Origin of the sequence: Bradyrhizobium manausense (assembly GCF_018129685.1) — a bacterium.
Classification (GTDB): domain Bacteria; phylum Pseudomonadota; class Alphaproteobacteria; order Rhizobiales; family Xanthobacteraceae; genus Bradyrhizobium; species Bradyrhizobium manausense_D.
In genome coordinates this window covers 446,854-896,427 of the sequence record NZ_JAFCLG010000001.1, presented here as the reverse complement: position 1 = coordinate 896,427, position 449,574 = coordinate 446,854, and the positions used below count along the sequence as shown (strand labels likewise).

Here is a 449,574-nt window from a genome sequence, read left to right as displayed (position 1 = left end):
GCGCACGATGCGGTCGGCGCGCTTGAGCGATTTATGCGCGAGGTCCTGCAGCGCGAGGCCGCCGAGCGGCAGCGTCACGCCGCTGCGCACGCTGTTCCCGCGCACGTCGATCAGTTCGAGCGAGCCGCCGCCGAGATCGCCGACGATGCCGTCGGGGCGGTGAATGCCCGAGATCACGCCGAGCGCCGACAGTTTCGCTTCGCGCGGTCCGGACAGGATTTCGATCTTCACGGCGCAGATGCGCTCGGCCTTCGCGATGAAGTCGGGGCCGTTGGAGGCGTCGCGGCAGGCGGCGGTCGCAATCGCGAACACGCGGCCGACCTGCATCACGCGGCACAGCGCGCGAAAGCGCTTCAGCGAGGTCAGCGCCTTGTCGACCGCGTCGGGAGCGAGCAGGCCCGTGCTCTGCACCTCGCGCCCGAGGCCGCACAGCGTCTTCTCGTTGAAGATCGGAATCAGGCTCCGCGCCAGCGCCTCGTAGACGACGAGACGCACCGAGTTGGAGCCGATGTCGATGACCGCGACGCTGGCGCCACGCTTGCGCGGCCGTTTCACGGCAACGATCTCCGGTCAGGACTGATGGCGTTCGTTTCGGCGCGTGAGACGGCGCGGCGAGGATTCCTTGAGCGACTTTCCACGGCCAGACAGACTCGGATTTGTCATGAAGTAGTTGTGCACGTTGAAAGGCTCCTCGCCCTTCGCGGCCTTCATACGCGTTGAGGACCCGTCCGGCAACAATTGCCAGCTCTGCTCATTGTCCTTGAGATTCGCGACCATGATCTGTTCGAGAACCTGCTGATGCACCGTGGGATTTTGCAGCGGACACAGCACTTCGACACGGCGGTCGAGGTTGCGCGGCATCATGTCGGCCGACGAGATATACACAGCCGCTTTCGCGCTCGGCAGGCCCTGGCCCATGCCGAAGCAGTAGATTCGCCCGTGTTCGAGGAATCGTCCGATGATCGACTTGACGCGGATATTCTCCGACAGGCCGGGGATGCCGGGGCGGAGGCAGCAGATACCGCGCACCACCAACTCGACCTGCACGCCGGCCTGTGATGCTTCATAGAGCGCGTCGATGATGTCGGGGTCGACAAGCGCATTCATCTTCATCCAGACCGCGCCGGGCTTGCCGTGACGCGCGTGCTCGGTCTCGCCCTGGATGTGCTCGATGATGCGCTTGCGCAAGGTCAGCGGCGACACCGCCATCCTTTCCAGATCACTCGGTGCTGCGTAGCCCGTGATGAAATTGAACACGCGCGCAGCGTCGCGGCCGATGGTCGGCTCCGACGTGAAATAGGAGAGATCCGTATAAATACGCGCGGTGACAGGATGATAATTGCCGGTGCCGGTATGGACGTAGGTGGTGAGGCTGCCGCCCTCGCGGCGCACCACCATCGAGAGTTTTGCGTGCGTCTTCAATTCGAGGAAGCCGTAGACGACCTGCACGCCGGCGCGTTCGAGATCGCGCGCCCAGCGGATGTTGGCCTCTTCGTCGAAGCGCGCCTTCAGCTCGATCAGCGCGGTGACGGACTTGCCGGCTTCGGCAGCCTCGGCCAGCGTGCGCACGATCGGCGAGTTGTTGGAGGTGCGGTACAGCGTCTGCTTGATTGCGACGACATCAGGATCGCGCGCGGCCTGTTGCAGGAACTGCACCACCACGTCGAAGGATTCGTATGGGTGATGGACGATCAGGTCCTTCTGCCTGATCGCGGCGAAGATGTCGCCGCCATGCTCACGCACGCGCTCGGGGTGACGCGGCACGTAAGGGGTGAATTCGAGGTCGGGCCGATCAAGGCGCGTCAATTGCGACAGCTCGTTCATCGCGAGCACGCCGTCGACCAGGAACACTTCGTCGTCTGCCGCCGACAGGGCATGCTGCACGAAGCTGCGCAGCTCCTCCGGCATCTTGGCGTCGATCTCGAGCCGGATCACCGATCCGCGGCGGCGTCGCTTTAGCGCGGTCTCGAAAAGACGGACGAGATCTTCGGCCTCTTCCTCGATTTCGAGTTCGGAGTCGCGGATGATGCGGAAGGCGCCCTGGCCGTGAAGACTGTAGCCGGGGAACAGGCGGTTGATGAACAGGCCGGTGGCCTGCTCGAGCGAGATCAGCCGGACCTTGCCGTCCGCCGGCAGGCGGATGAAGCGGTCGATCTTGCCGGGCATGCGGATCAGCGCATTCATCGGCTTGCCGTCGGCCTCGCGCGTCAGCTGGAGCGCGATGGTGAAGCCGAGGCTCGGGATGAAGGGGAAGGGGTGGGCCGGATCGATCGCCAGCGGCGTCAGCAGCGGGAACACGTTGTTGAGGAAATAGTCCTCGAGCCAGGTCCGCTCCGGCTTGGTGACGTCCTTGCCGTCGACCAGCCCAATGCCGACGTCGGCGAGCGTGCCGCGCAGACCGGCCCAGATCGCCTGCTGGTCGGACGCGAGCTGCGAGACGGTGCGGTTGATCAACGTGAGCTGCTCGGAGGGCGTCAGCCCGTCCGGCGCGCGCTCGGCAATGCCCTCGCGCACCTGCGCCTTGATGCCAGCGACGCGGACCATGAAGAACTCGTCGAGGTTATTTGCCGAAATCGACAGGAATCGCACCCGTTCCAGCACCGGATGGTTGGCGTTGACCGATTCCTCCAGGACCCGGCGGTTGAAGTGCAGCCAGGACAGTTCACGATTGATGAATCGCTCGGGGCTCGAGGCAATCGCCGGCAGGCCCGCGGCCTCCGTGGCTTTCGCTTTATCTTCAACGGTTTGCGCGGAGTCCATGAGAAGTCGGTCCATCCAGTTCGCCCCAATTTGCGACCTATGCGCAAAATCGGCCGGAGCATGTGTTAATGCGATGACGTTTCAATGACATTCATGTTCCGCCGCCGCCCCGCGTCAAGCGGAGCGTGGCGGATCAGGCATCGCGAAGCAGCTCCGCGGCGAGCGCCCGGGTGACGGGGCGGCCGAGCCGCAGCGCCTCGCTGTCGAGCTGCTCCACAGCGCGGCGGGCGGCGGCTGACGAGCGCTCCAGCCGGGTTGCGAGGTAGCTGACCACGCTTTCATCGACGTTGAGCTGGCGGTCGGCGCAGAATTTGACGATCAGGCCCCGGAAGAGCTGGTCGTCCGGCTGGGCGAGCGAAATCACGGGAATGGTCCGAAGCCGCGAGCGCAGGTCCTTAAGTTCGACCTCGATCGCCGCCGGCGCCTCGCGGCCGGTGAACAGCACATAAGCCCCGTCCTCGCGGGCGAGGTTCATCAGGTGGAAAAGGGCGCGCTCGTCAAAATCACCGGCCTTGAGATCCTCGACCACCAGTGCGCCGGTCGCGAGCGCGCCGGGAATAGCAGCCGCGCTCAGCGCATTGGCCGTGGTCGAGCGGGCGCCGGCCTCTTCGGCCCAGATCGCGGCCAGATGGCTCTTGCCCGAGCCTTCGGGGCCGGCGAGCCACATGATCCGGTTCGGCCATTCCGGCCAGCCGTCGACCAGGGCGAGACCGGCGGCATTGGCAGGGCCCTCCAGAAAATTGTCCCGGCTGAGGCTCTCCGCATGCGGAAGCGAAAACGCCAATTGTCGGGGGTGAACGCGGCCTGCCACGCTTGCTTTGCTCCGTGCCGGCGGGCCGGCCTTGTCTGAAGAGATGCGATTGATTCGATCGAGACTTGTTAATCAATCGGGACTTGGCCTTTTGCGGGGCCGTCTCCCGGTTCATTTGGCTTCGATCGTGCTCATGTGCCGCAGCCACTCGATGAGGTAGAGCGATACGGAAGACAGGGTGAACACGGTGACGAGGCCCATCAGGATTATATCATAGGGCGCCGGCTTGAAGCCGAAGGCGAGGGCGGCCAGCACCAGCGCCGCATAAGCGACCTGTGCCACTGTGTTTAGCTTGGATACTTTCGATGGCTTCATCTCGACCGGCTTGTCGAACAGCCAGGACACGATCACCGCGGTGACGATCATAATGTCGCGGGAGACCACCAGGATCACGATCCAGCGCGGGATATCGCCCCAGATGCCGAGCGACAGGTAGATCGACACCAGCAGCGCCTTGTCGGCTAGCGGATCGAGCAGGGCGCCAAGCTCGCTGGTCATGTTGAAGCGCTTGGCGAGGAAACCGTCGACCGCGTCGCTGATGCCTGCGATCAGGAAGACGGCGAACGCCACCTCCATTTGGCTCGACACGATGGCCCAGACGATGATCGGGACCAGCATGATGCGGCCCAGGGTAATGATGTTCGGAATACTCACGCGGCGCTTCCCGGCACCCGGCCTGACCTTGAAACCCGGCCCTTTGGAGGCTGAACCGGTTGATATCTACATAGTATAGGCAGGCGCGCCACGCTTGCCATTGCGCGTCCCCGGAATTCGACGTAACCAGCCGCAAACCCACTGGAAATCGGGCATGACCGACCGCAAAAACGGCCTCACTTACGCCGATTCAGGCGTCGATATCGACGCGGGCAACCGCCTGGTCGACCTGATCAAGCCGATGGTGCGTGCCACCGCACGGCCCGGCGCCGATGCCGAGATCGGCGGCTTTGGCGGCCTGTTCGACCTCAAGGCGGCCGGCTTCAAGGACCCTGTCCTGGTCGCGGCCACCGACGGCGTCGGCACCAAGGTCAAGATCGCGATCGAGACCGGGCTGCATGGCGGGATCGGCATCGACCTCGTCGCCATGAGCGTCAACGACCTCGTGGTGCAGGGCGCCGAGCCGCTGTTCTTCCTGGACTATTTCGCCTGCGGCAAGCTCGATCCGGAGGCGACAGCCTCGATCGTCGCGGGCGTCGCCGAGGGGTGCCGCGAATCCGGCTGTGCCCTGATCGGCGGAGAGACCGCCGAAATGCCCGGCCTCTACAAGGACGGCGACTATGACCTCGGCGGCTTTGCCGTCGGCGCCGCCGAGCGCGGTACGCTGTTGCCGCGCAAGGACATTGCCGCGGGCGATGCCGTGATCGGCCTCGCCTCGTCGGGCGTGCACTCCAATGGCTTTTCGTTGGTGCGCAAGATCGTTGAACAGGCCGGCCTCGGCTTCGAGGCACAGGCGCCGTTCGCGCCGGTCATGACACTCGGTGGTGCGCTGCTGACGCCGACGCGGCTCTACGTTAAATCCTGCCTGCGCGCGATCCGCGAGACCGGCGCGGTGAAGGGCCTCGCCCATATCACCGGCGGCGGTTTTACCGACAACATTCCGCGTGTGCTGCCGAGCCATCTCGGCGTCGGCATTGATCTGGCGCGCCTGCCGGTGCTGCCGGTGTTCAAATGGCTGGCGGCGCAAGCCGGGATCGCCGAAATGGAAATGCTCAGGACCTTCAACTGCGGCATCGGCATGATCGCGATCGTCGAGCCCGACAAGGTCGACGAGGTCGTGCGCGTGTTCACCGATGCCGGCGAGACCGTGGCACAGCTCGGTGCCGTGATCTTGGCCGAAGGCGACCACCGCGTCGTCTATAACGGCCATCTCGATCTGGCGCTGTGATGAAGCGCCGCGTTGCCATCCTGATCTCCGGCCGCGGCTCCAACATGTCCGCGCTGATCAAGGCTGCAAGCGCGCCGGATTTTCCGGCGGAGATTTCGCTCGTCATCTCGAACAAGGCCGATGCGTCCGGGCTGGAGCGCGCCAAGGCGGCTGGCGTGAACACATTGGTGATCGAGAGCAAGCCGTTCGGCAAGGATCGCGCCCGCTTCGAGGCAGTGCTGCAGGCCGCTCTCGACGAGCACGGCATCGAACTGATCTGCCTCGGCGGCTTCATGCGCCTGTTCACCGCGGAATTCGCCAGGGCCTGGTACGGGCGGATGCTGAATATCCATCCATCGCTGCTGCCGTCGTTCCCCGGCCTCGACCCGCACGGGCAGGCCCTGCGCGCCGGGGTCAAACTGTCTGGCGCGACCGTGCACTTCGTGGTCCCCGAGACCGATGCCGGCCCGATCGTGATGCAGGGGGCGGTTCCTGTCAGCGATCACGACACGGCGGAGACGCTGTCGGAGCGCATCCTCGAAGTCGAGCACCGCATCTATCCAGCGGCGCTGAGCCTGCTTGCGAGCGGCAAGGTCAAGATCGAGGGCGACGTCTGCAAGATGGCGGGAAGCGCGGCGTCGGAGAATTTCCTCATTGCGCCGGTCGTGAGTGGCTGATGTCGCCCCAAGAGGGGGGCGCGGTGCAAGAACAAAATCCCCCGGCAGAGCCGGGGGCATCGTCATGATCTCTCGCTGATCGTCGCGAGAGAAATCAGGAGACCTTGAGGTTTTCCGCGGATGCTTTGCCGCGGTTCTCCACGAGGTCGTATTCAACCACCTGGTTTTCGTTGAGGGTCGAGAGTCCGGCACGCTCGACGGCCGAGATGTGGACGAACACATCCTTGTCGCCGCCGTTCGGCTTGATGAACCCGTAGCCCTTGGTGGGGTTGAACCATTTGACGGTGCCCTTTTGTGGCATCGTTAGTCTCCTCCGCTAGATACAAAAAGGACGCGGCCGCTTTTCGCGTGCCACGTCACAAACGGGCTTCCGGAAGTCTGTTCGAGTCTTGAGTCTGTCGCGAAACGCACAGCCGAGCGGCCAATTCCGATTGTGTGCGATATTCCAACACGAAAATCGCGCGCTAGCAAGCCGCGCGCAAATATCAAGACTTCGTCGGAAATGTCCCGCTGCAATTTGTGACCTGTGGCAGCGGAACCACATTCGGGGCAATCCCCCGGGCGATAGCGCCGCAAACGGTTGACCCTTCGTGGCAGTTCAGCACAAATCCCCGCACCTGCTCGCCGTTCGTGTTGCCTTCTTGCGAGCCGCCATTTTTGTGTAGGGATGTGTCGTCATGCGCTGCGCCTCGCAGCCCACCGGGATACGGCAGACGATCAGGCTGGACCGTGTCCGCCGGGTCGCGACGTCGATCGCCATGGCACTCGCAGTCGTCGTGATGATGCCGGCGACCCCAGGCTTTGCGCAGACCCCGACGCCGGCTGCGTCTCCGACGCCCGGGCCGTCGCCGACCCCGAGCCCGACCCCGAGTCCGACATCGACCAATGTCGACCAATCGGCCGGCAACAGCACGCTCAACCTCGGCTCGAATTTCTTGGAGCGGCTGGGCAACCAGGCCTCGAACGGTATCAACCGGGCATCACGCACCAACGCTGGCGGCGGCGGCGCGTCGGAGAGCGCGGAGGATCCCCGCTATCGCACGTGGTATGAGGGCTACGGCATGTCGGTCCGGACCGATGCGCAGGGCGATTTCGTCGGCGACAAGCGGAAGACCTTCGGGGGCGTTGCCGGCTTCGGTGCGCGGATCGTGCCTGGCGTCAATCTCGGTTTCTCGGTCGATCAGAGCCATACCGACGTCGACGTGCCACTCGCGCTGCAATCGGCCACGCTCGATCTGACCCAGATCGGCTTCAACGGCTCCGTCGACAAGGGACCTTGGACCTGGGCCTTCGCTCTGGTGCACGGTTTCGGCAAGGTGCATTCCAGCCGCGACACCGGCTTTGGCCTTGCGGTCGCGGGCTATCACGCCACGGTCGACGGCGCGCTGACCGAGATCAGCTATTACTGGACCAAGGATCAGATGCGCATCGTGCCGAAAGGCGCGCTCGAATATGTGCGCGCCACCAGCGCGGCATTTCAGGAGGCCGGCGGACGTGATCCGCTCAACGTCGGCTCGAGCGCGATCTCGCGCGCGCGCGTCATGATCGGCGCCGAGGTCGGGCGCTATTTCATCTTCGACCAGAAAATTCTGGACCTCTCAGCCTACGGCAAGTTCGTCGACAATTTCTATCAGGATCTGGGTTCGGTCCAGGTCAGCCTGGGGGCCCAGAACATTGTCGTCCCCGGCATCGGCGAGAGCCGTTATGGCATGGACGCCGGCGCCTCGGTGTCACTCAGCCTGACCAACACCGCGCGGCTCTACGTCAATTATGACGGCAAGTTCCGCAACGAGTTGACCTCGCACCAGGGCACGGTCGGTTTCGAATACCGGTGGTGAGCCCCGCTTACGTGGGTGTCGCCGCAACGTACCCGGACAATCCAAATCCTTCACGTGCGGCCGTCATCATCGGCACAAGCGCGTTCGGATGGATGAATTCGTCGCGGAAACAGGGATAAATCTTGGGATCGAAGATTTTTTTCAGCCAATCGACCACGATCTTGTGCCGCTCGGAAGTGCGGAACTCCTTGTGATAGGTGAGCCAGAGATCGGCGTGGTGGCTGACGCCAAGGTCGACGGCGACAAGCGGCGCACCGAGCGCAATCGACACCGTCGGCAGGAAGCCGATACCGGCGCCGCGCTCGACCGCATAGAGCACGCCCACGGAAGAGTTGGTTTTGATCCCGACGATGCCTTCGAGTGACTTGAGCCCCAGGACGCGCGCATAGGCGCTGTCGTCGACCTGCGGCGCGTTCTGCTTGACGATGCGGTGGTTCGGTAGTTCGGCGAGCGTTGCAGGCACGCCGTAGAGGTTTGCATAGTCCCTGGCGACGAACGGATAGATGTGCAGCCGACCGAGCTTGGCGACGATGAGATCGGGATTGGTCGGCGGCTCGAGCTGGATCGCGATGTCGGACTCCAGCCGTGCTACGTCGGCTTGCTCCATGGCGCAACGCAGGTCGACGGTGATCTTGCGATAGGTTTTCTGGAAGTCGATCAGCCTCGGCAGGATCCAGAAATTGCCGGGACCTTCCGTCACCGCGACGCGTACCGTGCCTGTCGTATCGTTGGATGTGCGCGATGCGCGACGGAAGACGTTGAAGGCGTGACGTTCCATATGCGCGACGTCGGCAATCATCGCGGTGCCTTCGTCGCTGAGCGTGAGCCCGCTCTGGTCACGAAGGAAAAGCTTGCAACCGATACCCTCCTCGAGCCGGTCGATCCGGCGCATCAACGTGGTGGAGGTGAGTCTGAGCTCCTCGGCGGCGTTGCGAAAACTTTTAGATTTCGCGCAAGCTAAAAACAGTTTCAAATCGTCCCAGGACGCATTTAGCGGATCTTCATGGTGCTGCATCATTGCAGCACCGCGGTGCAATACTTGCTGCATACTCCTGATCTCCAGCCGTTAAGCTTCTGCTCGCAACGGCGTACAAAACCCCCGAATGGTAGAGGGACGACATGAGTATGGAAAGGGGCTCGTTTGCCGCAAGGCATGATTTCGACGCCTTGCCGATGAACTCCGACGTGGATGTCCGATGCGCGCAAGTTTCCGAAATCGCGGCGCTTTCTCAGATGGCGCACCGCCTGGTACCGGGCGTGCAGATCGGAGCAACCGAGCTTGCGAACTATCTCGCCTTCGATCCCGAGAGCATCCTGACATTTACACGTAAAGGCCACCTGCTCGGCGGCATGGCCTTCCTGTTTCTCAACGAGCGCGGGCATGATGCCTTACTGCTCGACGATATCTGCCTGACCGCGCCCGAGAGACATTATCTCGCTTCCGCCAATGATGACGTCGCAGCCATCTACATCTGGGCAATCGCAACGACTGGCCGCGGCATTGCCGGTCTTGGCAAGGCTGCGGCCCATCTGCGGCAGAGAAGATTTCGCGGCGCGGATTGCTATGCGCAGCCGTCGACCGTGGCCGGACGCGAGATCATGAGGGCGACGGGATTTGCGCCCGTTTCGAGCTTCCAGCCCGACCTCTGGTGTTACGAGCGCCCATGGCATCGGCAGCCGATGCGCATCCCTGGCGCGATCATCCAAGCAAGGAGTTATGCAGATGCACGGCACTAGGATCCCTCTCGCCTCGCCCGACTCCCGCGCCATCACCATTCGCCTTGCGCGCAATCCGAGTGACCTCATGCTGGTCACGGCCATTCGTTCGGCGGTCTATCTCGCCGAGCAGGATTGCCCGTTTGACGAGGAATTCGACGGCAACGACATGGTCGCCGCACATTTCATCGGCTACATCGGCAACGAGCCGGCGGGCTGTCTGCGCGTGCGCTTCTTCGGCGACTTCGCCAAGGTGGAGCGACTTGCGGTACGTCACCAATATCGGCGCTCGCGCCTCTCGTTCAAGCTGGTGCAGGCGAGCATCGATTTCGTGAAGCGCAAGGGGTTCCGCAAGATCTATGGCCAGGCGCAGGACCGGCTGGTGGATTTTTGGGCTCATTTCGGCGCCAAGCCGCTCGGCCATAACCGCAAGATCACCTTCTCGGATTTCTCCTATACGGAAATGCTGCTGGAGATCGAACCGGGGCCGGATGCCATCACGTTGGACAGCGATCCCTACGTGATCATCCGTCCCGAGGGCGACTGGGACCGTCCCGGCGTGCTCGATGCCTCGGCGGGGCGGGCGGTGACATCACCGCTTCGGGACCTCGCACTCGCCGATCGCTGAAACGAGTGCAGGTCGGCGCAAGAAAATGCCGGTCTCCGTCAACGACGATCCGCTGGTGCTGGTCTGTGCGGATCTCCAGGGCGAATATCTGACCCCAGGGCGTCGCCAATTCATTCTTGAAGGCGACGCCGCCATGACGCGCTGCCTGGAGCTGCTGGCGGTGTGGCGCAATCGTCAGTGGCCGGTGATGCATTTGAAGCGCATCGCGCAGGCGGCCTGGTTCGATCCGTCATCCAGGTTGACCGATTGGATCCCGGAGGCGAGGCCGCAGCCGGGCGAGATGACATTCGAGCATCCGCTGCCGTCCGCCTACAGCTCGTCGCGGTTTGCGGACCATATGTCGAGCATCCCCAAGGTGCGTTGCGTGGTGGCAGGCTTTTCCCTCGACGAGACCATTGTTGCCACTGTCGTCGATGGGTTTCACCGCAGCCATCGCTACCGGGTCGTCGGCGATGCCGTGGCCTGCCGGCTGCCGGCTGGGGGCGGAGCGGCCGACTACAAGCCGTCGGTGATGAATGTCATCGCCAATTTTGCTACACTCCAGTCCAGCGCCGAACTGATCAGGGCCAGCGGCGCCATGGCGGCCTGAGCGCGCCGTGTGTGCGGCTTTGCGCAACGCTGCTGAGCGCTTGTCGCCGACGAATTAGCGTTGCAAGTTCGGCTCCGTCGCAATAGCCAAGGTGCTCGATGTTTGAGCGGCGATGCTGGCCGCGCCGGCGACGAGATGATTCAAGGGATCCCGCAAATGTCCATGCTGCCCAATTCGCAAGAAGCCAGGGATGTGGCTTACCAGCTCCATGCCTACACCAACGCACGCGCCCATCAGCAGGCAGGTCCCCTGGTTATCGAGCGCGGCGAGGGGCCCTACGTGTTCGACGCCTCGGGCAAGCGCTATTTCGAGGCGATGTCGGGGCTGTGGAGCGTCGGGCTCGGCTTCAACGAGAAGCGGCTGGTCGAGGCCGCGCACAAGCAGATGCAGGCACTGCCATTCTATCACACCTTCTCGGCCAAATCGCACGGGCCTTCGATCGACCTCGCCGAGAAGCTGGTCGCACTCGCGCCAGTGCCGATGAGCAAGGTGTTCTTCACCAATTCCGGCTCGGAAGCCAACGACACCGTGCTCAAGCTGATCGCCTATCGCTCGAACTCGCTCGGCCAGCCGCAGAAAAAGAAGATCATCAGCCGCATGCGCGCCTATCACGGCGTCACCATTGCGTCCGCAAGCCTCACGGGCCTGCCGAACAACCACCGCTCGTTCGACCTGCCGCTGCCGAACATCCTGCACACCGGCTCGCCCCACTTCTACAAGGACGGTGCGCCGGGCGAGAGCGAGGAGGCCTTTGCGACGCGCCGCGCCGAGGAGCTCGACGCGTTGATCCAGAAGGAAGGACCGGACACGATCGCCGCCTTCTTCGGCGAACCGGTGATGGGGGCGGGCGGCGTGGTCGTGCCGCCGGCGACCTATTGGGACAAGATCCAGGCGGTCCTGAAGAAGTACGACATCCTGCTGATTGCCGACGAGGTGATCTGCGGCTTCGGCCGCACCGGCAAGATGTTCGGCTGCGAAACTTATGGCATCAAGCCCGACGCAATCGTGGTCTCCAAGCAGATCACCTCGAGCTACTTCCCGCTGTCGGCCATCATCATGAACGATCGCATGTTCGAGCCGATCGCGGACGAGAGCAACAAGATCGGCGTGCTCGGCCACGGCTTCACCGCCGGCGGCCATCCGGTCGGCTCGGCGATTGCGCTGGAAAACCTCAAGATCATCGAGGAGCGGGGACTCGTCGCGCACGCCGCCGAGCTTGGCGGCTACATGCAGGGCCGCTTGCGCGAGCTGACCAGCCATCCGCTGGTCGGCGAGGTGCGCGGCGTCGGCATGATCGCCGCGATCGAGCTCGTGCTCGACAAGGCCCGCAAGACCGCCGCGGCGACGCCCGGTGCCGTCGGCGGCATGGCCAGCCGCATGCTGCAGGAGCGCGGCGTGATCTCGCGCAACATGCTCGACGCCATCGCCATCTGCCCACCGCTGATCACCACCAAGGCCCAGATCGACGAGCTGATCGCGGCGATCGCCGGTGTGCTTGACGACATGAAGGGCGAAGTCGCGAAGCTGACGCCGGCGTAGGGCTGGCGTTGATTTCCGGCGAAGCGGCTCACCAAACTCTCGGTGTCGTCCTGGCGAACGCCAGGACCCATACCGCGTGATCTATCGATCAGTGATGGTCGGAGTACCGAACGCGGAGTCTTCGCCAAACACCTCCCTGGAGTGATGGGTCCTGGCGTTCGCCAGGACGACCTTGGGGAGGGATCGCGGATTACTCCGCCCGCTGAACCCCGATCACGCGCCCCTTCTCGATCGCGAGCGCGAGCTCGCCGCGCTTGAGCTTCAGCGCGGCATCGCCGAACAGCTCACGCCGCCAGCCGCGCAGGGCCGGAACGTCGGCCTCGTCATCGGCCGCGATCTCCTCGAGATCGTCGACGGTCGCGATCACCTTGCTCGCCACGGCATGGCGCTCGGCGGTCATGCGCAGCAGGACCTTGAGCAGCTCGACGATCGCGGCGCCATTGTTGTTGTTGCGCGGCTTCTCCAGCTTCGGCAGCGTGGAAGGGTCCCGCGCCAGACCGCGCTGGACGGCGGCGACGATATCCGCACCCCATTTGGACTTCTCGAAGCCTTTCGGCACCGAGCGCAGATTGGCAAGCTTCTCGATCGTATTGGGCGCGTGGGTGGCGATGTCGCTGACGGCTTCGTCGCGCAAGACGCGGCCGCGCGGCACGTCGCGGCTCTGCGCTTCCTGCTCGCGCCAGGCCGCGACCTCCATCAGCACCGCGAGGTCCTTCGGCTTGCGCACCCGCGTCTTCAGCCGTTCCCAGGCGCGCTCGGGGTGAAAGTCGTAGGTCCTGGGCGAGGTCAGGACCTCCATCTCGATCGAGACCCATTCGCTGCGACGGCGCTTCTTCAGATCGGCATCGAGCGCGGCGAACACGTCGCGCAGATGCGTGACGTCGGACACCGCGTAGTGCATCTGCTCCTTGGTCAGCGGCCGGCGCGACCAGTCGGTGAAGCGATGGGTCTTGTCCGGGCGGTGGCCGGTGACCTTCTCGACCAGCGCGTCATAGGCGATGCTGTCGCCGTAGCCGAGCACCATGGCCGCGACCTGGGTGTCGAACACCGGGTGCGGGATGATGCCGGCCTGGTGCCAGATGATCTCGATGTCCTGGCGCGCGGCGTGAAACACCTTCAGCACCGCCTCGTTCGCCATCAGCTCGAAGAACGGCTTGAGGTCGATCCCCTCGGCCAGGGTGTCGATGACAACAGCTTCCTCGGGGCTGGCCATCTGCACCACGCACAACAGCGGGTAGTAGGTGGTCTCGCGCAGGAACTCGGTATCGACAGTAATGACGGGGTGCTTGGCCAGCCGGCTGCAGGCAGCCGCGAGGTCAGCGGTGGTGGTAATCAAATCCATGAACGGCCCATGACACTTGGTATCAGCCGTTCTGCCGAAAGCGCTGTGATGTCAAGGGGCTCCAAGCGAATTCGAGCCTTGCATTCGCGGCGGAATCGCGGTTTTCCGCCGAAATCCTATTCGTACCGGATCCGCTGCGAGGATTTGCGGGCGCACGGGAGCGCCACGACAAGCACGCACATGGCGACCAATGCCAGACCCAGGAACTCGACAACCAACAAATCCACGGCGGAAATCTCCGGAAACATCGGTCAATTTGTCGTGGCTGCGTTGAGGGTCTGTTAATTCCGATGGTTACCGGCGGCGCGCCGGGCCGGATGGTGGACGCGGGGTTAATGAGGACTGGCCGAAGCGATGCGGGGCTCCGGCAAGACATGAAAAACAACCCCATGCACAGTAGAAGCGCGATGGCTCGCCGCCGTGAGGTCCGGTCGGTCAGGTCATTGCAGCGTCGAGCAAATCAGCGACAAACCGGCAAAGCTCCCCGCATCTGCGGCGCGGGTTCGTTTTCGTAGCCGGCAGCGCCGTCAGCCGGTCGCGATTCAAGTCGGCGCGATTTCGTATTTTGCGAATATCGTTTGACGCGTCGGGCAAAACAGTGGCATTATGCCATGCTGGCCTTTTTGGGGTGCGGCACGAGCTGGGCGCCATATGCGGCGCGTGCCGTCTTGGTCTTCGCGATCCTCAGATCATGACGAACCAGTCTGGCACCGTCACGGGAATTGTCGTGTCTCACTTCAGGGGGCAGTCCAGTCGTAATTCCGGTCCAATTCTGTCACCGCAAAATTTACTGCTCGATATCGCCCCAAAAAAATTCTGGAGCCGAATAGATATAGCTCGTTGCCTTACTCAAATCGAAGAATGCGCTTGCTGAGATATGCTGCTTCACCTCCCTCTTCCGCTTCTCGTAATCCATTTCTTCGCAAGAACTAATATCCTCAAACAGCTTCATCAATATCGAACCATTGCTAAGCTCTCGAACTTGAAAAGCCGGAGCCGATAGCAGCCGGCCCCTGGAAAAAAGGTCAACATAGGGTTTGCCAAAGACGGTAATCCAATAGATGTCTGGTAGATACTTATTCAGCACATGAGTCGTGAGGAAGAGGCTCTTCTTCGATCTTTTCGCATCGAGAAACGCCACCGTCTCAGTGGCAAGACCGACATCGATGTCAAAGTGGTTTGGCGAGTGAACGAATCCAAAATCTGCCGAAAACTCGACCGAGGATGCCGAGATAAGATTTTCCATGGAGCGCATATCAACATGATTCCTATCAGCGACACTGATGGACCACGTTGAGTGCCTTCTGTGGGGGCCATATTGCATAAAAATCGACGACGTTAACTTCGGCTTGGCGACCCGCTTCAGCAAAACATGATATTCCCAGATGCTAAATGCACTTTCGAGATCGTCTATTGAAAAATCCAACCGAAGCGGCTCATGACTTCCGATGCGATCAGGCAAAGTATCCGGCGCAGCATCTCTCCAGACAGCAAACAGCTTGCGGGCATCAAGCCGCCGCGTCAAAGGAAGCGGACTAAGAATTTCGAAGAATAGCTGCGTCATGGAAATGAAGCCCGTAGGACGGGTTAGCGTCAGCGTAATCCGCCATGACAAACTACGACATCGCCGGCTCCTGCGCTATCGTACCCAACATGCCCAACCATCGTCGCGCGTTCGTTCCCGGCGGCGGCTGTTTTTCTACAGTGGCGACCTGGCCGCCGGCAAAGTAGGAAGTGGTGACCTGCCATCACGCAGGTGATGCTCGCGGAGTGGATGGCGCATTACGCTGGCGCTAATCCGCCCGACGCGCTGGTGGTACGAAGAACAGCACCACTTGCTGATTGTCGGGTCAGGATGAGCTGGCCGTTTGGATCATAGGTCAGCGAGGTCACCACGCCATTGGGCGCTGCCGAAGTCGGCGGCGAGGCGGTCGACGTCAGGCGCCTTGCGGCATCGTAAACATTGATGGTCGTATTCCCCCGGTCGCAAACGAATTCGGCGCCCCGCATAGCGGAGCGCCGATGTTCGTTCGCCGGCTTCGTTGGCCTTACGGCAGCTTCAGCGACGTCTCTGCATTGTACGGCTTCAGCGTCTCGTCCGCAGCCTTCTGGGCGGCAACCAGGGCCTCCTTCGGCTGCTTCTTGCCGTTGAGGACCAGCATTACCTCGTCCTCGAGGTTCTTGCGCACCGGCACGGTCTTGTAGGTCGCAAACCACGGCTTTGCGACGTCGAGCTGCTCGACGGCGGTCTTGGCGTCCGGGTTCTTGTTGAGGAACTCGACCATGTCCGGCGTCTTGTAGGCGGCCATGTTGGGCGCGAAGTAGCCCGTGGCGCGGCTCCACCAGGCGCTCTTCTCGGGCGAGGTCATCCACTTGATCAGCGTCCAGGCGGCCTTCTGCTTGTCGGCTTCGACGCCGGCCGGAATGATCAGCGAGGCGCCGCCGATCGGCACGGCGTTGCGGACGTTGCGCGGGATGAAGGCGACCTTGTAGTTGAATTTGGCGTTCTCGCGCACGTAGGTGAGCGAGCCCGTCGACAGCATCATCATGGCGGCGTTGCCTGATATGAAAGAGGTGCTGACGGCCGGGCCGGGCGTGGCGCCGGGCGGGTGGACCTTGTGCTTGCTGACGAGGTCGTTCCACCAGGTCAGCGCACCCAGCATCGAGGGCGTGTCGTAGTAGACCTCGCCGCCGAACTCCTCGTTGTAGTAGCGCCCGCCATTTGTCATGGTGAGCGTTTCCATCATCCAGCCGCAATAATCATAGGCGCAGGGGATCGCGATGCCCCATTGGGTCACCTTGTCGCCGTCGCGCTTGGTGAGCTTCTTGGCCCAGTCGGTGAGTTCGGCCCAGGTCTGCGGCGGCTTGCTCGGATCGAGGCCGGCTTCCTTGGCCTTGTCGGCGTTGATGTAGAGCAGCGGCGTCGAATTGTGGAAGGGCACGCCGTAGACCGAGCGGTCGATCACCGCGTTGCCGTGCAGCGCCGGGAAGAACTGGCCCAAAAACTTCTCTTTGGTGCTGCCGTCGGCGGCGATGAGGCCGTCGAGATTGGTCAGCTCGTTCTCGATCTGCATGTCGAGCAGGAAGTTCGCCGACATGATCACGGCCGAAGGCGGCTTGCCGGCCTTGATCGAGGCGCGCGTCTTGATCAGCGTATCGTCGTAGGAGCCGGTGTAGACCGCGGTCGCCTTGATGTCGGGATGACCGTCGTTGAACTCCTTGATCAGGGTGCCCATGTCGCGGGCGAGCTTGCCGTCGACGGGAACGGGGAAGAACAGGTCGATCTCGGTCGGACCTTCGGCCATGGCCGGGACGGCGAGAGCGCTCGCCATGGAGCCTGCCATGGCGAGGCCGAGCATGAGCCTGCGGGAGAACAGCATCGGATAATCTCCTATTTGATGCCTGAGGTGACGAAAGAGCTGATGAAGCGTTTCTGGAAGATCAGGAAGGTGATGAGCAGCGGCGCGATCACCATCAGCGTGCCCGCGGCAATGGTGCCCCAGGCCTGCGTGCCTTCCGCGGTTGCGGTGAAGACGGACAGGCCGACGGTGAGCGGCCGCTTGTCCGGCGAGTTGATCACCATCAGCGGCCACAGGAAGTCGTTCCAGTGGCTGGTCACCGAGATGATGGCGAATGCGGAGAAGCTCGGTATCGACAGCGGGATGTAGATGTGACGGATGCGCTGGATCAGGCTGGCGCCGTCGATCAGCGCTGCGTCTTCCAGCTCGGTCGGAATGGCCTCGAAGGCCTGGCGCATCAGGAAGGTGCCGAACGCCGAGGCGAAGAACGGCATCATGACGCCGGCGAGCGTGTCGTAGAGGCCGAACTGCGCGACGATGCGCAGGTTCGGCACGATCAGCAGCACCGGCACCAGCATCAGCTGCATCAGGAACAGGTAGAACAGCAGCGTCTTGCCGGCGAAGTCGAGCCGCGCAAAGGCGAATCCCGCGAGCGTGATCGTGACGAACTGCACCAGGAGGATGCCGGTGCAGATGATCGTGGTGTTGAGGAAGTAGCGCGGGAAGTCGCCGATCTCCCAGGCATCCCTGATGTTGTCGAGCGTCGGTTTGAGGCTCGGCACCAGCTCGGCCATCAGATTGATGCCGTCGGATGCCGGGCGCAGCGTCGCCACGCCCATCCACAGGAACGGGATCAGCCAGGCGAGCGCGAGCAGGACCGTCAGCAGGAAGCCGAGCTTCGGCGTGATCTCGTGGCGGGTGGCGAGCGGGGCGTCCTTGTAGAGGCGATCGATCAGCTTCATGACCCGCCCTCGCGCTTCGCCATGGTGCGGAAGGACAGCGCGGTGAGGCTCATCAAGGCGGCGAGCGTCAGCAGCGTTGCCGCCGAAGCCATGCCGATGTCGTAATGCTCGACGGCCTGCTGGTAGATGTAGAACAGCACCAAATTGGTCGCGTTCGACGGTCCGCCCTTGGTCATGACGAAGACGTGGTCGACCTGCGTCACCGCATTCAGCGTCGCGATCACGATCACGAACAGGAAGGTGGGCTTGAGCTCCGGCAGGATGATGTAACGCAGCCGCGAGAAGGGGCCGGCGCCGTCGAGATGCGCAGCCTCCATCACGTCCTCGGGCACGGACTGGAGGCCGGCAAGGAAGAACAGCATGTAGTAGCCGGCGTTCTTCCAGATCGTGATGATCATGATCGCGTAGAGTGCGATGTCGGGATCGCCGAGCCAGTTCGGCAGCACCGGAAGCAGCCGGCCGATGTAGTAATCGAGCAGGCCGACATTGGGCAGGAAGATGAACAGGAACAGCGCGGATGCTGCGACCATCGGGATCAGCACCGGCAGGAACAGCGCGGCGCGCAGCGCGCTGGTCACGGCATTGGTGCGCGCAAGCGCCAGCGCGAACAACAGCGCGAGGCCGATGCTCGGGACCGCGGTGCCCAAGGCGTAGATGAGGTTGTTGACGACGGCGCCGGTGAAGGCGGGGTCGGCCAGCACCGCGGTGATGTTGTCGAGGCCGACGAAACGCAGCGGCGCCTTCGGCGTCGCGCGCTGATACAGCGCGTCGATGACCACGCGTCCCATCGCGCCGTAAGTGAACAGCGCGAGGAAGATCAGCGAGGGCAGCAACAGCAGATAGGCCGGCAGCGAGGTTCTGAAGCGGGTCGTGAACCGCTTCAAGATGTTCAGGCGCGGCGGCGCTGAGGTCGCGACCGGAAGAGTCGCGGGTTCAGCGAGGCTCATGTCATCGCGCCGGGAAATTGAGCGCATAGTCGCGGCCGTCCACGCCCGCAGGCGGTTCGAACGGAAAGCGCAGACTGGTGTCGAGGAAGTCGTGGCTGTGCACGACGAGGTTCTGATCGTCGATCAGCACGACGCCATAGGCCGGCGGCTCATGGCTGGCCAGATGCGGCGCGCCCGAGTCGAGCTCGAACCAGACCTGGTGGTTGGTGCCGCGCAGCGTCGAGAACGGGATCTTGCCGTAGCTGCCGAAGATCGGACGGTGCACATGGCCGAAGAAGAGATGCCGGATCCGTGCACGATAGGGCGCGATCACTTCGGCGAATTCCGCGCTCTGCTTCAACGCGATCTCGTCCATCGCGTGGACGCCGACCGGGAACGGCGGATGATGCATGAACACGACAAATTGCTGATCGGCGGGCGCGGCGGCCAGCGTCTTGGCGAGCCAGTCGAAGCGCTTGGCACACATCTCGCCGGCATGGCTGGTCTCGTCCAGCGTGTCGAGGAAGACGAACAGGCCGTGCTCGGTGGTGCGGGTGCCCTGGACAAAGCCGTTGGGATCGCGCGGCGCAGCCTTCAGGCCGTCGAGACAGGCGACGCGCTTGTCGTGATTGCCCACCATGGCGATGTACGGCATCTTCAAAGCCGACATCGCTTCGGCAAAATTGGCGTAGGCTTCCGGCTCGCCCCAATGGGTGAGATCGCCGGTCACGACCGCGAAGGCGGCATCCGACTGATGCCTGTTGATGTCGGCGATCGCCGCATCCAGCCGGGCGCGCGGGTCGAGGCCATAGAGCGTCAAGCCCGGATTCGCCAGATGCGTGTCGGTGATGTGGATGAACTTGAAGGGCATGCGCTTGTCAGGGACTGTTGGAGGATGGGCGCCTCCGGCAAGACGGCCCTGACAGGCCGTTAGAGCGGGTATGTATCAGTTTGATGACAGCGGTTCCCGTGTCCACAACCGCCGCTGCGTAGGGTGGATCAGCCGAAGGCGTAATCCACCACTGTGGGTCAACGTCAAGTTGAGCTATTCGTGGTCTATGTCCGACTACCGCCGCGCATTCGTTCCCGGAGGGTGCTGGTTCTTCACGGTGAACCTGCTCGATCGCCGCCAGGCTCTCTTGATTGACCAGATCGAAATCTTGCGAGAGTCGGTCGCGGCAACGCGCCAGAGTCATCCCTTCGAGATCGATGCTTTCGTAGTTCTGCCGGATCACCTGCATGCCATCTGGAAGCTTCCGCCTGGTGACGACAATTTCTCGGTCCGCTGGCGATTGATCAAAACGCGTTTTGCGAAAGCTCTACCAGCAAATGAACGACTGAGCGCCGTTCGTGCCGCGCGGAACGAGCGCGGCATTTGGCAACGCCGCTTCTGGGAGCATCTGATCCGCGACGGGGCCGATTACGCCCGCCACGTCGAATATTGCTATTACAATCCCGTCAAGCACGGGCACGTCTCGATGGTGCGCGACTGGCCGTACTCGTCGTTTCACCGCGATGTCCGCGCGGGATTATTTCCCGAGGATTGGGGCGGGGACGCCAAGATCGCAGGTGAGTTCGGAGAACGGGCGTGATGATCACCATAGCGCCGGGCTTTGTAGGGTGGATTAGCGAAGCGTAATCCACCTCTTTATTTTCCGCTTGGTGAGAGAAGTGGTGGATTACGCCTGCGGACTGCGCTTCGCGCAGCCGCGGGCTAATCCACCCTACGCAGCGAGTTTGCGGCTCACGTCCCGCAGAACGTCTGCAACACCCGCTGGTCCGGCAGCGGCGGATCGGCATACGTCGCAAACTCCGGCTGGTCCTCGTATGGCTTGGCCAGCACCTTCACCAGCTCTTCGAACGGCGCGTAATTGTCGTCATTCACCGCGGCCTGGATCACGGCCTCGACGCGGTGGTTGCGCGGGATGAAGATTGGATTGACGGCGTGCATCGCCGCTTGCCGCTCGGTCGCGCTCTGCGGCTCCAGCGCGATGCGCGCGCGCCAGCGTCCGGCCCATTCGTCGAAGGCGGCGGGCTCCATGAACTGGGCGCGCACGTCGGCACCGTCATCGGCTGCGGCATCACCGAGCTTGCGGAAGGTGAGGGTGAAGTCGGCCTGGTTCTTGGCCATGGCGTCAAGCAGGTCCTGGATCAACGCCTCGTCGCCGTCGCGCTGCGTGAACAGGCCGACCTTTTTGCGCAGGCCGGCCTGATAGGCGGCGCTGAACGTTTCGGAGAAGGCGCCGAGAATGTCCTGCGCTTCCGCGACCGCCTTTTCCTGGTCGTCGGATAACAGCGGCAGCAGGCATTCGGCCAGCCGCGTCAAATTCCACAAGCCAATGCGCGGCTGGTTGGCATAGGCGTAGCGGCCCATCTCGTCGATCGAGGAGAACACCTGCGACGGGTTGTAGGCATCCATGAAGGCGCAGGGGCCGTAATCGATGGTCTCGCCCGAGATCGATGAGTTATCGGTGTTCATCACGCCGTGGATGAAGCCGACCAGCAGCCAGCGCGCGATCAGCTCGGCCTGGCGCGCGACGATCCCGGCGAGCAGGGCGTGATAGGGCCGCTCGGCGTGAAGCAGGTCGGGATAGTGCCTGGCGATGACGTGATCGGCGAGCCGGCGGATCGCATCGGTGTCGCGGCGGGCGGCGAAGAACTGGAAGGTGCCGACGCGGATGTGACTGGAGGCAACGCGCGTCAGCACGGCGCCGGGCAGCGCGGTCTCGCGGATGACATGCTCGCCGGTGATGACGGCGGCGAGCGAGCGTGTGGTGGGGATGCCGAGCGCGTACATGGCTTCGCTGACGATGTATTCGCGCAGCACCGGGCCGAGCGCGGCGCGGCCGTCGCCGCGGCGGGAGAACGGGGTGGGGCCGCTTCCCTTGAGCTGGATGTCGCGGCGGATGCCGTCGAGGTCGATGACCTCGCCGAGCAGGATGGCGCGGCCGTCGCCGAGCTGGGGCACGAAATGCCCGAACTGGTGACCGGCATAGGCCATGGCGATGGGATCGGCCCCTGATGGAACCGTCTTTCCGGCCAGGATCGCTGCGCCCTCCGCCGTCTCCAGCAGGTCAGGATCGAGCCCGAGCTGGACCGCCAAGGGGCGGTTCAGCTTGATCAGCCGGGGCGCGACCACAGGGGTCGGCGCCACGCGGGCAAAGAAGCTGTCCGGCAGCGCCGAATACGAGTTCTGGAAGGGGAAATGGACTGTCATGGCTTCAAGATAGGCCTCGAACGCCGGATGGCAAAGGCGCGCGCCTGAATTGGCCAAAAATGGGCCTTCCGACCCCAAAACAGTCCGTTCCCTTGGTTGCCGCCTTGGTCCGCCCGGGGTAAACCCTGCCGCAACTTCGGACCGGCCGTTTTCGGCCGTTCGATTCGCTTCCTCAGACATCATTTTGGGACGACCATGCATCGCTACCGGTCACATACATGCGGCGCGCTCCGCGAGAGCAACATCGGCGAGACCATCCGCCTCTCGGGCTGGGTCCATCGCGTTCGCGACCATGGCGGCGTGCTGTTCATCGATTTGCGCGACCATTACGGCCTGACCCAGTGCGTGGTCGACCCGGACTCGCCGGCGTTCGCGCTGGCCGAAAAGCTGCGCTCGGAATTCGTGGTCAAGATGGACGGCAAGGTCCGCCGCCGCCCCGAAGGCACCGACAATGACGATCTGCCGACCGGCAAGATCGAGATCTATGTCAGCGAGATCGAGGTGCTGGGCCCGGCCGGCGACCTACCGCTGCCTGTCTTCGGCGACCAGGAATATCCCGAGGACATCAGGCTCAAATATCGCTTCCTGGACCTGCGTCGCGAGAAGCTGCACCAGAACATCATGACGCGCGTCGAGATCATCAAGTCGATGCGCCGGCGGATGGAGGGGCAGGGCTTCTTCGAGTTCAACACGCCGATCCTGACCGCGTCCTCGCCGGAGGGCGCGCGCGACTTTCTGGTGCCCTCGCGCATCCATCCCGGCAAGTTCTACGCGCTGCCGCAGGCGCCGCAGCAATACAAGCAGCTCCTGATGATGTCGGGCTTCGACCGCTACTTCCAGATCGCGCCCTGCTTCCGCGACGAGGACCCGCGCGCCGACCGTCTGCCCGGCGAGTTCTACCAGCTCGACGTCGAGATGAGCTTTGTCACGCAGGAAGACGTGTTCGCGGCGATGGAGCCGGTGATCACCGGCGTGTTTGAAGAGTTCGCGAAGGGCAAGCCGGTGAGCAAGAACTGGCGCCGCATCCCGTTCGCCGAGGCGCTGCGCAAATACGGCAGCGACAAGCCTGATTTGCGCAACCCGATCGAGATGCAGGACGTCTCCGAGCACTTCCGCGGCTCCGGCTTCAAGGTGTTCGCGCGCATGCTCGAAGACCCCAAGAACCAGGTCTGGGCGATCCCCGCGCCGGGCGGCGGCTCGCGTGCGTTCTGCGACCGCATGAACTCGTGGGCACAGGGCGAGGGGCAGCCCGGCCTCGGCTACATCATGTGGCGCGAAGGCGGCGAGGGCGCCGGGCCCCTGGCGAACAACATCGGGCCGGAGCGCACCGCAGCGATCCGCGCGCAGATCGGCACCAAGGAGGGCGATGCCGCCTTCTTCGTTGCCGGTGATCCCGACAAGTTCTGGAAGTTTTCGGGCCTCGCCCGCAACAAGGTCGGCGAGGAATTGAACCTCACCGACAAGGAGCGGTTCGAGCTCGCCTGGATCGTCGACTTCCCGATGTACGAGTACAACGAGGACGACAAGAAGGTCGACTTCTCGCACAACCCGTTCTCGATGCCGCAGGGCGGTCTCGAGGCACTGAAGTCGCAGGACCCGCTGACCATCAAGGCGTTCCAGTACGACATCACCTGCAACGGCTACGAGATCGCCTCGGGCGGTATCCGCAACCACGTGCCGGAGGCGATGGTGAAGGCGTTCGAGATCGCAGGTTACGGCGAGCAGGAAGTGGTCGATCGCTTCGGCGGCATGTACCGCGCATTCCAGTACGGCGCCCCGCCGCATGGCGGCATGGCCGCGGGCGTCGACCGCATCGTCATGCTGCTCTGCGGCACCACGAATTTGCGCGAGATTTCGCTGTTCCCGATGAACCAGCAGGCCATGGACCTGTTGATGGGCGCGCCGTCGGAAGCCACGGCAAAGCAGCTCCGCGAGTTGCACGTGCGGGTGAACCTGCCGCAGAAGTGAGGGCGAGACGCAGCAACGCTCGCGCGTTGCAGCGCGTCCGCGACACGAGACCCTGGCCTACAGCCCCGTCGACGCCTCGATCCTGAACTGCGCCAGCGCGACGACCGGCTCGGTGTTCAGGAGGCCGATGAGCTGCATCACCGGCACCTTGCCGAGCGGAGTGAGCTTGATGGTGAACGTCTGTCCTGACGTCTCGAAGAAGCTTGCGAGCGCATCGACCGCGGGCCTGGCATCGAGATTGGAGGCCGCGATCTGCTCGCCTTGCGTGCGGATCATCGCGACGATGGCATCGCGCGCGGTGTCGCGGCTGACGTTCTGAATTCGCGCGAACTGCGCCACGACCAGATCGACGACGCCGTTGTCGCGCACAGAAAGCTCGATCGCGCCGGCATCGATCTGCTTGGCCTCGCCCATGATCTGCGCCGGATCGAGCGAGAACATGTCGCGAGACACGTTGGCGAGCGCGAGGCGGGCCTGGGCCCTGGCCAGATTGCCGAGATCGATCGTGGCCGGCGAAAGCAGGAACGCTCCGGACTGCTCGGTCCAGGCCGCGCCGAGATCGAGGTCGATCGCGACCTTGTCGACGCCCGCCATGACCAGCGACCTCTGCGCCGGACTGGTCGGGTCGGTGGGCGTGACCATCTTCACGACCAGATTGGCCTTGCTGGGGATCGAGCCGACCAGCTGCCCCCAGTCGAGGCTCACCCTGTCGATCGTGACCAGCTTTTTGGTGTTCTTGAACGGCGCCGTCACGCCCTTGATCTCTGCGCCCGCAAGCACGCCGAACAGCCCGAGCATCTGATCCGGCGCGGGAGGGCGCCCGGGCGTGATGAGGCCCGCTGTCCAGCGCATCAGGTTCGCCGCACTGAAGGATTTCAGCGCGAAGCGCTCCATCTTGAACTGGCCCTGCGGCGTCGGCGTATCGAGGCCTTCGATGGCGATTTCGCCGCCCTTGTATCTGGCCAATTTGATGTGGCCCGTCCCTTGCGGCGTCGCGATCGACGTCTTGCCGATCTCGATCTTGCCGACGCTGAGGCCTTCATAGAATCCGGCAAGCTTCTCCATCATCTCGCGCGCCTCGGCCGGTGGAGGTGGCACCGAGGGATTCTGGGGCAGCATGGCGAGCATCTCGGCCATCCGGAATTTCGACGGCTGCACTCCGATATCGTCGAGCGAGAAGCCGTCGATATCGAGACGAACGTCGCCTGACGTCACCGCGTAGGCTCCCGCCGAAACCTGCCTGTAGAGCCGATGGACGCTATCGTCGTTCGCCTTGCCAGGGTCGAACGCGGCGAGCATGCCGCTCGCGTCGAAATCGCTCACCGCCAGGTTCGACACGTCTCCCGTGAACTGGCCGGGCTTGCCCTGCTGTACGGTCTTGAACGTGAAGGTGATGCGGTCCGCCTTGGTCGCCTCCACCCTGCCGCGCCTGAGATTCTTCATCGCCAGACCCGAATAGGTGAATTCGCCGCCGTCGGGCTTGGCCGTGTCCGGCCTGGCCATGACGTTGACGGCAATGGTTGGCACCTCGATCGAGGATGCCGACACGCCGCTGAATTGTTCGAGACCGAAGCGATAGAGATCGATGATGGCGTTCGATGTCGGCAAGGCCCGCGCCCTGATCGCGCCTGTGAAATCCCGGATCATCGCGTCAGGGACATTGTAGGCGGACTTCATCGGCGATGGACCGACGGTGCTGTCGATCGCAAACGCGAGACCCGAGACCTCGACTGTATCGGCCGAAAACTGTCCCTCGTCGGCTTGGCGCACACCACTCGCCTTGACATTCGCAATCTTGACATGCGTCTGCGACTGCTCGCCAGGATCAATCGCGATGTCCTCAATCGTGAGCGTGCGTGTCGGCAGGTCGAACCCGATCTTGCCGTGGCTTGCCTTGCCGCCTTGGCTGCGGATCTGGTCGAATGCCGCCTCGATCTCGGCGGCGGCGCGATGTTTGGCGTAGAGGTTGAAGCCGAACCACCCGCCAAGGCCGAGCACGGCAACTGCGATCAGGCCGATCAGGATCCGTTTCATTCCCAGCTCCAGTTGCTCGTTGTGCACTGCGCAACCTGCCATATTCGGTAAATGCCACGCGGTCCAGGGAAAGCTAGCGCTGCCAGATATTTGACCGCTCGCCCTGTTGATGGGAGCGGAATCGGATGTTGCCACCGGGGCGCTGGCCGTGCTTCATCCCGTTTCCACGACCCGGAAATAACGTCCACTTGGACGAGGGCTCCGGATGTTGCATTTTGAGGCCGGTAACGCGAGGCAAGAGACCGCATGTCGTCCTATTCCGATGATCTCCACCAGGCGGCGCTGGCCTATCACCGACTGCCACGGCCCGGAAAACTCGAGATCCAGGCGAGCAAGCCGCTCGCCAACCAGCGCGACCTCGCGCTTGCCTATTCTCCGGGAGTCGCCGCCGCCTGCACCGAGATCGCCAAGAACCCGGCGGAGGCCGCGACGCTGACGATCCGCGCCAATCTGGTCGCCGTGATCTCGAACGGCACCGCGGTGCTCGGCCTCGGTAATATCGGCCCGCTGGCCTCCAAGCCGGTGATGGAGGGTAAGGCCGTCCTGTTCAAGAAATTCGCCGGCATCGACGTGTTCGACATCGAGATCGCCGCCGACACCATCGACCGCGTGGTCGAGACGGTGGCGGCGCTCGAGCCGACCTTCGGCGGCATCAATCTGGAAGACATTCGCGGTCCCGAATGCTTCGAGATCGAGGCGCGGCTGAAGGAGCGCATGAAGATCCCGGTCTTCCATGACGACCAGCACGGCACCGCGATCATCGTTGCCGCGGCCATCACCAACGGCCTGAAGCTGAACGGCAAGAAGCTTTCCGAGGTCAAGATCGTCGCGTCAGGGGCAGGGGCCGCCGCGATTGCGACGCTCAATCTGCTGGTGTCGATGGGCGCGCAGCGCAAGAACATCTGGGTCTGCGACATCGACGGCCTCGTGCACGAGGGACGAAACACCTCGATGGACCGCTGGAAAGCGGTCTACGCGCAGAAGACCGACAAGCGTACGCTTGGCGACGTTATCGGCGGGGCCGACATTTTCATCGGACTTTCGGCACCGGGCGTGCTCAAGCCGGAGATGGCCCAGGCGATGGGCGAGAAGCCGCTGATCATGGCGCTCGCCAACCCGACGCCGGAGATCATGCCGGAAGAGGCGCGCAAGGTGCGCCCCGACGCGATGATCTGCACCGGCCGCTCCGACTATCCGAACCAGGTCAACAACGTCCTCTGCTTCCCCTTCATCTTCCGCGGCGCGCTCGATGTCGGCGCCAGCGCCATCAACGAGGAAATGAAGCACGCCGCCGTCGAGGCCATCGCGCAGCTCGCGCGCGAGGCACCCTCGGACGCGGTCGCGCAGGGATTCGATACCGGCGAGACGCAAGGCTTTGGTCCAGGCTCGCTGATCCCAAGTCCGTTTGATCCGAGGCTCATTCTGCGCATCGCGCCGGCGGTGGCCAAGGCCGCGATGGAGTCGGGCGTTGCGACGCGACCCATCACCAATTTCGACGAATACACCGCGCTGCTCGAGCGCTTTGCGTTCCGCTCCGGCCTCGTCATGAAGCCGATGTTTGCCAAGGCCAAGACCCAGCCGGTGCGCGTGATCTACGCCGAAGGCGAGGACGAGCGCGTGCTGCGTGCCACCCAGGTCGTGCTCGAAGAGAAGCTGGCACGGCCGATCCTCGTCGGTCGCCCGTCGGTGGTGGAAGCCCGCATCAAGCGCTTTGGCCTCTTGATCCGGGCCGGCAAGGACTTTGATCTCGTCAATCCCGAAGACGATCCGCGCTACCGCTCCTATGTGCAGTCCTATGTCGAGGTCGCCGGGCGACGCGGCGTGACGCCGGATGCGGCGCGGACGGTGGTGCGTACCAACAACACTGTCATCGCGGCGCTCGCGGTCATGCGCGGGGAGGCTGATGCGATGCTCTGCGGCGTCGAGGGCCGCTACATGCATCATCTGCGTCATGTCCGCGAGATCATCGGCTTTGCGCCGGGGGTGAACGACTACGCGGCGCTGGCGCTGCTGATCACCAGCAAGGGCGCCTTCTTCATCGCCGACACGCAGGTGCGTCCCAATCCAAGCGCCGAAGAGCTCGCCGAGATCGCCTCGCTCGCGGCGGTCCACGTCCAGCGCTTCGCGCTCAAGCCGAAGATCGCGTTCGTTTCGCATTCCGATTTCGGCAGTTACGACACCGACTCCTCGCGCAAGATGCGGCGTGCGACTCAATTGCTGAAGGAGAAGCATCCGGAGATCGAGGCCGACGGCGAAATGCAGGGCGACACTGCGCTCTCCGCCGCGGCGCGCAAGATGGTGCTGCCGCACTCCAAGCTCGAGGGTGAGGCCAACATCATGATCATGCCGAGCCTCGACACCGCCAACGTGGCCTATCAGATGATCAAGTCGCTGGCCGATGCGTTGCCCGTCGGCCCGATCCTGATCGGCCCGGCCCGGCCCGCTCACATCCTCACCCCGTCGGTGACCGCGCGCGGCATCCTGAACATGACGGCAGTGGCCGTGGTCGAAGCGCAGGAGCGTGCGGCGCGGCAGCAGCCGACGTTGTTCACGTAGCGGATTTCATGTGGGCGTCCGTCGCGACCCGTGTGCACAGCACGACCCTCGCGACCCACAGCGCGACCAGCACAAGGAACGGCAGCGCGATCACCGCACCGATCGGACCGCGGATGAGAATAGGAGCGCAGGCCATGAGCGCGAACCCCGGTAGGTCCATGCCATCGATCAGCACGACGCGGTTCTGCCCATAGAGCGTCAACAGGAGGGACACCACGAAGGCGCCAAGGATCACGCCCGCCATGCCGAGATCGGCATAGAAATCGGCTGCGAAGAACATCGAGAGATTCTCGGTTCCCGCCAGGCCGGCGTCGACGAGTCGATTGCCAAGCTCGATCCCGAGCAGGATTTCCTTCCCCGGCCAGATGTCGCGTGGAACGAGAAAGAGAAGGAGGCTGAGCGTCTTGGCTCCGTAGTAATATGGTATGTGCTCGAGTTCCTGCACCGCATAGACCATGAGATTGAGAAGATCTATGTACGGGATCTTGAAGAGAAATTTCGGCAGCTCGACGTTCTCGAGCGCCTGTTTTACCGTCTCACCGTGCCGGCCGGTAAAGTTCAACAGCGGCATCATGACGATGAGGCCGAACAGCGCCGACATGTAGAAGAAGGTGACGCTGAAGCGGCCCTTCAAATAAATGAGAATGATCGGCAGCCAGGCGATCAGCAGGAAGAAGCGCGCGGTATTGAAGGGATTTTGGCTCACGAGTTGTAAAAGCACCATCAGCGCGAAGCCTGCGGCGGTCCAAAAGCGAAAAGGGCGGGCACGCACATACGCAGCACCGAGAAAGCATGTCACCAGTTGGGCGGCGAGGAATCCGGTCGCCACCGGCGCATAGAACTCCTCCTTGGACAGACGGTCCGCAAGCGCGTTGGCAAGTCCGCCGACCGAAACGATGAAGAGGCCGAAGCTCGCTATATTGCCGAGCAGGAGCACGACAAAGCTGCTGTCGCGAAGCTCGTACGAGGTCAAAGTCTTGACTCCGACATTACCGACCCAAATCGACGTCGCGGTAGCCACCAGTAGAAAGACGACGACGATCAGGGTCGCCTTGAGGATATCTGCGGTTTCGAAGCGCACGCCCTCCATCAGGCCTTCGCTTTCAAAGTAACCGTTGAAAAGAGACTGGCACGTCGAAATCACGAGGAACATGTAGATGCACAGCCAGATCATGTCCTGGACCGTGGCGCGATCCTCCCCGATGCGTGCGACGTTGAAACAGCAGATCAGGAAAATAGGGAGAGTGACCGCAATCGTGAACGCCTCGGAGACGAACACCACGTGGAGCGCGTAGTAACCAACGAAAAAAAACAGCCTGACGGCCGTTGGCGAAAGACCTGACCTTCGCTCGTCGGAGCGCGTGGCTCGTCGGGAAAACGCCGCTCTGGCGGGCCGGGCCGTGGCGGTCTCGGCTCGCATCGTTTGAGGGAGCTTAGTCGTCACTTTGGGCTACCGGTGCGATCACCCACCGTGCGGATTCCGTATCATTCACTCTGCCGCTTCCGCGGATCCGGCGAGCCGAGATCGTCGTTGGGCGTCGCGTTGAGCAACATCCGGCTTTTGCAGGAAGATCAGCAGGGCGATCTTGAAGTAATCCGGCGTCAACGTGTTGATGAACTTGAACATCCGGTAGAGCCAGAGTTTGCCAAAATAGTAAGCTGGCTCCGCGTCCCAAGCGATCACGCAATGATCGTAACCGGGAAAACATCGCTTCAGCGCCGCTTTCGTGTTCATTCGATAGAATGTCGGGAAAACGTCCTCTTCCTTGCGGCCCGGTTGGGAATTGCGGACGACCCTGAGCTTGATGGCTTCCGGCATCAACTGGCTGGTGATGGCCAGATAGCCGAAGCGGTTAGGTGTCCGCGCGCAGATCCAGCCTCCGGGGGCCAGGACACGGTCCATCTCGGCGGCCACCGCGGAAGGCGTGCCGATATGCTCGAAGGTGAAATCCGAGATGATCACGTCGACCGATTGGTCCGGAAGTGGCAGCTTGCCATCGGGGCCGATCACGAGCGCCCGGTCTAGTCCGGGATTGGTCGTCACCACCGGGTCGATGTCGGCCCCGATCACCTCGCGCACGCGCCCCTTGAAGATTCGGATGTCACGACGGAACGTGACCGGATCTTCAAAATGTGCGCCGCGGCCGGCGCCGAAGTCGAGAACAACCGAGTCCGGTGTCAACAGCGCCTGGATACGCTGAAAGAATTGCACGGTCGAATCGAGGCGTGAGAAGCCTCCCGCCTTCACTTCGGGAAACACGCTCGCCGCCACTGCATCGATCATGATACGCTCCAAACGGGGCTCTCGGCGGGGACGCGCACCCGAATTCCCGTACAATAGCCGATGCGCACGAGGCGGTGGCCTCCGGCACAGCCGATCGCCTGAGCTCCCGGTGACTGCTTTACACGGGCAATGTGACGGTCACTTGAATGATGAGATAGTCGATAACATGACACCAAGGAGCCCGCGAGCCGCTGCGTGGCTCGCGGGATTTCGGACGTGCTAAAATTGAAACAGGCCTGATGATATGACGCCGCTGGCTTTGATGTTTTGGTAGCCAGTGGGATTTTCATGGATACCATCCGCGACATCGGCTCCATATTCGCTGCCGCTGGCGCAAAGGCTGGCGTATAGAGTCCCGGTGCCTGACCAACGCGTGCTGTCATAAGTTGACCCATACAGCTGGACTTGCGAGTCGGTTTTCGCATCAATCTGGTAAACCCCGGCGCCTCCGCCGGTTGCGGTCACCGCCACGTAATCGCCAACATTGAGCCCCGTTGCCGAGGCCAGTGTCGCCGTAACTGACGCCCTATCATAGGTCATGAAAGAACTTATGCCGTAAGGCAGACTCTTCCACAGGAACGAACCGGGGGCAGACTCCTGAACCGCGGCAGTGTCGATGACCGTGACACCATCCAGCGGAGGAAGTGTGGTCTGCTCCAGTGGTTGGCTTGGATCCCGCAGCCAAGCGTTGAAGTTCACGAACTCGGCTTGTTGAGGTACCGGTGATTGACTGACCGTGCGGGTCCAATAGTCATTGGCGGGCGCGTTTGTAACGGGATCGATCGTTAGTGTGAAAATGCGGTTTCTGGGCTTGCCCAACCCTGACCAAAAATACTCCTTGTACTTCGCGAGCTGTAGCGCGGATATCCCGCTTCCACTACTTCCACTGTGGAGAAGATCGTTGCCGCCGAAATCCTCAAGGACATGCGAACAGTACGAGACGAGCTGAAGACGACGTGATCCCCATTCGGCAAATCCTGTCAGCGTCTCGCTTCCACGCGCTGTCTGTATGTAAGCAAAGTTCGGTCCGATTGAACGCTCCATGCTGCCGATATAACCGCTGCCGTCGGCATAGTTGTCGCCAACACCCACCACGCGACTGGCTCCCATCAATGCGATTGTTGGTTTTGACGTAAGCCCGACGACCGCAAGTGGCCGGAACGCGAACTGGTTCGCCTGAGGGGAGGGACTTCCATAGGTGTTTTTCCGGAAATCGGCCGCGTTCAGGCTGCTGATGGCGTTTGTTGCGAGATCCACGCCAATATTGCAGGCCCACATTTCGCCGTTCTCGAAATCGATCAAGCCACGAACGCGATCGCGATAAATGATACCTTTGGGATTCTTTTGCTGAATCCAAATCCAGATCTGTTGTCCATTGCTCGCCTGGTTGGTAATCGGATCGGAAACAAGGTTGAATCCGCCGCCGACCGATGCTTCCGCATCGCCAGCAAACATGATTCGTGTAAGTGGTTGACCCTCCGCCCATTCAATCGCGGCGGACAAGGCCGTGCTTCCAGGTTGCGGCACTTCATTGGCGACATTCGACGGCGCGGTCACGTACCAAGTCGGGATGATCACTTGGAAGGTCGGCGGCGTGTCCCGCATTCGGAGCGGCGTGCGCGACAGAGAACTTGTTCTGGTTGGATCGTAGTTATCGGCGAGAGCGGATCCGGTAGTAACGGGGCCGACATAGCGCGCGCACATGGTTGTCGCAGCTCTGGCTACGGCCGGAGCAAGCAACAGGCTACCCGCCAGAAAATTCCGTCGGCTAGGGCGTATTGATTTGTGAGACATTGGAGCTCTCCAAGACATTCTTTCATTGCCCACCGCATGGGCGACCGAGGAGATGAATAGCGTTTGTTGGATATGTTATAAATTATGATAAGCAACCATAAGAGGACACGAGCGTTGACCTCACTCTCGAAGGAGGCGGGCACGGCATGCGGGCCACCCACTGCCAGCGGTCGCAATTTCCGATTTCACCGTTTGAAAACCTCGTACGGACGCTTGCTGATCTGCTCTAGGGTCTAGTAGTTTGGTGCTTTGCTGAGAGGCCGATCATGCCAGCGTTCGTGACTTTCGGGCGAATCCTGTTCGCCGTGTTGTTCATCTACACGGGCGCGACCAAGCTCATCGCCATCCAGGCGACGGCCGATTTCATCGCCGGCAAGATCGCGGTCCCCGATGTGATCGCGCCCTACGCCAAGCAGGTCGAGGCGGCCACCGCGATGACCACCCCGCAGCTCCTGGCGATCGCGATCGGCGGGCTGGAGATCGTCGCAGGCCTGATGATCGCCCTGAATTTTGGCGCGCGCTTCTTCGCGATGCTGATGGTGATCTACATCGCGGTGTCGACCGTCCTGTTCTCCGATTTCTGGAATCAGGCGGCGCCCGAGAATGCCAAGATGGTGGTCGACGCGCTGAAGAATCTCTCGATCATCGGCGCGCTGTTCATGATCATGGGCTTTGGGCGGGCAACGCGCTCGGCCGAGACGGCCTATGGCGACGTGTAGGCGCTAGCTCGACCGCCGCCACGGCGTGACCGTGACGTCATGTGCCGCGTCGAGCAGGTAGGGGACGCCAGGCTTCATCCCGTGCGAAGCCAGCACCTCGTGCGGCGTCCGCTTCGGTACATCGACGAAACAGCCTTCACCGCCGGGCAATCGCACATGTGGCGCTTCCGACAGCCAGAACGTGTCGTAGCGGTCCATGAACATGTCGAATACGACGGGGCCTCCGATGATCGCGACTCGCCCCGCGGCAACGTCGGCAAACGCGGCGGCCTCCTCGAAGCTTGCATGTGCCGGATTCCACAGCGTCGCGTTCGGCATTTCCGGGTCGACGGTGAGGGTCTTGATCTTGCGGGTGGCGATCAGGCGCTTGCGCTTGGGCGAGTTCGTCTGCTGCTCATGCGAGTTGCGGCCATGCACGATCAGCGCGGCGCGATCGAGCGCCTGCTCGAAGAACAGCTTGTCGCCTTCGAACTTCAGACTGTCGGGCATGACATGGCTGGCGTCGGCAAGCATGCCGTCCGCCGAGATGATGACGTAGCCTTCGAAAACGAACGCCACGTGACGACTATTCGGAAACGGTCGTCACCACGGAATTGACCGGACGCGTGCTCACCGTCGGCAGCTTGACGTCCTTCATCAGTTCCTGGTCGTATTCGGGCAGCGAGGCGACTGGCGCCTTGGCGCGCATCGCTACCACCTTGTAGCCTCCGGCCTTGAGGCGGTTCAGGAGCTCGGGCAGGGCTTCTGCGGTGTGCTTCTGGAAGTCGTGCATCAGGATGATGCCCTTGCCCTTGTTTTCCAGCCTCTTCATCACAGTGTCGATCACCTTCTCGGGCTTCGAGGCCTTGAAGTCGAAGGAGTCGATGTCGCAGGAGAAGATCGCGACGTTACGGTTGCCGAGATAGGTGACCATCTCCGGTGGATGCTGCAGCGCCGGGAAGCGGAAGAACGCTGCCGGCGAGATACCGCCGAGCGCCCATTTCACGGCGCTGATGCCCTTCTCGATCTCCTCCTTGCGCTGCGCTTCGCTCAGCTTCTTGTCGTTGAGGTTGGCGTGCGACCAGGTATGGGTGCCGATGGTGTGGCCGGCCGCGTAGACCTGCTTCAGGATCTCAGGCTCGTAGGTGGCGTGCTTGCCGATCGAGAAGAAGATGCCGGTGGTGCACTGGTCGGCGAGCGCCTTCAGCACGGCCGGCGTGTTGCGTGGCCAGGGACCGTCGTCGAAGGTCAGGACGACCTCCTTGTCGCGCAGGAAGTCCAGCTCCTTGAAGTGCTCGAAGCCGAAGCCCGGACCGCCTGTGGTGTCGATCTCCACGGTGCGGGCGACGCCCAGCGCGTTTGGATTATTGCAGGCGGCACGTGCCGGCTGCGGGGCCTGTTGCGGCGGGGGTGGGAAGGCGGCGGCCGATTGCGCAGCGGCCGCTGCCGGAGCCGCGGCAGCGGCTGGGGCGGCCGCCGGGGCGGCTTGCGTGGCGGCCGCCGGTTTTGCGGCCGGGGTTTGCGACCACGCCGCGCCTGTCAGCGCAACAGAGATCGCGCTTGCCAAAATCAGTTTCGCCGCCACGTGCATGGTGTTGTCCTCGAGATTGATCCCGTTGTTCCGCCGCGGCTTTTCGCCTCCGGCAAAACCTGTCCTGCCCCTCATCATCCTAGCCTAGATGCTGCTCTATCGCCATTGCAACGGCTGTTTGGCCGTTCGCCACAATTGTGCCCAGGCCGGTGTGAGCCAGAGCCGTCAGCTATCGGCCAAGGATCGGGCGATCGCCGTCTTGATGCGCGTGTCGGTGGGCTCGACGGCGGACGGAAACACCTCGGCGATGTAGCCGTCGCGACCGATCAGGTATTTGTGGAAGTTCCACTTCGGAACCTCCTTCGGCCGCGCCTCGGCGGCCCACTTATAGAACGGATGTGCCTTTGGCCCGACGACAACGGCCTTGGCGGCGATAGGGAAGGTAACGCCGTACTGGTGGTGCGCGGTCTCCGAAATCTCGCTGGTGCCACCAGGCTCCTGGCTGCCGAAATCGTTGGAGGGTACGCCGATCACGGTGAGCCCACGCGCGTGAAATTCGCTCCAGAGTGCCTGCAAGCCGGCATATTGCGGCGTGTAGCCGCACAGCGAGGCGGTGTTCACGATCAGCAACGGCTTGCCGGTGAAGGCGGCGAGCCTGATGTCGTCGCCCGACAGGGCAGGGAATGAGAAGGCGTAGGCCGGGATCCGGCTCATGCCAATGTCAGCCAGCGCACGCGTTGCAGAGGCGGAGGTCGCCAGCATCGCGGCGAGCATGGTTCGGCGGTTCAGCATGGCGAGTCCCCCGGATGTGATCGGGACGCAGTCTACCCCCGCGATGCGACAGGCCTGCTCAACACCGCGTTATCCGGGACGGCGGAGCGCTCAGTAAAGACGGACGATGAAGTCGGTGCCTTCGCCGGTCTCGCCCTGGTTGATGCCCTGGTCGGAGACGATCACAGAGCCGCCGGTGGTGAGCATCTCGTTGATCTTCGCCATGGCGTCAGCGGGGATCGTGATGCGATCCAGCGCCTCGGCCGGGCTGTCGGGCGTAACCACTGGCTTTGCGGCCACGGGAATCACGGCCGCACCACGCTGGCGGCGCACCACGCGACCGTCGTCATCGCGCGCGGCGGCGCGAACGGCGACCGGCAGCGACACCACCGACCAATGCAGCGCGTTGGAATCGGTCTTGTCGACCTCCGCGGTGAAAACGTGCGTGCCGAGCGGACGGTCGCTTGCGGCGATCGTCACGGGCACATCGAACAGCGGCGCAAAGTTCTGCCGCACATAGAGCTTGGAATCCTTGCGGCTGATGAACACCGCAATCTGGCCGGTCCGCTTCGGCAAATCAGGCTTCACGGACGGCGCGGGATCGGCGACGCGGGTCTGGTCCTTCTTCGCGTCCGGCGACGCCGCCACGGGCGCGTCGGGCTTCTTTTCAGGGGCGGCGGCCTCAGCCTTGACCGGCTCAGACTTGACCGGCTCAGATTTGGCAGGCTCGGCAGCGACTTCCGCCTTCGGAGCGTCGACCTTCGGCGCAGCGCCCGGCTCCGGATTCGCGGCCTCGACCTTGTCGGCAGTCTTTTCGTCCGCGCCTGCCTTGGGTGCCTCCGCAGCTTCAGCGGGCTTCGCTTCGGTGCTCGCCGCGTCGGCGGGCTTCATGGCCTCGTCGGTCTTCCCGGCCGTGTCGTCGGGCTGCTTCGCCGGCGCGGAAACTTCACCGGCCTTGGTATCGGGCTTCACGTCTGTCTTCACATCTGTCTTGGCGGCTTCGTCGCGGACCAATGCATTGCCCGTGGTCGCGTCCGACATCACAGTGTGGCCGACGGTGGAGCGCAGCTCGAGCACTCCGTCAGCGCTGGCGGTTTTGGTTTCGACCGGTCTGTTCTCAGTGACCTTGGTCTCCGGCGCCCCCTTGTCCGCCTTGTCGCCGACGCTTGTCGTCGGCTCGAGACTTGCTGCCGGCTGCGGCGGAACGCGCAGCGAGGCGAGCATCGGGTGCGAGAAGCTTTGCGGCGTCATCTGGCCGGGCGAGACGATGACGCGCGCGCCCATCTTGGTCCAGTTCCACATCTTCACCGCAAACGCCATCGGCATGCGGATGCAGCCGTGCGAGGCCGGATAGCCCGGCAGCACGCCGGCATGCATGGCGACGCCGGACCAGGTGATCCGCTGCATGTACGGCATCGGGGCGCCGCTATAGATGTTGGAGTGGTGGAACTTGTGCTTCTGGATAACGCTGAACACGCCCATCGGCGTCGAGTGGCCTTTCATGCCGGTCGACACCGGCGATTCCGCGAACACGCCGTTGGAATCGTAGATCGTCACCTTCTGCCGGTCGATCGATACGACGATGACGAGCGGACCTTGCGGCTTCGCGCCGGTCTCCTTCTCGACGAGCGCCTCGTCCTTATTCTTGGCCGCCGACCCGCGCTTCTGGGGCTTCTGTCGCAGCTGTTCAGGGTGCCGCTCTTGTGGGTAGTAGTAGGATGTGCCCGAATAATCCGGCGTGTAATAGAACGCCGCTTCTGCCTGGCCGGTCGTGCCGATCGCCCCCACGGCTGTCAGAAAGGCGAACTGCCACAGCCGTGCCGGCGCGGTCGAAAAACGGGACCCGTTCACGCTATTCATTCCTCGAATCCACAATCCAAATCTGACGTTAGTGTCGCAGAGGGGATACGCGTTCACCAGCACGGCAGTTCTGCCGTCCGCTACTTTTGTCCAAGACGTAGCAAAAAAGCCTCACAGAGCGGTAAACGGCGGCCGGGCCGGCTTGCGGTCACCTTCCTGATTGGGCGCCCGCTTCCTACATTGCGGGGACCCGTTACCGGAGAAACTTCATGTCATCTCGTTTCCCCGGTCTTTCCAGCATCCGCTTGAAAGGCCTCGCTTTATTCCTTCTGGCTCTGGTCGCGCCAATGGCTTCCGCGCAAGCTGCCGACGAACCGGATCTGATTTTTCGCCGCTCCACCGTGTTCAAATGGATGAGCCCGAACGACAAGCTTGCGACCTACGGCCTCGACGACCCCGAGGTCGAGGGTGTGGCCTGTCATTTCACGGTACCGGAGAAGGGCGGCTTCAAGGGCTGGCTCGGTCTTGCCGAGGAGGTCTCGGACATCTCGCTGGCCTGCCGCCAGATCGGTCCGATCAAGTTCAAGGACAAAATGGAGCAGGGCGACGACATGTTCCGCAAGCGCCGCTCGCTCTTCTTCAAGAAGATGCAGATCGTGCGCGGCTGCGATGCCAAGCGCAATGTGCTGGTCTACATGGTCTATTCGGACAAGCTGATCGAGGGATCGCCGAAGAACTCGACCTCGACGGTGCCGATCATGCCGTGGGGACCGGCGGACGCGAACATCCAGAAGTGCGCTGACTTCTTCACTCAGTGACGCGCTTGCGTTCACTCAGTGACGCGCTTGCGGCCGGCGCCTGGTTTCGCAAGGTGCGAGCCGCTGAGCCGGACGAAGGCCTGCGGCACGGCCTCGTAGCCGCGGTCTGATTGCAACGCCATCGCGCCGGGTGAGCCGGCGCGGTCTATAGTCTGCGCCGCGTCGCGCGCCGTTGCGCGATCTTGCGCCGTCATGATGTCCATCCCTTTGGTTTGCGGCTCTCTTCAGCAGAAAACCGTAAAATGCATGTGAAGCTCGGACGTCGCCGATATGACCGCGCCGCCTCAAGTTGCGCGGGGAGTTGCTCCCATGCAGGTTCAAGCCGTCAGGCGCCTTGTCTGAAATGATTGACGTTTTCCGGGGATTGTTTCGTCCCACCGCAGGCGACGAAACAATTCTGACCGGGAACGAAACCATTTTGGGCTTTTGGCGCATCACGGGAGAAACCGCGGATGGTTATCAGCTTCACAACAACGACGGCACGCCGCCGGCCACGCAACCTGGGACAACACCATGCGCGCGCTCAGCTTCATCCTCGCTTTCGGTTTCGTCCTTGCCGGTTCCTCGTTCGCCGGTAGCCCGGACGGCAATCTGCCCGGCATCGGCACCTTCCAGTACAGCGGCTCCCCGATCAGCGCCCCGGCGCAGCAGCCGATCGTCCTGGCGGCGCGCTTCTGATCCTCAACAAGAAAATCAGCCGGCAAGGCCATCATGTATCTTCGTTTATGCGCCGCGGCGTTCCTGTTCCTTCTGACCATCGGCTCCGTGCAGGCGCAGGTTCGCGGAACGAGCCGGCTGCCAGATCCGCGGACTGAATTCGTGAGGCAATGTGCTCCGCGCATGCTGGGACGCTGGGAGCATCCGGAAGAGGTCTGCGGCTGCTTGCACGATCACGCCGCGGCAATGGTCGAGGATCGCGATCTGCGCGAGGCGCTGCTGCGCGGCATCAGCGAGACCGGCGTGCCCACCATTGAGACCGATTGGGTGCCGGTGGCAAAGCAAAGCGAGATCGGCGCGACATTCACCAGGATCGCCAAGCCGACCCTGCAATGCATGTTCGATCCGGCGAAGTCTTAACCGCTATTTGGTACTCGGACCGAACCGCGCCACGCAGGACGCCGTTCGCACCACGCCTTTGTCGGTCATCTTGGAGCCGCGCACTTCCTTGATCTGTCCGGCCGGACAGGTTCCGTCGTCGACCATGACGCGCTGACCCAGCTTGAGATCGACGATATCCTGATCACGTCCGACCGTGGTCGCGTGTGCGGTCAACGCGAGGCCAGTGGACATCAGGAGCGAAAGACAGGTTGCGCGGCCAAGTGTGGTGACAAGTGACATGATGAGGGATCCCGGAATCAGTGCCGCGATGTTAGGGACCGGCCTCCGATTTTGATAGCGAAGCTTTGTCACTTCCGCAGGGCCGACTTGCCTCCGGCACGCATGGCGGCGCGCGCTTCTCGCGCCAGCCGCTCCGCGGACGCGACGAGACGTGGAACCGCGTGCCCCGAAAATCCCAGCACGAAACCGGCCAGTGGCCGGGCCCGCGCATAGGTGTCCGCGAGCAGCCAGCCTTCCACGCCTGCGGCCTGCTTCGCCTCGGTCGCGACCGCCGGGGCGACCGACGGATCGAACCGCGCCACGAGGTGCAGCCCCTGCGACGGCACCGGGACCGACAGCGCGCCATCCGATGCTGCTTCCAGCGTCTCGGCCAGCGTATCGCGCGCCTCGCGATAGAGTTTTCGCACGCGCTTCAGGTTCGCTGCGAACGCGCCGGAATTGAGCATGTCGGCGACCGCGCCTTCCATCAGGGTTCCGGGAAAACGGTCGAGCGCGGCGCGGGCGGCCGTGACGTCCGCCATCAGGTGCTCGGGCAGGGCGCAATAGCCGATGCGCAGGCCCGGAAACAGCGTCTTGGCAAACGTGCCCATGTAGATCACGCGCTGGAGCTGATCGATGCCGGCGAGCGACATTAGCGGCGCACCGTCATAGCGGAACTCGCTGTCGTAATCGTCCTCGAACACGAACGCGCCAGCCTGTTTCGCCCAGTCCAGCAGCTCCAGTCGACGCGGCATCGACATCTGCACGCCCAGCGGAAACTGGTGCGATGGGGTCACGTAAGCCGCGCGCGCGGACGGCGCGGCGGTGCGTCCCTTCGAAACTCGCAGGCCGTGCGCGTCGACCGGGATGGGCACCGTGCGATAGCCGCATTGCCCTATGGTCCGGCGGGCGATGGGATAGCCGGGGTCCTCGCACCAGACCTGATCGTTGGCCTTCAGGATCGCGCCGAGAACGATGCGCAGCGTGTGCAGCGTTCCCGATGTCAGCATGATCTGGTCGGGCTCGCACCGGAGCCCGCGCGCCGACAGCAGATGATCGGCGATCGCGACGCGCAACTCACGGCTGCCGCGCGGGTCGCCGTAATGCAGGTGCTCGCTGCCGAAGGCGCGCATGCGCCGGCCGACGAGCGCGCGAAAGCGCTGCACCGCGCGCTCGTCAATATGCGTGCAGCCGAGCGCAAAAGCGCCTTGTCGCGGCGCCTCGACCATGACCTTCGGCTTCTTGGCTGCTGCGGCGCGCGCGGGAATGCGCGCGGCCACGAACGTGCCCGAGCCGACGGTCGCCTGCGCAAACCCATCGGCGATCAGGCGCTCATAGGCGGTGACCACGGCATTGCGCCGAAAGCCGGTCTGCCTGGCCAGCGTGCGCGAAGGTGGCAGCGGCTCGCCTGATTTGACGAGGCCGCCGACGATCATCTCGCACAGCGCCTGGTACAGCCGGTGCGCCGAGGAGGCGCCGGCGGTGATGTGCGGGCCGGTCAGATCGAGCGGCAGCTCGGCCTTGCCAGGAGAATTGGTCGGAATTTTTTGCATGGAATTGGCACTATCGCAGACCAAATGCGTCGCTACAACTGCCTGGAATTGTTCCAGACACGACAGGAGCGGCCGTGAGCCAGACTGAGAGCCAGAATTCCTATCCGACGTCGGCGCGCAATCAGGTCAAGCGCAGGCACGACCGCGGCTTCTACGATCACGCGACCGTTCACCGCATCCTGGATTCCTCGATGATGTGCCACGTCTCCTATGTCATCGACGGTCAGCCCTATTGCACGCCGACCTTCTTCTGGCGCGAAGGCACGAAGCTCTACTGGCACGGCTCCAGCGCAAGCCGCATGCTGCGCAACCAGACCAAAGGCGAACGCGTTTGCCTGACGGTCGCCCATCTCGACAGCCTCGTGCTGGCGCGCTGCGGCTTCAATCACTCGGCCGACTACCGCGCGGTGATGGCGTTCGGCAGCGCCTATCTCGTCACCGATCCCGCGGAGAAGGAGCGGGCGGCGGTCGCGATGGTCGACCGCTTCTTTCCGGGTCGCACCGCGAGCCTGCGGGCCAGCAACGTCAAGGAGATCAAGGCGACCTCCTTCATCGCGATGGAGATCGAGGAGGCCTCGGCAAAGGTCCGCGCCAAGGGCGTCGCCGATGACGAAGAGGATTACGAATTGCCTGTTTACGCCGAGCGCATTCCGGTCCGCACCGTGCTCGGCGCGCCGGAGCCGTGTCCGCGGCTGCTCGATGGGGTGAGCCGGCCGGCGACGCTCAATGGCTATTCCGAGGGCCGACTGCTCGAAGATGCATTGCGGGATGCTTATTTTGTGGAGTACCCGAACGGCTGAAATCGGCTAGCTTGCGCGCATCGTTGACCAACTGGATGCCCGGAGTTTGCCTGATGAATGCCGAAACGCAGCAGAGGATTCTTGACGCCGTCGACGCCGGCTTCGAAGCCCAGCTTGCGACCACGCGCGATTTTGTCGCGATCCCTTCGACCCGCGGGGCGGAGGGACCGTGCCAGGACATGATCGGCGACCTCCTGCGTGCGCGCGGCTACGAGGTCGACGACTGGCACATCGAGGTCGACGATCTCAAGGATTTGCGCGGGTTTGGCCCGATCGAGCATGACTTCTCCAAGGCGCGCTCGGTGGTCGGCACCTATCGCCCGACAACCGAGGCCGGCAAATCGCTGATCCTCCAGGGGCATTGCGACGTTGTGCCTGCGGGACCGCTGGAATTGTGGGAGACGCCGCCGTTCTCGCCTGTCATCAAGGACGGCAAGATGTTCGGCCGCGGCGCCTGCGACATGAAGTCGGGCACCATCGGCGCGCTGTACGCGCTGGATGCGATCAAGGCGGCCGGCCTGAAACCCACGGCGCGGATTCACTTCCAGTCGGTCATCGAGGAGGAGAGCACCGGCGTCGGCGCGCTGTCGACGCTGCAGCGCGGCTATCGCGCCGATGCCTGTTTCATCCCCGAGCCGACCGCCGGAAAGATGGTGCGCTCGCAGGTCGGCGTGATCTGGTTTCGCCTGAGGGTGAAAGGTCACCCCGTCCATGTCGCGCATGCCGGCTCCGGCGCCAACGCAATCATGGCGGCGTATCATCTGATCCAGGCGGTGCAAAAGCTGGAGATCGAATGGAACGAGCGGGCAAAAGCCGATCGCCACTTCAAGACGCTCAACCATCCGATCAATTTCAATCCTGGAATCATCAAGGGGGGCGATTGGGCGTCCAGCGTGCCGGCCTGGTGCGACGTCGATTGCCGCATCGCGATCCTGCCGGGCTGGTCGGTCGCCGATCACCAGAAGGAGATTTTGGCCTGCGTCGCCGCCGCCTCGCGCAACCACCGTTTCCTCGCCAACAATCCGCCGGAGGTCGAATGGTCCGGCTTCCTGTCGGAAGGCTATGAATTGACCAACTCTGCCGCGCCGGAGGCCGCATTCGGCAAGGCCTTCAACAAAGTCTATGGCGGCGCGGTCGAGGACCTCGTCTTCACCGCACTGACGGACACTCGCTTCTACGGCCTCAACCACGGCATCCCCAGCCTGTGCTTCGGCGCCAGTGGCGGGGAGATGCACGGCTTCAACGAATTTATCGAGCTGGACTCGCTGAAGAAGACCACCAAGGCGATGGCGCTGTTCATCGCGGAGTGGTGCGGGGTGGAGAAAGCGTAGCCACGGGAACAGCTATCTCCATCGTCATTGCGAGGAAATCGCGACAAAACTGCGTAGCAATCTTGCGCTGATGCGACGACGCAATCCAGAGCGTTCCCGCGGAGGCAGACTGGGTTGCCTCGCTGCGCTCGCAATGACGGAGTGTGCTGCCGGCCCCCGTCCGGATGGGAAATATCCTGCCGTTCGTTGCCCGAAACCCGGGCTTCTCCAAATCCTTTAAGCTTAAAATAAAGACTAGGATGCCGCCGCCTCTGGTGGCAAACTAGCGCCGGATTGCCGAGTCCGTCGAGGAAGACACGATGCGCGATTGGGATGATGCTTATGCCAATTCGGCCCATATCCCGGGCTCGGACAAGATGCCGGCGCAATGGGCGGAGCGGGCGGCGGCCTATCGGGCCGGGCTGAAGGGTTTTCGTCCCGACATCGCGTATGGTCCCGGCGAGCGCCAGCGTTTCGACCTGATCCTGCCCGATGGCGACAGCAAGGGTCTCGCCGTGTTCGTGCATGGCGGCTACTGGATGCGCTTCGACAAATCGACCTGGACGGATCTTGCCGAAGGCGCCCGGCATCACGGCTGGACCGTGGCGCTGCCGAGCTACACGCTGACACCGGCCGCGCGCATCTCCGACATTACCGCCGAGATCGCAGCGGCAATTGCGAAAGCGGCCTCGCTCGTCGCAGGACCGATCCGGCTCGCCGGTCATTCCGCCGGCGGTCATCTCGTCACGCGCATGCTCTGTGACGATAGCCGGCTCGAACCTGCCGTCTTCAACCGCATCGCCGGCACGCTCTCGATCAGCGGCCTGCACGATCTGCGCCCGCTCCTGAAGACCAGGATGAACGAGACGCTGCGCATGACCATGGAGGAGGCTACGCTCGAAAGCGCTGCGCTGCACCTGCCGCGCGGGCATTCGCCTGTGACCGCCTGGGTCGGCGGCAGCGAACGGCCTGAATTCATCCGTCAGTCTGATCTGCTGGCCAACATCTGGACCGGCTTCGACGTGCCGACCCGCCTCGTCGTCGATCCCGGGCTGAACCATTTCACCGTGATCGACGGACTGAAGGATCGGTCATCGCCGATCACCGCGCGCCTGATCGGGCTCGACTGAAGGAACGGGGATGGTCGATCGAAAGGACATGTCATGACGTCCAGCGATTACGATCCCGCACAGGAAGGTGCCGAGACCGATTTCACCCTGCGGATGTCCTATGGCGATTACCTCGCGCTGGATTCGATCCTCGGCGCGCAGCATCCTCTCTCGGAAGCGCATGACGAGATGCTGTTCATCATCCAGCATCAGACCACCGAACTGTGGATGCGGCTTGCCATCCACGAACTCAGCGCCGCACGGCGTGCCATCGCCAGGGACGAGGTGTCGCCCGCCATGAAGATGCTGGCGCGGATGTCACGCATCTTCGAGCAGCTTAACAACGCCTGGGACGTGCTGCGCACCATGACGCCCAGCGAATATACCCGGTTTCGGTCGCAGCTCGGCCAGTCCTCGGGTTTCCAGTCGAGCCAGTACCGCATGATCGAGTTTCTGCTCGGCAACCGCAACCACGCCATGCTGAAGCCGCACGCGCACGATCTGGAAACGACCAGGCTGCTCGAGGCCGAGCTCGCGACGCCGAGCCTGTATGACGAGGTGCTGCGTCTGGCGGATCGCAACGGGCTGAAGATGCCGGCGACCGTGCTGGCGCGCGATGTCCGCGAGACCCACAGCTTCAGCGAGGGCGTGCTGCAGGCTTGGCGTATCGTCTACGAAGCGCCGGAGACGCACTGGATGCTGTACGAGCTTGCCGAGAAGCTGGTCGATTTCGAGGATTATTTCCGGCGCTGGCGTTTCAACCATGTCACGACAGTCGAGCGCGTCATCGGATTCAAGCGCGGCACCGGCGGTACCGGCGGCGTCAGCTACCTCAAGCGCATGCTGGAGGTTGAACTATTTCCCGAGCTCTGGCGCGTCCGCACCATTTTGTAGAGATGTGTCCATGACCAGGCTTCGCGTCTACGACGACACCAGGGCGCTGTTCCATCTGCCTCACGGCGTGATCTATCTCGACGGCAATTCGCTCGGTGCGCTGCCGCTCGGTGTCGCCGAGCGTGTTGGCCACGTCATCACGGCCGAGTGGGGCAACGAACTGATCCGCGCCTGGAACACCGCGGGCTGGTATGCCCAGCCGCGCCTTGTCGGCGATCGCATCGCGCGCCTGATCGGCGCCGAAGCTGGTTCCGTGATGGTCGGCGACACGCTGTCGCTCAAAGTCTACCAGGCACTTGCCGCCGCGCTCGACATGAACGCGTCGCGCAAGGTCGTGCTGTCCGATACCGGCAACTTCCCGACCGATCTCTATATGGCCGAGGGCCTGATCGCGACGCTCGGGCGTGGCCATCAGCTGCGCCTTGTGGCACCGGAGGAGATCGAGGATTCGCTGTCGGAGGAGATCGCCGTCCTCTACGTCACCGAAGTCGACTATCGCACCGGCCGCCGCCACGACATGGCGAAGCTGACCGCGATGGCCCATGGGTTTGGCATCGTCACCGTCTGGGACCTCGCCCATTCGGCCGGTGCGCTGCCGGTCGATCTCGCCGGCTGCGGCGCCGATTTCGCGGCGGGGTGTACCTACAAATACATCAATGCCGGCCCCGGTGCGCCGGCCTTTCTCTACGTCTCGCCGCGCCATGCCGACGAGGCGCGCGCCGCTCTCTCCGGATGGATGGGCCACGCAAAACCGTTTGCGTTCGAGCTTGCCTATGCGGCCGCCGGCGGTGTCGAGCGCATGCGCGTGGGCACCCCGCCCGTGCTGGCGATGGCGGCGCTGGAGGCTTCGCTCGATATCTGGGACCGTGTCGACATCAAGGAGGTCCGCGCTCGCTCACTGGCGCTCGGCGATCTCCTGATTGCGGAAATCGAACGTCGGTGTCCGGATCTCAAGCTCGTTACCCCACGCGCGCACGAACGCCGCGGCTCACAAGTCTCCTTCGCTTTCGACGGCGGCTACGCCGCGATGCAGGCCTTGATCGCCCGCGGCGTCATCGGCGACTTCCGCGCGCCAGAGATCATGCGGTTCGGGATCACGCCGCTCTACATTGGCGAGAGCGAGATCATCCGCGCGGCCGAGATCATCGAGGAGGTGATCAAAGGCGGAGTGTGGCGACGGCCCGAGTATCAGGTCGTCAATGCGGTGACGTGAGCAGGGCGCGCGTTCTCCGCCGCCGAAGCGCCGATGTCATGCTGGCCATGACCTCTGACGTCATTGCCTTGCCGCACAAAGCCATTCACGCTGAGACAACAACGAATTGGGAGGAGATCCGATGACGCCGCTCGAAAAGCTCAAAGCGATGAAGATGCCGTTTGCCGAGCTCAAGGGCGTCGAGTTTGTCGAGGCTGAGCAGGATCGCGTGGTGGCGCGGATGATGGTGCGGCCCGATCTCTGCACGGTGCATCATACAATTCATGGCGGCGCGGTGATGGCACTCGCCGATTCCGTCGGGGCGGCCGCAACCGTGATCAACCTGCCTGAAGATGCCAAGGGCACGACCACGCTGGAGAGCAAGACCAATTTCATTGGTGGCGCCAAGGAGGGAACCACCGTGATTGCGATCGCCACACCGGTCCATCGGGGCCGCCGGACCCAGGTCTGGACGACCCGGCTGGAGACTGAGGACGGCAAACTGGTGGCCGTGGTGACCCAGACCCAGCTGGTCCTGTAAGACTACGGAGCCTTGATTTTGTTAACGAATTAGTCGTTCCAGCTGCCTCAAACTTGAGCAGGTTCCCGTCTTGAAAAATTTGCTGCGACGCACAATATAGGAGGCCTAGGGATTCGAACGCCTCCTCGAGGGACACCAAGAGGAGTTTTGACGTGACACTTGAAAAGATCTCTCGCGCGGCGTCTGTTCCGGGCTATGTGCGAACCCTGAGCCAGCAGGAAGAGTTGCCGCTTTTGCGCGATCACCTGCTCAGGCTCGATGCCGAAAGCCGGCACGACCGCTTCAACGGTTTTCTCGACGACAGTTTTATCGAGCGCTACGCCGCCCGCTGTGCGGATGATGGCACCGTGATCGTCGCCTATATCGTTGACGGTGTGGTCCGGGGGGCCGCCGAGCTGCATCCGCCGGAGGGCGATTCGCTCCCCGAAGTCGCCTTCAGCGTGGAAGCCTCCGCCCGCCGTCAGAACGTCGGCACCGTGCTGTTCAGCCGCCTGATCGCGGAAGCGCGCTGGAGGGGCTACAAGAGTCTGCGCATCACCACCGGCGCGGAGAACCACGCGATGCGCGCGCTCGCCAGGAAGTTCGGCGCGCACCTGCAGTTCCGACACGGCGAATCCACCGGCACGATCGATCTGACCAAGACTCCCCAGGATGAGCTTGCCGATCTCGCAGCGGCACCTTTCAAGGCAGGGCGCGCGCTGCTCAGCTTCAACTCGACCTGCTGGAAGCTGCTCTCCAGCATGTACGGCAATCGCGCGGCCTGAGGTCAAAGACTTGGAATCAAAAAGCGGACCGGCGAGGCCGGTCCGCTTTTATATTGGTAAGGGGGGATGAGCGCTCAGGTGCCGGTGCGCTTGTCGTTGCCGAAGCGGCGGACGACCCGGCGCTCGACCACCACGGAGCGCTGTGCACCCTGTTCGCCGGCAATCACGCGTGTCGCGGTGATGCGGCTGTTGGTGCGCGCCTGCTTCTTCACCTCGGCCTGAACGACATCGAGCGGCATGCCCATCAGTGCAGCGGCGATCTCGGCCTGCTGATCCTGGTCGTCGGTGATGCCGACGGCGGCGAAGATTGCCTCGTCCAGGGTGGGCGGGTCGTGGCGGACGCGCCGCGTGCCATATTTGGTATTCCAGTCTGCGCTCATAACGGCCTCGTCTTGATGCCGGGATACCTAGTGCCCTACATGTTGCATTGCAATATCAAATCGGTGTGGCATCTCAGCTATGCACCGGTCGGGTGTCATGACGGTGACGCAGCGCCCTTCTCAAGACATTGTTGTGGCCAGCGTTTCAGCGCCGCATGCCCTGCCTGGGTCAGTCGGTAGATGCCTCGGTCGGCACGCTCGAACCAGCCATACACATTGTTAAGCAAGATCTTGCCCGCATCGGGACAGCGCTCCCGCAGGTCGCGGACGCGCCGCGGGCCCTCGGCAAGTGCTGACGCGCAGGCCAATGCCTGCTGCCGGTAGGCCGTCATGATGGGCGCGCGGGTGCTGCCGCCGAGCACGGGATCGCCCTGGCGGCGCTGATGTTCAGCCACGAGCCGCGAGCGCGTCTTCGGCTCACGGCGCGGAGCAGCCGTCGGCGGCTTCACCAGCACCTCGACCTCGCCTTTATCGGTTACCCCGAGCATGCCGAAGCCGAGGCGGCGACAGAGATTGCGATAGCGCGCATCGCTCTCGCGTCCCTTGCCGCGCGCCGACATTTTCGCCGCGATCCAGATCTCGTCACCCGCCGGTGCCCGATCGACCGCCTGCAGGATCAGCTCGAGATTAAAGGCGAGCTTGAGCTCGCCGATCACCACGACAGGAGGATCGCCGGCGCTGAGGCCCACGAGATCGCAGCCGCGGACCTCCCCCTTCACGTCGAAGCCGAGCCCTTCGAGGAATCGTTTGACGGGAAGATAGAGCGCGGTTTCCAAGGCAAGCTTCCGGCCGGAGAATCAGTTGTGGCCAGTCTAGCCCGGATCGGACCAGGGGCTGATCGGCATTTGCCCGGATGCGGGGAAGCCAGCTATATCAACGCGCGGGAACCGGTGGACGCTCGCGAACATGACGATCAGGAACGGGCTTTATCACATCCGGATCGAGTTTCTCGATAGCGTCCAGGGCGGCAATCAGGGCGTCATGGTGCTGCGCGACGGCACCATGCGCGGCGGGGATTCCTTTTTCTTCGCCTATGGCAGCTACACGTCCGTCGACGGCAAGTGGAAGGGCGAACTGACCAACGAGGAGCATTCGCCCACATTCGATGAACGCCCGGTGTGGGGCCGCAAGGTCGTGACCATCGGCTTCAGTGGCACCTACACCGACGAGACCGCTTACGGCGAAGGCATCGCGCTCGCCGGCAAGCAGAGCATCCGCTTCAAGGGCAATCTGCGGCTGCTGGTGCCGGATTGACGCCCTTCAACCTACGAGACGGTCGTAGTCTGCGTGCGAGCCGATCCAGAACCACGTAGGCATCCTCGGATTTGACAGCCAGGGCACGATAGCGAAGTCCAACTCTGGCGGACCAATATCTTCCGACTTGTTTGAACTGAAGCGAGGGATGATTGGCATCGCTCTTCAGGAGCTTGAAGTTGGCATCGGCCAGCCGTCGAACTTGCACGGGCAAAGCCTCATAAGCCTTCCAGAATCTCGGCGACGCTGTGTGCTTCACAAGTCGCGAGTTCGGCCAGCGCGATAAGCGCTCAGCGCCTCCTCTGCAAACGCGTCGAGCTTTCCCGCCTGGGCGTCTTGCTCCAAGGCCTGATCAAAGCGTTCAGCGTCAAACTGTTCAAACCAAGCACGAAACCGTGCCAATTCGTCAGGCGCCAGTTGTGCGATCGCTCGCTCAATATCTTCCGTTGTCATAGGCCCAAATATAGCAGCCCGGTATACGTTGCAAAAGGTGCGCGGAAATGACTTTAAACCCGTCCGCTGACCGGAATCAGCGCTCCGGTAACGCCGCTCGCGGCGTCGCTGACGAGGAACAGGATCACCTCGGCGAGTTCCTGCGGCGTCACCCATTTGGCGAAGTCTGCATTCGGCATGTCGGCACGATTGGCCGCGGTGTCGATGATCGAGGGCAGCACTGCGTTCACCGTGACCTTGCCCTTCCATTCGTTGGCCAGCGCTTCGGTGAGGCGATGCACGCCCGCCTTCGATGCCGCATAGGGGCCCATGCCGGAGCTGGCCTGGAGCGCGCCCATGGCGCCGATATTGACGATGCGCCCCGCCTTCGAGGCGGCGAGATGCGGCAGCGCCGCGTGCGAGGTGTTGAGGGCCGTCAGCAGGTTGAGCGCATGCATGCGGTGCCACGTCTTGAGGTCGCCGTCGCCGACGGTCTCGAAGGCGAAGCCGCCAGCGATGTTGATGAGTGCGTCCAGCCTGCCGAAATGCTTTGCGGCAGCCTCGATCGCCGCTTTTGCCTGCGTCGTGTCGGACAGGTCGACGCCGCCGATCTCGATGCGCTCGGTTGTCGCCGGCAGTCGAGAGGGCGCGTGATCGATACCCGCAACCCGCGCGCCGCGTGACAGCGCGATATCCGCAACCACCTTGCCAAGCGCGCCGAGCGCGCCGGTCACGATCAGAACCTTGCCTTGCATCATCGATCTCCCGGCGCAGCCGCCTACGATTGAAGATAACGCTCTTTCAGCGCGGTTCGTTCGGCTGCCCCAAGCTTGAGGCCGTCCCGCAGGTAAGTTTCGACATCGCCGTAGTCGCGGCTGACGGCATCGAAAGCGGCATCGAGGTAGGAGGCGTTGACCGAGCCGATGGCGTCGAGAGCGTCGGCGGGCAGATCGGAGACGCTCGACACGTCGCGCTTGTAGTGGCGATTGGTCAGCAAATAATCCTCTGCAATGACGTCATCGGGAACGCCGAGCGCGTGCAGGATCAGTGCGCTGGCAAAGCCGGTGCGGTCCTTGCCGGCAGTACAGTGGATCACGAGCGGGGCGCGGTCCTCCAGCAGATGGCCGAATAACATGCGGAAGCTGTGCGTGTTGTGGCGGACATAGTTGCGATAGGACTCGCGCATCAGCTCGGTCGCGACCGCTCCAGTGAGCGCGCCCCTGGCGAGTTCGGCGCGCAACGAAGCCACCACCGTCGGTTCGATCGGCAGCGAATGCACGGTGATCTCATTCACGACGCAAACGCCGGCCGTACGCTCCTCCAGCCCACGGAAGTCGAACGCGCTCTTGACGCCGAGTGCACGGACGATCTCGATGTCATCAGCGGTAAGCTGGCCGAGATGATTGGAGCGGAAGATGTGGCGCCATCGCGTGGTGCGGCCGTCCCTTGTGGCGTAGCCGCCAAGGTCACGAAAATTGCTGGCGCCTTGCAGGGCGAGGTGACGGGCAGGGGAGTCTGACATTGGAGCTGCTTTTGTTATGTTGCCGACGGACCATTACAGGGGGCGATCATGGACCGGCACAAGGCCATTCTTTTGGGAATCATCATGCTGTCGGCTGGAATTTCCGGCGCGCGGCACGCCGACGCGCAGACGTTTCGGAGCTACCGCTGCGTCGATGGTACGCAGTTTATCGTAGCGTTTTATGACTACGACAATCGCGCCTTCCTGCAGATCGACGGCGAGCCAATCACGCTGGCCAAGCGACTGACGGTCTCGGGCGCGCGCTATTCGGCGGCGGGGATCACGCTGCGGATCGACAAGACGGGAGACGTCACGGTCAAGCATCTGAAGCGGCCGGTTACGGCCTGCTCGGTGATCTGACGGACGGCGTCCGGAATCAAAAAGGGTCGAAACTTCGTTGTTTCGACCCTTTTTCAAACTTCCGCTGAGCGCTTGAACGAGCGCGACGGTCTTAAACCAGGCACTGGCATTAGCGTTCCCATTTGGGCTTTGCTTCGTCGACCGCGTCCTGGTGGTACCAGCTGTCGCTGCAGATCGTTGCGTTCGCAGGAAGCGAAACGCGATCGGCAGGAAGGCCAGTATCGCCATAGCGGCGCCCCGCGAGAGCCGCACGGCCCCCGACAGGGAATTGGTAGATCTTCGCAGATCCGTGACTCAGTCCATTGTTCATCATTGCGGTTGCTCCTGGGTCGAAGCGCCTTTGGCCTCCATGGTGCGCCCGACTCGTTCTGATGTGGTTACTGGAATCCCCATATCGGCCTCGCACTCCCAAAAGCAAAGTGCTGAAAAGGAAATCAGTTTCCGCTCAATTCTTGGGCAGACGGCGGTCTGCACCCCGGAAGGCACGGTGCTGGTGGCTAACGCGTAGGCCATTCCAAAGGTTGCGAGGCAAAGACGTCGGCTTTACGAAAGTTACCGGACGTTGATGCGCGTTTGATCGGCAGCGTCCGGCAGTGGGTCGCCTGCTCCGGAAACGGGCGTTTTCCGCAGGATTTTGCAGTGCAGCTTCACGGAAAGGTGCGCCGCTATGACGCACGCCGTTGTGGGCGATTTCTGTCCGAGGGCGGCGATTGCCGGCGGTGGAAAACCTGCCGCGCTGCGGCCTTTTGGCACGCAAAATGCTTGTAAGCAGTCGGCCGATGATGGCCGGGTACAAACGTGCGGGGCTCTCAACCCCACCTTTCGCATCATCTACAGAGAGGCTCAATGACCAAGTACAAGCTCGAGTACATTTGGCTCGACGGATATACGCCGACTCCGAACTTGCGCGGCAAAACTCAGATCAAGGAATTCGCGTCGTTCCCGACGCTCGAGCAGCTTCCGCTCTGGGGCTTCGACGGCTCCTCCACCCAGCAGGCCGAAGGCCACAGCTCGGATTGCGTGCTGAAGCCGGTCGCGGTGTTCCCGGACGGCGCCCGCACCAACGGCGTGCTGGTGATGTGCGAAGTCATGATGCCTGATGGCAAGACCCCGCACCCCTCCAACAAGCGCGCCACGATCCTTGACGACCCCGGCGCCTGGTTCGGCTTCGAGCAGGAATACTTCTTCTACAAGGACGGTCGCCCGCTCGGCTTCCCGGCCTCCGGTTATCCGGCGCCGCAGGGCCCGTACTACACCGGCGTCGGCTATTCGAACGTCGGCGACATCGCCCGCAAGATGGTTGAAGAGCATCTCGACCTCTGCCTCGCGGCCGGCATCAACCACGAAGGCATCAACGCGGAAGTCGCCAAGGGCCAGTGGGAATTCCAGATCTTCGGCAAGGGCTCCAAGAAGGCCGCTGACGAAATGTGGATGGCCCGCTACCTGATGCTGCGACTGACCGAGAAGTACGGCGTCGACATCGAGTTCCACTGCAAGCCGCTCGGCGACACCGACTGGAACGGTTCGGGCATGCACGCCAACTTCTCCACCGAGTACATGCGCAACGTCGGCGGCAAGGAGTATTTCGAGGCGCTGATGGCTGCCTTCGACAAGAACCTGATGGACCACATCGCCGTCTACGGCCCGGACAACGACAAGCGTCTGACCGGCAAGCACGAGACCGCGCCGTGGAACAAGTTCAGCTACGGCGTGGCTGATCGTGGTGCCTCGATCCGCGTTCCGCACTCCTTCGTCAACAACGGCTACAAGGGCTATCTGGAAGACCGCCGTCCGAACTCGCAGGGCGACCCATACCAGATCGCTTCGCAGATCCTGAAGACGATCGCCTCGGTGCCGACCGAGAAGAAGGCGGTCGCCTAAATCCTCCCGGCCCGGGGCAGGGGCTGGCCCGGGTTGGCTTTCAATCCGCCGGAGCTGAAAAGCTCCGGCGGATTTTTGCGTTCCGATGACAGCGCTGGTGGTGGGTCTGGCGGCCAAGCCGGCGTGGAGCCTGTCCATCCCGGCCCAAACCGGGATAGAGTATCCTCAGGATGCGTGCGGGGCCGGGGACACGGCTGGTGTTTGAAGGCTTCTACAAGGTGCGGTTTCAGCTCGGCGACGCGGTCGGCCGAAGCGTGATGCATGCCGGCAATGGCAAGATGCTCGGCGGCAATTCGGCGTTCGCCCATATCGGCACCTACGAGAAGACCGAAGGCGGCGTCGACATCGTCATCAAGACCGTGCGCCACAACCCCGATCCGAACTACCGCGCCATGGCCGGCACCGATGATGCGACCTTGATCGCGAAGGGCTGGGCGGATGGCGATCTCTACCGTTTCAAGGGCGAGCTGAAAGAGCTGCCAGGCGTTCCCTTCCAGTCGGTGATGACGCCGATCACCGAGGACGAGGTGCCGATTGCCGGTGGCGTCGGCGAGGCCGGAATTCCCGACGGCCTCTATTCGATTCACCTGCGCATGCTCGATGGCCTCGATGGCGGCCTCACCGGCGTCATGCTGCTCAACCAGGGGCGCATCCTCGGCGGCGATGCCGCGTTCTATTATCTCGGCAGCTACACCGCCGCGAACGGCCGCTGGAAGGGGCAGATCCTCAACCAGGAGCACACGCCGGCCAAGGACGATCCGATCTTTGGCGGCCACGAGGTCGGCATCGGCTTCTCCGGCACCTATGACGGCGATCAGGCGGTGCTCGAAGCAACGGCGCTGGCCGGCAAGCGCAGCCTGCGCCTGACCGCCGCGCTCAAGCTGATGCATCGCGCCTGATCACCCGGGAAATCGGCCATGGACAAAGTTCGCATGCTCTCGACGCTCGGCCTGATGGGGGCGATGCGCAGCCTGTCCGCCGCGTTCGAAACGGCAAGCGGCATCCACGTCGATGCCGACTTCGCACCGACGCTGGCGCTGCTGAAGCGCCTGCGCGCCGGCGAGGCCGCTGATCTCGTCATCCTCACGCGCGAAGGGCTGGGCGAGATGATCGCCGAGGGCCGCGTGATCGCGGACAGCGCCGCGGACCTCGCGCGCTCCTATGTCGGCCTTGCCGTCCGGGCGGGGCGGCCGCATCCCGATATCTCGAGCGAAGCCGCGCTGCGCACAGCGCTGCGCGCGGCGCGGTCCGTCGCCTATTCGCGGCTCGGCGCGAGCGGCGTGTACTTCGCCCAACTGATCGTGCGCATGGGCATCGCAGATGACATCAACGCCAGGGCCACGATCGTCGAGCAGGGCTTTACCGCGGAACGGCTCGTCAGCGGCGAGGCCGATCTGGCCGTGCAGCAGATCAGCGAGCTCAAGCAGGTCGAAGGCATCGAGGTGATCGGCCCGGTCCCGCTCGATTTGCAGACGCCCGCGGTGTTCTCCGCAGGCCGCATGGTGGAGGCGAAGCAGGCTGGCGCCGCTGACCGGCTGCTGCGCTATCTGGCATCACCCGAGGTCGTGCCGGTGCTGCGCCAGTCCGGACTCGAGCCTTGAAAACCCCTCTGAGGGGATGCAATTTGGCGGCCATGCGCGTTCATGTCCTCGTAGCTCTGATCGCTCTTGCAGCGCCCGTCGCCGCGCATGCGCAATCGGCCGACCTCGTCCTGTGCGACCGTGTCGCCGCCGATCCAAGCGACCCCGACAAGCCGGCCGACGTGAAGGGCGTGCCCGACATCGCCCCCTCCGACGTCGCGACCGCCATCAAGTTCTGCAAGCAGGCGGGCGCATCGTCGCGCCGCGCGATGTATGCGCTCGGCCGCGCCTATGCGGCCAACCGGCAGACGGCGGAGGCGCTCGCCGCCTGGCGCAAGGCCGCGGACAAGGGCTCGAGCGCGGCGATGGTCGAACTCGGCGTCGCCTATGGCACCGGCTCCGGTGTCGCGAAAGATGAAGCGCAGGCGCGAAAGCTGTTCGAGAAGGCGGCGCAGGCCGGCAACCCCCGCGGTGTCTCCAACCTCGCCGCGCTCGGCAGCGCCGGCGGCGGGATGCCTGCCGATCCGGCGCAGGCGCGCGCGCTGCTCGGCAAGGCCGCGGAGACCAATGCGGAGGCGCAGTACCAGCTCGGCCTGATGCTCTCGAACGGCAATGGCGGCGAGAAGGACGATGTCGCAGCCCGCGCGCTGTTCGAGAAGGCGGCGGCACAAAACCATCCCGGCGCGCTGGAGCGGATGGGTGCCTTCGCGCAGGAAGGCCGCGGCGGCGCGAGGGACAAGGACGCCGCAAAGGCCTATTACGAGCGCGCCGCAGCGCTCGGCGACGAGGACGCCAAGAAGGCGCTGGAGCGGCTGCGCTGCCCCTATGCGATCAAGGACAAGCAGGGCAAGCTCGTCACCACGCTGTGCTTCTAGCTTGCGTTCCTTGATCAAGCGCAAGGCTCTCCCGCATCGGCGCATCGTAGACTGCGTCTTCAGAAAGACCGGAGACTTGCAATGATGGCTCGAGGGTGGGTGCTGGCGCTGGCCAGCCTGGCCGTGTCGACGACCGTGGCGGCACAGGACCTCAAATCGCCGTCCGCGGACCAGTACGTGCCGCGGCTCGGCGACATCATGAGTGCCGCGCAGACGCGTCATCAGAAGCTCTGGCTCGCCGGCAAGGCGCAGAACTGGGCGCTCGCGGCCTTCGAGCTGAATCAGCTCAAGGCGAGCCTGGTCGAGGCCGCCTTGCTCTATTCCGGCATCCCTGTCAGCAATGTCACGACGCTCGAGCCATCGCTGCAAGCGACATCCGACGCCATCGCGGCGAAGGACGGCCGTAAATTCGCGAGGTCCCTGGGTGATCTGACCGAGGGCTGCAACGCCTGCCACCGGTCGATGGGCCGCAGCTTCGTCGTCATCAAGGTTCCCTCCGATCCGCAGCCGTTCGCCAATCAGCAGTTCGCGCCGCAGGCCAAGCCGTGATGGACGAGCCGGGAGCGACTTGGCGTGACGAAAAATGCCGACCGAACAACGAGTCGAAAAAACAACCCCATGCACAGTAGCGAAGCGATTGAAATTCAGGGCAGTCCGGGACGACGATCGGTCTCTGCGGATTTTACGAAATTTGCTTGACCCGTCGGGCAAAACAGGCGTATGTTGGCATCATCGCAGGAGGGCTCCGAGAGCGCCATCCGGCTGCTGATGAAAGAAAGCTCGCGCAGCTTCAAAGATTGCCTCTCGGGCCTGATCATCGTTGATCGAAGGTCGGCCGTCGCCGGACTGGGGTCCATAGTTTCCGAACTGGCTATGGGCCATGCCTGCGATACGAACAATTCGCGCACCGGCTGGCAATTCCCCCGAATGTTGCGCGATCGTCTCAGGTGGCATGACGCCGTCGTTGCCCGCCGCAATGGTGAGCACGCGGAGCCGCGATGCCGAAATATCGGAGCCACAATAGGTCCCAAGCAACACCACGCCCTGAAGATCGTCCAGGTGATTGCGCGCGTAGTAGCAGGCCACTGCGCCTCCAAGTGAATGTCCCGCCACATACCACTGCTTGATTCCGGTCAATTGCCTGCGCATGTCGTCGGCTTGCCCGATCGAGAAGGCCGCGACGTTCAGGCGCGGCCGTCCAATGACAATATTCACCCGGGCGTTGCTGGAGAGCGCGGCGAGCTTGGACAGATACGCCTTCGGCTCGATCCGCAGACCCGGATAAAACAGGAGGCCGATCGCCGAGGGGACCGTGGACGGGCGAATGACAAGGAAGCCGTCGCGTTCGCCGATCACGACGCCGGGATCATTCAGGGCGCTGGCCTCGGCAATAGGCTCAGCCTTGTAGGTATCCAGCGCCCATACGACAAAGCCACATCCGAGAAGCGTCGCAAGTCCCAGGCCGACGCCGATCGCGACCAGCGCCGTCCTCACGTGTCGTCCTCCTCAAGGATGGTGCCGAGTCGATCGAGACGCCGCTCCCACGACGTCCGGCAGTCCCTGACCCAGTATTCGAGGGTCTCAAACCCTGTCGCATCCAGGCTGCACATGCGCACGCGCCCGTTCTTGTGGGACGTGAGCAAGGCGCAGGACTGGAGGATACGCAGATGCTGGGTCACAGCCGTCACTGTGATATCGAGCGGCTTGGCGAGTTCCGATACGGACATGGGGCCCGTGCTCAAGAGCCGAATGATCCGGCGCCGCGTCGTATCACCGAGGGCATCCAGGATTCGATCAACCTTGCCGACGCGCAGGGCCATGGACGTGGCCATCGACGTACTCCCATTGCTGTTGCCGCGGTCTAGACGACCGGTTCAAGTCGATCGAGGAGCGCGCGCCATCCGGCTTCGCGGAGTTTGGGGCCATCGGCACCCTCGAAGAAGACGGCCTGGTGGGTCAACACAAGAAGCGTCTCCGAATTTTTAGGGCGGAATTCCGCGGTCACGAGAGATGCCGATATCCGCCTGTCTCCTAACGTCATCGAGGACGCCGTAACAATGCGGCGATCCGCGACGATATCCAGAATGCGCCCGTCATAGGCGAGTGCGACCGAGGCAAAGGGAGTGCCCTTCCTGAAGCGGTACAGGGCGCGCTCTTGCCCTCCGACTTCGAAATCCATGCTGTAGTGCTCGACGTCGTGGTCAGGGCTTTCGGCAAACCAGCGGCGCTTTCTGGACGTATCGGAAAAGGCCTCAAAGGCCTTGGTCACCACCTTGGGGTAGGTGCGCTCAATGACGAACGTGTCGTGGATGATGGATTGATCGGTCATTGCTATCCCGCTCATTAGTGAAGTTATGACTTCAGTATTGAGGCGAAACGAAATAGTCAAGTGAAGACTTCAGTATGGCCGCCCGCGAGGCAAGACGTCAGTCACCGGACTCCTGTCCTGCTGGAGCGATCCATGAGATCGACAGCTCCGCGATCTGCGTACATCCGCATGGCGGATGCATCACAACGAGCCGGTGCCAACCGTGTTGCTGGACCGTTCAAGGCAACGGTGGTAACCTTGGGTTGAATTCACGCAGGCCCAGTTCGAACGCGGAGCAGACGATGAGCGTTGAGCCGATCATGAAGATCGAAGTGGTGACCCCGGACGACTGCACGGGCTCGGTCATCGGCGACCTGAATTCGCGACACGGCCGGATTCGGAGCCAAGACAAGCGTGGCAGCGCCAACGTCATCACCGCGATGGTGCCACTCGCGAACATGTTCGGCTACGCGGATAGCCTGCGCGCCATGAGCGGAGGGCGTGCAACCTTCACCATGGGTTTCGATCGCTATGCTGTGACGCCTGCGCCATCGAACGACGCTTAAGTCATCGAATTCCGACTAACTCATATTGAAATCGGGGCTTTCAGATTCAAGACGTCCGAGCCGGGATTCGCCATACATCGCATACGGACTTTCGGAAGGCCAGGCACGATGGAAAGATCAGTAGACAGATTGCCGACTGGCGGCTTTGCGCGGCTCGTTCCCGAGCTAGACGTGTTCGACTTGGGACAGAGCAAGACTTTCTGGTGCGATGTCCTCGGCTTCCAGATTGCATATCAACGACCTGAGAGCAGCTTCATGTATATCGAGCTGCAAGGATCGCAGGTCATGCTCAATCAACGAAATGGCAATTGGGAAACTGGCGACCTACAGCGCCCACTGGGGCGCGGGATCAACTTCCAGATGTTCGTTGTTTCGGTTGAGCCTTTGCTCGGCGCACTCGAGAACGCCAATTGGCCTCTCTTCGGGGAGTGTCACGACGCGTGGTATCGCGTTGCAGGAGAGCAGCGCGGCAACAGGCAATTTCTGGTGCAAGATCCTGACGGGTACCTCTTGCGCTTCGCGCAGGATCTGGGAGAGAGATAACCTCTTGGGAGAACCTCTTCCTCAGCCTATTCTGACCAAGGCGGGGTCTGGGCATCCACGTCCGCAAAGTGCAGAAGGCGGCCTCCTGGCAGGCCCCGTTTTAGTCACGACCGCTTCCGGTCGATCAAGTGGGTTTGGCGATCGCGACAAGCTTCCGGTCCGCTCCCATCGGCGGACGTGAAAGTTTCCTCACTCAATCACTTCGTCGGCCGTGGTTAGAAGCGCCGGTGGAAATGTCAGGCCCAACGTAGCGGCAGTCTTCAGATTGATCACGAGATCAAATTTGACAGGCTGCTCGACCGGCAAATCGGCGGGATTCGCGCCGCGCAAGATTTTGTCGACATAGTTCCCAGCTCGGGCGAACAGGTCTTCAAAGCTCGGACCATACGACATCAGGCCTCCAGACCTGACGTGCTCGGGCAAGCCATGCATCGTCGGCAAACGAGCTTCGAGCGCCAATGCATTGATCGCGATCTGATTGACGCTCACGAAAGGATGAATAATCACATAGAGCGCCTCGACCTTGTCTTTCACTGACGAAATCGCCTGGGCAACGTCATCAAGCTTAGTCACCGTTAGCGGCAAGACCTCGATGCCGTGCAGTTGCCCGGCCGCGGTGACCTGCTCCGTTTCCGGGACACGCTTGACGTCACTAGCGACGCCGAGCACGGCGACGTGACGAAGCTGGGGGACAGCGTCAATCAGAAGCTGCAGACGCTTTCCGCCAAGCTCCTGTCCAATCTGCGATAGCCCGGTCACCCTGCCGCCCGGATGCGACAGGCTGGAAATGAACGGCGATGCTGCGACCATCGCCGTATGAACAATGGGCGTCTCGGGCGCCGCCTGCTTGAGTACGACGACTCCGTCGTTGATCGACGTCACAAGAACAGAGGCGTTGAGCTGGACGAATTCTGCCGCAAAGCCAGGGTAGCGCTCGGGATGGCCGGCGGCCCAACGATATTCAAGGCGAACAGTCTGACCATCGATCCAGCCAAGCTCGCCCATGCGTTTGGTGAAAGCGGCGACCCACCTGCCGTGCGACTGCTCGCTGCCGGGGATAAGAAAACCGACCGTCGGCAGCCTGTTCGCTTGCTGCGCGCCCGCTACGACTGGGTATGCCGCAGCCAGAGCGCCCGCAATGAAATCTCGGCGTCTCATGCTGTTCTCCCGCTTCTCGCGAACAGCATCTTAGACCTGCAAGACGACTTTAAAAGTGGTTGTACCGACTTTCGGCACACGCGAGATTTCGCGGTTTATGTCTCCAAAGGGTCAACAGCGCCAGTTTCGGCCGTGGGCAGTCAGGTCCGGTCAACCCTCAACTTCGGACATGGCCATACAACGCTCAGAGGGTCGCGAAGGGCCATCTGCGGGCCATGCACCGCAGCAAATTCTGCCTATTCGATCACCTCGTCAGCAATGGCGAGCATTGTCGGCGGAACGGTGAGGCCAAACGCTCCCGCGGTTTTGACGTTGATCACCAACTCGAATTTGGTCGGCTGCATGATCGGCAAGTCGGCAGGCCGCGCCCCTTTGAGAATTCTGTCGACGAAATCGGCGGCGCGCCGAAAATCGTTCTGCAGGCTGGATCCGGAAGATTGCAGGCCGCCGGCAACGACGAAGTCGCGGATTGGGCAACTCGTCGGTAAGCCGTTTGCGAGGGCAAGGGTCGCAATCTTCGTCCGATTGGCGACCGTCAGTGGGTTGATTGTAACGAACAACGCGTCAGCGCGCTCCGGCAGTCCAATGAATACGCTATCAATGTCATCTGCCGTGGCGACCTCGACTAGCTGCGGCGTCAGACCGATCCTTGTGGCATTGTCGCGGGTCTGGAGCCAATAGGTCGGCGTCCCCGGATCACGGGAATCCGCAAGCACAGCGACGCGCTTGGTCGCCGGCGCTATTTCGACGAGAAGCTGAAGGCGTTTTGCTACGAGGTCGAGCGACACATTGGACAGTCCCGTGACGTTGCCGCCCGGCCGCGCCAAGCTTTGCGCGAGGCCGAACGCAACGGGGTCTCCGACTGCGACCATTACAATAGGTAGGCTATCCGTCGCGGCACGAGCTCCATTGGTCACGAGAGAACCGCCCGTGACAAGAAGATCGACTCTCTCGGCCAGCAATCCGGCCATGATACCGGGCAGTTGCGCCGGCTGATTCTCAACCCAGCGGTCGAGGACCGTCATATTCTCGCCGTCACGCCAGCCCAGTTCTCGCATGCCTTCGAGAAAAGACACCAGGAACGAACCGTTTGCCTGTGCCAACCCTGGGTCGATAAAGCCAATCACCGGGCCGCGCTTCTTTTGCCCGCGCGCCGCGAGCGGCCATGCGACCGCGGAGCCGCTTACCAGTGAGATGAAATCGCGTCGTCTCATGTGCCCCCAAATCGACGGGCTAAACCTATCATTATGAGCGGGACGCCAAAACCAAGTTGTGCAAAATAAATAAGGTGGTGAGGTCCGAATAGGGTCAAAAGCGCCGGTTTCGGCCGCGGGCAGTCAGGTCCGGTCTGCCCTCACTTCGGACATGACCAGGCACCGCCCGGACCGTTGCGAACGGCCAATTGAGACACTGGCCAGCGGCTTTCAAGAGCCCGGAAACGCCCAAACGTTTATGGTGGCGGCACCATCGCGCAGCTTCTTTATCGGCGCATAGTCTGGAGAATTCCAGAAGGCACGGATTGCCTCCATGTCCGGAAACTCGAACATCACCACCGGCCGCGTATCGTGATCGCCTTCGAACACTTCGACCTTTGCACCTCTTGCGGCAATTTTCCCGCCGAAGCTGGCGATGAAAGGAACAACCGCTTCGCGGTATTTTTGATATTGGGGCTCGTCTGTAATTGTTGCTTGAACAATGAAATATGCGGGCATGGATGCGCCTTGCTCAATTTGATTGCGGTCCTGAGTGATATGATCGTAGAGGGCCGGCCGTGAGTTGTCGACACTGCCGATGACCGCTTCGGTTCGATCGCGTCTGGCGATCAACGACGAGGTTCCGGTCCACTTCCACGCTTCACTTTGCTCGTGCACCGAGTGCGTAGGAGTGGCAGGCCCCGTCGGGAAATGGAATCTTGCTCAAGTCAAAGTCTAATTTTGAAAACCGCGAATAGCAGAATGCTTGCTTCTGCGAATTGAAATGAACAGAGTAAGTGCACCGATTTTCCGGTGGAGCGGCAGCCGGACCGCGGCAAGCTTCCCAAAGCTGATAAGTCCCGTCGAATTTTGTAACATCCAATTGAACGACATCGAACCCATCCTTTTCCTCGCTTGTCGCGACAAACACGCATCGCTTTTCTGGAAGCTGACGAATCTCCATCCGTGAACTTCGATCATCAAGTTCTTCGAGAGTGGCGGAATCATTTGCCGTACTCGTCAACTTGTATGAGGACTCACCGCGAGGTCCATGAATGAGCATGGCAACATCTGGCAAAATCGCCGCAGCGCCCTTCGATTGTCCGGATTGCGCATGGCTTATCGGGGCGACGCAAATTGTTGCAGCGAAGGCAAGAACGATCCGGTTCAAAGTGCTGCTCCAAACAAGCTTTCGCTTCACGTGAGAGCCCGGCGGCAGACATCGCCCTTTCGCGCGGCACCCTATCGATTATCGGTTTTGGGCTGCCTAGGCGTGATTGGGTTGTTAAGCGAGTTGCGGCAAGCCTTAAGGCGCAGAATGCTCAATTTTCGATGAAGCGGCTGCGACTTCCGCCATGGGTGCAATCGCTTCGGTTTGGCGATCAGCGACAAGCTTCCGGTCCGCTCCCATCAACGGACGCGTAGCCGCACGGCGTCAACGGAAGAGATGAGCCATGAACGGGCTCAGGCGCCGCTTCCGAAAGAGGGAGAAGTTCACCGTCCAACCCAAATAATCGCGAAAATAGATCGCCCGGGGCGGAGCCCAACTCGGCGGACGTCAGTTCCATTTCCAGCAACTGTGGCGGTAGAACTACAGCCCGGCCAGCCAAGAGGGAGTAGATGTAAGCGTAGATTGAAAATTGTTTAATTTTTGGGGATCCGGCATGAGCAAGCATTTCTGGGGAAGCCTGTTGGTTGCGGCGTTGCTGGGCGGGCCGGCGGTTGCCGCGGATATGCCCATGCCGGTCAAGGCACTGCCTCTACCGGTCGCAGTCTATACTTGGACTGGCTGCTACATTGGCGGCAGCGGTGGCGGTCTGTGGGCTCACAAGCGCTGGACTGACGCGGATAACCTCAGCACAACCTTAGGCAGTGTACGGTTTAATCATACCGCAGGCGGCGGAATGGTCGGCGGCCAACTCGGTTGCGACTATCAAGTTGGTCGTTGGGTGTTCGGCATTGAAGGCAGCTATCATTGGGCCGATTCCAACGCGACATCGAATGACTTGATTTTCACCAATGTGAGCGGGACGACCAATGTCAGCGGCTTCGGGACGGTTACAGGCCGTGTCGGTTACACGATTGTCGATCAGGCGCTGATTTATGTACGTGGCGGCGTGGCGTTCGAGCGTGACCGCTACTCGACCAACAACTTGACCACCGGTGTTCAGTTGACCTCTGCGAGCGAAAACCGAACGGGCGGACTCGTTGGCGTCGGTTTCGAATATCTATTCTTGAAAAACCTGTCCGCCTTTGTCGAATATGATTACGCCGATATGGGAAGCCGCGACGTCAACTTTTCCTTCCTTACCCGTCCGGGCTCTACCACCTATTCGATCCGGGAGCGGAAGGATATCGTGAAGGTCGGGATAAACTACCACTTCAACCTGGCTCAACCGGTTGTTGCCAAGTACTAGACCCGCGCGATCATGAGCTTCGAAAAGGCCTTGGCAGCGCCAGGGCTTTTTCAATTGGAGATAGTGACGTGAAGCGAATGATGATCCTCGGTTTGCTATCGATTCCGAGCATAGCATATGCTGACCCTCAGCTCGGCGACCGGACAAGCTGTGAGCTCTATGCGCAGTCCGCCCTGGAGCAATATCTTCAAATTCGCAAAATCCCAGGCTGCTACAAGGGTGACAACGGCCGCTGGCACACCAATTACGACAGACATTACTCTTGGTGCATGAGTGTCCTGCCGCCAGTGCTCGAACGCGAGAAGGATATCAGGGCTTCTTCGATTGCGCGCTGCATGGCCGAGAATGATGATCACGTCAATCAGGACTAGGACGCTCCCCGCGCGAAACACCTGTCCAAACGCGATCTCCCGACGAACTACCTGATATTGCCTGATCCAACGGAACCAGCCCGGATAACATCAGCAGCCGAACAGTCAAATATGCGGCGACGCGTAACCAGCTGGCCCGTTCCGTGGCCAACTGATTTCTGGGTGTTGTCCGCCGTTGCCGGGGCCGCGAGTGGCGGCCCGCGGGTCACCCCGCGGTCGGGTCCTGCGACCCCGGCAGGGCCTGGGCAAGGGGGTGCCGGGCCACCCGATTTGGTTAACACTCTCTTTACGAGAATCAGAGCCTGCTCGGGTACAAACAACGAGCCCTTCGACCGTCCCAGTTGCGCGTACCGATCGTCTGTGGCCCGGCATGCATGCCATCGGCAACCAGGGGTGCAATTTGAGCAAGAACGCGAAGCCTGCGGCTCCCAGCAAGCTCGAGCTGTTGACGAGCCAGCTCACGCAGCTCGGCAACAAATATATCGAGGACAAGGACTACATCAGCGCGCAGCTGACCTTCAGGAAGCTGCTGCAGCTGGACAGCAAGGACGTCAACGCGCGCTTCATCTATGCCCATCTCATCGAGGATGGCACCCACAAGAAGCACGCCGAGGCGCGCGATCTCCTGTTGTCGATCCTGGACGACCATCCTGATATCCTCAACACGCCGACCGAGGACAATCTGAACCTTGTCAGGGGCGCGGCCCTGAGGTGCAGCAATATCGGGCCCAATGACAGGGCCATCGACCTGCTTCGCAAGCTCGCCCGTCAATCAAATCGCGCCGACGACCATTTTCATCTCAGCGAGGTCCTGACGCGGTGCAACGCCTTCGAGGAGTCCATTGCGAGCCTTCAAAAGGCGATGCAGCTCGATCCCAGGGGGTTCGACACCGAGGCGAACAGGGAGACCCTGAAATTTGCCAGGTCCCAACTGAACAAGGCCGCCTCCGGCAGCCCAAAGGACAGCAAGAAGGTCGGCCGCTATCCGGAGACCTCAGACTTCACGGGAGATCTTCGCAAGCTGATCCGCAACCACATCGCGGTCAATCTGAACAGCGCGCCGAAATTCATCGAAAAGAGCACGCGCTTCTTCACCATGGGATCGTGCTTCGCCAGGAACCTCTCCAAGAACCTGATCGAGAGCGGCTACACCAGCCACCACATGGAGATCTCGGAGTACATCAACACGACCTTCGCCAACCGGGTGTTCGTCGACTGGCTCCGCGACGCCGATATCGACGAGACCATCAAGGCCAGGTTCGTCGAATTGCTGCCTGCGGGCTGGAGCAAGGAGAACACGCTTCAGGCCATCAAGAGCAGCGATGTCTTCATCCTGACCCTCGGTGTCGCTCCCGCCTTCTTCGACAGGGACACCGGCAGCTTCGTGCTGCCGCGCCCGAGCGCCCTGAATTCGCGGGCGCTTGCGGAGAAGTATCTGTACCGCACCACCAGCGTCCAGGAGAACGTCGACAACGTTCTCTACCTCCTCAACTTCGTCAGGAGCGTTGCGCCCGAGATCAAGATCGTCGTCACGGTCTCTCCGGTGCCGTTGCAGGCGTCCTTTGAATTCGAGTCGGCCGTGCAGGCCGACTGCCTGTCGAAGAGCACCATGCGGCTGGCCGCTCATGAGGTGGTGAACAATTCTGATATCCAGAACATCTTCTACTGGCCGTCGTTCGAGATCTTCCGATGGGCGGGATCGAATGCCGGCGATTTCTACGCGGCAGACGACGGTGCGGCCTGGCACGTCTCCGAGGACAAGGTGTCGAGCACGATCAGGGCGTTCGTCGAGATGTTCTCTCCGGCGTGAACGGCTTACGCGGTCGCCAGCGTCTTTCGGTCGCGCCACCCCAGGATCGGCCGTTCGAAATAATGGTAGAGCCCGGCGGCGAGGATCAGGCAGATGCTCGCATAGAGCACGGCCGAGACGAGCGTCGCCCATGACGCGTGCGGCTCCATTCGCCAGAAGGAGTGGATCACGATGATCACGGGAAGATTGATCAGATAGAGCGAGTACGACCATTTCGACAAGGCGGTGACGCCCGCCAGCGTCGCGTTGGGGAGCTGGACAAGGCCGACGCCGGCGACGATGAGCAGGGCGACCGAGAGCTGCACGAGGTTGAACAGCAACGTTCTGGCGAAGAAGCTGTGATCGAGCTCGCCCTGAGGCTGCGCCAGAATGAGAACCGAGAACGCAAGGATGACCAGGCCCGCCACGAACAGCGCCGGCTTGTGCGACGGCCTGATCCACCTGAGGGCGATATAGGCGAACACACCGGTCATGATGGCATCGAGCCTGAAGATCGCGACCTTCCTGATGCCGGCCTCCATCGTCGGCTCGAACAGGATGACCGCGCCGATCCGTGTGGCCAGCGACACCAAAAACACGAAAGCGCCCGCCGCGATGAAGGTTCGCGTCGTCCGACCGTGCACCTTGCTGAAGGCCATCACGATCAGCGGAAAGAACAGATAGAACAGCTCCTCGATGGCGAGGCTCCAGGACTCCGGAAAGAACGGTGGAATGGGATGCGCGAAGTTCTGCAGGAAGGCGAAATAGGGGGCCAGCGGCGGAAGCCCCGAATTCTGGTAGATCAGGATGTTGAGCCCGAGGAACAAATAGTAGCTCGGCAACGTCCGGATCCAGCGGCGGGCCCAGAAGGTCGGCAGCAGGCTCTGCCAGGACGCGCCCGATGCGACCTGCTCGAACAGGATGCCGCCGACCAGGAATCCGGAGAGGACGAAGAAGATCTCCACGCCGAGCGTCGCCGTGACATTGGCGAACACGCTCTCCTCGGGGTGTGCGAAGAACCAGCTGCCATGCGAGGCGAGCACGAGGCTCACCGCCAGCGCGCGCAGCAGATCCAGCCATCCATCGCGGCTGCCGGGCGGAGGCGATCTAGTCTCTTTCACTCAACGACCTGCCAGAGGCGCAAAAAGCGCGCCATTGTCGGTCGGGATTGGTTACGATTGTCCTATGAGGCATGGGGCGGGTAGCGGCGCGGGGCGGCGGCTCCGGATCTAGCAAAGGCCAGCGGGCCTGACCGGGCTTCCCCTGGGGGCTTGCATGGCCTATTACGCTGCAACGCAAAAATCCCCCCCCCCTTAAAGACCCCCATGATCCGCCTCGACAACGTCAGCAAGCAAGCCGGCCACCAGATCCTGTTCATCGAAGCTTCCGCCGCCCTCAACAAGGGCGAGAAGATCGGCCTCGTCGGCCCCAACGGCGCGGGCAAGACCACGCTGTTCCGGATGATCGCCGGCGAGGAGCTGCCCGACGAAGGGCAGGTGTCGACCGATCGCGGCATCACCATCGGCTATTTCAACCAGGACGTCGGCGAGATGAGTGGCCGCAGCGCCGTCGCCGAGGTGATGAATGGCGCAGGTCCGGTCAGCGAGGTCGCAGCCGAGTTGCACCAGCTCGAGGCCGCGATGGCCGACCCCGACAAGGCCGACCAGATGGACGAGATCATCGCGCGCTATGGCGAGGTGCAGCACGCTTTCGAGGAGCTCGACGGCTATGCGCTCGACGGCCGTGCGCGCGAGGCGCTGTCCGGCCTCGGCTTCAGCCAGGAGATGATGGACGGCGACGTCGGCAAGCTCTCGGGCGGCTGGAAGATGCGCGTGGCGCTGGCGCGGATTCTTTTGATGCGCCCCGACGTGATGCTGCTCGACGAGCCGAGCAACCATCTCGATCTCGAAAGCCTGATCTGGCTGGAGAAGTTCCTGCACGATTACGAAGGCACGCTGCTGATGACCTCGCATGACCGCGAGTTCATCAACCGCGTCATTTCGAAAGTGATCGAGATCGATTCCGGCTCGCTCACCACCTACGCCGGCAATTACGAGTTCTACGAGCAGCAGCGCGCGCTGAACGAGAAGCAGCAGCAGGCGCAGTTCGAGCGCCAGCAGGCGATGCTCGCCAAGGAGATCAAGTTCATCGAGCGCTTCAAGGCGCGCGCCTCGCATGCGGCCCAGGTGCAGAGCCGGGTGAAGAAGCTCGACAAGATCGAGCGGGTCGAGCCGCCGCGCCGCCGCCAGACCGTGGCCTTCGACTTCCCGCCGGCGCCGCGCTCGGGCGAAGACGTCGTCGCCTTGAAGAACGTGTACAAGGGCTATGGCAACAAGCGGATCTATGACGGGCTGGATTTCATGATCCGCCGCAAGGAGCGCTGGTGCGTGATGGGCGTCAACGGCGCCGGCAAGTCGACGCTGCTCAAGCTCGTCGCGGGCGCAAGCGAGCCGGACGAGGGCACCGTGGCGCTGGGGGGCAGCGTCAAGATGGGCTATTTCGCCCAGCACGCGATGGATCTGCTCGATGGCGAGCGCACCGTGTTCCAGTCGCTGGAAGACCAGTTTCCGACCGCGGGGCAGGGCTCATTGCGCGCGCTCGCCGGCTGCTTCGGTTTCTCCGGCGACGACGTCGAGAAGCGCTGCCGCGTGCTCTCGGGCGGCGAGAAGGCTCGGCTGGTGATGGCCAAGATGCTGTTCGATCCGCCGAACTTCTTGGTGCTGGACGAGCCGACCAACCATCTCGACCTCGCCACCAAGGAAATGCTGATCAATGCGCTGGCCGATTTCGAGGGCACCATGCTCTTCGTCTCGCATGACCGGCATTTCCTGGCGACGCTGTCGAACCGCGTGCTCGAGCTGACGCCTGAGGGCATCCACCAATACGGCGGCGGCTATACGGAATACGTCGCGCGCACGGGGCAGGAGGCGCCGGGGTTGCGGTCGTAGTGGGGATAGGCGCCGATCGGCGCCTATCCGATCCAGCCTCGATCGAGACTACCGCAAGATCTCGCCCAGCACCTCGCCGTCGACCCCGCGCGGCCTGACGCCCAGGATCTGCATGATGGTCGGGGCGACGTCGAGATTGTGCATGCGGCGGATGGTGACGTTGTCACGGATCTGCGGGCCGGAGGCGATGAAGGTCGCGCTCATGACCGGCAGCTTGGGATCGTGGCCGTGGGCGCCGTAGAAGTTGGGCATCGACAGCGCCGTCGTGACGGCGCTGAACGGCGCATCGCCGAGGCGGGGGACGCCGGGGTTCTGGATGCCGTCGAAATTGTAGCCCGGCGCCATCAGCGCGAACACATCGCCGAAGTCCTGGCCGATGGTCTTGCTGGTGCACTGGCCGAGCCCGGCGTCGCACTGGGCGGGGCGGGTCTCCACTATGGTGAAGATCTTTCCGCTGTCGAGCGAGAAGTTGAACTTCGGATTCGGGTCGACCGCGTTCCGAACGGCGGCGGTGATCTGTGCCAGCAGCGCCTGGTAGGTCGCCGGATCGACGGCGCCGCCTTGCTCGCGCTGCTGCAGATTGATGTAGATGTTGACCGCCGGGCCTGAGGTGCGGATTGCCACCTTGCTGGTGTCGATGCCGGCATTCTTCAGGATGTTGATCATGCTCACCGAGGTGTGGAACGGCGCAAAGCCGTGGTCCGAGACGACGATGACGTTGCTGTCCGGGCCTGCCGCGTCCATGATCCGCTTCACCGCCTTGTCCGCGGTCTGATAGGCAAAGCGGATATAGGAGGCATAGCGCGCGACCTTGGCGGGATCCTGATTGGCGCCGGTCGAGTTCGGGTCCTTCGGGTTGGTGCCCTGACGGGGATCGGTGAGCAGGAACTGGTGCTCGGAGCCGTCGGGCTGCTCGATATAGACCATCACGAGGTCGGCATCGGGATGATTCTGGATCGCGCGCTCGCCGATCCTGGCCTGGTAGCGCACGAAGGTCTTCACCATGTCCTCGAACATCGCCTCGATCTCGACGTCGGGGAAGCTGGTGAAGCCCGGGCTCAGCCGCTCCGGAATGCGGAAGTCCGCCTGCGGACGCCAGAACCCGATGCTGTCGTTGATGTCATCGACATCGGCCAGAACAGGCGTGTTGCGCGGGATGTAGTTGGCGCCGTAGCGGGCGAAGCGCACCACGGAAAGATCAGGAGCAAGCTGCGAGACGAAGTAGGCCGCGCCGACCTTGGCGCCGCTGCCGTCGAAGAAGAATGGCGCGTTCTCGCCGCCGAACTTGACATAAGCCGGTCCCGTCGCCGGCGCCGCGAACGGCCCTGCCGTAATGCCGCGCGTGGCGTCGAAGAACACCAGCGTGTCGTAGTTCACGACGTTGTCGTTGGTGGTATCGATGGCTGCAACGCGCATGGCGTATTTGAGGTCGAGCGTGGCCGCGTTGCTGGAGCAGGTCGCGGTCGTGGTCGAGGCGCAAGAGAAGGTCTCGATCGGATTTGCCGTCGCCAGCACCGGGCTGTACGAGAAATGGCCGGCGGCTTGCAGCGCCGTTGCGATCGCCGCGTCAGGGGCGAAGTCCGCTTGCGTGAGCGAAAAGCCCTGGGCGCCGATGCCGCCGAATGCGCCGAACGGCACGGTGTAGTCGGTGACGCGGACCGGCTGTGCCGGTTGCACCACTGTGCCGTTGATCGAGATGTCCGCGCCGTCGCCGCCGGGCCAGGTTGCCGTCGCGACCTTCTTGCCGTGCTGGCGCAACTGCACCCATAGCGGCAACGCCGTTGGCTGCGATGTGGGTCCAAGCGGGCTTTCGAGATAGCCGCCGATGGGCGCTGCGAAGCCGCTGATGCTCGATGTGCTCGCTCCGACGATTGCCTGGAAGGTGTTGGAAGGAATGTCGTTGTGGACGGAGGTCGAACCGGTGGCAATCTCGATATGCGAGACCGCGGTGAGCGAGGGCGAAGCCGTGATGTTCTGTATCGCAATTGCGCCATGGCGGCTCAGCCGCGCCAGCCCGCCGTCGCGCGGCAGCACGCCTTCCTCGATGAATTGCTGGATGAAGTCAGGCTTGGCGCCGTCGAGCGAGATCAGCACAACCCGTGGCGAGCGATGCCCGTGATGCCCGTCATGGTCGTGGTCATGGTCGCGCGAATTGTCGGACCCGCGGTCGCGGCCGTTGTCATCGTCTGCGGCGTGAACGGGCACAGCGGCCCCGGCCAACGATGCTGCGAGCGAGAGCGACGATAACAGAGTGAAGAGCCTTTTCTTGTCCACGTGCTACCCCGTATTCTTGCGACGCAATCTGTGCGCGTTTCACCTGGAATGACACGTCGAGTATCAAGCGCGTCCGACGACGCGCGTATGACGCTTGAGCGACGCGTCTGCGTCGCTGCGAGATCTCTGTCGCAAGTGTCCAATCGATTATCGCTGCTGTGCGCGTACGGGGAACCCGGCAATGCAGGCCCGCGCTCTCGAGCCTTGAACGCGGCGAACTCGTTCGTTACGCTTGGGAAAAATCGGGAGGGGTGCGTGAAGCAGCTGAGGATCGGTGACATCACCATCGATGCGGTGATTGAGCGGGAAGGGCCGTGGCGCCGGCCGCAAGATTTTTTTCCAGGATATGACGACGACGTGTTCAGGCAGCACCTGCCGACGATGGAGCCGGAGGTCTTCGACGCCGCGCGCGGCATGATGGTCATCACCTACCAGACATTTGTCGTGCGCACGCCGCGCTACACGATCCTGGTCGACACCTGCACCGGCGAGGACAAGGGCCATCCGCCACCGTTCGACTTCCCCGGCAAGGAGCGCTGGCGCAACGAATTGTTCGCGCTCGGGATCGGCTTCGAGCAGATCGACTACGTCTTCTGCACGCATCTGCACATCGATCACACCGGCTGGAACACAACCTTGCGCGACGGCCGCTGGGTCCCGACGTTCCCGAACGCGAAATACGTCTTTCACAAGGGCGAATACGCGGCCTGGGAGGCGGAGCACGCCAAGGGCAACAACCCGCCCGGCACGGTGTTCCGGGACAATTGCCTGCCGATCGTCGAGGCCGGCCAGGCACTGCTCGTCGACGATGATTATGCGTTGGACGACACCGTCACGCTGACGCCGACGCCAGGGCATTCGCCCTGCCATTGCTGCGTCAACATCTTTTCAAAGGGGCAGCGCGCCGTGGTCGCCGGCGACCTCATGCATCATCAGATCCAGTGCCGCGAGCCGGACTGGTCGGCCAGGCCCGATTGGGATTCGAAACAGTCGGCGGTTTCGCGGCGCAAGTTCTTTGCTTCCGTCGCGGATACCGACACGCTGATCCTGCCGATTCATTTTCCGGCGCCGACGGTCGGCCTGATCAAGCCGCTCGGCGCCGCCTTCGACTACCGCTTCAAGCGGGAGTAGGGCTGTTCTTGGCGTCGTGCCCGGGCTTGTCCCGGGCATCCACGTTCTTGTTTCCACAGGGCGAAGGACGTGGATGGCCGGGACAAGCCCGGCCATGACGAAATCGTAGAGCGTCTGTGGAATAGGATAAAGGGTGACTACGCTTCGGATGTCTTAATACGTATAGAACATCCGCTGGATTTCCTTGGTATCGGTCGTCTTGGTCAGCGCCAGCATCAGCAGGATGCGCGCCTTCTGCGGATTGAGCGTATCGGAGACGACGAAGTCGTGCTCGTCGTCCTTGGCTTCGCCATTGCGCGCGACGATGCCGTTGCCGACACGGCTGCTGCGGACGATCACGACACCCTTCTTGCGGGCTTCGTCGAGAGCCGGCTCGACCGCGGGCCGGGCCAGGCTGCCGTCGCCCACGCCGGCATGCACGATCCCCTTGGCGCCGGCCGCGACGAACGCGTCGACCGCGACGCGGTTCATGTTGGCGTAGCCGTAGACGATGTCGACTTGCGGCAAGACATCGAGATTGGAGACGTCAAACTCGGAATCCGCCGTGTGCCGGCGGGTCGATTGCCGATAGAAGTACGGCTTGTTTCCCTGCATGTAGCCGAGAAAGCCAAGCTCCGGCGTGCGGAACGTGTCTGCCGTCGAGGTATTGTTCTTGGTGACCTCGCGCGCCGCGTTGATCTGATCGTTGAGGGCGACGAGAACGCCCTTGCCGACGGCCTCCTCGCTGCCTGCGAGGATCACCGCGTTGAAGAGGTTGATCGGTCCATCCGCGCTGATCGCCGTCGAGGGCCGCATCGCGCCGACGATCACGACCGGCTTCTTGCTCTTGACCACGAGGTCCAGGAAATAGCCGGTCTCCTCGATCGTATCGGTGCCGTGCGTGATGACGATCCCGTCGACGTCGTCCTGCGCGAGCAGCGTATTGACGCGCTTGGCAAGCTTCAGCCAGTAGTCGTTGTTCATGTTCTCGCTGGCGATCTGGAAAACCTGCTCGCCCTTGACGTTCGCTACCGTTTTCAATTCGGGGACAGCGTTCAGGAGGGTGTCGATGCCCACCGTGGCCGCGGTGTAACCGACCACGGTGGTGCTGCTGGCCCCGGTGCCTGCGATCGTGCCGCCGGTTGCGAGAACCATGACGTTGGGCAGGCCGACGCCTCTCGCGTTCGCGACGTCAGAATTGACGAGCAGCGCGAACAGCACGCTCACTGTCGCCATGATCGGATGATGTACTCGAAGTTGCCACATCTTGACGTCCCTTCGCTGGAAAGCCTGATCGATGCGCCCCATTTCACTCAGCAACGACATGATCCGTCAGCCGGCGGATTCTGTCCAGGGTGGTGATGATCTGATCTTGCGCGTTCGGCGCGTCCTCGCTCCGATTGCTAGGCACGCAAATGGCCGGGACAAGCCCGGCCATCGCGAAAGTTCGATTGCTGATCGCTCGCCGATGAAGCGGCGAATGCGCAGGCGTTAGGCGCCCATCTCGCACTTCTTCATGAAACTGTTCTTGGCCGCGCCAGCGAGCGGCTTGCCGTCGGAGCCGACGGCCTTGGGCGTGCAGGCGTCTTCCTTGCACTTCTTCATGAACGAGGTCTTGGCTGCGCCGGCGAGCGCCTTGCCGTCCTTGCCGACGGCTTTGCTCTCGCAGGTGTCATCGGCCAGCGCCGAGCCCGCTGCAAAGGTGGCAACGATCGCAGCCAGGACAATTCGCTTCATCATTGGGTGTCTCCCTGAACCAAAAATGGCATCCGGATTGGAGCCCGGAATCACGGCGCAATCAAGCGGCATCGCGGCGCAGTATCGGTCCTTGCTTCATTTTTTCCAGCGATCGAGGATGCCAGCGGCCTTGACGAGGGCATCGTTCATGGCGGCCTGATTCCCCGGCGTGGATTGCCGGCTCGACGACGGCTCGTCGAAATCATGGGTCGCGCCGGGATAGAGAGTGACGTCGATCGGGCTGCCAGCCTGTCGTGACCGGTCGGCGACGTGCTGGCAGATGTCTGGTGAGACCTCTTCGTCGTCGGCGCCGAGGAACATCGCAATCGGCACCGTGGTCACGATGGTCGACGCGAGCAGTGCCGCCTGTCCGCAGCCCGGATAGAAGACAAGGGCGCCGCGATAAGCGTTGTTGCGCTGCTGGTTTCCTTGCTGGTTTCCTTGCGGGCTTCCTTGCCGGCTTTCTTGCCGAATGATCACGTTCAGCGCGGTGCTTCCGCCGTTGGACCAGCCCTGAAGATAGACCTGACCGGGAACGACGTCGCCGCGACCGCGCAGATAGGCAAGCGTGCCTTCAGCGTCGAGCGGGCGCACCTCGGTTTCGTTGACTTCGGCGCGGTCGGGGTCGCTATGGGTGAAGCGGCCAAAGCCGTGCGCCTTGCCGCGCGGACCAAAGCTGTCCGGCAAGATAGCCAGATAGCCACGTGCCGACCAATATTCGCCCCACATCGCATGGCGCTTTGACAAGGTGCCTGCATTGCAGGGCGAGGCATTGCCGGCACCGACAAAGGTGCAACCGGCATTGTCGTTGCTGGAATAAGGGCCTGCGCGTCCGTGCAGCATGACGATGGCGGGCCAGGGACCCTGCGTTCTCGGCAGGAACACATAGCTCGTGAGCGAAGTGTGGCCGTCGGCACTCGGGAAATACACCGTCTGCGGTGCTGCATGGGCTGATACGACCGGCAGCAGCACGGCGAGCAGGCTGACAAGAAGCTGACGCAACAATCTGATGCAGCCTGTTTGCAGCATGATCAGACCCCGCGCGCCGGCAGCACCCTGAAGTCGGCCGGGCGCTTGGCATCGCCGCCAAATTCCGCGGCGCGGTCGAACACGTCGCAGGCGGCCGTGAAGGCGACGCGCGAGCCGGCGGCCCTGCGCGCGGCAGCCAGTGCGCGCAAGGATTGGCGAGCGCTCTGTGGCGTCATCGGGGTGACTCGTAGCGGCAGCTTCGGAATGATCTCGGCGATGACCGGATCGAGCGCTGCAGCCATGATCGGGTCCTCACGGGGGCCTTGGTCCTGCTTGACCGTTAGCATAGATTTGGCGCGCCACATTGGCAACCGGCGACGCCCAGGGATAGCAGGGCCGGCGAAAGAACGGGCAGGGAGGTATCGAGGTGGAATTCGAAGCGCTGGTCCAGTCGCGCCGCAGCGTGCGCGGTTTCAAGAACGAGCCGGTGCCGCGCAACGTGATCGAGGCGATCATCGAGAGCGCCAAGCGTGCGCCGTCGTCGATGAACACCCAGCCCTGGCACGTCCACGTGCTCACCGGCTCGCCGCTTGAAGAGGTGCGCCGACGCAACATGGACGAGATGGTTGGGGGTGCCAAGGTCAAGCGCGACATCGTCAGCCACGGCGAGTACCAGGGTGTGCATCGTAACCGCCAGGTCGATATCGCCAAGAAACTGTTCGGCGCGATGGGGATTGCGCGCGACGACAAGCCGATGCGGCAGGACTGGGTGCTGCGCGGCTTCCGCCAGTTCGACGCGCCGGTCTCGCTGGTGCTGACCTACGACCGCGTCCTCGATCCCGGCGCGGTCTGCCATTTCGATCTCGGCGCACTTTGCTATGGCATCGTGTTGGCGGCGTGGGATCGTGGTCTTGGATCGGTGATCAACGGGCAAGGCATCATGCGCTCGGACATCGTGCGCGAGGTCGCGGGGATTCCGGAGGACGAGGTCATCATGACCTGCGTTGCGATGGGTTATCCCGACGACAGCTTTGCCGCGAACGCCGTTCGTTCGGATCGCGAGGAGAACGACGAGTTCGTGCGCTATGTCGGCTTCGCTGACTAAGTTGGAGAGGGCAGGAGGAGAGTTTTTCCTGACGATATTTTTTCGTGCGGACTCGTTACGGCCTCTTGCAATCTCTATCGTGCAGGAGGAACAATACACGGACTCGAAGGTTTGATGCTGGCGCGAGGGAATTGACATGCGGCGGCTGGCTAGCCTGGTTCGACGGTTGTTCGGCCCGCGGATGCGGCGCCCGATCGATCATGATCCCAGTCTTCCTTTTACCCCTGATGAGTTCAGCAGGCTGATCCGCAGCGGCAAGCGCGAGGACATGAAGCTGCTCGCGGACGGACTGGCCTGTCGCTCGATCCCGCGCCGCATCAAATATCGGGCCACTCACTAGAATACCTGTGACGTGACCTTAGGAGCAGATTTCGCCCGCGAGCGGATTTTACGCGCGCTCAGCGTGAGAGTGCGACCTCCTTGAAGGAGGCGACCAGCGCCTTCTCCAGCTTTCCGGTCATACCGCAGAGAATATTGTAGGCCTCGTTGCGCGGCATCGTCGGCTTGTACTGCCGGTGCTCGATCAGCGCAGCGAAAATGTCCGAGATCGTGAGGATGCGCACGATGTCGTTGATGCTGCCGCCGGCCAGTGCGTCGGGGTATCCGCTGCCGTCGAGATATTCGTGGTGGTGACGGACCGCATCGAGAATTTCCGGCGAGATATTCTCGTGGTCCTTGAGGAAGTCGTAACCCGCTGCCGGATGCGTTTCGATCATCGCGCGCTCGTCGGCATCGAGCCGGCCCGGCTTGTCCAGGATCGCGAGCGGGATCCGAGCCTTGCCGATGTCGTGGAACATGGCCGCCGAATACAGGCGCTCCAGGTCGACACGTCCAACGCCGAGACACAATCCGAAGTCGATCGCGACCCCGGTCACCAGCAGGCAGTGCTGATAGGTTCCTTCGTGGTGGCGCCGCACCGTCGTGAGCCATTCCGACAGGCCATGCTGGGTGATGCGATCGGCAATCTGGCGGCCAGCCTCCTTGGCGCCATCGACATCGAGCGGCTGATCCAGTGTGACGGCCGTGAACATCGATGCGATGGCAGTCGCGGCCGTCTCGACCGCGTTTTCGGGCCGGGCTGAGCCGTTCGAAGCCTCGGCCGGCTCGGCCGGGTCAGCCAGCGCCGCCAGCAGCCTGATCTTGTTGAGCGGCCCGGGAAGGACCAGCGTCGCGCCAAGCGCATAGGCCTGCGAGATGCAGACGTGAGAAGAATGCTCGACGAGGAAGATGCGCTTCTTCGCCTTTGCAAGCTTTGCAGACCGCTTCTTGATCGCCGCAATGTTATCGACGTCGCGCAGCTCCGCGCGGATGACGATGGCGAAGGGCGATTGCGACAGCTTCGCTTCCGCGTCAAGCCGTTCGCCTGCGACGCAGAATTGCGGTTCGATTGCCGCGCAGATCCCCGACAATTTGTCGGAAGAATCCGCCAGGACATGCACGAATGGGCGCGCCGACTGCGCGGCTCGGATGCCGCCGCCTTTGACCGGGCTCGCTATGGTTCGCGCATTCTGCACGGCGGACATGGACCACGTTGGAGTTGAACGAGCTTGACGATGTCTCGAGCCTATTTGCCTGCGGGGGCGTTTTGCGCGGCGGCCGCTTTTCCGCTCGTTGCCTTCTTCTTGCCGTCCGCGGTGACGAAGTGCACGCCGGCCGTGGTACCGTCGATCCAGACCAGCTCGCAGCGCCGATAGGCGAGCCCCGTCGACGACAGCACCAGGAAGAATTCCTTGGCTTGCAGCACGTCGAGCGTCCCCTCGACCTCGATCTTGGCTCCGGTGTTCGACACGTCGATCAGCACGCATCTGCGCCGCCAAGTGCCGTCTGAACCCATCAGATTGACGGGTTGCCGGTGGTCCATTCTCACACGTGCGTCCTTGCGGCCATCGAATTTCATCGGCTATTCCCCATTCCCGCGCCGCGATCGCGCGTGTTCGCGCTCGCCGCGATTTCGCCCCAGCGCACCGTCCATTGGCTGGTCGACAGAAGAAGTGTCTCGAAGAGGTGTTGCGCGCGTTCGCGCTGGCCGTAGGAGAGCCGCGCGCCGCTGCGATTGCTCAGGATCGCAAGCGTGGTCGCCCAGTTCAGGCGCGAGGCCCGGCAGGCCATCACCAGGCCCTCGCAGTCATCGTCGCTCATGACCTGCTCGACGATCTCGATCGGAGCCCCTGACAGCACCGACAGGGCGGTGAACAGATTGGCGGTCTCGCCGCGGATCACGAAGCGATTCACCGTGGAATCGTTGAGCTTGCCCACGCGGTTGAGCGCAACGATCTCCGGCCTTGCACTGGCATAATCGGCAGGATTGGGGCACTTCGGCGGAGCAGGCGCAGGCGTTTGAGCGGGAGGCAGGCTGGAGGCATTGGGCCTCGCCGGGGCTTTCGGTCCGGGCGAAGCCGAGAGCAGCTTGCGCAAGATGAGGTCGGGCGTGCCGGGCCTGAGGGCCAGTGCCTTCGTGATCTCGTCGTCGGCCGCGCCGTTCTCGATGAGCAACGCGTAGACGGCATCGGAGAACTGGGCGCCGGCGTTGTCGATCAGGGCGAGGCGGACCGCGCGCGTGCCATGCGTGACGAGCGCCTCGGCCACGGCCGGTTCGATCCGATCACGGCGCGAGATCGCGAGTTGATGTGCTTCGTTGCACGATTTCGCGACCGCCGTCAGGTCGTCGGTTGAGAGCGCCAGCGATTTGAGCAGGAGAGGGCACGCGACATCAGGGTCGTCGTGGGATGCCAGATGTCGCAACGTGTGTTGCGGGGCAACATGGAGGGCAGCAAGTGTCTGGCTCAGTTGAGCCAGCGCGCCAGGTGGGACGCGCTCCGTCAGCCGAAGCAGGACCCCATCGACCACGTTGACCAGCAATTCCTGAGGCCTGTCGCGGCTGGACGTGAGCAGACGAACGATGCCCGACAGGATACGGGCGCAGCGATCCGGCGGACATGCTGCAACCGCGTCTTCCAACTCGACAAGAATATCGGCAGGCGAATTTGCCATCATGGCAGGGCCTGTACTCAAAAGACTACAACAAATGAACGGATGGTATTTCGCGCCAAAGTTGTTAATTAAATCTGTAGAGTTTGATCCTTAGGGTATTGACGCACCTTCTAAATCGCTGGAAATGATATCGAAATTTGGCAGGATACGAAGCGTTGGCCAGTCCTGCGAATTCGGTCCTCGCCAATAGATTGTAAGACGTTAGGATACGATTCCTTCGCGGTAGCGGGCAACCGGAAGGGGAGAAACCGATCCGGTACTGCCGCTGGATGGGTCCCATCTCGCGGCGTTTTTTTCATTTGGTCATGACCAGAGTTGATGATGCGCCGGGATTGGCGCCAAAGATATTTCGCTTTTCGGACGTCGATGAGTATCGCAGTTCGATCCGCGGCCTGAATGTCGAGTTTACGCCGTTGGTGCGAAGGATTGCTGCCGAGCAGATCATCCTGGGTCTGCCCGGCTGCGACGTGAACGTCACGCGCGCCTTTCCGCGAGTGGTTGACGCACAGCTCGCTGCCGATTGCACCGCGATCGGGTTTACGATGGACGATAGCGAGGTGCCCATTCGCTTCAACGGCGCGCGGCAAGATCGCTCCGTCATCGTCATCGGCGATGGCGGTTCCGCCTACAACACCGTCGAGGAAGTGCAGCGGCAAATCGCCTCGCTCGTGTTCAGGCCGCGCGTGACGGACCGTGGCTGGCCGGAAGCGCGGTCGAGCTTCAAATTGTTCGAGACCAGCACGGTCGCCCTCCACCGGCTGCGACGTGTCGTCACCGAGGTCGTGGCGGCCGCATACGAGCCGATCGACGTTGCCGAAGTGTCGTTGAAGGCGACGGCGATGCGGGAATCCCTGATCGTCGCGGTCGATGCGGCGATGGCCGACGTCGCTTCGGCCCGCTGGACGCAGTGGCCCAATGACGAGCGCAACTTCAAGATGTTTCAGCAGATCCGCGCGTTGCTGTCGGACGATCTCGCCCAACCGATCTACAGCGAAGAGATCGCGCGCAAGCTTGGCCTGTCGGTCCGCACCATGCATGACGTGGTGCGGCGCTATCGCGGCATGAGCCTGCATCGATATTTGCGCCTGCGTCGCCTGTGGCTGGTGCGCCAGCGGCTGCTCGCCGGCGCCGAGAGCGTCAAGGCCGTCGCGCTGGCATTCGGATTCTGGCACCTGTCTGATTTCGCACGAAGCTATCGCGACCAGTTCGGCGAGACGCCGTCAGAGACGCTTGAATTCGGGCGAAAGCGATAACGCCGCAATTCGGGGGAGACCCCTCTCGCCGTTTTGTGCTAGCCTTCCGTCCATGAGCAATCGCATCCTCGTCCTCTACGGTTCCTACCGTTCCGACCGCATGGGCATCCGCCTTGCGAATTTCGTCATCGATCGCCTGCGCAGCCGCGGCGAGGACGTCGAGTTCATTGACGCCAAGGCAATCGGGTTGCCGATGCTCGACCGCATGTACAAGGAATATCCAAAAGGCACAGCGCCCGAAGCGCTGGAAACGCTGGCCGGGCAGATCCGTGGCGCCGACGGCTTTATCTTCGTCACCGGCGAATATAATTGGGGCATTCAGCCCGGCCTCAAGAACCTCACGGATCACTTTCTGGAGGAATGGTTCTGGCGGCCGGCCGCGATCGTGAGCTATTCCGCCGGTCGCCTCTCCGGTGCGCGCGCCTCGACCGCCTGGCATGGAACGCTGTCGGAGATGGGCATGGTGGTGATCTCGAGCACCATCGGCGTCGGGCCGATCGCGCAGACGCTGTCCGCCGAAAGCGAGCCGATCGGCGAGGGCGGGAAGGCGCTGGAGCGCGCGTTCCCGCGCTTTGCCGATGATCTCGCCTGGTGGATCGAGGCGGCCAAAGCGCAGCGGGCGCGCAAGGCACCGCCGTATTGATGGAAGCGCATCGGAATTCGGCGTTTTTGCCGCGACTTGAGGCCATACGTGGGTACGCGGCCCTCTCAGTGCTTGCGTTTCACGCCTGCGCGCATTCCTGGGACATCATCGCCACCGGAATGGCGCCGGTCGTCGTCTTCTTCGTGCTCAGCGGGTTCCTGCTCGCCCGATCGCTTGATCGCGATCCTGATCCGATCACCTTCGTGCGCCACCGGCTGTTCAGGCTGCTGCCGGCCTCAATCGCGACGGTCCTGCTGCTGACGTTGGCCCATCAGAGCTTCGGCTTCTACATGGGCTTGACGCCGCCATCGTTCGACCGGCTCAACGTTATCCTCAATTCGCTTCTCATCAAGAGCGACATCAACGGCGTGATGTGGTCCCTGACCGTGGAGTGCGTCGCGATTCCGGTGATCCTGATGTCCCATGCTCTGCTGAGGCGTCATGGAACGATGCCCGTGTGGTTCTTGGTCGTCATTCTCGTCGCGCTCTCGTTCTGGGGACCCTACGTGCACCTGCTGGAGGGCGCCACCAATCTTGCGCCGCTTTATGCCTTTATCGTCGGCCTGCTTCTGCAATCGGGCGGGACCGCTCCGGGCAATGAATCGCAATCGACGCTACGGCCGTCTCGGGCGACCGTGGTCGCCTCCGCTGCGTTTGGCGTCATGTTCATCGTCGCGGTTCGCAAGCAGACCGCGGTCACGATTGGGTTCGAAACTCTTTGCGCGTCGGTGCTCGTGGGCCTTGCGGCCTTCGGTCCACGGACGCTGGCCGTCCTGCGGCCGTTCGATGTCGATGTCGTTCGGTTCTACGGGCGAATATCTTACAGCTTCTATCTTTTGCACGTGATCGGACTTGCGATTGCGGTCCGGCTGCTGCCGTTCGACCAGCAACCGGTCGCACGCGCAGCGATCCTGTTCGTGGCGGCGTTGTTGATCACGACGCCGGCGGCGTGGCTGATGTGGCGCTTCGTCGAAGTGCCTTTCGTCGACGTCGGCCGCAGGCGGATGGCGATGGAATCCGCCTGAGGCCGTCGTCCGCTACGCCGCCCTGACTTCACCGAGGAAGCGGTCGAACTGGCTGGCGAGGTCGCGCGACTGGGTCGAGAGCTGTTCGGCGGCACCCAGCACGTCCCTCGCGGCGCTACCTGTGTCGTCGGCGGCGCGCTGTACACCCGTGATGTTGGAGCTGACCTCCTGGGTGCCGCGGGCGGCCTCCTGAACGCTGCGGGAGATCTCCCTGGTCGCCGAGCCCTGTTCCTCGATGGCGGCGGCTATCGCCGTGCCGATCTGGTCGATCTCGGCGATGACGTCGGCGACGTTTCGGATCGCGGTGACGGTTTGGTCGCTCGCGGTCTGGATCGCCGTGATCTGCTCGGAGATTTCGGTGGTGGCCTTGGCGGTCTGGCCGGCCAAGGATTTCACTTCGGATGCGACCACGGCAAAGCCGCGGCCGGCGTCGCCGGCACGGGCGGCCTCGATGGTGGCGTTGAGCGCCAGCAAATTGGTCTGCTCGGCGATGCTCTGGATCAGCGTGACGACGTCGCCGATCTTCTGCGCGCCCTCGGCGAGCGCACGCGCGGTGTCGCCGGTGCGGCGGGCGTTGTCGACGGCGCGGGTCGCGATCTCCGTTGATTGCGCAACCTGACGGCCGATCTCGGCGATCGATGAGCTGAGCTCTTCCGTTGCGCTTGCAACCGTCTGCACGTTGGTCGAGGTCTGCTCGGAGGCGGCGGCGACAATTGCGGCCTGGCTGTTGGTCTGGGCGGCCGTCGAGGTCATCGACTGCGCGGTGCTCTCCATCCTGGAGGACGCCTGCGACAGGCCGCCGACGAGCTCGGTGACCTTGGCCTCGAATGCGCGGGTCAGTTCGTCAAGCGCCTGGGCGCGTCGCATCTTGCCGTCGTTCTCGGCCTGCTTCTCGGCGGCGAGCCTGTCGGCGCGGATCATGTTGTCCTTGAACACCTGGACGGCAGTGGCCATCGCCCCGATCTCGTCGGAGCGTTCGGCGCCGGGGATTTCTGCGGCAACGTCGCCGTCGGCGAGCCGCGCCATCCGCGTCGTCAGGCTGACGATCGGGGCGCAGACGCGGCGGCGGACCATCACGACGAGGCCGACGCTGGCGATCAGCACGGCGAGCAGGCCGACGAGTGCGATGGTGAAGCTTACGCGCGCGGTGGCGGATGCGCCGGCAAGGATCTGCTCGGCGTTGTCGTAGAAGGCGTCGCGGACGCCGATGATTGACCCCAGGCCGCGTTGCGATCCAACGTAGAAGGTCTCGACGTCGATTTCGTATTTGCCACTCGCCGCGCCGTCCTTGACGAGCTTCAAGTCACGGCCGAAACCTTCCACATAGACCGAGTTCAACGTCTCCAGCGACGCAGCGACGTTGGCGGGCGTGGTCGGATTGCCGCGCAATTCCATCAGCGAGATCACGAGCTGGTCGTTGCGGCCCTGCATGCGGGCGACGTCGACCTTCTCGGCATCGGTCGCGACCTTCTTGCCGCCGACGAGGTTCTTGTGCATGCTGGCATTGAGGCCGCCAATGTCGCGCAGCGTCATCGCGATGTTGGCGTAATTGGCCTGGCGGTAGGCATCGCCATTGAGGATCGCCATGCGGCGCACCTGCTCGTTGAGCAGCACGGTCACGCCGTTGTTGAGCACGGCATTGTCGGCGACGATCTTCCTGGCTGCATCCTTGCGTGCGTCCGCCGGCCCCGCGATCGCCTTGTCGATGGCCTCGCGCAAGCCGGTGAGCTTCGCATTGATCGCGTCGATGTTGCCGCCGATGGTGTTGCCGTCGTCGAACGAGCCGGGCAGCTCCTTGCGCAGGGCGTCCATCTTGTCGCGTGCGCCGTCGGTCTGCTTGCGCAGCTTGTCGTGTTCGCTCAGCTGGCCCGGGTCGACGGTTGCGGGTCCGTAGAGGATGTTGGTGGCGAAGCCGCGCTCGGGGTTGAGATAGCGCGGGATGTCGCTGACGGCGCGGACGATCGCGAGCCGGCCCTGTGCCTCCGTGATCCGCTCCATCGTCTGGTACTTGGTGACGGCGACGTAGACGGCGAGCCCGCCGCCAACGGTCGAGAGCGAGACGATGGCCGTGGTCAGCAGCGTACCGATTTTCATGAACGATCCGGCAATTTGGGACGGGCGGAGAATGATTTTTCTCGGGAAAAGTAAGGCGAGCCCGTTAAGCGCGGGTTTACGCTGTGTGCGCTGGCAGTTGTGCCGGCCAGGTCTTTCGATCGAAGGCTGCGAGGGCTGAGAGGACTTCCGCGCGAAAAGGCGGGCGGTGGGCTCTTGCGAAGTGCTCAAGATGGCAAATACGGTTATATGATACCTCAAACTTTCTTGCCGGCCGTGATTATGCCTAACTTTTGGCTCCCAATATGCTAGCTGGTAGAGAGTCTCCGGGTGGGGTTGGGTCCCCCGGAGGTCGATTTGGGGATCTGATGGTTTCCGACCGCGCAAGCGTCGAGGGGCAGTTGTCGCGCCGCCGTGTTGGGCGTGCCGAGACAATATTGCTGTCGATGGCTGCCATCGCGCTGGCGCTGGGCGCTGCGGCATGGGTCGCGGACATGGGCGATTCCACGCCGCTTGTTTCTGCCGCACTGCCGCCGTCCAATACACCGTCATTCGAAGACCGTTTCGCGTCGCTGTCCGGCAATCCGCCCCCGCGCGACCTTGGTCTGCGCACGATGGAACGCTCCGCGCTGAATGCAGTCCAGCTCAAGCTTCGCGACGCCAAGGCGATGCTCGCCCAGAAGCTCCAGGGCGACGACTGGCGCTCGACCCTTGTTGATAACGATCAGCCGGCGACGATCGATGAGCGACGGCCCTCGCAGCGCGCGGACGTCGTCCCAATGCCGCGCTCGCGACCGGTCCAGGCCGATCTCTCCGCCCAGATCGCTTCCAGCCAGGCCTATGCGGACACCAATCCCAGGGTCGACAACCGCAATTTCTTTGAGAAATTCACTGACAAGATCAGGCTGGCCTCGCTGACGCCCGGCGACGGTCTGCTCGGCAGGGCGCCGGATCTCGCCGCGCTGGGCTACGATTCGAAGACGGCGGTCTATGACATCTCGGCCAAGGCGCTTTACCTGCCGAGCGGCGTCGCGATCGAGGCCCATTCGGGCATGGGCGCGCTGATGGACGATCCCGAGCATGTCGACCAGCGCATGGTGGGCGCGACCCCGCCTGCGACGTACGACCTCAAGCCGCGCGAAAAACTGTTCCACGGCGTTCGCGCGCTGCGCATGACCCCGACCGACGGCACCAGCGCACTCGGCCGCGTCGGCCTGCTCACCCACACCTACATGCTTGGGCCGCGCGGGGATTCCAACGGTTGTGTCTCGATCAAGGACTATGATCGCTTCCTCAAGGCCTACGACAATGGCGAGTTCAACCGCCTGGTCGTGGTGCCGAACCTGAAGGATGCGACGACCGCCTCGCAGCGCGCGAGCACCGATTCCTGATCTCTGCCGGGACGGCGGCTGCCGTTTGCCCTTCATTAAGCCGTTGTCGTCCAGAAGCAGCCCATGAGTGATCCACAGAGCTCCGAGACCCCGCTGCGCACGACGTTCAAGATCAAGCTGAACGGTGACACGCTGGCGATCGCGACCGTCGGCCAGGCCTATCAATTCCTCACCAACTTCAAATCCGTCGAGTGGATGGAATTCCGCTCGCTCCATGAGGACGCCGTCCAGGCGCTCGAGGGCGCGGCCGGCAACGCCATGCTCGCGGTCCAGGCGACCAACGCGGTGCGCGCGCTGTTTGTCAGCGCGAAGCTGCTCTGAGGCCGCGGTCCTTTCCTCTCGTCTCGAACCGGCGTCGTTATGGCTGCGACGAAGCCTTGGCGCGCGTACGCGCCATGGAGAGACCACATGGACATTGCCAAATTCATCGCGGGCGTCGATAGCGCTGCCGGAGAAGCGCCAACCGAAGCCGCGCTCGCATCGTTCGAGAAAGCGCTTGGTTGCCGTCTGCCGGATGACTATCGCAGTTTCGTGCTCAACTGCGCCGGCGGCTATTTCCGGGGCTCGGCCGAATTCAACTGGCCGCAAGGGCATTGGGCCGGTGCGATCCAGGAGGTGCTGGGATTAAGAAGCGACAAATGCTCGCTGGTGCGGACGCGACAGACGCCGCAATGGCCAACCGTCGACGAGCTTCTGTGGATCATGAGCGACCACGGCGGCAACCCGATCTGCATGACGATCGACAAGGCTCATTTCGGCCGGATCTGGTTCATCGATCACGAGGTCGCCGAATACGAGCAGCCCTGGACGCTCGCCGAAGCGATGTCCGACAGATGGGGCTACGTCCTGCCGCTCGCACCGACGTTCACCGACTTCATTGCGGGCGTGTACGAGGAAGCTGACTAAGCTCTGGGAACGCTGGCCTTCCCATCCTCCCACGTAACTCCACGGAGAAATTAACCAGCCATTAACCATATCGGCCGCATCGTTAACCATTCGATAACAGGGAACGAGTCGGCCGCCATGGAGGCTGCAGCAAAAGTCCAACGCCAGATGGTGCGCCTTCGCGGGCGCTCCTATGTGGCCTTCGTGTTCGTGCCGACGGTTCCGATCCAGGACTGGCTCCAGGAGATCGACGCCACCATCGCGCGCTCGCCCGGCTTCTTCGCCGGCCGGCCCGTGGTGATCGATCTGTCCTCGGTCGACCTCAGCCGGTCCGGCATCAATCACCTTCTCACCAGCCTTCGGGACCGCAACATCCGTGTGCTCGGGATCGAGGGCGTGGAGGAGGCGCGGCTGACGCCGGCGATGCCGCCGTTGCTGTCGGGCGGACGCAGCTGCGTGATCGAGCCGACCGCACCCAAGAAACCTGAGGCGAAGGCCGAGACCAAGCCGACCTCGCTCTTGCTCGAAAGCCCGGTACGCTCCGGCCAGACCATCATCTTCCCGGAAGGCGACGTGACCATTCTCGGCTCGGTCGGCTCCGGCGCCGAAGTCGTCGCAGGCGGTTCCATCCACATCTACGGCGCGCTCCGCGGCCGCGCCATGGCGGGCGTCAACGGTCACGCGAGCGCGCGCATCTATTGTCAGAAGATCGAGGCCGAACTGCTTGCAATCGACGGGTTTTATCAAACTGCCGACGATATCGACGCGGCCTTGCGCGGCCGGCCTGCCCAAGCCTGGCTCGAGGGCAGCACCATGCGAATTACAGCGCTGAACTGACCAGTCAAGGAGGATATTTCAATGGCCAAAGTTCTGGTCGTCACATCGGGCAAGGGCGGCGTCGGGAAGACCACGACCACCGCCGCGCTGGGAGCTGCGCTCGCGCAACGCGGCGACAAGGTTGTTGTGGTCGATTTCGACGTGGGCCTGCGCAACCTCGACCTCGTGATGGGTGCCGAACGCCGCGTGGTGTTCGACCTGATCAACGTGGTGCAGGGCGTCGCGAAACTCCCGCAGGCACTGATCAAGGACAAGCGGCTGGAGAATCTCTGGCTGCTGCCGGCCTCGCAAACCCGCGACAAGGACGCGCTGACGGAAGAGGGCGTGGCCAAGGTCATCGCGGACCTGCGCAGCCGTTTCGACTGGGTGATCTGCGATAGCCCGGCCGGCATCGAGCGCGGCGCCTCCATGGCGATGCGCTTTGCCGACGAGGCCGTGATCGTCACCAATCCGGAAGTCTCATCGGTGCGCGACTCAGACCGCATCATCGGCATGCTCGATTCCAAGACCGTGCGGGCCGAAAAGGGCGAACGCGTCGAGAAGCACATTCTCATCACCCGCTACGATCCATCCCGCGCCGCGCGCGGCGAGATGCTGACCATCGACGACATCCTCGAAATCCTGGCAACGCCTCTGCTCGGCATCATCCCGGAGAGCCAGGACGTGCTGCGAGCCTCCAACGTCGGCACCCCGGTGACGTTGTCCAATGCCGAAGGCGCACCCGCGCGGGCCTATATCGATGCCGCGCGCAGGCTCTGCGGCGACACCGTCGCCATGCAGGTGCCGACCGAGCGCAAAGGCTTCATGGATCGTCTGCTGCGACGGAGGGCGGCATGAGCATGGGTCTGCTCCGGCTTCTCCGTGGCAACAAGGCGTCTGCTCCCGTCGCTCGCGAACGGCTGCAGATCCTGCTTGCGCATGAACGCGGACTGCGTGGCCAGCCCGATCTGCTCGGTGTGCTGCGCGAGGAAATTCTCGCCGTCGTCTCCAAGCACGTCACGCTGGATCCGACCAAGGTGATCGTGCGGCTCGAGCGCGGCGACGAGGTCTCGACCCTCGAGGTCGATATCGAAGTGCCCAACGATTTCGAGCCCAAGAGAGTGGCAGTCGGGTAGGGGTGCCCGGCCAGTCTTTGGGGTGGGTGAGAAGGCGGTCCGCTGGGCACAGCGGGCCGCCTTCTATCATTTGGATGGTCAAGAGCCGATGTGATCGGCGACGGACGGAACGAGCGTTGCGGCAAAATCGTTGGCGGAGACCGCGGAGCGCCGACGGCGGGTGCCGCGGTGACCACAAACGGAGAGCGCCCCATGATGTCCGAGGTCCAGGTCCACACCGTCGCGCGGCAGATGCTGGAACAGCATGGTTTTGCGGCGATCGCGAAGGCTTCCGAACAGGCGCAGGCCTGTGAGGGCCGCGGGGAGGCCGATGACGCCAGGGAGTGGCGCCACATTGCCGACGCCATGAAAATCATGCGCGGGCCGCATCAGGGCTGATGTCCCGGGATCCCAGCCCGTCAGCCCGGGTCGGTTCCGTCTTTGATCATATCGAGCACGCGGCCTGCCAGCGCCTCGACGACGAACGGCTTGGTCAGCACCTGCATGCCCGGCGCGAGTTGGCCGTTTCCGATGATCGCGTTCTCGGCATAGCCGGTGATGAACAGCACCTTCAGTGATGGCCTGGTCCCGCGCGCCGCATCTGCGAGCTGGCGGCCGTTCATGCCGCCGGGCAAGCCGACGTCGGTGATGAGCAGGTCGATGGTGGCGTCCGATTGCAGGATGTTCAGTCCGGTCGGGCCGTCATGTGCCTCGATGACGTTGAATCCGATCTCGTCCAGCGCATCGGTCAACAGCATGCGGATCGACGGCTCGTCGTCGACGATCAGGATGGTGTGGCTCGCCTCCGGGCGCGCCGCGTTTTTCGTTGTCAGCGCTGAAGGCTTTTCAGCCTCTTTGCCATAATGACGCGGCAGATAGAGACACATGGTGGTGCCCTGGCCGACCTCGGAATAGATCCGCACCTGGCCGCCGGACTGGCGTACGAATCCGTAGACCATCGAGAGGCCAAGGCCAGTGCCCTGGCCCATCGGCTTGGTGGTGAAGAACGGATCGAAGGCGCGCTCGATCACGTCGGGCGCCATGCCGACGCCGGTGTCGGTGACGCAGAGCGAAACATACTGTCCGGGCTCGAGATCGCGTTCGCCCGCGCCATGCTCGTCGAGCCAGCGATTGGCGGTTTCGATGGTGATGCGGCCGCCTTGCGGCATCGCGTCGCGGGCATTGATGCAGAGGTTGAGCAGGGCGTTTTCAAGCTGCGATGCATCGATCAGCGTTGCCCACAATTCGCCTGCGGTGACAACCTCCAGCGCGATCTCGGGCCCGACGGTGCGGCGGATCAATTCTTCCATCCCCGTCACGAGCCGGTTGAGATCGGTTGGCCTTGGATCGAGCGTCTGCCGCCGCGAGAAAGCGAGTAGCCGGTGTGTAAGCGCGGCCGCGCGCCGGGCCGCGCCTTGCGCAGCGGCCACGTAGCGGTCGACCTCCTTGACGCGGCCCTGGCTCAGCCGCGTCTGCAACAGTTCCAGCGAGCCGGTGATGCCGGTGAGCAGGTTGTTGAAGTCATGTGCGATGCCTCCGGTCAGCTGGCCGACCGCTTCCATCTTCTGGGACTGGCGCAGCGCCTCCTCGGCCTGACGCAGGCGCTCCTGTTCCTGGAGACGTTCCGTGACGTCGTAGACGAACTGGTAGGCGCCGACGAGCTGACCGTCGCCATCGTGCAGGCAATTGAAGCGCATTTCGTAGGATCGGCGGGCGCGGCCGGGATCGCCGAATTCGGCGATCTCGACGAACTCCTTGCCCGCAAGGGCCTTGGACCAGATGGCATGGATGGCGTCGCGGTGCTCGGGTTGATCCTCAAGGAGTTCAAGCATGTTGTCACCGACCTTCGGCATGATACCGAAAATACGGTGAAATTCCTGGGCGGACGCGCTGTTGATCGCAAGCCAGCGGAAGTTGGGGTCGACGACTTGCACGAAGGCATTGGTGCCCTCGACGATGTCGGCCATCAGCTTGCGCTCGGCCAGAGCCGCGACCACCCGCGCTTCCAGGTTTTCGTTGAGCTGTTGCAGGGCCTCTTCGGCGCGCTTGCGCTTGGTGATGTCCTGGAACAGCACGGCAACCTGCTTGCGGCTGGCCGGCTCGACCCGGAAGGCGGCCAGTTCGAGGTAGCGTCCGGTCGCGACCAGCTCGCGCTCGAAACGGATCGGTACGCCGGTGCGCAGGACGCCGCCATACAGCTCGACCCAGCCGTCGGCTTCATCAGGGACCATCTCGCGGACCTTCTGGCCGACCACATCAGGAATGCCGGCATGCTGGGTGTAGGCGGGATTGGCCTCGATATGGATATAGTCGCTGAGCGGGCCGTGCGGACCGTCGAAGAACTCGATGATGCAAAAGCCTTCGTCGATCGAGTTGAACAGCGTGCGGTAACGCTCCTCGCTTTCGGCGAGCGCGGATTCCGCCCTTTGCCGCTCGGTGACGACGGCGCTCCGCTGCGCCTTGAGGCGTGCGTTTTCCTCCTCAAGCGCCTTCAGGCGGCGTTGCAGCTCCTCAAACTCGATCGAATCCACAAGCGCTCGCGGGGTTGCGTGTCCAGGTGCTCCTCAGCCCTGCCTCCGACACTTTAGCGGGCCTACGCACCGCGGCAAGCAAGCTGCCCGGGCTCAACCCTGACTAGGCCGGCCGGTTCCCGCTCGGTCTCCGCGGCCTACCGCTCGCCCTGGTCGGCGCCTTGCGTCACCTGCTTGCGCTGCGTCTGGGGCTGCGCACGCTCCCCCGCCTCCTTGCACGGGAGTTGCTGCCACGATCCATCGGCCGCCTGCTGGTAGGCGCTGCAGGATGATGAGGTCGCCTTGTCCTCGCCCTTCGGGGCGTCGGAGTTCCTCGCCAGGGCTGGGGCCGCCAGCACGGCGCTCACCGCAAGCGCGCCGGCGAAGACGAGATCAAGTGTCCGCATGGGGGTCTCCTGATGAAAGAGGGTTCTCCTGATGGAAGATGCCCGCATGCTCGCCAGGAATGTGACGATTCTGTGCCGCGACGACGATTCCGCCGCGCCGTGCTTAACAGCTGAACCGTGCCCAAAGCGCGATGAGATCTGGATGACTCGTCATCGCGCTTTAGATTGTTGTTTGCGCATGATCTTTCCGGAAAACCGCTTCGCACTTTTCCGGATCATGCTTTAGCCGCCCTTGCTGCGGATCAACCCGGCAAGATTGGCCTTCTGCTTTTCGCACCAATTGCTCATGCCGAGCCGGCGCTGGTCGAGATCGGTCGTCTGCGTTGCGACCGCGACCTCTGCCATGATGTCGTCCGACTGCTTCTCGCCCATCTTGCCGCCGGTGTGCATCCAGGCAATGGCCTTGCGCACCTGCTCGGTGGTGCCGTCGGGCAGCTGCATCTGCTGCGCCTTCTGCACCAGATCCGGATAGGCCACGTCCGTGCCCGGGCACTCGACCTTGGCGGCAAAGGCCTGCAAGACCATCGTCACGTAGTTCGAGCGTGTGTGGTCGTCAGCGGCTCGGGCTGAGGTTGCGATCAGCAGCAGGCCTGCCATCAGTAACGGGGCGCGCATTCCCAGGGTCCTCCTCATTTTTTGAGGAGGCTACCGTCCTGCGGGCCGCTCCGCAATGGTGCGGGGGCCCGATTGCCGCCTGTTCGTGCGGTGCGGGAGCCTAGCGGCGCCAGGCCGGCACAGGATCGAGCGGCGTGCGATAGACCTCGTTGTGATCGCGATCGGTGACGCGCACGGCGCAACCCTTTCGCTGCAACTCAGGCTTCACTTGCGACAGCTCACTCGCCAATTGAACGGCGCGATCTGAAGCGACCTCGATATCTTCGAGGATGATTCCGCCCTGGTTCTTGAACTCTTCACCGTCAACGAGATCGAAGGAGTAGTACGGCATCCGAATTCCCCGGTGTGACGATCCAAATCTTCACAAGAAGGCTTCAACCGAAGCCTTCAACGCATGCTGGATATCGTACCACTGAGTCGATCTCCAACCGATGAACGGAGCGCGCAATCTCTGTGCGTATGGCGCAGAAATGATGTGCAGCATTCCAACGCGTTAAGATTTTATTAAATATGTTCGCCTGATCATGAGGCATTGGAATTGCAGCAGAACCGGGCTCCGGGAACCGGCAGCTGCAAGAGAAGGCCGGCGGCATAGATCCCGACGGCCTTTTCTCTTTACGCCCTGAGACGCCTGACCGTAGTAACATCACCGTAGTCGTACGGTCTCAGATCACGGCATCGAGTCGGGCAGCTTGCGTCGTCGATTGATGCGGCTCTAGTGCAACGGCATCGGTGGACGCACGACAGGTCCGTCATCATCGGCAACGGCTTGCGTCGTCGCGACCGGTGGTGCCACCGGCGGTGGCACCGCGGCAGCCTGTGACGGCGGCGCGAGCGGCGTGGGCGAGTAAGCCGGCATGTAGGTGTGCGACACCACGGGCTTCGGTTTGCGAACCGGCGGCGGCAGCGGCGCCGGAGCGTGCGGTTGAATCGCCGATACGCGCGCGGGCAAATTGATCGGTGGTTTTGCTTCGGCTGTCGGCTTCGGTGTTGATGGCTTCGCCACCTCGCGGACCATCTGCTCCTGACCTGCCTTCAGCTCCGCAATGTTGGCCTTGAGCTGCTCGATTTGCCGCGCCATCGCCGCGATGTCGCGCGTCATCGATTCCACCGATGGTGCGGCGACGACGGGCTGTGTCGTGGCAGGCGCAGGTGCTGCGGCGGCGCTCTGCGCCGCAGGCGCTGGTGCCGACTGATCGGCAGCCTGATCCTGCGCAACGGGTGGGGCGGCTTGCGCGGACGGGCCAGGCGCCGTCGGCGATGACGACGGCAGCAGCGATGCCAATGACGGTACCCATTGGGCGAGCATCTGCGTCGCGGTGTCGCCGTGTTGCTCCCAGGCAATGGTGGCGGCGGCGCTGCCGCCTGCAAACAGGAACGTGACGAACGCGCCGCGAAGCCACTTGCCCGCGGCGGATCGCCGCTCGCGGTTGCGACCGTCGTCCGCCGTTACGCGCACCGCGGTATCGACCGAGGGCGCCGCTGCCTTCGGCTCCAGCGCTTGCGGCTCCAAGGCTTGCGGCTCCAAGGCTTGCGGCTCCAAGGCTTGCGACTCCAAGGCTTGCGGCTCGGGACCGGGATTGACCCTTGGCTCCAGATTGATGGCGGGCGCCGGCGCGAACTTCGGCTCCGGACGCGTCGTCAATTCTGGCGCAAGCGTTGGCGCTTCGCTGCCGACGCGCGAGGCTCTGATCACGTCAGGCGAAATTTGCACGGCGTCGTGCGGATCGTTGTCCTTCATCGTGTCCTTCACGATCTCATCGACGATTTGCCGGCTGTTCAGCATCGCGAGCATCGCAGCTCCTTTGACCCCTCGGTCGTTCGCATTGGCGCGAGCCGATTGTTGCGTGAGCCGATCCAGATCTGATCAGGTCGGCCCGATGTCGCACGAGTCCAGCCGGGTTTGACCAAAGCAAGGCGAGGGAGTGGAGAGATCGCGACCGTCTTCCGCCCCTGTGGTGATGGAACCAGCCGCGCCGAACACGGCCACATGTTCCGCACTGCCTTTTTTTCAGCACGATTTGCGCCCCATCTGATCCCGCTGGGGGCGCTGCTAACCGCTATCGGGGGCCGGCGGTGCCAAGACTCTCAATCGCACTTTTCGTTGCCGCCTTGCTGCCGCTCGGCGGCTGCATGCAGGCGACATTGTCGCCATCGACCGACGCGAGCATGACGCCGCGAGATCGGCAATTGTTGGCGAACGCGCCTTATGCCCAGGCGAACGTGCCGGAGCAATATCTCCGCCATATCGTCGATTATCCGCGCAAGGAGCAGCCGGGTACGATCCTGGTCGATACCGATGCGCGCTACCTCTATTACGTGCTGCCCGATGGCAAGGCGATCCGCTATGGCGTCGCGGTCGGCGAAGAGGCGATGGCCTTCTCGGGCGTCGCGCGTGTCGGCCGTCTGGCGGAATGGCCGGATTGGGTGCCGACCCCGGAAATCCAGGCGCGGCTTGGGCCCTATCCGGCGCGCGTGCCTGGCGGTCCCGCCAATCCACTCGGCGCACGTGGCATTTATCTCTACGCCGGCAACAAGGACACGCTCTATCGCATCCACGGTACCAACCAGCCGGAATATATCGGGCAGGCGATCTCGTCGGGTTGTATCCGGATGCGCAACGAGGACGTGATCGATCTGTTCGACCGGGTGAAGCTCAACGCGACCGTCGTGGTGCTACCGCCGGGGCAGAACGCCCAGATCGACTCGGGACCGAGCTGGCACGGGTGAAGCGTGCGGCGCTTGCCGACAATTTTAGGCATTGTCTTGCGCGCGCCGTAATGCTTCGCGTCTAACGTGCAGCGAGCAAGGGGTTGCTCGCATGTATCTCGTCAAGAATTCGCCGCGCGCGCTGTTCGCTGCGCTCGTTCCACTCGCCATCGTCGAAGCGGTGTTGATGGTCTTCGCCGTCGCCGGCGGGCAGGTGACCGATCCCGAAGGCGTGCCGTCGCCGGATCAGATCCTGATATTCTACGCGGGCCGCATGGCGATCAATGCGGCCTTCCTGTTCGCCGGGCATATCGTGCTGCGGCAGTGGACGATCTCGAGCCGGCTCGCTTATGGCCTCATGGGCGGCGTCATGGCGGCCGCCAGCTACGGCATTGCAATACGCAATCACCTCCAGCTTGCTGCGCCCGGTGATGGCGCGGTGGTGACGATGGGCCTGCTGCCAACCATTGCGGGGATGATCGGCGGATTCCTCTATGGACAGTTCGCGGGGCTCAGCCCTGTTGCCGTCGCCGCTGGCACGCCTTCAAGGGCGAACGAACCTGCAATGCCGCCGCCGTTGGTTTTTGACGGACCGGTCCGGGTGCGCACCTCGGTCGCAGGCATCGCGATCGCAGCGCTGATGCCGACCGTGCTCGCGACGCTGTTGCCTTACACGCTTCTGCCCCTCTTGATGAACGGCTTTGCGGACAAGAGCACCGCGCACATCTTCGCGGCCGTGATCCCGGCACAGACGTTCCTGGTGATGCTGGTGATCTCGGTCATTCCTGCGACCATCTTCATGATCTGCGTGCATCATGTCGCGCGGGCGATGGACCGCCGCAGCGCCTGGCAATATGCGGCGATCGGCGGCGTTGCGGCATTTGCGTGCGCGCTGCTGCTCGCGTTCGCTGTGCCGCTGCTCGCCGTGCTGACGGTACCGGCCGCATTTTGCGGCGCGGTCATGGGAGCGCTCTATCGCCGCTTCGCCGGCCTCGAGCCGTTGCCGCTGCCCGAGGCGGTGATCGCAACCGATCCGAACGCTTTGGTCGGAGCCGATCATCCGTCGCGGCATCGGCACGGCGTCATTCTCAACAACTAGGCGCTCCGGGTGGACACATGAAAAGCGTTGCTGCGATTGGCGCGGGCATGGTGATCGCGGCGGCTGCCGCGCTCTGGTTCGCGACGGGGCCCGTGGTGGTGACAACAGAGGTCCGGCCACTCGCGGTGAACCCGAATTTGCTGGTATTCCAGCAGGTCCCGTCGAAATTCGACGGCAAATGAGCCAGCGCAGCCCGACCCGCATCTGAGCCGCCAAAGGTGAATTGCTTCACAAACGTTTTACTGCTGTTGTGCTATGCCTCCATGGCTCGTTGCCATTGGAGGCATCATGCAAAATTTCAATGATCAATTTGATGAGAACGATCGCACCATCGTGCGCAAGTGGCGTTTGGCCACGCTCGGCTTCTACGGATCGATCCTGGCCGGACTGCTCGTGTACGTGGCGCTGCACGCGAACCCGGGCGTGAACTACGCCTCGGTCGATTCCGCGGCCCATGCCAAGCTTGCGGGCGCGTCGGGCAGCGACGCGCGTACGCCGTTCCGACCTTAGTCCTCGGGCCGAGCGACGCGCCATTGCAACGTCGTGGCTGTGCCATTGGCTTCGCCCGGCGCCTTGTCGGCCACCGAGGTGTAGAGCGGACGGTAGCGGAAGGCCCACATCTTGCTGCCGTCATTGCGGGTGATCGGCGTGAAATCGCCGGTTGCCTGGGCATTCGCGGGAGCAGCCAACGGAATCCAGGCCTCGGCGCATTTGCCGTCACAGCTCGACGTCTTGCCGCTGGTGTCACGCTCATAGAAGTAGAGCGTCATGCCCTTGAGATCGACGAGCTTGGGGCCCTGCTTGGTCAGAACATAGCGCGCGGGTGCGGGTGCCGCTTCCGCCTTCGGCGCAGGGGCTTCGCCACCACCGCCACCATGGCCATTGGCGAGTGAGTGACCGGTGGTCAGCGCGATGACTGCGGCAGCAATGACGAATCTGAACATCCGAAGGCTCCAAACCGGCAAAGTTAATCGCGCGTTAAGCGCCGAATGAGGGTGACGGTAGCAGCCGAAGGTTAGTTCCAGGTTTCGCAGGTCTGCGACATCTACGTATCCGGGAACCGGTCATGCCTGAATTTCGCGCAACGGGGCGCGGCTGAGCTCGTTGCCGGCGGCGATGGCCTTGCGCAACAGCCGCATCAGTTCCTCGCCTTCCTTCGCGCTGAGGCCCCGCAGCATGATCGCTTGCGCGGATTCGACCGCCGGCGTGATCTTGCGCAGCACGCGGCGGCCCTCATCGGTGATTTCGAGCTCGCGGGCGCGGCGATCGCGGCTTGAGGCGCGGCGCTCGGCGAGGCCCTTCTGCACCAGGCGATCGACGACGCCGGTGATGGTCGTGCGGTCATAGGCGATCAGTCCGGCGAGCGTGACCTGGTCCAGTCCCGGATTGGCCTTGATGGTCGCAAGCGCCGCGTACTGCACCGGGGTCAGGTCGAAGCCGGCTTCGCCGACCTCGGCCAGGAATACCGCCACCGCGATCTGTTGAAATCGCCGCGCAAGATGTCCGGGCATGTCGTTGTTGTCTTTCACCGAATTCTCCTCGAGGGCGGGCACGGTGGACGATCGTTGACGAGTATACTGATAGTCAGTATACTGATCAATATCGAACGAGACGTCAACCGGAGAAGTGCTCATGCAATTCCATCTCAATGGATTCCAGCCGGGCGACCCCGAGATCGCCGATCCTGCCGAGCGTGTTCAGGCTCCAGGCGCTGCGGGCGCGGTCCCTGGCGAGGTGGATGTCCTCATCGTCGGCTGTGGCCCTGCAGGCCTGACGCTAGCCGCCCAGCTCGCGCAATTCGGCGACATCAAGACCTGCATCGTTGAGCAGAAGCCGGGCCGGCTCGCGATCGGCCAGGCCGACGGCATCGCCTGCCGCACCATGGAGATGTTCCACGCCTTTGGTTTCAGCGAGCGCGTGCTGAAGGAAGCCTATTGGGTCAACGAGACCACGTTCTGGAAGCCGGATGGGCAGGCTCCGGAGAAGATCGTCCGTAGCGGCCGGGTGCAGGACGTCGAGGACGGGCTGTCGGAATTCCCCCATGTGATCCTCAACCAGGCTCGCATCCATGACGGCTTTCTCGACGTCATGCGCAGGTCACAGGCCAAGCTAGAGCCCTACTACGGAAGGCGTCTGCTCGACCTGCAAGTCGATCCGGCCGCCGGTGCCGCCGATCATGCGGCGACCGTACGTCTCGAACGCGTCGATGGTGCGAACGCGGGCAAGATCGAGACGGTCAAGGCGCGCTATGTCGTTGGTTGCGACGGCGCACGCAGCACGGTGCGCAAATCGATCGGCCGCGAGCTGCATGGCGATTCCGCCAACCACGCCTGGGGTGTGATGGACGTGCTCGCGGTGACCGATTTCCCAGATATCCGTTTCAAGTCGCTGATCCAGTCGGCGAAGGACGGCAGCCTCCTGATCATTCCGCGCGAGGGCGGCTACATGGTTCGCATCTACGTGGAGCTTGCAAAGCTCGACGCTGGCGAGCGGGTCGCCAACCGCAACATCACCGCTGACGATGTCATCGCGAAGGCGAGGCGGATCCTGAAGCCATACGCGCTTGAGGTGAAGGAGATCGCCTGGTGGTCGGTCTATGAGATCGGCCAGCGCCTGACCGACAAGTTCGACGATGTGCCGGAAGCCGAGATCGGCACGCGACTGCCCCGCATCTTCATCGCCGGCGATGCCTGTCACACCCACAGCCCGAAGGCCGGGCAGGGCATGAACGTTTCGATGCAGGACGCCTTCAATCTCGGCTGGAAGCTCGCGGCCGTTCTCCGCAAGCAGTGTGCGCCGAGCCTGCTGCACTCCTATTCGGCCGAGCGGCAGGCGGTGGCGAAGGAACTGATCGACTTCGATCGCGAATGGGCAGGGATATTGGCTTCGGCGGCCAAGGCCGGCGGTGCCGATGCCGCCAAGACGCAGGACTATTTCGTCAGGCACGGACGCTATACGGCGGGCACGGCGACGCACTACACGCCGTCGATCCTCACCGGCTCATCCTCGCATCAGCATCTCGCGCGAGGTTTCGTCATCGGCAAGCGCTTCCATTCCGCGCCGGTCATCCGGCTGGGAGATGCGAAGCCGGTGCATCTTGGCCATGCGGCGCTAGCGGATGGCCGCTTCCGCATCTACGCGTTTTCCGGCGCGGAGGATCCGGCGGCGGCCGGGTCCGGCATTCGCGCGCTGTGCAATTTCCTGACGGAAGCCAGGGAGTCGCCGCTGAAGCGATTTACGCCTGCAGGCGCAGACATCGATGCCGTGATCGATCTGCGCGCCGTGTTTCAGCAGGACCATCGCGAGCTGGCGATCGAGGCGATGCCGGCACTGTTGCTGCCGCGCAAGGGACGTTACGGTTTGCTCGACTACGAAAAGATGTTCTGTCCGGACCTCAAGAGCGGCCACGACGTTTTCGCCATGCGCGGCATCGATCGGACAGCTGGCTGCATGGTCGTTGTGCGGCCGGATCAATATGTCGCGCAGGTGCTGCCGCTCAACGATTTTGCGGCGCTCGCAGCATATTTCGACGGCATCATGCTGCAGGCGAACTGAGGCGGGATCGCCGATGAACGGTGGATGAATATTGAACTGCGTGCGCAGCACTCAATCTTTCGACTGATACGACGATCGTGAGCGGAACGCTTTATTCCGCTTGCGCGTTCCGACTCCCAGAGGAGGACTTCGTCATGAGATTGAGAACCGCTTTAGTTGCAGCATTGCTGCTCGCGCCGACGGCCGCATTGGCCGCTCCTGGAATCGTCACCGTTTCGACGGGACTCCGTGCCGGTCCCGGTGCGGGCTTTCCGCTGGTCGACCGCATTCCCGAAGGCGCTCGCGTCAACATCCATGGTTGCCTGCGCGGCAATGCCTGGTGCGACGTGAGCTTCTCCGACGACCGCGGCTGGGTGTCGTCGCAATATCTCGAATATCTCTACCGCAATCACTACGTCTATCTGCCCGACTACGCCGACGAGGTCGACGTGCCCGTCGTTCCCTTCGCGCTCAGCTCCTATTGGTCGAGTTACTATGAAGGGCGCCCGTGGTATCGCCGCCACGCCTACTGGAACAGCTACTGGACGTCGCATGAGCGCATTGCGACGCGGATGACGATCGACCCGCGCGCCGCGCGGATCGGGCGCGCCGCGACGCGTGACGCTGCGCTCGCGCTGCGACGCGATGGACACGTCAAGGACAACGCCAGAGACAACACCGCAGTCTCCGATGCTGCGACGGCGCGGCGCGACTCGATCGGTGCCAAGCGTGAGGCTGCAGTCGGCATCGATCGCAACCGAGCTGCAGGGAGCCAGCGTTTGGTCAATGAACGGGCCGCTGTGCACGGGCGCAATCCGCGCGATGCTCAGGCACGCATGACGCACGAGCAGGCGGCGAGCCACGCCGTGCGTGCGCAACCGACGCGCCCGCATGAAGCGCCGCGTCTGTCGGCTGCGCCTGCGGCCCGGCCGGCCATGCCGCACATCGCCCAGCCTGATGTCAGCCATGGTGCACCGATGAATGCTCATGCGCAGATGCCGGCGCCGCGTGCGGCCGCACCTGCACCCGCCATGCCACATCCGGCTGGAGGCGGCGGTGGTGCTCCGCACATCAGTGCTGCGCCACACGGCGGCGGCGCGCCCGGCGGCGCCCACGAGAAACACTAGCGTCGTTGAAAAGCCCGGCCTTCGTGCCGGGCTTTTTGTTTGGATCCCGCGCGGGTTCCGCGCGCCTACAATTTGAAAAGGTTCTTCGCGGGGAGATTTCATTGATCGTAATATGTCTATTCAAAGCTGTAGGCGTCCACTCGGGGCAGCGGGGCACGGGAGGATGAAGATGAGGCAGAACCAGGCGGAGTTTCGCCGTCAAAATGTCGCGAAGCGTTCGATGACCAAAGAGGCCAAGCAACTCGCCGGCCTGATTGCCGGCTTGCGCAAATCCCTCGACGGCATCCACAAGGAACGGGCGAGCAAGAAGCTCTCCGGCGCCGAGATGGGTTTACTCGACGAGCGGCGCAACAATTTGTTGTTGACCATTGCCGCCCTGGACGACCGTCTGTCGGCCGTGCAGGGTTTGATTGATCTTGGCCGTCCACACATCATCCGCGTTCACTAGGCGCGCATTACAGGCGTTATCGGTTCCGTCGCGGCGGCGATGGGCCGGAGGCCGGGTGTGGCGGCGAACAAGCTCCCGGCAAGCAGAATCGCATTCATGATACGGCCTATGAATGACGTCGGTCGCCCGGCTGGAACCGGTGCACAATGCCGCCGTGGATGGCACCAAATTGCCATGCTCCCGGCGAATTGACGCCAAAGGCCGCTGTCACGACGAGGATGGGTGCCGGGCAACGCCAGGGGATGCGCATTGGCTTATAAAATGGTCGCAGAACGCGACAATGAGAAGTACAGTTTTTCCCGCGAGAGCCGACTGCTTATCGTGGCGAAGGGGAAGGTTTGGGCGAGCGAAGGATGGCGGGTCGTCATTACCGATCAGGACGGCAAGGCCTACGCGCCGCCGGAGTTCGACCAGTTGCTGGCGGCCTGATCGCTGCACGGGCTAGGGGACGACATTGAGATTGCCGTTTCGACCGAGGCGCGGGGTCATCGCGTCTTTGGTGATTCTTGGGAGCATGGCTGTAGCGGGCGTCGTGCTGACGGCGCCGCTGGCCTCCGCGCAAAATCTCGACGCGGGCAAATCGCCCGAAAAGCTCTTCGCCGACGGCTGCTCGACCTGCCACCGCAGCCCGCGCGGACTGGCCAAGGGGCGCATGAGCCTGACGCTGTCCTGGTTTCTCCAGGACCATTATTCGGCCGGTCCCGACACCGCCAAGGCGCTGGCAGCCTATCTGCAGTCGGTCGATACGCCGCCGCCGGCTGCTCCGGCAAAGCCTGGTCCCAAGTCTTCTGCCAAGTCAGCGAAATCCAAGCCGCGTCCGCCCAAGCCGGACCAGCCCAAGCCGGACCAAGTCCAGCAGCCCAAATCTTAGCTATCCGCGCCGATAGGTCTGTGCGATCAGGCGGTCGTGCAGGCTGCGCAGATCGGCGTTGATGCGGGTCTGTCCCGTCGTGATGAAGAACAGCCAGGCGCCGTCGGCGGCGAGACGCACGATCTGGAGTTCGGGCGCTGCGTCAGTGGCGCGATGCCGTTTCAGGCGCGCTTTGATCCAGTCGTTCCAAAGCCGTCGCAGCGACGGATCGGTGACGACCACCATGCTGAGCGCTGCCCAGGGCGTGGCGAAGCCGAAGGCTTTGCCAGTGAAGACCGCATTCACATAGGCGCGCGTAAAACTGCCGCGCGGTTTGGGGTCCGCTTCGATGGCGGCGTCGATCTCGGCATCGACGCGGGCGAGCAGATCGGCGAACAGCCCCTCGATCAGCGCCTGCTTGCTTCCAAAATGGTGAAAAAGCCCGCCCTTGGTAACGCCCGCGGCCGCTGCCACCGCCTGCACGGTCACGCCGGAGACGCCGTGGTCCATGGCGATAGCGGCAGCGTGATCGAGCAGGGCGCGCCGTACCTGCTCGGGCTGCTTGGCGCGGCTGTAGGCGCTTGCCGGCATCAATGCGCCGTCGTCTGCGAGAACAGGTTGATGACGACGACCCCGGAGACGATGAGCCCGATCCCGACGAAAGCTGCGGCGTCCAGCATCTGGCGGAACAGGACGAAGGAGACGGTGGCGGTCAGGACGATGCCGACCCCGCCCCAGATCGCGTAGGCGATGCTCAACGGGATGACCCGGATCGCGACCGACAGCGCGTAGAACGAAGCGACGTAGAACAGCACCATCGCCAGCGTCGGCCAGGGCCGGGTGAATTGCGCGGATTGCTGCAGGAACGCGGACGCCGTCACCTCGAACACGATGGCAAGGGCAAGTGCGGCATAGGAGGTGACAGCGGACGTCATGGCGATCTCATGCGGGCGCGTGAAGATACCGCGCGGTAGGTATGTTAAGCACGCACAACATGGCTTTTGCCCGGAGCAGGTATCACGCGTGAATGACGTGCCTGCGACAAGGTGAAACCTGATGGCTTTGGAGCAACAAATGGGAGCCGCCGCGCGACGAATCGCGCGGCGGCTCCGAGGCGTCGCGTCTCGATGTGGTCCTAGTGGATCCGCACGGTGAGCTCGACGTCATCAGCAAAGGGCAGGGACATGTAGGCGCTGCCGGACGCACGCACGCGCGCGAGATAGTCGGGGCTGTCGTCGGCGTTATCGGCGACGATGATCGCGCCCAGCCTCAAGTGGTCTTCGACCAGATCGAGGATCTCAGGATAGAGTGCCTTGGCGCCGTCGAGCAGCACGAGATCGATCGGGTCAGGCAGATCGGCGCTCAATGTCTTCAGCGCATCGCCTTCGCGGATTTCGACGAGGTCGATCAGCCCGCCGGCCGCCAGGTTTTCGCGCGCCCGTGCCGCCTTGGACGGCTCGAACTCGCTGGTGATGAGGCGGCCGCCGCCGTTGTCGCGCAGCGCCGCCGCGAGGTGCAGGGTCGAGATGCCGAAAGACGTGCCGAACTCGACGATCGCCTTGGCACGAGAGCTGCGCGCCAGCATGTAGAGCAGGTGGCCGGTCTCCCGCGAGACTGCGAGCGGAGCATCCTTCAGGCGTGCGTAGAGATCGCGGTAGTCGGTCTTGCTCTGCATCATCCTGACGCGGTCGGCGTCGGTCACATCGGCGAAGGCGGCGCGCATGACGTCGCGGTCTGCTTCGTCCTGATCGAACAGGAGATCGAGCAGCGGTGCCAGCGACGTAATGGATGGGGTGGTCATTTGATGTCTCCGGGGTTCGCGCCAGGGCGCGGCTTGCGTGCGGGCTGAAATACGACTAATTCGTCGCATTTCCTATTCGCATTCCCCGGGAGCGTCATGGCCGGTCGTCGAAGCCGTTCTGTTTCCTCACGAAAACAGCCGCAGCAAGCCCGCTCCAACGGGTTGGTGGCGGCCATTCTGGATGCTGCAGTTCAGGTTCTGGCGAAGGAAGGAGCCCAGCGCTTCACCACCGCGCGCGTAGCGGAGCGGGCCGGGGTGAGCGTGGGTTCGCTTTACCAATATTTTCCAAACAAGGCGGCGATCCTGTTCCGCCTTCAAAGCGACGAGTGGCGAAGCACGAGTGAGCTCCTGCGCGGCATTCTCGCGGACCGGACGAGGCCGCCTCCGGCGCGGCTGCGCGCGCTGGTCCACGCCTTCATCCGCTCGGAATGCGAGGAAGCGGCGATCCGCGGCGCGCTCAGCGATGCCGCGCCGCTCTATCGCGATGCGCCCGAGGCACAGCAAGCGCGGGCGGCGGGCGAGGGCATCGTCGCAGCCTTCATGCGCGAGGCGCTGCCAAAGGTCCCGGAGGCAACGCGCGGGCTCGCCGGCGAGCTGATCAGGACGACACTGGCCGAAGTTGGCAAGCGCTTCTCGGAGACATCGCGGAGCGAGGCGGAGATCACCCGCCACGCCGACGGGCTGGCCGACATGTTCTGCGCCTATCTTGATGTGCTTGCACGACGCGGGAGGCATTCCTGACATCTGTGATTGCAGCCCAATATCGCTTCGAATTCTGTGGGGGCCTAGGGTAGCCTCGCGGTGCCCTTCGTACAGATCGGCCACGCTCGCCTTGCGACACCTTTGACCCTACGGACGTCTGCATGCTCGTCATTTCCATTCAAAGCCAGGTGGTCCACGGCCATGTCGGCAACAGCGCGGCCGTCCCCGCCATGCAGGCGGAAGGCGTCAACGTCGCCGCCGTGCCGACCACATTGCTGTCGAACCATCCGCGCTATCCGACCTTGCGCGGGCGGGTGCTGGACGCCGAATTGGTCGCCGACCTGCTCAGGGGCGTCGAGGAGCGGGATCTGGTCGACGAGGCCGTAGTGCTCGTCACCGGCTATCTCGGCTCGCCCGACAACGCCGTCGTCATCGCCGATTTCGTCGAGCGTGCGCTGTCGCGTAGTTCCAGGCTGCTCTATCTCTGCGATCCAGTGATTGGCGATGACGGCAGGGTCTATGTCGCCGATGGAATCCTGGACGTGGTGCGACATCGCCTGTTGCCGGCGGCACATTTGATCACGCCGAACCAGTTCGAGCTCGAACTGCTCTCGGGCGTCAAGATTGCCGATATCGAGGGCCTGCGCACTGCGGCGGCGGCGCTGGCGGGGGAGCACCGGACCGACGTCGTCGCCACCGGCTGCACGCTGGTGGACACGCAGGCCGGGCAGGTGGAAACGATCCTCTGCGCCGGCAGACAATTGTCGCGCTTTGCGACGCCGCGCTTGCCGATCCGCCCCTATGGCACCGGCGATCTCCTCACTGGCCTGATCGCCGCGCATCTCGCCAAGGGCACTGCGATCGAGGCGGCCGTGCGCCTTGCGGTCGAGACCGTCTTTGCCGTGCTCGTTCGCACCCAGCAAACAGGATCGGCCGAGATGCGCCTCGTGCCGCTGCCGGCGTCAGGCGCGTAGGAATCGGCTCACGTCGCCCGCTTCGCGGTCGATTGCGCCGCTTTCTGTGGCTTCGCAGGGCTCTTCTGATCGCGCGCGGCCTGGGCCTTCTGCGGTTTGGCGCTGGCGACGCTCCGCGCCTTCTTCGATTTGGCGTTGGCGGCTTCCTTGCGGTCGGTCGCAACGCCACGCTTGGAGATGTATTCCGGTCCGTCGATCGGGCCGACATGCGGCGGGTCGTGGTCGAGATACGGGCGGCCGATGCCGAGCGCCTTGCCGTTGGCATCGACCCACTTCCACAGCACTTCCGTCGAGGCCCATCGCTGAGCGCGGTTGTCGCCCTGGGTACTGACGATGTCGGCCGCCAGCCCATGACCGTAGCCGCCGCGAAGGCTGCCGCCATGATAGGAGCGGTTGGAGGCGGCCTTCAGGCCGCTTGCGATCTCCTGGCGGTAGTCGTCACGGAACGCGCTGGTGATGCCCGGCGAGAGACCGGCGGCTTCCGCAGCGAGCAGCGCACGAAACAGCTTCTGCTTGAAGCCCTTGTCCATGCCTCCGATGACGTAATCCATCAGCGCCATGTTGGCGTGCTCAGCGGCCTTCGGATCCTTCCAAGCGAAATCCTCGTCGACAAGCTTTGTGAAGCTGCGCATCACGGTGACCGTCTTGCCCTTGCGCTTGACCGCGACGGCCCTGCGTTCCTCGACCTTGATCGAGTCTTCTTTCGGCGTGCGCTGATAGAGCGCCCAGAGATAGCGGTCGATGCACGCGTCCATGGCGTAGCATTCGTCAAGCACGGCCACATTGTCGGCAGGCGGAGAAGGCTTGCGCACGGCCACAGGCCCGGTCGCGATCGCTGCGGGCGCGAGCGCGTCCGAGGGAACCACGTCGCCAGGATCGGCGGAGGCGAGCCTGATCGCCGGCTCTGCCGCGGGCGCGGCCTCACTCACGACAGGTGCCGCTTCATTGATGACGGCCGCCGCTTCCTGCGCGACCGGCGCGGGTTCGGGCACAATCTGCGGCGCCGGCGAAGCCGCCGGCAACACCACGGTCGGATCGGCCGATGCCAGCTGGATGACGGGCGCGGGTGTTTCAGGCGGTGACGCTTCGACCATCGCGATACCAGGCGTCGCAGCGGCGGCGGCGATGTCGGCGGTCAGGGCGATGCCATCGTCGATCGTCGCGGCGCGCGGAATGTCGGCGAGGTCGAGACGGGTGAGATCTTTCGCGCGGGTGACAGCGGCTGCATTGGCGCCGCTGTTCTCGATCAAGGCCGGGGCATAAGCAGACAGAGACAGTGCCAGCCAGCCGACCATCACGGCCGAGGGGCAAGAGACCGCCACAAGAAGAGACCGCCGATCATTCATTGATCCCTGCCTCCAAGGTTCGCGAAGGAACCAGATTGCACAGCCAAGCACGCGGCGCGTCAATTGTTCGGGGGACGATGTGGCGGCGCAATGGCGCAAACCTCCCATAATGGGCTTTTCAAGCCGGTGTTGCGGAAATGCAACTGGCGGTTCCCGCGATGTCCCAGAACGCTCCATCGGGAAAAGCAGGCAGAATCCGCGCGATGTGCTCAATAAATTGAACAATCCGGGTTTACTCAATCTTGGATTGTCATGGGGCATTGCTCGTGAGCCGGCAACGTCCGGTTGATCTGGGAAGGACAAGCTTGTGAAATTGAAATGCCTCTTGAGTGAATTCCTGGCCGATGAAACCGGCGCAACCGCGATCGAATACGGCCTGATCGCCGCGGGCATCGCGCTCGCGATCATCGAAGTGATTTATGCACTCGGCACCAACCTGGTCGCGAAGCTGCAATCGCTGGCGACGGCGCTGAAATAGAGCGCGCCTGACGCGACGTCATGGCCGGGCTTGTCCCGGCCATTTCTATATCTCCCTTGCGCGCGTGTTCGATCTCCTGCTGCGCGTCGGTGCGCTCGATGAGAATCCTTCAGCAGAAAAATGCCCGACGGGAGCGATTTGTGGACGGCCGTTCAAAACGAGTGTGATCTCCTTAATAGTTGTTTTGCAGATCGCGGCGCTTGATGCGGGCGCCGCATATCGGTGGCCAAGAATCATTTTCATAATGGAGTTGTCATGCCCGTTGCGCAGAAAGCCGTTGTTGCCGCCAATTCGCCGCGTGAGTTCATCCTCCGGCATCTCGCGATGTTTGCAGCGGCCGCGCTGTTCGTGTTCGTGCTGAGCCTGACCTACGGGCTCGACCTGAGTCCCGGCTTTTTCTGAGCGCAGTCAAATTCGTGCGTCCCCGCGTGCCTGCCCTGCATCGCCGTGGGTTGAGCCGCCGCATCGGCTGACGTACCGCTTGCCCCATGGATCAGCGGACGAGCGGCGCTGACGCTCTCACTCAGGCGAACGACAGGACGCAGGCGCTGCTTGGCGTCGTCTGCGGGCTGTCGGCTGCGTTGTTCTGGGCGCTCGGTTTTGCCGGTACGCGGCACGGGTTGAAGGTCGGCTTCACGCCGGTCGATCTTCTGGTGCATCGCTACGTCTGGTCGGGGGTCGCCTTCCTGCCGCTGGTCTTGCGCGCCGGCATCTCCGATCTCTGCGGCATCGGCTGGAGCCGGGGTCTTGCCCTGATGGTGCTCGGCGGCCCCGTGATGTCGCTGATCTCCTACACCGGGTTCCTGTTCGTGCCGCTCGGCCATGGCAGCGTGATCCAGCCGTCCTGTGCGACGCTCGGCGGCCTGTTGCTGGCCGCGCTGTTCCTGAAAGAGTGGATCTCCGCCTCGCGGCTCGCGGGCGCGATCGTGATCGTCGGCGGGCTCGGCGTGATCGGGGCGGAATCGATCGGCCATATCGGCATCGACGGCGTGCAAGGCGATTTGATCTTCGTGCTGACCGGTTTGATGTTCGCAGGTTTCGGCGCACTCGTGCGCCACTGGCGCGTCTCGGCGGTGTCGGCCGCGCTCGTCATCAACGTGCTGTCGCTGCTGCTGTTGCCGATCTACATCGCAACCGTCGGTATCGCCCACATCGCCGCGATCGGCATCGCCGAGAACGCGATCCAGGCGCTGGCGCAGGGCGTGCTTGCCGGGCCCGCCGCGCTCTATCTGTTCGCCGTCTCGGTGCAGCGCCTCGGCGTCGCCCGCGCGGCGGTGTTTCCGGCCTGCGTGCCGGCGTTGACGCTGCTGACCGGGTGGCTGCTGCTCGGCGAGCCGCCGACATCGTTGCAGGCGGCAGGTCTGGCGATCGTGCTGTGCGGCTTCTACCTCGCGCAGCGGCAGAGGTAGGGCTGCTTGCCTTCGCGTCAGTCGCCGACCTCGGCCGGCCGCGATCCCCTCATCGGAGATTTCGGCAGCTTGCCGCTCTTGGCCTTCTGCCTGGCCTTCTTCGTCTTTGCCTTTGCGAGCGCGGGCGCCTTCTCGAGCCTGCTCAGGATGTGCTTGATCAGCTTGTCCCGGTCGGACTTCTTCTCGAGGGCGTAGTGCTTGATCGTGATCTCGAGGCGATCCTTCTTCGGACGATAGTCGTGGTCGAGTGACGGCTTCTTCGACATGGACGTGTCCCTCATGATGCAGCTGGCTGCGTGCCCTCGGGCCTCATCCTAGCCGGGTCCGGTCGGTTCGCGAAGCTGCTCGTTGCTCAGCATCGCCAAAACAACCCCATGCACAGTAGGGATTGGTCTGAAAGATATCAGTGTTTTCGGTCTTGCCGAAATCAGCTTGCTCCGTCGGGCAAAACAGGCGTAGGATGGCAGGGTGGACAGGTGCGCAGGACCAGCCCCGCGGGCGTTCAACTTGGTGTATCCATCCGGAGCCTCACGCCTTTTTCACGAACTCCGATTTCAGGTTCATGGCGCCGATGCCGTCGATCTTGCAGGCGATGTTGTGGCCGTCGGTTGCGTCCTGGAGACGGATGTTGCGGACCTTGGTGCCGCCCTTGACGACCGAGGACGAGCCCTTGACCTTGAGGTCCTTCATCACGATGACGCTGTCGCCGTCGGCGAGCATATTGCCATGGGCATCGCGCACGCCGGCCTCCTGCGGCGCTGGCGCGGCCGCATCGCCCGCAGCGCTCCATTCATGGGCGCATTCGGGACAGACCCAGAGATCGCGATCCTGGTAGGCATGCGGCGACTGGCAATTCGGGCATGTGGCGGCGTCGGTCATATTGAGTCTCGATCTCGAAAACAGAGCGGCGAAGGTCGCGGGGCGTCAGCGAAACAACGCGACGAAGATCACGTAGAACCAGCCCAGGATCCCGTGGATGATCGCCCAGAGAATCGAGTGGTTGTTGGTGTAGGAGATCGCAATGGCGAGCGCCGAGCCAAAGCCCACGCCGTATTTCGCGCCCTCGACGCGGACGCCGTAATACCTGTTGCCGTTCATGGTGATCCTTCCGGAAGATTGCGCCGCATCCCTTGCTACGCGTGTCGCGCCCGTCGCTTGACGCAGATCAATTGTGCTCCGAGCGAGCGGACCTAGACTTAGCAAGTCCCCGGGACGAAGGCGAGGTCGGAGCGATGTCGCGCAGCGATCGAATTTACCTCGGTCTCGCCATCCTGATCGCGCTGTCGGCGCTGTTTCTCTTCAGTGTCGTTCACACGGCCGCCGGCGCCTCTCCCCCTTCCTTGCGCAGGATCGCTGAAGGACATCGCCTCGCGCAGGCCTGGTGCCAGTCGTGTCACGCCGTCGAACCGGGCATGGCCGGTTTCTTCGATCTCGCTCCCAGCTTCCAGGCCGTCGCCGACCGCACGGGCACCACCGCGCTCTCGCTGAAGGTGTTCTGGAGGACCAGTCATCAGGACATGCCGAATCTCATCATCGCACCCGCTCAGGCCGAGGTGCTCTCGGACTATATCCTGAGCCTGCAACGCAATTGATGACGCAGTCGCGTCAGCCTTCCATGAACCGCGCGGTGCCCGAGACCCGGATCGAGCTGCCTTTCGTTTCGCCGATCTCGGCGCGGATCAGCGAGCGTGCGCCCATGTCCTCGCCCTGGACGATGTCGATGGCGCCGCCATGGGGCCAGCCAATATCGCGCAAATAGCCTGCGAACGCAGCCGCCGCTGCACCCGTGGCGGGGTCCTCGACCACGCCGCCGGCGGCAAAGGCGTTGCGCGCATGGAACAGGCGCGGCGTCTGCGATGTCACCAGCGCGACGGTGACGAGGCCCTCGCGCGCCATCAAGGTGCGGCCGCGCTCGAAATCATAGGCCATGCGCGCCAGCGCCTGGCGCGACGTCAACGCCAGCAGGGCATGGTCGGCGCCGGCGTGAATCCTCGCCGGCGGGAGCTTTGGATCGAGATCCGAGCTCGCATAGCCGAACAGATCCAGCAGCGCATCGCGCAAGCCGGCAGCGAGCGGAGTGCTGCGCGTCGGCGGCGATTGCAACGCGGCTGCCATGGTGTTGCCGCTGCGCTGGCCCGACACGGAAATGACGGCATGGTTCAGATGCAGCTCGAAGGTGCGATCGCCGAAGCGGTGAGCGAGCGCCGCACCAAGCGCGATGGTGGCGTGGCCGCAAAACGGCACCTCCATCGCTGGCGAAAAGTAACGCACGCGCCAGGCCTCGCCTGCGGGGGCTGCAAAGGCTGTCTCGGAGAAGCCGACGTCAGCCGCGATCGTCTGCATCGTCGCGGCATCGGGCAGGGCGTCGCCGATCCAGACGCCGGCGGGATTGCCGCCGGTGTTACCGTCGGAGAAGGCGGCGATAGGGAGAACTGTCATGATGCGATCCTGTCCGGCGGCCGGCCCGTTACCCATCTACACTCACTAAAGCGCGATGAGATTTGGATGAATCGTCATCGCACTCTAGATTGTTGTTTGCGCATGATCTTTCCGGAAAACCGCTTCGCACTTTTCCGGATCATGCTTTAACCCTCGCGGGCGTTCCGCGTAAAGTAGTTGTGAAGCCTGACAGCTTGCCTGATGGGCCAGCTCGGCTTCGGCCCGACAAGCTGGCGAGACACTGCGTCCCGCTGCGCGTGCAGGTCGAAGTGCACGCCGGCCCAACCAAATGCTGTCGCGATCAAAATGAGGCCCGGAAGAAACTCGACAATTTCGACCGCCTGGTGGGTCAGCAGCTTCGCGAACGGCGTCGCGCTTCGAATGCCGGCCAGAGCTGCAATGAACTTGATCAAGCTCCAGACCACGAACTGTTCGATATGCCAGACGAACTTCGGTGCGATGGCCGCCCCGGATATCCCGGCAAGCAGATATGTCAGCAATTGGGGACCGATAAAGACGCCGACGATGGCGCCGATGAGAATCAATTCGTTCTTGGCGTTCGTGAGATAATCGACAACAGCTGCGCATGTCGCCTCATAGGGCGTACAGACCGCGTGAAGGCGGGCATTGTTCTTTGCCGCGACGATTTCCAGCGCAAGGAAAAGCAGAAAGAAGAGGGAATTGATGTACCAGATCAAATAGAGTTCGCTGGCATGCTGCTTTCTCAAGCGGCTTGCCGTCAGAAACGCGACGATGGCTGCACCGGTGACGTAGATCAGGTTCCAGCCCCAATCCGCCATTTCAGTGTCTCATGCGGTGGGAGATCGTCATGAGGTACGTTCGGTTGCCGGTCTTGTGCTCAGTGTTTGCCCGTACACTTGTCGAAGATGAAGCAGTAGGTCGATCCGCCGCCGGCAACGGTGCCAGTGCCCAATGTGGTGCCCACGGTTCCGGCCTTGCTGGTTTGGTCGGTCGTGGCCGGAGCTGCGGCATCCTGGGTTGGCGCAGACAAATTCAAATCGTGCCTGGGAAGGGGAAGTGAACGGACGAACTCGTTCGACTGGCCGAGGCCCGGTGTTTCGTACGGATTGTGATACCCGCCCAGCGGCCGCGTCAACGGCGCGGTCTCCAGCGTCCGCAGGGTCGGCGTCGTCGCGAGCCGCTCGACCTCTGGAACCGCACGCTTGAAAGCCCAGGGCGCGATTTCTTCCAGGACGACCCAAACCGTTCGCGGAGATGGCGCGGCATGGGCCGCCGTTGCGGAGGCGCAAACGACGCAGAGAATGGAAGCAGCAAGCATTTTCGCACGCATGGCGATCCCTCCATGAGCAAATGAGTTTTGGCGGCAAACGCGCAAAATCGATCAATCAGCTCAGATGGACAGCCTGCCGTTGGGCGACCCGTGTCCAGCAACGTCTGCAACCTTGGAGGGCGGCGCCTTCAGGAAGCAATATGCCCATCTGCATCTATGGCGTGCGAGGGCGCCGCCGGTTCACGATGCGGCTCCGATTGGTCTTCACGTTTCCGGGATCGTTCGGGCACGGTATCGCCGTACGGAATGGTCGGGATGGGAACGACCGCAGCCGGGACGCCAAACAGCCTGGACGTCAAGAGCCTGGACGCCAGAAAGCTGCGACGACAAGAGCTGGGGACAAGCCCCGCATAAGCGCCCGTTGCGATGCTGAAATCCACTTTGGGCTCGAGGAGATTCCACCATGCCGATCGCGGGACAAAAGCTGGCCTTTGTCATGGCCTCGTCGAACCACGGCACGATGATCGTCAATCGATTTGACTATCGCATGGTCGGCCCTGATCGTGGTTACGGTGTGGGCTATCAGATCCTCAACACGGCCGCCTTCGATCCCGGTGAGGTCAAGATCGCGCTAGAACTGCTGGCGCTGCGACGCAAGCACCACGGCGACGGCGTGATCGCCATCGATTGCGGCGCCAATATCGGCGTGCACACGATCGAATGGGCGTCGGCAATGACCGGCTGGGGCTCGGTGATCGCGATCGAGGCGCAGGAACGCATCTATTATGCGCTCGCCGGTAACATCGCCATCAACAACTGCTTCAATGCGCTGGCCGTGCATGCGGCCGTGTCGTCCGAGCAGGGTACGCTGCAAATTCCAAATCCGGACTATTTCACGCCGTCGAGCTTCGGCAGCCTGGAATTGCGCCCGCGCCCGAGCAACGAATTCATCGGTCAGCAGATCGACTACGCCAACAATACCGTGCTCGTGCGCAAGATGACGCTGGACGAGCTCGGCCTGCCGCGGGTCGATTTCGTCAAGATCGACATCGAGGGCATGGAGATGGAGGCCCTTGCCGGCGCGCGCGAGACGATCGCAAAGTATCGTCCGATCCTGCTGATCGAGAAGATCAAGACCGATTTGCCGCAGCTCGAGCAATGGCTCGTCGATGCCGGCTACCAGTTGATGACGCTCGGCATCAACATTCTGGCCATCCATCAAAGCGATGTGTGCCTGAGGGACATCAACGCCGCCCCGCAAGGCGCCGGCCAGCAGCCCCACGCGGCTTGATGACGACGCGGGGAATGAAGGCGCATCCCGTCTAGCGCCTACTTCTGCACCATCGTCTGCGTGCCTGACGAGGCGGGGGCGGGCTCCCAGGGGGCCGGCAGTATGACGCGGATCGGATGGCTCTCGCCAACATGGTCACTCGCGCTCGCGGCCGGCCTCGCATGCTGATCCTGCGCGCCCTCGGCCGCGGCCACCGCGATAGACGCCAGGATCAAACTCGCCGCGATCACCAAAGCCCGCAAATCAAACACCATCATCTCCGTTCTCCATTGGCACAGAGAACGGCTGGGCGCCAAAAAAGTTCAGGGACAATGCTGCAGCGGCGATCATTCAAGAAGCGGTCATCCGGGCGGCGCCCGAGCGAAATGTGCTTGCCTGGCCGTGCATCCTTGAGCACTCTTTGCCGAATGGAGGCCAACACATGAAAATCACGACTCTCGCCTGCGCGCTCGGAACGGCCCTGGTGCTGCTTGGATCATCCGGCGCCGAAGCGCGGACACGGAAGGTCGTCGTCGTTCGCGCACCGCAGGAGCGGCTCATCGTCACCGCGCCCGTGCTGCGGCCGACGCCGTGGGATTACAATGTGGTTCCGCGCTATCGCTATCGTCCCGAGGACGACCGCGTCGACCCCAACGGTCCGCCGTTCGTGCCGTCCTACATTCGCTATGAAGGATGGCGCTGGCCGTATTGGTGGTAGCCATCGACAAGCTGCGATTCGTCGCTTCCACCGCCCCGGCTGATCCGGGTCCGCGTGATGGCGGCGACGCCGCGTGACCGTCATCCGCGGCGGCGCTTGGTGGCCTGGCCGATCACCCGCGGATGCGAGAAGTCGGCTTCGCCTTCAAGGGTTTGCGCCGGGTTGCTGACGGGGCCGGTGAACGCGCTCGTCCATTCTCCGAGCATCTCGTCGCGATCCGGCCAGGAATCCATGGATTCCTGGTCGCGATACATCGCGAAGGGGCGCAAAGTGCTCTCGTAGAAATCGACCTGGGCATGCCGGCGATATTGCCGTGCCTGGTAGCCGTTCCAGTGCAGGAGCTGGCCGAGCGGCCGGCGGTAGCGACGGTCCTGGTCGACGGCGGGATAGCCGATCGGGATCGTGCCATAGGCCCGCATCCAGTCGGGATAGCCCAGCACCTCCGCAAGCTCGCGGTTGGTCTCGGCCTCGCCGCCGCCGGAGAGCCAGGCGGAGGTGAGCCCTTCCGCCGTGACGCCGAGCTGGATGTTCTGGATGGCGGCTCCCAACGAGCAGAAGAAGATCGCCTCGTTGTTGTCGCGGTACTCGGCGTCGAACTCGGGCGTGGTCGCCTGCGGAAAGCACACCTTCCAGCGGGGATCGCCGAGCACGAGGATGATCGCCACGGTGTTGGCGAGATAGGTCTTCTTCACCGCCGGAAAGCCCTTGGCGTGATCGACCAGCCGCTGCGCCTGGCGCAGGAACACATCGAGCACCTTGTCGCGGACGGCGGCATCGTCGACGACGATGAAATCCCAGCATTGCACGTTCGCGCCCGACGGCGCCCAGCGGCCGCAATCGACGATCCGCTCCAGGACCGCGCGGCCGACGCTGCGGCCCGGCTCGAATTTCCGCACGCTGCGACGGCGGCGGATGATGTCCTGGAATAGCGGCCCCTCGGTCATGGCAGGATCCTCCCGGTCTTGTTGATGTTTAGTCTAGGTCGGCAGACGCGGGCGAGGAAGCGCTGTCGGACGCATTGCGTTGCGCTCCGTCAAGGCTACATTCGGGAGTTATTGAAGCGATCCAGCAAGCCGGGGGGCTGACATGAATTTTTTCAACGTCCGCATTTTTGCGCTCGTCGTCGCGGGGCTCGTTTGCAACGCGGCAAATCCTGCATCCGCGCAGATCGTGGCGCTCGGCCACAGCGCGGTCCACGGCAACGTCGCCGAATCCGAGATGTGGCCGGCCGTGCTGGAGGGAATGCTGCGCGCCAGGGGGTCTCAGGTTCACGTCGCCAATGCCGGCGTCTGGGGCGAGACCACCGACCAGACACTGGCCCGCACGCCGAGCGCGGTCCCCAACGGCACGAAGCTCGTCCTCCTCTGCGACAACCCGGCCAATGACGTCAGGCATAACTTGAACCCGGCCCAGGCCATGGCGAACATCGCCGCCATCAAGAGCCAGCTGAAGGCGCGGGGCATTCGCGTCATCGACGTCTGGGGCACCTACGTCTCGGTCTGGCGGCAACCCGGCAGCGTCGGTCCCGACGGGCGTCATCTCAGCGTCGAGGGCAACAGGAAGATGGCGGCGGCGGTGGTGGGGATGGTGAGGTAGGCGGGTTGTGCGCTGTCGCCCTCAGTCGCAAGATCAGGCCGTGAGGTGAGATGCCAAAAAAGCCGACGAGAAAGCTGAAGACCTATCAGACCTCGCTCGGCTTTTATGACCAGGCGGTCGCCGCGCCCTCGATGAAGGCGGCGCTGGAGGCCTGGGGCGCCAGGTCCAACCTGTTCCATCAAGGCATCGCCAGGGAGACCGACGATCCCGACATCGTCGCTGCGACCATGGCGGCGCCCGGTGTCGTGCTCAGGCGGCCGGTCGGATCGGACGGCCCGTTCACCGAGCATTCCGACTTGCCGACGGATCTCGGTGAGGACGAGGGCAAGCCGACATCCAGGGCCAGGTCGAAGAAACGTCCGGCCAAGAGGCCAGTGAAGAGCTCGGCCAAGCGGGCGGCGACGTCGGACGTCGACGATCGACAGGCGCGTGCGGCCGCTGCTGCCTTTGCCAAGGAAGAGCAGCGCCGCGAAGCCGCGCGGCGCAAGGAAGAGGCCGCCCGCGCCAGGGACCGCGCGCGCCGGGAGAAGGCGGTCGCGGCCGCCGAGGCGGCGCTGGAGAAGGCGCGGCGGGACCACGAGGCGCGGGCAGGCGCGATCGAAGCCGAGCGGGCCGCGCTGGAGGAGCGCGCCGCGGCCGAGGAAGCGCGCTGGGACAAGCAGCGCAAGACGCTGGCCGACGCAGTTCGCCGGGCGCGGGAGTAGGGGCGCGCGGGGAACCAAATGCGAAGGCACGCCATTGATCGGCATCACCTCACGATCAATGGAGACACGGATGGAACTGTCCGGGAAAAAGATTGCCATTCTGGCGACCAACGGCTTCGAGCAATCGGAACTCGAAGTGCCGCGCGATGCGCTCAAGGCGGCCGGTGCGACCGTCGAGATCATTTCGCCGCAAGCCGGCGAGATCAAGGGCTGGGACGCGAAGGACTGGGGCCGCCCCGTCAAGGTCGACAAGACCCTCGATCAGGCCTCGGCCGGCGACTACGACGCGCTCGTGCTGCCCGGCGGTCAGATCAATCCCGATCTGCTGCGTGTCGAGCCCAAGGCGCTTCAATTCATCAAAAGCGTCTTCGACGCCAAGAAGGTCGTTGCCGCGGTCTGTCATGCGCCCTGGCTGCTGGTCGAGACGGGGATCGCGAAGGGCCGCAGGATGACGTCCTACAAATCGATCAAGACCGACATCGCCAATGCCGGGGCGAAGTGGGAGGATTCGGAGGTCGTGGTGGACCAGGGCGTTATCACCTCGCGCAACCCCGGTGACCTCAAGGCTTTCAGCGCCAAGATCATCGAGGAGGTGAAGGAGGGGCGTCACATGCAGCGCAGCAGCGCGGCGTAATTTGCGGTGACGATGCAGCGCGTTGGGTGGGTTAGCCGCAAGGCGTAACCCACCGCCGTTCGTCCCGGAAACGAGACGTGTGGTGGATTACGCTTCGCTAATCCACCCTACCAGCCAATCCGCCCATCAATAGCGGCCGCCGGTGCCCTTTTGCTGCGTGATCCAATCCGACAATGTTTTTTTCGGTGGCGATTTCGCCATCCGGCCCGGTGATGCCTTCGGATGCTCGCGGACGCCTTTGGCCGGACGGGTGCGCGACGCGTCCGTTGCGCTCACGCCCTTCAATGCAGAATTCGATGCCTCCGCGGCTTCCTTCTCCAGGCGCAACTGTTTCAATCGCGCCATCTTGATGCGCTCGGCCTCGACTTCGGGTCGTTCAGCGAGGTGCGGCTTGTATTGAGCAGGCTCGGCCGTGACAAGGACACCGAGAATGGTCGTCTCGCCGAGCGCCTTGCAGGCCTCCAGCCGATGCAGTCCCTCGACCAGAACGAGCCGGTCTCCGTCGCGCCTGATGGAAATGGGCGTCTGCTGCCCGATGTCGAGCATGCTTTCCGCGATCTCCGCCACGATCTCGGGCTTGAGGGCTTTCTTCTGCTTGGTGGGAACGAAGATTGTCTCGATCGGGAAGCTTTCCGGTTTGGGCATGACTTAACTCCGCTTCTACCGGGACCGTCGGAACCGATGCTGGTGGGGGGCGGGAGTGTAGGAGGGAAGGGCGCGACCGCAAAGGCAAATTCGGTGGCTGGGTGTTGATGAGCGCGTAGGACGGGTTGAGCGATAGCGAAACCCATCAATAGTCGTCGCGACAGGATGGGTTTCGCAAGGGCAAACCCATCCTACGAACCATAGCTTCTTGATCTGAATCAAGACGATGACGCGCCAGGACGTGAACCTCGCGGCATTCGTCGAGAGGAGAGATCATGTTCCCGTCAAGAGCGACCTTCGCCGGAATTCCTGCCGTGATCCTGATGGTCGCGCAAGCGGACGCCCAGGTGACGATCGACGTTTCCAAGATCACCTGCGATCAATATCTCACCCAGCGCATCACCCATACGCGGACCGTGAACGTCTGGCTGGCGGGCTTCTACGCGGGTCGCCAGAACAACCCCGTCGTCGACGTGCAGGCCGTGGAGCGAAACGGCAACAAGCTCTCGCGCTTCTGCGAAACTCATCGTGACATGCCGCTGATGGATGCGATTGGCGCTGCGAAATAGGAGTGAGTATCGCGTGGCGCCGGCCTGGCTCGTAGGGTGGGTTAGCGAAGCGTAACCCACCACCTTTGTCGCCGCGAAAAAAGAGGTGGATTACGCCTTCGGCTAATCCACCCTACGAGCTAGTGCATGAGAATGGATTGAGCCTTTGCGAAGCCTATCATCGCTCCCGCACTATGCCGCATGCTCGGTGGATCTCGTGACGTCACCGCGTCCTGCGAGAAGGCCGACAATGGAGATATCTTCGTCAAGCGCTTCCCAGTGCAGTCCGACGCGGCTGAGCTCGACCTGTTCGCGTTCGCTGGGCGTTGCATGCAGCAGGCGAGGAAACCATGCGAGCGGGACACCGAGTGTCCGGCCGTCGGACAGTTCGACCCACATCGTGTGTTCGTCGAAGCGAACGCTAGTTGCCGAAATGGTCATGCCATGCCTTCAGGAGAAGATCGCGATTACTCTCGACGACTTGCAGGATATTCGAAAGTTCCCGCGGATTGAAGCCATAACTGTCGGCTATTGATATGGCAGGTTCAAGCCAGATCTTGGCGTCCCGGCCGCCACCTTTGACATGAATATGGGGCAGCTCGGGCGGCTGCCCCTCGTTCGAGAAGAAGTAGTAGCGCAAGCCGCCCTGGCGTAATGCAACTGGCATCGAGGCCTCCGGGCGGCTTGCGCTGTTCGGATCAGCTACATCCCGTCGTGCTGCCGCAAGTATCGCACTTCATACACGTGCCATTCCGCACCAGCGTGAAGTTGCCGCACTCGCTGCACATCTCGCCTTCGTAGCCCTTGGCCTTGGCTTCGGCGCGGCGCTCGGCCTTGCTGGGGGCTGCGGCTTGCGCGGCTCCGGCCTTGCTCCACTGGAGGGCTTCCAGCTTCTCGGTGGGCGAGAGGTCGTGGCTCACTTCCTGCTTCAAGGCGACGGCGCCTTCGAGGACATCGCCGACCCGTGCGCCGTGCGAGGCCAGCGCGGTGACCTTGCTACCGCCTGACGGAGCGTTGTCGCTGCCGGAGACGACCGCGGCGGAGCCGCCGCGCATCACCACGAGGTTGTCGGTGCGGGAGCGGGTGAGGCCGCGCGACACCAGCTTGTTGGCGTGGTGGGGCTCCTCCGGCTCCTTGCCTTCTTCCACGCCCTTGCCGAGCGCGTCGAAATTCGACTCGGTCGGATCGACATGGGCGAGATCGAAGCGCGACATGTAGCTCACCGCGAGCTCGCGGAAGACGTAGTCGAGGATCGAGGTCGCGTATTTGATGCTGTCGTTGCCCTGCACGGGGCCCGCCGGCTCGAAGCGGGTGAAGGTAAAGGCGTCGACATATTCGTCGAGCGGCACGCCGTATTGCAGGCCGAGCGACACCGCGATGGCGAAGTTGTTGATGAAGGAGCGCAAGGCCGCGCCTTCCTTGTGCATGTCGATGAAGATCTCGCCGAGACGGCCGTCGTCATATTCGCCGGTGCGCAGGTAGACCTTGTGGCCGCCGACGACCGCCTTCTGGGTGTAGCCCTTGCGACGGTCCGGCATCTTCTCGCGCTCGCGCATCACGATGATGCGCTCGACCAGCTTCTCGACGACCTTTTCGGCCACCTGGGTGGTCCGCGCCGCCATCGGCTTCTCGTGCAGCAGCTCGACCGCATCGTCCTCGTCCTCGTCATCGCTGATGAGCTGCGAGTTGAGCGGCTGGCTGAGCTTGGAGCCGTCGCGATAGAGCGCGTTGGCCTTCAGCGCGAGCTTCCACGACAGCATGTAGGCGGACTTGCAGTCCTCCACGGTGGCGTCGTTCGGCATGTTGATGGTCTTGGAGATCGCACCGGAGATGAAGGGCTGCGCTGCCGCCATCATGCGGATGTGGCTCTCGACCGAGAGGTACCGCTTGCCGATCTTGCCGCAGGGATTGGCGCAGTCGAACACCGAATAGTGCTCGGCCTTCAGGTGCGGGGCACCTTCCACCGTCATCGCGCCGCAGATGTGGACGTTGGCCGCCTCGATCTCGCGCTTGGTGAAGCCGACGGCCTGGAGCAGGTCGAAGCCGGGCGCGGCAATGGCTTCCGCGCCGATGCCGAGCTGGTCGCGGATGAAGTCTTCGCCAAACGTCCACTTGTTGAAGGCGAACTTGATGTCGAAGGCGGTCGGCAGGGCCTTTTCGACCTTGGCGATGGCTTCGTCGGTGAAGCCTTTCGCCTTGAGGGTCGAGGCGTTGATGCCGGGGGCGTTGGAGAGCGAGCCGTGGCCGACGGCGTAGGCTTCGATCTCCGCGATCTCGCTCTCGCGATAGCCGAGCGCGCGCAGCGCCGCGGGGACCGCGCGATTGATGATCTTGAAGTAGCCGCCGCCGGCGAGCTTCTTGAACTTCACCAGCGCGAAATCAGGCTCGATGCCGGTGGTGTCGCAATCCATGACGAGGCCGATCGTGCCTGTCGGCGCGATCACCGTGGTCTGGGCGTTGCGATAGCCGTTGACCTCGCCGAGCTCGAGCGCCGCATCCCAGGCAGCCTGCGCATGCGCGACCAGGTCGGCCTGCGGGCAGGAGACGAGGTCGAGCGGCACCGGGTTGACGCTGAGCGCCTCGTAGCCGTTGGACTGGCCGTGGGCGGCGCGGCGGTGGTTGCGGATCACGCGCAGCATGTGCTGGGCGTTCTTCTTGTAGCCCGGGAAGGTGCCGAGCTCGGCCGCCATTTCCGCCGAGGTCTTGTAGGTGATGCCGGTCATGACGGCGGTCAGCGCGCCGCAGAGCGCGCGGCCTTCCTTGCTGTCATAGGACAGGCCCATGGTCATCAGGAGGCCGCCGATATTGGCGTAGCCGAGGCCGAGCGTGCGGAACTCGTAGGAGAGCTCGGCGATCGCCTTCGACGGGAACTGCGCCATCATCACGGAGATTTCGAGCACGATGGTCCACAAGCGGCAGAGATGCTCGTAACCCTCGACGTCGAAGCGCTTGGCCTCGATGTCGTAGAACGTCAGCAGGTTCGCCGAGGCAAGGTTGCAGGCGGTGTCGTCCAGGAACATGTATTCAGAGCACGGATTGGACGCGCGGATGTCGCCGGAGGCCTTGCAGGTGTGCCAGTCGTTCATGGTGGTGTTGAAGTGCAGGCCCGGGTCGGCCGACGCCCAGGCGGCGTAGCCGATCTTTTCCCAGAGGTCGCGCGCCTTCAGCGTCTTCGTCACCTTCTTGGAGGTGCGGGCAGTCAGGTTCCAGTCGCCATCGGTTTCGACGGCGCGCAGGAAATCGTCCCGCAGCGAGACCGAGTTGTTGGAGTTCTGGCCTGACACCGTGAGGTAGGCTTCGCTATCCCAGTCGGTGTCGTAGACGTCGAACTGGATGTCCTTGTAGCCCTGCTTGGCGAACTGAATGACGCGCTTGATGTAATTGTCAGGCACGAGGCTGCGGCGCGCGAGCTTGATCTCGCGGCGGAGCGCCGGGTTCTTCTCGGGGTCGAAGCAATCGTCGCCCGAGCCTTCGCAGTTCACGCAGGCCTTCAGCACCACCTTGAGGTGCTTCTGGTTGATTTTGGAGCCGGTGACGAGGGCTGCGACCTTCTGCTCCTCCTTCACCTTCCAGTCGATATAGGTCTCGATATCGGGGTGATCGACGTCGACGACGACCATCTTGGCGGCTCTGCGCGTCGTGCCACCCGACTTGATCGCGCCGGCGGCGCGGTCGCCGATCTTGAGGAAGCTCATCAGGCCCGAGGAGCGGCCGCCGCCCGAGAGTTTCTCACCCTCGCCGCGCAAACGCGAGAAATTGGAGCCGGTGCCGGAGCCGTATTTGAACAGGCGGGCTTCGCGGACCCAGAGGTCCATGATGCCGCCCTCGTTGACGAGGTCGTCGCCGACGCCCTGGATGAAGCAGGCGTGCGGCTGCGGATGCTCATAGGCCGACTTGGACTTGGTCAGCTTGCCGGTGAAGGGGTCGACGTAATAGTGGCCCTGGCCGGGGCCATCGATGCCATAGGCCCAGTGCAGGCCGGTGTTGAACCATTGCGGCGAGTTCGGCGCGACCATCTGCATGGCGAGCATGTAGCGGAGCTCGTCATAGAAGGCCTGCGCGTCTTCGTCCGACGAGAAATAGCCGCCCTTCCAGCCCCAATAGGTCCAGCAGCCGGCGAGGCGGTCGAACACCTGCTTGGACGAGATCTCGCTGACATAGCGCTCCTTCTCGGGCAGGGCGGCGAGGGCGTCGGTATCGGGCACGGAGCGCCACAGGAACGAGGGGACGGATTCCTCCTCGACCTTCTTCAGGCGCGCGGCGACGCCGGCTTTGCGGAAGTATTTCTGGGCGAGCACGTCGGAGGCGACCTGCGACCATTCGGTCGGGACCTCGACGCCGTCCATTTTAAACACGACCGAGCCGTCGGGATTCCTGATCTCCGACGTGGTCAGCCGGAATTCGATCCCGGCGTAAGGTGACTGTCCCGAAGTGGTGTGGCGCCGCTCAATCCGCATCGTCTTGCCCCGTCCTTGTCTTTGACCGAACTGCCTCCGCAAGGCGCCCGGGTCGCTATTTCAATTCGCGATTCCTCCGACGGCCTCATCGGCCCAAAGGCTTCGCAGTTCAGCCGGTGGTTTCCGGCCCAGTTTCTCCCGGGGATGTCGGGTGCTTGCACCTCTCATCCGCCGGCATGTCCAGGTCCGTCCGCCCCCAAGGGGATGAGCCCGACATGCGTTCAAACGCCCCACAACGCCGCTACTCTTCACGTCACGCTCGTGCCATTCGGCACCAGCGTGAACTCTGCCTTCCGAGCCTGTTGCCGGCCCGTTCTGGCGCCCCAGGAGTCCGCTGTCCGCGGGCAGACAAGCCCTTCTCCCGCTGCCTTCGTCTGGCTTGGCGGAGTGCAGTTCTGCGGACCCTTTGGGGGAGTGCCGGCGGGACGCAAACTCACTCGCGCCGAACGGATCGAAAGCTAGGACTCTCCGTTGCGCCCGTCAAGAACTAGTGCGAGTTCCTGAATCAAATACTAAATATGGTGGATTGCGGGGGATAACAGGGGGCCAAGCCCGCGCCTGTCTTGAGCCAAGTATCAGTGAGTCCTCAGGGATTCCCAACCAAAAAAATTCGCATCCCGTGACGATACGGATGCTTCATCCCGATGTTCACAGGGCAGGTATATTTTTCGGGATCGGGATTGCGTCAGCGGGACTCACGTACGGGTACGGAAGCTCGGGGCAGGCATGCCCGCCGCGGTGGTGGCGGCGGGGGCGAATCCACGCCAAGCTGAAGCTCGATTTTGCCGGACCACCCAATGCTTGATTCAACCAAACCGGCGATGCGGCCACGCATCGCCCCGGCCGGCCTGATGTTCCTCGCGATCACCTCGATCGGCTGGGGCTTCAACTGGCCGGTGACGAAATTCCTGATCGGCGAGCTGCCGCCGCTCACCCTTCGCGGCGTCACCGGCGTGCTCGGCGCCGGGCTGCTGGCGCTGTTCGCGCTGGTGCGCGGCGACAGCCTGAAGGTAGCGTCCGCCATCTGGCCGCGGCTGATGACGGCGGCCATGCTCAACGTCACGGGCTGGATGGTGCTGATGGGACTGGCGCTGCTCTGGCTGCCGGCGAGTGAAGCCGCGCTGATCGCCTACACCATGCCGGTCTGGGCCTCACTGATCGCCTGGCCCGTGCTCGGGGAGCGGCCGACGGTGCTGCGCACGCTGGGGCTGGTGATGGCCTTTGCGGGGCTCGCCTCGATCATGGGCGGCAACGGCATTGCCGCCAGCGTGGAGAAGCTGCCGGGCATCGTCATGGTGCTGGGCGGCGCGTTCGGCTTTGCCGTCGGCACGGTGTTCTCGAAAAAATACCCGATCCATCTGCCGCCGATCACGGCCGCGGCCTGGCAGATCGGCATCGGCTGCCTGCCGATCTCGGTCATTGGCCTTCTTGTCGAGACCACGCATCTGGACAAGGTGACTCCAACAGGCTGGTGGCTGCTGATCTATTCCACCGTGGTGCAGTTCTGCATCGCCTATGTCAGCTGGTTCGCAGCGCTCGCGCGCCTGCCGGCCTCGGTCGCTGCGATCGGGACGATGGCAGTGCCCGTCATCGGCGTCGTCGCATCCGCGCTCGCGCTGCACGAGCCGCTCGGGGCAGGGCAGATCGCCGGGCTGATCTTCACGCTCGCCGCGGTGGTGCTGGCGACGCGATAGATCCGCGGCCGGGCTGCTTGGCCTCGGGAAGGAGTTTACCGGCTCGTGGTGAATCCTGCCGACCTGACTCGAGATGTGCCAACGACAGCCCTTCGGTTTTGCAAGATCGCGGCTTGCGGGCCCTGCATCCAGTCGCGATCGGCGCGATCATCTTTGATCGCAGCACGCGACTTCTGCTTTTGTTGACATATCTCAAGGTTCTCTCGAGACGACGATAACAAGCTTCGCAGGAGAAACCGTCCGCTGGGAATGAACGATGACAAAACACTTCTTGGGAATGTTCGCGATTGCGTCAGTGATGATTGTGCCTACCGCATCGGTCGCGCAAACCTTTCCGCAAGACGTTCCGATGGAGATCATGTGCTGGAGCCAAAATGCCAAGGCATGGGTCGTCGGCTATGTCCACACCGTCAAAGAGAACGGTGAGGCGGTTTACCAAGGCCAGGGTGGAAGACTCAACGCGACATTGAATGCCGCGCGCGTACTGGTGGCCCCCTCTGATCGCCCGGCGGGCCTGGACTGCTATGGTAAGACGCTAGACCAGCTACGCGCGATGGGTCGCCTCATCTCCCTACAACGCGTCCCAACCGCTTCACAATAAGGCGTAGCCGCAACAAGGCAGCGGAGCCATCGCTATTCGTCTCACCTCTCATCATCCTTCTGACCATCCAAGACCATGAGGTGACGATCGCCATTGAAATGCTTGATGTGCCTCAACAAGGTGCCGGTCCGACCGGGTAAATTAGGCAATCAAAAATGGAGGGCGCCACGATGAAACCTTCGCTTGCACTGTCTGCATTCCTGACAACTGGGTTGGTCGCCGGCATCGTGGCCCTAAGTACGGAGACCGCGAATGCGGTCGTTTACTGCCAATATGTCGACTATCCCGTTGGATGCATCGTCAGGCCCGGAGTCGTGCTCCGGCCGCGGCCGGTCGCGCGCGCCGTGGCTACCCCCGGAGTAGGGGCCGTGGGAACTCCGATGAACCGCGGCGGTCCTGTCAATCGTGCCGGTCGGCGCTGAGCCGACATCCAACTGCTGCCAGTCCATCGGAAAGAGTATCCCGCGCCTTCAATTCATTTCCCCGTCTTTTGCTGAGGTCGCTGACATGAGACATATAATGGCTGCGGTCGCCGCGCTGTCCCTGATCGCGCTGCTGCCAATTCCGGCGAATGCCCAGCAAGCTGCTCCGCCTGCGGTCGTGCTGCCGACCGACCGCACCGTGCTGCCGATTCCCGAGCCTGAATATCCGCACAGCACGGTCTTCGACGCCCGCAATGCAACGCCGCCGCCGCGCTTCGAGGTCAAAGCGCCTCCCAGTGCTCCAAACGTGCTCATCGTGCTGATCGACGACATGGGTTTCGGCCAGTCGGGTGCCTTTGGCGGCCCGATCCGCATGCCGACGGTGGAGAAGCTCGCAAATGAAGGCTTGCGCTACAACGAGTTCCATACGACCGCGCTCTGTTCGCCGACGCGCTCGGCGCTGTTGAGCGGCCGCAATCATCACATGAACAACTTTGGATCGATCGCTGAAACCGCGACGACCTTTCCCGGGCAGACCGGGCAGCGGCCCAACAGCGTTGCCACCATCGCGGAGATGCTGAGGCTGAACGGTTACAGCACCGCCCATTTCGGCAAGAACCACGAGACCGCGGCATGGGAAGTAAGCCCCTCGGGTCCGACGGATCGCTGGCCGACCCGCCAGGGCTTCGACAAGTTCTACGGCTTCATGGGCGGCGAGACCAACCAATGGGCTCCGCTGATTTATGACGGCATGACTCAGGTCGAGCCGTCGAAAGATCCCAACTACAATTTCATGACTGATATGACCAACAAGGCGATCGACTGGATGCAGTACCAGAAGTCGCTGACGCCCGATAAGCCGTTCTTCATGTACTTCGCACCGGGCGCGACCCATGCACCGCATCACGTGCCGAAGGAATGGATCGCCAAGTACAAAGGCAAGTTCGATCAGGGCTGGGACAAGCTGCGCGAGGAGACGCTGGCCCGCCAGATCAAGCTCGGCGTGGTGCCGTCGGGGACGAAGCTCGCGCCCAAGCCGGAAGCCATCAAGGATTGGGCCGCGCTGAGCGCTGACGAAAGGAAGCTGTTCGCTCGCCAGATGGAGGTATTCGCCGGCTTTGGCGAATACGCCGACACCGAAATTGGCCGTCTCGTCGATGCCGTCAAAGCCACCGGTCAACTCGACAACACGTTGATCTTCTACATCGTCGGCGACAACGGCGCGAGTGCGGAAGGCGGCATGAACGGGCTGTTCAACGAGATGACCTACTTCAACGGCGTGCAGGAGAGCGTCCAGGACATTCTCAAGCACTACGACGAGCTCGGCAGCCCGACGACATACAGCCACTATGCTGCCGGCTGGGCCGTCGCAGGCGACACCCCCTTCACATGGACGAAGCAGGTGGCTTCGAGCTATGGCGGCACGCGCAACGGCATGGTCGTCCACTGGCCCAAGGGCATTGCGGCGAAGGGCGAGGTGCGCTCGCAATGGCACCACGTGATCGATATCGTACCGACGATCCTGGAAGCCACGAAGATTCCCGAGCCGAAGAGCGTGAACGGAACGGTGCAAACGCCGATCGAAGGCGTGAGCATGGCTTACAGCTTTGCCAATCCCGGCGCTTCCAGTCCGCATACGACCCAGTACTTCGAGATCTTCGGCAACCGCGCGATCTATAGTGACGGCTGGTTGGCCGGCACGATTCACCGGGCGGCGTGGGAAACCAAGAATCGCAGGCCGCTCGAGCAGGATGTCTGGGAACTGTATGATACGCGGTCGGACTTCAGCCTGGCGAACGATCTGGCAGCTAACAACCCGGACAAACTGAAAGAGCTTCAGGACCTCTTCCTCAAGGAAGCCATCAAGTACTCGGTACTGCCGCTCGACGACCGCACGCTGGAGCGACTGAACCCGGCCCTCGTCGGGCGCCCCGACTTGATGGCCGGCCGCACCTCGCTGACGGTGCACGAGGGCATGCTTGGCATGTCGGAGAATGTGTTCATCAACACGAAGAACCGCTCGCATGCGATCACGGCCGATATCGAGATTCCGGCAGCCGGCGCCAGCGGCGCTATCCTTGCGCAGGCCGGCAGGTTCGGCGGCTGGAGCCTGTACCTGAAGGACGGCAAACCAACTTACACCTACAATTTCCTTGGTCTCCAGCGATTCACGATAGCCGCCCAGCAGGCTTTGCCTGCAGGGAAATCCACGATCCGCTTCGAGTTCGCCTATGACGGCGGCGGCATCGGCAAGGGCGGCGTCGGCACGCTGTTTGTGAACGGCAAGAGTGTTGCCACGGGTCGGATCGATCGCACGCAATGCTGCGGCTTCTCGGCGGACGAAGGCGCGGATGTCGGTGCCGACGAAGGTACTCCTGTAACCGAAGCCTACAAGGTGCCGTTCAAATTCTCCGGCAAAATCAGCCAGGTGACGATCGAGTTGAAGGAAATGAAAAAGGCCGACAGTGAAGAAGCCGTAGAGGGTCGCAAGGCGGCGATGTTGAAGAAAGGTTTGTCCGATTGAGCAGTCGCGCTGATCGCGGGCAGCCTCTCCGCAGATTCTTGCAGCCGAGGGCCTGTGACATTAATGCGCCACTTAAGACGTTGTTTCGACGTTCAAGGTGAGCGGCATTGCATTGCAGATCGAACGGTGCGGGAATAATCGGCAATGGTGGTCGGAGGTGAGGAAGCAATGCAACGCGTCAGTTCGACATCACAAGGCGCGTGGCTGAGAACCAGTCTCGTCTGCCTGGGCTTGCTGGCTGCCTCCTGTCAAAGCGTCCGCGCCGACGAAAATGGCATCTCGTTCTGGCTTCCGGGACAGTTCGGGAGCCTTGCGGCCTTGCCGATCACGCCGGGCTGGTCGCTAGGCACCGTTTATTACCACACGTCCGTCGCCGGCTCGGGCGGTATCGCTGCGTCTCGAGAGATTACGGTTGGCAAGCTTCCGGCGACGGTCAACGTGAGCCTGAACGCGAGCCTCAATGCGCAAGCCGATATTTTGATCCTTGCGCCGACCTATACGTTCGGCACGCCCGTGATGGGCGGTCAACTGGCTGTGGGGCTTACCGGCACATTCGCGCGAAGTGCCGTCGGCCTTGATGGAACGCTGACCACCAATGTGGGCCCGTTCGGCACGACCCGAACCGGCAGTCTCTCCGACACGCTGGTGTCGGTCGGCGATCTCTATCCCGTGGCGTCGCTGAAGTGGCACAGCGGCGTGCACAACTGGATGACCTACGTCACCGGCGACATTCCCGTCGGAGATTATCAATCGACCCGTCTTGCGAACACGGGCATCGGTCACGGCGCCATCGACGGAGGCGGTGGTTACACATACCTCGATCTCGCCACCGGGCAGGAATTCTCCGGCGTTGCAGGGTTCACCTACAACTTCAAGAACCCCGACACGCAGTATCAGAGTGGCGTCGATTTCCATTTCGACTGGGGAGTCTCCAAATTTCTCTCCAAGCACGCGTTCGTGGGTTTCGTCGGATACGCCTATCAGCAGGTCACGGACGATTCCGGTCAGCACCCCATTCTCGGCCCATTCCGATCGCGCGTTCTCGGCATCGGGCCGCAATTCGGCTATCTCTTTCCGGTCGGAGACATGCAGGGCTACCTGAACGTGAAGGCCTATGGCGAGTTTGACGCCGCGAACCGCCCGTCCGGCTGGAATACGTGGCTGACATTCTCGATCTCGCCGGCCGCGCCCGCCAGCACAGTGGCTCCAACGCGCCACAATATCTCGAAGTAAGAAAGCCACCCGGACCGGCGTCTGGATTTGGGAAGAACATTTTCTGGTTTATTCCGGGCGCTAACTCGCGACCGCCCCGCCATCACCCAGCGCCTTCCGGATCATCTCCGCAAGCTGGTTGCGGCGATACGGCTTTGTCAGGAGCAGCACGCCGTCATCGAGCTTGCCGTGATGGACGATGGCGTTGTCGGTGTAGCCGGAGGTGTAGAGCACCTTCAGGCCAGGTCTGCGCTTGGCGATCTCTTCGGCGAGCACGCGGCCGCTCATGCCGCCAGGGATAACGACGTCGGTGAAGAGCAGGTCGAAGGCCTGGCCGGCCTCGATCATCTGCAGCGCCGCCTTGCTGTCGCCGGCGGCGATGGTCTTGTAGCCGAGGCTCTGGAGCTGCGCTGTGACGAAATTGCGCACCAGCGGGTCGTCCTCGACGATGAAGATGGTTTCGGCGCCGCCCTCGGCCCGCATTTCGCCGGGGGCAGCCGCTTCCGCCGTGCCTACGCCCGGCGGCAGATAGAGCTTGATCGTGGTGCCGTGGCCTTCCTCGCTGTAGATCTTGATGTGTCCGCCGGACTGTTTGACGAAACCGTAGACCATGGAGAGGCCGAGGCCGCTTCCCTTGCCGACCTCCTTGGTGGTGAAGAACGGCTCGAACGCCTTCTCCTGCACGCCCTGCGGCATGCCGGTGCCGGTGTCGCTGACCGCGAGCATGACATAGGGACCGGGCCGGACGTCGGCATTGGCCTGCGCATAGGCTTCGTCCAGTACGACCCGATGGGTCTCGAGCAGCAGCTTGCCGCCGCTGGGCATCGCGTCGCGGGCGTTGATCGCCATGTTGAGCACGGCGTTGGTGAGGCGCGATGGATCGATGTGCGAGGTCATCGGCCCCTGTTCCAGCACGGTCTCGATCTGGATCTGCTCGCCGAGGGTCGGGCGCAGCAGTTTGGCGATATCGGAAATGGCGCCGTTGATCTCGACGTCGCGCGGTTGCAGCGGCTGTTTTCGCGCGAAGGACAGCAGGTGCTGGATCAGCTCGGCGCAGCGCTCGGCGGCATCGTCGATCAGGCGGGCGGTGCGCTGCAGCTCGGGCTGCCCCTTCAGGCCCGCCACCAGCGTCTCGGTATTGCCCGAGATCACGGTCAGCATGTTGTTGAAGTCGTGCGCGACGCCGCCGGTCAGCTTGCCGATCGAGTCGAGTTTCTGCGACTGATGCAATTGCCGCTCGGTTTCGCGCGAGGCGGTGGCGTCGTGATAGACCAGCACCGCGCCCGAGATGTTGCCTTGCCCGTCGCGCATCGGCCGGCCGCTGACCATCAGATGGCGCGTGCCGCTGCCGCTGTGCGGGCGGACGATCATCTCGAGCTCTTCGAACGGCTCGCCGCGCAGCACGCGCGCCGACGGCAGCTCGTCGGGCTTGAGCGGCGTGACGCCATCGCCACGGAACACATCCGACAGCGCGCGCAGATTGCGCAGGTTCATGCCGGCGCGGTGCAGCAGAATGCGCTCCGCGGCCGGATTGGACAAAAGGACATTACCCTCGGCGTCGATCACCAGCACCGCTTCAGCCATGCTGCGGAAGGTGCTTTGCAGCACGTTGACCGACAGGCGTAACTCGTCATGGGCCGTGACAAGGTGAGCGGTGCGCTCGGCCACGGCGGCCTCGAGCTGCTGATTGGCTGCCGTGGTCTCCAGCAGCGAGCTTTTGAGATGCACGGTGGCGCGCTGGCTTTCGCGCATCACGATCACCACCAGCAGCAGGATCACCATTGCGCCGATCACGTCGATGCCAAGAAGGACGATGCCGGTCCGGCGTGAATCCGCCTCGCGGGCGGCGAGCAGCTTCTCCTCGCCGGCCGTCAGCAGCCCAAGGTTTTGCGTGAGCGTCTCCATGAGGCCGCGACCTTCGGCCCGATCCCGCATCGCGTTGAGGCCATCGCTATCGCCGGCCTCGCGCAGCCGCAGCGCTTCGGAGGCGACCCCGATGCGGCGGAGGATGAGTGGCTTAGTGTCCTCCAAGAGCTTGAGCTGGCCGGGATTGTCCCGCAGGGCGACCTCGAGATCGGCCAGCGCCGGCTCGATCTGGCTCCGTGAGGCCTGAAAATCCTCCACGAAGCCGTGGGTGCGGTAAATCTCGTAGCCGCGCGCGGCGCTCTCGGCCCGGCGGACCCACAGGCGCACGTCCGAGATCTTCTTCAGCACCTCGATGGTGTGATTGACCCAGGCCGCATCCGACCGCGATTTGAGGTCGAGGCCGATCGAGGCGGCGGTGATGAGCAGGAGGATCGCAAGTCCAGCACCGAGAATGACGCGCTGCGAAGGGATCAAGGTGCCTCTTTCCGGTCCTTCGGTGGCGCCGTCTCGCCGAGCGACTCCCGGACCGCGGTCAGGAGCGCCTCGGGCGTGAAAGGCTTGCGCAGGCAGCGCGTCGCGCCGAGCTCCAGGGCCATGCGGAGAAAGTCCGGGGATGGCGAGGCGGACGAGGCGAAGGCGTAGCCTGACATGGCTATCAATGGAACAGACGGCGCGCGTTCGTGAAAGATGCGGATGGATTCAAAGCCGCGCATATGCGGCATGAAGATATCAACCAGCATCACGTCAAACGTCTGCGCTTCCAGCGCAGCAAGCCCTGTTTCGCCGCCGTCGGTCAGCGTGACGTCGAAGCCCTGGCGCAGAAGGAGGACCTCGATGGTCGCGCCGACCATCGGATCGTCATCTACCACGAGGATACGCGGCATGACATTTCCCAGTAGGTCGAAGACCCCACAGTGACTGGTGATATAGGCGAATCGTACGCCGGGTCAATTTTGGACTGGACCCTCACAGATATGCACGTCGCAATGCATAGCGCCTCTGCGAGTTCCGGAGTTTTGCGACGGGTGCCAAGATGAATTCCATCGAATTTCAATGACAGGTTGAAGCAGATGCGCGCAAGCAGCAAATGCTCTGTCCTGCGACATTGGCATTCTCTCCATGGCTTGCGACGGGACGCCTCGGCGATGAGCGTCGCCGGTCATGCGCGATCGACGATGAACAAAAGCAAGGGCGGCGCCGATCAATCGGCGCCGCCCCAAGCATCATGATTCTTCAGGCGACCCTACGGGCAGGGATGGCGCAGGCCGTCGTAGCCGAGATAAGTGCCGGACGCCGGGTCGTAGGACCGGTAGCGCTGAGCACAATAAGCCGGCGAGTCACCGCCACTGTCGGGCACCACGGCCACGGCCACGCCGTCGTCGTCATAGCCATCGTTGCCATAGTAATAGGGCTCGTTGTAGTAGCCGCCGCCGTAATAGGCGTATGAGCCGAGCGCGCCCACCGCTGCACCGGCTGCAACTCCTGGCCAGAAGCCGCCGCCGCGATGATGCCAGCCGCCGCCGTGCCACCCGCCGCCGTGCCAGTTGCCGCCGCCGCCGTTCCACTGGCCACCGCCTGCTGCGAAGGTGCGACCACCACCGTTGAAGGCGGGCCCACCACCTTGGCGAACGGCCGCGAAATTGCCGCCGCCGCCCCCGATCCGGGCGCCACCAAAGTTACCGCCGCCCATGCGGGCACCGCCGCCGCCGAAGTGCGCACCGCCGCCACCGAAGTGAGCTCCGCCGCCACCGCCGCCCATCGCGTGGCCGCCGCCGCCACCGCCGTGACCACCACGGCCCTGGGCGAAGCTCGGGGTCGCCACCGGAAGGACCAGTGCCAGCGCTGCGGCAGCGCTCAAAACTCTCAGGTTTCTCATGTTCAAACTCCTTTTCCAGCAAGCAAACCCGCCGAAGGGGCCGTTGTTCCGGCGGTCACGCCGCTGTGCGCGTAATGTCCAGATTTTCACGCGGCCGCTGTACCCGGCATGAACGGACTGTGCTCGCTCTGCGGCGGCGGGCGCCGGGGCACCGCGCCTGGCGTGGGGCAAGGCCGCACCGGCCGAACTGGACATTTGGCCCTGCCGATGGCATCAGGACCCCACGAAGCAGGGCCCTTGCCGCATGAAACAATTTTTCCTGAAGCTCTTCACCTGGTGGAACGGCCAGACCTTTGGCACGCAACTCTGGACCTCCAGGTACGGAGAGCTGGTCGGTGAGGACGAGCAGGGCAACCGCTACTACCGCACCCGCGGCGGCAAGATCGATCCGACGCTCGGCTTCGAGCGGCGCTGGGTGATCTACAACGGCTACGCCGAGGCCAGCCGCATCCCGACGGGTTGGCACGGCTGGATGCATCACGTCGTCGACGTGCCGCCGACCGAGGAGAACTACCAGCCGCGCGAATGGCAGAAGCCGCACCAGCCGAATCCGACTGGGACGGCCAAGGCCTACCGTCCGCCCGGCTCGACGCTCGCCAGCGGCAAGCGTCCCAAGGCGACGGGCGACTACCAGCCTTGGACTCCAGGCTAGATTCGGACGCCCGGCTAGGTTTGGACGCCTGGCTAGATTTTCAGGTTTGAACTTTGTCATTGCGGTGGATGCACCCGCATCCGGTTCATCTTGCTGTGGACAACGGGAACAGCGGGGATGCCGCCTGCGCGGACGTTGCGCCAGCGCCCGCGTTGGGGCTCAATGAACCCATCTTGCGGAGATGGGAAACCATCGCGTTCGGTTCGGGCAACAGTTCGCGACTGTCCCGAGATGCAGCGGCCGCCGAGGAAGGACTCGATCGGGAGATAGGCCCCCGGTCTGGAAGCTCCGACATCGCCCGATGAGAATGTGCGCCGCCGTGAGACAGGAAAGGCCGCCCGGGAAACCGAGCGGCCTTTTTCTGTTGGGGCTCTCTAAGCCAGGCGCTCGGCAGCGCGCCTGGCGGCATCGAGGCGGCGGGCCTGGAATGGCGCGACCCGCTCCTTCATCAGCGCAAGCACCTCGGCCGGCGCAGTCTCGGGCGAGCCGGCATTGAAGGGCGGCGCGGGATTGTATTCGAGGCGAAGCTGAACGGCTTCGGCGGTGGTGCGGTCGACCAGCAGCGACACCAATGTCAAGGCAAAATCAATTCCCGCGGTGACACCGCCACCCGTGACGCGGTTTCGATCGATGCAGACGCGCGTTTTCGTCGCGGTCGCACCGAACAGCGCCAGCATGTCCATCGCACTCCAATGGGTGGCGGCGTTGTAGCCTTTCAAAAGACCTGCCGCGCCCAGCACCAGCGATCCCGTGCAGACCGACGTGACGAACCTCGCGCTCGAGGCCTGCCTGCGCACGAAGTCGAGGGTCTCCTCGTCATTGAGGAGGGCATCGGTGCCGAAGCCGCCGGGAATGCAGATCACATCCAGCTGCGGGCAGTCGGCGAATGTCACCGTCGGCGTCAGCATCAGCACGCTATCGCTCGGCACCGGGTCGAGCGTCTTCCAGATCAGGTGCACGGTCGCGCCGGGGACGGATGAAAACACCTGTAACGGCCCGGTGAAGTCGAGCTGCGTGACGCGCGGGAACACCAAAAGGCCGATCTGGAGCGGTGCCGACATGAGAGCCTCCAAAGAAGAGCTTGACGGGCGCAGTCTGGCATGATGCCCTCCTGTCCAAAATGGCGTATTTCCCTCGCTTTCGGACATGACATGATCGGCATCCTGATCTTCCCCGGCTTCCAGCTGCTCGATGCGGCCGGCCCGATTTCGGCCTTTGAAATCGGCGGACGTTATTCGGGCAAACCGCTGTCCATCCGCGTGCTGGCGTTGAACGCGGGGCCGGTGCGCTCTTCATCCGGCGTCGAGATGATGGCGCAGGATTTCAAGTCGGCCAGGACGATCACGACGCTGGTCGTGGCGGGCGGCGACGGCGTGGGAGACGCGGCACGCAGCAAGACGACGCTCGCTTTCGTGCAGCGGCTGGCCAGGCGCGGCGTGCGGATCGCGAGCGTCTGCTCGGGCGCCTATGTGCTTGCGGAGGCCGGCCTGCTCGACGGCCGCCGCGCCACCACGCATTGGGGCCGGACGCGCGATTTCGTCGCGCGCTATCCCAAGGTGAAGTTCGAGCCGGACCAGATCTTCACCCGCGACGGCAATGTCTGGACGTCGGCGGGCATCAGCGCCGGCATTGATCTTGCGCTCGCGATGATCACCGAGGACCATGGCGAGGACATCGCGCAGGCGACCGCGCGCCAGCTCGTGCTCTACCATCGCCGCAGCGGCGGCCAGTCGCAGTTCTCATCGCTGCTGGAACTGAAGGCGCCGAACGGCCGCTTCGGCGGGCTGTTGTCCTGGGCCCGGGAAAATCTCGACGCGCCGCTGACGGTCGAAAATCTCGCCGATCGCGCCGGCATGAGCGCGCGGCATTTCGCGCGTGCATTTGCCGCGGAGACCGGCACGACGCCGTCGAAGGCAATCGAGCGGTTGCGCATCGAGGCCGCCCGCGAACGCGTGCAGTCCTCGCGCGAAGCGATCGAGCGCGTGGCGGAAGCGACCGGCTTCCGCGATCCTGAAAGAATGCGCCGCGCCTTCATTCGCGCCTTCGGCCAGCCGCCGCAGGCTCTGCGGAGGGCGGCGCGGGCGGGGTAGGGCACGTGCCTGGATCGAGGAGGGCAGCCGCGCCGGTATGCTCGTGGGTTGCTACTTTTGCTGAATGCGATTCAGATAATCGATGACCGAAAGAATGCGCTTGCGCACGACGACCTCAGGACGTTGATCCGGGCCGGCCTTCTCCCAATAAGACGGATCAACGTAGTGCGGCAGGTTGACGATGGGATTGAACCGCTCGCCCCAAACCGGCATTTCGCGATTGCCGTGAGTGGGAATGGTTTTCGATCCGTCGATGATTTCATAGACGGCGCTTGCGGGAAATTCGCCGTTGTTTTTCCTGGCCAGAATTGTCAGATCGGGAGGCGGAATTTTGAGCTGCTCGCTCACCGGTCCCTTGCCCCTCGCATCCGCACCATGACAGCTCGCGCACGACGACAAGAATTCTGACTTGCCGACGTCGAGGTCTTCAGCCTGAACCGCGGCGGCGAAACCAGCGATAAGACCGACAGTCACCAAGCTTGTCACACCAGATTTGACCATGTCGCGCTCCGACGGCGGCGGGTAAGGACTCAATCACTAGCCGCTTCGCTCCCCGACGGCTTGACGCACATCAAGACTCGTCTCCGAGGATGCCCGGCACGGCTGTCAGCCTGATGAGGTCGTACCGGCCGCGTCCGCCCGCGCCGTCAGCCGTCGCGCGATCGGCATCAGCATGTAGGGCGCAAGGTGGATCGGAAACTGCGTCAGCGCGAAATAGAGCCAGGTCGTCGGCGGCAGAGCGCCGGCGGTCGCAGCCAGCATCAGGCCGAGATTGCGCTGGGACACCATCAGTCCGAGCGCGAGTGCGCGCTCGGTGCCGATGCGGCCGAACAGCAAGGCCGTCACTGCCAGCAACGTGAAGTAGATCGCAAAGGCGAGCGCCGCGATGCCGATCGTGAAGAGGGGATCGGCGACGACATCGTGTGCGACGTCGCCCATGATCGCGGACGCGAAGATGAAGAGGATGATGATGTTGAAGCCGTCGATCGGCTGCTTGTGACGCTGGATCGCCCCGGCCCCGAAAATCCGCCTGATCGCGGTTGCCGCCAGCAGCGACGCTGCCAGGATGCCGAGCAGCTTCAGTCCGAGCGCGAGCGGCGAGATGCTCAGCATGCCGCCAAGGAAAAGGCTCGCAAACAGCGACGCGGTGAAAGGCACGACTGCGGTTGCGCTCACCAGCGTCACCAGCACGAGCGTCGCATCAAGCCCCATCAAGGCTGCGAGCGCCGGGGCTGCCATCATCGGCGAGGCCATGCTCTGCAGGATCAGGGCCAGCGACAGGCCGGGCGCGCGCTCGACGAGTCCGCTTGCATGTGCCACCAGGCCGACGATGACAGGCACGCCGACCATGGTCCAGACTGTGGCGGTTGCCACCAGCGCCGGCCGGCGCAAATGGCCGTACAGCGCCACCAGATCGACGCGCATGAACGAGATGCAAAGCAGGCAGAGGATCGCCTCGGTGATATAGGGCCGCAGCAGCAGGCCGAGCGGCGGCACCGCCATCGCGACGAACACGACGGAAGCCACAGCGCGCGTGCCCTGGCCGCCGAGCCAGGTCAGGCCACGGAGGGGAAGCGCGAAGATAGTTCGAAGCGCGGAAATCATTCGGATGGATTTGTCAGCCCAGTGCCTTCAGCTCGAAGGGAGGGCGGCCGGCTCCAGGAGGGCCTTGTAGAGGGCGGCGGCATCGACATCGAGCACGACGGGCATGGGGCGCGACCTGGGGTTTCCGGTTTTGGTGATGATTGGGCGTCGTTCTCGGGGGCATTGCCTGCCTCGGCCCTGGGGCGAAGCCGGCCAACTATCCCATCCGTGGGCCGGTCTGGCCAGACGGCGGCGGGCAGGGCAGGAATGCCGCCCTTTCCCCGCCGTATTCGCCGTGTTAACCGGTTGGCCTGCGAGCGGCGGTATCCCCTGTAGAATGTCCAACGAGCCCGATTCGCTGTTGAAGCCGCGCGAGATCATGTTCCGAACCATTACCCTGACAGGTCTTGCGGCGCTGTTGGCCGCCACAGCGCTGACGGCTGCGACGCCGGCACGGGCTCAGATTGGCACGATCTTCTCCGATCCGCCGCCGCTGCGTCCGCCGGGGAGCATCCCTCGCGGCGGGCAGCCGCAACCGCAGCCGACCCCCGACGACGACGAAGAGGTACCGGAGCTGCCGCCGCAGGGCCGCGTTCTGCCGTCGCGCCCGATGCCGCGCCAGGGCAATGCCCTGCCGGGACCGGTCGAGACCCAACCGCTGGCACCGCCGCCGGGCACCACCATCGTCCCGCAGAACCAGCCGCCCGCCGTGGCGGTTGCGCCGCCCGGCGCGCCTGCTCAGCCGGGGGCCCCCGGACAGCGCCAGCCGCAACAGAAGGGCGGGACGCAGCAGGGCGCCGTCCCGCAGGCCCCCGCGAGCCTCCAGCCGGGCGACGAGGTCGTCACCGAGCCGCCGGCCCAGAAGATCGTGAACAAGAAGGCGACCTTCTCCGGCCTCGACAAGATCACCGGGCGCATCATCAATTTCGACGAGGACATCGGCGAGACCGTGCAGTTTGGCGCGCTGCGCGTGAAGACCGACGCCTGCTACACGCGGCCCGCCACGGAAGCCACCAACACCGACGCCTTCGTCGAGGTCGACGAGATCACCTTGCAGGGCGAGGTCAAGCGGATCTTCTCCGGCTGGATGTATGCCGCAAGCCCCGGCCTGCACGGCGTCGAGCACCCGATTTACGACATCTGGCTGACCGACTGCAAAGAGCCGCAGCAGACCATTGCGACCGCAGCGCCTGATCCCGCGACCAAGCCGGTCGCACCGCCACCGCCGCCTCCGGCACAGAAGAAGGCCGCCCCCAAGCAGGCCGTGCAGCAGCGTCCGGTGCAGCCTCTGCCGCCGCCGCCGCAGCAACCGCCGCCGCCTCCGCCGCCGGAGCAGCGGCCGGGCCTGTTCGGCATTCCCGGGTTTGGCAGCCGATAGGCTCCGGTCGTCTATTGCCGCGAGGCGATGATCTCGAGCGCGCGCGCGCCCGGGATCGCATCGCCCTTGGACAGCCGCAGGAAATCGCCGGGCTCGCCGGCGAGCGCCTTGTCGAGCAGGCTGGTGTAGCGCCGCCGCGAGATCTCCGCCGCACCAAAGCTTTTGAGATGCTCGGTGACATATTGCGTGTCGAGCAGCTCGAAGCCGCCATGGATGAGACGCGCGACCAGATGCACCAGCGCGACCTTGGAGGCATCCCGCGCGGTGTGGAACATGCTCTCGCCGAAGAAGGCGCGCCCCAGGCTCACGCCGTAGAGACCGCCGACGAGGTCATCGCCCTGCCAGGCCTCGACGCTGTGGCAATGGCCGAGGTCGTAGAGCCCGCCATAGAGGTCGCGGATGCGCTTGTTGATCCAGGTGTCCTCGCGTCCGGCCTGCGGCGCGGCGCAGCCGGCAATGGTCGCCTTGAATGCAGTGTTGACGGTGACGCGAAACGCATCCGAGCGCACGGTGCGCGCAAGGCGCGAGGCGACGCGAAAACCATCGAGCGGGATCACGCCGCGCATTTCCGGCTCGACCCAGAACAGGGTCGGGTCGTCGGCGCTCTCGGCCATCGGAAAGATGCCGCAGGCATAGGCGCGCAGCAGCACGGCGGGCGTGATTTCAGACGAAGCGGAGTCGCGCGAAGTCATGGTGCAAAATAATAGCAGGATCGCGCCGCGCATGCGATGGGGGGATGGAGCGGCGGGGATCAGCCCGCCGCAGCGGTATTCGCCTCCCCCGGTGCCGCTTGGGTGCGACGGAACCGCAGGATGATGCGGGTTCCGGTGTGATCGGGATCGCGCTCGACGGAGGCGTCGAGCTTGGAGGCCATCGCAGCAACGATGCGCTGGCCCATGCCGGTCGAGCGCGGATCCGCCTTGACCTTATCGCCGACGCCGTCATCGGTGATCGACAGCAGGAGATCGTCGCCTTTCGAGCTCAGTTCGACATGAATGGGGCCGGCGCCGTCAGGATAGGCGTATTTCACGGCGTTCATCACCAGCTCGTTGACGATGATGCCGACAGCCACGGCACGGTCCGGGTCGATCTCGATCGGCTCGGCCTTCACCGTGAGGCGCGACATCCGGTTGCCTTCGGCGGAGCGCCTGAGATCCTCGAGCAGGGAGTCCAGATACTGGTTGAGCATCACGCTCTTCAGATCCTGCGAGGTGTAGAGGCGGCGGTGCACCTGGGCGACGGCGGCGACGCGGCCCATCGCGTTGGTCAGCGCCGCCTTGACCTCGTCCTGTGCGGCGGAGCTCGCTTGCAGATGCAGCAGCGAAGCGATGATCTGGAGCGAATTGCCGACGCGGTGATTGACCTCGCGCAGCAGCAGCTCGCGCTCGGCGGCAAGGGCTGCGTAGCGGTCGCGCGAGGCATGAATCTCGGCTTCGGCTTCCTCGCGCGCACGCTGCAGACTGGCCTGGCGCAACGCGCCTTCGGCCGCGACGTGCAGCAGCGGGATGAAGTCGCCTTTGACGTCCTTGACCAGATAGTCGGCCGCCCCTGCCTTCAGCGCGGTGACGGCGATGCTGGAATCCTGCGAGGCAGTGACGAACACCACCGGCGGGGCATCCGGGATCGCCATGATCTGCTCGAGCGTTTCCAGTCCGTCGAGACCCGGCATGTACTGATCGAGCGCAACGACATCGATGCAGCCCTGTGCGCCGGCAGTGCGGATACGCTCGAGGCCTTCCTCGCCGCTGGCGGCGTGGATCACCTTGTAGCCGCGCCGCGTCAGGCCGCGATCGACCAGGCGCGCCAGCGCTGCGTCATCATCGATATAAAGCAGTGTTGGCGTGCGCTGGGTCATGAGGCGGCTGGCGGGACCTGGATGACCGAGAAGAACAGGCCGAGCTGCCGGATGGCATTGGCGAAATTCTCGTAATTGACGGGCTTGGTGATGTAGACGTTGCAGCCGAGCTCGTAGCAGCGCTTGATCTCCTGGCTGTCGTCGGTCGTGGTCAGCACCACCACGGGCGAGGCCTTGAGATATTTGTTTTCCTTGATCTGCTTGAGGATATCGATCCCGCTCATATCGGGCAGGTTGAGGTCGAGCAGGATCAGCAGCGCGTTGCCCTTCTGGGCGAGCCCCGTGCCATCGGCGCCGAACAGGTGGCGCATTGCGGCCGTGCCGTTGGTGAAGGAGACGATCTCGTTGTTGACGCCGGAGCGGCGGATATTGCGCTCGATCAGCCGTGCGTGGCCTTCGTCGTCCTCGATCATGATGATGGTTACGGGCAGGGTCATTGATCGGCGTTCCGGTTGCTTGCATTCCAGGTGATGGGCAGCGTGATCGTGAAGGTGCTGCCCGCGTTCAATTCCGACGATACCGACATCGTGCCGCCGAGGCGGCGCACAAGTGTACGGACATGGGCAAGACCGATGCCCTGACCGGGCTTGTCTTGAACTCCCGCCCGGCGGAACAAGTCGAAGATCCGCTGATGATCCCTGGCGTCGATGCCGCGGCCGTTATCGCTGATTTCGAAGATAGCGTAGCCGAGCTTGGTGCGCCCGCGAATTCTGATCTCGCCGGGCACACCGTTCTTGAGATACTTGATCGCGTTGTCGATCAGATTGGAGAAGATCTGCTCGAGCGCAAGCCGGTCACTGACGATATTTGGCAAAGGCTCGATATGGATCTCGGCCTTTGCTTCGGCCGCCTGATGCGCCAGCGACGAGACGATGCCCTCGATGAAGTTGCGCGTCTCGATCCTCTCCGGCTGAAACTCGCGCCGGCCCTCGCGGGTGAGGTTGAGGATCGCCGAGATCAGCCGGTCCATCCGGGCGATCGAGGATTTGATGAAGCCGAGCGCTTCGGAAAAATCCGCCGACAGCTGCTTGTCGGGACCGTCGAGCGGGATATCGGCGACATCGACAGGCGGGCCGCCGGCCGGCACGCCCGTCAGCCCTCCGATCCTGCGAAAGATATCCTTGCCCAATTCTTCGAGCTCGCTGGTGAAGCCCATGATGTTGACCAGCGGCGAGCGCAGGTCATGGCTGACGATATAGGCAAAGCGCTGGATCTCGTCGTTGGCTTCGCGCAAATCTGCCGTGCGCTCGTCGACGGTGGCTTCGAGGTTGACGTTGGCGTCGCGCAGGCGGGCCTCGGCATCGTCGCGGGCGCGGGCCGAGCGCCGTACCAGCCAGATTGAGATCAGGGCCAGCACGACGACCAGACCGGAGCCGATGCCTGTCATCGACGCCGCAAACGTCTGGCTGCGGTCGGCATTCGCCGTACGGAGCTGGAACAGTCGCTCTTCCTCGGCGATCATCGCGCCGGCAACCTTCCCGATTGTCGCGATGGTGTTGCCGGCTGCCGCCTCGCGCGCCAGCGCCGTAGCCTGGGCCGGCTGGCCTTGCCTGATGAGCTCGAGCTCGCGCGCGAATTGATCCAGCCGGGTGTCGATCGCCGCGCTCAGCTTCTCGATGCTGGCGCGCTGTTCTGGATTGTCGCCCGTAAGCCGCCTGACCCGGTCCAGTGCAGGAATAATCGCGGCGACGGCCTTTTGATGGTCAGCCTGGAATTCCGGTCCGAGCGTCAGGAGATAACCGCGCAGGGCGCTCTCGGCGCGCCGGATTTCGAGGAGCAGAGTATTGACCTGGTTTTCCACCTCGATGGTGTGGACCACCCATTTGTTGTCGTCGCGCGCCTTGTTGACGAGGTAGACGGAACCCGCACTGATCAGGGTCAGCACGAGCAGCCCCGCCGTAATCAGCAGGATCTGCCAAAATGTTCGCCGCCGCCGTTCCCCGGCCGTCACGACGGTCTCGCTTTATCACGTGTCGTGGAGTTCAAAACGCCCCCTTGGAACTGTCCCCAACGGTCCAGAACGCGATCGGGGCCAAGGGGTTCCAGGGTGAGGCGAATTATTTTGCGGCCGGATCCGTCTTGCCGGCGAGATACTGTTCCAGCCAGTGGATGTGGTAGTCGCCGTTGATGATGTCGTCCTGGCGGACGAGGTCGCGGAACAGCGGCAGCGTGGTCTCGATGCCCTCGACCACCATCTCGTCGAGCGCGCGGCGCAGGCGCATCAGGCACTCGGCGCGGGTCTTGCCGTGGACGATCAGCTTGCCGACCAGCGAGTCGTAATAGGGCGGGATCGTGTAGCCCTGATAAACCGCCGAATCGATGCGCACACCGAGCCCGCCGGGCGGATGATATTGCGTGATGCGGCCCGGCGAGGGACGGAAGGTCTCCGGGTTCTCCGCATTGATGCGGCACTCGATAGCGTGCCCGATGATCTGGATCTCGCTCTGCTTGGCCGGCAGCTCGCCGCCGGCGGCGATGCGGATCTGCTCCAGCACAAGGTCGATGTCGGTGATGCTCTCGGTGACGGGATGCTCCACCTGGATGCGCGTGTTCATCTCGATGAAGTAGAACTCGCCGTCCTCGAACAGGAATTCGATGGTGCCGACGCCGAGATATTTCATCTCGCGCATCGCTTTGGCGCAGGTCTCCCCGATCTTGGCGCGCGCAGCCGCAGCCAGCACGGGCGAGGGACCTTCCTCCCAGACTTTCTGGTGGCGACGCTGCAGCGAGCAATCGCGCTCGCCGAGATGGATCGCTCCGCCGCGGCCGTCGCCGAGAATCTGGATCTCGATATGGCGCGGCTTCTGCAGGTATTTTTCCAGATAGACGGACGCGTCGCCGAAGGCGGATTTCGCCTCATTGGCCGCGGTCGATAGCGCGATCTGAAGATCGGCCTCGGTCTGCGCGACCTTCATGCCGCGGCCGCCGCCGCCGGCAGCCGCCTTCACCAGCACGGGGAAGCCGATCTTCCTGGCGATCGCCATGGCGTCGTCATTGGGACCAACCGCGCCGTCGGAACCGGGTACCACGGGGATGCCAAGCCGCTTGGCGGTCTTCTTGGCCTCGATCTTGTCGCCCATCAGGCGGATGTGCTCGGCCTTGGGGCCGATGAACTGCAGATTGTGCTCGCCGAGGATCTCGGCAAAACGCGCATTCTCCGACAGGAAGCCGTAGCCGGGATGCACGGCATCGGCGCCTGTGATCTCGCAGGCCGCGAGCAGCGCGGGGACGTTGAGGTAGCTGTCCTTCGACGACGGCGGGCCGATGCAGACGCTCTCGTCCGACAGACGCACATGCATGGCGTCGGCGTCTGCGGTGGAATGCACGGCGACGGTCGCGATCCCGAGCTCCTTGCAGGCCCGCAGGATGCGAAGGGCGATCTCGCCGCGATTGGCTATGAGGATCTTGTCGAACATGTTGTCCTAGCGGATGGCGAGTGGAAAGCGGCAAGTAGGGAACGGCGGTACCATTCGCTATTCGCTACTCCCCATTCGCGTTATTCAATAATGACCAGCGCTTCGCCGAACTCGACCGGCTGGCCGTCCTCGACCAGGATCTGCGTCACGGTGCCGGCGCGCGACGACGGAATCTGGTTCATCGTCTTCATCGCTTCGATGATGAGCAGGGTCTGGCCGACCGAGACCTTCGACCCGATCTCGACGAACGGCTTGGCGCCGGGCTCCGGCGCCCAATAGGCGGTGCCGACCATCGGCGAGGTCACGGCGCCGGGATGCTTCGACATGTCTGCCGCAGCAGCAGCCGGAGCATCAGCCGCCGGTGCAGCAGCGTGCGCGGGTGCGGCGGCTGCGACCGGCATCGGCATGGTCGCGGCGACGCTGATGTTGCGGGCGACGCGCAGGCGCAAGCCCGCGCGCTCGATCTCGATCTCGGTGAGGCTGGTCTCATCGAGCAGCAGAGCGAGCTCGCGGACGAGCGCGGAATCCTCGCTGGAAAACTTTGCGGCTGCTTTGTCGTCTGGCTGGCGCGCCATGTTCTTTGATCCGAATGTTCTGAGTGAAGAGAGAGCGTCAGGCCTTGGGCTTGATGCCGAGCTTGGCCGCAAGGCCCTGGATGGCGAGGCGGTAGCCCTCGATGCCGAAACCGCACAGCGAGGCGAAGGCCGCGCGCGCGGTGTAGGAGTGATGACGGAAACTCTCGCGGGCGTGGATGTTGGTCACGTGCACCTCGACCGTCGGCATCTGCACCGCGAGCAGCGCGTCGTGCAGCGCGATCGAAGTATGCGAATAGCCGCCTGCATTGATGATGATGCCCTTCATCTTGCGCCCATGCGCCTCGTGGATGAAGTCGATCAGTTCGCCTTCGCGGTTGGATTGCCGGCAATCGGCCTTGAGGCCGAAGGCCGCGGCCGTCTCACGGCACAGCGCCTCGACGTCGGCCAGCGTCGCGTGGCCATACTTCTCGGGCTCGCGGGTCCCCAACATGTTGAGGTTCGGCCCGTTGAGAACGAGGATCGTGTCGGTTGCTGGTTCGGCCATTCCTGTCCCGGCGCGTGTTTCGGCGTGGCGGGGTTATAGGTAACAAAGTGACCCAGGGGAAGCCTTGAAGGGCCTCCGGGACCGCTTCAGGCACCTCATCCGGTAGGCAAAAACCTGTGCGGAAACTACGGAAATTGCTTGTTAACCAGTTCCAATCATGGCTGCGGACCCGCGCCGGCGGGGCAGGCGCCCCATAGGCCAAAAGCCCCTGCCGATCGCTCGGCAAGGGCTCATTTGGGGTCTCAGCGAGGCGGTTAGCCTTCGATGATGTAGACGATCTCGCGCGTCTGGGGACGGACGATGATGTACTGCCCGTGCACGAAGATCACATCATAGCCGCGCCATTCCGGGTAGATCTCGACGATCCGGGCCGGGAGCGGGTGGAAACGGACGTTCGCCGGGACGGCCGTGCCAACCGAGATGTTGAAGTTGACGTTGGTCGTCTCCTCGATCTTCTCGGACTTGATAGCCGAAACGATCTGGGTCCGCTTTTCCGGCGGGGGGGCCGCGGTCGCCGAGGTGGCCGCGTTGCCGGTCGTGGTCTGAGACTTGGTATCGGTCGTGGCCGGGCGGTTCTCGGCATTGTTGCTCTTGGCGGCTTCGCCGGCCTTGTTGTCCTCGGCCTTCATGTTCTTGCCGTCGGTCTTGGTCGTGGAGTCCTTGGTCGTCGATTCCGAACTCATGCTCTTCGACTTGTCCTGCATGGACTTTTCCTGCGCGCCCTGGGCGTGCTCGCCCTTCGCCGCACCGGCCTTCTCGTCAGCCGCGTTCTTGTTCATCGCGCCGCCTGATTTCTCCATGGCGCCGGATTTCTCAGCCGAGCCCGACTTCTCCATCGCGCCAGACGACTTCTCTTCGCCGGACTTCATGGCGCCGCCGGCCTGGCCGACCGTGCCCTTCTGCGGGCTTGTGGATTCCTTACCCATCGTGCCGTGCTCTGCGGCGCCGCCAGTCGGCTGCGCGTGCTGCGTCGGCTGCGCACCGGCACCGCCGGTGTCGTTTTTCATGGTGCCTTGTGCGTTCGCCAGACCGGTACCGGCGATCAGTGCGAGCGCGGCAACCGAGATCATAAAGCGGTTCGACATTGAATTCTCCTCACGTGCTTATTTGCGTCATTGCCCGCGCCAACAACGGGAGGAGGTCTCAGGAGTTCCGGAACATCTTGGGTTCCGCGGGATTTGTTTGTTGAACGCTGGATGAATGCGCGCGCCGGATCACGCCAGGATCTGCCCCGAGCTTCCGCCAACGAAAAGGCCGGCTTTTCAGCCGGCCTCGTCGCGCGCGCGAATTGTAAAAAGCGTGATCAGCAGGTCGCCTTGCCGCAGCGGGCAACGCCGATCTTTTCCTTGAGGCCATCGAGGCCGACGGCGCCGACCACGATCTGCTTGCCGATCACGTAGCTCGGCGTGCCGTTCATGCCCATCGCCTCGGCCAGCTTGAAGTTCTCCTCGATGGTGGTGCGCACCTCGGGGCTTTGGATGTCCTTCTCGATCTTCGCGGTATCGAGGCCGGCGTCCTTGGCTGCCTGCATCGCGCGGGCCTTGTCGGCTGGTCCGCGGCCGCCGAGCAGCTTCTGGTGGAAGTCGAGATACTTCTTGCCCGTGGGATCCTGCATGCGCACGGCGACCGCGACCTGCGCGGCCTCGACCGAGCCCTGGCTCAGCACCGGGAATTCCTTCAGCACAACCTTCAGCTTGGAATCGGACTTCATCAGGTCGAGCATGTCGCTCATCGCGCGCTTGCAGTACCCGCAATTGTAATCGAAGAACTCGACGAAGGTGACGTCGCCGTCCTTGTTGCCGAGCACGACCTGCCGCGGCGAGTTGAAGATCGCATCCGAGTTCTGCGCGATGCTGGCCTCATGCTTCTCGGTTTCGGCCGCGGCCTGGCGCTTGCTGAGCTCGGTCATGGCCTCCTCGAGCACCTCGGGGTGGCTGACCAGGTAGTTCTTGACGATTGCCTCGATGTCGGTGCGCTGGGCATCGGAGAAGCTTTCGGCCGAAGCCGGTCCCGTGGCGCCTGATATGGCGAGCGCAAACAGCGCGGAAGCAAGCAGGCGCAGCGTAGGCATTGGCAAATCCTCTTATCCAGAGCAGGTTTCGAAAAAACGTCGCGACGGACTTGATCGTGGTGTCGTGACGTCAAGATGGCGGTTCAGGCTAGTTGCGCGGCGGTTTCGACGCCACGATGTCGTCGGCCTTGACCCATCCGGGCGTGCCGACGGCGAAACGGGTTTTCGCGCGCGTGGCGAGCTCGCGAGCAGTCTTGTTGTCGCCGCGCAAATAAGCGGCCTGGGCCGAAGCGAGGTCCGCCTCGGCATAGTCTCCCTTCCGGCCATAGGCCATCGCGAGCTGCATGAAGCCGAGGGGAGCTTCCGGCTCCCGCGCCACCGCGGCACGGAGAATCTTGATGGCGTCGTCCGTGTAGGCCTTATTATCGGTTCCAACCAGCGCCTGCCCAAGTAACATCTCGATGAGGGCCGAATTGTTTGAGAGCGCGACGGCCTTGCGCAGGGGGGCGATGGCGTCGGCCGGCTTGCCGCTCTCCAGCAGCGCCTGGCCGCGTACCTCGTAGAAATACGGGTTGTTCGGCTGCACCGCGATCAGGGCATCGATCTGGGTGAGGGCGCTGCGCAAATCGCCGTGCAGATAGGTGCTGATCGCGCGGGCGTAGCGTGCCGGCAGGCTGTCATTGGTCTGGGGGTAGCGTCGATAGACCACTTCCGGCCGTTCCATGAACGCGGAGATCTTGGCGCGCACCATGTCATGGCGGAGCTGCAGTGCAGGGTCGTCCTTCTTGTCCCAATAGGGGCTGGTGCTGGCGAATTCCTGGAGCGCCGCGACGCGCTCGGCGGGCATCGGGTGCGACTGCAGATAGGGATCGGCGCCGCGGGCCGCGAACAGGCTCTCGCTGGTGAAGCGCTTGAAGGTCTCGTACATGCCCTTCGGCGACTGCTGCGTCGCGGTCAGGAATTTCACGCCGGCGCGGTCGGCGTTCTCCTCCTGCTGGCGCTGGTAGGACAGCAGCGAACGGCGGATCATTTCCTGCGGTCCGGCAATGGCGGCTGCGCCCGCATTGGCGAGCCCGTTATTGCCACTATTGGAGCCGCGGCTGGCACCTGCGGCAAGCGCCCCGGCGCCGAGCAGCATGGCGATGATCATCTGCGTCTGGGCGCTGGCGAGCTGCTCGCGCATCTTGGCCAGATGGCCGCCGGCCAGATGCCCGGTCTCGTGCGCAAGCACGCCGATCAGCTGGTTCGGCGTCTCCGACTGCAGGATCGCGCCGTAATTGACGAAGATGCGGCGGCCATCGGCGACGAACGCGTTGAACGAGTTGTCGTTGATGATCACCATCTGGATGTTCTGCTTCTCCAGACCGGCAACGCGCAGGATCGGGCGGGTATATTCGCGCAGCAATTGCTCGGTTTCGGTATCGCGCAGGACCGGCGGGCCGCGCCCCTCCTGCGCCTGCGTCGCCGTAACAGGCAGCAGCGCGATTGCAGCCGCTGTCACGAGGGCGGTGAGGGCTGAGGCCTTCTTGCGCAATGCGATCTGGAGCAACATCAAACGAGTCTGGGCTTGCAGGCGGAGTTGGATGGAGTTTTGTGATTGGTTTTGGCAATTGGCGGCGGACCGGATACGCGATATGCCCTTATGAGCCGTATAATGCGGCTAGTCTGGGGCGCAAGCGCCCTGTTTTCCGGACCGAACGGACCGGTTCGCCAGCGAAATAGCAGAAATCAATGCACGATGCGACACTAAGGAACCGGTTGGGGCAGTGGCTCGAGCCCTCCCGCCGCAGCGATGTTCCCCCCTTCATGGTGATGGACGTGATGGCCGCGGCAGCCCGGATCGAGGCCGCCGGCGGCCATGTCATTCACATGGAGGTTGGCCAGCCCGCGGCTGGCGCGCCGAAGACCGCGATTGCGGCCGCGCAAGCCGCCCTTGCGACGGGCCGGATCGATTACACGTCCGCGCTCGGCATTCCCAGCTTGCGTGAACGCATCGCGCGGCATTATCGCGACGCCTATGGCTGCACCGTCAGTCCCGACAGGATCGTGGCGACCACGGGTTCCTCCGGCGGGTTCATCCTGGCTTTCCTGTCGATCTTCGAGCCCGGCGATCGCGTCGCCGTCACGGTGCCCGGCTATCCGCCGTATCGCCACATCCTCACCGCGCTCGGCTGCGAGCCGGTGCTGATCGAGACCACCAATGACACGCGCCACGCGCTGACCGGCGAGGCGCTGCTCGCCGCCCATCGCAAGACGCCGCTGAAGGGCGTGCTGGTCGGCAGCCCCGCCAATCCGACAGGCACGATGATGCCGCGCGAGGCGCTCGCCGGCCTGATGGCGGCGGCGGAAGATGCCGGCATCCGCTTCATCTCCGACGAGATCTATCACGGGCTCGATTATGCGTTTCCCGCTGTGACGGCGGCGGCGCTGTCCGACCATGCGCTCGTGATCAACTCGTTCTCGAAGTATTTTTGCATGACCGGCTGGCGCGTCGGCTGGATGGTCGTGCCCGATGTGCTGGTGCGCCCGATCGAGCGGCTGCAGCAGAACCTCTCGATCTCGGTTCCGTCGCTCTCGCAGATCGCGGCCGAGGCCGCCTTCGATGGCGCAGCCGAGATGGAGCAGATCAAGCACGGCTATCAGGAGAACCGGCGCATCCTGATCGAGGGCTTGCCCAAGGCGGGCCTAGCCAAGTTCCTGCCGGCGGATGGCGCCTTCTATCTCTACGCCGACGTTTCGGATTTCACTCCGGACAGTCTCGACTTCGCCAGGCAGATGCTGGAGAAGGCCCATGTTGCGGCAACACCGGGCGTCGATTTCGATCCGATCCATGGCCGCTCGTTCATACGATTCTCCTATGCGCGCTCGGCTGATGAGATGCGGGAGGCGGTTGACCGGATCGCTCACTGGCTTAAATAGCCGCCAGTTTTCGCGATACCTCTGGAGTGCATCTTGTCTGACCGAACCGTCCAGTCTGCCGCCCATTCCCCTCTCGCCGCAGTGATGTGGCCCACCCGACCGGGCGACGCCGTGGGCGTCGTGCGCGCGATCGTGCTGATCGCGCTCGGCACCGCGTTGATGACACTGTCGGCCAAGGTGAACCTGCCGCTGCCTTACGTGCCCATGACATTGCAGACCCTGGTCGTGCTGATGATCGGCGCTGGCTATGGCTGGCGCCTTGGCAGCGCAACCATGATCGCCTACCTCGCCGAGGGCGCGATGGGGCTGCCGGTGTTCGCTGGTCCGGTCGGTGGGTTGGCGCCGCTCGTCGGCCCGACCGCCGGCTATCTCTATGGCTTCGTGGCGGCTGCGGTCATCACCGGCTGGCTGGCCGAGCGGGGCTGGGATCGCAACATCGCGCTGCTGTTTGTGGCGATGGCGGTCGGCCATCTCGTCATTTTCATCGCCGGCTTTGGCTGGCTGGCCACCGGCATCGGCCTTGGCGCGGACAAGGCCTGGGCCGTCGGCGTCACGCCGTTCATTGCCGCCTCGGTCATCAAGAACGCGCTGGGTGCCACGCTGATGCCGGCGGCGCGCCGGATCATCGACCGCCGCGGCTAGATTTCACTCCACGGAATGTTCCAATTGACAGGGCCGGCCAAGTTGATCTTGGCTGGCTCTTAACTTTGAGGGGGAGGAAACAATGACAACGACAACGATGGCCGGGACACCGGCCGCGCCTGCCGCGGCCAAGCCGTGGTACAAAATTCTCTACGTTCAGGTGCTGATCGCCATCGTGCTCGGCGCCATCGTCGGCTGGCTGTGGCCCTCGGTTGCGACCAACGACTGGATCAAGGCGCTCGGCGATGGCTTCATCAAGCTGATCAAGATGGTGATCGCGCCGATCATCTTCTGCACCGTGGTCTCGGGTATCGCCCACATCCAGGATGCGAAGAAGGTCGGGCGCATCGGCGTGAAGGCGCTGATCTATTTCGAGATCGTCTCGACCTTCGCGCTGGTGATCGGTCTCGTCATCGGCAACCTCATCAAGCCGGGCGCGGGCTTTGGCAACGCCGGGGCCAATGCGCAAGCCGTCGCCAGTTTCGCCAAACAGGCAGAGTCGCAGAAATCCGTCGACTTCATCCTGCACATCATTCCCGACACCGTGGTCGGCGCCTTCGCGCAAGGCGAGATCCTGCAGGTGCTGCTGTTCTCGGTGCTGTTCGGCTTCGCGATCATGGGTCTCGGCGAGCGCGGCCACGTGATCCGCAGCTTCATCGACGATGCGGCGCATGCGGTGTTCGGCGTCATCTCCATCGTGATGCGCGCAGCGCCGCTCGGTGCGTTCGGCGCGATGGCTTTCACCATCGGCAAGTTCGGCACCGGCGCGATCCTCAACCTGATGGGGCTGATCGCGACGTTCTACCTGACCGCCGCGCTGTTCGTCTTCATCGTGCTCGGCACCATCGCGCGCTTTGCGGGCTTCTCGATCTTCAAGTTCCTGGCCTACATCAAGGACGAACTGCTGATCGTGCTCGGCACCTCGTCCTCCGAGAGCGCGCTGCCGTCCTTGATGGAGAAGCTGGAACGGCTCGGTTGCTCCAAATCGGTGGTCGGCCTCGTGGTGCCAACCGGTTATTCGTTCAACCTCGACGGCACCAACATCTACATGACGCTGGCGACGCTGTTCATCGCCCAGGCGCTCGGCTTCGATCTCACCTTCGGCCAGCAGCTCACGATCCTGGTCGTGGCGATGCTGACCTCTAAGGGCGCCTCCGGCATCACCGGCGCGGGCTTCATCACGCTGGCGGCGACGCTCGCGGTGGTCGATCCGCGACTCGTGCCGGGCATGGCGATCGTGCTCGGCATCGACAAGTTCATGAGCGAGTGCCGCGCGCTTACCAATCTCTGCGGCAACGGCGTCGCCTGCGTGATCGTCGCCTGGTGGGAGGGCGAGCTCGATCGCGACAAACTCAACGCGCGGCTGAGCCGGCAGATCGATCCGACCGACATGGAAACCGCTGTCACGACGGACTGATCCGGATCGGACGGCGCGGTGTGCTGTCAGCACATCAGGGCCGTCCTCGCCGCGAGGGCTGAAGGCTAGAACCGCTCCGGCCGGTACGGCGTCGGATCGATCGATGGCGTCTCGCCGTTCATCATCTCGGCGAGCAGGCGTCCGGTCGCGGGTCCGAGCGTGAAGCCCTGGTGGCCGTGGCCAAAGTTCATCCAGAGGCCAGGGTGGCGCGGGGCAGGTCCGAGCACGGGCACCATGTCCGGCGTGCAGGGGCGGGTGCCGAACCACGGCTCCGGCTCGGCGCGCTTGCCGAGGTCGATCAGCTCGCGCGCGGAGCTTTCCGCGCTGGCGAGCTGCACCGGCGTTGCCAGCGCATCCGGGCCCGTCAGCTCCGCGCCGGTGGTGATCCGGATGCCCTTGGCCATCGGCCCCATGGCGTAGCCCTGGCCCTTGTCGACGAGCGGTAGATCGAGCGTGGCGCCACCGGTGTAGTGCATGTGGTAGCCGCGCTTGCGCACCAGCGGAATCCGGTAGCCGAATTTGTATAGCAGATCCGGCGACCACGGCCCGAGCGTCACGACGGCGTTGGCCGCATCGATGCGGCCATTGTCGGTGTTCACAGACCATCCCGTCGCGGTCTGCTGCAACGACTGCGCGTCGCCAAGCACGATGGTGCCGCCCGATCGTTCGAACAGATCGGCATAGGCCGTGACCAGCGCGCCGGGATCGGACACGGTCCAGGTGTCGAGCCAGTGGATCGCGCCGGCAAGATCCTCGCGCAGGATCGGCTCCGCCTTGGTCAGCTCGCTGCCCGAGAGCACCCGAAAATTCACGCCGAACTCGCGGCGGTCTGTTTCCGCGTCCCTGATCGCGTCATCCATCGCCGCGGCGTCGCGAAACACGGCGCGATATCCGGCGCGCCGGATCAGATTGTCGGCGTGAGCCTCGCGAATGAGGATGTCGTGCTCGGGCGTCGCGTAGGCGATCAGGCGAGCCCAGGCGGCGATGGCTTCGCGGTGCCGCTTTGGCGCCGAATGCCACCAATAGCGGAGCAGCGGTTCGATATGCTGATGCAGCGACGAAAAGCTGTAGCGCACGTCGTTGGTGCGACCGGTCGCGATCTTCAGCAGTGATGAGAGGTCGCGCGGCATCGGATAGGGACGCACCGCTTCGGCCTGGATCATGCCGGCATTGCCATAGCTGGTTTCGCGGCCGGGCTCCCTGCGGTCGACCAGCGTGACCGTCCAGCCGCGTTGACGCAGATGCAAGGCGGCGCCCACGCCCACCATGCCGCCGCCGAGAATGATTGCGCTTTGCATCGGCAGAACTCTCCTGTCAGGCCGGCTTCGGCGCGAGCCCTGGCTGCGCCGTGTCGATGGTTGCGGTGGCGACGACCGACATCGCGGTCATTGCCGCCATGAAGCCGAGGGCCGCGTCGAAGATGCCGGTCAACGCGGAGCTGCCGATCAGCAGATCTTTTTCGCGCTCGGCAAAGAGCGTCGTCATCACCCAGCCGATGCTCGTCTTGCGGTTCGACAATGCCGTCATGCGCGTCTCCGAGACGTGCTCACTTGGCCTGTTCCCAAATTCTATTCCCAAGTTCTATTCCCAAGATCTATTCCCGAGATCTATTCCCAGGTGAGGAAGCCGGGCGCGGCCGACAGCGGCGGCGCCGCGGCGAGCCGTGCCAGGTCGGGCACAGGCCTGCACATTTGCGCGTCGTCTGCGAATGCAGCCTCGAGGCTCGCGGCGACCGCGAGCACGATGGCATCGCCACCGCGCGGGCCGACGATCTGGAGGCCGAACGGCAGTCCGGCTTCGTCAAGCCCGAGTGGAATGCTGATCGCGGGATGGCCGGGAAGCGTCACCGCATAGGCGAGCGCGAGCCAGTGGAAATAGGACTTCGTCGGCACGCCGTCGATCTCGGCGGGATAGAGCTCCGACCATGGCCGCGGGCTGAGCGTGATGGTCGGGCTGATCAGCACGTCGAATCCAGCGAAGAAGCTCTGATAGGCGCGATAGATCCGCGTCTGCGTCGTCGACGCGCGGGCCTGGTCTTCGAGCGAATAGCCGAGGCCTTCCTCGACATTGGCGCGCACGTTAGGGCCGAGCATCTCTGGCCGCTCCTTGTAGTTCTTGCCATGCGTCGCCAGGAACATGCCCGCGCGCAGCACGGCGAAAGCATCGTCGGCACCGGTACAGTCGGGCGTCGCCTCACGGCTTTCGGCGAACAACGGCGCAAGCTTGCTCACGCGGTGGCGGAAGACGCGGCGGATGGCCTGCTCGGTCGGTGCGAAGCCGAAATCTTCGGTGAAGGCGAGGCGCAGCTTGCCGAGGTCGGCGGGACGCGGCGTGGCCCAGCGCTCGGCGCGTGCACGCACGGTTTCGCCGGGCAGGGTGTAGGCGAGCGGATCGCGCGCGTCGTCGCTCGCCATCACCGACAGCATCAATGCGGCGTCGGCGACGCTGCGGGCCATCGGTCCGTCGGTCGAGAGGTTCGACCAGCCGAAGATGCGCTTCTCGCTGGGCACGAGCCCGTAGGAGGGGCGCATGCCGACGATACCGGAGAAGCCGGCCGGATTGCGCAAGGAGCCGCCGGTGTCGGAGCCTGAGGCGAGCGGGGCCATGCCGCAGGCCAGCGCAACCGCCGAGCCGCCGGAGGAGCCTGCTGCCGAGCGCATGGGATCGAAGGGATTGCCGGTCGCGCCGAACACGGGATTGCGGGTGTTGCCGCCCGCCGCCCATTCCGGCGTGTTGGTCTTGCCGAAGATGATGGCGCCGGCGGCGCGCAAGCGTGCGACCGAGCCTTGGTCCGCAGCGGGCACGTTGTCGCGCAGCAGCGGACTGCCATATGTCGAGCGCATCCCGGCGGTGTCCTGCGTATCCTTGATCAGGACGGGAAGCCCGTGCAGGGCGCCGCGATCCTCGCCGCGCAGGATGGCGGCCTCGGCTTCCTTTGCGGCGGCGCGTGCGCCCGGTTCGTCCAGCGTCACGACGGCGTTGACGGCGGAATTGACGGCGGCGATGCGGGACAGACAGGCCTCAAGCAACTCGACCGGCGAAATCGCCTTGGTGGCCAGCAGGCGGCGCAGCTCAACGGCGCTGGAATCGCACAGGTCGCTCACGGCCAATTCCTTTCAGATTATGAAAACAATTTAGCATATCGGAAAGTAAGATTGACGCACCAATATTCGTCAAATCGAGGCGTTTCGTGCACAAATCCTCGCGCAAGTGCCCAAATGGCCGCCAAATGACGTGCAGGAGAGCCAGTTTTCGCCGAAAAGATTAGGTCGATCGACCAACATTTTTTCTAATGCCGTGGTAGGCTTGCTGCATGAGCGAGATCACGACGCCAGAAGGTGCCAATTCCCAGCTCGGTCAGTGCCTCAAGGCCGCCCGTCAGGCGCGTGGCTTGACCCTGAAGCAGGTCGCGGAGCGGACCGGCATGGCGCTCTCGACGCTGTCCAAGGTCGAGAACGGCCTGATGTCGCTGACCTACGACAAGCTGCTCCAGCTGACCTCCGGCTTGAAGATGGAGATCGCGGAGCTGTTCAATCCAGCGGTCGCGGCGCCCGTGCCGGGCCGGCCGGTCACCGCGCGCCGGAGCATCAGCCGGGCCGGGCAGGGGCAGCTGATCAACACGAAATTCTACACCTACACCTATCAATGCACCGATCTGATCGGCAAACGCATGGTGCCGATCGTCGCCGAAGTTCGCGCGCGCTCGCTGGACGAATTCGGCCCGCTGCTGCGTCATGGCGGCGAAGAGTATTTTCTGGTGACGAGTGGCCGCGTTGCAGTCCACACCGAGTTCTACGCACCGGAGATCCTGGGCGAGGGTGACGGCATCTATCTCGACAGCACGATGGGCCACGCCTACCTCAACGCCGGCGAGGCGCCCTCTGCAAAGGGCGTCTGTCTCTGCACCAGCGAGGCGCCCGACCTTTACGACCAGCTTCGCCAGATCGCATCGCGTGACGTCGCGCCGCTCGGTGATGACGAGCTGCCGTCGTAGCTTACTCGTGAGGCCTGAAACGAAAAACGCCCGGCTTTTGGCCGGGCGTTTTGCATTGGATGTTCGGCTTTATTCGCCGCCGCCGAAACGGCGCGACCACCAGCCGGCGCGACGCGGGGCCGCCGGCGTCTCGCTTGCCGCTTCCGGCGCGGGCGCAGGCGCAGGCGGAGCAATCGGCTCCGGCGCTGCCGCAACCGGGGCCGCCGGCTCGCTCGGGCTGCTCGACAGGAAGCTCACCTTCTCGCGGACGGTGGAGCGGCGACGGGCCGCCTTCTCGTCGGCGACGGGCTCTTCCTCCGCGACGGCAGCAGCGGGTGCGGGCCGGACCGGCGTTTCAACCGGTGCCTGGTGGAATTGGAGCTCGGGCTGAGACGTCTCGTGCTCAACCGGGGCGACGTGCTCCGAATGCGCAATCGACGGAGCTGGCTCGCCGCCAGGGCTGTCGAAATCGGCCACGGCGTCGGTCGCTTCCGGCGGAGGATTGCCACCGAGCTCGTCGCTGATGGAACCGGCGAGACCTTCCTCGTTGCCGCCGCGCCGACGACGTCCACCCCTGCGGCCACGCCGGCGACGGCGCTCGCCGTTGCTTTGTTGCTCGCCGCGCACGGCTTGTTCCTCGCCTTCCTCGCCATCCTGCTCGGACTCGACATCCTCCTCGGTCTCGCCGGCAAGCATGGCTGGTTCCGGAAGAGTGGGGGGCGTATCCTCGCGAAGCTCGCCTTCACGCTGGCCGCCGCGGCCGCGACGACGCCGGCGGCGCTTGCGGCGCTGGCCATCCTGCTCGGGCGCACCTTCGCCTGTGGTCTGTTCCCCGGCGAGACCTTCGGTCTCCTCGGTTTCGATCTCGGATTCGGTCTCCAGATCGAACTCGTCGTCGTCATAGGCCTCTTCGACCAGGGGCGGCGGGCTTGCAGCGGCCTGCGCCGCCAGCAGAGCCTTGGCGGCTTCGAGCGTATGCACCTGCTCGCCACGGTCGATGACATAGGCCTGCGGCCCGCTGACGCTGGGGTCGGCGATGACCGACAGCGTGACCTTGAAGCCGTTTTCGAGGTCGCGCAGATGACCGCGCTTGTGGTTCAGCACATAGAGTGCAACGTCGGTGCGGGTGCGGACCACCAGATTGTGGGTCGCGCCCTTCATCAGGATCTCTTCGAGTCCGCGCAGCAGCTGCAGCGCCACCGAAGACACCGAGCGGACATGGCCGGTACCGCCGCAATGCGGGCAGGGATCGGTCGACGATTCCAGCACGCTGGCGCGGATGCGCTGGCGCGACATTTCCAGCAGGCCGAAATGCGAGATGCGTCCGACCTGGATGCGCGCGCGGTCCTGTCTGAGGCAATCGGACAGCTTGCGCTCGACCGCACGGTTGTTGCGCTTCTCGTCCATGTCGATGAAGTCGATGACGATCAGGCCGGCGAGGTCGCGCAGACGGAGCTGGCGGGCGACCTCTTCGGCCGCTTCCAAATTGGTCTTGAGCGCGGTGTCCTCGATATGGTGCTCGCGGGTTGATCGTCCGGAGTTGACGTCGATCGAGACCAGCGCCTCGGTCTGGTTGATCACGATGTAGCCGCCGGAGCGTAGCTGCACGGTCGGCGAGAACATCGCATCCAGCTGGCTCTCGACGCCCATGCGCGAGAACAGTGGCTGGCCGTCGCGATACTGCTTCACCGCGCTGACATTGGCGGGCATCAGCATCTTCATGAAGTCGCGCGCTTCGCGATAGCCCGCTTCGCCCGCCACCTGGATCTCGTCGATCTCCTTGTTATAGAGATCGCGGAGCGAGCGCTTGATCAGCGATCCCTCCTCGTAGACCAGCATCGGGGCCTGCGACTTGAGCGTCAGGTCGCGCACCGTCTCCCACATCCGGATCAGGTATTCGAAGTCGCGCTTGATCTCGGGCTTTGTGCGGGCCGCACCTGCGGTGCGCAGGATGATGCCCATGCCCTCGGGCACGTCGAGATCCTGCACCACTTCCTTCAGGCGCGAACGGTCCTGGGCGCTGGTGATCTTGCGGCTGATGCCGCCGCCGCGGGCGGTGTTCGGCATCAACACGGCATAGCGGCCGGCGAGCGACAGATAGGTCGTCAGCGCCGCGCCCTTGTTGCCGCGCTCTTCCTTGACAACCTGCACCAGCATCACCTGGCGGCGCTTGATGACTTCCTGGATCTTGTACTGGCGGCGCGGACGGAAGGTGCGCTCCGGGACTTCCTCGAGCACGTCGTCGCCGCCGACGGATTCGACGACCTCCTCTTCGCCTTCCTCGCCGTCTTCATCGTCCTCGTCGTCTTCGTCGGCCCTCGCGACCGCATCCTGGTGTGGAGCTTCAGCGCTCTCGCCGACGCCATAGATCGCATCGGCCGGTTCGGTGACGGAGGTTACGGCTTCCGCAAACGCTTCGCCATGTGCTTCGAGGGCGGGGGCGTCCTGAGACGGAGCGACCGTCTCTTCGGCAAAGAAGGGCTCCGCGCCGATCGCGGCGACAGGCGCCGGCGTGTCGTCGGCATGATGATCGTCGTCGTGACCATGATCGTCATGATCGTGCGCGTGATGGTGCTCGTCATCATGGGCATGATGATGATCATCGTGGCCGTGCTCGTCATCCTCATGATCGTCGTGATCATGGTCATGATGATCGTGGTCGTGATGGTCGTGACCCTCGTGGGGCTCGCCGTGATGCTCGGCCTCGGCGTGCAGGTGCTCGCCCTCGTGCGGCGCGCCGTCAGCATGCTCCTGATGGGCAAGTCCTTCGACCGGCTGGGCCGCGGGATCGGCGCCGGCGTCGAGACCTTCGACGACGTCGCTGCGGACGCGCTCGCCATGACCTCGTCGGCGGGCGTTGCGGTGGCGCGAGCGGCGACGGCCGTGGGAGCGGTTCTCGCTCTCTTCCTCGGCTTCGCGATGCGCCTGCTCTTCAGCCTCGATCAGGGCCTGCCGGTCGGCGACCGGGATCTGGTAGTAGTCAGGATGGATTTCGCTGAAGGCGAGGAAGCCGTGGCGGTTGCCACCATATTCTACGAACGCGGCCTGAAGCGAGGGTTCGACCCTGGTGACTTTGGCGAGGTAGATATTCCCGCGCAGTTGCTTGCGTTGCGCGGTCTCGAAATCAAACTCTTCGACGCGATTGCCGCGGACCACGACGACCCGGGTCTCTTCCGGGTGGGTGGCATCGATCAACATCTTGTTGGGCATGTCTTGACTCTTGGAGGCGGCGGGCGCGATCGACCGTGGGCGCGAAGAGCGCTGCCGGGTGACGCGACGGTCCACCTGATTCGGGGCTGAGGGGAAGGCCGAAACGCCGTCTCTCGCGCCTTGCCGAATCGGAAGCTTCAGGGCCGAAGCGGCGCGCGGGATTTTCTCTCCGCAGCGTCGCGAATGGTCCTTCAGAATTCGTCGGCACAGTCTGGCGCATCAAGCGTCGGCCCGTATGAAACATTGGGCGGCGGGGCCGCCCCTAATCAGTTGCTGCTGGCCAGGCATGGCGCGTGCGCGCTCCGCCCAGATCAAGAACCGCCTCCTTGGGATTAAGGGAGCGGGTAACTGGCCGCGTCGCTATCAAAACTGTTCCGGAAACAGCGAGGTAGCCGGAAACCGTCCGCCGCCGGGGCTTGCCCCGTTCCGCTTCGCTGCCGCGCACCGCGCTGGTCTTTGAAGGGAACGGAAAAACGCTGGAATTCCCAAACCTTGAGAGTTCCGGCGCTGCACCGGGAGGCTGTATGCGACACAACCGGAATTATTGGCCGTCAGCAATCCGTACATACGAGGAATGGGGCATCCGTGCAAGGGAGCGTCGCACGCCGGTCACAGTCGAAGAGTTTCGCGCCTCCGTCATTAAGGATCGATTAACCCTGTGGTTCTATTGCGTTAAAGAGGCTGCTCGGAGGCACGGAATCGGTGGCGAGCCGCACAAATCAACGGGTTTTGCTGGGATTTGCGCTGCTTTGCGCCGCAGCATCGCCATGCGCCGATTCCTCGCGCCTGAGCGCGGCCGAAAGCCCGCCGCAACCCACTGTTGCGGTGGGGAATTTTCCTGTCGCGACGGCGGCGCGCCTGGCCGGTGACGGCAAGCAGACCCGCTTCATTCTGGACCTCGACCAGACCGTCAGCTTCCGCGCGACGACGCTCGCCGATCCCTATCGCGTCGTGGTCGATGTTCCCCAGGTCAATTTTCAGCTGGCTCCGGGCACCGGAGCCGGGCGGGGGCTCGTCAGGGCCTTCCGCTACGGGCTGGTGATGCCCGGTGGCTCGCGAATCGTGTTCGACCTGACCGGGCCGGCGAAGATCACCAATTCCTATGTGCTCGAGGCGGCCAACGGTCAGCCGGCCCGGCTGGTGCTGGAGCTCGAGGAAGTCGAGCGCACGGCCTTCGTGCCGACACCCGCTCCGGAGAATCGCCCCGATCTGCGGCCGACGATCGCCGCCACTCCGCCCGCGACAGTTCCTGCCGCGCCTGAACCGGCGCCGCAGAAGCCCGCGGCACCCTTGGATGGTCGTCCGGTCGTCGTGATCGATCCCGGCCATGGTGGCATCGACAACGGCACCCAGTCGAATGGTGAGAGCGAGAAGAACCTGGTGCTGGCCTTTGGCCTCGCGTTGCGCGACCGGCTGGAAAAATCAGGCAAGTACCGCGTGGTGATGACCCGGGACGACGACACCTTCATTCCGCTCAATGACCGGAGCAAGATTGCCCGCAATCTGAACGCCGCGCTGTTCGTCTCGATCCATGCCGATGCACTGCCGAAGGCCGAGGGCGACGCCCAGGGCGCCACGATCTACACGCTCTCGGACAAGGCGTCCGACGCCGAGGCCCAGCGCTTGGCCGATGCGGAAAACCGTGCCGACGCGATCGCCGGCTTCAACCTGGCCGAAGAGCCGACCGACGTTGCCGATATCCTGATCGATCTGACCCAGCGCGAAACCCGCACATTTTCAAGCCGTTTTGCCCATCTGCTGATGGGGGAAATGAAGACGACCATGCGCATGCACAAGCATCCCCTGAAGTCGGCCGGCTTCCGGGTGCTGAAAGCTCCGGACGTACCCTCGGTGCTGGTCGAGATCGGCTATGTCTCCAACAAAAGCGACCTCGAGCACCTCGTGTCCGAGGGCTGGCGGTCCAAGGCGGTGGGCTCGATGGCCCAGGCGATCGACACGTTTCTGGCCAAACGGTTGGCGACGGCGGGGGCCAGCAATTGAGAAGGGCATGCCGGATCCGCCGTTAAGCCCTAGTTTGGCCACAGCGGACGCTTTATAAAAACAACGCAAGCGGGTTCCAGAATCGGCGAGAATCCCGTTCGGCAAGCGTCTTTCGGTCCGGCACTGATCGTTTTGAGTTGAGCCGGCGAATTCGCGATGTGAGGATAGCGTCTGTTTGGGCGCTTTGGGCTGATCCTGGATTGAACGGATAAAGACATAATGCGCTTGCTTGTGCGGTTCATGGGCTTCCTGTTCGCTGCGGGAACGGTGGTGTTCCTTGTCGGTGTCGGTGCCGTGGCAGGCCTGATCTGGCATTTCTCCAAGGACTTGCCCGACTACTCTCAGCTCCAGGATTACGAGCCGCCGGTGATGACCCGCGTGCACGCGGTCGACGGCTCGCTGCTCGGCGAATACGCCAAGGAGCGACGGCTGTACCTGCCGATCCAGGCGGTGCCGAAGCTCGTGATCAACGCGTTCCTCGCGGCCGAAGACAAGAACTTCTACGAGCATGGCGGTATCGACTACACCGGCATGGCGCGCGCAGGCGTGCTGTACTTGCAGAACTTCGGCTCCAACCGTCGTCCGCAGGGTGCCTCGACCATCACCCAGCAGGTCGCCAAGAACTTCCTTCTGACCAACGAGGTCTCGTTCTCGCGCAAGATCAAGGAAGCCTTGCTCGCGATGCGCATCGAGAAGACCTATTCGAAGGACAAGATCCTCGAGCTGTATCTGAACGAAATCTATCTCGGCCTCGGCGCCTACGGCATCGCCGCCGCCTCGCTGGTCTATTTCGACAAGTCGGTGAACGAGCTCACCGTGGCCGAAGCCTCCTACCTCGCGGCGCTGCCGAAGATGCCGGCGACCCTGCATCCGGTGCGCAACCGCGATCGCGCCATCGAGCGCCGCAACTACGTGATCGACCGTCTCCAGGAGAACGGCTGGATCAAGCAGGCCGACGCCGAGAAGGCGCGCAAGGAGCCGCTGGCCGTCACCAACCGTTCCAACGGCGCCCACACCTTCGCGGGCGAATATTTCGCCGAGGAAGTCCGCCGCGACATCTTCGAGCGTTACGGCGAGAAGAAGCTGTACGAGGGCGGTCTGTCGGTCCGCACCACGCTCGATCCGAAGATTCAGGTCATGGCGCGCAAGACCATGGTCGCCGGTCTCGTGAACTATGACGAGCAGCAAGGCTATCGCGGCCCGATGAGCAAGCTCGATATTTCTGGTGACTGGGGCGTGAAGCTCGCCGAGATCAAGTCGCTCTCCGATATCTCGCCGTGGCGCATGGCGGTGGTGCTGGAGACCAGTGACCAGTCGGCGCGTATCGGCTTCCAGCCCAACCGCGAGCTCGGCGGTGCGGTCAGCAAGCAGCGCGAGACCGGTCTCATCACCATCGACGGCGTGCGTTGGGCAAAGCCGACCCAGGGCAATTCCAAGGGCAAGACGCCGAATTCGGTCGCGCAGATTCTGCAGCCCGGCGACGTGATCTATGCCGATCCGCTCTACAGCAAGGAAGGGCAACCGGTGGAAGGCCAGTACCGGCTCCGCCAGATCCCCGAAGTGTCGGGCGCGATGGTGGTGATGGACCCCTGGACCGGCCGCGTGCTTGCGATGGTCGGCGGCTTCTCGTTCGACCAGAGCCAGTTCAACCGCGCCACGCAGGCCTATCGCCAGCCGGGCTCGTCGTTCAAGCCGATCGTCTATTCGGCCGCGCTCGACAACGGCTATACGCCATCGACCGTCGTGCTCGACGCGCCGATCGAGATCGACCAGGGCCAGGGCGCCGGAGTTTGGCGGCCTGAAAACTTCTCGACGAACAAATATCAGGGACCGGTGACGCTGCGGAATGCGCTGCGCCAGTCGTTGAACACGGTGACGGTGCGTCTCGCGCAGGACATCGGCATGCCGCTGATCGGCGAATATGCCCGCCGCTTCGGCGTCTATGACGAACTGCCGAACTATCTCTCCTACGCACTCGGCGCCGGCGAGACCACGGCGATGCGCATGGTCACGGCCTATTCGATGCTCGCCAATGGCGGCCGCCGCGTGAAGCCGACCCTGATTGACCGGATCCAGGATCGCTATGGCCACACCATCTTCAAGCACGATCAGCGCGAATGCCGCGGTTGCGATGCGCCCGGCGGCTGGAAGAACCAGGCCGAGCCGCAGCTGATCGACCGCCGCGAGCAGGTGCTGGATTCCATGACCGCCTATCAGATCACCGAGCTGATGGAAGGCGTGGTCCAGGCCGGTACCGCAACCGTGGTGAGGGAAGTCGGCAAGCCGATCGCGGGCAAGACGGGTACGACCAACGAGGCCAAGGACGCCTGGTTCGTCGGCTTCTCGCCTGACGTCGCTGTTGCGATCTACATGGGTTACGACAAGCCGCGTCCGCTCGGCAAAGGAAACGCTGCGACCGGCGGCCATCTGGCCGCGCCCATCGCACGCGACTTTCTCAAGCTCGCGCTCGCCGACAAGCCCGCGGTTCCGTTCAAGGTGCCGGCCGGCATCAAGCTGATCCGCGTCGTCGCCAAGACCGGCATGCGCGCCGGTCCGGGCGAGACCGGGGGAACGATCCTGGAAGCCTTCAAGCCGGGCACGGCGCCGCCGGATAACTACTCTGTCATTGGCGTTGCTGATGCCGACGGCCGCGGCATGCCTGGACCGCCGCAGCAGGCGCCGGATTCCGGCTTCTTCATGCGGCCGGGCACCGGCGGCCTATACTAGAGACTGGACAAGACAGGTGTTCTTCGCAGCGGCGGTTGCGCTTTGCCGCCGCCGCCGCTACATCCCCGTCAGCGCGATGAGTTATCGCGCTTCATTTCTTGTTTGCGCATGATCGTTCCGGGAAACCGCTGCACACTTTCCCGGATCATGCGCTAGCACGCGGAATACGCGAGACCAGAGAACGACATGCGCGCCGAAATCGAACGGTTGGTAGAAGAGATCAAGCAGTCAGTCGGGCTGCTGAGGAGGCATCTTTGACGTCGAGAAATCGACGGCGCGCCTCGCTGAGCTGAACAAGCTCGCAGAAGATCCCAACCTCTGGAACGATCCCCAGAAGGCCCAGAAGCTGATGCAGGAGCGGACCTCGCTGGAGGATTCGCTCTCGGGCATCGGCAAGGTCGAGCAGGAGCTCGAAGACGACATCGGCATGATCGAGCTCGGTGAAGCCGAGGGCGATGAGGGCGTCGTCAAGGAAGCTGAAGCGGCCCTGAAGAACCTCAAGAAGGAAGTGGCGCGGCGCGAGCTCGAGGCGCTGCTGTCGGGCGAAGCCGACCGCTTCGATTCCTATCTCGAAGTGCATGCCGGCGCCGGCGGCACCGAGAGCCAGGACTGGGCGCAGATGCTGCTGCGCATGTACACGCGCTGGGCCGAAACCCACGGCTTCAAGGTCGAGTATCTCGAAGAGTCCGAGGGCGAAGAGGCCGGCATCAAGTCCGCGACCATTCAGGTCTCCGGTCACAACGCCTATGGCTGGCTGAAGACGGAAGCCGGCGTGCACCGACTGGTGCGCATCTCGCCGTTCGATTCCAACGCGCGGCGGCACACCTCGTTTTCGAGCGTGCAGGTGTTTCCCGTCATCGACGACAGCATCAAGATCGACATCAAGGAATCCGACGTTCGTACCGACACCATGCGGTCGGGCGGCGCCGGCGGCCAGCACGTCAACAAGACTGAATCCGCGGTGCGCCTGACGCACATCCCGACCGGCGTCGCGGTGGTCTGTCAGGCCGGCCGCTCCCAGCACAAGAACCGGGCGCAGGCCTGGGACATGCTGCGCGCGCGGCTCTACGAGATCGAGCTGAAGAAGCGCGAGGAGAAGGCTGCCGCCGACCAGGCCGCCAAGACCGATATCGGCTGGGGTCACCAGATCCGCTCCTACGTGCTGCAGCCCTATCAGATGGTGAAGGACCTGCGCACGGGCGTGCAGACCTCCGACACATCGGGCGTGCTCAACGGCGAGCTCGACGAGTTCATGGCCGCAACGCTCGCGCAGCGCGCCTTCGGCACCCCCGGGGCCGATATCGAGGACGTGGATTAGCCATGCCCCGCGTCGCCTTCATCGGGCTTGGACGGATGGGCCATGGCATGGCCGGCCGCTATCTCGATGCCGGCTTCACGGTGACGCTGTGGAATCGCAGCAAGGCCAAGGCGGAAGATCTGATCGCGGGCGGCGCGACGTGGGCGAGTTCGCCCGCGGATGCCGCGATCGACGCCGACGCCGTCGTGACGATGGTCGCGGACGACGAGGCCTCGCGCGCGGTCTGGCTCGGGCCCGATGGCGCGGCCAAGACCGCCAGGGCGGGCACCATCGCGATCGAGTGCTCGACGGTGTCCTATGACCATGCCCGCGAGATGGGCCGCGAGCTCAAGGCACGCGGCTTGATTTACATCGATTGCCCCGTGACGGGATTGCCGGATGCGGCAGCCGCTGGAAAGCTGACTTTGCTCGCCGGCGCCGATGCCGCCGATCTCGAACGCGCGCGGGCGTTCCTGGAGCCGATCGGCTCGACCATCCGTCATTTCGGAGCGGTCGGCTCCGGCACGGTCTACAAGCTCATCAACAATCTGATGGGCGCAATCCAGATCGCGGGCCTCGCCGAGGGCCTTGCGATTGCCGAGCAGGCCGGGCTGGACATGAAGCTGGTGCTGGACTCGATCCAGGCGGGCGTCGCCGCCAGTCCGCAAGTGCAGCGCCATTCCAAACGCATGGTCGCCCGCGATTTCAGCGGCGCGACATTCACGGCCGCGCTGCGGCACAAGGATGCCGCCTACGCCGTGAAGCTGGCCGAGAGCCTGCTGGCCGACAAACCGCTGGTCTCCCGCGCCGCCGTCGAGGCCTACGCGCAGGCCAAGGCCGCGATGCCCGACGACGACGAAGGCAAGATGATCGAGCTGGTGTCGCGGCCGAAATAGGCGATTAATGTTTATCTTCTTTGGCCTATTTGCCGACCCTGTCAGCGATGTCTTGTTGAGGATCTCCGAGGCATGGCCTGATCTCAAAGTGGTCAGGCTAGAACATCCCATCTCAGCGATCGCCGCGCGATTTGGCGAAAATCATTATGATCTGTCGCGCGATAAAATTCCCACCGACATTCTGTTGATGACAGAAAGGCTTTCGTCTGAAACGCCGTCTGCTCGTTTCTTGTTGCTTCGGACCGAGTGCTTCGGAGGTATTTGCGACAATCGGGGGCGAATTCTCCTGGACGGACGCACTCTGTTCGAAGCTGAAGGCGATGGCGCGCTTCGACGCCTTATCAAATTCTGGGGCGCAGACATTGGTCCAGAAGAGATATTTGAACCGCTGGGCCGATCCTTTCGGTGGGGATAGTCTAGGGCGAAGCTCATTCATTCTTGACGGAAATCGGGTGGCACCTTCCGGCGATTTGGACTAGGTCGTCCGCCGAGGTTAAGCGCATGCCCCCCCGGGTCGGTTGAGTTCCAGCGCCGCAGTTTCATTCAGCGGAAAATCCTGCCGCTTGCCACTGGCCGGTCGCCTTGCGACACTCTCCCCAAAACAAGACTACAAAAATCGGGGAGAGACCAATGCCGGGTCGTCACGGAAACCTTGCTGCCCTCGCCATGCTCGCTGCCGGCGTGCTCGTCATGACGCCGGTTTTGGCGCAGAAGAAGTACGACCCGGGCGCCAGCGATACCGAAATCAAGATCGGCAACATCATGCCTTACAGCGGACCGGCGTCGTCCTATGGCGTGATCGGCAAGACCGAGGCCGCGTTCTTCAAGATGATCAACGATCAGGGCGGCATCAACGGCCGCAAGATCGTCTTCATCAGCTATGACGACGCCTATTCGCCGCCGAAGGCAATCGAGCAGGCGCGCAAGCTGGTCGAGAGCGACGACGTGCTGTTGATCTTCCAGGCGCTCGGCACGCCATCGAACTCCGCGATCATGAAGTACATGAACGCCAAGAAGGTGCCCCAGCTGTTCGTCGCCTCCGGCGGCACCAAGTTCGGCGACCCCAAGAACTTTCCGTGGACCATGGGATTCCAGCCGAACTACCAGAGCGAAGGGCGGATCTACGCAAAATACATTCTCGACAATTTCCCAAACGGCAAGATCGCGGTGTTCTGGCAGAACGACGATGCGGGTAAGGATCAGTTCAAGGGGCTGAAAGACGGGCTCGGCGACAAGGCCAACATGATCATCGCCGACAAATCCTATGAGGTCAGCGACCCCTCGATCGACTCGCAGATTGTGGCGCTGCATGATTCCGGCGCCGACATCTTCTTCTCATGGGCCGCACCGAAGGGCTCGGCACAGGCGATCCGGAAGGTCGGCGAGCTCGGCTGGAAGCCGAAATTCTTCCTGGCGAACACCGCGACCTCGGTTGCCTCGGTGCTCAAGCCCGCTGGCCTCGAATACGCCAAGGATATCATCTCGACGATCTATCTGAAGGAGCCGACCGATCCGACCTGGGACAAGGATCCGGCGGTGGTGAAGTGGCGCGACTTCATGGACAAATACTATCCCGATGGCGACAAGACCAACGCCAACAATGTCTACGGCTATGTGCAGGCCGAGGCGATGGTGCAGGTGCTGAAGCAGTGCGGCGACAATCTGACGCGCGACAACGTCATGAAGCAGGCGGCGAACCTGAAGAATTTCCACAGCGACCTGATGATGCCCGGCATCATGGTCAACACCTCGCCGGATGACTACTTCCCGATCGAGCAGATGCAGCTGATGCGCTTCAATGGCCAGGCCTGGGAGCCGTTCGGCGACGTCATCACCGGCGAGGTTGGCCACGAGCGCAGCCAGTAGTCGCTGCAGCAGGGAAGACGGGGCGCGGATCTAGCCCGCGCTCAGCTTCACGCCGGCGCGCAGGAATTTCTGCGGATCGACGGCTTCGCCATCAATGCGTGTTTCGTAGTGCAGGTGCGGACCTGTTGAACGGCCGGTCGAGCCGACGAGCCCGATGACCTGGCCGATCCTCACGATCTCGCCGACCTTGACGTTGATCTCGGAGAGATGGCCGTAGCGGGTCGACAGTCCATTGCCGTGATCGACCTCGACCATGCGCCCGTAGCCACCGGACCAGCCGGCCGAGACGACCTTGCCGTTGGCCGTGACGCGGGCCGGATCGCCGGTCGCGGCGCGGAAGTCGAGACCGGTGTGCATGGCCGGCCGGCCGAGGAAAGGATCGCTGCGCACGCCGAAGCCGGAGGTGAATTCGACTTCGCCGACGACCGGCTTGCGATAGGGCACCTGCGCCAGCGTGCGATTGAGCCGGTCCATCTCGGCGCGCGTGGTGTGGATGCGATAGAGCTGCTTCTCGAAGGGACCTGCGTTGGCCGCGAGCTTCACCGGCACAAATGGGCCGCCCATCGGCGCACGCGGCGCGGCAGCCTCCAGACTGGCGAGATTGAGGCCGAGGTCGCTGACGACGCCACGCATCCGCCGCATGCGCGAATCCATGCCTTCCTCTACGGCGCTGAGCGCCGCGACCTGGCGGCGCTCGACCTGATCAAGCGAGTTGGTGAGCCGGACCAGGACATTGTCAAAGCCCTGGTTCTTGGCGAATTGATTGACCGGCGAGGCCATCACGGTCGGCGCACGGGATTCGAGCCGGGCTTCGCGGTCAGGTGGCGCCACGAAGATCACGGTGTCGCTGATCGGTGACGGCTTTGGGGTGCCCTGCGTCGTCTGATTCGTGTCGCCGCGCTGGGGCGTTGAGCGGGGAATCGATCCGGTGACGTCGGGCATGGCGCCAAGCGCCGTTGCCCGGGACTCAAGCGCCGTCTGGCGCTTCATGATCTGGTCGAGCTTCTGGTCGAACTGTTCCTGATCCAGCAGCTGGCGGCTGGTGGTGCGATCGACCTTGGCGCGCAGCTCGGCGATGCGGTCTTCATAGGCATATTGCATCTCGGCCTGACGGGCGATCAGCCGGGTCAGAACATCGTCGCGGAAGGCAAAATAGGTCGCGGTAGCAGCCGACCACAGGCCGAGAAGAACGACGGTGCCGACCACGATCCAGAACACCACAGGTCCAAGACGGACCTGCTTACCGTGATGGACGATGGTGTAGGCGTCGTCGCCCGCGGGCAGGGGAATCGCCGCAGCTACCGCGGCAGCAGGACGGCGGTGGAGAGGCCGTCCGTGATCGTGGGGATGATGCTGGGGGTACTGCGAATATTGGGCAGAACTTTTCGACATCGACACTCCCGTGCCGGTCGGAACGGTTCCTTGCGGCTTAACTGCCGCTGCAATCTGGGCCGGTCATGGTTAATTTTCCGGAAACGGGATCCGTCGTTTCTAACGGGCTGGTTAAAGACTTCTTGCCGCTTCCAGCACCTCGTCGGCGTGGCCTTCGACCCTGACATTGCGCCAGACCCTGGCTATCTTGCCGTCGGCCCCGATCAGCACCGTGGTGCGAAGAATTCCCAGAAAGCTCCTGCCATACATGGATTTTTCGCCCCAGGCGCCGTAGGCCTGCAGCATCTGGTGCTGCTCATCCGAGATCAGGGGGATGCCGAGGCCGTGTTTGTCGCGGAACTTCTCCTGGGTCTTTAACGGATCGGCCGAAATGCCGACCACGGCGGTGCCGGCCGCCGAGAAGTCGCCCTTCAGTCGCGTGAAGTCGATCGCCTCGCGGGTGCAGCCCGGCGTATCGGCGCGCGGGTAGAAGAACAGGACGAGCTTCTGGCCGGCAAAATCCGACAGGGTGACGACGTTGCCGCCGTCGCGCGGAAGCCGGAAGGCCGGGGCCTTCTGGCCCTCGGCCAGAGTGGATTTGGCGCTGGAAGCCGAGGTGGTGGCACTGGAGGCCTTTTCAGAAGATTTTAACCGTTTGGATGCGGCCTTATGCGATGCTGCCTTTGCGCCTGTCTTGCTTGATTTACGCGCCGATGCCGGCTGTGTTTTCGCACTGCCTGTTTGGGTCGATGCCCTTGCTTTTGGGGCCTTCTTTTTAGCCGTCGAACTGACGGAGGGCGTTTTGGACGTTTTCTTTCGGGATTTCTTGGACATACGCCTTCCTTTCGTCGCTTTCGGCGGGTCAACCAAAGCGCTATTGCAGCTCTCGTCCGGTGTGCCGGATTCGCGCCCGCGGCTGGGCAATTTTGGCGGCGACGGAGTATGGTTACAAGGAATTCCACGCACCACCCCACTGCTCGTTGAACGCGCTCCCGGGGCGACATGACGAACAGCAGGAACATCAGAGGTATGGCGGCAATGCCGGGGCGGGGAGCGTCGATTCCCGTCGATGGCGGCGGTCCCGGCGGCGCCCAATCCTACGACGGGCGCCTGTATCGAGAGGCAATGGCAAGGAATACGTCGCCCCAAGATCACACCCATGATCGCATCAGCGACTTCGATCGGCACGGCCGCAATCACGAGCAGCCGGAATGGGACGAGGCCGACTGGGATCAGGACCAGGAAGAGGAGGCGGGGCATCGCGCACGCCGCCTGCTGTCGCGTTCCGGCTCGGGCTTTCGCATCGGTGACGGTTTTTCCGCGTTTCGGCGGATGCTGCCGAGCAGCCGCTGGGTGCGGCGGATGTCCATCGTCCTTGTCAGCCTGATCGTCATCTTCGTCGGCTGCTTTGGCGCATTGTGGTGGCGACTTGGCGCCGGTCCCATCAATCTCGACATGGCAACGCCGTGGCTTGCGGCCGCCATCGAGGACAATATCGGTCACGGCAATACCGTGGAGGTCGGCGGCACCCAGATCGAGCGCGCGGGCCGGATCCGGATCGCCGTGCGTATCCGTGACATCATCGTTCGCGACCATGACCATGCCATCGTCGCCAGTGCGCCGAAGGCCGAGGTGCGGCTGTCGGGGGCCGCGCTTCTCACCGGTCATTTGCGCGCCGAGAGTCTCAACCTCGTTGACGCCGAACTGGCGATCCGGATTGCACCCGATGGGACCGTCACGGTGTCCGCCGGTGACACGGCGAAACCGCTCGCCACCGGCGTCGCATCGAAGAAGGAAGCCGGGCTGCCGCCGACATTCCCGCGCAACGGCGTCCCGCCGCCGCCGTTCGGGATGGCGCCCGCAACCCCGGACGCGTCTCAGGCGGCGCCTCAAGCCGCCGCGCAGAGCGGAATTCTTCAGGGCCTCGACTGGCTCGACAGTCTGAGCATGACCGGCCTCGATGGCCAGAACCTCAATGAGATCGGTCTGAAGAACGGCAATCTGATCGTCGACGATCAGCAGCGCGGCAGCAAATGGACGTTTGAGAACATCACCCTCAGCCTGCGCCGGCCGAGCCATGGCGGTGTGACACTCAGCCTCGGTGAGGAGGGCGCGCACCCGTGGTCGTTGCGCGCGACGATCGGACCAAGCGAGAACGGGGTGCGTTCGGTCGATATCCGAGCCGACAAGGTCTCGACCTCCAACATCCTGCTGGCGCTGCGCGTGAAGGATCTGACCTATACGGCCGATCTTCCGCTGACAGGCGAGCTGAAGGGCGAGCTCGGCCGCGACGGTGTGCCGACGTTCTTCCGCGGCAAGATCACGATCGGCGCGGGCAACATCATCGACACCGACACGCCCGACTATCCGATGGCGATCGACTCGGCCGAGATCAACATCGAATGGGATGCCAATCGGCGGGTGCTTGTCGCGCCATTCAAGATCCTGTCGGGCGCCAACCGCCTGACATTGCTTGCCCATGTCGAGCCGCCCAACGGCACCGTGAACGACTGGCAGCTCGGCTTCAGCGGCGGCTCGATTCTGCTGGGCGGCATCGACAACGAGCCGCCCCTTGTCTTCAACCGGATCGCGATAGGCTTCCGCTTCGACACCGACCACAAGCGCATGCTGCTGACGCAGGCCGACATCTCCAACGGCGAGATCGGTGTCGCCGGAACCGGCGCGATCGACTATTCCGGCGAGCCGCGCCTGACGCTCGGCTTTGCGGGGACGCCGATGACGGCCTCCGCGCTGAAGCGGATGTGGCCGACGCTGGTCGTGCCGGAGTTGCGCCAATGGGTGATCGAGCGGATCGAGCGCGGCACGCTCCAGCGTATCGAGGTCGGCGTCAACTCGCCGACGCGTAACCTTCCGCGCAAGGGGCCGCCAATTCCCGATGACGGCCTGTCGGTGAACATCGTGGCGAGCGGTGTCACGGTCCGCCCTGTCGATGGCATGCCTGTCGTGCACGATGCCGACCTCAAGGCGCATGTGACCGGACGCACGGCCACCGTCAATATTGGGCAGGGCATCGCCGACACGCCCGCAGGCCGCAAGGTCACGATTTCCGATTTCGTCTTTGAGGTGCCGGACATGGCGCCAAAGCCGTCGCCGTCGCGGACCCGATTCCGCGTCGATGGTCCGGTGCCCGCGGCAGCCGAAATGCTGTCCAATGATCGCCTAAGCGATCTGTCGTCGACCCCCATCGATCCCAACACCAGCAAGGGGACGTTCACGGCGAACATTCAACTCGGCCTGCCGGTCAAGGGCGAGCTGACCAAGGCGGACACAGTCTATGCCGTCACCGCCGACCTCAACGGCTTTGCTGCCGAAAAGCTGGTGATGAACCAGAAGCTCGAAGCCAACAATCTCAAGATCGTCGCCAACAACCAGGGCTATCAGGTCAAGGGCGACGTCAAGATCAATGGGCAGGCCGCGTCGCTCGACTATCGCAAGGCGACCGACGGCGATGCCGACGTCAAGCTGCAGACGACCCTGGATGACGCCAGCCGCGCTCGCCTCGGCTTCGACCTCGGCCCAGCCGTCAGCGGCGCGGTGCCTGTCAAGTTGTCGGGCAAGATTGCAGGCAGCCCTGACCAGACCACCAAGCTTGGCATCGAGGCCGACCTGACCTCGGTCAAGCTCGACAACATCCTTCCCGGCTGGGTCAAGCTGCCGGGCAAGGCGGGCAAGGCGACTTTCAAGGTGGTGCCGACGGCCCAGTCGACGCGGCTCGAGGACATCGTCATCGAGGGCGGCGGGGCGTCAATCAAGGGCTCGCTTGAAGTCGACCCGAACGGCGACCTGATGAATGCGAACTTCCCGGTCTATTCACCGTCCGACGGCGACAAGACGTCGCTGAAGGTGGAACGCGGCCAGGATGGCGTGGTGCGCGGCACCATGCGCGGCGACGTGTTCGACGGTCGCGGTTTCCTGAAGTCGGCGATATCAGGGAATTCGAAGGATGACAGCAAGAGCAAGCTGAAGAATGTCGATTTCGACATCGACGTGAAGCTCGGCACGGTCGCCGGCTTCAACGGCGAGGCGATGCGCAGTGTCGATGCCAAGATGTCGAAGCGCAGCGGCGCCATCAAGGCGTTCGCGCTGAGCGGCAGGATCGGCCAGAACACGCCGGTCGCGGCAGATCTGCGCGGCGGGCGCGCGCAGGGCAGCCGCGAGGTCATCTATCTCCAGACCAATGACGCGGGGGCGCTGCTGAAGTTCACCGACACCTATACCAAGGCGGTGGGCGGCCAGATGGTGGTGGCGATGGAGCCGCCCGCGGCCGATGCTTCGGCGCCTAGGGAAGGCCTCATCAACGTGCGCGAATTCGCCGTGAAGGGCGAGGCACAGCTCGAGCGCGTGGCAGCCGGCGCGCCGAACGGCACGCCGGGTGGCAGCGGTGTGTCCTTCAACACCTTGCGCGCGGAGTTCACCCGGCAGAACGGCGCGCTCACGATCCGCAACGGCGTGGTCAAGGGGCCGATGATCGGCGCCACCATCGAGGGCTCGATCGACTATCCCGGCAACCAGGTCTGCATGAGCGGCACCTTCGTCCCGGCATACGGGCTCAACAACATCCCGGCTCAGATTCCGCTCTTCGGCCCATTGTTCGGCGCCAACAGTGATGAAGGCGTGATCGGCGTCACGTACGAGGTCGTCGGTACGCCGGACAAACCCTCGTTGCGTATCAACCCGGTCTCGGCGATGGTACCAGGCCTGTTCCGCAAGATGTTCGAGTTCAACACCGGCAGGCAGCAACAAAGCGCATCGATCGACGAGCTACCCGACAGCCCGACTGGAACGGCAAGACCATTGTCGAGCGGTTGCGGCCCGCGGCGGTAGGACCAAGCGCCCGGCGTTCCGGAGCGCCCGTGCGGCCATACTATGCGGGGCAAGAAGATCTCAAAGTTTGGTGGCGATCGAGCCAGGCTGGACGTGCAATGAACAAGCTCGTCAACCGCATCATCATGTCCGCGCTGCTTGTGGCGACCCTCGTCCTGATCTGGAACGTGCTGGGCTCACGCTGAGCCGGCACCGGCGAAACGCCAGTGCCGGCCTTGCATGGTCGGTTGGCGTGCGTCAGCGCCGCGCGAAGGCGCCGCCCGGCGCGTCGCTTTCCTTGCCGATCAGCGCATCGACGCTGACCGCACCACCGCCCGCGGCCGCGAGGTACAGGCACGCGAAGCAGAACAGGATCGCGGCGGTGCCGCCGTTGAGCAACGGCAGGAAGACTGGCGGGCCTTCCTTCGAAAGGTGGAACATGTGGCCGATGAAATAAGCGAAGGCCATTTCACCCGACAGGACGAACGCCGAGAGGCGGGTAAACAGTCCGACCATCAACGCGGCGCCGAGCACCAGCTCGATCAGGCCGGCCGTCCAGATCAGCGGCGGGGGATTGGCGAACATCGCCACCTGAGGGATGTGGAAGATTTTGGTCATGCCGTACTGGAACAGCAGCAGTCCAGTGATGAAGCGAAACAGGCTCAAGAGAACCGGTTGAAAGCGAGCGAGATAAAGAAAGTTCATTGGTTTGTGCCCTCCATCCAATGCTGCGACTAGGAACGCATTCGGTTCCGCCCTGCAAGCTGCGCCAGGTCAATTCGCGCTGACATTTTTGTCATATCAGACAAAACACCGCAGGCTGTGGTTTCAGCCCTGTGCAATCCGCTATTTTCAATCGTCTACGCACAGTGTCCGCCCGTAGTTCCCCGGTGACATGAAGGAATGCAGGTTACCTCCGGGAGACCTAGCGTCGCAAGGCGGGTACAATCAGAAATGGAATCATTCCGAGGACCACGCTCGCGAGTGCGAAGACGAGCAGCGCGTTGTAGCCTTGGGTGGCATCGTGGATCAGGCCGCCGCTCCAGGAGCCGAAGGCCGAGCCGAGCCCGCTGCCGATCGAGATCGTGCCATAAATGGTGCCGACCCGTTTACCTCCAAAGATCTTCATCGCGGTTGCCGTGATCAGCGGACCGCGCGAGCCCATCATGCTGCCGAAGCAGACGACGAAGCCGGTGAGAAGAATGACGTCAGGATAATACTGAAGCAGCCAGAGCAGGACGATGCCGAGGATCGAGATCGCGTAGCTCAGCAGAACCGAAGGCCGGCGCCCGATCAGCCCGTCGAGGGCGGAGACCCCTAACATGCCGAACACCAGCACCACGCCCGAAAAGCCCCAGGCCGTCGCGGCCTGCAGCGGCGGAAATCCGGCGTCGATCAGATAGGCCACGATCTGGGCCGCGATCGCATACATCCCGACGGCGGTGAAGAAGAACGTCGAGAACAGTGCCCAGAACGCGTGATGACGCATCGCGCTCACGAGCGTCCAGCCGCTGTCGATGAAATCGGGATCGGTCTTCTTGGTGACATAGGGCGAGCCGGCTGCGAACATGCGCCAGGGCAGGGGCATCAGCGGCACCAGCAGGCCGAGTGTGGCGAAGCCGTAGACCTGGTAGGTCGCGCGCCAGCCGAGATGGTCGATCAGGAGCTGCGAAGCCGGCAGCAGCGCGAGCACGCCGCCGCCCATGGCGGAATAGACCACCGCCATCGCAGTCGGCAGGCGCGGCCCGAACCAGCGGCCCAGCAGGATCGAGTTCGGCACGTTGCCGATGAAGGCAACGCCGATGCCGACGCAGAGTCCGATCGAGAGTTGGAATTGCCAGAGTGCCTCTGCACGACCCGCGATCAGGAACGCCGAGCCGAGCAGCAGCAGGCCGAGCGCATAGACAATGCGCGGTCCGGAATGATCGAACAGGCGGCCGACCAGCGGGGCCGTCAATCCGCTGATGAGCCAGGTCAGCGAATAGATCGAGACGACTTGCGCGCGGTCCCAGCCGAAGTTTTCAGAGATCGGCTTGAGGAAGACCGTAAAGCTCTCGCTGAGGCCGCGGCCAAGCACGGCCAGCGTGAAGCACAGCGCGAGCACGACGATCGCGGTGCGGACCGCACCTTGCTGCGCGCTTTCCTTGGATGTTTCCCCGGGCGTCTTCTGGTCCATTGCCCATCAGGGAGCGCGCTTCGGCGCGCCCTGACAAGCATCAAAAGCTCATACGCCTATGCAGGCTTGATGAGGATGTGCTTCTTCTTGCCGAAGGACAGCTTGATCACGCCTTCCGGTGTCAGGTCGGCCGCGGACAGCGCCATCTTCTCGTCGGTGACGGCATCGTCGTTGACGCGCAGGCCTCCGCCCTTGATCTGGCGCCGCGCCTCGCCATTGGAGGCAACGAGACCGGCCTTGACGAAGGCGTTGAGCACGCCGATGCCGGCCTCCAGCTCGCCGCGCGGAATTTCCACCGTCGGCAGGCTCTCGGCGAGCGCGCCTTCCTCGAAGGTGCGGCGCGCGGTTTCGGCTGCTTCGTTGGCAGCGTCGCGGCCGTGCAGCAGCGCGGTCGCTTCCGTCGCGAGCACCTTCTTGGCCTCGTTGATCTCCGAGCCGCCGAGCGCCTCGAGCTTCCTGATCTCGGCTATCGGCAGCGTGGTGAACAGCTTCAGGAACTTGCCGACGTCGGCGTCCTCGGTGTTGCGCCAGTATTGCCAGAAATCATAAGGGCTGAACTGGTCGGCGTTGAGCCACACCGCGCCCTGCGCGGTCTTGCCCATCTTGGCGCCCGAAGCCGTGGTCAGCAGCGGCGTCGTCAGTGCGTACAACTGATGGGTGCCCATGCGGCGGCCGAGGTCAACGCCCATGATGATGTTGCCCCACTGGTCCGAGCCGCCCATCTGCAGATGGCAACCGGTGCGCTTGGCGAGCTCGACGAAGTCGTAGGCCTGGCAGACCATGTAGTTGAACTCGATGAAGCTCATCTCCTGCTCGCGCTCGAGGCGCAGGCGCACGGAGTCCATCGTCAACATGCGGTTGACCGAGAAGTGCCGGCCGACGTCGCGCAGCATCTCGATCCAGTTGAGCTTGGTCAGCCATTCTGCATTATCGAGCATGATGGCGTCGCTCTTGCCATCGCCATAGCGCAGCACTTTTGCGAACACGCCGCGGATCGAGGCCTTGTTGGCCTCGATCTCGGCAACGGTGCGGATTGCGCGCGTCTCGTCCTTGCCGGAGGGGTCGCCGACCATGGTGGTGCCGCCGCCCATCAACGTGATCGGCTTGTTGCCGGACTGCTGCAGCCAGTGCAGCATCATCATGGTCAGGTAGTTGCCGATATGCAGCGAGCGGGCAGTACAGTCGTAGCCGACATAGGCGACCGCATCGCCCTTGGCGGCGAGCGCGTCCAGCCCCTCGAAATCGGAGCATTGGTGGATGAATCCACGTTCCTGCAGGGTGTTGAGGAAATCCGATTTAAATGCAGTCATCTGTCGGCATGCCTGACAATTCTTGGTTTACTGTTTTGGGAGCAATTTAAGGGTCTTCCGCTGGAACTCGATTGCCGCCCGCCACTTGGCGCTGTGGCATTATAAGATGTGTCCCTCTGGCACAAGATCGGCATGCCAGAGGGGGTGTTTTGAGGACGCTGATCCCATGATGTTGACGGCACTCGGTTTGATGAGCGGCACCTCGCTGGACGGGGTGGATGTCGCGCTGATCGAAACCGACGGAAGGCAGGTCAAGGCGTTCGGACCGTCAGGCTATCGGCCCTACAGCCCGGCCGAACGCAATCTGCTGCGCCAGGCGCTCTCCGAAGCGGTGCACCTGCAGCAACGCGATGCCCGGCCGGGCATTCTCGCCGAGGCCGAGCGCGCGGTGACGCTGGCGCATGCCGAGGCGGTCGCTGCCTTCATCGCCCAGAACCGGATGAAGCCGGAGGAGATCGACATCGTCGGCTTCCACGGCCAGACCGTGCTGCATCGGCCCGAGCGGCGGCTGACGGTGCAGATCGGCGATGCAACGGCGCTAGCTCGGGCGATCCATATCCCCGTGATGCACGATTTCCGTGCCGCCGACGTCGAGGCCGGCGGGCAGGGCGCGCCCTTCGTCCCGGTTTACCACCGGGCCCTCGCCAACTCACTGGAACGCGAGGGGCCGATCGTCGTGGTCAATATCGGCGGCGTCTCCAACATCACCTATATCGACGGCAACGACACGCTGATCGCCTGCGACACCGGGCCCGGCAACGCGCTGCTGGACGATTTCATGTATCGCACCATGAACCAGGCATTCGATGCGGAAGGCAAGTTCGCAGCCCTTGGCAAGGTGGATGAAGCCTGGATCGCAAGGGCGCTGGAGCTGCCGTTCTTCGCAAGCCCGCCGCCGAAATCGCTCGACCGCAACGACTTTGCCGGCTTGAAGCTCGGCGATGTGGCGCCGGCCGATGGCGCTGCCACACTCACCGCCTTCACCGCGGCCGCAATCGCCCGCATCGTTCCCTTGCTGCCGCGGCGGCCGCGCAGCTGGATCGTCTGCGGCGGCGGTGCGCGCAACCTCACCATGCTGCGCATGCTGCGAGAGCGGGTCGGGGCGGCGACTGTCGAAGCTGCCGAAACGCTGGGCTGGGCCTCCGACGCCATCGAGGCGCAGGCCTTCGGCTTCCTCGCTGCTCGCGGTCTGAAGGGGCTGCCGCTGTCCTATCCGGCCACCACAGGCGTGCCGATGCCGATGACGGGCGGGGTGATCGCGCGGCCGTGAGCCGGTAAGGTTGATTGATGCAAATGCATTTATCTTGACGGGTGCATGCAATTGCATCTATATGGATGCAACTGCATCTAACCGCCGGGATCGCGCCATGACCACTTCATTGAAACTGATCAGCCATAAGCTATGTCCCTATGTGCAGCGCGCCGTGATCGCGCTGAAGGAAAAGGGCGTGCCGTTCGAGCGGGTCGATATCGATCTCGCCAACAAGCCCGACTGGTTCCTGAAACTGTCGCCGCTCGGCAAGGTGCCGGTGCTGGTGGTGAAGACAGAGAAAGGCGAGGTCGCGCTGTTCGAGAGCAACGTCATCTGCGAGTACATCGAGGAGACGCAAGGCGGCGCGAAGCTGCATCCGGGCGATCCGCTCGAGCGGGCCGAGCATCGCGCCTGGATGGAGTTCGGCTCGGCGATCCTCGGCGATCTCTGGGGGTTGGAGACGACGACGGAACCGGCGACCTTCGAGAGCAAACGCCAGGCGCTCACGGCAAAATTCGCGCGTGTCGAAGCTGCGCTCGGTGAGGGCCCGTTCTTCGCGGGAGATGCGTTCAGCCTGGTCGATGCGGTGTTCGCGCCGATCTTCCGCTATTTCGATCTCTTCGACGAACTGGCCGAGCACGGCATCTTCCGCGATGTGCCCAAGGTTCGCGCCTGGCGCGCGGAACTTGCGAAGCGTCCAAGCGTCCGCACCGCGGTCGGTGCGGACTATCCGCAATTGCTGCGCGCGTTCCTCGTGCGCCACGACGCGCATCTGCTCAAGCTCGCGGCCTGAGCGCCCGCAGATGTCGCAGTCTTTGGCCTGGCTCATGCTGCTGATCGCCGGCCTGCTCGATGTCGGCGGGGCGATTTCAATGAAGTACGCCGAAGGCTACACGCGGGTGGGCTGGAGCATCCTCTCGCTCGGGCTCCTCGCCGCGTTCGTCTTCCTGCTGGGGCGCGCCTTGAAGGTGCTCGAGGTCGGCGTTGCCTATTCGGTATGGACCGGCATCGGCGCGGCCGGCACCTTCGTCATGGGCATCGCGCTGTTCGGCGAGAGTTTGAGTGCGATGAAGCTTGCGGGTATCGCGCTGGTGTTGATGGGGATCGTTGCGCTGAAGTTGGCCTAGAGCTCCGCGGCCATCTTCGCCAGCGTCGCGATGGTGTTCATATTCCGTGCGGTGCCGGTTTTGGCGGCGGGGATGACGAGCTTCGACGTTCCCATGCCGTCCCCGTAATGCACATAGATCTCGCGGTGGCCGAGCTTGATCTCTTCATCTCTCTGGCCGCGTATTCCGGCAAGCGCATCTGCTGGCGGCGCCTTGTCGAGGAAGATTGCGACCGCGCGGTTCGGTGCCATTTTGGGAAACGGATTGTTGGCCAAAACGTCCGCCATCTCGGCTGCGCTGCGCACCAGCACACCGACCGGCGCGCCAGCGTAGGCGTGCAGGCGTTTTTCCAGTGCGGCCTTGATCGCGGATTCCGATTTGCGGCTGGTGAAGACCACATTGCCGCTGGCGATGTAGGTGCGCACGGCGGCAAAGCCGAGCTCTTCGCACATTGCCTTGAGCTCTGTCATCGGCAGCTTGCCGGTGCCTCCGACATTGACCGCGCGCAGCAGGGCTACGAACGCGGGCATGTCATCCTTACCGCACGTTGGCGAGGCGCATGTCGAGATACGCCGTGATGGTTTCCATCAGCGGCTCAAGCTTGGCGTCGAAGAAATGGTTGGCGCCGGGGATGACCTGCTGGTCGATCACGATGCCCTTCTGCGTCTTCAGCTTCTCGACCAGCGTGTTGACATCCTTCGGCGGCACCACGGCGTCCTTCTCGCCATGCACGATCAGACCCGAGGACGGGCAGGGCGCAAGGAACGAAAAGTCGTAGAGGTTGGCCGGCGGTGCGATCGAGATGAAACCTTCGACCTCTGGGCGGCGCATCAGCAACTGCATGCCGATCCAGGCGCCGAAGGAGAAGCCGGCGACCCAGCAGGCGCGCGCTTCGGGATTGATGGTCTGCGCCCAGTCCAGGGCTGCCGCCGCATCAGACAATTCGCCGGTGCCGTGGTCGAACGAGCCCTGGCTGCGGCCGACGCCGCGGAAGTTGAAGCGCAGCACCGAGAAGCCGCGATGCGCAAAGGCGTAATAGCACTGGTACACGATCTGATGATTCATCGTGCCGTGAAACTGCGGATGCGGATGCAGGATCATCGCGATCGGCGCGTTCTTCTGCTTGGCGGGGTGATAGCGGCCCTCGAGGCGGCCAGCGGGGCCGGCGAAAATGACTTCAGGCATTGATGATCTCTGGATTGATTTGCTGGAGAGGTGACCCTTGGCAATCAACCGATTGTGGCCCTCATCGACAGCGATGCCGACGAAAGCGCGAATGGAAGGATGAGAAGGCGTGCGCCTCGCGGTGATGCGCAGACGGCGCGCGGTGACTTGACGGTGCGCGTTCTAACATAGGCTGCGGGGCAAAAAGCAAGCATCTTCGACATCTGCCAATGCACTCAAGAGCTTAGCCGGTCATCCCGATGTCACGCCTGACGCGGCCGGGATCGAGCAGGGCGGTGGCAAAGTGCATTGTGGTGATAACTCATTGGAATCACGATCGTTTATTCGGCGAACGATTTACGCGGGCGCCGTCCGGCTTCCCAGTGACGCGACCGTGGGCCGGTAACGGCGGCTGCCGCCAAGCGTCTTGCCGTTGTCGAATGTAAGCTCGAAATCCCCTGACGGCTTGAAGTCCACGCCGCTCACGCGGTCGAGATTGGCAAGCCGGGTCCGGTGCACGCGCACGATGGCGAAACGGGCGAGCTCGCTTTCGGTTGCGGCAAGAGTGCCCCGGATCAGGTGCTGGGTGCCGTTGGCTAGGCAATATTCAATGTAATTGCCGGCGGAGGCGACCCACAGGATGTCGCGCGGCGCGACGCGAATGCGGCTGGTGCCGTCCCGGAGCCAGATCGGATCGGCGGATGGTTGCCCGGACGTTGCGGCCGGAATGAGCCGGGCTTCTTGTGCGGCCCTGCGCAGTTCGCGGCGGCTGTCGATCAGCCAGAGCGTAGCCCCCCAATCAGCAATGCCGTCACCGCGTCCTTGCGGAACTCGTACAGGACCGACGCCAGCGAGAAATGGAAGTCGTAGGCGCTGCCTGCCAGCCAGAGCATGAACTTCCGCAAGCCCACCATGCCCGCGATGTGAAGGGCCGAGAAGCCGAGCAGGGCGGCCGCGGCAATTCCGACCCGCGCCGCCAGCCTCGTCGCCCGGCGCATGCGCCGGAGCGACAGCGTCAGGATCGGCACCAGCGCCAGGATGACGATGATGCTCGACATCTCCCAGAACAGGCGCCGGCCAATGTCATAGCTGTCGCCGCGCCAGGCGGCGTCCTGTGCGCCGGAGAGTGCGTTGACGATACCGATCGCGAGCGCAATGGCGGCGATCGCAGCGTACGTCCTCCAGTCGCTGCTGGTCACGCCGCGCCAACCGCTCATCCCTGAGGACGACGCCTCGTCCCCTCGCGTTCGGTCCCGATCCCAAACCGTCTCGAGGCGCTCCATTTCGGGAGCATTTTGGCCGTCAGCCATGGCCCCAAAACCACTGATGTCTTCCCGTCAAGGGGCAGAGACCCATGTCAATACCACGACAAGCATCAAACCCGGAACGACGCATCGATCTGGATTGGGTGCGGATTTTAGCCTTCGGGCTGCTGATTTTCTACCATGTCGGTATGCTCTACGTGTCCTGGGGGTTTCACATCAAGAGCGAGCACCGGCTGACCTGGCTCGAGCCGGCAATGCTGGTGCTCAATCCCTGGCGGCTGTCGCTGCTGTTCCTGGTCTCCGGGGTTGCCAGCCGCTTCATGCTGGGCAAGGTCCGTCTGGCGGCGTTCGCCCGGGGGCGATCAATGCGGCTCTTGATCCCGCTGATCTTCGGCATGCTCGTGGTCGTGCCGCCGCAGTCCTACCTCCAGATCGTCGAGAGCCTCGGCTATCCCCAAGGTTTCGCCGATTATTACCTCCACCATTATCTGGCGTTCAGCGCGCAGTTCTGTCCGACCCCCTGCATCGTGCAGCCAACGTGGAACCATCTCTGGTTCGTAGTGTATCTCTGGGTCTACACGATGGCCCTGGCTGGCGTGCTGTCCCTGTGGCCGGCGGCTGCGGATTGGATTGGCGAGAGGCTCGCGGCCGTGCTCGCCGGGCCATGGCTCCTCGTGCTGCCGTGCCTGCTGTTTGCGCTCTCGCGGTTGTTTCTGTCGCCGATCTTCCCGTCGACGCACGCGCTGTTCGGCGACTGGTACAATCATGCGGATTATGCGAGCGCGTTTCTGATCGGCTTCCTGCTCGCCCGGCAGGACAGCTTCTGGCGGGACATCGAGCGGCGACGGTGGGTGGCACTGTTGTTCGCAGCGGCCAGCTTCACCGTGTTCGTTCTCGTTTACGTCGGCGTGTTGCCGCGCTCGCCGATGCTCCGATGGTTCGCCGGCTCGGCCTATGGCTGCTACCAATGGCTGGCGATGGCGGCCGTGCTCGGCTTTGCCCGACGTCATCTGACGGCCGATGGACCGGTGAGACGCTATCTGACCGATGCGATGTTTCCCTATTACATCGTGCATCAGACCGCGATCATCGTGATCGCGCACCTGTTGAAGGGCAGCAGCCTGTCCGCGGCGAGCGAGGCCACACTCGTGATATCAGGCACCGCGCTCACTTGTGCGGCGACCTACGAGATCGTGCGGCGGATCGGTTGGCTACGCCCGCTGTTCGGGTTGCGGATGGAGCCGCGTTCCGTTGGCGGGATCGCGCAGCAACAGCCGGCCTGATGTGCGGCGGCGCCCGATTGGCGAGAGGACAAAAGGTGCTAAGAGGGCGCCATGCCAAGCCGCGTCTATCTCGACTGGAACGCGACCACGCCGCTGCGCGCCGAGGCGCGCGCGGCGATGCTGGCCGCTTATGAGCTGATCGGCAATCCTTCCTCGGTCCATGCCGAGGGGCGGGAGGCGCGGCGGCTTGTCGAGGAGGCCCGCACCGCGCTGGCTGCGGCCGTGGGCGCGCTGCCGAGGAACGTCGTCTTCACCTCTGCCGGAACCGAGGCCAACGCGCTGGCGCTGTCGCCCGGGCTGCGTGGTCCGTCGGGCGAGCCGGTCCAGCGGCTGCTGGTCTCGGCCATCGAGCATGCGTCGGTGCTTGCCGGTGGCCGATTCCCGGCGGGGGCGATCGGCCAGATCCGTGCGACTCGCTCCGGTGTGGTCGATCTCGACCATCTTGCAGACATGCTCGCCGACGGCCCGCCAGCGCTGGTCTCGATCATGGCGGCGAACAATGAGACCGGCGCCCTCCAGCCGGTCGCCGAGGCCGCGCGGGTCATTCACGCGGCCGGAGGCCTCCTGCACGTCGATGCGATCCAGGCGCTCGGCAAAATTGCGTTCAATATGAATGCGGTAGGCGCGGACCTTGCGACCTTTTCTGCGCATAAGATCGGCGGTCCCAAGGGTGTCGGCGCGCTGGTGGTGGCCGAGGGGCTGGCCGGGCTGGAGCCGGTGCTTCGAGGCGGCGGACAGGAACTCGGCCGGCGGGCGGGAACCGAGAATGTCGCGGGAATCGCCGGCTTTGGGGCTGCGGTAAAGGCTGCCCTTCACGCTCTGCCTCAGGATGCGGAGCGAATGGCAAGCCTCAGAGATCGCTTGGAAAATGGAATTCGATCGATCGCCGGGGCGACGATCTTCGCGAGCGACGTGAAGAGGTTGTCGAATACTGTTTTGTTTACCGCGCCCGGCCTCAAGGCCGAGACGGCTGTCATCGGCTTCGATCTCGAAGGCGTGGCCGTATCTTCCGGTTCGGCCTGTTCCTCGGGCAAGGTCCAGCCATCCCATGTGCTCTCGGCGATGGGGTACGATCCTGCCGTGGCCCAGGGAGCGGTGCGCCTCAGTCTGGGCTGGTCCACGCAGCCCGAGGATATCAATCGGGCGTTAGAGGCTTGGCGAAAGCTCGGTAATACCCTACTTAGAGCCTAAGCGACGAAACACGGCTTGAACGGTTCTAAGCCCGTGCTTTCCGGCCAGAAACATCGTAATACTCGTTCGAGTTTGATCCACCGTGGTCCTTGAAACCACGAGCGGAGGATAGAATGCCAGCCGTCCAAGAGACGGTCGAGCGCGTCAAGCGCATCGACGTCGACCAGTATCGTTATGGGTTTGAGACCCTGATCGAGTCCGACAAGGCTCCCAAGGGGCTGTCGGAAGAAACCGTCAAGTTCATCTCCGAGAAGAAGAACGAACCCGCCTGGATGCTCCAGTGGCGGCTCGAGGCCTATCGGCGCTGGCTGACCATGACCGAGCCGACCTGGGCGCGCGTCGACTATCCCAAGATCGACTTCCAGGACCTGTATTATTATTCGGCGCCAAAGCCGAAGAAGACGATCACCTCGCTGGACGAGATCGATCCGGAGATTCTCAAGACGTACGAGAAGCTCGGCATTCCCCTGCGCGAAGTCGCGATGCTGGAAGGCGTCGAGCCGAAGCCCGGCGATCAGGATCCTAACAGGCGCAAGATCGCGGTCGACGCGGTGTTCGACTCGGTCTCGGTCGCGACCACCTTCAAGGCGGAGCTGAAGAAGGCCGGCGTGATCTTCATGCCGATCTCGGAGGCGATCCGCGAGCATCCCGAACTGGTGCAGAAATATCTCGGCTCGGTGGTCCCGACCTCGGACAATTTCTACGCGACGCTGAACTCGGCGGTGTTCTCCGATGGATCGTTCGTGTACGTGCCGCCGGGCGTGCGCTGCCCGATGGAGCTGTCGACCTATTTCCGCATCAACGAGCGCAACACCGGCCAGTTCGAGCGCACGCTGATCATCGCCGACAAGGGCGCCTATGTCAGCTATCTCGAAGGCTGCACCGCGCCGCAGCGCGACGAGAACCAGTTGCACGCTGCCGTGGTCGAGCTCGTCGCGCATGACGACGCCGAGATCAAATATTCGACGGTGCAGAACTGGTATCCGGGCAATTCGGAAGGCAAGGGCGGCATCTACAATTTCGTCACCAAGCGTGGCGATTGCCGCGGCGACCGCTCCAAGATTTCCTGGACCCAGGTGGAGACCGGCTCCGCCATCACCTGGAAATATCCGAGCTGCATCCTGCGTGGCGACAATTCGAGCGGCGAGTTCTATTCGATCGCGATCTCGAACGGCTATCAGCAGGTCGATTCGGGCACCAAGATGATCCATCTCGGCAAGAACACGTCGAGCCGCATCATCTCCAAGGGCATCGCGGCGGGCAAGTCGCAGAACACCTATCGCGGCCTCGTGACGGCACATCGCAAGGCGACCGGCGCGCGCAACTTCACGGCGTGCGATTCGCTGCTGATCGGCGACAAATGCGGCGCGCACACCGTGCCCTACATCGAAGCCAAGAACTCGTCGGCGACGTTCGAGCATGAGGCCACGACCTCGAAGATCTCCGAGGACGTGCTGTTCTACTGCATCCAGCGCGGTCTCAGCCAGGAGGAGGCCGTCGGCCTCGTCGTCAATGGCTTCGTCAAGGACGTGCTGCAGCAGCTGCCGATGGAATTCGCGGTGGAAGCGCAGAAGCTGATCTCGATCTCGCTTGAAGGGTCGGTCGGCTAGCTCGGACTTCATCCCGAGGAGGCCGCGCACGCGGCCGTCTCGAAGGATGGAGGCCGGAAAGATTGGTGGCCTCAATCCTTCGAGACGCGCCTTCGGCGCTCCTCAGGATGAGGGGATAGATGGAAAAAACATTATGGCTTTGCTTGAAGTGAAAGACCTAAAGGTTCGTGTCGAGGAGCGTGAGATCCTTCATGGGCTGACGCTGACCGTGAACGAGGGCCAGGTGCACGCGATCATGGGGCCGAACGGCTCCGGCAAGTCGACGCTCTCCCACGTCATCGCCGGCAAGCCCGGCTATGAGGTCACGGGCGGTCAGATCCTGTTCAGGGGTGAGGATCTGCTGGAGATGTCGCCGGACGTGCGCGCCGCCAAGGGCGTGTTCCTGGCGTTCCAGTATCCCGTCGAGATTCCCGGCGTCGCCACCATGACCTTCCTGCGCACCGCGCTGAATGCGCAGCGCAAGGCGCGTGGCGAGAGCGAATATTCGACGCCTGACTTCTTGAAGAAGGTTCGCGAAGTTTCGAAGTCGCTCGGCATCCCGCAGGACATGCTCAAGCGCGGCGTCAATGTCGGCTTCTCCGGTGGCGAGAAGAAGCGCAACGAGGTGCTGCAGATGGCGCTGTTCGAGCCGAGCCTGTGCATCCTCGACGAGATGGATTCCGGCCTCGACATCGACGCGCTGCGCATCGCGGCCGATGGCGTCAACGCGCTGCGCTCGCCCGAGCGCGCGATGGTCGTGATCACCCACTATCAGCGGTTGCTGAACTACATCGTGCCCGACGTGGTGCACGTGATGTCGAAGGGCCGCGTCGTGAAGAGCGGCGGCAAGGAACTGGCGCTGGAGCTGGAAGCGTCGGGCTACGCCCAGTTCGAGGACGCCGCGTAAGGAATTTTGCAATGAACGTTGCTGTGGCAAAGACCGGAAAGGGCCGCGCGGTGAGCGATCTCTTCACCAGCGCCGAAGCCCGGCTGCCGGGTTCGCCCGATGTGATCGCCGTGCGCCGCGAGGCCTTCGAGACCTATGAGCGGCTCGGCTTGCCGCATCGCCGGATCGAGGAATGGAAATACACTGACTTGCGCGCGCTCGTCGGCGAGGTGCTGCCGCTGGCAGCCAGCCCCGATGGGGCCGCGCTGAAGCGCGCCGCAGAAGCCGTGAAGGCCCATGCAATCGCTGGCGCCAGCAAGCTGGTGCTGGTCGACGGCGTGTTTGCGGCCGATCTCTCCGACGTCAAGGCGCTTGCCACCGAGGCGGGCTTCAAGACGCTGCGTGAGATCCTGGACAGCGAGGCCAATCCCGCCGCAAGTGATCTTCTTCAGACGGTCGCGACTGATGCGGTCATCTCGCTGAATGCCGCGATGGCGACGGATGGCGTGGTGGTTACGATTGCCGACGGCGCGCAGTTGTCCGCGCCCATTCAGCTCATTCATGTCGCGACTGCGACTGGCGCGTCTGCCTTCACGCGGTCGCATCTGCGGATCGGCAAAGGCGCCCGCGCTACGATCGTCGAGAGCTTCGTCGCTGCAGGAAAGACCAGCGGCTATCACGTCAACGATGCGGTGGTGCTATGGATCAGCGATGACGCCGACGTCGCGCATATCCGCCTGATGGACGATGCGCCTGATGCGGTGAACATCACCTCGCAGTTCGTCACGGTCGGAGCCAACACCAAGCTCAACTTCTTCAACATGACCACCGGCGCCGCCGTCAGCCGCCTGCAGGGCTTCATCACGCTGGCGGGCGAGGGCAGCGAACTCTCGGCCAATGGCGTCAACCTGTTGCAGAAGACCGAGCACGGCGACACCACGCTGGTGGTCGACCACGCCGTGCCGAACTGCACCAGCCGCGAGATCTTCCGTGCCGTGATCGACGAACGCGCCCACTCGGTATTCCAGGGCCGCATCATCGTCCGTCCCGATGCGCAGAAGACCGATGGCAAGATGATGACGCGGGCGCTGCTGCTCTCGGACGAAGCCGAGGCCGATAACAAGCCTGAACTCGAAATCTTTGCCGACGACGTCTCCTGCGGCCACGGCGCCACCGCCGGCGCGCTGGACGAGAGCCTGCTGTTCTATCTGAAGGCGCGCGGCCTGCCCGAGAAGCAGGCCCAGGCGCTGCTGATCCAGGCCTTCGTCGGCGAAGCGATCGAGCAGATCGCCGATGACGGTTTGCGCGAGCACGTGATCGGGATGGCCGAGCGCTGGCTGGAGCGCCGGTCATGAGCACGCATCCCGCAGTCAAGAACGGTGCTTACGATGTCGCGCGCGTGCGCCAGGACTTTCCGGCGCTTAGCCTGCAGGTCTATGGCAAGCCGCTGGTCTATCTCGATAACGCGGCGTCCGCGCAGAAGCCGAGCGCGGTGCTCGATCGCATGACGCAGGCCTATACGAGCGAATACGCCAACGTCCATCGCGGCCTGCATTATCTCGCCAATGCCGCCACCGAAGCCTATGAGGGCGGCCGCACCAAGGTCGCCCAGTTCATCAACGCTGCCCGGACTGAGGAAGTGATCTTCACCCGCAACGCGACGGAGGCGATCAACCTGGTCGCCTCGTCCTGGGGCGGGCCGAACATCAAAGACGGCGACGAGATCGTCATCTCGATCATGGAGCACCACTCCAATATCGTGCCGTGGCATTTCCTGAGGGAACGCCAGGGTGCCGTGATCAAATGGGCGCCTGTTGACGACGAGGGCAATTTCCTCATCGAGGAGTTCGAGAAGCTGCTGACGTCGAAGACCAAACTGGTCGCGATCACGCAGATGTCGAACGCGCTGGGCACCATCGTGCCGGTCAAGGATGTCGTAAAGATCGCTCATGCCCGCGGAATTCCCGTGCTGGTCGACGGCAGCCAGGGCGCGGTGCATCTGCCGGTCGATGTCCAGGACATCGGCTGCGATTTCTACGTTTTCACCGGTCACAAGGTGTACGGGCCGACCGGCATCGGCGTGCTCTGGGCCAAATACGACCACCTCGTCGCGATGCGCCCCTACAATGGCGGCGGCGAGATGATCCGCGAAGTGTCGCAGGATGTCGTCACCTACGGCGATCCCCCGCACAAATTCGAGGCGGGCACGCCGGCGATCGTCGAGGCCGTCGGCCTCGGCGCCGCCATCGACTACGTCAATTCGATCGGCAAGGAGCGCATCGCCGCGCACGAGGCCGATCTCACCGCCTACGCCCAGGAGAGGCTGCGCGAGATCAACTCGCTGCGGTTGATCGGCACCGCGCGGGGCAAGGGCCCGGTGATCTCGTTCGAGCTCAAGGGCGCACATGCTCACGACGTTGCCACCGTGATCGACCGCCAGGGTATCGCGGTGCGCGCCGGCACCCATTGCGTGATGCCGCTTTTAGAGCGGTTCAACGTCACGGCCACATGCCGGGCCTCGTTCGGCATGTATAATACGCGGGAAGAAGTCGATCATCTGGCACAGGCGCTGCTCAAGGCGCGGGATTTGTTCGCATGAGTGACACGGCCGAAATCAAAGCCAATCCGATGGAGACCCGTTCGGCGCTGCCGCCGGAGGAGACCGAGCGTCTCACCACCGAGATCATCGCGGGCCTCAAGACCGTGTTCGACCCGGAAATTCCGGCGGACATCTACGAACTCGGCCTGATCTACAAGGTCGAGATCAAGGACGACCGTTCCGTCGACGTCCAGATGACGCTGACGACGCCGAACTGCCCGGCCGCAGGCGAGCTGCCGACCATGGTCGAGAACGCTGTCGCCAGCGTCCCCGGCGTCGGCGTGGTCGACGTCAAGGTGGTCTGGGAGCCGGCCTGGACGCCGGAACGCATGAGCGACGAGGCTCGCCTCGTGCTCAACATGTGGTGACGCGTACGCTACTGCTTTGCACAACTGGCATTGAATTCGCTCCGCAACGGACCACATCATTGACATGACCCAGATTTCGTCCGGCTCGACACCAGCATCCCCTGCGAAGCCACGGCGCCCGCGCCCGCAGGTGATGCGGCTGACCGATGCCGCCGCCCAGCGCATCAGCGAGCTTACCCAGCGTGCCGATTCGGAGATCGTCGGCCTGCGCGTCGGCGTGAAGAACGGCGGCTGCGCCGGCCAGTCCTACACGGTCGAATACGCCCACGATATCCGCCCGACCGACGAGGTCGTCGAGGACAAGGGCGTCAAGATCCTGGTCGATCCCAAGGCCGTGCTGTTCCTGCTCGGCACCGAGATGGACTACAAGGCTGACAAGATGCAGGCCCAGTTCGTCTTCAACAACCCCAACCAGATCTCCGCCTGCGGCTGCGGCGAGTCGGTCGAGTTGCGCCCGGCCAAGATCGACGGGTAGCCCGCGCTCTCTTGTCTCACACCGCTGTCGTCCTGGCGAAAGCCAGGACCCACCGCGTGATCGCGCTAGTTTCGCGCGGTGTCAGTACCGTGCTGGCACGATTGCCGGTCTTCGCTAAACTCCTCCCTGTGGTTATCGGTCCCGGCCTGCGCCGGGACGACGTCGGGGAGAGAGGTGAGGCATGGACCGCGAATTCCTGATCGACCTGTTTTCCGATTTCGGCCCCGTGACCATCCGGAAGATGTTCTCCGGTCACGGCATCTCCGCCGACGGCATCAACTTCGCGCTGTCTCTGCGTGCCGGCCTGTTCTTCCGCGCCGACGAAGTCACGATCCCGGACTTCGAGGCGGAAGGCTCAAAGCCATTCCAGTACTCGACCCGCGCCAAGACGGTTCTGGTCAACTCCTACTGGGAGCTGCCGGCGCGGCTGTTCGATAATTCCGAGGAGTTTGCGCAATGGGCGAGGGCAGCACTCGCCGCCGCCCAGCGCGCCAAGGTGAAGAAGCGGCCCAAGAAAGTTGCGGCGAAGGCTCCGGCGACGAAGGCCGCAAGCAAGTCCGCCAAGCCTGCGAAAGCGCCGAAAGAAGCGGCCAGAAAGCCCCCGTCACGAAAGCGCGCGAAGCGAAAGGCCTAAGGTCAATCCGCGGCCTTGGTCAGGCCAACCCGCATATCCTTCGCCACGAACACGCAGGCGCCGTCGGCGATCACACGACCATCCGCAATCCCGAGCACCAGCTTGCCGCGCCGGACCATGCGCATGGCGACCTCGTAGCGCACCGACCGTGTTTCCGGCGTGACGGCACCCGTCACCTCGACCTCGCCGACGCCGATGGCGCGGCCCTTGCCCGGTGACCCCGACCAGCCGAGCCAGTAGCCGATCATCTGCCACATTGCATCGAGGCCCAGGCTTCCCGGCATCATCGCGTCGCCGTGATAATGGCAGCCGAAGAACCACTGATCCGGCACGATGTCGAGCTCGCCGATGATGTGGCCCTTGCCGAACTCGCCGCCGTCCAGGCTGATCTCGGTGATGCGATCCATCATCAGCATCGGTGGCGCCGGCAATTGGGCATTGCCCGGACCGAAATAGCCGCCTTCGCTCGATCTCAGCAGCTCGTCCCTGGTGTAGGACGGTTGCGGCGTGTGAAAATCATGCGGATTTGGCAAGGGGGCAGAACCTCTGTCGACGCGTGGTCAGGTGCACGGGGGGCAACGAAACGGCCTCAGATGTCCTCCGTCCCGGCGTAATGTCAAGCGCGCAAGGCGCGTCGCCGGCTCTGTCAGGTCGCGGCTGTCGTCAGGCCGACGCGCAGGTCCCTGGCAACATAGACGCAGGCCGCGTCGGCAAGCACGCGTCCGTCCGCGACGCCCAGGGCCAGTTTGCCGCGCTTCACCTGGCGCATCGCAACCTCGTAGCGCACGCATTTGACGTCAGGTGTGATCTGCCCCCTGAACTTGACCGCGCCGACGCCCAGGGCGCGGATCGTCCCGGGTGAGCCCGACCAGGCAAGCCAGTAGCCGACCATCTGCCACAGCGCATCCAGGCTGAGGCATCCCGGCATCACGGGGTCGTCGGGGAAGTGGCATTCGAAGAACCAGAGTTTGGCCGTCACATCCAGCTCGGACACGATGTGGCCCTTGCCGAAGTCGCCGCGGTCAAGGCTGATCTCGGGGATGCGATCCATCAGCAGCATCGGGGGCGCGGGCAATTGCGCGTTGCCCGGTCCGAAAAAGCCGCCCTCGCTGGCCTTGAGCAGGTCGAGCCCGGTGTAGGAGCTTTGCGGCGTGTGAAAGTCGTGCGGATTGGGCAAGACGCTGGCCTTTCGATCGCGATCGATCGCGCGCCAGTGCATCTGACGTGCTCGACTGTCACTCAGGCGTAGTACGGCTGCATGACCATGGGATGTCGCCGGCGCGACCGGTGGCGTCAGGCCACCCGGTTGTGGGTCTCGACCGCGTATTCCGGATCGACTTCGCAGATCACGCGGTTACGCCCGTTGCGCTTGGCAGCGTAGAGACAGGCATCCGCGCGCTCGATCAGCGCGTCGGTGTCGTCGCCCTGCTTGAGCATGGAGACGCCGACCGAGATGGTGACACGGCCGAGGATCTCGCCGGTCGACTTCTTCTTCAATTCCTTCGCCATCACAGCGCGCCGGATATGGTCGGCGACCGTCAGCGCCTGGCGCAAGGCCGTGTTGGGCAGCACCACGGCGAATTCCTCGCCGCCATAGCGTGCGGTGATGTCCTGGCCCTTGATGGTCTGCTTCAGCGACGAGCCGACCAGGCGGAGCACCTGATCGCCGGTGAGGTGGCCGTAGGAATCGTTGAACGACTTGAAATGGTCGATGTCGAACAGCAGCAGCGACAACGGCTCGCCGCTCGCGAGTGCACTCTGGACGGCCATGCCGATCATGCGGTCGAAATATTTGCGGTTGCCGAGGCCCGTCAGCGGATCGGTCAGGCTCTCGGCGCGGATGGCCTCCAGGCTCTGCTGGAGATTGCTGATCTCGTTCTTCGAGAGTGTCAGCCGGTCTTCCAGCGCCTTGTTGGTCTCGCGCATCTCGCTGGTCGAACGCAGCAGCGTTTCGACGATCGACGTGATCTGCTCTCGGCTCTTGGCCGAGGACAGCCGCTCGGTTGCGCCTGACAGGCTCGCGTCGTAGGAGCCGGTCATGCCGAGGGCATCGCTCAGCACCTTCATCACGTCGTCGATTTCGCCGATGACGCGCGCGCCGACCTTGTCGATGCGGTCGGTCGTTTTGATGTGGGAGAGATACGTATCGTAGATCTGCTCGAGATCGGCTTCGCTCAGCTTGCCGTTGCGTGCCAGCGTCTCGTTGATGATCTTGTTCAGCGGCGCGTTGTAGCCGGTCGCGTAGACGTACCAAATCTCGTAATTGCGCGGAATCGCGGTCTGCTTCAGCGATCGGATCTGACCGAGCGCCACCTCGGCGAACGCCATCGTGCGTTCGTGTTCATCGAGCACCTTGACCACAGAACATACCCCACAGCGGTCGGTGCGCCATCGACCGCAGCAATGCTTAAATTATGTTCGTAGGCTAACGGCCGATTGTGAACGGCCAGTAAATATACGGTCGTGACTGCATCAGAAAAGTGTCGCGGTGAGCTTGCTCAACCGCGACCTGGACCTCGTCGTGCCTCATGCACCGGCGGGTGAGCGAACCGGTCGCAACAGAAACGCCGGCAGATGCGAGTGATCGGCGGGCTCGGTGTCGGCCTCGCGCTGGCGGCGCGGTTCGGGGCGGCCGATCGACGGCACGTGCGAATGATCGGCCTGTTGGCGCGCGCCATGACGCGGTTCGGACGATGGCCTCGCCTCGCGCTGGGGCCTGGCTTCGCGGGCCGGGCGCGCGTCGCCGGACGGCCGTGCTTCGGCCGAATGTCTTGCCTCATCCGAATGCCTTGCCTCACCCGAGTGCCTTGCCTCGCCGCGGGCTTCGCGCGGCTCGTGGCTGCGCTCGCGGTCACGGCCACGCTGCGGCTTGCCGCGTCCGCCGCGGGAACGCTCGCGGCCACGCTGCTCGCGCGGACGATCGCCGTCCTCGCCGCCGCCGGAAGTGACCTCATAGTTGCCTTCGGCGCGGGGAATGCTCTGGCCGATCAGCTTTTCGATCGCCACCATCGATTTCTGGTCGAGCGGCGTGACGATCGAGATCGCGGTGCCGCTGCGACCGGCACGACCGGTGCGGCCGACGCGATGGACGTAATCGTCGGGATGGTGAGGAACGTCGAAATTGAAGACGTGGCTGACCTCGGGAATGTCGAGGCCGCGGGCGGCAACGTCGGAGGCGACGAGCAGCGGAAGCTCACCCTTGCGGAACTGCTCGAGCGCCGCCGTGCGGGCCGACTGGTCCATGTCGCCATGCAGGGCACCGACGCTGAAACCGTGCTTTTGCAGCGATTTGTGAACGACGGCGACGTCGCGCTTGCGATTGCAGAAGATGATCGCGTTCTGGAGATCCTTGGCTTCGCGCAGCAGACGTCGCAGCAATTCGCGCTTTTCATGCGCCTCGCGCCCGGCCGGAACCTGGCACTGCGTGACGGTGACTGCTGTGGTGGCGGGCTTGGAAACCTCGACCTTCTGCGGATTGTGCAGGAAGGTCTCGGTGATGCGCCGGATTTCCGGCGGCATGGTGGCGGTGAAGAACAGGGTCTGCCGCGTGAAGGGGACGAGCTTGCAGATGCGCTCGATGTCCGGGATGAAGCCCATGTCCAGCATGCGGTCGGCTTCGTCGATGACGAGCAACTCGACGCCGGTGAGCAAGAGGCCGCCTCGCTCGGTATGGTCGAGCAGCCGGCCCGGGGTGGCGATCAGCACGTCGACGCCGCGCGTCAGCTTGGCATCCTGGTCGCCGAACGAGACGCCGCCGATCAGCAGCGCGACGTTGAGCTTCTGGCCGGCGCCGTAGCGGTCGAAGTTTTCCTTCACCTGCGCCGCGAGTTCGCGGGTTGGCTCCAGGATCAGCGTGCGCGGCATGCGTGCGCGGGCGCGACCCTTCTCGAGGATGGTAAGCATCGGCAGGACGAAAGCTGCGGTCTTGCCAGTGCCGGTCTGGGCGATGCCGAGCACGTCCTTGCGTGCGAGGACGTGGGGGATCGCCTGTTCCTGGATGGGGGTCGGGGTGGTGTAACCTGTGGCCGCCACTGCGGCGAGGACTTTTTCGGACAGTCCGAGATTTGAAAAGGACATTGAGCCTCTGGTCGAAACCGCCGTTCGGAATCGAGGGTAATAAGGCTGGTCGCGTTCCACCCCGAAACGGCGCGCTCTCAAAGAAGCTGGGGGTGCTGACTCACGCGAACAAAGCGCCAAGCTCAGGAATCGCTTTTCGATTTGAGCCGCGTCGCTCCGGAACATAGGGCGGAATCGGCCAAAGTCAATGGAGCAAGCGCGGGAAGGTCCTTAAAACTCTCATGTTTTTGTCCAAATAGTGGGCGTGGCTCGGCTTTTCGCCGCTTCGGCCGGGCAGGTGGTTAACGCCCTCCTGCCGCCTGAGCCCGGAAATCGCCGGGCGCCATGCCATAGGCGGCGTTGAAGACCCGGTAATAGGTCGCCAGGCTGTCGAAACCGCTGGCGGCGGCGATATCGGCGATCAGCCGCTCCGGCGCCTCGCGCATCAGGCGGCGGCTTTGCTTCAGCCGCTCCTCCGTCACGGTCTGCGAGAAGCTGCGCTCGGCGACCTCGAACAGCATGTGCAGATGACGCACGGAGATGCCGAGCAGGTCCGCTACCCGCGCGGGTGCCAGCTTGGGGTCCTGCAAATGGCGCGCGATCAGGCGTTGCGCCAGCGAGAGGCGGGCGGTCCGGAGAGCGGCCTGTCCGCGCCGGCTGCCCGGCCTGACGATGCCGCGCTCGATCAACGCCAGATGCCCCAGCGCCTGCACGAGCGACGTGGCATCCGGTGAGCCCTCAGTCGCTGCTGCCCCGCAGGTGTCGGCAAAGCAGGCGTCGAGCAGGGGTGCCAGCGTGGCATCGCTGAAAGCCTTGGGCGCAAGCTCGCGCACGCGCCTGTCCTGCGTTGCGAGGCTGCCGAGGGGGATCTTCACGATCCGCAGGTGGAAACCGGAATCACCCAGCGGCCGGGTCCGGTAAGGCAGATCGGTATGGCTGGTGGCGAAGCCGCCATTGGCGATCGCGAAATCGCTGGAGCGCATGCCGCCGAACCAGCCGCCGGCGCCAAGCTGCTGGTAGACGCAGATGCTGTCACCGGGCGCGTGGCTGATATCGGACAGGCTCCGTTCGACGGCATAAGGCGAAGCTTTCAGCTCGACCAGACCGCCATGACCGACCTGGCTCAGCGAGAATTCCCCGTAAAACCCGGCGCGCTGTCCGCGCTCGAGCTCCGCCGTGACCCCGAACAGCCCTTTGGCGCGCACCTCGCGCCAATAGTCGAAACGATCGTGAGGTTCGACTTCGTCCGTACACCAGCGATACACGGCAGCCCCTCGCTTGCGTGCAATGGCCCCAGAAAAAGCAGATTCCAGGGGAATCTGCCATAGGCCAGCTAATGGAACCGCTGGGCGAAGGGTTGAACCGTCGCTGCGGCTGGACCGACTATCACAGCAAAGGCGCTGGGGCCGGCACGGAGCCACTGGGGAGCCGTTCTGCAACGGGAATGTCACGATGATGCGTCGATTTCTCAGACTTCTGGCAGTCCTTGGCGTGGCGGCGAGCCTCAGCGGTCTTGCGGGCGCCGCCCACGCGGAGAAGCGTGTTGCGCTGGTCATCGGCAACAATGACTACAAGAACGTGCCGAAGCTGCTGAAGGCCGTCAACGACGCCCGCACCATGGGCGATACGCTGAAGCAGCTCGGCTTTCAGGTGATGGTCGCCGAAAACCAGAACCGTCAGCAATTTGCCGAGACGCTGCTGGCCTTCGACCGGGTGATCGAGCCGGGCGACACCGCGTTCTTCTTCTACGCCGGCCACGGATTCGAGATCGCGGGCCAGAACTATCTGCTGCCGACCGACGTGCCGGCGGCGACCGAAGGCCAGGAAGAGCTGGTGCGCGACGCCTCCATTCTCGCCGATCGCGTCGTCGAGCGCCTGCAGAACAAGAAGGCGCGCACCTCGATCCTTGTGTTCGATGCCTGCCGCAACAATCCGTTCGAGCGCGCGGGTACGCGCGCGGTCGCCGGCGGCGGCGGGCTCGCGCCGATGACGCAATTGCCCGAAGGCGTATTCTCGGTGTTTTCGGCCGGGCCGCGCCAGACCGCGCTCGATCGTCTCTCCAACGACGATGCCAATCCCAATTCGGTGTTCACGCGCACCTTCGCCCGGGAATTGCTTCAGCCCGGCGAAAATCTCGTGCAGGTCGCGCAGCGCACGCGCCGTTTGGTCAGCGAGATGGCCGACACGGTCAAGCACAAGCAGGTGCCGGTCTATTTCGACCAGATGGTCGACGACGTCTTCCTCAGCGGTGCCGCGAAGGATGCGGCCGCCGCGGCAGAAGCACGGCCGGCCGATCCGCCGCCGCAGAAGGTTGCGGCGCTGCCGCCGGTCTCGGTGCCGCGCGCGCCCAAGGAGGAGACCACCAACGCGCCGATCGCCAGTTTCTCGCGCCACAATGGCGGCTGGAGCGTGACGTTTTCCTTCGCCGATCCCACCATCGGGATCTCCTGGCGCATGGCCGGCGGCGGCGATTTCCGCGAGACCGGCTTCATCGACACGCTCGATCCGCGCACGCGCAAGCGTATGCCGAACCCGTCGATCGAGCTGCCGCCGGATGCGCAGGCCGGCACGATCGAGGTCCGCTACGTCGATGCCTCCGGAGACATGCAGGGTCCGTTCCCGATCAAGTTCGATCCTGAGGCGGCGCTGATCCGCGACTATCGCAAGATCCTCGACATGACCTCGACGAGCTGGTTGTCGTTCCGCGAGTTCAACGGTCTGCTGGTCTATTACAGCCACCTGATCTCGTATCGCTGCGCCATCCGCGAGGCGCGGATCGGCATTGACACGGCTGTGCCCAACCAGGTTCTGAAGATGCCGCCGTGCGACCTGCGCGATCCCCTCGCGGATCCCGCCCGCAGCATGCTCTATCAGAAGCTTCCGCCCGCGACCCAGTTCATGTCGGTCGAATTGACCTACCGCGACGGCAGCGTGTCCGAGATCAAGACGTTCCGCACCTCGAACCGCAGTAACAATTGAGCCGATTCTCAAATTGAACATGCTCCCGACGCGCGCTGGCGCTACAATCAGCCAGGCAACGCAGCGAGGCTCGGGTCATGGAAACAGCGGATCAGACCGCCCCACGCGCGATGAAAGTCCGCTGCTGCATCGTCGGTGGCGGTCCCGCGGGCATGATGCTCGGTTATCTCCTCGGGCGCGCCGGCATCGATGTCGTGGTGCTGGAGAAGCACGCTGATTTCTTCCGCGATTTTCGCGGCGACACCGTGCATCCCTCGACGCTTCAGGTGATGGACGAGCTTGGTCTGATCGACGGTTTCCTCAAGCTGCCGCATCAGCGCCTGCAGAAGATGGACGGCATGTTCGGTGGCACCAAGCTGCGGATCGCGGATCTCAGCCGGCTCGATACCAAGTACCCCTTCATCGCCTTCATGCCGCAATGGGATTTTCTCAACTTCCTGCGGGAGGCCGGCAAGCGCTTCGCTTCGCTCGAGGTGCTGATGAGCACGGAAGCGGTCGACCTGATCCGCCACGGCGACACCGTCGCCGGCGTGCGCGCAAGGACGCCTGATGGCATCATCGACATCGCGGCGGATCTCACCATCGCCTGCGACGGCCGGCACTCGACAGTGCGCGAACGCGCAGGCCTCGCGGCGGTGGAGATCGGGGCGCCGATGGACGTGTTGTGGTTTCGAGCCGGCCGCCGGCCGGACGAGACCGAGAATTTGTTTGCGCGCATCGAGCCCGGCAAGATGATGGTCACATTCGACCGCGGCGACTATTGGCAGTGCGCCTACGTCATTGCCAAGGGACAATATGATGCGGTGAGGGCGAGGGGATTGCAGGCGCTGCTCGATGACGTCGTGCGCCTGGCGCCCGTCCTCAAGCACGGCATTGCCGACGTGAAGAGCTTTGACGACGTCAAGCTTCTCACCGTCGCAATCAACCGCCTGAGCCGCTGGACGCGGCCGGGCCTGCTCTGCATCGGAGACGCCGCGCATGCGATGTCGCCGGTCGGCGGCGTCGGCGTCAATTTGGCCGTGCAGGATGCGGTGGCTGCCGCAAACCTGCTCGCAGACGAACTGACGCGCGGCTGTCCGTCCGAGGAAGCGCTCGATGCCGTCAGGCGCCGACGCGAGTTCCCGGTGAGGATGACTCAGGCGATGCAGGTCCTCGTGCAGAACAACATCATCAGCAGCGCGCTGAAGGGCGGTGATCGGCCGCTCAGGGTGCCTCTGCTGTTGCGCCTGATCTCGGCGGTGCCGTGGCTTCAGGGCCTTCCTGCGCGCTTTCTCGCCATCGGTGTGCGGCCCGAGCACGTGCATTCGAAAGCTGCAGCATCGTCCTAGTGCAGCAATTCGGTAGGGATAATGTCGCGTTAAATCGCCGCTTTTGCGTTGCGCGCGTGCAACAGCTCACGCGCATTCAAGGACCGCGATGTGCCAATCAGGCGTCTTAACTTTCTTGATTCAAATTTGAGTAAGAACTGCGTGTGAGCGTGCGCCCATCAAAGGACACGGGGTGTACCATGCGTAACAAGTTGATTGCTGCCTTCGCCTGCACGACCGCTCTGGTTTCGACTGGCGCGGCCTCTGCCGCCGATCTCGCCGCGCGTCCCTACACCAAGGCGCCCGCTTACATCGAGCCGCTGTTCAACTGGACCGGCCTTTATGTCGGCGGCCACATCGGTGGCGCCTGGACCAACGAGCAGTTCATCAACAATGGCAATGGCGGTGGTTTCGGCGATCTGGTCCCGGGACAGGGCTATCGTCAGCGCAACTCGGGCGTCATGGGGGGCGCCCAGATCGGCTACAACTGGCAGGCCAATAATTACGTGTTTGGTCTGGAAGGCACGATCTCCGGCCTCGACAACAAAGGCTCGTTCAGGAACACCGCTTTCGGCCCGGCGAACGACGTGTTCTCCTGGCGTGCCAACGTTCTCGCCACCGTTGTCGGTCGCGCGGGCTTCGCGGTTCAGAACAACCTGTTCTACATCAAGGGTGGCTACGCCGGCGTCAACAATCGGCTCTCGGTCACCGACCCGGTTGTGACGGGTACGGGCGGTCAGACGCACTGGGCCAATGGCTGGACCATCGGCGCCGGCTGGGAATACGGCATCACCCGCAACTGGATTGTCGGCCTCGAGTACAATTACGCGGCCTTCGGCAGCCAGACCTATCAGCTCGGCGGCACCGCGGCCAACTACACCTTCGATGCCAAGCCGCGTGACATCCAGTGGGCTGTCGTCCGCGCCAGCTACAAGTTCGACTCGCCGGTGATCGCCCGGTACTGAGCAACGAAGTTCGACGCAACGAACAACTCGACTAGCAAGAAACGATCACGGCAAAATCTCAAGCCCCGGCTTCGGCCGGGGCTTTTTTTCGAGCGCGACGACCGCTTCAGGCCATCACCGAGAATCCGCCATCAACCGGGATCGCGGTGCCCGTGACGAAGTTCGACGCGGGCGAGGCGAGGAAGACGGCGATGCCGGCAAAATCGTCGATATCGCCCCAGCGCCCTGCGGGCGTGCGCGCGAGCACGCGCTCGTGCAGGCCCGAAACTTCCTTGCGTGCGCCGCGGGTGAGATCGGTGTCGATCCAGCCCGGGAGGATCGCATTGACCTGGATGTTGTCGGGCGCCCAGGCATTGGCGCAGGCACGCGTGTACTGCACGATGCCGCCCTTGCTCGCCGCGTATGCGGTCGCGAAGCTTGCGCCGAAGATCGACATCATCGAGCCGATATTGATGACCTTGCCATTGCCCGAGGCCTTCAGCGCCGGATAGGCGAGCTTCGAGCAGACGAAGGCGCTGGTGAGGTTGGTGTCAATCACCTTGTTCCACTCGTCGAGCTCGAGCTCGTGCGGCGGCTTGCGGATGCTCATGCCGGCGTTGTTGATCAGGACGTCGATGCGGCCGAGCTCCTTGACCACGCGGTCGATCATCGCCGCCACGGCGGCCTTGTCGGTGACATCAGTGGTGATGGATATCGCTTTCACGCCGCGCGCCTTGAGATCGGCGACGGCTGCGGCCGATTTGGTCTCGTTGCGACCGACCACGGCGATATCAGCGCCGGCATCGGCGAGCCCGTGCGCGAGGCCGAGCCCAATGCCGCCATTGCCGCCTGTGACGATCGCGACCTTGCCGCGGAGATCGAACCGGTTGGATGTCATGCTTTCACGTCCTGGTTTCTTCTATCGGTTGCTTTGCCAGATCAGCACCAGCCCGAAGCCTGCCATGGCAGCGCCATAACCGGCCCATTGCAGCTGGTTGATCATGAAGCTCGATCGCGGCCAGGCGACGGTACCCGTACCTTGCCCGATCCAGAGCAGCCCGACAGCGAGGGCAAACAGGCCTGCGACAAGCAGAAATCTGCGCATGCATTCCTCCCATTGGACTGTTCTGTCGCGACCCACGGCATGAGCGATCACCGCGAGTCGCGAAACCTTCCCGCAAGACTAGCCGTAGCTTCGCTTCAGGTACAATGGCTGTGGATGCAGGGCCGCGGGGGGACGCATGTCCAGACGCAAGATGATCCTGAGCGCTGCGGCTGTGGCCGCACTGGTCGTGGCCTATGCCTTCACTCCGCGCCAGGCGGATCTGCGGTCGTTCGACCCGTCGGAGATGGCCCAGCTCGAGACCGCGATGTGGCGCGACTATTACGACAAACGCTATACCGCGTTGTTTTATCATCTCTACGCATCGACCCGGTCGGAGTTCGGCTTCTCGCCATTCCGGAGCCTGCATATTGCGCTCAGCGCCGCCGAGGCGGCCCGGACCTTCCAGCCGACGCGGTCACGGCGCGAGGCTGATGCGGCGTTGCCTGGCCTTGTGGCGTACTACCGGGATCTCGCGCCGGCCGCGCCCGCGGCCTTCGACGCTGCGGAGGTCGCCCGCCTCGAGCTCGACTGGTGGCAGGCTCGCCGCGAGGCAGTTTCTCCGAACGATTATGGCCTGACCATCGCGCGCGTGGCGGCGTCGACCTACGGCAAGAGCGCGGACGATCCTGGTATCAGGCAATTCGGCGTCATTAGGGCCCAAGCGATGGCTTACCGCGATGCGCGTGGTCAGGGGATTACCGAGGCAGATTGGGCCGCCATCGAAATCCAGCTGGCGGAAGCCTACCGCTCGCTGAAAATGAGCGTCGCGCTAGAAGCTTCAAAGCAAGAGCGCACCATAACGAAAAAGCCCCGGCGAGGCCGGGGCTTTGACGTCTGAAGTTCGGATCAGCTCAGTACTTCGCGACGACCGGACCGGTCCAGTTGAAGCGGTAGACCAGCGAGGTCGAGATCGTCTGGTTCCAGCTGTTGGCGCGCACGCTGTTCACGCCGGTCGGCAGGTTGGTTGCGTCGAGGAGTTCGTCGCGGGTCTTGGTATCGTAGAACGCCGAACGATACTCGGTCTTCATGAACCAGCCGGGCGAAGAGATGCCGAAGATGTTCAGGCTGTTCTCCACGCCGCCGCCGATGAACCAGCCGTTGCGGTTGTAGCCGTTGAGGTGCACGCCAGCCGGGGTGCCGGCGAGGTTCGTGAAGGGGGTGCTGCTGAAGTGAGCGCCGGAGTAACCGCCGTTGACATACGAGAGAACGTTCGGGGCAACCAGCCAGCCAAGGCGCACACCGGCGGCCCAAGAGTCTTCAAGCTTCTGGCGACCAGTGATCGGACCGCCCGGGAAGATCGGATCCTGCACGGTGCTCTTGATGCTGCCGAACTGACCGTCAGCGAACACGCCCGCGACCCAAGTGCTGTTGAACTGCCAGTCGTAGCCGAGACCGACGGTGCCGAACCATCCCGAGCCACCCTGACGCTGGGTGATCGTGAGAGGCGTGCCGGTCGGGGTCGAGACGATGCTCTGGTCGGAGTTCGAGAGGCCGCCACCGCCACCGCCGAACACGTAGAAGCCGGTCCAGTTGGCAACCGGAGCAGCCATCGGCGCCTTCACGTACGGACGGGCAGCCAGATCGGCGGCCGAAGCCGAACCGGTCATCGCCGCGATCGCGGTCAGTGCGAGTGCAATCTTCTTCATGATAAAGTCCCCAACCTTGGTTCGTAGCAGGCGCGAGCGCACTGAAGTCCGCGTGATTTGATGCCCCGAATATAGACGGTTCTTGCCGAAATGCTGTTGCAGGGCAGGCACAGTCTCCGGAAAACGCCTCTTGGCGGGGTTCCGCGACGATGTCATGAAAATCAAAATAATCCAAACATTTTCAGTAGCTTATTCGTTTTCAGGCGCTTGCTGTTCAGGGTAGGATTTCGTTAGGAAATCGCCTTTGTCCGAAATGGCGGCAATCCTGCCTCGTCCTGGGCGCCGCCTGGCTCTGTGAGTCGTTGGCTGAGTCGTGCTTTCGGGACGGATCGCCCGCCATCAATCGTCGGGAAGAATTTGCACCGTCGCCCCCGAAAATGAAAAACCCCGGCTTGGGGCCAGGGCTTTTGAGCAGGAATGGCCGTTTTAGACGTCGAGCAGCTCGTCGCTGGCGAACTCGGCCTTGTCGGAGATGAAGGCGAAGCGCGCTTCCGCCTTGGTGCCCATCAGGCGCTCCACCGAATCCGCCGTGGTGTCGCGGTCGTCGGGCAGCAGGACCACCTTGAGCAGCGTCCGCTTCGCCGGATCCATGGTGGTTTCCTTCAGCTGCGCCGGCATCATCTCGCCGAGGCCTTTGAAGCGGTTCACCTCGACCTTGGCATTGGCGTTGAAGGCGCTCTTGATCAGCTCTTCCTTGTGCTTGTCGTCGCGTGCGTAGACTGACTTCTGCCCATGGGTCAGCTTGTAGAGCGGCGGCACCGCGAGGAAGAGGTGGCCTTCGTCGATCAGCTTCGGCATCTGCCGGTAGAAGAAGGTGATCAGCAGCGAAGCGATGTGGGCGCCGTCGACGTCGGCGTCGGTCATGATGATGATGCGCTGATAGCGCAGATCCTCTTCCCGATATTGCAAAAGCTGGCCGCAGCCGATCGCCTGCACGAGATCGGAGAGCTGCGCGTTCGCGGTCAGCTTGTCCTTGCCTGCAGAAGCCACGTTGAGGATCTTGCCGCGCAGCGGCAGCACGGCCTGTGTTTCGCGATTGCGGGCCTGTTTGGCGCTACCGCCGGCCGAATCGCCCTCCACGATGAATAACTCCGAGCCGTCCAGGCCGGCGTTGCTGCAGTCGGCAAGCTTGCCGGGCAGGCGCAACTTCTTGCCGGCGGTCTTGCGCGCCGTCTCCTTTTCCTGGCGGCGACGCAGCCGCTCCTCGGCGCGGTCGATCACGAAATCGAGCAGCCGGTTGGCCATGTTCGGATTGCCCGACAGCCAATGGTCGAACGGATCCTTCATCGCCTGTTCGACGATGCGTTGCGCTTCGGCGGTGGCGAGACGATCCTTGGTCTGGCCCTGGAATTCAGGCTCGCGCACGAACACCGACAGCATCACGGCCGCGCCAACCATCACGTCTTCGGAGGTGATGGACGAGGCGCGCTTGCCCTGGCCGACGCGTTCGGCGTGATCCTTCAGGCCGCGCAAAAGCGCGCTGCGCAGGCCGGATTCGTGCGTACCGCCGTCCGGCGTCGGCACCGTGTTGGTGTAGGAGGACAGGAAGCCGTCCGCGTCCGCGGTCCAGGCCACCGCCCATTCGCAGGCGCCGTGCGCGCCGTTGCGCCCCGACTTGCCGGAGAAGATGTCCGGGTGCACCAGCGTGTCGGCGTGGATCGCAGCCGCCAGATAATCCTTGAGGCCGCCGGGGAAGTGGAAGGTTGCTTCCGCCGGCACGTCTTCGACGCCCTTGAGCAGTTCGGGCGCGCAGTTCCAGCGGATCTCGACGCCGCCGAACAGATAGGCCTTCGAGCGCGTCATCTTGAACAGGCGCTGCGGCTTGAACGCGGCCTTGGGCCCGAAGATTTCGGTGTCGGGCTTGAAGCGAACGCGCGTGCCGCGGCGGTTGTTGACCTTGCCGAGGTCCTCGAGCTTGCCCTTGGGGTGGCCGCGCTCGAAGCTCATGCGGTAGAGCTTCTGGCTGCGCGCGACCTCGACTTCGAGACGCGAGGAGAGGGCGTTCACCACGGAGATGCCGACGCCGTGCAGACCTCCCGACGTCTCGTAGACCTTGCTGTCGAACTTGCCGCCCGAATGCAGCGTGCACATGATGACTTCGAGCGCCGACTTCTTCGGGAACTTCGGATGCGGATCAACAGGGATGCCGCGGCCATTGTCGGTGACGGTGAGAAAACCGTCCGCGCTCAGCTCGACGCCGATGAAGGTCGCGTGTCCTGCCAGCGCCTCGTCCATCGAGTTGTCGATGACTTCGGCGAAGAGATGATGCAGCGCCTTCTCGTCGGTGCCGCCGATATACATGCCGGGCCGGCGCCGCACCGGTTCCAGGCCTTCCAGCACCTCGATGTCGGCGGCCGTGTAGTCGGCCTCGGCGCCGCTCGCGCGCGGCGCTGCCTTCGCGGTGCTGCCGCGGGTCTTCGGCTCGTTGCCGTCGAACAGGTCGTCTTTGGCTTTGGTTTTCAATTGCTTGGACATATATCTTGATGCGTTTTGAGGGCCGTGCAAACGGCGAATCGGCTGGCCCGACTATGCCACTTCTGGCTCCGAAAGGTCACCGTAGGGCAGGCCGGGCGTCGTGGGTGGGAGTTAATCCCGGCGATTTTGCGCCGCAAGCTAACCAAGTCCCGGCAATTTGACGGTTCTGTCGTTCCCAGTCCGGTTTTGTGACTTGATGTCACACAAGTGCTTGGCTTACCAGTCTTTTCCATCTGGCAGGACCTCGGGACGGGGCGGGAAGGCTATTTTCGGAATGGAGCAGTTTGCGCACGCACTGGCGGATTTCGTGCGCCTTCACCAGGCTTGGGCCGCACCGATCGTGCTGTTGCTCGCGTTCGGGGAATCGCTCGCCTTCATCTCGCTGCTGATCCCGGCCTGGGGCGCACTGGTCGCCATCGGCGCGCTGATCGGGGCGAGCGGCATCAGCTTCTATCCGATCTGGATCGCCGGCGCGATCGGCGCGGCCCTAGGCGACTGGGTCTCCTACTGGTTCGGTTATCGCTACAAGGAGCAGGTCGCGAAGATGTGGCCCTTGTCGCGCTATCCGGAGATCCTTCCCAAGGGCGAGGCGTTCGTGCGGAGCTGGGGCGTGCCCAGCATTTTCATCGGCCGCTTCTTCGGCCCTCTGCGCGCCTCCGTGCCGCTTGCGGCGGGCATTTTCGAAATGCCCTACTGGAGCTTCCAGGCCGCCAATTTCGTCTCGGCGCTGGTCTGGTCGGCAGCGCTCCTGCTGTTCGGCGACGTCATCGCGAAGATCATGGAATGGCTCTGGCAGGTGATTTGACGCGGTGATCCTTGACGGGAACCGCCGCCGGCCTTATAGCCGCGCGCCATGATCAACGCCGCGACCATCCTGTTCGCTCGTCGCCGCCGCCGCATATCAGCGGTTTGGGCGGTCGATCGCGTTTGAGATCATCGTCTTTGCCGCTGGATCCGATCCGCGGCATTCTCTCTCCTGTCAGCGCGATCTGATCCGGCGGCTCCCCGAGGAGGCCCAGCAGGAGACCACGATGTATACGCCCCCCCATTTCAAGTCGGACCGCGCCGCGAGCCTGAAATTCGCAGGCGAGCGCGGCTTCGGCACCATGTGTGCCTTCGACGGCCATAAGCCGATCGCATCACCGTTGCCGTTCTACCTGACCTACGCGGCCGACGGCACGCCGCAGGCTGCCTTTCATGTCGCCCGTCACAATCCGCTGGTAAGGTTGGCCGATGGCGCGACCTCCTGGCTGCTCGCGGTCAACGGGCCCGATGCCTATGTGTCGCCCGACTGGTACGTCTCGCCGGATCAGGTGCCGACCTGGCTCTACCAGTCGGTGCATCTGAGCGGTCCAGTGAAATTGTTATCGGATGGCGAACTGGCTGTGCAAATCGACACGCTCAGCGACATCTTCGAAAACTGGCTGTTGCCGAAGAAGCCGTGGACTTCGGACAAGATGACGGCCGGGCGGCTCGAGGCGCTGAAGAAGGGGATCGTGGGTCTGGTCATGACGATTGAACAGGTCGAAGGCAGCTTCAAGCTCAACCAGCACAAATCGGACGCCGATTACACGGCGATCGCCAATGCGCTCGGCGCGCAAGCCAACGCCGACGCGCGTAAGATCGCACAACTGATGCAGGACGTGAGGCCCGAGGCCTTCGCGAACGAAACCAAAATGCTCGAAAGGAGCGCGCCATGAGTCTGACGGAAACCACCAAAGCCCCAACCTCCGGCGCAGCCAGGAAGCCCGCCACCGTCTTCGTCGATGGCGGCTCCGGCACCACCGGGCTCGGCATCAACGAGCGGCTGAAGCTCCAGGGCGACGTCGTGGTGAAGACCATTGCCGACGACAAGCGCAAGGACCCCGCGGCCAAGAAGGCGCTGATGGAGGAGGTCGATCTCGTCATCCTCTGTCTGCCGGATGACGCCGCCAGGGAGACGGTCGCGTTGATCGACAGCATGGGCGCCTCGGGGCCGAAGGTGCTGGACGCGTCCACCGCCTACCGGGTCGCGCCGGACTGGGCCTACGGCTTCGCGGAACTGGCGCCCGACCAGGCGGCCAAGATCAAGGCCGCGAAGAAGGTCTCCAATCCCGGCTGCTATCCGACCGGCGCGATCGCGCTGCTGCGGCCCATCGTCGATGCCGGCCTGCTGCCGCCTGATCATCCCGTCACCATCAACGCGGTGAGCGGCTATTCCGGTGGCGGCAAGTCGATGATCGCGAGTTACGAGGACGGCAGCGCGCCGTCTTTCGAGCTCTACGGTCTCGGCTTCGAGCACAAGCATCTGCCGGAGATGCAGCTCTATTCGCACCTGACGCGGCGACCGATCTTCATCCCGTCCGTCAGCAATTACCGGCAAGGCATGCTGGTCTCGGTGCCGCTCCAACTCGACGCCCTGCCGGGCAAGCCGACGGGTGCAGAACTGCAAGCTGCGCTGGCCAAGCGCTACGCCGGCGCGAAATACGTCAAGGCGATGCCACTGCAGAACGAGGCGGCCAAGAGCGGGAAGCTCGAGCCGGAGGCGCTCAACGAAACCAACATGCTCGAGCTCTACGTCTTCGCCAGCGACAAATATCACCAGGCCGTGCTGGTCGCGCGGCTGGACAATCTCGGCAAGGGCGCATCGGGTGCGGCCGTGCAGAACATGCGGTTGATGCTCGGCCTGCCGGAGGAGTAGGGCTGGCCTTGCCGGAGCGCGGGAGCCATGGACGAGACCACGCTGCAATTCTATCGGCGGAACGCCCAGTTCTATGCGGACTGGGCGAAAGCACCGTCGACGCGGCTCAAGGACTTTCTCGCCTTGCTGCCACCCGGCGGCGCGATCCTCGAACTCGGCTGCGGCGCCGGCAATCATGCCGCCGTGATGCTGGCTGAAGGTTTTTCGCTGCGCGCGACCGATGGCTCGCCTGAAATGGCTGCGATCGCGTCGCGGCGGCTCGGCCATCCCGTCGAGGCGATGCGGTTCGACCAGCTCGATGCGCGCGAGGCCTATGACGGCGTCTGGGCCAGCGCCTGTCTCCTGCACGTCCCGCGTGACGAACTCGCCGGCATCCTCGGGCGGATTCACCGCGCGCTGAAACCGTCCGGCGTGTTCTATGCCAGCTACAAGATAGGTGAGGTCGACGGCCGGGACAGTCTCGGACGCTACTACAGCTACGTATCGCCAGAGTGGCTCGCGACGACGTACGCCAGCGCCGGTCCATGGATCACGTTGTCGTCGGAGACCAACGTGATCCAGAGTTTTGATCAGACGCCGGCCAGCATGCTGAACCTTGTCGTCCGCAAGCCCGGCGCATGATCTGCTAAAGCACCTTGAAGATCGCGAGCGCCAGCACGGCCTGCGCCAGGAAACCGACGGTGAAGGCGAGGGTCCGGAACACGGGAATTCCCAGCGCATAGACGATCAGATGCGCGACGCGTGCCCAGAAATAGACCACGCAGGCGAGCACGGTCCATTTCGAGGAATAGTCGATCGCGTTCAGGATCAGCACCAGCGGCGCGAACAGCACGAGGTTCTCGACCGCGTTGTCATGCGCGAACATCAGGCGGTTGGCCCATTCGGCCTGCGGCTTGGCGTTGCGCGACGGATTGGCCATCGCGCCCGAGAGGCCTCGAATCTGGCAACGGTTGATAGTGTAGGGAATCCAGAGGATCCCGGTCAGGATCACCGTACACGTCAGCCAGAACAATTCGCGAGTCATGATGCCATCCCCTCCAAAATCGATGCCGTGAGCTTATACGAAAATGCGCGCCGCAGCGCTATGCACGAACCCTGACATAGCTGCCGGGCGCGTCCTCGATCGGCGGGAAGGCCTCGCTGCCGACGCTGCGCGCGGGCACTTCCTCGGGATCGAGCCCGCCGAGCCATTCGCGCCAGTCCGGCCACCACGAACCCTTGTGCTCCACCGCGCCTTTCATCCACTGCGCGACGTTGACGTCCTTGATGTTGTCGTTGGTCCAGTACTGGTACTTGTTCGAGGCCGGCGGATTGACGACGCCGGCGATGTGGCCCGAGCCGGACAGCACGTATCTCACGGGACCGCCGAAGAACTGCGAGCCGTACAACACCGATTCCGCCGGCGCGATGTGGTCCTCGCGCGTGGCGAGGTTGTAGACGGGCACCTTGACCTTGGACAGGTCGAGCAGCGTGTTGTCGAGCACCATGGTGCCGGTCGACAGACGGTTCTCCAGGTAGCAGTTGCGCAGATAGTAGGAATGGTTCGCCTGCGTCATCCGCGTTGCGTCGGAATTCCAGTGCAACAGGTCGAACGCGCTCGGCTGCTGGCCCTTGAGGTAATTGCTGACGACATAGGACCAGATCAGATCGTTGGAGCGCAGCATGTTGAAGGCCATCGCCATCTTGGAGCCTTCGAGCACGCCTGAGGCCTTCATGTCCTGCTCGAGTGCTGCGATCTGCTCCTCGTCGACGAAAACAAGGAGATCGCCGGCATGGGTGAAATCCACCTGGGCGGCAAAGAACGTCGCCGACGTGACGCGCTGACGGCGCTTCTCGGCGAGCCAGGCCAGCGTGGTTGCGAGCATGGTGCCGCCGACGCAATAGCCGGCGGTGTGCACCTTCATCTCGCCGGTGATCTTCTCGATCACATCCATCGCCGTGAGCGGGCCTTGCTTCATGTAGTCTTCCCAGCCCTTGGCGCCGAGCTTCCTGTCGGGATTGACCCATGAGATCACGAACACGGTGATGCCCTGGTCGACGCACCACTTGATGTAGGATTTCTCCGGCTTGAGATCGAGGATGTAGAACTTGTTGATCCAGGGCGGGATGATCAGCAGCGGTGTGCGCAGCACCTTCTCCGTGGTCGGCGCATATTGGATCAGCTGCATCATCTCGTTCTGAAAGATCACCTTGCCCGGCGTCGTCGCCATGTTGACGCCGACGACGAGATTGTCCGGGTCGGACTGGCGGATCTTCAGCATGCCCTTGCCGGCGGCGATGTCCTCCGCCAGCATGGTCAGGCCACGCGCGAGGTTCTCGCCGTTGCTCGCAACCGTCTCGCGCAGCACTTCCGGATTGGTCAGCACGAAGTTCGAGGGCGAGATCGCGTTGGTGACCTGCTGGACGTAGAACTCGGCCTTGCGGCGGGTCGCCGGATCGAGCTCGGCGTCGCGCACCAGCTCCTGAGCGAACTTGGTGGTGAGCAGATAGAGCTGCATCACGAAGTCGAAGAACTGGTTCGACTTCCATTCCGGATCGGCAAAGCGCTTGTCGCGCGGCGAGGGCGCGATCGCGGGCTGCGCCTCCTGGCCGGCCAACCGCCGCGCCGCCGAACCCCAGAGATCGAGGTAATCCTTGGCGAGTTTGGTCTGCAGATCGGACGAGCGCGACTGGTCCGACAGCCAATATTCGGCGACCGAGGTGAAAGTCTTGACGACCTCGGTGAGCTCGGCCGGCGGACGGTCCTGAACCTCGCCGCTTTCGCGGGGCTTCAGGTACGCGGCGAGCGCCTTGCCGCCGCTCTCCATCGCCCGCGCGAGATTCATCGCGAAGGCTTCCGCATCGAATTTCATTTCGGACTTTGACCCTGACGTTGAGCCGGGCCTTGGCGTGTCGGTCGTCGTGGCGGTACTCATGAGGACAACAGTAACGATTCATTCCGTATTCGTCACCGCGAAGCTCGTGGGTTTCGCGCCAAACAGGCGCGAAGATGTGCTGCAGTGCGACAAGGCTTCTTGCTTTTGTCACAATCGCAGTGCACGTCTCGTGTCGTGGGCCTTGGATGATTTCTCGCTCGTACCATTTGTGGGCAGCAATGGTTTGAGCTTGGGCAGGTTGTTGGTTAAGTTACCCGCAGCCTTGCATTGGGACGAGTAGGGGAATTCCCAAGTGTTGGCGTTTTGGGACCTGCAAAAGTCGCTGCCGATGTCCGGCGCGCTGCTGATCGCGGCGCTCGCCCTGGGCGGCTGCTCGAGTCAATTGGCCGACTACACCCCCTCCGACGCGCAGGCTCATCCGAGGGAGCCTGGCGCCTACCTTCCGGTGCACGATCTGCCGCCGGAGCGCGATCAGGCCATCATCCCACCGGACCAGCGCGCCAAGATCGAGGCGGAGCTTGCGGCGGCCCGTGACCGCCAGTCCGTTGCCGCAAAGGACGCCAAATAGGGCCCCTTTCGCGAACTGGACGGACAGAGAGAGCTGCAAGGTAATCGCTGGCGCCCCCGCTACTCCGTGCTAAAAAGACCTCAATTCAGCCAAGAGTCAGGGCGAAGGAGTTCAGTCCCCGTCGCGGAAATTCACTCGAAGTAATTGATTGTGAGTGACTTTTTGGTGCGAGGCGAAGTCTCCTCGAAGGGTGGTCGTCGCCCGTCGATTCTGTCCTGACCGGTTGCCCGGAGCGCCACAAACCGATGTCTGGACCCATGGACGATTTTTACCGCATCCGCCGCCTTCCGCCTTACGTGTTCGAGCAGGTCAACCGGGCCAAGGCGGCCGCGCGGAATGCCGGCGCCGACATCATCGATCTCGGCATGGGCAACCCGGACCTGCCGGCTCCGCCGCACGTGCTGGAGAAGCTCAAGGAGACATTGGGCAAGCCGCGCACCGACCGCTACTCGGCCTCCCGCGGCATTCCCGGCCTGCGCCGTGCCCAGGCCGCCTATTACGACCGCCGCTTCGGCGTCAAGCTCAACCCTGACACCCAGGTGGTGGCCACGCTCGGCTCCAAGGAAGGCTTTGCCAATGTGGCGCAGGCGATCACCGCGCCGGGTGATGTCATCCTCTGTCCGAACCCGAGCTACCCGATTCACGCCTTCGGCTTTTTGATGGCGGGCGGCGTGATCCGCTCGGTGCCGTCAGAGCCGACGCCGCAATTCTTCGAGGCGGCGGAGCGGGCGATCATCCATTCGATCCCGAAGCCGCTCGCGCTCGTGGTCTGCTATCCCTCGAACCCGACCGCCTATGTCGCGAGCCTCGATTTCTACAAGGACCTCGTCGCCTTCGCGAAGAAGCACGAGATTCTGATCCTGTCGGATCTGGCCTATGCCGAGGTCTATTTCGACGAGAGCAATCCGCCGCCCTCGGTGCTGCAGGTGCCGGGCGCGATCGACGTCACCGTCGAGTTCACCTCGATGTCGAAGACCTATTCGATGGCCGGCTGGCGCATGGGCTTTGCGGTCGGCAATGACCGCGTGATCGCGGCGCTCGCCCGGGTCAAGTCCTATCTCGACTACGGTGCGTTCACACCGGTGCAGGTCGCCGCGACCGCGGCGCTGAACGGTCCGGACGATTGCATCAAGGAAATGCGTGACACCTATCGCAAGCGCCGCGACGCGCTGGTGGAATCGTTCGGCCGCGCCGGCTGGGAGATTCCGCCGCCGGAGGCGTCGATGTTCGCCTGGGCGCCGCTGCCGGAAGCGTTCCGCAGCGTCGGCAGCATGCAGTTCGCCACCCTGATGGTGGAGAAGTCTGGCGTCGTGGTCTCGCCCGGCGTCGGCTTCGGCGAGCATGGTGAAGGATATGTCCGCATCGCCATGGTGGAAAACGAGCAACGGATCAGGCAGGCCGCACGCGGCGTGCGCCGCTTCCTTGAAAGCGGCATCGAAACGTTGCACAACGTCGTTCCGCTCGCCAACAGGCGTTAAGTTCTCTTCGACAGGTTTTCTTGAAGCATCATGGTTGCACCCCTGAAAGTGGGCATAGCGGGGCTCGGCACCGTGGGCGCCGAAGTTGTCCGTTTGATTGAATCGCAGGCCCGCGTGCTCGCGGGCCGCAGCGGCCGCGGCATTCGCGTCGTCGCCGTCACCGCGCGCTCGAAGGCGAAGAAGCGCGGCATTGACCTGCGCGGCGTCGAATGGGTCAAGGATCCGCTTGCCCTGGCCACGCATCCCGGCATCGACTGCTTCGTCGAGCTGATGGGCGGCGCCGGCGATCCCGCGCTGTCCGCGGTCGAAGCTGCGCTCAACGCCGGCAAGTCGGTCGTCACCGCCAACAAGGCGCTTCTTGCCAGGCACGGTTTGAAACTGGCAAGAGCCGCCGAAAAGCATGGCGGCGCGCTGAATTTCGAGGCAGCGGTCGGTGCCGCGATCCCCGTCATCAAGACGTTGCGCGAAGGTCTCGCCGGAACCGGCATCAGCCGCGTCTACGGCATCCTCAACGGCACCTGCAACTACATCCTGACCCGAATGGAGCAGGAGGGTCTGTCGTTTGCCGAGTGCCTCAAGGACGCGCAGCGGCTCGGCTATGCCGAGGCCAATCCGTCCTTCGACGTCGACGGTCACGACACCGCTCAGAAGCTCGCCATTCTTGCCAGCCTCGCCTTCGGCACGAAAGTTGCTCAAAGCGCGGTGTATGTCGAAGGCATTTCCTCCATCGCGCCGGAAGATCTGCGCGCGGCCGCTGATCTCGGTTACCGCGTCAAGCTGCTCGGCGTTGCCGTTCGCACCGCCAAGGGCATCGAGCAGCGCGTGCATCCGACCATGGTCCCCAAATCCTCCTCGATCGCGCAGGTGATGGGTGTCACCAACGCGGTCACGATCGATGGCGAGGGCATTCCGCCGATTACCCTGGTCGGTCCCGGCGCCGGCGGTGCTGCGACGGCATCCGCCGTCGTTGCCGACATCGCCGACGTTGCGCGCGGCATTCGCGCCAATCCGTTCGGCCGGCCGATCGCGCAGTTGCGCGACACCAAGAAGGCGCCGATGGAGCGGCACGAAGGCGGTTACTACATCCGCCTGCTGGCGCGCGATTTCCCGGGCACTGCGGCTGCGATCGCGACCCGGCTCGCGGAGCAGAAGATTTCGATCGAGTCGATCGTGCAGCGTCATCCCAATGGCGGCGCCGCCCCGGCCAATGGCAAAGCCGTGCCGGTGCCCGTCATCCTGATCACCTATGCCACGCATGAGGACGCCGTGCGCCGTGCGCTCGCCGCCGTGCAGAAGGACAAGGTGATCAGCGGACGGCCGCAGGTCATACGGATTGAGAAGAATTAGCGCATGCTCCGGATCCGAAGGACCGCGTTAGCGCAAAGTGTGAAGCGGTCTTCCGATAAGAGCATGCGCAAAAGAGAGAGCGCGGTTCGAACGAACCGCTGATGTCGCGAATTAACGCGGGCAGGGACCTCTGCCCGAAACCGTTTTGAAGGAGTGAGCCGATGTCGACCCATATTTCAGTCCCGCCGCAAGCGTTGCTCGAGCGCATTCTGACGCTGGAGATCGTGCGCGTGACGGAGCGGGCGGCAGTGTCGTCGGCGCGGCTGCGCGGGCACGGGCAGGAAAAGCCGGCCGACCAGGCGGCGGTCGACGCGATGCGCCGCGAGCTGAACAAGCTGCCGATCCAAGGCACCATCGTGATCGGCGAGGGCGAGCGCGACGAGGCGCCGATGCTCTACATCGGCGAGAAGGTTGGCTTGAACACCGGTCCGGAAGTCGATATCGCGGTCGACCCGCTTGAAGGCACCACGCTGTGCGCCAAGAACATGCCGGGGTCGATCGCCACAATGGCGATGGCCGACGGCGGCACGCTGCTGCATGCCCCCGACGTCTACATGCAGAAGCTGGCGATCGGTCCGGGTTACGACAAGGGTGTGGTGGAGCTCGACGCTTCGCCCGCCGACAATGTCCGCCGCCTCGCCAAGGCCAAGGGCGTCAAGCCCGATGGCATCACCGTTCTCGTGCTCGACCGGCCGCGCCACGCCAGCATCATCGAGAGCGTGCGCTCGACGGGTGCTGCGGTGCGCCTGATCACCGACGGCGACGTCGCCGGCGTGATCCACTGCGCCGATCCTGACAACACCGGCGTCGACATGTATCTCGGCACCGGCGGTGCGCCGGAAGGCGTGCTCGCGGCCGTGGCGCTGCGCTGCATTGGCGGCCAGATGCAGTGCCGCCTGATCCTCGATTCCGACGACAAGCGCGAGCGCGCCGCCAAGATGGGCGTCAACGATCCCAAGATGATCTACGGCATCGAGGACATGGCACGCGGCGACTGCCTGTTCGCCGCCACCGGCGTCACCACGGGCTCGCTGCTGTCCGGCGTCAAGTTCCGCAAGGACGGCGTGATCGAGACCGAGACGGTGGTGATGCGCTCCGTCACCGGCACCGTGCGCTACATCAAGGCCGAGCATCGCGACCTCGCGAAGTTCCATCTGGACTGAGCTTTCCCGGTCATTCCGGGGCGACGGCCCCGCGCAAGGCGCGCGGCCCGGAGAGCCCGGAATCCATCGGACGGCCGACTCCGAACTGAAATGGATTCCGGGCTCGATGCTGCGCATCGCTCCGGAATGACAGAAAGAAAATTGGCAACAAGAAAAAGCAGGGAAACCGCCCATGTCCGATCTCTCCGCCGTCAAAGCCCTGATCTTCGACGTGTTCGGCACTGTCGTCGACTGGCGCACCAGCCTGATCTGCGACTTCATGTGGTGGGGGAAGGGCCGTGGCATCAGCGCCGATTGGACGGCCTTGGTCGACGCGTGGCGCGGGATGTACGTCGCAGCAATGGACGACGTGCGGAAGCATCCCGAGCGTGGCTACGTCATGCTCGACGATCTGCACCGCCGCTCGCTCGAAAAGCTGGTCGAGCAATTCTCGATCAAGGGCCTCACCGAGGCTGACCTCGATCATCTGACAAAGGGTTGGCATCGCCTCAATCCCTGGCCGGACAGCGTCGCCGGCCTGACGCGCCTGAAAACGAAATTCGTGATCTCGCCGCTGTCGAACGGCAACGTCGCGCTGCTCACCAACATGGCGAAGTTCGCCGGACTGCCGTGGGACCTCATCATGTCGGCCGAGCTGTTCGAGCACTACAAGCCCGATCCCGAGACCTATCTCGGCGCCGCAAAGCTGCTGTGCCTCAAGCCGGAACAGGTGATGATGGTCGCAGCCCACAATGGCGATCTCGCCGCCGCCCAGAAGAACGGCCTCAAGACCGCCTTCGTCGCGCGGCCGACCGAGTATGGTCCGTTGCAGAAGATCGACTTCGAGGCGACCGGCAATTGGGACATCGTCGCCAAGGATTTTGGCGGGATCGCCGACCAGCTCGGCTGCTAAAGCATGATCCGGAAAAGTGCGAAGCGGTTTTCCGGAAAGATCATGCGCAAACAACAATCTAAAGCGCGATGACGATTCATCCAAATCTCATCGCGCTTTAGGCCAGGCACTCAATTTCGCTCTCCTGTTTGCGCTCGGCCACTGAGCGTTGGCGCGCCTTGTGCGGAAGTAGAGGCGCGTCGCATCTCGTTCGCATTCCTGTAACAGTCCCCTCGCAGACTGGATGAACACTGAGCCGCGTCTTGGCCGGGCTATTCGTCTTGCGAAATCTTGAAATTGGGGAAACGCTTATGGCTGTCGAAAGATTGCGCGCGTTCGCGGAGCTTCCGCGGACGGTGTTTGTGTCCGCCTTGCTCGCATCGACGGCGCTCGCCAGTCTGCCGGCGCTGGCCGATGAGGACGATTTTCATTTCCGCCCGGGCCATCTGCTCCTGAGCAAAGCGGTCTATGACAACAAGGCTTCGAATATCACGACCGGCATCACCCAATTGCCGCCGAACTGTGTGGCGCCCAATTGCGTCGCGGCGACCACCGATGGCACCTATCCAATGGTGTTCAGCAACGATCTGGTCGATTCATCTTTCGGCATCACCGCCAAGATCGTGCTCGACGAATTGCGGCTGAACGGCCGCCGGGTCCAGTCGCTTCAAGTGCCGAACAGCGGTCAGCACGGCGTCACGTCGAACCGGGACCAGATGGTGACGAGCTTTCCGTCGAAATCCGAGATCGGGTTGAACCTCTCGATCGATCGCCACAGCGTATCGTTCATGGGGTACCTCGCACCGGTCGATGCGATCGACGTGTCCAACTCCAATACGCCAGACGTCGTCGATTCCACCAACCCGGTGAAATCGACCTTTTTACGCGTGATCGCGACGGTCGACGAGCGTGGCCGCTTCCGCTTCACCAAGACCAACGCCTACAGCGGTAACAACGGGCGCGCGGCTGTCCTGAATGACCGGCCCGGCGCCAACGTGTTCTACACCACCGGCAACGCCGGCAATGGCAGCAATCCCCAACCCAACGGCGTGATCATCGGCGCCGGCGCGCAGATCGTGACACCTGCGAAGACGCCGCTCGTCGATCAGCCCGATCCGGGCCTGCCGACGCCAGTCGGCAGCTTCAATGTCACCCAGTTGGGTCTCAAGGCAGACAAGATCGGCAAGGACACCAATTTCCGTGGCCTGACCGTGTTCAATGACGTGATCTATGTGACGAAGGGCAGCGGCGGCAACGGCATCAACACGGTGTACTTCATCGATACCTCGGGCTTCGATGCCAACGGCAAGCCGCTGGCATGCCCCAATGGCGTCGGTTTGCCGAGCGCATCGGCGACGCTGCCGACGACGCCGATCGTCTATGATGCATCAAAGCTGCAGACGCTCGGCGTCACGCCCTACAACATGTGCGTGCTCAAGGGCTTCCCGACCAACCTCGCCAAGACCGCGACCTCGTTCCCGTTCGGCCTCTGGTTTGCAGATGCCAAGACGCTGTATGTGGCTGACGAGGGCAACGGCACCAATACTTTTAGTGCCGCGACCAACACCTACACCGCTGCCGCAGCCCAGACCGGGGCGGGCTTGCAGAAATGGGTGTTCGACGACACGGCCAACACCTGGAAGCTGAGCTACACGTTGCAGGCCGGGCTCGACCTCGGCGTCCCCTACATCGTGCGGAATTACCCGACCGGCAACAACGCGGCGACCGGCCTGCCCTGGTCGCCTGCGACCGACGGTCTGCGCAACATCACCGGACGCGTCAATCCCGACGGCACGGTATCGATCTGGGCGATCACCTCCACAGTGAGCGGCGGCGGCGACCAGGGCGCCGATCCGAACAGGCTCGTCATGATCAGGGACAAGCTTGCCGCAACCACGCTGCCGGCGAACGAGACGTTCACCACGGTGCGTACGGCGCGCTTCGCCGAGGCGCTCCGGGGCGTGTCGTTCACGCCGGAGACCGGACTTGGTCGCGATGCGGACGACGACCATGACGGCGCTTGCGATCGCGACGACGACGACTGCCGCTGATTGCGGGCAGCCGTGAAGAAGACGGTGTGACTTGCAAACCTTGCGGCCTCTCTCCGATTGCAATCGCGGAGAGGGGCCTTGGAGTTTAGCTCGGGGTTGAGCCTGGGTCTGTGCGAAGTCGGCGCCTCAATTCGCGCTCAAATCCCGCCGAACGCCACCGTCGCCTTGTCGTAAGCGCCGTCGCCCATCGTGCCGGCTTCAAAGATGCCGTGCTTCTCGATCCAGTCGAACGACTGCTCGTAGACCTCGCGCGAATAGGGTTCGAACACGATGCGCTCGCCGGGGCCCCAGCGCCTGGTGTCCATTGTGGCGTGGAAACGGTCGGGAAATTCGTTCCTGTAGTAGCGCGTGAAGAGCTCTGGACGCAGGTCGATGTCGCGCTGCGCCTTCTTCAGCGCGCGGAAGTAGCGCTTGATGTCCTCGGGCGCCGGATCGCCATTGATCATGGACGCGATCATGAACGTCGTATCGATGATCTTGCGATAGCCGAGCTGCTCGGCGAAATAATAGGGGCCATTGAACAGCGAGGCCGCCTCGCTCTTGCCCTCGAACAGCAGCTCCATTCGACGGAACAGCATGCCGTCCGCGAAGGTCAGGTTGATCTGGCCCGGCGCCAGATACGGCTCGAGCGCCTGGATGGTCGAATAATGGCTGCCTGACTGGAAGCCGACCGAGATCGGTACGCCGGCCAGATCCGCGGGCGTGCGGATTTTGGAATCGGCGGGAACGAAGATGCCTGAAGGCGCGACCGAGTAGACGTCGGCGTAGAGCTTTGCGTGACCGTTCGACGCGGCGACGTTGACCGTCCAGTGGCAGGCGCAGCTGATGTCGGCCTTGCGCCCCTTCTCGATGCTCTGGAAGGCGCCTTCATTGACCTTGTTGTGATGCTGGCCCTCGGTCGAACGGATCAGCTCGCGAAACTCGTAGTCCAGCCCCTCGTCACGGAAATAGCCCTTTTCCTCGGCCACCCATTCCTGCAGTCGGAAATGAGGCTCGATCACGAATTTCGTCATGGGATCCTCCGCGTCCTTGCGGCCATTCGGCCCGTTCGATTGACTGCAGGATAGCAAGGGAGGAAGCTCAATCCATGGCCACGATGGAATGTTTCACATGTCCAAAATGGAATCTTCCGGGATCGATTTTCGTGACCTGCGCGTGCTCGACGCGCTGATCCGCGAGGGCAGCATCACGCGTGCCGCAGTGAGCCTCGAGACCACGCAGCCGGCGATCAGCAAGTTGCTGGCGCGCTTGCGGCTGCGCTTCGACGATCCCCTGTTCGTGCGGCGGGGCAACGGCGTGCAGCCGACCGCGCGTGCCGTCGAAATGGCGGCCCAGATCCGCGCCGTGCTCGAGATGGCCGACCGGCTGTGGCAGGAGCGGCTGCCATTCGATCCCGGGAAGTCCGAGAAGACATTCAGCCTGCTCTTGACCGATGTCGGCATGGTGCGGTTCCTGCCGCCGCTGGTGGCGCGCCTGTCAGAGCTCGCGCCGCGCGTTCAGTTGCGTGCAATCCCGCTCGATTCCCGGCACTTTGCCACCAAGCTGGAGTCAGGAGAGGCGGACCTTGCGCTCGGCGCCTTGCCGCGCGCGGCGGGTCATCTCCGCTCCCAGCGCCTCTATTCGGATGGCTATGCAAGCGTCGTGAGACGCGGCCATCCAAGGCCCGCCGGGGCGCGCACGCGCCGGGGATTTCTGGACGAGAAGCACATCCTGATCACCGCGTCCGAGACCGGGCATGCGGCCCATCTCGAAACGCAGCGCGTGCTGACACGAACCATCGCGCGTACCAATATCCTGTTGCAGGTGCCGAGCTTCATTGCAGGTGCGATCGTCGCCTCGCAAACCGACGGGGTCGCAACCTTGCCCGCCAATCTCGCTGTCCTTGTCGCCGAGCCGCTCGGAATGACCGTGTTCAAGACGCCGGTTGCATTGCCGCGGATCGAGATCGCCCAATATTGGCACGAGCGCTACCACCGCGATCCCGCGCACCGCTGGCTGCGATCGATCACGCTCGAACTGTTCGGCAACCGCGCCTAGCCGGAGAAGGCGAGCCGCCTCACGCGATCTTCAGCGTGAGCTCATTCGTGTCCGTTTCCGCAAACCCCGCCTGCAGCACCTCTTCGCGCTTGTGGCGCAGATGCGCGCGCAGGATGTGGGAGAGGCCGGCGCCGTCGCGGCGTTGCAGCGCATTCAAGATGGCTTCGTGCTCGCTGACCGCAAACGCCCAGCGCTGCGACGTCATCGGCGTCACGTAGCGCGCGCGGCGAATGCGCGCGGTCACCGACGCGTAGAGCCCCGACAGCACGGGATTGCCAGCCGCATTGACGATTCCCTCGTGGATGGCGCGGTTGCCGCGATAATACTGGATCAGATCGCCTTCGCGATAATGCTGCACCATCGCCGCGTGGGCCGCGGCAATCTCCGCGATGTCAGCGTCGGTGATGCGCTCGCAGGCGAGTTCGCCCGCGAGCGCTTCGAGACCCTGGCAGACCTCGAAGAGGTCGCGCATGTCCTTGTCGGTCAGCTTTGCCGCGCGCGAGCCGCGATGGGGCAGGAGCTGCACGAGGCCCTCGGCGGCCAGCACCTTGAGCGCTTCTCGCAGCGGCGTGCGCGAGATGTCGAGACGCTCGCACAGCTCGCGCTCGGGAATCCGCGCGCCCGGCGGGATCTCGCCGTCGAGCAGAATGTCGCGGATGCGGCCGACGACCTCTTCATGCAGCATGGGGCAACCCAATTTTTGAATGCAAAAATGATGCGGTAGACGAAAGTACCGTAATTATATCTTGTAAATTCCAAATTTTGCATTCAAAAATGCAAAAAACAGCGAGGATCGAGGAAATGGACCAGGCGATCGCGGCGGACGATCTCGTTTTTGAATGCAAGGACGGGATCGGACGGATCACCTTCAACCGCCCGCAGGCGCGCAATGCCTTCACCTTCGCCATGTACGAGCGGCTCGCGGCGATTTGCGAGCAGGCCAATGACGACAAGTCCATCAAGGTTCTGATGCTGCGTGGGGCCGGCGACAAGGCCTTTGCCTCCGGCACCGACATCAACCAGTTCCGCGAATTCAAAACGCCGCAGGATTCCATCGATTACGAGAACCGCATCGACAGGGTGCTCGCCACGCTCGAGCAGTGCCGTGTGCCGACCATCGCGGCGATCAACGGCTTCTGCACCGGCGGCGGGGCGGGGATCGCCGCGGCCTGCGACCTGCGCATCGGCACGCGCAGCACCAGGATAGGCTTTCCCATCGCCCGCACGCTCGGCAACTGCCTGTCGCTGTCCAATGTCAGCCGTCTGACCGCGCTGATTGGGCCAGCGCGGGTCAAGGACCTGATCTTCACCGCGCGTCTTGTCGATGCCGCGGAAGCGCTTGGCGTCGGATTGCTCGGCGAGGTCGTCGACGATCTCGCCGCGCTCGACAAGCGCGCTGACGAGCTCGCGCGCCTCGTGGCCGGCCACGCGCCGCTGACGCTGAATGCGACCAAGCAGGCGGTCGCGCGTCTGCAGCGGCGATTGACGCAGGACGAGGGCGAAGACCTCATCCTGATGTGCTACACGAGCCAGGATTTTCGCGAAGGGCTCGATGCTTTCCTCAGCAAGCGCGCCCCGCAGTGGCGCGGTCAATAGGACGCCCCGATGCAGAGCGATCAGCCGCAATCCCCAGCCCGCCGCGCAGGTCCGCTCGCGGGCCTGAAGGTCATCGATCTCACCCATGTCATGGCGGGGCCGACCTGCACGTTGATGCTCGCCGACATGGGCGCCGACGTCATCAAGATCGAGAAATGGCCGAACGGTGACGACACGCGCCATTCCGTGCCCCCGAAGATCGGCGACGAGGCGGCCTCGTTCCTGATGATGAACCGCAACAAGCGCGGCATCGTGCTGGATCTGAAGACGGACGGCGGCAAGGAGGTGCTGCGGCGGTTGATCGCGGACGCCGACGTGCTGGTCGAGAATTTTGCGCCGGGCGCGATGGAGCGGCTGGGCTTCGGCTATGAAGACATGCACAGGACATTTCCGGCGCTGATCTATTGCTCGCTGTCGGGCTTTGGCCGCACCGGCCCTTACAAGCACCGCAGGGGTTTCGACCTCGTCGCGCAGGCGATGAGCGGCATCATGAGCTTTACCGGCGAGCGTCCCGATGGGCCGCCCGTGAAGTGCGGGCCGCCGCTGTCCGACATCACCGCGGGCCTGCTCGCGAGCATGGGCATCCTCGCCGCCTATACACATCGCCTCAAGACCGGCGAGGGGCAGTGGGTCGAGACCTCGCTCTACGAGGCGGCACTGGTCCAGACCTACTGGCAATCGACCATTGCGCTGGCCGCCGGCACGGCGCCGCGCGCGATGGGCTCGGCGCATCCGCTCAACGCGCCGTATCAGGCCTTTGAGGCTTCCGATGGCTGGCTCGTGGTCGGCGGCGCCAACAAGAAGCACTGGCTGCTGATGCTGGAAGCGCTCGGTGCGAGCGAACTCGCCGCCGATCCGCGTTTTGTCACCGGCGCCGACCGCATGGCGAATTTGAAGGCGCTGGAAGCCGTCCTCAGCGAACGTTTCCGTACGCAAACGCGCGCGCACTGGCTCGCGGCCCTGGACGAGAAGGGCGTGCCCTGCGGCCCCGTGCACGACATGCTGGAGGCCCTGAGCGATCCGCAGACGCTGGCGCGGGAGATGGTCGTCGAGGTTGAGCATTCCGCGCTCGGTCCGATCAAGACCATCGGGCTGCCGGTCAAGTTCTCGGAGACGCCGGGCAAGGTCGCCTCGGGCGCCCCCCTCTATGGCGAACATACGCGCGAGGTTTTGGCCGAGCACGGGTTCGACCAGGCACAAATCGAAGCGCTCGAGCAAGAAGGCGCCATTGTTTCAGCCGCACGGGGGCGCAGGGAACGCGTCGCCTGAACGGAGCTCGAGACGACTGATCTAACAAACAGAAAAAATCAGTTGGAGGAAATCATGCGTGGGACGTCTGTCTTCCTGTTGTCGGCGAGTGTCGCTGTGTTCGCAGCCAGCGCGCCGGCGTGTGCGGCCTGGCAGCCGCAGAAGCCGATCGAGTTCGTGGCGACGGCAGGTCCGGGCGGCGGCACCGACAACATGGCCCGCGCCGTGCAGAACATCATCACCAAGTACAAGCTGACCGATCAGCCTGTCGTCGTCGTCAACAAGGGCGGCGGCAGCGGCGCGGAGGGCTACGTCTACGGCAAGGCGTCCGCCGGCGATCCCTACAAGGTGATTTTTGGCACCTCGAACGCCTGGCAGCAGCCGCTCGTCTCCAAGGTCGCTTTCAACTACACCGATCTAACGCCGATCGCCGCGATGGCCCAGGACGAGTTCCTGCTCTGGGTCAAGCAGGACGCGCCCTACAAGACCGCCGGCGACTATCTGAAGGCCGCCGCATCGGGCGAGTTCAAGATGGGCGGCGCGCAGTCAAAGGACACCGACGAGGTGTTGACGCGCATGATCGAGAAGACCGGCAATGTCAAGCTGACTTACATCCCCTTCAAGAGCGGCGCCGAGGCCGCGGTGCAGCTTGCTGGCGGGCATCTCGATTCCCATGTCAACAATCCCAGCGAAAGCCTCGGCCAGTGGCGCGGCAGCACGCAGCGCCCGCTCTGCGTCTTTAGCCCGAAGCGCCTGCCGGCCGGTCCCAAGATCACCGCCACCGAAGGCTGGAGCGACATTCCGACCTGCACCGAGCAGGGTCTCGACATCAAGCAATATGAGCAGCCACGCACCGTCTGGCTGCCCGGCAAGGTCACGCCGGAGCAGGCCGCCTATTATGTCGACCTCATGAAGAAGGTGCAGGCAACGCCGGAATGGAAGGACTACATCGAGAAAAGTTCACAGATCGACACGTTCCTCACTGGCGCCGACTTCGACAAGTTCATCAAGGAGGACCTCGAGCGCGTCAGACAGGTCGCAAGCGAGCAGGGCTGGCTGGTCAAGTGAGGCGACGTTCGCCTCGAACTCCTCCGTCATCCCGGCGAAGGCCGGGATCCATACCGCGTGATCTCTCGATGGACGGTGGTCGTCACCCCGAAGAACACTTAATGCCGAGTCTTCGCCAAATGTCTCCCCGGGGTTATGGGTCCCGGCCTTCGCCGGGACGACGTCAGGTGTTGGATTGGCTGCACGACCGGAGCCTCCGATGATATCGCGACGCGCCCTCGAACTTGCGACCGCCATCCTCACCGGCAGTTTTGGTGTTGCTGTGGCGGTTCAGAGCCTGGACAACGGCATCGGCTGGTCGAGCGAGGGCGTTGAATCAGGCACGTTCCCGTTCCTCACAGGGCTCATCATCGTCGCCGGCAGCCTCTACAATCTCGTGCGCGGCGCTGTGCCGGCGGCCTCGCTGGCGAGCGTTCCGGTCGCCATAACCTCCATCGAGCTGCGGCGGCTGGCGGGTCTGTTCGTGCCGGCCGCGATCTTCGTCGCGGCGATCCCGCTGCTCGGGATGTATGTCGCTTCGGCGGCGTATGTGTTCGCGGTGCTCGCGATCCCGAAGCATCAGTCCATCCTGCGCTCGGGGGTGACGGCGGCAGCAACGGCGCTCGCGCTCTATGTCGTGTTCGAGCGCATGTTCCAGGTCAGCCTGCCGCATGGCGCGCTCGCCGCGGCGCTCGGACTCTGAGGGAGCAGGCGATGGACAATGTTTCGGAGCTCCTCCACGGATTCACCATCGCGGTCACGGTGCCCCATCTGGCCCTGATGGCCGTCGGCGTCCTGCTCGGTATCCTCGTCGGCGTGCTGCCGGGGCTGGGTGCGCCCAATGGCGTGTCGCTGCTGCTGCCGCTGACCTTCGGCATGCAGCCGGTCTCGGCCATCATCCTGCTCTCCAGCATGTATTGGGGCGCGTTGTTCGGCGGCTCCGTCACCTCGATATTGTTCAACATTCCCGGCGAGCCGTCCTCGGTCGCCACAACCTTCGACGGCTATCCGATGGCCCGCGACGGCAGGCCGACCACGGCGCTCGCCACCGCGTTCGGATCGGCGGCGTTCGGTGCGCTTGTCGGCGTCATCCTGATCACCTTCCTGGCGTCATGGGTGGCGCAGGTCGCGCTCGCCTTCGGGCCCGCGGAATATTTCGCGGTCTACTTTCTCGCCTTTGCGAGCTTCGTCGGTATGGGCGGCGCAGCCCCGATCAAGACCGTCGTCGCGCTCGCGATCGGCTTTGCGATCGCCGCCATCGGCATCGACACCGTGTCGGGCAGCGTCCGTCTCACCATGGGCGTGGACGAGCTGGTCAAGGGCGTGAATTTCGTGGTCGCCGTGATGGGCCTGTTCGGCATCGGCGAGCTCCTGGTCGCGGTCGAGGAAGAGTTTCACGCCCGCGCCGTGTCATCGAAGATCGAATGGCGCGAGGTGTTTCGCGCGATCGGCCGCCTGCCGCGCCATGGCGTCGCGTTGCTGCGCAGCGCCGCAATCGGCTGCTGGATGGGGATCACGCCGGGCGGCCCGACGGCGGCATCCTTCATGAGCTACGGCATCGCCCGCCGCTTCTCGCGCCGCGGCCGCTATTTTGGCACCGGCGAGGTCGAAGGCATCATCTCGCCGGAGACGGCCGATCATGCCGCCGGCACCAGCGCGCTGCTGCCGATGCTCGCGCTTGGCATTCCCGGCTCGGCCACCGCGGCCGTGATGATGGGCGGGTTGATGATCTGGGGCCTCAATCCCGGGCCGATGCTGTTCGTGGATCAGAAAGACTTCGTCTGGGGCCTGATTGCCTCGATGTATGTCGGCAACATCGTCGCCGTCGTGCTGGTGTTGCTGACCGTTCCCGTGTTCGCCGCCTTGATGCGGATTCCCTTTGTGGTCATCGCTCCGCTCATCGTGATCATCTGCGTCGTCGGCGCCTATTCGGTGTCGAACTCCTATCTCGACGTGGTCATGATGCTCGGCTTCGGCGTCGTCGGCTATCTCTTCAAGAAGCTGTTCTATCCGCTGGCACCGCTGGTGCTCGCCATCGTCATCGGCGACAAGGCGGAGGATGCATTCCGTCAATCCATGCTGATGTCGAAGGGATCCCTCAGCATCTTCTTTGCCAACAGGCTGGTGACGTGCCTGGTGGTATCAGGCATCGCGTTGCTGCTGCTTCCGCTGGTGCTGCAGCTCGCGCGCCCCTTCCGCAAGTCCACAGCCGGTGAGACGTCCGCCCAGGAAAAGGTGATCATATGACCGCAAAGCCGCTCATTGCGCTGGCAATGGGAGATCCCGCCGGCATCAGCCCCGAGCTGACCGCAAAACTCGTGGCGATGGACGAGATCCGCAGCCGCTGCCGCCTCGTCGTGATCGGCGATCGCCGCATCTTCGATGAGGGCGCGCGCGTCGCGGGCGTTACGCCGGAGCTGACAAGGGCCGAGCAGGGGGCTGATTTTCGCGGCGCTATGGGCGATGCGCTGTTCATCGATCTCGGTCATCTCGATCCGAGCGACGTCCAGCCGAAGACCGCGACCCTTGCCGGCGGGACATTCGCGCTGACGAGTTACCGGCGCGCACTCGAGCTTGCCCGCGACGGCCGCGTCGATGCGGTCTGCTTCACACCTTTCAACAAGCAAGCGATGCGCTATGCCCGCGCCGACTATGACGACGAGATCGCGTTCTCGGCCGAAGTCGCCGGCCTCAAGACGCCGGCCAGCGAATTCAATGTCCTGGGCGAGCTCTGGAACGCGCGCGTCACCTCGCATATCCCTCTCAAGGACGTCGCGTCAAAACTGTCGGGAGAGCGCATCCAGCGCGCCCTGAAACTGACGGATGCCTGCATGCGCGATGCGGGCTTTGCGCGACCGCGCATTGCGGTCGCCGGTCTCAACCCGCACGCCGGCGACGGCGGCAATTTTGGTCGAGAGGAGATCGACGTCATCGCGCCGGTGGTCGAGGCCGGCCAGCGCGACGGCATCGCCGTGGAGGGCCCGTTTCCGGCCGACACGGTGTTCCTGCGCGCCAAGGCCGGCGCCTTCGACGCGGTGCTGACCATGTATCACGACCAAGGCCAGATCGCGATGAAGCTGATGGGGTTCGACCGCGGCGTCACCTTGCTCGGCGGCTTCCCGTTCCCGATCTGCACGCCCGCGCACGGCACCGCCTACGACATCGCAGGCCAGGGCATCGCATCAACAGGCGCCAGCCGCGCGGCGGTGCTGCTTGCGGCGGAGATGGCTGTGCGGCGCAGCGCTTGACCAGAGCATGATCCGGAAAAGTGTGCAGCGGTTTTCCGAAAGGATCATGCTCAAACAACAACCTAAAGCGTGATGACGATTCAACCCAAATCTCATCGCGCTTTAGCGCGCGCCGCGCCGGTCAGGAAAAACTGGAAACTTCCGCGGTCGAGTCGAGTTGCCAACCCGGCGAACATATTCACGTCGGAGCTGGAACATGGCCGAAAAGGTGCCGCGCGCAGCGTGGAAGATTGCTTTTGCCGTCACGCTCTTTGCTTGGGCGGCCGCGCCGGCGCGCGCCACCGGAATGGATGCGGCCGCAATCGCTTCCGCAGCGCCTTCCAAGAAGACCCTGTCGAACGAGAAGCCTACTCCGGCAGGAGTTCGCCTGCAGGTTCTGCTCGACAGGGCGCATTTCTCGCCTGGCGAGATCGACGGCAGGTTCGGAGAGAACGCCAGAAAGGCGCTTCGCGCCTATGCCGAAGCGCGCCAATTGCCGAACTCGGATGACCTGACGGATGACGTCTGGACCGCGCTTCAGACGGACACCCGGCCACCGACAATGACCTACACCATCACCGCCAACGACGTCGCAGGCCCGTTCCTGCGCAAGCTTCCGTCGAAGATGGAGGAGATGAAGGCCATTCCGAAGCTCGGCTATACCAGCCCGCGGGAGGAATTGGCCGAGAAGTTCCACATGAGCGAGCAGCTGCTGGCCGCGCTCAATCCGGGGCGTCATTTCGATCGTGCCGGCGAGACCATCGCTGTCGTCGACACCAACGACGACGGCGGGAGCGCGATGCCCGCCAAGGCCGATAGAGTTGAGGTCGACAAGGCCAGGCAGACCGTGAAACTGCTCGACAAGTCGAATGGGCTGATCGGGTTCTATCCGGCGAGTGTCGGCAGCGAGGAGAAGCCGTCGCCCTCGGGCACGCTGAAGGTCACCGAGATCGATCCAAATCCGACCTATCGCTACAATCCCGCCTATCATTTCAAGGGCGTTCATTCGCGAAAACCCTTCAAGATCGGCCCGGGCCCGAACAATCCTGTCGGCACGATGTGGATCAACCTGTCCGCCGACGGTTATGGCATCCACGGCACGCCATCGCCGCAAAACATCTCCAAGGCGCAATCGCATGGCTGCGTGCGTCTCACCAACTGGGACGCCGAGCGCGTCGCCGCCAGCGTGGCGAAAGGCACGCCGGTGGTGTTCACCGAAGGTAGCTATCCCAACGCCGCAAGATAGAGCTGCGGAAGGCCGGTGGCGCCGGATCTCGCGAGGCACCCAACAGCACGGGAAAAATCGCCATGAAAACAACCCGCCGCTACTGTGCATGGGGTTGTTTTTACGGCCTGGGGCTGGATGGCTGAAAGCATCAGGCCGCGCAGATGATCACGCCGTACCAACCGAGCCCGCGATAGGTCTCGTAGCCCGGTGTCGCATGGAAGGCGATCATCGCGCCTGAGTGATCGTGATAGAAGCCCGAGCTCTGGCCGTTGAGTGAGAGCGTGATGCGCTCGCTGAGAATGCCCTGGCCGTCGGAGGCGGCGATCACGCGAAAGTTCGAGTCGACCAGCAGCACGCGGGCCTTGTCGGCGTCGCCGACGCGGACGCCCTGCACGATCGCGCGCGCCTGCGGCTCCCAGTCGAAATGGATGGCGAGCACGCCGACCGGCGTGCCGTTGGCCTGGCCGCCGGCGCGGACGCTGGCGCAGTAGGTCGCAACCTGGGCGTTGCCGAGCAGCGGCTGGTTCTCGACGTCGCCGGCGACATAGTCGTCGCCGGAGCGCAGCGTCTTCGCCTCGCGAAACCATTTGGTGTGGGCGACGTTCTGGCCGACCACGCGAAAACGATCGGCGCGACCATTGGCGATCACGTTGCCGTCGAGGTCGCAGAGCCAGAGGTCGAGATAGACGGTGTAGGCACCGAGGATGACGCCGAGGCGCTGCGAGGCGTAGCTGACGGCTTCCGGGGCGGGCGAGGCCGCGCAATCGACCACGGCGGAGTCGGTCGCCCACCAGCGCACGTCGCAGGTGCGCTCATAGAGGTTGCGGTCGATCAGCTCGATCGCGTTGAGGGACAGGTCCATCATGCGTTCGCCGCGCGAGCGCCGGCTCATGCGCTCGATCGAGGCGACGAGATCGCCGGTGCGTTTGGTCAGCTGGGTCTCGAGCTCGCGGGCGATGGTCTCGACCTGCTGGCCGACCCCGCGCACCTCCTGCGCCACCACCGCGAAGCCGGCGCCCTGCGCGCCGGCCCGCGAGCTCTCGATCAGCGCGTTCAGCGCCAGCATCTTCATCTGGTTGGTGATCTGCTGGATCGACTTGGTCTTGTCGACCGCGATCTGGTTGACCTCCGCGGTGAGGCGGTTGATCAGCGCGGAAATGTCGGAATCGTCGTCAGCAGTTTCGGTGGTAACGGACCTGGCTTTCAGACCCAGCGCAGCAGACATCGGGGCATTCCTTGGCAATGAGGCCTGACCTGCAATGAACCCGGAACTAAAAATCACAGATCGAATATCAGTAGATTTCGAAGATTCCCGCTAACGCCCACTTAATTTGCTGTCCGCGTCGCTGCTCAAATGGTAGTCAGACCGCCCAGCAAGCCGGCAATCCACCGCTTTGTGGGCCGCGGACATTGCAATTGGCCTGGGATTGCCGGTCAATCCAGCGGGCCGGATGCGGCCACCGCGCCGTTGCGCATCCCTGACGATCTGAACCTCGAATCATGACGCCGCCCGCTACCGCCTTGCCCGTCGAAACGCCCCAGGCCTTCCTTGGCGTGGCGCGCTCGCTCACCGACAAGCTCTGGCGCACCCGGCTGGATGCGCGCGGCGCCGCCACGGCGCTCGCCATCGTGCAGCGTCACCAACTGCCGGAACTGCTGGCACGCGTGCTCGCCGGGCGCGGCGTCGACATCGACGCCGTACCCGATTTCCTCGATCCGACCATCCGCAAATTGCTGCCCGATCCGTTCACGATCACGGAGATGGAAGCCGCATCGAAACGCATCGCGGCTGCCGCCGTGACGGGCGAAACCGTCGCGATCTTCGGCGACTATGACGTCGACGGCGCAACGTCGGCGGCGCTGCTCGCCTGGCACTTGCGCCATTGCGGGCTCGACCCGCTGATCCACATTCCCGACCGCATTTTTGAAGGCTATGGCCCCAACGTCGAAGCCGTGCGCGGCCTGGCGGCCAAGGGCGCCACGCTGCTCGTCACCGTCGATTGCGGCACCACCAGCATCGAACCGCTGGCGGAGGCGAAGCGCCTCGGCATGTCCGTGGTCGTGATCGACCACCACCAGCCCGGCGATGTGCTTCCTGAGGTCGATGCGCTGGTCAACCCGAACCGGCTCGACGATCTCTCCGGCCTCGGCCATCTCGCTGCCGTCGGCCTCGTGCTGGTCACGCTGGTCGCGGTCAATCGCGAACTTCGGCAGCGCGGCTTCTGGACTGCGGAAATGCCCGAGCCCGATCTGCTCGGCATGCTGCATCACGTCGCACTCGGCACCGTCGCCGACGTCGCGCCGCTGATTGGTTTGAATCGGGCCTTCGTCGCCAAGGGCCTGATCGCGATGCGGCGGCGCGACCATATCGGCCATACCGCGCTGATGGACGTGGCGCGGCTCAATGGCCCGCCGGAGGCCTGGCATCTCGGCTTCATGCTGGGGCCGCGCGTCAATGCGGGGGGGCGCATCGGCCGCGCCGATCTCGGGGTGCGACTGCTGCTGGAAGGCGACAGCGTCGAGGCTGCGCGGATCGCGGCCGAGCTCGACCGTCTGAACGGCGAGCGCCGCGTCATCGAACAGGCTGCCGAGGCCCAGGCCGAAGCCGAGGCGCTGGCGTCGATCGGCCTCGAGGACAAGCTGGGCGTGATCGTGACCGCGTCCGAGGGCTGGCATCCCGGCGTGGTCGGCCTCGTTGCATCGCGGCTGAAGGAGAAGTTCTCGCGGCCCGCTTTTGCGATCGCGCTCGAGCCTGGCGGCATCGGCACCGGCTCGGGTCGCTCGATCGTCGGCGTCGATCTCGGCAAGGCGGTACGGCAGGCCGTGGCTGACGGTATTCTGTTGAAAGGCGGGGGCCACGCGATGGCCGCGGGCGTGACGCTGCGGAAAGAGAAGCTCGCTGAATTCCGTGCCTATCTCGAAAACGCACTGGCGCAGGATGTCGCCGAGGCGCGTCACGTCAACGAGCTCTACATCGACGGCGCGATCTCGGCGCGCGCGGTGACGCCGGAGCTTGCGAGCACGCTCAATCGTGCAGGACCCTTCGGCAGCGGCAATCCGGAGCCGGTGCTGGCGCTGCCGGCGCATCAGCTGGTCTTTGCCGATGAGGTCGGACAGGCGCATTTGAGACTAAGATTCAAGTCGGGCGATGGCGCCATCGTCAACGGCATCGCGTTTCGTTCGGTCGGCCAGAAGCTCGGCAATGCGCTGCTCGCCAATCGCGGCCAGCAACTGCACGTCGCAGGCTCGCTGTCGGTTGATCGCTATCAGGGCGCCGAGCGCGTCCAGTTCCGCGTCATCGACATCGCGCTACCGGATCAGGGGCCATCGGTGATTAGATAGCGGTCTCAGACAAACAAAAAGAAGGGGAGTGAACATGGCAGGGCAGATTGAGGGCAAGGTCGCGCTGGTGACAGGCGGTGCGTCTGGCATTGGCGAGGCGATCGTCGAGCTGTTCGCGCGCGAAGGCGCCACTGTGGTCATCACCGACATCGACGAGCTGCGCGGGCCCGAACTCGTCAAGCGCGTGACGAATGCCGGCGGCAAGGCGATCTTCCTGGAGCAGGACGTCACCAGCGAGGAGCGCTGGATCGAGATTGTCGAGGAGGTCGCGAAGCGTTACGGCCGACTCGACGTCATGGTCTCCAATGCCGGCATCGGCATTGCCGTGCCGTCGATCACCGACATGACGCTCACTGACTGGCGCAGGCAGAATGCGATCAACCTCGACGGCGTCTTCCTGTCGGTCAAGCATTGCCTTCCGCTGATGCGCAAGCATGGCGGTGGTTCGATCGTGATGATGTCGTCGCTTGCGGGCTTGCGCGGTGCGCCGGGGCTCTCGGCTTATTCGGCGACCAAGGGCGGCGTGCGGCTGTTCGCCAAATCGATCGCGATGGAGTGCGCGGCAGCCGGCGACGGTATCCGCGTCAATTCGGTCCATCCCGGGATCATCGATACCCCGATCTGGGGCAAGATCCCGACGGGCGCGACGGGTGCCGGCCAGAACGCGCCGATCGATCCGGAGGAGCGCGCCAAGGTCGCGACGCCGCTCGGCCGTGCGGGACAGGCCGCCGAAATTGCCTCCGGCGTGCTGTATCTGGCGTCGGATGCCTCGCGCTACGTCACCGGCAGTGAGCTCGTTATCGACGGCGGCATGAATGCCGGCGGAGTGCCGCGGCGGGCGTGAGAGACGCAGGGCAGGGTGGCCGTCGCGGGGGCTGACGCGCAGGCATCGGCGCTGTAAAACGCTGCCGGTCCCTGCCCGAAAGAGGTCTCCTTCGCCATGGCGCACAGCCTTCACGCCGCCTCACCAGCGCCGGTCCGCTCAAACCGCCCGGACCTCGCCACCGACGCAATCCGTACCGCGCGCGAGGATCTCGCCGCCTGCTTCCGCATGGCCGCGCGCAACGGCTTTGAGGAGGGCATTTGCAACCACTTCTCGGCCGTGGTGCCGGGCCACGATGATCTGTTCCTGGTCAACCCTTACGGCTACGCCTTTCGCGAGCTGACTGCCTCAAGACTCCTGATCTGCGATTTCCACGGTCATGTGCTCGACGGCGAGGGCGAACCCGAAGCAACCGCGTTCTACATCCATGCCGAGATGCACAAGCGCCTGCCGCGCGCCAGGGTCGCCTTCCACAGCCATATGCCTTATGCGACGGCATTGTCGATGATTGAGGGCGACCCGCTGATCTGGGCCGGGCAGACCGCGCTGAAGTTCTACGGACGCACCGCGGTGGACCGCGATTATAACGGCCTCGCGCTCGACGCCAGCGAAGGCGCCCGGATTGCATCGGCCGTGGGCGACGCCGACATCGTCTTCATGAAGCATCACGGCGTGATGGTGCTGGCGCCGACGATCGCGGAAGCGTGGGACGATCTCTACTACCTCGAACGCGCGGCCGAAGTGCAGGTGCTGGCGATGTCGACGGGACGCAAGGTGCTGCCGGTCGATCCCGCAATCGCGGCCGCGACCTACAAGCAGATGCGTGAGGGCGATTCCGAATCCGCACGGTTGCATCTGGCTGCGATCCGCCGTCAGCTCGACGCGGAAGAGCCGCAATACCGGCACTGACGCTGTTTACGATCCCTGCCGCAGCTTCGCGAGCACCTTCAGCCCGCCATAGCCATCGGCGGGCGCGATGCCGGCGCGCTGCTGAAAATCCTTGATCGCCTTCATGGTATCGTTGCCGACGCGACCATCGGTGCCGCCGGTGTCAAAGCCCGCCTTGGTCAGGCGCGTCTGCATCTCCTGCACCTCTGCGAGCGTGAGGGCGCGCTCGGAGCCGGGGAAGGGCTGGATGAAGGGCGGCGCGCCGAGGCAGCGGTCGCCGAGATGGCAGATCGCCAGCGCATAGTTCATCGAGGGATTGTAGCTCTTCACCGCGTAGAAATTCGGCCCCAGCAGGAAGCTCGGTCCACCCGCGACCGGTGTCCACATCTGCGCGGATGCGTTCGGTTGCGGGAACGGCTGGCCGTCGGCGCGCGTGACGCCCGCCGCCTGCCATGCCGCATAGGTGCGGCTGCCGTTCATCTCGCCGGCGCTGCGCACCTCGTAGCCCCAGTGTTCGCCACGGCGCCATTTGCCGCGATTGACGAGATATTTTGCCGTCGACCCCAGCGCGTCGTCGGGCTTGCCGAATGGCGAGACCTTGCCGTCGCCGTCATAGTCGATGCCGACATTGAGCCACACCTCCGGCATCCATTGCGAATTCCCCATCGCGCCGGCCCAGGAGCCCTGCATCTCTTCGGGCGTGCTCCAGCCCTTGTCGACGATGCGAAGCGCATTCAGCAGTTCGGCTTCCCAATAGGCCTTGCGGCGCGGTTCGTTCCAGGCAAGCGCGGCGAGCGAGGGAAACACGGGCGTCATGTGGTTCTGCTGCACCAGCGGATCGCCGTAAGCAGACTCCACGCCCCACAGCGCCAGCAGCGTGCCGCGCTCGACACCGAAATCGCGCTCGATGCGCGCGAACAGTGCTTCGTTGTTCTTCAGTGCGATCTTGCCGTTGATGATGCGCCAGTCGGAGACGCGGCGGTTGATGTACTGCCAGACCTGCTCGTGGAATTCGGGCTGGTTGCGCATCTGCTTGAACACGCTCATGTCGGGCTCCACCCGTGCCATGGCTCGCTGCCAGGTCGCAGCCGAAATACCTTTCGCCATGGCGCGTGCGCGAAAAGCCTCGCGCCATTCGTCGAAGCCCGGAGGTGACGCAAGTGCATGCGATGGAATTGCCAGCGAGGCGGCTATGCCAAGGAGGGCACGGCGGGTAATGCGAGGGGCCGAGGAATCAGCTTGTTTCATGCGGCCATGGTAGCGCGAAACACGGCTCCTGTGGGCGGTTCCTGGAACAAGTGGGACAGGCTTTCGACGTTGCGTTCCCGGGAACAAAGTGTCGCATTCCCGCATTTCCTCCGCACACAATCGAGGAGGACGAGATGCGGAAATATCTGTTTGCGGCTGCCATGGTGACGGCTATCGCGGCTCCAGCGTTCGCGGACGAGGTCGGTGTTCACGTTGGCCCGGTCGGTGCCGGGGTGACCGTGGGCGAGTCCCACGAGTATCGCGACCGCGACCGTGATCGCACCACGGTCATCAAGGAGCGTGCGCCAGCCGACCGGACCACCGTGATCAAGAAGGAAGATGAATTCGGCAACCGCAGCAAGACCGTCATTCATCACGACAACGATTGACGAAGTAGGGCCTCGGCAGGTCGCCGGGGCCCGCCTTCCTCAACGAGACTTCGGGGCGGAATGAAGATACGCGCACATGCTGAAAGCCACGTCGTCGAGCTCGACGACGGATCATGCTGGCAGATTTTTCCCGGCGACCTCGCCGCGACACTGAGCTGGAAACCCGAAACGGATTTGGACCTGGAGCCCAGCGGCGACAGAGTGTGTTCGCATGTGCTGGTGAATACCACCGACCAAAGCCGAATCCGGGTCATCGTGGCAGGCGAGCCCTGGCCCGACAGCGAGGTGAAGAAAGCGTTGGAAGGCGGATAGGCCAGCTCCAACCTTGGGCCAGCTCTTTTTCGTGTGCCCATCATGCATCCATGCGCTGGCTGTTCGATAGCCTAGTTTTCCTGCAACTCCGTCGCAATGTTGGCGAGCCAGCGGCGGATGCTTGCCTCGGCCTTGGCATCGAGGCCACTGGCGAGGCGCTTCTCCAGTTCAATCACACGTCCCCTGCAATCCTTCAGCAGCGTCGCGCCGCGTTGTGTCAGCGTCCATTGCTGGATGCGGCCATGGACGGGATGCGGCGTCATCATGATCGCGTGGTCACGCTCGAGGTTGCGTATGATGACACCGACGGTCTGCGGCGTCAGGAAGGTGAGGCGTGCGACGTCGGCGCCGGATAATCCCGGATAAGCGTTCAGCATGGTCAGCACGGCGAATTGCGGCGAGGTCACGCCGAGATCGGCGAGCGTGCGTTCCATCTTCAATCGCACTGCCGCGTGGGCCTGACGCAACAGGTAGCCGAGATAGCCCTGCTCGCCGCGTTTGCCTTCGCCGGGGGCGGGCACCCGGACTGCAGCCTCCACCCTGGACGCTCTCTGCCCCGGTTTCGATTTCGTGATGATGACCGACTTGCGCATAATATAAGGGCTCTTATAAGATGTAAGTGGTCTTACAATATCACAAGGTGAATGGCAATGTCACATGCCCGCAGCGAATACGAGGATTTCAAGCGGATCGCGCCGGACGCGTATGATCTGGTGCTGGCGCTCGGCCAGGTCGCGGCCAAGGCCGGCCTCGACAAGCAGCTCCTCGAGCTCGTCAAGTTGCGCGCCTCGCAGATCAACGGCTGCGCCTTCTGCGTGCAGCATCACGTGCTCCTCTCGGAGCGGCTTGGGATCGCCGCGGACAAGCTTCATCTGGTCGCCGTCTGGCGCGAAGCTCCGATCTACTCGGCGCGCGAACGTGCAGCGCTGGCGTGGACCGAGGCACTGACCCAGCTGCCTGGCGGCTTCGGCGATGAGGTCTATGCAGAGGTGCAGCGCGAATTCTCGGAGACCGAGCTGATGTACCTGACCTCGGCTATCGCTTCGATCAACGTCTGGAATCGGTTTGGCGCAGCGTTTCGCTGGACGCCGCCGAAGCGGCCGGCAACGGCGTCCTGATAAAGAGGTAGATCACAATGACAGCCATGAGTGTGTCGGCCGCGCCACTTCGATCGCGATCGATGATTTTGGCCGCTGTCGGCGGTCTTTGTTGCGCATTCGCGATCGGCAAGGCGTTGCCTGTGACGATGGACACCGTCTCGAGCGCGCTCGCTCCGCTTTGCGCTACCGCCGCGGAAAGCTCGCCGCTCGACAGGGTCGAGCCGATTGGCTCCTACGCGCTACCAAATGTTCCGGGAAAGCGCGTCACTATCGTGCGGGTTTTCTACGGTCCTGGCGGATTTTCGCGCCCGCACCGGCATTCCGGTGCGGTGACCGCCTACATCACCAAGGGCGAGATCCGTTCCCAGCTTGGCGGCGGACCGGTCGAGACATTCGGCGTCGGCCAATCCTTCTTCGAGCCGCCAGGCGCAACGCATCTTGTTTCAGCCAATGCCAGCACCACCGAGCCCGCCGAACTGATCGCGGTGTTCGTGGCGGATGAGGGCGCGCAATTGACGACGTATCTGGAATGACGGAAAGCCCGGATCGAGCGGAAGCTCGATCCGGGTAAATCTCGAATTGCATCAGCCGCCGTAGGATGCGGGATCAGGATTGTCCGACGGGTGCTCGAACGACTTCTTCAGCGAGGCCGGCATCGGCACGTGGAAGTTCAGGCCGCGCGGCGGCACTGGCTCCATGAACCATTTGTCGTAGATCTTCTGGATCTCGGGGCTCTGGTAGAGTTTTGAAGTTGCCCGATCGACCACCGTCTTGAACGGCACGTCATCCTTGCGCAGCATGATGCCATAGGGCTCCGGATCAGAGAATGCGCCATTGCTGATGGCGTAGAGCGAAGGATCCTTCGAGGAGGCGATCATCGCCGCAAGCTGGATGTCGTCCATGACAAACGCTGCTGCGCGGTCGGTCTCGACCATCAGGAAGGCCTCGGGGACATCCTTGGCACTCATCACGGTGATGCCGAGCGAGTGCGCCAGATTGGCTTTGGTGAGCTGGTTGATGTTGGTTGTGCCGGCGACAGAGACGACGGCCTTGCCTTTGAGATCATCGATTTGGTCGAGCTTTAGCGCCTTCTTGGACACGAAGCGGCTCGCCGTGAGGAAATGCGTGTTGGTGAACCACACCTGCTTCTGGCGGTCGGCGTTGTTGGTGGTCGAGCCGCATTCGAGATCGACCGTGCCGTTGGCCATGAGTGGGATGCGCGTGGATGAGGTGACGATCGTCTCGTTGACCTCGAGCTTGTCCAGCTTGAGCTCGGTTTTGATGTCGTCGACGATCTTCATGCAGATGTCGACGGCGTAGCCCACGATCTTCTGCTTGTCGTCGATGTAACTGAACGGCACCGCGCTGTCGCGGATTCCGAGGGTGATCGCGCCCGTGTCCTTGACCTTCTTGAGCGTGCCGCTCAATTCTTCCGCGCGAGCCGGCATGGCGAGCGCGACTGCGAGAATGGCCGCCGTGGCTAGATAACGCATGAGCTTCCCCTTCGTCCTGTTTGGCTGCCGCAGCCAAGCAATTCTGGGGCCAGAGAAGGTCGGGTCATGCGGGCCGTCATCGCGCCTTCACAGGCTTTGGCGAGCGCCGGGGGGCTGCGTGGGCAGCCTCAGTTCTCTTCGTTGCTCGATCCCTCGCGCAGGTCGGGCTTGACCACGTCCTCGGGCAGTGCATGCGCGACCGGCTGCGGGTTCCCCGCGATCTCCGTGCCGATCTCGCGACCGCGGGCGCGGATCAGGCGCTCATAGGCCGAAACCAGCGTGACGTAGGGGCTCACCCAGATCCAGCCGTCGCGGGTGAACACCTGAACGTCGAAATGCAGGTGCATCGACGTGCCCGCAGGATGATCGAGATAGTTCGAGATCACGCCGATCTTCTCGCCTTCGGTGACGATGCGGCCATTGAGGACCCCATCGGCGTTCATCGCCTGCGGATTCATGTGCATGTACCGGAAACGGATGTGCTCGGCGCGGCTGTTGACCAGGAGCGTCGCGGCCTGGTCCTTGGGGGCACGGATCACCATGGCATCGCGTACAGCAACGACGGCGCGCTGCTTGGGATCGCAGGGTTCGCGGACATCTCCGGGCGAGGGGCAGTCGGCGGCGCGGATGTCCTCGCCCTGGTGGCCATATCCGCCTCCGCACTGCCAGACCTCGAAGCTCCGCGACTCGCAGAAATTGTCGCGCCACGGATAGGCGTTCGGACCGTCATCCTTGTCGCGCTTCGCGTAGGATTGCGAATGCACGAAAGCCGGCGCCTTCTCGAGCGGGAAGCGGATCTGCGCATAGGCCATCGGGTCGGGATGGCCGCCCTGCTTGCGATAACCGGTGTTCGGAATGATGTCGCCGCTCGGCCGGTAGGTGAAATCCGCCGACCGGCCGGCAGGACGATCGATCAATTCGGAGGTAACGTCCATGAGCGGCCGGGCGCGCTGGCCGCCGGCGACATGCAGGGCCTTCAGGAAGCGCTCGGCAACGGGATAGGCCTCCTTGCAGGCCAGCCGCCGCGGTTTCGCGACACTGTCCAGACACTGGATCGACACCACATAGGCGACGCCGAAACGTGTGAAAGCATAGCGCACGTAGCCTTCGCGAATGAATTTGCGCAAGTCAGGATAGATCGTCGCAAGCGGCTTGACCGGCTCGCCCTTGCCGCCGGCAGGATCGGCAATGTCGTAGACCAGCGCCGATCCCGTGATCTGAATCTCGACCGGCTTTGCAAACACGCGCGTCGGCATGCCGTCACCGGCGCCCGGTTCGAGCGAAAAGCTCGCGCTGTAGCCGGCGGGGCCGGCATCGAACATGTCGACGGGATTAAAATCGGCCTGGTAGCGCGACAGGGCCAGTGTGGACGATGCGCCGCTGCGCTGCGCATCGAGATAGGCGGCGGCATCGAACGGCAGCAGCACGGGAACGGAGCTGCGGGCAATGCCGGCGAAAAACTGCGAGGAGACCGCATTGAGCTGCACCAGCGCCGGCATCGCGCGCGGATCAAAGCGCGGTACCGAACGGCGTGGCACGAAGATGAAATCGGCCGCGACCTGTGGGCGGCTGCTGATCTCGGTGCGGAGTTGGTCGAGCGCTGCGCGCCAATCGACGCGCAGGGCTGTGAGCGAGGGGCTGCGGAATTCGTCCGCGGCGAGCGGCGTTGCGGTGAGGAGCGAAAGCGACGCCAGAAGAAGCGAGACGAAGCGGAAACCCGTCCTGGCCACAGTCTCGCCCCCCGGCGGCAGCTGTCCTGATCCCTGGTTTAGTCCTTGGCGCGCTCGGAGTAGGAGCCGTCTTCGGTCATCACCACGATGCGGGTGCCGACGGAGATGTGCGGCGGCACGGTGGTACGGATGCCGTTGGACAGCACCGCCGGCTTGTAGGAGGAGGAGGCGGTCTGGCCCTTGGTCACCGGCTCGGTCTCGACCACTTCCAGCGTCACGCGCTGCGGCAGCGCGAGCGACACCACGTTGACGTCGTGGGTCGACAGCTTGACGGTCATATCAGGTTGAAGATACGCGGCCGCGTCGCCGACGACGTCCTTGGAGACCTGGACCTGATCATAGGTCTCGGGGTTCATGAAGTGGAAGCCGTCGCCATCTTCGTACAGGAACGTGAAGTTGCGCTCTTCGATCGTGGCCTTTTCGACCTGGTCGGTGGTCTTGTAGCGCTCGGAGATCTTTACCCCGTCCGAGATTCGGCGCATTTCGATCTGGCTGACCGGCGTGCCCTTGCCGGGATGGATGTTCTCGGCGCTCACGACGACATAGAGCTTGCCGTCTTGCTCGATCACGTTGCCCTTGCGAATAGAACTGGCGATGACTCTCAAAGCTATATTTCCTGCTTGCTTGGCCCGGCTCAGGCCAGGACGTGGTCAAATCGATGGGGGACTTGGGGCCTCAAATCAGACCTCGGCGCCCGTTTCGGGCCGCAACATACGCATTTTGTCGTTGAATGCCAGCATTTTGCTGGCCCAAGAGGCGACCGGTTAATGGCTGGGGACAAGCCGCTTTCGCCGTTCTGGAGCCCCTCGCGGCATCTCGACCGGCGGCCGTTCCTCCAGGCCAGGGGGGCCATCACCGGGTCTGTCAGGGGCTTTTTCGCCGAGCAGGGCTTTGTCGAGGTCGAAACCTCGGTCCTTCAGGTCTCCCCGGGCAACGAGACCCATTTGCACGCCCCCCGGACCGAGATCATGCGGCCTGACGGCAGCCGGGCCAGCCGGTACCTGCGGACCTCGCCCGAATTCGCATGCAAGAAGCTGCTGGCGGCCGGCGAGGAGCGGATTTTCGAGTTCGCCCGGGTGTTCCGCGACCGCGAGCGGGGCGACCTGCACCTGCCCGAATTCACTATGCTGGAATGGTACCGGGCCGGCGCACCCTATGACGCCATCATGGCCGATACCGTGGTCGTCATCGCCACGGCCGCGCAGGCGACCGGGATTGGGACTTTCTCCTTCCGGGGTCGGACCGCGGACCCGTTTTCCGAGCCGGAGCTTCTGACCGTCGCGGGCGCCTTCGAGCGCTTCGCCGGGATCGACCTGCTGTCGACAATCTCGGGCAACGAGGGTAATCGTGCCGCGCTCGCCGAGGCGGCCGCCGGCAAGGTCCGGGTTGCCCACGACGACACCTGGTCGGACATCTTCAGCAAAGTTCTGGTTGAGCATGTCGAGCCGCATCTAGGGCAGGGGCGTTTGACCATTCTGTTCGAATACCCATCCCCAGAGGCGGCGCTGGCGCGGGTGAAGACAGACGACCGGCGGGTCGCCGAGCGGTTCGAGGTCTATGCCTGCGGCGTCGAGCTCGCCAACGGCTTTGGCGAACTCACCGACGCCGAGGAACAGCGCAAGCGCTTCACGGAGTCGATGGCAGAGAAGCAGCGCCGCTACGGCGAGGCCTATCCGCTGGACGAGGATTTTCTGGCCGCGGTTGCCGCAATGCCGGACGCGAGCGGTGTCGCGCTCGGTTTTGACCGGCTCGTGATGCTGGCAAGCGGCGCAACGCGGATTGATCAGGTGGTGTGGACACCGCCTGTGGACGAGAGATGACGAAGACCAATTTTGCACGGACATTGCGCGAGGCGGCCGAACTTGTCGCCGCGGACCTTGCGCCCGCCACGGCTCTGCCCGCGCTCGAACGCGTCGCGGCCCGCTATGCGGTTGCGATCACGCCGGCGCTGGTCGAGCTGATTGACACCTCGGACCCTGATGATCCCATCGCCCGCCAGTTCGTTCCGACTGCCGCCGAGCTTGAGATGCAGCCGGGCGAGAGCGCCGATCCGATCGGCGATCACCCGCATTCGCCTGTCACCGGCATCGTGCATCGCTATCCCGATCGCGTGCTGTTCAAGCTCGTTCACGTCTGCGCGGTCTATTGCCGCTTCTGCTTCCGCCGCGAGATGGTCGGTCCCGGCAAGGAGAATGCACTCTCGGACAGCGCCTATCGCGCCGCGATCGATTATATCCGCGCGCATAGCGAGATCTGGGAAGTGATCCTGACCGGCGGCGATCCGCTGATGCTGTCGCCGCGTCGCCTGAGCGAGATCATGGCCGATCTTGCCGGCATCGAACACGTCAAGATCATCCGGCTTCATACCCGTGTGCCCGTGGCCGATCCCGCGCGGATCAGCGACGAGATGGTCGCGGCGCTGCAGGTCGAGGGCGCAACCACCTGGCTGGCACTGCATGCCAACCATGCGCGCGAGTTGACGGGACCGGCCCGCGCCGCCTGCGCGCGGCTGGTCGATGCCGGGATTCCCATGGTGAGCCAGTCCGTGCTTTTGCGCGGGATCAATGACAACATCACCGCCTTGTCGGATTTAATGCGTGCCTTCGTCGAATGCCGGATCAAGCCCTATTACCTGCATCACGGCGATCTGGCGCCGGGGACTGCGCATCTGCGGACGACGCTGGCGCACGGACAGGAGTTGATGCGGCAGTTGCGGGGGCGGGTCTCAGGGCTGTGTCAGCCGGACTATGTCATCGACATTCCGGGCGGCGCCGGCAAATCGCCGGTCGGGCCGAATTATGTGTTGGCGGCGCAAAATACCGCAGCCGACGCGGGTGATGCGGTGACGGAAACGCGCTATCGTATCGTGGATTATTGCGGCGACGTGCACCTCTATCCGCCCGAGACCTGATGCGGTGACGGAGGACGCGCCGGTTTGAGGACTGGAGGTACGAAATGAAGAGGATCATTGTGGCCGTATCGCTCGTGGCCTTGCTCGGCGGTGCCGCGGTCGCGCAAACCGGCACCAAGGGATCGACGTCCAGCGGCGCCTCAGCCAGTTCGCCACCGCCGGCGCCGGTCGGTCATCGCCAGCCGCGCGTCGGCGACGTGCCCGACGAGAAGAATCTGAGCGACGCCAACGATCCCTTGAGCAAGGAAAATCAGGCGCTCGACAAGAAGATCAAGAGCATCTGCCGCGGCTGTTAAGTCGCAATTGCGGGCAGGGCGCCAACAGCATCGCCCCGCCCGCGCCTGTCTCGGCTTACGCGGAGCGCTCGTGCAGGCCGGCGCGCTTCGCGTTGCGCCGGATCTCGACGGCATCGGCGAGCTGTTCGAGCACTGTCGCCGTCGTCGCCCAGTCGATGCATCCGTCGGTGATGCTCTGACCGTAGGTCAGCGGCTTGCCCGGCACGACGTCCTGGCGGCCCGCGACGAGATTGCTCTCGATCATCACGCCCATGATGCGGTTCTCGCCGCCCGAGATCTGACCGGCGATGTCGGCCATGACCAGCGGCTGGTTCTCCGGCTTCTTGCTCGAATTGGCGTGGCTCGCATCCACCATCACCAGCGGTGCGACGCCGGATTTCGCCAGCTCGTTGCAGGCCGCAGCGACGCTTGCCGCGTCGTAGTTCGGCTTGGCGCCGCCGCGCAGGATGATGTGGCAGTCCTCGTTGCCCGCGGTCGAGGCGATCGCGGAGCGGCCGAGTTTTGTGACCGCCATGAAATGATGCGGATGCGAGGCCGACTTCACCGCGTCCGCAGCGATGCGCACATTGCCGTCGGTACCATTCTTGAACCCGACCGGGCAGGACAGCCCCGAGGCCAGCTCGCGATGGATCTGGCTCTCGGTCGTGCGCGCGCCGATCGCGGCCCAGGACACGAGGTCGGCGATGTATTGCGGCGTCGTCATGTCGAGGAATTCGGCGCCAGCAGGCAGACCGAGATTGTTCACGGCCGACAGCACATTGCGCGCGAGCCGCAGGCCCTTGTTGATGTCGAAGCTGCCGTCGAGATCCGGATCATTGATCAGGCCTTTCCAGCCGACGGTCGTCCGCGGCTTCTCGAAATAGACCCGCATCACGATCTCGAGCTGATCCGCGAGGTCCTCGCGCAGCTTTGCAAGGCGCCCGGCATATTCGAGCGCCGCCTTGGGATCGTGCACCGAGCAGGGTCCGACGACGACCAGAAGTCGGTCGTCCTGGCCGTTGAGGATGGCGTGGATGGCATTGCGCGCGGCCATCACGACACGGGTCGCCGTGAGGGTGCGCGGAACTTCCCGCATCACCTCTTCAGGCGTGCTCAGCTCTTTCAGTTCGCGGATACGAAGATCGTCAGTCGTGCTCAGCACGGCGGGCTCCTGTTGGTTTCAGAACCTGCCGGCCAATAAAAAAGCCGCCAGGTTTGGCGGCTGTTCGGACGTTTGCTTCAATATTCAGATTGAGCGCGATCCCCCTGCCGCCAGCAAGCTGTCGTAGCTAAAGTACCAAAAATAGCTGGTGGCGACGGTGATCATGGGAGGCCATATAGCGTGCCTTTGGCGGGTTGTCACCCCCCAAACCGGCTCGGCACGCAACGAGCCCCTCAGGTGTTGCTTTTGCGTGCCGCCAGGGCCATGCCGATCAGGGTCGCACCGCCGAACAAAAGGTTGATACCGACGAGCACGCCGATGGCCCATTCCGCCGAACTCGGCAGTCCCGTGATCACCATGAACGCAATCGCGATGTCGACGAGGCCCGAGACCAGGAGCCACGACCATCGGCCACTCAGCTCACGACGGTGCTCCAGCGCGTACATGATGGTGGTGACGCCCTCGGCAAGGAAATAGGCGCCGAGCACGATCGTCAGCGTCAGCACGGCCTGCATCGGGCGTGCCAACAGCAGCATGCCTGCGAGCACGGCGAGGGCCGCGGAGATCAGTGACCACCAGAAGCCCGGCGTGGCACGTGCCCAATAGGTCGCGATCAGACCACCGATGCCGCTGATCAAGAACATCCAGCCGAGAACGATCGTGATTGCGAGGCTTGCGAGCGGCGGCAGGATCAGCGCGGCCATGCCGAGCACGGCAAGCAGGATGCCTTCGAACAGAAACGCCTTCCAATGCGCCTTCACCGCCTGGCTCAGCTTGGTTTGCAGCCGTGAAAAATCCTCGGGCGATGTCATGCGGGCCTCTACGTCTCGGGAGCAGATGCAACCAACTTAGTACACGCGCACTGCACGCGCCATCCCGCGGGTCAACCGCCGCCGTGCGCTGACGAAAATCCGTCGCCAGACGTGCGGATGCGGTTGCGGCCAAGAACATAGATCGCGGTCGTAACGACCAAAAGCGCAAGGCCAAGCAGGATCGAGGTCAGGCCGATCGGGATCAGCGCCAGCGTCAGATTGCGCTCGGGATTGATGAGCCAGTGATGGATCGAGGTCAGCACGAAGGCGAGGCCGAGAAAGCCGACCCCGCCGCCGGCAAGCCACAGTGCCCACATCCGTCGCAGCTGGCTGAGCCGCTCCCGTGCGACGTCGGTGCGGGGCGCGTGGTGACGCGCAACGCGTCGCACCAGGCGGACGGCAAAGGCGATCGAGCTGAAGCCGATCAGGAGGCTCGCGCCGCCCAGCCATATCCGCAAGTTGGGATCGAGATCCGGCATGCGCTGGAGCGTGAGCAGCGGAAAGTCGAAGGCCGAATGCAGCGCCAGCGGGCCGGCGAAGATCAGCAGGCGGCTGGAGAGGCGGGCCCAATCGCGGTGATGGCGGTTCGCGCCCAGCGCCGTGCCGGCGCGCGCGATCGTCAGGTAGGCGCCGGCGATGATGCCAAGCGCGCCGTGGAAGGGTACGGTCAGCACGCTGCGCAGGGCCGCCAGCGACCGCCACATCTCGGCATGCTGCACGAGGTAAGCGAGGTTCTCATACGCCGCGAAGCCGAGGCCGACGGCGGCGCCATAAACCACCGTGTCCATCGGATTGGCGAAGGTCCGCCGCTTGGTCGAGGAGACCAGCACGATGGCGATCACCTTGACCGCCTCCTCCGGCAGCGCGACCCCGAAGACCGAGTGCATGGCCAGCGCCGCCCAGGGGTTGTCGGGCGCTGCGGCCATCTTGACGAAAGGGGCCCGGGCGAGACCCAGCAGCGAAATGCTGGCGGCACCGAGCAGGAAGGCGGTCCAGACCTGGGCGGGTGGTCCGGGGCGTTCCTCGGCGGCAATGACGAGCCACAACATCAGCAGCGCCGGGGCAATGGCGGCTGTTCCGATGACGGTGGGCAACGCTTCGATCAGATACATTGGCGCCGAAAATACGTTCCGTTGGTCCGCTTATCTACGTGTCCCGATGCGACCATCTGTCATGCGCTCGCTGTCCCGTTGCTTAACGAGCCGGACAGCTGGCGTTCATCAAGACCGGTCAGAGTAGAATACGAGGACAATCAACTGCATGACAGAGCCACTTCGTCATCAACGGCAACATTTGCGCAAGGTCGCCGGATCGCGATTGATGCGTCAGATCAAGGCAGTAGGCAGGTTTCTTCGATTGACGGGGCATGGGTGCGAACAGCGACTCCAGCGCCGGGATTGCCTTCATCCAGACGCTGTCGAGGCAGCAGGAGCGACCTAATCACGCTTCATCGTACTTCCGCGGGGGCGCGAGGCGGTCCGGCGGGCTCGCATCTGCTCCAGCTCCCAGAGGGCGCGAATGAGGCACGTGCCAAGGCAGCAGACGATCAGCAGCAGCAGGAAGGCCTGGTCGGCGGGAGGGATGTACATCATGGCGTTGATCAAGCAACGCGCATGCCATGCGTTCCAGAGGTGGCCTGCGTAACGGGCAGCCGCGCCCTACGCGAAAACGTTGCTTGTGCGCGCCGGAATCGCGATCTCGGCGGGTTCGCCCGGGGCCGGGTTTCCAGGGCTCAATGGGTTGTGAACGGCGGCGGTGCGTCGGGCGTGACGTCGAAGGATCCGAGATGAAATTCCTCGCCCGGGCTCTCGTCCGGCTCGGAATGGTGGGTGAGGAGCGTGAACGCGGCCTGCGGATATTGCTTCCAGATATCCAGATCGCCGGCCGTGATCGTCAGCCAGCCGAACGTGTACATGTAGCGTCCCGGCTCGGTAACCCGGCCAACCCTGTCCCAGGTGACTTTATCAAGCGTAATCTTCTCGACTGCCATTCGGTCCCCCCGATCGCAAGTCCGCAAATGCCGTCCGCGCGAGGCGCAGACCGTCAAAAGCTGATCCCGCAATGGGGCCGCCTTGGGGCAGCGATGCGGAAGCAAGACGACCACAACACGGCCGTCGCCTGCCGGCAGTCCTTCCTGAAAGTCCGCGAGCAGGTGCCGTGGTGCCTGTAGAAATCCCCAACCCGACGGAAGGCCGCAGAACGCGACGGTGGCGCGGCCTACGGAGACCTGACGCCGTTCTCCAGCCGTCAGAATGGGCCATGGAGCAACAGCAGAGCCAGGATGCCAATCGCCAACGCCAGCTTGACCATCTTCCAGGTCAGGCCGTCCGACCTGATCTCCCATCCGAACCACGGCAACGCGGCTCGCATCGCGAACGTTGCGATGGTTTCGACGGTGGCAAAGGCCAGCGCAACCGCTGCGATGAATGACCAGGATGGCTCGGCAGGCGGCATCCATGCCGCGAGCCAGATGGGGACGGAGCCGCGCAACGACACGAGCAATGCGAACCATCCGAACAGGGAGACGAAACCTTTGACGATCTGGGGCCCGATCGCATCGGGCTCGAGCCGGATTCCGATCGTAGCGAGCGCGCTCTCGATGCGTTCGCCATCGGTCAGGAAGATGAACGCCCCGGCAAAAAGGGGTACCGACGACTGGAAGATGAGCGCGATGATGCCGAACAGGACGCCGTAGCCGTAGGCGTCGCGGAGAATGTCCCAGCCGCCTGCGCGCGATAGTCCCGGCCCCGTCGCGGCCTGAGCCTGTGTTGCCTTGGCCTGCGGGGCCGATCTGGCGCGCGCCATGTGCTCCAGCATCTTGGCGCGTCGCTCCGGTGCGTGTTCGGGCGCACGATGCATCCACGCCAGAGGCGCGCCAGACTGGCTGTCCGAGGTGGATTTGCGCTGCTCCATAGGCCGAACCGGATTTCCTTCGATCATTGGTCGGAGGTAAGGGCCGGGTAGGTTCATGCGCCCGATCCAAGGCCTATCCGTCATCCTCCCGTAAGGTCCGCCAACCACGTTTCGGTTGATCTCGTTCGCCAGTTGGGCTTGAGTGCCGACAGGTCTGGGGGACCCAATTAATGTATGTATTCGCGGCCGCGGCGCGTTACGTCGTCGCGTTTGATATCTCTGTCAATTCTCGTTCGAGCAGGCGCGGCGAGGCCTGCGCCTTGCCATGGATCTGACCGCCAAGGCTGGCGGCCTGTCCCCACGAAAAGCAGGCATTCTCGATCACGCCGAACGCATCGCCACGGATCGCGTCGCATGGCGCGCGAAGAACAGCTTTTTCCACGACGAGGATGAGCGCTATCTCCGCTTTCTGATCCCGCCCGGAAGTCGCGTCCTCGACATCGGGTGCGGCGTTGGCGATACGCTCGCGAGCCTTTCGCCGTCATACGGCGTCGGTGTGGATTTCTGCAGCAAGCAAATCGCGATTGCCAGACAGCGTCACCCCGATCTCAGCTTCGTCGAAGGCGATGCCGAGGAGCCCGCGACGATCGATGCGCTGCAAGGCCCGTTCGACTACATCCTCGTCCTCGATACGATCGGCTCGCTCGAGGATTGCCAGAAATTCATCGCCCAGCTGCATCCGCTCTGCACGCGGGATACGCGGCTGGTCATCGGCTATTTCTCGCATCTCTGGTACCCGGTGCTGAAATTCGCCGAGCTCGCCGGCCTGCGAATGCCGCAGCCGGATCAGAACGTGCTGTCGCCGTCGGACTTGCGCAGCCTTGCCGAGCTTGCGGATTTCGATCCGGTGAAATCAGAGCAGCGCGTGCTCGCGCCGGCGCGGGTGTTCGGGCTCGGACGTTTTCTCAATCGTTTCGTCAGCGTGCTGCCGGGGATTCGCCAGCTGGCGCTGCGGCACTATCTGGTTGCGCGTTCCAGCCGCAAGGCGAGGGAAGAGTTCGCATCGGCCACGGTGGTCGTTCCGGCACGCAACGAGCGGGGGAATATCGAGCCGGCCGTGCTGCGGATTCCCGAATTCTGCAGCGACATCGAGATCATCTTCATCGAGGGCCATAGTCAGGACGGCACCTTCGAGGAGATGGAGCGGGTCAAGCAGGCGCATCCCGACAAGGACATCAAGGTGATGCGCCAGCCCGGCAAGGGCAAGGCCGATGCCGTCTTCACCGCGTTCGACGCCGCGCGCGGCGATGTGCTGATCATTCTGGACGCCGACCTGACCATGCCGCCGGAGCAGATTCCAAAATTTGCCGAGGCGCTGCAGTCCGGCAAGGGCGAGTTCATCAATGGTTCGCGCCTGGTCTATCCCATGGATGAAGGTGCGATGCGCTTTCTCAACCTGATCGCCAACAAGATCTTTTCCTATCTGTTTTCCTGGCTGCTCAATCAGCGCTACACGGACACGCTGTGCGGCACCAAGGTTCTGCGCCGCAGCGACTATCAGCGCCTGAAGGCCGGCAAGGCCTATTTCGGTGATTTCGATCCGTTCGGCGATTTCGACCTGATTTTCGGCGCCTCCAAGCTCAACCTGAAATCCGTCGATCTTCCGATCCGCTACGCTGCACGGACCTATGGCGAGACGCAGATCTCGAGGTTTCGCCACGGCTGGATGCTGCTGAAGATGGTGGCTTTCGCCTTCCTCAAGATCAAGGCGATCTAGGCCGCGGACAATGTCAATCGATTGCTTTCCCGACGCGCGCATGAGCGGGAGGATCAGAACGCTGCTGATCCTCGTCGTGCCCTCGCTCTATCTGGCGGCGACGTTGCTGTATTCGGCGTGGCAGGCGGTCTGGGGCGTCCAGGTCGACCCTGAATCGGCCTACACGATGAACGGGCTTGTGGCCGCCGCCGGATATGGCTCGCTGAAGTTCGATCATCCGGGAACGACGACCACACTTCTGGTCGAAGCGATCGTCAGGGGCTGGGCCTTGCTGACCCGGTCCGGGGACATCGTCGCATTCGGACTCGAGCATTACGATGCGATCACCTATGCAGCGCGGACGGGCGAGGCGCTGGCTCTCGCCGGCGCGCTGCTGGCGGGCGGGCTCATCGTCGGCCGGACGACGCATAGCGCGATTGCTGCGATGCTGTTTCAGGCCGGTGCGTTCGTGCATCCCGACGCGTTTCACTTTCAGACGGTGCTCGCGCCGGAAAGCCTCCTGGTCGCCATTGCGCTGTTCGGCATGGCGATCGTGATCAAGGCTGCGCTCGACGAGGAGCCGCCGGCGACCCGCCTCGGCGTCATATCCGGAGTGATCTTCGCGCTGGGGTTCGCGACCAAATATCTCTATCTGCCGCAGGCGCTGTTCGCCGTGTGCCTGCTCAGAAACAGGCGGGCGTTCCTCGCGGCCTTGATCACGGGGGCGCTCGGCTTCGTTGCCTTCAGCCTGATCTTCAATCCGGGAACGATCACGCGCGGGTTCGGCTGGCTCGTGCAAATCGCGACCCATAAGGGACAGTACGGCGAAGGCGAGTCCGGCTTCATCGACTTCGCGACGTTCTGGTCCCATATGCGCGAGGTCATCGCGGCCGTGCCGCTCGCGCCCGGCGTCTATCTGGCTGCTGCGGGCACGGCGCTGGCCTGGTGCGTCAGGACCAGGAGCTGGCGCGATCCCGTCAGCCTGACGCTGGGCGCTGCGTCGCTGATCTTCGCCGCGCAGCTCGTCGCGACCTCGAAGCATTTCGCGCTGCATTACATGATGGCATCGTGGGCCCTGACGGGTGGGGTCCTGGTGCTGGTCGTGGTGCAGGTCCGCCGTCTGCTCCCGGGCATCCCATCGGCTGCGCTGAGCCTCGTTGCGGGCGGCCTGTGCGTTGCCATGGGCGCGACGACATTGATCGACGCCGCTGCCGTTGCGCGCCAATCGGCGGCGGCGAATGCGATCGGGGCGAGGCTCTCGAAGGCCGTGGTCGCGGCGGGACCCACTTGCGCCAACGTCTCGGGCATGTTCGTGCGCGCGCCGGAGAACGACATGAACCACGGCTGGGACATGACGTTGCAGCTCTGGGGGGATCGGGCGATGCGGGAGAGGTTCTCGGTCGCCTATGGCAAGACCTTCACGGTCCCGCTGCTGGACCACAACACCTACACGCACGTCCTGAAGAACAATTTCCGCCCGTACAGCTATGCGAAGCTCGCCGCCGATTACCCCTGCATCATCGTCCGTTCAGCGGTCCCGCTGGACGACGAAAATGCGATCGGCCTGCTGGCGCTCGAGCCGGACCATTGCGTGATCGAGGCGATCCAGATCTACACGGTCGGGCTCGCCTGCGCGAAGGTGCAGGGCAGCTTCGAGAGGGAGCGGTGAGGGGGAGCCGGATTGGATGGCGCTCCCTAGCGGAATCGAACCGCTCTCTCCACCGTGAAAGAGATGAGAACAGGTCCATGGGCGTCCATCTCCGTTCAAATAGCCGAATTTAATCAACAGATACTGCTACATAAGACCATGCCAGTCCATTGACGTCCAGCCACAGATATTGGACAAGTGTTGGACACGAAGCGTTCTCAACCTTGCCAAGGTGGATGCGATGGCCCGCACAGTCCGCGATGCAAACCTCGAAAAGAGAGAAGCCCGCAAGCGCCTGGATGCCCGCGGCAAGCCCTATTACCGGGTCATGGAGGAGGGCGTTCACCTCGGCTATCGCCGGCTCAAGACCGGCGCCGGCAACTGGGTGGTACGCAGCTATGTCGGCGATCAAAAATATGAGGTCGAGACGATCGGCCCTGCCGACGATCTGTCCGACGCCGACGGTGTGAAGATCCTGAGCTTCTCGCAGGCGCAGGCGAGGGCTCGCGAGCTAATGGTCGACCGAGCCCACAAAGCCGCGGGCAAGTCCGGCCCGCTCACCGTGAAGGCTGCTGTCGACGTCTACATCGAATTCCTCGAGGCAAAGCGGAAGTCGGCGAAGTTCAGCCGCTACGCGGCCGATGCCTTCATCCTGCCCGAGCTCGGCGAGATCGAGGTCAAGGACCTGACGAAAGACCAGATTGAGGGATGGCACCACGGCCTCGCAAAGGCCGGCGCGCGCATCCGGGTGAAGAAGGGCGAGGAGCAGCGCTTCAAGGAGGTCGACGATCCTGAGGAGCACCAGCGGCGCCGGCGATCCACCGCAAACCGCATCCTGACCGTCCTGAAGGCCGCCCTCAACAGGGCGTGGCGCGACGAGAAGGTCCCCAGTGATGCCGCCTGGCGGGCTGTGGAGCCCTTCAAGGGCGTTGACGCCGCACGCGTCCGCTATCTCGAGCTTGCCGAAGCCACGCGGCTCCTCAACGCCGCTGACCAGGACTTCCGCCGATTGGCCCGGGGGGCGCTTGAGACCGGCGCGCGCTATGGCGAGCTGATCCGGCTCAAGGTAACCGACTTCAGCCACAACTCCGGCACGGTCGCCATCCGCAAATCCAAGTCGAGCAAATCACGGCACATTCATCTGACCGAGGACGGAATCGCGTTCTTCCGATCGATCACCGCCGGCCGTGCCGGCACCGCCGTCTTGTTCGTCAAGGACAACGGCGAGCCATGGAAGAAGGATCACCAGAAGGATCCGATGCGTGTGGCCTGCGAGCGGGCAAAGGTGGACCCCCCGATGGGCTTCCACGGCCTCCGCCACACGTGGGCTTCCCATGCTGTCATGAATGGCGTGCCGCTGATGGTGGTCGCGAAGAACATGGGACATAGCGACACCCGGATGGTGGAAAAGCACTATGGCCATCTGGCACCGTCCTACGTCGCCGATGCCATCCGCGCCGGCGCGCCGCGTTTTGGAACGATCGACCAGGGCGCCGCGGTGCAAATCAGGTGACCAATTTCACGCAAGAATTGCGGAAATGGCAACCGCGCAGCAGCGCGATCAGGGCGCATTTGCGACGATGGGCTGACGATGAGCGCGCCGAAGAGGTCTGGAAGGCGGTCAGCAAAGCCGCGGGCATCAGTTTGACTGCTAACGAATTTGTCCGCTTTGTCGCTCATGCAGCAATGGAGTCGAGAGCGCTTCCCGTCCGGCTGGAAGACCACAAACATGAGATCGCGGCGACCAAAGCTGCGATCGGCAGCCATTTGCTGGATGCCCTCGCTTCCAACAGGCCCGTACCCGAGATTGCAGATATTCTTGAAGAGGGCGCCTGGCAGCTGAGGTTCAGAGAAAAGTTCTCGATGCTTGATGGTTATCCACAGGGGGCACGCAGTCGCCGCAAGAGTTCGCAATCGCGCCGAGCACTCAGCCTCACGCTGTCCGATTTTTTTAAGGAGCGATGCGGTAAGTGGATGGACAACGAGGTAGGCGTGCTCCTCGAGATCGCATTTGGACCCAGCGGCGACGATACATCCCAGGAAGCTCGCGACTATCGGCGATCGCGCGCTAATAAAGTGGGAGTTTGAGTCACCGATAGCGGGTTTGAACCTCCCTCACACCCAGTCCGCAAATCAATCCATCTTCGTCCAAGGTTCAACAAGCCACCTTGGATAGAAAACATGGACACCACGGTTCACGCCGGCCCGAAGCGCTCATTCCGCGTCGACGAGTTTGCCGCTCGCAACTCGATTTCGCGGGCCCAGGTATACGTTGAGATGAAGGAAGGGCGGCTCAACGCGCGCAAGGTCGGTAGCGCGACTCTCATCACCATCGAGGACGAAACCGCCTGGCTTGCTTCGCTGCCGGCGATGAAGCCGAGCGCAGCATGACCGAGACCGCCCGCTTCAATAGCAGGCGATCACGGCAGCAGCGATATCGGGAAGACGCCCTGGCAGGCCGTCTCGATGTAGCAAGTGATCCAGCCTTCGCAACGTCCCCGGGCGATCCACTCGCTGAGCCCCGCGTCGTTTTTCAAATGTGGAGAGGCCGGCAAAGAACCGAGTGCATCCGGCTCACGATTTCGCGCCTCAATGGAAAGGCGATCGGAGATCTGAGAATTTTCTTTGTGACGCCGACCGGACACATGCAGGCCTCAAAGAAGGGCGTCGCTTTTTCGATCGAAAAGTTACCGGACATCCGCAAGGCGCTGGAGAAGGCCGAAGTCATCGCCATCGAGCTCGACCTGATCGAGGCCGCGCCATGAACGCACGGGCCGAAGTCCCAAGCGGGAAGCCGCTGGCGGATACGATCTGGCAGATCGAAATCCGCGCGCTGATCCGTGCGTTTCTCGAATATGAACATCAATTCGAGTACCTCGCCGACGCAATTGATCCGCTGCAGGAATTTGCGGAACGGTCCGGGCTGGTCGCGGCGATAGGTCAGGACGAAGTCCAACGGCTCATTGCAGGGCCGTTCGCGCACTTTCGCGCCATCGTGGCCGCGGAAATCGAGGCCGAATTTGCCCCGACGCTGGCGCCCGATCTTCTCACCAACTACGCCGCGCAAACCGTAATGCGATGGGAGCTCGAGGACCCGCGCGACCGCTGGAAATGGACGGGTGAGCCGCGGCCATTAGAGACTCGCGTGGTGACCCAGCGCGAGCCGCAAGCGCCAGCAAAATCAACCGTCGATGCCTGTTTGCATGTGGCGAGGCTCGGCGACGTGGCGCGCCTCAAGGCGTGGCTCGACGACCACCGCAAAGATGCTCCGCAATTGCTCGAGATCTTGGAATCCATCCTATGCTGACACGCGCGGACTTGCCCGATCTCAAGCGCGCTTTCGTTGCGGACAATGAGCCCCCGATCGACGACACGCTTATGCCAACCGAAATTCCGGAAAGCGCCGACGGCGAGCCCGTCTTTTACGTAGATCCGACGCCGCGCGCGGCAACCGTGGCGCCAGCGCTCGGCGAGTGGGATGCCGGTGACTTTGTCGACATGCCGCGGCCCCGGGAATGGCTGCTCGGAAATCAATTCTGCCGCGGCTTCCTGTCCGGCCTGCTCGCCCCCGGCGCCACCGGTAAGACCGCTCTGCGGACCCTGCAATATCTCGCACTCGCTACCGGGCGACCGCTGACCGGACAGCATGTGTTCAAGCGCTGCCGGGTGCTCCTGCTGAGCCTGGAGGACGATGACAACGAGCTCCGCCGCCGGCTGGCCGCCGCGCGCATCCACCACGACATCTCGGCCGACGACCTCAAGGGCTGGCTGTTCTGCGCCACCCCGAAGGGGATCAGGTTCGCGGACATGAAGGACGGCGGGATGGGCCGGGGCCCGCTGGAGGCGATGCTGCGCCAGGTGATCGCCGAGCGGCGGATCGACATCGTCGGGCTCGACCCGTTCGTCAAGCTCCACGGCATGGACGAGAACAGCAACACCGCGATGAACTTTGTCAGCGAGCTCTTGGTAAAGCTGGCGATCGACCTGAATATCGCGGTCGACGTGCCGCACCACACGAAGAAGGGGCTGCAGACCGCCGGCGATGCAGATGCCGGCCGCGGCGCCAGCGCCGCCCGGGATGCCGGGCGCCTGATGTATACCCTCACCCGGATGAGCGACCAGGAGGGCGAGACGTTCGGCATCCCCGCCGAGGAGCGCCGCCTGTTCGTCCGCCTGGACAGCTCCAAGGTCAACATCGCGCCGCCATCGGGTGAAGCGACTTGGTTCAAGCTGATCGGCGTCCGGCTCGAGAACGGCACCTCGGACTATCCCCAGGGCGACGAGGTGCAGACCGTGATCCCATGGCACCCACCGAAGACATGGGACGGCATCACCGCAGCCCAGCTCAACGCCGCCCTTGATGAGATCGAGGCCGGCCTGCCGAACGGCCAGCGCTATTCGGACGCGAGCTCGGCCACGTCCCGGGCGGCATGGCCGGTGGTGCAGAAGCACTGCCGGGACCGCACCGAGCGCCAATGCCGTGACATTTTGCGCACCTGGATCAGGAACGGTGTGACCACCATCGAGGAGTACGACGACCCCGTCGATCGCAAGCCTCGCAAGGGCCTCCGCGTCTGCCACGGAAAGCGCCCATCATGACGCGCGCCAATGCCCAAAAAGCAATGGAGCACCATTGGCGCAAACCGGTCTGCTCCACCAATGGAAAACCGGTACCCATGGGGCTGTCGCTGGAGCACGCGGCAACGCCCCCTCATGTGCTGGCGCACCAATGGAGCAGGGTCACACGCGCGCATCCATCCACAACCCGCTCTTGCACGGCAGCGCTCTGCCTTCGGCGACGCTCGCCGCGCACCGCTGGACAGCATGCCGAACAGGTCACGAAATGGGGCCGTGATACGTGTCGTGAGCTCGCAAGAGGCGATGCAGAAGTTTGCAGCGCTGCGCGGGCGGCTGCGATCCGTCGACGGGGCAGGGTGCGTGCTCGCGCCATTGGACACCGGCCTGGTGCCATCGTGTGGCGAGTGAACGTAATCGCCACCGACACAAGGTGGAGAGCATGGACTCGCATAGACGCGGAAAGACGGGAATTGCAGGCCTATTTGCAATCGACGAGCAAATCATGTCCAACATCTGGCCAATAAGCGGGCTCGTCGGAAGGGTTTTCGCGCGCGATGCTAACCAGGTCTTTCACTCTGCTTGGATCAGTCGGCGCCCGCGCACGAGCACGCGATCCGCACGCGCGAGGCCATGGGGCACCCTCCGTTTTCGAGCGCGGCCATATGGCGAGACCGGGGGTAAATCTGGCCGCCGATGGGGACGCTCCTATCTCGCCCTCGCGCCTCACCCTCAAATCGCCTGACGGTCACCCTGGGAAATTTCCCAGTTGCCAAAATTCCGGAGCCTGCTGATGCCTGAAGCCGCCGCACAGATCGAGCAACCGCAGGGCACCAACAGCCCCTTCCATCAGCCGCTCGCACCTCCAGGCCCGGGCTCGGCGCGCCCCGCCGACAAGGAGTCGCTAGAGCTTGCCCACATGACCGCAGGCGAGCGCGTGGCGCATGAGCGCTCACAGCTTTCGTTTGACGATCGGAGCGATCCCAGCCGGTTCATCCACACGCGCAACCCGGACGGCTCGACGTCGATCAAGGATCGCACCGACGGGACCGCCCAGCCGACCGATCGCGCGACCGCGGCCGCCACGGATGGCAGCCAGCCGGTGGTCGAGGGCGACAAGCTGGTGCTCGGCGAACTGACGCTGACGCACGAAGAGGCCCGCGAGTTGATGGTGGCGAAGGCCGCCGCCGATTTGCGCAAGGCGAGCCTGCCGCCCACCCCGGCCGATTACGAGGCGAAGCTACCAGAGAATTTAGAGCTTCCGGCCGGCGTCAAATTTGAGATCGACCAGTCGGACCCGTTATTGCACGACGCCCGCGCATGGGCTCATTCGCGGGGCTTTTCCCAAGAAGACTTTTCGTCGCTCGTCGCCCTTTACGCCTCGGCCAAGGGGCGCGAACAGGCCTTGTTCAACACTGCGGCGGCGGCCGAGGTCGCCAAACTGGGCGTGAACGGCGCGCAGCGGGTGACGGCGGTTGAGCAATTTCTCCGTGGCATGGTCGGCAACGATCTTGGCAGCGCGATGCGGGGCATGCTGGTGACCCAGAAGATCGTCGCGGGCTTTGAGCGGCTGATGGGCAAATTCCAGAGCCAGGGCGCCGCGACGTTCTCGCAGGCCCACCGCGAGCCGGGCAACTCCGGCGGCCGCGTCTCGGATGAGCAGTACGCGACAATGACCCCCGCGCAGCGCCTCGATTACGCTCGCTCGTTCGACCAGCGTCAATTTTCCGCCGGCGGGCGGTAGCCTATGGCGCTGTTCACGCTGACGATCAACAATTTCGGAACTGCGCTTGATCGGCAGGTTCACGAGGTCGAGCGCGTGCAGCGATACCTTCTTCAGGCCGCGCAGGACGTGCGGTCGAGCGGCGGCAGGAAGACCAGTGGCAATATCCTCGACGCAGGGGCCGTTGTGGGCTCTTGGACGCTGACACCACAAGCATCGACCTGAACGACGGAGGCATGATCGTGCAAGATTCCGCGCCAAAAACCGGGTCTCACATTTCGCAAGCGATCCGGGACAAGCTGCCGACGATGGCGCCGAAGATTGCAGAAGGCGTGCGCCGCGTCGCCGATCAGGCGCCGCAGGTCTATCAGCCGACCTTGACCGAGCAGCGCGTCCCATGAACCGCACCGGTAGCAAAGAGCCCGGCTGCGCGCTGTGCTGGGTCGACAGCGGCATTTGGTCCAAGCCCGTCCGTGGCTGGGATGGCGTGCCGATCTGCCGCGAGCATGTCGCGCAGAGCATCGCGCAGGCGAACGGCGTGCCCGTGATCGCCTGCACCGTCGATCCATCGAGTCAGTCCCAAGCGCTTCACTGAGGTGGGCATGATCAAGAGCTATTCGGAGCTAATCGCCGGCATCAACGCACAGCGCGAGGCCCTCGGCGTCCGCATGCAGGACTTCGATCAGCTCGCCGGATTTGCTGATGGGCTCAGCGGCAAGGTGTTCGGGCCAGCCATGGTCAAGCGGCTCGGATCGGAAAAATTGTTCGATGCTCTCCGTGCGGCTGGCCTTGCGATCCGCCTAGTGGAAGATCCAGAGCAGATTGAGCGGATGAAGCGACGCATTGATGAAACCTGCATTCCACGGCAGGCGATGCAAGCGCGCCCGAACAACCATGCCAACATCGACAGCAAGACAATCGAGCGCGTCCTTTCCTATCTCACGCAACCCAAGCACGGCGGCATTTTACGGCTGAAGCGCGCTATTGCGGAATATCGATCAAACGCAGCTCGGCTTGGAGCTATCACGACGAATCGAAAGCGCCGCTGTGAAAGGCCTAGTTTGCCGGCCACGCCGATCATGAGGATCTCCAAGTATGGCTGATGACCAGCGCGGTACGAAAGAGAGCGCTCGATCGCTCTCGCCCAACATGGAGAAGCAGAAGCCCATCTCCGGCAGGGTGCGCGAGGCGATTGCCAGCATGGTCACTGGCGAGAGCAAAAACATCACGGCCGCAGCGATCAAGGTCGGCCTTACCCGCGAGCACCTCAGCCGCGAGCTCAGCAAGCCGCATATCGCCGCTTTCATGCATCAGAAGGTGCAGCGCAATCTTGCCATTGCCGCGACGCGTGCCGGCGCCGCCAAGGTCGAGTTGCTCGACTGCGACAATGCCATGGTCCGCGACCGCGCCAGCTCCTTTGTGCTGGGGCTTGCTGGTATCCAGCCGGCCAGCCAGCCAAGTGTCAACGTCAACATCGAGGTCCGGGCCGGCTACGTGATCGACCTATCGGACGATCCAGCGCCGGCACCGAAGGTGATTGATTATGTCTGAAAAGCCCAAGCCGATCTCAAAGAAGATCAGGGCGGCGATCGAGGCTCTGGTCGAGGGCGAGAACATCACCGCAGCCGCCGCAACCGCGGGCCTCAGCCGCTCGCACCTGTCACGCGAGCTCGGACGGCCGCACATCGCGGCGCTGCTGCGTCAGAAGGTCGAGCGAAACCTCGCCATCAACGCCGCCAAGGCCGGCGTGACGAAGGTCAACTTGCTCGATTCCTCGAACGAGATGGTTCGCGATCGGGCCTCGAGCTTCATCCTAAGCCTCGCCGGAATCAAGCCCGACGTCGACCCAGGCAGCCGCCAGACCGCTCAGCTTCCCGGCCTGCAGATCGTGATCGTTCAGCCGCCCGGCATCACAGGCCAGCCCCGCGTCATCGGGCCGGAGCCGGTGCGGCAGATCGAGAACGAGCCAAATCACGTGGGCTCGAAGTAAGCCGATTGACGTCACGCCTTGAGCAGTGCGTTGCGATCCCCTCCTATTGAATCATTCTCCTGCGCATCTGTTCGCTCGGAAGGCGACATAGCGCAGGCGACCGTTTCCCAATCCACGGGCGTCCGGCGATCAATTTGATCACCCCTTGCTGCGCGGGCCTTCCGGCCGGACGCTCGTGGAGGCTTGGCCGTGTCGGAAACATCGAATTGGAAGCCCGTAAATCAGGCGCCTCAAGGCATGGGGCCAGTGTTGCTGCGCGCCGGCGGCGGGACGCTTGAGCCCGCCTTCGTTGGCTACCAGCGCGAAGACGGCCGATGGTTAGACCAGGAGAACCGCGAGGTTCATCCGTGCTACTTCGCGCAAATCCCGATCTTCGATTGCGAAGATGGAGTGGCAGCATGATCGTGCTCCGTCGCATCCTCTTCGCCGCGGCGCTGCTGGTCAGCGCAATCCCCGCATTCGCACAGGCTCCGTCGCCGGTCCCGGCATTGCCGGACAGCGAACGGCGGACGTCCTACACGATCAGCGGGACGACTTGCGCATGCAACGTCAACTTCGCACTCTATGGCGACAGCACCGACTATCAGAATTGGGTCGAGGTCTTTCTCAACGGCGTGCAGGTCAGCTACAATGACAGCACGTTTGGCTGGACACTGACGAGCCCAAGCGGGTCTCTTGCCAACCTTGCGCGCCCGATCACCGACGCGATCATCACCTTCACCAACGCGCAGACCGGCACCGTGCAGATTGTCGGTGCTCGGCGGCCGCGCCGGACCGCGCAATTCACCGAGAACCGTGGCGTTGCGGCGCGCGATTTCAACCAGGCGCTGACCGATATCATCGCGCAGAACCGCGAGACCTGGGACAAGATCAGCGACGTAACCGGCCGCTCGATCGTCGCGGTGCCGGGCGAAACTTTGAGCGTCCTGCCGCCCGCGGGAACCAGGGCAAGCCAGTTGCTCGGTTTTGATAGCGGCGGCAACGTAGCGCTCTACAGCGCGCAATTGCCCGCGATCAATCAAACGGCCAACACCTTCTATGCAGGCCCTGCAACCGGATCTCCAGCCGCGGCAAGTTTTCGTGCGCTGGTCGGCGCTGATCTGCCTGCGCCCGGCGCATCGTCTTTCGGAGGTGTGAGAAGTTCGACCTGTTCGACGAGCAACTGGTTCAGCAGCCTTTCCACCGGCGGCGTCTTCGGATGCACGCAACCAAACTTTTCCGATCTGCTCGGCACGGCATCGACCGCCCAGATCGCGGCAAGTGCCGTCACGAACGCCAAGCTGGCAAACATGAACGCGTATACCCTCAAGGGCAACGCGACTGGTTCGGCCGCGACTCCGACCGACATCGACGTGACGGCTTTGACATTGAAGGCGTCGCCGGTTTCGGGCGATATCGTCCTCATTCAGGATTCCGCAGCCAGCAACGCATTCAAGAAAACGACTGTTGGCGCTCTGTCTTCCGCCGGCAGCGTTGCGTCGATCGATAGCGCCACCGGTGCCTTCACGACGGCAAACGGAATCACAAGCGCAGGCAACGTCATCGCCTTGACGGCTGCTCGTCGCACGCTCCCAACCACTCAGGTGTTTACGACTGGATCCGGCACTTACACGACGCCGGCCAACGTGCTCTGGATCGAAGTGAAGATGTGCGGTGGTGGCGCGGGCGGTTCCGGCTCGGGGAGCACGGGTGCCACCTTCGGAACCAGTGGCGGTGACTCGACCTTCAGCACGTTTACGGCTTCAAAAGGAAGCGCGCCTGGGTCCCAGACGTCGGCCGGGGCCGGCGGTACTGCAACTGGCGGATATCTGAATCAAACCGGTGGAAGCGGCGGCGCTGGCAGCGGCTCTACGTCGCCCAACCCTGGAGGCGGCGGTGGTGTGTCCGCATTTGGCGGAGCTGGCGCATCAGGCGTCGCGGGCGCGGGAACGGGCGGCTCGGCGGCAACAAATAGTTGCTCCGGTGGTGGCGGTGGCGGTGTCAACACCACAGCGAACGGCGGTGCTGGTGGTGGTGCGGGCGGCTATCTGGAGGGCATCATAGGCAGCCCGTCCGCATCGTACTCCTATTCGGTTGGTGCAGCCGGGTCGGGCGGCTCTGCCGGTACTGGTGGCTCTCCTGGCGGCGGCGGCGGCGCTGGCCGCATCGTGGTCATTGAGCACTACGGTACCTAATTGCGACGTCGCCGCGGGTCATCGGCCGGGAGTCGCTGCGGCAGATCGAGCAAGCCGATCCTTATCACAGATGAAGCAGGGCGATCGCGATGCCCACGAGTGTTGCGATCAATGCGGCAATTGCAACGTAATATGTGCGTTGAGTGTAATTAAAGCTGCGCTCCGTGTAGTTAAAGGTGCGCTGCGTCAGATCGTATGCGGCAGCTTCCCGAGCCTCTCGTTTTTCATCTTGTTCGCGAAGCCACGCACGGATGATTTGCTTGCGATCTTCTCCGCCAGTTGCAAGGCCGCCACCGGTGTTCATGTCGTCGCGAACGGCTCGCTCGCCAATGCGGTCGAGATCCGCGCGCAAAATAGCTTTCCAGTCCTGATTTGCCATATCAGCGAAACGAGCCCCAAAGAATAGCGAGCACCAGCAGCACGAGCATACAGATGATCGTGCGGCGACCGATACGATTCAAGGCACGATCTGCACACGCGCGGGCGTCCGATCCCGGACGTCAATTTGGTTTCGCACGTAGACGACTACATATCCATCCCTAACGTAAACCTTTGGCGTCCCGAATGCGACATAGAGCAGGCCGATCATGGTGACAACATTGGCGGCGCCGCCGCGCCGAGCATGCACGCTAGCGGCGAGACGTTGCGGAATCCAAGGCTTGAGCGCCATTGTGCACCATCCTGTCTTATTGAAGTCCCGCTCGACTTTCTTCCAAGCAACGGGCACGCGTCTTATCTAAGACTTCGCTGATATCGTTGCCCAGCGCGCGAGGAAGGCTGCAATCTGGTGAAGCACTTCGCTCAGAATATACCTGATCACACGTCGACTTTGCGGTGCCCTGGGCCAGACAGTCCTTGTAATCTTTGGCTGTCTTTTCTGAAATTCGCCTGCAAGCTTGCGTCCAATTGGCAGAGTAATTGGCCTCCGCGTTGCTAACACAAGTGCGATATCGGCGTTGAACCGCTTCCCTGGCGGCTGCCAGCCGTTCGTCTGCTTCCTGTTTCTCAGCAGCGGCTCGAGCTTCAGATTCTTGTCGCGCAGCCGTGAGCCTGGCTTGTTCTGCTTGTCTTGCGTACTCGGCCCGCGCCGCTTCTAACTTTCTATCACGATCGAGTTGAGCGTCACGGGCTGGAAGATAAGCGGAATAGTAGTAGCCCACGCTTCCTGATGCTCCCAGCAGCGATATTGCAAGACAGATCTTTAGAAGTGTCCGGCAACCGCCCGGCGAGCGCAAGTGCGCCGGAGTCAGAGCTTTTTCTGCGCTATTGCTTGGCAGGGTCTGCAGGCGGCGCTGGCGGAGCGGGAACAATTGCCGCCTGAGTTCGCGGTTTTGGCTTCGTGCGGGGTTTCGGTTGGGCCTGCGGCTGTTGCGGCTCGGGCTCGGGCTCGGGTTGGGCCCCAGGCGCGGCGGCCTCGCCACCAGGCCTAGCCTGGAATTGGATGTTGCACTTCTTAGCGATTGAGGCTTGCTCGATGGCGACCAACTGCCCTTTCATCTGGGCAAGTTCCGCAGCCGTCTGTTTGTCGCCCCCGACGAGAAAAGCTGCCGGCCAGAAGATTACGACCGCAGCGGTCGTGGCGACAACGTCCTTTGTGCGCTGACTATCCTGAGCTCCGGATAGGGCCGCGGCGCGAGCCGAAACCGCCTGCGCTTCCATCGCGAGCTGTTGGCAATTGTAAGTCTGATACATCACCGGCGACACATAGGTCGCGCTGATGTCGGATGACGATGACGCACAGCCAGCCAGAGTGGCGCTAAACGCCACGATTACGAAATTGCGCATAAAAATAGGCCCCCGGCCAATCACTAAAATGCCATCCAATCGCAACCAAGGCGCGAGATCAATTGCACTTTCGCCGGTCCAGTAAAACTACTGATTGTGCGGTGCGAAGCGGAGGAAGCCGAAGCCCGAAGGGGGGCGACCCGCAGGCAGCTGACCTAGGCAGGCGCAAGACCGCAATAGTTTCCGCATCGCTCAAGGCCCACTTGACTGACTCTGCGACGTCTTAAAACGCCTCAATTGGCTTTTGCCCTCAGCCCGATCTCGACCAGCCGGCGGATGGCCTCGGAGCGCGTCGGAGTGTCCGCCTGGGTGCCGGCCCATTTGTCGACTGCAGCGCCGACCTCCGGCGACAGGCGTACGGCTGAGACCGGATAGACTCCGCCTGCCTTCTTCGGACGACCGCGGGATTTTTTGTTTACGGAAATTGATTTCTTCATGTTTTCAGTTTACAGAAAATCGAGCCGAAACGGAAGTTGCAATTCCGTTCGGCTCTAACCTCGATCACAGAAGGGTAATTCAAGATGACCGAAGCTGACAGCGTGCATAGCACGCCACGGGCAAACTCGCCCATAGAATGCCTAACCGAGTCCGTGGATTCGGTTTCCTCCCAGGCCGATATCCGACAGCGGGCGACCGCAATGTCTTTCGGCGACCTCGCCAGACTCAGGGAGGAGGCATCTGCCGAAATCGAGTGGCTGATCGCCTTCCTCGACTGCACCGAGTCCGACCCGGACCTTGAGCCGGACGATTTTGGCATCGCCGATCTAGACGGCCTCGTCGAGCAGGTCGGTTCGCAGGACTGGCGGCAGGGAGGGATAGCATGAGCAACATCATTGACCTGACGGCGATGCGAGCAGCACGCGATCTGCCGCCAGAAAACGACCGTTCTTTTGAGTTATCGGTGGGCCCGCGCCAGCTGCCGGTTACCGGTAGCAAGCGACGGCGCAGCGCGACCAGCATGCACACCTTCGTGTTTCGGAGCTATGAGCTGATCATAACCTCGCCTGAGGCCGACCTGGTGCGGGATGTTCGATGCGACGTCCACAAGGCCCGGACCAAGCTCCGCAAGATCCGCGAGCAGATGGATGCCGATCGGAAGCACGCCGCGGCCCGGGCGGACCTGCTCACGAAAGCGGAAGCGAAGCTGAGCGCTGCGATCGCGCAGGCCTTTGGCTCGGTGGAGGGCTGAACATGGCTGGCATTGATCTGACAAAGCGGCAACGGGACGTCTGCGAGCTGGTCGCAGAAGGTTTGCGCAGCAAACAGATTGCTCGGAAGCCCGGCATCGGCGCACCGTGCAATCGCACCGCCTGGAGGCTTATCGCAGGCTAGACGTTCATAATGGCGTACAGCTGATGAAGCGGCTCCTGGAGCACCGCGCATGAGGCGCCGCCGCAGACTGATACGAAGCGCGACCGGCAGCGGCTGATGACGCACCGCCGGCGGCTGAAGCGTTAGACGACGCAAAAGGCCGCAGTGGACCCCACTGCGGCCCGCGCTGGATGTGAAAACGAACCAGGCAGAAACGATCAACGTGAAATCGCCGGTACTGAGATCGTGCGTCTGTTCCTGAGCGGACGCAACTGAAACGGGTGCATTTGCCGAGTTTTACAACCGCCAAACCGACTCCGTTAACGGCATCTTAATCTGTATCCGTGATTGTACGGTGCACTTTTTAATTGCCCAAATTTTTTCATGCAACTCATAGCGACGCGAAAATATTCGTTCATCGCTGTTCAGTCGCTCACTGAACGTCAGGCGTGCGACAGCCTTTTCAGAACGGCCGAAAACGAGTTCGTCTTACATATGAATTCCGACGAAGTCGCCGACGAAGAGCGGTTGGTCTGGTTGGACAGCCGAGCGGCGCTGCTTTGGATTAACCAAACGCCTGACGAATATGGAATGAATTGGGAGTGACCCCTAGTGGTCGAAACCAGAAGAGCGCCCCGCTATCGCGTTTCGAAGCCGGCGCAGATCCAGTATGGCGCTAAGAAGACGGCCTGCGTTGTTCGTGATCTTTCCGTTACGGGTGCCGCTCTACAGCTTTCCGATGGAAGTGCAACGGTCCCCGTGGCGTTCACGCTGCTCGTTCCTGAAGACAATTTGACGCTGCCATGCCGAGTAGTCTGGCGAGCTCCTTTCAAGATCGGCGTAACTTTCGACTTGTCTTAGAGCGCCTCCAGCCGGGCGAAGTCTTACTCCAGCTGCCGGCCTGGCGGGGAGGATATAAAGCGGCCCGCCGGTTCACGCTGGCGGGCTCTCCTCGACCTAGCCGCAGTTATTACACCTCGCAGTTGTCTTGCGGATTATCTCTTCATGCACGCCACCACATATGGATATAGTCCGCCAGCCATACCTTGGGGGGTCAGCCCCATCTTTCGACCCTCTTCCTCGCAACGCTGGCGCTTGGCGGCAAGGGAAGAATGATTCTGAGTGGCACATTCGAGCCGCATCTTGCTCTCGGGGAGCTGACTGCAGTAATCGGCCAGAGCTTTTGAGCCTACAGAACCCAGCAAAAGAACAATCAGTGCAACCTTTCGAAACATATTTGATCCCCAATATGTGAAAAGGAATGCCCTCATCGAACCGCAACCTTGACGCGATGGGAAGGGCGTTCGGTGATGAGTCGCTATCGGTACCCCATGGCTGGGACCACCGGCTTATTCCAGTTGAAGTCGGGCCGAACGTCAGCGCCGCGATATCCGCACGCCTGGCAGACAAAGCGCGGCTCGAGATCGGATAGCCGGAGCTCATCTGACCAACGGTCAGCGTCCAGGGCAACGTGATGGCCGCAATGGCAGTAGACCAAAACGCCGCGCAATCCCATGGCGCGCATCTCGCCGAAGGTGATTTTCATCGGCCGGCCGTCGGCGTGCGTCGGCGTGTGGCGTTTCTGGCGTGGCATGCCGCCATCGAAGCGCGGCGCGGGCTAGAGTCAAATTGTCGATTACTGGTGGTTCGGAGGGTGCGAGAACCACTGAGCGTCGTGGGGGTCTCTTTTCGAGCTATACATTTCCGAACATTTCTGGCTGTGTCCGTCGAATAGTTCAACCAAGTACATTGGGACGATCCGCTCATGGGTTTTCTACAAAGATTGCGCAGAAGGCTTTTCCCGCCTCAAGAGGTGATTGAAGGCTACCAAAACGAACAGCTGATAGAGACCATCTATCAGAAGACCGTTGCCTTTCAGCCAGCGGGCGATTGGCCGCTCGTCGCGAATTTGACGGCAGTGCTTGATTTCGGGGGTGGGGCCGGCATTCACTATAAGCTAGCGCGGCAGCAGTCTCCTGCAATTCGATGGGCCGTTGTCGAGACGCCAGCAATGGTGCGACGGGCTAGTGATTTAGCGACGAACCAGTTGATGTTCTTCGACGACATTCAGAAGGCTGCTAATTGGCTTGGGAGCATTGACCTAATGCATTCGAACGGCGCGATCCAATATGTCGACGATGCAATCGAAACTGTGAAGACACTTTGCGCAGTGCGGCCGGCCAAGATGGTGTGGTATCGCGTTCCGATCGGCGAAGTTGCGAGGGCAGAAATACAGACATCGTTGCTCAGCAATAATGGCCCGGGCCAGCTAGCAACGGGTACTGACAAACGGGTCAAGTTCAAGCGCCACTGGATTCCAGGAGAAGCTTTTGTTGCAGCTCACCAGGGATACCTCTTGAGCGAGAGCGCAGCGGATCCTCGCGAGCGGGGCACTCAACAATTCACCTTTGTACGTTCCGGCGTTTGACCTCAGAAGTGCTCCCAGTTTCGAATGCTGGAGCTCGGCCTACGGGGTCAACGCAATTACCTTGAGTGGGGTCACAGCCAAGATTTCACGGCAGGTGTGGCCAGTTGGCTGAGGAGGTTGAAATACCGGAGCCCAATATCGGCGGGTCCAATCGTTGTCGAGCAAGCCGTTCGGAGAGATATTCCGCCAATCCGTCGCATGTCGGACCGCAGCGAGATCCAACATATCGACCTCGTATACGAGATGCGTGTGGAGGTTTTGAGCCTGCTTATAGAAATGCGCCTCTCCTAGATCGTCGAAGAAAAATGAACAATCCAACCTTGAGGGCAGTGCTGGGAAGCCCCTTAACCGCTGATCCTCAAGGGCAACTTCGAATACGGCTCGTCCATGCTGCCAGCCCAGTTGCCGAATGATGCGTCCCCAATTGCCGGGCAGGATGACAGCGCCGGCTTGGAGCATCGCTCCGCTCACATGAAAAAACGGCATATGCAGGCGTCGTCCCTCGAATCGAAACCGAGGATTGGAGCTTAGGCATTGCACCCGTAATACGATAGGAGTCAGATGGGCCGCATGGGGCGACATCGGCACGATATCGACGAGCTCGCCCGTTCACTCCGACCTTTGAGCAGCAATGCACCGCCGCAGCCGCTCGTATCGGGCCGCCATAGCAATGAGACTGTCTCGGGCGAGGGCGAGATCGGCATCGCCGGCCCATTCCAAGCAAACGCGCTCCAACTCCACCAGCTCGGCCACCTGGCGCTGCCTGCGCGTCCACACGCGTATATTGGCCATCCGTTGGACACGGCAGCGGAGCAGGGCGCTAAGTGATTGATTTTTATGGCGCTCCCTAGCGGAATCGAACCGCTCTCTCCACCGTGAAAGGGTGGCGTCCTAACCGATAGACGAAGGGAGCAAACGCAAGGCCACGCCGCATGTGGCGGCAGGCCCGCTGGCCGGTCCGAGTCGTGCCCGGCGGCTTGCAGCGGGCGAACGTATAGTGGCCTTTGCGCCGGTCGGCAAGCCGTTCCGGAACGCTCTTTCGGGGCGCGCGGATAGCCAGCCCCCGGGTTCGTTCGGGTCGCAATTGCAACGGTTTCTTAGGGTTCCCTGGGCTAGCGCTGGCAAGGGAGATTTTTCGCCGATGCCACCGCCCAAGAAGCGCGCAGCCCGCAAGCTGCTGTCGCAGCACGCCTGGATCACGCTCGACGGCGGATTCGCGGCGCGGCATTGCCTGGTCCAGGATATCTCGGCCTCGGGCGCCAGGATCACGCTGGACGAGGATGCGAGCCAGCTTCCGGGCGTGATCCGGATGGCCTTTGCGCGGGACGCGCGGACCGGGCGGAGCTGCCAGGTGGTCTGGCGCCGCGGCAAGTCGGCCGGCGTCCGGTTCCTCTGATCGCCGCCGGATGGCGCCTGCCGCCGCTCCGGGCTACAAGGCGCGCATGCGCAACCTTGTCCTCGTCCTGATCTCGTTCGCCGTCGTCTCCGCCGCCGGGGCCGAGACCTTGCGCCTTCCGCCCGCCGAGCAGCCGCAGCAATCCGGCAAGACCCTGCCGCTGAAGGGCGCCACCGCCGGGGCCAATGGTTGCGCCGCCTATGGCCGGGGCTTCATGATGGTCGAGGGCACCTGCGTGAAGATCGGCGGCTCGGCCCGAATTGGCACCGCGATCGGCCGCTAAGGCCCGATGCCTTCGGACCTGTCGCGCGACCTGCCGCGGCCCTGCAGAACAAAACCCGAGAAAACAACCCCATGCACAGTAGCGGCCGGGTCCGGGCAGTTTTGCGCGCGGACGGCGATTCCGCACGCTTTCACAGGGCCTTAGGCCGCCTCAGCGGTTCACGACATCGGCGGCGCCACGTGCTGCGCAAATCCGGGCCGCTTGCCGAGCTCGGCGAGCCACCGCGTCAGGTGCGGCTGCGCCGGACGGGTGATCCCCTCGACCCCCAGCCAGCGCCGCGCGTAGGCGCCGACGGCGATATCGGCCAGCGTGAACGCATCGCCCTCCATGAAGCGGCGTGAGGCGAGATGGTGATCGGCGATCGCCCAGACCTCGGCGGCCGCGTCGGCATCCTGCTGGATCTTGATCATGTCGCGCTCGGCGGGCGGCGTGCGCACGAGGGCCCAGAACACCGGGCGGTCGACCGGCTGCACCATCGACAGCGTCCAGTCGAGCCAGCGATCGACGCCGGCGCGCAGTTTGGGCGCCTCGGGATAGACAGGCGTGCCGCGACCATGCGCAAGGCAGAGATAGCGCATGATGGAGTTGGACTCCCACAGCGCGAAGTCGCCCTCGACCAGCGTCGGCACCCGCGCATTGGGGTTCATGGCGAGGTAGCCGGGCTCGCGGGTCTTGCCGTAAGCCATGCCGGCATCGATGCGCTGATAGGGCAGGCCAAGCTCAGTGAGGCACCAAAGCACCTTCTGCACGTTGACCGAATTGGCGCGGCCCCAGATCGTGATCTGTGTGTCCGGCATAGGCTCCTCCCGCGGCGTTATCGTTGTCGTAGGTGCCGTAGCCCTGAGGGAGCGCAGCGCAATCCGGGTTCTATCCGCATGGTGAGACCGCCCCGGATTACGCTGCGCTCCATCCGCGCTACAGGCGACCGATGCCGCGGGTGATAGCGGAATTCCGCGCGCGCAGCGACGGCAATCGCCGCGCGGCCCTCATGCAAAAAGCTCCGCTCAGGACGAGCGGAGCTTTCATGGCAGGCCACCGGCTGCGCGACATCAGCAAAATGCGTTTACGCTGGCGACAAACGCTAATGCGTTTGCGCCGATATCAACGGCCGAAGAACAGCCACAGCAGAATGATCACCGGAATCGGCACGCCCAGCAGCCACAACAATAATCCGCGTCCCATTGTTTTCTCCTCCAATTGCATTGTCGGAGGGCCAACGCCGGCCGCGGGAGCTTGTTCCTGCGGAAACGGCCTTACCAATGGCCGGTGTTGGGCATCGACGCCCACGGCTCGGCCGGCGCCTTCGGCTCGCCCTTCTGCAACAGCTCGATCGAGTGCAGATCGGGCGAGCGGACGAAGGCCATGTTGCCGTCGCGCGGCGGCCGGTTGATGGTGACGCCGGCCTTCATCAGCTTCTCGCAGGTGGCGTAGATGTCGTCGACCTCATAGGCGAGATGGCCGAAGAAGCGGTCCTCGCCATAGGTCTCCTCGTCCCAGTTGTAGGTGAGCTCGACCAGCGGCGCGCCGCGCGTCTTGGGCTGGTCTTCGAGCGCGTCGAGATCGTCCGACGCGCACAGGAACACGAGCGTGAAGCGCCCCTTGTCGTTCTCGATCCGCCGCACTTCCTTCAGCCCCAGCGCATCCTGGTAAAACTTCAGCGCGACATCGAGATTGCGCACGCGCAGCATGGTGTGGAGATATCGCATGGTTGTTGCTCCCTGATACGGATGGGGTTTTGCTTTGGGCCGGAACGGCGGGGGGAGAGATAGCAGGAAAGTCGGGGGAGGGGCAGGGGGACGTGAGGAAGGTTTGGCTTTGGCTTGATACGGACGAGGTCCACCCGATGTTCGACAGTTGGTTGCATTGAGACTTCGTTTGCTGCTCCGCCACATCGAACGCGCGAGCAATTGACGGGCCGGTTTCAGAAGCCTGCCAAGCCAGATCAGAGGCGTGTCGCCGATCTTCCCTAGAGTTCGCCGAGGGTTCCGTTGCGGCAAAATTTGTCTAAGCGGGAAAACTCGGCAACGGCGTCTGCGTTGTCAGACCAATGGGAGATGTCATAGGAGGAGAGGAAATGAGCAATTTCCCAATTTCCACTATATTCAGCGCCGGTCTGTTCGCGCTTCTCGTTTTTGGCTTGATCACATCGAACGTTTGGAAAAGCGAAGGCTTGGACGCAGCCCCTATTCGCAGAATGTGCGAAGCGCAAAACATAACCGATGTCCAAATTCACGAATGCACGATCAGGCAAAAAATGCAGGACGCCGTCGTGGCACGATTGAATCAAAGGTGAGCCCGGACTCGCGGTGACATGAGTTACAGCGCGCTCAATTCGCGCCTTCTCGTGGGCGATCGCGCCGTGCACATGCGCGTGAGGGTGGCCGTTGCGGGAAGTAAACCAGCCGGGCGCGACCGAAGCCGCAAGACCAGCAGGATGGCGACGAGTGCAATGGCATCGTAATGCGAAGGGCTAGTGATGTGCCTTAGGGGTGTATAAGCCTCGGTTGGCACGGACAGCATGAGCAAAAGCCTGTAGGGTCAGCGCTTATTTCAATCTAGGCGCCCATATGGCTACTTTTTTCAACGAACATTTCGGCGTAACGACCGACCAGGTCGACAACTACGGGGCTTTTAACGTCTCGCTGATCAATGACCTGCCATTGTTCATTGACCCTTTCTTGCTTTTCAACAGCAGCAAGCCGGAATACCAGAAACTACACGGCGAAATTCTGCGATACATGATTTTCCTGCGTGACAAAGTCACTGGGGGTGAAATCAGCCCCGACCTCGTCAAGTCGTGGTTCATGTTTCCAGAAGTGAAGCAAAACTGGTTGGGCTTCTCGCTCCATGGCAATGGCGGTAGCGGTCTGGGGAAGGATTTCGCCGAAGCCCTGATCCAAAATCTCGGCAAGCTATTTGCCGATTTCGGAGCAGAAAAGATCACCAAGAGCAGTCACATCGAAAGGTGTGCTTGATCCGTAGCGGTGTCGGCCGCGACATGATTAGCGATTTCACGACCAACCTACTGAAGGACTACCTCTGTCGGTATACGGAGAAGTTTGCCGTCGATCACATCGACGTCGGCCTTCGTAAGCGCCTTCCGATCAACAAGGCGCTCTTCAATTACGATACCGAAAATTGGGAGAGGGGAACCTACGACCTTCCACATGCCAACGGCGATTTCGTACTGCTTACGCCAAAGGACATGCTCACTCGGGATGAGAACTGGATCAATCGAACTGACATGATCCGCGATTTTGAAAGCATCCCCGTCGCGATCCCAGATGCAGAATTGCGCGGCCAGGTCTTCAATTACTTTGAGCGCTTGCTCGTAAGGCCGGCCCGAAAGCCGCTCTCCCAGAAAGAAAAGGACGAAGCCGCGATCAGGACGATCATGGAATTTCCTGACCTCATCGATTACTACATTAAAAACAAGGAAAATTCTGGCGACCAAGCCCGCTACATCAGCGCCGAGAAAGTCGGTGAGACCAAGCGCGCCTTTGAAACTCAGGTTAAAGAGCTGCAACTTGCTCTGGCGGAAAAGACCACCTTTTATAAGACCGGAAAATCAACGTACGAGGAGGCCCATCAACGCCTCGCATATCTAAAAGACGTGATTGAAAACAAAGGGGGCCACCGGATTTTCTATCACAAGAGTATAGCTGTACAGCGGGAAAGCGACCTCCAGATCATTTTCCGGTTTGTTTGGTTCGGATCTCCGTCAGAAGTGGGAACGGAAGCCAATGATGGGCGAGGGCCTGTCGACTACAAGATAGCCCGCGGTGCCAAGGACAAGACGCTTATTGAAATGAAACTCGCCAAAAACACCGCCCTGGAACGAAATCTGGAAAAGCAGCTTCCGATTTACCAGGCGGCCAGCGACGCCAAGCACGGCATCAAGGTCATTATCTACTTCTCTGAAGAAGAAAGATTGCGGGTCGATGCCATTTTGCGGAAGCTAAAAATTTTCGGTCACAAAGATATTGTTCTCATCGACGCACGGAACGACAACAAACCGTCCGGGTCTAAAGCTTAGAGCCCGTAGGGATGGGTTGAGCTCTTGCGAAACCCATCGCACTTGTTTCGTGGAAACGTCGCACCATAACCGCGGACCGGAGCAACTTCGTTCCAGGTGGAGGCCTCTTCACCGTCAGTCTGGCGGAGCGGAAGCTGACGTTGCTGACGGGTCATGTCGAGCTTACGGAGAGCGGCGATCGACAAAAGATGGGTTTCGCAAGAGCTCAACCCATCCTACGGGCTTACTTGCACTCAAAACTCGCCGCGCTCTCCGGATCGCCTTGGCCCTTGTACTGCGCATGTTGCGGATAGGCGCAGAGCGGGCGACTGCGGCCGGGAAAGGCTGGTCCTGTCGCGACCACCGCATCGGGCGCTTTGCCGTCTTCGACCCAATTCACGACCGCGCTGAGGAGATCGAAACGATCGAGCGTTGCGCCGCTCGAGCAGTGACCCATGCCGGGCACCAGGAAGGCCCGGCTCGATTTCTCGCGCACCATCTCCATGCCGCCGGACTCCGCCGCCATGCGCTCGTAGTAATTCACGGTGTCGTTAGCCGAGAACCAGGGGTCGCTGACACCGTGGTAGAACAGCAGCTTGCCGCCATGGCCGAAATAGCTCGATAGGTTGGTCCAGTAGGCGGTGTTGGTGAGGCGTTCCAACCCGCTGGCGTTGACGCGGTCTTCGAGTTGATCGACGTCGATGCTTTCCCAAACGGGCGGTCCGACCGGACTGCGCGCGCCCGTGGTGAGGATGCCGGGAATGGCAACGCCTTCGGCTGCCACGCCGCTGTCCCACGGGAACGGCGGGTAGACCTGCGTGCCGCGTGAATTCTTCGGTCCGGCAAAAGCCTTTTTCAGCGCCTCGACCCGCGGCGGCGCCAGGCAGGACTCCGTTTTGCCATCCTTGATGTCGCCGGTGCAGGCGAGGACCGCGGGATCGAATTGACAGGCCTTGCCGTCGAAGATCAGGCCATCCTTGACGCCGTCCTTGGCGTCGCAGGCATCGAGGATCGCGTTCGTGATCAGCTTGCGCTCATCAGCCGAAAACGTCCTGGCGGGCTCCGGCTTGCCGGACGCATCTTTCGGCGCGATCTGGCTGAAGGCCGCGTTGGCCCAGGCGAGACCGATATTGGAGTTGCCGGTGCGCATCGCAGGCGCGCCGGCGACGATGCCGTCGAATTGTTCGGGGTAGCGCGCCGACGCCAGCATGCCCTCGCGGCCCCCGGTCGAGCATCCCGTGAAATAGGAACGCTTTGCCGGCTGGCCATAGTAATGCGCGACGATCGCCTTGGCTGATATCGTCACCTTGCCGACGGAAGCATTAGCGAAGTCGAGCGCGGCTTCCTGGTCCTTCAGGAACGAGGCATCGAACACCGCGCCCTGATGACCGCTATCGGTCGAAACAACGGCGAAGCCGCGCGCCAGCGCCGGCACCTCGCCGGCCGCCTGGTAACCCAGCGGCGGCCGGATCGAGCCGTTCAAGCCGCCGCCACCCTGAAACAAGAACCGGCCGTTCCAGCGCTCGGGCAGGGCGACGGCAAAGCCGATCGCGTAAGGTTTGCCCTCGACGCCCACGCGCTGATCGATCACGCCATCCGCGCGGCAGTGCGGCGGCAGCGCCACCGATATTGTGGCCGGCGAGGGCGGTGACGGCTGCACGGTCCCCGGAGGCGCCTCCGGCACCAGCTCGGCCTTGGTGACAGATGCCGTCGATCCCGGCATCGTCCAGCCGGTCAAGTCAGCGCATTTGAGCGCGGGTGGTATGTTGGCTGAATCCTCGGCGCTTGCCGGCGAGATCGCAATGAGCGTGATGGCCGCGACCAGAGCCAGGCAAGCCATCGCACCATCAAGCGCCACATGTCCTTTTTGCTGCATCGTTCTTCCCTGGCATTTTCTGAATTTTATTGCGGTGCACGTCACCCACGCTTGCCGCCGGACGACTGAAACCATCTTGTCTTGTTCGCAAGGTGCAGTCCAGCGGCGCAGGCTTTCAACCGCTCACGCCGTTCGCCCTTGCCCTTGAAGTCGATCGAACGATACTGGCCGGACGTACCAGCTCTCGACGGCGCCTGGCTCGCTCACGCCTCTACGCTTCTCATCGATGCGCCCGACAGCCACGAACACACCGCGGCTGGTATTCCTCCGACAAGGCCAACCATCAGGATTGGCCACAAGTCGTTTGATCCTCCCCACATGAAGAGCGCGATCAAGTCTGCGGTGAGTGCCGCGGTCACTCCCGTTCCCACAACCCGCAGACGGGCAGGCTTGGCGGAAAGCGCCCAGTCGAGCCAAGCCAGCAGCAGGGCAGGAATGACCGCGATCGCGTACGCCATTTGGAAAGACGATGAATCCATCAGTCTGAAATCGTGATGCGCGATCATGTCCGGGGCGTTGAAAACGACCAACGCCAGAGGTGGAAAGAGAGCCGAGAAAATGAGAATGCGCTTCATGCCACCATGTCCCAAACCTTTTGGTCGGTCTTGGAGGCGTCCTCGTTCATCTTCCGGAGCCGCAAGGCAGCGCGAGTGGCCCGCTACTTCACCAGCGTTTCGCCGCGACGCGCTCGCTTGGCTGCCCGTCCGCGGTTGATGAACTGGACGCCGATGAATTCGCCATTGATCCAGGCGAGCTCGCAGTGCCGGTAGGCGAGGCCGATGGGGGACAGCACCAGGAAAAATTCCCTCTGGCCGATCTCGGTCACCGCGCCGTCGAGCACCAGCTTCGCTCCCGTTTCGGAGACGTCGTGGATCTTGCAGGCGCGCTGCCATGTGCCGTCGATCGCCATGACGCGCGCGTCGATGGGCCGTTCGAACGCGACGCGCTTGTCGTTGCGTAGCTCTCCCTCACTCATCGAGCACTCCGCTGATGGGCATCCAAGAGGGCAGCCAGGATAGGGCAAGAAGCTTGATCTTCGGTGAACGGAGCGGCGCAGACCTTGAAATCGTGAAAAAGCATGATGTGTTTTGGTTGAATCGATGCGAACCGAGAGCTCAGAGCACCTCTCCCCGTCGGGGAGAGGTGATCCCCGGACGCCGATCGAACCTCACTCCATTGCGCTTCAGGTCCGGCCTGCCGACCGGTGGGCTCGTCGACGGCGCCTCCAGATGGCGAGGATGCGGAAAGAAAGCTGAAACTCCTGAGCGATAGGGTTGTTGGCCGCAACCTCCTGGAGAGATGGCATGGACCCCGGTCAGTACATCATGGCCTTTGTGCTTTTGGCGATCTGGTACGGTTATGCCTACTGGCCCTTCGTGTTGTTGTGGATCGTGGCGTGCCTGATCGTGGTGGTCCTGGTAGGGGCACGCAAGAACAGCAGCAAGAATTGAGCAGATCCTCGGCTGCGGAGGCCTGGGTTTTCGACTGGCTCGGCGCGGCTCAATCGCGCTCATCAAGCCGGGCATTCCGGATCACCGTTCGTCGCGACCATCTTCGCGCCACGTGGGCCCGAGGCGAGGAGATGGTCCCTGAACCCCTTGACGGGGCGGGGCGACTAAAAAGGCAAATCAAGATCCGGCGGGATCGGCATGAAGCGCTGGCTGCGAAGGCTTGGAAGGATTGCGTGGGTCGCAGCGCTTTGCGGCACGACCGGCTGGCTTGCGCTCGTCACCATCTCTCCGCATGAGCCTGATGCCGCGCATCCTGTGCGCTACGTGTCCCGGCACGACATCAGGTACGTGAGCGAGGACATGAGCCTGGCCTTGCACCTTCTGTTTGGCGTGAACGTTACGCTGGTCCTGATTGCGGCGGGATGCCATTTCGCGACCAGGACGACGGAAGATGGAGCCTGGCCAGGCCGGATCGGCGAGCCCTAGGCCGGGCGTGAGGCCGGGCCGGCGGGCTGATGAACCGGGATGCGGCTGGAGGCGACGAATGCCGGGAAACGAGGGCATGTCGCCGTGAACTGCTTCAAACGATATCTGCTGAGCTGTCTGATCGCGATGGTCTTTTTCGCGGGCTTCGATGCCTACCGGAGCCCGGGGGACATGCATTTCGGGACCATCCTGGTCGCCTCGGCAAGCTGGCCCGTCTTCGCAGCGGTGGTCGTCGGAAGCACCATCGGCGATGTCGTGCATGACGCCAGGTATGGCAGGTATGGCAAGGCGGGATGAGCGGCGATGCTTGACGCCCTGTTCGGTTTCATCTTCGAGCTCGTCCTGAATGCCATCGGGACAGTCGTCGCCAAATTGTGCGGCGTTGAGGACGCCGCCGATTTCGCGCCTGTCGTCGTCGGTCTCGGCCTTATCGGGATCGGCGTCGCGGTCACAGTGTGGGGGCACTGACGGAGCGTGCGGAGCCAGGACGATTTCGCCAGCTCGTCAGCGCTCCGTCGTCGATTGGTCGTCGCCGCGGGAACGCTGGGACTGACTGGCAATCCAGGCTTCGGCGGCGCGTCGCGTCGCGAAGCTACCCACCAATTGTTCTGATGTCCCGTCCGGGAAGGTCTCCCGGATCACGAAGACCCCGCTCACGTGGACACACACGGCATACCGGCATGCGGGATCTGGAAGCATGTGCGTGTCCTGTGAAGGAGCGTCACGTGTTTCGAATCCTATGCCCGTATGGGTTGTGCAGCCTTGATGTAAATCATGATGATCCGCGCAAGTGCCATCGGAACGACGATGGCGCCGTGCAGTGGAGGCAGTCAGCGATCACGCCGCAATGCGCTGCTCGGCGGGGACCGCCAGATATTTCAGCACTTCGGCATGCTCGAGATCAGGCACCGCGATGGCGGTGTGGCTGTAGCTCGCATGTGTGCGCGATTTCGCGATTCCATCCAGGATCTCTTTGCCCTTGATGACGTGGAGACCCATGCCGTCTCCGGACGGAAAGATCGCCAGCACCACGTCGTAGGCTCTGATCACGGATTTGAGCGCCTCGGCCTTGTCTTCGGCGACATCGACAAAGACGCGGACATCGGCTGCGAGTTCTCGCAGCTCGTCAAAATTCAGCACTGTGGGGTACTCCAAACGCAACGATACTGACGAGGAGAGTGGCGGCGTTGGGTTACCAGAGTCTGAACAACGTGCACCAAGTTGGAAGTTTCACGACGAGGTGACTCATGGTGTGGAAAACCGCGCTTGCTGGAACAAGCGTGGCTCTCATACGCGACAACATTGCCGCCAGTGCAGCAATTTAGCCCAGGAAATGTGACGGAACTCAAGCAGAACTGCTGCTTGCGTTTTGGGCCTCAATGGGCTCTAAGCCCGGCTGCTTCGTGGCCGACAGGCGCGAACAGACGCGGCGCGCGTAGTTTTACCGCTTCCGGGACAAAGCTACACCGCAGCTCGCGCGCACCCCATTCAGAGGACAATCCAGACATGGCGAAGATGACCAAGACTCAATTGATCGATGCGATTGCCGAAGGCACGCAGCTTGCGAAGAACGACGTGAAGTCGGTCATCGAGTACATGGCAACGGTTGGCTACAAGGAGCTCAACGAGGCGGGCGAGTTTGTCATTCCCGGGTTCGTGAAGATGTCCGTGGTCAACAAGCCGGCGACCGAGGCCCGCATGGGCGTCAATCCCTTCACCAAGGAGCCGATGCAGTTTGCTGCAAAGCCGGCGAGCAAGTCGGTGAAGGCCTCGCCGTTGAAGGTTGCGAAGGACGCAGTCTGATCCAAGGGATCGCGCGGTCGCGCGCGCTTTTGCGGCGCCGAGCTGCGACATGCTGGTCTTCAAGAAGGGGAAAACCCCGCCTGGGGGAAGCGGGGTTTTCGGATGGGGGTGAAGCCTGGGGGAAGCTTCACTTATTAAGACGCGCCAGCGCCGGAAAAGTTCAGCGCGGATTTCGCGCATCGGCACCAGCTCCGAAAAGAAAAACCCCGCGCTTGCGCACGGGGCTCTCTTTGCCGACGGCGTTGGGATTTCAGCGCCTGGCCGCCGGCGGCCAGTTAACTTAAGGTTGAAAATCCAAAAAGCAACAGCGCCGCGGTGACGGAATATGTTCGTCAGGCGGCGCTGCCGTGTAACTGGGCGCTGAAATCCCCAGCCTCAATAGGTCTGTCGCGCGCTGCAAAGGTTCAACGCGACGCGCTCAAAAAGTCCGCGCGAGGGGCTGGACTTTTTGTTCTTATTTTGTTCTAGTCAATCACCGGCTTTGGAGGTGATTCATGACCGTGGAGAAACAGCGCGAAGTGATCCGACTCTGGAACCAGCTCAGGAGGGTGGAGGGCCCGGCTGCAGAAGAACTGCGCATCCAGATCCTGGAATGCTTTTCGGAGAAGGCGGCCACCAAGCGCGCGGCTGCCTGAGCGCGTTTGGCTTGAGGCGATGGCGACCTGATGTGAGGTGGTCTCGCTTCATCGATCGTTAGGAAATGCTTCCCATTGATTTGTACTGCTCCGATTCGTTCTTCCGGAACGAAATGGAGTCGGATGCAGAACAGGCCGCGTGTGTTCGGAGTCCGGCCTGGCTTCTGTATCAAAACGAGTCAGCGCGGGGCCTCGCATCATCGTCGCAACATGGCTCGCGCCTCGCCCGATATTCGATCGCGCCGATATTCGATCGCGCGCTCGTCGCGGTTTGCGGTTCGTTTGCATGCGAACGAATTATTAAGGTCTGCTGCGGATCGGTTTCGTCGATTCCGATTCGTTCTTCGCGAACGAAACGGAGGCGAAGCTGGAACAAACAAGGCGCCGAGGTCTGTGGCCTAATGCCTGCCGACGCAGGCTTCATCCCCGGCGCGATCATGCGTGCAAGCCGCACGGCCGCTCAAAGCGGCGAGGTGGGATCGAGCCGCCGGCCGAGCGTTGCAACTGACTCCGTGGACGGCGGCGATTTGAGGAACTCGGCGATGGCGTGGGCGAGCTCGCCGTCGCTCATCGGTGTCGGCGGCGGGCGCAGCGCGCCTGTGCCGAAGTTCCGGACGATCTCGTCGTAGTGCTGCGTGCTGGTTGTGGGAACGAGCCTGCGAATGCGGGCGAGCAAAGCGGATATCGGCAATCTTGTCTCCTCGGCCTCCGCCCCGCTGGCAGCCGTCGATGTCTGCTGCCATTCTTGTTCCCGCGAAACTGAAAACCCCGCCAGCACCGCGGAGATGCTGACGGGGTCTTCATGCGCTGCCTCACCCGGATGGCGGAGGCTCTCGCATGTTGAGGTTCAATCCAGCATTCCCGAAATCGTTCCCGCGGCGGCGAGATTATTTCTGCGCGGCTCGATTCCCTCCCAAGCGAACCATTGCGCGCGGCCCGCGTTACCCCTGCGACTTACGAAGGAGGAGATCATGAGAAGGACACTCGCAGTTCTGGCGACAGTCGCAGCCGTCGGCGTGACCGCGGTTGCCGCCCCCGCGCAGGCGCGCGGTATCGGCCCGGGTCTGGCGTTTGGTCTGGCCGCCGGTGCGATCACCGCGGGCGCAATCGCTGCGTCGCATCCTTACGGCTATTACGGACCGGGCTACGGCTATTACGATGGCCCGGCCTACTATGGCCCCGGCCCGTACGCCTACTATGGTGGGCCGTACTATCACCACCGCCGTCATTACTACTACCGCAGCTGGTAAGAGCTGAGGAATCGAAAAGCCCGGAGCGATGCTCCGGGCTTTTTTCGTTGGCGCACATTTTTTCGTTGGCGCACGTCGAGCGCGACGCGCTTACGGCCAGAGCGAGGGCCGTTCGACCTTGCGCGCGTTATCGAGCGTCGAGACGAAATACTCTTCGCGCTCGCGCTTGAATTTTTCCTGCGTGGCACGGAAGGCGGCGACACGGGCGGCGATCTCGTCGCGTTCGCGGATCTTGCGTTGTTCGTCTTCTGTCATGTCAAAATCCCCACTCCACTTGAGCATGTGTGCATTTCTGAACTCAAGCACTGCCGCCGCAATCACGTTGAGTCGCGTCAACACATGCATTTGCGCTTTTGATTGGGGCGTCAATGGGGAGGCGGCATTGCAGGAATGTGATAAGCGATGGCCGGAAAAAATTGCCGCCCGAATGCCGTCAATGACTTGCGCGGCGGTGGATAACAGCGTCGACAATCTTGTCGCTTGCAGATGTTGCAGCTAGCGCGAACGTGAATCGGGAGGCGGCGAGTGATTGCATCCGATCTTCAGAGCGGCGTCGAGCAGCTCGGCGAGATGATCGCGCGCGCCAAGACCATCGTGCCGTTCACCGGCGCCGGCATCTCCACCGAATGCGGCATTCCCGACTTCCGCTCGCCGGGGGGAATTTGGACCCGCAATCGTCCGATCCCGTTCGACGAGTTCGTCGCGAGCCAGTCAGCACGCGATGAATCCTGGCGGAGGCGTTTTGCGATGCAGGAGGTCTTCGCTGCAGCCAAGCCCGGCCGCGGCCACCGTGCGCTGGCGTCGCTGCATCGCGCCGGAAAGATTCCGGCCGTGATCACCCAGAACATCGACAATCTGCACCAAGCGTCGGGCTTCGCCGCCGACCGCGTGATTGAACTTCACGGCAATACCACTTTCGCGCGCTGCATCGGATGTGGGCAGGCCTACCCACTCGACTGGGTCAAGCAGCGGTTCGACAGGGACGGCGCCGCACCCAACTGCACCGCGTGCGACGAACCCGTGAAAACCGCAACGATCTCGTTCGGTCAGGCGATGCCCGAGGACGAAATGCAGCGCGCCGCCGAGCTGTCGCGGGCATGCGATCTCTTCATCGTGATCGGTTCCTCGCTGGTGGTTTGGCCGGCGGCGGGTTTTCCGATGATGGCGAAGGACGCAGGTGCACGTTTGGTGATCATCAATCGCGAGCCGACCGAGCAGGACGACATCGCCGACCTCGTCATTCACCATGACATCGGCGAAGCGCTCGGGCCCTTCGTCGCCAATTGAGGCATCAATTTGATTCGCGCCTGTGCAAGCTGTTCATAGGTTCCGGCGAATCTCTTTTTTGTCTATGCCTCGCAATCGGGAGTGTTATCTTTTGATTCGAAAGATTCGCGTCGCGTCGAACTGAGAACATTCTCTTAAGACGCGTGATTCGAGCGCCGCCAATGTGGCGGGTTGCATGGCATGTGTGGGGTCCGGGGTTATGGGGTCGTCGGACGGATTTGAGTCCAAAAAGCTGGGAGTTCCCGCGTCGGGCGAGCACGGCGCCGGACGCGACAGTGCTCTCAGTCCCTTCACCGGGTTAGGTGAGGGCAGCGCCAACCTCGTCGAGGTTCATGGCGTCATCAAATGGTTCGACGCCTCAAAGGGCTACGGTTTCATCGTTCCCGACAATGGATGGCCCGACGTGCTCCTGCACGTTACCGTGCTTAGGCGCGACGGCTTCCAGACGGCTTACGAGGGGGCCCGTATCGTCGTCGAGTGCATCCAGCGCGCCAAAGGCTACCAGGCCTTCCGCGTCGTCTCGATGGACGAGTCGACCGCAATCCATCCGGCGCAGATGCTGCCGCCGCGCACCCACGTCACGGTCACCGCGACCAGCGGGCTCGAACGGGCCCAGGTCAAATGGTTCAACCGGCTGCGTGGCTTTGGCTTCCTGACCTGCGGCGAGGGCACGCCGGACATCTTCGTGCATATGGAGACGCTGCGCCGCTTCGGCATGACCGAGCTGCGGCCGGGCCAGTATGTGCTGGTCCGCTTTGGGCCCGGTTCCAAAGGCATGATGGCCGCCGAGATCCATCCGGAGACCGGCTCGCCGGGGCTCCAGTCGCACTAGCAGCCACTACACCTCGTCGTATTCGTGAGCAGAAGCGCGCGGCCCCGGGGTCGCGCGCTTCTGGCTTTTGTCATAATGGCCGCGTAAGGATGCCGCAGTCCCAGGCCGTCAGGCCCAGTCCGTCGCCGTCAGGCACTTTGAGCGCAGTCCGAGAATCCTGTCATGAGCTTTGAATGTAAGGCCGCCCGGTCCGTTGCCCGGGGCTGGCTTGCCGCCATCCTCGTCGTCGCCGGCCTCGCCGTTGCAGCCGTGTCCGTTCACGCAGCCAGCTTCCAGCCGCTCGAGATCGTCACCAAGAATGGCGTGCAGGTGTTCTCGGTGGAGATGGCGACCACGGAAGATGAGAAGCAGACCGGACTGATGTACCGCAAGGAACTCGCGGACGGCAAAGGCATGCTGTTCGACTTCAATCCCGAGCAGGAAGTCTCGATGTGGATGAAGAATACTTACGTCTCGCTTGATATGATCTTCATTGGCGCGGACGGCCGCATCCTGCGCATTGCCGAGAATACCGAACCGCTGTCCACCAAGATCATCTCATCGAAGGGGCCGGCCCGGGCCGTCCTGGAGGTCGTGGCCGGAACCGCCCAGAAATACGGCATCCGCCCGGGTGACCGCGTTGGCCATCCCCTGTTTGGCAACAAATAGGTCCAAATGGTGCTGCCCGGCCGCCTAGCGAGCGGCTGAACGCGCTTGATGGCCCTCCTGGAAGCGTGTATCGACGGGGCTCGCCGGACATTCGGGGTATAGCGCAGCCTGGTAGCGCGGCAGTTTTGGGTACTGCAGGTCGTTGGTTCGAATCCAGCTGCCCCGACCAGTCCCGACGTTGAATCTCCTACATTTTTCCCCTGTGATTCTGACGTGATTCCGACACGCGGTTCTTACGCCGTTCGCCGGACGACGCTGGCGATCTCGATCCTGCGGACGGGATCGTCAAGCGCCGAGGCGAGGATCTTTTGCTCGTGGCCAGCTCTGCCCTCAAGCCGATCGGCGAGGCGTGAGAGACCAGCGATAGCTTAAGAGCGATCAGTTCGACGCGTACCAGCCCGCCGGGAACGGCAGCAGCGGCCAGACGGAATAGTTGTCGTTGGCGGCTTTGCTGGCCGCCTTGGGTGACGTGTCGGCGATCGGCTTGGCCGGTGGAGGCGAAACGATCGCCAATTGCAAATATGCACACTGCAAATTCATCATCATCAACCTGCGCAGTCAGTCGTTTTGAAAATTCAGTCCAAGCTCGAAATCGGCACGTGCGCGCTCGGCAAACGGCGCGCTCAGTTCTCAAATTGCGCAAGCATCCTAGGAAGAACAGGCAGACGTTTCAACCGGCAACGGGCTGATCTGCACATAAGTAAGGTTGATCGGTGAGGTTAAAGACGAGCCGTCGTTGCGGCCGGTTTGACGACTGGTATCAAATCGTTCCAGGCACGCGACGACCCTCCACCAGCGGCTCACACGAGATCACATTCGTCGCGGCGTTTCGTTTCGCGCGAGTTGTCCGTCATGGCTATCGATCTCACCACGAAAGCACCCCGCCAACGGTCGAACTGGACCGAGATCTGGCATCTCTGGACCGTGATCCTACCGCGCCGCTCGATCAATGGGCAGCTCGTATACGGCAAGGTCTGGCGCCGTCACGACGGCCGCACCTGGATCTACAAGAAGTTCACCGAATACGACGGTGAGGCGGCGGCCTGAGCCCGCTAACCAGCGTGCCGCTCGCCCACGCCCGCTCCCGGCGCCTGGACGCGCGGCAGCGGCAGTTTGAAGTGACGCTTTGCATAGGCGACGATCTCGTTGTCCGAGGGATGATCAGCCGCTTCCACCGCGGCAATCCGCTTCGCGAGATCGGGCGCATGAGCGCGAATATGGCTGGCGAGCTCGGTCTTCGCGTTCGCCGGGCCGATGATGAGGATCTCGCCAGCATCGGCGAGGGCCTTCGTCACCTCGGCCAAGAATGTTTTGTCCGGCGCGGCGTGGCCGCTCCCGATCGTGTTGGCCTTGTGGTGAAGATGCCGTGTCGCCAGGTGTGGGTGCAACGTGACTTCGTCGGACCCGCTCAGGCCGAGATGAAAGATCCGAGCCTGCGAATGATCGATCCAGACCACGGCGTGAAAATGTGAGGGCATGTGCTTGGGCCTTGTCCGAGGGGAGGCCACCGGCATTGCGGCGGCGCATGTCTCGACACTAGGCCGATCGGCGCCGCCCTTGGTTGACGCAGGTCAATCCGATTCAGAACCGCACACGTCGATTGAAAGGGAACGCTCGCCCGAAAAAGCGAGCGTTCCGCAGCTCACGCAGCCTTTGCGGCCGGGGCGGCCGCGGGCTTTGCCGGCGGCGGCTTCAACGGTTTGTCCTGCCGCTTCGACCAGGAGATGTAGTAGGCGACCGTCGTCATGATCGCGATGCCGGCGATGGAGACGAAGAGCTGCGCGAACAGCGAGCCCGAGCTCATCGACAGCTCGAAATGGCCGACAAAGGACAGGAACACGCCGACGCAGAATACGGCGAGCGATTGCTGGCCGCACACGATCACCGGATCGAAGACCTTCCACTCGAGGCCCGGCCAGTCCTTCGGCAGGAAGCGGATCACCAGGATCACGATCACGACGAAGTGGATGAAGCGGTAGGGCGCAAGGTTGGTCTTGTCGTTCGGATTGAAGGCCGAGAACAGCCATTCCGGCATCATGCCGCCGAGGGTCGGGAAGCGGCCCGCCATCGTCATCACCAGTGCGAACGCCAGATAGGCGAAGCAGAGCCACAGCGTGATCGGCGAGTTGATCAGCTTGCCCGAGCGACGCGCACCGCCCATCGCGCACCAGGCGCCGAACACGAACAGCACCTGCCAGCAATAGGGGTTGAAATACCACTGGCCGGCCGGGTAGGCGTTCAGGTTCAGGCCGAAGTGACGCGCGGTCAGCCAGAGAATGATGGACAGCGCCATCGTGAGATCCGGCTTGCGCAGCATGAACCACAGCACCGGCGGAAACAGGCCCATCAGCACGATGTAGAGTGGGAGCACGTCGAGATTGAGCGGCTTGAAGCGCAGGAACAGGCCCTGGCGCAGCGTCTCGGTGGCGTTGTCGACGAGGCCGGCGACGTTGAACTCGTTGATCATCTCGGAATCGCCGAAGCGCAGCGCCAGATAGCTGATCGAGGCGATGTAGATCACGAACAGGATGATGTGGGCGACGTAGAGCTGCCAGACCCGCTTGGTCAGGCGGGTGGCGCCGACGATGAAGCCACGCTCCAGCATCATCCGGGCGTAAACGAACGAGGCGGTGTAGCCGGAGATGAAGACGAACAGGTCGGCGGCGTCGGAGAAGCCGTAATTGCGCGTCGTGATCCAGTTCACGACGTTGTCGGGGATGTGGTCGAGGAAGATCGCCCAGTTGGCGATGCCGCGAAACAGGTCGAGCCTGAGGTCACGGCCCTTTTCGGGGAGCGTGGCATTGATGTTCAGGAAGGCCATGCGACGGGAGCTCTCGAAGGGGACGGACACGCTGAAGCCGGCGAGGCGGATGTTGCCAAGATTTGGCCGCCGGGCGGGATTCCCGGGCGGAAAGTGGGTACGCAATTGTCACAGTGCAGCATAATGACTATACCCGTCGGTGAGGGACCCGGGGAGGGCCGGAATCACCGATCAGTTCCCGAAGGTGTCTCTATACTATGCCTGCGGTTTGCACCAATCGCTACCGTGGCGCATTCAAATCGAACGAAAGACGAAGAGGCCGGACCGCCAATGACCGCACGCATTTTCAAGCCCGCCAAGAACGCGATGCAATCCGGCCGGTCCAAGACCAAGGAATGGCAGCTCGATTACGAGCCGGAGCAGCCCCGTTCGGTCGAGCCGCTGATGGGCTGGACCTCGTCCGGTGACATGAAGCAGCAGATCTCCCTGCGCTTCCACACCAAGGACGAGGCGGTCGCCTATTGCGAGCGCAAGGGCATTGCCTACCAGGTCATCGAGCCCAAGGAATCCCTGCACCGCCAGATCGCCTACGCCGACAATTTCTCCTTCCGCCGCGGCGAGCCCTGGACGCACTGAGCGGGATCCCCGGGGGGGCTGGCTTGATGACGGCCCATGCCGGGGGTCAGTTCCAGACGCCGCCCAGCTGCAAGGATTCGCTCATTCCCACGCTCTTCAGCGTGAAGTCCCTGGTATCGGTCCACACGATCGGCGCTGTGAAATTGTCGCGCAGATCGCCGAGGCCCGGCGCATCGCCGCTTTTTGATATCTGGATGTTCTTGATCTCGTACTGGCCGACCGCAATGCCGACGAGGACAACGCTGATGACCAGCGATACCGCAGGGTCGACAGCCAGCATCACGATCGCCAGCACGATCGCGATGACCGTCAGGATGGTCTGAAGGATCACGATTCCCGGACTCGCGCGCGAGCCCTGCGTCTTTACCGGCTGTCGCGATTGCGTATAGACTAATGCCGGCTCGCCGCTGCTGTTCGTTCCAAGGCCGATCTTGTAGTAGTAGGTCGAGGTGCAGGTTGCATATATTCCAAGCGACACTTCGACTTCGATGTGGGTGTCGATCTTCATCTCGTCACCCATGATTTCCAGAGAGAAGCTCGTCATCACGGGCGTATAGGTGTCGCCTTGCTTCGTCGTGATGTCAGGCAGCATCGCCGTCACGCCCGATTTGAGCGAGAGCAACTGGCCGGATGAATCGACCTCGAGATCGTTCGGATCGAGCTTTGGCCATACGCTCGTCATCGACGGCCTGGCGATATCTTCGAGCACCCGGCGTGGGCTGATGAGGAAGGCGGCCGAGCAATTGGCCGGAATGGCGAAGGCGCTGATCTGCTGTTCGTCCGGGACCGGGTCGCCGGATGTCATGCAGAGAATGCCGAGATAGGCCGAGCTCTTGTCGATCTTGTCGACGACGGCGTAGTTCGTCACATGCGGCTTGCAGAAGGCCCATTTGCCCGTCGCCATCCTGTCGTTGAGGTCGACGATCGCGAAGACATGCGCGAAATCCTGAAGATTGTCACCGCACCACTCAAGGAAGGCAGCTTCCACGCTGGTTTTCATCCCCGGTAGCGAAAGCGGTTTTGCGAACGTCATGGTGACGAAGGTAACGACCGGATCGCTGGCGTCGTTGCTGACGATGCGGGTGAGGAGGAGTTGCCGCCTGGTGCCGGCCGGCGGCGGCGGCAAAAGGTTGCCGTCGGCGTCATAGAGTGGTGTCGTGCCGTCATGGGGCAGGAAATTCAGCTTCACCTCGATCACGCCGACGAATTCGGCGCAGGTGAAGCTGTGGCTTTGTCCCCCGGTGTCGACGTAGCTTCCGGCGAGGTTCTTCATCGGGAGCGCCATACGCACGATCGGGCCGTCACCCTCCGGGATGACCTGCCAGTCGTCGAAATCGGCCTGCATCTGGAAAGCACTTGACGTGGTGCTCTTGTAGTCGAGCTTTGCGGGCGAGACCTTGTTCGTGGCAATCGCCTGGTTGACCCGCTCGATCGGGATCGCGAACACGGTGTCCCAGCCGAAAGTGGGCGTCGTCGTGGGGTGCGCGGCAGTCGTCATGTCGTCCTCCCATGCACCTTCTATTTCACGTCAAGCTTGCCATAGAGCAGGAGGCTCTGGGCGAGCTCGACGCCGTTGAGCGTCCAATTGTCCGCTCCCGTCCATTTCGAGGCGCCGAGCACGTTGGCCATGAATTGATCGAGCGCCGGCACGTCATCCAGCTTCCAGTCCCCGTTCTGCTCCAGCTGGTTGATGCCCATCGCGACCCCGGACAGCGCCGAGATCATGCCGCTTCCAAGCGTCAGTCGGTTGACCAGTGTGGCGAGCCTCGCGTCTGCGGGGAGGTTGGCGGACATGGCGGCGGCTGCGGCCAGATTGTCAGATCCGGAGACGGCGGCACTCGACAGCTCAGCAGCTTCATCTGCACTGAGCGCAAGCTCAGCGCCCGTTCCTGCGACCTGCGCAACCTTCGCCGCGATGGCACTGCCGAGCTTCCAGATGCCCTGGCCGGCGGAGTAGAGCCCCTTGCCGAGAGGCAGGATCGAAAACGCGATGGTGACGATGAGCATGGTGCGATCGAAGTCCTGGGCCGCCTGGTCGGGCATCACGCTGATGGTCGGTTTGTCGACGATTTTCGGCGTCACGATGCCCGCCGACGTCGTCATCGTCGGGAAATTCGGCGTCAGGACCCGTTGGCCCTTCGAGTTCGTGCCGAGGCCGAGGGTGTAATATTGTGTGAAGCCGATGGTGACGATGTCGTTGCCCACCATCAGCTTGTGCTTGAAGGTCATGCCGGTGAATTCGAGTTCGAGCTGATCCTCGACGACCCGCATCCGGAAATTGCCCTTCGGGATCCGCGGCGAGACGATCGTGCCGTCTTCCAGCTTCACGTTCTGCCAGATCAGATCCTTGTTGTTGGTGAGAATGAGATCGTCGCCGATGATGTCGAAGTCGGCGACGTCGGAGCCCTGAAGCACCGCTTTCGCGCCGGGCAGGAGCACGTGCTGGACCAGCTTTTCGCCGCTGATGGCGAGGACCGCGTTGCTGCCCGTCGGCAGATTTTTGACGACATTGACATTGATCTGCTGCGAGAGCAGCCCAATGGGGTCGCCGTCGGTCGCACACAGGGCCGCGAATGCGCCGAATGTCTTGTTCTTGTTCACGGCCATCGCATACGAGTAGTCGGTCGGCTTGAGCCACTGGAAGTCGCCCTTCGCCGCCGTCTCGCTCAGCATCATGGCATGGAAGATGTGCTTGAACGCGCTGATGTTGGCGTTGAACCAGTCTCCGAAGATGAAGAAGAAGTCGTTGCGCAAGGCCTGCGGCACGATGGCGATAACGGTCACGGCTGGCGCTGCCGGTGTGGAGGTCGGGTCGACCAGCAGGATCTGGGCGGGCTTCGGCTGCGTGGCGGCCGTGTTGTCGCCGAAGTTGCTCGCGGAGTCGTTGATGGTCTGGAGCGCGATCTCGACATAGAGCGTCGCGCCGGCGAGGTCGTGCGATTTGCCATTGCTGTCGATCCCGGTTCCGCTGACGACCGGACAGGCGAACTCGAGCAAAGTGCCCGAGCGGCCCAGCGTCATTTGCCAGGGCCCCCAGGTGCCCTTGATGGCGTTGGTGCCTTGGGTCAGGTCGAATGAGAGCGGATACGTCTTCTGCGCGACGATGGCCGCATTGAGGACGTCAGCCGTCACGACGTTCGCCGTGTCCCACCCCTGAAGGTTGATTTCTTGTCCCATGGCCAGCTCCAATTCCCGGATGTGTTTCGAAACGCCAGAGTGCCGATGTCAGGTAAGGTTGCCGTAGATCAGCAGGCTCCCGGCCAGCCGGGCGTCGACGACGACCCAGTTGTTCGCGGTGCCGGTCCAGTCATAGGCTTGAAAGACGTTGGTCAGGAGCGCCTCGACTGCGAATGCGGCCGGGAGTTTGTCGACCACGCCATCGGCTAGATCCTTAGCGATGGACTTGCTGTAGATGCCCCAGAAGGTACCCGCCGCGGCGCCAGCGATCAGGCCGGCGATTGTCGTTGCGAGTGCAAGCTTGGTCACGAACATGACGCTGCCTGCCGCCATTGCAGCGCCGTTGCCGCAGCATACCAGGGCCCAGTCGGCCGCCGCGGCGTTGAGCGCCTTGGTGGTGTCTTCATACTCGCTGCCTCCCATCCGAACCATGCCCACTCCGGCATTTGCGGCGGCCCTGGCGGCTTGCGAGAGTGCCACGCTGCGGATAAGCCAGGCACCAGAGGAAACTGTTACCATGCCGAGGCTCAGCACCGACATTGCAATGGCGGTCGCTGACATCGCGGTTTGAAAGTCGATGGCGGTCTGGTCGAAACTGACGTTCACGTTGGGATCGATAATGGTCGGCAGGTCGTCCTTGATTGCCTGGGCATCTCCGCTGTCCGGATCGACATTCCTGGCGAGCAGAAAGTTCTTTCCCGTAGCAGAATCTCTCGTGAGCACGAGATACACTTGCTGCTTGAAATCGAGCGTCGCGATCTTGTGCCCAGGCCATGGCCAGCCGGGCGCGTCGAAATGCGCTCCCTTGAACTCGAGTTCGATATAACGGCCGACAACACGTATCTTGAATCCGCCAGCCGGAACCACCGGCGTCACGCTCGATTTGTCGGCGAGCACGATCTCACGCCAGGACAGGTCCTTGTTGTTGCTGATCACGAGTCCCGTGGAGTCGAAGGAGAAGTCCGCTGCTGTGGACCCCACCAGCGTTGTCGTCGCAACATCGAACAGGATCTTCTTCGTGAATCGCTCGCCGCTGAGAGCGAACACCGAATTTGCCCCGCTCGGCATGTTGTCGGCGATGGCGGGATCGATCTGGATGCTGAGCATCGAATCGTCGCGGCCTTCGGTCATGGCGAGCAGCGCAAAAAGGCTCGTCGCGGTGCTCGGCTTGCTCGCCGCATCCGCGACGGCGTATTGCGTATCCGTGGGGTTGAGCCAGGCGAGCTTGCCCGTCGCGAGCGAGGTATTGGCATCGAACGTGTGGAAGATGTTCTCAAATCCCGCGAGGTCATTGTTCAGCACATCAACGAAGGTCAGTGTTGCCTGCTGAAGCTGTGACGTTGTCAACCTACTGCCGCTTGGTGGTGCGACGTTGATGATCACGGCGGCTGGACTGGCAGGCGTGTTGGTGGGATCGACCATCAACGCGGTCCTGTTGCCGGTGACCTGAACGTCCGTCAGCGATATCTGTGCTTCGATGGCGAGACCGTCCAGCGGCAGGGTCGTGAACACCGAGCCGATGATGGTGAAACCTCCAGGCGGCGGGTTCTTCAGGAGCATCTGGCCGAAATTCGCGGTCAGCGAACCGCCCGCGCCGAGGGCGACAGCGGGATACATCGGCGTGCTCGCGCTCGGCGCATAGGTGAAGGCAGGACTGGCACCCGTCACCGGGTTGGCGCCGGTCGCCCCTTGCCACGCACCATCCGGGCCGCGGAACCAGATCTTGCCGGCGTCGAAATCGATGGCGACGCCGACGGTATCTCCGGTTGACCAGGGTTTTGCAGCGCCACCAGGAAACGCCATCGCCACGCCACCAGAGATGGCTTGCCCGTCGCTGCGATAGCCGTAAGCCCCTGATGTCGTGGCCGCAAAGGCCTGTCCTGCTGCGCCGGCTGGCGCAAATCCGATGATCTCACTGCCCGCCGAGGCTTTGCCGACCGTGACCTCGAAATAATACTTGCCGCTCGCGCGACCGACGTCGCCCAGAATGCTCTGGGCTGTGCCTGAAGTCGCCGAATTGCTCACCACGAGGCGAGAGCTATCGAGCGTCAGCGACGTGCCCGCCGTGCCGGCACCGAATCCCGGCATGGTGTTCATCGGGGCGGCGAAAATGGCCGAACCGCTCTTGATGGGGCATTTGACCTGAACGGTCTGGCCGCCTCCGCCGGCAACGAGACTCCACGAATCCCAGCTGCCATCGACCGACGGCTGCGAATTCGGATCGCCTGATAGAAACGAGAATGTAGCCGGCGTCTTGCCCTGGGTCTTGATCGACGCGTTCATGACGTCGAAGGTCGTCACGTTCGCCGTGTCCCAACCCTGCAGCGAAATAGTCGTGGATGTGCTCGCCAAGTGACGCTCCTGTTGATGGAGTTCGATGCAAACGCGCCTGCGCCACCGGCGGCGGATCAGGTATCGATCGTGCAACGCAAGTAGAAAGCCGAGGAAAGCCCGGCGTCCTTGACGGCCCAGCTCTTGGCGCCGGGAAATTCGATGACGTTAGCGGACCAGTTGCTCAGATCGAGCTTGCCGGTGTTGTTGGAGACGGAATTGGCGACCGCGGCACAGACCGACGCGATGACGACGTCGACGATGATCAGCACCAAGGGCCCCACGAAAATCAGGGTCGGTGCGGCGACGACGTAGATCCACCACGGGACATGCGTGGTGTAGTCCGAGGTCGGCGTGCCGTCCTGCGCCATGGTCAGCTTGCCCGAGGCGCTGTCGAAGCTGGACTTCAATTTGACGGTCTCAGTGAACGAGACCGACGAATCCGCGAGCCCCGTGATGTCGAAGGCGCCGAAACCGGAGCACATCATGTTCGCGCCTGATATGCCGATGCCAAAGGACGACAGCACCGGCGTGTAGTCGATCAGTCCGCTGCGCACCGACGGGCAGGTCAAGGCCCCGGAATTCATGATGATGGGGCTGGTGTTCGGGATGCCCAGGTCGCGCATGACGAAGTTGGCGTCGGTCGCCCCGACATAGCTGGCAGGCAGCTTCGGCTTGACCACGTGCTCGAGAAAGACCTGACCCGAAAAACCGATGCAGACATCGTTCTTGCCGTCGCACAGTGACGGGTCGATGGCGCGGGCCAGCTTGCTGGTGTCGGCATTGGAGACCATGCCCAGCAGCGCGAGATAGTCTTGAGATGCAGCACCGCCCTGAACGTAAATGTATGTGGTGTTCTGCGGCGTGAACCAGGATGCCGCGCCGGTTGGCGTCAGGTTGAGTGATGCGAACACATAGGACAGCTTGTCGTTGTTGGCGATCAGGCAGCGCGGGACGCTGTCATGCAAGGCCATGGCGACCACACCGCCGTTCGGCAGCTTGGCGAGAAGGTTGTTGCGATCGGGGGTGACGATGAGGACGCTGCCAGTCTTTGGGTCGTTCGGTTGCGAAGCGACCGATGTGAAGTTGAACTTCAGGTCGTTCACCTTCGCGGAAGCATTGAGCACGAAAGCGAGCTCGATTTCCGCAACGATGACCACGCCGTCGATCTGACCGGATGCGAGCGGCGTGGAAATGGTTCCGGTCCGCACCGGAATCTCGATATGGAGCTTCTTGTCCGATCCACCCGCGACAATGCGCCAGGCATCGAGCTGCGCGTAGATCGTGGTGCCGGCTCCATCGTCGAAAGAGAGGGAGGCGGGCGTGGCTTTGAACTGGAGTTCGAGCAGCTTGTTCAGCGCGCGAGACGAGCACGCGCAGGCAAAATCCCAGCCGTACAAATCCATGCTGAAAAGCTCTTAAATAAAACGCTGGCAGCTTATCGACAAACCATGTCGCGTCAAGGTTGAATGTCTGACGCGGGCAACGAATGAGAGATGCGCGGAATGGTTGCCGCTGGATGTCCGACGGGGCGCCTGCGAGCCCGCTCCAGCCCCTTGGCACGGAATTCGACGCGTGCTTCGTTACCTCATATGACGGGACCATGACGAGGTAGTGTATGGCCGGGCGTGATCAGCTCGACGGCGTCGATCTGAAGATACTAGCTGCGCTCCAGAATGACGGGCGCGTCCGCAACAACGAGCTGGCGCTGCGCGTTGGCGTGTCTGCGCCGAACTGCCTGCGGCGACTCAAATCGCTGTTCAGCCGCGGCGTGATCCGCGCGGTGCGGGCCGTTATCGACGAACGGCTGCTCGGCTATGAGGTGGTGTCGTTTGTCTCGATCCAGCTCGGCAGCCAGGCGCAGCCGGTGCTCGAGGCGTTCGAGAGCTCGATATCGGCGATCCCGCGCATCCAGCAGTGCTGGCGCATCTCGGGCGATATCGACTATCTCCTCAAATGCGTGGCGCCGACCGTCGAGAGCATGCGGCAGCAGCTTCTGCATTTCGCCGCCATGCCGAACGTGAAGAACGTCCGCAGCTTCCCGGTGCTGGGCGTGGCGAAGGACGTGCCGCTGCCGGTGCAGGAGATCACGGCGGCGGCTCCCGCGGGATAGGGGCGTCCCGCGAGCTACCAGGCGTACCGCAGCGCGCCCTTGCCGGCATAGCTTGCGGTGACGTGCGAGAATTCGCCTTCGAATGTGGCGAGGGCCGACCAGCCGTTGCGCCAGGTCATTTCGGCGGATGCGGTCGTCAGCGCGGATTCGCTTGCCTGCGCGGCGCCGTTGACGACGAAGGCCGCACCCGGCAGCGCCTGGAAGGTTGCGGCGATGTTCCGGTCCGGGTTGAAATCATGCGCCCAGGCCAGCCGTCCGCGCAGCGTCAGGAGGCCGGTCGCGAGTGCAAAGGAACGATCGGCGCGGATGCCGAGCTCGGTGCGCACATCGGTCGCGGTCTGGGCGCCATAGGCCAGCGCGAACGCGCTTGCGCCGACGACCGGGGTTTCCGTGTAAGCCGGCAGCCAGAAGGTCGTGAACTGCCCGGCCGCATAGGGCGTGAAACCCGCCCATTTCGTCGCGTAACGATAGCCACCCTCGACCCGTCCCGACAATGCGTTGGCGTTGAACTCGGCGTGCAGCTTGTCGGCCATCGCCATCCGGTCGGTGGTGACATCCTGCCAGCCATAGGCGAGCGCGCCGGCGACATAGGCAGCGCCAGCCGTGTGCCTGACATAGGCGCCGGCCTGGAACAGGTCGGAGCGGCCGGTGCCGGAATTGGCGACCGAGAAGCTGGTGCCGCCGCCTGATAGCGCGAAGCCGGCAATCGTACGTGGTGACAGCAGATAGTCGGCACCTGCGGCCATGCCGAAGATGCGGCTGGTGGCGGCATTCGATCCCGCCGCGGTGTTGCCGTCAGTGGTCTGGGAGCCGCCAAAGCCGGAGGCCCAGACGCTCCAGTGCGGGTCATAGGCCTGCCGCAGCGGCGCCTTGTTGAACACGGCGGCGTAGGCGGCACGCTCGCGCTCGGAGCGTGTCGCGCGGGAGGCGGCGTAAGCGCTGGCCTTGTCGTCCTCCGTATAGGCCGTTGCGGGGGGCGGCGTGGGCGGCGTCTCGCGGCCACCGATGAAGGGATCGAGCAGCGTCGTGATGAACTGGCTCATCGCCTGGAAAGTGGTTTGCTGCGACCCGGTCGCCGCTTCACCCGCGATCTGCGACAGCGCTGCGGGCGACAGCCCGACATAGCTTACGGGAATGGAGCCGTTGGTGTTGAAGAACTGGCTGAGCGCATTGCCGACATTCTGCTGATTGGCGTTGAGATTGCCCGATGCGTTGTAGTTCAGCGATAGCGACAGGACGACGTTGTTGCTATCGCCAGTCAGTGTTCCCACCACGCCGGCGGGCAGATTGTTGACGCCGGCGAAGGTGCCCGTGATGCCCCCGGTCGCGTTGAGGATCAGATAGGACTGCTTGACGAAACTGCTCCCCAGCAGCGCCACGAGGACGTTGCCGCCCAGTGTGGCCGGACCGTTGACATTGACGCGATCCGCCACGCCCGCATTGATCTCGACGAGATAGGCGCCGGCGGTCGCGAAGGCGAGGCTTCCCTGCACCGTTAGCGCGCTGCCGGGATGAGCTGGTGTCAGCAGGCCGCCGGCATTGATATTGACGCTGCCGACCGTGCCGTTGCCGGACAGCGCACCGCCGGCATTGACCGTGACGTTCGAAGTGATCAAGCCGGTGACGCTCAGCATGCCCGCATCGACGATGGTCGGCCCGCTATAATTGCTGGTGCCGGACAGGATGGTCGTGCCCGTGCCTGCCTGGACCACCTGGCCCGGTCCAGAAATGTTGCCGCCATAGATGAAGACGTCCGAGCGGTTGAACGCCAGCGTCTTGCTGGTTGAGGCATCGCAACTTGGATCGCCGGCATTGGAGCAGAAAGTGACGTTGCCGAGCACGCTGCCGCTCGCGCCGCCATTGCCCAGCACCAGCACGCCGCCATTGATGGTGGTCCCGCCGGTGTAGCTGGCATTGCCCGCGATCATCAGCGTGCCCGAGCCGTATTTGATCAGCGGGCGAGACCCGACGGTGCCGTCGGTGAGATAGGAGGCATCGGGCGCGGAGTTGTTGTCGGCGAGTCCGAACTGGAGCACGCTCGCCTGCGGGAAATAGCTTGTGACATCGTAGAGCGCATAGGCGCCGCGGCCGATCGAGGACACGGCCAGCACGTCGACAGTTGGATTGTAAGCCATCTGATAGACGAGCGTGTTGGGAAGGCCCTGGCCGAAGGCGCGCCAATTCGACAACAGGCCCGATGTATCGCTGTCGGCAGCCGTGATCGGGCTTTGCGTGCTCGAGACGATGCAGCCGTTCCGGGCCGAGGTGCAGGACAGGGGCGTGTTCATGCCGCCGACGAGGAGGGCATTGACACCGTTGTTGGCAATGAACTCGACCGAGGTCGGCCTGATGAACCCTTGCGGCAGGTTGCTGGTCAGCGTTGCGAAGGTCGCGGCACCGGTTGCATTGCGCGTGTAGTAGAGATTGCTGGCATCGGCCACGAAGATGCGCGACTGGATGCGGGTGTCGAAAACGATGCCGGTCGGCGTGTCGCCGCTGTAATTGCCGAGCTGCGTCAGCGACCCCGCAGCGTTGGTGGTGCTGAACCAGACTGCGCCGGCACCACCGGTTCCGACGCCGATGGCGATGGCGCGCGTGTCGTTGAACGTGCCGTAGGATATCACGCTGGCGGTGCCCGGAGAGCCAAGATCGGTCAACGTCAAATCGATGCCGGCGGCGCTGATGCCGTTGCTGCCGGTCAAGGGATCCTGCGTCGTGTAGAGGTCGGTTGCTCCGCTGATCGCAATCAGCCGGGGATCAACCTTGTTGAGGACGAATTGCGCGCCGAACGTGGTGTTTGCATTCACAACGTCTCCGCAATATTGGCCGCCATTGCAGGTGATCGGAATGCCGCCGGGATTGCCGGTCGAATTTGGAAACGGGCTGAGAACCTGGCCCTGCTTGTTGACGATCATGCGGCTGACGAAGCCGAGATAATCGATCGTCGAGTAGATCGCGCTCTGGCCGGTCAGCGTGCGGTCGTTGATCGCGATGTTGGTGCCGTCGCCAAGGTTGATGGCGTTGAAGGTCATGCTGCCTGGCGCGGACTGCAGCGATACGCCATTGTCCTGTGACGCGACGCCGAGCCGCTTGCTGTTGGCATCGTAGGCGACGACATAGGACTCGAATGCCGACAGGTTGCCGTTCATTCCCCGCCACGTGCCGCTGCCTTGCGGGTTCGTCAGCCGATAGATGCCACCGTCGCTGCTCAGGATCAGATTGCCGGACTGATCGAAGGTGATCGAGCGCGAGTCGGCATGCGCGGTGTTGGCGTTCGTGAAAGTTGGCGCGGTGCCTTCGAATGTCAGGCTCGTGGCCGTCGATGTATTGCTGCCAGTGTTGTAGTTGAGCCGCCACGCCTGGAGGGTGCAGAGATCGGTGCCGGGTGAGTTATTGCAGCCCGTATGCGCGTCGCCGGTCAGATAGACGATGTTCTTGTTGGTGGGATCGATCGCAAGGTGCAGGTTGACCGGCGTTTGCCCCTCGGAGGGAACGACATTGGGGGCCGCTGTGAGCCGATTCCAGGTGCCGCCCTGGTCGCCTGACAGGAACACGCCGGCGAGAAAGGATGTGTTCGGCGAATGCCGGAGGTCGCTGATTGCGATGGCGAGAGATCCGCTGGGGCCAGCTGCCAGCGTGATGGTGGTCTGATCACCCCCCGCGGTGATGATGCCGGCACTGTTCGCTGCCGTGAAGATGGGTGTCCACGTCGCGCCGGTGTCGTGACTGATATAGACGGCGGTGGCTGCCTTGTTGGCGCCGGTTTTCACGGCGGCATAGATCGTCATGGGATCGCCGGGATCGGCCACCATCGAGGTCACCGCGGCATTCGGCAGGCCCGTGCCGACCTTGCCCGTGATCCGCGAGAAGGTGGCGCCTCCGTCGACGCTGCGGAAAAGCCCGTAGCCGGCTGTGGGGCCAAGCGCATCCTGGGTCTCGAAGGTGGCCGCCAGGATGACGCTGCCACGCGCCAATGCACTCGCGACACTTTCACCGGCAAGCGTTGCACCGCCGAGCGCGCGCCAGGAGGCGCCGCCGTCAGACGTGTAGAGCAGTCCTGTCGTCGGGCCACCGCGGCCGGCAATGTTGAATTGGCTGTATTCACCGTTATCGACGAGGCCGATACCGGCGATGATGGTCTTGCCGCTCGTGTCGGTCGGATCAAGGCTGAGCGAACCGATCGACAATGAGGCCTGATTGTCGGTCAGCGCTTTCCAGCTCGTACCACCGTCTTTCGTGAACCAGATGCCGCCATTCGGCGTGCCGGCGAAATAAGTATTAGCGCCGAGCGCGAAGTCCGGCAGGACGATCTGGACCGCGCCAGATTCCGTGCCGTTCGGAGCGGCGTCTGCGGACTGCACGGCGTAGACCGGGCCGGTCCTCGGCGCAGGTCCCTGCGAATTGAAGGTCTGGTTGACCTGGGTTTGCGATACGGCGGGATCAGCCGCCGCGATGATGCTGATCGCCAGCGAGCAGCCAAGCAGCCAGGCGTTGCGCCGCGAAGCGCAGACATGGACAGGAGCCGCCTGTCCATGGCGGTACGCACTGCACGTCATGATACGCCCCAGACCCGATACGCGGTCGGTCCGGCATTCCCCTTCTTGAAATGCGGTCCATCACGACGCTAGTTCCACCCGATCGGACGGACAATGACACCTCTGGCGGCATGACGCAGTTTGATGCAACCTGTGTCTCGCCAGACACAATTCAAACCGCGGGACGCACAGCATCAGCGATACCGGCCGCGAAACTCGCGCGGGCTGGCGCCGGTCCAGCTGCGAAAGGCGCGCGAAAAGCTCTTCTCGTTGCGGAAGCCGGCGATTTCCGCGATCCGCTTGATCGGCGTGCGGCCGCGCATCAGCTCCTGCTTGGCAAGCTCGAGCTTTGCTTCTTCCTTGAGGTCGCGCAGCGAAGTTGCCTCCTCGCGCAGGCGGCGGTGCATGGTGCGGGTCGAGAGCGCGAGTTCGCTGGCGACATCCTCCGCGCCGAGAATGCGTCCGCGCGCCTCGCGCAGCACACGCCGGACACGCTCGACCAGCAGACGATCGCGACGATAGGGCAGCACGGTCAGCCGCAGCGCACCCTTGAGCATGCTGTCGAGATCGGCGGCGCTGCGGGTCAGCGGCAGCGAAAGATAATGCCTGTCGAAGACGATGCGTGCGCCATCCGCTTCGAAGCGGACGTGCTTGCAGAAGATGGTCGGATAGACCGAGACGTGGCCGGGCTCGGCATAGGGGAATTCCGCTGCGCGCAGCGCGATGGCAGAATCCACAGCCCAGCAGGAGAAGCCGAGCACGTAGCGGAGCAGGGTGACGAGGCAGAATTCACGCAAGGGGCCGAGATCGCGCTGCTCGCGAATGGAGATGGTCGCGGTCTCGCCGCTGACCGTCAGCTCGAAGAGCACATCTTCTGTCAGCAGCCGATGATGCCGGCACCAGCGCTTGAGTGCGACCTCGAGGGTCGGCGCGGTGATGGAGGCGCGGCACAGCATGCCGTAGGTGCCCCACGGCAGCCGTCGGGAAAACCAGCCGAGCGCCTCGTCGTCGAGCTCGCGCATCGCATGGCCCGCCAGGGCCTCGAACTGTGCCGCGGTCACCCGCCCATCGGCCGACTCAACGAGGTCCGCGAGGACTTGCCCCCTGGCCAGCGCCTCGGCCGGATTCCGCCCGTAGCGGGCGTAGGCCGCAACCACGCCGCGGACGAAGGCGGCGGGGGTCACGGCGCGGCGGGGTGTCGCGGTTGCAGATTGAAAGGTCATCGAAAATCCCTCTCGAAAATCCTCGCCAAACTTGGCGGAAAATGCAACCTTTTCGACCGCCAGAACGCCCGGGCAGGGGTACGTTGAGGCCGACAAGATCTAGGAGGAATCGCCTTGAACATCCCGAGCATCGACTTCGATCTGGGCGAAGACATCAGCATGCTGCGCGACACGTTGCGCGCTTTTGTCGAGGCGGAGGTGGCGCCGCGCGCCGCGGAGATCGAGAAGGCCAATCTGTTCCCGGCCGATCTCTGGAAGCGCCTCGGCGACCTCGGCCTGCTCGGCTTGACCGCCCCGGAAGAATATGGCGGCTCCAACATGGGCTATCTCGCCCATATCGTCGCCATGGAGGAGATCTCGCGCGGCTCCGCCGCCGTGGGCCTGTCTTACGGCGCGCATTCCAATCTCTGCGTCAACCAGATCCGCCGCAACGGCAACGACGCGCAGCGCCGGCGCTATCTGCCAAAGCTGATTTCCGGCGAGCATGTCGGCGCACTCGCGATGTCCGAGCCGGGCGCCGGCTCCGACGTCGTCTCGATGAAGCTGCGCGCCGACAAGCGCGGCGACCGCTACGTGCTCAACGGTTCGAAGATGTGGATCACCAATGGCGGCGATGCCGACGTGCTGGTGGTCTATGCCAAGACCGATCCCGAGGCTGGGCCGCGCGGCATGACCGCCTTCCTCATCGAGAAGGGCTTCAAGGGCTTCACCCACGGCCAGCATCTCGACAAGCTCGGCATGCGCGGCTCCAACACCTATCCGCTGTTCTTCGATGATTGCGAGGTGCCGGCGGAGAACGTGCTGGGGCAGGTCGGCGAGGGCGTCAAGGTGCTGATGTCCGGCCTCGACTATGAGCGGGCGGTGCTGTCGGGCGGCCCGCTCGGTATCATGGCGGCGTGCATGGATGCGGTGGTGCCCTACATGCATGAGCGCAAGCAGTTCGGGCAGCCGATCGGCGATTTCCAGCTGATGCAGGGCAAACTCGCCGACATGTATTCGACCTGGCAGGCCACGCGTGCTTATGTCTACGCCGTCGGAAAGGCCTGCGACCGCGGTGGCCACGCGCGCAGCTTGCGCAAGGACGCGGCGGCCGCGATCCTCTACTCCGCGGAGAAGGCGACGTGGATGGCGGGCGAGGCGATCCAGGCGCTCGGCGGTGTCGGCTATACAACCGACTTTCCGGTCGGGCGTCTGTGGCGCGATGCAAAGCTCTACGAGATCGGCGCCGGCACCTCGGAGGTACGTCGCATGCTGATCGGCCGCGAACTGATGTCGGAAACCGCCTGAACCCCCAACCACGTCACGAGAAACGCGGGACCTCAATGCCGCTCCAGTCCAGCATCGATCCATCTTCCCAGGATTTTTCGCGCAACGCCGACGCCATGCGCGGGCTCGTCGCGGATTTGCGCGAGAAGCTCGCGCAAGTCGCCGGCGGCGGCGGCGAGGCTTCGCGCAACCGCCACACGTCACGCGGCAAGATGCTGGCGCGCGAACGCGTCGATCTGCTGGTCGATCCCGGGACGTCGTTCCTGGAGCTGTCGCCGCTGGCGGCCCATGGCCTCTATGGCGGCGACGTGCATTCGGCAAGCATCGTCACCGGCGTCGGACGCATCGCGGGCCGCGAATGCGTGGTCGTCGCCAACGACGCCACCATCAAGGGCGGCACCTACTATCCGATGACGGTGAAGAAGCATCTGCGCGCGCAGGATATCGCGCGGCAGAACAATCTTCCCTGCGTCTACATGGTCGATTCCGGCGGCGCCTTCCTGCCGCTGCAGGACGAGATCTTTCCGGACGAGCGCCATTTCGGCCGGATATTCTTCAATCAGGCGCAGATGTCCTCACAGGGTATCCCGCAGATCGCGATCGTGATGGGGTCCTGCACCGCTGGCGGCGCCTATGTGCCGGCCATGTCGGACGAGAGCATCATCGTCCGCAATCAAGGCACGATCTTCCTCGGCGGGCCGCCGCTGGTGAAGGCCGCGACCGGTGAGGTCGTCAGCGCGGAGGAGCTCGGTGGCGCCGATGTCCATTCGCGGCAATCAGGCGTCACCGACCATTACGCCCAGAACGATGCGCACGCGATCGGTATCGCCCGGCGCATCGTCGGCACGTTGAAGCCCTCCGTGCGGCCGAACCTGAACATGCATCCGCCGCGCGATCCGCTGTTCGCGGCGGAGGAGATTTACGGCGTGGTGCCCGTCGATGGCCGCAAGCCGTTCGACGTGCGCGACATCATCGCGCGTGTGGTTGATGGTTCCGAGTTCGACGAGTTCAAAAAACTCTACGGCACGACGCTGGTGTGCGGCTTCGCCCATATCTGGGGTTATCCGGTCGGCATCATCGCCAATAACGGCATTCTCTTCAGCGAGAGCTCGCTGAAGGGCGCGCATTTCATCGAGCTGTGCTGCCAGCGCGGCATTCCCCTGGTGTTCCTGCAGAACATCACCGGCTTCATGGTTGGCAAGAAATACGAGGCGGGCGGCATCGCGCGTGATGGCGCCAAGCTGGTGACGGCGGTGGCGACGGCCTCGGTGCCGAAATTCACCGTGGTGATCGGCGGCTCCTACGGCGCGGGCAATTACGGCATGTGCGGCCGCGCCTATGCGCCGCGCTTTCTCTGGATGTGGCCGAACGCGCGCATCTCGGTGATGGGCGGCGAGCAGGCCTCGATGGTGCTGAGCCAAGTCCGCCGCGACAATATCGAGGCCAAGGGCGATAGCTGGTCCAGGGAAGAGGAAGACAAGTTCCGCAAGCCGATCCGCGACCAATATGAGAGCCAGGGGCATCCGTATTACGCGACCGCGCGCCTCTGGGACGATGGCGTGATCGATCCGGCCGATACGCGCCTCGTGCTCGGCCTTGGCCTCTCGGCAGCGTCGAATGCGCCGATCGAACCGACCAAGTTCGGCTTGTTCAGGATGTGATGCGAATGGACCGTTCAAAGCTCTACCGCCGTTTTCGCACCCTCCTGATCGCCAACCGCGGCGAGATCGCCTGCCGCGTCATCCGCACCGCGCGCGCCATGGGCCTGCGCACGGTCGCGGTCTATTCGGAGGCCGATCGCGATGCGATGCATGTCGCGCTTGCGGATGAAGCCGTGCTGCTCGGGCCCGCACGGGCCCGCGACAGCTATCTCAATGTCGAGCGGCTGATCGAGGCCGCGCGCAAGACCAGCGCCGAGGCCGTGCATCCCGGCTACGGTTTCCTGTCGGAGAATGCAGACTTCGCGCAGGCCTGTTTCGATGCCGGACTCGTCTTCGTCGGTCCGACGGCCGAGATGATGACCGCCATGGGCTCCAAATCCGGCTCGAAGGCGCTGATGGAGAAGGCCGGCGTGCCGCTGGTGCCCGGCTATCACGGCGATGCGCAAGACGATGCAACGCTGGCGAAGGCGGCCGAGAAGGTTGGCTTCCCCGTGCTGGTAAAGGCCTCCGCCGGCGGCGGCGGACGCGGCATGCGCATCGTGCGTTCGGCGGCCGAGCTTGGCCCTGCGATCGTCAGCGCCAAGCGCGAGGCAAAAGCTGCGTTCAGCGACGACCGCATGCTGATCGAAAAATATGTCGACAATCCCCGCCATATCGAAGTGCAGATCATCGGCGACAGCCACGGCAATCTGCTCTCGCTATTCGAGCGCGAATGCACCTTGCAGCGCCGGCACCAGAAGGTGATCGAGGAAGCACCGTCGCCGACGCTCAACGCTGCCCAGCGCGAGACGGTCTGTGCTGCTGCCCGCAAGGCCGCGGGGGCTGTGAACTACGTCGGGGCCGGTACGATCGAGTTCGTCTCCGACGGCAAGGACGTGTTCTTCATCGAGATGAACACGCGCCTTCAGGTCGAGCATCCCGTGACCGAGCTGATATCGGGCATCGACCTCGTCGAGTGGCAGCTGCGCGTTGCCTTTGGCGAACCGCTGCCGCTCAGGCAGGACGAGATCAAGCTCAATGGCCACGCCGTCGAGGCGCGCATCTACGCGGAAAACCCGACCAAAAATTTCATGCCGTCGGTCGGCAGGATCTCGACCTGGCGGCTGCCGGCCGAGACCGGCGGCCTGCGCATCGACGCCGGCTATCGCGAGGGCGACAGCGTCTCGCCGTATTACGACGCCATGCTCGCCAAGATGATCGCGTGGGCGCCGACGCGGGATGTGGCGATCGATCGGCTGAATCGCGGGCTGGAAGAGTCCGACGTCCGCGGCATCGTCACCAACATCCCGTTCCTGTCGGCGCTGATCATGCATCCCAAGGTGCGGGCGAATGCGATCGACACCGGTTTCATCGAGCGCGAGCTGGCGGCCCTGACCTCGACGGCGGCCGCGCCCGGCGAGCTCGAGCTTTGTGCCGCGGTTGCCGCGATCGTCAATGACGAGCGGCAAGCCGCGCAAGGCGAGGCGAATTCGCCTTTGACGTCTCCCTGGCAGACGTTCGGCTGGCAGCCGGTCGGCCGCCGCAAGCGTAGCTTTGCCTTCCGCGTCGGGCATGGGCCTGAGCAGAAGATCATTCTGAACTACGGTAGCGGGCCAGCGACGCTCGTCGTCGGCGAGCGCGAGTTGACGTTCACGGTTGTGCCAAAGGATGGTGGCTTCGACCTGACGCTGGATGGCGTCAAGTCGTCGGTCGCGGCCGTCATCGACGGTCATGAATTGTATTTGCGCACGCGCAACGGCCGCTTCGACCTGCACTGGGTCGATCCGTTCGGCGGCGAGACCGAGGAGCAGACCGGCGCGGACAGGATCGCGGCGCCCTTGCCGGGCACGGTCGTCGCGGTGCTGGCCGAGGAGGGTGCCAGGCTCGAGAAGGGCGCGCCGATCCTCACGCTGGAAGTGATGAAGATGGAGCAGACGCTGCGGGCCCCCTATGCCGGTGTGCTGAAGTCCATCAGGTGCAAGGTCGGCGACATCGTCCAAGAGGGCATCGAGCTGGCCGTGGTCGAACCTTCGGAAGAATGACTTTGGGGGGAGTGACATGAGCGATCCCGTCCGCATCATCGAGATGGGACCGCGCGACGGTCTCCAGAACGAGAAGACTCCGGTCAGCGTCGAGGCCCGCATCGCCTTTATCGAGGCGCTGGTGGGAGCCGGATTGCACACGGTCGAGGTCGGCGCGTTCGTCTCGCCGAAGGCAATCCCGCAGATGGCAAGCTCGGATGCCGTGCTGCGCGGCGTCAGACATGTCAGGGGCGCCGAATTCCACGTGCTGGTGCCGAACGAGAAGGGCTATGACGCCGCGCGTGCCGCGGGCGCCAAAGTGGTCTCCGTCTTCGCGGCGGCATCGGAAGGCTTTTCCCGCGCCAACATCAATTGCACGGTCGCGGAATCCATCGAGCGGTTTAAGCCGGTGCTGGCACGCGCCAAGGCCGATGGCGTGCCGGTGCGCGGCTATATCTCCTGCGTGCTCGGCTGTCCCTTCGACGGCGAGATCAAGCCGAAGGCCGTCGCCGACCTCGCCGAAGTGCTGTGGGGACTCGGCTGCTACGAGATTTCGCTCGGCGACACCATCGGCGTCGGAACGCCCGCCAAGGCCAAGGAGATGCTGCGCGCGGTTGCCGCCAACATTCCCGCCACGAGACTCGCGATGCATTTCCATGACACCTATGGCCAGGCGCTCGCCAATCTCTATGCGGGCATGGAGGAGGGCGTTCGGGTGATCGACGCTGCCGCTGGCGGCCTGGGCGGCTGTCCCTATGCGCCGGGTGCCACAGGCAACGTCGCGACCGAGGATGTCGTCTACATGCTCGAGGGCATGGGCGTCAGGACCGGGGTCGATATGGACAAGCTGCTGGCAGCGACCAACGAGATGAGCAAGCTGCTCGGTAAACCGCCGGTGAGCCGCGTGGCGTCCGCGCTGAACGCGAAGAAGAAGCGAGCTGCATCGTTGGGCTCGATGCCGTAGGGTGGGCAAAGCGTAGCGTGCCCACCATTCAGAGACGGTGGGCACGGCGGAAGACGCCTTTGCCCACCCTACGGCAGCTTCTATGCCGTTACCTGCTCCCGTCCGGCCCCATCACCAGATCGGGCAACCAGGTTGAAATTTCCGGCACCAAACACAGCAGCAGTACGGCGCCCATCATCAAGAGCACGAAGGGCAGCGTGCCCCAGATCACTTCGCTCAAGGGAATGTCCGGCGCAACGTTGCGAATGACGAAGATGTTGAGGCCGACGGGTGGATGGATCAGGCCCATCTCCATCACGATGGTCATGACGACGCCAAACCAGATGATGTCAAAATTCGCCGCACGGAGCGGCGGCAGGATGATCGGCGCGGTCATCAGGATGATCGAAACCGGCGGCAGAAAGAAGCCGAGCACGACGACCATGACCAGGATGGCGAACAGAAGCCCCCAGCGCGGCAGATGCATTGCGACGACGGATTCGGCGGCCGATTGCGAGATGTGCAGATAGCTCATCACGTAGGAATAGAGCAGCGACATGCCGATGATCATCATCAGCATGGTGGATTCCCGGATCGTCGATTTCATGATCGGGCCGAGGTCTTCCGGCCGCCAGACGCCGTAGATCGCCGCGATCAGCCCGAGCGCCAGGAGGCCGCCAAGACCGGCGGTCTCCGACGGCGTGGCAAAGCCGCCATAGAGCGCCGCCATGACGCCGGTGAGCAGCAGCACGAACGGGAGCACGCGCGGCAGCACGCTGAAGCGTTCGGCGAGCGTGTACTCGTCGCGCGCGAGGATGGCAGCCTCCGGGCCGCCCCTCTTGTAGGCGGCTTCCGCTGCGGCATATTCCCGGCGGAAGCGGTACACCGCATAGAATCCGAACAGCGAGACCAGCAACAGGCCGGGGCCGATGCCGGCGAGGAACAGCCGTCCCAGCGATTTCTCGGCTGCGACCGCGAACAGGATCATGGTGATCGAGGGCGGCAGCAGAATGCCGAGCGTCCCGCCGGCCGCGATGATGCCGGCCGCAAAACCTCCGGAATAGCCGCGCTTGCGCATCTCGGGGATGCCGGCCGAGCCGATCGCAGAGCAAGTTGCTGGCGAGGAGCCCGCCATCGCCGCGAACAGCGCGCAGGCGAACACGTTGGCGACGCCGAGGCCCCCCGGCACGCGATGCAGCCAGGCATGCAGCGCTGAATAGAGATCCTGGCCGGCGCGCGATTTGCCGATCGCTGCGCCCTTCAGGATGAACAGCGGGATCGATAGCAGCGTGATCGAGGCCATCTCCTCGTAGACATTCTGCGTCACCGTATCGAGCGAGGCCGAGGGCATGTAGATGCCCATGAACACGACAGCAACCGCGCCGAGGGCAAACGCAATCGGCATGCCCGAAAACATCACGAGCAGGGTTGCGACGCCGTAAGCGACACCGATGCCGAAAACGCTCATGGACGCTTGGCTCCTGCGAAAGGCAGCGCCAGCTGCACGAGGATCTGGAGGCAGAGCAGGCTCATGCCGATCGCCATCAGGGAATAGGGAATGGCAAGGGGCGGCGACCACATCGAGTTGGAGACCTGGCCGTCGACATAGGCCTCATGCGTCAGCGTCCACGACTTCCAGGCGAAGAATGCGCAGAACAGGAAGGTCACGGCATCGACGATCCAGAGCCGGATTCTGTTCGCGAGCGGCGACAGCAGGCCGACGAAAGCCTCGATGCCGATATGGCCGCGGTTCTGCTGTACGTAGGCTGCGGTCATGAAGGTCGCGCCAACCAGCAGGAACACCGCGGCCTCGTCCTGCCAGTAATTGGCGGCCTTGAACAAGGCACGACTGAGCACGCTGTAGCTCAGGATGGCGCAGGCCGCGACCAGCGCCAGCGCCGCGAATACCACGATGATGCGGTTGAGGATGGCAAGGCCGCTATCGAGCGCCGCCGCAAGGCCGGTCCCTGCGGCAACATTCGCCTGGCCGTCACGATCCGGAAGCGGACCGTGGCTCATGCAGAGACGTCGGAGGCGAGCTTGAGCAGGTTCGCGGCGGTCGTGGTCTTGGCGCCGTAATCCTTCCAGGCGGTGTCGCGGGCGATGTCGCGCCACTTGCCGACGGTCGCGGCATCGAGCGCCGAGACCTTGGCGCCGGCTTTCTCGTAGACCTTGGCGACCTCGACGTCGTCGTCCTGGGCGCCCTTGCGGCCGAAGGCCTCGAGCTCTTCGCCGACGGCGAGGAGGATGTCCTGCTGGTTTTTCGGCAGCTTGTCGAAGATCGCCTTCGACATCATCAGCGGCTCGAGCATGAACCAGTAGGATGCGCCCGCGCCCGAGGTCAGCGACTTCGCAACCTCCTCGAGGCGGAACGATATCAGGCTGGTGGAGGAGGTGATGCCGGCATCGCAGGCACCGGTCTGCATGGCCGCGTAGATTTCGTTCGAGGGCACCGACAGCACCGAGGCACCGGCGGTCTGCAGCACCATGTCCATCTCGCGCGAGCCGCCGCGCACCTTCATGCCCTTGGCATCCTCCGGCGCCACGATCGGCTTGGAGCGGCTTGCAACGCCGCCGGCCTGCCACACCCACGAGAGCAGGATGATGCCCTTGTCGGCGAGGAAGTCGGAGAGCGCCTTGCCCACCGGCTCTTTCTTCCAGCGCATGCCCTGGTCGTAGGTCGTGACGAGGCCCGGCATTAGGCCGATATTGGTCTCGGGCAATTCGCCGCCGGCATAGGGCATCGGGTAGAGCGAGATGTCGAGCGCGCCCTTGCGCATCGCGGAGAACTGCGCGTTGGTCTTGATCAGCGAGGAATTCGGGTAGATTTCGGCGGCAATGTCACCATTGCTGCGCTTGGCAATCTCGGCGGCAAACATGCGGCAGAGCCGGTCGCGGAAATCGCCCTTGTCGATGGTGCCACCAGGGAATTGGTGCGAGATCTTCAGCGTGGTCGCGGCGTGCGCGGTGCCAGTGCCGAAACGAAGAATGGCGGGTGCTGCGACAGCGGTCGCGAGCAGATGACGACGCGTGAACATGGACAATCCCCTTGGACGCTTCTTGAACGACTCTTCGACGTGTTCTTGTTGACGTGATCTCGTCGGGTCATGAGACCGGAGCGGAGGCCCATCCTAACCGGTCTTTCACCCCAACATCTCTAGTCTGTTAGTTCGAGAATGATTGCCGCGGCAAGGGTTTGCGTTGCTGCGCTGCACGCGGCGGGCCGAATTGTTCCCGTCGTTAACGCTGTCGGTCAGGAGGCGATCGCCCGGGGCACGCGGCGGTCAGCGAAAAAATCCGCAACGCCGCGTAACAAGCGCGGATGCCGATCCGTCGAGATTGTGTAGCGGCACAAGTCGCTGACAAACATCACCTCGAAGGGAAGATTTCTCATGACCATTCGCACCCGCATCGTGCTCGGCGTCTCCGCTGCCGCTCTCTCGCTTGGCCTCGCGCTGTCGCCGGCCGCTTTTGCCCAGGACAAGATGGGCAAGGATGACGGCATGAAGAAGGACACGATGTCCAAGGACGGCATGAAGAAGGACACCATGTCCAAGGACGACGGCATGAAGAAGGACGACGGAATGAAGAAGGACGGCATGAAGAAAGACGACGGGATGATGAAGAAGAACTGATTCTTCGACCGTTATGCCGGGTGCCTCAACGAGGCGAGCCCGGCATGCGCTCGGCCAGTTCCCGCCTGGAATCCGTCGTCGGGTCGCGCGTTCGCGCGGACCCGGCCATCCGTCATGGTTTGACCTGAAGCAGGTGCTTCAGGTCAAATTTTGTTGAAGCTCACTTCCGCTTGTTCTTGCGGGCGGCATAGCGGGCGTCGCGCTTGGCCTTCTGCTCGGCTTCGAGCGCTGCAGCCTTTGCTGCGGCTTCCTCCGCCTCACGCGCGATCCGAGCGGCTTCAAGCGCTGCAGCCTCTTCCTCGCGACGCTTTTGCTCGGCCTTTTCCGCTTCGCGCGCAGCCTTCGCCTCGGCGCGCTTGGCTGCGAGTGCCTCGCGCTCGGCACGCTTCGCCAACACAGCGGGATCATCGGGCCCGGGCTGCGACTTGAATTTGTTCAAAAGATTCTTGCGCGCTTCCTGCGCCGCCTTCTGCCGGTCTGTGAAGCCTGGTTCCCTAAATCCACTCACGGGCCTTGCCTTCCTCGCTTTCAATCCTACATCGCTGACTGTTGGTACGTCGGCTGGGCACAAGCAGGCGCCACGCGACGCAGAAGCGTGTACATCGCCGAGCGCCGCGAAGCCACCCATAATCGCAGCCGATCAGGTCCACGAAATCGCTGACCAGCCGATCCCTCGTAGCCCGGAAAAACTGCCGAATTGTGATGTCCCTCATAAGGGCACCCAGCGGCGGCGCCTAGCGTCCGCCCCGAGACGAGACGGAGCACGGGCATGACGTTTTTCCGGCGGAGCCTGAAGGCCCTCGCAATCGCCGTCGCGATAGCGGCTGTTGCGGGGGCGGTGCTGTTGGCCGGCCGCCCGCAACCGATCGAGAGCACCGTTCTGGGGGCTGCATGGGAGTGCACCCAGACCGCGTTCATCCTGACGAGCTGTGCGCCACGCGCGCAGCATGTGATTCCGGCGGTCGAGACTTCGCGCAAGGAGGCGCTGAAGGGGACCAGGGGCTGAACGGCAACGGCGCGCGGGATGTGACGCGACGTCGCGGAGGTGATAAAGGGCCTCGGCCGAGCGACAAAGTCTCCATGTCCCAGCCTGAATCAGACCCTCAATCCAAGCCTGATCCCGCCGAGAAGCCCAAAGCTTCGCCCAAGCCGCAATCCGGCGACAGCCGTCGCGGCGCGATCGCCGGGCTGATCATTGCCGCCTTGCTTCTCGCCGTCGGCCTGTGGCTCGCCCGGGACCTGACCGCCGCCAGCAAGATGCAGGATTGCCTGATGTCGGGGCGACGCAATTGCGACGTGATTGAGCCGGCGCGCTGAACCCGTCCCATCGCCCGACCGGGCGAAAATTTGCCGTGATCTTAACCATTTGTAACGGGACATCGCCGGCGTCGGGAGGTCAGTTATGGCGGCCGGCATCAGCCGGGCGCAATCCGAATCCTGGATCGCGCCTGGAGCATCGCAATTTTCTGAAAGTCGAGGGGTGGGCACCAATGAGTGCGTCGAACCGCATGAAATTCATCGTTCCAATGGTCTCGGCCCTGTCGCTGCTGGCATTGTCGGCGCAGGCGCAGGACGCAGGTGCGCCGAAGGGCGCCGCCCAGCCGCCGGGACAGGGTGCCGGTAACACGCCTCCACCCAATCAGAACGTGCGCAAGGGTCCGCCTCCACAGGCGGGGCATTCCGCACCCCCACCGGGCGGTCAGGCCCGTATGGCTCCAGGGCCGGGTCCAAGTCCGCACGGTGCCGGCGGTCCGCCCCCCGGCCGCTATATGGCGCGCGGTCCGGCGCCCGCGCGCGACTGGGGCGGACACCCCTATCGCGGCAATCTTGCCTGGGACGGCGGACGCTGGCGTCACGAAGTCCACAATGGCCGTCCGGGCTGGTGGTGGGATGTCGGCGGCGTCTGGTACTATTATCCGCAGAGGATGGACGGCCCACCCGCCTATATCTCCGAGGACTATGTGGACGACGTGCCGGTGGCCTATGCGCCGCCGGGCCCGCCGGTTGCCTATGAACCGCCGCCTCCACCGCCCCCCGCAGATCCCGGCGCAAGCGCGCTTGGCGGGGCCATCGTCGGCGGTGTGCTCGGTGGCCTGCTTTCCGGCAATGCCACAGGTGCGGCCGCAGGTGCCGTCATCGGCGGTGCGACCGGCGCCATCGCCGGCGCCACGGCTGCCGCGCGTCCCGGCTACTACCTCGCCCAGGGCAATTGCTACTACCGCTATCCAAACGGCCAGTATGTGCAGGCCGATCCGCGCGCCTGCTACTGAACCACCGACGCGCAACCCAATATCAATGAGGCGGGGCCCGGTGCCCGCCTCATTTGCATTTGCGCCTTGGGATGTGTCGTGATCAGCGGCGCCCGATGCAGCGACGTTCTTGCGGCGACGCACAACAACTGCCTCAAGATTTCTCTGGCGCTCTTTGTCGCACCACGCATTGTTCAAAGAAAAAACGAACAGGTGAGTCGCAGGGGACAGAAACACATGCTGGATGCGATCCAGATCAGCTTGGCGCTGTGGGCTATGATCGTTTGCGGAGGGGTCAAGGCAGTGCAACTGGTGCACTACCTGTTTTAGCGGCGGCGACCGGGCAGCACGCTAGGACACAAGCCAGTTCAGGAAGGCCATCAAGGCCCAGACCAGGCCGCCGATCCAGGCCGTCATGGCCAGGATGATGGTGGAGAGAAGGGCGAGGCCAACCACATCCGCCTTGCGGGGTGATACGTCCGACTGTGCTGCGCCTTCGGCCTTGTGTGTCATGACGAGAACAGCCCATGCGTGTTGCGATCTTGCGTCGCGCCTGAGGTTGTAGCGAATACGCTGGAATTCGGCTGTGACCCAATTCACAGATCGGACCGGCGGAGAGGCGGCTTCACCGTTTCGCGCGCGGTGCCCAGGGCAGTGGGCGGCCAGGCGGCCAAGATCAGGGCCTCGAATTGCGGAAAAGACGAAGGCGAGCGGGACAGGCTTGTCACGCCGATCGCTGCGCGTCTGACGCAAGATCGCCGCGAAGATGCGAGCTCGCGCAGCTTTCGCTCATGCCAAAATTCTCCGCGGTAACATCGTGCTGAAATGCGCGGGCATTGCGACTTTCGTCCTCCGCAATCATACGGACGAAATTGCCACGCCCTTGTCGAGATCGGCCGGTTAGACTTGGCCGCATGTGTACGAAGTACGATCCCCAGCACGAGGCCGAAGCGGCAATGAAGCGCGCCGCGGCGACCGAAGGCCCCGACCGGCAACGCCTCATCGAGCTGGCCCTGGCCTGGTATCAGCTCGCGCGCGATCGTCGCGACGACGAGCGCAAAGACTGATCGCAGTCAGCCGCCAGCTGCAGCTCTCGGGCGCAGCCACACTTGTCGAACAGTGAGATAAGCCAAAGACGTTGAGGCGTTGAATCTGCACACACGCGACGGTGTGGTGCATCTTCCTTATAGTAACCAGACGCAGCCAGCCCAGAGTCGGGTGCCCTTGTGGCGGATGCCCGCGCCATGATCACTCGATCGCCAAAGATTGCTTCTGATGGCCTCGGCGCGCCCATACCTGAACCGTGGAGGCGAGTTGATGCTGGCTCATGGCAGCGTCCGCCATGGACCCTTGTGCCACTTCGATGCGCTTTGCGATCGCGCCGGAACTGAGGTTCACGACGCCCGCGTCAATTGCAAGATAGGACATCGAAGCGATCGCCACCGCAAAGGCGATCCCCATTCTCGTCAGTTCGGCAGGTGGCATCGGATGTCTCTTTTGAGCGCAATTCGCGCGCCGCGGATACATGGGGAGCGCCCGCCGCGGTCAAAGGCTGCGGCAAGGCGACCCACGCGTTCGTGAAAGACGACAGATTTGCGATGGGAGGACGCGTGACGCGTTCATCATGAACGCCGACGCGAGCCGACAAGATCGAGGATTGGCGATCCCGGCAGGAATCGAACCTGCAACCCTCAGAGTAGAAATCTGATGCTCTATCCAGTTGAGCTACGGGACCGTCTTGGCCGCCCCGGTGTGGGGGGACGGCTTGTCATATATCATGGCAATATGAAAAATCTGGTCTTTCGCCAAGCCTGAACCGAACCGTTTTCCTCAGTGCGGCGACAAACCGGAACGGCGGAGTGTCAGGGTGCCGGGTTGAGCGGCAGCGGACTGGACGACGGACAACGTCGCCGGCAACGCTGGCCAGCTTCCGGGACACGGTCGCCGGTCGACGTATCAGGTATGGGCTGCGCCACAGGACGGCGTGCGCGGCGATATCTCGATCGGTCTCCTCTGGGCGTGGCTTGCCATGGCGATTGCGACGTTTTGCACTTTTGGTTCCACCGCCATGAGTCCGTCACCTTTCCGCACACATTATCGCCGCCGCGGCGCTCGTCCGCGATTTCCGGGAGTCCTTTCATGATTGGTCTGGTTCGCGCCGTCGCTCTCTGCGCCACGCTGGCATTTGGCCTATGCGCCGCGCAGGCGGCCGACAAGGCGTTCAGGCGTGACGATCTCGCCGATTCCGCCATCAAGCTCGAGGCACAGATCAAGAGCGAGGCGGGACCGGTCGCCAAGCCCGGCGCGAGCCTGCGCGCCGACGCCGATGCCGCCTTCAAGCGCAATGATGTCCGCACCGGGCTCTCGATCCTCGGCCAGATCGCCGCGACCGCGCCCGAGGACGCCGGCAATTGGCTGCGGCTTGCCAAAGTCATCTTCCAGATCACGCCGAAGAGCTCGAGCGAGCAGACCTTCCTGCTGGAGCGCGCCTCGACCGCCGCCTACATCGCCTACCAGCGCGCCGGCAATCAGGGCGAGGAGGCGGACGCGCTCGCCGTGCTCGGCAAATCGCTTGCCGAACGCAAGCTGTGGCGGCCGGCGCTGGATGCGCTGCGGCTGTCGCTCGACATGCGCGAGGTCGCCGATGTCCGCGGCACCTACGAGAAGCTGCGCGACGAGCACGGCTTCCGGCTGCTCGACTACACCGTGGACTCGGATTCGGCGAGCCCGCGCGCCTGCTTCCAGTTCTCCGAAGAGCTCGCCAAGCGCACCGATTTCGCACCGTTCCTGGCGCTGGCGGGTCAGGACAAGCCGGCACTTTCGGCCGAGGGCAAGCAGCTCTGCGTCGACGGGCTGAAGCATGGCGAGCGCTACAACATCAACCTGCGCGCCGGCCTGCCGTCGACCGTGAAGGAGGGCCTGCCGAAATCGGCCGAGTTCAACGTCTATGTGCGCGACCGCAAGCCCTTCGTGCGCTTCACCAGCCGCGCCTATGTGCTGCCGCGGACCGGCCAGCGCGGCATTCCCGTGGTCAGCGTCAACACGCCCGCGGTGAACATCAACGTTTACAGGATCGGCGACCGCAATCTGATCAACACGGTGGTCGACAGCGACTTCCAGAAGACGCTGTCGAAATATCAGCTCACCGATCTCGGCGACGAGCGGGGCGTGAAAGTCTGGTCCGGCGAACTCGCGACCGCGATGACCCTGAACCAGGACGTCATCACGGCATTCCCCGTCGACCAGGCGCTCGGCGAGCTCCAGCCCGGCGTCTATGTGATGACGGCGGCCGCCAAGGGCCCGGGCAGCGACGATGATTATCAGCTCGCCACCCAATGGTTCATCGTCTCCGACCTCGGCGTATCGGCCTATTCCGGCAATGACGGCATCCATGTCTTCGTCAATTCGCTGGCCTCGACCGATCCGGTCGGCAAAGCCGAGGTGCGGCTGGTTGCCCGCAACAACGAGATTCTGGCGACGCGCAAGACCGACGATTCCGGCCACGTGCTGTTCGAGGCGGGGCTTGCGCGCGGCGAGGGCGGCCTGTCGCCGGCGATGCTGACGGTCACGGGCGAGAAGGCCGATTATGCCTTCCTCAGCCTCAAGACCTCGGCCTTCGACCTGTCCGACCGCGGCGTCGCGGGTCGCGCCGTGCCTGCGGGCGCCGACGCCTTCGTCTACGCCGAGCGCGGCGTCTACCGCTCCAACGAGACCGTCTATCTCACCGCGCTGCTGCGCGATGGTCAGGGCAATGCCGTCACCGGCGGACCGATGACGCTGGTGATCGAGCGCCCCGACGGCGTTGAATTCCGCCGCGCTGTGCTCGCCGACCAGGGCGCCGGCGGCCGCACGCTGTCGGTGCCGCTCAACTCGGCCGTGCCGACCGGGACCTGGAGGGTGCGCGCCTTCACCGATCCGAAGGGCTCGTCGGTCGGCGAGACCACCTTCATGGTGGAAGATTACGTCCCCGATCGGATCGAATTCGACTTGTCTACCAAGGACAAGCTGATCAAAGCTAACGCTCCTGTGGAACTTAAGGCTGCCGGCCATTTCCTCTACGGCGCGCCGGCCTCGGGGCTCAGCCTGGAAGGTGACGTGCTGATCGCGCCGGCTGGCGGGCGGCCAGGCTTTGCCGGCTACCAGTTCGGCGTCGATGACGAGCAGACCACCTCGAACGAGCGCACGCCGCTGGAGAACTTGCCGGAGGCCGACGCCAACGGTGTTGCGACCTTCCCGGTCACGCTGGACAAACAGCCGGCTTCGACGCGTCCGCAGGAGGCGCAGATTTTCGTCCGCATGGTCGAGACCGGCGGCCGTGCCGTCGAGCGCAAGCTGGTGCTGCCGGTCGCGCCAGCGACCGCCCTGATCGGCGTCAAGCCGCTGTTCGGCGACAAGAACGTTGCAGAGGGCGACAAGGCCGAGTTCGACGTCGTGTTCGTCTCGCCCGAGGGACAGACGCTTCCACGGGACGGACTGCGCTACGAGCTCCTGAAGATGGAGTCGCGCTACCAGTGGTATCGCCAGAACAATTACTGGGAATACGAGCCGGTCAAGTCGACCTCGCGCGTCACCGATGGTGATGTCACGATCGCCGCCGACAAGCCGTCGCGGATTTCGCTCGCGCCCAAGCCCGGCCGTTATCGGCTGGACGTGAAGTCGAACGATGCCGACGGCCCGGTGACCTCGGTGCAGTTCGATGTCGGCTGGTACTCGGACGGGAGCGCCGACACGCCGGACCTCCTGGAAACCTCGATCGACAAGCCGCAATATGCCTCGGGCGATACCATGACGGTGTCGATCAACGTCCGCAGCGCCGGCAAGCTGACAGTCAACGTGGTCGGCGACCGTCTGCTGACGACGCAGACCGTCGACGTCAAGGAAGGTACCGCGCAGGTCAAGATCCCGGTCGGCAAGGATTGGGGCACCGGTGCCTATGTGGTGGCGACGCTCCGTCGTCCGCTCGATGCGGCGGCGCAGCGCATGCCGGGCCGCGCGATCGGCTTGAAGTGGTTCGGGATCGACAAGCAGGCCCGCACCCTGCAGGTGAAGCTGTCGCCGCCGGATCTGATCCGGCCGAATGCGATGCTGAAGATCCCGGTCAAGCTCGACGGGCTCAACCCCGGCGAGGACGCCAAGGTCGTCATCGCTGCGGTTGACGTCGGCATTCTCAATCTCACCAACTACAAGCCGCCAGCGCCGGACGATTACTATCTCGGCCAGCGCCAGCTGAGCGCGGAGATCCGCGATCTCTATGGGCAGCTGATCGACGGCATGTCGGGCACGCGCGGCCAGATCAAGTCCGGCGGTGACGCAGGCGCTGCCGAGCTGCAGGGCTCGCCGCCCGCGCAGAAGCCGCTGGCGCTCTATTCGGGAATCGTCACCGTCGGCGCTGACGGCACGGCCGAAGTGAGCTTCGACATTCCGGAGTTCGCCGGCACCGCGCGCGTCATGGCGGTGGCGTGGACCGCGACCAAGCTCGGCCGCGCCAACACCGACGTCGTGATCCGCGACCCTGTCGTCCTGACCACGACGCTGCCGCGCTTCCTGCTCAACGGCGACCACGGCACAGTCAATCTCGAGATCGACAACGTCGAGGGCCAGGCCGGCGACTACGTCATCAACGTCAAGACCGGCGGGCCGGTGAAGATGTCAGGCAATCCCGCCACAACGGTCAAGCTCGCCGCCAAGCAGCGCAACTCGTTCGCACTGGCGGTCGATGCGACCGCGGCCGGGCCGGCGACGTTCGACGTCGACATCAAGGGGCCGAACGGGCTGACGCTGGTGCGCCACTACGCACTCGACGTCAAGGCGGCAACGCAAGTCCTGGCGCGGCGCTCCATCCGCACCCTGGCGAAGGGCGAAAGCCTGACGCTGACCTCGGACATGTTCTCCGACCTCGTGCCGGGCACCGGCAGCGTCTCGGTTTCGGCAAGCCTGTCCACCGCGCTCGACGCGGCGACGATCCTCAAAGCGCTGGATCGCTATCCCTACGGCTGCTCGGAGCAGATCACGAGCCGGGCCATGCCGCTGCTCTATGTCAACGACCTCGCGGCCGGGGCTCATCTTGCCATGGACACCGAGGTCGATCAGCGCATCCGCGACGCCATCGAGCGGCTTCTGGCTCGCCAGGGCTCGAACGGCTCGTTCGGCCTGTGGTCGGCCGGCGGCGACGATGCCTGGCTCGATGCCTATGTCACTGATTTCCTCACCCGCGCCCGCGAAAAGGGCTTTGTGGTGCCTGACGTCCTGTTCAAGAACGCGCTCGATCGTATCCGCAACTCCGTCGTCAACGGCAACGAGCCGGAGAAGGATGGCGGCCGCGATCTCGCCTATGGTCTCTACGTGCTCGCCCGCAACGGCGCCGCTCCCATCGGCGACCTTCGCTATCTCGCCGACACCAAGCTGAACAATCTGGCGACGCCGATTGCCAAGTCTCAGCTTGCGGCGGCGCTCGCTCTGGTCGGCGACCGCAACCGCGCCGAGCGTGTCTACGGCGCAGCGCTCGACAGCCTCGCGCCGAAGCCGGTGCTGGAGTTCGGCCGCACCGATTACGGCTCGCAGCTGCGCGATGCGGCGGCGCTTGTCTCGCTCGCCAGCGAAGGCAACGCGCCGAAGACGACGCTGACGCAAGCCGTGGCGCGGGTCGAGACCGCGCGCGGGCTTACGCCCTACACCTCCACACAGGAGAATGCGTGGCTGGTGCTGGCGGCGCGGGCGCTTGCCAAGGAGAACCTGTCGATCGAGGTCGACGGCCAGCCGGTCAAGACCGCCCTTTACCGCAGCTACAAGGCGGACGCGTTGAGCGGCAAGCCGCTGAAGATCACCAACACCGGCGATGCCCCGGTGCAGGCGGTGATCTCGGTGTCGGGCTCGCCCGTCACGCCCGAGCCGGCGGCGTCCAACGGCTTCAAGATCGAGCGAAGCTATTTCACCCTCGACGGAAAGCCCGCCGATATCAGCAAGGTCAAGCAGAATGATCGCTTCGCCGTGGTGTTGAAGATTACGGAAGCCAGGCCCGAGTACGGCCACATCATGGTGTCCGACTATCTGCCGGCAGGCCTGGAGATCGACAATCCGAAGCTGGTGTCGTCGGGCGACAGCGGCACGCTGGACTGGATCGAGGACGGCGAGGAGCCCGAGGATACCGAGTTCCGCGACGACCGCTTCACGGCAGCCGTTGACCGCGCCTCGGATTCCAAGGCGGTCTTCACGGTGGCCTATGTCGTGCGCGTGGTCTCGCCCGGCAAATACGTGCTGCCGCAGGCCTATGTCGAGGACATGTACAATCCCTCGCGCTACGGCCGCACCGGCACGGGAACTGTCGAGGTGCGGGCGGCGAAGTGAGTGGTGAGATGAGCGACGGCGATAATAGCTCCCGTCATTCCGGGGCGGCTCGAAGAGCCGAACCCGGAATCTCGAGGTTCCGGGTCTGGTCCTTCAGACCAGACCGGAACGACGGCCGCGCGGTAAGGCACGGCCATCGAATCCTCTCCGCCCTTGCGCTCGCCTTCATCCTCGCCACCATCGGCTTCGTCGGCTGGGTCTACTCTCTCGGACCGCTACCGCTCGACGAAGCGCGCCGCGTCTCGACCACAATCGTCGACCGCAACGGCAAGCTGCTGCGCGCCTATGCGATGGCTGACGGCCGCTGGCGCCTGCCGGTCGAAACCAAAGCCAACGTCGATCCAACTTACCTGAAGCTGCTCTTCGCCTATGAGGACCAGCGCTTCTTTGCCCATGACGGCATCGATCCGTTGGCGCTGGGACGCGCCGCGTTGCAGCTTTCGACGCGCGGTCGCATTGTGTCCGGAGGCTCGACCATCTCGATGCAGCTCGCGCGGCTCATGGAGCCGCGGCGGCAGCGTTCGCTCTACGCAAAGCTGCACCAGATCGTGCGCGCAATCGAGCTCGAGCGGGCGCTGAGCAAGGACGAGATCCTCAACCTTTACCTCGCGCTCGCACCTTATGGCGGCAATCTGGAAGGCATCCGCGCGGCTTCGATCGCCTATCTCGGCAAGGAGCCGAAGCGGCTGTCGCTGGCTGAGGCCGCATTGCTGGTCGCGCTGCCGCAATCGCCGGAGACGCGCCGGCTCGACCGCTATCCGGACGCGGCGCGTATCGCCCGCAATCGCGTGCTCGACCGCATGGTCGAAGAGCATGTGGTTAGCCTCGATGACGCGAAGCAGGCCAAGGCCGTGCCGGTGCCGACACTGCGCAAGCCGATGCCGATCCTGGCCCCGCATGCGTCCGACAGCGCGCTGGCAACGGTCAAGGACGCGCCTGTTATCAAGCTAACGCTGGATTCGAACCTGCAGAAGGTGCTGGAGCCTTTGGCGCATGACCGCGCCATTGCGCTGGGGCCGAACATTTCGGTCGGCATCATCGTCGTCGACAACGAGAGCGGCGACGTGCTCGCGCGCGTCGGCTCTGCGGATTATTTCGACGACAGCCGGGCAGGGCAGGTCGACATGACCCGCGCCATCCGTTCGCCGGGCTCGACCCTCAAGCCATTCATCTATGGCCTCGCTTTCGAGGATGGCTTTGTTCACCCCGACAGCCTGATCGACGACCGCCCGGTGCGCTTCGGCTCCTACGCACCTGAGAACTTCGACATGACGTTCCAGGGCACGGTGCCGGTGAAGAAGGCGCTGCAGATGTCACTGAACGTGCCGGCGATCGTGCTGCTCGACCGCGTCGGCGCGAGCCGGCTGGCCTCGCGACTTCGGCAGGCCGGCGGCAATCTCGTCCTGCCCAAGGACGAGGCACCGGGGCTCGCGATGGGCCTTGGTGGGGTCGGTGTGACACTTCAGGACCTTGCGCAGCTCTATGCAGGCTTCGCCAGGCTCGGCACCACCAGGCCACTGCGCGAGATCATGGCCGCCAAGGACGATCGCGAACCGCTGCGGCTGCTGGACCCGGTCGCGGCGTGGCAGGTCGGCAATGTGCTTCTGGGGACTCCCCCGCCGGAGAACGCGGCGCACAACCGCATCGCCTTTAAGACCGGCACCTCCTACGGTTATCGCGATGCCTGGTCGGTCGGGTTCGACGGCCGCATGACCATCGGCGTCTGGGTCGGCCGGCCCGACGGCGCGCCGGTTCCCGGCCTGATCGGCCGCGTCGCGGCCGCGCCCATTCTGTTCGATGCTTTCGCTCGGTCCGGCAAGACCTTGACGCCGCTGCCGAAGCCGCCGAAGGGAACCCTGGTGGCGAGCAACGCGAAATTGCCGTTACCGCTGAAGCGGTTCCGCCCTGTCGGGGAACTGGTCCGCACCGGGAGCGAGCAGGCGCTTCACATCCAGTTCCCGCTTAACGGTAGCAGGATCGACGTCGATCGCTCAGGCGGCACCGAAGCCGCCGCCATGCCGGTGAAGGTCGCCGGCGGGGTGTTGCCGATGACCGTCATGGTCAACGGTACGGCGCTCGGTGAGATCGACGGACGGCGTCAGCGCCTGATCGATCCGCCCGGCCCGGGCTTCGCAAGATTGACCGTGATTGACGCGACTGGCGCCGCGGACACAGTTGTCATTCGAATTCAGTGACCTTGGCTTAAGCGGTTGTGGGGATGGCGGTTTCAGCGTAAGCGGAACCAATGGCCGAGACCTATCCGACTCCCCGATTTGGAGCGCCCCGAGAGCCGAAAACGCCCGTGAATCCGGGCAGCCGGCTCGTGCTGATGCTCGACTTTTTCACAGCCAGCCATGCCCGCGCCGTGGGCTTCCTGGTGCTCTGCGCGCTGCTGCTGTTCCTGCCTGGCTTCTTCACCATTCCGCCGGTCGATCGGGACGAGGCGCGCTTTGCGCAGGCCACCAAGCAGATGGTCGAGAGCGGCGACTATGTCGATATCCGCTTCCAGGAGGACGTGCGCTACAAGAAGCCGGTCGGCATCTACTGGTTGCAATCCGCGGCGGTTCAAGCCGCAACAGTGCTGAAGCTGCCGAAGGCCGAGCTCCGGATCTGGGTCTATCGCCTTCCCTCGCTGATCGGTGCGATCGGCGCAGTGCTCATGACCTACTGGACCGCGCTCGGCTTCGTGACGCGGCGCGCAGCGGTGCTTGCTGCGCTCCTGATGTCTGCCTCCGTGCTGCTTGGCGTCGAAGCGCGTCTGGCCAAGACTGACGCCATGCTGCTGTTCTCGGTGGTCGCCGCGATGGGCGCGATGGCGCGGGCCTATCTGTCATGGCAGCGCGCCGAGGACGAAACCCATCCGCCCTGGAGCTGGCCCGCGATCTTCTGGACCGCGCTTGCTCTGGGCATCCTGATCAAGGGGCCGCTGATCCTGATGTTCGCAGGCCTGACCATCATCGCACTGGCGATCCAGGACCGCGATGCCTCCTGGCTGTGGAAGCTGCGCCCGGTCTGGGGCCTGATGTGGATGCTGGTGCTGGTGCTGCCCTGGTTCATCGCGATCTTCTGGCGCGCGGGCGATGCCTTCTTCGCCGACTCCGTCGGCGGCGACATGCTGAGCAAGATCGGCGCCCAGGAATCCCACGGCGCGCCGCCCGGCCTGTACCTGGCGCTGTTCTGGATCACCTTCTGGCCCGGAGCGCCGCTTGCGGCGATGGCAACACCGGCGGTTTGGCAGGCGCGGCGCGAGCCGGGCGCGCAATTCCTGCTGGCTTGGCTGATTCCGTCCTGGATCGTGTTCGAGGCGGTGCTGACCAAGCTGCCGCACTACGTGCTGCCGCTCTATCCTGCGATCGCGATCCTCACTGTCGGTGCGCTGGAACGGCGCGTGCTGTCGCGCTCCTGGCTGGCGCGCGGCTCGGCCTGGTGGTTCGCGATTCCTGCTGCCACCTCGATCATTGCCGTTGTCGGCGCAGTCATGCTGACGCGGCAACCGGCTTTCGTCGCCTGGCCCTTCATCGCGGCTTCGCTGATCTTCGGCCTGTTCGCCTGGTGGCTGTTCGACGCCAACCGCGCCGAGCGCTCGGTGCTCAACGCGTTGGTCGCAGCGCTGATGCTGGCGGTGGTGGTCTATGGCATCGTGCTGCCGTCGTTGACGCCGCTGTTTCCGAGCATCGAGATCGCGCACGCGCTGCGCAATGTGACCTGCGTCGGGCCCAGGGCGGCCTCGGCCGGCTACGCGGAGCCCAGCCTTGTCTTCCTGACGGGCACCCAGACGCTACTGACAGACGGATCGGGAGCTGCCGATTTCCTCGGGCAGGGAAGCTGCCGGTTCGCGCTGGTCGAGCAGCGCTCGGAGCGTAGCTTCGTGCAGCGTGCCGAGGCGATCGGGCTGCGCTACAAGGTCGGCGCGCGCATCGACGGTTATAATTTCTCGCAGGGACGCGCGATCTCGATCTCGATCTTCCGCTCCGAAGGCACCGAATAGGATGTCCGCGACGCCTGCCATCGCCCCGCGTGCGAGCTACCCAGCACAGCTGTTTGCCGTCGCGGGGACAGCCCTGGCACAGCTCGTGCGCGCTCCCTCGCATTCGCGCCGTGCCGCAGCTGCGCGAAAGCTGGCGCGGCATTCGCTGTGGCTTGCCGCAGGCGGTGCCGCGGCGATCATCGCTCTCATGCTGGCCTTCGACCTGACCGAGATCGAGCTGATGCCGGCCCGTGGCACCGCCTGGCTATGGCCGATCCGCATCGTCACCGATCTCGGCAAGGACGAGTATGTCCTCGTCGTGCTGGCCATCGCGCTGGTGGTCGTCGCCCTCATTGCGGCTGGTCTCCACGGCACGCGCCGGGCGCTGCTGCTCGGGTTCGGCACCAGGCTGGAATATGTGTTGCTATCTGTTGCGCTGTCGGTACTCGTCGCCGAGATCTTGAAGTTCATCATCGGCCGCGGCCGGCCGTTCGTCGGCGGCAAGGCCAATCCGTTCAACTTCGTCCCGTTCCAGGGCACGGAAGCCTATTTCAGTCTGCCGTCTGCACATGCGGTCACGGCCTTCGCTCTTGCCTTTGCGGTCTCTGCGCTCTGGCCGCGCCTGCGCGTGTTCATGTTCATCTACGCGATCGTGATCATCCTGACGCGGCTGGTGCTGCTCGCGCACCACCCGAGTGACGTCGCGGCCGGCGCCCTGGTCGGGATGGTCGGCGCCATGACCGTGCGCTACTGGTTTGCGGCGCGCAGGCTCGCATTTGCCATCCGCGCCGACGGCACCATCGTGCCGCTTCCCGGCGGCCTCAAAAGGGTTGCCCGCGGCTCATCCGCCCCATAAAAGCGGCTGCTTCCCGGGGCCAAGGGTTCCCTTGAGGTCGCAGGCCAATCCAACCACGAGCTTCGATTTGTCGTCGTCCCAGCCTTCGGTTTCCATCGTCGTCCCCGTACGCAACGAAGCCGACAACATTGCGCCCCTGATCGCGGAGATCACGGCCGCGCTCGATGGCCGCTGGGCCTATGAGATCATCTATGTCAACGACGGCTCGACGGATGCGACCGGCGAGCGGCTCGCCTCCATCATGAAGCAGCGGGACAATCTGCGGCAGCTTCGTCACGCAAAATCCGGCGGCCAGTCGGCCGCGGTTCGGAGCGGCGTGCGGGCCGCTCGCGGCGCGATCGTGGCGACGCTCGACGGCGACGGCCAGAACAACCCCGTCTTCCTGCCGGACCTGATCGCGGCGGTCGAGAAGGGCGGCAATGTCGGGCTTGCCGCGGGACAGCGCGTCGGGCGCAAGGACACCGGCTTCAAGAAATTCCAGTCGCGGGTGGCCAACAAGGTCCGCAACGCCATCCTGCAGGACGGCACGCGTGACACCGGCTGCGGGCTCAAGGCCTTCCGGCGCGAGGTGTTCCTGATGATGCCCTATTTCGACGGGCTGCATCGCTTCCTGCCGGCGCTGATGCGCCGCGAAGGTTTCGACATCGCCTATGTCGACGTGATCGATCGGCCGCGCCATTCCGGCGTCTCGAACTATGGTTTCTTCGACCGGCTGTGGATCGGGATCATGGATCTCGCCGGCGTATGGTGGTTGATCCGCCGCAAGAAGCCGACGCCGGAAGTGACCGAGGTGAGCGCATGATCATCCAATACGGCCAGGCGTTCAGCAATTATTTCTACGACGTCTTCGTCGCCAAGTTCGATTTCTGGCTCGCCTTCGGCCTCGTCGCGCAGCTGTTCTTCACCGCGCGCTTCCTGGTGCAGTGGATCGCGAGCGAGCGCGCCGGCAACAGCGTGGTGCCGATGGCGTTCTGGTTCTGTTCGATGGGCGGCGGCTTGATGACGCTTGTTTATGGCGTCGTGAAGCGCGAGCCCATCATTATCCTCGGGCAGCTGTTCGCGACCATCATCTATCTGCGCAACATCATGCTGATCTGGAAGAATCGCGGCACCGCGTCGAAGACGCTGGACCGCTGATCCCTGGCGCTGACGCAACGCCAGAACTGTTGAATGCCAGAACTGTTGAACGCCAGGTCTGTTGAATGCCAGGCCTATTGAATGTCAGGTCTGTTGAATGTCAGGCCTGGTGCCGCTTCGGTCGGCTCACATGGCCGCTTTGAGGGCAGCGAAGCCGCGCTCGAGATCGGCCTTGAGATCGTCGACGCTCTCGAGGCCGATATGGAGTCGCAGCGTCGGGCCGCCCGGCGCCCACTTCGTGGCTGTGCGATAGGCGTCGCAGTCGAAGGGAATCGCAAGGCTCTCGAAGCCGCCCCATGAGAAGCCCATGCCGAACAGCTTGAGCGTGTTGAGCATGGCATTGACGGCCGATTGCGGCGCGGGCTTCAGCACGATGCTGAACAATCCGGAGGCGCCGGTGAAGTCGCGTTTCCAGATCGCATGGCCAGGATCGGTCTCGAGCCCCGGATGCAGAACGCGCGCGACTTCGGGCCGCGCCGCGAGCCAGCGCGCCATGTCCAGACCCGAACGGTGATGCTGCGCGAGCCGTACCGACAGTGTGCGCAGGCCGCGCAGCGCGAGGAAAACGTCATCGGGGCCGGCGCAGACGCCCAGCAGGCGGATGCCTTCGGAGACTTGCGGCCACGCCTTGGCGTTGGCCGAGATCGTGCCAAACATGATGTCGGAATGGCCGCCGATATATTTGGTGGCGGCCTGCATGCTGATGTCGACGCCCTGTTCGAGCGAGCGATGATACAGCGGCGTTGCCCAGGTGTTGTCGTCGATGACGAGCGCGTCGCGGGCATGGGCGACATCGGCGATGGCGCGAATATCAGGCATTTCGAACGACTGTGAGCCCGGCGCTTCGACCAGCACCGCGCGCGTGTTGGGCTTGAACAGCTTTTCGACACCGGCGCCGATCAGCGGATCGAAATATGTGGTCTCGACGCCGTAGCGGGCGAGCATGCCGTTGCAGAAATTGCGGGACGGCCGATAGATGTTGTCAACGACCAGCACATGGTCACCCGTCTTCAGCACCGAGAGCAGGGTGGTCGAGATCGCCGACAGGCCCGAGGGCACGATGCCGACGCCGGCGCATTGCGGCCCCTCCAGCGCCATCAGCGTGTCCTGGAACGCCCGCGTGGTCGGGGTGCCGTGGCGGCCATAGGTGAACTCGCCGCGATGGGCGTGCAAATCCTCGGCGGTCGGATAGAGCACGGTCGAGCCGTGGAACACCGGCGGATTGACGAACCCCTTCTGTGCCTTGGTGTCGCGGCCGGAGGTGACCAGCCGGGTTTCGGCTTGCTGCTGTGCGGGGTGCGAGGAATCCATGCGCCTGCTTTCAAAAAAGCGTTTCCGTCCAGCGCGGGTCGGCGCCGTCGGGCCGGCCGGGAGGCCGCGAACGTTAATAACAGAACACAGAAGAGTCCCGTCAACCCCTTGACCCGGCTCGCCAGTCGTTCTGTGATGCCCAGGTGCTATTCAGTCGCCGCATGTTGAGGGGCCTGCCGCGACCTTCGATCCATCGTCCGACCGGACCTTGTGCCAAAGCCATGAGGGCGGGCGCCTGCGGCGGGGATTGGGGTATGGCCTCCTTGGGATGGGCGAGTGTTCGGCAAGGTTTCCAGCATGACTCTTGCAAGGAGATCCTTCAAGGAGATCCCTGCAGAGATTCCGTTCCCGACCTTGAGATGACTTTGAAAGGCTCCAAGCCCATGAAACGCGTAACCCTGGCTCTCTCTCTTGCTCTCGCCGCCGGCATCTCTGCCCAAGCTGCCGACGCGCAAACGCTCAAGACCGTCAAGGACCGGGGCATGTTGTCCTGCGGCGTCAGCCAGGGCCTGCCGGGCTTCTCATCGCCCGACGACAAGGGCAACTGGACCGGCCTCGACGTCGATGTCTGCCGTGCGATTGCCGCCGCCGTGTTCAACGATCCGACCAAGGTGAAGTTCGTACCGCTGTCGGCCAAGGACCGCTTCACGGCGCTTCAGTCCGGTGAGATCGACGTACTCTCGCGCAACACCACCTGGACCATCTCGCGCGACACCTCGCTTGGCGCCAACTTCGCCGGCGTCACTTACTATGACGGGCAGGGCTTCATGGTGAAGAAGTCGCTCAAGGTGAATTCCGCCCTGGAACTCAACAGTGCCTCGGTTTGCGTCCAGACCGGCACGACCACCGAGCTGAATCTCGCCGACTACTTCAAAGCCAACAACATGAAGTATGAGGTGATTGCGTTCGGCACGATCGACGAGGCGGTCAAGGCCTACGAGTCGGGACGCTGCGACGTTTTCACCGACGATTCGTCCGGTCTCTACGCCAGTCGCCTGAAACTCACCAATCCCGCCGATCACGTTGTGCTGCCTGAGATCATTTCGAAGGAGCCGCTCGGCCCGATGGTGCGCCACGGCGACGATCAATGGTTCGACCTCGTGAAATGGACGCTTTTTGCGATGGTCACCGCCGAAGAGCTCGGCATCACCTCGAAGAACGTCGACGAGAAAGCCAAGATGGATAATCCGGAGCTGAAGCGCGTCCTCGGCTCCGACGGCAATCTCGGCGAACAACTCGGCGTGACCAAGGATTGGGTGATCCGGATCGTCAAGGCGGTCGGCAACTATGGCGAGTCGTTCGATCGCAACGTCGGCGCGGGCTCGCCGCTCAAGATCGCTCGCGGCATCAACGCCCTCTGGACCAAGGGCGGCCTGCAATACGCACCGCCGATCCGCTGATCGGCAACCGCACAGGCTGTGAGGATGGGCGTCGAGGCCCGGAAACCACCCACTCAGGTCGCGCTGAAGCTGAGGCGCGCCCTTGGCGGCAAGGCGGGCTGGAACGGCGTCGCCGTCCAGCTCGTCTTTGGCGTGATCCTCGCCTGGATCGCCTATGAGATCATATCGAACGCCAGCACCAACCTCGAAACCCAGCACATCGCAGCGGGTTTCGGCTTTTTGCACAACAGCGCGAGCTTCGACGTCAATCAAACCCTGATCTCCTATTCCGGGTCCGACACCTACTTTCGTGTCTTTCTGGTCGGCATCCTGAACACGCTGTTGGTTTCGGTGGTCGGCATCTTCTTTGCCACGCTGATCGGCTTCGTCGTCGCACTCTGCCGTTTGTCGCCCAACTGGCTGGTTTCGCGCGTCGGCGGTCTCTATGTCGAGGCTATCCGTAACCTGCCGCTGCTGTTTCAGATCCTGTTCTGGTATCTCGCCGTGCTTGCGGCACTGCCGGCGCCGCGGCAAAGCGTTTCGGTCTTCGGCGCGTTCTTCCTGAACAATCGGGGCGTGATCATACCGTCACCGCTGGGCCAGCCCGGCCTCGGTCCATTCCTGGCGGTGCTGATCGCTGGCATCTGCATCTCGCTGGGGTTACGCAGCTACGCGAGGCGGGCGTTGTTTGACCAGGGCCGGGTCATCCGCATTTGGCCGTACGTGCTGGCATTGGTCGTCGGACTGCCGCTCGTCACGATGCTCGTGCTCGGTCCGCCCGTGACGTTCGAGGTGCCGCAGCTCAAGGGCTTCAACTTCGCCGGCGGTGCGCGGGTCATTCCGGAACTCGTCGCCTTGACGGTTGGCTTGTCGACCTACACGGCCGCCTTCATCGCCGAGATCGTCCGTGCCGGAATCCTGTCGGTTCATAAAGGACAGATGGAGGCTGGTTCATCGCTGGGTTTGAGCCGAGGCACGACGTTGCGCCTGATCGTGGTTCCACAGGCCATGCGGGTGATCGTGCCGCCGCTCACCAACCAATATCTCAACCTGACCAAGAACTCGTCGCTTGCGGTGGCGATCGGCTATCCCGACCTGGTGTCGGTATGGGCCGGCACGTCGCTGAGCCAGACCGGGCAGGCGATCGAGATCATCGCCACGACGATGGGCGTTTATCTCCTGATCTCGCTCGCAACCAGCGCCGTGATGAGCGTTTATGGCTGGCGTATCAGCCGGAGCATGGGTGCATGAGCGATATTGCCGCGTCCTTTGTCCGGCAGGATCTGGTGGCCGAGCGGCCGGCGCCCGTGAAGACCTCCGGCTTAGTCGGCTTCGTCCGCACGCGCCTGTTGAACTCGCCCACCAATATCCTGCTGACGATCCTCGGCCTGTTGCTGGTCTGGTACACCGTCATTCCAGCCGTCAAGTTCCTGCTGGTGGATGCAGTCTGGAGCGGCAAGGATCGCACGGCCTGCCTCGCTGAGAATGCCGGCCGTCCGGTCGGCGCCTGCTGGCCCTTTGTCCAGGCCAAGTCCACGCAGCTCTTCTACGGCTTCTATCCCGAGACCGAGCGCTGGCGGGTCAACGCGACCTTCGCGCTCGGCGCGGTGCTGCTCTTGCCGCTACTCATTCCGCGGCTGCCGGCCAAGAGCTTGAATGCCGGACTGTTCTTCTTCGCATTTCCCGCAGTCGCATTCTTCCTGCTGCATGGCGGCGGTATCGGCGGCTTCGGCGTCAGCTGGGTAGCCGGCATGCTGCAGCTGTTCGATGAGAGCGTCACGGGCGCCGGAGCGGCACTGCTCACGCTCAGCAAGACGTCGGCGGTTGCGCCTTTGCTCTGGGTCGCCGGCAAGCTCATCGTGCTGGTCGGCGCGCTAATCCACTGGTTGGCCTTGCCGTTCGTGTTGCTGCGCGACGGCGTCTACGGCCAGTTGTCGCGGAGCTGGCCGGAGGCAGAGTTTCTCGCGCAAGCTCTTCGCGTGACCTGGCTGCAGGACGTGCGGCCGTTCTGGATCGATTTTGTCATTACGACCGTGATCGTCTCGCTCATCCTCTTCGTCATCGGTGGAGGATTCCGGACAGGGCGGCGGCCGCTGATCGTCAGCCTGGCCACGTTCGCCGGCGTTGCTGCCGTGATCAGACTGATGGATCTCGACCATGGCGGCCTGCCGATCGTCGATACAAGGTTGTGGGGGGGCCTGCTGGTCACCCTGGTGATCGCAATCACCGGCATCGTGGCATCGTTCCCGATCGGCATCGCGCTTGCGCTGGGCCGGCGATCGACCATTCCCCTGATCCGGATATTCTCGATCACCTATATCGAGTTCTGGCGCGGGGTCCCCCTGATCACGGTGCTTTTCTTCGCGACCTACATGCTGCCCTTGTTCCTGCCGGGCAACTTCACCGTCGACGGCCTGGTACGTGCGCTGATCGGCGTTTCCCTGTTCACAGGCGCCTACCAGGCCGAGAATCTGCGCGGCGGGCTGGCGGCGATCCCGCGCGGGCAGGAAGAGGCGGCATCGGCGCTCGGCCTGTCCTGGTGGAAGACGACCTCGCTGATCGTACTGCCTCAGGCGCTGCGCCACGTCATTCCCGCCATCGTCAACAGCTTCATCTCGCTGTTCAAGGACACTTCGCTGGTGTCGATCGTCGCATTGTTCGACCTTCTCGGTTCGCTGCGGGCCGCCTTCGCCGACCCGGTCTGGACCACGCCGTCGACGGCCTTCACCGGCTTTGCCTTCACAGGCATCATCTATTTCATTTTCTGCTTTGGAATGTCGCGCTACTCGCTCTTCGTCGAGCACCGCCTCAACGCCCACCGCCGCAACTGATCGAGTTCGCCATGTCCGCTGAGCCCATCGTCAAGATTTCCGGCCTCAACAAATGGTACGGAGACTTCCACGTGCTGCGCGACATCGACCTCGACGTCAGCAAGGGTGAGCGCATCGTGATCTGCGGCCCCTCGGGCTCGGGCAAGTCGACCTTGATCCGCTGCATCAATGCGCTCGAGGAGTTCCAGGAGGGCGAGATCGTCGTTGACGGCATCGAGCTCGGTCCAAACCTCAAGCATGTCGACGCGGTGCGCCGTGAAGTCGGCATGGTGTTCCAGAGCTTCAATCTGTTTCCGCATCTGACCGTGCTGGACAATTGCACGCTGGCGCCGATCTGGGTGCGCAACATCCCCAAAAAGGACGCCGAGGCGGCCGCGATGAAATTCCTGGAGCGGGTCAAGATCCCGCACCAGGCCAACAAGTTCCCAGGTCAAATGTCCGGCGGCCAGCAACAGCGCGTCGCCATCGCACGGGCCTTGACCATGAACCCGAAGGTGATGCTGTTCGACGAGCCGACCTCGGCGCTCGATCCGGAGATGGTCAAGGAGGTGCTCGACACCATGGTTGACCTCGCGGAGGAGGGCATGACCATGCTGGTCGTCACCCACGAAATGGGCTTTGCCCGCGAGGTCGCCAACCGCGTCGTGTTCATGGACGCCGGCCAGATCATCGAGGCCAATACGCCGAATGAATTCTTCGCCGCGCCCCAGCACGCCCGCACCAAACTGTTCCTGAGCCAGATCCTGCGCTGATCTCCCGGGATATCCCGGAGGCGCCGCCGAGCGGCAGCCGGACCAGCCGAATCAGTTAGACTCTCCGCCGGCCATTCCTTCGGAGAGCGACCTTGCAGAGCAGCGCCGGTGCGCGCGCGTTCCAGAACGCGCGATTGCAGAAGAAATTCAAGAAGCAGGCGGAGGCGATCATCGCCGCCGCGAACACGGCCTATGGCCACGGCCGGTATGCAGAAGCCGAGGCGCTGTGTCGCCAGATCCTGAATGAGCTCCCGGAGCATTTCAGCGCGCTGCACCTGCTTGGATCGTGCGCGCTCGCCGGTCAGCAGTTCGAGGCCGCGAAACAGGCCTTCAAAAAAGCCGTCACCGTCGACCCGCGGTCGGCACAGGCGTTTTCCGACCTGGGAGCGACGCATTTTGCACTTGGGCAATATGAGGACGCGCGCGCCTGTCTGGAGAAGGCCATCGCGCTGAGGCCGAGTTTTCCGCTGGCTCTGGCCAATCTCGGCAATGCCCTGCTGCACCTGAACTGTGTCGAGCAGGCCATCGACGTCTACGATCGCGCGATCAAGCTGAAGCCCGATTATGTCGATGCGCTGTGCAATCGCGGCCTCGCCGAGCTGGCCGTGCAACGGTTCGAGCGCGCCAGACAGAGTTTCGAGCGCGCCCTGCTGTTCCAGCCGCGGCACGTCGAGGCGCTCGTCGGCAAGGGTTTGGTCAATATCGAGCTGAAGAACTACGACGAGGCGAAGGGCGCGCTGGAAACGGCGCTCGCGCTGAGGCCGGGCTCGGCGAAGATCCTGGCGAACCGCGGACGTCTCAATCTGGAACAGTCACGGCTCGACCAGGCGGCGGCGGACTTTGACGCAGCGCTTGCGCTGTCCCCCAGGCTCGAAGTGGCCCTGCAGGGCAAGGCGCAGGTCTCGCTCGACATGGGCAATACGGCGCAGGCCATGTTGGCCTGCACGACTTTGCTCGAGGAAAATCCGCGCTCCGCGATTGGGCTCGCGTTGCTGAGTGCCTGTTTTGCGAACCAGGGCGAGATCGCGTCCGCTATCGAGCTTCTGGACGCGTCGGTGGCCATCACGCCGGATGCAGGATTGATTGGACGAAAGATATTCTTTCTGGACTTTCTCGCCGATGCCGATTTCGCGGTCCAGCAGGCCGCGCGGAAGCATTGGTGGGACGCGATCGGCACCAGATTGCCGCAACGGACGCTTGCACCAAGGTCGCTCGATCCAGACCGCCGGATTGTGATCGGCTATGTCTCCGCCGAGTTCTGGTACCACTCGGCAGCGTTCGCGCTGCTGCCGATCCTGCGCCATCATGATCGCACCAAATTCGAGATCGTCTGCTATGCGTGCTCGTCGACGCAGGACGAGGTGACTGCCCAATTCAAGCAGCTGGCCGACACCTGGGTCGATGCCTGGCAGCTTTCGGACGACCAACTCGCCGATCGCATTCAGGCCGACAAGGTCGATATCCTGATCGACGTATCCGGGCATACGACCGGCAACCGGCTTCCTGTGTTTGCTCGCAAGCCGGCCCCCATCCAGGTCACGGCCTTCGGACACGCGTCCGGTACGGGCCTTCAGACCATGGACTACGTGTTCGCGGATCCCGTTTTCATTCCGCAATCGGCGCGGCATTTGCTGGCCGAAAAGGTCTATGACCTGCCGTGCCTGAACACGCTGGATCCGATCCTGGACGTGCCACCGACAGAGCTTCCGATGCTCCGCAAAGGTCACGTGACCTTCGGCGTGTTCAACCGCATCAACAAGATCTCGGACGACGCGATCCGCGTGTGGTCGAAACTGATGCGCGAGGTGACGGGATCGAGAATCATCCTGAAGCACACGCTGCTCGACGATCCCCTGGTGCGCGAGCGGCTCCTCGCGCGATTTGTGGCGCACGGGATTGCCGAAGGGAGCATCACCTGCCTCGGCATGACCCCGCGCCACGAGCATCTCAAGGCTTTTGCCGAGGTCGACATTTCGCTCGATCCGTTCCCGCAGAATGGCGGCATCAGCACCTGGGAATCCCTCTACGCCGGCGTTCCCGTCGTCGCCAGGCTCGGAAACGCGTCCTCGTCGCGCGCCGGCGCCTCGATCGTGGCGGCCGTTGGCCTCAATGATTGGGTCGCCGAGGACGACGCCGGCTATGCTGAAATCGCCTGCAAATTTGCGGCGCAGCCGGATCATCTGGCGAAGCTGCGCGCGGAATTGCCAGCAGGGATCGCAGCCTCGCCGGCCGGTAACGTCGAAATCTATACGGCGAGGGTGGAGGCGGGCTATCGCCAGTTCTGGCGCGACTATTGTACGTCGGCTTCGCGGTCCGGCGAGGACGTCAAACCCTAAAATCTTAATCAATTCCGTTACCGGCCAAAAACGATGCCGACGGCGGCACCCCGGCGCTTCACGCGTCCGAAAGTTCTTTCTGCGCATAAGGCGCCAAAAGGGGGTGTCAAATGCTCGGTTTCGTGTTCGGACTTAATGCGCGCCTTGGGCGCCTGCATTTCTTCCTGGCCTCGGTCGCGCTGGCGATCGTGATGACCGCGATCTGCTTTGCGATCGCCATGGCCATGCTGCGCACGACGTCGCCGAGCCTGGTCCGACCCGAAGAACTCACCCGGAATTGGGCGATCATCGGGGCGATGGTCTTCTTCGCCCTTGCGACTTTCATGCTGCAATCGATGCGCATCCGCGACATCGGCTGGGATCCGGTTTGCGTGATCCCCGCCTGGATCGCGCTGATGATCGTCGATCACGTGGCGGCCGGCCGGTTTCCGGCTTGGGCCGTCGGCCAGGAGCATCAGGGCACGATGGTCGGCGGGCTGGTCAATCTCGCACTGCTGCTGGCGCTCACCTTCTGGCCGAGCGCCGAGAGCGAGGCTGTCTACACCAACCCCTTCGAGCCGCCCGCGCGCGCGGTCAGCAAGCCGTCGATGTCCGACCAGCGCCTTGCGCGCGCGTCGCAAGGCTCGGCGCGTCCGACCTGGAGTTGATGCTGGAGCTCACCTTGGAGCTGATTTTGGGGTTGAGCGCATGGAGTTAGACGAAAGGCAGCTTGATGTTGCTGCGCTTCTCCAGCCATTCCGGCACTGGCAGGTTCTTGGCGCGCATGAAGTCGGCGTTGAACAGCTTTGACTGATAGCGGCTGCCGGAATCGCAGAGAATGGTGACGATGGTCTTGCCGGGGCCAAGCTGCCTGGCAAGCCGCATCGCGCCGACAATGTTGATGCCGCTGGAGCCGCCCAGGCACAGGCCTTCGTGCTGCAACAGCTCGTAGATCACCGTGACGGCTTCGGCATCGGGAATGAGATAGGCGTCGTCGACCTTGGCGCTCTCGACGATCGCGGTTGCGCGGCCGAGCCCGATGCCTTCGGTGATGGAGTCACCGGGGCTCGCCTTGGCGGTGCCGGTCCGGAAGTATTCGAACATGCCGGCCCCGTGCGGATCGGCGCAGGCAATCCGGATGTCCTTGTTCTTCTCTTTCAGAAAGCGGCTGGTGCCGGCGAGCGTGCCGCCGCTGCCGACGGAGCAGACGAAGCCGTCGACCTTGCCACCGGTCTGCGTCCAGATCTCGGGACCGGTCGAGTCGTAATGCGCCTTGGCATTGTCGAGATTGTTCCACTGGTCGGCGAACAGCACGCCGTTCGGCTCGGTCTTGCGGAGCTCGTCGGCAAGGCGGCGGCCGACATGCTGGTAGTTGTTCGGATTGGAATAGGGCAGGGCCGGCGATTCCAGCAGCTGCGCGCCGCACAGCTTCAGAAAATCCTTCTTCTCCTGGCTCTGCGTCTCCGGGATCACGATCAGCGTGCGGTAGCCGCGCGCGCTTGCGACCACCGCCAGCCCAATGCCGGTGTTGCCGGCGGTCGCTTCCACCACGAGGCCGCCCGGCTTCAGCTCGCCGCGCTTTTCGGCCTCCTGGATCATCCATTTGCCGGCGCGGTCCTTGACCGACTGGCCGGGATTCATGAACTCGGCCTTGCCGAGGATGGTGCAGCCGGTCAGTTCGGAGGCGCGCTTGAGCTTGATGAGCGGAGTGTTGCCGATGGCTTCGACAACGTCGTTATTGGTGGTCATGTCAGGCAATTACCGGCTGGAGGCGAGACGTCGTCAAACCCTAAAGTAGGGTTTCCAGCCGCACAAGACGAGGGCACGAACTCTTATTGCTGCTTTGCGAAGATGACCTGCCGGACGTCGATGTTGCCGGACAGGAAGCCCGCCTCGCAATAGGCGAGATAGTATTCCCACAGCCGTCGGAACCGGTCGTCGAAGCCGAGCGGCACGAGGCCCGGCCAGGCTGCGCGAAAGTTATTTCGCCAGCTGGCGAGCGTCCTGGCATAATCTTGCCCGAAGATGCGTTCGCGGATGACGGGCATGCTGAAGCGGTCCCCGAGCGATTTCAGCACGGCAGGCGAAGGCAGCATTCCGCCGGGGAAGACGTAACGCTGGATGAAGTCGACCTCGCGCCGGTAGCCCTGGAACAGCCTGTCCTGGATCGTGATGGCCTGGATACCGGCAAGTCCACCCGGCAGCAGCCGGTCCCGCAACTGGGCGAAATAGCGCGGCCAGAATGCCTCGCCGACCGCCTCGATCATCTCGATCGAAGCGATCCGGTCGTAGCGGTCGCGCTCGTCGCGATAATCCTGCAGTCGGATCTCGACCTGCTCGGTGAGGCCCGCATCAAAAATGCGCCGCTGCGCGAAATCGCGCTGCTCGGTCGAGATCGTCAGGCCCACGACACGCGCGCCGTAGGTCTTGGCGGCGAACTCGGCGAAGCCGCCCCAGCCGCAGCCGATCTCGAGCAGCCTCTGACCCGGCTTCAGGTCGAGCGCTTCGGCAAGGCGACGGTATTTGTTGGTCTGCGCGGCCGAGAGGTCCGTGGTCGAGCCCTCGAACAGCGCCGACGAGTAGGTCATGCTCGGATCGAGCCAGGCCGAATAGAACGCATTGCCGATGTCGTAGTGAGCGTGGATGTTGCGCCTCGCCTGTCGGCGGGTGTTGCGGTTGAACCAGTGCTGCACCATCTGCACGAACCGCATCAGCGGCTTGTCGCGGAGCATGGCCTGGATCAAATCGTGGTTGAGGCAGAACAGGTAGAGAAACTGCGTCAGATCTGGCGTATCCCATTCGCCGGCGAGATAGGCCTCCGCGACGCCGATGTCGCCGCCATTGATCAGGCGCGCGGCCAGGCCATAGTTGTGCAGACGCATCGCGGCGTTCGGACCCGGCTCGTGACCGCCGAGGCGGATTACGCGGCCATCGGGCAGGGTGACGTCGAGCGTGCCGCGCCGGAGTCGCGAACCGAAGGTAAGCGCAAGACGGACGATGCGTGGCAGGTCAGCGAGCGCTGCTTCTGCATTATCGGGCGTCACCGAGACGACGGTCGACATCGGCGGATCCATCACCTGAACTGGCACTATGCGGCCGTCCGCCAGACGCGCTTGTCTTGTTTCTCCGCCAAGCCTGAGCACGCCCTTCAAACGGTCAGCGATTGACAATATAAGCGCGCGATTCGCCGGCCGCCAAGGTGGTTTCAGCGTCAGCTTGCGCTGCGGCATCGCGCCGTGGCACCAGCCGCGCCCCCTTCAGCCAGAGCCGCAGCGCCTCCCAATGGATCGCCGCCATGATCTTCAGGCTGACAAGCGGCAGGGCGAAGAACGATCGCAGCAGGGCCGCCGAAGTCAGGGCGCGGCGGCGGCCGTGGAAAGTCGCCGCCAGCAACGGGCCCTCGCGGTCGGTCTCCAGGATGCGCAGCTTGACCGTGTCGGACGGTGGCAGCACATGGAAATGGTAGCGCATCGCCATCGGCATGAAGGGCGAGACGTAGAACAGCTTTTCCTGTTGCTGACGCAGGCCCGCATCGGTCAGCTCACCCGCCTTGACTGGCAAGATGTACGGATGGATCTCGCCAAAGGTGTTGCGCACCTCGTAGATCACGAGTGCCAGCCTGCCATCGGCGCCATGGCAGAAATAGACCGAGAGCGGATTGAAGCCGTAGCCGAGCAGGCGGGGATAGCAGAGCAGTTCGACCCGGCCAGCCCGGAGGTCGATGCCGTGAGCGGCGGCGCAGAGCTCCGCATAGGCGCGCAGCGAGGAGCCGTCGCGCGGGCCGTGGTCCTTCTCGTGGAAACTGTAGAGCGCGGCGCGATTGACGCCGAACAGGGCCGACTGTCTGTTGGCCTCATCCAATCGGTCGAGATCGATCAACAGGCTCATGACGCGGTAGCTGAAGCGATGGCCCATCGGCTTCAGCCGGGCATGCATGACGTCGCCGAAATAGAGCGAGGCGGCATCGCATGCTGGAAGCTTTATCCTCGCCATCGCGCTACTCCGCGGCCTCTGCGAGTTCGACAGGCACTGTGCGCCAGGGCGCGATCGCTCCGAGCGCCTCGGCCACGGCAAGGCCTGAGCGCACGCCGTCTTCGTGGAAGCCGTAGCCGGTCCAGGCGCCGCAAAACCAGGTATGCCGCTGCCCCTGGATCTCGGCCAGTCGCTTCTGCGCGGCAAAGGCCGCAGCATTGTACTGCGGATGCTCGCACAGATATTGGCCGAACGTGAGCTCGGGCGCAGGTTCGAACGGCGGGTTGAGGCTGACGAACAGCGGCTTGTCTGGATCGATGCCCTGAAGCTGGTTCATCCAATAGGTCACCGCAACGTCGTTCACCGCTTGTCCCTCGCGCTGCCAGCGCAGGAAATTCCACGAGGCCCAGGCGCGGCGGCGCTTGGGCATCAGCCTGACATCGCGGTGCAGATAGACCTTGTTCGGTGAATACTTGATAGCGCCGAGAATTTCGCTCTCGCGTGGATCCGCGTCGCACAGCATAGCGAGCGCCTGGTCGCTGTGCGCCGCGATCACCACATGATCATAGGTCTCGTGCCGGCCGTGGCTGTCATGGATCACGACGCCATGCGCGGTGCGCGCGATCGATGTCACGGCGCAGCCGAGCCGGACGCGATCCCTGAACGCGGCCTGGAGCCGCGTGACGTAGTTCTGGCTGCCGCCCTTGACCGTGCGCCAGACCGGCCGGTCGTATTGGAGCAGACGATGATTGTCGAAGAAGGCAACGAAGTTCTCCGCCGGGAAGTCGAGCATTTCGCTGGCAGGGGCAGACCAGATGGCAGCCCCCATGGGTGCGAGATAGTCGGTCAGCAGGCGTTTCGAGAACTTCCGCGCGCGGAAATAGGCGCCGAGCGTCAGTCCGGCCAAGCGACCGTTGCGGAGGTCGTCGATGCTTTGCCGGCCGAATGTCGGGATCTCCGTCAGCATCCGCAGGTATGACGGGGAGAGCAGGTTGCCGGCTTGCGCGAACAAGCCGGTGCCAGTCGCCCACCAATCATTGCCGCCGCCGCGCCATTCGAAACGGCCGCCGTCGGCGGATACCGCAAAGCTCATGCAGCTTGCGACGGTGTCGACGCCGAGATGGGCGAACATCGCCGTCAGGTCGGGATAGTTGAGCTCGTTGTAGACAATGAAGCCGATGTCGACCGCGACTGGCGTGCCTTGATAGTCGATGGTGACCGTGTGGCTGTGCCCGCCAGGGCGCAGCTCGCGGTCATAGACCGTCACCGGGTAACGCTGTGAGAGCGTCCAGGCCGCCGTGTTGCCGGCAATGCCCGTTCCGATGACCGCGATGCGCATGTGTCAATGTCCCTGCCTCGTGCTGGACAAGCTACGGTGCGTTGCGGCGCGGGTTTCAATGGAGCGCGGGCCCCGACTCTGCGTCTTCCGAGCAACTGTGGCTGCAATATCACATGAAATCTTTGTAAGCTTGATTGCGTTTCTGAATCTTTCTGGATCGAAGAAGTCACTGCAGGACAGGCATATCTCTCATTCACGGGGCCCCGGCGCGGGTGCGTTCGGCTGTGCGTTTCGCAGGTGCGGGACTGTCCCGCAGTTCGGCGCCCGGCTAGGATGGATTTCAGGTTGCGCAGAAAGCATCACAGCAGTGAACGAGTTAGAGCAAGGCTCCCATCCGTCCGCCCACGAATCGGCTGGCCCCGCCGCGCGGTGGCGCTGCGATCTGCCTGGCGGGGGGTGGAAGTGACACGGCGGCTTGCGGCTGTTGCCGTGCGGCAATTGTTCGGTTCCGCGCCTCGCACGCTGCGCGCGATCGCTGTGGTGTGCCTTGCCTCGAGTTCGGGGGCCTGCGTGCTGACCCAGGACCTTCCCGATCCCGCGCTCGACGTCCCCGCCCAGTACAAATACGCCGGCAAGCCGGACGCACCGCCGACGCTGGATTGGTGGCGCGGCTTCCGTTCGACGGAGCTGACGCAGCTCATGGAAGAAGCGCAGACCGTCAACCTCGACATCGCTGCCGCCGTGGCGCGCATTGTCGAGGCGGACGCGCAGGCGCGGCAGGCGGGTGCGGCGCTGTTGCCGACCCTGTCGGGGAGCGGATCGGAGACCTATTCGCGTACGTCAGGCTCGAGCTCGTCGGGCCTCACCAATGGCGGCCGCGAGGTCGTCAATTATTCCTCGTCGCTGAGCGCCAGCTATCAGCTCGATTTCTGGGGCCAGAACCGCGACGCGCTGCAGACGGCGGAGGAGACCGCCAAGGCCAATCGTTTCGACCGCGATACCGTCGCGCTGACGACGCTCGCGGCCGTCGCCAATGCCTACTTCCAGGTATTGTCCTCGCAGGACCGCCTGCGTACCGCGCAGCGCAATATCGCCAGCGCCCAGCGCATTCTCGATGCCATCCGCGAGCGCCGCAAGGCGGGCACGGGCACCGATCTCGACGTCGCCCAGCAGGAGAGTGTGCTGGCCAACCAGAAAGCGCTGGTGCCGCCGCTGCGCCAGACCCTCGACCAGAACGCCAATGCGCTCGCCGTGCTGGTGTCGCGACCGCCAGAGAGCGTGCGCCTCGCGGGCGGCTCGCTGGACAGGATTGCGATCCCGCGCGTCACGCCCGGTCTGCCCTCGGAAATCCTGACGCAACGGCCCGACATCCGCCGGCAGGAGGCGCAGCTCGCCTCGGCCACCGCAAATATCGGCAATGCCCGCGCGCAGTTCTTCCCCACCATTCAGCTCACCGGCAATGGCGGCTATCAGAGCTCGGCGCTGGTCTCGCTGTTCCAGCCGCACGCGGCGTTCTTCCAGCTGGTTGGCAGCGTGACGCAGCCGATCTTCGATGGCGGCAAGATCCTCGGCAATTTCGAATACGCCAAGGCGCGGCAGGACGAGCTGCTCCAGACGTACCGCAAGACCATCATTCAGGCCTTCACCGACGTCGACAATGCGCTGTTCTCGATCAAGCAGACCACAATCAAGCTGCAATTGCAGCGCGAGGTCGTCAACGCCTCACGGCGCGCCTTCGACCTCGCCGAGCAGCAGCTGCGTGCCGGCACGGCCGATATCGTGACTGTCCTCAACACCCAGCTGACGCTATTCCAGGCCGAAGACACCCTGGCGCAAGCGCAGCTCGCTCGACTTCTTGCCATTGTCAGCCTGTATCAGGCGCTTGGCGGCGGCTGGGAGCCGCGCATGGAGAAACCGGTCAATGCTCTTTAAGCCGGATACGAAGCGGGACGCCAAGCAAGGGACGGCGAAAAAGTCGCGCGGCCGCGGCTTCGTCATGGTCCTGATCACGCTCGCGATCCTCGGCGGCCTTGGTTATCTCGGCTGGACCGTGTGGCATCAGCAGCCGCAGCAGCAGGCGGCCTTCGGTCGCGGCCAGCAGCGGCCCGACCTGCCGGTGCCGGTCCTGGCGGCGACGCCCAGGGTTCAGGACGTGCCCGTCTATCTCGATGGCGTCGGCTCAATCCGCGCGCTCAACACCGTCACGGTGCGCTCTCAGGTCGACGGCAAGCTGATCGCGGTGAAGTTCACCGAAGGCCAGGACGTCAAGAAGGGCGACGTGCTGGGCGAGATCGATCCGGCGCTCTACCAGGCGACCTACGATCAGGCCGTCGCCAAGAAGGCGCAGGACGAAGCGCAGCTCGCCAACCAGCGCATTGACCTTGCCCGTTACGAGCAGCTAGCTGCCTCCAATGCCGGCTCGAAGCAACAGGCCGACACTCAGCGCGCTGCGGTTGCGCAAACCGAGGCGCTGGTGAAGGCCGACCAGGCCTCGATCGACAACGCGGCTGCGACGCTGAGCTACACCAAGATCGTAGCGCCGCTGTCGGGGCGCGTCGGCCTGCGCCAGGTCGACCAGGGCAACATCATCCACGCTTCCGACACCACCGGCCTCGTCGTCATCACGCAATTGCAGCCGATCGCGGTGTGGTTCAGCCTGCCGCAGCAGCAGATCATGCGCGTCAATGCGGCCGCCGCGAAAGGCGCGCTGTCGGTCGACGTGTTCGGCAATGACGGCGTGACCGTCATCGACACCGGCAAGCTGACCGGCATCGACAATCAGGTCGATCAGACCACCGGTACGCTGAGGCTCAAGGCCGAATTTCCCAACGCCAATTATCAGCTCTGGCCGGGCCAGTTCGTCAATGTGCGCCTCAAGGTCGAGACCCTCCCGCAGGCTCTGGTGGTGCCGACCTCGGCGGTGCAGCGCGGACCGATCGGCACGTTCAGCTACGTCATTGGCGAGGACAACGTCGTCTCCGCCAAGCCCGTGACGGTGACCCAGCAGAACGAGCATGACGCGGTTATTGCGAGCGGCCTGACGGCGAATGACAGGGTCGTCACCACCGGCTTTGCGAATCTGTCCGACGGCTCCAAGGTCGTCATTGGCCGCGACGAGCAGACGCCGTCGGCCGACCTTGCCCCCCGCAAACGCACGCGCGCGCCTGACGGGCAGAAAAAAGACGGTCAGAAGGACGGACCGGGCAAGGACGCCGAAATTCGCGCGAAGCGGAAGAGCGGCGAGGGCGACCAGAAGGCGCAGACTGGACCTGCACCGGCCGAGGGGGCTCAACCATCGGGATCTGGGGCCAAGCAGCCATGATCCCGGCAACCGCCGCCTGAGCGGCAGGCGCATCCCATGGGCGTCTCCGAACCCTTCATCCGCCGGCCGATTGCAACCTCGCTGCTCGGCATTGCGCTGCTGATTGGCGGCGTGCTCGGCTATTTCGCCCTGCCGGTGTCGGCGCTGCCGCAGGTCGACTTCCCAACCGTGCAGGTGTCGACGCAGCTGCCCGGCGCGAGCCCCGACGTCATTGCCTCGCTGATCACCGCGCCGCTGGAACGCCAGCTCGGCCAGATCCCGTCGCTGACCGCGATGAACTCGACGAGCTCGTTCGGCGTCAGCCAGATCTCGCTGCAGTTCGACCTCAACCGCGACATCGACGGCGCGACCCAGGACGTGCAGGCCGCGATCAACGCCGCCGCGGGCGTCCTGCCCAGGACGCTGCCTTATCCACCGACCTACGCGAAAGTGAACCCGGCCGACGCTCCTGTCATGACGCTGGCGCTCCGCTCGGACACGATCTCGATGCGGGCGATGAGCGACATCGCCGATACGCTGCTGGCGCAGCGGCTCAGCCAGATTTCCGGCGTCGGCCGCGTCTCCGTGCTCGGCGGGCTGAAGCCGGCCGTGCGCATCCAGGCGGACCTGGCGCGGCTCGCCGCCTATGGGATCGCAATGGAGGATCTGCGCGCCGCGATCGCCAACGCCAACGTCTCGGGTCCGAAGGGCTCGCTCGACGGCGCGCAACAATCCTACATCATCGCCGCCAACGACCAGATCGCCGCCGCCGACGCCTACCGTCCCATCATCATCGCCTATCGCAACGGCTCGCCCGTGACGATCGGCGACGTCGCGCAGATCGTCGACGGGCTGGAGAACGACCGCACCGGCGGCTGGTACCAGGGCACGCCGGCCGTGATCATCGATATCCAGCGCCAGCCCGGCGCCAACGTCATCGACGTCGTCAGCCAGATCCGGGCCGAGATCCCCAAGATGCAGCGTGCCATTCCGGCCGGCGTGCACCTGACCATCGTCTCCGACCGCACCGTCACCATCCGCGCCTCGGTCCATGACGTGCAGTTCACGCTGATCCTCAGCGTGGTGCTGGTGACTCTCGTGGTGCTGCTGTTCCTGCGCTCGCTCCGCGCCACGCTGATCGCGGGCGTCGCGCTGCCGCTGTCGCTGATCACGAGCTTCGGCATCATGTATTTTGCCGGCTTCAGCCTCGACAATCTGTCGCTGATGGCGCTCACGATCGGCACCGGATTCGTCGTTGACGACGCCATCGTGATGATCGAGAACATCGTCCGCCATATGGAGAATGGCGATAGCGCGATGACCGCCTCGCTGAAGGGGGCCAGCGAAATCGGCTTCACCGTGATCTCGCTGACTGTGTCGCTGATCGCGGTGTTCATCCCGCTGCTGTTCATGTCCGGCCTGGTCGGGCGCATGTTCCGCGAATTCGCCCTGACGCTGACCATCGCGGTCGTGACCTCGGCGGTGGTGTCGCTGACGCTGACGCCGATGATGTGCTCGCGTCTGCTCAAGCACGCCCATGAGGAATTCGCGGTGCCGGGGCTGGCGGCCGTCAGCCGTTTCATCGACAGTACCGTCGAATTCTATCACCGCACGCTGCTCGTGGTCTTGCGGCACCAGCGCACCACGCTGGTCGTGACCCTTGCGACGCTGGTCGCAACCCTCGTTCTCTACGTCGTTGCGCCGAAGGGTTTTCTGCCGCTCCAGGACACGGCCTCGATCACCGCGGTCACGGAGGCTGGCCCGGATGTCTCCTTCGCCGAGATGCAGAAACGGCAGACCGAGGTTGCCGACGCCATCAAGGCCGATCCCGACGTCACAGGCGTCGTCTCGGTGATCGGCGCGGGCTCGGTCAACCCGACCACCAATGTCGGCCGGCTCGTCATGACGCTGAAGCCACGCGGCGAGCGGGCCGACGATGTCAGCGTCGTCATCGCCCGGTTGAAAGACAAGGTGTCCGGCATTCCCGGCATGACCGTCTATTTCCAGCCGGTGCAGGACGTGCAGATCTCGACCCAGTCGAGCCGCTCGCAATACCAGTACACGCTGACTGGCACTGACGCCGCGCTGGTGTCGGAATGGGCGCGCAAGCTGGTTGCAGAGATGCGGCGCGAGCCCTTGTTCCGCGACGTCTCCTCGGAGGCGCAGGAAGGCGGCTTGCGCGCGCAGCTGGAGGTCGACCGGACGCGGGCCGGCCAGCTCGGCGTCAGCCTGCAGGCCATCACTGATACGCTGAACGACGCCTTTGCGCAGCGCCAGATCTCGACCATCTACGGCCAGGCCAATCAGTACCGTGTGGTGCTCGAGGCGCTACCGATGTATCAGCGCGATCCCTCGATCCTGTCAAAGCTCTATCTGCCGGGTGGCGCCAGTGCGACCGCCGGCGCACCCAATGCGCAAGTGCCGCTCGACGCGGTGGCGACGTTGAAGCGCACCACTGCGCCGCTCGCGATCTCGCACCAGGCGCAATTTCCCGCGATCTCGCTCAGCTTCAACCTCGCGCCAGGCGCGGCGCTCGGCGATGCCGTCGAGGCCGTGAAGACGATCGAGACGCGCATCGGCATGCCCAACAGTATCGTCGGCGTCTACGCGGGCGACGCGGCCGAATTCGCCAAGGCGCTGGCCGGCCAGCCCTGGCTTCTGCTCGCAGCCGTGATCACCATCTATATCGTGCTGGGCGTGCTCTATGAGAGCTACATCCACCCGATCACCATCCTCTCGACGCTGCCGTCGGCCGGCGTTGGCGCCATCGTGGCGCTGATCCTGTGCGGGCAGGACCTTTCGGTCATCGGCCTGATCGGCATCATCCTGCTGATGGGCATCGTCAAGAAGAACGCGATCATGATGATCGACTTCGCGCTGGAGGCCGAGCGCGGGCAAGGCATGCCGGCGCATGAGGCGATCGTGCAGGCGTGCCTGTTGCGCTTCCGCCCGATCATGATGACGACGCTGGCCGCGCTGTTTGGCGCGCTGCCGCTCGCCATCGAGAGGGGCACCGGCGCCGAGCTGCGCTTCCCGCTCGGCGTCTCCATCATCGGCGGCCTGCTGCTGAGCCAGCTGCTGACGCTCTACACGACGCCAGTGATCTACCTCGCGCTCGATCGCATCAACCGCCGCCTCGAGCAGGCGCTGCCGCCGATCGAGCCCGGGGCGCCGACGGCCGGCGCGACCGAGGGGATGCAGTGATGGCATCGATTTCGGAGCCCTTCATCCGTCGCCCGGTCGCGACCACGCTGCTGTCGATCGGGCTGTTCCTGCTCGGTGTCGTCGCCTACGAGTTCCTCCCCGTCGCCTCCGTTCCGAATATCGACTTCCCCGCCATCTTCGTCTCGGCGAGCCGTCCCGGCGCCGACCCTTCCGTGATGGCTGCAACCGTGGCGGCGCCGCTGGAGCGGCGGCTCGGCGAAATCGCAGGTATCAACCAGATCACCTCGACGAGTTCGCTCGGCATCGCGAACATCCAGCTCCAGTTCGACATCGGCCGCAACATCGACAAGGCGGCGCGCGACGTGCAGGCGGCCATCAACGCCGCGCTGGTCGATTTGCCCAGCGACCTGCCGGCGCTGCCGCGCTTCCGCAAGGCGAACACCGCCGGTGCGCCTGTCTTCGTGCTGGCGCTGACCTCGAAGACGCTGTCCGGCGCTGCAATCTACGACGTCGCCGACAGCGTGCTGGCGCAACGCATCTCACAGGTGCCGGGCGTCGGCAACGTGACGATCTCCGGCGCCGATCAGCCAGCGGTGCGGATCCAGCTCAATCCGGTGGCGCTGTCCAATGCCGGCATCGCCACCGACGACGTCCGCACCGCGATCGTCAATGCCAACCCGCTCGGGCCGGTCGGCATCTTCAACGGCGAACGGCAGAGCGAGACGCTGGGTATGAACCGGCAGATGCGCTCCGCGCAGGAGTTCCGCGACATCGTCATCAAGAGCGTGAAGGGCAATTTCTTGCGGCTCTCCGACGTCGCCGAGATCGAGGACTCCGTCAAGAACGCCCGCTCCATCGCCTGGTTCAACAAGCAGCCGGCGGTGATCATCCAGATCACCAAGCAGGGCGACGCCAACGTCATCGACACCGTCGACCGGGTCAAGGCCCTGATCCCGGAGCTGAAGCAGTGGATTCCGGCGGGCATTGAAATCTCGACCCTGGTCGATCGCACCACAACGATCCGCGCCAGCGTGATGGACATGCAGTGGACGCTGCTCGCGACCGCGGTGCTGGTCATGGTTGTGGTGTTCGTGTTCCTGCGCCGGATCACGCCGACGATCGCGGCCGGCATCTCGGTGCCGCTGGCGCTTGCCGGCACTTGCGCCGGCATGTGGGTCGCAGGCTATTCGGTCGACAACCTGTCGCTGATGGCGCTGGCGATCTCGGTCGGTTTCGTGGTCGATGACGCCATCGTCATGATCGAGAACATGTTCCGCAATCTCGAGCACGGCATGCGGCCTATGCAGGCGGCGCTGGAGGGCGCGAGGCAAATCGGCTTCACCGTGGTCTCGATCAGCCTGTCGCTGATCGCAGCGTTCACGCCGCTGATCTTCATGGACGGCATCGTCGGCCGGCTCTTGCGCGAATTCTCGCTGACGCTGACCTTCGCGATCGTGGTCTCGACCCTGGTGTCGCTGACGGTCACGCCGATGATCTGCGCCCATTATGTCAAGGAGACCACGTCAGGATCCGCCACGCTGTTCGATCGCCTGATCGAAGGCTCGCTGTCGCGTGTCGTCTCCTTCTACGCCCGAACCCTGCGCGCGGTGCTCGAATTCCCCCTGCTGACGCTGCTGGTGTTCTTCGCCACGATCGGCCTGACCGTGGTGCTCTATATCAAGGTGCCCAAGGGCTATTTCCCGACGGACGATTCCGGCTTCGTCATCGGCGCGACGCGCGCCTCGGCCGATATCTCGTTCCAGTCGATGCTGAGCCTGCAGCAACGTCTTGCCGACATCGTGATGCAGGATCCGGCCGTGGCCGGCATCGGCTCGGTCATCGGCGGCGGAGGCGGGCCGGGAGGCGCGACCTCGAACCGCGGCACCATGTTCATCAGCCTGAAGCCGCCGGAGGAGCGTGACCACGTCTCGACCGAGGTTGTCATCGATCGATTGCGGAAGGCCTTGTTTCCCGTTTCCGGCATCCGCCTGTTCATGTTCGCCGCGCAGGACGTCCGCGCGGGCGGCCGACAGAGCGACTCCAACTACCAATACACGCTCTCGAGCACCGACCTCGATTTGCTGCAGAAATGGGCGCCGATCGTGGCCAAGCGCATGGAAACGGTCGAGGGCATCACCGACGTGTCCAGCGACCGCGATCCGGGCGGACTTCAGCTGACATTGAATATCGACCGACAGAAGGCCGCGATGCTCGGCGTCAAGGTGCAGGACATCGACAATGCCCTGAACAACGCGTTCTCGCAGCGCCAGATTTCGATCATCTACACCCAGCGCAACCAGTACATGACCGTGCTGGAGATCGACCCGAAATTCCAGGTCGATCCGTCCAATCTCGATCGCATCTACGTCGCCGGCTCGGGCGACGTTCAGGTGCCGCTGTCCGCCGTCGTGCATGCGACGCGCGGGTTGGCCGCCCTCGCGGTCTTTCATTCGCAGTCGGTGCCCTCGACCACGGTGTCGTTCAACCTTTCGCCCGGTGTCCAGCTTCAGGCCGCAACGCAAAACATCCAGCGCGCGGTCGACGAATTGCATATGCCGGAGGGCATCCGCGGCAGCTTTGACGGCAATGCCGGCGATTTCGCCAGGACCAGCGGCCGGCAGCCGCTATTGATCCTCGGCGCGCTGGTGGCGATGTATATCGTGCTCGGCGTGCTCTATGAGAGTCTCGCCCATCCGCTGACGATCATCTCGACGCTGCCCTCTGCCGGGCTCGGCGCGCTGCTCGCGCTCCAGATCACCAATACGCCGCTGACGGTGATCGCTTTCGTCGGCATCATCCTGTTGATCGGCATCGTCAAGAAGAACGGCATCATGATGGTCGACTTCGCGCTCGACGCCGAGCGCCACCGTGGCCTGTCGTCGGCCGAGGCGATCTTCGAGGCCTGTCAGGCTCGCTTCCGTCCGATCCTGATGACGACCATGGCAGCGCTGTTCGCCGGCATTCCGCTTGTCGTCGCAACGGGGCCAGGCACCGAACTGCGGCGCCCGCTCGGCATCACCATCATCGGCGGCCTGTTCGTCTCGCAGATCCTCACCCTCTACACCACGCCGGTGATCTACCTGCTGATCGACCGCCTGCGCCGGCGGTCCGAGCCGCGCGCGCTGGCAGCGCCGGCGGAATAGGCGGGTTGTTGAACCGTCGTCCGAAGCGTATAGCGGCTTCCATGTCCAACCCTGCTGAGACCACGGCCGCAGTTCCCGAGCCGATTCCCGAGTGCCCGCACTGCCAGAAGCCGATGCCGCTCTGCATCTGCGACACCGTCACGCCGATCGAGAATAAGCTTTCGCTCCTGATCCTGCAGCATCCGCAGGAGCAGGACAGGGCGCTCGGCACGGCGCGGCTGCTCGCGAAGCATTTTGACGATGCCGCGGTCCGCGTTGGCCTGTCCTGGCCGAGCCTGTCCAAGGCGCTCGGACATCCCGTCGAGAACGCCTCGCACTGGGCCGTGCTCTATCTCGGCTCGGCCCGCGCCGCGGACCTCGGTGTGGAAGGCGAGATCATCGCGCTCAATCGCAAGGGCGAGGCCGCGGACAACCAGCGCGCCATCTTGGGAAAGCTCGAAGGCGTGGTGCTGCTCGATGGCACCTGGAGCCAGGCCAAGGCGTTGTGGTGGCGCAATCCCTGGATGCTGAAGTGCCAGCGCGTCATTCTCAACCCGAAGCATCCGTCGCGCTATGGCAGGCTGCGTCGTGAGCCGCGCAAGGATGGGCTCTCGACCATCGAGGCCGCCGCAACGCTGCTGTCCGGCCTCGAGCGGCGCCCCGACATCGCCGAGACGCTCAACGCCAGTTTTGAACGGCTTCTGACGCGCTACCGCGAGGTTCAGGCCGAGATGCCGGAACTGGCTCCAAAGCCGGCATCGAAAGGCCGCCGCGATTTTCGTCGCGGCAAACGGTCCTGACGAGGTCCGCGGGTTAATTCTTGACGCTCTCCTCGTCGTCCTGCGGTGCCTCGTCGGGCGCGGACTGCGGGAAGATGCTGTCATAGATCGCGCGCGCCTCGCGGATGAGGCGTGCCCGTTCAAGCTCGGACTTCGGGATAAATCGGACGATCTCGCCCACGTGCTCTCCAGCGCTCGTTTGTTGGGACGTGCATCACCCAGCAGATGCGAAGGTTATGCCACGTGACCTGAATCGGGGGTTTCCAACCAGCCCCGGGCAAACCCGGTGGCCGAGCCTGCGCAAGCGCCATTCGCGCGCTCGGCGGTACCGGCGCGTTGGTTGATTGTGCAGGGATATCAGGGAGTTGTGATGGAGGCCACGTCCGGAATTGAACCGGAGTACACGGTTTTGCAGACCGTTGCGTAACCACTCCGCCACGTGGCCTCAACGAGGGCGGAGCAATATAGGGGATCAGCGCGTTAGGCAACCCCGCGGACCGCTGAGTTACCTCGGCCTTGGTATGGCCCGCTCAGCAGGCGGCGTACCAGCCCTCTGGAAAGGGCAGCAAGGGCCAGGCGCCCTCATTGTCATTCGCGGCTTTGGGCGTCGCGTCGAAGTTCCACGAACGGGGCACGAAGTCCTCCTCCAGCGCGGGCGCGACATCTTCAAAGCTCATGGCACCGCGCACGGCATCCAGCATCAAGTTGAATTCGGCTTCGCTCATCACACCCTCCGGAACGCGGATGGCGCACTGTCGCAAAGCCTGTTTGTTGCCCGATTGAGCCGATTGTTCGCATTTTAACGATCGGCTGATCGGCCATTGTTTGGTTAGCGATTCCTGAATTTCCCTGAGAACTCCAGGTTCCTCCGCCGTCCAGCCAGTGTGAATAAGATCACATCCCTCGCGGTTCATTCCTCCTACCTCTTCACACACCGGCCAACGAAGGCCGGCGAGCAAGGCGGACAGGAGACTGGTCATGAAGGCGAGGTTCTTGCGGTTTGCGGGTGTGAGAAGTCGGGCGCGTCGCGCCTCGACGGTCGGGCTGTTCCTGACGCTGTTTGCCACTGCCGCCAATGCGCAGCAGGGAACGCCGGAGCAGCGCCGGGCCTGCACCCCCGACGTCTACCGCCTCTGTGCCGGCGAAATCCCGAACGTCCGTGCCATCACGGCCTGCCTGCGGCGCAACCGCTCAAGCTTGAGCGAGGCCTGTCGCACCGTGTTCGACCAAGCTGGCGGCTGAGCCGTGCGTCTGTGGATTTGTGCGCAGCAAGTACTATGTAATTCCGACATAAATCATTCAGGTAGGGGCTGTGGATATGCTGCGGACAAACTGTTGAATAGCTACGACCCGACGCAGATCGGGAAGACCATCGAATCATATTTGACAGATTCGTGACGCAAATCGTATTGCAGCAAAATCATCTGATTTGCCGGGCCCGCCGCGTGAACGTCGGGATCTCCTTTCGGCCGACGCCCTAGCGCTTGCCGAACCATTCCTCGTAGATCCTCTGATACGTGTCATTCTCGCGCAGCCCCAGAAGAGCTTCGTTCACCTGCTTGCGCAGCGGACTGCCCGTTGGAAAAACAATGCCGTAATCTTCCCGGTGGAACACCTCGCCAACGGTCCGCGCCGATCCCCGGCCATCGTGGGTCGTGTAGTAGAGCAGGGCAGGTGCATCGAACACGACTGCATCGAGTTGCTGGCTCACCAGGGCATCATAGAGGTCGTCGACTTTCTCGAATTCGACCATCTGAGCCTTGACGTCATTGAGATACGCGGTCGCCGTGCTGCCTCGCGTCGTGCCGACGGTCTTGCCGACGAGGTCCTGCGGCCCGTTGATCGGCCCCCTGATCTGCTGGACCGTCAGCGAAGCGGTCAGTTGCGCCGTGTAGAAGGCGACGAACACGACGCCTGTGAACATCCACAATACGGCGACGATGCGGGCCATCCAGTGGCGCGGCATCTGGTCGGCCTGCGTCGCCAGCGTACCCGCGGCCCAGAACATCGCATGGAAGATTCCCGGGAAATATTTCTTGGTTGGAATGATTCCGCTGTGATGCGTCCGCTCGACCAGGAACATCAGATGCGCCGGCACGAGGATCAGGAGGAGCGCAATGCCGAGCCAGACCAGCAAGGTGCGCGAGAAGAACAGTTGCATCAATTCGCGCAGCGGATTGGTTTCGACATTGACGGCCGTGCCACGCACCAGGATTTGCAAGCCCGAGTTCATGATCGGCAGGGAGAAGTCGAACCTGTCTTCGCGCTCCGCCGTGATCGAGATGGCTGCGATTGCGAGATCAGCCCGCCCGTTCTCCACGGCGTCAAGCAACTCCCTCACGTCAGGCAATACGAGGTATTCGGTCTCGCGGTTCAATCGTCTGCCGATGCTGTTCCAGAGCTCGATACTGAATCCACCAAGCACACCATTCTTCTCGACCACCATGGGCGGGACGATGCGGGTCGCCACCCGCAGTTTGGCGGTCTCGGCGTGAGCGACAGACCAGGTCACACAGATGAGCAGCGCCAGCATCAGCCGGCGTGCGAGCCCGGCCGCGACCGACAGCGGCAACCGATCGGTTCGAGCGCAGGAATTGGTCGCCTGATGCAGACGAGTCATCGATGGTTTTCCGGTCTCGAATTGCGTTTCGGGCGCATGCCCTCTGACGGATTGATGGCCCAGTCCGGTATAAAACACCATCCCTTGTGTTGCCTGTCGGGCAAAACACCCGACCGGCGGTCAATCGGGGCGCGCGAATATATTCCGCTTTACCGAATTTCTGATTTGCAGTAGAGGCCTTCCACCTCATCCCGGTCGGAGGGGCGTATCGCAATCGTCACGAACGTGGGGTGAGCGGGGGTGGACGTTGGTCACATCGGCGCGAAGGGTTTTGCAGGGCGGGCAACCGTGAGCGAGGGCCTTGCGCATACGACGGGTGTGACTGCGTACGGCAAAACGTCCTGATGCCCGGGGTCTGTGCGTCAAGTCTTGCGGTGATGTCTGTGGCCCAACCGGGTCCATGCATCAGTCATCCGCAAGGCGACGGGGTCGTGCATCGCCCCCGGGGAGAGCTCGGCATGACGGGTTAGAGAGAGGCGCGCCCCGCCGCCGCCAACGTGGCGGCAGGCGCGCCGGCGGCAGTCCTTGCGCCGGAGAGAACAAACTCCGCCGATCTGTGAATGCCGGTTCATTGCTGCTGAGAATTCGAATGGATATTGAACTGCCCGTGCGCGTCTCGCGTCGCGCACGGCTCCGGAGTGCAGATCGATTGTGTGTTGAACCTTTCGAATGCGCTCCGGACGAATCTCTGGAGGCAACGCCTTGTGTTGCCGCGGCGCCTGCGCCGATCGACGTCAGGCGCTGATGCCTGTTTCGATCGGGGGATTTTCAGATGAAGTATTTTCTCTCTGGACTGATCGCCGTCGGCCTGTCGCTCGCCGCCACGGTAGCCTTTGCCGCCGATGCCCGCAACGTCACCGTGGTCAACGAGACCGGCTACGCCATCAAATTCCTGGGCTTCAATGCCCCGGACGATGGCCTGGACGAATGGGACAACGAACTCGACAAGGTGCTGGCGAACCAGGCGAGCACCTATGTCGAGTTCGACGATGATGATGAGGGTTGCGTCTGGAACATTCGCGTCGACTGGGCGAACTACAACGAGACCGTTCTGTGGAAGAACGTCAATCTCTGCAAGTTCACCGCGCTGCGGCTGCGTTACGACCCCGGCACCAAGACCACGTCTTTCGTCGCCGAGTAAATCGTCTCGGATGATGGGGAGGAGGGGTCCCAAAACCTTCAAACGGGCCCTTCCTGGCCGCTTTGCGAATGATGGCGAATTCGTCCTTTGCAAGCGCAACCGGCTTTGTTATACGCAGCCCCGCGCGAACGACTGGTTCGCCTTTTCCTCGGTAGCTCAGCGGTAGAGCATCCGACTGTTAATCGGATGGTCGCTGGTTCGAATCCAGCCCGGGGAGCCAAATTCCGCTTTTTTATCAATATTTTATAGGCGCACATTGATGTGGTGTGCGATCTTGCTCGATCGATCTCTCAGCGTCGCTGCGCTGGAATCCTGCTCAGAATCGCGTTCAAGCGGATATGTAGGTCGAGGCGCCTATCGCGACACAGGCGGCACCAAATCGACTTAATTCAAATCGAGCATCGTGGGGCCGGACTCTTACGGAGCTGATTCCCATGCCCGACATCCAGATCGGCCGTGCCGACCAGGCCCCTTCGATTCTGCCGGCGAATTTTCCTGAATTGAGCGACGATGAGTGTCTCGCCCGTCTCGCCCGCGCGGTTGAGACTCCCGAAGCGGTGCGGCTGGAGGAATTGGCGGCGCTGATCGGGCGACTGGCGGTCGCGATCGAATAAGCCATCTCGGCGCCAATACCTGCGTTGCGCAGCCGTTGGCCGACCAGCCAACGGACGTGTTGCGTTTTCGCGGAGCCTGTTCCAAAGATGCCGCCAATTCATCTCCCGCGGCTGCGTCCGCCTTGCAGGGTCCGTAAATGTCCGGTTTCTCGACCGCGCGCCAAAAAATGGTCGATGGCCAGGTGCGCACCAATGACGTCACCGATCGCCGCATTCTCGATGCCATGCTCACGGTTCCCCGCGAGGCCTTTGTGCCGGCGAGCCGGCAGGCGCTGGCTTATCTGGACATCGATCTCGACGTCAGCGAGGGCGGCGCCAAGCGCTTCCTGATCAAGCCGCAGCTGACCGGCAAGCTGCTCCAGGCCGCCGAGATCGGCGAGGGCGACACTGTGCTGGTCGTCGGCTGCGCGACTGGCTACCTCGCCGCGCTGACTGCGAAGCTCGCTCGCCAGGTCACTGCAACGGAATGCGATTCGGCGCTCGCCGCGAAAGCCCAGGACGCGCTCGCGGCGATAGGGCTCACCAACGTCAGCTGCAAGGCTGCCGCCAGTAACGAGGGCGATCCGGCCGGCGGTCCCTACGACGTGATCATCGTCAATGGCGCCACCGAGGTCACGCTGGATGGCCTGTTCGGCCAGCTTAAAGAGGGCGGACGCCTGGTGGGGGTCTCGGCCGAATCCAGGCCGTCGCGGGCCATGATCGTGACCCGTTCCCACGGCGAATTCGGCCATCGGCCGCTGTTCGATGCGGCGGCCCCGGTACTTCCCGGGCTGGAGCGGGCCGCCGCCTTCGTCTTCTGACGGCCGAAACCCCATTAAAATCCCGTTCTGAATCAGAAGTGTGGCCGGGATGCTGCACGTGAAGAGTTTCCACTGGGAACTACCCGCAGGTAGTTCCGTCGCGCTTGACCGCGTCCTATGTTGCTGCGGGGCAACGACTCCACTCGGATACGGTAAGCAGGCTCGCGGGCACGGGCCTGACGTGAGAATGAACGGATTTTCAGGGATGCATGGGGTGAAGCTCTTCACCGGAGCTGCGGTTTCGGTCCTCCTGGCAGCAATCGCCGGGCCGACGCCAGCATTGGCGGATACGATAGAGGCTGCGCTGGTGCGCGCCTATCAGAACAATCCGCAGCTCAACGCGCAGCGCGCCCAAGTGCGCTCCACCGACGAGAACGTGCCGCAGGCTTTGTCCGGTTATCGGCCGAGGGTCAATGTGACCCTCAGCACCGGCTATCAATATCAAGATATTCAAGCAGCGCAGAAGGCCCCGGGGATCTATGGCGTTCCCCAGCCCAACAGCGCCGGCGTGACCATCAGCCAGACGCTCTACAACGGCAATCAGACCGCCAACAAGACGCGCGTGGCGGAAAGCCAGGTCTCGGGCGCGCGTGAGGCGTTGCGAGTGCTCGAGCAGACCGTGCTGCTCCAGGCCGCTACCGTCTACATGGATTATCTGCGCGATTCGGCGACGCTGGAAGTCCAGCGCAGCAACGTGCGCGTGCTGGAGCAGACGCTCAAGCAGACCCGGGACCGCTTCAATGTGGGCGAGGTGACCCGCACTGACGTTGCCCAGTCCGAAGCGCAACTCGCAGCCGGCAAGACGCAGGAGCTTACCGCCGAGTCGAACTTGACCACGACGCGCGCAAACTTCCGCCGCATCATCGGCAACGAGCCGGTCGCCCTGGCCCCGGGCTCGCCCGTCGATCGCTTCCTGCCCGGCTCGATCGCCTCCGCAGTCAATCTCAGCCTGGTGGAGAACCCGAACGTCACGGCTTCGATGTTCGGCATCGACGTCAACTATCTCCAGGTCAAGATCAACGAGGGCGCGCTGCTGCCCACGGTCACGGTCGCGGCGAGTGCCACTACATCCTATCAGCAGTCCCTGACGGTGTTCCGAACGAATAGCGCCTCGGCCCTCGCGACGGCCTCCATCCCGATCTTTCAGGGAGGCGCGGAGTATGCGCTAATCCGCCAGTCCAAGGAAAATCTGGCGCAGCAGCGCCTCAATCTCGAAACCACCCGCGATCAGACCCGCGCCAACGTCGTGCAGGCCTGGGGTCAGCTGGAAGCCGGCAAGGCGCAGGTGCAGTCCGCGCAGGCGCAGGTCACGGCCTCCGAGATCGCGCTGAACGGCGTGCGCGAAGAGGCCAAGGCGGGCCAGCGCACGACTCTCGACGTGCTCAACGCGCAGCAGGCGCTGGTCAATGCCCGCGTCGCGCTCGTCACCGCGCAGCACGACCGTGTCGTCGCGTCCTACTCGGTGCTCAGCGCGGTCGGTCGCCTTGCACCGCAGGTGCTCGGCCTCAACACCAACGTCTACGATCCGAGCGTGCACTACCAGCAAGTCCGCGACAGCTGGGCCGGCGTGCGCACGCCCGACGGACGCTGATTGCCGTAGTTCTCCGGTCGGCCTCGCAAACGGACGAAGCCGACCGGTGCTTTGCTTGCAATCGTCAAAATCCCTGACATAGCCTTGCCTGGAAGCTGCGGGTCGATTCGCTCCGCATTCGATGTTGCATGCGTAATGCGTGAGTGACGGGGCAGGGCCCATCGCCTCGCGTTGGGCGGTGATCTGGGGACAAGTCTGGCTGTCACGACGAAAATGTCGGGGCGCACATCCGGAACCGGCCAATCCCGTCCTGCTTGGTGTAAAACAACGCATGCGAGGGCGTTGATGATGTGGAGTCGGAGATGACGCAGCCTGCAAAGGTCACAGAACCCTCCATGGAGGAGATTCTGGCCTCGATCCGGCGCATCATTGCCGACGACGAGGCCAAGCCGCCGCCGTCTGAGGCTGCGAAGCCCGCACCGGCGCCCGCGCCAAAGCCGCAGCCCATGGCCGACATTCCTCCGTCCAAGGTCGCCCCCGCAAAACCTGCCGCTGAAAAGCCTGCGCCTCCGCCCGCTGCGAAGCCCGCTCCGCCGCCGCCCCCTGCGCCTGCGGCCGACGCCGGCCCCAACAACCAGGATGACATCGACGCGCTGCTGGCGGGCTTGGACGAGGCAACGCCTGCGCCTGAGGTCCGGGCCCCGGAGCCCGAGCCCGAACCTGATGTGCTCGAGCTGACCGACGACATGGCGATGGATCCCGTGCCGACGCCGGCGCCGCCGCCGCCGAGCTTCCGTAAGGTCGAGCCGCGCGACGATCTCGAATTCGCCGAAGCGCCGCCGCCCCGGCCTATGCCGGCCCCCTCCTATGCGCCGGTGGACTTCGACGCACCGCCGCTGCCGCCCCAGCAGCCGATCCTGGCCCAGTCGACTGTCTCCGCGGTCGAATCCGCCTTCAACTCCCTGGCCCACACGGTGCTCAGCAGCAATGCCCGGACGCTGGAGGACCTGGTCAAGGAAATGCTGCGCCCGATGCTGAAATCCTGGCTCGACGACAATCTGCCAGGCCTCGTGGAGCGCATCGTGAAGGCCGAAATCGAGCGGGTCTCGCGCGGCGGCCGCTGAAGCAGGCAGCTCAGCCCCGATAAAGCCCCGCTCCTGTGTCAGGTTTGAGCCGTCAGCCGCGCCGGAAAGCCCCTTTGCCGCTGAGCTTTCCGTTGACTTGAACCCCGCGCGCGGCTTTCTAGCAGCCCCATGATCGAGAAAAACTACCAGCCCGCCGATATCGAAGCCCGCATGTCCGTGGTGTGGGAGGACAGCCTTGCCTTCAAGGCCGGTCGCCCCGACCGCCGCGACGCGCAGCCCTTCACCATCGTGATCCCGCCGCCGAACGTGACGGGCTCGCTGCACATGGGCCACGCCCTCAACAACACGCTGCAGGACATCCTGTGCCGGTTCGAGCGCATGCGCGGCCGTGACGTGCTGTGGCAGCCCGGTACCGACCACGCCGGCATCGCCACCCAGATGGTTGTCGAGCGGCAGCTGATGGAGCGCCAGCAGCCCGGGCGCCGTGAGATGGGCCGCGAGAAGTTTCTCGAGCGGGTCTGGCAATGGAAGTCCGAGAGCGGCGACACCATCATCAACCAGCTCAAGCGCCTCGGTGCCTCCTGCGACTGGTCGCGCGAACGCTTCACCATGGACGAGGGCCTGTCGAAGGCCGTCGTCAAGGTGTTCGTCGAGCTGCACCGCGACGGCCTGATCTACAAGGACAAGCGGCTGGTCAACTGGGACACCAAGCTGCTGACCGCGATCTCCGATCTCGAAGTGCAGCAGACCGAGGTGAAGGGAAACCTCTGGTATCTGCGCTATCCGATCGAGGGCAAGAATTTCGACCCGGAGGATCGCTCGACTTTCATCGTGGTCGCCACGACGCGTCCCGAGACCATGCTCGGCGATACCGGCGTTGCCGTGCATCCCGACGACGAGCGCTACCAGAAGCTCGTCGGCAAGAATGTGATCCTGCCGCTGGTTGGCCGCAAGATCAGGATCGTCGGCGATGAGTATTCCGATCCCGAGAAGGGCTCGGGGGCGGTGAAGGTGACGCCGGCCCACGACTTCAACGATTTCGAGGTCGGCAATCGCCATGGGCTGCGCCGGATCAGCGTGCTCGACAAGGAAGGCTGCCTCGACCTCGTCGACAACGAGGAATATCTGAAGGGCCTGCCGGAAGGGGCCTCCGAATTTGCCGAGGAGTTCGACAAGGTCGATCGCTTCGCGGCGCGCAAGCGCATCGTCGAGCGGCTGGAATCGTTCGGCTTCGTCGAGCGGATCGAGCCGCACACCCACATGGTGCCGCATGGCGATCGCTCGGGCAGCGTGATCGAGCCGTATCTGACCGACCAGTGGTACGTCGACGCCAAGACGCTGGCAAAGCCTGCGATCGCCGCGGTGCGTTCGGGCGAGACGACCTTCGTGCCGAAGAACTGGGAAAAGACCTATTTCGAGTGGATGGAGAACATCCAGCCGTGGTGCATCTCGCGCCAGCTGTGGTGGGGACATCAGATCCCGGCCTGGTACGGCCCTGACGGCAAGGTGTTCGTCGCCGAGACCGAGGAGGAGGCCGTCAGCCACGCGCTCGGCTATTATGTCGAGCAGGAAGTCATCACGGCCGAGCAGGGCCGTGAGATGGCGCTCGACCGCAACAAGCGCGAGGGCTTCATCACCCGCGACGAGGACGTGCTCGACACCTGGTTCTCTTCGGCGCTGTGGCCGTTTTCGACGCTCGGCTGGCCCGAAGACACCCCCGAGGTGAAGCGCTACTACCCGACCAATGTGCTGGTGACGGGCTGGGACATCATCTTCTTCTGGGTCGCCCGCATGATGATGATGGGCCTTCACTTCATGAAGGAGGCGCCGTTCTCGACGGTCTATATCCACCGCCTCGTCCGCGACGAGAAGGGTGCCAAGATGTCGAAGTCGAAGGGCAACGTCATCGATCCGCTCGATCTCATTGACGAGTACGGCGCTGATGCTCTCCGCTTTGCGCTGGCGCGCGAGGCGGCCCACACGCATGACATCAAGCTTTCGTCGCAACTTGTCGAAATCAATCGCAATTTTGCGACCAAGCTCTGGAATTCCTGCCGCTTCGCGGAGATGAACGGGTGCGTCGTGCCTGATGGCTTCGAGCCTGCGAAGGCCAAGGAGCCGCTGAATCGCTGGATCGCACACAAGGCCGCCGAAGCCGCGCGCGAGGTGACCGAGGCACTTGAAGCCCACAGCTTCAACGAAGCGGCCGGCACGATGTATCGGTTCGTCCTCAACATCTATTGCGACTGGTACGTCGAGCTCGCAAAGCCCGCTCTTCTCGGAGCGGACGGTCCGCTCAAGGACGAAACCCGAGCGATGGTCGCCTGGGCGCGCGACGAGATCCTGAAGCTGCTGCACCCCTTCATGCCCTTCATCACCGAAGAGCTGTGGGAAGTGACGGCCAAGCGCGACGGCCTGCTCGCATTGGCGCCGTGGCCGTTGAAGCAGGCGGGGCCGACGCCGGAGCAGATCGCGATGCTCGCCGCCGCGGCCGGACCGACCGATCCGTTGATCTCGCCTGCGTTTGTCCTGCCGTTCTTCGACCACGCCGACTTCAGCGATCCCAAGGCAGAAGCCGAGATCGGCTGGGTGATCGACCTGGTCACGCAGATCCGCTCGGTGCGCGCCGAGATGAACATCCCGCCGGCGACGCTGACAGCGCTGGTGCTTGCCGGCGCCTCGGACGAAACGAAGGAACGTGCGCCGCGCTGGACCGACGTCATCAAGCGCATGGCGCGTCTCTCCGACATCTCCTTCGCCGACCGTGCCCCCGACGGCGCGGTTCAGCTGCTCGTTCGCGGTGAGGTCGCCGCGCTGCCGATCAAGGGCGTGGTCGACGTGGCCGCCGAACGCACGCGCCTCGACAAGGAAATCGCGAAGGCCGACGCCGACATCAAGCGCGCCGAGTCCAAGCTGGCGAACGAGAAATTCGTCGCCAACGCGGCTGAAGAGGTCGTTGAGGAGGAGCGCGAGAAGCGCGAGGCTGCGCTGGCTCGCAAGGCCAAGCTGCTCGAGGCGCTGGAGCGGCTCAAGCAAGCCTCCTGATCTTGCTGTCATTCCGGAGCGATGCGCAGCATCGAATCCGGAATCTCGAGGTTCCGGGTTCGGCTCCACGAGCCGCCCCGGAACGACAACTATTTCGGAAACGGCTTGCTGAGGAATTTCGAGCCCTTGACGCCATAGCGCCAGGGCAGCTCGACCGCCTTGGTGATGCCGATCCGGATGCCGGCCACCACCTCGACATCCTCCGTCCGCGCATGCAGCGCGATCGGTGGACGGTCCAGCGGCAGGGCGTTGTGCGCGATGCTGATCCCAAGCGCCTCGGTCAGCTTGCCGGGGCCCGAGCACAGCCTGTGCACCTCCTGGAGATGGCGACGGCGGCGCATGGCGGCGAGGCCATGCGTCGGTTCCAGCGCGCGGATCAGCACGGCCGCGGCCGAGCCCGCCTCCTCGCAGACGAAGTTCACACACCAATGGATGCCGTAGGAACGGTAGACATAGGCAAAGCCTGCTGGACCGAACATGATCTGGTTCCGCGGCGTGGGACCGTTGTAGGAGTGCGCGGCCGGCTCGGTATGATGATAGGCCTCGACCTCGACAATGATCCCGCCGACACCGTCGACCAGCATGGTCGCGCCAATGAGATCGGGCGCGACCTCGTGGACGCTGCGGTTGAAAAAGCTGCGCTTGATGGCTTTGCCGAGCCGCGGTGTGGAAGCTTTCGAGACTGGAGCCATTCGAGGTGAGAATCGCCTGAGAACAGAGCAGGATATTGCCCATATCTGCCATGTTCCCTGAAGCAGGGCGAGCCGGGTTGCGGCAGGCAGCCAGACCGATTAGGTAGGTCCTGAACAGACCGGACAGATCATGGTCGTTATTGTCGATACCATCACGAACCCGTTGCGCCCGCGTCACCCCGAAAAGGTGAACCGCCCTGATTCCGCTTCGCCGCCGAAGCCGGACTGGATCCGCGTCCGCGCGCCCAACACCCGCGGCTATGCCGACACCCGCAACATCGTGCGCGCCAATGGCCTGCACACGGTGTGCGAGGAGGCCGGCTGCCCGAATATCGGCGAGTGCTGGGACAAAAAGCACGCGACCTTCATGATCATGGGTGACACCTGCACCCGCGCCTGCGCCTTCTGCAATGTGAAGACCGGGCTGCCCAATGCGCTCGATGCGGCCGAGCCGCAGAACGTCGCCGAGGCCGTCGCCAAGCTTGGTCTCGCGCATGTCGTCATCACCTCGGTCGACCGCGACGACCTCGCCGATGGCGGCGCCGAGCATTTTGCCCAGACCATCCGCGCGATCCGCGCGGCATGTCCAACGACCACGATCGAGATCCTGACGCCGGACTTCCTGCGCAAGCAAGGCGCGCTGGAGGTGGTCGTTGCCGCGCGGCCCGACGTGTTCAACCACAATCTCGAGACCGTGCCGTCGCGTTATCTGACCGTGCGACCCGGTGCGCGCTATTTCCACTCGATCCGGCTGCTGCAGCGGGTCAAGGAGCTCGATCCCACCATCTTCACCAAGTCCGGCATCATGGTCGGGCTCGGCGAGGAGCGCCACGAGGTGCAGCAGGTGATGGACGATTTGCGCTCGGCCGACGTCGACTTCCTCACCATCGGGCAATATCTCCAGCCGACCCGCAAGCATCACGCCGTGATGCGCTACGTGCCGCCGGACGAGTTTTCGTCGTACGAGAAGGTCGCGTATACCAAGGGCTTCCTGATGGTGTCGGCAAGCCCGCTCACCCGCTCGTCGCATCATGCCGGCGAGGACTTTTCGAGACTGAAGGCCGCGCGGGCCGCAGCAGCCCGCTAGACTGATATGCCCAAATTTTCGAGCAAGCGCCGTGTCGATCACAGCGCATCCGAGATGTTTGATCTGGTCGCCGATGTCGAGCGCTATCCGGAATTCGTGCCTCTGTGCAGTGCGCTGAAAATCCGCCAGCGCATGACCAAGCCCGACGGGACCGAGGTGCTGGTCGCCGACATGACGGTGTCGTTCAAGCTGGTCAAGGAGTCCTTCACCAGCCGCGTGACGCTCGATCGCACCAATCTGAAAATCCTGGTCGAATACCTGCAAGGTCCGTTCAGCAATCTGGAAAACCGCTGGACGTTCGAGCCAAAAGGTCAAGAAGGGGGCAACGACGTCTGCGATGTCGGTTTCTTCCTTGGCTATGAGTTCAAGAGCCGCATGCTGGCGATGCTGATGGGCTCGATGTTCGACGCAGCGTTCGCGCGGTTTTCGACCGCGTTCGAGAAGCGCGCGGACGCGATCTACGGCCGGCCGAAGCTGGCGTCGTCGTAATCAATCCACCGCTTTCACCACATCAGGCGGCTGCGAGGCGTAATACGCGGCGGCGGCCTCGATCTCCTGCGGCGTCAAGGCGCGGGCGATGTTGCGCATTTGCTGGCTGATGTCATTGCGGCGTTCGTCTGAGGCAAACGCCTGGAGCTGCGCCTTCATGTAGGCCTCGGACTGTCCCTCCAGCCACGGGCTTCCGGTCTTGTTGTCGAGGCTGCCATGGCAGGCGCCGCATGGCGCGATGCCGCGCAGCGGCGCGCCGTAGATCACGATGTTGGGCTTCGGCAGGAGCGGCGTCGGGTGATAGGCCGGAGGACGCGGCAGATAGGCGTAATAGTTTGAAAGATCTGCAATTTCGTCGTCGGTGAGATTGACGGCGAACGGCGACATCACGGCGTTGCTGCGCGCGCCGGAGCGGAAATCGTGCAACTCCTTGTAGATCACTGCGGCGTACTGGCCGGCGAGGTTGGGCGAGTCCGCGCGGCTGATGCCCGTCGGGCCGTGGCAGATGGCACAGCGCTGCGCCAGCGTGGCGCCGCGCCCGATCGCCTCCTGGCTCGGGCGCGACAGCGTGCGCGATGTGAGCACGACTTCCGACAGGCGCTTGTCCTGCGCCTGCGCCGCCACGCTCGTCGTGCGTTGTGGCACGCCGGCGGCGCTACAGATCGCATCCCATATGCTGGTGAACCGGGCCCAGGGCTGCGCGAAGGGCAGTACGACAAATCCCGCAACCGCCGTCACGATCAGGATGGCGGCGGTGATGCCGACGCCGATTGTGAAGTGGCGATTGCGGAAGGTGAAGAGATCGCGGGTGCTCATCACTGCGCTCCCACATAGACGGCGGGCACCGACGTTCCCGCAGAGGTCGCGAGGTTGAGGATCGGATAGCCGTAATTGGTGATGGTGAGCACGATCATCAACGCCACCCACAGCGCATGGGTGTTGAGCGCGACCGGCACGATCGTCGGCTGGTGCACGGCGAGCGCAAAGCGATAGGCGCCGGCGTCGGCCTGAGGCGCACGCATGCCGCGCGCCAGGATGACCAGGAAGAGAATGCCCGAGGTCAGCAGGATGAAGCCCCCGATCACGGAGAGGATCACCGACAGTGCCTGCGGCGCGATGGCGGGATCTCCGAAATCGAAATAAGCCATGCGGCGCGGCATGCCCAGAATGCCGACCCAGTGCCAGGGGAACGTGGTGACGATCATGCCGATGAACCACAGCCAGAGCTGGGTGCGGATCAGGCGCATGTCGATCAGCTCGCGCCCGGTCAAATGCGGCCACAGATCATAGGCGATCGCAAAATAAATGATCACGATGGCGCCGCCGAAGATCAGGTGGAAATGGCCGGTGATCCACTGTGTGTTGTGGATGGACGCATCGAGCTGATAGCTCATGTTGATGAGGCCGCCGGCGCCGCCGAAGCCAAGCATGACGAACGAGAAGGCGAGCGCCAGCATCATCGGATTGTCCCAGGGCAGGGCCCTGATCCAGCCGAACAGGCCGCGGCCGCCGCGCAGGCGCGCCGCGATCTCGACCGACGCGCAGATCGTGAACACGGTCAAAAGCGTTGGCAGGGCGACCAGCGCCGTGAAGGCCGAATGGATGAACTTGAAGCCGGCCCCGACTTGCGGATCGGCGAACGTGTGGTGCATGCCGATCGGCATCGCCACAACCAGGAACAGGATGAAGGAGATCCGCGCCATGGTGTCGGAATAAACCCGGCCGCCGATCGCGCGCGGCACGATGGTGTAATAGGCGATGTAGGTCGGCATCAGCCAGAAATAGACGATGGCGTGCAGCGTCCAGGAGAAGAAGATGCGGGCGAGGCCAGCATCGATCGTGTTCTTCAGGCCTGCCGCGACGGGAATGATCTGGAGCAGCAGCTCGAGCGCGGCACCGACGGCGGTCCACGCCCAGAGATAGGAGCCCGCGACGTTGGCGAACATCGCCAGCGGCACCGGTGCGCCGGGATGGGCTCTGCGCCAGACGCGCAGATTGATCGACATCAGTGCGACCCAGATCCAGGAGCCGACCACGACCAGCACGACGCCGAGATAGTAGAAGACGTTACCGATCAGAGGCGGATAGAATGTGTAGAGCACCGAGGCCCGCCCGAGCGCGATCGGGATCACCGCCATGACGCTGCCGACGACGATCAGCCAGAATCCGGTCCAGGCCCAGCGCACGCCGACGAGGCGCTGCTCCAGCGCGGACTCGCTGATGGCATAGCCGAAACCCATCGCAACCAGCGTTGGGAAGACGTAGCCCATCACCGTGCCGTGCGCGGTGAGCGACCGGTAGTAGAGCTCGGGGTTGGACAGCCAGGTGCCGATCGGGCTGCGGATGAACATCTGCCAGGCGCCGAGCGTCAGCGCCACGCCGAACAAGGCGAAGGCAAACCAGAAATGCGCGAGGATGAGCTTCCTATTGGCCAACACAGCTCAGCCTCCCCCCGGCCTTCGCGCGGGTTGCGAAGTCGGTCCTGTCGATCACCTTGACCTTGCCCCACATGCCCTCATGGCCGAAGGAGCAAAACTCCTGGCATGGCATCAGATAGTCGCCGGTCTTCGTAAAGCGCATCAGCTGCTCGGATATGTAGCCCGGCACCAGCATGGTGTTGACATTGGTGCCCTGGATCAGGATGCCGTGTACGACATCGGCGCTGGTGGCGCGGAGCGTGATCGGCGTATCGACGGGCACCACGATACAAGCGGGCGTGAAGGAATATTGCTGGCCGATCGCGCGCACCGTGACATTGCCATTGGGCTCCAGCACGCTGCCGAGATTGCTCTCGACGAATTCGCCGGAGAGATGAATGCGCGAGGGATCGGTGGTCTCGACGCGCGGCTGCGGCATGGTCGCCTGATGGATGCCTGCGAAGGCCGCGAGCAGCGCCATGCCCGCGATGATGATGACGGCAATGGTCGCCCAGCGCCGTTCGACGCGGGCCGCGACTTCGGCGCTGCCCGCATGAGTTTCCTGTGCGCTCATTGCAGCGATCCGCGCGGCAGGAACACGAACAAGTAAAAGGCGAGCCACATCGCGACCACGCATGCGGTGGCGATGCCGGCCAGCACGATGGCGCCTGACGGCCCCTGGGCGACGACTTCCTCGACGGCCTGGTCGGCGGCGGCTGGGCTGGTCGGCGGATCGGAGTTGAACATGACGCCTCTCAGTTCAGCGGTGCGGAGCGCAGCTCGTTGGCCTCGCGCGCCGAAACCGGCGAGCCGCGATTGCCCCAGGCGGTGCGGATGTAGGAGACGACGGCGGCGACCTCGTTGTCGGAGAGCAGGCCCGCGAAGGGTGGCATACCGTAGGGCATCGGATTGCCCTCGGTGCCCGGCGGATAGCCGCCGTTGAGCACCATGCGGATCGGGTTCACTGCCGACTGCATTTCGATCGATTGGTTATTGGCGAGCGGCGGCCAGTGTGGTGGCCTGCCTTCGCCCTGGGTGCCATGACAGCTCGCGCAATTCTTGTCGTAGACAGTCTTGCCGAGACTGATCAGCAGACTGCTCTCGGTGTTCGGCAACACCGTGCTCGCCGGCGGCGGCGATGAGCCTTCCGCGATGCCCTTCAGGTACACGGCCATCGCCTTGGTGTCGGCATCGTTGAGGTATTGCAGGCTGTTGTGCACGACCTCGGCCATCGGCCCGTAGACCACGCCACGCGCGGAGACGCCGGTCTGCAAGAGGTCGGTGATGTCCTTGATGCTCCAGTCGCCGAGGCCCGCTTCGCGGTTCGATGTGAGCGAGGGCGCGTACCAATTCTGCATCGGGATCAGGCCGCCCTTGAAGGCGTCCGACTGTGAGGTGCCACCGAGCGCGTTGATCGGCGAATGGCACATGCCGCAATGGCCGAGGCCTTCGACCAGGTAAGCGCCGCGATTCCATTCGGCGGATTTGCTCGGGTCCGGCTTGAACTCGCCCTCGCTGAAGAACAGCGTACGCCAGCCGAGGATGAGCTGGCGGTTGTCATAGGGAAAGCGCAGCTCGTGCGGCTTGTTCTTCTGGTTCACCGGCGCGATCGAACGCAAATATGCGAAGATCGCGTCGCTGTCGGCGCGCGTGACCTTGGTGTAGGAGGCGAACGGCATCGCCGGATAGATCAGCCCGCCATCCGGGAAGCGGCCGCTATGCATGGTCCGGTAGAAATCGTCGGCGGTCCATTTGCCGATCCCTGCCTCCGGATCCGGCGTGATGTTGGAGGTGTAGATCGTGCCGAACGGGGTCGGCATGGCGCGGCCGCCGGCGAACAGGCGGCCCTCGGGTGCGGTGTGGCAGGCCGTGCAATCGCCCGCACGTGCCAGATATTCACCGCGCGCAATGACGTCGCTGGTCTTGTCCTGCGCCCGTGCGGTCGTCGTCAGCGCGGCGACGGCGAGCAGGGTGATCGACAGTTTTGAGACCATCATCCGCCTCGTCAATTGGGCTGGCTGCCGCAACCGAAGGGCAACGCGTAGGTGCCTTTCGGAACGGGAGCAGGATTGTCCGTGGCAGGGCGCGCCGCAAGCCAGGCCGCGACGGCGGTGACGTCGGCCTCGGTCAGATGGCCGGCGACGACCTGCATGCAGTCAGGCGATTTCGCCGTGCGGGTGCCGTAACGCCAGGCGCCGAGCTGGGCGCTGATATAGGCGGCGCGCAAGCCGAGCAGGCCGGGGATGCCGGGCTGCATGCCCGTCAGTCCCGGACCGTGGCAGCTCACGCACGCCGGGATGTTGCGACCTGCATCGCCGCCGGTGACGAGCAATTCGCCTTGCGCCATGACGTCCTTGCTGACCTCGCTCGGCGCCGGCTGTGGCAGCGGTGGGTGCTCGCCGGCAAAATATTCCGCCATCGCTTCGAGATAGGGATCGGGCAAGAACTCCAGCAGATAATTCATCGGCGGATATTTGCGCCGGCCGCTGCGAAAGGCGAGGAGCTGGTTGTAGAGATAGCCTGACGGCTTGCCGGCAAGGCGCGGGAAATAGACGTCGCTGGTGCCTTCGCCCTTGTTGCCGTGACAGGGCGTGCAGGCCTCGACCCGCGCCGACATCGTGTCAGGCGGCTGGTTGGCCGTTTGCGCAGCCGCGCCATCGAAGGCAGCCAAGATGACGAGTGCCGCGGCAATCGCCGCATCGCGAGCGAACACGTTCGTCACCTCCAACGTGCCAGACCGGTTGATTCCGGAGCACAACGTAGACCGGCATTATTGCGCCAATATATTCCGGCGCAAGGTCGCGTGGGCGTGATGACGATCCGGGCGCGTCGTAGCGTCGCACATCATGATCGATTTGGATATATTTGCGTGCAATTTGAAAAACAAACATGACGTTTCGTGGGTTGACGGCTTCTGCCCAGCTCTCCCCGGGGAGCGATGCGCTATTGCCCCCGTCGCCTTGCGGATGACTGATGCATGGACCCGGTTGGGCACAGACATCACCGCAAGACTCGACGCACAGACTCCGGGCGTCAGGACCACACGGTTTGCCGTACGCAGTCACACCCGTCGTCTGCGCTGCCGCAAATCAGAAATTCGGTAAAGCGGAATATATTCGCACCCCGATTGACCCGCCGGTCGGGTGTTTTGCTTGACAGGCATGTGGATGGGGCAACCGGACTCACTAGCCCCGCGGCGACCTCGGCGGCCTGCGCTTTGCCACATGCCGGCGCGGCGTTCGCGTCACGCGGGGACGCAAGCGGCTCGCGGCGGCGCGGCGGGGCTTGGCCGCGACTTGCGGGCCGCGGGCGAGTTCCATCAACATGCGCAGGGCCTCGACCACGGAGCGCTGCCGGACGGCGGTGCGGCCGATCGCGCCAAAGCGCTGCTCGCGATGGATGATGCGGCCGTCGCGCGCGGCAGCGGCGAAATGGACGAGGCCGACCGGCTTGCCCGGGGTCGCGCCGCCGGGGCCGGCGATCCCGGTAATGGCAACGGCGAGATCGACACCGGCCCGCTCCAGCGCGCCAATCGCCATCGCGGTCGCGGTCTCCCTGCTGACGGCGCCGAAATTGGCGAGCGTGCCGGCCTCGACCCCGAGCATCGCGCGTTTGGCATCGTTGGAATAGGTGACGAATCCGCGGTCGATGACGTCAGAGGAGCCGGGGATGTCGGTCAGTGCGCCGGCAACGAGGCCGCCGGTGCAGGACTCGGCGGTCGCGATCGTGAGCTTGCGCATCCGGCACAGATCGAGCAACGAGCGGGAGAGGGCGCGTGCGTCGCTGCCGGCCATGGCCTAGACACTCCAAATCTTCTCGTTGAATGGAAGGCGGATGGTGGCGCTCGCGGTGGCCGCGATGCCTTCCTCGCGGCCGGTGAAGCCGAGCCGCTCGCTGGTCGTGGCCTTCACGGCGACGCGGGAGATGTCGACGCCGGAGATCTCGGCGATGCGCGCGCGCATCACCTCGCGCAACGGGCCGATCTTCGGGCGCTCGCAGATCATCGTGACTTCGAGATTGGCGACGCGGCCGCCGCGCGCCGTAACGCGGTCGATGGCGTATTTCAAGAACTGGTCGGAGGAGGCGCCCTTCCACTTGGCATCGCTCGGCGGAAAGTGCGAGCCGATATCGCCGTCGGCGAGGGCGCCGAGGATGGCGTCGACCAGCGCGTGCAGGCCGACATCGCCGTCGGAATGGGCGAGAAAACCCTTGGTGTGGGGCACGCGCACGCCGCAGAGCATGAGGTGATCGCCCTCGCCGAAGGCGTGCACGTCGTAGCCCGTGCCGGTCCTGATGTCGCCGAGCAGGCTGGCCAGGCGCGCTTCCTCGCGCACGAAATCTTCGGGAGTGGTGAGCTTCATATTGGCAACATCGCCTTCAAAGGTCGCAACCGTCAATCCCGCCCATTCGGCGATCGCGGCATCATCGGTGAAATCGGATCGTCCGTCCTTGGCCGCCCGACGATGCGCTTCGAGAATGACGTCGAAACGAAAGGATTGCGGCGTCTGCGCGATTCGCAAGCGCGCCCGATCCGGCGTATCCTCGACATCGCCGTTCGTGCCGGTGACTTTGATGGTGTCGGTGACGGGGACGACGGGGATCGCGGCGCCCGTGCGGTTTGCCGCCTCGATCGCGCGCGAGATGACGCCTGCAGAGACGAAGGGACGCGCCGCGTCGTGGATCAGGACGATGTCCGGCTTGTGCCTGGCGAGCGCTTCGAGGCCTGCCAGCACCGAAGCCTGGCGCGTCGCGCCGCCATGGGTCGGCGCCTCATGCTTCAGACCCGCGACCGCCGCCGCGAACATTGCGATGTCATCGGGGTTCACCACCGGTTGCACCGCTGACACCTCGGGGTGGGTGCTGAAGGCTTCCATCGCGCGGTAGATCACGGGCACGCCGCCGATCTGGCGATATTGCTTCGGCCCGCCGGCGCCGGCGCGCAAGCCACGTCCGGCGGCGACGAGAACGACCGCAGTGCGCTGTGAATTCGCCATAGGACTCAAATATTCAAGTGTTAAGGGAAGAGTCGGGAGTGGGTGATTGCCGGCATGCCTCTAGCACGGCAGGCCCGCAAAAAAAGGGGGTTTCCCGGGATTGTGGGATTCAGCATTTTGCTGCACTGCACTTGAAAGATTCTGCAGAACTGTCTAAACTGTAGGCATGACGCTTGACTGCACAAGAATTGTGCGCAAGATAGGTCGTGGCAGGGCGATGAGGCCCTGCCCACTCAACGAGACCACTGTGACCGGCCCGGCAGGATCAGGCTCTAAGCCTCTGAAAATAGGCGATATTGAAATCGCTAATCCGGTCTTCCTGGCGCCGATGTCGGGAGTGACGGACTCGCCTGTTCGCCGTCTCGCCGCAGAGCTCGGGGCAGGTCTGGTCGTCTCCGAGATGACCGCCAGCGATGAGCTCGCCAACGGCCACCGCATGTCTCGGTTGCGCTGCGAAGCAACCGGTGTCGGCCCGCATGCGGTCCAGCTCGCCGGCTGCGAGGCGCATTGGATGGCGCAAGGCGCCCGGATCGCCGAAGCCGAGGGCGCCGACATCATCGACATCAACATGGGTTGCCCGGCGCGTCACGTCACCGGCGGCCAGTCGGGCTCGGCCCTGATGCGCGACCTCGATCACGCCGTCAGCCTGGTCGAAGCGACGATTGCCGCCGTGAGGGTGCCGGTGACGCTGAAGATGCGGCTCGGCTGGGACGACCGCAGCCGCAACGCGCCGGAATTGGCACGGCGTGCGGAAGCCGCCGGCATCAAGCTCGTCACGGTGCATGGCCGCACGCGCTGCCAGTTCTACAAGGGTGAGGCCGATTGGGATGCGATCCGCGCCGTGCGCGAGGCGATCTCGATTCCGCTCGTCGTCAACGGCGACATTACGTCCTATGAGCGGGCGCTCGCGGCGCTCGAGGCCTCCGGCGCCGATGCCGTGATGATCGGCCGCGGCGCCAACGGTCAGCCCTGGCTGCCTGGCGAGATCGGCCGCCGCCTGAATGGCGGGGCTGCGGAAGCCACGCCCTCGCTCGCAACGCAGCTCCACTATGTCCGCACACTTTATGAAGGCGTCTGCGCGCTCTACGGCCTGCGGGTCGGCCTCAGGCATGCGCGCAAGCATCTCGGCTGGGCGCTCGATGTTGCGGCCGATTCGAGCGGCGCGCCGGTTGAAACGCTGAAGGCCTGGCGCCGGAAGATTCTCACGTCCGAGGATCCGCGTCTCGTTCACCAGTCGCTGCAAGATGCCTTCGACGATTTTGCATGGAGCGCTGCTGCATGAGCTCAGCCGCTGACCATCGCCGGCCGCTTCTGTCCGAAAGCGACGCGATTCTCGATGCCTTGCCCAATCCTGTTCTCATGATCGGGCCGGACGGCAAGATTGTCGCTGCCAACATCGCAACCGAAGCGTTCTTCGATATCTCGACGCAGTTTTTGAAGCGGCAGTCGCTGAAAGAACTTGTGCCGTTCGGCAGCCCCCTGCTGGCGCTGATCGACCAGGTGCGTTCGTCGAACTCGCCGGTCAACGAATACAAGGTCGATCTCGGTACGCCGCGCATGGGCGGCGACCGCCAGGTCGATCTCCATGTCGCCCCGCTCACCGAGCGGCCCGGCCACATCGTGGTGATGCTGCAGGAGCGCTCCATCGCCGACAAGATGGATCGCCAGCTCACCCACCGCAGCGCTGCGCGCTCGGTGATAGCGCTGGCAGCGATGCTCGCCCACGAGATCAAGAATCCGCTCTCCGGCATCCGCGGCGCGGCGCAATTGCTCGAACAGCAGGCCTCGACCGAGGACCGCATGCTGACGCGGTTGATCTGCGACGAGGCCGACCGCATCGTGACGCTGGTCGACCGCATGGAGGTGTTCGGTGACGAGCGGCCCGTGGTGCGCGGTCCCGTCAACATCCATTCGGTGCTCGATCACGTGAAGCGGCTGGCGCAGTCCGGCTTTGCCCGCAACATCCGCTTCATCGAAGATTACGACCCATCGCTGCCGCCGGTGCTGGCGAACCAGGACCAGCTGATCCAGGTGTTCCTCAATCTGGTGAAGAACGCCGCCGAAGCCCTGATCGACGTGCCCGACGCGGAGATCCAGCTCACCACCGCGTTCCGCCCGGGCGTGCGCCTGTCAGTCCCCGGTCAAAAAACCCGGGTATCCCTGCCGCTCGAATTCTGCGTGAGGGACAATGGACCAGGCGTGCCGGACGATCTTCTGCCCAATTTGTTCGACCCTTTCGTGACCACCAAGCAGACCGGATCTGGTCTCGGTCTTGCTCTGGTTGCCAAGATCATCGGCGATCACGGGGGCATCATCGAATGCGAGTCTCAGCCGCGGAAGACCACCTTCCGCGTGCTGATGCCGATGTACTCGACATCGGCCAAACACGCCGATCACAGCAGTCGCGACGGCTCTGCCGGGAAGTCGTCGTCTGCATCACAGGGGGCAAAATGAGGATCAACAATGCCCGCAGGTAGTATTCTCGTCGCTGATGACGACACCGCCATCCGCACGGTTCTCAACCAGGCGCTTTCCCGGGCCGGGTATGAAGTCAGGCTCACCGGCAACGCCGCGACGCTGTGGCGTTGGGTCAGCCAGGGGGAGGGCGATCTCGTCATCACCGACGTCGTGATGCCGGACGAAAACGCCTTCGATCTCTTGCCGCGGATCAAGAAGATGCGGCCGAACCTGCCTGTCATCGTCATGAGCGCGCAAAACACCTTCATGACGGCGATCCGCGCCTCCGAGCGCGGCGCGTATGAATATCTGCCAAAGCCCTTCGACTTGAAGGAGCTGATCGCCATCGTCGGCCGTGCACTCGCCGAGCCGAAGGAACGCGTCGCGGCGCCGGACGACGATTCCGAGATGGAGGCGATCCCGCTGGTCGGCCGCTCGCCGGCGATGCAGGAAATCTATCGCGTGCTGGCACGCCTGATGCAGACCGACCTCACCGTGATGATCACGGGCGAGTCCGGCACCGGCAAGGAGCTGGTGGCGCGTGCGCTGCACGATTACGGCAAGCGCCGCAACGGCCCGTTCGTCGCGGTCAACATGGCGGCGATCCCGCGCGACCTCATCGAATCCGAGCTGTTCGGCCATGAGCGCGGCGCCTTCACCGGCGCCAACACGCGCGCCTCCGGCCGGTTCGAGCAGGCCGAGGGCGGCACGCTGTTCCTCGACGAAATCGGCGACATGCCGATGGAGGCGCAGACGCGTCTGCTGCGCGTGCTGCAGCAGGGCGAATACACCACTGTCGGCGGTCGCACGCCGATCAAGACCGACGTGCGCATCGTCGCGGCGTCCAACAAGGACCTGCGCGTGCTGATCCAGCAGGGGCTGTTCCGCGAGGACCTGTTCTTCCGCCTCAACGTCGTGCCGCTGCGGCTGCCGCCGCTGCGGGAGCGCATCGAAGATCTTCCGGATCTCGTGCGTCACTTCTTCTCGCTGGCCGAGAAGGATGGATTGCCGCCGAAGAAGCTCGATGCGCTGGCGCTGGAGCGGATGAAGCAGCATCGCTGGCCCGGCAACGTGCGCGAGCTCGAGAACCTGGCTCGCCGTCTCGCCGCGCTGTATCCGCAGGACGTGATCACGGCCTCGGTCATCGACGGCGAGCTCGCGCCGCCCTCGGTCAGCCCGGGTGCTGCGGTCCAGCAGGGCGTCGACAATCTCGGCGGCGCGGTGGAAGCCTATCTCTCATCGCACTTCCAGGGCTTCCCGAACGGCGTGCCGCCGCCGGGCCTCTACCACCGCATCCTCAAGGAAATCGAGGTGCCGCTGCTCACGGCTGCGCTCGCGGCCACCCGCGGCAACCAGATCCGCGCCGCCGATCTGCTCGGCCTCAACCGCAACACGCTGCGGAAGAAGATCCGGGATCTCGATATCCAAGTTTACAGGAGCGGAGGCTAGTTCTCGCGACAAACGCTCAACGCTTTTGGGCGGCGGTGGCCCAGCTACCCCCTACCACAGCGGAGCTGAGCCTGTCCGGACCGCGCTGGCCGTTCGTGGCAGGCGCGGAGCGCGGAGAGCAGATGTCGCGATACCGCCGAAATGTTCCGTTGGAGCGTGAGCCCTGCGCCGCGGGTCGCAGCGCCACACCTATCTGATCAGGCGCGCCACGACAGGCTGAAGATTGGCCATTTCGGCCGTCTGCTCCTGCCTGCTCGGGCCATTGACCAGGAGGTCGGAGGCCGCGATCAGCAACAGCATCGCCGAAACCATGATTGCGAGAAAGAACCTGTCCATGCCGGGTCAAGCCGGAATGGCCAGGTTCTGTTCCGCCGGGGGTCGGCAAGGCCGGTGCGATCCGCTGTGGATGCGTCCGCCCGTCGCGGCGAATGCGCCGCGGAATTGTCGCAATTTGGCAACAATGTGGTACGAATACATCAGTATCCGCCCCCGAGCGGACCCCGTTTTCAGCACCCATTGCCGGAATGACCAGCGCAGAGACCTCGGCCGCATCCTTTGACACGGCCCCAGCTGAAGAGCCCCGGCGCTGGTCGGCGCGACGCTGGCTGGCTCCGTTTGCGGTGGCGCTGGCACTGCTCTCCGCGTTCCTCACCTTCCTGGTCCTGACGGGCCTCACCAAGATCGAGCCGACGCCGGAAGTGGTACGCTCGTTCTACCTGATCAACGCCGGCACGATCCTGCTGCTTGTCGGCATCATCGTCCGCGAGCTCTGGCAGCTGATCCTGGCCAGGCGTCGGGGCCGGGCCGCGGCGCGGCTCCACGTCCAGATCGTCAGCCTGTTCTCGATCGTGGCCGTGCTGCCGGCGGTGCTGGTCGCCGTCGTCGCCAACGTCACGATCGAGCGCGGTCTCGACCGGCTGTTCTCGGGTCCGACCAAGGAAGTGATCCAGAACTCGCTGACGATCGCGCGGGCCTACATGAACGACCATGCGCAGCTGATCCAGGGCGACATTCTTGGCATGGCCAACGACATTGCCCATGCACGGCCGCTCTATGATCAGGATCGGCGATCGTTTCGCGAAATGCTGACGGCCAGCGCCGCCTCCCGCAACCTGCCGGGCGCGATGATCATCGACAAGAGCACCAATATCCTGGAGTCCGCCGACACCGGCATGCGGCTGACCTATTCGCCGCCCGCGCCGGAGTTCCTCAGCAATGTCAAGGAGTCCGAGCCTGAGATCGCGATCCTTCCGGACGCAAGCTCCGTCGCTGCCGTGATCCGCCTGCGCGCCTTCAGCGATACGTTCCTGTATGTCGCCCGCCCGCTCGACCCGAACGTCGTCAATCAGGTCAACCAGACCGAGATCAGCGTCGCCGAATACGCCCAGATCGAGTCGCGCCGGCTCGGCATCCAGGTCGCATTTGCGTTGATGTTCGCGGTGATTGCGCTCACGATTCTGATGGCTTCCGTACTGATCGGCCTCAACTTCGCCAATTCGCTGGTGGCGCCGATCCGGCGGCTGATGAACGCGGCCCAGACCGTCTCGACCGGCGACCTCCATGTGAAGGTCCCCGTGCATCAATCGGAGGGCGATCTCGCCCAGCTGGGCGAGACCTTCAACAAGATGACGCAGGAGCTGCGGAGCCAGCGCGACGAGCTCGTCAACGCCAGCGACCTCATCGACAGCCGCCGCCGCTTCATCGAGGCCGTGCTGTCCTCGGCGAGCGCCGGCATCATCGGCGTCGACGCCTCGGGCAGCGTTGGCATCCTGAACCGCTCCGCCGAGAAGCTGATCGGGCATTCCGAGGCCGAGACGCTCGGCCATCCGCTTTCCGACGTGCTGCCCGAGCTCGACGAGATGATGAAGGCGTCGCGGGAAGGGGCCCAGCGGCTGGTGCAGGGCCAGATCACGATCACGCGCGAGGGCACTGAGCGCAACCTCTCGGTTCGGGTCAGCGCCGAGAAGAACCAGCCGCACGACAGCTACATCATCACGCTCGACGACATCACCGAGCTCGTCTCGGCGCAGCGCACCTCGGCCTGGGGCGACGTCGCGCGCCGTATCGCGCACGAGATCAAGAACCCGCTGACGCCGATCCAGCTTTCGGCCGAACGCATCCGCCGCAAATTCGGCAAGGACATCACCGAGGCCAAGGACAAGCAGATCTTCGAGCAGTGCACCGACACCATCGTGCGCCAGGTCGACGACATCAGGCGCATGGTCGACGAGTTCTCGCGCTTTGCGCGGATGCCCAAGCCCGTGATGGAAGGCGAAGACGTGGCCGACACCGTGCGGCAGGCGGTATTCCTGATGAAGGTCGCGCATCCCGAGCTCGATATCGAGGCCGAGTTCAAAGAGGACCCTCTGCGCGCCCAGTTCGACCGCCGGCTGATCTCGCAGGCGGTCACCAACATCGTCAAGAACGCGACCGAGGCGATCGAGCAGGTCCCGCCGGAAGAACTCGGCAAAGACGGGGGCAGGGGGCGTATCGACGTGGTGGTGTCGCGCGAGGGTGAGGACGTGCTGATCGACGTCATCGACAACGGCATCGGTCTGCCCAAGGTCGCGCGCTCGCGGCTGCTCGAGCCCTATGTGACGACCCGCGCCAAGGGCACGGGCCTTGGACTTGCCATCGTCGGCCGCGTGCTCGAAGACCATGGCGGCCGCATCGAGCTGAAGGACGCCTCGGATTTCCGCGAAGGCCAGCGCGGCGCGTGGATGCGGATGCGCTTTGCGATCTCCGGCGAGGCCAAGAAGGCCGATGGAGCCGACCCGGCGCCAGAAACAAAAGACCCGGCGGTCGAAACCAAAGAGCCGGCTGAAAAGACCAATGATTCAACGAAAATCGAAGCCGCAACAGGCATCTGACAAGACAGGCGCGACCCATGGCAAGTGAAATTCTGATTGTCGATGATGAGGCCGATATTCGGGATCTCGTCGCGGGCATTCTCGAAGACGAGGGTTTCGTCACAAGGACCGCACGCGACAGCGATTCTGCACTCGCCGAAATCGCCAACCGACGGCCGCATCTGGTGTTCCTCGACATCTGGCTGCAGGGCTCCAAGCTCGACGGCCTGCAGCTGCTGGAGCAGGTCAAGAGGGACAATGCCGACCTGCCGGTCGTGATGATCTCCGGTCACGGCAACATCGAAACCGCGGTCGCCGCGATCAAGCGCGGCGCCTACGATTTCATCGAGAAGCCGTTCAAGGCGGACCGGCTCATCCTGGTCGCCAACCGAGCGCTGGAGAACTCGCGTCTCAAGCGCGAGGTCAAGGAGCTGAAGCAGCTTGCGCCGAGCGCAAGCTCGCTTGTCGGCCGCTCGCCGAGCATGAACCAGCTGCGCCAGACCATCGAGCGCGCGGCCAAAGCCAACAGCCGCATCCTGATCGTCGGCCCCGCCGGCGCCGGCAAGGAGCTGACCGCGCGCACGCTGCATATGGCCTCGGGCCGCGCCGACGGTCCGTTCGTCGTCATCAACGCGGCCGCGATCACGCCCGAACGGATGGAGCACGAGCTGTTCGGCGTCGAGCAGTCCAACGGCGAGCACCCGCGCAAACCCGGTGCGCTCGAGGAGGCCCATGGCGGCACGCTGTTCATCGACGAGATCGCGGACATGCCGCGCGAGACCCAAAACAAGATCCTGCGCGTGCTGGTCGAGCAGTCGTTCCAGCGCGTCGGCGGCACCGCCAAGGTGCAGGTCGACGTCCGCATCATTTCGTCGACCGCACGCAATCTCGAAGAGGAGATCGCCGCCGGTCATTTCCGTGAGGATCTCTATCACCGCCTCTCGGTGGTGCCGATCCGCGTGCCCGCGCTGTCGGAGCGACGCGAGGACATCCCGGAACTGATCGACTATTTCATGGAACAGATCTCGGCCGGCAGCGGCCTGCCCAAGCGGCAGATCGGCCAGGACGCGATGGCGGTGCTGCAATCGCATGTCTGGCCCGGCAATGTGCGTCAGCTCCGCAACAATGTTGAGAGAGTCATGATTCTCGCCGCCGGCGGTCCGGAGGTGATCATCACCGCCGATATGCTGCCGCAGGACGTGGGCTCGATGGTGCCCGCGATGCCGACCAGCAACAATGGCGAGCACATCATGGGCCTGCCGCTGCGGGAGGCCCGCGAAGTGTTCGAGCGCGACTATTTGATTGCCCAGATCAGCCGTTTCTCAGGAAATATTTCTCGAACGGCCGAGTTTGTTGGCATGGAACGGTCGGCGCTACACCGCAAATTGAAGGCGCTCGGCGTCGGCTAGCGCCCGACGTCCTCTGGGATTTCCAAGAAAAATCATCTGTTTCCGTAATTTTTCGGAGAAAACCGTCGGGGTCTGCCGCCTCAAGCGGCTTGCCTAATAACCCGACCTGTCCTCTAATCGAGCAGCTGTTCCTCCGAGGGGGATCTCATGAGGGACGGCGACCGGACGAAGGCCCAAATGCTCAGAACAGGGCCACGACCGGCGCAATAACAAGAAACTCAAAGCGAGAAAAAAACAATGGCGGCAGACCGCGCACAAAACCTGCAGGACACCTTCCTTAATCACGTTCGCAAAACCAAAACGCCACTGACGATCTTTCTGGTCAACGGAGTGAAGCTCCAGGGCATCGTAACCTGGTTCGACAATTTCTGTTTGCTGCTTCGGCGCGACGGTCACTCGCAGCTCGTTTACAAGCACGCGATCTCGACCATCATGCCGGGCGCTCCGATCCAGCTGTTCGAAGGCGGCGAGGATCAGCCGGCTTGAGAGTGACCTGATTGGACCCCCGAAATTTCGACGGGGATGCCGACCGTTCGCGGCCGGCAGGGGCTAAACAGACGGGGCGGGTGCTTGTCATCGGCCCCTATTTGCGTGCGCGCGCGGGAAGTGCCGAGGCGCAATCGGAGAGTCATGGCTCTTCCAGTCAAATTTTGCGTGACGCCGGGGCCCGGCTCGATGAAGCCGCAGGCCTTGCGCGCGCGATTGATCTGGTGATCGCGGATGCCATCCTCGCGCCAATCAGCCAGATCCGGCCCGCTACCTATATCGGCAAGGGCAAGGTCGAGGAGATCGCCGCTCTGGCAAAGAGCCTCGACGTCGAGCTCGTGGTGATGGATTGCGCGCTGGCGCCGATCCAGCAGCGCAACCTCGAGAAGGAATTGCATGCCAAGGTGCTCGACCGCACCGGGCTCATTCTGGAAATCTTCGGCCGCCGCGCCAAGACCAAGGAAGGCTCGCTCCAGGTCGAGCTTGCTCATCTCAACTACCAGCGCTCGCGCCTGGTGCGGTCATGGACCCATCTCGAACGCCAGCGCGGCGGTTTCGGCTTCATGGGCGGCCCCGGCGAGACGCAGATCGAGGCCGACCGCCGCCTGATCCAGGAGCGCATCACCAAGCTCGAAGGCGAGCTGAAGAAGGTGCAGGCGACGCGGCGGCTCCATCGCGCCGGCCGCCGGCGCGTGCCGTATCGCGTGGTCGCGCTGGTCGGCTACACCAACGCGGGCAAGTCGACGCTGTTCAATCGCCTGACGCGCGCCGACGTGCAGGCTGCCGACATGCTGTTCGCAACGCTCGATCCGACCCTGCGCGCGCTGACGCTGCCGCATGGTGGCAAGGCGATGCTGTCGGACACCGTCGGCTTCATCTCCAATCTGCCGACGCAGCTCGTCGCCGCCTTCCGCGCCACGCTGGAGGAGGTGCTCGAAGCCGACGTGATCCTGCATGTTCGCGACATCTCGCATGAGGACGCCGAGGCGCAACAAAGCGACGTCGATGCCGTGCTGCGCCAGCTGGGTATCAACCCTGATGATAGCGGCCGCATTATCGAGGTCTGGAACAAGATCGACCGCTACAATGCAGAGCAGCGCGAGGAGCTTCTGAATATCGCCGCACGCCGGCCGGAGGATCATCCGGCCATGCTGGTCTCGGCCGTGTCAGGCGAGGGGATCGATGAACTCCTGACGGCGATCGAGAATCGTCTGGCAACCAAGCGCATGACGCTCAATCTCTCGATCGCGGCCTCCGACGGCGCCGGCATTTCCTGGCTGCACCGCAACGCCGAGATCCTGAACAAGCAGCTGCATGGCGAGCGTTTCGACATGACCGTGCGTGTCGACGAGACCAAGCGCGATGTCGTGATGAATCGCTTCGATGCGGAGCCGCAGGAGGGGTAAGGCAGGCTCAATTGGCCGCCGCTTCGCGGGCAACCTGCCGGTGGATTGCGATCGCGAGCCGACCAACCTGGCTCCCGCCAACACCTCAGATGACACCAGCATGACGCCGAGCAGGTGTGACAGCCTGCCGCACTTTCTGTTTGAATTCGACGGCGCCTTGGTCCATTGCCCTTTCGGACCGTTGAGGTGAGGGACGATCATGCAGAATGCGACCGAAGCAGGTGAAAGGCCCGGCAACGGAACCGGGGATCTCTCCCTGGAGCGTGCTCCCGACATCGTCGAGGCCATGAATGCCCTCGAGCCGGACAAGGCTGCAGCCATCCTGCGATCCTTGCCTGCCGAAAAGGCAATCGAGGTGCTCGATCTGCCGGGGCTTGCCAACACCTGCGAAATCATCGCGGAACTGCCGACGGAAACGGCGGTCGCACTGCTGTCCGGCGTCTCCGACGACCGCGCCGCCGACATCTTCAAGGAATTGATCGAGCCGCTGCGCACCACGCTGCTGAACGGGCTCAATCCGGAGACGCGGAACGTCATCTCCGGGCTGCTGGCCTATCCCGAGCGCAGTGCGGGTAGCATCATGACGACCGAGTTCGTCAGCGTGCCCTCGACCTGGACCATTGCCCAGGTGCTGCATCACATTCGCATGGTCGAGCGCACCCGCGAGACGGTCTATTCGATCTTCGTCGTCGATCCTGTCACGAAGACGCTGATCCAGGCCGTGCCGCTGCGCCGCCTGATCTCCGGCGATCCCCATGCCAACGTCTTGACGGCCGCGCCGGCGCGGCGGCCATTGATGGTCGCGCCGGAAGCCGACCGCATGGAGGCGGCGCGGCTGATTTCCCGTTACGACGTGCTCGCGGTCGCCGTCGTCGACGGCCCCGGCCACATCCTCGGCATCGTCACCGTCGACGACGTCATCGACGCCATCGTCCAGGAATCGACCGAGGACGCCCAGAAATTCGGCGGCATGGAAGCGATCGATGAGCCGTATCTGCGCATCAGTTTTGTCGAGATGATCAAGAAGCGCGGCGGCTGGCTGTGTGCGCTGTTCCTGTCGGAAATGCTGACGGCCACCGCGATGCAGAGCTACCAAAGCGAGCTCGAGAAGGCGATCGTCCTGACGCTCTTCATCCCCTTGATCATGAGCTCGGGCGGCAATTCCGGATCGCAGGCGACCTCGCTGCTGATCCGCTCGCTCGCGCTTCATGAGGTGCGGCTGCGTGACTGGTGGCGCGTTGCCCTTCGCGAGCTGCCCACCGGCATGACACTCGGCGCCATTCTCGGCGTGATCGGCATCGTCAGGATCACGCTCTGGCAGACTCTCGGCTTGTTCGATTACGGCCCGCATTGGGGCCTGGTCGCCGTGACAGTCGGCGCTGCACTGGTCGGGATCGTGACCTTTGGATCGCTGTCAGGATCGATGCTGCCGTTCATCCTCAAGCGGATGGGCTTCGATCCGGCAAGCGCGTCCGCTCCGTTCGTGGCAACCCTGGTCGACGTCACGGGGCTCGTCATCTATTTCGGTGTCGCTGCCGTTATTCTCCGCGGCACGTTGCTCTGAGAGGCGCGTTGCTTCAGCGAGGGCGCCGTCGAGCCGTCTCGAGCGCCGGCGCGGCGGCTTCCGGTTCTGCCTGATGTCCCCTGCGCGTCCTCGTGTCAGGCCTCCGTCTTCGCGGCATTCCACAGCGCATCCATCTCGGCCAGCGACGCCTGCTCCAGCGTGCGCCCCTGCGCCTCCAGCGCCCGCTCGATATAGGCAAACCGCCGTTCAAATTTCGCGTTGGTCGCGCGCAATGCGGCTTCGGGATCCGCGTCGACATGGCGGGCGAGGTTGACCAACGCAAACATCAGGTCGCCGGTCTCCTCCGCGATCTCCTGCTTGTCGTTGCGGTCGAGTGCGGCCTCGATCTCGTCGGCTTCCTCGCGGATCTTTTGCAACACCGCGCGCGGGTCGTTCCAGTCGAACCCGACGGTCGAGGCTTTGCGCTGCAGCTCCATGGCGCGGGTCAGCGCGGGCTGGCCGGCCTTCACGCCCGAGAGCAGCGATTTGTGCTTCGGCGCAGCTTCCGGCGGCCGTCGCGCGGCGCGCTCGGCTTTCTCCTCGGCCTTGATGCGGTCCCAGACTTCCTTGACGTGGGAGGAGGCGAGATTGCCCTCCTTGTCGGCGAAGACGTGGGGATGGCGCCGGATCATTTTTCGCGTGATGGCTTCGACGACATCTCCAAAGGCAAACGCGTTCTGCTCCTCGGCCATCCGGGCGTGGAACACCACCTGCAGCAGGAGGTCGCCAAGCTCTTCGCGCAGGTCGTCGAGATCGCCGCGGTCGATGGCGTCGACCACCTCATAGGCCTCCTCGATCGTGTAGGGCGCGATGGTCGAAAAATCCTGTTCGAGGTCCCAGGGGCAGCCGGTCACCGGCGTACGCAGCGCCGCCATGATCTCGATCAGGCGGGAAATGTCGCGGGAAGGGGTCATTGCGGGGGCAGTCTCCTGGGTCCGAAACCTTATGCCAAAAGCGGGCCGCCGTTCCCAGCGCGGTGCACCGGAACAGGCCGATTTCCACCGATTGGCTGATCCATTCCACAGTGCTAAAGCGCGGGCCATGAGTGACGCATTTTCATCACAAACCGCGTTGGTGCTGTTCTCCGGCGGTCAGGATTCCACCACCTGCCTCGCCTGGGCGCTCAGCCGCTTCGCGCGCGTGGAGACGCTGGGGTTCGCGTACGGGCAACGTCATGCCGTCGAGCTCGACTGCCGCGACCAGCTGTTCGACGGCATCAAGAGCCTGCGCGCGGATTGGGCGGAAAAGCTTGGCGACAGCCACACGTTGTCGATCCCGACGCTCGCAGCCGTGTCCGAGACTGCGCTGACGCGCGATGTCGCAATTGCGATGGGCGCAGATGGTTTGCCCAACACGTTCGTGCCCGGCCGCAATCTGGTGTTCCTGACTTTTGCGGCGGCGCTGGCCTATCGGCGCGGCATCGCCCACATCGTCGGTGGCATGTGCGAGACGGACTATTCCGGCTATCCCGATTGTCGCGACGAGACCATCCGCGCCATGCAGGCCGCGCTCTCGCTCGGCATGGCGAGGACGTTCGAGTTGCACACGCCCTTGATGTGGATCGACAAGGCCGCGACATGGAAGCTCGCGCATGACCTCGGCGGCGACGCGCTGGTCGATCTCATCCGCGCGCAGTCTCACACCTGCTATCTCGGTGAACGCGGCGCGCAGCATGATTGGGGGTACGGATGTGGCGAGTGCCCGGCGTGTAGCCTGCGGGCGAAGGGGTGGCGGGAGTTCGTCGCGGGAAAGTAGCCAAGGAAATGGTGTCATAGCCCGCGAAAGCGTACACGCCGAGAAGCTCAGTTACAAAAAAGACGCAGGTCGCCGCAGAGCAGGATCTCCGGCGCGCCCAAAAGGTAATTAATTTATCCTGGAGATGTCGTTCCGTCTCTCGCTCGTTCGACAGGCTGTCTGCAGAAGCATCTGCAGTCACAATCGAGCAAGAGGGAAAGATGAGCGAGCCGAAGCAACGAATTGTCGAAAGTAATGGGATCCACCTCAATATCGCTGAGCAGGGCGAAGGACCGGCCGTATTGCTGGCCCATGGCTGGCCGGAATCCTGGTACTCGTGGCGACATCAATTGGGCGCCCTTGCCGCAGCCGGCTTCCATGCCGTAGCCCCCGATATGCGCGGCTATGGCAAGAGCGACGCGCCCGAGGCGATCGACAAATACACGCTGTTTCATCTCGTCGGCGATATGGTCGGCGTTCTCGACGCGCTCGGGGCGGAGAAGGCGGCAATTGTCGGTCACGACTGGGGGGCTATCGTCGCTTGGCAGGCGGCGCTGCTGCGGCCGGACCGCTTCAGGGCTGTGGTGGCCATGAGCGTTCCGTTCTATCCACGGGGCATGTCGCTTCGAACCGCGCTCATGCCGCGCACGGAAAACGCGCGGTTCTACATGCTTTACTTCCAGGAGCCAGGACTCGCCGAAGCAGAGTTCGAGCGCGATCCGCGGACCACGTTACGCAACCTGCTGTTTGCCGGGTCGGGCGATGGTGTGGCGCTCGCACGAGCCGCTCAGGCAAGCGGCGGGCCGTCAGAAAATTTCGCGATGGTCCCGAACGGCGGTGAATTACTGCGAGGTTCTGGCGCAATGGCAGCATTGCCGTCTTGGATGACCGAAAAGGATATCGACTTTTATGGAGAGGAATTCAGGCGAACCGGCTTTCGCGGAGGCCTGAACTATTATCGCAACATCGATCGAAACTGGGAGCTGCTCGGCGCGATGGCGGGCCTGCGGGTTTCGGTGCCGGCGTTATTCATGGCCGGCGATCACGACCTGGTGATTTCCTTTCCCGGCACGGAACAGGTGCTCGCCAACCTCAAAAACCTCGTTCCCGGTTTGCGCGGCATCAAGATGCTGGCAGGCTGCGGTCATTGGACCCAACAGGAGCGGCCTGAAGAGGTCAACGCCGCGCTCTTGGAATTTCTTAAATCGCTGCCGGATCACGGCTGACGGAGCATCATCCGGACCGAGTTGTCGGTTTTCCGAAAAGCATGCCCTCGGGCGCGACTCGAGGGATCATGCTCCAACAAAAACATAGAGCCGGATGAAGATTCGAAGAAAAGTCATCACGCACTAGCCAAAATCCTCGTCCCGCAGCTCGATCGGCTGGCCGTGCGGCGTGCGATCCGCGGCGTGGTCCCAGGCATCGCGGTAGCGATGCAGCGTGTCCATCGACGCGACGCCCTTGCGTGCGACGAGGCCCTCCAGCGTGGCGAGCCAGTGCAGGTAATACGTCTCGCCCGTGTCAGGATCACCGGCAGCTTGCGCGCGCTTGATTTCGTCGGCCAGCGCCGCGGCCCACTCGGGCCAGGTGAATACGCCGCGCTCGTGCAGGGTCAGCGCCATGGCAAAGGCCTGCGCCTCCCAGGGTGCGCGGAACACCGGGCCGTCGTCATCGCGCGGAATGCCTGGAATCGCCGCAGTGGCGGCGGCCGCGGCCGTGCTGCTCATCACGCCGGGTCCAGATAGGGCTCGAACGCGTCGATCGAGACCTTCAGCGTCGGATCGCCATCCGCGCCCCAGAGATCGCGGCCTTCGAACACGACGGTGTAGAGCCATTGCGGATTCTCGCCGAGCTCCATCGCCGCCGTGTCAGGAAACACGTGGCAGCCGTGGTTCAGTTCGACCACGCCGACATGGCCGCGCACATAGCGCGGCAGCCGCGTGTGCGTGGCCGGATGCATGTTTTTCGCGCGAACGCGATCGCCGATGTTGAATTTGGCCGCCGCCGGCGCGGGCCGGCCGAACTTGCCGCGCACCATGATGCGCTCGACATTGGCGAGATCGAACTTGCCGTGCTTGAGCGCCTTTCCGGGCGTCATCGCATGGCCGGCGGCAACCTCCTGCCGCGTGAGATAGCCCTTCTCGATCAGCATCTCCTCGAGCCCGAGGAACCACTTCTTGTAATAGGAGCTCGAGAGGTAGACATGGGGCGGCAACGTCTCGCGATAGAAGCGCGACGTGTCGATGTTGTAGGCGCCGGCCGCGCCCATCGCGCGCACCATGGCGAGCACGCGGGATTCCCATTCTTCGTGGAAGACAGGCTCGTTTGCCTCGGGCTCGACCTTGCCGAACCCGTCCATGCCGCCCATGTCGTGCACGCCGTTCACGACGGCGCCCCGGGCGTCCTGGGGAAGCCGGTGCCGATCATGGAGTCGCGCGTGACGAGGTCAGCGAGCTGCTCCTCGCTCCAGCCTCCGGTGCCTGCGGGCCGCATCGGCAGCACCAGGAAGCGGGTCTCGGCGGTGGAATCCCAGACCCGGATTTCGATGTCTTTCGGCAAGGTCAAGCCGAAATCGGCGAGCACGCCGCGCGGATCCTTCACCGCGCGCGAGCGATAGGGCGAGGCCTTGTACCATACCGGCGGCAACCCCAGCATTTCCCAGGGGTAGCAGGAGCACAGCGTGCACACGACCATGTTGTGACGCTCGGGCGTGTTCTCGACCACGACGAGATGGTCGCCGACGCGGCTGACGTGGCCGAGCGTGCCGATCGCCTTGCTGCCGTCCTCCAGCAGCGCCTTCTTGAAGTCCGGATCGGTCCACGCCTTGGCGACGACGCGCGCACCGTTATGCGGGCCGATCTTGGTCTCGTAAGCCTGGATGATGGCGTCGAGTGCGGCCGGCTCGACATAGCCTTTTTCGGTCAGAACCGTCTCCAGCGCGCGCACGCGCAGCTCGGTTTCGGACAATTCCGAATGATCATGGTCGTGATGATGATGGTGGTCGTGATCGCTGCTCATGGTCAAAGATTAAGCGAATCGTTCCCCGCCTGTCGAGCCTTCGTTGCAGCGCAATCCGGCCACGTATGCGTGACGCCGCTTGTGCGCTACGATCAGGCGAACACCAGGTTCGGAGGCGCCCATGAAAGACATCGTCAAGATCGAGAAGGGCCTCGGGCCCGAAGGGCGGATCGCCGTGGTGCGGTTCGACCGTCATGACGGCATCAATGCCTTGTCGCCGGAGGCAATGCGACAGCTGACGGCGGCGGCGCGCGGTTTCGAGGATGACGCAGCAACATCCGTCGTGGTCCTCACGGGGAATCCGGGCGCCTTCAGTGCCGGTTTCGACCTGAAGGATGCCGAAGGACGCGCCCGCAAGGAGATGGATCTCGGCGCGTTGCGGCGGCATCTCAAGCTCGGGCCACGCCTGACGCATGCCTGGCAGGAGATGGAGCAGATCACGATCGCCGCGATCGAGGGGTTTTGCATCGGCGGCGGCGTGGCGCTTGCGGTCGCGCTCGACTTCCGCGTCATGGGGAGCGATGCGCATTTGCGCGTGCCGGAGATCGGGCTCGGCATGAACATGAGCTGGCAGAGCATTCCGCGCATGCTTCATCTGATCGGACCTGCCCGCACCAAGCAGGCGGTGATCCTGGCCGATGAACGCATCGGCGCTGACGAAGCCTATCAATGGGGCCTGGTGGAGCAGGTCGTCGATCCCGGCAGGGCCTTCGACGCCGCCATGGAATTGGCCCGCAAGGTGGCCGCGCAGCCGCCGCTCTCGGTTGCCATGACCAAGCTGACGGTCAACCGGCTCGCCCATGTGCTGGACGATCTCGCCAGCCATATGGATCTGGATCAGTTCGCGCTCGCAAGCCTCAGCGAGGACCACAGGGAAGGGGTCGAGGCGTTCCTGGGCCGCCGCAAGCCGCGCTTCAGGGGACGGTAGACCTCCGACCATTGATCATGGCACGGACAATCCGTATACGCCGCCCGAGGACAAACGGCCCGGCCAACGGGCTATTGGAAGTCGATTGAGGGGAGGGCGTATGACCGCCAGTTCGCAGGCACCTGAGGCGAAAGGCTTTCGCTGGAAGTTGATCGCACCGCTGGTGGTATGGCTCGCGATCTATCTGTGGCCGGTGCCGGCGGGTCTCAATGTCAATCAGTGGCATTATTTTGCGGTCTTCGCCGCCGTCATTACCGGGTTGATCCTGGAATCGATGCCGGTCGGCGCGGTCGGCCTGATCGGACTGACCGTCGCGGGAGTCGCGGGCTATATCGACCCCGATCCCAATAAGTCGCTGCGCTGGATGCTCGCCGGCTTTGCCGAGAGCACGGTCTGGCTGATCGTCGGCGCCTTCGTGTTCTCGATCGGCTACCGCAAGAGCCAGCTCGGCCGGCGCATCGCGCTGGTGCTGGTGCGGCGCCTCGGCACCAACACGCTCGGCCTCGGCTATGCGGTCGCGATGTCCGACTTCCTGCTGGCGCCGGCAACGCCCTCCAACACCGCGCGCAGCGGCGGCATCGTCTATCCCATCATCAGCAACATCCCGCGCATCTATGGCTCCGAGCCGGGGCCGACCGCCGGCAAGATCGGCACCTATGTGATGTGGACCGCATTCGCGGCGACCGCGATCACAAGCTCGCTGTTCTTCACCGCGCTCGCACCGAATGCAGCGGCACTTGCGATCGCCAAGAAGACCGTCGGCGTTGATGTCAGCTGGGGCCAATGGTTCATCGGCTTCGCGCCGCTCGGCATTTTGCTGATGATCCTCGTTCCCCTGCTCAGCTACGCTATCTGCCGGCCGGAGGTGAAGCGCAGTCCGGAAATCTCGGAATGGGCGGCCAAAGAGCTCGGCGAGATGGGCCCGATGTCGCGCAACGAGTGGATCATGCTGGTGCTGATCGTGCTCGCGATGTTCCTGTGGATCGCGGGCTCCAGCCCGGACATTCACGTGCCCTTGCTGGGTGCGAACTTCGTCAACGCCACCACCGTCGTGTTCATCGTGATCTCGCTGATGCTGCTCACCGGCGTGATCGAGTTCGCCGACATCGTCAGCGAGAAGGGCGCCTGGGAGGTGTTTTTCTATTTCACCTCGCTGCTGACGCTGGCCTCGGGCCTCAACGAGATCGGCTTCATCAAATGGTTCGCCAATGAGTTCGCAAAGCCGCTGTCGGGGCTGACGCCGTCGACGGCGATGATCCTGCTGGTCGCGCTGTTCTTCTGGATCCACTATTTCTTCTCGAGCATCACCTCGCATGCCGCCGCGGTGCTGCCCGTGGTGCTTGCGGTCGGCTCCGGCATCCCCGATCTGCCGGTGACGACGCTGGCGATGCTCTGCATGTATTCGCTCGGCCTGATGGGCGTGATCTCGCCTTACGCCACCGGACCGGCGCCGATGTATTACGGCAGCGGCTATATCGGGAAGGGCCAGTTCTGGGGCTTTGGCCTGATCTTCGGGGTGCTCTATTTCGCCGGACTGCTGTTGATCGTGATGCCCTGGCTATCCATGGTCCGGTGAGCTTCGGCCCGGGATGATACCGTCGGCAGGAGGATTTTCTTCCCTGGCGGGGGATTGGGAAGACTTCGTCCAATCCCTCGCAAATATCTGAAATTGCAAGAAAGAATGGAAACGGCGCTGCCGCGGTGCAGCGTTGCCATCGGGCGATTATCTGGCACGCCGCAGCGTCTCCGAGGGCAGCTCGGAGAAGTGGCGCTTGTAGTCCAGCGAGAACTGGCTGAAGTGCCAGAAGCCGTGCTGCACGGCGACGTCGTAGACTGACGTCTCATCGCCGCGCTTGAGAGCCCGCCGCACCCGGTTCAGCCGCATCGCGCGCCAATAGTGCATCGGGCTCGTGCCCAGCACCTCCTGGAAGCAATAGCCGAGCTTGCGCGGGCTGGCGCCGACAGCCTTGCAGACCTCCAGCAGCGAGAGGGCGCGGTCGCCGCTGCCATGCATCAACGCGCGAGCGCGGTCCACTGTGCGCTTGCGCGCCCCAGCGCTGCGGCCGGGATCGGTGGGACGCGCCGTCGGCAGCATGTCCATGATCTCGACGAGGAGGGCATCTTCCAGCGCCTGACGGCTGGCGGGATCGTCGAAGCGCTCGGGCGCGGTCGTGACCGTCTCCTGGATCGCGGCAAGATGCGCACGCAGCCGCGCGACCGGCGCTTGCGCCATCTCCATCGCGCGCAACTGGTGCCAGACCGCCCGCGGCAGTTCGATGTCGAGGATAGCGGCGAGTTCCTCGATCAGCGCTGCGCTGGTGACAATGCCTCGAAACTCGAACGCCCTCGGCGTGCACATGTCGACCTCGGCCTCGATGCAGGTGATCACCTGGCTGCCGGCGACGCTGGCGCCGTTGCAATTGACCTCGCCGTCGCCGTGCCAGGGCAGGCCGATGCCAAAGCTGTCGGCGCCGAGCTGGCCGTATTGGCGAACCTGCTGGCTGGTGATCTCGCGGAATACCTCGACGCGGGGCAGTGAAAGCTGGGTAAAGCTGCCAGTGAACGCACCCGCGCTGATCTGGTCGTAGCACAGCCGCCAGCGGCCGAGCGCGGCGCAATGCTCATCCACATCCCTGCTGCTCGCCTGGAACAGGCTGGCAGGCGAGTCCTGAATCGGAAGAGTTGCGCTCAAGGCCATGACGGTCCGTCGGAATCCGGTCGCCGATCAACCAGCAGGAATGACACCAGACTGGCACGGCCACGGGTGCTGTCCAGCAAAATATTGCGGGAATTCGATAACGCGCTGGGGCGCCCGGGTGCAGTCTTCGTCGGTGCCATTTCCGGCATCGGAGCCGGGCCAGCGGAGGGATGAAGATGCGACCGACCGAGATCATGCGCGGCAGCCCGCCTTCGCTCGAGGCCCAGGTCACGCGCGCCAACTGGCGCAGCTTTCCAGCCATCCGCTGGGGCTTCACCCACACGCGCGAGGTGTTGCCGACCGCCGAGATCCGCCGCTCCGCGCAGCCGACGAAGATAACGAGCGCGCCGCGCGAGCTGGCAAAGCTCGCCTTCACCGCCCCCGATGGCATCAAGACCACGATCGAAGCGACGCTGCGCGAGACCTTCGCCGATGCGCTGCTCGTGATGAACAGGGGTACGCTGATCCACGAATGGTATGGCGACGGCATGAGCGTGACCACGCCGCACCTGATCTGCTCGATCAGCAAGGCCATCGCCGGCACGCTCGGCGGTGTGCTGGCCGCGCGTGGGCTGGTCGATCCGGAGGCGAGGGTGGTGCGCTATGTGCCGGAGCTCGAGAGTTCGGTCTATGGCACCTGCACGGTCCGCAACCTTCTCGACATGGCCGTCGCCATCCAGTTCGAGGAGGACTATGAGGATCCCGCCGGGGACGTCGCGCGCTACCGCTTCGCCTCGGGCTGGGACGTGCCGCCATCAGGCGTCGAGCCCGGCCATCAGCGCGCCTATCTCGCAACGCTCCGCGGCACCGGCAAGCCGCATGGCAAGGTGTTTCACTACGTCTCGACCAACACCGAGGTGCTCGGCTGGGTCTATGAGCGCGCCTGCGGCATGCCCTACCATCGAATCCTCTCGGACTGTCTCTGGCAGCCCCTGGGCGCCGAGGAGGACGGCTCGCTAACGCTCGACAGCCATGGCATGGGCCGCCTGGCGGGCGGTATCTCCGTCACCGCGCGCGACCTGCTGCGGTTCGGCGAGATGATGCGCAATCGCGGCGTGGTGGAGGGACGGCAGGTCGTGCCGGGCTGGTGGATCGACGATATCAGAGAGAACGGAGACCCCAAGGCCTGGGCCGACGGCGACCTCGCCGAGTTCTTTCCGGGCGCGCGCTATCGCAGCAAGTGGTTCACGATCGATCCGGCGCGCAACGCACTGACGGCGATCGGGATCCACGGCCAGCACCTCCATGTCGATCTCGACTCCGACACCGTCATCGTCAAGCTCGCGACGCAGCCCAAGGCGATGGACGTTCCGATCGACCAACGCTGGTTCGCGGCCTTCCGCGCCATCGCGACGCATCTTGCCCCGCGCTGACATCTGGACATCATCATGCTCGATACCGTCAAAGCCAAGCCGTCAACGCAGACCGCGCCGCCGCATCCGCTCGATCCGCTGACCGCGGAGGAGATCACGGCGGCCTGCGCGCTGGTTCGCGCGGCCGCGACATCGCCGGAGAACTGCCGTTTCCCGACGGTGCGGCTGGAGGAGCCGACCAAGCAGGAGCTGGCCGCGGGCGGGACATCGCGCCACGCTTTCGCGCTGACGCTCGACGTTGTGACGGGCGAGGCGATCGAGCACATCGTCGATCTCGGCCGCGGCGAGATCGTTGCCCGCAAGGTCATTCCGAACCGCGAGGCGCCCTACGGGCAGCCATCGGTGATGCTCGAGGAATTCTTCAAGTGCGAGGCCGTGGTCAAGGCCGATCCTGGCTGGCGCGCGGCGATGGTTCGGCGCGGATTGACCGACAAGGATATCGAGCTGGTCCAGGTCGACCCATTCTCGTCCGGCTTCTTCGATTTCGAATATGAGCGCGGCGCCCGCATCGTTCGCGCCGTCAGCTTCTTTCGCGAGCATCTCCAGGACAACGGTTATGCCCATCCGATCGAGGGCGTGGTCGCCGTCGTCGACCTGATCAGCGGCAAGGTGCTCCACCTCACCGACGAAGACCCCGTTGTCCCGATCCCGCGCAAGAAGCGGAACTATGGCGCCCATGAAGTCACGAGCCCGCGCACCGACATCAAGCCGCTGCATATCGAGCAGCCCGAGGGGGCGAGCTTCCAGGTCGACGGATGGAAGGTCGATTGGCAGAAATGGAGCTTTCGCGTCGGCTTCACGCCGCGCGAGGGGCTGGTGCTGCACCAGCTCGCCTATCAGGACGGCGCGCGCAAGCGCTCGCTGATCCATCGCGCCAGCGTCACCGAAATGGTGGTGCCCTATGCCGATCCGACCGCCAACCATTTCTGGAAGTCGGCGTTCGACGCCGGCGAATACGGGCTCGGCATGCTCGCCAATGCGCTGGAGCTCGGCTGCGACTGCCTCGGCCACATCCATTATTTTGACGTGCCGGCCGCCGACAACCATGGAAATCCCTTCGTGATGCAGAACGCCATCTGCATGCATGAAGAAGACTACGGAATTGCCTGGAAGCACTACGAATTCCGCAACGGCCTGTTCGAGGTGCGCAGATCGCGGCGGCTGGTGATCTCGTTCTTCGCCACCGTCGGAAACTACGATTATGGTTTCTACTGGTATCTCTACCAGGACGGCACGATCCAGCTCGAGACCAAGCTCACCGGCATCATCCAGACGGCCGCCGTGCCATCAGGCGAAAAGTACCAATGGGGCGGCATGGTCGATGACAATCTTGGCGGCCCAACGCACCAGCACTTCTTCAACGTGCGCATGCACATGGATCTCGACGGCGGCGGCAACACCGTCAGCGAACATGAGTTCGTGCCGCGGCCCTGGGGTCGCGACAATCCGCATGGCAACGTGTTCGACACCACGACGCGCGTGCTCTCACGTGAGCGCGATGCTGCTTGCATTGCCAATGGCGAGACCGGCCGGTTCTGGAAGATCAGCAACCCGAACGAGATCAATTCGGTCGGCAATGCACCCGCCTACAAGCTCGTGGTCAATCCGAGCCCGCTGATGCTGGCGCAGGAGGGCAGCTACGTGCGCAAGCGCGGCGGTTTTGCCACCAAACATGTCTGGGTCACGGCCTTCGACAAGGACGAGAAATACGCCAGCGGCGATTATCCCAACAACCATGCCGGCGGCGACGGCCTGCCGCGCTACGCCGCGCAGAACCGCAACATCGAGAATACAGACATCGTGCTGTGGCACTCGTTCGGCCACACCCACATCTGCAAGCCCGAGGATTTTCCGATCATGCCGGTCGAATATGCCGGCTTCATGCTGAAGCCGACCGGTTTCTTCGCAGCCAATGCCGCGGGCGACATCCCGCCGGACCGTAACAGCCGCAGTGTGCTCGCGGGCGGGCAGAAGGATGGCGGCGGATCATGTTGCCACTAGAGCCGGGCGCGCGGGTTCCTGCTTGACGCAAGCGCTTGCTGTTGCAAGGCTCGTGGCTTGGCTTGCCGCCGTTCAGCGGCCAGAGGAATGAGCCCAGATGTTCGTCGATCTGCCCGGTTATTGGCCGCCGGAAGACCCGCGGCCCGATCCTCCCCGGCGTCGTCTCTCCATGCGGGAACAGAAGGTATTGGTCTGGTTGATCGGCGTGAATGCGCTTCTGCTGCTGATCGCGCCGATCGGCGGCGCCTCCTTGGTTCAGCTTCTGATCCATTTGGCCGGGCACTATTGAGCTCTCCAGCCGGGCCACGGTGCTGAAGGCCGGAATGGACAGCGAAATCTCGCGCAGCTAGCGAGGCGGGCAGGTGGCAGCACCGAGCCACTCAACCGACGGCGATCCGATCGACGCCGGGCCAGCGACCAGACTGTCGAGGTCAACCAGGAACAGATCGGCCATATGGGTGAGCTGGTGGAGAGGGATGCTGATCTCGCCCCGTTCGGCGCGTTCAACGAATTCGGGCGAGACGCCGACGAGGTTCGCAATCTGGGCCTCGGTGTAGCCCCGCGCCTCGCGCGCGCCCTTGACCTGCGCGCCGATATGCCGCCTGTGCAGGGCCTGCTCTTCCTCGGTCATCATCAGGGCCTGCTCGTCCAGGCTCGCAATGCCGTCAGCGAATGCGACGCCGAGCAGCCGTCGTTTCTGCCAGGCCACATGACAGGGCTTGCGCAGGCCGTCGGTGAAAATCAGCGTGGCCTGTTTCGGAAACGCCAGCGACCAATCGAGCTTCAGCCGCGCGCCGGTGCCGGAGACATCAGCGATGGTGCAGGGGATGCTCACGGGTCCCCTTGCGCCGTCGAACTCGATGATCCCGGTCCTCGCCGTGGATTGCCTGGTCGCCGCGCGCAATTCGCTCATGGACGTCGCCCCCCGGAAAAGTCAGTCGCCGATTCTACCTCTGGGGGTCCCCGTGCTCAATTGAACCTGACCGGCATGGTGAAGGATTGGTTCTGCGGTGGAGCAGGCGGCCGCAGGGGATGAACCTTCCGGCCCGTCATCGCCACCAAGATTGGATATCGTCCCCAGCCGTCCGGAAATTCCCGATGAGATCGCTTGCCTTGCTCTGCCTGCTCGCCTTTTTTGCCGCGCCCGCACACGCGGCTTCTTCCGAGCAGCACTATCTCGATCTGCGCGACCGCTATATCGCCAAGTTCTCGAAGGCCAAGGAGAGCGACGAAACGTCCAAGCAGCACGACGCCGCGCTCGACGAGTTGACCGGGGTGCTACGCGGGCTGGTGGGACCGGTGACGATCAAGGGGCTGCCGGCCGAAGGTAAGTCGAACGTCGACACGCTGTTCAGGGAAGACATCGGCTTTGGCCATCTCGACGGGCTTGGATTCGCCACTGAAGGCGACAAGCAGCAAGCCGTGGTGACGACGACCTCACTGCTCAAACACTGGCTGCACGAGCATGGCAAGGACGGCATGCCGCAGGAGATCGATGCCGCGTTCAAGTCGGACCGCTTCTACTATCAGGCGATCCAGGACTCGGCCTTTGCCAAATATGCGGAGCTGTCGATCACCAAACCCGCATCGGTCAGCGCGGCCGTGGCCGTGCTCGGCATACGCGGCAATGGCGACCTGAAGGGAGCACCGCACGAGATCGACGTGGTCGCCATCCAGGGCGAGAGGGTGTTCTTCCTCGCCGCGACCGACGCGGTGAAGACGGCAGAGATCCCGGCTTGCGAAAAAGTCTGGAAGCAGATGATGGCGAAGAAAGTGCCGGAGGACTCCATGGCCAAGGAAGACCGGGCGATGGAGGCCTACACAAAATGCTTCGCCAAGGAGGCGCCGAACCAGAGCTGGTTCGCGGCGGCGGTGAAGAAAGCACAGAGCCAGCTGGAGCAGTTGCCGCTGCGCTAGAGCGTGCCGCGGGAGGCTGGTGGTTCGCGTCTCAACGACGCTGCTCCGCTCGCAAGGTCTCCAGGTAGGCTACGATGGCTTCGATCTGGTATTCGGAGAGCCTCGGATTCGGCATAGCCTGGTCTGGTCCCAGGCGTCGATGGCTTGACGTCAGGAATTGTCGCATGCCGTCGGCGGAGAACGACGGCCGGCTGACGATCTCCCGGAAGCCTGGCGGTGGTGGGCGGAAGGCAGGCGCGTCCTTCACGGCATCAGCGACGACGTGGCATGGTCCGCAAGACGCGTTGGCAAGCGCGCGTCCCTCTGACACCTGGTCTACGAACAGCTGATTGGGGACGGGCAGGGTGAGCGGGATCTGCATGACGAGCGAGGCATATCCGCTGCTCCGATGGCAATCGTTGCATTCGTTTGTCAGGGCGCCATACGACGCCATGAACGCGGCGAGGTCCTTCGACTGAACCGCCTGGCGCACGGCCCCTAGCTGTTCCCTGATGCGACCGGTGCGCGACGGGTCCGCCAGCAATCTGCCGGCGGCTTCAAGATTGGCGTCGATCTGTTGAACCTCGTAATCCGCAAGGCTCCAATTCTTCAGCTTACCCGCAAACCATAGTTTCGCGTGCTGAAGCTGGAGTCTGGTCATGAGGTCGGACAGTGCGACAGACACGTCCGCTCGCACTGCAGCGCCGGCGGCGGACAGCGTCACAAGGGTCGCAACCAACAGAAGCTCTCGCAAGCGCATGATCGACATGTTCCGACGTCGGTCGTCACAATGGCATCGCGGGCCGTCCCTTCGTTGATCCTGATCAAGACGCGATTTGCCAAGTCCAATAACTCTTGGCTCTTGCCGGAGCGAAAGACATGCGCGCGCATCAGATCATGTCCCGACACGTCGTGACGATCAGGCCCGAGGCGCCGATCGCCGACGCCATCAGGGTCATGCTTGCCCATCACATCAGCGGCCTGCCAGTCGTGGACGAGGAGGGGAAGCTGGTGGGAATCATCTGCGAGAGCGACTTCCTCCGGCGCCCCGAAACCGGAACGGAGCACGCGCGTAACCCGTTGCTGACGATGCTGCTGGGCACCACCAGGGTCGCAGCTGAGTTCGTGAAGGAACATGGACGTACGGTCGAGGAGGTCATGACGCGTCATCCGGCGTCGACCACCGAGCAGTCGGAGCTTGCGGAGGTCGCCGATCTCATGGAGCGCCGGCATCTCAACCATGTTCCGGTCATGCGCGACGGGTCCATCGTCGGCATCATCACCCGTTCGGACTTCCTGTCCGCAATTGCAGGCCCGCTGACCAGCGCTTCGGGCTCCTCCAGGGATGACGATCAGGTTCGTCGGTCCGTAATTGCCGCTCTGGCGGGGACACCGTGGCAGCCGGTTTGCCTGAACGTGAGCGTGAAGAATGGCACGGTCATCGTGCATGGCGTCATCAGGGGTGAAAACGCGCATCGAGCGGTCATCGTGGCGTGCGAGAACGTTCCGGGCGTACGAAGGGTGGATGACAGGCTATCTGTCCAGCCTGATCGACCCGACCCCGAGGATGATTATGGCGGAGGCGATTTCGTGTCGCTTCAGATGGAACCGTCCACGTTGGATGACGAGCCACTCTAGTCGGAGCGTACACGGTGATCGCCCGAAGCGATCCACGCGAACGCCGGCCACACGCGCGCTGATCACATCGTGGATTTCGACTGAGGTCCAGACGAATCTCTTGGGCAACCGCTGCGGTGTTTGGTAGCGGACTGGGCAATTCGCTGGCGCAATTCGCGGCGACGTTGCGATCGTCTTCAGCGATTCGGGGCTCTAACCTTGCCTCGTGCCTAAAGTCGACCGACGGGTGTTGGCTGATAGCTTGTCAGCAAGGGGCAGGCGAGCAGGGTGGTGATAGACCTTCACTGTGGCCTCGATTGCGGTCCACTGGATGGCCTTGCGCTACCCGGCGCTGCACTGGTCCGCCTCAACGCCTATTGAACTCCCTGGTTGCCAATTGCTTTGCCGGCTCGACGCTGAGTTCAACAGAAGCCGGCCATTCCGCTTCTTGCTGGTCCAAAGAGCCGCCGGACTCAATTCATCGAGCCGGACTCAAAACAGGACTGACCAGACTCAAAATGGATCGATCGCCACAGGCCGTTCCGATCCGTCCGTCCATATCCGTGATTCGCATAAGGTATATTATGGAATATATTTATACCCAATTAGATCAAATATTTAGGTCTAGATGCTACCACGCCGCATTTGCTCCCACGCCTATTTTTGGCCCAGCGTCTCCAATCTTGACGGCTACTGTGCATGGGGTTGTTTTCGCGTTTCTGTGCCGCCGATGGCCACGCCGAAAGCCGATATTGCCGCGACCTTGTCCGGCTGCAATAAGCGGGCTTCGCGAGATCGCAGATGACTGCTGACCGGACGTCCGTATAGGTTTGCGTCTCACAACAAGAACAAACTTCCGAGGAAGCAGACCCATGGTCTTTTCAACGCGTTTTTCCCGCCGTACGCTTCTCAAGGCCTCCGCCGCGACCGCCGTTTTTGGCGGCGTCAGCGCGCCCTATGTAGCCCGTGCCCAGGCCGCCGAGTTCACTTATAAATACGCCAACAACCTGCCGGACACGCATCCGCTGAACTTGCGCGCCAAGGAGATGGCTGCGGCGATCAAGACCGAGACGAACGGCAAGTTCGACCTCCAGATCTTCCCGAACAACCAGCTCGGCTCCGACACCGACATGCTGAGCCAGATCCGCTCCGGTGGCGTCGAGTTCTTCACGCTGTCGGGCTTGATCCTGTCGACCCTCGTGCCGGCCGCCTCGATCAACGGCATCGGCTTCGCGTTCCCGGACTACGACACGGTCTGGAAGGCCATGGACGGCGACCTCGGCGGCTTCGTCCGCGGCGAGATCAAGAAGGCCGGGCTCGAGGTGATGGACAAGATCTGGGACAACGGCTTCCGCCAGACCACGTCGTCGACCAAGCCGATCAACGGTCCCGACGATTTCAAGGGCTTCAAGATCCGCGTGCCGGTGTCGCCGCTGTGGACCTCGATGTTCAAGGCGTTCGACGCCGCGCCCGCATCGATCAATTTCGCCGAAGTGTATTCCGCGCTCCAGACCAAGATCGTCGAGGGCCAGGAGAACCCGCTGGCGATCATCTCGACGGCAAAGCTGTACGAGGTGCAGAAGTTCTGCTCACTCACCAATCACATGTGGGACGGCTTCTGGTTCCTGGCCAACCGCAAGGCCTGGAGCGCCTTGCCGGAGGATGTTCGCACCATCGTCGCCAAGAACATCAATGCTGCCGCGATCAAGGAACGTGAGGATACCGCCAAGCTGAACGCCACCCTTCAGCAGGAGCTCGCGGGCAAGGGCCTCACCTTCAATCAGCCCACCGTCGCGCCGTTCCGCGACAAGCTGCGCTCCGCGGGCTTCTATGGCGAGTGGAAAGGCAAATACGGCGACCAGGCCTGGGAACTGCTCGAAAAGGCCGTCGGGAAGCTGTCGTAACGCGCTGGAGCCATCATGGCTCACGTCGAGGTTCAGGTGACCGAACTCATGGGCGAGGTGGCTGTTCAGCCCCCTCGCCGATCCCCTTGGCTGGCCTCGGTGGAGCGGCTCCTCGGCCTTGTCGTCGAGATTCCGGCGGCGATCCTGGTGGTCGCCGAGATCGTGATCCTGTTTGCCGGCGTGGTCGCGCGCTACGGCGTGCACCGGCCGCTGATCTGGTCGGACGAGCTGGCCTCGATCCTGTTCCTGTGGTTGGCGATGCTGGGCGCGGCGGTCGCGTTCCGTCGCTCCGAACACATGCGCATGACCGCGATTGTCGCCAGCGCCGGGCCGGCGATGCGCGCCTATCTCGACGTCGTCGCGACCTGCGCGGCGCTGGCGTTCTTGGCGCTGATCGTCTGGCCAGCGTCCGAATACGCCTACGAGGAAAGCTTCATCACCACGCCGGCGTTGCAGATCTCGAACATGTGGCGCGCCGCGGCGCTGCCGGCCGGTATCTGCCTGATGGCGGCGTTCGCCTTGCTGCGGCTGCTGCGTGCCGGCAACACTCGCATGGTGCTGACGGCCGCGCTGTCGGTTGCCATCCTCGTCGGCCTGTTCTGGCTGGCGCAGCCATATTTGCGGCCGCTCGGCAATCTCAACCTTGTCATCTTCTTCGTCGGCGTGGCCGGCTTCTGCGTCTTCGCCGGCGTTCCCATTGCGTTCGGCTTTGGCCTTGCGATCTTCGGCTATCTGGCGCTGACCACGCGGACGCCCGTGATGGTGCTGGTCGGGCGGATGGACGAGGGCATGAGTCACCTCATTCTGCTGTCGGTGCCGCTGTTCGTGTTTTTGGGGCTGTTGATTGAAATGACCGGCATGGCGCGGGCCATGGTGGCCTTCCTGGCAAGCCTGCTCGGCCATGTCCGCGGTGGCCTGCATTACGTGCTTGTCGGCGCCATGTACCTCGTCTCCGGCATATCAGGCGCCAAGGCCGCCGACATGGCGGCGGTTGCGCCCGTGCTGTTCCCGGAGATGAAGCAGCGCGGTGCCAAGCCCGGCGATCTCGTTGCGCTGCTTTCGGCGACCGGCGCCCAGACCGAAACCATTCCACCGAGCCTGGTGCTGATCACCATCGGCTCGGTCACCGGCGTCTCGATCGCGGCGCTGTTTACCGGCGGCCTGCTGCCCGGCATCGTGCTCGCGATCACGCTCTGCATGCTGGTCTGGTGGCGATATCGCCATGAGGACATGAGCCATGTCCGCCGCGCTACCGCCGCCGAGATCGGCAAGACCTTCATCGTCGCCCTGCCCGCGCTGGCCCTGCCGTTCGTGATCCGCTACGCCGTGGTCGAGGGCATCGCTACCGCGACCGAAGTTTCCACCATCGGCATCGTCTACGGCGCGCTGGTGGGATTGCTCATCTACCGCCGCTTCGACTGGCGGCGGCTGTTCCCGATTCTGGTGGAGACCGCGGCGTTGTCAGGCGCGATCCTCCTGATCATCGGCACGGCCACCGGGATGGCCTGGGGCCTGACGCAATCCGGCTTCTCGCGCTCGCTGGCTGCGGCCATGACCGGATTGCCGGGCGGCTCGGCCTCGTTCATTGCCGTCTCGATCCTGGCCTTCACCATCCTCGGCAGCGTGCTGGAGGGCATCCCGGCGATCGTGCTGTTCGGACCGCTGCTGTTTCCGATCGCCCGCGCGGTCGGCGTGCACGAAGTGCACTACGCGATGGTGATCATTCTGGCCATGGGCATCGGATTGTTCGCCCCGCCCTTCGGCGTCGGCTATTATGCCGCCTGTGCCATTGGACGCGTCGATCCAGCCGAGGGCATCAGGCCGATCTGGGGCTATCTGCTGGCGCTGCTGGTGGGTTTGATTATCGTCGCGGTCTTCCCCTGGATCTCGATCGGATTCCTGTAGGCGCGAAGGAGGGTGTCGATGAGCGAGCGGCAGAACCAGTACAATATCGGCCTCGACAAGAACCCGGCCAATTACGTGCCGCTGACCCCGTTGAGCTTCCTCGCGCGCAGCGCCGCCGTCTATCCCGATCACGTCAGCACCGTCTATGAGGGCCGCAGCTTCACGTGGGCCCAGACGCATGAACGCTGCAAACGCTTTGCGTCCTATCTTGCCGGCAAGGGTATCGGCGTTGGCGACACGGTCGCGGCGATGCTGCCGAACATCCCGGCGATGAACGAGGCGCATTTTGCCGTGCCGATGACCGGCGCCGTGCTCAATGCGCTCAACATCCGCCTCGATGCGCCCTCGATCGCATTCCAGCTCGACCATGGCGGCGCCAGGATTATTCTTGTCGACCCCGAGTTTTCAGGCGTGATCACCGACGCGCTCGCGCAGATGAGCGGACCAAAGCCGTTCGTGATCGACGTCGACGATGCCGCCTTCAAGGGCGGCGTGCGCATCGGCGAGATCGAATATGAGGCGGCCGTTGCACAAGGCGATCCGAATTTTACGGCGATCCCGCCACAGGATGAATGGGATGCGATCGCGCTGAGCTACACCTCGGGCACGACGGGCAACCCCAAGGGCGTCGTCACCCATCACCGCGGCGCGTATCTCAACGCCGTCAGCAACATCCTCGCCGGCAATCTCGGCCAGCATCCGGTCTATCTCTGGACCCTGCCGATGTTTCACTGCAATGGCTGGTGCTTTCCCTGGACCTTGGCTGCGGCCGCCGGCATCAATGTCTGCCTGCGCAAGGTCGAGCCCACCAGGATTTTCGAGCTGATCAAGCAGCACGGCGTCACCCACATGTGCGGCGCGCCGATCGTCTACAACACGCTGATCAACGCGCCTGACGCGCCGAAAGGCAACGCGGCGCGCCGTGTCGTCGGACTGATCGCAGGCGCCGCGCCGCCGGTCGCCGTGCTCGAAGGCGCCGAGAGCATCGGCATCAAGCTCACGCACGTCTATGGCCTGACCGAAGTCTACGGCCCGGCCTCCGTCTGCGCCGAGCAGCCCGGCTGGGAGGAGCTTCCCGCCGCCGAGCGCGCGAAGATGAAGCGCCGGCAGGGCGTGCCCTACCCGCTCGAGGAAGGCGTCACCGTCATCAATCCGCAGACCATGAAGCAGGTGCCGCGCGATGGCGAAACCATCGGCGAAGTCATGTTCCGCGGCAATATTGTGATGAAAGGCTATCTCAAGAACGAGAAGGCCACGAAGGAGGCGTTCGAGGGCGGCTGGTTTCACACCGGCGATCTCGGCGTGCTCGATGCGCAGGGCTATGTCACGATAAAGGATCGCTCCAAGGACATCATCATCTCCGGCGGCGAGAACATCTCCTCCGTCGAAGTCGAGGACGTCCTCTACAGGCACCCGGCCGTGCTGTTCGCTGCCGTGGTCGCCAAGCCCGACCCGAAGTGGGGCGAAGTGCCCTGCGCCTTCGTCGAACTCAAGGACGGCGCAAGTGCAACCGAGGCGGACATCATCGCCTTCTGCCGCACGCATGTGAGCGGCTTCAAGACTCCCAAAGCCGTCGTGTTCGGACCGATCCCGAAGACGTCGACGGGAAAGATCCAGAAATTCCTGCTGCGCAATGCGGTCGGATCCGCCAAGGCCATCACGGCCTGAGGCGTCAGACACATTTGCAAACAAGGCTCGCAGCGATCGCGCGTTTTCCTCGCGTCGGATTTGCTGACGGTTACTTAGTGCGCCTCGAGCCGGAGGCCGTCGTAGGCCGGCACCACACCCGCGGGCAATTTCTGCCTGATGACCTCGTAGTCGACATCAGCCGCCATGTTGGTGATGACGGCGCGCTTCGGCTTGAAGCGCTTGATCCAGGACAGCGCTTCGTCGATGTTGAAATGACTGACATGCGGGGTGTAGCGCAGGCCATCGACGATCCAGAGGTCGAGGTCTTCCAAGGCGCCCCAGCTCTCGCGCGGGATGTCGTTGAGATCGGGCGTGTAGGCGGCGTTGCCGATGCGATAGCCGAGCGCGGGGATGTTGCCGTGCTGGACCAGAAAGGCAGTCATCGTCACGTCCCCGCCCTTCCCGCTGACGATCTGGCTGCCGCCTGCCTCGATCGAATGACGATTGAGGATCGGCGGATAGTCGCTTCCCTCCGGCGAGATGAAACAATAGGAGAACCGCGCCATGATGTCTTTGGCGGTCGACTGGTTGAAATAAACAGGAATGCGCTTGCGCATGTGGATCACGACGGAGCGCAGATCGTCCATGCCGTGGGTCTGGTCGGCATGCTCATGGGTCAGGAACACCGCGTCGATATGATCGACATCGGTCGAGATCAACTGCTCGCGGAGATCAGGCGAGGTGTCGATCACGATGCGCGTGGTGCCGTGGCGTGATGTCCGCTCGACCAGCAACGAGCAGCGTCGGCGGCGGTTCTTGGGGTTGTTGGGATCACACGCACCCCAGCCGAGCGCCGGGCGCGGCACGCCGGCAGAGGAGCCACAACCCAGAATCGTCAGCGTCAGCGTCATGCGGCTCCCTTAAGCTTTCACCTTAGAGAACAGGCGGAAGAAGTTTTCGCTGGTCTGGCGCGATATCTCTTCAAACGACACGCCGCGCGTCTCGGCGAGCACCTTTGCGACCTCGACCACATAGGCCGGCTCGTTGCGTTTGCCACGGAACTTGCCGGGCGCAAGATAGGGCGAGTCTGTTTCAACCAGAATACGGTCCGACGGCAGTTCGGCCGCCAGCGCGCGCAGGGCGTCCGACTTCTTGAAGGTCAGGATACCCGTGAAGCCGATGTAAAGCCCCAGCGACACCGCCTTCAGCGCCAGTTCGCGCCCGCCCGTGTAACAATGCAGCACGGCATGAAACGATCCCCGGGCCGCCTCCTCCTCCAGGATGCGGCTGCAATCCTCGTCCGCCTCGCGGGTATGGATCACCAGCGGCAGGCCGGTGGCGCGGGCGGCGGCGATGTGAGCACGAAAGCCCCTCGCCTGCGCCTCGGGCGAGCCGTCGTCGTAGAAATAGTCGAGCCCAGCCTCGCCGAGCGCGACCACCTTCGGATGCCGGGTCAGCGCGATCAACTCGTCCGACGAAATGCCGTCTTCCTCATCCGCGTTGTGCGGATGAGTGCCGACCGTGCAATAGACGTCGTCATAGCGTCCTGCGATGGCGAGAAGCTGATCGAGCTTCCGCACCCGTGTCGAGATCGTGACCATGCGACCGATCCCGGCCGCACGTGCACGCGACACGATCCCGTCGAGATCCTCTGCAAAGTCCGGAAAATCCAGATGACAATGACTATCGACCAGCATTTCCGGGTATCGCTTTCCACAAGCCCTGAGGGCGGCCAAAGCCGCTGTTCACAGGTAGGGGAAGCGTGTTGGAACGTCAACGGGGCCGACACATCGTCCTCACACAGCCGGATACGGTCTCGTCCAATTGAGCGCGGAGATCGGCGGTGGCCGCGCTGTCAGAGGTCCAACACCTCGCGCACCTTGTGTGCGAGCCTGTCGATCTTATAGGGCTTTTGCAGCAGATGTACCCCGGGATCGAGCCGGCCATGATCGACGATCGCATCCTCGGTGTAGCCTGACGTGTACAGGACCTTTGTACCGGGGGCCATCTGCCCCACTCGCTCAGCCAGCTGCCGTCCGGTCATGCCGCCAGGCATGACAACGTCCGTGAATAATAGATCGGGAGCACCGGCGCGCGACACCTCCTGGAGCGCGGAAGATCCGTCGCTGGCTTCGGTCACCCTATAACCCAGGCGGCGCAATTGCTGGACCGCGAAGGCGCGCATATGAGGATCGTCTTCGACAACGAGGATCGATTCAGCACCTGTCGCGAGGGCCGCATGAGCCCGGGCCGACTGAACGGCAGTGGCCGTATCCGCTTGGGCACGCGGCAGGAAGATCTTCACGCAGGTGCCATGTCCGACTTCGCTGTAAATCTGAATGTAGCCGCCCGTCTGCTTGACGAAGCCGTGCACCATGCTTAGCCCAAGTCCCGTTCCCTTGCCGACCGGTTTGGTCGTAAAAAACGGCTCGAAGATGCGGTCAAGTATTTCGGGCGCTACGCCGCTGCCCGTATCGGACAGCGCCATCATGACATATTGGCCCGGAATGACCTCCACGCTGTGTGCGGCGTACTCGTCCGACAGCTCGACATTGCTGGTCTCGATCGTCAGCTTGCCTCCGTGCGGCATCGCATCTCGCGCATTCAGAACGATGTTGACGATTGCAGTCTCCATTTGACGAATATCGGCGGTCACTGTCCACAACGACTTCATCAGTCGAAGATTGACTTCGACGTTCTCGCCGATCGTGCGCCGTAGCAGCGCGTTCATACGCATCACGACTTCATTCAGATCAAACGTACTCGGCTCAAGCGCCTGGCGGCGGGCAAAGGCAAGCATCAGCTGTGTCAGACTTGCGCCTCGCTCGGCGGCTTCAAAAATTGGTTCGACGAACTTGCGATGCGCATCGTCGCTCTTCATCTCGTCCAACAGGGCCTCTGCATTGCCGAGAACGACCGTCAGCAAATTGTTGAAATCGTGCGCGACGCCGCCCGTCAGTTGCCCGATGGCCTGCATCTTCTGCGCCTGCAGCAGTTGCGCTTCCACCCGCTTGCGATCCGTAATGTCCTCGGTCAGGAAGGCGACGCCACCGATGTTGCCGAGGGTATCAAACCAGGGGCGCACCTGCCAGCGTAACCACTGCACGCGTCCATCACCCCTCGTGAACGCTTCCTCCTCGGCGTGAAGCGTCTCGCCCGCAAGGGCGCGGCGGTGAATCGTGCGCCAACGCTCAGGAATCTCCGGAAAGACCTCATAATGTGACAGCCCACGCAAATCTCTGCCGACGAGGCCATAGTCGGTGAGCCAGCGGTCGCTGTAGATGAGATAGCGCAGATCTTTATCGAGAATCGCAATTGCGGCAGGAGCGTATTTGATGAAGTATCTCAAGCGCTCTTCGCTCTCGCGCAAGGCTTCTGCCGCTTTTTGTTGGAGAGCCTCGAGCGACCTGCGGGCCGAGACGTCCCTCACCGCAGCGATCGCGGCGGACCGACCGGCCATGGCAACTGGACTGAGGCTGATCTCGGCCGGGAATTCCGTCGAGTCCTTGCGGCGTCCCCATAGCAACAGCCCATCGCCCATCATTCGCGTCTTGGGTTGCGTGAAATAAGCGCCCAGATGGCTGAAATGTGCGCGGCGATATCGGTCCGGGACCAGTATCTCGACAGGCTTGTCCACGAGTTCTTCAGGCGCGTAGCCAAAGATGTCCAGGACGCGGTCACTGGCAAACTCGATCACACCGGCACTGTTGACCATGAGTACGGCGTCCGGGCTCGCCGCGAGAACGCCTCGGAATCTTGCTTCGCTCGCGTGCAGATCGGCTGCCGTTTTGGCCCGATGTGCGCTCGGCTTGCCGAATCCAAGGTCGCGCAGTCGCTGTTTTATTCTGAGCCACAACGAGGCTCCAAGCCTTTCCGAAGCCTTGCCGTCGTCTCGTGTATCCGGATGACTCAAGTCACCTACCACGTGGCTCTGAAGGCCACTTTCGGGTGAACGACGCGACATAGAGCTGCTCGTCTCCCTTGCACGGTTCGATTCCTGCGATGGTTGGACGTGCCATGCGCACACATTGCGTTACCGCCGCGATGAGCGCGCCGGCCATCGACGCGATGCACCGCTGTCGCTTCATCACGCATGAGAAGCAGAGAGCTGCGTTTCGTTTGCAATGATCTGGATCAATGACGCGAATCGAGTCGTGCGCCCGGCACGGGTCCTGGGCGCCGCCACCTATCTCGATACCGATTTGCGGCCATCAGCGGCTGCGCAGGTCTTGGATACGCTGCGCAAGCGGCTTGCTGTTGTTGTGTTGGTACGATGCGGTTTGCGGATCGAGGCGCCCGAAGACGGCCTGAGGCTAGGCCGCCGGCTCGATGTAGCGCGGGAACGCCGGTGTCGGCGCCGGCAGCGTCGAGCCTGGAGCAATCCGCTTCCCGCCGCCGAGCATCGCAAAATGACGCTCGCCCGCGGGAACGCCGAGGCTGTCGAGCAGCAAGCTTGACGCGGTCGGCATCGCTGGCTGGGCCAGGATCGCGATCTGGCGGACGACTTCGGCGGTGACGTAGAGCACCGTCTTCTGGCGCGCAGGATCGGTCTTGGCGAGCGCCCACGGCGCCTCGCCCGCGAAATAGCGGTTGGCCTCTGCCACCACGGCCCACACCGTGTTGAGCCAGTGATGAATCTGCTGCGTCGCCATTGCCTCGCGAGACGCGGCAATCATGCCGTCGGCCATCGCCAGGATCGCCTTGTCGTTGTCGCTGAACTCGCCGGGCTCCGGCAGCACGCCGCCGAGCTGCTTGGCGATCATCGACAGCGAGCGCTGAGCGAGATTGCCGAGATCGTTGGCAAGATCGGCATTGATGCGCGCGACGATGGCCTCGTGGTTGTAGTTGCCGTCCTGGCCGTAGGAGACCTCGCGCAGGAAGAAATAGCGCATCTGGTCGACGCCGTACTGATCGGCAAGATTGAAGGGATCGACGACGTTGCCGACCGACTTCGACATCTTCTCGCCACGGTTGAACAGGAAGCCATGGGCATAGACCCGCTTCGGCAGTGCAAGGCCCGCCGACATCAGGAATGCCGGCCAGTACACCGCGTGGAAGCGGATGATGTCCTTGCCGATGATGTGCAGATCGGCCGGCCAGTAGCGCCAGTTCTTGTCGTCCTCGTCGGGGAAGCCGACGCCGGTGATGTAGTTGGTCAGCGCATCGACCCAGACATACATGACATGCTCGTCTGCGCCGGGCACCTTCACGCCCCAGTCGAAGGTGGTGCGCGAGATCGAGAGATCGCGCAAACCGCCGCGTACGAAGCTCACCACCTCATTCTTGCGTGAATCCGGGCCGATGAACTCAGGATGGTCCGCATAAAGCTTCAGCAGCTTGTCCTGATAGGCCGACAGGCGGAAGAAATAGCTCTTCTCCTCGACCCAATCGACCGGCGTGCCCTGCGGCCCGAGGCGTACGCCGTCGTCGTTCAGGCGCGTCTCGTCCTCGGCGTAATAGGCTTCGTCACGCACCGAGTACCAGCCGGAATAGCTGTCGAGATAGATGTCGCCATTCGCCTCCATACGCCGCCAGATCTCCTGGCTCGAACGATGATGCTGCTCCTCGGTGGTGCGGATGAAGCGGTCGAACGAGACGTTCAGACGCTCGTCCATCTCCTTGAAGCGAGAGGCATTGCGGGCCGCCAGCGCAGACGGGGACAGGCCCTCGTTCTGCGCGGTCTGAACCATCTTCTGGCCGTGCTCGTCCGTGCCGGTCAGGAAGAACACGTCCTTGCCGTCGAGCCGTGCGAAGCGCGCCAGCACGTCGGCCGAAATCGCCTCATAGGCATGACCGATATGCGGGCTGCCGTTGGGATAGGCGATCGCGGTCGAAATGTAGAAGACATTGTCGCGTGCGGGAGCGACAGCGGGCGTTGTGGCCTTCGGCGCAGCCTCAAACTTCGGCACAGGCGGCGCCTTGGGTTTCGAGGCTTTGGGTTTAGAGACCTTGGGTTTCGAGACCTTGGGCTCCACGGCCTTCGGCTGAATGGCGACAGGAGCCGGTGCCGGGATCGCCGCGGGTTCGGCTGACTTCGCCTTCTTGACTGCCGTCTTCGCCGGAGCCCTTGCTGGCTTCTTGGCAGCCGCCTTCATTCCTGCTGTCTTGGCGACAACATGCTTTTTCGCCGCCTTCTTGCCGGCCTTCTTTGCCGTCTTCCCTGCGCCCTTCTTTGCGCTCTTCTTCACGCTCTTCTTGGCCGGTGCCTTCTTCGTCTTCGTGGTCGACTTGCGCGCAAGCGCCTTGGCAGCTTTGTTTGCAGCCTTCTTCTTGCCCTTGGCGGTTTTCTTAGCTCGCGTTGCCACGACGATTCCTTTACCGGCTTCTCAGAAATTTGGATTCAACTTGCGCTCTAGCGCGTTGCGTCCGCCAGCCAGCTGAACACCGAGAAAACCAAGGGCTTTCGCTCCAGATTGTAGGTTTCGGTGTCGCGCGCGGCGCGGACGATCTTTTCCCATACCTCGCTTAAGCGCGCAAGGCGCGGCAGGTTCTGGTTGGCATTGGCCTCGTCCGCATGCAGGCGGTCCGCGATCCAGCGATCGATGCCGTCGACGAAGGCTGCGAGCGCCACGCGATCGCTGGTGCCAAGGGATTCGCCGAGGGTGTGCAATTCGCGCGGATCGACCTCAGGCAGGCGCGCCAGCAGCGCCGCCGTGCGCTGCTGGAGCTTGAGCGCCTCACCGCCGAGCAGCGTGAGTGCCCGAGCAACGCTGCCTTCGGAGGCCTCCGCGGCCTCGCGCAATGCCAAATCGGTCGTTGCGAGGCCGGTGGCCTCAGCGGCGGCGCCAAGGACCTCGTCGGTTGCCAGCGATCGCAAGCGTAGCTTGCGGCAACGTGACTGGATGGTGGCGAGCACGCGCGCCGGTGCGTGGCTCACCAACAGGAACAACGACCGCTGCGGCGGCTCCTCGAGGATCTTGAGCAGTGCGTTCGCGGCATTGGGATTGAGCTCGTCGACAGTGTCGACGATGCAGACGCGCCAGCCTTCGGCGGCGGCCGTCGAGCCGAAGAACGTTATGGTCTCGCGCGTCTCGTCGACGGTGATGACCGTGCGCATCACCCCACGGTCGTTCGCGGTGCGCTCCAGGGTCAGCAAGCCGCCATGCGAGCCGGCTGCAACCTGCCGCGCCACGGGGTCCCCAGGATCGATTGCGAGGTCCTCGGCGCCCTGCACGGCTGGCGCCAGCGGCTGGCCGTGGGCGAGCACGAAGCGCGCCATACGGTACGCCAGCGTCGCCTTGCCAATCCCTTGCGGACCACCGATCAGCCAGGCATGCGGGATCCGTCCGCTACGGTAGGCCGTCAGCAGCGCAGCCTCGGCCTCGCGATGGCCGAACAGATGGCTGGTTTCGCGCGGATGCGGTATCGCGCTCTCGCGCTCGGCCTGACGCGGGCTCATGCGGAGATCACCGAGGCAGGGGTAGGAAGCAGACGATCGCGCAGCGCGGTCCAGACACGGCCGGCGACCGTATCAGGATCGGAATTGGCGTCGATCAGCACGCAGCGCGCGGGATCATCCGCGGCAATCTTGCGATAGGCCTCGCGCAGGCCCTGATGGAAGGCGATCTTTTCACCTTCGAACCTGTCAGGCGTGCCGCCGCCGCGCCGGGCAGCCGCGCGGGCCAGGCCGATCTCGACCGGCAGGTCGAGGACTATCGTGAGGTCAGGCTTGAGATCGCCGATGGTGACCCTCTGCATGGCGTTGATCAACCCGGCCGGCACGCTGCCTAGGCTACCCTGGTAGGCACGCGTCGAGTCAGCGAAGCGGTCGCACAGCACCCAGATGCCCTGCTTCAGCGCGGGCTCGATCACTGTCCGGACATGGTCGTCACGCGCCGCGGCGAACAGCAGCGTCTCTGCGTCGGGTCCGAGCAGCTTGCCCATGCCCGAGAGGACGAGATGGCGCATGATCTCTGCGCCCGGCGACCCGCCGGGCTCGCGCGTGAGCAGCGTCCGCAGCCTGGCCGCAGCGAGACGGTCGGCGAGCTTCTTGATCTGGGTCGACTTGCCCGTCCCCTCGCCGCCCTCAAAGGTGATGAAGCGTCCGCGTCCGGACGGCCGCTGTCCCGTGCTCGCACCCATGATCAGAGCTTCTCGGCGCCTGCGCGGAACATGCCGATCACCAGTTCGCTGGCGCCGTCGATCGCCCGCCGCATGGTCGAGCCGGTGCCGATTGCTTCGGCTGCATAGACCGGTGTCTCCACCGCGATATTGCCGCTGCGCCAGACCCTGACCACACCCACCTGCTGACCGGCCACGACCGGTGCGCGCACAGGACCGTTATAGACGACGCGTGCGATCAGCTTGTCGCCCCCGCTCTTGTGCACCATCACCTTCACGGGCTCTTTCGCGACGAGCTTCACCGAGCGGCTCTCGCCGCCAAACACCTTGGCATAGCCGACCGGCTGGTCGGCCGCGATCAGCGTACGGGTCTCGAAATTGCGAAAGCCCCATTCCAGCATCTTCTTGGCTTCTGTAGCGCGGTCCTCGATGTCCTCAAGCCCGTTGACGACGACGATCAACCGCGTGCCGTTCTGCACGGCCGAGCCGACCATGCCGTAACCGCCTTCCTTGGTGTAACCGGTCTTGAGGCCGTCGGCGCCTTCCAGCGAATTGAGCAGGGGATTGCGGTTAGGCTGGCGGATCTTGTTCCAGGTGAACTCCTTTTCGCCGAACAGTTTGTAGAATTCGGGGAAGTCCAGGATGATGTGACGGGCGAGCAGGCCGAGTTCGCGCACCGTCATCTTGTTGCCGGGGTCGGGCAAGCCGTTGGAATTGGCGAAGGTCGATTTGGTCATGCCGAGCTCGCGGGCGCGCTTGGTCATGAAGTCGGAGGCGAAGATCTTCTCGCCGCCGGCGATGCCTTCGGCGAGCGCGATGCAGGCGTCGTTGCCGCTCTGGATGATGGCGCCATGCAGGAGGTCGTCGACCGAGACCTTGCTGTTGATGGCCGCGAACATGGTCGAGCCGCCGGAGGGAGCGCCGCCCTTGCGCCAAGCGTTCTCGCTGATCCGGTATTCGTCGGTCAGCTTGACATCACCCTTCTTGATCGCGTTGAACACGACCTCTGCGGTCATCAGCTTCATCATGCTGGAGGGCGCGCGCAGCTCGTCGGCGTTCTTTTCGAACAGCACGCTGCCGCTGGAGGCCTCGATCAGGATCGCAGTGGGAGCGTCACCGTCGAAGCCGGCATCCTCGGTCTTCTTGGCGCCCTGGACGCTCTGGTTGGCGGCATAGATCACCCCGCCCCAGCTCAGGCTCACGGCAAGCGCGGCTGCGACCAACCCGCGCGCCAGCACTCCGGCCGTGACCCCGGTGTGGCGAAACGAGATGAGACGAAGTGCCATGGCCAAGCCCTGAGAGCGGCGTTCTAACAAATGGAACCGGGGCGAACAACACGCGGATCCGTGCCTGTCCAAGAGATTGCACGATTCTCGCTGCATCCCTATCGTGGCACCTGATGTTTTTCGACCAAACCCCTGAAACAAGGCGGAAAAGCGATGTCCTCGACCCGCGTGATCAAGGCCAATGGGATCGACCTCTTCATCCGCGAGGCCGGCCAGGGGCCGCTGGTGGTGCTGTGCCATGGCTGGCCTGAACTCTCCTATTCCTGGCGGCACCAGATCCCGGCGCTGGCGGCCGCCGGCTTCCACGTCGTGGCCCCCGATATGCGCGGCTACGGCCACAGCGCCGCCCCGACCGACGTCGCCGCCTACTCGATCTTCGATACCGTCGGCGACGTCGTTGGCCTCGTCCAGGCCCTCGGCGAAACCAGGGCGATGGTGGTCGGCCACGACTGGGGCGCGCCGGTGGCCTGGCACGCGGCGCTGTTTCGCCCGGATATCTTCACCGCCGTCGCAGGCCTGAGCGTCCCGCCGCCGTTCCGCGGGCGCGGCAAGCCGCTCGAGCTGCTGCGGCTGGGCGGCGTCACCAATTTCTACTGGCAGTACTTCCAGGCGCCCGGCGTTGCCGAGGCCGAGCTCGAGCGCGACGTTGCCCGCACCATGCGCATCGTGCTTGGCGGACGCGGCCTTGCCGATCCCAGCGCGGCGATGTTCGTGCCGGAGGGGAAGGGATTCCTCAGTCACGGATCCGGCGAGGAGCCGTTGCCCGCCTGGCTCAGCGAGGCCGATCTCGCCTATTTCACCGAGTCGTTCCGCAACTCCGGTTTCCGCGGCGGGCTGAACTGGTATCGCAACCTCGACCGCAATTGGGAGCTGACCGCGCCCTGGCAGGACGCCCAGATCCATCAGCCTTCGCTCTTCATCGCCGGCTCGAAAGACGCCGTCATCACCGGCCTGATCGGCGCCAAGCGCGTCAACGAGCTGGAGCGCGTGCTGCCGAATCTCGCGCGAAAGCTGATCATCGACGGCGCGGGCCATTGGGTGCAGCAGGAGCGGCCCGACGAGGTCAATGCCGCGCTGGTCAGCTTTCTGCGTGAAGCGTCGCCACACTGAATGAGGCGGCAACGCGCAAGCGGCGATCAGTACAGGCCGCGGCCGGTCAGAATGCTGCGAGCTTCGGATGCGCCGTCATCGGAACCGGCAGGACCGCCATCGCGCGCATAGCGGCCGTCTTCGTCATAGGAGACCTGGCGGGCATTCTGGAGCGCCCGGCCCCGGCTGCGGCTCGAGGCCGACATTTCCGAGGTCGCGTTGATCGAGGCGACGTCGACTGAGGTGTTGCCGAGGCTGTACGGCCGCCCTTCCGGCATAGGAACCTCGCCGCGGATGGCACCGCGGCTCGACGAGGGCAGCTCAGGCACGAAAGGCCGCGCCGAGGCGACCCGGACCATCGAGGGCGACGGCGCCGGAACGCCGGTGCGCAGGGTCGCGATCAACTGCCGGTCGTCGGAGCCTTCGAGCGGCGCCCGGCCGACATATTCGACCCGGACCCTGGCGACACCATTGCCTTTGAATTCAAGGAGTTCGGCGGCCTTGTTCGAGACGTCGATGAGGCGGTTGCCATGATAGGGCCCGCGGTCATTGACGCGGACGATCAGCGACTTGCCGTTCGACAGATTGGTCACCCGCGCATAGGACGGCATCGGCAGGGTCGGATGGGCCGCGGTCAGCGAACCCATGTCGAAGACTTCGCCGTTGGCGGTCTGGCGGCCATGGAAATCGTCGCCGTACCAGGACGCCATGCCCTCGGCGCGGTAGTTGACGTCCTCCTCCGGCACGTAGGTCCGGCCTGCCACCACATAGGGCTTGCCGACGCGATAGGTGCCACCGCCCTTGGGCACGGGATCGCCCCAGGCCACGACGCGCGGGCTGGAGGACACGCCATATTTGGGATCGACCCGGCTGGCGAATTTGTTGGACGAGGCGCAATTGGCGAGCGCGAGGCAGGCCGAGACGACCGCAACGCGTCGCGCAGCCCGAACCACCGAATCTGACCGTCGGATCCCCATTCGCCCCAAATACCATTTCGCCGGAGGCGGCACTAACCCGCTTGCTTGCTGGGAGCGCCCTCCGGGCCGCGAACTCCAAGGCGGCCCACCACCGTCTCAGAGGCGGTAACGATAACGCAACCCGAACACGGCGGAAATGGGGAGCCCTCGGCGTTCGTGTCGGGATGGTAAACAGGACGTTCGGTATTCTCCGTTGATCTACGGGGCGCGAGGGCTTCGGGATCGCCTCCTCTGTGCCAGACCTGCACAAGCTGTTGCGCCAAAACCTCACTCCACTCCCGATATCGCCGGCTTCACCGGAATTCTTTTGACTGTGCAAGGCCGCCCGCGTTCTCTCGGTCGCAGGGGCGGATTGGAATTTAACGATGATCGAGACGGTTTCGGCACTGATGGGTCTGCTAAGCGCGGGGATCTTCCTGGCCCATGCGTTTGAAGGCTACCGCACGAGGGCCTGAGGCGCTCGCGCGGGCGACATTGCATCACTCTTCAAGGCGGCACGTTCGGACAATTTTAATCAATCCGACCGAGCATCGAGAACGAGAGCAGCAGGTGTCCCATGCGCAAACATGACCTCGTATCCGACGGCTTTCTGGCTTTGACCGCAGGCGGCATCGTCCTGCTCTGCTCGAGCCTCGTGGCTCTGGCCTTCGGCTAATCCTCAACCTCCGTTTCAATGTTTCGGACCGCCGCGCTACTGCGACGCAGCAACGGGCAACCGCTTCGGGATTGTGCTGCTCCCGTTTAGTTGATTGAATTTCGCGTTCGGTGCCTCGACTCATTCCAGAGAGGCAACACCAACGAAGGCGACGCACATGCTTGCCGAGAAGTTCTTCCTGGTCCTGGAATCGCTGATCCGCAGCGACCGGACCTATCCCAATGGAAGCCCCCGGGTCATCAGCACCTCACCGCACGTCCCGGTGACGCTGCCGACTCGGAAATAACCTGGCGCTTCAGCGCAGCCCCAGGGGCGAGCGACGATAGAGACTGTCGCGCGCTTCGGAGAGGCAGACATAGCTGCCATCAAATCCCTGGGCATAGAGCTTCTGGCCCTTGCGGTAGTAGACGCCCTTCTTGAAATCCAGCCATACCACCTTGTCGCCGGGACAATGGCGCTGGGCCTGGTCCTCATAGCGGAACGGTGTCAGCGGTGTCGCCGAAACCTCCGTGGCCAAGCCCCCAAGGAGCATCGCAAGGATCATCGCACTCACGAGCGCGACGTGACCGAGCCTTTTCCTGTCCCGCACCACCGTCCGCCTCTCCCGATCCCCGGCCAAGCCGCACGATAGCATGAGACCTTACGGCCCAAACAGCGCGCAGCGGCGGGGCGTCTTCCACCTGCCAACGCGGCGGGGTACATGAGGACGGGATCATCCAGATGCGTGGACGCCAGATGTCGGCAGAGCCTGAAACCACCGGACCCCGGCCGCCCTCGCCGCGGCTCGGCCTGCTGCCGATGATCATCTTCGGTTCGCGCTGGCTGCAGCTGCCGCTCTATCTCGGGCTGATCGTGGCGCAGTGCGTCTACATCGTGCTGTTCCTGAAGGAGCTCTGGCACCTCGCATCGCACGCGCTCGAACTCAGCGAGCAGGAAATCATGATGAGCGTGCTGGCGCTGATCGACGTCGTGATGATCTCCAATTTGCTGGTCATGGTGATCGTCGGCGGCTATGAGACCTTCGTCTCGCGGCTCGACCTTCAAGGCCATCCCGACGAGCCGGAATGGCTCGGCCACGTCAACGCCAGCGTGCTCAAGATCAAGCTCGCGATGGCGATCATCGGCATCTCCTCGATCGCGCTGCTGCGCACCTTCATCGAGGCCGGCAATCTCGGCTCGAGCCGCGCCAGCCTCACCGAGAGCGGCGTGATGTGGCAGGTGCTGATCCACATTACTTTCGTCGCGTCGGCGATCGGGATCGCCTTCGTCGATAGGTTCAGCGACGCAACGACGCGCAAGCCCGCCGACTGAGCGTGTCCAAACTAACCGGCTTGGCGTGACGCGGCCTCGAGCTGCGCAAGCGCCTGGTGCTGACACTCCTGCAGCTTTTGCGCGACCTGCTCGCGCGAAATGCCCTTGGCGGCGAGATCGCTCGACACCTTGCCCAGGGTCTCGTCCATCGTCTGGCTCGCCAGATTGTCCGTGACCAGCGCCGTCGCGTAAGCCGCCGCGTCATCGCCGCTGAGTCCGAGCTGGCTGGCGGCCCAGAGCCCGAGCATCTTGTTGCACCGGGCCGCGGCCTTGAACATGAGCTCCTCGTCATGGGCGAATTTGGCCTCGAAGCCCTGCTCGCGCTTGTCGAACGTGGTCATGGTCAGCTCCATTTGCTTCATCGCTGATGGATCCGGACTGGAACCTTCCGGCCGAAGTCCGGCGGCGTCAAGCCGCCCGTGGGCGGCCAAGGGACCGCAGCGGTCAGCTCCGCACCAGCATGATCCGCCAGACCTCACATTTACGATTTATTAACCAGACTCACGCAGGCATGGAATCCGGGAAATCGAGAGCCGATGCATGAACAGAGAGCTTCGGGAATTTCGACGGCTTGAGCGCGTATGCCTGGAGCAGGCGGCGCTGTCGACCTTGGACCTCACGCGATCAGGGCTGCTGAAGGTAGCCGACGACTGCCGCTTGGCGGCCGAAGCGATCGAGGCGGTGCCCCCGCCCCGCGGTGTCATTGCTGTTGCCGTCGAAGCACTCAAGGTCGTGCTGACGCAGGGGCGTCCCCGCCCGCACTGAACCGACGTCGTGCGACAGCGCCGCACGAGCCCGAGCGCGCAGCGTCTCTGGTGTCGAGCCTACGCCTTGGCCTTGTTGGCCGCTTCGCGCGCCAGCCGCTCGGCCCTCAACCGCTCGCGATTGGCGTAAAACGCCTTCTGTGCCGCCTCGTGGTCGCGGATGGCCTGTTCCGCCTCGATCCGGCGTGCGGCATCGCGCGCCTGGCGCTGTTCGGGTGTCAGGGGTTTGCGTCGGAACGAAGTGTCTTCAGTCATGGCGCGATAACGCGCCGGTGAGGCAAAGGTTCCGCCTGGCGGTCGCAGGCCGCCTCGCTCCAACGAACGAAAACAACCCCATGCACAGTAGACGATACGTCTCGGATCAACACCTTACATCTCGATTCACCAAGGCCGTGCTGCCAACCCATTGTTGCCAAGGTCTTGCTGCCGAGGCCTCGTCAAAACCGGTTGACCTGTCGGGCAAAACAGCGGCATAATGCGATTATTCCGAAATCGAGCGTAAAGCGCCGTCCCCGCCTGCACGCCCCGGGATGGACCGCGACCGCGGTTGTGATTTAACGCGCCGCGGCGGCTCTGGTAGCTATGGGCTCCGCAGGAGCCATGTCCCAGACCCGCCATTGGCTTTTGCCCTCAAGACCTGTCGGCCTGTCCGTGAGGGCGTCATAGCTGGAGATTCAAGATGCGCACCGCAGCCCTCGCCCTTTTGATCCTCGCTGGATCTCTTTCTGCCGCGCATGCAGACCGCGACTATCCCTGGTGTGTCGTTGGCGACGATCTCGGCTGGCCCGGCGAGTGCATGTACGAAACCCGCGAGCAATGCCTGGCTTCGGCATCCGGCCGATGGAACACGATGTGCGACATCAATCCGCGGGTGAGGTTCAAGCAGCAGCAGGTCCCGCAACCCGGGGCGAAGAAATCGCAGGAGCGGCGCTGGTAGCGCTGGCCTGCGGCGCGTCTCGCCTGTCTATCCTGATCATCGCGCGCCGCGCCGACATCGTTAACAGCACTTGCCGGGGGGGGGTCCGTTACCCGTTTCAGTGAAACCTGTCCCGCGGCCGCTCCGTCGGCCCCTGCGGACCTCTGGGGGCGGTCGCCGCCCTTATTTCGTCACCCGTGACGCGGCAATCGCTGTTCCTGTCAAACCGCATGATGAATGCGCTCGGCTTGTCGACGAACTCCCTGCGCGAGACCTTGCCGTCCTGGTTCTCGTCGAAATATCCGAAATCGGCATCGGCCAGCGCCGCATCGGCCTTTTGCACCGTCGCGAATTCGCTTTTGTCGAGCGTCCCGTTATGATTGCGGTCCGCCAGGGTGAATATGCGGTCCGCGAAGGCCTTCCATTCGTCGCACGTGAAGATGCCGTCGCGATTGGCGTCCCATGTCGGCGGTCCGCTTCTGAGCAGGCCGTCCTGCTCCGGTGGCGGAGCGGATTGGGCGAGAGCGAAAGGTCCGTCCGTCAAAAACAAACCGACAGCCCAGCAAAGGGCCATGACAGGTTTTCTGCGCGACAATGTCCGTTCCTGTTGCTTTCGTTGGACTAACATCGCGGATCAATTGCCCGGCCCGACATAGCAAATCCATATCGTTTATCGACCATCTCGATAGCAAGAACGTAAACTGAGATCCTTCCTGGACTCCGACTCCAAGCTGATCTTGGCCGCGCCGGCTTTATGCCGCGCCTATGCGATCGTTGACCGCCTCTCCTCGAATTCATACCCGCCTAGCGACGATATTGGGTTCGGGTTCGCCGGTACGAGTCTTGCTTAGAAATCCGGACGATCTCATGAGGCAATTGCGAGTGATGATCCGGCTTCTGGCGATAGCTCTTGGCGCTGCCGTGGCACTTGGTGCCCTCGCGGTTCCGACCCGTGCGGAAAGCCCCGACATCTCAAATCGGCGCGCCGAGCAACGACGGACATTCAGCGACGCCGAAATCCAGGATGGCTTCTTAAAGATCGCGCTGGATGCCGAGCTGCAACTCGGGGCGCGGACCCATCGCATCCGCAAGTTCGACGAACCGGTCCGGATCTTTGTCGACGGCAACGTCTCGCCGCAGCGGACTGCAGCGCTCGACGCCGTCGTAAGGGACATCCGCGCGCGCATCGATCATCTGGATGTTGCAGTGACCGACAATCGCAGCGCAGCCAATTTCGTAGTGACGCTGATCACTGCTCGTCAATTGCTGCCGACCATTCGCGCACGGTTCGGCAGCGAGAAGGCCCGGCAGATCGAGCATTCCCTCAATCCGCAATGCCTGTCGGGCATCGCCAAGGACGGCGCCTACCGGATCAGGCGCGCCGAGGTGATCCTGCCGGTCGATGCCGGCGAGTTCACCTTCTATGATTGTGCCTACGAAGAATTGCTGCAGGCCCTGGGTGCGATCAACGACGATCGCTCGGTCCCCTGGACCATGTTCAATGACGATGTCCAGATGGGCTTCTTCGACATCTACGACCAATACCTGCTCAACATCCTCTACGATCCGCGGATCCGGCCGGGCATGACCAGGAAGGAGGTCGAAAGCCTCCTCCCCATCGTCCTGCAGGCGGCGCGTGACGTCGTGAGCCGCAACAACCGCCGCGATCAAGCCAGCGCGCCCGCGCTCACGCACTCGGATTGAGGGCGAGCGATCGCTTCAGGCCATCCTAGAGTGACGCACCAGCGAGATCACCGCTTCGGCGAGGTCGTCTTCGCTGAGGACGAAGAATACTCCGTGATCGCGAAGTCGGTCTTCTGCGGCTGGCGCGTTTGATGCGCAACGACGACCTGCCGGTTCTGGCTGTATTTCGACGGCGCGCTGGCCGACGCGCCGGCCGAAGCGGGTTGGGCCAGCAACAACGTCGTAAATCCGGTCGCGACACCAACGAGAGCAAGAGTCCTGGACATCGGCACCCTCCATCTGATGCGAGACAACTCGGACGGACGAGGTTTTGGGCATTTCCAACGACGACTCTATCCGGCGTCTTGTTGTCCCCTGAGATTCCAATGCTGATCCCAATTTTCGGCGCAGGCAAGATTATTCGGCAACTGCCGCATCAATGTGCAATTTTCGGATGGACCAAAGCGAAGGCAGCAGCCGTGCGGACCGGGCGCGCGCATGCATTCCTTGAAGAAACGATCCTCCCGGCCGCGTCTGCGATTGGGATTGCCTTCCGAGCGTAGTCGCTGAAGTCCCTCGGGGTCAGTTCGCCGCCGGACCGCGCCACATCGGAGATTTCGGTCCGCCGTAGTAGCGCATCGGTCCAAGAGAACTGGGCTCCTGCGCAGCAAGACGCGCAGTCGCGGTCGGCGCGTGATGATGGGCGTGCCGGTGCCGATGGCCATGCTTGGCCTGCGCCGAGCCGGCGGTGCCGACCATCAGCAGCGCACCAAAAAGCAAAGCGATTGCGAACCTCACCGTTGCTCTGATCGCGAACCCTGGTCGGGTGATCGAACTCATTGGCTCGGCCACATCGGATATTTGGGTCCTCCGTAGTAGCGCATCTGATGGGTACCAGACGTGTCTCCGGTCGCCGCGCCAAGATCGCTCACGCAGCCGGCAAGGCACGCGCCGAGCCATGCGAGAGCGATCATCGCCGCAATCTTCCGACCTAGCCTCGTGTCGGTCATGTTGTCCCCCTCCTCCAACGGTCTCAGTACTTCGCCACCACCGGGCCTCCGAACTTGTAGTCGAGGCCGAGCGTCACGAGCGAATATGTGTTGGCGACGTTGTAAGCCAGCACACCGTTGGTCGGTGCATCGCGACGGAATGTGCCGAGATCGAGGTAGGTGTATTCGAACTTCCCGATCAGGTTTTCGGTGATCGCATAGGCGATGCCGCCGCCTGCGGCGAGGCCGCTGCGTGTCGTCTTGAACGTGTCGACGCCGACGCCTGGATTGGTATTGGTATGCGTCAGCGCGCCGTAGCCCCAGCCGCCGGTGAAGAACAGCAGCAGCCGATCGACCGCGATACCACCGCGCGCACGAACCGTGCCGCCCCAACGCAGCTTGGTCGAGTCATCCCAACCGAGGGCAAAATTGTCGCCACCCTTGATGTCCGCCCCGAAGCCAGTGGCTTCGACGCCGAACACGATGTTGCCGGACTGCCAGTTGTAGCCGATCTCGCCACCGCCGAGGGCGCCCGTGGAATCGTAGTTGGCGGTGAAGTTCGCGAAGCCCGCCGGACCGGTTGCGTTGTTCAGATTATGGTTGCCGAGGCCATATCCGCCGAATACGCCGAGATAGAAACCGCTCCAGTCATAGGCTGGCGTCGCCATCGCCGGCGCCTTGCCGTAGATCGGAAGATCGGCCGCATAGACCGGCGATGCGAGACCAAGCGCGCAGAGCGAGGCCGTGGTGAGAAGAAACCGCTTCATTTTGAAAACCCCTGTCGAATGGTCCTGATGAAAGCGCGGCGATCCAGGCCGCGCCGCTTTGCCGCGCATCAGAAGTGAATGATGATGTCCGCCGAGCCGATGAGGGCGTTCTTGCGGTTCGCCGGGATACCGAGGTTCGAGTTGCCGTTGAACGCAAACGCATCCAGCGCCCTGTAGAACGAAACCTCAGGCCGAATCTCGATCTGGGGCGAGAACCAGTGCTGCCAGCCGATGCCGGTCTCGACGTAACGGGTCTTGGTGCCGGTACGTTGGCCCTGCTTGTCGTCAAACCACTCCAAACGGTAGGAGATGTTATCGAGCGGCGTTGCCTTGTAGTTCAGGTACATCAGGTAAGTCTGCCAGGAGGCATTGCAGGTGAGTGCATCCGCGTTCTTGCAAAACGCCTGGCCGGGCGCGTTGAACGGCATGATATTCGCCGAGAACGGCGTGCCCGCACCCGCAGCATTGATGGCCTGCACAACGGCATTGTTCAGGTTCGGTACGCCGCTCTGATGCCCGTTATAGCTCTCGAACGAGACGTGCCACTGGTCGTTGAACTTGTGGTAGTAGGTCAGTCCGTACCACTGCAGATTGTTGTAGCCCCAGACGCCGTTGTTGATGCCGTCTGCGACGATGTTGATGCTGTCGTTGCCGCTGTCGGTCGTATAGCGGACGCCGGCGGTGATGCTCGGTCTTGCACCTGGATCTTTCAGGAATGTGGTGCCGGGATAAAGCGGGTTCGGATTGGTATTCGCGATCCTCGCACCCCACTGCCAGGGCATCGCCTCGGTGCCGATCGTCGAACCCAACTGGATAATCAGGTTTTTCGTCGCCGCCAGCGTCGCCTGGACACCCGTGTTGGTATAGTTGTCGAACGTATAGGTCATCGAATGCGAGTACATGTAGTTGTTCGGCGCGAGCTGCGCTTCGATGTCCGGAATCGAGATGAACCGTCCGAAGCGGATGTTCAGACCTTCCGCGACCTGCGGAATGAAGACTTCGCCGTAGGCCATCGGCATGTCATAGCCGTAGTTCCTGTTCTGCTGGAGCAGCTGGTTGCTCCACAGGCCGTAGGCCGTGGTGTAGCGATAGTTCTCGCCATAGATCGGCGCGATGCGGAAACCCCAATCTACATGGTCCTTTTGGACCGTGTCGGGCAGGCGCTCGATGTAGACAACCGCCTGATCAAGCTGAACCGTGTTGGGATTGTAGCTGTAGGCGGCAGGGGCATTGCCGCCACGGACGGTGTTGCTGCTGAGGTTGCCGCCCGGATCGATCCAGCCGTACACCTGGATATGGGCGTCGTTCATCCACGATCCGAGGGTGGTGTTGGAAAGCGCACTCATCAACGGGCTGTCGACCGAACTCGGCCGCGTCACGCCGAGGTTGGTCGTGCCGCCATAGGGCCACTCCGTGAAGGGCATCGGCGGCGTGCTTTGCGGCGTCGTCGGCCATTCGGCGCGGCGTGACGGCGGCGCCTTCGGATCGGCGGGCGCGGCGTCGTGATTCCACTCGAGCCGATAGTAGTTGATGAAGCGCGTGAAGAAGTCGGTGCCGAGATAGCTGTCGAGACACGAATACTTCTTGTACGGATCGCAGAACGTCTGCCCCACCGGCGGAAGCGTGTCCGCCGCATTGGCAGCGCCGCCCATCCCCATCATCGCAACGAGCGATGCGCCTGCCAAAAGATAGTTTCTCATCATATTGCCCCAAGCGGTTGAGTACCGACGCCTTCAAGGCGTTCTTTCGGTTTCGTTAAGCTCGGTGCAATCCTTCGTGATGCGGCCAATAAAAAGCGATACGGTTTCCCACTCGGCTTCATTAAAATAAAATAGCGCAGTGACGCCACCGCGCGCCATTTGCCTGCACAAGCATCAAGTGCTCAGCCCATTTGCTCAAAGCGTCGGCGAAAAAGCGCTCTTTTGACGCTCGAACGATGTCGCAGCGCAAACCTTTCCTGCAAGCTGTGTCATTTTCGTCATACTTCGCTCGCTGCAGTGCCAGACTTGGTCGCAACAATCGTGGCGCAACGCGCCTACGCTATTTTTTTGCTACGTGAGCGCGCCGGATTGTTGATCGAAGATATATGTCGGGAGTCGCTATGCTGATCGTACAAGCAATCTGCTTCGCGAGGTTCGACCATGGAAGCCGTGACTCGTGCCGCGCGCATCAACGGCAAGGCGTCTCGGAAACGAAACGAAATCGAGTTCGATCTCACTTTCCTGCCAGAGAACCTGACGCAACAGTGCCGCAGCCTGATCGAATCGTATCACGAGGTGCACGGCTTCGCGTCGCTGCCGAACATGCTTTGGCAATTTCGCATGGGCCCGCTGATCGAACGTCACGGAGAGCTTCGGCATCTGCTCCGCAAAGCCTCGACCACCCGCAGTGCCAAGAAAGCCAATGAAGGCTTCGTGCAGATCGCAACGACGATACTCTCGCTGGAAATACTCGCCAGCAGCTTTGCCGGATGGAGAGCGATCTATCCCGAGGCCGGAGAGACGGCTCTCGATATCCTGCAGCAGAGCGCGCACGGACCGCACATGCCGCTGATGGAATTCTATCTCTATCCGCCCAAGCAGATCAGCGCCGCCGCGGTCGCCGCGCTGGCAGTTCCGCAAAGCCGCCTGGCCGACGAAGTCGGCCTCTACCGTGCGTCCAAGCCGGAACTGCTCGGCGCAAAGCGCGCCCTCCAATATGCGAGCATGCTTCGAGAGGGGCACGAAGCTGTATCCTCCGGGCCGGCCACGCCGGCCAGAGGCTAATCAACTCTCCCCATCGCAAATCCATAGGCTGCTCCCGACGCGCGCGGGACTTGCGGCAAATTCCGTAGTTTTCCGGAGCCGTTTGACTATTACTTTTATATTTCTGCGTGGGCACAGCAGCATAGATTTTCTACGCAGTTTTGGAACATCGTTGAGTCGCTGGGTAGTTGACGACATTGAAGCTGGATCTGCATCGTGACGTTTAGCGACTTTGGGGCGAACATCCCATCGGCGGATGCCGATCGGGGGACCATTGTCATCGACGTCCGACCACGTCCCGCTTGCAGACTGACCTGACCGGCAGTCAGGTCTCGATGTCGCCCAGCGAAGGCGCATACGTATTTTGATCTTTCATCTGCATCTAAGCCGCATGTTTTCAATGGCGATCATGCGGCCGAACCGAATCGAACTGGGACGGACCGGAGCGACCACCTTGCGGGAGTTCGCTCCACACAGCTTCGTGCGACGTACCGTTGTTCCGCTCCTGCTGTCGCTCCTCAGCATAGGGCTGGTTACCGCTGCCCTGCTCGCGGTCGACGTCAACGTTGCCACCATGCTGGTACCGCTCGCGTATCTGATTCCCGTCATGTTGGCGGCAACCAGATGGGGCATCTGGCCGGCCATCCTGGCATCGGTTGCAGGCATGGCCGCGGCCGACTGGTTCTTCTTCGCGCCGATCTACAGCTTTCGCGTGGATGACCCATCGGAAGCGGTCGATCTGCTGCTGTTCCTCATCGTCTCGCTGGTCAGCAGCAATCTGGCGTCAAGGCTGCGCAAGGAAACCGAGACGCTGCGCCAGCGCGAGCAGGAGATGCATGCGCTCTATGAGTTCTCCCGCAGATTGGCAGCTTGCTTCACGATTGCCGATCTGGTCGCCGCGATACAGCGGCACCTCGAGCTCGCCTTCGGGCATCCCGCGACCTTTTTTGTGGCGACTGCCGATGGTCATTTCGAGCCTTCGGAGGCGCGATTCGCACCGCCCGATGTGCAGACCACCGCCGCGGCGATGAATGCGGGCGTCGGTCCGCTCGCCCGCACGATCGTCGATGAGCGGCGCAGGGAAATCTGGCTGCTCCGCGCAATCTCGTCCGACGGTTCGGTGCACGGCGTTATCGCCATCAATATCGGCATCGGCTCTCAGCAGACGATCGAGGCGAGAACCATGCGGATCGAGGCTGTCCTCGACGAGACTGCGTTGGCGCTGCAGCGGCTCGACATCGGCAAGGCCATGGAAAGCGCCAGGCTGCACCTGCAGGCGCAGCTGTTGCGCGATGCCTTCCATGGCACGCTTTCGCACGAACTGTGTTCGCCGCTCGCCGCAATCAAAGGCTCGGCCAGCGTGCTCGAGTCCGTTCCGGCCGTGCGCGAGGACGCGCGCACGCGTGCCCTGGTCGACGCCATCTCCGAGGAGACGGCGCAACTCGATGGCTACATCCAGAACCTGTTGAGCGCAACGCGCGTCACTGCCGGCGGCCTCAGCCCGCGCCTCGAATGGGCCGACCCAAGGGACATCGTCAACGGTGCCATCAAGCAGCGCGGGCGCCGGCTTGCCGCACATCGGATCGAGACAGCGTTCGCCGACGAGCTGCCGTTGATCCACGTCGATTCCGGCCTGGTCGAGGAAGCCTGCGGTCAGATCCTCGAGAACGCCGCCAAATACTCGCCCTCCGGCTCGATTATCGCCATCGAAGTACGATCCGAACCGGGGCACGTGGTGGTGCAGGTCTGCGACCAGGGTGTCGGCATCACGCCCGACGAGCAGCAGAAGCTTGGCCACCGATCGTTCCGCAGCGCACGGCACCAAACTTCCGTTCCAGGCTCCGGTCTTGGTTTCTGGATCGCGACGACCTTCGTCCAAGCCAATGGAGGCACCCTTTCGGTTCAAAGCCGGGGGGCCGGACAAGGCACAACGGTGTCGATCTCGCTGCCCGCATCAGCATCGTCCACCTGCGAACTGACGGCCTCTGCCAATGAGTAAGCCCGCGAACGTTGTTTTGCTGATCGACGACGAGCCGAAGATTAGGCGCTTCCTGCGTGCGGGCTTCGAGCTCAACGGCTTCGTGGTGCTGGAGGCGGAAAACGCAGCGGAGGCTCTCAAGATTGCGACATTCAGTCCGCCGGATCTGATTGTTCTTGATCTGAACCTGCCGGACCTTCACGGCGCAGAGGTTCTCGAACGCATTCGGGCGTGGTCGAACGTACCGATTATCATCCTGTCCGTCGCTGCAGGAGAGGACGACAAGGTTCGTCTGCTTCAGGCCGGCGCCGATGACTATGTGGTCAAGCCGTTCGGCATGGCCGAGCTGCTCGCGCGCAGCGAGGCAGCACTGCGTCGGTACTTCAAATCGGCGACGGAGAATCCCGTCGTCGTCGCAGGCCCGCTCTCGGTCGACCTCGTGACCCGAACCGTCTCCCTGAACAAGACCCTGGTTCGACTGACGCGCAAAGAGTATCGGCTCCTGCACGTATTGGCCATGCATGTCGGGCTCGTCGTCACGCATGACCAGCTTCTCAAGGAGATCTGGAGCGGCAATCAGCGCGACAACATCCAGTACCTGCGCATTCTCGTGCGCAAGCTTCGCCAGAAGATCGAGACCGATCCGAATCAGCCGCGCCTGCTGATAACGGAATCCGGGGTGGGCTACCGGCTTCAGAACCGGTTCGACGCCGTGCCCGTCGCCGATCGGGTGAGCTGATGCTTCGTCCCTGCCCGCGCCGCTGCTTCTACCTGGTCGTCTCCTGGAGCGGCAATGTGCAAGACGGCTGGTTCTGGGAAATCCGCCGCAAGCGCAAGCCGATGGGCGTCAGGCTCAGGGAGTCCAACTTTCCCTCGCACCACGCCGCCTATCAGGCAGGCCGGATTGCGCTCGAGGACTTCCTCAACGGTCTCGTCATCGAGCGCGCCTCACGCGCGGCCGTCTGATCGCCCTTCCGCTTCACTCAGGTAAACCGCACGGGTAGAGCGCTCGTGCACAGCACGAACTCGCGCCCGTAAATAAATAATATATTTTTTTGCGCGAACCGCTTACCTTGCACAAGAAAGGGGCGGACGCGGTGGACTTGCTCATTCAGAAATTCAACTTTTTCGGTTTCGACGTTCAGTACTGGATGCTTGCCGGTGCAGTCGTTGTCGCAATTTTCATCATCTTCGTCTGGCGCACGGGCGATCGAACGTGATCGTTGCCGCGCACGCGAAAGCCGATAAACAACGGCGCAAACGCGAAGTGACTGGCCTGCAGTGCATGGCCAAGCCGTTCCGTCTCTTCATCCAGAAAAACCCTCGCGCTCCGGCGAAAGATATTTTCTCTTAATTGTTTGCGGCACTTTGCGATGTCGCGAGCGCGCAACGAGCGCTCAAAAAGCAGCCTCTTTGCGGTTTCAAAGCCGTTTCTACATCGCGGAATCCTCCTGCTCTCCATAAGATCGTCATCGACAACGGATTGGCCAGACGGCCATGCAGGGGGCTTGAATGTACGCTAGACTGAAATCCGCACTCGTCGCGGGAATGTTGCTGGGGCTTGGTACTACCGTCACGGCGAATGCTGCGGACCTGCCGCTCAAGGCGCGACCGATGCCGGCGGTGTCTCTCTACAACTGGACCGGCTGTTACCTCGGCGCCAATGTCGGCGGCGGGTGGACGCGGCTGGATACCCAGCGCATCTCTGACGCCACCGGCGCCGCGGCGCCCGCAAATTACGGCCGCGAAAACGACAGCGGCTTCATCGGCGGCGGACAAGTCGGCTGCGACTTCCAGACCGGCAATCTGGTCTTCGGCTTCGGCGGCAGCTTCGATTTCGGCAACATCAAGGGCCGGCACGCCTTGACGGACTTCCCCACCTTCTCGGAAGCGAACAACCTGAAGGAGATCTACACCGCGACCGGCCGCATCGGCTATCTCTGGGCGCCGCAATTCCTCGGCTATCTCAAGGGCGGCGCGGCGTATATCAAGAATCGCAATCAGGTCTTCGCGCCAGGCGGCGGCTTGTTCGAGTCCGCGAGCTTCTACCAGCCTGGCATTACGGCCGGCATCGGTGCCGAGTGGATGTTCGCACCGAACTGGTCGGTGTTCGCCGAGTATGACTACATGTGGTTCCACGATGACAACGCGCAATCCTTCACCCTGCCCGACGGCGGCGCAGGCGAAGTCATCGGCTCCCAGCAGCGCGTTCAGACCGTCTTGGTGGGCGTGAACTACAAGCTGCATTGGGACGGCCCGGTCGTCGCCAAATACTGAATTCCACCTCGACTATCTCTGCAAACCTCCAGACTCCTTAGCCCCGGTCCGTCCGGGGCTTTTTTTGTTTGCGGCTAATCCTGCGAAAGGCGGACAATCCGAAATGCAATTTGCACGTCGAGAAATTTGAATTGATCGCAGCGCAGGCAAAGGCGGTGTGCAGTGGACCGGCTTTTGTTCAATCGCGCGTTGGCGCTCATTCGGCGCTATCATTTGTGTATTAATTCTCCCCGTTTCCTGCATCGAAAACAGATAAACGCGCCGTTAATACTGACCTGTGGCAACCCAAGCGTCGCATCACTGTAAGGTTGACGTCAGTTGGGCTTGTTAACAAGATTTCGTCCGCCCCGATGCTCCGCGTCGCAGACTTCGTGCAGCGATCCAGCAGGTCCGAGGGCGGACATCCGAAGCGTGTGGAACGGGGCTATGTGATGGCATTTCGCGTCAAGCATGCCGGGATGACGGCCGGCATTGCAGCGGTGGCCGCCATCGCCTGCGGCGCCTGGCTGCTGACACACACCGGCGAGTTGCGCTCCGCCAAGGCGGCGGCACCAGCGGCCGCGCCGAGCGACGTCGATGTCGCGCAGCAGACCGTCGACATCAGCGAGAAGCAGGCCGGCGGTTTCAAGATCGAGCCGGCGGAATCGCGCAACTTCCGCGTCGTGAAGAATGCGGTCGGCTCGATCGACTTCAACCAGAACATGCTGGTCCAGGCGTTCACGACCAACCCGGGGAAGATCGTCGATGTTGTCCTCAACGTCGGCGATACCGTCACCAAGGGACAGACCCTGTTCACGATCGACAGTCCGGACCTGCTGCAGTCTGAATCCTCGCTGCTGGCGGCGGCCGGCGTGCTGGAGCTGCAGACCCGGACGCTAAATCGCGTGAAGCAGCTTCTGAAGACGGGCGGCGGCGCGCAGAAAGACGTCGACCAGGCGACCTCAGACCAGCAGACCGCGGAAGGCAATTACAAGGCCGGTCGCGACGCCGTGCGCATCTTCGGAAAGACCGACGAGGAGATCGACCGCATCCTCGCCGATCGCAAGCTCGATTCGATCCTGCGCGTGCCGAGTCCGATCTCGGGCCAGATCGTGGCCCGCAGCGCGGCCCCCGGCCTCTATGTCCAGCCCGGGAACGCGCCCGCGCCTTACACCCTCGCCGATCTCTCCACCATGTGGATGATCGCCAACGTGATCGAGACCGACGCTCCCGCCTACCGTCTCGGCCAGCCGGTTGCCGTCACGGTGCCGGCCTATCCGGACGAGGTGTTTCGCGGCACGGTGACGACGCTCGGGGTCAATATCGATCCCGGCACGCACCGCCAGCTGGTTCGTTCCGTGATCGAAGACCCGAGCCACAAGCTGCGCGCCGGCATGCTGGCCAGCTTCTCGATCGAGATCGACGGACCGAAAGCTTCGGTTGCGGTCCCCGCTGATGCCATCGTCCGCGAAGGTGACGGATCCATGACAGTTTGGGTCACGACCGACCGTCGTCGCTTCAAGCGGCGCACCGTGAAGGTCGGGCTGGAGCAGAATGGTTGGCGTCAGATCCTCGAAGGCCTGAACCCGGGGGACCTGGTCGCTTCATCAGGCGCAATCTTCCTCAGCAACAAGTTTGCCATCGCGGCCACGGGCTGACCCGGTTGTGCATCCCGCTCTCCTGCTGCCCGCTGCAAGTGTGCCATCTTGATTAAAGGTCTTCTCCAGTTTGGCCTGACCCGAAGCGCGATCGTCGTGCTCGGCCTCATCGTGTTCTGCGCCGCGGGCCTTGTCGCCTTCAGCAAGCTGAACATCGAGGCCTATCCTAATCCGGCGCCGGTGATCCTGGAGATCACCGCGCAGGCGCCGGGGCTCTCGGCCGAGGAGATGGAGAAGTACTACACGATCCCGATGGAGGTCGGCCTCTATCCGACGCCGGGCGTGGTCAACATCCGCTCGACCTCGTTCTACGGCCTGTCCTTTGTCCGCGTCACTTTCCGCTACGGCGTCGATTACTATTTCGCGCTGACGCAGGCCGCCAACAGCATCCAGCAGAACATCCAGCTTCCCGGCAATCTCGTGCCGACGATCCAGCAGTCGAGCCTGGTCGGCGAGATCTACCGCTACCGGCTGGTCGGCCCGCCGAATTTCGGCCTGACGAACTTGCGCACCTTGCAGGACTATGTCGTTACGCGGCGCCTGATGACCATCCCCGGCGTCGTCCAGGTCAATTCCTGGGGCGGGACCACCAAGCAATTCAATGTGGACGCCGACCTCGCCAAGCTCGAATCCTACAACATCACCGTGCCCCAGCTCGTCACCGCGCTCGGCAACTCCAACGCCAATGTCGGTGGCCGCGAGATCGCGATCGGGCAGCAGTCGGTCAACATTCGCGGCATCGGCCTGATCGATTCCGGCGGCGCCGACGACGTCACCAAGGGCTACCACGTCCAGGACATCGAGAACATCGTCCTGACCCAGCAGAACGGGCTGCCTATCCAGATCAAGGACGTCGCCAAGGTCACGATCGGCTATGTGCCGCGGCTCGGCATCGCCGGCAAGGACAAGGATGACGACATCGCCGCGGCCATTGTGGTGATGGGACGGACCCAGCATACCAACGACATCATTCCGAAGGTCGAGGATGAAGTCGCCAAGATCAACAGCGACGGCACGCTGCCGCCGGGCGTAAGGATCGTGCCCTACTACGACCGCAGCGCGCTGGTCGGCGTGACCACGCACACGGTGCTGCACAATCTCGTGTTCGGCTGTCTCCTGGTGTTCGTGATCCAGTGGGTGTTCCTGGGCAATCTGCGCAGCGCGCTGATTGTTGCCGCCAATATTCCGTTTGCGCTGTTCTTCGCCATCATCATCCTGGTTCTCCAGGGCGAGGATGCGAACCTGCTGTCGCTTGGTGCAGTGGATTTCGGCATCATCGTCGATTCCGCCGTCATTATCATGGAGAACATTTTCCGCAATTTCCAGTCGAGCCCCGAAGCCCGCGCGCGAGTCCTGCAACATCTTTCCGAAGGTTATTGGGGGGCCGATCCGACCGCGCCCACGCACGGCCAGCCGTCCGGCGCGCGCTGGACCGACCGGCTCAGGATGATCTTCGTCAGCGCGCTGCAGGTCGACAAGGCCGTGTTCTTCACCGCCGCGATCACGGTGACCGCCTTCGTGCCGCTGTTCACGATGCAGGGCGTCGAAGGCCAGATCTTCGGACCGATGGCGCGCACCTACGGCTACGCGCTCGCCGGCGCGCTTCTGGCGACCTTTACCGTCACTCCGGTTCTCGCATCGCTGCTGCTGCCCGAGCACATCGAGGAGACCGAGACGGTGATCGTGCGCGGCTTGCGCAGGGCCTATACGCCCGTGCTGCACTGGGCACTCGGCCGCGTCAGGCTCGCGGTCACCGCGGGCGTCGTCTTCCTCGCCCTCTCGGCACTTGCGGCAAGCCAGCTCGGCAGCGAATTCCTGCCTGCGCTCGAGGAAGGGAATTTCTGGATCCGCGCCGCGATGCCGCCGACGATCTCGCTCGACGCGGGCACCGAGGCGACGCGCAAGATGCGCGACATCCTGCTGCGTCATCCCGAGATCATCACCGTCGTCTCGCAGCACGGCCGGCCCGACAATGGCAGCGATGCCTCCCCCTTCTCCAATGTCGAGCTGTTCGCGCCGATCAAGCCATTCGACGAATGGCCGCCCGGCCTGACCAAGGAGAAGCTGACCGAGGAGTTGCAGAAGGAGTTCGACGACGAGCTGCCCGGCATCACCTTCAACTTCTCCCAGTACATCCAGGACAACGTCGAGGAAGCGCTGTCAGGCGTGAAGGGCGCCAACTCGGTCAAGATCATCGGCCCCAACCTCGACGTGCTGGAGCAGACGGCGACCAAGGTGATGGAGGTGATGCGCGACATCAACGGCGTCGCCGATCTTGGCATCTTTCATCTGGTCGGCCAGCCCAACCTCAACATCAAGGTCAACAGAGAGAAGGCTGCGCGATATGGACTGAACACCGGCGATGTCACCACGGTGGTTCAGGCCGCGCTCGGCGGCTCCGTGGCCACCAACGTGCTGGAAGGCGATCGCACCTTCGGCGTCGCAGTGCGCCTCGATCCGAGATTCCGCAAGAACATCGACGAGATCAAGAGCCTGAAGGTCGCCTACGCGACACCGTCGGGCACCAATGCCTACATTCCCTTGAGCGAGCTTGCCAACATCTCGCTCGATACCGGCGCGCTGTTCATCTATCGCGAGAAAAGTCAGCGCTATATCCCGATCAAGTTCAGCGTGCGTGGCCGCGATCTCGGCTCCACGGTTGCGGAGGCGCAGCAGCGCGTCGCTGATGCTGTGCAGCTTCCGACCGGCTACCGCATCATCTGGTCCGGCGAGTTCGACAATCTCGAGGCGGCAAAGGCGCGTCTCATGATCGTGGTGCCGGTGACGCTGCTGCTGATCTTCGTGTTGCTCTACAGCCTGTTCAACTCGGTGCGCGACAGCCTGCTGGCGCTCGCCGGCATCCCCTTCGCGGTCGGCGGCGGCCTGATCGCGCTCTTCCTTGCCGGCCTCGATTTCAGCATCTCGGCCGCGATCGGCTTCATCTCGCTGTTTGGCGTCGCGGTGATGGACGGCATCCTCAACATCACCTATTTCCGCGAGCTGCGCGCGACCGGCATGAGCATCACCGATGCCGTCTTCAACGGCGCGGAGCAGCGCATGCGGCCGATGCTGATGACCGCGCTGTCGGCCGGCGTCGGCCTGTTTCCGGCGGCGCTGTCGCACGGCATCGGCAGCCAGGTGCAGCGGCCACTGGCCACCGTCGTGGTCGGCGGCATGTTCATCGGTCCGCTGCTGCTGCTCGTGGTGGCACCTGCCCTGCGCAAGATCTTCCTGTCGCGTGAGCCGGCGCCGTCGGAGGAGAGCAATCCGGCCGCATCGCCGCCGTCCGAAGCAGCGCCTCAGGAGGGTGGCTGAATGCGTCCCATGACCGCCACGCGCCGCCTCACCCGCGGCCTCGTAACCGGTGGCGCGAGCCTTTGGCTGGCGAGCTGTGCGGTGGGGCCAAATTTCAGCCCGCCGCCGGCCCCCGACGTCGTCAGCTACACACCAGAGAAGCTATCTTCGCCCGGCACGAGTGCCGGGGGTCCTCGCGTGCCGAAGCAGCATTTCGTCAGCGGAGAAGACGTGTCCCAGCGGTGGTGGACGGCATTTCGTTCGACGCCGCTCGACCAGCTGATCAAGATGTCAGTCGAGCACAACCCCACCCTGCAGTCGGCCGAAGCGTCGATCAGAATCGCGCAATACAACGCGTTGGCCCAACGCGGGCTTTTCTTCCCTCAGATCGGCGCAAATTACACGCCCTCCGAGCAACAAATATCCGGTGCCTCGAGTTCGGGCCCAGGTGGCCAGTCTCCATCGGTATTTTCGCTCCATACCGCGCAATTGAACGTCAGTTTCGTGCCTGACATTTGGGGTCAGAACGTCCGCGCCGTCGAGAGTCTCGATGCAATATCTGAGCAGCAACTGTTCCAGCTCGAGGCCGCCTACCTCACGCTGACTGCCAACGTCGTCACCGCGGCGATCCAGGAAGCATCACTTCGCGGCCAGATTGCCGCGATTCAGCGGGTCGTGAAGATCGAACGCGGTATCCTGGAGATCGCGAAGAACCAGTTCAACGCAGGCAGTGCCTCCCAGGTCGATGTGCTGGCGCAGGAGGCAGCACTGGCACAGTCCGAGCAGCTGCTGCCGCCGCTAGAAAAGCAGCTCGCCGTTCAGCGCGACCTCCTGACCGCGCTTGCCGGGCAATTCTCCAGTGACGAAATCCTGCAAAGGTTTACGCTCGACGGGCTGAAGCTACCCGCAAATCTGCCGGTGAGCCTGCCGAGCCGGATGGTAGGCCAGCGTCCGGACGTCAGGGCCGCCGAGGCGCTTCTGCACTCGACGAACGCCCTGGTGGGCGTGGCGATCGCAGCGCGGCTGCCCAACGTCACGATTACCGGAAATGCGGGAGCGACCGGCTTCAGCCTGGCCGAGCTGTTCACTCCAGGGAGCAGCTTCTATGTCATTGCGGCGAGCATGACGCAGCCGCTTTTCGATGGGCTGACGCTTTACCACAAGCAGAAGGCCGCCGAGGCCGCGGTCGAGCAGGCGGACGCACTCTATCGCCAGGCCGTCATCACGGCGATGCAGAACGTCGCCGACGCTCTGCGCAGCCTCCAGGCCGACGCGCGCGCCGTGCAAGCCGCGGTCAAGGCCGAACTCGCCGCCAAGGCAAGTCTCGACATCATTCAGAAGCAGCTCGTTCTCGGGCAGGTCAATCAGGTGGTCGTGCTCAATGCCCAGCAGGTCTATCTGAACGCTGCGGTCGTCCGCGTTCAGGCGCAAGCGACGCGCCTCTCGGACACCGCCGCCCTGTTCATGGCGCTCGGCGGCGGCTGGCCGGCACATTGTAAGACGACGGATTGGCGCGACTGCGTGCTGGCGGACGCCCCTGCCGCGCCCATCCAGGTAAGCGAGACCAGATAATGCGGACGCTCTGCCGGTGGATCGCCTACCAGATGACCAGCGCGCACAGCAGCGCGAGCGGCACCAGGGCCAACCCGATCGGGACCCATTTGCCCATCTCGGCCGGATTTTTCGGATACAGGAATATCTGGAAGCCGATGAATCCGCAGACTATCACGCCCAATATGAATCGAATCATGTCGGACGGCGTGTCGTAGGCCGTCCAGAAGCTCTCGTTCTGGGGGGTCGCAACACGAAAGGTGACGACGATCACCACCAGAAGGAAGAGCGTCCGCAGAACAAGACCGAGCAACCGCATTCATGTCATCCAGCGCCGGATAGAACCCTACCACAGGCTTATCGGACAGTCATCATCCGGCGCCGAAACGTGCCGCTTCCTTCGCCAGAAAGCCCGCCATGAGCTACGGAAGAGTTCCCACAGTCGCGCTTGCATTCATATTGCTGTCCGCGGTGAGCGCCGGCGCTGCGACGTCATCTCGCTGCCACATGGAGGTTCTCTCGTCTGAAGAGCTGCCCTATGCGCTGGTTGGCGACTGGCTGCTGAAAGCCACGGTGCGGATCACCTATCCGCACGGTGCGTCTGCCATCTCGACCTTCGTGAAGAGCACCCACCGGCAAACAATCCTTCGCCGGGGCGACAATTTCTGGTTCGATTGCGCGCGCCTTGGCGAACTCTGGACAACTTCACTCACACCAACCCGATAGACATACGCCTCCGGAGAGCCTGAAATGGTCAATCTGTTGCTCGGTGCCGTTCAGGTCGCGCTGCTCGCGGCCGGCGATCCAACCGTCACTCTCGGCAGCCGCCCGCCGCTCGTCGAGATACGGATGGTGTGCGACCAGAACTGCAACTGCTGGCCAACGCGCTATCGCGAACGCCGGCTCCCGCTGCTCGCCGATCGGCCCGACCTTGCCTGTCCACCGCCGGCAGAAGGCCGGCCGGCCCTCGGTCATTACAATGGTCACTACCGTACCGGCCCCGCTACCGGCGTCGGGTTTGACAGCCTCGGTGCCCGCGAATTGCCGTTCCCGTTCTGAGGCTGCCGCTCGCGTTGCAGGCGTTGCGAAGTCTCCTGCCCTCTCGGCTCGGGCTCAGGGCCGAAGAGCGCCGCCGCCTCGTCTGGTTAGAGTTTCGCGCTTTGCCCTCGACGGACGTTCGCTACGACTTGAATGCTTGGCCGCTAACTGCCCGTGGCGAACGCCCTACTTCCTCACCAGGTGATTGGTCGGCGTCACTGTGCTGGCCGGGGCGGCTTCGGAGATCGAGAACATCAACCAGGTGTTCCAGCCGGATGGCCGGTTGGCGGCGCTGAACTCGCCATATCCCTTCACGCCCAGGAATGCCTGGTTGGCTCCGATCGGGAAAATATATCCAATTTGGGGGCCGATGCCGAAAACGCGCGAGCGGAATGCGCCGAGAACGGCCGCCTGGCCGGAGTCGTCGGTGATCTGCTGATAGGCATAGCCGACGAACCCAAAGAAAACCTGCTTGGATAAGAATTGCGACACGCCCCAGTCGAAGTGAAAATCGATACCGCTCTGGTATTGTGTCGTGGGATTCTTGAAATTGTAGGTGAAGCTGCCGACGCCCGATAACTCCACGCCTGACGCCGGGTTCAGGTAGGTGTACCCGCCGCCGAAGTCGATCGCACCGTGGCCTATGCCCAAGTTGGCCAGCCGGTTCGCACTATAGTCACCCACAGGAATGTCGCCGGCACCGTAAACCATGTAGTTGTGAACGCCGTTGTTCCACTTGAGCTTGAAGGTCGGATAGAGATCCCCATAGGAGACGAGAGCATCTTCGAGAAATCCGTTCCGCGTGGTGACGATCGGCCCCGCGGTCGCCGTCAACGTGCCAGCCACGTTCGCGGAATTTCTTCCGTAGACGCTGGCAAGCGTTGCCGACAACTGGCCCCCGAGTACCGGCGTTGCAAACGTATAGGTCGGAGCCACGAACATCAGATCGGCTTGGCCGCTCAGAGCAACATTCAGGTTGACGTTGACGGTGGGAGAAAATCTCCCGACCTGGACTTCCCGCGCTGCCGCAGCCGCGCCCGATGCGTTGACGCTGGTGTGGTAGTAGATCGCAGCCGCTGACCAGCCGGGCGTGGTGGGAGTGGCGGAGAGGCTGCCATATAACCCGGGCAACCAGAACGATATGCCGCTCTCGTCGGCGCGAGAAACGCCAGGTGAGAGCGCGAGAAGCGCGCCCGCTGCCGCGAAGCCAATCGTCCGAAATCCCGGCGCATTACGTGGCATGGCAAGACTCCCGCGATCTGGTGACAATCAAACATCTGTTCGCCTTCGGGGCGATCGAACCGGCAAGCTTCGATATCCGTTTCATCTCAACGCGACTTCGAGCTTGCCAGGTTTTACGTCGGTACTCAGTTCGCCTGCCCGCACGGCGTTGACGAAGCTCGCATAGTCGCGCGCAGCCTGATCAGCATAGGCTACAGCATATTCCGCGATCGCTTCGTCGAATTCGTCACTGCCGCCCAGATAACCCGCGACTGTTGCCGCATCGCCAGCCTTGTCGTGGGCGCGTGCCAGCGCCTGACCGCAAAGGGTGGCGTAGGCTCGCATCATTCGCGGCGTCAGCGCCTCCACCTCGGGGGCAACCTTCATGTCGCGAAGCTGACGTACATAGAAATCGCGACCGCCGGGCCCCCTTGACCAGCCGAGGAAGATATCGCTCGAACACTGCATCAGACGCTGTCCGGTCACGACGCGTTGGCCGTTGTGCGCTGCAGGAGAATGCCGCTGGTGGGGCTCCAGTACCGAACGGCGCGCCTCCTTGACCTGGAGGAACAACGGATCGTCCGGCGCGGCGAGGAAAAGCGCGACATAGCAGCGCGTTCCGACGCTCCCCACACCAACGACCTTCACGGCCGCATCGACCAATTCGAAGCGGTCGAAGAGCATGCGACGCTCTTCGGCCAGAGTATTGCGATACTGCTTGAAGAACTCCGCCAGAGTGCGCTCGTTCACGTCCCGCTTGTCGGCGTGGTAAAGCAGAGGGGGCTGGTCGACGATGCGCAAACGCCCTCTGGAGGTCGGCGCCGTAATCTTGTTCGCGACGTGCTCGTTGGTCTGCCTTTGCGCTTCGGCGGCCTTCTTGTCCACGTGGCGCCGGGCCTGTTCATTCACGCCGAAGACCGAGCGGACATCTTCGAGCGTTATCTTGGCGTACCAGCCTTCCAGGATCCCGCGCCCAGCGTGCTCTCGCATCGACTTCCGGTAAGAGCGAGCGGCTTCAGCCGCTATCTCCTTCGCTTGATCGGGCCGGAACCCGCGCCAGCGCGCGGCAATCACGAAGCTCGCGGCCAGCCGTTTCAGGTCCCATTCAAACGGCGCCGGAAACGTCTCGTCGAAATCATTGATGTCGAACACCAGATTTCGTTCCGGCGTGGCAAATCCGCCAAAATTCATCAGATGGCAGTCGCCGCATGACTGGACCGTGATTCCGCTGGAAGGTGTGCCGGCCAGATCGTGGGCCTGAAGCGCGGCCGTGCCGCGAAAGAACGCGAATTCGGACTGGAGCATACGGCCGTGCCGGATCGGGATCAGGGTCTCGACCCGGTCCTGGTTCGACGCCTTGATCATTGCGACGATGTCGCGCTTCTTGCCGCGCCCGACACCGGTACTGGCATGCGACGCGCGCGGACACCCGCCCCGCAGCAACCTGCCTGCTTTACGGCGTTGTTCAACGGTTCTGATCACGTTCTTTGCCATGCCCTCCTCTGGTACTCACCCAACCTTGATCGCTCGCGCCTCGGCGGCGCGAACTGCAATTCGCCGCCGGTTTCGCGGGTGGCCGAACCGAACGCGGTCCCCATGCTATAGTCCCCGGCGTCCAGGATCAGCACCGGTCCCTGCCCCGCGCGCGCCGCTTTCCGCTGCGAGACCAAGGTTGCAAGACGTGCAAACCCGCCGCGGGTCGTGTCGTCGTTGAGCGTGAATGGCGTGTAGTCGGAAGCCGGCGCCATCCCGACCAAGTTGGAGTGGAGGTCGTTGGTGTGCAGGATGGTGAAAGTCGTCTTCCCCTCCGCCGCTGCGACTGGTTCGCTGCCCAGGAGGACCGTAGCGGCCGCCGCCGCTGATGCGCCCAACACGTCACGACGGGACGGATTGCTCATGACGAACTCTTGCTGCTTGGCCCGCTCGGAAATCGGCGATTCTTTCCGCCGTCGCGGCCGGCCGCTCGATGCGGCCGGCCCACAAGTGGTTGTCAGTCAGTTGCTGCCCTTCGGCGGTGCGGTCACCGCCTCCATGACGCGGTCCAGGCTGAAGCTGCCGGGCTTCATCCGCGGCGGGAATTCGCGGAAGCTCTGCAGCCAACCGCCGACATACGCCGCCGCGGGCGCGAAGGCGTACATGTGTTCGATGTACCAACGCTGATAACCCATCGCATTTTCTTCTTCCGCGCGCTCGAACGGGTCCATCCGCAAGTTGGTGATGAGCGGCGCGCGCAGTTCCTCGAAAGGATGCTGCCAGGCACGGAGACCCAAAGCATTCTGTTTCAGGAACATCACTTTGTAATCGCGGTAGCGCAGCGCCGCGACGCTGCCGTCATCAGTCCAGTAGATAAAGGCTTGGCGCGGCGAGTCCTTCACTTCGCCTTTTAAAAACGGGATCAGGTTGCTGCCGTCGAGATGCACCTTGTAGGTCATGTCGCCGATCTTTCGGCCCTTCAGCAGATCCTCCGTGACCGTGGTGTCGCCCGCCGCCGCGAGCAATGTCGGCAACATGTCTTCGTGCGCACCGAGGCCGTTGATGACAGTGCCGGGCTTGATAACGCCGGGCCAGCTAATCAGCGTGGGAACTCGGAACCCTCCCTCCCAGGGCGTATTCTTTTCGCCCCGGAACATCGTCGTGCCGCCGTCGGGCCACGACAGTGATTCAGCTCCGTTGTCGCTGGAGTACATGACGATAGTATTGTTATCGACGCCAAGCGCCTTCAGCTCGGCCAGCAACTGGCCAACCATGCCGTCGTGCTCGACCATTCCGTCCGCAAAGATGCCCAGGCCGGTCTTGCCTTCGCTCTCCTTCTTCAGGTGCGTGAAGACATGCATGCGGGAAGAATTCCACCAGACAAAGAATGGCTTTTGCTCCTTGACCGCCTTGTCGATGAACTTGATCGCTCCGGCTGTGACTTCTTCGTCGACGGTCTCCATGCGCTTCCTGGTCAATGGACCAGTATCTTCGCACTTTTGCTTGCCAACTTTGCCGAAGCGCGGATCATCGGTCGGATCATCGCTATCCGTCGCCAGACAATGCAGCACGCCGCGCGGACCGAACTTCGCCTTGAACGCAGGATCCTTCGGGTAGTCGACGTTCTCCGGTTCCTCCTCGGCGTTCAGATGATAGAGATTGCCCATCCATTCATCGAAGCCATGGACGGTCGGCAACATATCGTTGCGGTCGCCCAGATGGTTCTTGCCGAACTGGCCCGTGGTGTAACCGAGAGGCTTGAGGAGCTCAGCGAGTGTCGGGTCTTCCTTCTTGATGCCCTCGGGGGCGCCTGGCAGACCAACCTTGGTGAGGCCGGTTCGAATGGGTGACTGCCCGGTGATAAACGCCGCGCGGCCCGCGGTGCAACTCTGCTGGCCGTACCAGTCGGTAAAGACGGCTCCCTGCTGCGCGATGCTGTCGATGTTCGGGGTCTTGTAACCCATCATCCCCATATTGTAGGCGCTGACGTTGAACGGGCCGACGTCATCGCCCCAGATGATCAGGATGTTGGGCTTCTTGGGCGCCTGAGCCTGAGCCTGGGCCGGCGCGAACTGCAGCAAAACCGCCGCAAGACCGAGCGCTGCAAATATTGCCCGTCTGAGATTCTTCATGCTTCTGCCTCTCGTGATCCCATTGCCGGCGAGCGCCGCCGAATACGTAGGCTCGGATTGCCGCAGGTCGCCGCCTGCCCACAAGCACAAGGCGACTAGCCTAGCCGGTCGCTGGTCTCTCACCTCGCAAGAAGCGGACCAGCACGCTCGATCGGCATCCTGAAAAAAACTGATGCGGGATCAGCGAGTTATCTGACGGTCGATACGCCACCCGCGCAGCCTGACGGAATCGCGCACGACATATCGGAGGCTCTCCGAAATATCGGAGGTCCGCCGTTCCACGCGTGTCGTTGAATGCTCAGTGCCGTTGATCTTGGGATGAGACGCGCGCCTGCGAACGACCGGCCTCCCGAAGTCCGGGCCGTTACCGCGCCTGAACGATCCCGAGTTTCTTCATGCGGGATTCGAGAGTTGTCGGCTTGATGCCAAGCTGCTCGGCCGCGCCGCCGATACCACGGATGCGCCAGCCACACCGGTCGAGCGCACGCACGATATGCGCGCGCTCTGCCTGATCCAATGTACCGTCCGTCGCTTTTGCCGGATCGAGTTGAAGTGGCTTGTGCGCCAGCTTGACGTGCAGCACCGGACCATGCGCGAGGATCATCGCACGTTCGACCACATTGCGAAGTTCGCGGATGTTGCCAGGCCAGGAATAGGCTGTCAGCGCGCTCATCGAGTCCGGCGATATCTTCTCGATCTGCTTGCCCATCGAGTTGCTGAACTCCTTGACGAATGTCCACGACAGCAGCGGAATGTCCTCGCGACGTTCGCGTAGCGGCGGCAATTCGATCGGGAATACGTCAAGCCGGTAGAACAGATCCTCCCGAAACCTGCCCTCGCGAACCGCCTGTGCGAGATCCTGGTTGGTCGCAGCGATGACGCGGACATCGACCTTGATCGTCCGCGAGCCGCCCAAACGCTCGAATTCTCCTTCCTGCAGCACGCGCAGAAGCTTGGGCTGGAGTTCAAGCGGCAGTTCACCGATTTCATCGAGAAAGATCGTGGAACCGTCGGCGATCTCGAAGCGGCCCGCCTGCCGCGCGATTGCGCCGGTGAACGCTCCCTTTTCGCGACCGAAAAGCTCCGATTCGATCAAGGTCGCCGGCAGCGCTGCGCAATTGACCTTGACCATCGGTCGGTCCTTCCGGGCGCTTGCATCGTGAATGACCTGCGCCAGAACTTCCTTGCCGCTGCCGGTTTCGCCAAGCAAAAGAACCGTGGCGTTTGTTTGCGCGACCTGGCCCGCCTCCTCGACAACCTCCTGGAAACGTGGGGAGCGACTTGCAAGACCTTGTGGCAGCTTCTCATGCACGACATTTCGAAGGTACGCATTTTCCTGCTCGAGGCGGTCCTTGAGACTCCTGACCTCAGCCAGCGCCGCGGCGAGCTTTTCGTCGGATCGCTTGCGCTCAAACGCCTGCGCGATGATTTCGCCAATGAGCTTGGCCCTGGCGATCAGATCGACCGGCCACTGTCGGGATTCCCGGAACGATCCAAAGGCAAGGAATCCGGAGAAGCGTCCGCCAACGCGGATCGGGATGTTCACGTGCGCGCGAAAGCCGGCGCTCCGACAATATTCGGCTTCGGCGATTGCTTCCGGCGGCAGATCATCCGGCAGCGTCTGAAGAACGATCATTTCGCCGCCGCGAAGCTTGCGCAGGTACCAGACAAAATCCAGCGAAAGACTTCCGCTCGGCACCGGATCGATACCCTCGACTGCACTTGAGTACAGGATATCCATCAAACCGTTCTCGACGAGTTCGCCGAAACTTACCCGATCGAAACCGAGAAATTCGCGAACCCGAAGGAGAGACGTCTGTGTGACGGCATCGAGCTCATCGGCGGCTAAATTCACGAATTTTGAGGAGATATCCACGAGCAAGCGCTCGAACGCCAAGCGCTCATCGGCCGACGCGCCGGGTCCTGTCCTCACTAAAGACGGCTTGCCGAGAGACATCGCGTCTGCCATTGGCACCTGTACTCCCGAAATTCGGGATGGAACGATGGGAAATTCCGAAATTCCAGGGAGAACGACGCGCCGGTATCACCGGGCGCCAGACTTGAGAAAAGCCGAAATCGTGCTCCAGGCCTCGCTCCCGGTTCCACAGTATCAGATTGAGAAACGACCGGTTGATCCACATCAACGGCCAGGAGGTCTTAAGCCGCACTTCGGGCAAAGCCGCCACACCAAGAGCCCCTTCGGTGGCTAGTCCATACTGATCGACTTGGTGTCCGTCATTTGCTGCCCCTCCCGGAGCCGTTGCTTGATCATTCCGACAACAGAGGTCACATCCGAGAAAGCCCGATCATGCGCGTCATCCCCGGGCTTCCTGAGGCTTGTCAGGTCAAAGACCTCGATCTGGTCCCGAACCAATTCGCTGCGCCATGGATCTTGCTCAGGATTGACCTCTCCAAGCCGGGGCCCTCCGCCCCAGATGGTCTTCGACAAGGCCAGTGCCTTGTCATCCTGGGACACGAACAGCGCAAATCGCGGTCGCCTTGCTCCCATCCGGCGAATCTGGGTGCGAAAGACATCGACATCGACGTCCGGCGCAACGAGCATGACGTTCTTGAGCTTGTCCACGAAGCGACCGGGCCTGATGTAGCGTGACCGCAGCGCCTCCAGCGCGACCCAGTTTCCCATCGAGTGCGCGAGAATATTGACCTCGCTGACATTCGGGTTGCGGTCCAGGGTATCGATGAGCTCCTCGAGCGCATCGCGCGAATAGTTGGCGCTCTCGCGATCGTAAGTATAGGCGCGCAGCTTGAGCTCGCCGCGCGATGGCCAGGTAAACAGCACCGGAATACCGGGCGCCTTGGAGTCGTGGACGATCTGGGCAAACCGGTAAACCGCGTCGTCGAACTTGTTATTGAAGCCGTGGACGAAGATGAGCACCTTACCGGGCCGCGCCTGCTTCGCCTGCGCGGTGACCGAGTTAAAAAAGGTCGGCTTGTCGATGTAGTCCGCCGACACGGTCACGAAGTCGCGGTGGGGATCGCCTGGGATGGAGGAAGGCCATTGGATTTGACCGACCTCGCGTCCTGAGTCCGGCGGTATCGATACGGTAATCGCGGCGTAGGCGACCGCCTCGCCTCGCTCGCTGCTGAACATCTCGCCTCTGTCCGCCTCGGAACGTTGACGGGTTGTCGCCACGAGCACCGGAACGCGGGATGCTCCTGCGAAAGTCTCGGTCACCGGAACGAGCACGCCCTGCGACGGGCGACCGCTGCAGCCACCAAGCGCAAGCGAAACGACCACCGCTGCGTACATTGCGACACGCTGAGATCTGGCCATTACGCTGCTTGATCCGGACTCTACATCTCTCGCGCTCGAGAGGCCTTCCACCTTACGACAATCGGCCATGATCACAATGGTGAGGAGTGGCCCGCAAGGGCAATTGGTGAACAGCGGTATGGTCTCACCTCGCGAAGCCGACTTCCACGGCTCCGTCCGCGTCCTTCACTTATGGGGCGGCCATTGCCTCGACCTTTTGAATTGCCTCCGCGCAGTCTTTCGAGGCCGTCGATTTGTTCTCGATCAAGCGTCCTGCTATGCGGCCTTGGCCGGGCTGGACCTTCCCGCAGATGCCGTCGTTTGATGTCGACAGCGCGCGCTCCGACACGCGCCGCTTGATCACTGGTTCTTTTCATCCTTCAGAATGACGTCGATCGCTTCGATCACCTTCTTGCCGGGATTTGCCTTGCAATAGACGATGACGTTGTGAATTCCGGCTTTGGTACGCGACACGTTGATCGCATGCTTCTTTGCGAGGCCGTTGTACCAGCCGCTATACCAGATCCCCAAAAAGTCGGCATCTTCCTGATACGTGCCCGCCAACTGCGCGCATGTCAGCTTCTGCACGTCAATATAGCCGTTTGCGTCTGCGTAGTTCTTCAGCTCGACCTGAGCGTGAGCAACGGAGATGGCACCGAGGAACATCGCCGCCACGATGGGTGATTTCCGCATATAGACCTGCCTTCCATTCAGATATTGCGTGCCCGGGATTTACCTTCCGACGCCGGATTGATGCAGCGCCAGAACATCGACGCCCTCCTCCCGCTCGATGGTGTCGATGCGGACCAGTGGTGCCTCACCCGAGAGCTCGATGGCTCCAACGATGGTGTTGAGCTTTGTCGCATCGAGATTGAGTTCGAATTGTTCGAGCGTCTCCCATTCCTCGACGAAAACGAGGGACCTTCGCCTGTCGAGATCGGTAAAGAGTCGAACCGAGCGACAGCCCGGCGCAACCCGGGTAGGTTCGATCACCGATCCAAGCGTACGCAGCAATGCGGTTCTCACCCGGTCCGGCGCCACGATCTCCAGCGAGAACACGATCAAAGGCTGCTTCTTTCAGTCGCATCTGTTGGCGATTACCGCGCTGAGGTTCGCAAGAAGCAGGCCAACAGGCCGGCGTTCACCACCCGACCGAAAACGCGTGGCCAATCAGTGCTGGACTGGATCGGTCCCAGGGTCTTGATCAACGACCGAGGTCTCCAGGCTCCGAAATGTCGGAGCTTCTCCGAAATCTCGGAGTTAAATCTGACGCCGACAAACGCTGTCCCTGGTGGGTTTGGACAATCCATTTGACTCATATCAACAGAGGCGGCTGCTCTCGGCCGAATACTCGCTCTGCGCATAAACAGCAGACGCATGGGAGGGCGTGCCATTTCCAGCACTCGCACATTTCCGGGCCTGAAGACGTTCTCCGGATCGATGATCAGGCAATCGATCAGACAGCGCATCGTTGCCATAGCCGTCGGGCTGATTGTCCTCATGGTCGCGACATCGGTTCTGTCGATGGTGATGGTCGGGAGGGTCGGCCATCTGCTGGACGAAATCACCGATAGGTACATCCCCGCAAACGCGCATCTCACGCGAATTAGCATTCTGTCCTTTGAGCGGGCCCTCGCCCTGCGCCGAATGGTGATTTCGAAGCTGCAGGACCCTCCCGACGAAATCGGATACCGGGCACGAAAGCAGCTATACGACGCCAAGGACGCGGAGGTCGACCAGGAGGCCGACGCAGCGCGCAAGCTCATCGGCGCCGTGATGGCGGACACGAGCACGCCGTCCGACAACACCGCGCTGGCGCGCATCGACAGCCGGGTCGACAGTCTGGTCAGCGAGTTCCGGCATCATTTGAAACAGGAGTCGGCCGAGTTGATCGCCGCGCTCGAAACGCGTGATTTCGCGGCCGTACGGCGAAGCCTTGCCAGGACCGACGCGTTGCGCGACGAGTTCGATGAGAAGGTCGAAGCCGTCCGCGCCGACATGCTGAAAGTGAGCTACGGCGCAATTGCAATCATCAGGTCGGAACAGACCCAGGCCGTGCTGACCTCGGCAATCGTGACGGCGCTCGCGGCGATCGTCGGGCTGATCTTTGCCAATTTCGTCAGCGGCGGCATCATTCGCTCCGTCCGGCAATTGCTCGACGGTACGCGCGCCGTCGAGGCGGGCCATCTCGATCAATCCATCGACGTACGTACAGCCGACGAAATCGGTCAACTCGCTGCGGCGTTCAACCGGATGGTCGTGCAGCTGCGCGACAATCAGCGTGTCAGGGAGACGTTTGGCAAATACATCGATCCGCGCGTCGTGGAGGGACTTATAGAGCGGCCGAACCTCACGGCGGCCGAGGGCCAGCGCCGGGTGATGACGGTGTTGTTCTGCGACCTCAAGGGGTTCACCAGCCTCAGCGAGGGGATGACCCCGCAAGGTCTGGTCAAGGTGATGAACCGCTACCTCTCGATCATGTCCGAACCGATCCGCACTCACCGAGGGATCATCGACAAGTATATCGGCGATGGCATCATGGCTTATTGGGGCCCTCCCTTCGTCGACGAAGCGGACCACGCACGCTTCGCATGCCAGGCGACCCTCGAGATGATCGAGCGCATCGCGACATTGCGCCGTGAAATCCCTGAATTGCTTGGTGTGCTCGGCACCCCCATGGAAACCTGCGACATACGTATCGGCGTTGCGACCGGAGAAGCGTTGGTCGGGAGCATCGGGTCCGACGTCATGATGAGCTACACCGTCATGGGTGACGTCGTAAACCTCGCCTCGCGGCTCGAAGGCGCGAACAAGGCGTACGGGACTCGGAATCTGGTCTCTGAAAGAACAGTTGTTGCTGCGACCGCTGCGGTCGAGGTCCGGGAAATCGATCGGATCGTCGTTGCAGGCCACACCCATTCCGAAGTCGTCTTTGAAATCCTCGGGGCTAAAGGCAAGCTCCTGCCGGAACAGGTCACGTTGCGGGAGAGATATTCGGAAGGCCTTGCAGCCTACCGAGATCGGCGATGGGACGAAGCCGTCGCCAAGTTCGGTGCATCGCTCGAAGCGATGCCGGGCGACGGACCATCGATCGCGATGCTCAAACGCAGCGAAGAGCTCAAGGAAAGCCCGCCGCCTCAGAACTGGGACGGATCGTCGCGCGTCGACAAATAGCTAAGGGCCTGGGCCGCTCCACTTGAATTGGCCGGAAGGCCGACCGATGATGCCTGGCACTGCCCGGATCGTAGCATCGCGGTCTCAACACTGAGGATGTCGTTGGCACGCAAGCAACGAAAGTCCACCGGCAGGCGGGGATCAAAAAGCGATCCCGCTGGAGACAGGTCGCGATCAAAGGCGTTGCCAGCACTTGCTGCTCCTCGCTCCACCAAGCGGCCAATTTGGATCGCGATTTCGCTCGCGTTGATCCTCCTTGCTTCTGTTTTTGCCCTTTATATCTTGAATACCGGCGGATTGGTCTCCGGTACGCAGGACTACGCAGCCGCGTCCTTCGTCGGCAGCGAAGCCTGCGCGGGCTGTCATCAGACCGAAGCAAAGCTCTGGAGCGCCTCGCAGCACAAGGTTGCGATGCAACACGCCACCGAGAAGACAGTGCTCGGCAACTTCAACGAGGCCAGCTTCGACCACTATGGTGTCCACTCGCGTTTCTTCCGCAAGGACGGGAAATTTTTGGTCGAGACCGACGGACCGGACGGCCAGCTCGCCGCCTATGAGGTGAAATACACATTTGGGGTCGATCCGCTGCAGCAGTATCTGGTCGAATTTCCGGACGGCCGCATTCAAGCGCTTTCGATCGCCTGGGACAGCCGACCGCAGGACAAGGGCGGCCAGCGCTGGTTTCACATCTATCCCAATGAGGAGATCAAGCACGACGATGTCCTGCACTGGACCAAACTGAACCAGAATTGGAATTTCATGTGCGCCGAGTGCCACTCCACGGGGGTGCGCAAAAACTACGATGCCAAGACGGACCACTTTGCGACAAGCTGGGCAGAGATCAGCGTGGGTTGCGAAGCCTGCCACGGCCAGGGTTCGCGTCATGTGGCATGGGCGCGGGAGCAGCAAAACTGGTGGCCTTTCGGCAAGCGCGGCGATCCCAGCAAGGGACTGCTCGCCCTGTTCGACGAACGTCATGGCGTGACCTGGCCGATTGATCCGCAAACCGGTATCGGCAAACGGAGCGTTGCGCCTGCCACCCTTCGCAAGGAGGTCGAAACCTGCGGACTGTGCCACGCGCGGCGCGCCGGCTTCCACGAGGACTGGATGCCCGGCCAGTGGCTGTCCCAGACCCATGTGGTCGAGCCGCTCGCGCGCACCACTTATCATCCCGACGGCCAAATCCGTGATGTCGAAGAGCCGTACAATTATACGCCATTCAAGCAAGGCAAGATGTTTGCCGCCGGCGTCACTTGCAGCGACTGCCACGAGCCCCATGGCGCAAAGCTCCGCGTTTCAGGCCAAGGCGTTTGCCTGCAATGTCACGCGCCGGACAAATTCGCCGACGCGAAGCACCATCACCACGGCGGGGTCGAGCCACAGCCGACCTGCATCTCCTGCCATATGCAGACGCGCACCTTTATGGTCGTCGATCCCCGCCACGACCACACCTTCCGCGTCCCACGGCCCGACCTGTCGGTCACGCTGGGCACCCCGAATGCGTGCAACGATTGTCACCACGACAAACCCGCCGATTGGGCCGCGGCGGCCGTCGAGCAATGGTTCGGGCCCGACCGAAAGGGCTTTCAGACCTACGGCGCCGCCTTCCACGCCGCGCGCACCGATGCGGCCGATGCTGCAGCACTTCTCGGCATCATCGCCGCGGACAAAAATGTACCGGCCGTCGCGCGCGCCAGCGCGCTCAGCGAACTCGCCTCGCGCGTTTCACCAGCGAATGTCACAGCTGCGCGAAACGGACTGTCCGATCCCGACCCGATGGTTCGGATCGGTGCACTCGATATGCTGGCTAACCTGCCGGCTGCCCAGATATGGTCACTGGCAGCTCCTCTCCTGGCCGACCCCGTGCGAGGCGTCAGGATCCGAGCAGTTTCGCTGCTCGCAGCCGTGCCTGTCGCAAGACAACCTCAAGCAGATCGTGCGCGCTTCGATCGCGTCGCAACGGAATTCGT

General features: G+C 63.5%; 444 protein-coding genes, 5 tRNA genes and 4 pseudogenes (2 of these 453 cut by a window edge). 246 read left to right on the top strand and 207 right to left on the bottom strand.

Annotation, left to right across the window (positions count from 1 at the left end; genetic code table 11):
• From ppx to JQ621_RS04420, 4 genes are all read right to left on the bottom strand, one after another.
• Positions 1-555 carry the beginning of an exopolyphosphatase gene (ppx, locus tag JQ621_RS04435; RefSeq protein ID WP_212233177.1) on the bottom strand. It extends 948 nt beyond the left edge of the window, so the window shows 555 of its 1,503 coding nt (coding positions 1-555); it begins with the start codon at positions 553-555; its stop codon lies beyond the left edge, outside the window.
• 15 nt (positions 556-570) lie between these two features.
• Entirely contained in the window at positions 571-2,760 is a 2,190-nt protein-coding gene (locus JQ621_RS04430; protein ID WP_212233798.1) for an RNA degradosome polyphosphate kinase, read from the bottom strand.
• A 133-nt stretch (positions 2,761-2,893) separates the two neighbouring features.
• Positions 2,894-3,571, bottom strand: coding sequence for a P-loop NTPase family protein (locus JQ621_RS04425; RefSeq protein ID WP_212233176.1), 678 nt, complete (start codon positions 3,569-3,571; stop codon positions 2,894-2,896).
• A gap of 111 nt (positions 3,572-3,682) precedes the next feature.
• Entirely contained in the window at positions 3,683-4,225 is a 543-nt protein-coding gene (locus JQ621_RS04420) for a CDP-alcohol phosphatidyltransferase family protein (RefSeq protein ID WP_212233175.1), read from the bottom strand.
• Positions 4,226-4,379: 154 nt separating this feature from the next.
• Here JQ621_RS04420 and purM point away from each other — a divergent pair, with 154 nt between their 5' ends.
• Positions 4,380-5,453: a phosphoribosylformylglycinamidine cyclo-ligase gene (gene purM, locus JQ621_RS04415; RefSeq protein WP_212233174.1), complete on the top strand. Its 1,074-nt coding sequence runs from the start codon at positions 4,380-4,382 to the stop codon at positions 5,451-5,453.
• Entirely contained in the window at positions 5,453-6,109 is a 657-nt protein-coding gene (gene purN, locus JQ621_RS04410) for a phosphoribosylglycinamide formyltransferase (protein ID WP_212233173.1), read from the top strand. Before purM ends, purN begins: the two co-directional genes overlap by 1 nt.
• Positions 6,110-6,203: 94 nt before the next feature.
• Here purN and JQ621_RS04405 read toward each other — a convergent pair whose 3' ends face one another.
• Positions 6,204-6,410: a cold-shock protein gene (locus JQ621_RS04405; protein ID WP_018645416.1), complete on the bottom strand. Its 207-nt coding sequence runs from the start codon at positions 6,408-6,410 to the stop codon at positions 6,204-6,206.
• A 376-nt stretch (positions 6,411-6,786) separates the two neighbouring features.
• Between JQ621_RS04405 and JQ621_RS04400 the strand changes: the two genes are divergently transcribed.
• Entirely contained in the window at positions 6,787-7,947 is a 1,161-nt protein-coding gene (locus JQ621_RS04400) for an autotransporter outer membrane beta-barrel domain-containing protein (RefSeq protein ID WP_212233172.1), read from the top strand.
• Between the two features lie 7 nt (positions 7,948-7,954).
• Here the strand turns inward: JQ621_RS04400 and JQ621_RS04395 are convergent, their stop codons facing one another.
• Positions 7,955-8,995: a LysR family transcriptional regulator gene (locus JQ621_RS04395; RefSeq protein WP_212233171.1), complete on the bottom strand. Its 1,041-nt coding sequence runs from the start codon at positions 8,993-8,995 to the stop codon at positions 7,955-7,957.
• A 71-nt stretch (positions 8,996-9,066) separates the two neighbouring features.
• Here JQ621_RS04395 and JQ621_RS04390 point away from each other — a divergent pair, with 71 nt between their 5' ends.
• The 4 genes from JQ621_RS04390 (at position 9,067) to JQ621_RS04375 (ending at position 12,419) form a co-directional block, all read left to right on the top strand.
• Positions 9,067-9,684, top strand: coding sequence for a uroporphyrinogen-III synthase (locus tag JQ621_RS04390; protein WP_212233170.1), 618 nt, complete (start codon positions 9,067-9,069; stop codon positions 9,682-9,684).
• Positions 9,671-10,291 carry a GNAT family N-acetyltransferase gene (locus JQ621_RS04385; RefSeq protein WP_212233169.1) on the top strand — a complete coding sequence of 207 codons (621 nt, stop codon included), beginning with the start codon at positions 9,671-9,673 and terminating at the stop codon, positions 10,289-10,291. The genes JQ621_RS04390 and JQ621_RS04385 overlap by 14 nt, the downstream gene beginning before the upstream one ends.
• Before the next feature lie 25 nt (positions 10,292-10,316).
• Entirely contained in the window at positions 10,317-10,880 is a 564-nt protein-coding gene (locus tag JQ621_RS04380) for an isochorismatase family protein (RefSeq protein WP_212233168.1), read from the top strand.
• Positions 10,881-11,036: 156 nt separating this feature from the next.
• Entirely contained in the window at positions 11,037-12,419 is a 1,383-nt protein-coding gene (locus JQ621_RS04375; protein ID WP_212233167.1) for an aspartate aminotransferase family protein, read from the top strand.
• A gap of 190 nt (positions 12,420-12,609) precedes the next feature.
• On the opposite strand, the gene rnd is transcribed toward JQ621_RS04375, so the two are convergent.
• The 6 genes from rnd to JQ621_RS04345 all read right to left on the bottom strand — a co-directional run bounded on the left by rnd (position 12,610) and on the right by JQ621_RS04345 (position 19,819).
• Positions 12,610-13,761 carry a ribonuclease D gene (rnd, locus tag JQ621_RS04370; protein ID WP_212233166.1) on the bottom strand — a complete coding sequence of 384 codons (1,152 nt, stop codon included), beginning with the start codon at positions 13,759-13,761 and terminating at the stop codon, positions 12,610-12,612.
• A 787-nt stretch (positions 13,762-14,548) separates the two neighbouring features.
• Positions 14,549-15,325, bottom strand: coding sequence for a hypothetical protein (locus JQ621_RS04365; protein WP_212233165.1), 777 nt, complete (start codon positions 15,323-15,325; stop codon positions 14,549-14,551).
• Between the two features lie 484 nt (positions 15,326-15,809).
• Positions 15,810-17,141 (bottom strand): ABC transporter substrate-binding protein, encoded by a 1,332-nt coding sequence (locus tag JQ621_RS04360; RefSeq protein WP_212233164.1) that lies wholly within the window; start codon positions 17,139-17,141, stop codon positions 15,810-15,812.
• A gap of 11 nt (positions 17,142-17,152) precedes the next feature.
• Complete coding sequence (locus JQ621_RS04355; protein WP_212233163.1) at positions 17,153-18,022, bottom strand: carbohydrate ABC transporter permease; 870 nt, start codon at positions 18,020-18,022, stop codon at positions 17,153-17,155.
• Positions 18,019-18,969 carry a carbohydrate ABC transporter permease gene (locus JQ621_RS04350; protein ID WP_212233162.1) on the bottom strand — a complete coding sequence of 317 codons (951 nt, stop codon included), beginning with the start codon at positions 18,967-18,969 and terminating at the stop codon, positions 18,019-18,021. The genes JQ621_RS04355 and JQ621_RS04350 overlap by 4 nt, the downstream gene beginning before the upstream one ends.
• Before the next feature lies 1 nt (position 18,970).
• A complete protein-coding gene (locus tag JQ621_RS04345) occupies positions 18,971-19,819 on the bottom strand; it encodes a phosphodiesterase (RefSeq protein WP_212233161.1) in 849 nt (282 codons plus the stop codon).
• A 187-nt stretch (positions 19,820-20,006) separates the two neighbouring features.
• Between JQ621_RS04345 and JQ621_RS04340 the strand changes: the two genes are divergently transcribed.
• Entirely contained in the window at positions 20,007-20,540 is a 534-nt protein-coding gene (locus JQ621_RS04340) for an REP-associated tyrosine transposase (protein WP_212233797.1), read from the top strand.
• Positions 20,541-20,692: 152 nt separating this feature from the next.
• Here JQ621_RS04340 and JQ621_RS04335 read toward each other — a convergent pair whose 3' ends face one another.
• On the bottom strand, positions 20,693-22,165 hold the full coding sequence (locus JQ621_RS04335) for a protein adenylyltransferase SelO (protein ID WP_212233160.1): 1,473 nt from the start codon (positions 22,163-22,165) through the stop codon (positions 20,693-20,695).
• A gap of 195 nt (positions 22,166-22,360) precedes the next feature.
• Here JQ621_RS04335 and aspS point away from each other — a divergent pair, with 195 nt between their 5' ends.
• Positions 22,361-24,133, top strand: a complete 1,773-nt coding sequence (aspS, locus tag JQ621_RS04330) for an aspartate--tRNA ligase (RefSeq protein ID WP_212233159.1) — start codon at positions 22,361-22,363, stop codon at positions 24,131-24,133.
• A gap of 57 nt (positions 24,134-24,190) precedes the next feature.
• Here the strand turns inward: aspS and JQ621_RS04325 are convergent, their stop codons facing one another.
• Positions 24,191-26,167: a hypothetical protein gene (locus JQ621_RS04325; RefSeq protein WP_212233158.1), complete on the bottom strand. Its 1,977-nt coding sequence runs from the start codon at positions 26,165-26,167 to the stop codon at positions 24,191-24,193.
• Positions 26,168-26,413: 246 nt separating this feature from the next.
• Here JQ621_RS04325 and JQ621_RS04320 point away from each other — a divergent pair, with 246 nt between their 5' ends.
• A complete protein-coding gene (locus JQ621_RS04320; protein ID WP_212233157.1) occupies positions 26,414-28,723 on the top strand; it encodes an NADP-dependent malic enzyme in 2,310 nt (769 codons plus the stop codon).
• On the opposite strand, the gene JQ621_RS04315 is transcribed toward JQ621_RS04320, so the two are convergent.
• From JQ621_RS04315 to JQ621_RS04305, 3 genes are all read right to left on the bottom strand, one after another.
• Positions 28,716-30,005: a hypothetical protein gene (locus JQ621_RS04315; RefSeq protein ID WP_212233156.1), complete on the bottom strand. Its 1,290-nt coding sequence runs from the start codon at positions 30,003-30,005 to the stop codon at positions 28,716-28,718. The genes JQ621_RS04320 and JQ621_RS04315 overlap by 8 nt on opposite strands.
• A gap of 207 nt (positions 30,006-30,212) precedes the next feature.
• Positions 30,213-31,007 carry a class I SAM-dependent methyltransferase gene (locus JQ621_RS04310; protein ID WP_212233155.1) on the bottom strand — a complete coding sequence of 265 codons (795 nt, stop codon included), beginning with the start codon at positions 31,005-31,007 and terminating at the stop codon, positions 30,213-30,215.
• Between the two features lie 219 nt (positions 31,008-31,226).
• Entirely contained in the window at positions 31,227-32,801 is a 1,575-nt protein-coding gene (locus JQ621_RS04305) for a hypothetical protein (RefSeq protein WP_212233154.1), read from the bottom strand.
• A gap of 266 nt (positions 32,802-33,067) precedes the next feature.
• Here JQ621_RS04305 and JQ621_RS04300 point away from each other — a divergent pair, with 266 nt between their 5' ends.
• Positions 33,068-33,520, top strand: coding sequence for a DoxX family protein (locus JQ621_RS04300; protein WP_212233153.1), 453 nt, complete (start codon positions 33,068-33,070; stop codon positions 33,518-33,520).
• A 3-nt stretch (positions 33,521-33,523) separates the two neighbouring features.
• On the opposite strand, the gene JQ621_RS04295 is transcribed toward JQ621_RS04300, so the two are convergent.
• The 4 genes from JQ621_RS04295 to JQ621_RS04280 form a co-directional block, all read right to left on the bottom strand.
• Positions 33,524-34,078: a dihydrofolate reductase gene (locus JQ621_RS04295; protein WP_212233152.1), complete on the bottom strand. Its 555-nt coding sequence runs from the start codon at positions 34,076-34,078 to the stop codon at positions 33,524-33,526.
• A gap of 7 nt (positions 34,079-34,085) precedes the next feature.
• On the bottom strand, positions 34,086-35,090 hold the full coding sequence (locus JQ621_RS04290; protein WP_212233796.1) for a polysaccharide deacetylase family protein: 1,005 nt from the start codon (positions 35,088-35,090) through the stop codon (positions 34,086-34,088).
• Between the two features lie 165 nt (positions 35,091-35,255).
• Positions 35,256-35,822 (bottom strand): glutathione peroxidase, encoded by a 567-nt coding sequence (locus JQ621_RS04285; protein WP_212233151.1) that lies wholly within the window; start codon positions 35,820-35,822, stop codon positions 35,256-35,258.
• Positions 35,823-35,912: 90 nt separating this feature from the next.
• A complete protein-coding gene (locus JQ621_RS04280; RefSeq protein WP_212233150.1) occupies positions 35,913-37,661 on the bottom strand; it encodes a L,D-transpeptidase in 1,749 nt (582 codons plus the stop codon).
• A gap of 209 nt (positions 37,662-37,870) precedes the next feature.
• On the opposite strand from JQ621_RS04280, the gene JQ621_RS04275 reads away from it, so the two are divergent.
• Positions 37,871-38,419, top strand: a complete 549-nt coding sequence (locus JQ621_RS04275; RefSeq protein ID WP_212233149.1) for a CreA family protein — start codon at positions 37,871-37,873, stop codon at positions 38,417-38,419.
• 11 nt (positions 38,420-38,430) lie between these two features.
• Here JQ621_RS04275 and JQ621_RS04270 read toward each other — a convergent pair whose 3' ends face one another.
• Positions 38,431-38,613 carry a hypothetical protein gene (locus tag JQ621_RS04270; protein ID WP_212233148.1) on the bottom strand — a complete coding sequence of 61 codons (183 nt, stop codon included), beginning with the start codon at positions 38,611-38,613 and terminating at the stop codon, positions 38,431-38,433.
• Between the two features lie 319 nt (positions 38,614-38,932).
• On the opposite strand from JQ621_RS04270, the gene JQ621_RS04265 reads away from it, so the two are divergent.
• Both JQ621_RS04265 and JQ621_RS04260 read left to right on the top strand, forming a co-directional pair.
• Complete coding sequence (locus JQ621_RS04265; protein ID WP_212233147.1) at positions 38,933-39,097, top strand: hypothetical protein; 165 nt, start codon at positions 38,933-38,935, stop codon at positions 39,095-39,097.
• Positions 39,098-39,130: 33 nt separating this feature from the next.
• Positions 39,131-39,496, top strand: coding sequence for a hypothetical protein (locus tag JQ621_RS04260; protein WP_212233146.1), 366 nt, complete (start codon positions 39,131-39,133; stop codon positions 39,494-39,496).
• A 3-nt stretch (positions 39,497-39,499) separates the two neighbouring features.
• On the opposite strand, the gene JQ621_RS04255 is transcribed toward JQ621_RS04260, so the two are convergent.
• Positions 39,500-39,757 (bottom strand): DUF6719 family protein, encoded by a 258-nt coding sequence (locus tag JQ621_RS04255; RefSeq protein ID WP_212233145.1) that lies wholly within the window; start codon positions 39,755-39,757, stop codon positions 39,500-39,502.
• Positions 39,758-39,825: 68 nt separating this feature from the next.
• Positions 39,826-41,289, bottom strand: a complete 1,464-nt coding sequence (gene pdxR / locus JQ621_RS04250; protein ID WP_212233144.1) for a MocR-like pyridoxine biosynthesis transcription factor PdxR — start codon at positions 41,287-41,289, stop codon at positions 39,826-39,828.
• A 74-nt stretch (positions 41,290-41,363) separates the two neighbouring features.
• On the opposite strand from pdxR, the gene JQ621_RS04245 reads away from it, so the two are divergent.
• The 7 genes from JQ621_RS04245 (at position 41,364) to JQ621_RS04215 (ending at position 47,899) form a co-directional block, all read left to right on the top strand.
• Entirely contained in the window at positions 41,364-42,089 is a 726-nt protein-coding gene (locus tag JQ621_RS04245; protein WP_212233143.1) for a pyridoxamine 5'-phosphate oxidase family protein, read from the top strand.
• A 53-nt stretch (positions 42,090-42,142) separates the two neighbouring features.
• A complete protein-coding gene (locus tag JQ621_RS04240) occupies positions 42,143-43,420 on the top strand; it encodes an ArgE/DapE family deacylase (protein ID WP_212233142.1) in 1,278 nt (425 codons plus the stop codon).
• 299 nt (positions 43,421-43,719) lie between these two features.
• A complete protein-coding gene (locus tag JQ621_RS04235) occupies positions 43,720-44,529 on the top strand; it encodes an alpha/beta hydrolase (protein ID WP_212233141.1) in 810 nt (269 codons plus the stop codon).
• Positions 44,530-44,562: 33 nt separating this feature from the next.
• Complete coding sequence (gene kynA / locus JQ621_RS04230; protein WP_212233140.1) at positions 44,563-45,402, top strand: tryptophan 2,3-dioxygenase; 840 nt, start codon at positions 44,563-44,565, stop codon at positions 45,400-45,402.
• Between the two features lie 10 nt (positions 45,403-45,412).
• Complete coding sequence (kynU, locus tag JQ621_RS04225; protein WP_212233139.1) at positions 45,413-46,615, top strand: kynureninase; 1,203 nt, start codon at positions 45,413-45,415, stop codon at positions 46,613-46,615.
• A gap of 121 nt (positions 46,616-46,736) precedes the next feature.
• Entirely contained in the window at positions 46,737-47,135 is a 399-nt protein-coding gene (locus JQ621_RS04220; RefSeq protein WP_212233138.1) for a PaaI family thioesterase, read from the top strand.
• A gap of 152 nt (positions 47,136-47,287) precedes the next feature.
• Complete coding sequence (locus JQ621_RS04215; protein WP_212233137.1) at positions 47,288-47,899, top strand: GNAT family N-acetyltransferase; 612 nt, start codon at positions 47,288-47,290, stop codon at positions 47,897-47,899.
• A gap of 74 nt (positions 47,900-47,973) precedes the next feature.
• Here JQ621_RS04215 and JQ621_RS04210 read toward each other — a convergent pair whose 3' ends face one another.
• Positions 47,974-48,279, bottom strand: a complete 306-nt coding sequence (locus JQ621_RS04210; RefSeq protein WP_212233136.1) for a hypothetical protein — start codon at positions 48,277-48,279, stop codon at positions 47,974-47,976.
• 95 nt (positions 48,280-48,374) lie between these two features.
• The gene (locus tag JQ621_RS04205; RefSeq protein WP_212233135.1) at positions 48,375-49,055 is read right to left on the bottom strand and encodes a DUF2161 domain-containing phosphodiesterase; all 681 of its coding nucleotides are present in this window, start codon (positions 49,053-49,055) and stop codon (positions 48,375-48,377) included.
• Positions 49,056-49,185: 130 nt separating this feature from the next.
• On the opposite strand from JQ621_RS04205, the gene JQ621_RS04200 reads away from it, so the two are divergent.
• The gene (locus JQ621_RS04200; protein WP_212233134.1) at positions 49,186-49,533 is read left to right on the top strand and encodes a GrlR family regulatory protein; all 348 of its coding nucleotides are present in this window, start codon (positions 49,186-49,188) and stop codon (positions 49,531-49,533) included.
• Positions 49,534-49,539: 6 nt separating this feature from the next.
• Here JQ621_RS04200 and JQ621_RS36110 read toward each other — a convergent pair.
• From JQ621_RS36110 to JQ621_RS04185, 4 genes and pseudogenes are all read right to left on the bottom strand, one after another.
• Positions 49,540-49,792 (bottom strand): annotated as a pseudogene (locus JQ621_RS36110) (ParE family toxin-like protein).
• The gene (locus JQ621_RS04195; protein WP_212233133.1) at positions 49,789-49,986 is read right to left on the bottom strand and encodes a hypothetical protein; all 198 of its coding nucleotides are present in this window, start codon (positions 49,984-49,986) and stop codon (positions 49,789-49,791) included. Before JQ621_RS04195 ends, JQ621_RS36110 begins: the two are co-directional and overlap by 4 nt.
• A gap of 53 nt (positions 49,987-50,039) precedes the next feature.
• A complete protein-coding gene (locus tag JQ621_RS04190) occupies positions 50,040-50,720 on the bottom strand; it encodes an SDR family oxidoreductase (protein WP_212233132.1) in 681 nt (226 codons plus the stop codon).
• Between the two features lie 23 nt (positions 50,721-50,743).
• A complete protein-coding gene (locus JQ621_RS04185) occupies positions 50,744-51,487 on the bottom strand; it encodes a tyrosine-protein phosphatase (protein ID WP_212233131.1) in 744 nt (247 codons plus the stop codon).
• Positions 51,488-51,535: 48 nt separating this feature from the next.
• Here JQ621_RS04185 and JQ621_RS04180 point away from each other — a divergent pair, with 48 nt between their 5' ends.
• Positions 51,536-51,847, top strand: a complete 312-nt coding sequence (locus JQ621_RS04180) for an MliC family protein (RefSeq protein ID WP_212233130.1) — start codon at positions 51,536-51,538, stop codon at positions 51,845-51,847.
• Between the two features lie 109 nt (positions 51,848-51,956).
• Here JQ621_RS04180 and JQ621_RS04175 read toward each other — a convergent pair whose 3' ends face one another.
• Positions 51,957-52,160 carry a DUF2735 domain-containing protein gene (locus JQ621_RS04175; protein ID WP_212233129.1) on the bottom strand — a complete coding sequence of 68 codons (204 nt, stop codon included), beginning with the start codon at positions 52,158-52,160 and terminating at the stop codon, positions 51,957-51,959.
• Between the two features lie 533 nt (positions 52,161-52,693).
• Between JQ621_RS04175 and JQ621_RS04170 the strand changes: the two genes are divergently transcribed.
• The 5 genes from JQ621_RS04170 (at position 52,694) to JQ621_RS04150 (ending at position 56,732) form a co-directional block, all read left to right on the top strand.
• The gene (locus JQ621_RS04170) at positions 52,694-53,728 is read left to right on the top strand and encodes a glutamine synthetase beta-grasp domain-containing protein (RefSeq protein WP_212233128.1); all 1,035 of its coding nucleotides are present in this window, start codon (positions 52,694-52,696) and stop codon (positions 53,726-53,728) included.
• 197 nt (positions 53,729-53,925) lie between these two features.
• Positions 53,926-54,627, top strand: a complete 702-nt coding sequence (locus JQ621_RS04165; protein ID WP_212233127.1) for a GrlR family regulatory protein — start codon at positions 53,926-53,928, stop codon at positions 54,625-54,627.
• An 18-nt stretch (positions 54,628-54,645) separates the two neighbouring features.
• Positions 54,646-55,329 (top strand): substrate-binding domain-containing protein, encoded by a 684-nt coding sequence (locus tag JQ621_RS04160; RefSeq protein ID WP_212233126.1) that lies wholly within the window; start codon positions 54,646-54,648, stop codon positions 55,327-55,329.
• A 32-nt stretch (positions 55,330-55,361) separates the two neighbouring features.
• A complete protein-coding gene (locus tag JQ621_RS04155; RefSeq protein ID WP_212233125.1) occupies positions 55,362-56,183 on the top strand; it encodes a tetratricopeptide repeat protein in 822 nt (273 codons plus the stop codon).
• A gap of 81 nt (positions 56,184-56,264) precedes the next feature.
• A complete protein-coding gene (locus JQ621_RS04150; RefSeq protein WP_212233124.1) occupies positions 56,265-56,732 on the top strand; it encodes a hypothetical protein in 468 nt (155 codons plus the stop codon).
• 180 nt (positions 56,733-56,912) lie between these two features.
• On the opposite strand, the gene JQ621_RS04145 is transcribed toward JQ621_RS04150, so the two are convergent.
• The 3 genes from JQ621_RS04145 to JQ621_RS04135 are packed head-to-tail and all read right to left on the bottom strand — an operon-like array spanning position 56,913 to position 58,512.
• Positions 56,913-57,677 (bottom strand): alpha/beta fold hydrolase, encoded by a 765-nt coding sequence (locus tag JQ621_RS04145; RefSeq protein ID WP_212233123.1) that lies wholly within the window; start codon positions 57,675-57,677, stop codon positions 56,913-56,915.
• A complete protein-coding gene (locus JQ621_RS04140; protein ID WP_249124651.1) occupies positions 57,674-58,015 on the bottom strand; it encodes an ArsR/SmtB family transcription factor in 342 nt (113 codons plus the stop codon). The genes JQ621_RS04145 and JQ621_RS04140 overlap by 4 nt, the downstream gene beginning before the upstream one ends.
• A gap of 29 nt (positions 58,016-58,044) precedes the next feature.
• On the bottom strand, positions 58,045-58,512 hold the full coding sequence (locus JQ621_RS04135; RefSeq protein ID WP_212233122.1) for an SRPBCC family protein: 468 nt from the start codon (positions 58,510-58,512) through the stop codon (positions 58,045-58,047).
• A 290-nt stretch (positions 58,513-58,802) separates the two neighbouring features.
• Here JQ621_RS04135 and fusA point away from each other — a divergent pair.
• A pseudogene (gene fusA / locus JQ621_RS35310) lies at positions 58,803-59,057 on the top strand (elongation factor G); the annotation flags it as partial.
• A gap of 108 nt (positions 59,058-59,165) precedes the next feature.
• On the top strand, positions 59,166-59,600 hold the full coding sequence (locus tag JQ621_RS04125) for a bleomycin resistance protein (protein WP_212233120.1): 435 nt from the start codon (positions 59,166-59,168) through the stop codon (positions 59,598-59,600).
• A 189-nt stretch (positions 59,601-59,789) separates the two neighbouring features.
• Here the strand turns inward: JQ621_RS04125 and JQ621_RS04120 are convergent, their stop codons facing one another.
• The 4 genes from JQ621_RS04120 to JQ621_RS04105 form a co-directional block, all read right to left on the bottom strand.
• The gene (locus JQ621_RS04120) at positions 59,790-60,758 is read right to left on the bottom strand and encodes an ABC transporter substrate-binding protein (protein ID WP_212233119.1); all 969 of its coding nucleotides are present in this window, start codon (positions 60,756-60,758) and stop codon (positions 59,790-59,792) included.
• A gap of 236 nt (positions 60,759-60,994) precedes the next feature.
• Positions 60,995-61,972, bottom strand: a complete 978-nt coding sequence (locus tag JQ621_RS04115) for an ABC transporter substrate-binding protein (protein ID WP_212233118.1) — start codon at positions 61,970-61,972, stop codon at positions 60,995-60,997.
• A 210-nt stretch (positions 61,973-62,182) separates the two neighbouring features.
• Entirely contained in the window at positions 62,183-62,584 is a 402-nt protein-coding gene (locus JQ621_RS04110; protein ID WP_212233117.1) for a DUF1330 domain-containing protein, read from the bottom strand.
• A gap of 28 nt (positions 62,585-62,612) precedes the next feature.
• Positions 62,613-63,122, bottom strand: a complete 510-nt coding sequence (locus tag JQ621_RS04105; RefSeq protein ID WP_212233116.1) for a hypothetical protein — start codon at positions 63,120-63,122, stop codon at positions 62,613-62,615.
• A 493-nt stretch (positions 63,123-63,615) separates the two neighbouring features.
• Here JQ621_RS04105 and JQ621_RS04100 point away from each other — a divergent pair, with 493 nt between their 5' ends.
• From JQ621_RS04100 to JQ621_RS04090, 3 genes are all read left to right on the top strand, one after another.
• Positions 63,616-64,368 carry an outer membrane protein gene (locus JQ621_RS04100; RefSeq protein WP_212233115.1) on the top strand — a complete coding sequence of 251 codons (753 nt, stop codon included), beginning with the start codon at positions 63,616-63,618 and terminating at the stop codon, positions 64,366-64,368.
• A 68-nt stretch (positions 64,369-64,436) separates the two neighbouring features.
• Entirely contained in the window at positions 64,437-64,739 is a 303-nt protein-coding gene (locus tag JQ621_RS04095; RefSeq protein WP_212233114.1) for a hypothetical protein, read from the top strand.
• A 400-nt stretch (positions 64,740-65,139) separates the two neighbouring features.
• Entirely contained in the window at positions 65,140-66,549 is a 1,410-nt protein-coding gene (locus tag JQ621_RS04090; protein WP_249124649.1) for a GSCFA domain-containing protein, read from the top strand.
• A gap of 5 nt (positions 66,550-66,554) precedes the next feature.
• On the opposite strand, the gene JQ621_RS04085 is transcribed toward JQ621_RS04090, so the two are convergent.
• Positions 66,555-67,649, bottom strand: a complete 1,095-nt coding sequence (locus JQ621_RS04085) for an acyltransferase family protein (RefSeq protein ID WP_212233112.1) — start codon at positions 67,647-67,649, stop codon at positions 66,555-66,557.
• Positions 67,650-67,853: 204 nt separating this feature from the next.
• Between JQ621_RS04085 and JQ621_RS04080 the strand changes: the two genes are divergently transcribed.
• The gene (locus JQ621_RS04080) at positions 67,854-69,476 is read left to right on the top strand and encodes an ABC-F family ATP-binding cassette domain-containing protein (RefSeq protein ID WP_212233111.1); all 1,623 of its coding nucleotides are present in this window, start codon (positions 67,854-67,856) and stop codon (positions 69,474-69,476) included.
• A gap of 48 nt (positions 69,477-69,524) precedes the next feature.
• Here JQ621_RS04080 and JQ621_RS04075 read toward each other — a convergent pair whose 3' ends face one another.
• Complete coding sequence (locus JQ621_RS04075; RefSeq protein WP_212233110.1) at positions 69,525-71,750, bottom strand: alkaline phosphatase family protein; 2,226 nt, start codon at positions 71,748-71,750, stop codon at positions 69,525-69,527.
• 255 nt (positions 71,751-72,005) lie between these two features.
• On the opposite strand from JQ621_RS04075, the gene JQ621_RS04070 reads away from it, so the two are divergent.
• A complete protein-coding gene (locus tag JQ621_RS04070; protein ID WP_212233109.1) occupies positions 72,006-72,881 on the top strand; it encodes an MBL fold metallo-hydrolase in 876 nt (291 codons plus the stop codon).
• 153 nt (positions 72,882-73,034) lie between these two features.
• Here JQ621_RS04070 and JQ621_RS04065 read toward each other — a convergent pair whose 3' ends face one another.
• The 4 genes and pseudogenes from JQ621_RS04065 to JQ621_RS04050 form a co-directional block, all read right to left on the bottom strand.
• Entirely contained in the window at positions 73,035-74,126 is a 1,092-nt protein-coding gene (locus JQ621_RS04065; protein WP_212233108.1) for a type II asparaginase, read from the bottom strand.
• Between the two features lie 225 nt (positions 74,127-74,351).
• On the bottom strand, positions 74,352-74,600 hold the full coding sequence (locus JQ621_RS04060) for a hypothetical protein (protein WP_212233107.1): 249 nt from the start codon (positions 74,598-74,600) through the stop codon (positions 74,352-74,354).
• A gap of 93 nt (positions 74,601-74,693) precedes the next feature.
• A complete protein-coding gene (locus tag JQ621_RS04055; protein ID WP_249124647.1) occupies positions 74,694-75,599 on the bottom strand; it encodes a dienelactone hydrolase family protein in 906 nt (301 codons plus the stop codon).
• Between the two features lie 146 nt (positions 75,600-75,745).
• Positions 75,746-75,868 (bottom strand): annotated as a pseudogene (locus tag JQ621_RS04050) (alpha/beta hydrolase); the annotation flags it as partial.
• Positions 75,869-75,993: 125 nt separating this feature from the next.
• On the opposite strand from JQ621_RS04050, the gene JQ621_RS04045 reads away from it, so the two are divergent.
• Complete coding sequence (locus JQ621_RS04045) at positions 75,994-76,671, top strand: nitroreductase (protein WP_212233105.1); 678 nt, start codon at positions 75,994-75,996, stop codon at positions 76,669-76,671.
• A gap of 136 nt (positions 76,672-76,807) precedes the next feature.
• Complete coding sequence (locus JQ621_RS04040; protein WP_212233104.1) at positions 76,808-77,011, top strand: hypothetical protein; 204 nt, start codon at positions 76,808-76,810, stop codon at positions 77,009-77,011.
• A 58-nt stretch (positions 77,012-77,069) separates the two neighbouring features.
• Here the strand turns inward: JQ621_RS04040 and JQ621_RS04035 are convergent, their stop codons facing one another.
• The 3 genes from JQ621_RS04035 to JQ621_RS04025 are packed head-to-tail and all read right to left on the bottom strand — an operon-like array spanning position 77,070 to position 79,665.
• Positions 77,070-78,185 (bottom strand): HD-GYP domain-containing protein, encoded by a 1,116-nt coding sequence (locus tag JQ621_RS04035; protein WP_212233794.1) that lies wholly within the window; start codon positions 78,183-78,185, stop codon positions 77,070-77,072.
• Between the two features lie 50 nt (positions 78,186-78,235).
• Positions 78,236-78,568: a PilZ domain-containing protein gene (locus tag JQ621_RS04030; RefSeq protein WP_212233103.1), complete on the bottom strand. Its 333-nt coding sequence runs from the start codon at positions 78,566-78,568 to the stop codon at positions 78,236-78,238.
• Positions 78,565-79,665 (bottom strand): DUF2336 domain-containing protein, encoded by a 1,101-nt coding sequence (locus tag JQ621_RS04025; protein ID WP_212233102.1) that lies wholly within the window; start codon positions 79,663-79,665, stop codon positions 78,565-78,567. Before JQ621_RS04025 ends, JQ621_RS04030 begins: the two co-directional genes overlap by 4 nt.
• Positions 79,666-79,967: 302 nt before the next feature.
• Here JQ621_RS04025 and JQ621_RS04020 point away from each other — a divergent pair, with 302 nt between their 5' ends.
• Genes JQ621_RS04020 through JQ621_RS04010 form a run of 3 tightly spaced genes read left to right on the top strand, consistent with a single transcriptional unit; the run spans position 79,968 to position 82,583 of the window.
• Positions 79,968-80,915 (top strand): helix-turn-helix domain-containing protein, encoded by a 948-nt coding sequence (locus JQ621_RS04020; RefSeq protein ID WP_212233101.1) that lies wholly within the window; start codon positions 79,968-79,970, stop codon positions 80,913-80,915.
• A 52-nt stretch (positions 80,916-80,967) separates the two neighbouring features.
• Entirely contained in the window at positions 80,968-81,558 is a 591-nt protein-coding gene (locus tag JQ621_RS04015; RefSeq protein WP_212233100.1) for an NADPH-dependent FMN reductase, read from the top strand.
• Complete coding sequence (locus tag JQ621_RS04010; RefSeq protein WP_249124642.1) at positions 81,558-82,583, top strand: acyltransferase family protein; 1,026 nt, start codon at positions 81,558-81,560, stop codon at positions 82,581-82,583. The genes JQ621_RS04015 and JQ621_RS04010 overlap by 1 nt, the downstream gene beginning before the upstream one ends.
• 12 nt (positions 82,584-82,595) lie before the next feature.
• On the opposite strand, the gene JQ621_RS04005 is transcribed toward JQ621_RS04010, so the two are convergent.
• Complete coding sequence (locus JQ621_RS04005; protein ID WP_212233098.1) at positions 82,596-84,677, bottom strand: methyl-accepting chemotaxis protein; 2,082 nt, start codon at positions 84,675-84,677, stop codon at positions 82,596-82,598.
• 395 nt (positions 84,678-85,072) lie between these two features.
• Between JQ621_RS04005 and JQ621_RS04000 the strand changes: the two genes are divergently transcribed.
• The 7 genes from JQ621_RS04000 to JQ621_RS03970 all read left to right on the top strand — a co-directional run bounded on the left by JQ621_RS04000 (position 85,073) and on the right by JQ621_RS03970 (position 89,241).
• A complete protein-coding gene (locus tag JQ621_RS04000; protein ID WP_249124804.1) occupies positions 85,073-86,026 on the top strand; it encodes a DUF2778 domain-containing protein in 954 nt (317 codons plus the stop codon).
• Positions 86,027-86,089: 63 nt separating this feature from the next.
• A complete protein-coding gene (locus JQ621_RS03995; protein WP_212233096.1) occupies positions 86,090-86,347 on the top strand; it encodes a hypothetical protein in 258 nt (85 codons plus the stop codon).
• A gap of 87 nt (positions 86,348-86,434) precedes the next feature.
• Positions 86,435-86,932 carry an SMI1/KNR4 family protein gene (locus tag JQ621_RS03990; protein ID WP_212233095.1) on the top strand — a complete coding sequence of 166 codons (498 nt, stop codon included), beginning with the start codon at positions 86,435-86,437 and terminating at the stop codon, positions 86,930-86,932.
• 117 nt (positions 86,933-87,049) lie between these two features.
• Complete coding sequence (gene minC / locus JQ621_RS03985) at positions 87,050-87,748, top strand: septum site-determining protein MinC (protein ID WP_212233094.1); 699 nt, start codon at positions 87,050-87,052, stop codon at positions 87,746-87,748.
• A gap of 21 nt (positions 87,749-87,769) precedes the next feature.
• Positions 87,770-88,585, top strand: a complete 816-nt coding sequence (minD, locus tag JQ621_RS03980; protein ID WP_212233093.1) for a septum site-determining protein MinD — start codon at positions 87,770-87,772, stop codon at positions 88,583-88,585.
• Positions 88,582-88,863: a cell division topological specificity factor MinE gene (gene minE, locus JQ621_RS03975; RefSeq protein WP_212233092.1), complete on the top strand. Its 282-nt coding sequence runs from the start codon at positions 88,582-88,584 to the stop codon at positions 88,861-88,863. Before minD ends, minE begins: the two co-directional genes overlap by 4 nt.
• Positions 88,864-89,055: 192 nt before the next feature.
• Positions 89,056-89,241 (top strand): hypothetical protein, encoded by a 186-nt coding sequence (locus JQ621_RS03970; RefSeq protein WP_212233091.1) that lies wholly within the window; start codon positions 89,056-89,058, stop codon positions 89,239-89,241.
• Between the two features lie 20 nt (positions 89,242-89,261).
• On the opposite strand, the gene JQ621_RS03965 is transcribed toward JQ621_RS03970, so the two are convergent.
• Positions 89,262-91,373, bottom strand: coding sequence for a PAS domain-containing protein (locus JQ621_RS03965; protein WP_212233090.1), 2,112 nt, complete (start codon positions 91,371-91,373; stop codon positions 89,262-89,264).
• 137 nt (positions 91,374-91,510) lie between these two features.
• Positions 91,511-91,759, bottom strand: coding sequence for a hypothetical protein (locus JQ621_RS03960; RefSeq protein ID WP_212233089.1), 249 nt, complete (start codon positions 91,757-91,759; stop codon positions 91,511-91,513).
• 31 nt (positions 91,760-91,790) lie between these two features.
• Here JQ621_RS03960 and JQ621_RS03955 point away from each other — a divergent pair, with 31 nt between their 5' ends.
• A complete protein-coding gene (locus tag JQ621_RS03955) occupies positions 91,791-91,985 on the top strand; it encodes a hypothetical protein (RefSeq protein WP_212233088.1) in 195 nt (64 codons plus the stop codon).
• Here the strand turns inward: JQ621_RS03955 and JQ621_RS03950 are convergent.
• From JQ621_RS03950 to JQ621_RS03940, 3 genes are all read right to left on the bottom strand, one after another.
• Positions 91,982-92,374 (bottom strand): hypothetical protein, encoded by a 393-nt coding sequence (locus JQ621_RS03950; RefSeq protein ID WP_212233087.1) that lies wholly within the window; start codon positions 92,372-92,374, stop codon positions 91,982-91,984. The genes JQ621_RS03955 and JQ621_RS03950 overlap by 4 nt on opposite strands.
• 100 nt (positions 92,375-92,474) lie before the next feature.
• On the bottom strand, positions 92,475-92,705 hold the full coding sequence (locus JQ621_RS03945) for a DUF6894 family protein (RefSeq protein ID WP_212233086.1): 231 nt from the start codon (positions 92,703-92,705) through the stop codon (positions 92,475-92,477).
• A 384-nt stretch (positions 92,706-93,089) separates the two neighbouring features.
• On the bottom strand, positions 93,090-94,169 hold the full coding sequence (locus JQ621_RS03940; protein ID WP_212233085.1) for a hypothetical protein: 1,080 nt from the start codon (positions 94,167-94,169) through the stop codon (positions 93,090-93,092).
• Between the two features lie 338 nt (positions 94,170-94,507).
• On the opposite strand from JQ621_RS03940, the gene JQ621_RS03935 reads away from it, so the two are divergent.
• The 4 genes from JQ621_RS03935 (at position 94,508) to JQ621_RS03920 (ending at position 96,692) form a co-directional block, all read left to right on the top strand.
• A complete protein-coding gene (locus JQ621_RS03935; RefSeq protein ID WP_212233793.1) occupies positions 94,508-95,104 on the top strand; it encodes a L,D-transpeptidase in 597 nt (198 codons plus the stop codon).
• Between the two features lie 91 nt (positions 95,105-95,195).
• Positions 95,196-96,182 (top strand): hypothetical protein, encoded by a 987-nt coding sequence (locus JQ621_RS03930; RefSeq protein WP_212233084.1) that lies wholly within the window; start codon positions 95,196-95,198, stop codon positions 96,180-96,182.
• A 17-nt stretch (positions 96,183-96,199) separates the two neighbouring features.
• Positions 96,200-96,364 (top strand): hypothetical protein, encoded by a 165-nt coding sequence (locus tag JQ621_RS03925; RefSeq protein ID WP_212233083.1) that lies wholly within the window; start codon positions 96,200-96,202, stop codon positions 96,362-96,364.
• A 106-nt stretch (positions 96,365-96,470) separates the two neighbouring features.
• A complete protein-coding gene (locus tag JQ621_RS03920; protein WP_212233082.1) occupies positions 96,471-96,692 on the top strand; it encodes a hypothetical protein in 222 nt (73 codons plus the stop codon).
• Here JQ621_RS03920 and JQ621_RS03915 read toward each other — a convergent pair.
• Together JQ621_RS03915 and JQ621_RS03910 are read right to left on the bottom strand one after the other, a co-directional pair.
• The gene (locus JQ621_RS03915; RefSeq protein ID WP_212233081.1) at positions 96,689-97,126 is read right to left on the bottom strand and encodes a COG4315 family predicted lipoprotein; all 438 of its coding nucleotides are present in this window, start codon (positions 97,124-97,126) and stop codon (positions 96,689-96,691) included. The two genes, JQ621_RS03920 and JQ621_RS03915, sit on opposite strands and share 4 nt — an antisense overlap.
• A 120-nt stretch (positions 97,127-97,246) precedes the next feature.
• The gene (locus tag JQ621_RS03910; protein WP_212233080.1) at positions 97,247-97,711 is read right to left on the bottom strand and encodes a MarR family winged helix-turn-helix transcriptional regulator; all 465 of its coding nucleotides are present in this window, start codon (positions 97,709-97,711) and stop codon (positions 97,247-97,249) included.
• Positions 97,712-97,814: 103 nt separating this feature from the next.
• On the opposite strand from JQ621_RS03910, the gene JQ621_RS03905 reads away from it, so the two are divergent.
• From JQ621_RS03905 to JQ621_RS03885, 5 genes are all read left to right on the top strand, one after another.
• Positions 97,815-99,737 (top strand): FAD-binding monooxygenase, encoded by a 1,923-nt coding sequence (locus tag JQ621_RS03905; protein WP_212233079.1) that lies wholly within the window; start codon positions 97,815-97,817, stop codon positions 99,735-99,737.
• 134 nt (positions 99,738-99,871) lie between these two features.
• Positions 99,872-100,843, top strand: coding sequence for an SH3 domain-containing protein (locus JQ621_RS03900; protein WP_212233078.1), 972 nt, complete (start codon positions 99,872-99,874; stop codon positions 100,841-100,843).
• Between the two features lie 169 nt (positions 100,844-101,012).
• The gene (locus JQ621_RS03895) at positions 101,013-101,291 is read left to right on the top strand and encodes a hypothetical protein (protein WP_212233077.1); all 279 of its coding nucleotides are present in this window, start codon (positions 101,013-101,015) and stop codon (positions 101,289-101,291) included.
• 222 nt (positions 101,292-101,513) lie between these two features.
• Entirely contained in the window at positions 101,514-101,720 is a 207-nt protein-coding gene (locus JQ621_RS03890) for a hypothetical protein (protein WP_212233076.1), read from the top strand.
• An 85-nt stretch (positions 101,721-101,805) separates the two neighbouring features.
• Positions 101,806-102,162, top strand: a complete 357-nt coding sequence (locus tag JQ621_RS03885) for a hypothetical protein (protein WP_212233075.1) — start codon at positions 101,806-101,808, stop codon at positions 102,160-102,162.
• On the opposite strand, the gene JQ621_RS03880 is transcribed toward JQ621_RS03885, so the two are convergent.
• The 3 genes from JQ621_RS03880 to JQ621_RS03870 all read right to left on the bottom strand — a co-directional run bounded on the left by JQ621_RS03880 (position 102,163) and on the right by JQ621_RS03870 (position 103,942).
• Complete coding sequence (locus tag JQ621_RS03880) at positions 102,163-102,732, bottom strand: TetR/AcrR family transcriptional regulator (RefSeq protein WP_212233074.1); 570 nt, start codon at positions 102,730-102,732, stop codon at positions 102,163-102,165.
• Complete coding sequence (locus JQ621_RS03875) at positions 102,732-103,076, bottom strand: DMT family transporter (RefSeq protein ID WP_212233073.1); 345 nt, start codon at positions 103,074-103,076, stop codon at positions 102,732-102,734. Before JQ621_RS03875 ends, JQ621_RS03880 begins: the two co-directional genes overlap by 1 nt.
• Before the next feature lie 200 nt (positions 103,077-103,276).
• Entirely contained in the window at positions 103,277-103,942 is a 666-nt protein-coding gene (locus tag JQ621_RS03870) for an O-methyltransferase (RefSeq protein WP_212233072.1), read from the bottom strand.
• Positions 103,943-104,038: 96 nt separating this feature from the next.
• Between JQ621_RS03870 and JQ621_RS03865 the strand changes: the two genes are divergently transcribed.
• Together JQ621_RS03865 and pdxY are read left to right on the top strand one after the other, a co-directional pair.
• Entirely contained in the window at positions 104,039-104,683 is a 645-nt protein-coding gene (locus tag JQ621_RS03865; RefSeq protein ID WP_212233071.1) for a TetR/AcrR family transcriptional regulator, read from the top strand.
• 122 nt (positions 104,684-104,805) lie between these two features.
• Positions 104,806-105,618 carry a pyridoxal kinase gene (gene pdxY, locus JQ621_RS03860; protein WP_212233070.1) on the top strand — a complete coding sequence of 271 codons (813 nt, stop codon included), beginning with the start codon at positions 104,806-104,808 and terminating at the stop codon, positions 105,616-105,618.
• A gap of 8 nt (positions 105,619-105,626) precedes the next feature.
• Here pdxY and JQ621_RS03855 read toward each other — a convergent pair whose 3' ends face one another.
• Positions 105,627-106,964, bottom strand: a complete 1,338-nt coding sequence (locus JQ621_RS03855) for a hypothetical protein (RefSeq protein ID WP_212233069.1) — start codon at positions 106,962-106,964, stop codon at positions 105,627-105,629.
• A 307-nt stretch (positions 106,965-107,271) separates the two neighbouring features.
• Here JQ621_RS03855 and JQ621_RS03850 point away from each other — a divergent pair, with 307 nt between their 5' ends.
• The 3 genes from JQ621_RS03850 to JQ621_RS03840 all read left to right on the top strand — a co-directional run bounded on the left by JQ621_RS03850 (position 107,272) and on the right by JQ621_RS03840 (position 108,851).
• On the top strand, positions 107,272-107,442 hold the full coding sequence (locus JQ621_RS03850; RefSeq protein WP_212233068.1) for a Flp family type IVb pilin: 171 nt from the start codon (positions 107,272-107,274) through the stop codon (positions 107,440-107,442).
• Between the two features lie 255 nt (positions 107,443-107,697).
• Positions 107,698-107,844 (top strand): hypothetical protein, encoded by a 147-nt coding sequence (locus tag JQ621_RS03845; protein ID WP_212233067.1) that lies wholly within the window; start codon positions 107,698-107,700, stop codon positions 107,842-107,844.
• A gap of 86 nt (positions 107,845-107,930) precedes the next feature.
• On the top strand, positions 107,931-108,851 hold the full coding sequence (locus JQ621_RS03840) for a DMT family transporter (protein WP_212233066.1): 921 nt from the start codon (positions 107,931-107,933) through the stop codon (positions 108,849-108,851).
• A gap of 17 nt (positions 108,852-108,868) precedes the next feature.
• Here JQ621_RS03840 and JQ621_RS03835 read toward each other — a convergent pair whose 3' ends face one another.
• From JQ621_RS03835 to JQ621_RS03825, 3 genes are all read right to left on the bottom strand, one after another.
• On the bottom strand, positions 108,869-109,117 hold the full coding sequence (locus tag JQ621_RS03835; protein ID WP_212233065.1) for a hypothetical protein: 249 nt from the start codon (positions 109,115-109,117) through the stop codon (positions 108,869-108,871).
• Positions 109,118-109,379: 262 nt separating this feature from the next.
• A complete protein-coding gene (locus JQ621_RS03830) occupies positions 109,380-109,730 on the bottom strand; it encodes a zinc ribbon domain-containing protein YjdM (protein ID WP_212233064.1) in 351 nt (116 codons plus the stop codon).
• Between the two features lie 45 nt (positions 109,731-109,775).
• Positions 109,776-109,949, bottom strand: a complete 174-nt coding sequence (locus JQ621_RS03825) for a hypothetical protein (protein WP_212233063.1) — start codon at positions 109,947-109,949, stop codon at positions 109,776-109,778.
• 134 nt (positions 109,950-110,083) lie between these two features.
• Between JQ621_RS03825 and JQ621_RS03820 the strand changes: the two genes are divergently transcribed.
• The gene (locus tag JQ621_RS03820; protein WP_212233062.1) at positions 110,084-110,443 is read left to right on the top strand and encodes a c-type cytochrome; all 360 of its coding nucleotides are present in this window, start codon (positions 110,084-110,086) and stop codon (positions 110,441-110,443) included.
• Positions 110,444-110,456: 13 nt separating this feature from the next.
• Here the strand turns inward: JQ621_RS03820 and JQ621_RS03815 are convergent, their stop codons facing one another.
• The 3 genes from JQ621_RS03815 to JQ621_RS03805 all read right to left on the bottom strand — a co-directional run bounded on the left by JQ621_RS03815 (position 110,457) and on the right by JQ621_RS03805 (position 112,602).
• The gene (locus JQ621_RS03815) at positions 110,457-111,290 is read right to left on the bottom strand and encodes a PhzF family phenazine biosynthesis protein (RefSeq protein WP_212233061.1); all 834 of its coding nucleotides are present in this window, start codon (positions 111,288-111,290) and stop codon (positions 110,457-110,459) included.
• A gap of 146 nt (positions 111,291-111,436) precedes the next feature.
• Positions 111,437-112,090, bottom strand: a complete 654-nt coding sequence (locus JQ621_RS03810) for a hypothetical protein (protein ID WP_212233060.1) — start codon at positions 112,088-112,090, stop codon at positions 111,437-111,439.
• 59 nt (positions 112,091-112,149) lie between these two features.
• Complete coding sequence (locus JQ621_RS03805; protein ID WP_212233059.1) at positions 112,150-112,602, bottom strand: hypothetical protein; 453 nt, start codon at positions 112,600-112,602, stop codon at positions 112,150-112,152.
• Positions 112,603-113,005: 403 nt separating this feature from the next.
• Between JQ621_RS03805 and JQ621_RS03800 the strand changes: the two genes are divergently transcribed.
• Complete coding sequence (locus JQ621_RS03800) at positions 113,006-113,833, top strand: FkbM family methyltransferase (RefSeq protein ID WP_212233058.1); 828 nt, start codon at positions 113,006-113,008, stop codon at positions 113,831-113,833.
• 38 nt (positions 113,834-113,871) lie between these two features.
• Here JQ621_RS03800 and JQ621_RS03795 read toward each other — a convergent pair whose 3' ends face one another.
• Complete coding sequence (locus tag JQ621_RS03795) at positions 113,872-114,090, bottom strand: hypothetical protein (RefSeq protein WP_249124638.1); 219 nt, start codon at positions 114,088-114,090, stop codon at positions 113,872-113,874.
• A 164-nt stretch (positions 114,091-114,254) separates the two neighbouring features.
• Between JQ621_RS03795 and JQ621_RS03790 the strand changes: the two genes are divergently transcribed.
• Positions 114,255-114,530, top strand: coding sequence for a hypothetical protein (locus JQ621_RS03790; RefSeq protein WP_212233057.1), 276 nt, complete (start codon positions 114,255-114,257; stop codon positions 114,528-114,530).
• Between the two features lie 80 nt (positions 114,531-114,610).
• On the opposite strand, the gene JQ621_RS03785 is transcribed toward JQ621_RS03790, so the two are convergent.
• Positions 114,611-115,474: a nitroreductase family protein gene (locus JQ621_RS03785; RefSeq protein WP_212233056.1), complete on the bottom strand. Its 864-nt coding sequence runs from the start codon at positions 115,472-115,474 to the stop codon at positions 114,611-114,613.
• A gap of 142 nt (positions 115,475-115,616) precedes the next feature.
• Between JQ621_RS03785 and JQ621_RS03780 the strand changes: the two genes are divergently transcribed.
• The 3 genes from JQ621_RS03780 (at position 115,617) to JQ621_RS03770 (ending at position 117,464) form a co-directional block, all read left to right on the top strand.
• Positions 115,617-116,126: a GDSL-type esterase/lipase family protein gene (locus JQ621_RS03780; protein ID WP_212233055.1), complete on the top strand. Its 510-nt coding sequence runs from the start codon at positions 115,617-115,619 to the stop codon at positions 116,124-116,126.
• Positions 116,127-116,176: 50 nt separating this feature from the next.
• A complete protein-coding gene (locus tag JQ621_RS03775; RefSeq protein WP_212233054.1) occupies positions 116,177-116,830 on the top strand; it encodes a cell envelope biogenesis protein TolA in 654 nt (217 codons plus the stop codon).
• A 70-nt stretch (positions 116,831-116,900) separates the two neighbouring features.
• Positions 116,901-117,464, top strand: coding sequence for a type 1 glutamine amidotransferase domain-containing protein (locus JQ621_RS03770; RefSeq protein WP_212233053.1), 564 nt, complete (start codon positions 116,901-116,903; stop codon positions 117,462-117,464).
• A gap of 126 nt (positions 117,465-117,590) precedes the next feature.
• On the opposite strand, the gene JQ621_RS03765 is transcribed toward JQ621_RS03770, so the two are convergent.
• Positions 117,591-118,109, bottom strand: coding sequence for a ParB N-terminal domain-containing protein (locus JQ621_RS03765; protein WP_212233052.1), 519 nt, complete (start codon positions 118,107-118,109; stop codon positions 117,591-117,593).
• 275 nt (positions 118,110-118,384) lie between these two features.
• Here JQ621_RS03765 and JQ621_RS03760 point away from each other — a divergent pair, with 275 nt between their 5' ends.
• On the top strand, positions 118,385-118,678 hold the full coding sequence (locus JQ621_RS03760; RefSeq protein WP_212233051.1) for an HdeA/HdeB family chaperone: 294 nt from the start codon (positions 118,385-118,387) through the stop codon (positions 118,676-118,678).
• A 171-nt stretch (positions 118,679-118,849) separates the two neighbouring features.
• On the opposite strand, the gene JQ621_RS03755 is transcribed toward JQ621_RS03760, so the two are convergent.
• From JQ621_RS03755 to JQ621_RS03745, 3 genes are read right to left on the bottom strand one after another with little or no spacing between them, the layout of a single operon-like run.
• Positions 118,850-119,098 carry a DUF2442 domain-containing protein gene (locus JQ621_RS03755; RefSeq protein WP_212233050.1) on the bottom strand — a complete coding sequence of 83 codons (249 nt, stop codon included), beginning with the start codon at positions 119,096-119,098 and terminating at the stop codon, positions 118,850-118,852.
• Positions 119,079-119,324 carry a DUF4160 domain-containing protein gene (locus tag JQ621_RS03750; protein WP_212233049.1) on the bottom strand — a complete coding sequence of 82 codons (246 nt, stop codon included), beginning with the start codon at positions 119,322-119,324 and terminating at the stop codon, positions 119,079-119,081. The genes JQ621_RS03755 and JQ621_RS03750 overlap by 20 nt, the downstream gene beginning before the upstream one ends.
• Positions 119,325-119,355: 31 nt before the next feature.
• Complete coding sequence (locus JQ621_RS03745; protein ID WP_212233048.1) at positions 119,356-123,114, bottom strand: vitamin B12-dependent ribonucleotide reductase; 3,759 nt, start codon at positions 123,112-123,114, stop codon at positions 119,356-119,358.
• 797 nt (positions 123,115-123,911) lie between these two features.
• Between JQ621_RS03745 and JQ621_RS03740 the strand changes: the two genes are divergently transcribed.
• The 5 genes from JQ621_RS03740 (at position 123,912) to JQ621_RS03725 (ending at position 129,588) form a co-directional block, all read left to right on the top strand.
• Positions 123,912-124,808, top strand: coding sequence for a DMT family transporter (locus tag JQ621_RS03740; RefSeq protein WP_212233047.1), 897 nt, complete (start codon positions 123,912-123,914; stop codon positions 124,806-124,808).
• Positions 124,809-125,064: 256 nt separating this feature from the next.
• Positions 125,065-125,409: a hypothetical protein gene (locus tag JQ621_RS03735; protein WP_212233046.1), complete on the top strand. Its 345-nt coding sequence runs from the start codon at positions 125,065-125,067 to the stop codon at positions 125,407-125,409.
• 170 nt (positions 125,410-125,579) lie between these two features.
• Positions 125,580-125,831, top strand: coding sequence for a hypothetical protein (locus JQ621_RS35305; RefSeq protein WP_249124637.1), 252 nt, complete (start codon positions 125,580-125,582; stop codon positions 125,829-125,831).
• Positions 125,832-125,928: 97 nt separating this feature from the next.
• Complete coding sequence (locus JQ621_RS03730) at positions 125,929-128,355, top strand: arylsulfatase (RefSeq protein ID WP_249124635.1); 2,427 nt, start codon at positions 125,929-125,931, stop codon at positions 128,353-128,355.
• Positions 128,356-128,523: 168 nt separating this feature from the next.
• Positions 128,524-129,588, top strand: coding sequence for a SphA family protein (locus JQ621_RS03725; protein ID WP_212233044.1), 1,065 nt, complete (start codon positions 128,524-128,526; stop codon positions 129,586-129,588).
• Positions 129,589-129,648: 60 nt separating this feature from the next.
• Here JQ621_RS03725 and JQ621_RS03720 read toward each other — a convergent pair whose 3' ends face one another.
• The 3 genes from JQ621_RS03720 to JQ621_RS03710 all read right to left on the bottom strand — a co-directional run bounded on the left by JQ621_RS03720 (position 129,649) and on the right by JQ621_RS03710 (position 133,309).
• Complete coding sequence (locus JQ621_RS03720) at positions 129,649-131,907, bottom strand: CHASE3 domain-containing protein (protein WP_212233043.1); 2,259 nt, start codon at positions 131,905-131,907, stop codon at positions 129,649-129,651.
• Positions 131,904-132,317 carry a response regulator gene (locus JQ621_RS03715; protein ID WP_212233042.1) on the bottom strand — a complete coding sequence of 138 codons (414 nt, stop codon included), beginning with the start codon at positions 132,315-132,317 and terminating at the stop codon, positions 131,904-131,906. The genes JQ621_RS03720 and JQ621_RS03715 overlap by 4 nt, the downstream gene beginning before the upstream one ends.
• Before the next feature lie 359 nt (positions 132,318-132,676).
• Positions 132,677-133,309, bottom strand: a complete 633-nt coding sequence (locus tag JQ621_RS03710; RefSeq protein WP_212233041.1) for a BA14K family protein — start codon at positions 133,307-133,309, stop codon at positions 132,677-132,679.
• A 244-nt stretch (positions 133,310-133,553) separates the two neighbouring features.
• Here JQ621_RS03710 and JQ621_RS03705 point away from each other — a divergent pair, with 244 nt between their 5' ends.
• A complete protein-coding gene (locus JQ621_RS03705) occupies positions 133,554-133,961 on the top strand; it encodes an NADH:ubiquinone oxidoreductase subunit NDUFA12 (RefSeq protein ID WP_212233040.1) in 408 nt (135 codons plus the stop codon).
• A 374-nt stretch (positions 133,962-134,335) separates the two neighbouring features.
• Here JQ621_RS03705 and JQ621_RS03700 read toward each other — a convergent pair whose 3' ends face one another.
• Positions 134,336-135,022 (bottom strand): DJ-1/PfpI family protein, encoded by a 687-nt coding sequence (locus tag JQ621_RS03700; RefSeq protein ID WP_212233039.1) that lies wholly within the window; start codon positions 135,020-135,022, stop codon positions 134,336-134,338.
• Between the two features lie 90 nt (positions 135,023-135,112).
• Between JQ621_RS03700 and JQ621_RS03695 the strand changes: the two genes are divergently transcribed.
• Positions 135,113-136,051 carry a GlxA family transcriptional regulator gene (locus JQ621_RS03695; protein ID WP_212233038.1) on the top strand — a complete coding sequence of 313 codons (939 nt, stop codon included), beginning with the start codon at positions 135,113-135,115 and terminating at the stop codon, positions 136,049-136,051.
• Between the two features lie 51 nt (positions 136,052-136,102).
• On the opposite strand, the gene JQ621_RS03690 is transcribed toward JQ621_RS03695, so the two are convergent.
• Together JQ621_RS03690 and JQ621_RS03685 are read right to left on the bottom strand one after the other, a co-directional pair.
• Positions 136,103-136,552 carry a c-type cytochrome gene (locus JQ621_RS03690; RefSeq protein ID WP_212233037.1) on the bottom strand — a complete coding sequence of 150 codons (450 nt, stop codon included), beginning with the start codon at positions 136,550-136,552 and terminating at the stop codon, positions 136,103-136,105.
• 105 nt (positions 136,553-136,657) lie between these two features.
• Positions 136,658-137,656 (bottom strand): Na+-dependent transporter, encoded by a 999-nt coding sequence (locus JQ621_RS03685; protein ID WP_212233036.1) that lies wholly within the window; start codon positions 137,654-137,656, stop codon positions 136,658-136,660.
• Positions 137,657-137,972: 316 nt separating this feature from the next.
• Here JQ621_RS03685 and JQ621_RS03680 point away from each other — a divergent pair, with 316 nt between their 5' ends.
• Positions 137,973-139,013 (top strand): DUF2155 domain-containing protein, encoded by a 1,041-nt coding sequence (locus tag JQ621_RS03680; RefSeq protein ID WP_212233035.1) that lies wholly within the window; start codon positions 137,973-137,975, stop codon positions 139,011-139,013.
• A gap of 11 nt (positions 139,014-139,024) precedes the next feature.
• Here JQ621_RS03680 and aat read toward each other — a convergent pair whose 3' ends face one another.
• The 10 genes from aat to JQ621_RS03630 form a co-directional block, all read right to left on the bottom strand.
• On the bottom strand, positions 139,025-139,705 hold the full coding sequence (gene aat / locus JQ621_RS03675; protein WP_212233034.1) for a leucyl/phenylalanyl-tRNA--protein transferase: 681 nt from the start codon (positions 139,703-139,705) through the stop codon (positions 139,025-139,027).
• A 59-nt stretch (positions 139,706-139,764) separates the two neighbouring features.
• Positions 139,765-140,868 (bottom strand): sensor histidine kinase, encoded by a 1,104-nt coding sequence (locus JQ621_RS03670; RefSeq protein ID WP_212233033.1) that lies wholly within the window; start codon positions 140,866-140,868, stop codon positions 139,765-139,767.
• Entirely contained in the window at positions 140,865-141,305 is a 441-nt protein-coding gene (locus JQ621_RS03665; protein WP_212233032.1) for a response regulator, read from the bottom strand. The genes JQ621_RS03670 and JQ621_RS03665 overlap by 4 nt, the downstream gene beginning before the upstream one ends.
• Positions 141,302-142,819 carry a sensor histidine kinase gene (locus JQ621_RS03660; RefSeq protein WP_212233031.1) on the bottom strand — a complete coding sequence of 506 codons (1,518 nt, stop codon included), beginning with the start codon at positions 142,817-142,819 and terminating at the stop codon, positions 141,302-141,304. Before JQ621_RS03660 ends, JQ621_RS03665 begins: the two co-directional genes overlap by 4 nt.
• A 106-nt stretch (positions 142,820-142,925) precedes the next feature.
• Positions 142,926-144,284 (bottom strand): acetyl-CoA carboxylase biotin carboxylase subunit, encoded by a 1,359-nt coding sequence (gene accC, locus JQ621_RS03655; RefSeq protein WP_212233030.1) that lies wholly within the window; start codon positions 144,282-144,284, stop codon positions 142,926-142,928.
• Positions 144,285-144,364: 80 nt separating this feature from the next.
• A complete protein-coding gene (gene accB, locus JQ621_RS03650; protein ID WP_212233029.1) occupies positions 144,365-144,859 on the bottom strand; it encodes an acetyl-CoA carboxylase biotin carboxyl carrier protein in 495 nt (164 codons plus the stop codon).
• A gap of 37 nt (positions 144,860-144,896) precedes the next feature.
• The gene (gene aroQ / locus JQ621_RS03645; RefSeq protein WP_212233028.1) at positions 144,897-145,364 is read right to left on the bottom strand and encodes a type II 3-dehydroquinate dehydratase; all 468 of its coding nucleotides are present in this window, start codon (positions 145,362-145,364) and stop codon (positions 144,897-144,899) included.
• A gap of 254 nt (positions 145,365-145,618) precedes the next feature.
• On the bottom strand, positions 145,619-146,449 hold the full coding sequence (locus tag JQ621_RS03640) for a DUF1236 domain-containing protein (RefSeq protein WP_212233027.1): 831 nt from the start codon (positions 146,447-146,449) through the stop codon (positions 145,619-145,621).
• Positions 146,450-146,667: 218 nt separating this feature from the next.
• Positions 146,668-147,435 carry a DsbA family protein gene (locus tag JQ621_RS03635; RefSeq protein WP_212233026.1) on the bottom strand — a complete coding sequence of 256 codons (768 nt, stop codon included), beginning with the start codon at positions 147,433-147,435 and terminating at the stop codon, positions 146,668-146,670.
• 88 nt (positions 147,436-147,523) lie between these two features.
• Positions 147,524-148,927, bottom strand: a complete 1,404-nt coding sequence (locus JQ621_RS03630; RefSeq protein ID WP_212233025.1) for a M48 family metalloprotease — start codon at positions 148,925-148,927, stop codon at positions 147,524-147,526.
• A gap of 179 nt (positions 148,928-149,106) precedes the next feature.
• On the opposite strand from JQ621_RS03630, the gene JQ621_RS03625 reads away from it, so the two are divergent.
• The 3 genes from JQ621_RS03625 to JQ621_RS03615 all read left to right on the top strand — a co-directional run bounded on the left by JQ621_RS03625 (position 149,107) and on the right by JQ621_RS03615 (position 152,353).
• Positions 149,107-150,294 carry a pyridoxal phosphate-dependent aminotransferase gene (locus JQ621_RS03625; protein ID WP_212233024.1) on the top strand — a complete coding sequence of 396 codons (1,188 nt, stop codon included), beginning with the start codon at positions 149,107-149,109 and terminating at the stop codon, positions 150,292-150,294.
• 84 nt (positions 150,295-150,378) lie between these two features.
• Complete coding sequence (locus JQ621_RS03620) at positions 150,379-150,936, top strand: biotin transporter BioY (protein WP_212233791.1); 558 nt, start codon at positions 150,379-150,381, stop codon at positions 150,934-150,936.
• 82 nt (positions 150,937-151,018) lie between these two features.
• Positions 151,019-152,353, top strand: a complete 1,335-nt coding sequence (locus tag JQ621_RS03615; protein WP_212233023.1) for a dicarboxylate/amino acid:cation symporter — start codon at positions 151,019-151,021, stop codon at positions 152,351-152,353.
• Positions 152,354-152,418: 65 nt separating this feature from the next.
• On the opposite strand, the gene JQ621_RS03610 is transcribed toward JQ621_RS03615, so the two are convergent.
• From JQ621_RS03610 to JQ621_RS03600, 3 genes are all read right to left on the bottom strand, one after another.
• On the bottom strand, positions 152,419-153,651 hold the full coding sequence (locus JQ621_RS03610) for an NAD(P)/FAD-dependent oxidoreductase (protein WP_212233022.1): 1,233 nt from the start codon (positions 153,649-153,651) through the stop codon (positions 152,419-152,421).
• 16 nt (positions 153,652-153,667) lie between these two features.
• On the bottom strand, positions 153,668-153,880 hold the full coding sequence (locus JQ621_RS03605) for a hypothetical protein (RefSeq protein WP_249124632.1): 213 nt from the start codon (positions 153,878-153,880) through the stop codon (positions 153,668-153,670).
• Between the two features lie 80 nt (positions 153,881-153,960).
• Positions 153,961-155,457 carry an amidase gene (locus JQ621_RS03600; protein ID WP_212233021.1) on the bottom strand — a complete coding sequence of 499 codons (1,497 nt, stop codon included), beginning with the start codon at positions 155,455-155,457 and terminating at the stop codon, positions 153,961-153,963.
• A gap of 209 nt (positions 155,458-155,666) precedes the next feature.
• Here JQ621_RS03600 and JQ621_RS03595 point away from each other — a divergent pair, with 209 nt between their 5' ends.
• Complete coding sequence (locus tag JQ621_RS03595) at positions 155,667-156,347, top strand: helix-turn-helix domain-containing protein (protein WP_212233020.1); 681 nt, start codon at positions 155,667-155,669, stop codon at positions 156,345-156,347.
• Positions 156,348-156,416: 69 nt separating this feature from the next.
• Here JQ621_RS03595 and JQ621_RS03590 read toward each other — a convergent pair whose 3' ends face one another.
• Positions 156,417-159,536, bottom strand: coding sequence for an Rne/Rng family ribonuclease (locus JQ621_RS03590; protein ID WP_212233019.1), 3,120 nt, complete (start codon positions 159,534-159,536; stop codon positions 156,417-156,419).
• A 702-nt stretch (positions 159,537-160,238) separates the two neighbouring features.
• Between JQ621_RS03590 and JQ621_RS03585 the strand changes: the two genes are divergently transcribed.
• The 6 genes from JQ621_RS03585 to JQ621_RS03560 all read left to right on the top strand — a co-directional run bounded on the left by JQ621_RS03585 (position 160,239) and on the right by JQ621_RS03560 (position 168,323).
• Positions 160,239-161,537 carry an N-acetylmuramoyl-L-alanine amidase gene (locus JQ621_RS03585; protein WP_212233018.1) on the top strand — a complete coding sequence of 433 codons (1,299 nt, stop codon included), beginning with the start codon at positions 160,239-160,241 and terminating at the stop codon, positions 161,535-161,537.
• Between the two features lie 219 nt (positions 161,538-161,756).
• Entirely contained in the window at positions 161,757-164,264 is a 2,508-nt protein-coding gene (locus tag JQ621_RS03580; RefSeq protein ID WP_212233017.1) for a penicillin-binding protein 1A, read from the top strand.
• A gap of 186 nt (positions 164,265-164,450) precedes the next feature.
• Positions 164,451-165,582 (top strand): peptide chain release factor 2 gene (gene prfB, locus JQ621_RS03575; protein ID WP_212233016.1). Its coding sequence is split into 2 segments (ribosomal slippage): positions 164,451-164,519 and positions 164,521-165,582, totalling 1,131 coding nucleotides; the frame shifts between segments, so codons are not numbered across the junction.
• Positions 165,483-166,457 (top strand): NAD(P)-dependent oxidoreductase, encoded by a 975-nt coding sequence (locus JQ621_RS03570; RefSeq protein WP_409334191.1) that lies wholly within the window; start codon positions 165,483-165,485, stop codon positions 166,455-166,457. The genes prfB and JQ621_RS03570 overlap by 100 nt, the downstream gene beginning before the upstream one ends.
• A 7-nt stretch (positions 166,458-166,464) precedes the next feature.
• Positions 166,465-166,872: a hypothetical protein gene (locus JQ621_RS03565; RefSeq protein ID WP_212233014.1), complete on the top strand. Its 408-nt coding sequence runs from the start codon at positions 166,465-166,467 to the stop codon at positions 166,870-166,872.
• Between the two features lie 215 nt (positions 166,873-167,087).
• Positions 167,088-168,323 (top strand): ABC transporter substrate-binding protein, encoded by a 1,236-nt coding sequence (locus JQ621_RS03560; protein ID WP_212233013.1) that lies wholly within the window; start codon positions 167,088-167,090, stop codon positions 168,321-168,323.
• Positions 168,324-168,353: 30 nt separating this feature from the next.
• On the opposite strand, the gene JQ621_RS03555 is transcribed toward JQ621_RS03560, so the two are convergent.
• Both JQ621_RS03555 and JQ621_RS03550 read right to left on the bottom strand, forming a co-directional pair.
• Positions 168,354-169,715: a M23 family metallopeptidase gene (locus JQ621_RS03555; protein ID WP_212233012.1), complete on the bottom strand. Its 1,362-nt coding sequence runs from the start codon at positions 169,713-169,715 to the stop codon at positions 168,354-168,356.
• Between the two features lie 111 nt (positions 169,716-169,826).
• The gene (locus JQ621_RS03550) at positions 169,827-170,528 is read right to left on the bottom strand and encodes a peroxiredoxin (protein WP_212233011.1); all 702 of its coding nucleotides are present in this window, start codon (positions 170,526-170,528) and stop codon (positions 169,827-169,829) included.
• Between the two features lie 204 nt (positions 170,529-170,732).
• On the opposite strand from JQ621_RS03550, the gene JQ621_RS03545 reads away from it, so the two are divergent.
• Positions 170,733-174,539 carry a YhdP family protein gene (locus tag JQ621_RS03545; protein WP_212233790.1) on the top strand — a complete coding sequence of 1,269 codons (3,807 nt, stop codon included), beginning with the start codon at positions 170,733-170,735 and terminating at the stop codon, positions 174,537-174,539.
• Between the two features lie 237 nt (positions 174,540-174,776).
• Here the strand turns inward: JQ621_RS03545 and JQ621_RS03540 are convergent, their stop codons facing one another.
• The 3 genes from JQ621_RS03540 to tyrS form a co-directional block, all read right to left on the bottom strand.
• Entirely contained in the window at positions 174,777-175,223 is a 447-nt protein-coding gene (locus JQ621_RS03540; protein WP_212233010.1) for a DoxX family protein, read from the bottom strand.
• A 220-nt stretch (positions 175,224-175,443) separates the two neighbouring features.
• Positions 175,444-176,694 (bottom strand): MFS transporter, encoded by a 1,251-nt coding sequence (locus JQ621_RS03535; RefSeq protein ID WP_212233009.1) that lies wholly within the window; start codon positions 176,692-176,694, stop codon positions 175,444-175,446.
• 56 nt (positions 176,695-176,750) lie between these two features.
• Positions 176,751-178,004, bottom strand: coding sequence for a tyrosine--tRNA ligase (gene tyrS, locus JQ621_RS03530; RefSeq protein ID WP_212233008.1), 1,254 nt, complete (start codon positions 178,002-178,004; stop codon positions 176,751-176,753).
• Positions 178,005-178,170: 166 nt separating this feature from the next.
• On the opposite strand from tyrS, the gene JQ621_RS03525 reads away from it, so the two are divergent.
• The 3 genes from JQ621_RS03525 to JQ621_RS03515 all read left to right on the top strand — a co-directional run bounded on the left by JQ621_RS03525 (position 178,171) and on the right by JQ621_RS03515 (position 180,383).
• Positions 178,171-179,274, top strand: coding sequence for an anhydro-N-acetylmuramic acid kinase (locus JQ621_RS03525; RefSeq protein WP_212233007.1), 1,104 nt, complete (start codon positions 178,171-178,173; stop codon positions 179,272-179,274).
• Between the two features lie 97 nt (positions 179,275-179,371).
• Positions 179,372-180,049 carry a glutathione S-transferase family protein gene (locus JQ621_RS03520; protein WP_212233006.1) on the top strand — a complete coding sequence of 226 codons (678 nt, stop codon included), beginning with the start codon at positions 179,372-179,374 and terminating at the stop codon, positions 180,047-180,049.
• A 10-nt stretch (positions 180,050-180,059) separates the two neighbouring features.
• Complete coding sequence (locus tag JQ621_RS03515; protein ID WP_212233005.1) at positions 180,060-180,383, top strand: DMT family transporter; 324 nt, start codon at positions 180,060-180,062, stop codon at positions 180,381-180,383.
• Here the strand turns inward: JQ621_RS03515 and JQ621_RS03510 are convergent.
• From JQ621_RS03510 to JQ621_RS35295, 4 genes are all read right to left on the bottom strand, one after another.
• Positions 180,380-180,892 (bottom strand): DUF1697 domain-containing protein, encoded by a 513-nt coding sequence (locus tag JQ621_RS03510; RefSeq protein WP_212233004.1) that lies wholly within the window; start codon positions 180,890-180,892, stop codon positions 180,380-180,382. The genes JQ621_RS03515 and JQ621_RS03510 overlap by 4 nt on opposite strands.
• 7 nt (positions 180,893-180,899) lie before the next feature.
• Positions 180,900-181,547, bottom strand: a complete 648-nt coding sequence (locus JQ621_RS03505; RefSeq protein ID WP_008143006.1) for an alpha/beta hydrolase — start codon at positions 181,545-181,547, stop codon at positions 180,900-180,902.
• Between the two features lie 336 nt (positions 181,548-181,883).
• Positions 181,884-182,138 (bottom strand): LytTR family DNA-binding domain-containing protein, encoded by a 255-nt coding sequence (locus JQ621_RS35300; RefSeq protein ID WP_312015393.1) that lies wholly within the window; start codon positions 182,136-182,138, stop codon positions 181,884-181,886.
• 164 nt (positions 182,139-182,302) lie between these two features.
• Complete coding sequence (locus JQ621_RS35295) at positions 182,303-182,725, bottom strand: hypothetical protein (RefSeq protein ID WP_249124627.1); 423 nt, start codon at positions 182,723-182,725, stop codon at positions 182,303-182,305.
• A gap of 155 nt (positions 182,726-182,880) precedes the next feature.
• Here JQ621_RS35295 and JQ621_RS03495 point away from each other — a divergent pair, with 155 nt between their 5' ends.
• The 9 genes from JQ621_RS03495 to JQ621_RS03455 all read left to right on the top strand — a co-directional run bounded on the left by JQ621_RS03495 (position 182,881) and on the right by JQ621_RS03455 (position 191,816).
• Complete coding sequence (locus JQ621_RS03495) at positions 182,881-184,074, top strand: acyltransferase family protein (RefSeq protein ID WP_212233003.1); 1,194 nt, start codon at positions 182,881-182,883, stop codon at positions 184,072-184,074.
• A 51-nt stretch (positions 184,075-184,125) separates the two neighbouring features.
• Entirely contained in the window at positions 184,126-185,265 is a 1,140-nt protein-coding gene (locus JQ621_RS03490) for a cysteine desulfurase family protein (RefSeq protein WP_212233002.1), read from the top strand.
• 113 nt (positions 185,266-185,378) lie between these two features.
• A complete protein-coding gene (sufB, locus tag JQ621_RS03485) occupies positions 185,379-186,875 on the top strand; it encodes a Fe-S cluster assembly protein SufB (RefSeq protein ID WP_212233001.1) in 1,497 nt (498 codons plus the stop codon).
• A gap of 133 nt (positions 186,876-187,008) precedes the next feature.
• Positions 187,009-187,761 carry a Fe-S cluster assembly ATPase SufC gene (sufC, locus tag JQ621_RS03480; RefSeq protein WP_212233000.1) on the top strand — a complete coding sequence of 251 codons (753 nt, stop codon included), beginning with the start codon at positions 187,009-187,011 and terminating at the stop codon, positions 187,759-187,761.
• An 11-nt stretch (positions 187,762-187,772) separates the two neighbouring features.
• Positions 187,773-189,095 carry a Fe-S cluster assembly protein SufD gene (sufD, locus tag JQ621_RS03475; RefSeq protein ID WP_212232999.1) on the top strand — a complete coding sequence of 441 codons (1,323 nt, stop codon included), beginning with the start codon at positions 187,773-187,775 and terminating at the stop codon, positions 189,093-189,095.
• Positions 189,092-190,339 (top strand): cysteine desulfurase, encoded by a 1,248-nt coding sequence (locus JQ621_RS03470; protein WP_212232998.1) that lies wholly within the window; start codon positions 189,092-189,094, stop codon positions 190,337-190,339. The genes sufD and JQ621_RS03470 overlap by 4 nt, the downstream gene beginning before the upstream one ends.
• Positions 190,336-190,707 carry an SUF system Fe-S cluster assembly protein gene (locus tag JQ621_RS03465; protein ID WP_007609827.1) on the top strand — a complete coding sequence of 124 codons (372 nt, stop codon included), beginning with the start codon at positions 190,336-190,338 and terminating at the stop codon, positions 190,705-190,707. The genes JQ621_RS03470 and JQ621_RS03465 overlap by 4 nt, the downstream gene beginning before the upstream one ends.
• Positions 190,708-190,840: 133 nt before the next feature.
• Positions 190,841-191,182, top strand: a complete 342-nt coding sequence (locus JQ621_RS03460; RefSeq protein ID WP_212233789.1) for a HesB/IscA family protein — start codon at positions 190,841-190,843, stop codon at positions 191,180-191,182.
• 181 nt (positions 191,183-191,363) lie between these two features.
• On the top strand, positions 191,364-191,816 hold the full coding sequence (locus tag JQ621_RS03455) for a TfoX/Sxy family protein (protein ID WP_212232997.1): 453 nt from the start codon (positions 191,364-191,366) through the stop codon (positions 191,814-191,816).
• Between the two features lie 2 nt (positions 191,817-191,818).
• On the opposite strand, the gene fabA (JQ621_RS03450) is transcribed toward JQ621_RS03455, so the two are convergent.
• From fabA (JQ621_RS03450) to JQ621_RS03430, 5 genes are all read right to left on the bottom strand, one after another.
• A complete protein-coding gene (gene fabA, locus JQ621_RS03450; RefSeq protein ID WP_212232996.1) occupies positions 191,819-192,349 on the bottom strand; it encodes a bifunctional 3-hydroxydecanoyl-ACP dehydratase/trans-2-decenoyl-ACP isomerase in 531 nt (176 codons plus the stop codon).
• 113 nt (positions 192,350-192,462) lie between these two features.
• Complete coding sequence (gene fabA / locus JQ621_RS03445) at positions 192,463-192,993, bottom strand: bifunctional 3-hydroxydecanoyl-ACP dehydratase/trans-2-decenoyl-ACP isomerase (RefSeq protein WP_212233788.1); 531 nt, start codon at positions 192,991-192,993, stop codon at positions 192,463-192,465.
• A gap of 116 nt (positions 192,994-193,109) precedes the next feature.
• The gene (locus JQ621_RS03440) at positions 193,110-194,177 is read right to left on the bottom strand and encodes a GGDEF domain-containing protein (RefSeq protein WP_212232995.1); all 1,068 of its coding nucleotides are present in this window, start codon (positions 194,175-194,177) and stop codon (positions 193,110-193,112) included.
• A gap of 165 nt (positions 194,178-194,342) precedes the next feature.
• Positions 194,343-195,893 (bottom strand): DEAD/DEAH box helicase, encoded by a 1,551-nt coding sequence (locus tag JQ621_RS03435; protein ID WP_212232994.1) that lies wholly within the window; start codon positions 195,891-195,893, stop codon positions 194,343-194,345.
• Positions 195,894-196,174: 281 nt separating this feature from the next.
• On the bottom strand, positions 196,175-197,137 hold the full coding sequence (locus tag JQ621_RS03430; RefSeq protein WP_212232993.1) for a helix-turn-helix domain-containing protein: 963 nt from the start codon (positions 197,135-197,137) through the stop codon (positions 196,175-196,177).
• Positions 197,138-197,324: 187 nt separating this feature from the next.
• Here JQ621_RS03430 and JQ621_RS03425 point away from each other — a divergent pair, with 187 nt between their 5' ends.
• The 3 genes from JQ621_RS03425 to JQ621_RS03415 all read left to right on the top strand — a co-directional run bounded on the left by JQ621_RS03425 (position 197,325) and on the right by JQ621_RS03415 (position 201,123).
• Positions 197,325-198,851 (top strand): caspase family protein, encoded by a 1,527-nt coding sequence (locus JQ621_RS03425; RefSeq protein ID WP_212232992.1) that lies wholly within the window; start codon positions 197,325-197,327, stop codon positions 198,849-198,851.
• Positions 198,852-198,928: 77 nt separating this feature from the next.
• A complete protein-coding gene (locus JQ621_RS03420) occupies positions 198,929-200,179 on the top strand; it encodes an FAD-dependent oxidoreductase (RefSeq protein WP_212232991.1) in 1,251 nt (416 codons plus the stop codon).
• A 179-nt stretch (positions 200,180-200,358) separates the two neighbouring features.
• Positions 200,359-201,123 carry an outer membrane protein gene (locus tag JQ621_RS03415; protein ID WP_212232990.1) on the top strand — a complete coding sequence of 255 codons (765 nt, stop codon included), beginning with the start codon at positions 200,359-200,361 and terminating at the stop codon, positions 201,121-201,123.
• A 106-nt stretch (positions 201,124-201,229) separates the two neighbouring features.
• On the opposite strand, the gene JQ621_RS03410 is transcribed toward JQ621_RS03415, so the two are convergent.
• Positions 201,230-202,000: an SDR family NAD(P)-dependent oxidoreductase gene (locus JQ621_RS03410; RefSeq protein ID WP_212232989.1), complete on the bottom strand. Its 771-nt coding sequence runs from the start codon at positions 201,998-202,000 to the stop codon at positions 201,230-201,232.
• Between the two features lie 21 nt (positions 202,001-202,021).
• Complete coding sequence (locus JQ621_RS03405) at positions 202,022-202,207, bottom strand: hypothetical protein (protein ID WP_212232988.1); 186 nt, start codon at positions 202,205-202,207, stop codon at positions 202,022-202,024.
• Positions 202,208-202,379: 172 nt separating this feature from the next.
• On the opposite strand from JQ621_RS03405, the gene JQ621_RS03400 reads away from it, so the two are divergent.
• A complete protein-coding gene (locus JQ621_RS03400; protein WP_212232987.1) occupies positions 202,380-203,045 on the top strand; it encodes a hypothetical protein in 666 nt (221 codons plus the stop codon).
• A gap of 13 nt (positions 203,046-203,058) precedes the next feature.
• On the opposite strand, the gene JQ621_RS03395 is transcribed toward JQ621_RS03400, so the two are convergent.
• On the bottom strand, positions 203,059-203,853 hold the full coding sequence (locus tag JQ621_RS03395) for an outer membrane protein (protein WP_212232986.1): 795 nt from the start codon (positions 203,851-203,853) through the stop codon (positions 203,059-203,061).
• Between the two features lie 426 nt (positions 203,854-204,279).
• The gene (gene parE / locus JQ621_RS03390; RefSeq protein ID WP_212232985.1) at positions 204,280-206,328 is read right to left on the bottom strand and encodes a DNA topoisomerase IV subunit B; all 2,049 of its coding nucleotides are present in this window, start codon (positions 206,326-206,328) and stop codon (positions 204,280-204,282) included.
• Positions 206,329-206,602: 274 nt separating this feature from the next.
• On the opposite strand from parE, the gene JQ621_RS03385 reads away from it, so the two are divergent.
• From JQ621_RS03385 to JQ621_RS03370, 4 genes are all read left to right on the top strand, one after another.
• Positions 206,603-207,133 (top strand): DedA family protein, encoded by a 531-nt coding sequence (locus JQ621_RS03385; RefSeq protein WP_212232984.1) that lies wholly within the window; start codon positions 206,603-206,605, stop codon positions 207,131-207,133.
• Between the two features lie 226 nt (positions 207,134-207,359).
• Entirely contained in the window at positions 207,360-208,028 is a 669-nt protein-coding gene (locus JQ621_RS03380; protein WP_212232983.1) for an FMN-binding negative transcriptional regulator, read from the top strand.
• On the top strand, positions 208,025-209,008 hold the full coding sequence (gene argC / locus JQ621_RS03375; protein ID WP_212232982.1) for an N-acetyl-gamma-glutamyl-phosphate reductase: 984 nt from the start codon (positions 208,025-208,027) through the stop codon (positions 209,006-209,008). The genes JQ621_RS03380 and argC overlap by 4 nt, the downstream gene beginning before the upstream one ends.
• Positions 209,009-209,035: 27 nt before the next feature.
• Entirely contained in the window at positions 209,036-209,629 is a 594-nt protein-coding gene (locus JQ621_RS03370) for a class I SAM-dependent methyltransferase (RefSeq protein ID WP_212232981.1), read from the top strand.
• Between the two features lie 4 nt (positions 209,630-209,633).
• On the opposite strand, the gene JQ621_RS03365 is transcribed toward JQ621_RS03370, so the two are convergent.
• Positions 209,634-210,032 carry an MAPEG family protein gene (locus JQ621_RS03365; protein WP_212232980.1) on the bottom strand — a complete coding sequence of 133 codons (399 nt, stop codon included), beginning with the start codon at positions 210,030-210,032 and terminating at the stop codon, positions 209,634-209,636.
• A gap of 58 nt (positions 210,033-210,090) precedes the next feature.
• Positions 210,091-211,860: a PHA/PHB synthase family protein gene (locus JQ621_RS03360; protein WP_212232979.1), complete on the bottom strand. Its 1,770-nt coding sequence runs from the start codon at positions 211,858-211,860 to the stop codon at positions 210,091-210,093.
• 316 nt (positions 211,861-212,176) lie between these two features.
• Between JQ621_RS03360 and JQ621_RS03355 the strand changes: the two genes are divergently transcribed.
• The 6 genes from JQ621_RS03355 (at position 212,177) to JQ621_RS03330 (ending at position 219,362) form a co-directional block, all read left to right on the top strand.
• Complete coding sequence (locus JQ621_RS03355) at positions 212,177-212,452, top strand: hypothetical protein (protein WP_212232978.1); 276 nt, start codon at positions 212,177-212,179, stop codon at positions 212,450-212,452.
• Between the two features lie 257 nt (positions 212,453-212,709).
• Positions 212,710-213,930, top strand: coding sequence for an LL-diaminopimelate aminotransferase (locus JQ621_RS03350; protein ID WP_212232977.1), 1,221 nt, complete (start codon positions 212,710-212,712; stop codon positions 213,928-213,930).
• A 30-nt stretch (positions 213,931-213,960) separates the two neighbouring features.
• Positions 213,961-215,277 (top strand): homoserine dehydrogenase, encoded by a 1,317-nt coding sequence (locus tag JQ621_RS03345; protein ID WP_212232976.1) that lies wholly within the window; start codon positions 213,961-213,963, stop codon positions 215,275-215,277.
• A 161-nt stretch (positions 215,278-215,438) separates the two neighbouring features.
• Positions 215,439-216,440, top strand: coding sequence for a class II fructose-bisphosphatase (glpX, locus tag JQ621_RS03340; RefSeq protein WP_212232975.1), 1,002 nt, complete (start codon positions 215,439-215,441; stop codon positions 216,438-216,440).
• Between the two features lie 172 nt (positions 216,441-216,612).
• Positions 216,613-217,332, top strand: a complete 720-nt coding sequence (locus tag JQ621_RS03335) for a haloacid dehalogenase type II (protein WP_212232974.1) — start codon at positions 216,613-216,615, stop codon at positions 217,330-217,332.
• 290 nt (positions 217,333-217,622) lie between these two features.
• A complete protein-coding gene (locus JQ621_RS03330) occupies positions 217,623-219,362 on the top strand; it encodes a hypothetical protein (protein ID WP_212232973.1) in 1,740 nt (579 codons plus the stop codon).
• A gap of 137 nt (positions 219,363-219,499) precedes the next feature.
• On the opposite strand, the gene JQ621_RS03325 is transcribed toward JQ621_RS03330, so the two are convergent.
• Positions 219,500-220,375 carry an ABC transporter substrate-binding protein gene (locus JQ621_RS03325; RefSeq protein WP_212232972.1) on the bottom strand — a complete coding sequence of 292 codons (876 nt, stop codon included), beginning with the start codon at positions 220,373-220,375 and terminating at the stop codon, positions 219,500-219,502.
• 97 nt (positions 220,376-220,472) lie between these two features.
• Between JQ621_RS03325 and JQ621_RS03320 the strand changes: the two genes are divergently transcribed.
• The gene (locus JQ621_RS03320) at positions 220,473-221,399 is read left to right on the top strand and encodes a LysR family transcriptional regulator (RefSeq protein ID WP_212232971.1); all 927 of its coding nucleotides are present in this window, start codon (positions 220,473-220,475) and stop codon (positions 221,397-221,399) included.
• A 19-nt stretch (positions 221,400-221,418) separates the two neighbouring features.
• Here JQ621_RS03320 and JQ621_RS03315 read toward each other — a convergent pair whose 3' ends face one another.
• The gene (locus JQ621_RS03315) at positions 221,419-222,084 is read right to left on the bottom strand and encodes a GntR family transcriptional regulator (RefSeq protein WP_212232970.1); all 666 of its coding nucleotides are present in this window, start codon (positions 222,082-222,084) and stop codon (positions 221,419-221,421) included.
• 116 nt (positions 222,085-222,200) lie between these two features.
• Between JQ621_RS03315 and JQ621_RS03310 the strand changes: the two genes are divergently transcribed.
• From JQ621_RS03310 to JQ621_RS03280, 7 genes are all read left to right on the top strand, one after another.
• Positions 222,201-222,995 (top strand): enoyl-CoA hydratase/isomerase family protein, encoded by a 795-nt coding sequence (locus JQ621_RS03310; protein WP_212232969.1) that lies wholly within the window; start codon positions 222,201-222,203, stop codon positions 222,993-222,995.
• 9 nt (positions 222,996-223,004) lie between these two features.
• Complete coding sequence (locus JQ621_RS03305) at positions 223,005-224,264, top strand: CaiB/BaiF CoA transferase family protein (RefSeq protein ID WP_212232968.1); 1,260 nt, start codon at positions 223,005-223,007, stop codon at positions 224,262-224,264.
• Between the two features lie 54 nt (positions 224,265-224,318).
• Positions 224,319-225,311: a tripartite tricarboxylate transporter substrate binding protein gene (locus JQ621_RS03300; protein WP_212232967.1), complete on the top strand. Its 993-nt coding sequence runs from the start codon at positions 224,319-224,321 to the stop codon at positions 225,309-225,311.
• Between the two features lie 199 nt (positions 225,312-225,510).
• Positions 225,511-225,993 carry a tripartite tricarboxylate transporter TctB family protein gene (locus JQ621_RS03295; RefSeq protein WP_212232966.1) on the top strand — a complete coding sequence of 161 codons (483 nt, stop codon included), beginning with the start codon at positions 225,511-225,513 and terminating at the stop codon, positions 225,991-225,993.
• A gap of 11 nt (positions 225,994-226,004) precedes the next feature.
• Entirely contained in the window at positions 226,005-227,537 is a 1,533-nt protein-coding gene (locus tag JQ621_RS03290; RefSeq protein WP_212232965.1) for a tripartite tricarboxylate transporter permease, read from the top strand.
• Complete coding sequence (locus JQ621_RS03285) at positions 227,534-228,538, top strand: 4-hydroxythreonine-4-phosphate dehydrogenase PdxA (protein ID WP_212232964.1); 1,005 nt, start codon at positions 227,534-227,536, stop codon at positions 228,536-228,538. Before JQ621_RS03290 ends, JQ621_RS03285 begins: the two co-directional genes overlap by 4 nt.
• A gap of 196 nt (positions 228,539-228,734) precedes the next feature.
• The gene (locus JQ621_RS03280) at positions 228,735-229,763 is read left to right on the top strand and encodes a L,D-transpeptidase family protein (RefSeq protein ID WP_409334172.1); all 1,029 of its coding nucleotides are present in this window, start codon (positions 228,735-228,737) and stop codon (positions 229,761-229,763) included.
• 130 nt (positions 229,764-229,893) lie between these two features.
• Here JQ621_RS03280 and JQ621_RS03275 read toward each other — a convergent pair whose 3' ends face one another.
• Positions 229,894-230,970, bottom strand: a complete 1,077-nt coding sequence (locus tag JQ621_RS03275; RefSeq protein WP_212232963.1) for a methyl-accepting chemotaxis protein — start codon at positions 230,968-230,970, stop codon at positions 229,894-229,896.
• Between the two features lie 275 nt (positions 230,971-231,245).
• On the opposite strand from JQ621_RS03275, the gene recJ reads away from it, so the two are divergent.
• The 3 genes from recJ (at position 231,246) to JQ621_RS03260 (ending at position 234,819) form a co-directional block, all read left to right on the top strand.
• Complete coding sequence (gene recJ, locus JQ621_RS03270; protein WP_212232962.1) at positions 231,246-233,087, top strand: single-stranded-DNA-specific exonuclease RecJ; 1,842 nt, start codon at positions 231,246-231,248, stop codon at positions 233,085-233,087.
• Positions 233,088-233,121: 34 nt separating this feature from the next.
• Complete coding sequence (locus JQ621_RS03265; protein WP_212232961.1) at positions 233,122-233,931, top strand: SDR family NAD(P)-dependent oxidoreductase; 810 nt, start codon at positions 233,122-233,124, stop codon at positions 233,929-233,931.
• Between the two features lie 96 nt (positions 233,932-234,027).
• Complete coding sequence (locus tag JQ621_RS03260; protein WP_212232960.1) at positions 234,028-234,819, top strand: aldolase; 792 nt, start codon at positions 234,028-234,030, stop codon at positions 234,817-234,819.
• Between the two features lie 6 nt (positions 234,820-234,825).
• Here the strand turns inward: JQ621_RS03260 and JQ621_RS03255 are convergent, their stop codons facing one another.
• A complete protein-coding gene (locus tag JQ621_RS03255) occupies positions 234,826-236,046 on the bottom strand; it encodes a lytic murein transglycosylase (RefSeq protein WP_212232959.1) in 1,221 nt (406 codons plus the stop codon).
• Between the two features lie 134 nt (positions 236,047-236,180).
• Here JQ621_RS03255 and JQ621_RS03250 point away from each other — a divergent pair, with 134 nt between their 5' ends.
• Complete coding sequence (locus tag JQ621_RS03250; RefSeq protein WP_194462305.1) at positions 236,181-236,435, top strand: hypothetical protein; 255 nt, start codon at positions 236,181-236,183, stop codon at positions 236,433-236,435.
• 60 nt (positions 236,436-236,495) lie between these two features.
• Entirely contained in the window at positions 236,496-236,747 is a 252-nt protein-coding gene (locus JQ621_RS03245) for a hypothetical protein (protein WP_212232958.1), read from the top strand.
• A gap of 71 nt (positions 236,748-236,818) precedes the next feature.
• Here the strand turns inward: JQ621_RS03245 and JQ621_RS03240 are convergent, their stop codons facing one another.
• Positions 236,819-237,340, bottom strand: a complete 522-nt coding sequence (locus tag JQ621_RS03240; RefSeq protein WP_249124622.1) for a MarR family winged helix-turn-helix transcriptional regulator — start codon at positions 237,338-237,340, stop codon at positions 236,819-236,821.
• Positions 237,341-237,397: 57 nt separating this feature from the next.
• On the opposite strand from JQ621_RS03240, the gene JQ621_RS03235 reads away from it, so the two are divergent.
• Together JQ621_RS03235 and JQ621_RS03230 are read left to right on the top strand one after the other, a co-directional pair.
• Positions 237,398-237,865 carry a carboxymuconolactone decarboxylase family protein gene (locus JQ621_RS03235; RefSeq protein WP_212232957.1) on the top strand — a complete coding sequence of 156 codons (468 nt, stop codon included), beginning with the start codon at positions 237,398-237,400 and terminating at the stop codon, positions 237,863-237,865.
• A gap of 17 nt (positions 237,866-237,882) precedes the next feature.
• The gene (locus tag JQ621_RS03230; RefSeq protein ID WP_212232956.1) at positions 237,883-238,380 is read left to right on the top strand and encodes a cupin domain-containing protein; all 498 of its coding nucleotides are present in this window, start codon (positions 237,883-237,885) and stop codon (positions 238,378-238,380) included.
• 51 nt (positions 238,381-238,431) lie between these two features.
• On the opposite strand, the gene JQ621_RS03225 is transcribed toward JQ621_RS03230, so the two are convergent.
• From JQ621_RS03225 to efp, 3 genes are all read right to left on the bottom strand, one after another.
• Positions 238,432-239,340, bottom strand: a complete 909-nt coding sequence (locus tag JQ621_RS03225; protein ID WP_212232955.1) for an amino acid ABC transporter substrate-binding protein — start codon at positions 239,338-239,340, stop codon at positions 238,432-238,434.
• A 128-nt stretch (positions 239,341-239,468) separates the two neighbouring features.
• The gene (locus tag JQ621_RS03220) at positions 239,469-241,091 is read right to left on the bottom strand and encodes a M23 family peptidase (protein WP_212233785.1); all 1,623 of its coding nucleotides are present in this window, start codon (positions 241,089-241,091) and stop codon (positions 239,469-239,471) included.
• A 17-nt stretch (positions 241,092-241,108) separates the two neighbouring features.
• A complete protein-coding gene (gene efp / locus JQ621_RS03215) occupies positions 241,109-241,675 on the bottom strand; it encodes an elongation factor P (protein ID WP_195798251.1) in 567 nt (188 codons plus the stop codon).
• A 162-nt stretch (positions 241,676-241,837) separates the two neighbouring features.
• Here efp and epmA point away from each other — a divergent pair, with 162 nt between their 5' ends.
• From epmA to JQ621_RS03200, 3 genes are read left to right on the top strand one after another with little or no spacing between them, the layout of a single operon-like run.
• Complete coding sequence (gene epmA / locus JQ621_RS03210) at positions 241,838-242,890, top strand: EF-P lysine aminoacylase EpmA (RefSeq protein WP_212232954.1); 1,053 nt, start codon at positions 241,838-241,840, stop codon at positions 242,888-242,890.
• Entirely contained in the window at positions 242,887-243,981 is a 1,095-nt protein-coding gene (locus tag JQ621_RS03205) for a lysine-2,3-aminomutase-like protein (RefSeq protein ID WP_212232953.1), read from the top strand. The genes epmA and JQ621_RS03205 overlap by 4 nt, the downstream gene beginning before the upstream one ends.
• 44 nt (positions 243,982-244,025) lie before the next feature.
• On the top strand, positions 244,026-244,277 hold the full coding sequence (locus JQ621_RS03200) for a hypothetical protein (RefSeq protein ID WP_212232952.1): 252 nt from the start codon (positions 244,026-244,028) through the stop codon (positions 244,275-244,277).
• 55 nt (positions 244,278-244,332) lie between these two features.
• Here the strand turns inward: JQ621_RS03200 and JQ621_RS03195 are convergent, their stop codons facing one another.
• The 5 genes from JQ621_RS03195 to JQ621_RS03175 form a co-directional block, all read right to left on the bottom strand.
• Positions 244,333-245,418: a 3-deoxy-7-phosphoheptulonate synthase gene (locus tag JQ621_RS03195; protein ID WP_212232951.1), complete on the bottom strand. Its 1,086-nt coding sequence runs from the start codon at positions 245,416-245,418 to the stop codon at positions 244,333-244,335.
• 233 nt (positions 245,419-245,651) lie between these two features.
• The gene (locus JQ621_RS03190; protein ID WP_212232950.1) at positions 245,652-246,230 is read right to left on the bottom strand and encodes an HdeD family acid-resistance protein; all 579 of its coding nucleotides are present in this window, start codon (positions 246,228-246,230) and stop codon (positions 245,652-245,654) included.
• A gap of 71 nt (positions 246,231-246,301) precedes the next feature.
• Entirely contained in the window at positions 246,302-247,342 is a 1,041-nt protein-coding gene (locus tag JQ621_RS03185; protein WP_212232949.1) for a PrsW family glutamic-type intramembrane protease, read from the bottom strand.
• Between the two features lie 620 nt (positions 247,343-247,962).
• Positions 247,963-248,220: a hypothetical protein gene (locus tag JQ621_RS03180; protein ID WP_212232948.1), complete on the bottom strand. Its 258-nt coding sequence runs from the start codon at positions 248,218-248,220 to the stop codon at positions 247,963-247,965.
• A 257-nt stretch (positions 248,221-248,477) separates the two neighbouring features.
• Positions 248,478-249,143: a hypothetical protein gene (locus tag JQ621_RS03175; protein WP_212232947.1), complete on the bottom strand. Its 666-nt coding sequence runs from the start codon at positions 249,141-249,143 to the stop codon at positions 248,478-248,480.
• Positions 249,144-249,408: 265 nt separating this feature from the next.
• On the opposite strand from JQ621_RS03175, the gene JQ621_RS03170 reads away from it, so the two are divergent.
• The 17 genes from JQ621_RS03170 to JQ621_RS03090 all read left to right on the top strand — a co-directional run bounded on the left by JQ621_RS03170 (position 249,409) and on the right by JQ621_RS03090 (position 262,949).
• Positions 249,409-250,860 (top strand): glycosyltransferase, encoded by a 1,452-nt coding sequence (locus JQ621_RS03170; protein WP_212232946.1) that lies wholly within the window; start codon positions 249,409-249,411, stop codon positions 250,858-250,860.
• 40 nt (positions 250,861-250,900) lie between these two features.
• Positions 250,901-252,508, top strand: coding sequence for a hypothetical protein (locus tag JQ621_RS03165; protein WP_212232945.1), 1,608 nt, complete (start codon positions 250,901-250,903; stop codon positions 252,506-252,508).
• Positions 252,509-252,728: 220 nt separating this feature from the next.
• Complete coding sequence (locus JQ621_RS03160) at positions 252,729-254,000, top strand: tyrosine-type recombinase/integrase (RefSeq protein ID WP_212232944.1); 1,272 nt, start codon at positions 252,729-252,731, stop codon at positions 253,998-254,000.
• Entirely contained in the window at positions 253,997-254,575 is a 579-nt protein-coding gene (locus JQ621_RS03155) for a hypothetical protein (RefSeq protein ID WP_212232943.1), read from the top strand. The genes JQ621_RS03160 and JQ621_RS03155 overlap by 4 nt, the downstream gene beginning before the upstream one ends.
• Before the next feature lie 93 nt (positions 254,576-254,668).
• Positions 254,669-254,878, top strand: a complete 210-nt coding sequence (locus tag JQ621_RS03150; RefSeq protein WP_212232942.1) for a DNA-binding protein — start codon at positions 254,669-254,671, stop codon at positions 254,876-254,878.
• Entirely contained in the window at positions 254,875-255,252 is a 378-nt protein-coding gene (locus JQ621_RS03145) for a transcriptional coactivator p15/PC4 family protein (RefSeq protein WP_212232941.1), read from the top strand. The genes JQ621_RS03150 and JQ621_RS03145 overlap by 4 nt, the downstream gene beginning before the upstream one ends.
• Complete coding sequence (locus JQ621_RS03140) at positions 255,249-255,794, top strand: hypothetical protein (RefSeq protein WP_212232940.1); 546 nt, start codon at positions 255,249-255,251, stop codon at positions 255,792-255,794. The genes JQ621_RS03145 and JQ621_RS03140 overlap by 4 nt, the downstream gene beginning before the upstream one ends.
• Positions 255,795-255,805: 11 nt before the next feature.
• Entirely contained in the window at positions 255,806-257,086 is a 1,281-nt protein-coding gene (locus tag JQ621_RS03135; RefSeq protein ID WP_212232939.1) for an AAA family ATPase, read from the top strand.
• A 769-nt stretch (positions 257,087-257,855) separates the two neighbouring features.
• Complete coding sequence (locus tag JQ621_RS03130) at positions 257,856-258,806, top strand: capsid assembly protein (protein WP_212232938.1); 951 nt, start codon at positions 257,856-257,858, stop codon at positions 258,804-258,806.
• Positions 258,807-258,809: 3 nt separating this feature from the next.
• Positions 258,810-259,010: a hypothetical protein gene (locus tag JQ621_RS03125; protein WP_212232937.1), complete on the top strand. Its 201-nt coding sequence runs from the start codon at positions 258,810-258,812 to the stop codon at positions 259,008-259,010.
• Between the two features lie 11 nt (positions 259,011-259,021).
• Positions 259,022-259,186 (top strand): hypothetical protein, encoded by a 165-nt coding sequence (locus JQ621_RS03120; protein ID WP_212232936.1) that lies wholly within the window; start codon positions 259,022-259,024, stop codon positions 259,184-259,186.
• Entirely contained in the window at positions 259,183-259,380 is a 198-nt protein-coding gene (locus JQ621_RS03115; RefSeq protein WP_212232935.1) for a hypothetical protein, read from the top strand. The genes JQ621_RS03120 and JQ621_RS03115 overlap by 4 nt, the downstream gene beginning before the upstream one ends.
• Before the next feature lie 7 nt (positions 259,381-259,387).
• Positions 259,388-259,888, top strand: a complete 501-nt coding sequence (locus JQ621_RS03110) for a hypothetical protein (RefSeq protein ID WP_212232934.1) — start codon at positions 259,388-259,390, stop codon at positions 259,886-259,888.
• Positions 259,881-260,336, top strand: coding sequence for a hypothetical protein (locus tag JQ621_RS03105; protein ID WP_212232933.1), 456 nt, complete (start codon positions 259,881-259,883; stop codon positions 260,334-260,336). Before JQ621_RS03110 ends, JQ621_RS03105 begins: the two co-directional genes overlap by 8 nt.
• On the top strand, positions 260,329-260,775 hold the full coding sequence (locus JQ621_RS03100; RefSeq protein WP_212232932.1) for a hypothetical protein: 447 nt from the start codon (positions 260,329-260,331) through the stop codon (positions 260,773-260,775). Before JQ621_RS03105 ends, JQ621_RS03100 begins: the two co-directional genes overlap by 8 nt.
• 189 nt (positions 260,776-260,964) lie before the next feature.
• Positions 260,965-261,177, top strand: a complete 213-nt coding sequence (locus tag JQ621_RS03095; protein ID WP_212232931.1) for a hypothetical protein — start codon at positions 260,965-260,967, stop codon at positions 261,175-261,177.
• Entirely contained in the window at positions 261,174-262,949 is a 1,776-nt protein-coding gene (locus tag JQ621_RS03090; protein WP_212232930.1) for a hypothetical protein, read from the top strand. Before JQ621_RS03095 ends, JQ621_RS03090 begins: the two co-directional genes overlap by 4 nt.
• Positions 262,950-263,013: 64 nt before the next feature.
• Here JQ621_RS03090 and JQ621_RS03085 read toward each other — a convergent pair whose 3' ends face one another.
• The 3 genes from JQ621_RS03085 to JQ621_RS03075 form a co-directional block, all read right to left on the bottom strand.
• Entirely contained in the window at positions 263,014-263,328 is a 315-nt protein-coding gene (locus JQ621_RS03085) for a hypothetical protein (protein ID WP_212232929.1), read from the bottom strand.
• Positions 263,329-264,212: 884 nt separating this feature from the next.
• Positions 264,213-264,734 carry a hypothetical protein gene (locus JQ621_RS03080; RefSeq protein ID WP_249124620.1) on the bottom strand — a complete coding sequence of 174 codons (522 nt, stop codon included), beginning with the start codon at positions 264,732-264,734 and terminating at the stop codon, positions 264,213-264,215.
• A gap of 233 nt (positions 264,735-264,967) precedes the next feature.
• On the bottom strand, positions 264,968-265,171 hold the full coding sequence (locus tag JQ621_RS03075) for a hypothetical protein (protein ID WP_212232928.1): 204 nt from the start codon (positions 265,169-265,171) through the stop codon (positions 264,968-264,970).
• 201 nt (positions 265,172-265,372) lie between these two features.
• Here JQ621_RS03075 and JQ621_RS03070 point away from each other — a divergent pair, with 201 nt between their 5' ends.
• The 3 genes from JQ621_RS03070 to JQ621_RS03060 all read left to right on the top strand — a co-directional run bounded on the left by JQ621_RS03070 (position 265,373) and on the right by JQ621_RS03060 (position 266,906).
• The gene (locus JQ621_RS03070; protein ID WP_212232927.1) at positions 265,373-265,558 is read left to right on the top strand and encodes a hypothetical protein; all 186 of its coding nucleotides are present in this window, start codon (positions 265,373-265,375) and stop codon (positions 265,556-265,558) included.
• Positions 265,555-265,923 carry a hypothetical protein gene (locus JQ621_RS03065; protein ID WP_212232926.1) on the top strand — a complete coding sequence of 123 codons (369 nt, stop codon included), beginning with the start codon at positions 265,555-265,557 and terminating at the stop codon, positions 265,921-265,923. Before JQ621_RS03070 ends, JQ621_RS03065 begins: the two co-directional genes overlap by 4 nt.
• A 734-nt stretch (positions 265,924-266,657) precedes the next feature.
• Positions 266,658-266,906 (top strand): PilZ domain-containing protein, encoded by a 249-nt coding sequence (locus JQ621_RS03060; RefSeq protein WP_212232925.1) that lies wholly within the window; start codon positions 266,658-266,660, stop codon positions 266,904-266,906.
• Between the two features lie 457 nt (positions 266,907-267,363).
• Here JQ621_RS03060 and JQ621_RS03055 read toward each other — a convergent pair whose 3' ends face one another.
• Entirely contained in the window at positions 267,364-267,639 is a 276-nt protein-coding gene (locus JQ621_RS03055) for a hypothetical protein (RefSeq protein WP_212232924.1), read from the bottom strand.
• Positions 267,640-267,810: 171 nt separating this feature from the next.
• On the opposite strand from JQ621_RS03055, the gene JQ621_RS03050 reads away from it, so the two are divergent.
• Positions 267,811-268,473, top strand: coding sequence for a class I SAM-dependent methyltransferase (locus JQ621_RS03050; protein WP_212232923.1), 663 nt, complete (start codon positions 267,811-267,813; stop codon positions 268,471-268,473).
• 39 nt (positions 268,474-268,512) lie between these two features.
• Here JQ621_RS03050 and JQ621_RS03045 read toward each other — a convergent pair whose 3' ends face one another.
• Positions 268,513-268,959: a hypothetical protein gene (locus JQ621_RS03045; protein WP_212232922.1), complete on the bottom strand. Its 447-nt coding sequence runs from the start codon at positions 268,957-268,959 to the stop codon at positions 268,513-268,515.
• Between the two features lie 352 nt (positions 268,960-269,311).
• A tRNA-Glu gene (locus tag JQ621_RS03040) sits at positions 269,312-269,386 on the bottom strand.
• A 228-nt stretch (positions 269,387-269,614) separates the two neighbouring features.
• Between JQ621_RS03040 and JQ621_RS03035 the strand changes: the two genes are divergently transcribed.
• Positions 269,615-269,869, top strand: a complete 255-nt coding sequence (locus JQ621_RS03035; protein WP_212232921.1) for a PilZ domain-containing protein — start codon at positions 269,615-269,617, stop codon at positions 269,867-269,869.
• A gap of 46 nt (positions 269,870-269,915) precedes the next feature.
• Complete coding sequence (locus JQ621_RS03030) at positions 269,916-270,152, top strand: hypothetical protein (protein WP_212232920.1); 237 nt, start codon at positions 269,916-269,918, stop codon at positions 270,150-270,152.
• 158 nt (positions 270,153-270,310) lie between these two features.
• Here the strand turns inward: JQ621_RS03030 and JQ621_RS03025 are convergent, their stop codons facing one another.
• A complete protein-coding gene (locus JQ621_RS03025) occupies positions 270,311-270,949 on the bottom strand; it encodes a glutathione S-transferase family protein (RefSeq protein ID WP_212232919.1) in 639 nt (212 codons plus the stop codon).
• Between the two features lie 456 nt (positions 270,950-271,405).
• Entirely contained in the window at positions 271,406-271,858 is a 453-nt protein-coding gene (locus JQ621_RS03020) for a VOC family protein (protein ID WP_212232918.1), read from the bottom strand.
• Between the two features lie 368 nt (positions 271,859-272,226).
• Here JQ621_RS03020 and JQ621_RS03015 point away from each other — a divergent pair, with 368 nt between their 5' ends.
• From JQ621_RS03015 to JQ621_RS03010, 3 genes are all read left to right on the top strand, one after another.
• On the top strand, positions 272,227-272,445 hold the full coding sequence (locus tag JQ621_RS03015; protein ID WP_212232917.1) for a hypothetical protein: 219 nt from the start codon (positions 272,227-272,229) through the stop codon (positions 272,443-272,445).
• Positions 272,446-272,719: 274 nt separating this feature from the next.
• The gene (locus JQ621_RS35290; RefSeq protein WP_249124617.1) at positions 272,720-273,127 is read left to right on the top strand and encodes a hypothetical protein; all 408 of its coding nucleotides are present in this window, start codon (positions 272,720-272,722) and stop codon (positions 273,125-273,127) included.
• Entirely contained in the window at positions 273,124-274,188 is a 1,065-nt protein-coding gene (locus JQ621_RS03010) for a hypothetical protein (protein ID WP_249124616.1), read from the top strand. The genes JQ621_RS35290 and JQ621_RS03010 overlap by 4 nt, the downstream gene beginning before the upstream one ends.
• Before the next feature lie 223 nt (positions 274,189-274,411).
• Here the strand turns inward: JQ621_RS03010 and JQ621_RS35970 are convergent, their stop codons facing one another.
• The 4 genes and pseudogenes from JQ621_RS35970 to JQ621_RS02995 all read right to left on the bottom strand — a co-directional run bounded on the left by JQ621_RS35970 (position 274,412) and on the right by JQ621_RS02995 (position 277,019).
• Complete coding sequence (locus JQ621_RS35970) at positions 274,412-274,951, bottom strand: tannase/feruloyl esterase family alpha/beta hydrolase (RefSeq protein ID WP_409334190.1); 540 nt, start codon at positions 274,949-274,951, stop codon at positions 274,412-274,414.
• Between the two features lie 6 nt (positions 274,952-274,957).
• A pseudogene (locus JQ621_RS35965) lies at positions 274,958-275,890 on the bottom strand (tannase/feruloyl esterase family alpha/beta hydrolase); the annotation flags it as partial.
• 356 nt (positions 275,891-276,246) lie between these two features.
• Positions 276,247-276,618 (bottom strand): hypothetical protein, encoded by a 372-nt coding sequence (locus tag JQ621_RS03000; protein WP_212232915.1) that lies wholly within the window; start codon positions 276,616-276,618, stop codon positions 276,247-276,249.
• Positions 276,619-276,701: 83 nt separating this feature from the next.
• Positions 276,702-277,019, bottom strand: coding sequence for a PilZ domain-containing protein (locus JQ621_RS02995; RefSeq protein ID WP_212232914.1), 318 nt, complete (start codon positions 277,017-277,019; stop codon positions 276,702-276,704).
• 328 nt (positions 277,020-277,347) lie between these two features.
• Between JQ621_RS02995 and JQ621_RS02990 the strand changes: the two genes are divergently transcribed.
• The 4 genes from JQ621_RS02990 (at position 277,348) to JQ621_RS02975 (ending at position 278,448) form a co-directional block, all read left to right on the top strand.
• Complete coding sequence (locus JQ621_RS02990; RefSeq protein WP_212232913.1) at positions 277,348-277,494, top strand: hypothetical protein; 147 nt, start codon at positions 277,348-277,350, stop codon at positions 277,492-277,494.
• A gap of 198 nt (positions 277,495-277,692) precedes the next feature.
• Entirely contained in the window at positions 277,693-277,980 is a 288-nt protein-coding gene (locus JQ621_RS02985; RefSeq protein WP_212232912.1) for a hypothetical protein, read from the top strand.
• 84 nt (positions 277,981-278,064) lie between these two features.
• Positions 278,065-278,277: a hypothetical protein gene (locus JQ621_RS02980; protein ID WP_212232911.1), complete on the top strand. Its 213-nt coding sequence runs from the start codon at positions 278,065-278,067 to the stop codon at positions 278,275-278,277.
• A 6-nt stretch (positions 278,278-278,283) separates the two neighbouring features.
• Entirely contained in the window at positions 278,284-278,448 is a 165-nt protein-coding gene (locus JQ621_RS02975; protein WP_212232910.1) for a hypothetical protein, read from the top strand.
• A gap of 369 nt (positions 278,449-278,817) precedes the next feature.
• Here the strand turns inward: JQ621_RS02975 and JQ621_RS02970 are convergent, their stop codons facing one another.
• Positions 278,818-279,120 carry a hypothetical protein gene (locus JQ621_RS02970; RefSeq protein ID WP_212232909.1) on the bottom strand — a complete coding sequence of 101 codons (303 nt, stop codon included), beginning with the start codon at positions 279,118-279,120 and terminating at the stop codon, positions 278,818-278,820.
• A 366-nt stretch (positions 279,121-279,486) separates the two neighbouring features.
• On the opposite strand from JQ621_RS02970, the gene JQ621_RS02965 reads away from it, so the two are divergent.
• A complete protein-coding gene (locus JQ621_RS02965) occupies positions 279,487-279,783 on the top strand; it encodes an HU family DNA-binding protein (RefSeq protein WP_194476012.1) in 297 nt (98 codons plus the stop codon).
• A gap of 494 nt (positions 279,784-280,277) precedes the next feature.
• Positions 280,278-280,418, top strand: coding sequence for a hypothetical protein (locus tag JQ621_RS02960; protein ID WP_212232908.1), 141 nt, complete (start codon positions 280,278-280,280; stop codon positions 280,416-280,418).
• Positions 280,419-280,878: 460 nt separating this feature from the next.
• Here JQ621_RS02960 and JQ621_RS02955 read toward each other — a convergent pair whose 3' ends face one another.
• Positions 280,879-281,109: a hypothetical protein gene (locus JQ621_RS02955; protein WP_212232907.1), complete on the bottom strand. Its 231-nt coding sequence runs from the start codon at positions 281,107-281,109 to the stop codon at positions 280,879-280,881.
• A 280-nt stretch (positions 281,110-281,389) separates the two neighbouring features.
• Here JQ621_RS02955 and JQ621_RS02950 point away from each other — a divergent pair, with 280 nt between their 5' ends.
• The gene (locus JQ621_RS02950) at positions 281,390-281,668 is read left to right on the top strand and encodes a hypothetical protein (protein WP_212232906.1); all 279 of its coding nucleotides are present in this window, start codon (positions 281,390-281,392) and stop codon (positions 281,666-281,668) included.
• Positions 281,669-281,758: 90 nt separating this feature from the next.
• Here JQ621_RS02950 and JQ621_RS02945 read toward each other — a convergent pair whose 3' ends face one another.
• Positions 281,759-282,139 (bottom strand): hypothetical protein, encoded by a 381-nt coding sequence (locus tag JQ621_RS02945; RefSeq protein WP_212233841.1) that lies wholly within the window; start codon positions 282,137-282,139, stop codon positions 281,759-281,761.
• 54 nt (positions 282,140-282,193) lie between these two features.
• Here JQ621_RS02945 and JQ621_RS02940 point away from each other — a divergent pair, with 54 nt between their 5' ends.
• The 4 genes from JQ621_RS02940 (at position 282,194) to JQ621_RS02925 (ending at position 284,604) form a co-directional block, all read left to right on the top strand.
• The gene (locus JQ621_RS02940) at positions 282,194-282,955 is read left to right on the top strand and encodes an SIR2 family NAD-dependent protein deacylase (protein WP_212232905.1); all 762 of its coding nucleotides are present in this window, start codon (positions 282,194-282,196) and stop codon (positions 282,953-282,955) included.
• Between the two features lie 199 nt (positions 282,956-283,154).
• Complete coding sequence (locus JQ621_RS02935; protein WP_177243663.1) at positions 283,155-283,787, top strand: cold-shock protein; 633 nt, start codon at positions 283,155-283,157, stop codon at positions 283,785-283,787.
• Positions 283,788-283,949: 162 nt separating this feature from the next.
• A complete protein-coding gene (locus tag JQ621_RS02930; protein ID WP_212232904.1) occupies positions 283,950-284,435 on the top strand; it encodes a DUF192 domain-containing protein in 486 nt (161 codons plus the stop codon).
• Between the two features lie 92 nt (positions 284,436-284,527).
• Positions 284,528-284,604, top strand: a tRNA-Pro gene (locus tag JQ621_RS02925).
• 209 nt (positions 284,605-284,813) lie between these two features.
• On the opposite strand, the gene JQ621_RS02920 is transcribed toward JQ621_RS02925, so the two are convergent.
• Entirely contained in the window at positions 284,814-284,984 is a 171-nt protein-coding gene (locus tag JQ621_RS02920; RefSeq protein ID WP_212233840.1) for a hypothetical protein, read from the bottom strand.
• A 303-nt stretch (positions 284,985-285,287) separates the two neighbouring features.
• Between JQ621_RS02920 and JQ621_RS02915 the strand changes: the two genes are divergently transcribed.
• Positions 285,288-285,482, top strand: a complete 195-nt coding sequence (locus JQ621_RS02915; protein ID WP_212232903.1) for a hypothetical protein — start codon at positions 285,288-285,290, stop codon at positions 285,480-285,482.
• 5 nt (positions 285,483-285,487) lie between these two features.
• Here the strand turns inward: JQ621_RS02915 and JQ621_RS02910 are convergent, their stop codons facing one another.
• Entirely contained in the window at positions 285,488-285,913 is a 426-nt protein-coding gene (locus JQ621_RS02910) for a translational machinery protein (RefSeq protein WP_212233784.1), read from the bottom strand.
• Between the two features lie 164 nt (positions 285,914-286,077).
• Positions 286,078-287,256 carry an OpgC domain-containing protein gene (locus JQ621_RS02905; protein WP_212232902.1) on the bottom strand — a complete coding sequence of 393 codons (1,179 nt, stop codon included), beginning with the start codon at positions 287,254-287,256 and terminating at the stop codon, positions 286,078-286,080.
• Positions 287,257-287,526: 270 nt separating this feature from the next.
• On the opposite strand from JQ621_RS02905, the gene JQ621_RS02900 reads away from it, so the two are divergent.
• Positions 287,527-287,832 (top strand): ETC complex I subunit, encoded by a 306-nt coding sequence (locus tag JQ621_RS02900; RefSeq protein ID WP_212232901.1) that lies wholly within the window; start codon positions 287,527-287,529, stop codon positions 287,830-287,832.
• 46 nt (positions 287,833-287,878) lie between these two features.
• On the opposite strand, the gene JQ621_RS02895 is transcribed toward JQ621_RS02900, so the two are convergent.
• From JQ621_RS02895 to JQ621_RS02880, 4 genes are read right to left on the bottom strand one after another with little or no spacing between them, the layout of a single operon-like run.
• Entirely contained in the window at positions 287,879-289,330 is a 1,452-nt protein-coding gene (locus JQ621_RS02895; protein WP_212232900.1) for a TULIP family P47-like protein, read from the bottom strand.
• 20 nt (positions 289,331-289,350) lie between these two features.
• Positions 289,351-291,009 carry a TULIP family P47-like protein gene (locus JQ621_RS02890; protein WP_212232899.1) on the bottom strand — a complete coding sequence of 553 codons (1,659 nt, stop codon included), beginning with the start codon at positions 291,007-291,009 and terminating at the stop codon, positions 289,351-289,353.
• Positions 291,010-291,057: 48 nt separating this feature from the next.
• The gene (locus tag JQ621_RS02885) at positions 291,058-293,361 is read right to left on the bottom strand and encodes a TULIP family P47-like protein (protein ID WP_212232898.1); all 2,304 of its coding nucleotides are present in this window, start codon (positions 293,359-293,361) and stop codon (positions 291,058-291,060) included.
• A 56-nt stretch (positions 293,362-293,417) separates the two neighbouring features.
• On the bottom strand, positions 293,418-294,746 hold the full coding sequence (locus tag JQ621_RS02880; protein ID WP_212232897.1) for a TULIP family P47-like protein: 1,329 nt from the start codon (positions 294,744-294,746) through the stop codon (positions 293,418-293,420).
• Positions 294,747-294,958: 212 nt separating this feature from the next.
• Here JQ621_RS02880 and JQ621_RS02875 point away from each other — a divergent pair, with 212 nt between their 5' ends.
• Positions 294,959-295,453 (top strand): Lrp/AsnC family transcriptional regulator, encoded by a 495-nt coding sequence (locus tag JQ621_RS02875; protein WP_212232896.1) that lies wholly within the window; start codon positions 294,959-294,961, stop codon positions 295,451-295,453.
• A gap of 14 nt (positions 295,454-295,467) precedes the next feature.
• On the opposite strand, the gene JQ621_RS02870 is transcribed toward JQ621_RS02875, so the two are convergent.
• Complete coding sequence (locus tag JQ621_RS02870) at positions 295,468-300,009, bottom strand: autotransporter domain-containing protein (protein ID WP_212232895.1); 4,542 nt, start codon at positions 300,007-300,009, stop codon at positions 295,468-295,470.
• Positions 300,010-300,182: 173 nt separating this feature from the next.
• Positions 300,183-301,211: an AraC family transcriptional regulator gene (locus JQ621_RS02865; RefSeq protein ID WP_212232894.1), complete on the bottom strand. Its 1,029-nt coding sequence runs from the start codon at positions 301,209-301,211 to the stop codon at positions 300,183-300,185.
• Between the two features lie 114 nt (positions 301,212-301,325).
• Here JQ621_RS02865 and JQ621_RS02860 point away from each other — a divergent pair, with 114 nt between their 5' ends.
• Genes JQ621_RS02860 through JQ621_RS02845 form a run of 4 tightly spaced genes read left to right on the top strand, consistent with a single transcriptional unit; the run spans position 301,326 to position 307,102 of the window.
• Positions 301,326-302,498, top strand: coding sequence for an isovaleryl-CoA dehydrogenase (locus JQ621_RS02860; protein WP_212232893.1), 1,173 nt, complete (start codon positions 301,326-301,328; stop codon positions 302,496-302,498).
• A gap of 35 nt (positions 302,499-302,533) precedes the next feature.
• Positions 302,534-304,138, top strand: coding sequence for a carboxyl transferase domain-containing protein (locus JQ621_RS02855; protein ID WP_212232892.1), 1,605 nt, complete (start codon positions 302,534-302,536; stop codon positions 304,136-304,138).
• Between the two features lie 5 nt (positions 304,139-304,143).
• Entirely contained in the window at positions 304,144-306,159 is a 2,016-nt protein-coding gene (locus tag JQ621_RS02850) for an acetyl-CoA carboxylase biotin carboxylase subunit (RefSeq protein WP_212232891.1), read from the top strand.
• A gap of 16 nt (positions 306,160-306,175) precedes the next feature.
• Positions 306,176-307,102 (top strand): hydroxymethylglutaryl-CoA lyase, encoded by a 927-nt coding sequence (locus tag JQ621_RS02845; protein ID WP_212232890.1) that lies wholly within the window; start codon positions 306,176-306,178, stop codon positions 307,100-307,102.
• An 88-nt stretch (positions 307,103-307,190) separates the two neighbouring features.
• Here the strand turns inward: JQ621_RS02845 and JQ621_RS02840 are convergent, their stop codons facing one another.
• The 3 genes from JQ621_RS02840 to JQ621_RS02830 are packed head-to-tail and all read right to left on the bottom strand — an operon-like array spanning position 307,191 to position 310,119.
• Positions 307,191-308,549 (bottom strand): TRAP transporter large permease, encoded by a 1,359-nt coding sequence (locus tag JQ621_RS02840; protein WP_212232889.1) that lies wholly within the window; start codon positions 308,547-308,549, stop codon positions 307,191-307,193.
• Entirely contained in the window at positions 308,546-309,100 is a 555-nt protein-coding gene (locus tag JQ621_RS02835; protein WP_212232888.1) for a TRAP transporter small permease, read from the bottom strand. The genes JQ621_RS02840 and JQ621_RS02835 overlap by 4 nt, the downstream gene beginning before the upstream one ends.
• On the bottom strand, positions 309,097-310,119 hold the full coding sequence (locus tag JQ621_RS02830) for a TRAP transporter substrate-binding protein (protein ID WP_212232887.1): 1,023 nt from the start codon (positions 310,117-310,119) through the stop codon (positions 309,097-309,099). Before JQ621_RS02830 ends, JQ621_RS02835 begins: the two co-directional genes overlap by 4 nt.
• 354 nt (positions 310,120-310,473) lie before the next feature.
• Between JQ621_RS02830 and JQ621_RS02825 the strand changes: the two genes are divergently transcribed.
• Complete coding sequence (locus tag JQ621_RS02825; RefSeq protein WP_212232886.1) at positions 310,474-310,716, top strand: pentapeptide MXKDX repeat protein; 243 nt, start codon at positions 310,474-310,476, stop codon at positions 310,714-310,716.
• A 160-nt stretch (positions 310,717-310,876) separates the two neighbouring features.
• Here the strand turns inward: JQ621_RS02825 and JQ621_RS02820 are convergent, their stop codons facing one another.
• On the bottom strand, positions 310,877-311,224 hold the full coding sequence (locus tag JQ621_RS02820; RefSeq protein WP_212232885.1) for a DUF6481 family protein: 348 nt from the start codon (positions 311,222-311,224) through the stop codon (positions 310,877-310,879).
• A gap of 261 nt (positions 311,225-311,485) precedes the next feature.
• Between JQ621_RS02820 and JQ621_RS02815 the strand changes: the two genes are divergently transcribed.
• The 4 genes from JQ621_RS02815 to JQ621_RS02800 all read left to right on the top strand — a co-directional run bounded on the left by JQ621_RS02815 (position 311,486) and on the right by JQ621_RS02800 (position 313,295).
• Positions 311,486-311,722 carry a hypothetical protein gene (locus JQ621_RS02815; protein ID WP_212232884.1) on the top strand — a complete coding sequence of 79 codons (237 nt, stop codon included), beginning with the start codon at positions 311,486-311,488 and terminating at the stop codon, positions 311,720-311,722.
• Between the two features lie 74 nt (positions 311,723-311,796).
• Positions 311,797-312,033: a DUF2273 domain-containing protein gene (locus tag JQ621_RS02810; protein WP_212232883.1), complete on the top strand. Its 237-nt coding sequence runs from the start codon at positions 311,797-311,799 to the stop codon at positions 312,031-312,033.
• Positions 312,034-312,206: 173 nt separating this feature from the next.
• On the top strand, positions 312,207-312,986 hold the full coding sequence (locus JQ621_RS02805) for a hypothetical protein (protein ID WP_212232882.1): 780 nt from the start codon (positions 312,207-312,209) through the stop codon (positions 312,984-312,986).
• A 78-nt stretch (positions 312,987-313,064) separates the two neighbouring features.
• Positions 313,065-313,295 carry a hypothetical protein gene (locus JQ621_RS02800; protein WP_212232881.1) on the top strand — a complete coding sequence of 77 codons (231 nt, stop codon included), beginning with the start codon at positions 313,065-313,067 and terminating at the stop codon, positions 313,293-313,295.
• 21 nt (positions 313,296-313,316) lie between these two features.
• Here the strand turns inward: JQ621_RS02800 and JQ621_RS02795 are convergent, their stop codons facing one another.
• From JQ621_RS02795 to JQ621_RS02785, 3 genes are all read right to left on the bottom strand, one after another.
• Positions 313,317-313,478, bottom strand: a complete 162-nt coding sequence (locus JQ621_RS02795; protein WP_212232880.1) for a hypothetical protein — start codon at positions 313,476-313,478, stop codon at positions 313,317-313,319.
• A gap of 735 nt (positions 313,479-314,213) precedes the next feature.
• Entirely contained in the window at positions 314,214-314,450 is a 237-nt protein-coding gene (locus JQ621_RS02790) for a hypothetical protein (RefSeq protein WP_212232879.1), read from the bottom strand.
• Positions 314,451-314,623: 173 nt separating this feature from the next.
• Positions 314,624-314,700, bottom strand: a tRNA-Arg gene (locus tag JQ621_RS02785).
• A gap of 404 nt (positions 314,701-315,104) precedes the next feature.
• Here JQ621_RS02785 and JQ621_RS02780 point away from each other — a divergent pair.
• From JQ621_RS02780 to JQ621_RS02755, 6 genes are all read left to right on the top strand, one after another.
• Positions 315,105-320,309 carry an alpha-2-macroglobulin family protein gene (locus JQ621_RS02780; RefSeq protein ID WP_212232878.1) on the top strand — a complete coding sequence of 1,735 codons (5,205 nt, stop codon included), beginning with the start codon at positions 315,105-315,107 and terminating at the stop codon, positions 320,307-320,309.
• 8 nt (positions 320,310-320,317) lie between these two features.
• Positions 320,318-322,504, top strand: a complete 2,187-nt coding sequence (pbpC, locus tag JQ621_RS02775; protein WP_249124612.1) for a penicillin-binding protein 1C — start codon at positions 320,318-320,320, stop codon at positions 322,502-322,504.
• Between the two features lie 50 nt (positions 322,505-322,554).
• Positions 322,555-324,297 carry an ArnT family glycosyltransferase gene (locus tag JQ621_RS02770; protein ID WP_212232877.1) on the top strand — a complete coding sequence of 581 codons (1,743 nt, stop codon included), beginning with the start codon at positions 322,555-322,557 and terminating at the stop codon, positions 324,295-324,297.
• A 1-nt stretch (position 324,298) separates the two neighbouring features.
• Complete coding sequence (locus JQ621_RS02765; protein WP_212232876.1) at positions 324,299-325,132, top strand: phosphatase PAP2 family protein; 834 nt, start codon at positions 324,299-324,301, stop codon at positions 325,130-325,132.
• Between the two features lie 67 nt (positions 325,133-325,199).
• The gene (locus tag JQ621_RS02760) at positions 325,200-325,934 is read left to right on the top strand and encodes a glycosyltransferase family 2 protein (RefSeq protein WP_212232875.1); all 735 of its coding nucleotides are present in this window, start codon (positions 325,200-325,202) and stop codon (positions 325,932-325,934) included.
• Positions 325,931-326,269 (top strand): lipid-A-disaccharide synthase N-terminal domain-containing protein, encoded by a 339-nt coding sequence (locus JQ621_RS02755; protein WP_212232874.1) that lies wholly within the window; start codon positions 325,931-325,933, stop codon positions 326,267-326,269. Before JQ621_RS02760 ends, JQ621_RS02755 begins: the two co-directional genes overlap by 4 nt.
• A gap of 126 nt (positions 326,270-326,395) precedes the next feature.
• On the opposite strand, the gene metC is transcribed toward JQ621_RS02755, so the two are convergent.
• Positions 326,396-327,580, bottom strand: coding sequence for a cystathionine beta-lyase (gene metC / locus JQ621_RS02750; RefSeq protein WP_212232873.1), 1,185 nt, complete (start codon positions 327,578-327,580; stop codon positions 326,396-326,398).
• A gap of 383 nt (positions 327,581-327,963) precedes the next feature.
• On the opposite strand from metC, the gene JQ621_RS02745 reads away from it, so the two are divergent.
• From JQ621_RS02745 to JQ621_RS02720, 6 genes are all read left to right on the top strand, one after another.
• On the top strand, positions 327,964-328,980 hold the full coding sequence (locus JQ621_RS02745; RefSeq protein WP_212232872.1) for an amino acid ABC transporter substrate-binding protein: 1,017 nt from the start codon (positions 327,964-327,966) through the stop codon (positions 328,978-328,980).
• A gap of 24 nt (positions 328,981-329,004) precedes the next feature.
• A complete protein-coding gene (locus JQ621_RS02740; RefSeq protein WP_212232871.1) occupies positions 329,005-330,210 on the top strand; it encodes an amino acid ABC transporter permease in 1,206 nt (401 codons plus the stop codon).
• Positions 330,207-331,790, top strand: a complete 1,584-nt coding sequence (locus tag JQ621_RS02735) for an amino acid ABC transporter permease (protein WP_212232870.1) — start codon at positions 330,207-330,209, stop codon at positions 331,788-331,790. The genes JQ621_RS02740 and JQ621_RS02735 overlap by 4 nt, the downstream gene beginning before the upstream one ends.
• A gap of 11 nt (positions 331,791-331,801) precedes the next feature.
• Positions 331,802-332,542 carry an amino acid ABC transporter ATP-binding protein gene (locus JQ621_RS02730; protein ID WP_249124610.1) on the top strand — a complete coding sequence of 247 codons (741 nt, stop codon included), beginning with the start codon at positions 331,802-331,804 and terminating at the stop codon, positions 332,540-332,542.
• Positions 332,543-332,634: 92 nt separating this feature from the next.
• Complete coding sequence (locus tag JQ621_RS02725) at positions 332,635-334,878, top strand: O-linked N-acetylglucosamine transferase, SPINDLY family protein (protein WP_212232869.1); 2,244 nt, start codon at positions 332,635-332,637, stop codon at positions 334,876-334,878.
• Between the two features lie 110 nt (positions 334,879-334,988).
• Positions 334,989-335,525 carry a DUF805 domain-containing protein gene (locus tag JQ621_RS02720; RefSeq protein ID WP_212232868.1) on the top strand — a complete coding sequence of 179 codons (537 nt, stop codon included), beginning with the start codon at positions 334,989-334,991 and terminating at the stop codon, positions 335,523-335,525.
• A 46-nt stretch (positions 335,526-335,571) separates the two neighbouring features.
• Here the strand turns inward: JQ621_RS02720 and JQ621_RS02715 are convergent, their stop codons facing one another.
• From JQ621_RS02715 to JQ621_RS02700, 4 genes are all read right to left on the bottom strand, one after another.
• Positions 335,572-336,606: a cysteine synthase A gene (locus tag JQ621_RS02715; RefSeq protein ID WP_212232867.1), complete on the bottom strand. Its 1,035-nt coding sequence runs from the start codon at positions 336,604-336,606 to the stop codon at positions 335,572-335,574.
• An 83-nt stretch (positions 336,607-336,689) separates the two neighbouring features.
• Complete coding sequence (locus JQ621_RS02710) at positions 336,690-337,919, bottom strand: SAM-dependent methyltransferase (RefSeq protein ID WP_212232866.1); 1,230 nt, start codon at positions 337,917-337,919, stop codon at positions 336,690-336,692.
• Between the two features lie 94 nt (positions 337,920-338,013).
• On the bottom strand, positions 338,014-338,850 hold the full coding sequence (locus JQ621_RS02705) for a DUF1365 domain-containing protein (RefSeq protein ID WP_212232865.1): 837 nt from the start codon (positions 338,848-338,850) through the stop codon (positions 338,014-338,016).
• A 4-nt stretch (positions 338,851-338,854) separates the two neighbouring features.
• Positions 338,855-340,168 (bottom strand): NAD(P)/FAD-dependent oxidoreductase, encoded by a 1,314-nt coding sequence (locus tag JQ621_RS02700; protein ID WP_212232864.1) that lies wholly within the window; start codon positions 340,166-340,168, stop codon positions 338,855-338,857.
• 429 nt (positions 340,169-340,597) lie between these two features.
• On the opposite strand from JQ621_RS02700, the gene JQ621_RS02695 reads away from it, so the two are divergent.
• Genes JQ621_RS02695 through JQ621_RS02675 form a run of 5 tightly spaced genes read left to right on the top strand, consistent with a single transcriptional unit; the run spans position 340,598 to position 350,496 of the window.
• On the top strand, positions 340,598-342,040 hold the full coding sequence (locus JQ621_RS02695) for an efflux transporter outer membrane subunit (RefSeq protein ID WP_409334189.1): 1,443 nt from the start codon (positions 340,598-340,600) through the stop codon (positions 342,038-342,040).
• A complete protein-coding gene (locus tag JQ621_RS02690; protein ID WP_212232862.1) occupies positions 342,030-343,430 on the top strand; it encodes an efflux RND transporter periplasmic adaptor subunit in 1,401 nt (466 codons plus the stop codon). The genes JQ621_RS02695 and JQ621_RS02690 overlap by 11 nt, the downstream gene beginning before the upstream one ends.
• 36 nt (positions 343,431-343,466) lie before the next feature.
• A complete protein-coding gene (locus JQ621_RS02685; protein WP_212232861.1) occupies positions 343,467-346,613 on the top strand; it encodes an efflux RND transporter permease subunit in 3,147 nt (1,048 codons plus the stop codon).
• Positions 346,613-349,717, top strand: coding sequence for an efflux RND transporter permease subunit (locus JQ621_RS02680; RefSeq protein WP_212232860.1), 3,105 nt, complete (start codon positions 346,613-346,615; stop codon positions 349,715-349,717). The genes JQ621_RS02685 and JQ621_RS02680 overlap by 1 nt, the downstream gene beginning before the upstream one ends.
• 41 nt (positions 349,718-349,758) lie before the next feature.
• Positions 349,759-350,496, top strand: coding sequence for a tRNA-uridine aminocarboxypropyltransferase (locus JQ621_RS02675; RefSeq protein ID WP_212232859.1), 738 nt, complete (start codon positions 349,759-349,761; stop codon positions 350,494-350,496).
• Between the two features lie 13 nt (positions 350,497-350,509).
• On the opposite strand, the gene JQ621_RS02670 is transcribed toward JQ621_RS02675, so the two are convergent.
• From JQ621_RS02670 to JQ621_RS02660, 3 genes are all read right to left on the bottom strand, one after another.
• A complete protein-coding gene (locus tag JQ621_RS02670; RefSeq protein ID WP_212232858.1) occupies positions 350,510-350,656 on the bottom strand; it encodes a hypothetical protein in 147 nt (48 codons plus the stop codon).
• 190 nt (positions 350,657-350,846) lie between these two features.
• Positions 350,847-350,920, bottom strand: a tRNA-Cys gene (locus JQ621_RS02665).
• An 85-nt stretch (positions 350,921-351,005) separates the two neighbouring features.
• Complete coding sequence (locus JQ621_RS02660; RefSeq protein WP_212233781.1) at positions 351,006-351,200, bottom strand: hypothetical protein; 195 nt, start codon at positions 351,198-351,200, stop codon at positions 351,006-351,008.
• A 253-nt stretch (positions 351,201-351,453) separates the two neighbouring features.
• On the opposite strand from JQ621_RS02660, the gene JQ621_RS02655 reads away from it, so the two are divergent.
• Positions 351,454-351,717: a hypothetical protein gene (locus tag JQ621_RS02655; RefSeq protein WP_212232857.1), complete on the top strand. Its 264-nt coding sequence runs from the start codon at positions 351,454-351,456 to the stop codon at positions 351,715-351,717.
• Between the two features lie 235 nt (positions 351,718-351,952).
• Here the strand turns inward: JQ621_RS02655 and JQ621_RS02650 are convergent, their stop codons facing one another.
• The gene (locus JQ621_RS02650) at positions 351,953-353,095 is read right to left on the bottom strand and encodes a transporter substrate-binding domain-containing protein (RefSeq protein ID WP_212232856.1); all 1,143 of its coding nucleotides are present in this window, start codon (positions 353,093-353,095) and stop codon (positions 351,953-351,955) included.
• Between the two features lie 772 nt (positions 353,096-353,867).
• On the opposite strand from JQ621_RS02650, the gene JQ621_RS02645 reads away from it, so the two are divergent.
• The 7 genes from JQ621_RS02645 to JQ621_RS02615 all read left to right on the top strand — a co-directional run bounded on the left by JQ621_RS02645 (position 353,868) and on the right by JQ621_RS02615 (position 361,311).
• Positions 353,868-354,236: a hypothetical protein gene (locus tag JQ621_RS02645; protein WP_212232855.1), complete on the top strand. Its 369-nt coding sequence runs from the start codon at positions 353,868-353,870 to the stop codon at positions 354,234-354,236.
• Positions 354,237-354,381: 145 nt separating this feature from the next.
• Positions 354,382-354,456 (top strand) — tRNA-Asn (locus tag JQ621_RS02640).
• A gap of 214 nt (positions 354,457-354,670) precedes the next feature.
• Positions 354,671-354,850, top strand: coding sequence for a hypothetical protein (locus JQ621_RS02635; protein WP_212232854.1), 180 nt, complete (start codon positions 354,671-354,673; stop codon positions 354,848-354,850).
• 137 nt (positions 354,851-354,987) lie between these two features.
• Positions 354,988-355,650 (top strand): protein-L-isoaspartate O-methyltransferase family protein, encoded by a 663-nt coding sequence (locus JQ621_RS02630; protein WP_212232853.1) that lies wholly within the window; start codon positions 354,988-354,990, stop codon positions 355,648-355,650.
• Positions 355,651-355,855: 205 nt separating this feature from the next.
• Positions 355,856-357,241 (top strand): TolC family outer membrane protein, encoded by a 1,386-nt coding sequence (locus tag JQ621_RS02625; protein WP_212233780.1) that lies wholly within the window; start codon positions 355,856-355,858, stop codon positions 357,239-357,241.
• Between the two features lie 302 nt (positions 357,242-357,543).
• Positions 357,544-358,305: a PopZ family protein gene (locus JQ621_RS02620; protein ID WP_212232852.1), complete on the top strand. Its 762-nt coding sequence runs from the start codon at positions 357,544-357,546 to the stop codon at positions 358,303-358,305.
• Between the two features lie 129 nt (positions 358,306-358,434).
• On the top strand, positions 358,435-361,311 hold the full coding sequence (locus tag JQ621_RS02615) for a valine--tRNA ligase (protein WP_212232851.1): 2,877 nt from the start codon (positions 358,435-358,437) through the stop codon (positions 361,309-361,311).
• A gap of 89 nt (positions 361,312-361,400) precedes the next feature.
• Here JQ621_RS02615 and JQ621_RS02610 read toward each other — a convergent pair whose 3' ends face one another.
• Entirely contained in the window at positions 361,401-362,003 is a 603-nt protein-coding gene (locus tag JQ621_RS02610) for a DNA-3-methyladenine glycosylase (protein ID WP_212232850.1), read from the bottom strand.
• A 130-nt stretch (positions 362,004-362,133) separates the two neighbouring features.
• Here JQ621_RS02610 and lipA point away from each other — a divergent pair, with 130 nt between their 5' ends.
• Both lipA and JQ621_RS02600 read left to right on the top strand, forming a co-directional pair.
• The gene (gene lipA / locus JQ621_RS02605) at positions 362,134-363,090 is read left to right on the top strand and encodes a lipoyl synthase (protein WP_212232849.1); all 957 of its coding nucleotides are present in this window, start codon (positions 362,134-362,136) and stop codon (positions 363,088-363,090) included.
• 6 nt (positions 363,091-363,096) lie between these two features.
• Positions 363,097-363,579 carry a type II toxin-antitoxin system RatA family toxin gene (locus JQ621_RS02600; protein ID WP_212232848.1) on the top strand — a complete coding sequence of 161 codons (483 nt, stop codon included), beginning with the start codon at positions 363,097-363,099 and terminating at the stop codon, positions 363,577-363,579.
• On the opposite strand, the gene JQ621_RS02595 is transcribed toward JQ621_RS02600, so the two are convergent.
• The 8 genes from JQ621_RS02595 to JQ621_RS02560 all read right to left on the bottom strand — a co-directional run bounded on the left by JQ621_RS02595 (position 363,580) and on the right by JQ621_RS02560 (position 370,990).
• On the bottom strand, positions 363,580-364,395 hold the full coding sequence (locus JQ621_RS02595) for a c-type cytochrome (protein ID WP_212232847.1): 816 nt from the start codon (positions 364,393-364,395) through the stop codon (positions 363,580-363,582). It lies immediately after the preceding gene.
• Positions 364,395-366,017, bottom strand: a complete 1,623-nt coding sequence (locus JQ621_RS02590; RefSeq protein ID WP_212232846.1) for a b(o/a)3-type cytochrome-c oxidase subunit 1 — start codon at positions 366,015-366,017, stop codon at positions 364,395-364,397. Before JQ621_RS02590 ends, JQ621_RS02595 begins: the two co-directional genes overlap by 1 nt.
• Positions 366,004-366,570 carry a cupredoxin domain-containing protein gene (locus tag JQ621_RS02585; protein ID WP_212232845.1) on the bottom strand — a complete coding sequence of 189 codons (567 nt, stop codon included), beginning with the start codon at positions 366,568-366,570 and terminating at the stop codon, positions 366,004-366,006. The genes JQ621_RS02590 and JQ621_RS02585 overlap by 14 nt, the downstream gene beginning before the upstream one ends.
• Positions 366,567-366,743, bottom strand: coding sequence for a hypothetical protein (locus JQ621_RS02580; RefSeq protein WP_211395848.1), 177 nt, complete (start codon positions 366,741-366,743; stop codon positions 366,567-366,569). Before JQ621_RS02580 ends, JQ621_RS02585 begins: the two co-directional genes overlap by 4 nt.
• A gap of 8 nt (positions 366,744-366,751) precedes the next feature.
• Complete coding sequence (locus JQ621_RS02575) at positions 366,752-367,993, bottom strand: cytochrome c (RefSeq protein WP_212232844.1); 1,242 nt, start codon at positions 367,991-367,993, stop codon at positions 366,752-366,754.
• Between the two features lie 8 nt (positions 367,994-368,001).
• On the bottom strand, positions 368,002-368,709 hold the full coding sequence (locus tag JQ621_RS02570) for a c-type cytochrome (protein ID WP_212232843.1): 708 nt from the start codon (positions 368,707-368,709) through the stop codon (positions 368,002-368,004).
• A gap of 472 nt (positions 368,710-369,181) precedes the next feature.
• Positions 369,182-369,790 carry a CinA family protein gene (locus JQ621_RS02565; RefSeq protein ID WP_212232842.1) on the bottom strand — a complete coding sequence of 203 codons (609 nt, stop codon included), beginning with the start codon at positions 369,788-369,790 and terminating at the stop codon, positions 369,182-369,184.
• 3 nt (positions 369,791-369,793) lie between these two features.
• Positions 369,794-370,990: a bifunctional 2-C-methyl-D-erythritol 4-phosphate cytidylyltransferase/2-C-methyl-D-erythritol 2,4-cyclodiphosphate synthase gene (locus JQ621_RS02560; protein ID WP_212232841.1), complete on the bottom strand. Its 1,197-nt coding sequence runs from the start codon at positions 370,988-370,990 to the stop codon at positions 369,794-369,796.
• A gap of 280 nt (positions 370,991-371,270) precedes the next feature.
• On the opposite strand from JQ621_RS02560, the gene dusB reads away from it, so the two are divergent.
• From dusB to ntrC, 3 genes are read left to right on the top strand one after another with little or no spacing between them, the layout of a single operon-like run.
• A complete protein-coding gene (gene dusB, locus JQ621_RS02555) occupies positions 371,271-372,272 on the top strand; it encodes a tRNA dihydrouridine synthase DusB (RefSeq protein ID WP_212233779.1) in 1,002 nt (333 codons plus the stop codon).
• Positions 372,269-373,444: a two-component system sensor histidine kinase NtrB gene (locus tag JQ621_RS02550; RefSeq protein ID WP_212232840.1), complete on the top strand. Its 1,176-nt coding sequence runs from the start codon at positions 372,269-372,271 to the stop codon at positions 373,442-373,444. Before dusB ends, JQ621_RS02550 begins: the two co-directional genes overlap by 4 nt.
• Before the next feature lie 9 nt (positions 373,445-373,453).
• Entirely contained in the window at positions 373,454-374,896 is a 1,443-nt protein-coding gene (ntrC, locus tag JQ621_RS02545; RefSeq protein WP_212232839.1) for a nitrogen regulation protein NR(I), read from the top strand.
• A 189-nt stretch (positions 374,897-375,085) separates the two neighbouring features.
• On the opposite strand, the gene JQ621_RS02540 is transcribed toward ntrC, so the two are convergent.
• Positions 375,086-375,232: a hypothetical protein gene (locus JQ621_RS02540; RefSeq protein WP_212232838.1), complete on the bottom strand. Its 147-nt coding sequence runs from the start codon at positions 375,230-375,232 to the stop codon at positions 375,086-375,088.
• A 188-nt stretch (positions 375,233-375,420) separates the two neighbouring features.
• Here JQ621_RS02540 and JQ621_RS02535 point away from each other — a divergent pair, with 188 nt between their 5' ends.
• From JQ621_RS02535 to mgtE, 5 genes are all read left to right on the top strand, one after another.
• Positions 375,421-377,766: a sensor histidine kinase gene (locus JQ621_RS02535; RefSeq protein ID WP_212232837.1), complete on the top strand. Its 2,346-nt coding sequence runs from the start codon at positions 375,421-375,423 to the stop codon at positions 377,764-377,766.
• A gap of 17 nt (positions 377,767-377,783) precedes the next feature.
• The gene (gene ntrX / locus JQ621_RS02530; RefSeq protein ID WP_212232836.1) at positions 377,784-379,154 is read left to right on the top strand and encodes a nitrogen assimilation response regulator NtrX; all 1,371 of its coding nucleotides are present in this window, start codon (positions 377,784-377,786) and stop codon (positions 379,152-379,154) included.
• A 237-nt stretch (positions 379,155-379,391) separates the two neighbouring features.
• Positions 379,392-379,640 carry an RNA chaperone Hfq gene (hfq, locus tag JQ621_RS02525; protein ID WP_007591126.1) on the top strand — a complete coding sequence of 83 codons (249 nt, stop codon included), beginning with the start codon at positions 379,392-379,394 and terminating at the stop codon, positions 379,638-379,640.
• 11 nt (positions 379,641-379,651) lie between these two features.
• The gene (gene hflX / locus JQ621_RS02520) at positions 379,652-381,046 is read left to right on the top strand and encodes a GTPase HflX (protein WP_212232835.1); all 1,395 of its coding nucleotides are present in this window, start codon (positions 379,652-379,654) and stop codon (positions 381,044-381,046) included.
• A 199-nt stretch (positions 381,047-381,245) separates the two neighbouring features.
• The gene (gene mgtE / locus JQ621_RS02515; protein ID WP_212232834.1) at positions 381,246-382,610 is read left to right on the top strand and encodes a magnesium transporter; all 1,365 of its coding nucleotides are present in this window, start codon (positions 381,246-381,248) and stop codon (positions 382,608-382,610) included.
• Between the two features lie 95 nt (positions 382,611-382,705).
• On the opposite strand, the gene mazG is transcribed toward mgtE, so the two are convergent.
• Entirely contained in the window at positions 382,706-383,524 is an 819-nt protein-coding gene (mazG, locus tag JQ621_RS02510) for a nucleoside triphosphate pyrophosphohydrolase (RefSeq protein WP_212232833.1), read from the bottom strand.
• A 127-nt stretch (positions 383,525-383,651) separates the two neighbouring features.
• Between mazG and queC the strand changes: the two genes are divergently transcribed.
• Entirely contained in the window at positions 383,652-384,365 is a 714-nt protein-coding gene (gene queC / locus JQ621_RS02505; RefSeq protein ID WP_212232832.1) for a 7-cyano-7-deazaguanine synthase QueC, read from the top strand.
• Positions 384,366-384,565: 200 nt separating this feature from the next.
• Positions 384,566-385,570, top strand: a complete 1,005-nt coding sequence (locus JQ621_RS02500) for an alpha/beta fold hydrolase (protein WP_212232831.1) — start codon at positions 384,566-384,568, stop codon at positions 385,568-385,570.
• A 123-nt stretch (positions 385,571-385,693) separates the two neighbouring features.
• Here the strand turns inward: JQ621_RS02500 and JQ621_RS02495 are convergent, their stop codons facing one another.
• The 3 genes from JQ621_RS02495 to nthA are packed head-to-tail and all read right to left on the bottom strand — an operon-like array spanning position 385,694 to position 387,362.
• Positions 385,694-386,071 (bottom strand): nitrile hydratase accessory protein, encoded by a 378-nt coding sequence (locus JQ621_RS02495; protein WP_212232830.1) that lies wholly within the window; start codon positions 386,069-386,071, stop codon positions 385,694-385,696.
• Positions 386,071-386,730 carry a nitrile hydratase subunit beta gene (gene nthB / locus JQ621_RS02490; protein ID WP_212232829.1) on the bottom strand — a complete coding sequence of 220 codons (660 nt, stop codon included), beginning with the start codon at positions 386,728-386,730 and terminating at the stop codon, positions 386,071-386,073. The genes JQ621_RS02495 and nthB overlap by 1 nt, the downstream gene beginning before the upstream one ends.
• On the bottom strand, positions 386,727-387,362 hold the full coding sequence (gene nthA, locus JQ621_RS02485) for a nitrile hydratase subunit alpha (RefSeq protein WP_212232828.1): 636 nt from the start codon (positions 387,360-387,362) through the stop codon (positions 386,727-386,729). The genes nthB and nthA overlap by 4 nt, the downstream gene beginning before the upstream one ends.
• A 121-nt stretch (positions 387,363-387,483) precedes the next feature.
• Here nthA and JQ621_RS02480 point away from each other — a divergent pair, with 121 nt between their 5' ends.
• Both JQ621_RS02480 and JQ621_RS02475 read left to right on the top strand, forming a co-directional pair.
• Entirely contained in the window at positions 387,484-388,290 is an 807-nt protein-coding gene (locus JQ621_RS02480; RefSeq protein WP_212232827.1) for an enoyl-CoA hydratase/isomerase family protein, read from the top strand.
• Positions 388,291-388,390: 100 nt separating this feature from the next.
• Complete coding sequence (locus JQ621_RS02475; protein ID WP_212232826.1) at positions 388,391-389,866, top strand: DASS family sodium-coupled anion symporter; 1,476 nt, start codon at positions 388,391-388,393, stop codon at positions 389,864-389,866.
• A gap of 147 nt (positions 389,867-390,013) precedes the next feature.
• Here the strand turns inward: JQ621_RS02475 and JQ621_RS02470 are convergent, their stop codons facing one another.
• Positions 390,014-390,988: a helix-turn-helix domain-containing protein gene (locus JQ621_RS02470; protein WP_212232825.1), complete on the bottom strand. Its 975-nt coding sequence runs from the start codon at positions 390,986-390,988 to the stop codon at positions 390,014-390,016.
• Between the two features lie 176 nt (positions 390,989-391,164).
• On the opposite strand from JQ621_RS02470, the gene JQ621_RS02465 reads away from it, so the two are divergent.
• The 3 genes from JQ621_RS02465 (at position 391,165) to JQ621_RS02455 (ending at position 394,651) form a co-directional block, all read left to right on the top strand.
• Positions 391,165-392,361: a serine hydrolase domain-containing protein gene (locus JQ621_RS02465; protein WP_212233778.1), complete on the top strand. Its 1,197-nt coding sequence runs from the start codon at positions 391,165-391,167 to the stop codon at positions 392,359-392,361.
• A gap of 15 nt (positions 392,362-392,376) precedes the next feature.
• The gene (locus tag JQ621_RS02460) at positions 392,377-394,362 is read left to right on the top strand and encodes a primary-amine oxidase (RefSeq protein WP_212232824.1); all 1,986 of its coding nucleotides are present in this window, start codon (positions 392,377-392,379) and stop codon (positions 394,360-394,362) included.
• 97 nt (positions 394,363-394,459) lie between these two features.
• On the top strand, positions 394,460-394,651 hold the full coding sequence (locus JQ621_RS02455) for a hypothetical protein (RefSeq protein ID WP_212232823.1): 192 nt from the start codon (positions 394,460-394,462) through the stop codon (positions 394,649-394,651).
• Positions 394,652-394,708: 57 nt separating this feature from the next.
• On the opposite strand, the gene JQ621_RS02450 is transcribed toward JQ621_RS02455, so the two are convergent.
• Positions 394,709-395,275 carry a helix-turn-helix domain-containing protein gene (locus tag JQ621_RS02450; RefSeq protein ID WP_212232822.1) on the bottom strand — a complete coding sequence of 189 codons (567 nt, stop codon included), beginning with the start codon at positions 395,273-395,275 and terminating at the stop codon, positions 394,709-394,711.
• A 185-nt stretch (positions 395,276-395,460) separates the two neighbouring features.
• Here JQ621_RS02450 and JQ621_RS02445 point away from each other — a divergent pair, with 185 nt between their 5' ends.
• On the top strand, positions 395,461-396,279 hold the full coding sequence (locus JQ621_RS02445; protein ID WP_212232821.1) for a hypothetical protein: 819 nt from the start codon (positions 395,461-395,463) through the stop codon (positions 396,277-396,279).
• A gap of 31 nt (positions 396,280-396,310) precedes the next feature.
• On the opposite strand, the gene JQ621_RS02440 is transcribed toward JQ621_RS02445, so the two are convergent.
• Complete coding sequence (locus tag JQ621_RS02440) at positions 396,311-397,027, bottom strand: c-type cytochrome (RefSeq protein WP_249124605.1); 717 nt, start codon at positions 397,025-397,027, stop codon at positions 396,311-396,313.
• 110 nt (positions 397,028-397,137) lie between these two features.
• On the opposite strand from JQ621_RS02440, the gene JQ621_RS02435 reads away from it, so the two are divergent.
• The 4 genes from JQ621_RS02435 to JQ621_RS02420 all read left to right on the top strand — a co-directional run bounded on the left by JQ621_RS02435 (position 397,138) and on the right by JQ621_RS02420 (position 403,352).
• Entirely contained in the window at positions 397,138-397,896 is a 759-nt protein-coding gene (locus tag JQ621_RS02435) for a CBS domain-containing protein (RefSeq protein WP_212232820.1), read from the top strand.
• An 851-nt stretch (positions 397,897-398,747) separates the two neighbouring features.
• Entirely contained in the window at positions 398,748-399,779 is a 1,032-nt protein-coding gene (locus JQ621_RS02430) for a TRAP transporter substrate-binding protein (RefSeq protein ID WP_212232819.1), read from the top strand.
• A 15-nt stretch (positions 399,780-399,794) separates the two neighbouring features.
• Entirely contained in the window at positions 399,795-401,684 is a 1,890-nt protein-coding gene (locus tag JQ621_RS02425; RefSeq protein ID WP_212232818.1) for a TRAP transporter large permease, read from the top strand.
• 18 nt (positions 401,685-401,702) lie between these two features.
• Positions 401,703-403,352, top strand: a complete 1,650-nt coding sequence (locus JQ621_RS02420; RefSeq protein ID WP_212232817.1) for an acyl-CoA synthetase — start codon at positions 401,703-401,705, stop codon at positions 403,350-403,352.
• A 74-nt stretch (positions 403,353-403,426) separates the two neighbouring features.
• Here JQ621_RS02420 and JQ621_RS02415 read toward each other — a convergent pair whose 3' ends face one another.
• From JQ621_RS02415 to JQ621_RS02385, 7 genes are all read right to left on the bottom strand, one after another.
• Positions 403,427-404,224 carry an MBL fold metallo-hydrolase gene (locus JQ621_RS02415; RefSeq protein ID WP_212232816.1) on the bottom strand — a complete coding sequence of 266 codons (798 nt, stop codon included), beginning with the start codon at positions 404,222-404,224 and terminating at the stop codon, positions 403,427-403,429.
• 9 nt (positions 404,225-404,233) lie between these two features.
• Positions 404,234-405,010: a TatD family hydrolase gene (locus tag JQ621_RS02410; protein ID WP_212232815.1), complete on the bottom strand. Its 777-nt coding sequence runs from the start codon at positions 405,008-405,010 to the stop codon at positions 404,234-404,236.
• A gap of 158 nt (positions 405,011-405,168) precedes the next feature.
• Positions 405,169-407,277, bottom strand: a complete 2,109-nt coding sequence (locus tag JQ621_RS02405; RefSeq protein WP_212232814.1) for a hybrid sensor histidine kinase/response regulator — start codon at positions 407,275-407,277, stop codon at positions 405,169-405,171.
• Positions 407,278-407,626: 349 nt separating this feature from the next.
• Positions 407,627-409,618 carry a methionine--tRNA ligase gene (gene metG / locus JQ621_RS02400; RefSeq protein ID WP_212232813.1) on the bottom strand — a complete coding sequence of 664 codons (1,992 nt, stop codon included), beginning with the start codon at positions 409,616-409,618 and terminating at the stop codon, positions 407,627-407,629.
• 47 nt (positions 409,619-409,665) lie between these two features.
• Positions 409,666-410,712, bottom strand: a complete 1,047-nt coding sequence (locus tag JQ621_RS02395; RefSeq protein WP_212232812.1) for a DNA polymerase III subunit delta' — start codon at positions 410,710-410,712, stop codon at positions 409,666-409,668.
• Positions 410,709-411,395 carry a dTMP kinase gene (gene tmk / locus JQ621_RS02390; RefSeq protein WP_212232811.1) on the bottom strand — a complete coding sequence of 229 codons (687 nt, stop codon included), beginning with the start codon at positions 411,393-411,395 and terminating at the stop codon, positions 410,709-410,711. Before tmk ends, JQ621_RS02395 begins: the two co-directional genes overlap by 4 nt.
• Before the next feature lie 2 nt (positions 411,396-411,397).
• Positions 411,398-412,660: a D-alanyl-D-alanine carboxypeptidase family protein gene (locus JQ621_RS02385; RefSeq protein WP_212232810.1), complete on the bottom strand. Its 1,263-nt coding sequence runs from the start codon at positions 412,658-412,660 to the stop codon at positions 411,398-411,400.
• Positions 412,661-412,813: 153 nt separating this feature from the next.
• Here JQ621_RS02385 and JQ621_RS02380 point away from each other — a divergent pair, with 153 nt between their 5' ends.
• Positions 412,814-413,770 carry an alpha/beta fold hydrolase gene (locus JQ621_RS02380; protein WP_212232809.1) on the top strand — a complete coding sequence of 319 codons (957 nt, stop codon included), beginning with the start codon at positions 412,814-412,816 and terminating at the stop codon, positions 413,768-413,770.
• A gap of 26 nt (positions 413,771-413,796) precedes the next feature.
• On the opposite strand, the gene JQ621_RS02375 is transcribed toward JQ621_RS02380, so the two are convergent.
• Positions 413,797-414,726: a septal ring lytic transglycosylase RlpA family protein gene (locus tag JQ621_RS02375; RefSeq protein WP_212232808.1), complete on the bottom strand. Its 930-nt coding sequence runs from the start codon at positions 414,724-414,726 to the stop codon at positions 413,797-413,799.
• 812 nt (positions 414,727-415,538) lie between these two features.
• On the opposite strand from JQ621_RS02375, the gene JQ621_RS35730 reads away from it, so the two are divergent.
• Complete coding sequence (locus JQ621_RS35730) at positions 415,539-415,667, top strand: hypothetical protein (protein WP_283813140.1); 129 nt, start codon at positions 415,539-415,541, stop codon at positions 415,665-415,667.
• Positions 415,668-415,676: 9 nt separating this feature from the next.
• Here JQ621_RS35730 and JQ621_RS02370 read toward each other — a convergent pair whose 3' ends face one another.
• A complete protein-coding gene (locus JQ621_RS02370) occupies positions 415,677-415,925 on the bottom strand; it encodes a hypothetical protein (RefSeq protein WP_212233776.1) in 249 nt (82 codons plus the stop codon).
• 191 nt (positions 415,926-416,116) lie between these two features.
• Between JQ621_RS02370 and JQ621_RS02365 the strand changes: the two genes are divergently transcribed.
• Positions 416,117-416,692, top strand: coding sequence for a TIGR00645 family protein (locus JQ621_RS02365; RefSeq protein WP_212233775.1), 576 nt, complete (start codon positions 416,117-416,119; stop codon positions 416,690-416,692).
• An 11-nt stretch (positions 416,693-416,703) separates the two neighbouring features.
• Here the strand turns inward: JQ621_RS02365 and JQ621_RS02360 are convergent, their stop codons facing one another.
• Positions 416,704-417,033: a DUF1476 domain-containing protein gene (locus JQ621_RS02360; protein WP_212232807.1), complete on the bottom strand. Its 330-nt coding sequence runs from the start codon at positions 417,031-417,033 to the stop codon at positions 416,704-416,706.
• A 199-nt stretch (positions 417,034-417,232) separates the two neighbouring features.
• Between JQ621_RS02360 and JQ621_RS02355 the strand changes: the two genes are divergently transcribed.
• Positions 417,233-417,457 (top strand): hypothetical protein, encoded by a 225-nt coding sequence (locus JQ621_RS02355; RefSeq protein ID WP_212232806.1) that lies wholly within the window; start codon positions 417,233-417,235, stop codon positions 417,455-417,457.
• A gap of 59 nt (positions 417,458-417,516) precedes the next feature.
• Here JQ621_RS02355 and JQ621_RS02350 read toward each other — a convergent pair whose 3' ends face one another.
• Entirely contained in the window at positions 417,517-417,711 is a 195-nt protein-coding gene (locus JQ621_RS02350) for a hypothetical protein (RefSeq protein WP_212232805.1), read from the bottom strand.
• A gap of 424 nt (positions 417,712-418,135) precedes the next feature.
• Between JQ621_RS02350 and JQ621_RS02345 the strand changes: the two genes are divergently transcribed.
• Entirely contained in the window at positions 418,136-418,393 is a 258-nt protein-coding gene (locus tag JQ621_RS02345) for a DUF3551 domain-containing protein (protein WP_212232804.1), read from the top strand.
• Between the two features lie 97 nt (positions 418,394-418,490).
• On the opposite strand, the gene JQ621_RS02340 is transcribed toward JQ621_RS02345, so the two are convergent.
• Positions 418,491-418,946 (bottom strand): EF-hand domain-containing protein, encoded by a 456-nt coding sequence (locus JQ621_RS02340; RefSeq protein WP_212232803.1) that lies wholly within the window; start codon positions 418,944-418,946, stop codon positions 418,491-418,493.
• A gap of 293 nt (positions 418,947-419,239) precedes the next feature.
• Between JQ621_RS02340 and JQ621_RS02335 the strand changes: the two genes are divergently transcribed.
• The gene (locus tag JQ621_RS02335; RefSeq protein ID WP_212232802.1) at positions 419,240-420,076 is read left to right on the top strand and encodes a DUF2927 domain-containing protein; all 837 of its coding nucleotides are present in this window, start codon (positions 419,240-419,242) and stop codon (positions 420,074-420,076) included.
• 47 nt (positions 420,077-420,123) lie between these two features.
• Here JQ621_RS02335 and JQ621_RS02330 read toward each other — a convergent pair whose 3' ends face one another.
• From JQ621_RS02330 to JQ621_RS02315, 4 genes are all read right to left on the bottom strand, one after another.
• Complete coding sequence (locus tag JQ621_RS02330) at positions 420,124-420,342, bottom strand: hypothetical protein (RefSeq protein ID WP_212232801.1); 219 nt, start codon at positions 420,340-420,342, stop codon at positions 420,124-420,126.
• 295 nt (positions 420,343-420,637) lie between these two features.
• Complete coding sequence (locus JQ621_RS02325; protein ID WP_212232800.1) at positions 420,638-420,853, bottom strand: hypothetical protein; 216 nt, start codon at positions 420,851-420,853, stop codon at positions 420,638-420,640.
• 235 nt (positions 420,854-421,088) lie between these two features.
• Complete coding sequence (locus JQ621_RS02320; protein ID WP_212232799.1) at positions 421,089-421,811, bottom strand: outer membrane protein; 723 nt, start codon at positions 421,809-421,811, stop codon at positions 421,089-421,091.
• 68 nt (positions 421,812-421,879) lie between these two features.
• Positions 421,880-423,511 carry an outer membrane beta-barrel protein gene (locus JQ621_RS02315; RefSeq protein WP_212232798.1) on the bottom strand — a complete coding sequence of 544 codons (1,632 nt, stop codon included), beginning with the start codon at positions 423,509-423,511 and terminating at the stop codon, positions 421,880-421,882.
• Positions 423,512-423,952: 441 nt separating this feature from the next.
• Between JQ621_RS02315 and JQ621_RS02310 the strand changes: the two genes are divergently transcribed.
• The 4 genes from JQ621_RS02310 (at position 423,953) to JQ621_RS02295 (ending at position 427,499) form a co-directional block, all read left to right on the top strand.
• Entirely contained in the window at positions 423,953-424,576 is a 624-nt protein-coding gene (locus tag JQ621_RS02310) for a hypothetical protein (RefSeq protein WP_212232797.1), read from the top strand.
• A gap of 433 nt (positions 424,577-425,009) precedes the next feature.
• A complete protein-coding gene (locus JQ621_RS02305) occupies positions 425,010-426,554 on the top strand; it encodes a DUF4118 domain-containing protein (RefSeq protein WP_212232796.1) in 1,545 nt (514 codons plus the stop codon).
• The gene (locus JQ621_RS02300; protein WP_212232795.1) at positions 426,547-427,272 is read left to right on the top strand and encodes a response regulator; all 726 of its coding nucleotides are present in this window, start codon (positions 426,547-426,549) and stop codon (positions 427,270-427,272) included. The genes JQ621_RS02305 and JQ621_RS02300 overlap by 8 nt, the downstream gene beginning before the upstream one ends.
• Positions 427,272-427,499 carry a hypothetical protein gene (locus JQ621_RS02295; RefSeq protein ID WP_212232794.1) on the top strand — a complete coding sequence of 76 codons (228 nt, stop codon included), beginning with the start codon at positions 427,272-427,274 and terminating at the stop codon, positions 427,497-427,499. Before JQ621_RS02300 ends, JQ621_RS02295 begins: the two co-directional genes overlap by 1 nt.
• Before the next feature lie 175 nt (positions 427,500-427,674).
• Here the strand turns inward: JQ621_RS02295 and JQ621_RS02290 are convergent, their stop codons facing one another.
• Positions 427,675-427,923 (bottom strand): hypothetical protein, encoded by a 249-nt coding sequence (locus JQ621_RS02290; protein ID WP_212232793.1) that lies wholly within the window; start codon positions 427,921-427,923, stop codon positions 427,675-427,677.
• A gap of 122 nt (positions 427,924-428,045) precedes the next feature.
• Here JQ621_RS02290 and JQ621_RS02285 point away from each other — a divergent pair, with 122 nt between their 5' ends.
• From JQ621_RS02285 to JQ621_RS02270, 4 genes are all read left to right on the top strand, one after another.
• Positions 428,046-428,810 carry an outer membrane protein gene (locus tag JQ621_RS02285; protein ID WP_212232792.1) on the top strand — a complete coding sequence of 255 codons (765 nt, stop codon included), beginning with the start codon at positions 428,046-428,048 and terminating at the stop codon, positions 428,808-428,810.
• Between the two features lie 431 nt (positions 428,811-429,241).
• The gene (locus JQ621_RS02280; protein WP_249124603.1) at positions 429,242-430,447 is read left to right on the top strand and encodes an efflux RND transporter periplasmic adaptor subunit; all 1,206 of its coding nucleotides are present in this window, start codon (positions 429,242-429,244) and stop codon (positions 430,445-430,447) included.
• Between the two features lie 48 nt (positions 430,448-430,495).
• Positions 430,496-433,762 (top strand): efflux RND transporter permease subunit, encoded by a 3,267-nt coding sequence (locus JQ621_RS02275; protein ID WP_212232791.1) that lies wholly within the window; start codon positions 430,496-430,498, stop codon positions 433,760-433,762.
• 9 nt (positions 433,763-433,771) lie between these two features.
• On the top strand, positions 433,772-435,313 hold the full coding sequence (locus JQ621_RS02270; protein ID WP_249124601.1) for an efflux transporter outer membrane subunit: 1,542 nt from the start codon (positions 433,772-433,774) through the stop codon (positions 435,311-435,313).
• 25 nt (positions 435,314-435,338) lie between these two features.
• Here JQ621_RS02270 and JQ621_RS02265 read toward each other — a convergent pair whose 3' ends face one another.
• Positions 435,339-435,611: a hypothetical protein gene (locus JQ621_RS02265; RefSeq protein WP_212232789.1), complete on the bottom strand. Its 273-nt coding sequence runs from the start codon at positions 435,609-435,611 to the stop codon at positions 435,339-435,341.
• A gap of 98 nt (positions 435,612-435,709) precedes the next feature.
• Here JQ621_RS02265 and JQ621_RS02260 point away from each other — a divergent pair, with 98 nt between their 5' ends.
• Together JQ621_RS02260 and JQ621_RS02255 are read left to right on the top strand one after the other, a co-directional pair.
• Positions 435,710-436,018, top strand: coding sequence for a hypothetical protein (locus JQ621_RS02260; RefSeq protein ID WP_212232788.1), 309 nt, complete (start codon positions 435,710-435,712; stop codon positions 436,016-436,018).
• A 24-nt stretch (positions 436,019-436,042) separates the two neighbouring features.
• Entirely contained in the window at positions 436,043-436,351 is a 309-nt protein-coding gene (locus JQ621_RS02255) for a hypothetical protein (protein ID WP_212232787.1), read from the top strand.
• A 165-nt stretch (positions 436,352-436,516) separates the two neighbouring features.
• Here the strand turns inward: JQ621_RS02255 and JQ621_RS02250 are convergent, their stop codons facing one another.
• The 8 genes from JQ621_RS02250 to JQ621_RS02215 all read right to left on the bottom strand — a co-directional run bounded on the left by JQ621_RS02250 (position 436,517) and on the right by JQ621_RS02215 (position 445,489).
• On the bottom strand, positions 436,517-437,572 hold the full coding sequence (locus JQ621_RS02250; RefSeq protein WP_212232786.1) for a SphA family protein: 1,056 nt from the start codon (positions 437,570-437,572) through the stop codon (positions 436,517-436,519).
• 81 nt (positions 437,573-437,653) lie between these two features.
• Entirely contained in the window at positions 437,654-439,045 is a 1,392-nt protein-coding gene (locus JQ621_RS02245) for a DUF2252 domain-containing protein (RefSeq protein WP_212232785.1), read from the bottom strand.
• Positions 439,030-439,449, bottom strand: a complete 420-nt coding sequence (locus JQ621_RS02240; protein WP_212232784.1) for a twin-arginine translocation signal domain-containing protein — start codon at positions 439,447-439,449, stop codon at positions 439,030-439,032. The genes JQ621_RS02245 and JQ621_RS02240 overlap by 16 nt, the downstream gene beginning before the upstream one ends.
• 96 nt (positions 439,450-439,545) lie before the next feature.
• Positions 439,546-441,156 carry an arylsulfatase gene (locus JQ621_RS02235; protein WP_212232783.1) on the bottom strand — a complete coding sequence of 537 codons (1,611 nt, stop codon included), beginning with the start codon at positions 441,154-441,156 and terminating at the stop codon, positions 439,546-439,548.
• A 364-nt stretch (positions 441,157-441,520) separates the two neighbouring features.
• Positions 441,521-443,125: a sigma-54-dependent Fis family transcriptional regulator gene (locus JQ621_RS02230; protein ID WP_212232782.1), complete on the bottom strand. Its 1,605-nt coding sequence runs from the start codon at positions 443,123-443,125 to the stop codon at positions 441,521-441,523.
• A 237-nt stretch (positions 443,126-443,362) separates the two neighbouring features.
• Positions 443,363-444,427 (bottom strand): alpha/beta hydrolase, encoded by a 1,065-nt coding sequence (locus JQ621_RS02225; protein WP_249124599.1) that lies wholly within the window; start codon positions 444,425-444,427, stop codon positions 443,363-443,365.
• Positions 444,428-444,790: 363 nt separating this feature from the next.
• The gene (locus JQ621_RS02220; RefSeq protein ID WP_249124753.1) at positions 444,791-445,096 is read right to left on the bottom strand and encodes an HdeA/HdeB family chaperone; all 306 of its coding nucleotides are present in this window, start codon (positions 445,094-445,096) and stop codon (positions 444,791-444,793) included.
• Between the two features lie 66 nt (positions 445,097-445,162).
• Positions 445,163-445,489 carry an antibiotic biosynthesis monooxygenase family protein gene (locus JQ621_RS02215; RefSeq protein ID WP_312015392.1) on the bottom strand — a complete coding sequence of 109 codons (327 nt, stop codon included), beginning with the start codon at positions 445,487-445,489 and terminating at the stop codon, positions 445,163-445,165.
• A gap of 894 nt (positions 445,490-446,383) precedes the next feature.
• Here JQ621_RS02215 and JQ621_RS02210 point away from each other — a divergent pair.
• Positions 446,384-447,604 (top strand): adenylate/guanylate cyclase domain-containing protein, encoded by a 1,221-nt coding sequence (locus tag JQ621_RS02210; RefSeq protein WP_312015385.1) that lies wholly within the window; start codon positions 446,384-446,386, stop codon positions 447,602-447,604.
• A gap of 96 nt (positions 447,605-447,700) precedes the next feature.
• On the top strand, positions 447,701-449,574 hold the 5' portion of the coding sequence (locus JQ621_RS02205; RefSeq protein ID WP_409334167.1) for a tetratricopeptide repeat protein. Its footprint extends 610 nt past the window's final position; 1,874 of the gene's 2,484 nt are visible here — the first part of the coding sequence; its start codon is at positions 447,701-447,703; its stop codon lies off the right edge, out of view.

Excerpts from the sequence above, each read along its gene's own strand:
- JQ621_RS04025 (WP_212233102.1), bottom strand. The coding sequence starts at position 79,665 with ATGATGGCAAATTCGCCTGCCGATATTCTTGTCGAGTTGGAAGACGCG.
- JQ621_RS04125 (WP_212233120.1), top strand. The coding sequence starts at position 59,166 with ATGGAAAGATCAGTAGACAGATTGCCGACTGGCGGCTTTGCGCGGCTC.
- JQ621_RS03785 (WP_212233056.1), bottom strand. The coding sequence starts at position 115,474 with ATGACCGAGGGGCCGCTATTCCAGGACATCATCCGCCGCCGTCGCAGC.
- JQ621_RS04005 (WP_212233098.1), bottom strand. The coding sequence starts at position 84,677 with ATGAAAATCGGTACGCTGCTGACCACGGCCATCGTCTCGCTCTCGACC.
- JQ621_RS02495 (WP_212232830.1), bottom strand. The coding sequence starts at position 386,071 with ATGAGCAGCACGGCCGCGGCCGCCGCCACTGCGGCGATTCCAGGCATT.
- JQ621_RS04210 (WP_212233136.1), bottom strand. The coding sequence starts at position 48,279 with ATGAGCGCAGACTGGAATACCAAATATGGCACGCGGCGCGTCCGCCAC.
- pbpC (WP_249124612.1), top strand. The coding sequence starts at position 320,318 with ATGAGCGACGGCGATAATAGCTCCCGTCATTCCGGGGCGGCTCGAAGA.
- JQ621_RS03145 (WP_212232941.1), top strand. The coding sequence starts at position 254,875 with ATGACCGAGACCGCCCGCTTCAATAGCAGGCGATCACGGCAGCAGCGA.
- JQ621_RS02730 (WP_249124610.1), top strand. The coding sequence starts at position 331,802 with ATGTCCGCTGAGCCCATCGTCAAGATTTCCGGCCTCAACAAATGGTAC.
- JQ621_RS03020 (WP_212232918.1), bottom strand. The coding sequence starts at position 271,858 with ATGCGATATCTCCACACCATGCTGCGCGTGCGCAATCTCGATGTCGCG.
- JQ621_RS03505 (WP_008143006.1), bottom strand. The coding sequence starts at position 181,547 with ATGCCTGAAGTCATTTTCGCCGGCCCCGCTGGCCGCCTCGAGGGCCGC.
- JQ621_RS02690 (WP_212232862.1), top strand. The coding sequence starts at position 342,030 with ATGCTCTTTAAGCCGGATACGAAGCGGGACGCCAAGCAAGGGACGGCG.
- JQ621_RS03335 (WP_212232974.1), top strand. The coding sequence starts at position 216,613 with ATGTCCGATCTCTCCGCCGTCAAAGCCCTGATCTTCGACGTGTTCGGC.
- JQ621_RS03565 (WP_212233014.1), top strand. The coding sequence starts at position 166,465 with ATGTTTATCTTCTTTGGCCTATTTGCCGACCCTGTCAGCGATGTCTTG.
- JQ621_RS03730 (WP_249124635.1), top strand. The coding sequence starts at position 125,929 with ATGGCTGCGGTCGCCGCGCTGTCCCTGATCGCGCTGCTGCCAATTCCG.
- JQ621_RS02810 (WP_212232883.1), top strand. The coding sequence starts at position 311,797 with ATGTCCCAGCCTGAATCAGACCCTCAATCCAAGCCTGATCCCGCCGAG.
- JQ621_RS03935 (WP_212233793.1), top strand. The coding sequence starts at position 94,508 with ATGCAGGCGACATTGTCGCCATCGACCGACGCGAGCATGACGCCGCGA.
- JQ621_RS03075 (WP_212232928.1), bottom strand. The coding sequence starts at position 265,171 with ATGAAGAAATCAATTTCCGTAAACAAAAAATCCCGCGGTCGTCCGAAG.
- accC (WP_212233030.1), bottom strand. The coding sequence starts at position 144,284 with ATGTTCGACAAGATCCTCATAGCCAATCGCGGCGAGATCGCCCTTCGC.
- JQ621_RS03555 (WP_212233012.1), bottom strand. The coding sequence starts at position 169,715 with ATGTCGAAAAGTTCTGCCCAATATTCGCAGTACCCCCAGCATCATCCC.
- JQ621_RS03915 (WP_212233081.1), bottom strand. The coding sequence starts at position 97,126 with ATGTTCAGATTCGTCATTGCTGCCGCAGTCATCGCGCTGACCACCGGT.
- JQ621_RS02470 (WP_212232825.1), bottom strand. The coding sequence starts at position 390,988 with ATGGCCTTGAGCGCAACTCTTCCGATTCAGGACTCGCCTGCCAGCCTG.
- JQ621_RS02235 (WP_212232783.1), bottom strand. The coding sequence starts at position 441,156 with ATGAAGAATCTCAGACGGGCAATATTTGCAGCGCTCGGTCTTGCGGCG.
- JQ621_RS03510 (WP_212233004.1), bottom strand. The coding sequence starts at position 180,892 with ATGCCCGCGTTCGTAGCCCTGCTGCGCGCGGTCAATGTCGGAGGCACC.
- JQ621_RS02255 (WP_212232787.1), top strand. The coding sequence starts at position 436,043 with ATGGTCAATCTGTTGCTCGGTGCCGTTCAGGTCGCGCTGCTCGCGGCC.
- JQ621_RS02540 (WP_212232838.1), bottom strand. The coding sequence starts at position 375,232 with ATGGACAGGTTCTTTCTCGCAATCATGGTTTCGGCGATGCTGTTGCTG.
- JQ621_RS02830 (WP_212232887.1), bottom strand. The coding sequence starts at position 310,119 with ATGTTCACGCGTCGTCATCTGCTCGCGACCGCTGTCGCAGCACCCGCC.
- JQ621_RS02740 (WP_212232871.1), top strand. The coding sequence starts at position 329,005 with ATGGGCGTCGAGGCCCGGAAACCACCCACTCAGGTCGCGCTGAAGCTG.
- JQ621_RS03865 (WP_212233071.1), top strand. The coding sequence starts at position 104,039 with ATGGCCGGTCGTCGAAGCCGTTCTGTTTCCTCACGAAAACAGCCGCAG.
- JQ621_RS03525 (WP_212233007.1), top strand. The coding sequence starts at position 178,171 with ATGATGTTGACGGCACTCGGTTTGATGAGCGGCACCTCGCTGGACGGG.
- JQ621_RS03700 (WP_212233039.1), bottom strand. The coding sequence starts at position 135,022 with ATGTCGGCACCGCTCCAGATCGGCCTTTTGGTGTTCCCGCGCGTCACG.
- JQ621_RS03090 (WP_212232930.1), top strand. The coding sequence starts at position 261,174 with ATGATCGTGCTCCGTCGCATCCTCTTCGCCGCGGCGCTGCTGGTCAGC.
- JQ621_RS03875 (WP_212233073.1), bottom strand. The coding sequence starts at position 103,076 with ATGACGTCCGCTGTCACCTCCTATGCCGCACTTGCCCTTGCCATCGTG.
- JQ621_RS04270 (WP_212233148.1), bottom strand. The coding sequence starts at position 38,613 with ATGACGGCGCAAGATCGCGCAACGGCGCGCGACGCGGCGCAGACTATA.
- JQ621_RS02480 (WP_212232827.1), top strand. The coding sequence starts at position 387,484 with ATGAAAGACATCGTCAAGATCGAGAAGGGCCTCGGGCCCGAAGGGCGG.
- JQ621_RS03370 (WP_212232981.1), top strand. The coding sequence starts at position 209,036 with ATGGACGAGACCACGCTGCAATTCTATCGGCGGAACGCCCAGTTCTAT.
- JQ621_RS02260 (WP_212232788.1), top strand. The coding sequence starts at position 435,710 with ATGAGCTACGGAAGAGTTCCCACAGTCGCGCTTGCATTCATATTGCTG.
- JQ621_RS03680 (WP_212233035.1), top strand. The coding sequence starts at position 137,973 with ATGTCCAACGAGCCCGATTCGCTGTTGAAGCCGCGCGAGATCATGTTC.
- JQ621_RS02265 (WP_212232789.1), bottom strand. The coding sequence starts at position 435,611 with ATGCGGTTGCTCGGTCTTGTTCTGCGGACGCTCTTCCTTCTGGTGGTG.
- JQ621_RS02825 (WP_212232886.1), top strand. The coding sequence starts at position 310,474 with ATGACCATTCGCACCCGCATCGTGCTCGGCGTCTCCGCTGCCGCTCTC.
- JQ621_RS03465 (WP_007609827.1), top strand. The coding sequence starts at position 190,336 with ATGAGTGACACGGCCGAAATCAAAGCCAATCCGATGGAGACCCGTTCG.
- JQ621_RS03315 (WP_212232970.1), bottom strand. The coding sequence starts at position 222,084 with ATGCTGCATGAAGAGGTCGTCGGCCGCATCCGCGACATTCTGCTCGAC.
- purN (WP_212233173.1), top strand. The coding sequence starts at position 5,453 with ATGAAGCGCCGCGTTGCCATCCTGATCTCCGGCCGCGGCTCCAACATG.
- sufB (WP_212233001.1), top strand. The coding sequence starts at position 185,379 with ATGCCAGCCGTCCAAGAGACGGTCGAGCGCGTCAAGCGCATCGACGTC.
- JQ621_RS02630 (WP_212232853.1), top strand. The coding sequence starts at position 354,988 with ATGTCCGGTTTCTCGACCGCGCGCCAAAAAATGGTCGATGGCCAGGTG.
- JQ621_RS02935 (WP_177243663.1), top strand. The coding sequence starts at position 283,155 with ATGGGGTCGTCGGACGGATTTGAGTCCAAAAAGCTGGGAGTTCCCGCG.
- JQ621_RS02375 (WP_212232808.1), bottom strand. The coding sequence starts at position 414,726 with ATGGGGATCCGACGGTCAGATTCGGTGGTTCGGGCTGCGCGACGCGTT.
- JQ621_RS03055 (WP_212232924.1), bottom strand. The coding sequence starts at position 267,639 with ATGCCACGCCAGAAACGCCACACGCCGACGCACGCCGACGGCCGGCCG.
- JQ621_RS02295 (WP_212232794.1), top strand. The coding sequence starts at position 427,272 with ATGCTTCGTCCCTGCCCGCGCCGCTGCTTCTACCTGGTCGTCTCCTGG.
- JQ621_RS02905 (WP_212232902.1), bottom strand. The coding sequence starts at position 287,256 with ATGGCCTTCCTGAACATCAATGCCACGCTCCCCGAAAAGGGCCGTGAC.
- JQ621_RS03705 (WP_212233040.1), top strand. The coding sequence starts at position 133,554 with ATGAAACAATTTTTCCTGAAGCTCTTCACCTGGTGGAACGGCCAGACC.
- JQ621_RS02650 (WP_212232856.1), bottom strand. The coding sequence starts at position 353,095 with ATGACTCGTCTGCATCAGGCGACCAATTCCTGCGCTCGAACCGATCGG.
- JQ621_RS04010 (WP_249124642.1), top strand. The coding sequence starts at position 81,558 with ATGGAAGCGCATCGGAATTCGGCGTTTTTGCCGCGACTTGAGGCCATA.
- JQ621_RS02595 (WP_212232847.1), bottom strand. The coding sequence starts at position 364,395 with ATGAGCACCCGCGATCTCTTCACCTTCCGCAATCGCCACTTCACAATC.
- JQ621_RS02500 (WP_212232831.1), top strand. The coding sequence starts at position 384,566 with ATGAGCGAGCCGAAGCAACGAATTGTCGAAAGTAATGGGATCCACCTC.
- nthA (WP_212232828.1), bottom strand. The coding sequence starts at position 387,362 with ATGAGCAGCGATCACGACCACCATCATCATCACGACCATGATCATTCG.
- JQ621_RS03740 (WP_212233047.1), top strand. The coding sequence starts at position 123,912 with ATGCTTGATTCAACCAAACCGGCGATGCGGCCACGCATCGCCCCGGCC.
- JQ621_RS03745 (WP_212233048.1), bottom strand. The coding sequence starts at position 123,114 with ATGCGGATTGAGCGGCGCCACACCACTTCGGGACAGTCACCTTACGCC.
- JQ621_RS04240 (WP_212233142.1), top strand. The coding sequence starts at position 42,143 with ATGAATGCCGAAACGCAGCAGAGGATTCTTGACGCCGTCGACGCCGGC.
- JQ621_RS03130 (WP_212232938.1), top strand. The coding sequence starts at position 257,856 with ATGCCTGAAGCCGCCGCACAGATCGAGCAACCGCAGGGCACCAACAGC.
- JQ621_RS03280 (WP_409334172.1), top strand. The coding sequence starts at position 228,735 with ATGGCCGAAAAGGTGCCGCGCGCAGCGTGGAAGATTGCTTTTGCCGTC.
- JQ621_RS02625 (WP_212233780.1), top strand. The coding sequence starts at position 355,856 with ATGCATGGGGTGAAGCTCTTCACCGGAGCTGCGGTTTCGGTCCTCCTG.
- tmk (WP_212232811.1), bottom strand. The coding sequence starts at position 411,395 with ATGGGTGCGAGCACGGGACAGCGGCCGTCCGGACGCGGACGCTTCATC.
- JQ621_RS03125 (WP_212232937.1), top strand. The coding sequence starts at position 258,810 with ATGGCGCTGTTCACGCTGACGATCAACAATTTCGGAACTGCGCTTGAT.
- JQ621_RS02780 (WP_212232878.1), top strand. The coding sequence starts at position 315,105 with ATGATTGGTCTGGTTCGCGCCGTCGCTCTCTGCGCCACGCTGGCATTT.
- JQ621_RS02680 (WP_212232860.1), top strand. The coding sequence starts at position 346,613 with ATGGCATCGATTTCGGAGCCCTTCATCCGTCGCCCGGTCGCGACCACG.
- JQ621_RS02900 (WP_212232901.1), top strand. The coding sequence starts at position 287,527 with ATGACCGCACGCATTTTCAAGCCCGCCAAGAACGCGATGCAATCCGGC.
- JQ621_RS03190 (WP_212232950.1), bottom strand. The coding sequence starts at position 246,230 with ATGACATCGCCCGAGGATTTTTCACGGCTGCAAACCAAGCTGAGCCAG.
- JQ621_RS04285 (WP_212233151.1), bottom strand. The coding sequence starts at position 35,822 with ATGCTGAACCGCCGAACCATGCTCGCCGCGATGCTGGCGACCTCCGCC.
- JQ621_RS03590 (WP_212233019.1), bottom strand. The coding sequence starts at position 159,536 with ATGCCCAACAAGATGTTGATCGATGCCACCCACCCGGAAGAGACCCGG.
- JQ621_RS03160 (WP_212232944.1), top strand. The coding sequence starts at position 252,729 with ATGGCCCGCACAGTCCGCGATGCAAACCTCGAAAAGAGAGAAGCCCGC.
- JQ621_RS03330 (WP_212232973.1), top strand. The coding sequence starts at position 217,623 with ATGGCTGTCGAAAGATTGCGCGCGTTCGCGGAGCTTCCGCGGACGGTG.
- JQ621_RS03260 (WP_212232960.1), top strand. The coding sequence starts at position 234,028 with ATGGCGCACAGCCTTCACGCCGCCTCACCAGCGCCGGTCCGCTCAAAC.
- ntrX (WP_212232836.1), top strand. The coding sequence starts at position 377,784 with ATGGCAAGTGAAATTCTGATTGTCGATGATGAGGCCGATATTCGGGAT.
- JQ621_RS02430 (WP_212232819.1), top strand. The coding sequence starts at position 398,748 with ATGGTCTTTTCAACGCGTTTTTCCCGCCGTACGCTTCTCAAGGCCTCC.
- JQ621_RS04080 (WP_212233111.1), top strand. The coding sequence starts at position 67,854 with ATGATCCGCCTCGACAACGTCAGCAAGCAAGCCGGCCACCAGATCCTG.
- JQ621_RS03920 (WP_212233082.1), top strand. The coding sequence starts at position 96,471 with ATGCAAAATTTCAATGATCAATTTGATGAGAACGATCGCACCATCGTG.
- JQ621_RS03000 (WP_212232915.1), bottom strand. The coding sequence starts at position 276,618 with ATGAAGCGCATTCTCATTTTCTCGGCTCTCTTTCCACCTCTGGCGTTG.
- JQ621_RS03245 (WP_212232958.1), top strand. The coding sequence starts at position 236,496 with ATGAAGATACGCGCACATGCTGAAAGCCACGTCGTCGAGCTCGACGAC.
- minC (WP_212233094.1), top strand. The coding sequence starts at position 87,050 with ATGGAGGCTGCAGCAAAAGTCCAACGCCAGATGGTGCGCCTTCGCGGG.
- JQ621_RS02805 (WP_212232882.1), top strand. The coding sequence starts at position 312,207 with ATGAGTGCGTCGAACCGCATGAAATTCATCGTTCCAATGGTCTCGGCC.
- JQ621_RS03695 (WP_212233038.1), top strand. The coding sequence starts at position 135,113 with ATGATCGGCATCCTGATCTTCCCCGGCTTCCAGCTGCTCGATGCGGCC.
- JQ621_RS03325 (WP_212232972.1), bottom strand. The coding sequence starts at position 220,375 with ATGACGAAATTCGTGATCGAGCCTCATTTCCGACTGCAGGAATGGGTG.
- JQ621_RS02745 (WP_212232872.1), top strand. The coding sequence starts at position 327,964 with ATGAAACGCGTAACCCTGGCTCTCTCTCTTGCTCTCGCCGCCGGCATC.
- JQ621_RS04115 (WP_212233118.1), bottom strand. The coding sequence starts at position 61,972 with ATGAGACGACGCGATTTCATCTCACTGGTAAGCGGCTCCGCGGTCGCA.
- JQ621_RS02550 (WP_212232840.1), top strand. The coding sequence starts at position 372,269 with ATGAGCTCAGCCGCTGACCATCGCCGGCCGCTTCTGTCCGAAAGCGAC.
- JQ621_RS02460 (WP_212232824.1), top strand. The coding sequence starts at position 392,377 with ATGCTCGATACCGTCAAAGCCAAGCCGTCAACGCAGACCGCGCCGCCG.
- JQ621_RS03830 (WP_212233064.1), bottom strand. The coding sequence starts at position 109,730 with ATGACCGACGCCGCCACATGCCCGAATTGCCAGTCGCCGCATGCCTAC.
- JQ621_RS02715 (WP_212232867.1), bottom strand. The coding sequence starts at position 336,606 with ATGACCACCAATAACGACGTTGTCGAAGCCATCGGCAACACTCCGCTC.
- JQ621_RS02985 (WP_212232912.1), top strand. The coding sequence starts at position 277,693 with ATGAAGCGCTGGCTGCGAAGGCTTGGAAGGATTGCGTGGGTCGCAGCG.
- JQ621_RS03100 (WP_212232932.1), top strand. The coding sequence starts at position 260,329 with ATGTCTGAAAAGCCCAAGCCGATCTCAAAGAAGATCAGGGCGGCGATC.
- JQ621_RS02360 (WP_212232807.1), bottom strand. The coding sequence starts at position 417,033 with ATGACCACGTTCGACAAGCGCGAGCAGGGCTTCGAGGCCAAATTCGCC.
- JQ621_RS03620 (WP_212233791.1), top strand. The coding sequence starts at position 150,379 with ATGTGGCCCACCCGACCGGGCGACGCCGTGGGCGTCGTGCGCGCGATC.
- JQ621_RS03540 (WP_212233010.1), bottom strand. The coding sequence starts at position 175,223 with ATGAACTTTCTTTATCTCGCTCGCTTTCAACCGGTTCTCTTGAGCCTG.
- JQ621_RS02435 (WP_212232820.1), top strand. The coding sequence starts at position 397,138 with ATGCGCGCGCATCAGATCATGTCCCGACACGTCGTGACGATCAGGCCC.
- JQ621_RS35730 (WP_283813140.1), top strand. The coding sequence starts at position 415,539 with ATGCTTGCCGAGAAGTTCTTCCTGGTCCTGGAATCGCTGATCCGCAGC.
- JQ621_RS02850 (WP_212232891.1), top strand. The coding sequence starts at position 304,144 with ATGGACCGTTCAAAGCTCTACCGCCGTTTTCGCACCCTCCTGATCGCC.
- JQ621_RS03795 (WP_249124638.1), bottom strand. The coding sequence starts at position 114,090 with ATGATGGTGTTTGATTTGCGGGCTTTGGTGATCGCGGCGAGTTTGATC.
- JQ621_RS03580 (WP_212233017.1), top strand. The coding sequence starts at position 161,757 with ATGCGCTTGCTTGTGCGGTTCATGGGCTTCCTGTTCGCTGCGGGAACG.
- JQ621_RS03350 (WP_212232977.1), top strand. The coding sequence starts at position 212,710 with ATGGACGATTTTTACCGCATCCGCCGCCTTCCGCCTTACGTGTTCGAG.
- JQ621_RS04350 (WP_212233162.1), bottom strand. The coding sequence starts at position 18,969 with ATGAGCCTCGCTGAACCCGCGACTCTTCCGGTCGCGACCTCAGCGCCG.
- JQ621_RS02620 (WP_212232852.1), top strand. The coding sequence starts at position 357,544 with ATGACGCAGCCTGCAAAGGTCACAGAACCCTCCATGGAGGAGATTCTG.
- JQ621_RS02815 (WP_212232884.1), top strand. The coding sequence starts at position 311,486 with ATGACGTTTTTCCGGCGGAGCCTGAAGGCCCTCGCAATCGCCGTCGCG.
- JQ621_RS02755 (WP_212232874.1), top strand. The coding sequence starts at position 325,931 with ATGATCATCCAATACGGCCAGGCGTTCAGCAATTATTTCTACGACGTC.
- JQ621_RS03820 (WP_212233062.1), top strand. The coding sequence starts at position 110,084 with ATGTCGCGCAGCGATCGAATTTACCTCGGTCTCGCCATCCTGATCGCG.
- JQ621_RS02995 (WP_212232914.1), bottom strand. The coding sequence starts at position 277,019 with ATGAGTGAGGGAGAGCTACGCAACGACAAGCGCGTCGCGTTCGAACGG.
- JQ621_RS04175 (WP_212233129.1), bottom strand. The coding sequence starts at position 52,160 with ATGATGAACAATGGACTGAGTCACGGATCTGCGAAGATCTACCAATTC.
- sufC (WP_212233000.1), top strand. The coding sequence starts at position 187,009 with ATGGCTTTGCTTGAAGTGAAAGACCTAAAGGTTCGTGTCGAGGAGCGT.
- JQ621_RS04060 (WP_212233107.1), bottom strand. The coding sequence starts at position 74,600 with ATGATGAAGCGAATTGTCCTGGCTGCGATCGTTGCCACCTTTGCAGCG.
- JQ621_RS02220 (WP_249124753.1), bottom strand. The coding sequence starts at position 445,096 with ATGTTCCTCGGTGCCATCTCCGTTGCTCACGCTCAGGTCGAGCTGAAG.
- JQ621_RS02840 (WP_212232889.1), bottom strand. The coding sequence starts at position 308,549 with ATGAGCGTTTTCGGCATCGGTGTCGCTTACGGCGTCGCAACCCTGCTC.
- JQ621_RS02795 (WP_212232880.1), bottom strand. The coding sequence starts at position 313,478 with ATGACACACAAGGCCGAAGGCGCAGCACAGTCGGACGTATCACCCCGC.
- JQ621_RS04150 (WP_212233124.1), top strand. The coding sequence starts at position 56,265 with ATGATGGCTCGAGGGTGGGTGCTGGCGCTGGCCAGCCTGGCCGTGTCG.
- JQ621_RS03635 (WP_212233026.1), bottom strand. The coding sequence starts at position 147,435 with ATGCCTACGCTGCGCCTGCTTGCTTCCGCGCTGTTTGCGCTCGCCATA.
- JQ621_RS03230 (WP_212232956.1), top strand. The coding sequence starts at position 237,883 with ATGACAGCCATGAGTGTGTCGGCCGCGCCACTTCGATCGCGATCGATG.
- JQ621_RS03515 (WP_212233005.1), top strand. The coding sequence starts at position 180,060 with ATGTCGCAGTCTTTGGCCTGGCTCATGCTGCTGATCGCCGGCCTGCTC.
- JQ621_RS04400 (WP_212233172.1), top strand. The coding sequence starts at position 6,787 with ATGCGCTGCGCCTCGCAGCCCACCGGGATACGGCAGACGATCAGGCTG.
- JQ621_RS02915 (WP_212232903.1), top strand. The coding sequence starts at position 285,288 with ATGGCTATCGATCTCACCACGAAAGCACCCCGCCAACGGTCGAACTGG.
- JQ621_RS03690 (WP_212233037.1), bottom strand. The coding sequence starts at position 136,552 with ATGGTCAAATCTGGTGTGACAAGCTTGGTGACTGTCGGTCTTATCGCT.
- JQ621_RS04310 (WP_212233155.1), bottom strand. The coding sequence starts at position 31,007 with ATGATCGATGCAGTGGCGGCGAGCGTGTTTCCCGAAGTGAAGGCGGGA.
- JQ621_RS02565 (WP_212232842.1), bottom strand. The coding sequence starts at position 369,790 with ATGGCCGGCAGCGACGCACGCGCCCTCTCCCGCTCGTTGCTCGATCTG.
- JQ621_RS02280 (WP_249124603.1), top strand. The coding sequence starts at position 429,242 with ATGGCATTTCGCGTCAAGCATGCCGGGATGACGGCCGGCATTGCAGCG.
- JQ621_RS03150 (WP_212232942.1), top strand. The coding sequence starts at position 254,669 with ATGGACACCACGGTTCACGCCGGCCCGAAGCGCTCATTCCGCGTCGAC.
- JQ621_RS03410 (WP_212232989.1), bottom strand. The coding sequence starts at position 202,000 with ATGACATCCAACCGGTTCGATCTCCGCGGCAAGGTCGCGATCGTCACA.
- sufD (WP_212232999.1), top strand. The coding sequence starts at position 187,773 with ATGAACGTTGCTGTGGCAAAGACCGGAAAGGGCCGCGCGGTGAGCGAT.
- JQ621_RS03175 (WP_212232947.1), bottom strand. The coding sequence starts at position 249,143 with ATGGAGCAGCGCAAATCCACCTCGGACAGCCAGTCTGGCGCGCCTCTG.
- JQ621_RS03670 (WP_212233033.1), bottom strand. The coding sequence starts at position 140,868 with ATGACCCAGCGCACGCCAACACTGCTTTATATCGATGATGACGCAGCG.
- JQ621_RS02535 (WP_212232837.1), top strand. The coding sequence starts at position 375,421 with ATGACCAGCGCAGAGACCTCGGCCGCATCCTTTGACACGGCCCCAGCT.
- JQ621_RS02420 (WP_212232817.1), top strand. The coding sequence starts at position 401,703 with ATGAGCGAGCGGCAGAACCAGTACAATATCGGCCTCGACAAGAACCCG.
- JQ621_RS02395 (WP_212232812.1), bottom strand. The coding sequence starts at position 410,712 with ATGAGCCCGCGTCAGGCCGAGCGCGAGAGCGCGATACCGCATCCGCGC.
- JQ621_RS03595 (WP_212233020.1), top strand. The coding sequence starts at position 155,667 with ATGAGCGAGATCACGACGCCAGAAGGTGCCAATTCCCAGCTCGGTCAG.
- kynA (WP_212233140.1), top strand. The coding sequence starts at position 44,563 with ATGACGTCCAGCGATTACGATCCCGCACAGGAAGGTGCCGAGACCGAT.
- JQ621_RS03085 (WP_212232929.1), bottom strand. The coding sequence starts at position 263,328 with ATGGCAAATCAGGACTGGAAAGCTATTTTGCGCGCGGATCTCGACCGC.
- JQ621_RS04365 (WP_212233165.1), bottom strand. The coding sequence starts at position 15,325 with ATGACGCAGCTATTCTTCGAAATTCTTAGTCCGCTTCCTTTGACGCGG.
- rnd (WP_212233166.1), bottom strand. The coding sequence starts at position 13,761 with ATGGATTTGATTACCACCACCGCTGACCTCGCGGCTGCCTGCAGCCGG.
- JQ621_RS03605 (WP_249124632.1), bottom strand. The coding sequence starts at position 153,880 with ATGACGGCATTGTCGAACCGCAAGACGAGCATCGGCTGGGTGATGACG.
- JQ621_RS03905 (WP_212233079.1), top strand. The coding sequence starts at position 97,815 with ATGCAATTCCATCTCAATGGATTCCAGCCGGGCGACCCCGAGATCGCC.
- JQ621_RS02685 (WP_212232861.1), top strand. The coding sequence starts at position 343,467 with ATGGGCGTCTCCGAACCCTTCATCCGCCGGCCGATTGCAACCTCGCTG.
- JQ621_RS04405 (WP_018645416.1), bottom strand. The coding sequence starts at position 6,410 with ATGCCACAAAAGGGCACCGTCAAATGGTTCAACCCCACCAAGGGCTAC.
- JQ621_RS03405 (WP_212232988.1), bottom strand. The coding sequence starts at position 202,207 with ATGCGCAGATTTCTGCTTGTCGCAGGCCTGTTTGCCCTCGCTGTCGGG.
- queC (WP_212232832.1), top strand. The coding sequence starts at position 383,652 with ATGAGTGACGCATTTTCATCACAAACCGCGTTGGTGCTGTTCTCCGGC.
- JQ621_RS03800 (WP_212233058.1), top strand. The coding sequence starts at position 113,006 with ATGCCGATCGCGGGACAAAAGCTGGCCTTTGTCATGGCCTCGTCGAAC.
- JQ621_RS04020 (WP_212233101.1), top strand. The coding sequence starts at position 79,968 with ATGACCAGAGTTGATGATGCGCCGGGATTGGCGCCAAAGATATTTCGC.
- JQ621_RS03470 (WP_212232998.1), top strand. The coding sequence starts at position 189,092 with ATGAGCACGCATCCCGCAGTCAAGAACGGTGCTTACGATGTCGCGCGC.
- JQ621_RS02245 (WP_212232785.1), bottom strand. The coding sequence starts at position 439,045 with ATGGCAAAGAACGTGATCAGAACCGTTGAACAACGCCGTAAAGCAGGC.
- JQ621_RS03750 (WP_212233049.1), bottom strand. The coding sequence starts at position 119,324 with ATGCCAGTTGCATTACGCCAGGGCGGCTTGCGCTACTACTTCTTCTCG.
- JQ621_RS02270 (WP_249124601.1), top strand. The coding sequence starts at position 433,772 with ATGACCGCCACGCGCCGCCTCACCCGCGGCCTCGTAACCGGTGGCGCG.
- JQ621_RS03970 (WP_212233091.1), top strand. The coding sequence starts at position 89,056 with ATGATGTCCGAGGTCCAGGTCCACACCGTCGCGCGGCAGATGCTGGAA.
- JQ621_RS03025 (WP_212232919.1), bottom strand. The coding sequence starts at position 270,949 with ATGCCGGACACACAGATCACGATCTGGGGCCGCGCCAATTCGGTCAAC.
- JQ621_RS02975 (WP_212232910.1), top strand. The coding sequence starts at position 278,284 with ATGCTTGACGCCCTGTTCGGTTTCATCTTCGAGCTCGTCCTGAATGCC.
- JQ621_RS35290 (WP_249124617.1), top strand. The coding sequence starts at position 272,720 with ATGGCTACTTTTTTCAACGAACATTTCGGCGTAACGACCGACCAGGTC.
- accB (WP_212233029.1), bottom strand. The coding sequence starts at position 144,859 with ATGGCGCGCCAGCCAGACGACAAAGCAGCCGCAAAGTTTTCCAGCGAG.
- JQ621_RS02710 (WP_212232866.1), bottom strand. The coding sequence starts at position 337,919 with ATGTCGACCGTCGTCTCGGTGACGCCCGATAATGCAGAAGCAGCGCTC.
- JQ621_RS02575 (WP_212232844.1), bottom strand. The coding sequence starts at position 367,993 with ATGATGGTCTCAAAACTGTCGATCACCCTGCTCGCCGTCGCCGCGCTG.
- JQ621_RS04280 (WP_212233150.1), bottom strand. The coding sequence starts at position 37,661 with ATGAATAGCGTGAACGGGTCCCGTTTTTCGACCGCGCCGGCACGGCTG.
- JQ621_RS02425 (WP_212232818.1), top strand. The coding sequence starts at position 399,795 with ATGGCTCACGTCGAGGTTCAGGTGACCGAACTCATGGGCGAGGTGGCT.
- epmA (WP_212232954.1), top strand. The coding sequence starts at position 241,838 with ATGGCTGGGGACAAGCCGCTTTCGCCGTTCTGGAGCCCCTCGCGGCAT.
- mgtE (WP_212232834.1), top strand. The coding sequence starts at position 381,246 with ATGCAGAATGCGACCGAAGCAGGTGAAAGGCCCGGCAACGGAACCGGG.
- glpX (WP_212232975.1), top strand. The coding sequence starts at position 215,439 with ATGTCGACCCATATTTCAGTCCCGCCGCAAGCGTTGCTCGAGCGCATT.
- JQ621_RS04385 (WP_212233169.1), top strand. The coding sequence starts at position 9,671 with ATGCACGGCACTAGGATCCCTCTCGCCTCGCCCGACTCCCGCGCCATC.
- JQ621_RS02335 (WP_212232802.1), top strand. The coding sequence starts at position 419,240 with ATGAGGCAATTGCGAGTGATGATCCGGCTTCTGGCGATAGCTCTTGGC.
- JQ621_RS03185 (WP_212232949.1), bottom strand. The coding sequence starts at position 247,342 with ATGTATCTGATCGAAGCGTTGCCCACCGTCATCGGAACAGCCGCCATT.
- JQ621_RS02845 (WP_212232890.1), top strand. The coding sequence starts at position 306,176 with ATGAGCGATCCCGTCCGCATCATCGAGATGGGACCGCGCGACGGTCTC.
- JQ621_RS02475 (WP_212232826.1), top strand. The coding sequence starts at position 388,391 with ATGACCGCCAGTTCGCAGGCACCTGAGGCGAAAGGCTTTCGCTGGAAG.
- JQ621_RS04180 (WP_212233130.1), top strand. The coding sequence starts at position 51,536 with ATGGACCGGCACAAGGCCATTCTTTTGGGAATCATCATGCTGTCGGCT.
- pdxR (WP_212233144.1), bottom strand. The coding sequence starts at position 41,289 with ATGCAAAAAATTCCGACCAATTCTCCTGGCAAGGCCGAGCTGCCGCTC.
- JQ621_RS03780 (WP_212233055.1), top strand. The coding sequence starts at position 115,617 with ATGAATTTTTTCAACGTCCGCATTTTTGCGCTCGTCGTCGCGGGGCTC.
- JQ621_RS03640 (WP_212233027.1), bottom strand. The coding sequence starts at position 146,449 with ATGTCGAACCGCTTTATGATCTCGGTTGCCGCGCTCGCACTGATCGCC.
- JQ621_RS03460 (WP_212233789.1), top strand. The coding sequence starts at position 190,841 with ATGCGGCTGACCGATGCCGCCGCCCAGCGCATCAGCGAGCTTACCCAG.
- JQ621_RS02225 (WP_249124599.1), bottom strand. The coding sequence starts at position 444,427 with ATGTACGCAGCGGTGGTCGTTTCGCTTGCGCTTGGTGGCTGCAGCGGT.
- JQ621_RS03810 (WP_212233060.1), bottom strand. The coding sequence starts at position 112,090 with ATGGCGGATTGGGGCTGGAACCTGATCTACGTCACCGGTGCAGCCATC.
- JQ621_RS03845 (WP_212233067.1), top strand. The coding sequence starts at position 107,698 with ATGCCCGTTGCGCAGAAAGCCGTTGTTGCCGCCAATTCGCCGCGTGAG.
- JQ621_RS02960 (WP_212232908.1), top strand. The coding sequence starts at position 280,278 with ATGACCGTGGAGAAACAGCGCGAAGTGATCCGACTCTGGAACCAGCTC.
- JQ621_RS03140 (WP_212232940.1), top strand. The coding sequence starts at position 255,249 with ATGAACGCACGGGCCGAAGTCCCAAGCGGGAAGCCGCTGGCGGATACG.
- JQ621_RS02735 (WP_212232870.1), top strand. The coding sequence starts at position 330,207 with ATGAGCGATATTGCCGCGTCCTTTGTCCGGCAGGATCTGGTGGCCGAG.
- JQ621_RS03300 (WP_212232967.1), top strand. The coding sequence starts at position 224,319 with ATGCGTGGGACGTCTGTCTTCCTGTTGTCGGCGAGTGTCGCTGTGTTC.
- JQ621_RS03420 (WP_212232991.1), top strand. The coding sequence starts at position 198,929 with ATGGAAACAGCGGATCAGACCGCCCCACGCGCGATGAAAGTCCGCTGC.
- JQ621_RS02465 (WP_212233778.1), top strand. The coding sequence starts at position 391,165 with ATGCGACCGACCGAGATCATGCGCGGCAGCCCGCCTTCGCTCGAGGCC.
- ntrC (WP_212232839.1), top strand. The coding sequence starts at position 373,454 with ATGCCCGCAGGTAGTATTCTCGTCGCTGATGACGACACCGCCATCCGC.
- JQ621_RS02340 (WP_212232803.1), bottom strand. The coding sequence starts at position 418,946 with ATGGCCCTTTGCTGGGCTGTCGGTTTGTTTTTGACGGACGGACCTTTC.
- JQ621_RS02950 (WP_212232906.1), top strand. The coding sequence starts at position 281,390 with ATGAGAAGGACACTCGCAGTTCTGGCGACAGTCGCAGCCGTCGGCGTG.
- JQ621_RS35305 (WP_249124637.1), top strand. The coding sequence starts at position 125,580 with ATGAAACCTTCGCTTGCACTGTCTGCATTCCTGACAACTGGGTTGGTC.
- JQ621_RS04185 (WP_212233131.1), bottom strand. The coding sequence starts at position 51,487 with ATGTCAGACTCCCCTGCCCGTCACCTCGCCCTGCAAGGCGCCAGCAAT.
- JQ621_RS03770 (WP_212233053.1), top strand. The coding sequence starts at position 116,901 with ATGGAACTGTCCGGGAAAAAGATTGCCATTCTGGCGACCAACGGCTTC.
- JQ621_RS03880 (WP_212233074.1), bottom strand. The coding sequence starts at position 102,732 with ATGCCGGCAAGCGCCTACAGCCGCGCCAAGCAGCCCGAGCAGGTACGG.
- aroQ (WP_212233028.1), bottom strand. The coding sequence starts at position 145,364 with ATGGCCGAACCAGCAACCGACACGATCCTCGTTCTCAACGGGCCGAAC.
- JQ621_RS04190 (WP_212233132.1), bottom strand. The coding sequence starts at position 50,720 with ATGCAAGGCAAGGTTCTGATCGTGACCGGCGCGCTCGGCGCGCTTGGC.
- JQ621_RS02700 (WP_212232864.1), bottom strand. The coding sequence starts at position 340,168 with ATGCGCATCGCGGTCATCGGAACGGGCATTGCCGGCAACACGGCGGCC.
- JQ621_RS02655 (WP_212232857.1), top strand. The coding sequence starts at position 351,454 with ATGAAGGCGAGGTTCTTGCGGTTTGCGGGTGTGAGAAGTCGGGCGCGT.
- JQ621_RS02580 (WP_211395848.1), bottom strand. The coding sequence starts at position 366,743 with ATGTTCAACTCCGATCCGCCGACCAGCCCAGCCGCCGCCGACCAGGCC.
- JQ621_RS02910 (WP_212233784.1), bottom strand. The coding sequence starts at position 285,913 with ATGCCCTCACATTTTCACGCCGTGGTCTGGATCGATCATTCGCAGGCT.
- JQ621_RS02315 (WP_212232798.1), bottom strand. The coding sequence starts at position 423,511 with ATGAGAAACTATCTTTTGGCAGGCGCATCGCTCGTTGCGATGATGGGG.
- parE (WP_212232985.1), bottom strand. The coding sequence starts at position 206,328 with ATGTCCAAGCAATTGAAAACCAAAGCCAAAGACGACCTGTTCGACGGC.
- JQ621_RS02585 (WP_212232845.1), bottom strand. The coding sequence starts at position 366,570 with ATGAGCGCACAGGAAACTCATGCGGGCAGCGCCGAAGTCGCGGCCCGC.
- JQ621_RS04200 (WP_212233134.1), top strand. The coding sequence starts at position 49,186 with ATGACGATCAGGAACGGGCTTTATCACATCCGGATCGAGTTTCTCGAT.
- JQ621_RS04375 (WP_212233167.1), top strand. The coding sequence starts at position 11,037 with ATGTCCATGCTGCCCAATTCGCAAGAAGCCAGGGATGTGGCTTACCAG.
- JQ621_RS03110 (WP_212232934.1), top strand. The coding sequence starts at position 259,388 with ATGATCAAGAGCTATTCGGAGCTAATCGCCGGCATCAACGCACAGCGC.
- JQ621_RS02990 (WP_212232913.1), top strand. The coding sequence starts at position 277,348 with ATGGACCCCGGTCAGTACATCATGGCCTTTGTGCTTTTGGCGATCTGG.
- JQ621_RS02660 (WP_212233781.1), bottom strand. The coding sequence starts at position 351,200 with ATGAGCGAAGCCGAATTCAACTTGATGCTGGATGCCGTGCGCGGTGCC.
- JQ621_RS04360 (WP_212233164.1), bottom strand. The coding sequence starts at position 17,141 with ATGCTGTTCTCCCGCAGGCTCATGCTCGGCCTCGCCATGGCAGGCTCC.
- JQ621_RS04140 (WP_249124651.1), bottom strand. The coding sequence starts at position 58,015 with ATGGCCACGTCCATGGCCCTGCGCGTCGGCAAGGTTGATCGAATCCTG.
- JQ621_RS04195 (WP_212233133.1), bottom strand. The coding sequence starts at position 49,986 with ATGACAACGGAAGATATTGAGCGAGCGATCGCACAACTGGCGCCTGAC.
- JQ621_RS03455 (WP_212232997.1), top strand. The coding sequence starts at position 191,364 with ATGGACCGCGAATTCCTGATCGACCTGTTTTCCGATTTCGGCCCCGTG.
- JQ621_RS03945 (WP_212233086.1), bottom strand. The coding sequence starts at position 92,705 with ATGCCGTACTACTCCTTCGATCTCGTTGACGGTGAAGAGTTCAAGAAC.
- JQ621_RS04430 (WP_212233798.1), bottom strand. The coding sequence starts at position 2,760 with ATGGACTCCGCGCAAACCGTTGAAGATAAAGCGAAAGCCACGGAGGCC.
- JQ621_RS02870 (WP_212232895.1), bottom strand. The coding sequence starts at position 300,009 with ATGACGTGCAGTGCGTACCGCCATGGACAGGCGGCTCCTGTCCATGTC.
- JQ621_RS03310 (WP_212232969.1), top strand. The coding sequence starts at position 222,201 with ATGGACCAGGCGATCGCGGCGGACGATCTCGTTTTTGAATGCAAGGAC.
- JQ621_RS04120 (WP_212233119.1), bottom strand. The coding sequence starts at position 60,758 with ATGAGACGCCGAGATTTCATTGCGGGCGCTCTGGCTGCGGCATACCCA.
- purM (WP_212233174.1), top strand. The coding sequence starts at position 4,380 with ATGACCGACCGCAAAAACGGCCTCACTTACGCCGATTCAGGCGTCGAT.
- JQ621_RS04170 (WP_212233128.1), top strand. The coding sequence starts at position 52,694 with ATGACCAAGTACAAGCTCGAGTACATTTGGCTCGACGGATATACGCCG.
- JQ621_RS04290 (WP_212233796.1), bottom strand. The coding sequence starts at position 35,090 with ATGCACGTGGCGGCGAAACTGATTTTGGCAAGCGCGATCTCTGTTGCG.
- JQ621_RS03520 (WP_212233006.1), top strand. The coding sequence starts at position 179,372 with ATGACCACTTCATTGAAACTGATCAGCCATAAGCTATGTCCCTATGTG.
- JQ621_RS02720 (WP_212232868.1), top strand. The coding sequence starts at position 334,989 with ATGCTCGGTTTCGTGTTCGGACTTAATGCGCGCCTTGGGCGCCTGCAT.
- JQ621_RS02615 (WP_212232851.1), top strand. The coding sequence starts at position 358,435 with ATGATCGAGAAAAACTACCAGCCCGCCGATATCGAAGCCCGCATGTCC.
- JQ621_RS03760 (WP_212233051.1), top strand. The coding sequence starts at position 118,385 with ATGTTCCCGTCAAGAGCGACCTTCGCCGGAATTCCTGCCGTGATCCTG.
- JQ621_RS03950 (WP_212233087.1), bottom strand. The coding sequence starts at position 92,374 with ATGCGCGCCCCGTTACTGATGGCAGGCCTGCTGCTGATCGCAACCTCA.
- JQ621_RS02365 (WP_212233775.1), top strand. The coding sequence starts at position 416,117 with ATGTCGGCAGAGCCTGAAACCACCGGACCCCGGCCGCCCTCGCCGCGG.
- JQ621_RS03560 (WP_212233013.1), top strand. The coding sequence starts at position 167,088 with ATGCCGGGTCGTCACGGAAACCTTGCTGCCCTCGCCATGCTCGCTGCC.
- JQ621_RS03240 (WP_249124622.1), bottom strand. The coding sequence starts at position 237,340 with ATGCGCAAGTCGGTCATCATCACGAAATCGAAACCGGGGCAGAGAGCG.
- JQ621_RS02370 (WP_212233776.1), bottom strand. The coding sequence starts at position 415,925 with ATGATCCTTGCGATGCTCCTTGGGGGCTTGGCCACGGAGGTTTCGGCG.
- JQ621_RS03050 (WP_212232923.1), top strand. The coding sequence starts at position 267,811 with ATGGGTTTTCTACAAAGATTGCGCAGAAGGCTTTTCCCGCCTCAAGAG.
- JQ621_RS03990 (WP_212233095.1), top strand. The coding sequence starts at position 86,435 with ATGGACATTGCCAAATTCATCGCGGGCGTCGATAGCGCTGCCGGAGAA.
- JQ621_RS02855 (WP_212232892.1), top strand. The coding sequence starts at position 302,534 with ATGCCGCTCCAGTCCAGCATCGATCCATCTTCCCAGGATTTTTCGCGC.
- JQ621_RS03885 (WP_212233075.1), top strand. The coding sequence starts at position 101,806 with ATGGCTGTAGCGGGCGTCGTGCTGACGGCGCCGCTGGCCTCCGCGCAA.
- JQ621_RS02965 (WP_194476012.1), top strand. The coding sequence starts at position 279,487 with ATGGCGAAGATGACCAAGACTCAATTGATCGATGCGATTGCCGAAGGC.
- JQ621_RS02930 (WP_212232904.1), top strand. The coding sequence starts at position 283,950 with ATGAGCTTTGAATGTAAGGCCGCCCGGTCCGTTGCCCGGGGCTGGCTT.
- JQ621_RS04260 (WP_212233146.1), top strand. The coding sequence starts at position 39,131 with ATGTATCTTCGTTTATGCGCCGCGGCGTTCCTGTTCCTTCTGACCATC.
- JQ621_RS03930 (WP_212233084.1), top strand. The coding sequence starts at position 95,196 with ATGTATCTCGTCAAGAATTCGCCGCGCGCGCTGTTCGCTGCGCTCGTT.
- JQ621_RS03425 (WP_212232992.1), top strand. The coding sequence starts at position 197,325 with ATGATGCGTCGATTTCTCAGACTTCTGGCAGTCCTTGGCGTGGCGGCG.
- JQ621_RS02230 (WP_212232782.1), bottom strand. The coding sequence starts at position 443,125 with ATGGCAGACGCGATGTCTCTCGGCAAGCCGTCTTTAGTGAGGACAGGA.
- JQ621_RS03305 (WP_212232968.1), top strand. The coding sequence starts at position 223,005 with ATGCAGAGCGATCAGCCGCAATCCCCAGCCCGCCGCGCAGGTCCGCTC.
- JQ621_RS03835 (WP_212233065.1), bottom strand. The coding sequence starts at position 109,117 with ATGTCGAAGAAGCCGTCACTCGACCACGACTATCGTCCGAAGAAGGAT.
- JQ621_RS03775 (WP_212233054.1), top strand. The coding sequence starts at position 116,177 with ATGCCAAAAAAGCCGACGAGAAAGCTGAAGACCTATCAGACCTCGCTC.
- JQ621_RS03365 (WP_212232980.1), bottom strand. The coding sequence starts at position 210,032 with ATGACTCGCGAATTGTTCTGGCTGACGTGTACGGTGATCCTGACCGGG.
- JQ621_RS03805 (WP_212233059.1), bottom strand. The coding sequence starts at position 112,602 with ATGCGTGCGAAAATGCTTGCTGCTTCCATTCTCTGCGTCGTTTGCGCC.
- JQ621_RS02770 (WP_212232877.1), top strand. The coding sequence starts at position 322,555 with ATGGCCGAGACCTATCCGACTCCCCGATTTGGAGCGCCCCGAGAGCCG.
- JQ621_RS03815 (WP_212233061.1), bottom strand. The coding sequence starts at position 111,290 with ATGACAGTTCTCCCTATCGCCGCCTTCTCCGACGGTAACACCGGCGGC.
- JQ621_RS03765 (WP_212233052.1), bottom strand. The coding sequence starts at position 118,109 with ATGCCCAAACCGGAAAGCTTCCCGATCGAGACAATCTTCGTTCCCACC.
- JQ621_RS03170 (WP_212232946.1), top strand. The coding sequence starts at position 249,409 with ATGGATCTGACCGCCAAGGCTGGCGGCCTGTCCCCACGAAAAGCAGGC.
- JQ621_RS02455 (WP_212232823.1), top strand. The coding sequence starts at position 394,460 with ATGTTCGTCGATCTGCCCGGTTATTGGCCGCCGGAAGACCCGCGGCCC.
- JQ621_RS03895 (WP_212233077.1), top strand. The coding sequence starts at position 101,013 with ATGAGGCAGAACCAGGCGGAGTTTCGCCGTCAAAATGTCGCGAAGCGT.
- JQ621_RS03415 (WP_212232990.1), top strand. The coding sequence starts at position 200,359 with ATGCGTAACAAGTTGATTGCTGCCTTCGCCTGCACGACCGCTCTGGTT.
- JQ621_RS02445 (WP_212232821.1), top strand. The coding sequence starts at position 395,461 with ATGAGATCGCTTGCCTTGCTCTGCCTGCTCGCCTTTTTTGCCGCGCCC.
- JQ621_RS02610 (WP_212232850.1), bottom strand. The coding sequence starts at position 362,003 with ATGGCTCCAGTCTCGAAAGCTTCCACACCGCGGCTCGGCAAAGCCATC.
- JQ621_RS03825 (WP_212233063.1), bottom strand. The coding sequence starts at position 109,949 with ATGAACGGCAACAGGTATTACGGCGTCCGCGTCGAGGGCGCGAAATAC.
- JQ621_RS03870 (WP_212233072.1), bottom strand. The coding sequence starts at position 103,942 with ATGACCACCCCATCCATTACGTCGCTGGCACCGCTGCTCGATCTCCTG.
- JQ621_RS03435 (WP_212232994.1), bottom strand. The coding sequence starts at position 195,893 with ATGTCCTTTTCAAATCTCGGACTGTCCGAAAAAGTCCTCGCCGCAGTG.
- JQ621_RS03285 (WP_212232964.1), top strand. The coding sequence starts at position 227,534 with ATGACCGCAAAGCCGCTCATTGCGCTGGCAATGGGAGATCCCGCCGGC.
- tyrS (WP_212233008.1), bottom strand. The coding sequence starts at position 178,004 with ATGACTGCATTTAAATCGGATTTCCTCAACACCCTGCAGGAACGTGGA.
- JQ621_RS03250 (WP_194462305.1), top strand. The coding sequence starts at position 236,181 with ATGCGGAAATATCTGTTTGCGGCTGCCATGGTGACGGCTATCGCGGCT.
- JQ621_RS03070 (WP_212232927.1), top strand. The coding sequence starts at position 265,373 with ATGTCTTTCGGCGACCTCGCCAGACTCAGGGAGGAGGCATCTGCCGAA.
- JQ621_RS02560 (WP_212232841.1), bottom strand. The coding sequence starts at position 370,990 with ATGGCGAATTCACAGCGCACTGCGGTCGTTCTCGTCGCCGCCGGACGT.
- JQ621_RS02790 (WP_212232879.1), bottom strand. The coding sequence starts at position 314,450 with ATGCCACCTGCCGAACTGACGAGAATGGGGATCGCCTTTGCGGTGGCG.
- recJ (WP_212232962.1), top strand. The coding sequence starts at position 231,246 with ATGACGCCGCCCGCTACCGCCTTGCCCGTCGAAACGCCCCAGGCCTTC.
- JQ621_RS03115 (WP_212232935.1), top strand. The coding sequence starts at position 259,183 with ATGAACCGCACCGGTAGCAAAGAGCCCGGCTGCGCGCTGTGCTGGGTC.
- JQ621_RS02415 (WP_212232816.1), bottom strand. The coding sequence starts at position 404,224 with ATGACGCTGACGCTGACGATTCTGGGTTGTGGCTCCTCTGCCGGCGTG.
- JQ621_RS02330 (WP_212232801.1), bottom strand. The coding sequence starts at position 420,342 with ATGTCCAGGACTCTTGCTCTCGTTGGTGTCGCGACCGGATTTACGACG.
- JQ621_RS03665 (WP_212233032.1), bottom strand. The coding sequence starts at position 141,305 with ATGACCCTGCCCGTAACCATCATCATGATCGAGGACGACGAAGGCCAC.
- pdxY (WP_212233070.1), top strand. The coding sequence starts at position 104,806 with ATGCTCGTCATTTCCATTCAAAGCCAGGTGGTCCACGGCCATGTCGGC.
- JQ621_RS02410 (WP_212232815.1), bottom strand. The coding sequence starts at position 405,010 with ATGCTGGTCGATAGTCATTGTCATCTGGATTTTCCGGACTTTGCAGAG.
- JQ621_RS03840 (WP_212233066.1), top strand. The coding sequence starts at position 107,931 with ATGGATCAGCGGACGAGCGGCGCTGACGCTCTCACTCAGGCGAACGAC.
- JQ621_RS03320 (WP_212232971.1), top strand. The coding sequence starts at position 220,473 with ATGTCCAAAATGGAATCTTCCGGGATCGATTTTCGTGACCTGCGCGTG.
- JQ621_RS02600 (WP_212232848.1), top strand. The coding sequence starts at position 363,097 with ATGCCCAAATTTTCGAGCAAGCGCCGTGTCGATCACAGCGCATCCGAG.
- JQ621_RS03225 (WP_212232955.1), bottom strand. The coding sequence starts at position 239,340 with ATGCGTTATCTAGCCACGGCGGCCATTCTCGCAGTCGCGCTCGCCATG.
- JQ621_RS04255 (WP_212233145.1), bottom strand. The coding sequence starts at position 39,757 with ATGTCACTTGTCACCACACTTGGCCGCGCAACCTGTCTTTCGCTCCTG.
- JQ621_RS03120 (WP_212232936.1), top strand. The coding sequence starts at position 259,022 with ATGATCGTGCAAGATTCCGCGCCAAAAACCGGGTCTCACATTTCGCAA.
- JQ621_RS03165 (WP_212232945.1), top strand. The coding sequence starts at position 250,901 with ATGAGCGGGAGGATCAGAACGCTGCTGATCCTCGTCGTGCCCTCGCTC.
- JQ621_RS02705 (WP_212232865.1), bottom strand. The coding sequence starts at position 338,850 with ATGGCGAGGATAAAGCTTCCAGCATGCGATGCCGCCTCGCTCTATTTC.
- JQ621_RS04015 (WP_212233100.1), top strand. The coding sequence starts at position 80,968 with ATGAGCAATCGCATCCTCGTCCTCTACGGTTCCTACCGTTCCGACCGC.
- JQ621_RS03960 (WP_212233089.1), bottom strand. The coding sequence starts at position 91,759 with ATGCGGACACTTGATCTCGTCTTCGCCGGCGCGCTTGCGGTGAGCGCC.
- JQ621_RS02440 (WP_249124605.1), bottom strand. The coding sequence starts at position 397,027 with ATGTCGATCATGCGCTTGCGAGAGCTTCTGTTGGTTGCGACCCTTGTG.
- hfq (WP_007591126.1), top strand. The coding sequence starts at position 379,392 with ATGGCGGCAGACCGCGCACAAAACCTGCAGGACACCTTCCTTAATCAC.
- JQ621_RS04265 (WP_212233147.1), top strand. The coding sequence starts at position 38,933 with ATGCGCGCGCTCAGCTTCATCCTCGCTTTCGGTTTCGTCCTTGCCGGT.
- JQ621_RS02350 (WP_212232805.1), bottom strand. The coding sequence starts at position 417,711 with ATGACTGAAGACACTTCGTTCCGACGCAAACCCCTGACACCCGAACAG.
- JQ621_RS03735 (WP_212233046.1), top strand. The coding sequence starts at position 125,065 with ATGACAAAACACTTCTTGGGAATGTTCGCGATTGCGTCAGTGATGATT.
- JQ621_RS03065 (WP_212232926.1), top strand. The coding sequence starts at position 265,555 with ATGAGCAACATCATTGACCTGACGGCGATGCGAGCAGCACGCGATCTG.
- kynU (WP_212233139.1), top strand. The coding sequence starts at position 45,413 with ATGACCAGGCTTCGCGTCTACGACGACACCAGGGCGCTGTTCCATCTG.
- JQ621_RS03080 (WP_249124620.1), bottom strand. The coding sequence starts at position 264,734 with ATGCGCAATTTCGTAATCGTGGCGTTTAGCGCCACTCTGGCTGGCTGT.
- JQ621_RS03685 (WP_212233036.1), bottom strand. The coding sequence starts at position 137,656 with ATGATTTCCGCGCTTCGAACTATCTTCGCGCTTCCCCTCCGTGGCCTG.
- JQ621_RS04235 (WP_212233141.1), top strand. The coding sequence starts at position 43,720 with ATGCGCGATTGGGATGATGCTTATGCCAATTCGGCCCATATCCCGGGC.
- JQ621_RS04030 (WP_212233103.1), bottom strand. The coding sequence starts at position 78,568 with ATGAAATTCGATGGCCGCAAGGACGCACGTGTGAGAATGGACCACCGG.
- JQ621_RS02450 (WP_212232822.1), bottom strand. The coding sequence starts at position 395,275 with ATGAGCGAATTGCGCGCGGCGACCAGGCAATCCACGGCGAGGACCGGG.
- JQ621_RS04320 (WP_212233157.1), top strand. The coding sequence starts at position 26,414 with ATGTCGTCCTATTCCGATGATCTCCACCAGGCGGCGCTGGCCTATCAC.
- JQ621_RS04340 (WP_212233797.1), top strand. The coding sequence starts at position 20,007 with ATGTCCGACTACCGCCGCGCATTCGTTCCCGGAGGGTGCTGGTTCTTC.
- JQ621_RS03345 (WP_212232976.1), top strand. The coding sequence starts at position 213,961 with ATGGTTGCACCCCTGAAAGTGGGCATAGCGGGGCTCGGCACCGTGGGC.
- JQ621_RS03550 (WP_212233011.1), bottom strand. The coding sequence starts at position 170,528 with ATGTCCAAGAAATCCCGAAAGAAAACGTCCAAAACGCCCTCCGTCAGT.
- JQ621_RS04305 (WP_212233154.1), bottom strand. The coding sequence starts at position 32,801 with ATGTCTCACAAATCAATACGCCCTAGCCGACGGAATTTTCTGGCGGGT.
- JQ621_RS02875 (WP_212232896.1), top strand. The coding sequence starts at position 294,959 with ATGGCCGGGCGTGATCAGCTCGACGGCGTCGATCTGAAGATACTAGCT.
- JQ621_RS04345 (WP_212233161.1), bottom strand. The coding sequence starts at position 19,819 with ATGCCCTTCAAGTTCATCCACATCACCGACACGCATCTGGCGAATCCG.
- JQ621_RS02385 (WP_212232810.1), bottom strand. The coding sequence starts at position 412,660 with ATGGCACTTCGTCTCATCTCGTTTCGCCACACCGGGGTCACGGCCGGA.
- JQ621_RS03105 (WP_212232933.1), top strand. The coding sequence starts at position 259,881 with ATGGCTGATGACCAGCGCGGTACGAAAGAGAGCGCTCGATCGCTCTCG.
- JQ621_RS03925 (WP_212233083.1), top strand. The coding sequence starts at position 96,200 with ATGAAAAGCGTTGCTGCGATTGGCGCGGGCATGGTGATCGCGGCGGCT.
- JQ621_RS03200 (WP_212232952.1), top strand. The coding sequence starts at position 244,026 with ATGAAGAGGATCATTGTGGCCGTATCGCTCGTGGCCTTGCTCGGCGGT.
- JQ621_RS03995 (WP_212233096.1), top strand. The coding sequence starts at position 86,090 with ATGAGTGATCCACAGAGCTCCGAGACCCCGCTGCGCACGACGTTCAAG.
- JQ621_RS03490 (WP_212233002.1), top strand. The coding sequence starts at position 184,126 with ATGCCAAGCCGCGTCTATCTCGACTGGAACGCGACCACGCCGCTGCGC.
- JQ621_RS03790 (WP_212233057.1), top strand. The coding sequence starts at position 114,255 with ATGAAAATCACGACTCTCGCCTGCGCGCTCGGAACGGCCCTGGTGCTG.
- argC (WP_212232982.1), top strand. The coding sequence starts at position 208,025 with ATGAGTCTGACGGAAACCACCAAAGCCCCAACCTCCGGCGCAGCCAGG.
- JQ621_RS02880 (WP_212232897.1), bottom strand. The coding sequence starts at position 294,746 with ATGGATTTGTACGGCTGGGATTTTGCCTGCGCGTGCTCGTCTCGCGCG.
- JQ621_RS03295 (WP_212232966.1), top strand. The coding sequence starts at position 225,511 with ATGATATCGCGACGCGCCCTCGAACTTGCGACCGCCATCCTCACCGGC.
- JQ621_RS04065 (WP_212233108.1), bottom strand. The coding sequence starts at position 74,126 with ATGTGGCAACTTCGAGTACATCATCCGATCATGGCGACAGTGAGCGTG.
- JQ621_RS04355 (WP_212233163.1), bottom strand. The coding sequence starts at position 18,022 with ATGAAGCTGATCGATCGCCTCTACAAGGACGCCCCGCTCGCCACCCGC.
- JQ621_RS03385 (WP_212232984.1), top strand. The coding sequence starts at position 206,603 with ATGGAGCAGTTTGCGCACGCACTGGCGGATTTCGTGCGCCTTCACCAG.
- JQ621_RS03030 (WP_212232920.1), top strand. The coding sequence starts at position 269,916 with ATGCGCAACCTTGTCCTCGTCCTGATCTCGTTCGCCGTCGTCTCCGCC.
- JQ621_RS02405 (WP_212232814.1), bottom strand. The coding sequence starts at position 407,277 with ATGTCGCGTCGTTCACCCGAAAGTGGCCTTCAGAGCCACGTGGTAGGT.
- JQ621_RS03625 (WP_212233024.1), top strand. The coding sequence starts at position 149,107 with ATGCACGATGCGACACTAAGGAACCGGTTGGGGCAGTGGCTCGAGCCC.
- JQ621_RS04335 (WP_212233160.1), bottom strand. The coding sequence starts at position 22,165 with ATGACAGTCCATTTCCCCTTCCAGAACTCGTATTCGGCGCTGCCGGAC.
- JQ621_RS02865 (WP_212232894.1), bottom strand. The coding sequence starts at position 301,211 with ATGACCTTTCAATCTGCAACCGCGACACCCCGCCGCGCCGTGACCCCC.
- JQ621_RS02345 (WP_212232804.1), top strand. The coding sequence starts at position 418,136 with ATGCGCACCGCAGCCCTCGCCCTTTTGATCCTCGCTGGATCTCTTTCT.
- lipA (WP_212232849.1), top strand. The coding sequence starts at position 362,134 with ATGGTCGTTATTGTCGATACCATCACGAACCCGTTGCGCCCGCGTCAC.
- JQ621_RS02285 (WP_212232792.1), top strand. The coding sequence starts at position 428,046 with ATGTACGCTAGACTGAAATCCGCACTCGTCGCGGGAATGTTGCTGGGG.
- JQ621_RS02380 (WP_212232809.1), top strand. The coding sequence starts at position 412,814 with ATGTCCTCGACCCGCGTGATCAAGGCCAATGGGATCGACCTCTTCATC.
- JQ621_RS02240 (WP_212232784.1), bottom strand. The coding sequence starts at position 439,449 with ATGAGCAATCCGTCCCGTCGTGACGTGTTGGGCGCATCAGCGGCGGCG.
- JQ621_RS02635 (WP_212232854.1), top strand. The coding sequence starts at position 354,671 with ATGCCCGACATCCAGATCGGCCGTGCCGACCAGGCCCCTTCGATTCTG.
- JQ621_RS02300 (WP_212232795.1), top strand. The coding sequence starts at position 426,547 with ATGAGTAAGCCCGCGAACGTTGTTTTGCTGATCGACGACGAGCCGAAG.
- JQ621_RS04275 (WP_212233149.1), top strand. The coding sequence starts at position 37,871 with ATGTCATCTCGTTTCCCCGGTCTTTCCAGCATCCGCTTGAAAGGCCTC.
- JQ621_RS04040 (WP_212233104.1), top strand. The coding sequence starts at position 76,808 with ATGCGGCGGCTGGCTAGCCTGGTTCGACGGTTGTTCGGCCCGCGGATG.
- aspS (WP_212233159.1), top strand. The coding sequence starts at position 22,361 with ATGCATCGCTACCGGTCACATACATGCGGCGCGCTCCGCGAGAGCAAC.
- JQ621_RS04160 (WP_212233126.1), top strand. The coding sequence starts at position 54,646 with ATGGACAAAGTTCGCATGCTCTCGACGCTCGGCCTGATGGGGGCGATG.
- JQ621_RS03955 (WP_212233088.1), top strand. The coding sequence starts at position 91,791 with ATGGAAGATGCCCGCATGCTCGCCAGGAATGTGACGATTCTGTGCCGC.
- JQ621_RS03855 (WP_212233069.1), bottom strand. The coding sequence starts at position 106,964 with ATGAATGATCGGCGGTCTCTTCTTGTGGCGGTCTCTTGCCCCTCGGCC.
- JQ621_RS02645 (WP_212232855.1), top strand. The coding sequence starts at position 353,868 with ATGAAGTATTTTCTCTCTGGACTGATCGCCGTCGGCCTGTCGCTCGCC.
- JQ621_RS03610 (WP_212233022.1), bottom strand. The coding sequence starts at position 153,651 with ATGCAAAGCGCAATCATTCTCGGCGGCGGCATGGTGGGCGTGGGCGCC.
- JQ621_RS03290 (WP_212232965.1), top strand. The coding sequence starts at position 226,005 with ATGGACAATGTTTCGGAGCTCCTCCACGGATTCACCATCGCGGTCACG.
- JQ621_RS03275 (WP_212232963.1), bottom strand. The coding sequence starts at position 230,970 with ATGTCTGCTGCGCTGGGTCTGAAAGCCAGGTCCGTTACCACCGAAACT.
- JQ621_RS03235 (WP_212232957.1), top strand. The coding sequence starts at position 237,398 with ATGTCACATGCCCGCAGCGAATACGAGGATTTCAAGCGGATCGCGCCG.
- JQ621_RS02890 (WP_212232899.1), bottom strand. The coding sequence starts at position 291,009 with ATGGGACAAGAAATCAACCTTCAGGGGTGGGACACGGCGAACGTCGTG.
- JQ621_RS03615 (WP_212233023.1), top strand. The coding sequence starts at position 151,019 with ATGACAACGACAACGATGGCCGGGACACCGGCCGCGCCTGCCGCGGCC.
- JQ621_RS03360 (WP_212232979.1), bottom strand. The coding sequence starts at position 211,860 with ATGAAATTCGATGCGGAAGCCTTCGCGATGAATCTCGCGCGGGCGATG.
- JQ621_RS02320 (WP_212232799.1), bottom strand. The coding sequence starts at position 421,811 with ATGAAGCGGTTTCTTCTCACCACGGCCTCGCTCTGCGCGCTTGGTCTC.
- JQ621_RS03180 (WP_212232948.1), bottom strand. The coding sequence starts at position 248,220 with ATGGCAGTCGAGAAGATTACGCTTGATAAAGTCACCTGGGACAGGGTT.
- JQ621_RS03755 (WP_212233050.1), bottom strand. The coding sequence starts at position 119,098 with ATGACCATTTCGGCAACTAGCGTTCGCTTCGACGAACACACGATGTGG.
- JQ621_RS04395 (WP_212233171.1), bottom strand. The coding sequence starts at position 8,995 with ATGCAGCAAGTATTGCACCGCGGTGCTGCAATGATGCAGCACCATGAA.
- JQ621_RS04155 (WP_212233125.1), top strand. The coding sequence starts at position 55,362 with ATGCGCGTTCATGTCCTCGTAGCTCTGATCGCTCTTGCAGCGCCCGTC.
- JQ621_RS04220 (WP_212233138.1), top strand. The coding sequence starts at position 46,737 with ATGACGCCGCTCGAAAAGCTCAAAGCGATGAAGATGCCGTTTGCCGAG.
- JQ621_RS02835 (WP_212232888.1), bottom strand. The coding sequence starts at position 309,100 with ATGAGCCACGGTCCGCTTCCGGATCGTGACGGCCAGGCGAATGTTGCC.
- aat (WP_212233034.1), bottom strand. The coding sequence starts at position 139,705 with ATGACTTCGCGCGACTCCGCTTCGTCTGAAATCACGCCCGCCGTGCTG.
- JQ621_RS02675 (WP_212232859.1), top strand. The coding sequence starts at position 349,759 with ATGTCCAACCCTGCTGAGACCACGGCCGCAGTTCCCGAGCCGATTCCC.
- metC (WP_212232873.1), bottom strand. The coding sequence starts at position 327,580 with ATGGATTCCTCGCACCCCGCACAGCAGCAAGCCGAAACCCGGCTGGTC.
- minD (WP_212233093.1), top strand. The coding sequence starts at position 87,770 with ATGGCCAAAGTTCTGGTCGTCACATCGGGCAAGGGCGGCGTCGGGAAG.
- JQ621_RS03940 (WP_212233085.1), bottom strand. The coding sequence starts at position 94,169 with ATGCTCGCGATGCTGAACAGCCGGCAAATCGTCGATGAGATCGTGAAG.
- JQ621_RS02765 (WP_212232876.1), top strand. The coding sequence starts at position 324,299 with ATGTCCGCGACGCCTGCCATCGCCCCGCGTGCGAGCTACCCAGCACAG.
- JQ621_RS04100 (WP_212233115.1), top strand. The coding sequence starts at position 63,616 with ATGAGCAAGCATTTCTGGGGAAGCCTGTTGGTTGCGGCGTTGCTGGGC.
- JQ621_RS04300 (WP_212233153.1), top strand. The coding sequence starts at position 33,068 with ATGCCAGCGTTCGTGACTTTCGGGCGAATCCTGTTCGCCGTGTTGTTC.
- JQ621_RS03900 (WP_212233078.1), top strand. The coding sequence starts at position 99,872 with ATGAGATTGAGAACCGCTTTAGTTGCAGCATTGCTGCTCGCGCCGACG.
- JQ621_RS04135 (WP_212233122.1), bottom strand. The coding sequence starts at position 58,512 with ATGACCGATCAATCCATCATCCACGACACGTTCGTCATTGAGCGCACC.
- JQ621_RS03395 (WP_212232986.1), bottom strand. The coding sequence starts at position 203,853 with ATGAAGAAGATTGCACTCGCACTGACCGCGATCGCGGCGATGACCGGT.
- JQ621_RS03265 (WP_212232961.1), top strand. The coding sequence starts at position 233,122 with ATGGCAGGGCAGATTGAGGGCAAGGTCGCGCTGGTGACAGGCGGTGCG.
- mazG (WP_212232833.1), bottom strand. The coding sequence starts at position 383,524 with ATGACCCCTTCCCGCGACATTTCCCGCCTGATCGAGATCATGGCGGCG.
- JQ621_RS03380 (WP_212232983.1), top strand. The coding sequence starts at position 207,360 with ATGTATACGCCCCCCCATTTCAAGTCGGACCGCGCCGCGAGCCTGAAA.
- JQ621_RS03205 (WP_212232953.1), top strand. The coding sequence starts at position 242,887 with ATGACGAAGACCAATTTTGCACGGACATTGCGCGAGGCGGCCGAACTT.
- JQ621_RS04390 (WP_212233170.1), top strand. The coding sequence starts at position 9,067 with ATGAGTATGGAAAGGGGCTCGTTTGCCGCAAGGCATGATTTCGACGCC.
- JQ621_RS03630 (WP_212233025.1), bottom strand. The coding sequence starts at position 148,927 with ATGTTGCTCCAGATCGCATTGCGCAAGAAGGCCTCAGCCCTCACCGCC.
- JQ621_RS03495 (WP_212233003.1), top strand. The coding sequence starts at position 182,881 with ATGTCAATACCACGACAAGCATCAAACCCGGAACGACGCATCGATCTG.
- JQ621_RS03725 (WP_212233044.1), top strand. The coding sequence starts at position 128,524 with ATGCAACGCGTCAGTTCGACATCACAAGGCGCGTGGCTGAGAACCAGT.
- JQ621_RS02250 (WP_212232786.1), bottom strand. The coding sequence starts at position 437,572 with ATGCCACGTAATGCGCCGGGATTTCGGACGATTGGCTTCGCGGCAGCG.
- minE (WP_212233092.1), top strand. The coding sequence starts at position 88,582 with ATGAGCATGGGTCTGCTCCGGCTTCTCCGTGGCAACAAGGCGTCTGCT.
- JQ621_RS03035 (WP_212232921.1), top strand. The coding sequence starts at position 269,615 with ATGCCACCGCCCAAGAAGCGCGCAGCCCGCAAGCTGCTGTCGCAGCAC.
- JQ621_RS03545 (WP_212233790.1), top strand. The coding sequence starts at position 170,733 with ATGCCGGGGCGGGGAGCGTCGATTCCCGTCGATGGCGGCGGTCCCGGC.
- JQ621_RS03045 (WP_212232922.1), bottom strand. The coding sequence starts at position 268,959 with ATGCCGTTTTTTCATGTGAGCGGAGCGATGCTCCAAGCCGGCGCTGTC.
- JQ621_RS03535 (WP_212233009.1), bottom strand. The coding sequence starts at position 176,694 with ATGGACCAGAAGACGCCCGGGGAAACATCCAAGGAAAGCGCGCAGCAA.
- JQ621_RS04325 (WP_212233158.1), bottom strand. The coding sequence starts at position 26,167 with ATGAAACGGATCCTGATCGGCCTGATCGCAGTTGCCGTGCTCGGCCTT.
- JQ621_RS02355 (WP_212232806.1), top strand. The coding sequence starts at position 417,233 with ATGAACAGAGAGCTTCGGGAATTTCGACGGCTTGAGCGCGTATGCCTG.
- JQ621_RS03255 (WP_212232959.1), bottom strand. The coding sequence starts at position 236,046 with ATGAAACAAGCTGATTCCTCGGCCCCTCGCATTACCCGCCGTGCCCTC.
- JQ621_RS02310 (WP_212232797.1), top strand. The coding sequence starts at position 423,953 with ATGGAAGCCGTGACTCGTGCCGCGCGCATCAACGGCAAGGCGTCTCGG.
- JQ621_RS03710 (WP_212233041.1), bottom strand. The coding sequence starts at position 133,309 with ATGAGAAACCTGAGAGTTTTGAGCGCTGCCGCAGCGCTGGCACTGGTC.
- JQ621_RS04380 (WP_212233168.1), top strand. The coding sequence starts at position 10,317 with ATGCCGGTCTCCGTCAACGACGATCCGCTGGTGCTGGTCTGTGCGGAT.
- JQ621_RS03715 (WP_212233042.1), bottom strand. The coding sequence starts at position 132,317 with ATGCCGCGTATCCTCGTGGTAGATGACGATCCGATGGTCGGCGCGACC.
- JQ621_RS03015 (WP_212232917.1), top strand. The coding sequence starts at position 272,227 with ATGAGCAATTTCCCAATTTCCACTATATTCAGCGCCGGTCTGTTCGCG.
- JQ621_RS02895 (WP_212232900.1), bottom strand. The coding sequence starts at position 289,330 with ATGACGACTGCCGCGCACCCCACGACGACGCCCACTTTCGGCTGGGAC.